A 461,373-nucleotide genomic window follows, 5' to 3' on the forward strand; every position below is an offset into this window, starting at 1 on the left:
AAATGGCAACAAATACGTGGTAACGAAATTGCCATGATTTTTCAGGAACCTATGAGTTCTTTAAACCCTGCGATTCGATGTGGTGAACAAGTTGCCGAAGTTTTACGCATCCATACGCAATTAGCAGAAAAAGAAATAAAACAACAGGTTTTACAACTGTTTCAACAAGTAAAATTACCCGATCCAGAACTAATTTTTAGCAAATACCGCATCAAATATCGGGTGGCCAAAAGCAACGCGTTATGATTGCTATGGCCATTGCATGCAAACCCAAATTATTAATTGCTGACGAACCTACAACTGCGCTTGATGTTACAGTACAAAAAGAGATTATTGCTTTATTAAAAGATTTACAAAAGCAAACCAGCATGTCAATCGTATTTATAACGCACGATTTGGCATTAATTTCCGAAATAGCCGATCGTGTTTTAGTTATGTTTCGTGGCAAATTAATAGAGCAAGGCACGGCTCAACAAATTTTTAATCAACCGCAAGAAACCTATACGCAAGCCTTAATTGCTTCGCGCCCCGATTTAAACATCCGTTTAAAACGTTTACCAACCATTCAAGATTTTTTAAACAAATCTGTAGCAGCTGTAGAAATAACGCCTGAGATGCGAAAAAAACAGCATGAAACGCTATACAAGCAACAACCGTTGCTAGAAATAATCAATCTAGAAAAAGAATATTTTAATTCGGTGGGCATTTTAGGTAAAAAACAAAGTTTTAAAGCGGTAAACAACGTATCGTTTAAAATTTACGAAGGCGAAACCGTTGGTTTGGTGGGTGAATCAGGCTGTGGCAAATCTACCTTAGGTAATGCTATTTTACAATTAGATAAAGCAACAGCCGGGACCATTTTATACAAAGGAAAAGATATTACGCATTGCTCTAAGTCAGAATTAAAAGCGCTGCGCAAAGAAATTCAGATTATTTTTCAAGATCCGTATTCATCACTTAATCCGCGCATTCCGATTGGAAAAGCCATTATGGAACCCATGCAAGTTCATAAATTGTATAAGAATGATGCTGAACGCAAACAAAAAACAATCGAAATTTTAGAGCGCGTAGGGCTAGGAGCCGAACATTTTGACCGTTATCCGCACGAATTTTCGGGCGGTCAGCGCCAGCGCATTGGCATTGCTCGTACCATTGCTTTACAACCTAAAGTTATTGTTTGCGACGAATCGGTTTCGGCCTTAGATATTTCAGTTCAAGCGCAAGTTTTAAACTTGTTAAACGAGTTAAAAGAGAATTTTGGTTTTACCTATCTTTTTATTTCGCATGATTTAGCCGTAGTAAAATACTTTTCTGATCAAGTTTTGGTTATGAATAAAGGACAAATTGAAGAAATGGCAGAAGCCGATGTTATTTATGCCGAACCTAAAACAGCGTACACAAAAAAATTAATTCAGGCCATTCCCAAAGGGCTAAAAAAAAAACCTAAAAAGAATAATCCAGTATGGTGATGAAAAAAAGCAACAACAGCCTGCTTGACCGTTTAAACGAACCACAAATATTATTTACCATTTTGTACGTGGTTGCTATTGCTATTGGCATGATTTTTAACTTTGCAAAATACAAAGCTTTTCATGTTAATATATTTGATTACTGCGATATAACCGATTTTATTTTGTTTCCGTTCAGTGATTTTAAAATTATTTTATTCACCCTTGTTATCGCCATATTATGTCTGATTTTGTACTACGTAGATTTAAGGTTGCGCGATTATTTTCCGAACTTTTTTAAAAAAAGCTTTGTAAGCCAAGCGCAATACAAAACCATAAGTTTTTGCATTAGCATTTGCATGTTTGTGCTATTTATTTTTATTGTTTCGCAGAAATACAGTAAAAATTTTTACAATAATATAGAATTAGCTGAAGATTTAACAATTTATACCAAGACCGAAACGTTTAAAGGTAAATACATTGGCAAAACCAGCGATGTGTTGTTTATGTACCAAAACAGAGAGCTAAAAATTTTTCCAATAACCTCAAACATTACCTATTACGAAATAAATTAAAATCAGTCTAAATTAGTTGGTGTTAACCATTGTTTAAATTGAATAAGCAACTTATGTAGCAGATATTTAGTAAATTTACAAATCTTTAAAACTTAATTTAAATGTCAGATTTTATATACCAAGATCCATATCCGATTCATAAAGACGATACTGAATATCGCAAATTAACTTCGGATTATGTAAAAGTTGAAAAATTAGGTGACCGCGAAATCTTAACGGTAGACCCAAAAGGATTAGAACTTTTAGCAGAAGTTGCCATGAGTGATGTTTCTTTCATGTTACGTACTTCGCATTTAGAAAAACTTCGCGCTATTATTGACGATCCTGAAGCAACAGATAACGACCGATTTGTAGCTTACAATTTATTACAAAATGCAGCCGTAGCTGTAAAAGGTGAATTACCATCTTGTCAAGATACAGGAACAGCAATTGTTTTAGGTAAAAAAGGAGAAAACGTTTTTACTGGTGCAAACGATGCAGAAGCTTTATCTAAAGGAATTTACAATACCTACATAAATAAAAACTTGCGTTATTCTCAAATCGTTCCTATTTCTATGTTCGAAGAGAAAAACTCAGGTTCTAACTTACCAGCACAAATTGACCTTTATTCAACAGAAGGAAATTCGTACGAATTTTTATTCTTAGCTAAAGGTGGAGGTTCTGCTAACAAAACTTTTTTATACCAACAAACCAAATCGTTATTAAACGAAAAATCGTTAGAAGCATTTGTTAAAGCTAAAATTATGGATTTAGGTACAGCAGCTTGCCCGCCTTATCACTTAGCTTTAGTTATTGGTGGTACATCTGCAGAAGCAACTTTAGCAACCGTTAAAAAGGCATCAGCTGGTTATTACGACAACTTACCAACAACAGGAAACATGGCTGGACAAGCTTTTCGTGATTTAGCTTGGGAAGAACGTATTAAAAAAATCTGTCAAGAATCTGGCGTAGGTGCGCAGTTTGGTGGTAAATATTTAGTGCACGACGTTCGCGTAATTCGCTTACCACGTCACGCAGCATCTTGTCCGGTTGGTTTAGGTGTTTCTTGTTCTGCAGACAGAAATATTAAAGGTAAAATTACTGCCGAAGGTATTTTTGTTGAACAATTAGAAACTAATCCAGAACGCATGTTACCTGCAACAGCTCCGCATTTAGAAGAGCCGGTAACTATTGATTTGGATTTACCAATGAAAGAAATTTTAGCTGAACTTACTAAACATCCTATTAAAACACGTGTGATGTTAAACGGTACTGTTATTGTTGCTCGAGATACGGCGCATGCTAAAATTAAAGAAATGTTAGATAACGGGCAGCCAATGCCAGAATATTTTAAAAACCACCCGGTATATTACGCAGGGCCAGCTAAAACCCCAGAAGGAATGCCTTCAGGTTCATTTGGTCCAACAACAGCGGGCCGTATGGATGGTTATGTAGATCAGTTTCAGGCTGCAGGCGGTTCATTAGTTATGTTAGCAAAAGGAAACCGTTCTCAACAAGTTACAGATGCTTGTAAAAAACATGGCGGTTTTTACCTAGGTTCAATTGGTGGTCCTGCTGCAATTTTAGCAAAAGATAATATTTTAAATGTTGAAGTTGTTGATTTCCCTGAATTAGGCATGGAAGCGGTTCGTAAAATTACCGTTAAAAACTTCCCGGCATTTATTATTACAGATGATAAAGGAAACGATTTTTTCCAGAATCTATAAAATACAAGTAAACAAAAAGGCATCTAAATTAGATGCCTTTCTTTATTCTTCCTTTTTGTTATCAAATTTATTTTCTAATTCTGATGTTGTTTCATCCTGTATTTCTGTGTGTTGAATAATACCTTGATCTGGAGATGGCAAAACATCTTTATTGTTATATAACGCATCAAATTCAGGTGTATCAACTTGTTCTTCGCCCAATAAAAATCCGAAAGGAATTAACCCTTCTACATTATCAAAAATAATTTTGGTAATGGCTAATAAAGGAATAGCCAAAAACATTCCGGCAATGCCCCATAAACTTTCGGCTACAATCAATCCAAAAAATACTAAGAATGAGTTTAGCTGCACTTTAGATCCAATTACTTTAGGCGTAATAATATTACCATCAATCGAGTTAACAACAATAACCGAAACAATTACCCAAAGCGCATGAATAGGCGTTCCGGTTGCCAATGTTACTAACGAAGCCAATACCGTTGCAGAAAAAATACCGATATAAGGTATTAAATTTAAAATTCCGCACAAGGCAGCAAACAAAAACGCGTAATTAATACCAATTATGCTGAATGCAATAAACAACAACGTTGTAACACAAGTTATTTGAATAGATAGCCCAACCAAATACTGCTTTACAATACTTTTAATTTGAGAAGACACAAACTTAATGTTTGATTTATGCTGTGGTTTAAAACACCAAACCACAAACTTTAATAAATGCCTGCGATAAAGCAAAATAAAAAAGGTATATAAAAATACGAACGCTGAGGATGTTAAAATCGCAGTTAATGAAAAAACCAATTGACCAACTATTGATGTACTTTTTTTAAGGGTAGATTCGGCATTATTATTAATATAATGCAATTGTTGGTATTCATCAATCCCAAAATGCTCATAAATAAACACTTGCAAAGAATGAAACAAGTCAGTTATTTGATTTTTAAACCCAGGAATATCATTTTTAAACTGAATCATTTGCAAACCCAAAAAATACAAAACACCAACAACTATTAGAGCAAAAATAATTGGCGCAAGCAGTGAAGTAATTAGGCGTGGAATACGAACTTTATTTTCTAAAAAATTAGCTAATGGCAACAATAAGGTTGCAACCAAAAAACTTAAAAATAAAGGTACCCAAACAGCCTGACCAACAATACTGATGTAAAAAATAAAATACAAACTAACTAAAATACAAGTTAGCTTGACAAGAAAAGGTAAGGTTATAAATTCTGTTTTATTCATAATCACACGGATTCATGCTTAAATGTTCATTTCTGGTATTTCTCCTTCTACAAGTAAACGCGCTTCGGTGGCTTGTAGTATTTGTTCTACCGAAATACCCGGCGCACGTTCTATTAATCGCAATCCGTTTGGGGTAACATCCATTACAGCCAATTCGGTTACAATTTTTTTAACGCAGTTTACACCGGTTAAAGGTAAGGTACATTTTTTAAGAACTTTTGATTCGCCTTCTTTATTTACATGCATCATAGCAACAATAATGTTTTGAGCTGAAGCAACCAAATCCATAGCACCCCCCATGCCTTTAACCATTTTACCCGGAATTTTCCAATTTGCAATATCGCCGTTTTCAGAAACTTCCATTGCTCCTAAAATAGTTAAATCGATTTGTTGGGAACGAATCATTCCGAAACTTAAAGCCGAATCAAAAAAAGAAGCGCCAGGTAGGGTAGTAATGGTTTGTTTTCCGGCATTTATTACATCGGCATCCTCTTCTCCTTCAAAAGGAAACGGCCCCATGCCTAAAACGCCATTTTCACTCTGAAATTCGACATTCATATTTTGAGGTACGTAATTGGCAACTAAGGTTGGAATACCAATACCTAAGTTTACATAATAACCATCTTTAAGTTCTTGAGCTATTCGTTTTGCAATACCTATTTTATCTAAAGCCATATTTTACTTATTTACGCGTTCGTACCGTTACATTTTCTATACGTTTTTCGTAGTTTTCGCCCTGAAAAATACGTTTAACAAAAACCCCAGGAATGTGAATTTGATTGGGATCGAGCGTTCCTAACGGAACCAGTTCTTCAACCTCGGCAACCGTTATTTTAGCAGCGCCAGCCATACAAGCATTAAAATTACGTGCTGTACCTTTAAAAATTAAATTACCAGCTTCGTCGCCGCGCCATGCTTTTACAAAAGCAAAATCAGCCTGAAAGGCTTCTTCTAAAATATATTTTTTACCATTAAATTCGCGTACTTCTTTGCCTTCGGCAATTTCAGTTCCGTAACCTGCCGGCGTATAAAAAGCAGGAATTCCGTTTTGTGCCGCTCTACATTTTTCGGCTAAAGTTCCTTGCGGAGTTAATTCAACCTCCAATTCACCCGACAGCATTTGACGTTCAAACAATTTATTTTCACCCACGTACGAGGCAATCATTTTTTTTATTTGTCGGCCTTGTAGTAGCAAGCCCAAACCAAAATCATCAACGCCGGCGTTGTTAGAAATACAGGTTAATTGTTTTATGTTGCGATTAACCAATTCAGCAATGGCATTTTCTGGGATTCCGCTTAAGCCAAATCCGCCAACCATTAACGTCATGCCGTCTGTCACGCCTTCTAATGCTTCTGCTACATTATTAACCTTTTTAGTAATCATAATTTTAGTTTTAAAGTAAACTAAATATATAAAAAAAACACCTTTTAAAAAAGGTGTTTTACTTTATTAGAAATCAAATTCATTTGTTGAAGATGCAGGTACCACCGAAGTTGAATCGGAGGCGGTAACAACCGGTACCGAACAATCAATTTTGGTGCGTACAATTCTTGGTCTTTCAAATTCTCCTTTAGAAACATTTAAGGTTGGATCTGCATAACATTTTTGCATAAATAGCCCCCAAATTGGTAATGCCATGGTTGCTCCTTGTCCGTAAGTTGTTTTCTTAAAGTTTGCGGCTCTGTCATCATTACCAACCCAAATTCCGGTTGCTAAATTAGGAACCATACCAATAAACCATCCGTCAGAATTATTTTGTGATGTACCTGTTTTACCAGCAATTTTATTAGTAAACTTATAAGGTAAGCCGGTTACGCGTTTGTAAGCTGGGCCACCAGTTCCGTAACGTAATCTTGTACCGGTTCCAGATTCGGTAACACCTTCAAGCAATTTTAAAATAACATATGCTTTTTCTTCAGACATAACCTCGTTAATTTCTGGAGTATTACGGTAAATAACCACTCCATTTTTATCAACAATTCGGTCAATAATTCTTGGTTTAATATGCACCCCTTTATTGGCAAACGTACTAAATGCGCCAACCATTTCATTCACGGTAATATCAACCGCTCCTAAAGCAATAGCAGGTTGCGCCGGAATATCTGTTGTTACACCCAATTGGCGAGTTAAATCTATCACTTCATTAGGCCCAATCATATCCATTAACTTAGCAGAAACAGTATTGATTGAGTTTGCTAATGCATATTTGTAGGTCATCATTCCTTTGTGCGTGCGGCTTGCATTGGTTGGACTCCAAGCTTTTTCTATACCCCATTTTCCTTTTGGCATAGTAAATGGTGCATCTAAAATACTATCACAAGGCGAAAGTTCTTTTTGTTCAAAAGCTGCAGCATAAACAAACGGTTTAAAAACTGAACCTACCTGACGAGCACCTTGACCTACGTGATCGTACTGAAAATGCTTATAATCAATACCACCAACCCAAGCTTTTACATTACCCGTTGTTGGATCCATAGCCATTAATCCGGTTTGCAAAAAGTGCTTGTGATAACGAATAGAATCTAAAGGTGTCATAATGGTGTCTTTATAATTCTTCATTTTGGCTAAATCAAAATTACCGTCAGCAAAGTTTTTCTCCCAAGCAAAAACACGCATTGGAGTTTTAACTAAGAAAGATGCTCTAATTTTTTCTTCAGGAATGCCTTTCTGAGCCATTTGTTTCCATCGGTCAGAATTACGCATCGAGCGCTCCATAATTCGATCAACCTCAGCCTGAGTTACTTTATTAAACGGAGCCATTTTATTATTAGCTTGTTCTATAAAGAATTGCTCTTGCAAGTTAGATAAATGTTGTACAACAGCTTCTTCAGCGTATTGCTGCATTCTAGAATCTACAGTAGTATATATTTTTAATCCATCTCTATATATGTCATAATGCGTACCATCTGCTTTTTTATTGTTTTTTACCCACTGGCTAAGCTCTTCACGTAAATATTCTCTAAAATACGTAGCATTTCCTTCATTATGGCTTTCTACTCTAAAGTTTAAAGATAGCGGTTTTTGCTTTTCCGTTTCAGCCTGATCTTTTGTTAAATAACCGTTTTTAACCATTTGGTTTAAAACTACGTTACGACGTTCTAAAACCTTTTCAGGACGACGATTTGGATTAAAAAGCGCTGGGTTTTTTAACATTCCAACAAACATAGCAGCTTCATCAATAGAAATATCTTCAAGATTTTTTCCTAAATAAACTTGAGCTGCCGAACGAATTCCTACTGCATTATTAACAAAATCCGCACGATTTAAATACATTGCAATAATTTCTTGCTTGGTATATTGACGTTCTAATTTGGTAGCAATAATCCATTCTTTTACCTTTTGAGCAACACGTTTTATAATGTTTTTATCTCCTTCACCATGAAACAATAACTTAGCTAACTGCTGAGAAATTGTACTTGCACCACCGGATTGCCCTAAGGTTGAAACAGCACGTAGGGTTCCGCGCGCATCAATTCCTGAATGCGTGTAAAAACGTTCATCTTCGGTAGCAACTAAAGCATTAACCAAATGTGGTGGTAAATCGTCAAACTTAACGTTTACACGGTTTTCTAGGTAAAATTTACCAATTACTTTATTATCGTCCGAGTAAATTTCGGTCGCTTGGTTTGAATTCGGATTTTCTAACTGATCAAACGTTGGCATGGCACCAAAAACGCCCCAACTTGCCAACAAAAAGAATAAGAAAATCGCAGCAATACCTGCAAGAAAAACAAGCCAGAACTTGGCTACTAAACCTTTAAAAGATTTATCCTTGGTTTTTTTGGTATTTTTAGTCATTATTATCTATTTTTTCAATTCTAAAACCTACTTCGGTTATTCCTTTTAATTCTTGTACACCATTAACCTTGCCAAGTTCGCGAACGGCTTGAGAAATTTTAATTTTATGTAAGCCTTTTTCAGTAAAAGGAACCTGCTCTTTAAACCAAAGTTTACTTTCTTTTACGTCAGAAAAACCATTGCCTAATAATTCGCCATCTGGCGCTGCCATTAGGTATTGAACCGTATCTATAAGTGTTTTTTGACTTGGTAATTCTGTTTCAACAATTAAAAATAAATTATTGTACGGAAAATCTTTATTTACACGTAAATTAATAAAATAATTGTACGGCGTAAGCGTATCTAAAGCTTCGTATTCAAAAACAAACGGATTGTTGGCCTCCCATGTTCCGTTGGTTTGTTGGTATTGGTCGTAAACAAAGTGTTTATCGCACGATGCGAAACAAAACACGAACAATACCGCAAAAATAAATGAGAAAGTTTTATTCTTTAGCATCATTATTTGGCTTTTGCGAATTAGGATTTTCTTTTTTAGTTCGGTTAAAGTTTTTACGTCTGTTATTATTTTTAGGCTTTGCAGCTGCAGGCTGTCCTTCAGTTTGCCCAGCAGTATTTTCAGCTTTTGGCTCTTGCTTTACAACAGGTTGTTTGTTGGGCTGCTTTGGTTTTTCAGTACGCGCAGGTTTATCCGCTCTTTCTGGTTTTGGGCCACGCTCTGTTTTATTGTTGGAACGAGCAGGTCTGTATTTATCCGTACGTTCACGATCGTTAGCTGGTTTTGCAGCATCTTTTTCAGATGGACGTTTTTTACGAGAAGAAGGTTTTCCTTTCTTTTTAGGCTGATCAAAACGCGTAATTGCATCTTGTCCAACTGCATTTTCAAACAAATCTACAGGAGCAACAATATTATCGTCTGCATAATCTTCGATGGATGCAATAACCTTATCCGCTTTATTTATTTGAATGATTTCATTTACCTGATCTACAGATAAAACGTACCATTGTGCCGAATTGGATATGTACGAAAACCACATTAAATGTTTAAAAATATCTATTTTTTGACAAACAGCTTCGCCTTTTTCGGTATACAATTTGGTTTCCATTGGCGGAAAATCTTGAAGTGCATCCAAGTATGTATCTAATTCGTAATTTAAACAGCATTTTAATTTACCACATTGTCCCGCCAACTTTTGAGGATTTAACGACAATTGTTGGTAACGTGCTGCCGCAGTATTTACCGATCTAAAATCGGTTAACCACGTAGAACAACATAATTCTCTACCACAAGATCCGATACCGCCTAAACGAGCAGCTTCTTGACGAAATCCAACTTGTTTCATTTCGATACGAATACTGAATTCGCGAGCAAAATCTTTAATTAATTGTCTAAAATCTACACGATCGTTTGCGGTGTAATAAAATGTTGCTTTAGATCCGTCGCCTTGAAATTCGATATCCGAAATTTTCATTTCCAGCTGCAAGTTAATTGCAAGTTCACGGGCACGCACCTTCATTGGTTCTTCGCGGTCGCGAACTTCTTGCCAAATATCAATATCTTTTTGAGTTGCTTTGCGGTATATTTTTAAAACTTCGCCATCAGGATTAACACCTTTTTTCTTCATTTGTACTTTAACCAATTCTCCGGTTAAAGTTACAATTCCGATATCGTGTCCAGAAGTTATTTCGGTTGCAACAATATCGCCAATTGCTAAAGATAAATTTTCGTGGTTGCGGTAAAAATCTTTTCTACCGTTTTTAAAACGTACCTCAACACAATTAAAGGTTGCTTGTCCGTTTGGAGTTGACATATTCGATAACCAATCGAATACCGTTAACTTGTTGCAACTATCAGTTCCACAAGTTCCATTATTTTTACAGCCACGCGGAGTTCCGTCAGAACTCTTTGTAGCACAACTAGTACATGCCATAAGAAAGTATATATAGATCGAGGTAATTTCCTCTACGATTCAAAAAAAATTTTATCTGTAAAGATATTATTTTTTAAAATAGTATTGTCAAAATATTTGATAAAGCCTTTAATTAAATTCTTAAATTTTATTTAAAGTACTCATTTTATAGCAAAAACAAAAAAGGCAACGATTAAATCGTTGCCTTTTTTAATGCTTTATAAGTAAATGTTTTACCAGATTTTCACTCGGTTTTCTGGTGCTACGTATAATTTGTCTGTATCAGTAATATCAAACGCTTCATACCAAACGTCCACGTTTTGTAACGGAACATAAGCACGGTACATACCTGGAGAGTGCGGATCTGTTTTAACTTGGTTTTTAATTGCTTCATCTCTTGCTTTTGTTCTCCAAATAGTAGCCCAAGAAATAAAGAAGCGTTGTTCTGGCGTAAAGCCATCAATTAAACCAGGATTTCCGTTTTCTTTCAAGAAAATTTGTAATCCGTCGTAAGCAGCATTAACTCCACCTAAATCTCCAATATTTTCACCTAAAGTAAATTTACCATCAACAAAAATACCTGGTAATGGTTCTAATTGAGAATATTGATTAGCTAAATCGCCCCCTAATTGTGTAAATTGTTTTAAATCGTTTTCTGTCCACCAGTTTTCTAAGTTACCATGTGAGTTGTAACGAGAACCTGAATCATCAAATCCGTGAGAAATTTCGTGACCAATAACAGCTCCAATTCCACCGTAGTTTACAGCTTCATCTGCTTTATAATCGTAAAACGGAGGTTGTAAAATAGCTGCAGGGAAAACAATTTCGTTGTACGATGGGTTAAAATATGCATTTACCGTTTGTGGTGACATGCCCCAACGTGTTTTATCAACCGGTTTACCGTAATCGTTAATCATTTCTGTAAATCTCCATTCAGAAATGTTATTCATATTATCATAATATGTTCCGCCATTTTCTGGTTTTGCAACAGTTAATTTAGAATAATCTTTCCACTGGTCAGGATAACCAATTTTTACATTAAACTTGTTTAATTTTTCTATTGCACCTTGGCGTGTTGCTGGCGTCATCCAAGGTAAGTTGTTGATACGATTTTCAAAAGCTAACATAACGTGCGCAATCATATCTTTCGCTTTTTCCTTAGCTTCTGCCGGGAATTTTTCTTGTACGTAAAGCTTACCTAAAGCTTCACCTACAGTTCCGTTAACAACCATTAACGCTCTTTCTTCGTCAGGACGTTGCGCTACAGCACCTTGTAATGTTTTGCTATAAAAATCGAAGTTTGCATCATCAATTTCAGTAGTTAAAACGCCAGAAGATTTGTTAATTAATGTCCAACGCATATATGCCTTAATTTCATCGATAGATGATTTTTTGAAAACCTGATCTAAAGATTTCATGTATTTTGGCATAGAAACAACCACCTGATCTACGTTTGTTAGTCCGGTCGCTGCAATATATTCTGTCCAATTTACAGATGGAGTTAATTTTTGTAATTCAACCACCGTCATTGGATTATATGTATTTCTACGATCACGACGTTCTACACGGTCTAAACGTGATTCAGCCATTTTAGTTTCAATCGCTAAAACTTGTTTAGCTTGCTTGTCTGCTTCTGCTTTTGGAATGTTTAAAAATTGTAACATTCTAGAAACGTGTGCAACATATTTTTCGCGTTTTTCTTTCGAATCTGAATCTTGTGCCACGTAATAATCACGATCAGGTAAACCTAAACTTCCTGGACCGATTGTAACTACGTTTTTGTTAGAATCTTTTGCATCTGGACCTACGTAAATACCATAAAACCCTAATCCACCTGTTTTAACTGAGCTGCGAATTAATGCATTAACATCTTTTACGTTTTTAATTTTGTTGATTTGAGCCAATTGCGATTCAATTGGAGCAATACCTGCAGCATTACGTGCATCAAAATCTAAAAATGTTAAGTACATAGCTACCGCTTTTGCTTCGTCCGAATTCGGATCTAAATCACCGTTAGCAACAGCAGCTTTTAAAATATTTAAAGCATCAATATCTGTATTTTGGCGTAATTCATCAAAACTTCCCCAACGCGAACGATCAGCAGGAATTTCAGTATTATCTACCCAAGTTCCGTTTACGTATCTAAAAAAATCGTCACCTGGCTTAACGCTGGTATCCATAAAATTTAAGTTAATGCCGCGTCCTTCTTTAGCTTGCGCCGGTTGCTCTACCACCTGAGCAGGGGCATCTGCAGTAGCTTTTTTAGAAGAATTACAGCTTACCATGGCTAAAATTGCCGCTGATAATACAAATAATTTTTTATTCATAGCTTATGTTAAATTGAAATTAGTTTTAACAAATATAACCAAGTAAAAATATTTTTATCAAAATTTAACAAAGTAATTCGCTACAATAACATCATTTAAATAAGTTTTAACCTGATTTTCAATTCCGTTTTGTATTTTTGTAGCTAATAATAATTAAAAATGATCGAGTTACTTAAAAGATACAGGTTGTTTTTTTTAGTGATGTTTGTTTTATCAGCTATTATTTTAGCTTTATTTTACAACGCACTAAGCCCTAAAAAGCAGCTCCCAATTTATACGCCTAGCATGGTTAACCCAGAAATGGTAGATTCTACCATACAGCACATAGCAAATAAAAAAATGCATCAAATTGCTGATTTTGAGTTTACCAACCAAAACGGAGAACTTGTTACCAATGCCGATTATGACAACACTATATATATAGCTGATTTCTTTTTTACCACTTGTCAAACCATTTGTCCGATTATGACCGATAATATGACATGGGTACAACAGCAAATTGCCGATATGGACGATGTTAAAATTTTATCGCACAGTGTAACACCAGAAATTGATACGCCAGAAGTTTTAAAAGCTTATGCCCTTGAAAAAGGAGTGGATGACAAAAAGTGGAATATGGTTACCGGTAAAAAAGAAGATATTTACTATATTGCCAGAAAATCGTACTTAGCAGTTAAAACCGGTGATCCAAGCGAATTATATGATATGGTTCATACCGAAAACTTTGTTTTAGTTGATAAGAAAAAACGGGTTCGCGGTTTTTACGACGGAACAAGCATGGACGATATGCACCGTTTGATACAGGATATAAAAATTTTGAAAGAAAGAAATTAATTTAGAAATGTAAGTTTCTAAATTTTTTTACCATAAACGATAGCTTAAATTTAATCTAAATAAAAATGAAAACGCTTGATACATTATCAGTTAATCAAAAGGGAATCATTTCAGATTTTGATGATAAAATAATTCCATTAAAGTTAATTGAAATGGGATGCTTTCCGGGCAGCGAAGTTACTATTATTAAAAAATCAATTTTAGGATGCCCTATTTACTTAAAAATAAACGACACCTATTTAAGTATTAGAAAAGAATTAGCAATAAACATTTCTGTTGAAACCAAATAATATAATGAGTAGTACAATTAAAGTAGCTTTAGTTGGGAATCCGAACGTAGGTAAAACATCTATTTTTAACTTATTAACCGGATTAAAGCAAAAAGTAGGTAATTACCCAGGAATTACAGTTGAAAAGAAAATTGGTCAAACCGTTATTGACGAACAAACCAAAGCACAAATTATTGACCTTCCCGGTACTTATTCCATCAACCCAACATCGGTTGACGAGGAAATGGCGCTAAATATTTTATTAAACAAATCTAACCCAGACAGACCCGATGTTGTTTTATTAGTTGCAGAAGTAGATAATTTAAAACGTAACTTACTTTTATATACCCAAATTAAAGATTTAGGTTTCCCTACCATTATTGCCATTAATATGGCTGATAGAATGCAGGCAAACGGAATTTTTATTGATGTACGCGTTAGAAAAAAATTTAGATACTAAAGTTGTTTTATTTTCTGCAAAAGCCAATAACGGCATTGCCGAAGTAAAGCAAGCGATTAAAAATTACCAAAACCTTTCTACCGAACCGATTTTTAATTTTAGCAGCTTACCTACACAAAATTTATTTTGTAAAAATTATCAGGATTGGTTGGTTATTACGCAAAACAACACCAATACTGCAGAACAAGATCGAGAAATTAAAAAAATTCAACATTTTGAAACAGTTAAGCGCTATCAGTTAATTGCCGAAGCGTTAAAAGGAGCTTATATTAAAGATACTAGCAAAGCAACCGGTTTACGATTTAAGTTGGATGCCATTTTAACTCACAAATTCTGGGGCTACGTTATATTTTTCGCTATCATGTTATTGGTATTCCAATCTATTTTTGAATGGGCAGCCGTACCAATGGATTGGATTGATGGCGGATTTGCAGCTTTAAACGATTGGTTAAAAGATGTTTTACCTGCTGGTAAACTTACCGATTTAATAACCGACGGATTAATTGCCGGTATTAATGGGGTAGTAGTTTTTATACCGCAAATTGCCATTTTATTCATGTTCATTTCTATTTTAGAAGAATCAGGATACATGAGCCGCGTGGTATTTTTAATGGACCGTTTGATGCGCCCATTCGGGTTAAACGGAAAATCAATTGTACCATTAATTTCAGGAACTGCTTGTGCTATTCCAGCAATTATGTCAGCCCGTAATATTGAAGATAGCAAAGAGCGATTAATTACCATGTTAATTACTCCGTTTACAACCTGTTCGGCACGTATTCCGGTTTATGTAATTATTATTTCAATCGTAATTCCAGATACCAATGCTTTCGGGTTTATTTCTTGGCAAGCAATTACCATGATTTTACTATATATTTTAGGTTTTTTAGCGGCTATATTATCAGGTTGGATTTTAAGTAAAGTAATTAAAACCAAGCATAAAAGTTATTTTATTGCCGAAATGCCAGAATACAGAAAACCAACTGTTAAAAATATTTTTTACAATGTAGTAGATAAAACAAAAGCGTTTGTTTTTGGAGCAGGTAGAATTATTGTTCCATTATCAATATTATTGTGGTTTTTAGGAACGCACGGAACCTCAACTTTTGATAATGCCGAACAAATTATTACCGAACAATATCAGGCTGCACAAATAGAAGAAGATGAATTGCAAGATAAAATTGCAGCATTTCAGCTAGAAAATTCATACATGGGCCATTTAGGTAAAATTATAGAGCCTGTGGTTGCACCTTTAGGATATGATTGGAAGATTGGAATTGCCGTTATCACTTCATTCTCAGCTCGCGAAGTTTTTGTAGGAACCTTAGCAACCATTTACAACATTGGTAGCCACGGAGAAGATGAAGATTTTACCTTGATTAAAGATGTAATGATGAATGAAAAACGCCCAGATGGCACACCGGTATTTACAGTAGCTACAGGAGTTTCATTACTATTATTTTATTCTTTTGCTATGCAATGTATGTCAACCATTGCAATTACCCGACGCGAAACCAATTCTATAAAATGGACCGCTTACCAAGCTATTGGTATGACAGCTTTTGCTTATATCGTAGCATTTATAGCTTATCAACTTTTAAAATAATGTAGTATGGATACACAAACTATTTTAACGTACATAATTGTTGGCGTAACGGTTGTGTATATTATTTACAAATACTTTTTTAAAAAAAAAAAAACGACAACAATTGTGGTACAAACTGCGGTTGTAGTTAACAAATAAAGCCTTCAATTTTAAAAATTGAAGGCTTATTTTTAAAACAATTTCCGTTGTTTAACTTTCAAAATAGCACAACAAAAAAACAGTCCTTTAATTTTGATATTTATCAGAAAATATTAATTAATTAATGTTAAATTTGTTGTATAATAGTAAGATTAAAAATGATGAAAAAAAATTTAGGTTTTATAGTTTTAGTATTATTCATCGTTAGCTGTAATAATGAACCTACAACAAAAATAGTTGGCCAAGTTACGGGCATTCCGGACGGAGCATACGTTTATCTTAAAGAAAGCGTTCCGAGCACCATGCAATTGGTTTCTATAGATTCGAGTATTATAAAAAATGGCAAATTTACTTTGGCATTAAATCCTGACGAAATAACTGAAAACTACCTACAATTTGGTGATCATAAAAAACTAATTTCTTTTATTACAGAAGCCGGGGTTATTGAAGTAAATTTTGACAGCCAAAATTTTCATAACAACCAAATTAGCGGTACATATAACAACAACAAACACCAAGAATATACAAACAAAGCCAACGCGTATATTGATGATATTAAATTGTTTGAGCGCGAAAATCATCAAAAATTAATTGATGCGCAAAAACAAGGTAACTTAGATTTGTTGCAAAACTTAAACACAAAAAATCAGAAACTGCACGAAGCATACAACAACTTTAATAAAGAATTTGTTGCAACTAATAAAACAGCTTATGTTTCTTTAGTTTTACTAGAAAAACTTACCAAACAAGGCGTTTATACGTTTCCAGAAGCTAAAGCTATTTTTAATGATTTTTCTGCAGATTTAAAAAATGCAACCTTGGGTAAACGTTTGGCAGATTTTTACAACCCAGAAAATGCTTTGGCAGACACAAGCATTGGTGCAACCTTTCCTGATTTTATAGCCAATTCACCAACCGACGAAAGCTTATCTATTTATAAAAACTTAGGCAAAGTTACCATTGTAGATTTTTGGGCTTCATGGTGCCCGCCTTGCCGAGTAGAAAACCCAAACTTGGTTAAGTTGTATAAAGATTATAAAGACAGCGGATTACAAATTATTGGCGTTTCGTTAGATAAAAATAAAGATAGCTGGGAAAAAGCTATTAAAAAAGATAAGTTAACTTGGCCACAAATATCTAACCTAAAACAATGGGACGATCCGATAGTTAAAAAATTGGGCATTAAAGAAATTCCTGCAACGTTTTTAATCGATGCAAACGGAAAGATTATTGCGAAAGATTTAAAAACAGATGAGCTACGCAAAAAAATTGCTGAGCTATTGTAAATAAAAAAAGTCAAACCTAGGTTTGACTTTTTGTTTATTATTTTGATTCAGATTTATCTTCGTCTTTTTTAGAATCTGCTTTTGCTCCTTCTTCTTTCGTAGCATTTTTAAATTCTTTAATCCCGTTTCCAAGGCCTTTCATTAATTCTGGAATTTTTTTACCTCCAAAAAGTAATAAAACTACAGCAATTATTAAAATAATTTCAGTTGCTCCAAACTTACCCATAACTTATATTTTAAACTTTAATAAACAAATTTTGTGCAACAAAAATAAATATAAAAATTGAGTAAAGCATATTATTTTAAAAATAATTCACATTTAACATACTAATTTGTACGCATTTATTATAAATTTAGTAATGCAAAAACAAAAGGAATAACAAAATTAAATACTTATATTTGTAAATAAATTAAAATGACAAAGAAACTTAAAAAAGCAACCCGATATAAAAAAGCTTTTATAGAGAAATTTAGAATCATTTTATTAAATGAAGATTCGTTTGAGGAAGTTTTATCCATGCGCTTAAGCTTGCTAAATGTATTTGTCCTTTTATCTTTTTCCTCATTAATATTAATGTCCTTTACAGCCGCATTAATAGTTTTCACCCCCATTCGCGAATATATTCCAGGATATTCATCTGGCGATTTAAGAGCTAAATCGGTTGATTTAGCAACCAAGGCCGATTCGTTAGAACAAGTTATTAATTACAACAACGCTTATATTAATTCTATCAGAAAAGTATTAAGCGGCGATTTAGAATACGCAAAAATCAACATCGATTCAATCATCAAAGCCGAAAGCGAAAACTTACCTGACTTAAAGTTAGAAACAACCGAAGCCGAATTGAATTTAAGAGAAGAATTGAAGGAAAAAACAGAATCGAAATAACCCATTCCATGAAAGCATTTTTAGCCAAGCTTTTTGCCAGCTATATTCATCGTAAAGAAAATAAATGGATAACCAATCCTATTGAAACCCAAAACAACGTTTTCAAATCATTACTAAAACAAGCTCAAAATACGGAGTTTGGTACCGATCATGATTTTAAAAACATACAAACCATTGCAGATTTTCAAGCTAAAGTTCCTGTTCGTGATTACGAAGCTTTACGTCTGTACATAGATAAAATGGTAGCCGGTCAGCCCAACATTTTATGGCCAAACAAACCTTTGTATTTAGCCAAAACATCGGGTACAACATCGGGAGCAAAATACATTCCATTAACTAAAGAATCGATGCCGTATCATATTGATGCAGCACGAAATGCTTTATTGGCTTATATTCATGAAACCGGAAAGTCAGATTTTGTTTCTGGAAAAATGATTTTTTTACAAGGCAGCCCAATTTTAGATGAAAAAAACGGCATAAAATTAGGTCGTTTATCAGGCATTGTTGCGCATTTTGTTCCTGATTATTTGCAAAAAAACCGCATGCCTAGTTGGGATATCAATTGCATTGAAGATTGGGAAACAAAAGTTGATGCGATTGTAAACGAAACTTTACCGTTAAACATGACGTTAATTTCGGGTATTCCGTCTTGGGTACAAATGTATTTTGAAAAGTTAATTGAAAAGGCAAACAAACCTGTTGGGCAAATTTTTAAAAACTTTAATCTTTTTGTTTACGGTGGGGTAAACTACGAACCTTATCGCCAAAAGTTTGAAGGTTTAATTGGTCGCAAGGTTGATGCTATTGAACTTTACCCAGCATCAGAAGGATTTTTTGCCTACCAAAATTCGCAAAAAGATAACGGCATGTTACTATTGTTAAATGCAGGCATATTTTATGAATTTATAAAAGCAGACGAATTTTTTACTGAAAACCCAACTCGTTATACAATTGCAAATGTTGAACTTGGAGTAAATTATGCCATAATTATCAGTACAAATGCCGGTTTATGGGCCTACAATATTGGTGATACGGTTGAATTTACCTCATTACATCCGTTTAAAATTAGGGTTACGGGGCGCATCAAACATTTTATATCTGCCTTTGGCGAACATGTTATTGCTAAAGAAGTTGAAACCGCGCTGCAATTGGTTGTAAACAAACATCGGGCGCAAATAACTGAATTTACGGTTGCACCACAAATTACACCATACGAAGGATTACCATACCACGAATGGCTGATTGAATTTGAAAAAGAACCCGAAAACTTACAGGCTTTTTCTGAAGATTTAGACAATGAAATGCGCAAACAAAACGTTTACTACGATGATTTAATAGCAGGAAACGTATTACGCAAACTTGTTATTCAAAAAATAGAAAAAAACGGATTTCAAGAATATATGAAATCACAAGGAAAATTAGGTGGGCAAAATAAATTGCCAAGGTTAGCTAATGATCGTAAAATTGCTGATTTTTTTGTATCAAAATAAATTAACAATTCACATTAATTACAAGCCAACGCCTTAAATATTTAGTAAACATTTTAATCTTATGCAATAAAGATTATATTTGTAAAAGCACAAGAATTATGAAAGAAATCAAGAATATTTCGCGCTCAAGAGCGCAAGAGTCTTCAGCAGCTATTGAAAGACTGTACATTACTATGCGCCATTTATTTAACCGTGGTTTTTATAAACCCATGGGAGTATCTGGCGAAACCTTACGTGAAGCTTTATTGTCTTTACGTCCAGAAATTTACGGTTCTATTGCCGACGAAAAGGTTGAGCTTAATGGCTTATTATATGTTATTGAACGCTTACCTATTGGAATAGAAGAATGTAGATATATTAACTTAACTTCTGACGAAGGTTATTCGCGTTCGCACTTTAAAGCAATTGTTCCGCCTAAACGTAGAAGAAATTGTTACCGTATTGATGATGAACAAATGAATATTGAAATCACGCGCGGTCGTTCTGATATTTATGACATTTTAACGCATCTTACATTCATTTTCATCGAATCTCATAAAATAATGAATCGTGTTTTATTAGATGAAGGTAAAGTTTCTCGGGATTGGTTAAAATTAGAGCAAGCTGCCTTATTAGATAGAAAATTAACACAAACCGAACGCGAAATTGCAATTTCTCATGCATCTAATATTTTAGGTCGCAGCTTTGCCGAAATTTTAGATATTTATAACGGATTTGCAACTACCGAAGCTCCTGATCGTTTTTTACATATTATTTACTGGTTAGGTAAATTAGCTATTGAAGAAACGCTTGATAACGACAAACGTACCATTACATTTAGTCCTATTTTAAGAGAACGCTTAGGCCATCATATTTATGGCGAAATTTGGGCAAATAATATTAAAGAAACCTTAGCATCAAACGGTTTATTGCATCGTCCAATTCATATTATTAGTGCGAATATGCACAGCGTTATGAATTCGCTTTTCTCAACTTATTTGTTAAAAAATCAGTTTAAAAACCAAAACGAATTCATTATTTTTGAAGAACTAAGTAAGTCCGAAAATAAAGAATTACGAAACATAGTAACCGAATTTGCGTTGCAACACGGTATGATTTCGCTACCCGATCATTCTGGTACAAACATTGACGTTCAGATTTTTGATACTGCAAAAATTGATTGGAAGCAATCATCGTTCCCAACGGCAAAAATTAATGGTGAAGCACCAGTAATTGTTGTTATGGATTATGCCTTTGGCGAACAAGCTTTTGAAACTATTGATGAGTTATTAAAGCCTTATAAGTTAAGTGAAGATGAAGATGCAGATAAAGTTTACTTAAATGTTGAATCGGTTTCTATTATGGGGAAAGCTGGTATTTTAGTTGGTGGCAAAGGTGATATTATGATTCCATCTGCACATATTAACGAAGGTACAGCAGATAATTATCCATTTACTAATGAACTTTCGGCAGAAATGTTTGAAGGCAATGATATTCCTGTTTTTGCTGGACCAATGGTAACCGTTTTAGGAACTTCATTACAAAATAAAGATCTTTTAAAGTTCTTCCATGATTCAACATGGGGCGTAATTGGTTTAGAAATGGAAGGTGCTTATTATCAAAAAGCAATTCAATCGGCTTCAAAAATTAGAAAATCAATTAATCCAAATGTAAAAGTACGCTATGCATATTATGCATCAGATAATCCGCTTGAAACCGGTAGTACATTAGCATCTGGTGGTTTAGGTACAACCGGTGTTAAGCCTACGTATTTAATTACAATAAAAATTTTAGAACAAATATTTAACGTTAAGTAAACTTCATGGAGCAGCAAAATGCTAACGATCAAGAAATTGATTTAGGCCAATTATTTGATAAAATTAAATCTGGGTTTGAATATCTGGGTGATCGCTTATTCGACTTAATTCTTTTCATCAAAAAGAACTTTATAATTCTTATTGCTTTATTAGCTATTGGTTTTGGTGTAGGTTCTTTTATAACCAAAAGCACTCGAGTTTACGAACAAAAAATAATTGTTTCTCCAAATTTTGGAAGCACTGAATATGTTTATGAACAAATTGCTTTAATCAACTCAAAAGTTAAAGCAAATGATTCTATATTTTTTAAAGTAATTGGAATTGAAAATTTTGCTGACATACAAAATATTACTATTACTCCAATTGTTGAAGTTTATCAATTTATTGATCAAAAACCTACCAACTTTGAAATGCTGAAATTATTAGCTCAAGGTGCAAAAGGTGATAAAATTGATGAAGTTTTAAACAACGAAACAACTAGTAAAAATTATACCAATCATTTAATTCATTTTACATCAAAAAAAATAATTTCTAGAAAAGAAGTTGTTGAACCGTTATTAAATTACTTGAATAGCTCTAGATATTACATCGAGCTAATGAATTTAACGCAACTAAATATTGATAAGCAAATTACTGCTAACGATAGTATTTTAACTCAAGTAGATCGTATCATCAAACAATTTGCTAGTCATTCGTCTAACATAAATAAAGATAATCTTGTTTATTATAATGACAACAATCAGGTAAACGAAATTATTAAACAAAAAAGTGCTATTGTTAACAAACTAGCAGAATTACAAATTCAGAAATTTAATTCTGATGTAATTGTTAAAGAAGTAAGTACCGTACCTAACGCTCTTGTTATTAATACTAATTTTCAAAATTTAAAATTTATTTTACCCATAGCGTTTGTTTCGATTTTCATTATCATCAAATTATTTTTGATTTTTTATAGAAATCAAATGCTTAAAAGAAATCAGTTATAATGAAAAACATTTTAGTTACTGGTGGTGCCGGCTTTATTGGCGCAAACTTTGTTGAACATTTTGTTACCAATCATCCTGAATACAAAGTCATAAATCTTGACTTACTTACTTATGCAGGTGATATAAATAATCTGAAAGAAGTTGAAAAAGCACCAAATTATGAATTTATTCACGGTGACATATGTGACAAACATTTTATAGATAATCTTTTTAAAACCTATCAATTTTCTGACGTAATTCATTTTGCTGCAGAAAGTCATGTAGATAACTCAATTACAGGCCCAGAAGCTTTTGTTAAAACAAACGTTTTAGGAACTTTTAATTTATTAGATGCTGCTCGTAATTTGTGGATGGAAAAACCCAACCAATATAAAGAAGCGTTTAAAAATTCTCGTTTCCATCATATTTCTACTGATGAGGTTTACGGAACTTTAGGTGAAACAGGTTTGTTTTTAGAAACAACCCCATACGCACCAAACAGCCCTTATTCAGCATCAAAAGCAGCATCAGACATGTTAGTTCGTAGTTATTTTCATACATATGGTATGAACGTTGTAACCACAAATTGCTCCAACAACTACGGACCAAAACAACATGACGAAAAATTAATTCCTACCATTATTCGCAAATGCCTTGCTGGCGAAAACATTCCAATTTATGGAGATGGCAAAAATGTTAGAGATTGGTTGTACGTGCTAGATCATTGCAAAGGCATAGAACTTGTTTTCTATAAAGGTAAAGCTGGAGAAACCTATAATATTGGAGGTAGAAACGAACGTAATAACTTACAAATTGTACATACAATTTGCGAATTATTAAATGAAATAGAACCGAAAAAAAACGGTACCTATCAAGAGCAAATAACTTTTGTTACCGACCGTCCGGGGCACGATTTACGTTATGCAATTGATGCAACAAAGCTGGAAACCGAATTAGGGTGGAAAGCTGATGAAAACTTTGAAACCGGAATTAAAAAAACCATTGCTTGGTACCTAAAAAAGTATAAAAACTAATGAAAGGAATTATTTTAGCCGGTGGCTCAGGAACCCGATTGCATCCCTTAACATTAGCCGTTAGTAAGCAGTTAATGCCAATTTATAACAAACCCATGATTTACTACCCGCTTTCAACTTTAATGTGGGCAGGGATCAACGAAATATTAATCATTTCAACACCGCACGATTTACCGCTGTTTCAAAAACTTTTAGGAAATGGAACAAGTTTAGGTTGTAAATTTGAATATGCAGTACAAGCAAAACCAAATGGGTTAGCCGAAGCTTTTATTATTGGAAAAGATTTTATTGGATCTGATAAAGTAGCACTTATTTTAGGAGATAATATTTTTTACGGAACCGGATTAGCCGATTTATTAAAAGCGAACAACAACCCGAATGGCGGAATTATTTATGCCTATCACGTGCATGATCCAGAACGTTACGGTGTAGTTGAATTTGATGCCAACGGTAAAGCCATTTCTATTGAAGAAAAACCGAAGCAACCTAAATCAAATTATGCCGTTCCAGGAATTTATTTTTACGACAATGAAGTAGTAAAAATCGCTTCAGAAATTCAACCTTCGCAACGAGGTGAATTAGAAATTACCGACGTAAACCGTGTGTATTTGGAGAATGGAAAATTACAAGTTTCAATTCTAGACCGTGGTACAGCTTGGCTAGATACCGGAACTTTTCAATCTCTTAATCAAGCCAGCCAATTTGTTCAGGTTGTAGAAGAACGTCAAGGATTATTAATTGGTGCTATTGAAGAAGCTGCCTACAAAATGGGCTTCATCAACAAAGAACAATATATAAAGTTAGCCGAACCTTTAGTTAAAGGCGGATACGGCCAACAACTTTTAAATGTATTAAATTAAATGAACTTTACAGAAACTCATCTTAAAGGATGTTATATCATAGAACCTCGTGTATTTAAAGATGTACGAGGCTATTTTTTTGAAAGTTATAATGAAAAGGTTTTTAACGAAGGGGTTAATGTCAAAGTAAACTTTGTGCAAGACAATCAATCGTTTTCAAGCAAAGGTGTTTTACGCGGTTTACATTACCAAACAGGTGCACATGCACAAGCAAAACTTGTACGAGTTTTATCAGGATCTGTTTTAGACGTTGCCGTAGATATAAGACCAGAATCTGAAACATACGGTCAATATGTAGCTGTAGAATTGACTGCTGAGAATCAGAAGCAATTATTTATTCCGCGTGGTTTTGCTCACGGCTTTGTAGTACTATCTGAAACAGCATCATTTTTTTATAAATGTGATAATTTTTACAACAAAGAATCCGAAGGCGGAATTATTTACAATTGCCCAGAAATTGGAGTTGATTGGCAATTACCAGTAACCGATTTTCTAGTTTCTGAAAAAGATGCCATTTTACCCAATCTATCAAAAGCAAAAAAAATATGGTAGTTTTAGTTACCGGTGCTAACGGACAATTGGGGCAATCTATTCAAAAAATAGCATCAACTTATACAAACATTCAATTTGTGTTTTGTAATTCACAACAGCTTGATATTACAGACCTAGCCAATTGCCAAACTATTTTTAAACAATATAAACCGGATTATTGCATTAATACCGCTGCATACACAGCAGTTGATAAAGCTGAGACAGAAACCGCGCAAGCATTTGAGGTAAATGTTACTGGCTCGGCCAATTTAGCTAACGTTAGTAAAGAATTTAATACGGTATTACTACATGTTTCTACCGATTTTGTTTTTGACGGAACAAAAACTAAACCGTATAAAGAAACAGATAAACCTAACCCAACCAGCGTTTATGGTCAAACCAAGTTAGAAGGGGAGCAAGCCATAAAAAATACTTGGGAGAAAAGTTATATTGTTAGAACCTCATGGGTTTTTTCGGAGTTTGGAAACAACTTTTTAAAAACTATGATCCGATTAGGTTCAGATCGTGATGAAATAAACGTTGTAAACGATCAAACCGGTATTCCAACCTACGCACCAGATTTAGCTTATGCCTTATTGCGCATTTGCGAAGAAGATGCAAAAGCCGCAACCAATTTGTACGGTATTTACAACTTTAGTAATTCCGAATCATGTACTTGGTTTGAGTTTGCTCAGGCTATTTTCAATACCAATCAAATACAATGTAAAGTAAATCCGATTCCTACATCAGCTTATCCAACAGCTGCAAAAAGGCCATCGTACAGCGTTTTAGATACAACTAAAATTCAAGAAACTTTTTCGCTTCAAATTCCATCTTGGAAAAATCATATCAAACTAATATAAAAATCTGCACTAATCCCGCAGATTTTTTTTATATCTATACAAGCAATTAAAAAACAGCACTTTCGTTTGCATTATAAACCATTTTATATGAATAACAAGAAAGAAATTGTGCTGGATATGATAGAACAGCATATTCCGTACTTACTACAAAGAGCGCGTTATTTATTACCCAATATTGAAGATGCTGAAGATGTGGTTCAGGATGTTTTTTTAGCTGCTTACGAAGGCATTGATAAGTACAAAGGCGATGGGCAGGTTAAAACTTGGCTTTCTAGCATCTTAAATTATAAAGTTGCCGATTATTACAGAAAAAAATACAAACAACCCGGAAAAATAAGCTTGAATTCGTATTTTGACGAAGATGGACAATGGAAAACCAATGAATTTTTAAAAACATGGGATGAAATAGATACGGGGTATTTTAACGATCCGGCTTTTAAAAATGCGTTTGAACATTGTATTGAAAATTTGCCCGAAAAATGGAGCGTTCCGGTTAAGTTGTATTATTTAGAAGAAAAGAAATCGGACTTTGTTAGTCAGGAATTAGGAATAAACACGACTAATTTATGGAAGATTTTGCAGCGCGCGCGCTTGCAACTTAAAGATTGTTTAGATTCTAAATGGTTTAATCACTAATTCAGAAATTATGATACAAAATATATTGCATAAGCTATTTCTATCATGCAACCAAGCAACTTTACGAATGGAGCGAGATACAGCAAATCAATTATCAACTTTACAGAAAATAAGGTTGAAATCGCATCTTGCTTTATGTAAAAATTGCAAAACATATCACAAAAAGGTTTTAATCATGGATGCGCAGCTTCAAAAAGTAAACTTATCTCAAAACCAAAGCACTCAAACGGAACTTGAAGCTTTAAAACAGAAAGTTAAAAAATCTATTCTTGAAAAAAATTAAAAAAAATTGTCAGGATGTTTTTTTAGGAGCGACAATAGTAAAAAATTAATCGAATACAAATTTAAAACTTTTGTTATGAAAGCATTATCAGATAAAAACAACCTTACTTTTGGATTTTACATCTCATTATTTGGCACCGTACTTATTTTACTTTGGGTAGGTTTATTTAAATTTACGAATATAGAAGCAAATGCCATTCAAAATTTAGTAGAAAACCATCCGTTAACCTTTTGGATGTACGATGTTTTTAGCGTTCAAACCGTTTCGAACTTAGTAGGAATTTTTGAAATTGTTGTAGCTTTACTACTTATATGGGGGTTAAAAGATATTCGCGTAGCACGAATAGCAGCCATTGGTTTACTTATTATTTTTGGCACAACCTTAAGCTATTTATTTACAACACCAGGCATAAACAGAACGGTAAGCGGAGAACCCTTTATTACAAACTTTTTTATTACTGATTTCTTTATATTAAAAGATATTATGTATTTAGGATTTGCAGTAACTTTACTACAACTCGCAAATAAAAAATAATTATGAAAAAAATATTAGTTTTAGCCTTTGCGGTAGTTGGTGGCATATTATTGGCCAACTTTCAATTTCGTAGTAACGATAACTATGAATTAATCGCAAATACAAATACAGTTAGCGAACAAGCTATTGATTACAATTCAACCATTGATTCAGCTATTAATAAAAACGATCAGGTAATTTACTTTGCCGGAGGTTGCTTTTGGGGAACAGAACATTTCTTTAAACAAATTAGAGGGGTAAAACAAACCACCGTTGGTTACGGCAACAGTGCTATTAAAAACCCAACTTACAACCAAGTTGTAACCGGAAAAACAGGTGCTGCCGAAACGGTTAAATTAGTTTATAACCCGAACGAAGTAAGTTTAGGTTTATTAATTGATGAATATTTTAAAACCATCGATCCAACAAGTTTAAATAAACAAGGTAACGATATTGGAACGCAATACAGAACTGGAATTTATTATGCAGATGCAAGTCAGAAAGCAATTATAGAACAAAAAATAGCGGAGTTAGCTAAAAAATATAGACAAAAAATAGCGATTGAAGTGCAGCCTATTTCTAATTTTTATGATGCAGAAACCTACCATCAAGATTATTTAGATAAGAATCCGAACGGATACTGCCACATTCCGAAAAAGCTTTTTGAAGAAGCGAAAAAGGCTAATCCGGTACAAAACAAAACGAGCTATGTAAAACCAGATCAAGCGACCTTAAAAAAACAATTAACGCCGTTGCAATACAACGTGACGCAAAATGGCGCTACCGAACGTGCTTATGCTAACGAATACGATCAGGAATTTAGAGAAGGTATTTATGTAGATATTACAACTGGAGAACCGCTTTTTATTTCGGCAGATAAATTCGATGCCGGCTGCGGATGGCCAAGTTTTTCTAAACCAATTAATAAAAATTTAATTAAGGAATTGGATGATAATTCATACGGAATGCGTCGTACAGAAGTAAAAAGCAAAACTGGTAATGCACATTTAGGTCATGTTTTTAACGACGGACCAAAAGATAAAGGCGGATTACGCTATTGTATTAATAGCGCTTCTTTAAACTTTATTCCTAAAGCTGAAATGAAAGCAAAAGGTTATGGCACTTATTTAAGCTTGTTAGATAAAAAATAGGATAAAAGGCAGTATTTAAACTGCCTTTTTCTATTGAGTAACAATCAGAAAACAAAATATTAATCGTTTCAGTTAATATTATGTTTTTAAAGTGTTATTTTTGAAAAAAAACTAATGCCTACAAATACTTTTGCTCCGCTATTTAGCATAATTATACCTGTATATAACGTTGAAAAATATCTTGAAAAATGTCTTCAAAGTATCTTAAATCAAACGTTTGAAGATTACGAGTTGATTATAGTTAATGACGGATCTATCGACTCTAGTGGAAGTATTTGCCAGCTTTTTTTAACAAAATTCAAAAATTCTAAATATTTTTATCAAGAAAATGCAGGTGCAGCGATTGCTAGAAATAATGGTCTAAAAAAAGCTATTGGAGAGTATATAATTTTTATTGATTCTGATGATTATTTATTTGATAATAATGCATTAAAAGATATAGCCAACCTAATTAAAGAAAAAAACTATCCTGATGTAATATTACATAAAGAAACACGAATTTCTCCAAACGGTAGAATTTTCCCCCCTCACTTTGACAATAAGATCTATAATCATTCTTTTAAAAAAGAAGCTAAAGTCTTAATTAACAATGGTTTTTTTAAAGCCTCTCCTTGTGATAAAATAGTTAGACGAGAACTTTTAATAAATAATAATATATTTTTTCCTCCAGGCTTAAAAGCTGAAGATATGGAATGGACTGCAAACCTTATGTTATCTTTAAATACCTTTTGTTGTTTTCCTAACTCATTTTATATGTATAGACATTTTAGAGAAGGTTCTCAGTCTAATACAATAAATAAAACTGTCATAACAGATGTTTATTTGATGTTATCAAGAAGTTGCTCTAAACAATTAAGTAAAGAAGACATTGAACTTATTAATCATTTTTGGGCTGATCATTATTGTTTATTACTAATTCATTTTAACTTATTAAAGAATTCTCTTGAAAAGGAGAAAATTAATGACATAAAAAACTTATCATATCTTTTAGCAACTAATTCAACCAAAAATGTAAGTAAACTTAATAAAGCATATAGCTTATTAGGCTTTAACTTAACTGTCATATTTCTAAAATTATATATGATAGTTAATAATTTTCTTAAAAAGAGAAAAAATTATAATTAAATATTTATGAAATTAAAAATTATTATAACTTTTCTATTTACAATTGGATTGTTTTTAATACCATTTAATAAAGTAGAGGTGTTGCCTTTTTTGGGAGAGTTTAGAAATGAATCTTCAATCGTATTTTTTCTTTTAGCCTTTTTTGTATTAATTATATACTACTGGTTATCAGGTAAAATACATCTTCCGTTTAAAAATAATTTATTTCAATTAGTTCTAATGTTTATTATTTGGTGCCTACTAAGCACTGTATTTAACTTTTTTGATATTCGTTTTTATTATTTTAAACAAACTGATGGAATCACAAGGTTTATAAAACAATATATTTCTCTTATAATATCAGGTCTAGTATGCTTTAATTTATATTGGTTTGTTCTAAAGGATAAAAGAAATGATGAGATTTTAAAATACATTAGAAAGATATTTTTGTATTCTTTAATCTTTGCTTCTATTTACGGCTCTTTAGAAATTTTTGTTTCATATTTTAAAATTAATTTTTTTACTCCTCTATTTAATTTACTTTCTCATCTTCCTTTTCTTAACAATAACATTTACAATACAGGAAGAATTTCAAGCGTATCTCAAGAGCCTCCTTTTTTAGCGATTTATTTAATTACAATTGCTAGCTGGATGTTTAGCTATATAATTACAAGCAAGAGTAAATTTCGTTTCCTCCCAACAATAGCTATTATTGTCTTAACGTTTTTTTCGGGGTCTAGAACTGCTCTAGCAATTGTATCTATCCAGTTTATTATTTTTATATATTTTTTATATTCTATTTTTGGTTACAAAAAATTAATATTTAATTCTTTTAAAATTGCTTTCTTTTGCTTGGCTATTGGGTTTGTAATTTTTGGTTCCAAATTTTATGACGCAATTAATGAAAAAGTAAAATCATTAAACTTTGTTGAAAATATGACTTCAAGTATATCCAACAAGAGTAGGTTTGGAATGCAATATACTTCTTTATTAGTTTTTTCTGAAAATCCAATTCTTGGCGTTGGTTTGGGTCAGCAAGCATTTGTAGCTAAAGATAAATACCCTGATTGGGCAACAGAAGATAATTATGAGTTTGAGCATTATTACCTAAATGAAAACAATACTTCTTTTCCTCCTAGTTTTAACCTTTATACAAGAATTTTAGCAGAACTAGGCATAATTGGATTTATAATATTTGTTTACTTAGAATTTTTAATCATAAAAAACACCTTAACCTTACTAAAAAAAGATAATACATTTTTAGGAAAAGTTCTGGCAATTAATCTTCTTATTTCATTCATAGGGTTATTCATAAATTGGTTACAGTTTGACTCTTTTAGGATTTATGGTGTGTGGATTTTTATTGCAATACTTATAATTTATCAAAAAAACTATGAACAAAACAGTCGTATTAATTCCTCATTATAATAATAATTTTGGCCTAAAAAAAGCAATAGAAGCAATAGGTAAAAATGAAAAGGTTGATGTTTTAGTTGTAGATGATGGAAGTTTTAAAAATAAAATTAATGAAGTTGAACTAAAAAAAGCAATAAACTTTAGCGGAAGTATTAGTTTTTTATATTTAGAGCAAAATTCCGGTATAGAGATAGCCTTAAATGAAGGGTTAAAGTCTATTTATGATCAAAATAAATACAAGTACATTGCTAGGCTTGATTGTGATGACATTTGTATTGACACCCGATTTAAAATTCAAGAAGAATATCTAGATAAAAATAAAGACACCTATTTAGTAGGCTCTAATGCTACTGCAATTAACGAAGTAGGAGAATGTTTATTTAACACTAAATTTCCTGAAAAATATAAGGATATAAAAAATAAAATGCATGTTAATTCAATGCATCTTCATCCTTGCGTAATGTTTAGAATTGAAATATTAGAAACTATAGGATATTATCCAATAAATTATCAAGCCGCAGAAGACTATGCTTATTTTTTTGATATTGTAAAAAAATATAAAACTTATAATATTAAGGAATCTCTTGTTTATTTTCAAGTTGATAATACAGGAATTTCCGCTAAAAAAAGAACTATTCAAATTAAAAGTAGAATACGAATAATGTTAAAGCATTTTTATTGGGGATTTTGGCCAATATATGGTTTAGTACGTAGCTGTGGTTTATTAATAATTCCTAATAAATTAATCAAAAATGTTAAAAAAATTATTTACTCAAAATAATATAAAACGCACACAAAATGCGGTAACTTGTTTAGCCATAATTAGTTTACCACTATCAATGGCTTTACCTAATATTTTTTTAATTATATCCGTTTTACTACTTATTATAAATAATGAGAAATTAAAATATAAAGAAATAATACCAATAACTGTTTTTGTATTAGCTACAGCATTTATTGAGCTAATAAATAAAACATTTATTTCTGATATAAAGATCTTATCACGGCTACTTTTAATTATTCTTTTCACCATTGTTTTACTAAATAGTAAAGTACTATATGTTAAAAAAGCAATTATTGTGAGCGCAAATCTTGCAATAGTAATTTCTCTTATTAAAATAGCTAGTTTATATATTACACTTCCAAATGTAGATCTTTCAAACGGAGAATTAATTTTTAATGTAATTTATTTAGACAGACCTTTTTTGGGCTTTTTTATTTTTATCTCCAGTATGATTACTATTAATTTGCTACAAAACAAAGAGATTAATAAAAAGCTAGCATTTGTAATCATAGCAGTCAACATTTTATTTGTTTTTTTTATTGCTGCAAGGTTAACTATTTTAACATATCTTATTTCTGGAATTGTCTATTACTACTTCTTTACATCATACAAAACATATGTAAAACTATTAATCACTTCTTTAATTTGTATATCTTTTGTAACCTTAGCTGTTACAAATGACAATATTAGAAATAGATTTAAATTAGAAAATGGAATTGACTCGTTTGTTGACTATGAACCTAGATTTATAATTTGGCCTTGTTCTGTTAAAGTAATCGATGATGGAAATATTTTTATTGGAGGTAAAAGTAATGAAAACCTAACTTCAGAGCTGATAAACTGTTATTCTAGTAAAATTACTAATCAATCAAAAAAAGATTGGTTTATAGATAGCAAATTTAACTCTCACAATCAGTTTTTATATATTATAATGACAACAGGAATATTAGGCCTTTTATTTTTCTTGTATTTTCTAATTTCTCTTTGGAAAAATACAAATGGCTCTTTTTATAAAATATCTCTATTTATAGGTTTTGTCTTGTTTTTAATATTAGATTGCGTTTTAAACAGGCAAGTAGGTAGTTATTTTGCAGCACTAATAATAACCTTAATATACTTTGTTGATAAATCTAAAAAACCTTTAAAGCTATAGCTTTAAGGTTTTTTAGATTTATCCATTTTTATAAATATTGCTTAACTGATTAAAATTAATTTGAGAATTAAAAAGCAAACTACAACGTTTATAACCATTTTGTCCATAAAAAAGACGTGTTTCTTTAGCCTTAAGCTTTTCAAAAATCTCATCTAATTCGTTTAAATCAGTAAAAACAAACCCAGTTTCTTGGTTACTTACTAAATCCTTATTCCCAATAATATTTGTGGCTACAACTGGTTTACTTAATGCCATGGCTTCAATTATTGAGATAGGTAATCCTTCCCAAGAAGATGTTTGAATATAAATATCTAATTTATTTAATTTATTCATTATTATATCCCGATTTGTCAACCAACCTGTAACCGTAATATTTGGTGCTGTAAGCTGGTCTTTTAAATCACCTTCTCCAATCCACAAAAAGTCAAAATCAGGAAACCTGATAGCTATTTCGTTAAATAATTTAGGGTTTTTCTGTAAACTTATTCTTCCTAAAGTTCCAACTAGCAATCTATTATTCGTAACTTCATTTTTATACTTAACTACATGATCTGGAATAATCCCATTTCTTACCAAAACACTTTTTCCAATTTTAGAAGCTATTTCATATTCGGTATCACCACATGCTACTGTTGTTCCTCCTAAAATATTTTGAGAATATTTTTCAATAAAATAAAACATTTTTTTCTTAGTCGGTGAAAATTCATGATTTAAAAAAGAATAACCATGTGGACTGTAAAAGGTTTTAGTATTAGATACAATCCCTAAACTTGCAAACCTACCTAAAATACCTGCCTTAGAAGAATGCATGTGAACAACATCAGGCTTAATTTTATTTAATATTTTTCTGATTTTTAAAATTGATTTAAAATCTTGTAATGGGCTCACACTGCGCTCCATATCAATATTAATATATTCAACATTGTTGCTGTTTACAAAATGCATTTTATCCTTATCAAATTCTTTTCTTTTAGTACTATAAATAATAATGTTTTTAACATCTTCTGATTTCGAAAAAAATTCAGTTAAGTCCTTTAAATAAGTATAAACTCCACCACCAAATGCTTCAACAATATGAACAACAACCATAATAATAAATTTGTACGAAAATAATTAAAAAAGAATCAAATCTACCCCAAAGCAACATCTAAAAGCATCATAACCACAAAACCGCCAATAACACCTAAAGTTGCAATATCGTTATTCCCGTTACGTTGCGTTTCGGGAATAACTTCTTCAACAACTACAAAAATCATGGCGCCAGCAGCAAATGCCAAGGCATAAGGTAAAATAGGAGTAAAAAAAGCTACTGATAAAGCACCAACAACACCGGCAATAGGTTCTACCAAGGCAGAAGCTTGTCCGTACATAAAACTTTTACCACGGCTCATTCCCATACGGCGTAAAGGCATGGCAACAGCAATACCTTCTGGTAAGTTCTGAATCCCGATTCCAATGGCTAAGGTTAAAGCACCTGCAACGCTTGCTTCTGGAATTCCAACAGCAACGCCACCAAACAAAACACCAACAGCTAATCCTTCAGGAATATTATGTAAAGTAATTGCAAAAACCAATAATGTTGTTTTTTGCCAACCCGATTTTAATCCTTCAACCTCATCATCTGCGTGGTTTAAATGCAAATGCGGCAATAACTTATCTAACGCAAATAAAAACAAAGCTCCGCCAATAAAACCAATAGCAGCTGGCATAACTTTTCTAAATCCTTCACCACCTGTCATAGCAATAGCAGGAGCAAGCAAGCTCCAAAAACTTGCTGCAATCATAACACCACCTGTAAAGCCCAACATGCCATCTAAAACAACTTGGTTAACCTTTTTAAATAACAAAACAAACGATGCGCCTACAGCGGTTAAAAACCAACAAAATAAGGTGGCAAGCAAGGCAGCCCAAACGGGTGGTATGCTAGAAAAGAAATCAATAATTTGATTCATTATTTTACGTATAAATTACTCGCTATTTTATGCGATAACATTATTTTTTGAGTATTAAGTAATAAGGTTAACGAAGCATCAAAATCTTCTTTCTCTAAAATTTCAATTTCAGAACCTATTCCTATTTTATTTTTATCTAAAAACTGTAAAAATTCTGACGACGAATCTTTAACTCCTACACAAATTAATTTCTGACCTAAAACGGCATCGCTTAAAAGTATTTTACTGCTTTTGGCAATATTTCCGTTTCTGTCCGGAATCGGATCTCCGTGCGGATCATGGCTTGGAAAACCAAGAAACTCATCCAATTTGGTGATTAGTTTTTCTGACTTAATATGTTCTAATTCTTCAGCAACTTCATGCACTTCATCCCAAGAAAAATTTAGCTTTTCAACCAAAAAAACTTCCCACAATCTGTGGTTACGAATAATCATTTTGGCCGATTTTTGCCCTAATTCGGTCATTTTAACGCCTTGGTAACGTTGGTAATCAACCAAATCCTTTTCGGCTAATTTTTTTATCATATCCGTAACCGACGAAGCTTTGGTTTCCATCATTTCAGCAATTGCGTTGGTACTAACGCCCAACGGTAAAACTTGCGACAAATGGTAAATAACCTTTAAATAATTTTCTTCAGAGTGCGTCATTATAAATTAAGTTTCAACAAATATAATATTTTTTTATTACAAAAATAATTTTTAGGTTTGTCTAAATTTATTTTAACCACGAACTAAAAGCCATGAAATTCACTTATTTAGTAACTTTTTTATTCTTATATCAATTTGCATTTGCACAAAATAGCATTTCTGGTAAGGTTTTGTTAGATAATGCGCCGTTGGCGCACGTTTCTATAACCATAGAAAATGAAACGGTAGGAACCCAAACCGATGCAAACGGAAAATACGAGTTGCAAAATTTAAAAAATGGTACCTATAAAATTAAAGCCAGCCATACCGGATTAAAAGCCGCAACCAAAACCGTTGTTGTAAAAAACAATCAAAAAGCGCAACTAAACTTTGAACTTGATTTTGATGATGCGCTCGATGAAGTTGTAGTTTCTGCAACCATGCGCGCTGTGAGCCGAATAGATAGCCCCATGCCGGTTGATGTAATTCAAAACGGGTTTTTCTTAAAAAATCCAACGGCAAATATTTTTGAAGGTTTACAAACCGTAAACGGCGTAAAACCACAAATTAACTGCAGCGTTTGCAATACCGGCGATATTCATATTAACGGGCTAGAAGGTCCTTATACCATGATTTTAATTGACGGTATGCCAATTGTAAGCGGTCTTTCAACCGTTTATGGATTATCTGGCATTCCAAACTCGTTAATAGAACGAGTAGAAATTGTTAAAGGTCCTGCATCTTCTTTATACGGGTCCGAAGCAATTGGTGGTTTAATAAACGTAATTACTAAAGATGTGTACAAAGCGCCAAAATTTACGGCTGATATTTTTTCGACTTCATGGGCCGAAACCAATATCGATTTAGGCTTTGCAACGCAGGTTGGCAAAAAAGCTAATGTTTTAACGGGGGTTAATGCGTTTTATTACGACACGCCTATTGATAATAATGGAGATAATTTTACCGATTTAACCTTGCAAAAACGCGCTTCTGTTTTTCAGAAATGGGATTTTAATCGTAAATCCGGAAAAGCATTTTCTGTGGCTGGGCGCTATTTTTACGAAGACCGTTGGGGCGGTGAAATGCAATGGAACAAATCACACCGCGGCGGAGATCAGGTTTATGGCGAAAGCATTTATACCAGCCGATACGAATTGTTAGGTAATTACGAATTTAATACGCACTTTCCGTTACGTGCAACCTTTTCGTACACCGATCACGATCAAAACTCAGTTTACGGAACAACCCCATATTTAGCCAAACAACGCATCGGCTTTGGACAATTGCTGCATGCCAAAACCTACGGTCGCAACGATTTACTATTAGGTGCTGCCATGCGCTATAATTATTATAATGATAATACGCCAGCAACCCAAACCGCTGATGAATATGTTATGCCGAGCATTTTTGTACAAAACGATTTTAAAATTGACGAAAAACAAAACGTATTAATCGGAGCGCGTTACGATTACAACTCAATTCACGGCCATATTTTTACCGCGCGTAGCTTATCGCTATAAATTTTCAGATTTTGATGTGTTTCGTTTAAATGCTGGAACCGGATTTCGTGTCGTAAATTTATTTACAGAAGATCATGCTGCGCTTACCGGAGCACGCGAAGTTGTTATTGTTGATGAGCTAAAGCCAGAAAAATCATACAACGTAAACATAAATTATTTAAAAAAGATTTATGCTGAAAGCGGAAATTACTATGCGTTTGAAGCTAGTGCTTGGTACACGCATTTTACCAATTCCATAATTCCTGATTACGATACCAATCCCAATCAAATTATTTACGCCAACTTAAACGGACGTGCCGTATCAAAAGGAGTAAGTTTAAATGCCGATGCGAATTTAACCAACGGATTACGTATTATGACGGGCGTAACATTTATGGACGTGAATAAAACCGAAAACCATATTACCACACGCCAAATGCTAACCGAACGTTTTACCGGAACTTGGACCATTGGTTACGATATTCCGAATACCAATTTTACAATTGATTATACGGGCAATGTATACGGCGGCATGCGTTTACCAACATTAGGACCGTTAGATCCGCGCCGTCAATATTCAAAGCCATTTTCTATTCAAAATATTCAAATTACGTATCGTGGCATGCAAAACTTTGAGTTTTATGGTGGAGTGAAAAACTTACTGAATTGGACGGTAAACAAGGGCAATCCGTTTATTATTGCAAATGCACACGATCCGTTTGACAAAAATGTAGTTTTTGATCCCAACGGACAAGCTATTCCAACACCAAATAATCCGTACGGATTAACTTTTGATCCCAATTATAGCTACGGCCCCAACCAAGGCATTCGCGGTTTTGTTGGCGTACGTTATAATTTAAGATAAAACAAACCTCAAATCTAAAATAGGTTTGAGGTTTGTATTTTTTTCTTGCAAATAAAAAAATAGCATCGTAATATTGCGATACATTAATTATTTATGGGAATTACCAAATCAGAAATATTTACAGAACAACAAAATCAGTTAGCCAACTTGTTTAAAGTTTTAGGCCATCCGGCCCGATTGGCAATTTTGCAACATATTATAAACCAAAAAGCATGCATTTGTACCGATTTGGTGCAAGAACTAGGTTTAGCACAAGCAACCATTTCGCAACATTTAAAAGTGCTAAAAGATGCCGAGATTATAAAAGGAGAAATTGAAGGCAAATCGGTTTGTTATTGTATTAATCAAAGCGTTTGGGAGCAAATGCAAGCGCAGTTTACGCAATTCTTTATTCAGTTTGAGCCTATTAATACATGTTGCTAAAAAAATTTAAAACACATCATCGTAATATTACAATGTTAAACATTTAGTTATGAAATTATCAGAAATTAAAAATCTTTTACCGCAATTAGAAAACGTTGCTTTTGAATTAGAAAACGGAACTTTTGTACCCGAACATTTTCATGTAACCGAAGTTGGTCAGCTTACCAAAAAATTTATTGATTGTGGAGGAGTAGTTAGAACTGAAAAAACAGTGAACTTACAGCTTTGGAATGCTGATGATTACGAGCATCGTTTAAAACCAACAAAATTAGCAAACATCATTGCGTTAGCAGAAAAACAATTGGGGATTGAAGATGCTGAAATTGAGGTAGAATACCAAACAGAAACTATTAGCAAATTTGCTTTAAGCTTTAACGGTAAAAACTTTATGTTACATAATAAAACAACAGCTTGTTTGGCAGAAGATTCGTGCGGTATTCCGGCACAAAAACCAAAAGTAAAAATTGGTGAAGCAGTTTCTTGTTGTACACCAAATTCAGGTTGTTGTTAAATGAATGCAAGCGTACTCCAAACCATAAAAGCGCAACAAAACTTTACTTTATTACCAACAGAACGCCTAAAAAAACTACAACCACTTATTCAGGCCATTCAAAATAAAGTAAACCAACACAAAACCATTCGGTTAAATTTTATTTGTACGCACAATTCGCGCCGTAGCCATTTGGCACAAGTTTGGGCACAAACAGCGGCTGCTTATTACAAAATAGAACCGATAACATGTTTTTCTGGCGGAACCGTTGCTACAGCTTTGCATCCTAAAATTATAAAAACTTTAGAAAGTCAGGGTTTTGATGTATATAAAAATATTGAAGCCGAAAATCCGATTTATTTTATAAAATTTGATGCCAATGCGCTGCCAATTATTGGTTTTTCTAAACCAATTCAACATCCGTTTAATCCAGAATCCAATTTTATAGCCGTTTTAACTTGTAACGATGCCGATCAAAATTGTCCTATAGTTTTTGGTGCTGATGCGCGAATTGCATTAACCTACCAAGATCCGAAAGTTGCCGACGGGCAACCTAACCAAACCGAAGTTTATTTACAACGCAGCCAACAAATAGCTACCGAAATGCTGTATGTTTTTAGCCAAATAAAAATGCCTTAAAACAAAAAAACCTCCAAATTACTTTGGAGGTTTTTGAGGCATCTAGCGGATTCGAACCGCTGTAGACGGTTTTGCAGACCGCTTCCTAGCCACTCGGACAAGATGCCCTTTGTTATTTCGACTGCAAATATAGAACTGTTTTTTTAAATATCAAACTTTAAAACTTCAAAAAAGCCCTAAAAATTATCGGGTTTGCTCTAAAATTACAGTAACTTGTTCTACATCACCACCAATAGGCGGATTAATTTTAGAAACTTCGACCGTTGTTTTTGTAACCTGAGAAATTTCTTTCAGCACACGCACATTAATGCGTTTGGCAACATGTTCTAACAATTTAGATCGAATAGCCATTTCTTCGCAAACAATTTTGTTTAAATGTACATAATCAACCGTATCAATAAGTTCATCGGTATCACACGATTGAGAAAAATCGGCTTCAATAGTTAAATCAACCGAATAATCAGAACCTATTTTACTTTCTTCTACCAAACAACCATGAAAGGCAAAAACACGAATGTTTTTTAATCGAATAATTCCCATTTTTATCTATTTAGCGTAATGAATCGGTCAAAGGTAACATATTTAGATTTTAATGCTTGATTTTAAAGTAGAATAAATCAACAAAATTTGGTAAATTTGCAGTCTTAATTCAATATATATGTCGACAAAAGAAAAATCATTGAATTTTATAGAACAAATCATTGAAGAGGATATTAAAAATGGTTTGTCAACAAATAAACTACGTTTTCGTTTTCCGCCAGAGCCAAACGGATATTTACATTTAGGCCACGCATCTTCTATTTGCTTAAACTTTGGTTTAGGGGAAGATTATAACGCGCCGGTAAATTTACGTTTTGACGATACCAACCCTGCTAAAGAAGAGCAGGAATATGTTGATGCGATTAAACGTGACGTAGAATGGTTAGGTTACAAATGGGATCAGGAAGTTTATGCTTCTGACTATTTCCAAGAATTATACGATTGGGCCGTTTTACTAATTAAAAAAGGTAAAGCGTATGTAGATAATTTATCTGCCGAAGAAATTGCCAAACAAAAAGGTACACCAACGCAAGCAGGAGTAAATTCACCAAACCGCGATCGTTCGATCGAAGAAAATTTAGATTTATTCGAAAGAATGAAAAACGGAGAATTTGCCGAAGGCGAATATATTTTACGTGCAAAAATAGATATGGCATCGCCAAACATGTTAATGCGCGATCCGATTATGTACCGCATCATTAATGCGTCGCATCACCGCACAGGTAACGATTGGAAAATTTACCCAATGTACGACTGGGCACATGGTGAATCGGATTATATTGAACAAATTTCGCATTCATTCTGTACGTTAGAATTTTTACCGCACCGTGAATTGTATGATTGGTTTTTAGACCAAATTTATGACGACAATAAAGTACGTCCTAAACAACGTGAATTTGCACGTCGTAACCTTTCGCACACGGTGGTTTCTAAACGTAAATTGTTGCAATTAGTTACCGAGGGGCACGTAAAAGGATGGGATGACCCACGCATGAGCACCATTTCAGGCATGCGCCGTCGTGGTTACACACCAGCTGCTATTCGTAACTTTGCAGAAACCATTGGAATTGCAAAACGTACCAACTTAATTGATGTAAGTTTATTAGAATTTTGCGTACGCGAAGATTTAAATAAAATTACAGATCGCGTAATGGCTGTTTTAGATCCGGTTAAATTGGTAATTACCAATTACCCAGAAGGACAAGAAGAATGGTTGGATGCAGAAAATAACCCGGAAGCTGAAGAATTAACATTCAGAAAAATTCCGTTTTCTAGAGAATTATATATTGAACGTGATGATTTTTTAGAAGATGCAAACAGCAAGTTTTTCCGATTAACTTTAGGTAAAGAAGTACGTTTAAAAAACGCATATATTATTAAAGGAGAAGGCGTTGTAAAAGACGAAAACGGCAATATTAAAGAAATTCACGTTACTTACGATCCAGATTCAAGATCAGGTAGTGGTACAGAAGCTTCTAAACGTAAGGTTAAAGGAACCATTCATTGGGTTTCTATTCCACATGCATTAGAAGTTGAAGTTCGTATTTACGATCGTTTATTTACAAACGAAAATCCGGACGGAAATAAAGAAGTAGATTTTAAAGAATTTATTAATCCTGATTCTTTAAAAGTAATTACCGGTTATGTAGAACCAAGTTTACAAACGGCTCAAGACGGAGATAAGTTTCAGTTTCAACGTTTGGGTTATTTTGCGGTAGATAAAGATTCTACCCCAAATCAATTGGTATTTAATAAAACCGTTGGCTTACGAGATACGTGGGCAAAAATTGAAAGTAAAGAATAGTTGTTTTTTATTTATTATTTATACTAAAAAAGGCAGTAAACTTATGTTTCACTGCCTTTTTTTATCCTTTTAAGCTTATATATTATTATTGTCTTGCTTGGTTTCGCCTACAAGCTAAACTGCTTTAAAAGCAATAAAAAAGGCGGTTTTAAAACCGCCTTTTATTTATATAACATGCAAATTATGCATCTTGATTTGAATCTGTAAATTCCTGCTCAATAGCAACGTGCCCTTCCCATTTATCAACTGCAACAGTTGAAAGCGCGTTACCTAAAACGTTTGTCATAGAACGTGCCATATCACAGAAATGGTCAATTGGTAAAATTAAAGCAATTCCTTCTGGCGGAATACCAAACATAGAACAAGTTGCTACGATAACAATTAACGAAGCGCGCGGTACTCCGGCAACTCCTTTAGATGTTAACATTAAAACCAATAACATTAATATTTGTTGATCTAACGCTAAAGGAACTTCATAAACTTGAGCGATAAATATGGCTGCAAATGTCATGTACATCATCGATCCGTCTAAGTTAAACGAATAACCTAATGGCAGGGTAAATGATATAATTTTTTTCTGAGCACCAAATTTCTCTAATTCTTCTACCAATTTAGGGAAAACCGCCTCTGATGAAGTTGTAGAAAACGCAATTAATAAAGGTTCTTTAATATGGCGTAATAAGTCGAACAAACGACGACCTAAAATTAAATACCCAACAAAACAAAGTACCAACCATAAAATTAAAATACCTAAAACAAAGGCTAATAAATATTTTACGTATAAACCAAAAATACCAAAGCCGTAAGTTGCAACAGCAGCAGAAATTGTTCCTAAAACACCTAAAGGTGCTGTCCACATAATGTAACCTACCATTTTAAGTACTACGTGCGAAATTTTATCTAAAGCTTTAGTAATCATTTCTCCTTCTTTGCCATAAGCTGCTAATGCAACACCAAAGAAAATAGAGAAAACAACAATTTGTAATATTTCGTTAGTAGCAAAAGCTTCAAAAGCAGATTTAGGAATCATATGATTCACAAAATGCTCTAAAGTTAGCGCTCCTTGGCTCTGAATTAAATCGTTAGCCGAGCTCGAATCCATTTCAATATGAATTCCTTCTCCAGGTTTTGTAATGTTTACAACAACTAAACCAATTACTAACGAAACTAAAGAAGCGGTTAGGAACCAACCTAATGCACGACCACCAACACGGCCAACCGTTTTAATATCGTCCATTTTTGCAATACCAACTACCAATGTTGAGAAAACTAAAGGTGCAATAATCATCTGAATCAATCGGATGAAAATAGTTCCTAATATTTTTATTTTACTTGAAAAAGAAGAAATATTATTGATTGATGTTGAACGACCATCGTCAGAATTTTGAACCGATTCTAACTTCGCATCAGAATCTTTAATTGCTGTAGGTATAAATTTGGCATCAACCATTTTTGGAACCAAAACCACATCTTGATTTGCATAAACCGCAGTAAGCGAATCTAATTTTGCTGCATTATCGTAAATGTAAATTGGCTGCGTAAAGGTTTTGCCGTCTGTAGTAGTATAAGTTACCTTATCTAATAATGATTGATTGCCTGCTACCGATTCTGTGTCTATTTTAATCGTTTTACCTCGCCCGAATATATTTACATATCCTCCTAGAACAACGCCCAGAATCAAAGCAAGAATAATTGCAATAAATAGTTTGTTATTTTTCATTTATTATAAAAAAGTTAAGTAAGTACAAGTTACTGTTAAGCACCTTAATTAAAAGGTTACAAATGGTTTTATTTTGGGGCTCTAAAATATAAGTTTTTTTACTAATTCTGTCATAAAAAATAGAAAACTTGCATTTTAACACGGTTAAAAATGCTTTTTATAATAAAATAAAAAAAACCAAGGTTTAATTACCTTGGTTTTTTTGTATGTTTTATTTCGCAAACATCATGACTAATTTGTTGTTTAAATAAAAGTTTAAAGTTTGGTCTGCAACATCAAAAGATAATCCTGGTGCGTTTAAGTAAGCCAAAACTTTACTTTCTGTTTGCATGGCATCTCCATCAGAACACATCATGCGTGTTGCACCAACTTGTGAAAATGATATTTGGTTTCCTTCTGTTTCAAATCCTCCAAAAATACGGTTACAACCTGCATTACCGCTAATTCTTTTTTCTGCAACATCAAATTGAATGTATGCATTTCCGTAATCTTTACCTACATTATCTAACTGAATTAGCTTCCATTCTTTACCATTAATAAAGCTCCAAACATCTTTTGCTGTTTCAATTTTAAATTCAATGGTTTGTTTGGTTGCTACGTTAGTAAACGTTACTACGTTATTTGCCTCTGTAACTTTAAATTTTTGGTTCTGGAAGGCAGATAAAAATTCGAATTCTAATTTCATTTTTGCATCTTCACAAGCCATTAAAGTTCCCATGCTGCTGTACACGCTTAAAATACCTTTTTTATCGGTTGTGTACGAAACATTAAAATTATTACATCCGCTTTTACCGTAAATGGTTTGATTTGTTGGATCTACCGTTGCATAAACACCAGAAACGCTAACGTTTTGTCCGTTAAGCTTGGTAAGTATTAATTTTTTGTTGTACACGTTCATTAAAGGCGCTTGTTTTTTACTTATAAGTTTTTTTAATTCGTATGTATATGTTCCGGGTGATGTTTCAGTGCGAACTGCTTTTAATTTATAATTGTAACCTTTTTCATACTCAAAACCTGCAATAGCATTATTTAAAGGTTGCCATCCGTTAGTACCTGAAACTTTAGCTTGTAAACAAGTTGGCGTTAACGCTTGTTCTGAACAAGCTACCAAATAAGGCTTAATTTCTATTTTTACATTTTTAGTTTTTTGTGCAAACGACATAAATGAAACTAATGTAAAAACTAGAACTCCAAACGATTTAATTTTTCTCATTTTATATTTTGTTAATAGTTACTTGCTTTATTGCAAAACAAATACCGTGCTATTTTTTAGCCAAGTTGCTAAATAAACTTAATTTTTAATGAAATTAGTATGTTACAGCTTGTTAATTTTTAACCAATTTGCAATTTCTTGCAAAACAACTGGTGAAATTGTTTCTTCTAAATCGTTGTATTCCTGAACGGTTTGTGTTTTACTGGTTTGAAACAAATGATTTAAATGCGGAAAACTTTTAACGGTACTTTTTTTATTTTTAAATGTTGCTTGTAAAGCCGGTAAGTTTTGAGCATGGCTTACCTGAATATCATTTTCACCATTTATAGCCAAAACCGGAATATTTAATTGGCTGTAATAAAAAGCGGGGTCAGTTAATAAAAACGTTTTAAACCATTGGGCATTTTTAGGAATTATATTGTTTATTATTTCGGTTGTGCTGGCTGATGCTGCACTTGGATTAATGGTTTTAAACTGCTCTGCAACAACTACTGCACTGGTATTAAAATCAGTCCAATCTTGAGCAATAATCGTTTTATATAATTCTGCATTAATAGCTTTATTTTTTTGTAAGGTTGTTTCTGGCAAACCAGCACCTTTACCAACTAAATAAGTTTGTTCCATTAAAATTTCTTGTCCAGAAACGCCAGGGCCTGCCATAGAAATAATAAATTTAACTTTGGGATTTTCTGCAGCAACAATTCCAGCAATAAGTCCGCCTTCGCTGTGCCCTAGCAATCCTATTTTTTTTGCATTAATATCTTTGCGTTTATAAAGCGCATTAACTACTGCATTGGCATCGCTAGCAAAGTTAAACGAAGTTGCTGCTGTAAAATTTCCGGTTGATGCTGCCGTACCTCGATCATCATATCTAAAAACAGCATAACCTTGTTTAGTTAAATAATCGGCAATTACAGCAAATGGTTTGTGATTAAAAATAGTTTCGTCACGATCTTGCGGACCGCTACCCGAAATTAAAATTACTAAAGAAGGATATTTTTTGTTGAAAGGTACCGTTAACGTGCCTGATAAAACTACATCTTCGTCCGGATTGGTAATTTGTAGCTCTTGAACCTGATATGCAAATGGCGGTTGCGGCGTTTGAGGGCGCAAAGGTGCATTAACCGTTTGTTCTGATTTTTGTAAAACTAAATCAAACGAAAAGTTACTTTGAATAAACTTGCCCGTAATTTGATTGTTTTTTAAAACACCTTTGTACTGCATTAGCATCTTTTTTTCTTCAATAAAAAGGCTATCTCCTTTTACAGAAACACTTTGAATAGGAATACCAAAAGCATTTTGATTGGGGCTATCCATTGTGCCTAACCATTTATCCGCATCTTGTTTTAAATGAAAAACAATTGGTAATGTAGTTCCTGGAACTTGTAAATCGCCCGTCCAAGTTCCTTGAAAATTTTGTGCCAATAAAGAACAAAATGGAACTGCAAGAGCAAAAAACAGCATGTATTTTTTCATGATTATAAATTTTTTAAAATTAAGGTTGAAAGGATTTCGGCCAATATAATAGCTAGTCCAAAAAACACATAATGTTTATTTTTTTTAGCATGCGTGGCAACTTTAAAACCGTTAAACAACAAACTTATGCTTAACACCAAAGCCAATAAAGAAACAACAGAAATAACGCCTAAATAAATGTATTGTTTGGTTGTTAAATGCAGGGTAGTAGCCGAAATATTTTGTAACAATTGTTGCGAAAAACGGCTCATATTGCCTCCTAAATTGGTTAAGCACAACAAGTAAAACGGAATGCGCGAATAAAAAGCGGTATTTAAACAATCTATTAATCGGGTTTTGGAATTTATTATTTTGCCCAACCCAAAAAGCATCAAACTTAAAATAATACAATTGGTAACATTATCTGCCAAAGTAACGGCCGGATTATAATCGCTTAAAAAATGTAAATCTAAAACCCCATCAAACCGAACCCAACAAAACATAGCTAAAAAGGTACCCAAACAAAACACAAAAACATTAAGCAACAACAAACGTTTGTCTTGCATGTATTTTACTGGATTAAGAATTTTTTTTATCATTTGGATGTTGTATTAGTAAGTTTAGAAATAATATCGTCTAACTGATTTCGTACCGTAGGATAACTTACATGAAGCTGCTTTGCCATTTCTTTTAAACTACCGCTATTTAAAAAAAATTGCATAACAAAGTTTTGCTCTGCAACGTTTAACTTTAAAAACTGAGGTAAAACAAAACTTCCGTTTATAGTAGTTTGGCAGGCATTACAGCTTAGCTGGGTAACAACCAAAGGTTCGTTACAAGCAGGACATTGATTAGGAAGTTTAATATTATTCATAAATAAATTAATATTATTCAAGCAAATATAAATATTATTTACAATTGAAAATAAAAAAAGCACCTTTTAAGGTGCTTTTTTTATTTGGTAAAGAAAATTGTATTAATTGGCAACAAACTTTAACCCAACAATCGAGCTGATTAAAGTTGTTAAAAAGAAAATTCTCCAAAAGCTAGCTGGCTCATTAAAAAATATAATGCCCATTAATACCGTACCTACCGCACCAATTCCGGTCCAAATGGCATAAGCTGTTCCAATGGGTAAGGTTTGAGTAGCTTTCATAAGCAAAACCATGCTAATAGTTAAACAAACAAAAAAGCCGCGTACCACATGTACATTTCCGTACCAGAGGTTTCTTTCGCTTTTCCTAAACAAGATGCAAAACCTACTTCAAAAAGCCCTGCAATGATAAGTATTATCCAGTTCATCTATAAAAATTTATACGGCAAAGGTCTGAAACAATTTGGACTATTTATTTTACATATGATAAATAATTTACTTTAATTCCGATCGAATTCTGCTTAAACTTACCTGTGTAATGCCTAAATAAGAAGCGATATGACGAAGCGCAACCCGTTTTATAATTTCGGGCTGGGTAGTAAGCAACTCTAAATACCGCTCGGTAGCCGATTTAAATTGACGAGAAATTAACCGTTCTTCTGTTTTTAGCATTTCATTTTCCGCATAACAACGGCCCCAATTGGCAATATAAATATCGGTTTCAAACAACTTTTTTAACGCATCGGTATTTATTTTATAAGCTAAAATTGGCTCTAAAGCTTCAATAGTTTCATAACTTTTCGTACCTTGAACATAGTTTTTTATAGAAATAATGCTATCGCCCTCTAGGCCGAACCAAAAAGTGATTTCTGAACCTTCGTGCATTTTGTACGCGCGTGCCACACCCGATTGGATGATGTACAAAAATTTTTCAGCTTTAGATTCTTCAAAAATCACAGCGCCTTTATTAAAGTTTATAGGCTCAGCAATTGCAACAAGCTTTTGCATTGCTGATGGCGGAAGCGGGTAAATTCTATTTATAAAATCAGTTTTTAGCATCTTTTTAAGTTTTATTACCCGAAATAGCATAAAAAAATGTTAATTATATAATTAACATACTAAAGGCGGTAAATATAAAGTTTATAAAAGTAATTAATAATCAAAAATAAATAATTATGGCTAATAAAAACTTAAGTAATGGATTAATCGCTATTTTAGCGGGAGTTGGTGTTGGAGCTTTAGTTGGTGTGTTATTTGCACCTGAAAAAGGTTCGATTACACGAAAAAGAATTAAAGACGAAGTTGAAAACGAAGCGGACGAATTAAAGAAAAAATTTAAATCGTTAAAACGTAAAGCACTAAAAGAAAAAAAGGAAAAAGAAGTCGTTTTTGAAGAAAAATTTAATGCATTAATTGAAAAAGCAGATCATAAAAAAGATGATGTAATTGCTGCATTAGAAAAAAAATTAAACGAATTAAAAGAGCTTAAATCTAAAAGTTTACCAAAATAAAAACGTATGGCATTTGAAGAGATAAAAGAAAACATTGCTGATTTAAAAGAAAACTCAAAACAATACCTTGACGCTAGTGTTGAATATTATTCGTTACTAGGGTTTAAAATAACCGCAAAAGCTGCTATTTTGCTGTTTAAATGTATTGTGCTTAGTTTGTTCGGCCTTTTATCTTTGCTATTGTTATCATTTGCCGCAGCTTACGCTATTGGTCAATGTTTTACCAATTACGCTATCGGATTTGTTATTGTAGGCGTATTCTATTTGGTGGTTATTATGTTTTTATACTTTTACGGAAGTAAACTGTTTGAAAAACCTATAATTAAAGCTTTGTCCGAAATATTTTATAAAGATTAAGTATTATGGCCTCAAAAAAAGAATATAGCAGCTTTGCAGAAATTAATCTGGACTTAGAAATTTTAAGTTTAGAAAGAAAAATAGCACTATCTAAGATTGCAGAAAGTGCTGAAGATACCCAAATTGGAATTAAAAAAACCTTAGCACCATTCAATGTTGTCAGGTCAATGATAGATGGCGTAGCCAACTTTTACGATTCAAATAAATTTAAAACATTAGCTGCAAGCTATGCGGTAAGGATGTTAATACGTTGGTTAAAAAAATAACGGTTTATATCTTATTTTCAAAATAACTGATAAAAAAAACGTCCTTTTAAAAAGGACGTTTTTTTATTTTTTCATATTTTTCATTGATTCTCCAATTTGATTGGATGCCGTGAAAGAAGCCACCATGTTATTTAACATATCAGAGCCTGCCTGTGGTGAATTAGGCAACAATATTAAGTTTGAATTGTTTTGCCCTCCAACCGATTGTAAAGTATCATAATGCTGTGTTACTACAATAAGAGCAGAAGCTTCTTGCGAATTAATACCTACATTGTTTAACGTTTCAACAGATTCAACTAAACCACGAGCAATTTCTCGTCTTTGATCTGCAATACCTTGCCCTTGCAAACGCTTAGATTCTGCCTCAGCTTTAGCTTTAGCAACAATTCTTATACGTTCTGCCTCCGCCTCATATTCTGCCGCTGTTTTTTCTCTATCCGCAGCATTAATACGATTCATCGCATTCTTAACCTGTATATCTGGGTCAATATCTGTAATTAAGGTATTAATAATGTCGTAACCATACGTTACCATAGCATCATTTAATTCTCTTTTTACAGCAATTGCAATATCATCTTTACGTTCAAAAACATCGTCTAATTTTAATTTAGGCACCTCAGCTCTAACCACGTCAAAAACATAAGATGTTATTTGGTCTTCAGGATATTCAAGCTTATAAAAGGCTTCGTAAACGCGATCTTGAACCACTTTATATTGTACAGAAACTTTCATTTTAACAAAAACATTGTCTTTGGTTTTAGTTTCTATAATAACATCCAATTGTTGAATTCTAAGATTTACTCGACCTGCTAATTTATCTATTAATGGTATTTTAAATTGTAAACCAGATTGTCTAATAGAATTGAACTTTCCGAAGCGTTCAACAATAACAGCACTTTGTTGTTTTACAGTAAACAGTGCTAAAAATAAAATCACTACAACAGCGATTAGTAAATAAATTGGTCCCATAACTTAATTGTTAATTAATTCTTAAATATAGTCATTTCATGAAAAAAATCAAAACAATTGCAGTGTTAATATGCAGTTTTGCACCAATTATGGTTTTTTCTCAAAATGCTTGGCGAGGAGGAAACAGAATTGGGCTAATTGCTGGCCCAAATTTTACACATGTTTTTTCGAGCTGCTTACAAACTCAGGATAAAATGGGATGGACGGCTGGGGCACAAATTAGAGGTAACATTCATAATTATTGGAGCGGAATTTATGGTATTCGGTTTTATGAATCTAATTTTGGGGTTGCAACAACCTCGGTAAATGGCGAAGCACAAGAAGTTATTTTTACCAACCGAGGGGCTCATGTAAACATTTTAATGAGTTATGTACTGGTACCTAAACATATATCGATAGATATTGGTCCGGTTTTACAAATTAATAATAATTTGGCACTCAAAAGAGGTGTAGAAAACAATGTTATAAACGGCACAGCGCTTACTACTAAAGATGTAATAAAAGTTACGCCCATTAACGGTTTAGTTTATGTTGGTGCAACTTTAGGAATTAATAGCATTCGGGCAAACATAAATTATACCTTGGGTGTAAATAATTTTTTTAGTAAACTGAATAAGGATGATGATTTGGTTAGAAGAAATAATAACCAAAAATTTACCGGAAGAACCGGTGTTTTAAGCTGTGTTTTACAAATTAATTTATAAAAAAGGCGCTTAATAAGCGCCTTTTTAATTATATAGTTTCTATTGCTTTCGTAATACGAGCAATTGTTTCTGGTTTACCAAGAACCTCAACGATATCAAAAAGATGTGGTCCTTTCATTTCGCCAACTAAACTTAAACGGAAAGGCTGCATTACTTTACCCATTCCAATTTCGTTAACCGTTAGCCATTGTTTAACTGTGTTTTCAATATTTTCTGAAGAAAAATCTTCAATCTCATTTAATACAGCAATTAATTGCTTCATTAATTCAGGAGTTTCTTCTTTCCAGTTTTTTAATGCCTTAGCATCGTATTGAGTAGGTGCTACAAAGAAATAATCGGCTAAATCAAAAAATTCGGTTGTAAAGTTGGCTCTATCTTTTACCAAAGTTACAATACGAGTAATTTTTTCGATTGGCTCAGTAAAACCACGATCAATTAAATCAGATTCAAACAACGAAGCCAATTCAGCATCTGTTTTAGCCATCAAAATTTGGTGGTTAAACCATTTGTTTTTTTCTGGATCAAACTTAGCTCCGGATTTGTTTACACGTTTTAAATCGAACTTTTCAATTAATTCTTGCATCGAAAAAATTTCTTGTTCGGTTCCATCATTCCATCCTAATAAGGCTAAGAAGTTTACAACTGCTTCTGGAAAATATCCTTTTTCGCGGTAACCGCTAGAAGTTTCTCCGTTTTCTGCAGTCCATTGCAATGGGAAAACTGGGAATCCTAATTTATCTCCATCACGTTTTGATAATTTACCATTACCTACCGGTTTTAAAATTAACGGTAAATGCGCAAATTCTGGAGCTTGCCAATCAAAAGCGCGGTATAACATATAATGCAATGGTAAAGATGGTAACCATTCTTCCCCACGAATTACATGTGTGGTACCTTGTAAATGGTCATCAACAATATTTGCTAAATGGTACGTTGGCATGCCGTCTGATTTGTACAGCACTTTATCATCTAACAAAGAAGTTTCAAACTTAACTTCTCCACGAATAATATCTTGTAAAACTAAGGTTTCGTCGATTGGTGTTTTAAAGCGAATTACGTAATTATCGCCGTTGTACAAACGCGCTTCAACTTCTTGTTGCGTCATGTTTAACGACGTTTTAAGTTCGTTACGCGTAGAATGGTTGTAAATAAATGTTTTTCCGTTGCTTTCAAAAGCTTTGCGCAATTCATCTAATTCTTCAGACGAATCAAACGCATAATATGCCCAGCCGTTGTGTACCAACTGCATGGCATAATCTTTATATAAATGTTTACGATCGGATTGACGGTAAGGACCATATTTTTCGTTTTTTCCGATAGTTTCGTCGGGAGAAATACCCAACCAAGCTAAAGCTTCAAAAATATAATCTTCTGCTCCCGGAACAAATCTATTTTGATCTGTATCTTCAATACGAATATAAAAAGTTCCGTTATGTTTTTTAGCGAATAAGTAATTGAATAAAGCGGTTCTAACCCCACCGATATGCAAAGGTCCTGTAGGACTTGGTGCAAAACGCACGCGAACTTCTTGTGACATTTTATTTTTTTTTACAAAGATACAATTATCCTTAGGTTATAATAAATTAAAATATTGTAAAATATTAAGCTCTTTTATCAATTAAAACAATTGGTTTACGGCTTAATGGGTTAAATATTATTTTTTGTAAAGCTTCGGCAGTTGCAACCTCAACTTTTGGCGTTACACGCAATTTGGCTCTAAAATGATCTTTAATTGCATCAACATCGGCTTCGGCATCAGCCTTAAATGCAATTTTTATAACAATCTCGTCGGTACCTAATTCGTTGTGCCAAATTTCTATAACATGATGCTCGATGTTATCAAAATATGCTAACGCATCGTGCATGGCAGGCGGATACAAGGTTGTACCTTTGTATTTTACCATTTGCTGCTTTCTACCTTCTACCGGACCAATACGATAGGTTGTTCTTCCGCATTTACAAACTTCAGCATGTTTACGAACTACATCACCAGTTTTAAAACGAACTAACGGAATGCCTTGCACGCCTAATGTTGTAACCACCAATTCACCGCTTTCTCCATCGGGAACTACCTGATCATTTTCGTCTAAAATTTCGGTTATAATTAATTCTGGAATTACGTGACCGCCCATAAAATGATCGCATTCGGTAAAAGCTGCTCCCATTTCGGTTGATGCATAGGTAGAATGTAATTTTACATTCCATTTCTCAGCAATTTTTTGAGCTAAAATGGTTGGTTGTAAATCAGCTGTTCGTAACGCTTCGCCAATACAAACAACAGCTTGAACGCTTGATTCTTGATAAGGAATGTTATTTTTTTCGGCAAAATCAATCATCTTTAACAAGAAAGAAGGTACGCCAATTAAAAACTTCGGTTTGTATTTAAAAATGCTATCCCATTGCATTTGCGGAATACCAGATCCTATTCGGATTACGCCACATTTTAATTCGCGTAAGCCTAAAAAATAAGCCAATCCGGCCATAAAACGACGGTCAATTGTGGTCATTAATTGCACCACATCGCCCGGTTGTACTCCAGCAATTTGAAACGATGTCATTTCATTAAACGCCAAACGATCTAAATCTGTATCGGTTAAACCAAAAGTTACTGGCGAACCTAAAGTTCCGGATGTTGTAGCATAATCGCGAATTTCGTGTTGTGGCACACAAAAAAAATCGTCATTATAGGTTTGAATATCGTTTTTGCTGGTTGTGGGTAATTTTTGTAAATCTTGTAAGATTTTAATGGTGCTTACATCAATACCATGAGCCGCAAATAAACGGCTGTAAAAAGGGGAATTTTTAGCAACAAAAAGTAATTGTTCTTGCAGTTTAGCTTCTTGCAATTCCTGAATGCTATTTGCTGGTAAATAATGGTTTTGAACTGACATTTATAACTTTTTGTTTAATTTTTTAATTGCTTTTTTGATGCGGTCCTTATCCGTTTGATAAGGAATTTCACAAGCTAAAGCTTGGGTAAAAGCTGCGTGCGCTTGTTTGTACATTTTTTGTTGGTTAAACACACGTCCGGCAATATCATATGCTTGCCAAAGGTCGGGATTTAGCCGAATTAATTGCTGTATTTTTTCTTCAGAAATAAAAACGTTTTGTTTTAAATCGGTTTCAATTTCTTTTTTTATGTTTTTATACGCCAAATAGGTAGGATGTTTTTGAGCGATAAAGCTTGAATCGGCTGGAATAGTTACTGCATCATCAAACAAAACAGCATTTGAATGCGATGCATTAAAAATTTGGTTTAAATCATAACAAACCATTGCACCTAATTGATATGGGGAAGATGAAACCCACATTTTAAGCTTATTTGGCTCGAAAAGCACAGCATGATGTGCCATTAATTGGTTTAAAGCTTTTTCGTTTCCTAACCCAATAAATTCATTATTTAAACCTTGGGTAGAACGCAGCATTTCGGTCAGGTTTTCAGGATTCCAAACGGTTTGCTTTTCAAAGTTTTCTTCAATTACCTCAAAACGATATTGCGTGTGGCTGTTTGCTACATGTTCTTGATTTCGATCATCGGCCGTGTACGTTTCGGACTGAAAATGATTGGTGCAAATTAAAAAATCTTGATTGGGTTCGTAAACATCAAACTTATTGGGCGACATTTCAATAACCACCGCTTTATTGTCGGCAGCCGATCCAATCAGCAAACTTTCTGACACAAAAACTTCTTTGCTTTTAGCAATGGTAATGGCTTGCTCAATATTTTCAGCTTGTTCTAAAATTTGTCGCGCAACCATAGAAACAGGCGTTTTTGCTTTTAACGGAATATCCGATTTGGCTGCGTTTAAACTTACCGAAATGCCTTTAACGTTCATTCCAGAAACAACACCAACCATTCCGGGCCAAGAAATTGATGCAAAGGCAAAACCTTGATCAGGATTTACAAATTGCACCATTTTGTTTTGAGCAAAGGCATCGCCCGCATAAAAATCAAAATTACGCCCAATTAATACATCACCATCGGTTGTATTTGCACCCCAAACAGCTAAGGAAGAACAGCCAACCAAAGCCAAATCTTGCATGGCATGCCCAATATCGTGCGCACCGTGCAAATATAATGCACGTTGGAACTTAGGAGCTACCCAATTGTACGAATCTGAGGAGAATTGCGACAACATATAAATTTCGCGCAAATGCGAATCTGTGATATGCAAATGCATATCACGGTTGTACCAACGTAAAAACTTAATTAATAATTTTTGTTTGAATTTAGATGGAATGTTTGTTTCTATATTATCAAAAAAAGATTTTTCTTGAAACTGATATAAATCTTGAGTTAGCAATCCGGTATAATATCCTATTTCTTCAGGCGAACCGCTTACCATTAATTCCCAATTGTTGTATTTATTTTTTTGCAGAAAATGATGCTGAACCTTTTTAAAGCTATCCGTTTCTACTTGCAAAGGCTGATTTAAAGCAATTGGCTGTAAATCGGGAGTAAACGTTAACGATTTTTTTACCCGCAACTTGTTATTTGCAAACATGCAAATAAACCCAAAACGCCAATTTGTATTTCTTTAAATCTGATCATTAATTTTATTTAGTAAATAATTTTTACCTAATATTTCGCTACAAGTTGCAACAGCACCAATGGTAACGCCTAAAATACCATGCATATTTACGCCTTGCCCCGTAAAATAAAGATTTTTAATTTTAGATTGTGGCGCAATAAAATGACGCAAAGGTTGGGTTGCATCTTTTACCGGACCGTATAAATTGCCTTGGTTACCGCCAATGTAATCGCGGTAAGAAAGGGGAGAAGCGGTATGCACGGATGTTATGGCCGTTTTTAATTCCGGAATTATTGTTTCTGCTTTTTTAAGCAGCACCTGGGTTATATCGGTTTTAACTTGTTCGTAAGCTGTACCACGCAAACTTGGGTTAGCTACCGTATTTTTAGTTGTTTTCCAGTTTTTAACCGCATCAAAATCCATATAAGTTAAAATACAAATGCTTTCTGCAAAGGCAGGATTTGATTTAGATGCGCTCATTACCAAAACCATTTTAGAAAACTTTTGATTGATTGGAACTATTTGTAACGAATCCGCTTCTGAAACATGTAAATAAATGTTATGATTTGCGTATTTAACCGAATTGGGTTTTAGCTGAATAAAAACAGTAAATGACGCTACCGTATCTTCTAAACTTAAAATACGATTGCTATATGCCTTTTTAAACTGATTTAAACCTACTTGATGCAACGTAGTTTTTGGATCAATATTGGATATAAACGCTTTTGCGTGCACTTTTACATTGTTTTTTAACACTGCAGCATTAATTTCACCTTCGTTAACCTCATAACCAAGCACTTCGGCATGTTTAAAAAGCTCCACCTTATGTTTGCGTAATTGTTGCACCAACAAGCGTGTAATTTGGCTGCCTCCGCCTAAACATCGAAACGCACTTTGTATGTACGAATTCATAATTAATGCGTGCATATAAAACGGAGTATTTTTATAACCTGCATATAAAAAGCTATTTCCGCATAAAACGGCTTGTAGTTTTTTATTCGTTGTAAGTTGTTCTAAGTAAGATGCGAGCGAAAGGCTAAAAATAGCTGCATCGTATTGTCCTTCTGCTTGCATATTATATAGCGGAAATTGCGCACATATATTTTGAATATCTGCAACATATTGCTTTAACGCTTTTTCTTGATCTGGAAAAAATGGAGATAATTGCTTTACAAAATTATCATAACCTTGTGCTAATGGATAACGTGTTGTATCATCTTCAAAACAAACCCAATCAAACGCATCGACATCTAATTGTTGCAGTTTCAAATCTGACATAATGCCCAGGTATGAAAAATAGGTGTGTAAATTTTGTCCGGGTAGCAAACCACCAATGTAATGCACACCGGTATCAAAAATTGTTTTGTTGCGCACAAAAGTTTGTAAACATCCGCCGTATTGGTTGTTTTTTTCTAAAACGCAAACCTTTTTACCTTCTTTAGCTAAAAGCAATGCCGAAACCAGGCCGCCTAAACCGCTGCCTACAACAAGAACGTCATATAAAGTTGTTGCATTAATTTTTGACAAAATGGGTAATATTATAAGTTTGATACGTTATTTTATACCCTAAATGTAGTAAAACCGAATTGAAATCGGGGTTGTACAACAACACAATTTCTGTAAAACCTTGTAATTGAGTTGGTTCAAAAGTTGTTACATCAATTGTTTTAGAAATCAGTAATTTTGAAATTCCGGCAACAGGTGTTACAACATATTGAATGTTTCTGTGTATTAAAATGTAATTAGATTGTGCTACGGCACGTTTTTCTATATCAGCAATATGGGTATAAATTTTTCGAGTGCTTTGCTGTAAAGCCAAAATACAATCTAATTGGCCGTAATCATCAGCCCAATGCATCAATTTTTCTTTTTTACCAAAAAAAGCATTTAGTGCGTGGTAGTTTTGCTTGTTTTGCTCAAAATCTGAACGAACGGCCTGAATTACTTCTTCCTCTTTATACAAATAACTCAAAAGTAATTTCTTTTTAAAATAATTTGCATCTTCTAACTGCAAGCGCAACGCATCAAATTCAACTTTAAAATACGCTGCAATATTTTTCGCCTTTTCAGAATAAGTTGTTCCAAAAGCTAAATCAGCATGTAAAATACGTTTGCCCACGCTGGTACTTAAGGTTCCGTCATAAGCAATAAAATCGCCTTTAGGCATAACTTCGCTATGTCCGTGTATATAAAACGGAACAATATCTAGCTGCAGCTGATCGGCCAAATAAAATGCACCTTTATGAAAACGTTTAACCGAATTATCGTACGACCGGGTACCTTCGGGAAAAACAACAATAGAATAACCCATTGCTATTTTATCTTTCAGTAATTCGGCACCATTTTCTATGCCTTTAGAAACTGGATAAAACCCAGCGGCACGAACAATACGACCGAAAATAGGAGAATTCCAAACCCAATCATTCACAAAAAAGATAATTTTTGGCACGCGCATTCCAATAAGCAACGTATCTAAAAACGAAGCGTGATTGGCGATAATTACAGCAGGTTTTGCAAAAGTTTCGCCATACGGATTGTAGAACTTATTTTTAATAAATGGATTTAGATTGATAATTAACGTCATGTATTTTGACATAAGCCAACTAAACCAACCTTGCTTTTTTTGTTTAGAAACGGGTAAAACTAAAAATACCAATCGGCCTAAAACGGAAACAGAAATAGAAATGATTCCGTAAAAAATAAAGAATAAAACGCTTAAAATAAATAAACGAATTGTGTACGGAGAAAGTCCTTTTTTAACGCGATTTACTACCATAATTTTAAAAATCATGGGGTAAAAAACAAAGGTGATAATAACAGCAGCAAAAACACCTAAAAGCGAAACGCTAGCAATAGAAAGCAAGGCCGGATGTTTAGCAAAAATTAAGGCACCAATGGCTAAAACGGTTGTAAGTACAGCCAATAAAATAGAGGTACGGTAAGTTTGTAATTCGTTAGCGCCTGTGGTATATTCTTTTTGTAAAGCCGATGTCATAAAAATGGCAAAATCTACCCCATGTCCAAAAACCAAAGTACAAACAATTGCACTAAAGATATTTAATTCTAAACCAAAAGCGCCCATTAATCCGGCAGTAACTAATCCGGTTAAAGCAATAGGTAACATGCTAAAAAGTACCCATTCTAATCGTTTAAAAAAGAACCACAAAATAGCAATTACAGCTAAAATAGAATAATCAATTAAATGATTAAAATCGGTTTTTAGTTGTCCTAAATACGTTTCGTTTAACTGCTTGCGATCAATAACCAAAACTTCTGGCAAACTTTCTATTTCAGTAATAAAAGCTTCACGATGCACTTCATCTAACTTAACCAAAGTTGCATTGGTAATAAATCCGTTTTTCTCGGTTACAAAATCTGCAACGGCTAATGCCTGAATAGCATTATAATCGGCTAATTGTAAAGCAGAAAAACCAGCATCTAATTTGTTGTAAAAGGATTGATGCGCATCGAGCGAAAAACCATATTTTTCTCCCTCAGTTACTAAAATCTTCTTTGTATTATTTTTATGCTTATCCCAAAAATTGGCCCATTTTGCAAAAGCTTGATGCTGCTCTTTTTCCGATTGAACCGCTGGTTGTAAACCGGTAAATTGAATTATTTTTTGTTGTGCAATAGCTTGTTGTAAAACCGAATCTATTTGCTTTTGATGCGTTAGCACGGCATCAAAATTGGTACCGTAACTTACTACATAAACCGATTTTGCTTGGTTATGCAGTAAAGCATCTAATTTATTTTCAACCGTTTTTAAATGATTGGGCATAAAATTTAAGCCTGCCAAATCGTTGTTATATTGCACCTTAGTAAAGGTAAATAAGCTAATAAAAATTACTACCAAGCAGGTAACAATTAACGCTTTGTTTTTTTCGAACGGATATGCTGCTATTTTATCAACAATAGAATTTTTAGCATTCTCCGTTTTAGGTTTATAAATGTGCGGAATAATTAACAAGGAAAAAATAGCCGAAGAAAGAATAGCAACAGATGCAAAAACGCCCAAATCTATTAACGCTTCGCTATGTACAAAAAGCAAACACAAAAAGGCAACCGCATTGGTTGCAGCGCTCATAATTAAAGGTTTGGTAATTTCTTTATATAATTCTTTCGGATCGTTATGACGTTTAAAATGGGTTAAAATATGCAACGCATAATCAATTGTTATTCCAACCAAAACAGCAGAAATACTTAATGATATAGCAGAAATAGTTGTTTTTAATAACGCCAAAATGGCCAAAGCAAAAGCTCCGGCAAAAATAGTTGGAATAAAAATAATTATTGGAATACTAATGCGGCGGTAAAACAGAACCAACAAAACCATTAACGTGGTCATAGAAACCAAAATGGTAGAAAAAATGTCTGATTTTATTTGTTGTGCATTCGCATCAGCTACCAAAGCAGCGCCAAATAAACTTACCTGTGCTTGGTTAGCGAATTCTGTATTAAGTTGGGTTTGAATGGTGGTCAGATAATTCACAAATTGTGTATTAACCTGGGCGTCTTCAATACTTTTTTTGGGGTAATAAACAGTAAGATTTGCGTGCTATCTGCGCTGGTAACAAAACCGTTTTGGACGATAAATTGCGAACCTGCACTTTGGTTTTGCAAGTTTTTTAATCCCACAAAAGCTAAACCTAACGGATCGTTTTGTATGTAACGCGAGGCAACAAATCCGTTGGGAGAAAGTAACGTATTAAAGTTTTGTTGTACCTGATTTTTTAAGCTATCTGAATGAACCTTGAAAGCCAATTGTTCATAATCTTGATCAGTTAAAAATAATGGCAAATTTTGTTGAACAAATTGATAGGTTTCTTCTACAACTTCCTGATCAATAAAACCTTGAACGTTTTCAATATAAACCGAATCTGTACGAATAGTATCGTAAAATTTTTGGGCAAGCAATAAAGCAGCATCTAAGGTTGCATTCGCATCTTTTTCAATTAAAACCGTTATTTTATCAGAAAAATTGAGCTGCTGAACCACCTTTGTGGTTAATTGTGCTTGTTCATTTTTAGGCAAAATTCGCATCACATTTTCATCAAAAGAAATGCGTGATCCTAAATACCCACAAAAAACTAAAAATAACAACGCACTTAATAAACCAAGTGCTTTATTTTTAGCAAAAAATAAATACGTTTTATAAAAAAAATGATGCATTACGAAGGTTATTTGGCTCTTCTAGCTCTTAAATCAAAAAATAAATAACTAACTACCCCAAAAACAATAGCGCCAAGCGTTGCTAGGGTAAAACTACCAATAAGATATTGTAGTAAGTTGTGTTTGATGGAATGAAAGTTTACATCGTGCAGATTAAGAATAATTGCTTTAGAAGGAAAAATTTTATTTCCTACCCAAACTGATGCAAACAAAACAAACGGGATCATTGGGGCGAAACTGATGTTAGAAAATGCAAAAGTAATTACTTTGTTAAGCTTAAAAACTAAAGATAAACTAATAGATAAAGCCAAGTGAAAACCCCAAAAAGGAGATAATCCGATAAAAACACCCAAAGCAATAGAAAGTGCTTTTACACGGGGCGAGTCGTTAACAGAAAGAATTTCTTCTTTAATAAACTCTTTTAAGTTTTTGGACTTATATTGCTTAATAAGCTTTTTAGGTTTAATATAGCAAAATAGCACCAAAACCAAAACGGTATTAAGCGCACTGATGCGCATAAAATCGGTCACGGGCCTAAAGTGCGAAACGCGTTCGGTAGGATCGTACAAAACCTGAATCGGAACATTTTTTACCGGCACATCGTTCCATGCCGTGCGCACAATAACTTCAATTTCAAACTCAAATTTGGTTGTGTAAAATTTAGTTGGTAATGCTTTTAATGGATAAGCTCGAAAGCCTGATTGCGTGTCAGACAAGGCAATATCAGTTTCAAACTTAAACCAAAAGTTAGAAAACTTGTTGCCAAAACTACTTTTTTCGGCACCGATTCATCGCTCATGTTACGGCTGCCAATTAATAAAATGGGCTGCGTAGCTTGCTCTATTTCAGTAATAAAAACTGGTAAATCTGAAGGAAAATGTTGTCCGTCAGAATCAATTGTAATGGCATAATCAAAACCTAAAGCAAGTGCTTTTTTAAACCCCATACGCAATGCCATACCTTTACCTTGGTTTTTAGCTAAAGTAAGGGTTGTAATTTGCGAATAGCTTTCTAAAATTTGTGCGGTACCATCGGTACTGCCGTCGTTTACTACAATTACATCAGGTACATATTGCAAAACACCGTCTAAAACTCGTTGTAAAGTTTTAGCGTTATTGTAGGTTGGAATTAAAACGCAAATTTTAGTTGTTGCAGCAGGGCTTACCATTAGTTCAATTTTTTTATCTCGTCTAAAGTAAACTTATTCGAGGTTTCAACATATTGTTTAATAAACGTTTGCAACTTTGCATCAGTATTTTTGTACTGAGAAAAAATAACAGCTTTATCTTCGTCAATATTAGCATTGTATTTTAATAAAGCTGGCGTATTTTGCTGAATGGTTAAGCGAATAAATCGCAATTCTACTTGATTGGGATGCGAAGCAATTAACTGATTAAGTTGCGTAGCTCCCGTTTTAAATAAATCTTTTTTTTGCTGTTTGCCTTTTTCAAACTTAGATTGAACCATTTTACCTGCAGCTTGATATGCAATTAAAACCGGATCTTGCGTGGTCCATTGGTTGGTTGTTTGGTAAAATTGTAAAGCTTGTGTTTTATTAGTTTGCGCCGATTGAAACTGCTTGCGGGCCGAATCTAAATCTGCAAAAAAAAGCATAAAAGCACTTATACAAGTTAGTAAAAATTTCATACCGTTTCTATTTTAAACGTGCTTGATAATTTTAACGCAGTAACATCATTAAAATAAGTGGTATTTTTCACTTTTATCCCTGCATCTATTTCATTTATTTCTAATTCTAACCGCAAAATTGGTGTAACTTCGGGGTTAATTAGCGCCATAAACTTAATGTTGTTTGATTGTACTAAGCTAAGTTTATGTGCTACAACTTGTTCTGTAATTTCTTTAATAATTTGCATCATACAAACACCTGGCAAAACCGGATTATTTGGAAAATGCCCCGAAAAAATTTCGTGCGCTGGATTTAAAACCACTACGGCTTCAACCAAATTGGAATCGTTTTTTGAAAGTTGTTCTACGTGATATAAATTTGGAAATAACATAATAATTGAGCTATATATTTGACAAATATAACTTTTTTATTTTTTGTTGAAATAGCAATGCGCAGCAAGTTTAAAAATTGAAGTTTTTTACCAAAAATATACTTATCCTTTTTTTTAAAGTTATAATTCTAAAGCTTACCCATTTCATGTTTACAAAATATTTAAACGTATCTAAAGAAATATTATATAAAACCGGAAACAATCAGTTTTATAACGCCATAAAAATTACCTTTTGTGCGTTGGTATCGTTTTTGTTTTTTTATCATAACGAAAATGTTGCTTTTGCCTTTTCGGCAACATTAGGTGCAATGCTTTGTGCTCCGATTGATATTAGCAGCAACTTAAAACACAAAATAATTGCTTTGGTTAGTACGTCGGTATTAATTCCGGCAATTTCAATTTTACTTACTTCTATTTACGATGTGTTTTGGCTGTTTTTTGCCGTTTTTAACATATTAGTTTTTTTTAGCGCCATTATTTTTTTGTACGGACAAAGAGCTTCTTTAATGTCGTTTACCTTGCTTTTAGGCATAAGCTTATCGTTTATTCATCACAGCACGCCAAGCGATGCGTTAGCTAACGGCATTCATATGTTTTATGGGGGAATGATTTATTTATTCATTTCTATTGTATTTTACTTTTTAATGCCTTCCCGTTATATTAACATGGAAATTGCAAATTGTATGGATTTGGTTGCCCAATATTTAAAATTGCGATCGTTGCTTTGGGCCGAAAATCCGGATGTAGAAAGCATTAAACGCCAACAATTAGAATTGCAAATTACCATAAACGAATCGTTCGATAAAATTCGTGAATATTTGGTTTTTAATAAGGTCAGAACCATTAACTCCAATAGCAGCCGCAAATCGTTAATCGCTTTAACCTCGTTAGTTGAAATTATGGAGCTTGCTATTTCTATTACTTTTAACAATCGAGAAATTAAGGCTAAATTTGGCAAAAACACCGAAATTTTATTGGGCTTTAAAAATCTAACTCACGATTTTTACGAAACCATTTTGCATCTTTCAAATACAATTAAACTGCATGCAAAATACCATTCTCCGTATTCGTTAACCAATCAGTATAAAGTTTTAGAAGATAAAATTAAAGCCTTTTGCGAACTACAAAACTGGGAACCTTATAGCGAAAATCAGATTGCCTTTAACAACATTTTGTTTTACATGGACAAACAAATTGAAAAGATTAAAGGTTTAGAACGCGTATATAAAGAACGTGTAAATGCTGATGAGCTTCGCGGAAAATACAAAGATTTAGAAAAGTTTTTTACCCCCGAACATTATACGTTTGAAACCTTGGTTGAAAACCTAAACTTTAAATCGGCGTATTTTAGATATGCCATTCGCATGACCGTTGCCATGGCAGCCGGATTGCTTATTGGTCGTTGGATTGATTTAAAAAACGAATACTGGATTTTATTAACCATTGTAGTTATTTTACGTCCGGGATATGGGCTAACCAAAGCCCGAACTAAAAATCGGGTAATTGGAACCATTATTGGCGGCATTATAGGAATAATTATTTTAAACTTTATTACTGATACGGTAACATTAAGCTTTATTACCGTAAGCGCCATGTTATTGGGTTATTGGTACAGTAGTATTGATTACCGCGTGGGCGTTACCTTTATTACCTTGTACATTATTTTAGTTTACGGAATTTTAAATGCTGGCGCAGAAATAAGCTTGCTTTTTAGAATTATTGATACGCTTATTGGTGCCTTAATTGCATTTTTAGCAGCCAATTATTTATGGCCGTTTTGGGAGTTTAAATCGATAAAAGATATTCTAGAAAAATCTATTTCTAGCACCATTGCATATATTTACGAAGTAAAACAATTGTACATAAATAAAGCTGAGGTAACGGTAGCATACAAAATTGCGCGTAAAGATGCCTTTGTTGCCGTTGGTAACTTAATGGCTTCGTACCAACGTTTGGTGCAAGAACCTAGAAATAAACAGCAAAACCGTGCCGAATTGTACGAAATTGCCGTGCTAAACCAAACCTTGGTTGCTGCAACAGCGGGCGTAGGAACTTTTATACAATCTCACAAAACAACAGAAGCTTCTAAAGCTTTTGAAATTGTGGTGAATAACATTGTGCATAACTTAGATTTAAGCTTGATTCACGTTGGTGCTAATGTAGAACATCCGGTTGGCAGCGAAGCTGATTTTAAAGCGAATATTAGCCGTTTAAAAGATATTAGAAAAGAAGAAGTTGATGTGCAACCTATTTCTGAACAAGAAAAAATAGTTAAGATTGAAGAATCTCAGCTTATTATTGATCAGCTTATTTGGATGGTAAACCTTTCAGAGCAGATTGAGAAAAAAGCGCGTGATATTAAATAAAAAAATCCCATCAAATTGATGGGATTTTTTTTATAGCTTTTGTAATTGAATTTCAATATCGAAATTATAATGTTTTAGTTGCACCGAAGTTGCTTGCTGGTAAGAATCAGTTGTAAAATGTACAGCAACCTTTTTTTTGCGTTTGGCATAAACAATACGCTCTAAAGCTTCATTCTTCTTAAATAAAAAGTAGTTTTTGTTTTTAATGGTTGCTTTAAAAACTTCTTCTTCTACTGCAATTTGTTGCGCTTGCGTTTGCCAGGTTGTGTTTAGCATAATAAACAAATCATGACTTAAAATATTTAAAATTATTTTTTTGTCCAAATCGGGCATGGCATAATTTTTATTATATCCGCCCTTAAAAACGGTAATATCTAGCAACGTATTGCCAAATTCGGTGGTTAAAACCACGCGATGCTGATCGTTTGGCAAAGCTTTTACAACCAGCAAACCCGAAACCTGATGTTTATAAGCAGAAATGGTTGCGCTATAAACATAATCTTGCTCAGCGTTTGCAAAATACGGATTGTAAACCATTTGCGTTTTGGGTTGCAAATTTGTTACGGGTTGGTAACTTTTGCACGAAAACAAAAGAAATAAAAGCGCGCTAAAGGTTAAAAACCGAATCATTTATGGGTTGATTTATTTTTTTGTTTGCAAATGTTATTACTGAGTAATCGTTATTAGGTTCAATCATTTTAGATTGTTTTACCAATTGATCTTTGGCATCAAAATACAATTCAATAGCTTTAATATATTTGGCCAAATCTTTATCCTTAGGTACCAATTTAACCATATAATCGGCATCAATTTTAAAATAAGAGATGTTAAAATCGGCATCATTAAACATGTTCCCGTTAATAGATCCAGAAATTAACTTACTCATTTTTTCGAACTGTTTATTGCTTGCCAAATCGACAGAACTTTGTTTGCCTTGGTTGTTTACAAACAGCTTTTTATCTTTAAAAACAACAGTATATTTGGTTGGCGTATCATATTGCCAACGCAACTTATTATCGGCCTTTAAATGTAAGGTTCCGGTTGAAGTTATGGGCTTGTTTAAAAAACTAATATGTTTGGTTTGGGTAAAATTTGCGGTTAAGGTTTGCAGCGCGTTAGATTCGGCCGTAACCTTGTTTTTAAACGCAGTTATTTCGGTTGGTGATAAGGGCGTTTGGCCAAAAGCCAAAGGCTGAATGAGAAATAAAAACAGAAAAGCGATTAATTTATTCATTTTTGTATGCATCTAAATCCAATAATTCATTCAAAGGTACAACAGTTAGTTGTTGCTTTTTAATTTCTAGCAACAATTGTTCCAGAGCTTCAACGGTTTGGTTAGATGTATCGTGCAGCAGAATAATTCCGCCAGGTTTTAATTTGCGTTTTACCCGATTAAAAACTTCCTCAGAAGTTTTACTAATGGTATCTAACGAACGGATATTCCACCCAATACAAACTAATTTATTTTTTTTAATTGCTTTTGCAATAGCAGGATTGGTTACGCCAAATGGCGGTCTGAACCAATTGGGTTTTACACCAATTTGATTGATTATTACTTGTTGATTGCTGTGAATTTCATTATACACATTTTGTGTGCTTAAAAAGCCCATTTTTGCTGTGTGTGAATACGTATGATTAGCTAAAATATGACCTTGCTTTACAATTTGTTTTGCAATTTCGGGATATTGTTCGATTTGCTTTCCGATGCAAAAAAAAGTTGCCTTACAATTATGCTTCGCTAAAATGTTTAAAACTTGTAATGTAAATGGGGTAGGGCCATCATCAAACGTTAAGCTAATAGTTTTGTTTTTATAATTGCCCTTGTAGCGAGCAGGTAAAAAAAACTGCAAACGCATATCAAAACTTGCCCAAGCTAAAAGTCCAAGAGCTAAAATTAACAACACCAAAAACGAGGTGAGGTTATACAAACTGAATATATAGCCAGTGGATATCAAAAAGAATAGGATGGGTAGTTTTTGATTATACAAATGTATTCTTGTCAAGAATTTTCAAGTATTTAAGGGATTTAAAAAAAATTTGTATCCTTTTAAAAGAAATAAAGAAAAACAAATATAATACAGTGTCAAAATAATGCTTTTAGTGCTTTTATTAAGCTTGGTTATAATTTCTAACGCATACCATACTAAAATAATAACAACAGGTACTACTTTTACTGTACGCCATTTTAATTGACTGAAAATGTTTTTCTTGCCAATTATCATCAACTATTTTTATTTCATTTATTTTAGTTCCTCTAGTCGAATTAGCAACAGGTACTGTTAACCATAAATCATCATTCGGAGATTCAATCTTATTTCTATTTCTCCAATCTCTTTTCGTGTAATCAACATCATCTAAAAACACAAAAATGTCAACCATATTAATCATATCGAAAACACCTTTCCATGGAATATAATTAGATTGTAAAATTGCTATCTTTTTTTTCACTTTTATTGTATATTAATAATATCAATTGTAGCAGCACAATTTGTAAGTATTAACGTAAGTTTTCAGAAATATTTCATTTTTAAATATATTAATTTTAACTTAATTTTTAACACTTTTAAAATAAAAAACGGATTAATTCCAACTTAAAGAATCAATCCGCATAACAAGCTATTTTTTTATTTTAGCGCTGTATCAAAACCAACGAAAAATCTTTTTCATGATTCTGATTCACAACCAAAACCAATTTAGGTTGGTTATTTCCATCTTTATAAACAAAGGTTTTAGAAACTTTTTGGTGTTTTAAAAGTTGCGCAGCTAAACCAAAACCAAAAGCAGATGCTGTATCATATTGTCCAATTACATGTTTGTAATGTAAAATAGTTTGTGTTGGAAAAAAAGACAGAATTTCAGAATTACTACTTTCATTTCTAAAATCGGCATTCAAACCTAAAACTACCGCATCAATTTGCGCAATTGTTTTATTATTTCGGTTTAAAAACGTGTCAATCCAAGCTTTTAAATCTGAAACCGAATTTGCAATTTCAACATCTAAAACTTCGGCATAAGTTGCTTCTGATTGCGTTTCAGACAAAACATAAAAATTAGCTCCTTCACTATAAACAGCAGCATTTGTGTTTTTGTCCGATCGAATTATTTCGGCAATTTGTAATAACTTAATGGTATCTGCGCTCAGCTCGTCAATTCCACCAATCAAAACTTGTTTCGCTTCATTTTGCTGTACTTGCAACAATCCGTCTAATAAAGCCATTTCGAAAGACGAATCTCGGTTTACATACGTAAAATTATAACCTTTGCATTGTAAACGTAATGCAATTTGAGCCCCAACGGTATTGTGAGTAGATTGAATAAATGAGGTTGGTGTTAAAAATTGTTCGTCGTTATCTAAAATCGTTTTTAAAAACTTTTCAGAATCTTCAATACAACCTAAACCTGTGCCTGTAATAACCGCATCAGGAATTGTAACCTCAGCTTCATTTAAAGCAACTTGTGCCGCATAAATGCCCATTTTAACGCCACGAGCCATGCGTCTAATCATATTCGGAGCAATTAAACTTTTATAATCGGGTTGTACTGCAAAAGTTACATGTTCTGTCAAAGGCATGTACAAATCAGCTGCTAATAATGCATCTTGTGCTACAATGGTTCCGATTCCGTTAATATAACATTTTGCCATTATTTTGTAAAAATTATAGTAGAACAATTACCACCAAATCCGAAAGAATTGGATAATACGGTTTGTATGTTTGCCGATTTAAATGTGGTTTCAGGAATTAAATGAAACTCAGGCATTGGGGTTTCAAAATTTAAATTAGGAAAGATGCATTGGTGCTGAATTGCTAAAACGCAGTAAACAGCTTCAATCGCAGCAGCAGCAGCTAACGTGTGCCCTGTAAATGCTTTGGTTGATGAAAACGGTGGTACATAATTGCCAAAAGTGCGCACTAAAGCGCGACCTTCTGATAAATCATTATTTGGCGTTGCCGTTCCATGTACGTTTATATAATCTATTGCTTGAGGTTGCATTTCGGCAACAGCCAAAGCTTTTTCCATAGCTAAATAAGCACCTTCGCCATTTTCTGACGATGCAGTTTGATGAAAGGCATCATTTGCATTTCCGTAACCCGAAACATAAGCTAAAATTTCTTTATTATCTGCCAACGCAACAGCTTCATCTTCTAAAACCAAATAAGCAGCAGCTTCACCTAAGTTCAATCCTTTTCTGTTAGCATCAAACGGCGTATTATACGTATCAGATAAAATCATTAAGGTTTTAAACCCATTAATGGTAAATTTAGATAAAGCATCTGTTCCGCCAACAATTACGCGTGCTGCGCGCGCCTGATTTAATTAATCGGGCACCTAGCATAATGGCATTCGCAGCCGATGAACATGCGGTAGAAATGGTGGTAACCAAACCATTTAATCCTATCAATTCCGCTATTTGATGGGTTGAATGCCCTGCATCATGTGAAGTAATAAAACGTTGAATTTCTGGATTTTCTAAAAACTCATAAAAATATTTTTCAGTAAAATCCATTCCGCCTACGCTGGTAGATGATATAAAAGCGGTATTTCGGTTATTACAATCCGTTATTTGAGCTTGTTGTAACGCTTGCTTAACTGCATAAGCACCTAACAAAGCAGTACGAGTATAGGTATGGTTTTGGGGTAATTGTAAAGCTTGCTCTAAATCAGCATTAGTAAGTTTTACTTCGCCCACTAAAATTTCATCTTTATGGCGGGTTTCAAACAGCTTAATTTTATCAATCCCTATTTTACCGTTTTGTAACGACTCAAAATTTTCGGCTACGGTGTTACCAATAGCCGAAATAATTCCCATGCCTGTAATAGCAACTCGTTTGCTCATGCTTTTTTATTTAGTACGGTGCGTTGTAATATAGTCAGCCATGGTTGTAACCGACTGAAAAATTGTTTTTCCTTCTTTCGGATCCGTTAACTTAATCCCGTAATCTTTGTCTAATAATACAATAAGTTCTAATGCATCAATAGAATCTAATCCTAATCCATCGCCAAAAAGCGGATCGGTATCCTGAATATCAGCAACTGTAATATCTTCTAAGTTTAAAACGTCAATAATTTTCTCTTTTAATTCTGTTCTTAAATTTTCCATTTTTTATATAAAAAGTTTATCTAATTCGTTACGTGAATGTATTTTTTCGCCTTGCTTTTCTACTAAGTAAACAACGGCATTGTATTTATTTTCTAGTACATCAATCCAACCACAAAGTACTTTATTTACATTTTTATGTTGTACTAAATATTCGGGATAACTGTACATTAATTTAGCATCAAAGTTTTCTGAAACAAAAAAACAACTTTCGGTTTGTAATTTATGTTTTATACTTACTTCGCCCAAACAAATATTAGGCAAGGTATAAACAAAAACAGCCGGGCTCGGGTAATATTCTTGCTTATTCTGAATGCTTTTTTGATGCTTTAAATCAGTATCTAAACTTGCAGCGCGATTCATAAATACCAACGCAATATTTTTATCTGATTCGTTTTGTAAAATAGGCTCTGTAGCTAAAAAAGTAAGTTTACTTAAATGATCCATTTTAAAAAATTTAGCATAATCGTAGCCTAAACTTTTATATGCATTTTTAAAAAAGCTATTTAAATCAGGGGCTGTTTCATCTTCAAAAACAACAGTATCATTTACAACTATTTTATGCCCTTTTATTTTACAAACTTGGGTAATATATAATGAACTCATAAAACAACCTTTTTTAAAAGTAACGCTGTATTACTGCCACCAAAACCGCTGGCTGTTTTAAGCGCATAATTTATTTTTTGGGGTTGATGTGATTGCAAAACATGAATGGGTTGCGAAACACCCAAAGTTTCTAACCCTAAATTAGCCAAAGCAACATTGTTTTGCATCATTTGGCAGGTAACTAAAGTTTCTAACAAGCCAGATGCGCCCAATGTATGTCCAAAATAACCTTTTAAACTACTTACTGGCGTTTGTTGCAAATGCAACCTGTTAAACGCAATAGCTTCCATTTCATCATTGTAAATAGTTGCTGTTCCGTGCGATGATATATAATCTATTTCAGAGCTGTTTATTTGTGCTTCTGCTAAAGCTGATTGAATGCTCTGAAATAGCCCTTCACCAGTTCTAGAAGGCCCAGAAATATGGTTGGCATCGTTTATAGATCCGTCACCAATAATTTCAATACTATTTTCAGTAGGTTCGCCTGCTGTAACAAATGCAGCAGCAGCAGCTTCTCCTAAATTCACACCTTTTCTGTTAACATCATACGGTTTGCAAACATCCATGCTCATGGCCTGAAAGCTATTAAAACCAGAAATTACAAATTCGGTAACCTCATCAAGCGCTAAAACATAAACTTCGTGCATTACACCTGTAGCAATCATTCGTTTGGCAATAGCTAAAGCCAAAACACCAGAAACGCATGCGTTTGAAACAATAACAGGGCGTTTTCTGAAACCAAAATAACTTGCAAGCTGTTCGGCTAAAAACGGAATCGAAGCTTCGTCTAAATTATCTTGTTCTAAAGCTCGAATATCACCTTTTGTAGTAGAAATTATTAAGGTAGATTCTGGGTTAACCCGATGTTTTTCAATTATAGGTTGTAAAACAGCAACTGCCATTTTAAAAATGCGTGGCCAATGGCTTACATCAATCGCTTCTAATTCTTGATGCAACAAATCATCAGCAATAACCGATGCGTAATACGCCTCTAAATTACCTAAAGGTTGTTGTTTCTTAATTCCTGATTGGTAAGCCAATAAAGCATCCCAATTGGTTTGCGCATTGGCTCCAAGCGGTGATATATAATTAAAATCCTGAATATAAACCTTTTTCATGTTATAAAAGCCCAACTTTTTGTTTCCATTGCTCAAAAAACAACGGATTGGTCAATTGTAAATTTCCTTCGGTATCAATAAAAACCTGAACGGTTTCGCCCGTGCAAGCCAATTTACCTTCCGGATTAAAAATTTCGTATCTAAAAATTAACTTTGCGGCCGCCGTATTAACAAATGTAGTTTTAATTGTTGCTACATCGCCATATTTAAGCGTTAATTTATGTTCGGTGCTGGTTTTAACAATGGGCGTTGCAAAACCATGGCGTTGCACATCTAAATATGATATGCCGTGTTGCTCACCGAAAGATTCTCGGCCGTCTTCAAAATATTTAATGTAATTGCCGTGCCAAACAATACCCAACGGATCGCATTCATTAAAACGAATACGAATTTGATGTGTTCCGGTAAGGAAGGAATCGGAATTATATATGTCTTTTTTTCTTATCATATAAAAAAGCCAAGCCAAGCATGGTACCAAAAAATAATAATAACAAGGCGGTTTTAGGCAAAATATCAACAAAAGTTGCCTGACGTAAAAGTACGTCGTAAAAACTTTCTAATGCCCAATGCATGGGCGATATTTTTGCTACAAACTGCATAAAATTAGGCATGGCAAAAACCGGAATCCAAACTCCGCCAATGGCTGCTAAAATAATAGTAAAAGTTGCTCCAAACGGTGCAGCTTGTTCTTGTGTTTTAGCAATGGTACCTAATAAAATACCCAAACCAATGGCTGCCAAACCGCTTGCCATGGCAATAAAACTTAAAGTTATAAACTGATTGTTTATTAGCAAAGCCGGTAACCCCATGTACGGAAAAACAAACTTACCAATTAAAAGCATAGCATAAAACTGCAGCAAGCTTATTAACAAATAGGTAGCTGTTTTACCAAAAATAAATATAATATTAGAAGCTGGGCTGGTTAATAACCGAATCCAAGTTCCTTGATTTTTTTCTTTTACCATGTTTATAGATAACGGAACCATGATAAAAAATATAGCAAACAACGTCCAGGCTGGTACGTTATGTTGTACGGCATTGGGCTTAGCTTGCTTGCCATAATCGGGTTCGTACTCTGTAAAACGCAAAAATGGTTCTGACGCAAACAATGGGGCTGATTCATCAGTACCTAATTGATCTTTAAATGCTTGATAAATGGTTTTGTTTTCTATCTGAGCCACCATTTTATCAATAGCATCTTTTACGCCAGATTTATATACGTTTTGCAACGCTGGATCAAAAAACAGCTTAATCTCTTTATAATCTACAACCGTTTGCGGTTGGTTTTGAGCAGCATCTTCATCTTCTTCAGAAAAAGAAAATTCAGCCAAAATTTGATTTACGTTTTGGTTTACTTTTGCGTGCAAATCGTGCGTAAGTTGCTCTGGAATTACAATTGCAAACTGATATTGTCCTTTTTGCACCAATTGTTGGGCAATATCTTCGGTTATTGTTTGCTTATTGTGCGTGGTAACCAACTTAAAAATATTTGCTTGTTCTATTTGCTGCTGCATCGCAAACGATAAGGAATCTTTATCGTTATCAACCCAAATTACATGAGTTAAATCGTTATGCAAGGTTTCGAAAGATGATTTTTGAATCAACGTAACCGTAATAACCAACACAATGGGCATAATAAACAAGGTTATTAACCCACCTAAATCGCGAGAAAGCAAAAGCATTTCTTTTTTTATGGCTTGAAATAGTTTGTTAAGCATCGCGTAAGTTATTTCCGGTTATGGCAATAAAAACATCTTCTATAGATTTTGCATTGGGCACGCTGGCAATTAATTGCTGCGGCGTGTTTTCACAAAAAATTTTACCTGCTTCAATAATTGCAATGCGTGTACAAAAGTTTTCGGCTTCTTTTAAATGATGCGAGGTATAAATTATGGTTGTTCCGTTGGTATTAAGCATTTTTAAAAAGGCTAAAATAGCTTGCTGAGATTGTACGTCAACCCCAACGGTTGGCTCATCTAAAAACAATATTTCGGGTTGATGTAAAATACCTGCAATAAGGTTTACACGACGTTTCATTCCGCCCGAAAAGGTTTCTATTTTTTTATGAATAAATTTTTCTAATCCTAATTCTGTTAATAAATGCTTGGCTTGTTGCTCCAATTGTTTAGGTTTAATGCCGTACATGCTACCAAAAAACATAACATTTTCTAACGCCGTTAAGGTAGGATATAAGGCATATTCTTGCGGTACAACACCAATTATTTTTTTTAATTGATGCGCATTTTTTTGATAGGTTAACCCGTTAATAGTAAGTTGCCCAGCGGTAGGCTCAAACAAACCACATAACATGCTGATTAATGTAGTTTTACCGGCGCCGTTTGGACCTAAAAGTCCAAAAATTTCGCCTTGGTTAATAGATAAACTTAAATCATTAACCGAGAAAAAATCTGCTTTGTGGTATTTTTTATACAGATTAGAAATATGTACAATTGGTATGTTCAACTTAAATTGCTTTTTTTAATCGTTTAAAAAAATCTTCTTCTAAATCGGCTAATTTTAAAAGCTGATTAGATAGCGCTTGATACACGTTATCCTGATTGCTGCGTTTTTTATAAACACGGGATGCATCAACGGCAAAATCACGCCATAAATCACCAATAATGGTCATTTCTGCCGAAAACTTTTTAAGTTCTGGATTATTTAGAATAGGAGCAGATTCGGCTAAAAAAGCCGCATAAATATAACGAAATCCGCCGCCGCCCGTTCCAATTTCTTCTTGCATACGCACCATTTGCGCCAAGTAATAATTGGCTTTTTTAGTACCTACTTTATTTGGCCATTTTACAATGCTTTTAGCTAACCATCGCATAGCTTTAACCCCAACAATAGGTACGGGCGCAAGCATATCATTACACGTTTGTTTAATGCCTTTTTTAATAGCTAAAGCCAGATTTAACGTTTCTGGAATGTAAATCGGATAATAAATATGGCCCTTAGGTGCTAAAGCTCCTTTTGCAAAACGTACACGTTCTAATTCATCTGCCGTTAAAACGGTTGATGTTTGCATTACCGGATCGCTAATTAAATAGTTGTCCCCATCTTTACCAAAAACAACCAGATTGTGGGCATTAAAATGAAAACGATATTCGTCTGGGAAATACGATAAATTGTAAACCCCAACCTGAAGCCCCGAAGGAATATTTTGTGCTAAGTTATTATCTAGCGTTTGTTTTGCTTTTTGTTTGTCTGAAAATTTAATACGCTTAATTTTAATTCCTAAACGTTTAGCCAAGCGGTTGAAAATAAAACCAGGCATCGGACGATAGGAAATAGCAGGCGCATGGTTTACTTTTAAAAAAGGAAGGTAAAAGAAAAACAAGCCTGAACCGATACCAAAAACCATAGGTTCGCTTAAATTAATGCCTTTATTTTTTAATAGATTTGATGCTACACCATTTTCGCAATGTGCCGCTTGATGGTGGGTAAAATCTAACTTCATTATTCGCCTTTGAAATTTAATAAATCGTTTAAGCTGATTTGAAATACATCAGCATATTTTTGTTTGGTTTTGGTTGAAAGTTTATTGAAAACGGATGGTTTTTGGTGCCTTTTAACGCGCCAGGTCCACATTTCCATATAATCGGCTAAAGTTGCCCAATCCATGCGGCTTTTTTCCATAAAATAAACAATTGGGCTGGCTTTACCTTGTTTAACCTGATCGTTAGCAAAAGCAATACGTTCGCTAATTACAGCTAAGGTTTGGGTTTGTACTACGGTTTTCGGTTCCCAACCCGAACTAAGTTCGGTGGTGTACGATCCGTCTTCATCAACGGCATAATACAATTCTTTTATATCGCTATTTTGTAGGCTGCTTTGGTCTTGAGGAACTTCAGATTTTTTCATGTTATTCCGTTTTTTGTAAAAATAAATTTAAGGTTGCCGTTGCAATTTTTTGTGCGTCACAAAAACAAGTTGCATTCATGGTGCACAAGCTATAATCTTCTCCTTCAAATCGAGAAATTAGCTCGGCAGCTGTTTTTAATTGTTCTCCTTGGTTGGGCAAAGCAAAAAATTCAACCTTTTTAATGCCGCTAATAAAACCAATAACATTGGTTTTAATGTTTTCTGTAGCTATTTCAGGATTAAAATAATTTTGGCCAACAATAGCTGAACAGGTTTGCGCCATATTTTCTATCACACCAGATTCCTGAAAAATATTGTTGTGTAAAAAAATGGAATGTTCAGGAATATGGTAGCTTGTTACTACATGTTCCTGAGAAATTTCGGTAATAATATCTACCAAAAGCATGGGTTTACGATGCGGTAAATATTGCGTAATATTATAAACTTGATGGTTTGTAGCCATAAGCTGTTATTTTGCTAAAACGGTTTTCATTTGTGATTGCGCAACCAGCTGATTGTTACAACGGCAGGTTGTATTTACTAAGGTTACGCCTAAAATATCGTGTAAAATTTCGACCTCGGTTATGAGTTGTTGGTTTACAGCTGGCAAGGTAAATATTTCTAATTTAGAAATAGAACCAATATAACCCGTTGGAGCAGGTTTTTGACTAATTAGATAGCTAAAACCAGTATATAATGCTACCGATTGTGCCATATGTTCTACAATACCGCCTTCTGTTAAAACCTGGTTTTGAACAAAAATGTTTTGAGCTGAAATGGTTAAGGCAACTTTAACATAATGTTCTTTATACGCCAACAACGCATCAACCATAATAATTGGTTCGCGCTGCGGAATGCATTTTTTAATAGTTTGGCTGTCGGAAATAGGTAATGAAATCATTTTAAACTACGGTTAAATAAGCATATGCGTAAGAAAAACGTCCACTTTCTGGAACCGAGCACATAATGCGATCGCCTTTTTTAAGTTTGCCCGAATGATACAATTCGTCTAACATTAAAAAGATTGAGGCAGAACCAACATTACCTACATGAGCTAGATTCATAAACCATTTATCTTTGGTTATTTCTAAACCCGCATCAACAAATCCGTTATATAATCCGTCAACAAAAAAATGTGACGAAACGTGAGGTAAAAAATAATCTATTTCGTTTGGAGTAATTTGGTGCTTTTCCATGGCAATTGCCATGCTTTCTACTCCTTTTTTTAAGATATGAGCATCTAAAATTTTCACATCTTGTTTGATAGAAAAAATAGATTGTTCCAACCATTCGTTAGGTTGGTAATCGCTCCAAGGTTTAATAGATCCGTCTTCAAGCTTGTCACCTCCTGCGTACATACGCAAGCTTCTAGTTCGTACGCGTACGAAAAAGATTCCATCCAATTAATTTCTAAGTTTAGCGCTCCGGTTGGTTGTGATTCTAACAACACAGCACCGGCACCATCAGACAGCATCCAACGTAAAAAATCTTTTTTAAAGGCAATTATAGGTTGCTCTTCAATGTTTTTCAGGTTTTCAATTTCTGCTTCAAACTTTCCGGCTTGCATCCAAGGAGAAACACGTTCTGAGCCGGTACAAACTGCATTTCTGGCCATATCTGACTTAACAGCCATATATCCGTATTTTAACGCATTCATTCCAGACACACAAACACCAGATGAAGAATTTATTTCCATGCTTTTACCGCCTAAAACACCATGAACCATTGCTGCGTGCGACGGTAAAAGTTGATCTGGCGTTGAAGTTCCGCACGAAAGCACATCGATATCGGTAACGGCAAAGGAATTTGAAAATAAATTTTTAATAGCAAGTGCTGTTAAATCAGCATTGGTATGCGTAGGTTTACCTGCTGCATCTAATGCATAATAACGAGTTGTTATTTTATTGTTTCGTAAAATTAATCTACGGGCTTTAGAATTTGTATCGTTAATTTTACCTAAAATATCTTCCATTTCATCATTAGAAATAGGTTTGTTAGGTAAGCATTTAGCAATATTAGTGATGTAAACTTTATTCATTATTTTAGTTGAATTCCTTGATAGTATTTTTTCTGTTTTTTAATTTTCCAGTATTGTAAAGGTAATGTAATTGTATGTATTAAATGTACAATAGGCGATAAAAACCAAATGGCGATAAACAAGTAATAGTAAAATAACTTTAACAAGAATTTACGCTTTTTTGGAAATTTTAAAACGAGGTTTGACCAAGCTTTAAACATTTTATTTGCTTTTTGGTCCATAGATACCAAAAAGTGACGCACCTCAACCGCACCGTTTGCAACCAACTCGGTTTGTAAGGATTCGTAATTATTTTGGTTTAGGTGTTTTAAAATTATTGTTCCGAACTTTGTACTTGCTTGCATTTCTTGTTCTGAAATACCTGGCAAAGGTAAAAAGCCCCAAACTTTACGTTTTATGCCTGTAAACATCCAATCTACAATAGTAATTACGCTAACTAAATTAATATTACGATCAACCATAGCAATATTACCTACAAGGTTTGCTTGGTTTTGCTGTAAAAGTACTTTTACTTTTTCTTGAGCTTTTACCCACATGTTGCGGCTACCGCTTAATGTAATTACGGGCATATTTTGCAATAACGTTTTTGCGTATTCGCTTTTTAAAAAGGAGTTAATTGGAATTGAGGGCGACAAATACCAAACTTGATAGGCAAGAATAACTAAATCAAACTTTTGATTAAACAACGTGCTAGGTGGTGCTTTTATTGTTGCCGGTATTTGTTTAAACGTTTCTGGAAAGGCATCAAAAAATTGAGATGCAGGCCAAGGAAACGGAAAAGGTTTTTCCATTTCTATGTTATAATACGTAATCGCAACGTTGGCATCTTTTTGCAAATTGGCTACCACGTGTTGCGCCGCAGTTAACAATTGCCCAGATTGCGTATAGTAAATAACGAGTACGTTTTTCATAAAAAAAGCTTATTTAATGGCATTACTAATTGTTTGCTAAAATACTTAAAAATGTAAAAGGTTTATTTTATTCTATAAAATTTGTTGTTGCATATAAAAACAAAACGCTCTTAAATTAAGTTTAAGAGCGTTTGCTATTGTAATTTATAACAAGCTATTTTATTTATTTTGCCACTTGAAATTGAGCTTTGCTGATTGTTGTTTTACCATACATATCAGTAGCTTTTACCTCAACGGTATGCTTACCTGCGCTTAAGTTTTTAGGAATGTTTGTTCTCCATAAGTGAGAAGATAACATAGCCTGAGACGGGCGTCTTTCTTTAATTCCGTTTGTAGCTAAATCCCATTGGTAATATTGGCTTAAATAAGCCGGATCTGGCTCTTCAACAAACGTCATGTTTTTCCATTCGCCGTTATCAATGCGGTATTGTACATCATCTCCTTTTTTACCCATAAAAAAGTTAGCGTAAATAAAATGACGATTTCTAGGGTTAGAAAATTCTGCCGTTTTTGGTGTAAAAATATTGATTTGATATTCTGGGTTTTCACCAGCAACTTTATAATCTACTTTATATTGGTTGCCATCAAAATGCATTAATGCGTAACCTTTTGGAGTTCCGTCGCGCATGGTAGATGCTGGAACGCCTTGTTTGTTTGTTAAGCCCGAATACCAATCGCCTGATGTTGTACCTACGTTATATTCGTGATGGGGTTTATCTTGTTTCCAACCTTGTTCTTTATCGTAAAACAATTGTTGTTGAATGTGCGTGTGCGCAGATAATGAAACGGTGTTTGGAAAATCTTTTAAAAGCTCGAATAAGCGGTTTCTGTCTTCCACTCTAAACCATTCGCTATCGTTATCCATTAACGGAATGTGGAAAGCTAAAACTACTAAATTATCTTTCGGTACAAATTTTAAATCGTTTTCTATAAACTGAAATTGATCTTCACGGAAACCTGCCCAATAACCTTTTCCATCTCTTGGATCTGGGTACAAAATATCGTCTAATACAATAAAGTGCACTTTACCGTAATTGAATGAGTAGTTTGCTGGACCAAAGTTTGCTTCGTACGTTTCGTCAGAATGCTCATCAATTGTAGCATCATAATCCATATCGTGGTTTCCGATTACGTTGTACCACGGTAAGTTTATTTGTTGAATGGCTTTTTTATATTCTGGGTGTAAAACTAAATCATCACCAACTAAATCGCCTAAGCTGATTCCGAAAATGGCTTGATTGGCATCAACATCTTTTATTATTCCGTCAATAAAAAACTGAACTTCTTCTTGCGTGTAGGTTTGTGGATCACCGAAAACGAATGATGTAAATTGTTCTGATTCTTCTGCTGGATATAAACCAAAATTGATTTTTTTAGGTAATTTACCTGTTGGTTTTACACCACCGTATTTTAGCTTTGGCGAACCGTTTGGTTTATTGGTATAATAAAATTTAGGTAAATTGTACTGATCTAAAGGTATTTGGTACCCTGAAGGTTTAATTACAAATAAGGTTGCATCTTCTGGCACAAAAATAGAATAGTTTCCGTTTTTGTCGGTACTAACCACTTCGGTTCCGTTACTAATTTGTACGTTGGCAATGCCTTTTTCTTTGCCATCTTTTTTTCCGTTTTTGTTAAGATCTGCATACACCGTTCCTGAAACTTTATGCTGAGCAAAAGTCATAGAAACAGAACCTAACATTGTTGCGAGTAGTAATGTTTTAATGTTCATTTTTTGTAATAATTTAATTGCTACAAACTTCGGAAGGGAACATTACTATATAAGAAATTGATTGTTAATAAAAAATCAACAAAATCTTAACTTCTTAACATTTAAGTAATTTATAGTTAATTATTCATTAATTGTTTCGTAATGATAATTTTTCACTTGTTCGCGCATAATGCGGGTACTTTGTTGCATACAAAAAATTATTATTACTACTATGAAAAACAAGTATTATGAACTTTTTAAACTAACTCAGGTAGTTGCTTTATCTACTTTAGTTTTTTATCCAGGCATAGTGCATGCTAAGCCAATACCGGCTCCGCAATTTAAATTAGTAAATAACGGAACTAAGGTAAACGGAAAAGTTACTAACGAGGCAGGCGAACCTATTGAAGGTGTTATGGTTTTTGTTAAAAACACCAATGTTTGGGTTGAAACCGACAAAAATGGTGCTTTTACAATTGATTATCCTTTTACAACTGCGACGATTTTAACGTTTAGTGCTATTGGATACACAGAGGTAGAATATACCTACAAAAACGAAAATAACATTAAAATTCGTTTACAACATTTTGACGAACAGTTAGATGAGGTAGTAATTACTGCTCTTGGTATTAAACGTGAGGAAAAACAATTAGGTTACGCTCAGCAAAAAATTGAAGGTGACGAATTTACAACGGCACGTTCTAACAACTGGGTTGATAACATGAAAGGTAAAGTTGCAGGTATGAGCTTTACATCGGCAAGTTCTGGACCTATGAATTCTACACAAGTAGTTTTACGTGGTAACCGTTCTATTAATGCCAACAACAACGGTGCTTTAATTGTTGTAGATGGTATTCCGATTAACACAAATATGTCTGCATCTACAGCAAGTGCTGGGTATTTATCTGCCGATTCTCCAGTAGATTTTGGCAGCGGATTAAGCGATATTAATCCAGATGATATTGAAAATGTTACCATTTTAAAAGGTGCTGGAGCAACAGCTTTATATGGTTCTAGAGCAGCGAATGGTGCAATTATGATTACTACAAAATCGGGTAAAAGAAACCAAGGTTTAGGAGTAACATTTAACACCAACACATCTTTCGAGGTAATTCAGAGATGGCCAAACTGGCAAACACAATACGGTTCTGGATCTGGAAAAATAAGAAATACTGCTGGCGATTTATACTATTCATACGGAGATAGCGCTGATGGTATGAATACAGTAAGTAACTTAGGTTTTGGACCAAAATTTGACGGACAATATTATTACCAATACGACCCAAATACAGGGATGCAAGGTACCGAAAAAACATTGTGGCAAAACTACAACAATGCTAGAAAAGGATACTGGAAAACCGGTAGTACGTTAACCAACAGCATTCAGTTTCAAGGTGGTGATGATAAAGGATCAATTCGTGCATCTATTACTAACTTAAAAAACGAATGGATTATGCCGAATACTGGTTTTGATAGAACAAACGTTTCTATGAAAGCCGATTATCAAATATCTAAAGCTATAAAATTAAATACATCGGTTAACTATTCAAACCGTTATAGCGACAATTTACCTTCTACCGGTTATAACAACCATAGTATTTCATACTTCATGATTTTAACCAATCCGAATGACAATATTGATTGGTACAAAAAAATGTGGTTAGACGACGGTAAAACGCAATTAAACTCACCTTTTAGCCCGTATATTGATAACCCATATGCAATTACTTACGAGGTTATTAACAGTAACAAAAACAACACCATTACAGGTAATATTCATTTAGATATTGATTTAGCTAAAAACCTTAAATTAATGGTACGTTCGGGATTAAATTTATTTAATGAAAGACGTGAGTTAAAACGTCCGTACGATTTAGTAAAATTCCCAACAGGATATTACGAGCAACAACACATTCAATCGCGTGAAATTAACTCCGATTTCTTGTTAACATATACTAGTAAAAAAGATCAAGATTTTCAGTACAACTTCTCGGTTGGTGGAAACACAATGACCAACAATTTTTACCGTTTAGATGCATCAGCAAACGGATTATCTGTGCCAGATGTTTACAAACTTTCTAACGCAGCAAACGGAATTTTAACCAACTCGGCTGACCGTCATAAAAAAGTAAATAGCTTATATGCCTTAGGATCTTTTTCATACCGCAACTTGGTATTTTTAGACCTTACAGCACGTAACGACTGGTCGTCAACTTTACCAGCACACAACAACTCGTACTTTTATCCATCGGCTAACTTAAGTACAATTGTAAGTGATCTTTTTGTTTTACCATCGTTTATTGATTTTGCTAAATGGCGCGTTTCTATTGCTGAGGTAGGTAAAGATTCGGATCCATATATCATTAGTAAATATTACGATTTAAGTGATTTTACCTCTTCGGCACAAGTTGACAATTCATTATTCAACATCAACTTAAAACCAGAACTTACAACATCTTTCGAAACAGGTATTGATTTACGTTTCTTTGGTAACCGTTTAGGTTTTGATGGAACTTTTTACAGAACCGTTTCTGAAAACCAAATTATTAGCGTTCCGACAGATTATTCAACAGGATACAGCAACAAATTTATTAACGCAGGTAAAGTATTAAACCGCGGGGTAGAAGCAACGTTATTCTTTGTACCAGTGCAAACCGAAGATTTTGAATGGAGATCAACTGTAACATATGCTAAAAACCATAACGAAATTTTATCTCTTGCAGAAGGAATTGAAGGTGGTGATCAACAAACGTTAGCAACTTCTGGAACGGTTTCTATTATTGGTAAAGTTGGTGGTACAACAGGTGATTTATACGGATACGGATTTGTTAGAAACGATGCCGGACAAATTATTTACAACGAAAAAACAGGTTTACCAGTTCGTCCTACAAAAACACAATATATTGGTAATGCATATGCAGACTGGAAAGGTGGATGGAGCAACCAATTTTCATACAAAAACTTTACTTTAGGCTTTACATTAGACGGATCTTTTGGTGGAACATTATATTCACAATCTTTCCACAAATTAATGGAACATGGTAAGTTAAACGAATCTTTAATGGGCCGTGAACAAGGATTTATTATTGGTGACGGGGTAATTCAAAACGCAGACGGATCATTCTCACCAAATACTACAAAAGTAGATCCTAGTACGTATTATGCAGATTATTACAGACGTGCAAACGTGGAGTCGAACAGCTTTGATGCAACATGGGTTAAGTTACGTGAGGTAAGCTTTGGTTATAGTTTCCCGAAAGAAACTTTAGACCGTTGGAAACTTAAAGATTTAAGAATAAGTGTATTTGGTAGAAACTTATATACATGGTCTGATTTCCCAATTTACGATCCAGAAACTGCAGCTTTAAACGGCTCAAGCATGGTTCCAGGGGTAGAAATGGGACAATTACCTTCTCCTGCAACGTATGGCTTTAACATTAAAGTAAGTTTATAATAAAACATCATGAAAAAAGTAAATTTTTTAATCTATACAGTAGCTTTTACATCGCTTATTGCGTCTTGTACAAGCGATTTCGAAGAAATTAACACAGATCCGAACCGATTAGAAGCAATTGGTGCATCAACCTTATTAAACCCAATTTTATACAACTTAACCGATCATAATTCATATTCTGCATGGCATAACAGAACAGCGCATTTTATGCAAGCTATTGTTCCGTATCCATCAACAGCTAGTGGAGGATATCACCGATATGATGTAACCGATGATATTGGTACAACCATGTGGAATAACCATTACCGTTGGTTAAAAAATATTGAGGAAATGGTTACGGTAAGCGAGGAAAAAAATGATGCGAACTACCACGCAATAGCTTTAACTTTAAAAGCTTGGGCTTACGCAAACTTAACCGATTGTTTTGGTGACATTCCGTTTACACAAGCAGGAAAAGGAGATGAAGGTATTGATAAACCTGTTTTTGACAAGCAAGAAGATATTTATAAGCAAATTTTAGCCGATTTAGATCAAGCAAATGCTTTATACGATACAAGCTCAAAATCTATTTTCACACCAGATTTATTGTATTCAAATGATTTTGCAAAATGGCGCAAGCTAACCAACTCGTTACATGTACGTATGTTATTACGCGTGTCTAACGTAATGCCAAGTGCTACTCAAAAAATAAACGAAATTTTAAGTAATCCTGCCGTTTACCCAGTGTTTACATCAAGCGCAGACGATGCAATTTTAATAAATACAGGAGTAGCACCAAACTTAACGCCATGGCCTCGTATTATGGATTATGCAGCTAATAAAAAATTATCATCATTCTTTATTGATAATTTATTAGAAATGAACGATCCGCGTTTACAATTATGGGCTACGCAAGCTACCGATTTACAAGGTAAAGCTATTGGTTACAAAGGTATTCCAAGTGGGTATTCAGAAGGAGAAAATGCATTCAATTACAATCCGTCTGCGCCAAATGATAAAGTTGCCTTAGCACCAATGAAAAGCATTATTATGACTTATGGTGAATTGGCTTTTATTAAAGCAGAATTAGCTTTTAAAGGACAACTTGCAGGTAATCCTGAAGATTTTTACAAAGAAGGAGTTAAAGCTGCCATGAATGTTTGGGGTATTACCATGCCAGATACATATTTTGACAATCCTGTAACACAATATAACAACACGTTAGAACAAATTATGTTACAAAAATACTATGCACTGTATTTTACAGACAACCAAACATGGATGGATTACAGAAGAACAGGATTTCCGAAACTACCATTACAACCAAACTTATACAACAACGGGGTAATGCCAAACAGATATCCTTATCCACCAAATGTTAAAATGCAAAACACAGAAAATTATGATGCAGCAGTTCAGGTAATGGGCGGCGACGGTCTAAACACTAAAGTTTGGTGGGAAAGATTTTAAATCATAAATATTAATTTTTTAAAAGGTCATAAATTTATTTATGGCCTTTTTTTTGTTTGTTAAAAATCCGTTGATCGAATAATATTTACGTTAGTATAATTTTAACAAAAACATTTGTTTTTTAACATTTGTTTTTTTAATAAAATTAAACAAAAAATGAAAACATTAAAATCAATTTTAAGCCTTGTTTTAATAACAACTTTATTTTTAACAAGCTGTTCTAGTGATGATAATAACAATGATGCAACACCAACAAACAGCTTGGTTGGTACGTGGACGTTTGAAAAAGAAGAAGCTTTAGATGCCAATGACAAAGTAGTTTCTACATACATTCCAAATTCTTATCAATTCTGTGAAAAAGAAATTTATGAATTTTTAGTTACTGGCCAATATATAATTACACAATATGAATATTATTTTGAAACTTGTAATCTAGATTTAACTGAAGGAACTTGGGAACAAAATGGTAACGAGATAAATATTAAATCTGGAGATTTTTCAAACCAAGCAGTTATAAAATTTGTTGATGATTTGGTTTATATAGATCATGCTCCACTTACTGGAGATGATGCAGTAGAATATGATCCTAGCGTAACAAAAATTAGAATAGTTTTAAAGAAAAAATAAACAAAACGCCGTGCAATGCACGGCGTTTTGTTATGTATTCCAAAATTTAAAAAAGTTAAACCATTGGTACGGGTATTTTTTTACAACGGAGGCAACACTGGTACAATATTCTTGCAGCAAAGCTTGGGCATCGCGTTGTTTAAATTGTGCTTCGCGGGTGTATAAATGGTAATGTAAATTAGGTTCTTTCATTACATAAACAAATGCAACCGGAACTTTTAAACGCGATGCAATTAAAAACGGACCAGCTGCAAATTTTGCATTTGCGCCAAGTAAATCGTTTTCTAGCACCTTTGTTCCTTCAAAGTACCTATCGCCCGTAAAACAGATTAATTCGTTGTTAGAAAGTGCATGATTAATTTCAAAAATATGCGATAAATCTTCTTTAATAATAATAAACTTTACAGCAGATTTTTTACCCAGGCTATCTAAGTAATTTTTAATGGCCGAATGCTCTAAATCAGAAGTTACCAAGTTAATTTGGCATTCAAAATCAATATCAGCAAAAAAATGCTCGGCAATTTCAAAGTTACCCACATGCGCACTAATTAAAACGCCTCCTTTTTTTTGAGCCAATAAGTTTTTTAAAATAGAAATACCATCAAAATCATAAGTAAATTTATGGCGTAAACCTGCGTTAATAGCAACTTTATCTATAAGTACTTGTCCAAAAGTAAAATAGCTTTTGTAAACACCAAAAAAGGCTTTAAAAGTTGAGAATTTTTGCTTATTTTTTAAATAATCATAAATAGCACCGTTACTTTTCCAACTAGTTAATACATAGTAAAAAGCCACAAATACAAGTACTGTATATGCGGCCTTAATTCCTAAGTTTTTGATGCAATAAACAAATATTTTATAACCTAAAACTGTTCCTTTAGATTTACCGCTCCATTGAGCCATAGTATTAATTTTTAATTGCTATTTTATTTGTTACTATGGAATAAAAATCTTGAAACGTAACCATGGTTTTAAAATCGCTTTCAACCAATTTAACTCCAAAGTTAGATTCTATTAAAACCACTAAATCTACATAATCTAAGCTATCTAAATCTAACGATTCTTTTAAGTTTGCATCCTCCACAATAACATCTTCATCAACCTCAAATTCATCAATCAAAATTTGATTTAATTGAGAAATTATCTCACTTCTATTCATTTATTCTAAAAATTTCTTAACTATTAATGCCGAATTTGTACCTCCAAATCCAAAAGAATTCGACAAATATACTTCAAATTCTTTTTCTATAGTAGCAGAAACTAAATTTAGCTTTTTAGAATCGGCATCTGGATTATCTAAATTAATGGTTGGTGCAATAAAATTATGTTGCATCATTAAAGTAGAATAAATAATTTCTGATGCACCAGCCATCCAACATTCGTGCCCTGTCATAGATTTGGTAGAACTAACGTAAGGTTGGTTACCAAAAACTTCAAAAATAGCTTTTGCTTCGTTACAATCGCCAATTGGGGTTGAGGTTGCGTGCGCATTAATATATTGCACCTCATTCGGGCTTAATTGCGCTTGGTTTAAGGCGCGCTGCATGGCAAGAGCAGGTCCATCTACATTTGGGGTAGAAATGTGACCTCCGTTAGATGAAAATCCGTAACCTAAAACCTCGGCAATAATTGGTGCACCGCGTTTTACTGCCGATTCATAACTTTCTAAAATTAAAGTTGCACCACCGCCAGAAGGAACTAATCCTGTACGATTGGCATCAAAAGGGCGAGAAGCCTTTTCAGGATTTTCGGTTTCAGATGCAAAAACACCTAAACCATCAAAACTTGCCATGGCGTATTTATTAATTTCTTGTGCACCACCACAAATAATCATGTCTTGTAAGCCTTGTTTTATGTACATATAAGCCAAACCAATAGCATGCGAACCTGATGCACAAGCTGCCGAAATGGTCATGTTTATACCACGCAATTTAAATAAGGTTGCTAAATTCATGGTTACGGTAGAATTCATAGATTTAAAAATTGCTCCCGAACCAATAAGTTGCGTATCGTGCTTTTCACGCACAATATCAATAGATTCTATTACCGCTTGAGAAACGCTATCATTACCGTATAAAATACCTACTTCGTTAGTTTCAAAATACGATTCGTCAATCTTTGCATTAGCCAAAGCCTCCAAAGTTGCAACATACGCATATTCAGATTCTTCGCCCATGCTAATGCGTTGGCGGCGGTTTAATTGTGCTTTTAAATCGGGTTTAGGTACGCGCCCAGTTAATGGCGATTTAAAACCAAAGTCGATGCGATCGGGATCTATTACAATACCCGATTTGCCCTCAAAAAGCGATTGCTTTACTTCGTTTAAATTTGTACCAATGCACGAATAAATGCCCATGCCGGTAATAACCACTCTGCGATCCATAGTAATGAATTGATTACGAATAAATTCCGCCGTTAATGTTAATTACTTCGCCGGTAATATAACTTGCCTTTTTAGAAACCAAAAAGCATACCAAATCTGCAACTTCTTGTGCTTCACCAAAACGATTGGCTGGAATGTTTTTAATTAATTCGGTTTCATCTAGTTCTGCCGTCATATCGCTTTTAATAAAACCAGGAGCAACGGCATTAACGGTAATTTTACGTTTAGCAACTTCTTGCGCTAAAGCTTTGGTTGCTCCAATTATTGCAGCTTTTGCAGCGGAATAATTTACCTGACCAGGCGTTCCTTTAACACCAGAAACCGAAACCATATTAACAATTCGGCCAAAACGGTTGCGCAACATTTTTTGCATAAAAAATGAAGTTACGTTGTAAAAACCGTTTACCGACGTATCCATAACCTGATTCCAATCGTTAGGTTCCATCCACATAAATAATCCATCACGTGTAATACCAGCATTATTTACAAGCACTTCTACTACCGCATCAGGGTTTTCAGTTTGCCAAGCGCCTAAAACAGCATCAACAGCTACTTTATCAGCCACATTAAATTTTAAAATTTCGGCTGTTTTTCCTTGCGCCTTAACTAAAGCTAAAGTTTCTTCAGCAGCTTGTTGGTTGCCTTGGTAATTAATTAAAATATGATAATCTGTTTCTTGCGCCAATTGTACGCAAATGGCACGGCCAATACCGCGAGAACCACCAGTAACTAATGCACATTTCATAAAGGCAGAATTATTTCATTAAAAATTCTTTTACTTTTTTAATTGATGGATACAAAATAGCATCATCACTAAAAGCAGGTAGAATTTGTCTAATTTGGTTATATATTTTACGCGTTTCCGAGCTAACCTGATCTTTTTGCTCTAAAATATCAATAGCTTGCATAATGGTAATAGCCTGAATTGCTAAAACCTCGAAAGCATTAGTTATTACTTTATTTGTAATAACCGCTGCATTGGTACCCATGCTCACAATATCTTGATTGTCATTATTATTCGGAATACTATGCACGTACATAGAAGTTGATAAGGTTTGATTTTCTGCCGTGGTAGAAGTTGCTGTAAATTGCGCACCTTGCATACCAAAGTTAAAACCAAGTTTACCCATGTTTACAAACGGAGGTAAAATTTCGTTTATCTTGCTGTTTAACAAGTAATTTAATTGACGTTCTGCCAACATAGTTAAGCGGGTAATAACCAGCTTTAATTTATCCATTTCTAACGAAATGTAATCGCCGTGAAAGTTTCCTCCATGAAATACGTTTTGCTCTTCTATAGAAACAATCGGATTATCATTAGCCGAGTTAATTTCACGTTCTAAAACATTACCAACATTGTTTAAAGTTTCTAAAACCGGACCTAAAATTTGAGGTACACAACGAATAGAATAATATTCTTGAACTTTATCTTTAAAAATTTCTTCTTGATTGTTGCCCGAGTAAAAATCGACATCGCGTTTTTTAATTAATTGGCTGTCTTGTAAATGCGTGCGCATCATTTCAGCAATTTTTTGTTGCCCTTCGTGCAATTTTGCATTATTTAAAGTTGCCGAAAAATGGTCGTCGTGCGCCTTAACAATTTCGTTAATTGCAGACGAAAATGAAACCGACCAATGCAATAATTTACTTGCCATTTCGTGGTTTACAACCCCAACGCCGGTCATTACCGAAGTTCCGTTTAAAATAGAAAGCCCTTCTCGAATTTCAATCTTCATCGGTTCTAAACCTTCAATCTCAAAAACTTCTTTCGTGGGTTTAATTTCTCCTTTATAAATTACTTCACCTTCGCCAATTAAAGCCAAAGCAACGTGTGCTAACTGAACCAAATCACCACTTGCACCAACGCTTCCGTGCGCATAAACAACTGGATAAATATCACGATTAATAAATTCTTGCATTAAATTTATAACCGTTGGATTAACCCCAGATTTACCTAATGACAAGGTATTTAATCGAGCTAAAACCGCCGATTTAATCATTTCTGGTTGTAAAACATCTCCAATTCCGGCACAATGGCTACGAATTAGGTTGTATTGCAACTGAATCTGATCTTCTTGTTTGATGCGGTATTGCGCCATTGGTCCAAAGCCCGTGTTTACGCCATAAATAATTTTATCGCTCGAGAATTGTTTTAGAAATTCATAACTTGCTGTAATGCGCTGATAAACTTCAGAATCTAAGATTATTTGCTCTTTTCCAAAAACAATTGATTTAAAATCACTTAAAGATAAGTAGGCTTTTATGCTTTGCATTTTATACTGGTTTTAGTATCTATAATTTTTTTGTGGTTCTCTTAAAAATCGATTAATTTTATCAGATAAAATTTCGAGCAAATTTAATCTTTTTTTAATAATAATCCGGTATGAAAATAGTTGAAAATACTGATATCCTTATTATTGGCGCAGGACCTTCTGGTAGCGTTGCAGCAGCGTATTTACAAAAGATGGGAAGTACTGCAATTGTGGTAGAAAAAACCAAGTTTCCGAGAATTGTAGTAGGCGAAAGTTTATTACCCCGATCTATGGATCATTTTGAAGAAGCCGGTTTGTTAGATAATTTGATGCAAAAAGGATTTGAAAAAAAACTAGGTGCTCGGTTTATTAGAGGTAATGAAATTTGCATTTTTGACTTTAGTAAAAAATTTGGTAAAGGTTGGGATTGGACGTGGCAAGTGCCAAGAGCCGATTTTGATTTGGCTTTAACCGAAGATTTACAGGCTAAAGGCGTGGATTTACGTTTTGAAACAGAAGTAATTGATGTGGTTTTTACCAACGGAAAATCTGTAACTACGATTCAGGATAAAAACGGAAATCAATCACAAATACAAGCCAAATTTATTATAGATTGTAGCGGTTATGGTCGTGTTTTACCGCGCTTATTAGCGCTGGATACGCCATCACAATTAAGCCCACATTCGGCAATTTTTACGCACATTCACGATGTAAATCGTCCGGCAGGGCAAGAAGGAATTCAGATTTCGTTTGATATTATTGAGCGTGAAGTTTGGTTGTGGGTTATTCCTTTTTCTAACGGAAATACCAGCGTGGGCATTGTTGCACCAACAACTTATATTGAGCAATTATCAACAAACGATTCATTACAAGAAAAATTAACCAATGCTATAAATGCATCTGATTTTTATAAAAAACGTTTTGGTGGTTTACCGTTTATTTTTGAACCTAAACATTTAAAAAACTATTCTAAAGCCGTACATAAAATGTACGGTGATGGGTTTGTTTTAACCGGAAATAGTGCCGAATTTTTAGATCCGGTTTTTTCGTCTGGCGTTTGTTTTGCCACCGAATCGGGCTTATTAGCTGCTAAATTAGCGTACAAACAATTGCAAGGTGAAAATGTAAATTGGGAGCAAGATTATGCCGCGCATATGGAAAAAGGAATAAAAGTTTTTACCACGTACGTTAAAGAATGGTACACAGGTAATTTGCAAACTTTATTTTTTCATCAACCCGAAGATCCTGATGTAAAAGCTAAAATTTGTGCTGTTTTGGCCGGATATGTTTGGAATGACGACAATCCGTTTGTTAAAAAACACGATAATTTAATTAAAAATATGGCTCATTTTATAAACATGAGCAAAGAATAAAAGCAAAAACGCCAAGCTTAAGGTTGGCGTTTTTTTTTATTTATGTTACTCGTTTATCTTAAAAATAAAACGAGCGAAATCTTATTTTAATCTTCTAGTAAAATTATTTTTTAAATCTAAACAGCTATTAAAAAAATGCAGGAAGCTCAAACTTCATTTTTAAAATAAACTTCAATCCAAGGCAAATTTATTTTCAGTTTTTAAAAAATAGTAAGCAACGTTATCAACAAAAATAAAAAATAGATAAGTACTTATAAATGAAACAATCAAGTACATTGATAACATGCTTATGCACAAAAAATGTTTACAACTAACAACGAATAAGGAGTGAAAAATGGAGTTGTTAATAATGCTTTAACATTCCTTTGATAATCAATAGCTTACAATATCAACAATTTTGTTGAAAAGAAAACGAAGGAAAATGAAACATAAATTTGCTTTGCAACAAATAAATTACAAGCAGAATGAAATATTGAATTTGAACAATAGTTATAAAAATGTATTTGAAAGTAATTCACGACAAATTGATGCTTTATGCACAGCTTTATGAACGTTAAAATGTAAACATTTTCTGATTCATTAGAATTATTAACAACTGTTGATAAATATAATCTATTATTTGATTATCAAGTATTTATTATGTTTATTATCTGTTCATAACTCGTTAAAATCATAAATTTACTTAATAAAAAAATATAATAATTAAAAGTTATACAAGCTATTAACAGGCATTAGTATTGTTATAATGTTTTTTTAAAATTTTTAATTTCTAAATAATAAATAAATACAATGTTGATAAGAAGTTTGTAAAAAAAATAAAACGCATACGTTTCGTATTTGTAACTTTGATTGTATTACTTTTAAATACGCAAGCTACAAGCAAGTAAATTACCTGCTCCAGATTTTAATATTTGAAAAATATTTTAGTGAGCTGCTGAATATGAAAAAATAAACAAGTGCTTTTTATTTTAAAGTTCATAAATAGTATTTGCTCTTAATTTTAATCGATTTAAAAGCCTTTTAAATCATTTTTTAAGTTGTGCTCGTTTGTGTTTTTTTAAAGCTTAAAAACGCAATATTTGACTTTATAAAATTTAAAACTTGCGTTTTTTCATTGTTACGACTCGGATATTCGATAATGTATTTGCTTTTTAAAAAAATATGCGATTCTCAGCGATTCTGTTTTTTGTTTTTTTACACATTTTTATATAAAAAATTAACTTTATATGTTTTTTATTCTGATTTTTAAGTAAAAATTAGATTGATGAAGCTTTATTTTGATTTTTATGTAGTTTTATTTTTTAATAAATTTTTAGCTAATTTTTAAAATTTTTCGAGTTGGATGCCATTCAAATCATTTACTTAAAACTAAATGCTTTTTATAAAAAATTCTATATCAATAAGTTACTAAAAGGTTGTATGCTTTTTGTGGCTATAGGTTTGTTGTATTTTATTTTTACCTCGTTGTTAGAAAATTTTTTATGGTTACATACTACAACACGCGCTATTTTATTTTTTGTTTTTTTAGGAATTGAAATTTTGCTGTTCGTAAATTTTATTGGAATTCCACTTTTTCAATTAAATAAAATAGCAAAAGGTATTTCGTATCAAGAAGCTGCAGAAATGCTTCAGAAACATTTTCCGGATGAAGTAGGAGATAAGCTTAAAAATGTTTTACAATTAAATGCATTGCAAGCAAACAACAATTCAGATTTGTTGGCAGCATCCATTCAGCAAAAAACCGACGATTTAAAATCAGTACCTTTTACGCAAGCTATAAATTTTAAAAGCAATTTAAAGTTTGTTCCGTTTTTAGCTCTTCCTTTTTTGGTGTTGTTTTTATTTTTTATTGGCGGAAAAATTGATGGATTATTTTCAGGTTTTCATCGCGTAGCACAATACGATCAAGTTTTTGAAAAACCTGCGCCATTTGTTTTTGTAATTGAAAATGCAAATCTGGCTGTTAAAGAGAATGAAGATTTTACTTTAAATTTTAAAACCACTGGCAATATAATTCCTGATGCAGTTACGGTAAATTTTAACAATCAATCGTATTATGCAGAAAAAATAAAACCGGGTTATTTTAAATTTACTTTTAATAGGGTGGGGCAAAACTTGCCTTTTTATTTAGAAGCAAATTCGTTTACAAGTAAAAGTTTTACTTTACAAATTCTACCTGTTCCTGCAATTTTAGATTTGCAATTGCAAATTACTACGCCTAAGCATGTGGGGCAAAATTTTGTAAAAACAAGTAATTCTGGCAATGTTTTGGTTCCCGAAGGTTCCGTTATTTCGTGGGAAATTTCTGCTAATCATACCGATCAACTTGTATTTATTTCTGATTCGGTTTCACAAAACTTCAACAAAAAACAAAATCAATTTACATTCAGTAAAAAAGTTTTACAAGCTTTACCTTACCAATTGGTAGCAAAAAACAATGCGTTTCATTACGATCAGCAAGTTTCGTATCAAATAGAAGTAATTAAAGATCAATTTCCGCAGCTTTCCGTGCAACAAATTCCAGATTCAATTGCTGGAGATAAAATTATTTTTCATGGTAAAGCAAGCGATGATTACGGAATTTCTGCTTTACGCGTGGTTTATTACGATGTTAATCATCCACAAAAAATAAAATTACACAACTTACCGGTTTCAAATAAAACGGCAACTTCGTTTGTTTATGCCTTTCCTGATGGCTTGCAATTGCAACCAGAAATTAGTTATTCGTATTATTTTGAGGTACTTGATAACGATGCTGTAAATCATTTTAAAGCTACGCAATCCAATCGATTTGTACATAACGAGCTTAATGCAATTCAGAAACTAGATCATAATTTAACCCAACAAATGGATAATATTAATGCTTTGCAAAAATCTTTATCCGATTCTAAAAATGCTGATAAAAAAGCTACCGAGGTAAATCAGCTTTTAAAGCAAACTACCGATTTAGATTATAAAGGAATTAAAAAATTACAAGATTTTTTTGATACTGAACTTCAGAATCAAAAAGCAATTGATGCGGCCGCACAAAAATTTGCCGAAAAATTGGCCGAAAAAAATGATGAAACCGATAACGAAAAGGCTAAAGAATTAGAAAAACGTTTAGAAAATTTACGTAAAGAACAAGAACTAAATAAAAAGCTTTACGAACAATTACAGAAATATACCGATAAGCTTACTAACGAAGATTTGTTGCAACTTATGGAACAAGCCAAACAAAATAGCAAGCAACAAAAACGCAGTTTAGAACAATTAGTAGAACAAACCAAACGTTTTTATGTTGAACAAAAAGCGGAGCAATTGGGTAAAAAAATTGCCGATTTAGCTTCTCGTCAAGAAAAACTACAAACCGAAAAGCAAACCGATACTGATAAACAAGAACAATTAAACAAAGCTTTTGATGCTGTAAAAAAGGAATTGCAAGATTTAGATACCGAGAATAAGGCGCTTAAAAAACCGATGGATGTACCTAATTTAAATTCGGATGCCGAAGATACAGCGCAACAAATGGATAGAGCTTTAGAAAAATTACAAAAACAACAAGATAAAGAAGCTAAAGAAAACCAACAAAAGGCAGCCGAAAAAATGAAAGAAATGGCTAAAAAGTTAGAAGATGCCATGCAACAATCTGAAATGGATCAGCTGCAAGAAGAGATGCTAAAATGTTGCGCCAGATTTTAAAAAACTTGCTTACTTTTTCTTTTTCTCAAGAAAATACCATGAAAGCGTTTAAGGCAAATGGCACGCAATCTTTTCATTTTAATCGCTTGTTGAAAGAAGAGCAAAAGCTTAAAAATCAATTTCAGTTTATAGACGATTCGCTTTATACTTTAGCCAGCCGTCAAATTCGTATTCAAGATGTGGTGAATAAAAACGTGGGCGAAGTGCATTATAACATAGAACAAGCGTTGCATCATTTGGTAGAAAATAATTTAGGCAAAGGTATTTCACATCAACAATACGTAATGAATCACGCTAATGTTTTAGCCGATTTATTATCGGATGCCTTATCTAACATGCAAAATCAATTGCAAATGCAAAGCTCGGGCAAAGGTAAACCTAGCCCAGGGCAAGGCGATCCGCAGTTGTCAGATATTATTCAAAAACAAAAAGGTTTAGAAAAACAGTTTCAAGACGGATTAGATAATAAAGAAAAAAACGGCGATAAACCCGGTGATGAAAAAGGGAATAAACCTGAAAATGGGGCAGAAGGCGAACAAGCCGGAAAATCTTGTAAAAACGGATTAGATGGTGATGAAGCAGAATCTGAAGCTTTACTCGAAATTTATAAAGAACAACAACGTTTGCGAGAAGCTGTGCAAAAAGCTTTGCAAAAACAACCGGGTAATGCTGGCTCCGATAAAGTTTTAGACGAGATGAAAAAGTTAGAACAAAATTTACTGAATCAAGGTTTTTCTAAGCAATTGGTTAATCAATTTAAAAACTTAAATCACGAATTATTGAAGCTAGAAACAGCGTTTAAACAACAAGGCGATGATGATAAAAGGCAAAGTTCAACCAATACAAAAGCTTCGCAGGGCGAGCAAAAAAACATTCCACAATCGGTTTTAGATTATATTAATACAACCGAAATGCTACAAAAAAATAGTTTACCTTTGCTACCCAAATACGACAATTTAGTTAAAGAATATTTTAAATAGTATGATATATTTTAATTACGAAACCGATTTTACGTTACAAAATGAAGATCTTTTTACCGATTGGATTGAGCGTATTATTGAATCTGAAAACAAAGAATTAGGCGAAATTTCATATATTTTTTGTGATGATGCGTACCTACATCAAATAAATGTAGAATATTTAGATCACGATACGTTAACCGATATTATTAGTTTTGATTATACCGAAGGCGATGTAATTAGTGGAGATATTTTTATTTCTCTTGAACGTGTTGCTGATAATGCTACTGATTTTGATGTTCCTTTTGAAACAGAATTAAAACGCGTTTTAGCTCACGGCGTTCTGCATTATTGCGGTTATAAAGATAAAACCGAAAAAGAAGAAGCTTTAATGCGAAGCAAAGAAGATGAAAAAATGGCAATGTTTCACGTGGAACAATAACTTAAAAATCATCAAGTTTACTTGATGATTTTTTTTATTTAGTAAATGTTAAAATATTAGTATTTGTATTCGTTAAAAAAGCATTTTATAGTATCTTTGTAGCTTGTAAATAATCACCTAAGTTATTCAGTATTAGTTTTATTGAATTATTTTGCACTTGTGATTTTTATTATTTAAGATTATTTAGATGTGGATTGTTCCACGTGAAACAAAATTATGAGTTTATTTGAAAATCAATATGATGTTATTGTAGTTGGTGCAGGGCATGCCGGTTGTGAAGCTGCTGCTGCTGCTGCTAATATGGGATGTAGTACGTTATTGGTAACTATGTCTTTACAAAACATCGCGCAAATGTCGTGTAATCCTGCTGTTGGTGGTATTGCTAAAGGGCAAATTGTACGCGAAATTGATGCGCTTGGTGGTTATACAGGAATTGTTTCTGATAAAACCGCAATACAATTTAAAATGCTGAATATGTCTAAAGGTCCTGCTATGTGGTCACCACGTGTGCAATCGGATCGAATGATGTTTTCGGCTGAATGGCGTGCAACCTTAGAACAAATTCCGAATCTTGATTTTTATCAAGAAATGGTTTCGGGAATTATTTCTGACGGTAAAACCATTCAAGGAATTCGTACCAGCTTAGGAATTGAAATAAAAGCGAAAACGGTTATTTTAACAAACGGAACGTTTTTAAATGGTTTAATTCATATTGGTGAAAAACAATTTGGAGGAGGTAGAGCAGGAGAAGGTGCTGCATTTGGTATTACCGAAGATTTAATAAAATTAGGTTTTGAATCGGGCCGAATGAAAACCGGAACTCCGCCGCGTGTAGATATTCGTTCGTTAGATTTATCTAAAATGGAAGAACAACCTGGGGATGTTAACCCACAAAAATTTTCGTATTTAGATATTACTAAACCTTTAACTAAACAAAAAAGTTGCTTCATGACGTACACATCGCCAGAAGTACATGATTTGTTACGTACCGGATTTGATCGTTCGCCTATGTTTGCGGGTAGAATTAAATCAATCGGACCGCGTTATTGCCCTTCAATCGAAGATAAAATTAATCGATTTGCTGATAAAGATCGCCATCAAATTTTTGTTGAACCCGAAGGTTGGAATACGGTTGAAGTTTATGTAAACGGTTTTTCTACTTCGTTACCAGAAGAAGTGCAGTTTAAAGCTTTGCGATCGGTTGTTGGTTTTGAAAACGTAAAATTTTTACGTGCCGGATATGCTATTGAATACGATTATTTTCCGCCAACCCAATTAAAACATACGTTAGAAACCAAGTTGGTTGACGGTTTATATTTCGCTGGTCAAATTAACGGAACTACCGGTTATGAAGAAGCAGCAGCGCAAGGAATTGTTGCCGGTATAAACGCGGCATTAAAAGTTCAGGAAAGAGAAGAATTTATTTTAAAACGTAATGAAGCTTATATTGGAGTTTTAATTGACGATTTAATTACTAAAGGAACGGAAGAACCTTACCGTATGTTTACTTCTCGTGCTGAATATCGTACGTTGTTGCGCCAAGACAATGCCGATTTTAGATTAACGCCTATGTCGCATGCGGTTGGATTAGCAACGGATGCCCGTTTAAAACGCATGGAAGAAAAGTTATCTAAGTCAGAAGCTTTTGTTGAGTTTTTTAAAGAAACATCGGTTAAACCTACGGAAGGAAATCCTATTTTAGAAGCAAAAGGATCGAGCTTAATGACGCAAACCGATCGTATGTATAAAGTATTTTCTCGCCCACAAATTGAGTTAGAAGATATGTTGAAGTTCGAAAAAGTTCGCGAATATATTCAAGAACATGATTTAGATGAAGAAATGATTCAGCAAGCTGAAATTCAAGTTAAATATTCGGGCTACATAGAAAAAGAAAAACAGAATGCCGATAAGCTTACGCGCTTAGAAGATATTCGTATTCCAGAATCATTTAATTACGATAACATCAAATCGCTTTCGTTCGAATCAAAAGATAAATTAAAACGCATTCGTCCGGTAACTATTTCACAAGCTTCTCGAATTTCAGGAGTTTCACCGGCCGATATTTCTATATTATTAGTACATATGGGACGTTAATGTTCCACGTGAAACATATTTAAAAGTAAAAAAGTCAACGTCAAATTGTTGACTTTTTACTTATATAAAATAAAATGACCATGAATTTTGATTCTCAAAATGTGTTTTTAGAGGTTGAAGATTATAGCGTTTCTCATCAAAAGTTTAAATTACTTTACAATGAAGAATACGATATTTTAAAAACAGATCCGCAACCCAATGCAACCGATTTACCTAAATATTACGAAAGCGAAGATTATATTTCGCATACCGATGGTAAACGCAGTTTGTTTGAAAAGTTGTATCAGGTTGTAAAAACCAAAAATAATTCTGACAAAGTAAAACTAATAACTAAAACCAATGCAGGAGCAGGGCGTGTTTTAGATATTGGTTGCGGAACGGGAGATTTTTTAATTGCTGCATCTTCTGCCGGATGGAAAATTACCGGTTACGAACCGAATGAAAAAGCTAAAACTTTAGCATGTAATAAAAATGTAGAATTGGTTGATGCAACTGAAGAATTAGCTGATGCAAGTTTTGACGTTATTACCATGTGGCACGTTTTAGAACACGTTGCAGATTTAAATGCACAAATAGCAGAATTGTATCGCTTGTTAAAACCCGGAGGTAAATTAGTTATTGCAGTACCAAACTTTAAATCTTTTGATGCAAAATATTACAAACAATATTGGGCAGCTTATGATGTACCTCGTCATTTATGGCATTTTTCTAAAAAAAGCATTCGTAAAATTTTTGAAGAGCAAGCCTTGTTTTTAACCGCGGTTGAACCTTTAACTTTTGATAGCTATTATGTAGCCTTATTGTCGGAAAAATATAAAACCGGAAGTATGAATCCGCTTAAAGCTTTTTGGATCGGATTTCGCTCTAATTTTAGTGCAATGAATACGCGCGAATATTCGTCGCACATTTACTTGCTAAAAAAAGACCTGTAATTGGCAAAAAACACAATTTTTACAAGGTGAAATCGTTTTAAAGCTGTTTTAATACTGAAATTAGCGTTGTAATAATACTAATGTTGTATATTTTAAAAAACAAGCTTAAATCGCTTAATTTGAAGTCGTTTTTAATTTATAAATATTATTGTTATCTTTTTTTTAATAGATAATATTTATATTATAGAATTGTTAAATACAGAAAAACTTATTACAACAATATTTGATTAAAATAGAAATATTGTTATTTTTACTCCATATTAATTATCTTAACTTAAAATGAAAAAAATATTCGTATTAGCATTTGCTGCGCTTTCTTTTGTTTCTTGTAATAAAGGTTCAGACGCTTCTTCGTACAAACAAGGTTATGTAGATACAGCAAAACTTATTGAAAATAGTGATGAAGCTAAAGCTATTGAAGAAAAGTACAAAAACAAGTCTGAAGAAATAGGCAAGGAATTACGTGCTGAGATTGAAGCATTTGAAAGAGAAGCAAAAAACTTCCAAGCAAACGCTCAAGTTAAAGGTATGCAATGGGCTCAAACAGAAGGCCAACGTTTAGGTCAAAAAGAACAAGAATTACAAATTAAGCAACAATCGGCTTTACAAACTTTACAACAAGAAAGCGGTAAAGACATGCAAGATTTAGTTGCTAAAATGAAAGAACAAATTTCTGAATACGGAAAACAAAACGGATATGATTTTGTTTTAGGTACTGGTGATGCATCAACCGTATTATTTGCAAAAAGCGAATACGATTTAACAGAAATTGTTACCAAACTTATTAACGATAAGTACAAAGGTCCTAAAGCAGAAACTAAATCAGATTCTACAGCAGTAAACTAAAAACAGTTTATTTTAACCTATATATAAAAAGCCCTTCGAATTATTCGTAGGGCTTTTGTATTTTTACCAATTAATGCAAGTACTATGGATCAGAGTCAACATCTTTCGGATTATGTTTTAAAGTTTATTAACCAAACCAAGCAAAGCTTGTTCTTAACAGGTAAAGCAGGAACGGGTAAAACAACCTTATTAAAAAAAATTACCGAAACTACGCACAAAAATTTTGTGGTTGTTGCACCTACTGGTATTGCAGCTTTAAATGCAAAAGGCGTAACCATACATTCGTTTTTTCAGTTACCTTTTGGCGCATTTATACCCGATTATAGCGCAACGCAAATGTTGTCGGATTACGTAAAGGTAGAAAGCCGAGCTACGTTAATTCGTCATTTTAAAATGAATGGTTTAAAACAAACTTTGGTTCGTAACCTTGATTTGTTAATTATTGACGAAGTTAGTATGCTACGTGCCGACGTTTTAGATGCCATGGATTTTATGTTGCAAACGGTTCGTAAATCGGCCGCTCCGTTTGGTGGCGTTCAGGTGCTATTTATTGGCGATTTACAGCAATTACCACCCGTGGTAAGACAAGAAGAGTGGGAGGTGCTTAAAAAGTACTATAAATCGGCGTTTTTCTTTCATTCAAAAGTAATTTCAGAAAATCCGATTTTATATATCGAACTCGAAAAAATATACCGTCAATCCGATCCAACTTTCATCAACATCTTAAATAACTTACGCAACAATATTGTTACCGCGTCTGATTTGGCTGTTTTAAACGAATACGTAAACCCTGCTTTTGAGAGCCATACCACCGAAGGTTGGATAACCGTTACCACGCACAATGCTAAAGCGGATAAAATTAATACTGAAGCTTTAAACAAATTAAACAACGCAAGTTTTTATTACGAAGCCGAAATTGTTGAAGATTTTCCGGATAAAATTTTTCCGTTAGATGCAACTTTAGAACTTAAAGTGGGGTCGCAAGTTATGTTTATTAAAAACGATTTATCGGCCGATAAACTTTTTTACAACGGTAAAATGGCCATTGTAACGAAGTTAACAGCAAACGAAATTTTTGTACGTTTTCCAGAAGATAGCGTAACTATTGAAGTAGAAAAATATGTGTGGGAAAACATAAAATACACCGTAAATCCGCTAACAAAAGATATTGACGAAGAAATTATTGGCACCTTTAGCCATTATCCTATAAAATTAGCTTGGGCCATAACCGTGCACAAATCGCAAGGTTTAACTTTTGATAAAGCTGCGCTTGATGTAAGCCAGGTTTTTGCGCCCGGGCAAGCCTACGTAGCTTTATCGCGTTTGCGTAGCTTAAAAGGCTTGGTTTTGCTTTCTCCGATGCGAATGAATGGCATGACAACCGATATTGAAATTATGGAATTTGCTAAAACCAAAACCCCACAACAAATGTTAGATAATAACTTGCAAGCACAAACGCTGCAATATTTGTATGTAGAATTGCGCCAAAAGTTTGATTTTTTAGATTTAACCAAAGCGTGGTACAACTTAAAAAGTTCGTACGTTAACGAAACTACGGCATCCCCTAAAGGAAAAATTCAAGATTGGGTTTCTAAACAATATTTATTAATTGATGCCTTGCAAGATTCTGCCCAAAAATTTGGCAATCAATTAGCCAAATTGTTTACCACGCATCCGGTTGATTTGCTTTTTATTCAGGAACGTTGCCAAAAAGCGTTTGATTATTTTTTTCCGTTTCTAGATAAAATGGTAGACGAATTGTTGTACGAAATTGCTATGGTACGTCGTCAAAAAAAGGCCAAACTTATTTTTGAAGAATTAACTGCGATTGAAGAACTTTTGGTAAAACAGGTTTTAGATCTTAAAAAAACGCTGCATATTTTACAGCGCTATATTGACAAGCAAACGATAGAAAAAAGTTCGGTAGAAACGCAAGATATTAGCGAATACAAAATAAATAAGCTGGTTGAAATTGCCGATAGAATTCGTGCCAATAGCGGAGAATTAATTGAATCTCCGACCGATTTAACCTATTACGAATCGGACGCCAAAAAAGAAAAAAAGGAAAAGAAACCAACGCTTGATGTTACTTTAGAACTTTGGCGCGCTAAATTTACCGTGAAAGAAATTGCTGACGAACGTAAATTAACGCAAACCACCATTTATGGGCATTTGGCAAAATTGATTCAGAAACGCCAAATTTTAATTACCGAAATTATTTCGAAAGCGAAGATTAAAAAGCTCGAAAAACTTTTTGAAAGTTACGACGGCGAAAGCTTAACCGAATTAAAAGAAATTTGTGGCGATGCTTTTACGTATGAAGATTTACGTTTGTATAAAGCAACGCTGGATTTGGATAAATAAATAAAAACCAGCCCTAGGGCTGGTTTTTTATTTAAAATTCAAGATGAATTTCTAATGAGAACTCATTTAAAGTTTGTATTTTTTCTGAAAAGCCCCCCTTTAAAGAAAATAAGGATACGCCTCCAAAATTAATGTCTAAATTAGCAGCGATTTCTAATGTCTGATTTGCTTCTTTTGTAATTTTTGTTTTTAATACTTGAGTTTCAAGTATGTTATTTTTTTTTGGGTCGCAACTTTTTACAAAGTGAACTAATTCTTGGTCAAAATATAAATTATCATTTTCTATCCATTTTGTAGCTTCTGAATGAGCATCTTCTAAATTAAATTTGTCTGTTCTAGTGAATGTTTTTAAGTTTAGATATTCATTTTTAAATTTTTCTTCAACTTCTTTTTTATATGATCCTTCTATACTACAACCTTTATATTTTACTCCTCCATTAATATCTTTCTCTAATTTTTTAGTCTCTAAAAGACTAGAGGTTATTTGTATTTTTTTTGCACCTAGTTTATCTGCCATTTCAATATATCTATGAATTTTTTCTTTATAGATGTATTCTTCAAATTTAGATTCTTCAATATAGAGATCATTTATAGTCGGATGTAATAAAAAAATAGTGTTAATATCAAAATTTGTATTATCAACGATTACTTTATTTTTCTTTAAAAAATCATCTTTGTCATATTCATAAGATAATACTTTTATAGGTAAACTACTAAAATTAGAATTTTTAGGTAGTTGATATTTGTAATTTAATGATTTTTCATCGTCTTGAAATATAATTACTTTACTCATAATTAGTTTTTAAGCATTTTAGTTAGAATTATTATTGCCCCAATTGCTAAAAGAAAAAGAAGAATTTTTTTTTTAATAATTTTATTGTTAGAAAGTTTAGCTATCACTTGTTTTAAGTGTTCTTTATCAAGATTTCTATCAATAAGTTCTGAATCATTTTCTAACTTTTTTACAATTGTATCCCAATCACTATCTTCTTGATTGATGTAAAAAATATAATTAATAGCTCTATCTGCATTATCCTTATCTAAATAGTGCGATTTTATAAAAATTATTTTATCTGATGATTTGATCGTAATTTTATCGTCCTTGTATAAATTTTTCCATTCATCAGCTTCAAAAATATAGTCACTACATTTAATGATTTCAAATTCATCAGTAGTCAGTTTACCGTCAATAATACAGTAATCATAACCAATATTTGTTTCTTTTTGAGAAATTAAAAATCGATTCATAATTAATTTTAATTAAAAATTTTATTAATAACTGATTTTGTTTCTGATATATTAGTTAAATTAATAAATATTATACCTTCTAACATTTCGCTATATTTTTTATCTTTCATTAAGTCAAAAAATTTAGACTTAGCGATGCTTTCTGTTATCATTAATTTATCTTTATGCGTTGCAAATATTATAACCTTTTTACTATCTTTATGAATGTTTATTAAATCTAAACGAGAATTGCAGTCTCTTCGATAATGCAATCCATCTATTGGATCAATATAATTATTTAAGTATTTTTCAATATCGAGAAAGTAAAAAATGACATCTGCTTTTTCTATAATTTTTGTATACTGATTAATATAAGTTGTATGACCTCCTATATCTTTACCTGCGCCTATATATATTTTTTTACCACTATCTAAATTAAAAGTAAAACTATCATATTCTTCAATATTATTACTACCTGGTAGTACTTTTGCTCCTAAAGTTTTTAGAAATGTAGTTTTTCCTGCTACCCGCATACCTAATATCCCAAGTTTATTTTTTTTAGGATCATCAAAAACGCCTGGTATTGCAGCTACTGAACCTCCAACTACTAAAGCTACAGCTCCCCAAATTAAAATTGGATGATTAATGGTAATGTTATCATATTTATTATTTAAAAATTCATTAAAGATTTCTTTTAGTAGAAAACAGTATTTATTTTATGAGTTCTATAATTTATTATTTTTTATAGACAAATAATGTCTTTTGTATTTTACAAGTAAAAGTATGATTATTGCTTAGAACAATATTGCAATTTTTAGTAAACACCATATTTTTCTGAGTGAGCAACCCATATAAAATCAAAGCGCCCGATTTGCATTCGCAAATCGGGCGCTTTGTTATACGTATAATAAAGCGAGCAAGCTCGGAATTAAATAAATCACAATGGTCCGGGCGCCGTCAAAATCTTTAGCTAAGCGCTGCGCAATAAGCATTAAAAACAAGCAAATCAGGTTTAGGTAATTCGCATAAACAACAAATTCTGGAGTTTTATACAATAACAAGTAAAATAAACCTAAAGCCGAAAAAACAGCCGTTAAAACTTCAAAACCAATTAAAAGTAATAAAGCCAAAGGCACGCAGTTTTTTAAAGCCGAATTTGCAAAATGCGGTTGCATCCAACCTAAAGTTGCTTTGTAATTAAAAACCTTTTCGTAGCTCGAAATCCAGTACGTAATGTTTAAAAAAACACAAAAAGCCAAGGCAAAAATATAAATGTTCATTAAGGTTTAGTATGTAATAAGCGGGTTAAGTTTAAGCTTAAATCGGTAAAAATAAGGTTCGAGTTTCCGTTGCGTTCCAAATGATAAATCGCATCGGTTAATTCTTTTTCAAACTGAAAAATATTGTTGTGATGCACAAACGGAGCAAAGTTTTTTAAATCAAACTTTTCAACTTGCGGTTCCATATAAATTAAATCCGGAACTTTATAATTTAATAAAAAAGCTTGTCGAACCATTTCTAACGTATGATGCAAAAACAATTTTTGTTGTTCTTTGCCCATTTTAGCAGCTTCTTCGGCCCAATTAAGCAATTCTATGGTATAATCTTTACGTTTTACCACGCCGTACGCAGAACGCATCCATTTAACAAATAAGGCATCAAAAACTTGTTCTTCGTTTTCCTGATTGCTTAGCTTTTTTAAAACCCAATTGTAATTGCCTTGCGATTGATGCGCTAACTTTACAGCCATGTTTTTGTCTAACCGAAAGTTGTTGGTTAAGCTTTCAATAATATTTTCTGGAGCAACCGGTTTAAAACGTACTATTTGACACCGCGAAATAATGGTTTGCAACAAGTTAGATTCGTTTTCGGTAATTAATATAAAAACGGTGTTATCGGTAGGTTCTTCTAAAAGTTTTAAAAGCTTGTTCGCCGTTTCAACATTCATTCTATCGGCGCACCATATAATCATAATTTTATATCCGCCTTCGTACGATTTTAGAGCTATTTTCTGAAAAATTTCTGTGGTTTGATCAACCCCAATAATGGGCTGCGATTTAAAACCAACAAAATCTGCCCAATCGTTGTAATTGCTATACGGCGTTTGCATAACAAATTCGCGCCATTGCGATATAAAAGTTGCCGATGTTGGGTGTTTTTCGTCTTTAGGTGTTTTGTTTACCGGATAAATAAAATGCAAATCCGGATGATTAAATTGCTCAAATTTTAAATTGCACGCTGCATTACCGCCCTGGTTTTCGGCATCCGTATTATTGCACAAAATATATTGTGCGTAAGCAATGGCTGCAGGTAACATGCCCGAACCTTCGGCTCCGATAAATAATTGCGCATGCGGAATTCGACCTTGATCTGCACTTCGGGTTAAAAGTTGTTTAACCTCGTTTTGTCCTATAATTTCAGAAAATAACATAAAGCAAATATACTTAAACTTTAAAAAAATAGTTTATAACCATTCAGGCAATTAGCATCGTGTTTTTTTAACAGTAAAATACTGATAATCTTTGCGTTGAATAGCATTTTTTGTGTGGTTTTAATTTTGATTCTTTACTTTTAGCTTCTATTTTTGGATTTTAAAAACCCAAGGCAAGCTTCAAGTAGTTCAAAATTTATAGTTTAAACCTTACATTTGCAACACACTAATTTTAATAAACATGACAACAAGTAACGATTTTAATTTTAAAGACCAAAAAGCGATTATTCGTGTAGATTTTAACGTACCGTTAAACGAAAATTTTGAGGTAACCGATGTAAACCGCATCGAAGCTGCAAAACCAACCATTGATAAAATTTTAAAAGATGGCGGAAGCGTAATTTTAATGTCGCATTTAGGTCGACCAAAAAATCGTGAAGAAAAATATTCATTAAAACACATTGTAGCTAAAGTTTCTGAAATTTTAGGCGTTCCGGTAACTTTTGTTCCCGATTGCATTGGTGAACAAGCCGAACAAGCAGCCAAAAACTTACAACCTGGTCAAGTTTTGTTGTTAGAAAACTTACGTTATTACCCGGAAGAAGAAAAAGGCGATGTAAAATTTGCAGAGCAATTAGCTAAGTTGGGCGATATTTATGTAAACGATGCATTTGGTACGGCGCACCGTGCACACGCATCAACAACCATTATTGCTCAATTTTTTCCAGAAAAAAATGCTTTGGCGAATTGTTAGCGAAAGAAATTACAAGCATCAATAAAGTTTTAAAAGATTCAGAAAAACCAGTAACTGCTGTTTTAGGCGGTAGCAAAATATCTTCTAAAATTACCGTGATCGAAAATATTTTAGATAAAGTAGATCATATGATTATTGGTGGCGGAATGACTTTTACGTTTATTAAAGCATTGGGCGGTAATATTGGTAATTCGTTAGTAGAAGATGATAAGCTAGAATTGGCGCTATCTATTTTAGATCAGGCAAAAGCTAAAGGCGTACAAATTCATTTACCTATTGATGTGGTTGCGGCAGATAGCTTTAGTAACGATGCCAACACGCAAATTGTAGATGTAAACCAAATTCCTGACGGATGGCAAGGTTTAGATGTAGGACCTAAAACGTTAGCAATTTTAGAACCTATTATTAAAAGCTCTAAAACTATTTTATGGAACGGTCCGCTTGGGGTTTTTGAAATGGAAAAATTTGCTAACGGAACCATTACTTTAGGTAATTTTATTGATGAAGCTACGCAAAACGGAACTTTCTCGTTAGTTGGCGGTGGCGATTCGGTTGCGGCCGTAAAACAATTCGGTTTAGAACCTAAAATGAGTTACGTTTCTACCGGCGGTGGTGCCATGTTAGAAATGCTAGAAGGAAAAGTATTACCTGGAATTCAGGCAATTATAAAATAGTTAATTAACAAATTTTTAAGATTAAAATCGTACATGACTTTTATTTTTGTTAACTTTCTTTAAAAATATTTTCTAAGCAGTGATTTAAACACAACAAAATGAACAATTTAAAACTTTTTTCGATCGGATTATTTGCTTTGAGCGCTGTGGGAGCGCAAGCGCAAAACCAAACTAATCCTGGTTCTTTCGAGAATAAAACACCGGTAACTTTTTTAGATTCATTAAAGCAAACTTTTGTTACTTACGAAAAAAGCAATAAAATAGATGAATTATGGATGAACGAACTGACTAATCAGGATTTGTTTGAAGAAATGTACGCAGACGTAACTTCAGCTGATACTGAGCAAGATGTTTCTTATAATTTATCTACCGAATTGTTAAAAGAAAGATTGGCGCGTTTAAACGAAAAATCACCGTTTAATGTGGTGTACAACCAAACTTTAGAAAATGTTATCAAATCGTTTTTAAAAAACAGATCTAAGTCGTACGAGCGCCTAATGGCGTTGTCGGAATATTACTTTCCGATGTTCGAAGAACATTTAGAAAAATACGATTTGCCCTTAGAAATTAAATACCTTGCTATTGTAGAATCTGCTTTAAATCCGCACGCAAAATCGTATGTTGGGGCAACCGGATTATGGCAATTTATGTACGCAACGGGTAAACAATATAAATTAGAAGTTAATTCTTATGTTGACGAACGTTACGATCCTATAAAAGCTACCGATGCAGCTTGCCAATATTTTAGTAATATGTACAAAATTTTTGGCGATTGGGATTTGGTTTTAGCATCGTACAACACCGGGCCTGGTAATGTTACCAAAGCCATTCGTCGTTCGGGCGGTAAAAAAAATTACTGGAATTTACGTCCGTACCTGCATCGTGAAACCCAAGGTTATTTACCTGCTTTTTATGCAACCATGTACATTTACGAATATCATAAAGAACACGGCATCAATCCTAAAAAAGCACCAATTGCTTATTTTGAAACTGATACCGTAATGGTAAAGAAAAAATTAATTTCAACCAAATTTCTGATTTGTTAGATATTCCGGCAGAACAAATTAAATATTTAAATCCTATTTATAAGGTTGAAGTTATTCCGTACATGACCGATAAACCGCATTATTTGCGTTTGCCTAAAGACAAATTGGCTATTTATCAAGCCAATGAAGAAAAGATTTATGCTTACGTGGATTATGAAGAAAGTAAAATTGAAAAACCTTTTGAAGGTACGCGTTTAGCAGATAACGGAACTTACGAAATAGTTACCAAAACTAAACTACATAAAGTTAAATCGGGTGAATCTTTAGGCGTAATTGCTTCTAAAAACAAAGTTTCAATTGCCGATTTACGCCGTTGGAACAACATTAAAGGCAACATGATTCGTGCCGGACAAAACTTAAAAATTCAAACTACTACGCGCGTAGCAGTTGCACCAAAACCTGAAGAAGTTCGTCCTAAAACAACGCCATTAATTGATAAAAAAGCAATTCAAAAAAAGGTGCGTTTAGCAAAAATTGCGCCCGACGATATGTATTTAAAACATGTGGTTGATGAAAACGAAACTTTAGATGTTATTGCAACAAATTACAACGTTTCTATTGCCGATTTAATGGCATGGAATGAAATTGAAGAAGATACCGATTTTACCGGCCAAACGTTATTAATTAGCTTGCCAGAAAGCGTAAAACAGCAACCGGCAAAAGCAAACCCAACCAAAACGGCCGAAAAACCAGCTAAAAAAGCAAATAATTTGGTTGAAAAAGCGCAGCAAGCCGAAATAAAAAAATATGTAGTTAGAAAAGGCGATACGTTGTATAAAATTTCTAACCAAACCGGATTAAGCATTGCTGAGCTTAAAAAAGTAAACAATTTAAAATCAGAGAAGTTAAAACCCGGACAAGTTTTAAAAATCTAAACCAATAAATTACTAAATTCGCTTTTCAAACCTTAACCATGAGAAAAGCGAATTTTTTTTACGTGATATTTTTTTCACTATTTTTAGTTGCTTGTTCTAACATAACCAATAGCGCCGGCAATTTACCTGCATCAACAGGAAACTTAAACGAAGTTGCTGTTTTTGTAGATAATAACTTGTGGAATGGTGAAATAGGAGATAGCATTCGCGAAAAATTAGCTTATCCGATTGATGGGTTAATTAATGAAGAAACTTCGCTGGTTATTAAACAATACGCCCCGCACGTAATTGACAATTCGGCCAAAAAAGCCCGAAATATTGTGGTGATTGAAAAAGGCAATGAAAACGAATTTATTCATATTGAAAATGAGTTTGCTTTTCCGCAAAACGTATTTCATTTTAAAGGCGAAACCATTTCTGATATTTTAGAGCTGATTCATTTACATGGTGATGTGGTAGAAAATGCCATTCGTTTTTACGAATTGCTACAAATTCAATCACAAATAGCCGAAGCTCCTTTTGATGATGCACGCATTCGCGAAAAATTCAATATTTCTTTATTAATTCCAGAAAGTTATAATTACGCTTTAACAGCACCAAATTTTGCTTGGTTAAAGCGAAACACACCAACCGGTAGCAATTCAATCATGGTTTACCAAGTGCCCGTTTCTCGTTTTGCAAAAGGCGATTTGGTTCGTAACTTTGTTGCCGTTCGTGATTCAATTACCAAAAAATACGTAAAAGGCGTTCCCGAAAATTCCTATATGCACGTAAATACAAGCTATGCACCATTTGTAAAAAAAATATTTTTATACGAAGATGTTGATGCGTTTGAATTTAGAGGAACTTGGGATTTAACTAATGATTACATGGAAGGGCCGTATTTGTGCTATTTGTTTATCACGCCAAATGCTGCAAATTACGTGTTTGTAGACGGATTTGTTTACAACCCAACTTTACCCAATCGCGATGACATTTTTGAGCTCGAAGCGATTATAAAAAGCATATATTTTAATTTTGATGAAGTTACAGATTAAATCTTTTACCGAACTTACCGTTACCGAACTTTACGATGCCTTACAATTGCGTTCTGAAATTTTTGTGGTAGAACAGAATTGCGTTTATTTAGATCCCGATGGAAAGGATAAAAAAGCCGTACATATCCTTGGGTATGTAGATAATGAATTAGTGGCTTACTCGCGCGTTTTTGAGCCCGGAATTTACTTTTCTAACGCATCTATCGGTCGGGTAGTTGTAAAAAAAGAACACAGAAAAGACGGTTATGGTTTTTTATTGGTTAGTAAAGCAATTGAAGTTGCTAAACAACTACATGCCGGACCAATAACCATATCAGCCCAACAATATTTAGAAAAGTTTTATCAATCTTTAGGATTTGAAACGGTTTCGGATATGTATTTAGAAGACGATATTCCGCATATAGAAATGTTGCACCCATAAAAAAAGTCCAGAATGGTTACATTCTGGACTTTTTTTATTCAATTTTAATAGTTTCTGTAATTTTTATATTTTTTATTAATTCCACCATTTGCTTTTTGGCTTTGTCGTCTAAAGTTTTTGCCGAGTTATTCGTTGGTTCTACAGGTTGATAGCCATCAATAAATAAAATATATTCATCTTTAAAAACCAAAGCCTGAACTACGTTTACATTTATATTGCTTGTTTTATTGTTTATAACCATAGGTTCTACGTAGCTGTAATGTTGCACATATTCGGGCGAATTACCGTTTAAAAAAGTTTCGTTGGCTATGTTTTTTACGTTTTCTAAGCCCATCATGTTTTTACTAAAAAATTCGGCTACCATGTTGGGGTAATCGCCAATAGGTAAGTTATTTGCAAAAACGTAAAAAGTAATTTGCGGAATTAAAGCTTTGTTAGATTCTGGATGGTATTTATAAAACTCGTAAATACGCACGGGCTCATTGCGCTGCGTAATAAAACTTTTAACCGATGCAGCATTTTTAAACAATTCTTGAGGTTGAATGTTTCCTTTAGTAAATTCCCATTCTTTTAATTCTTTAGGAATTAAAATTCCGATGTTTTCTAATCCGTTCTGAGCAAATCCGGAAAAGGTTAGTAACCCAAATACAATATAAAATAAACTTTTTTTCATAAAAAACTGATTATATGGTGTTATTTTATAACGCATTATGTTTTTATTTAGTTTAAGATCGGGTAATTAAAAATTCTACCCGTTTATCTAGATGCGGATCTTTCCCAAGCGGAAACCGATTGCCGTAACCTTTAAATCGCATGCGTTTTGGATCAACTTTTTTGCTAACCAAATATTTAAAAACCGCATGGGCCCGATTGTTAGAAAGTTCTTCTTTGCCGGTATCAATATCTAAAGCTTCTTTACTGCCTTTGGTACAACAAACATGGCCTTGAATTTCGATATGAATATGTGTAAATTTATTGAGCTGAAGGGCTAATTTATTAAGCTCAATAATGGTTTCAGGGGTTAAAATACTGCGATCTATCGGAAATTGAATATTTTTTAAATAGATGCGATCGCCACGTTTAGATTGCTGGGTAAGCTCAAAATAAACTCCGTTAATTTGCACAGGATTTCCGTTTTTTAGGTTCAAAACAACATCAACACGGCGGTTATTTTTTCGAACTTCATCAAGGTTTTTTAAAGAATCAGCGGGAGCCAATGCAACTTTACCTTTACCTTGAATTTCGAGTAAAATTTTAAGTTTTACACCACCGTTGTTAAGCAACTGTTTTACTTGTTTTGCCCGTTGGTTAGATAGCGATAAATTGTAGTTTTCTGAGCCGCGATCGTCACAATATCCAAAAATAGAAATGGAGGCAACTTGAACGGTATCAATAGTTTTGAATAAATTGCAGAAGTGCTTGTTGCTGGTTTGCATCAACAGCAAATAAATCGGATTCGAAATAAATCGAAAAGTTTTGTTTTTCTTGCCCAAAAATAGGGCAGGAACAAGCAAGTAAAAAAAATAAAACAAAATGTTTCATAACCCCAATGTTAAATTTAAAAGCTATAAAAAGAACCTTTGCTTTTTAAGCAAGGCAAAAAAGCTATTTTATATAGTATAAAATAGTAAACAGCAATTAATAATTGGGGGCTTTACTAACTAGTTATTTATCCTAATAACTTAAATGTAAGGTTTTTATTGTTTTATTTTACTTTAAGGGTTTGTTTGTATAAGTTAGAATTGTTTAAAACTTCAACGCCTTTTTTAACCGTTGGGTTGTTGTGCGCGTAATACTGATGCAAACCGTTTTTGTATTGGTAACGGGTAATTAAATCTTCTAAAATAAGTTGTTTTATTTCGTTTTTGTTTTTGTCAATTTCAATTTCCTGACTGTTTTTAATGGCTTGTTGTAATGCTGTTAATTGTTGTTGCACGACATCGCTAACTTCTTCTTTTTTAATGGTAGATTCTAGCTCCATTAAAGCTTTTTCAGAATCAGATTGCAATACAATATTATGTTGTTTAATATAATTTTTAAATGCTGTAAAATCGGCGTCAGAAACAGTTTTGATTTCTGCTTTGTTTGCATTTAGGTTATAAAGCTGGGTACAAAAGTTAAAAATTACTTTTTCGTCATCTAACAATTTTACAATGTTGCTTTGTTTGTTTGCATCTACAATAAAATCGGGTAAAATACCACCGCCATCGTAAACTACACGGCCGGCTTTGGTTTTAAAAGCGGTATAATCTTTCTCGCTTATTTTTATTGCTTTTCCGTCTTTATCTTTATGCCCATAATCTAAAGCTTGAATGCAGCGGCCCGATGGCGTATAATATTTAGAAATGGTAACTTTTAACTGCGTTCCGTATGGTAAATCGATCGGGCGTTGAACCAAACCTTTACCAAAACTGCGATTGCCAACTACCACAGCACGATCTAAATCTTGTAAGGCACCTGCAACAATTTCTGAGGCCGAAGCACTTTTTTCGTTAATTAAAATAGCCAGCGGAATTTGTGTATCTACCGGTTCGTTTTGGGTACGTAAGCTTAAGTTTGATTTTACATCTTTTGATTTTGTGGTAACAATTAACTCGTTTTTATTTACAAACAAGTTGCATAAATTAACGGCTTCTTGCAATAAACCGCCGGGGTTGTTTTGTAAGTCTAAAACAATTTGTGTTGCACCTTGTTTTTTTAAAGCTACCAAAGCTTCTTTAACTTCGGCCGTAGTTTTTGCATTAAATTGAGAAAGCACAATGTAGCCCGTTTTTTTGTCGTCTAATAATTGATAAAACGGCACAGCTTTAACCTCAACATCATCTAAACTTATTTTTGTAGTTTGTTTGGTACCATTACGGTTGTACGTAACATCAATTACTGTGTTTTTGGCTCCACGTAGCAGTTGCGAAATATCTTCTTTAAAATCGACTAATTTTACATCGTTTATCTGAATAATTTCGTCGCCAGCTTTTAAACCTGCTTTATCAGCTGCAGAATCTTGAAAAGGTTCTATAACAAACAAACGTCCATCTTTACGATATAAATTGGCTCCAATCCCGGTATATTCTCCAATGGTATTAGTTTTAAATCGAATAACATCTTGTTCGTTAAAGTAAACCGTGTACGGATCTAAATTTTTAAGCATGTTTTTAATGGCATTGTCCATTAATTCGGCCGCATTGGTTTCTTCTACATAATTTTGATTTACGGCTTTATACAACGACGAAAATATTTCGAGTTGTTTGGCCAACTCAAAAAAATCATCTTTGTAGGTAAAGGCAGTAGTTGTAGTTAAAAGCGATGCAGCAATAACAGGGAATAAAAACTTATATCTTTTTTTCATTTTGCAAGATTTGAAACGTAAACTTAACTTTTTTTTTTTTTAGAACGGATTTTTTTAATGCCGTAATAAGTTAAAAAGCCAATTAGTAATAAAGGCCAAATGCTAATAATACCGAAAAATGCTGCTTGAATAAGTTCCCAACCCCAAACAAAAGAATTACTTATTTTTTTGCCAAAACTAACTGGCTGAAAATTGCCTTCGTAAGTTTTGTACACATTTATAGTAACCAAATTATAGGCTTGCATTTTATTGTAATAAGCCATGTTGTTGTTATGGTTGCGTTGTTGGCGTTCTAAATTTTCAATACGTTCGTAAATGGTTAACGTTTCGTCAATCGCAGTACTTTTTTTAAGCAATTCTTGATATTTTGTAAGTAAAATATCGTCTGAATTTAATTGATTTTTTAGCTCGTAATATTCTTTAGTAATATTGGTTATGCGGGTAGATTTTCGTTCAATTCCATCAAAATTTGCATCGCTAAACGCATCCATAAAGGCTGAATACGTGCTGCGTGGCACGTACAAAGTAAGTTGTAAAGATTTGTTAGATGTACTTTCTTCGCTTACCTCAGCTTTAGCTTGTTTAATAAGCGTTTCGATTTGCTTTTGGGCAGCTGTAAGATTTTTGGTGTTGATATAAATATCAGATTCAATAATTTGTTTGTTTACTAGATTTTGACTCGATTCTACTTTTGATTCATTTTTAACCACTTCAGGTTCAGTAAAACGTACTTCATCAATATCAGGTATTTCAGTATTTTCCATTGAAACAAGTACAACATCTTCATCTGCAAAATGTGTTTCACCATTTTTGCAAGCCATGGCTAATATTGCCAAAAACAAAAAAGCTATTTTATTCATAATTACGTTTTAAAAGCAAACGTAAAATAGCAATTAAAATGATATAAATGTAAATTTATTGAATAGCATCTTTAAATTTTGTAAACAAATCAATAGTTTTTTGTTCTATTTCTTGGTAAGATAATTTGTCTTTTGCTTGATAAAAAAACATCATAGCATATGGTTTTTCGCCAATAGCATCGTAAATAATGCTTTTATTTTTGCGATAGGTTTCGCGAAGTACGCGTTTAAAATAATTGCGTTTATTGGCACGTTTAAAGTACTTTTTAGAAACCGAAACGCCCATTTGTAGGCCTGCATCCGTTCCTTCCTCTAAAGCCACGTAAACCAAACGTAACGGATATTTAGAGACAGATTTACCTTTAGTAAACAATAAGTCAATATGTTTTTGAGTTTTTAATTTCTCTGCTTTTGGGTAATTCTGTTTCATCTCAATCGTTGCATTTGGTATGCAAAAATACGATTTTAAGCGGTTTAACTTAACAATTGGATGGAGTATTAATAAAAAAACAGAAACATATTATATTTTAAAATACAAGTTTCAACATCTGTTTGCTTTTTTATACCTGTTTTTAATATATCAGTCCGAATTACAAATACCGTATGATAAAGATTTATTGAAAACGGTTGCCAAAAGATTATTTAATATGGAATAAAAAAACCGTAAGCAAAGCTTACGGTTTTTTTATTATTGTACGTTATATACGTTGTTGTCTTTATTTACATCGGCCATCATTTGGCTTGGATCAATAATTACTTGTTTTACTTTTTTGTCTGAATTAAATTCGAACGAATAAACCGGTTGTGCCCAATCCCATCCTGTTAAAACAGTGCGTTTAAATTCTGGGTAAGGATTTGGTTTAGTCCAACGCATTAGGGTATTTGGTACATAAAATGTTTCTATAGAATCATCTTCATAAACCACAAAAATATCTAATGGCATTGGCATTAATCCAATTCTGTCTAACGTAACTTCATTAGTAAACGTTTTTGCTTTTTGGTTTGCTGTTGATTTTACGTTTGAAATGCCGTAATCAATCGTATTTGTAGTTTGAGTCCAATCTACTAAATACCAATCTAAAACAGCGCCAGAAACTTTTTCTGCAGTACGTTTAAAATCGTTTGGTGTTGGATGCGTAAACTTATAATCTTCGTAATATTTTTTTAACGTTTCCATCATTTTATCGTTCCCAATCACATAACCTAATTGTGTTAAAAAGATGGCTCCTTTGCTGTATGCTGAGATAGAATAAATTCTGTTTAACTCAAATCGGTCGGCGTGTGTAGATTGTGGTTGTTCTTTACCTGTACTAACCATATAATAATAGTTGTTGTACATAGATTGGAACGGATTTTCGTCTTCTTGGTATTTTTTCTCCATAATGGTAGCAACTGCTAAATCTGAAATGAATGAGGTAAAACCTTCGTCCATCCAGAAATGCTTACCTTCGTTTGTTGCTAGCATGTGTTGGAACCACATGTGCGCCAATTCGTGCGCTGTTACGCCAATTAAGCTTGCAATGTTACGATTTCCGGTAATTAAGGTTGCCATTGGATATTCCATTCCACCGTCACCGCCTTGAATAACCGAATATTGTTTGTATGGATATTCACCAATGGTTTGGTTAAAAAAGTTTAATAAATCTGCTGTTTTGGGCTGTAATTCTTTCCAAGTAGCAGAATATGGTTGATTTTTTTGTAGAAAAAGTGCAATTCTACATCATTTGGACCAATTAAAATATCGTGCTCAAAATCATTATCTGCACCCCAAGCAAAATCTAATACATTTGGCGCAACAAAATGCCAAGTTAATTTTTTAAGCTTTTTCGGATGTTTTACCGTAACGCCTTTATCTTGGTAACCATGACCAATTTCGTTTTTGTTTTGTAAATAACCGGTTGCACCAATGGTATAATCTTTATCAATTGTAATTTTTACATCGAAGTTACCCCAAACACCATGAAATTCACGTCCAATGTACGGATCAGCATGCCAACCTTCAAAATCGTATTCAGCCATTTTTGGGTACCATTGCGCCATTGATAAAACAACGCCTTCGTCTGAATTACGTCCTGCACGTCTAATTTGTAAAGGTACTTGCCCTTTAAATTTCATGTCAAACTTGGTAGCTTGTCCTGGTGCAATTGGTTGTGCTAAATCAACTTCTAAAATTGTTCCAACAACATGGTGTTTAACTGCAGCACCATCTTGTTTTAAATCTAAAACGTGGATGTAACCAATTTCATGAGGTTTAAGAACCGAAATTCTACTTTCTTTAGGAGCATTATCGCCTTTTGTAAAAGCACGAACCATGCGTCTGTCTGGATCTGCAATTGTTTTTAATCTATAATCCATAGCACTTCCGGGTTGGAAGGCATTAAAATACAAATGGTAAAAAACCTTTTTTAAGGTATCTGGTGAGTTGTTGGTGTAAACCAGTTCTTGTTTTCCGTCGTATTGAAAGTTTTTTACATCCATGTCGATATCCATTTTGTAATCTACATGTTGTTGCCAATACCCCGGGTTAGGATTTTTTTGCGCAAATAGCGAACCTGAGCAAGCTATTACGAGTAAAAAAATTTTTTTCATAGTTAGTATTTATTTTGTGAGTTTATAAAAAAAGCCACAAAATTTTAATTCTGTGGCTTTTAAATGTTTTGCAATATATAATTATTTTTTTGCATTCGAAACTTTCTCTGCTAAAATTACCGCGTTGTATAAGTTGATGATTTTACCTGATTTAGAAAGCTCGTTAAATGGTTTTTTGTCTTTGTTTTCACCGTATCTAACATCTTGTGTTAAAGTAATTCCAGAATCCATTAAAATCTGTTTTACTTCGGCAGCTGTTAGGTTAGGGTAGTATGAACGAATTACTGCAGCAACCCCAGCAGCATTTGGAGATGCCATTGATGTACCTTGTAAATATTCGTAGTTATTTTCTGGTGTTGTAGCATAAATTTTAGCTCCTGGTGCAAAAATATCTACATTGTTTGCTCCGTAGTTCGAGAAACCTGCAACCATATTTTCACCGTAACTTGGGTTTAAAGCGCCAATAATCATTACGTTTGATAATGTTTCTGCGGCTCCGTCGTACGAATCTGATGGGTATTTATTTACTACATCTAAATCTTTAGAATCGTTACCTGCTGCAAAAAGTACTAAAACATCTTTTTCTTCAGCATATTTTAATGCATCTTGAACCCATTCTTTATTCGGAGAATAATATTTTCCGAATGATCCGTTTAAAACTTTTGCTCCGTTATCTGCTGCGTAACGAATCGCTAAAGCAATATCTTTATCATACTCATCTCCATCTGGCACAGCACGTAAAGCCATAATTTTTACATTGCCGTTAGCAACTCCGTCACCACCTAATTCGTTACCACGTGTTTGAGCAACAATACCAGCAACGTGTGTACCGTGTTTTGCAGATGCAATTACGGGTCCGATTACGTTGTTGTTTCCGTAGTTTGTATCTGTAATATCGTCAGGATTATCGCCAACAGGCGTACGGCCATCAAACGCTACATTTAAATGTGAGTTTAATTGCGTTTCGTAATGGTTTTTAGCTCCAGTTATCTGTCCTTTAAATTCATTGTAAGGTACTTCGGCTAAAATACGGGTAAATGTATTTTTAGCTTGCGTGCTTAATTCGTCAGTTACTTCAATTTTCTGAATATCTTCTAACGTAATATCTTCCGTTTTTCCTGTTGCTTTTTCAACTACATCAATAAAAGATTGAAAAACGTTGATGCGCTCTAAAGAACCTTTTGCTTCTGCAACATCTGCTTCTAATTCAATAACCGCACGTTGGTATTCAGGATCTGCTGTGTTTCCTTTTTTAATAATACGCACGTATTCCATGTTTTCAGCATCCGAATCGCCTAAAAAGTTCCATCCGTTAATGTCATCAATATAACCGTTGTTATCATCGTCATTTCCGTTTGCTGTTTCATTTGGGTTAACCCAAATAGCTGGTTTTAAATCTTCGTGGTTGATATCAATACCAGAATCTACAATTGCAACAATAACCTCGGTTGGTTTTTTGTTTACCAATAATTCTGCATAAGCACGATCAACGCTCATTCCTGGCACTGTATCTTTTACTAAATCTAAATGGCTCCAACGTTTTAAATCGTTTTCTGCTAATGGTGCATTTTTTAAAGGTACTTTATCGTATTTATCAACATAAGTTGTTGGGAGCTTAGATGTTGTAGTACAGCTTGCTAGGGCTAATGAAAGCGCCGCGCAAATGTAAAATGGTTTAGTTGTTCTCATATATAATGCGATTAATTTTAAATAAGGTAAACATATTAGTAGCCGAAAAGTACTGTTTTGTTACAAAATATCCTCATATTTTAATATTTCGTTAAGCCTTACTCCCTTTTCGGTGTTTTGTACGGTAATAATTTCGTTATGTGCATCGTGTTCTAAAAGCAACAACCAATTTTCATTTGCTGCCCGATTTAAAAAATATTCTTTTTCACTAACGGTTAATAATGGGCGCGTGTCGTAACCCATAACGTATGGAATCGGAATATGACCTGCTGTGGCTAACAAATCGGCACAATAAGCTAAGGTTTGGTTTTTGTATTTAAAAATGGGTAGCATTTGTTTTTCGGTATGGCCATCAACAAACAAAATATCAAAACCTAACTCGCTATTTTCAAGGTAATTGTTTTCTTTACGGTTTATAAAATGCAGTTGCCCAGCTTCTTGCATGGGTAATAAATTTTCTTTTAAAAAGGATGCTTTTTCACGCGGATTCGGGTTGGTTGCCCATTCCCAATGGTTTTGGTTGGTCCAGTATTTTGCATTTTTAAATGCAGGTTCGTATCCGGTACGATCTTTATTCCATTGAATGGCACCGCCCGAATGGTCAAAATGCAAATGAGTTAAAAAAACATCGGTAATATCATCTCTATGAAATCCGTAATGCGCTAACGATTTGTCTAAGTTATGAGAACCCCATAAAGAATAATAGCCAAAAAATTTTTCTGATTGTTTATTTCCCATTCCGGTATCAACCAAAATTAGTTTATTGCCATCTTCAATCAACAAACAACGAGCAGCTAAATCAATTAAATTATTCGCATCAGCTGGGTTGGTTTTATTCCAAATGGATTTCGGAACTACGCCAAACATGGCTCCGCCGTCTAACTTAAAATTACCAGATTCTATAGGATAAATTTTCATAAATAAAGTATTAAAAAGTTAAAGTTACTAAAAACCTTATTTATCGGGCTTTTATTATAGAAAAAATTTATCAATTCATTAGTTATAAAAATGTTAGCTTTTAGATAAAGTCCTTTTTTTATAATATCTTTGCATAAAGAATATAAAGTAACCCAACAAAAACCATGATAAAAGTTTCTGAATCAGCTAGAAAGAAAGTTATATCTTTAATGGAAGACGATAACTTTGACCCATTTAACGATTATGTTAGAGTAGGCGTACATAGCGGCGGATGCTCGGGCTTATCTTACGATTTAAAGTTCGATAAAACCGTTGCTGAAGATGATAAAATTTTTGAGGACAACGGCATTAAAATAGCAGTAGATAAAAAAAGCTTTTTTTACTTAGTAGGAACAACTCTTGAATATTCTGGAGGTTTAAACGGTAAAGGATTTGTTTTTAACAACCCTAATGCTCAAAGAACATGTGGTTGTGGCGAAAGTTTTTCGTTATAATTTAAAATTGAAAATAGCTTTCAATTAAAAACTATACAAATTGTTTAAAATTTTAATTTTGAACACTTTAATTAAGAACTTATGAGTAAGTACACTGAAGAAGATTTAAAAAAAGAATTAGAAACTAGGGAATACGAATACGGCTTTTATACAGAATTAGATGCCGAAACGTTTCCGGTGGGGCTAAATGAAGATATTATTCGCGCAATTTCTGAAAAGAAAAATGAGCCAGAATGGATGACTGAATGGCGTTTAGATGCTTTTCGTATTTGGAAAGAAATGGTTGAGCCAGAATGGGCAAACGTAAAATACGAAAAACCAGATTTTCAAGCTATTTCTTACTATTCGGCACCAAAAGATATTGACCCGAATAAAACTTTAGATGATGTTGATCCGGAGTTGTTAGAAATGTACAAAAAATTAGGTATTTCTATTGACGAACAAAAACGAATGAACAATATTGCAATGGATATTGTGGTTGATTCGGTTTCGGTAGCAACAACGTTTAAAGAAACCTTAAGCGAAAAAGGAATTATTTTCTGTTCTATTTCTGATGCCATTAAGGACCATCCAGAATTAGTGAAAAAATATTTAGGAAGCGTAGTTCCAAAAACAGATAACTTTTACGCAGCATTAAACTCGGCTGTATTCTCAGACGGATCGTTTTGCTACATTCCAAAAGGCGTTCGTTGCCCAATGGAACTTTCTACCTATTTCCGTATCAACCAAGCCGGAACTGGGCAATTTGAGCGTACCTTGTTAATTGCAGATCAAGGATCGTATGTTTCGTACCTAGAAGGTTGTACTGCACCATCTCGCGATGAAAACCAATTGCACGCAGCTGTGGTAGAATTAATTGCAATGGACGACGCCGAAATTAAATATTCAACCGTACAAAACTGGTTCCCTGGAGATAAAGAAGGTAAAGGTGGGGTATTTAACTTTGTAACTAAACGTGCAATTGCTGAGAAAAATGCAAAAGTTTCTTGGACGCAGGTTGAAACCGGATCGGCTGTAACCTGGAAATACCCATCATGTATTTTAAAAGGAGAAAATTCGGTAGGTGAATTTTACTCAATCGCTGTAACCAATAACCACCAACAAGCAGATACCGGAACAAAAATGATTCATTTAGGTAAAAACTCTAAATCAACCATTATATCAAAAGGTATTTCGGCAGGTAAATCACAAAACTCATACCGTGGTTTAGTGAAAATTGGTGCAAGAGCAGAAAACGCACGTAACTTTACACAATGTGATTCTTTATTAATGGGTAACGAATGTGGTGCACATACGTTTCCGTATATTGAATCTCAAAATTCAACAGCAAAATTAGAACACGAAGCAACAACAAGTAAAATTGGTGAAGATCAGGTGTTTTATTGCAACCAACGTGGTATTCCAACAGAAACAGCTATTGCTTTAATTGTAAATGGTTTTTCTAGAGAAGTTTTAGATAAATTACCAATGGAATTTGCAGTTGAAGCTAAAAAATTATTAGAAATTTCGTTAGAAGGATCTGTAGGATAATTGAAAATGTTTTAATTTGAAGATTTGCAAATGAAAGATTCCGAAAACATAATCGTTAAACCTACCTTCGAATTTGCCTTAGCTATTATAGCTTATTGTGAAGAATTAGAAAGTAATAAAAAATTTGTAGTTTCGAATCAATTGTTAAAATCGGGTACATCAATTGGTGCAAATGTGCGAGAAGCACAAAATGCAGAAAGTAAAAATGATTTTATACATAAATTTAAAATCGCAGCTAAAGAAGTTGAAGAAACTATTTACTGGCTTGAACTTTGCAAACAAAGCCCAAATTATCCAGATTGTTCAACCTTAATTTATCAAATTGAAACCATTCAAAAATTATTAATAAGATAATAATATCAGCAAAAACAAAATAATACGAGAAATGAAATTTTCAAATTAGAAAATCTTCAAATCATCAAATTAAAAAGATATGTTAGAAATTAAAAATTTACATGCCTCTGTTGAGGATAAAGAAATATTAAAAGGAATTAATCTGGAGGTTAAACCAGGCGAAGTTCACGCAATTATGGGACCAAACGGTGCCGGAAAATCAACTTTATCTGCAGTAATTGCAGGTAATGAGAACTTTGAGGTTACCCAAGGTGAAATTATTTTAGACGGTGAAGATTTAGGTGATTTAGCACCAGAAGAAAGAGCGCATAAAGGCATCTTTTTATCGTTTCAATACCCGGTAGAAATTCCTGGAGTTTCAGTAACCAATTTCATCAAAACAGCTATTAACGAATCGCGCAAAGCAAAAGGTTTAGAAGATATGCCTGCGAACGAAATGTTGAAGCTAATTAAAGAAAAATCAGAATTATTAGAAATTGATCGTAAATTTTTATCGCGTTCGTTAAACGAAGGTTTTTCGGGTGGTGAGAAAAAACGTAACGAAATTTTTCAAATGGCTATGTTAGATCCTAAAATTGCTATTTTAGATGAAACAGATTCTGGTTTAGATATTGATGCATTACGTATTGTTGCAAACGGTGTAAACAAGCTTAAAAGCGAAAATAACGCGGTTATTGTAATTACGCACTACCAACGTTTGTTAGATTATATCGTTCCAGATTTTGTACACGTTTTACACGATGGTAAAATTGTTAAAACAGGAGGTAAAGAATTAGCTCTTGAATTAGAAGAAAAAGGATACGATTGGCTAAAATAATTAGTTTAAAAAGTTTCGGGTAGTAAGCTAAAACACAGCTTTAGCTTTAAACAACAAACTTTAAACAAAACAACATGGAGTTAAAAGAAAAATTATTAACCTCTTTTTTAGCTTTCGAACAAAAAGTGGATATCAATACCAATTTACACGATGTTCGCAACGAAGCATTAAAGACGTTTGAAAATAAAGGTTTTCCTACCAAAAAGGAAGAAGCTTGGAAATATACCTCGCTTAATGCAATCTTAAAAAACGATTTTGCTATTTTACCTAAAGGCGATGATGCAATTGAGTGGAAAGATGTAAAACAATATTTTTTAAACGATGTAGATACGTACAAAGTAGTTTTTGTAAACGGTGTTTTTTCATCTAACTTATCATCTACAACGCACGACGGATTGGACGTTTGTTTATTGTCATCAGCATTAACCAAACCCAAATACAAAATGATTATTGATACGTATTTTAATCAAGCTATTGATAAAAATGATAGCTTAACTAATTTAAATACGGCATATGCACTAGAAGGTGCATATATCAATATCCCTAAATCAACCGTAGTACAAAAACCAATCGAGATTATTTATTTTACAACCGGAACAAACCCAACGTTTGTACAACCGCGTAACTTAGTAATTGTTGGAGAAAATGCACACGTACAAATTTTAGAACGTCATCAAAGTTTAACTTCTGCTGCTGTATTAACCAATTCGGTTACCGAAATTTTTGCTGCCAAACGTGCTATTGTAGATTATTACAAACTACAAAACGACGTGCAAACGGCTAATTTGGTTGACAATACGTTTACCGTTCAGAAACAAGAAAGCCGCGTTTCGGTTCATACCTTCTCTTTTGGAGGTAATATTACACGTAACAACTTAAACTTTTACCAAAAAGGCGAACGCATCGATTCTACCTTAAAAGGAATTACAATTATTGATGATAAACAACACGTAGATCATTATACGTTAGTAAACCACGAAGAACCAAATTGTGAGTCGCATCAAAACTACAAAGGTATTTTTGACGGACAATCTACAGGGGTTTTTAATGGTAAAATTTTTGTAGATCAGGTTGCACAAAAAACAGATGCTTTTCAGCAAAACAACAATATTTTATTAACCGATAAAGCAACATTAAATACCAAACCGCAATTAGAAATTTTTGCTGACGATGTTAAATGTTCACACGGTTGTACTATTGGTCAGTTAGATGAAACAGCTATGTTTTATTTACAACAACGTGGAATTCCGAAAAAAGAAGCTCGTGCTTTATTAATGTACGCGTTTACTGATGAGGTAATTTCATCGGTTAAAATTCCAGATTTAAAACAAAAAGTTTCTCAGCTTATTTCTAAAAAATTAGGAGTAAATATGGGGTTTGAAATATAACATACTGATTGTTAAAAATATAAAAGCTATTTAGGTTATTCTAAATAGCTTTTTTTTATGTTAAATTATGTTATTTTAATTTGGAATAAATAAAAATTAATAACTACATTTGCTGTTGTCTATAATTAATCTAAATAAAAATAAAGAAATAGAGCAAACGATATATTTTAAAACGGCAGTATTTTTTTGTTTTAGTGCTTCTGTATTTGCACAAACTTCGCCCAAAGCAGATTCTATTACATCGCCCGTTATTATGGACGATTTAATTATTACTGGTCAATTTAATCCGCAGGCTGTAAATAAATCTATTTACGATGTGCAAGTTATAACGCGCGAAATGATTGATCGCCAAGCCGGAAATAATTTAGCCGATTTGTTAAACCAAAACTTAAATATTGTAATTATTCCAAATGCAAGCACGGGTAAATCAACCGGAAATATGTTGGGGTTGGATGCGCAGTATTTTAAAATTTTGGTAGATAACATTCCTTTAATTAATGAAGAAGGTTTAGGTAGTAATGTAGATTTAACGCAAATTAATTTAGACGATATTCAACGCATTGAAATTGTTGAAGGATCAATGGGCGTAGAATACGGTTCTAATGCCATTGCAGGTGTTATAAACATTATTACAAAAAAAGGATCTACTTATAAATGGAGCTTTACCCCAATGATTCAGGAAGAAACGGTTGGTTCTGAATATAATTTAAAAGATAAAGGCCGCCATATTAAATCGCTTAAAATAGAGCATAATTTAACCGATCGCATTTATGTAAACGCTATTTATACTCGTAATAATTTTAAAGGTTTGTGGAGCGATAAAAAAGGCGAAAATTACGGAATAAACGACGGGTTGCGCGGATACGAATGGTTGCCAAAAGAACAAAATACCGTAAAAGCCATGATTCGCTACAAAAGCGATAATTACAATTTATTTTACAAGTTTGAAGGTTTTTTTGAACAGGTTGATCGGTACAACAATACGGTGCTAGAAAACTACAATCCAATTACCCAAACCAGTAATCCAACAGCAAAAGATGCCGTTTTTAATTCTAAACGTTACGTACATCATATCAATGCTTTTGGTCGTTTTAATGATTTATTTAATTACGATGTTTCTTTCTCCTTACAAGATCAGAAAAAAAGCGTTGAAGATTATGTTTACTTAATTAAACAAGATGCAAAAACAGATGTTTCTAAATATGATTTTCAGAGCCGTAAAGGATTTTATTCTCGCGGAAGCATTTCTAATTTCCTAGTTAAAAAAAGCTTCGATTTCCAGTTAGGGTACGAACTTTCGTCTTTAAAAGGTTTTGCATCGCCTTATTCAGGAGATTATAAAACGCCTGTTTCTCGTAATCTAGATAATTATGATTTTTATGCTTCGTCAGAAATAACCTTATCCGACAAACTTTCTGTTAGACCGGGGGCCCGAATCATGATTTCTCCTTTATTCAGCAACCAATTAGCTTGGAGCTTTAGTGCAAAATACAACCTACCTAAAAATTATGAATTGCGCGCTATTTATGGCAATTCACCACGTTTGCCCAATTTTGATGAGTTGTACTCTTATTTTGTTGATTCTAACCACGACATTCAAGGAAATGAAAAGTTAAGTCCCGAAAAAGGACAATCTGTTTTCTTGAGTGTAAAACGCCAATTCGAACATCAAAAATTAACCTTGTTGCCTAAGTTAACGCTTTGGTACATGGATGTTTCTGATCGTATCGATTTGGCCGTGGTGAATCAATCACCTTTGCGCTATTCGTATGTAAACGTAAGCAGTTACCAATCTTTCGGTTCAACCTTACAATCTAAAATAAAATATAAAAACTTAAGCGGTGGGGCAGGCGTAACTTTTTCTGGCGTTGCCCAGCAAATTGACGATCGCCCATCTGATACACATCATTTTTTATATGCCATTCAAGCCAACCTAAACGCGGCTTATACGCTGCATAAAACGCAAACAACTTTATCGCTGTTTTTAAAATACAACGGACAAACGTACCAATACGTTGCCAAACAAGAAAACTTTGGTGATGTGGTTTACGAAAAAGGCAAACAAAATGGTTATGCGTGGTTTGATGCATCCATTCATCAACCGTTTTTAAACAAAAACTTACACGTAACCTTAGGTGCCCGAAACTTGTTTGATGTTACCAGCGTAAGAACGTCGGCTATTGAAGGCGGAACACATAACGGGCCAGCATCAAACCTAACTTTAGGTTACGGCCGATCGTACTTTTTAAAATTATTATATAACCTAAATATCTAAATACTTATGAAAAAACTGGGATTCCTTAGTTTTATTACAGCGCTATTTGTTTTGGTAGCCTGCTCTAAAGATGATTCACCCTCACAAACCGAACCTTTGGTTATTTCTTTCGAGAAAACTGCAATAGATTATTCGACTATTGAAAACGAAGCGCCAATTGGTTTGGTTTTCTCGCAACGCCCAACAGCAAATGGCGTACTTTATATTCAGGTAGAAGCAACCAATGCAACTTACGATACCGATTTTAATACCTTGCCTACGGCTGCTTTAAACGAGATTGTTTTGCCATTTACAGCAGGACAAGAAACGTTGTCTTTTACTTTTAAAAATTTAATTTTTCCGTTTGATCGTGGCGATAAAAAAGTAAATTTTACTATTACTAAAATTGAATATCCTGGAGAAACAGCCATTCAGGGTTATACCAAGTTAAACGTTTCTTTCGAAACGTTTTCTCGCGGATTTTTTGCACCCAATATTGGTGGTCCGAACGAACCTAATCAGGTTTATATTGATTTAAGTAAAGGAAAACTAACCGATGTGCAACGCGATAGCTGGGATTTAGGCTTTTATGCTGGTAACGAATTTAAAGTTATGCTTAACGGATCTGTAGCAATGGCTGCAACTGCTTTACCACAAACGAATTTAGCTGATGTGACTGAAGAATCTGTTGCTGCCTTAAAAACACAAGTTGCAACAGGAACTTTTAATCCTACTAATACCATTTATATTGATAATCCGTCGGGTGATTTAAACGGGTTGGTAATTAATAACGTTTCTGATAATCCAGCAAATAATCCGGTTTATCTTATTAATTTAGGATTTTCGGTTGGTACTGCAGCTCCAAATGTTGGATCGGTTGCTATAAACGGAGAACATCGTGGTTGGAAAAAAATAAAAATTAACCGTGACGGATCTAATTATAAAATTCAATACGCAGATATTGACGGATCTAACTTTAAAGAACAAGTAATTACCAAAGTTTCGGCCTTTAATTTTACCTTTTATAGCTTAGTAACCAATCAGGTAAAACAAGTACAACCAGAATCCAAAAACTGGGATATTGCTTTTACGGTGTTTACCAATATTATTCCGTCGGCCGGATCATACGTATATTCAAATTATGTAATAAATAATGTTGTTGGCGGTGCTAAAGCATATAAAGTTTCTACAGATAACTTTAGCTATGCAGCATTTACCAAAGCAAATGTAGATGAAAGTTTGTTTACAGCCGATCAACGTAGCATTGGTGATTCTTGGCGTTCGGTAACTCCAGTTGCAATGAATCAAACCGTATTTTATGTGGTAAAAGATCCTGAAGGAAACTATTATAAAGTGAAAATGCTTTCGGTAGTTAGCCCAGAAGGCGTTCGAGGAAATGCAACGTTTGAATACGAAATTCTTCCATAATTATATTCAGTTCTATTTTTTAAAACGGCGGTAGTAATACCGTCGTTTTTTATTTGCAAACCCCGCAACTATTTCCTTTTACAGAACAATGTTTACAATATAAATAAAAAAGCACTTGTTGGGTGACAAGTGCTTTTTCTGAACTAACTTAACTAATATTATGAATGGTTTATTTTTTTAAATTTCGGTCATTAAATTTCTCCATGATTTTAACTCAGGAATACCGGGTTTACGTTTGCCAAAAAATTGAACAATAATTTCTCCTTCGGTATTAAAAACTTCAACAGAGGTTACAATACCATCTTCCGTTGGTTTTCTTACCACCCAAGTTTCTGCTACGCGATCCATATCTAAATGCAGATTAAAATCGGGATCAAGAATATTATACCAATTATTATGCCACATTGTTTTGTGAATTTCGCCGGTATGAATTTGTATGATGCCTTTATTTCCGGTAAAAACCATAATTGGTATTTGTTGGCTTTGCGCTTTACCTAATAGGTACACAATATTTTCTTTTTTTATTTTTTTTGCATAACACGCATCCGGAGCTAAACGTAAAGCTTGCGTTCGGCTAACGCCATATTTGCGTAATAAACCAAAAAAGTTGTGTGTATCGGTTAGGTTTTTCCATTCGGTTTTAAATCCTTCAATATCAATTTCAGTATCTGGTTTTTCTGTTATTTTGGTAATTGATTTATCTAAATCTAATTCAGTAACCGGTTTTTGTTGCTTGTATTTTTCTACCAATTCTGCAAAAGCAACTTCATTACTTTGCGAGGTTAAATATATTTTATGAACGGCTTCGCCATCTTTTCCAAAAAACTGAAGGCTTTTTCGCAAGGTTTCGCCCATTGGTTCTGCAACTGCAAAGGCAAACTTCCAGTGGTTTAAAAAAATGCGTAAATCAATAGCTTCGCCAACAAATAATTGTGCATGCGGAGATGAAAAATCGGGGTTTAAATAAACGCCCTTACGTTCGTGCACGCATTCGTTATTGCGGGTTAAAGCCATAACTTTTCCTAATTTTTCTACATCTAATAAAATGGCTTTAAAATCAGTGATTAATTGCGTTACGCCTTGGTTTAGATTTAGGATTAAAAGTTCTGCTTCGCTTACATTTAAGGTTTGTGCTGCGTTGCGAATGCGTAAATGAGGTTGTTGTTGCTTAAGTTCTTCCCATTTTTGTTTTAATGAAACAGCAGTTGTATTCATAAGTTGTAATTTTTAGTTTCCGAATAAAATTAAAGGTTGTTGGGTGAGGGTTTTTATGCACCCGACATGGAAAATTAAAGGTTTCTGAAATTATTTTTTCTGTAAGCACCTTTGTAGGCGTGTCAAAACCTTTTACTTCGCCGTTTTTCATGAGTATAATTTTGTCGGCAAATTGGCCTGCCAAATTAATATCGTACAAAACAGCTACTACCAAATGGCCTTGCTTTTTATATTCTTTTAAAATTTGTAATAAGGTAAATTGATGCAAAACATCTAAATTGTTTAAAGGTTCGTCTAAAAAAACAATTTTATTTTCGATGCTGTTTTCTAGCTGAACCATAACACGGGCTAAATGCACCCGTTGTTTTTCACCACCAGAAAGTTGATTGTACAATCGATTTTGTAAATGCTTAATCTGAAATTTTTGCATCCATTTATCAATTACTTCTAAATCATTTTTTTGCGGATTTGCTTCAAAATAGGCATAGCGCCCAATTAGAATGACTTGCTTAACGGTTAGATTTATATTATGCGTTTGATGCTGAGTAAATTTAGCTTTATGATTGCTTAAAGTTTTTAAATCCCAAGCATGTAAGGGCTGGTCTTTAATTACAACTTGCGTTTGAATGGTTTTAATTTCATTCGCCAAAGCATTTAGTAAGGTTGATTTACCTGCGCCATTTGGGCCGATTATGGCAACAAATTCATTCGGCATCAATTCTATATTAATATTTTTTAATAAATGCGCTTGTTTTAAGCAATAGCTAAGTTGGTTGGTTCGAATCATGATAGCTGTTTTTTATTTTTTACTAATAAGGTTATAAAAACTGGAGCTCCCATAAACGCGGTAATAATACCAATAGGTAATTCTGACGGAGCAACCAAGATACGCGCTACGGTATCTGCAATTACTAAGATTATGCTGCCTAGCAACAAGGATAATGGTAATAAAACAATATAATTGGCTTGATAAATTAAACGTAAAATGTACGGCACAATTAATCCTATAAACCCAATGGTTCCGGTAAATGCTACGCAAGTACCAACAATTAACGATGTTGCTAAAATGATTTGCTTTTTAGTTTTTTGAACCTGAAAACCAATATGTTGGGCTTCGGTTTCGCCCAATTGTAAAGCGTTTAATATTTTTCCTTTTTTAACTAAAACAGACGAACACAGTAAGGTTACTACTGCAGTAATTACTACTTTATGCCAATTTGTTCCAGCTAAGCTGCCTAAGGTCCAAAAGGTTAAGTTCTGCAATTGTTCTTCAGTAGATAAAAAAGTTAATAATCCTGTTCCTGCACCTACCAATGCCGAGATAGCAACCCCCGATAATAACAATATGGTTATTTGTGTTTTTCCGTTGTAGGTTGCTATTTTGTACACCAATAATGTGGCTAATAAAGCACCTATAAAAGCCATAATGCTTAATATAGAATATTGTAAACTTGCGCTAAGCATTTTTGCGAACAACGAATTAAATACAATGGTAATTGCTGCAAAAAAAACCGCTCCCGATGTAATGCCTATTAAATCTGGCGTAGCTAAAGGGTTTTTAAAAACCCCTTGAATAGCAGTTCCAGACAAAGCTAAACCTGCTCCAATAATTACAGCTAAAAAAATGCGAGGCAAGCGCAATTGCATCAGCACAAAAAAATCGGTTGAGTTAAGGATTTCTGGGTTAAATAGTATTATTTTAATGGTTTTAATGATGCCAAATTCAAACTGATAAACACCTACATATAAAGAAACTAGGCTAACTATAACAAGCACAACAAACAACAAAAAAACAGTTAGGTTTACGTTTTTTGACATCATTAAAAAGCCAATTTTATTTTTTAAATGCATGATTTAATTCTTGAACTGCTTGTCCCAGCCTTGGGCCAAAACCTGAAAGTAACAAGCCGTCTAATGCTATAATATTTTTATTCTTGCCTGCATTGGTTTGTGCAATGCCATCAACCTTTAACAATCCGTCAATTCCGCCAACAGCTTCTAAACCTTTGTCAAACATTACTATAAAATCAGGATTAGCTTGTGCTAAAGCTTCTGGCGTTAACGGTTTGTAATCGACAAATTCTGTAATAGCATTTTTACCCCCAGCCAATTCTACAACAGCTTCAATAGGTGTTCCGGTTCCGCCAACCATCATTTGGTTTGTTCGGGCATATATAAATAAAACTTTAGGCGCATTTGTAATTGGTTCTATTTGTGCTAATTCGACATCTAAAGTTTTTTTAATAGCTGATGCTTGTTCTGCTTGTAAAGCATTTGCAACGGCATCTATTAATTGTTTGGTGCCGTTTTGCGAATATGTTTGGTTAAACGTAAGTACCTGAATACCGGCTTGGTTAAGTTGTTGTAAAAGTTCTGGCCTTACCTCTTTTTCTAAAGCAAAAACTTTAGTTGGTTTTAAATTGATTAATTTTTCAACAGAAAGTTTAAATACATGATCTAAGTTTTCGGTGGTTTCACCAATATTAGTGGGGTAGGTACTGGTTACATCAACACCAACAAGTTGTTTTTGATACCCTAAAGCAGCTATAATTTCGGTTAAAGTTCCGTTTAATGAAACAATTCGTTCTACCGCTTTTTGTTGTTCTGTTTGTAATTCTGATGCAGTTTCTGCTAGATTTTTCTGCTTGCAACCCATTAAAAGCATCGTAACGGCTAAGGTTAATATTATTTTTTTTATATAGTTTTTATTGAGTCTAAATTAATTCAAATGTATAAATCTAAATTTGCTTACACAACATTTATTTAGAATAAATAAAAATAGAGTTGGTTGGGGGTAAAATTTCCACTATAAATAAGTATCTTTGTATTATTAATAGTAAATTTTAAACAACATGTTTTAAATTTGCATGAAATAGAATTAAGATGTTTGATATTCAAGCTATAAGAGCCGATTTCCCTATATTAAAAGAAAAAGTAAACGCTAAACCTTTGGTTTATTTTGATAATGGAGCAACCTCGCAAAAACCGAAAGTTGTTTTAGATGCCATTCAGCAATATTATACTGAAATAAATGCGAACATTCATCGTGGGGTTCATACCTTAAGCCAATTGGCAACCGATGCGTACGAAGAATCACGTTTCAAAATTCAAAAGCACATCAATGCCAAGCACGCGCACGAAGTTTTGTTTACCAGCGGTACAACTTTTGGTATTAATTTAGTTGCTAACGGATTTGCTCAGCTTTTACAACCGGGTGATGAAATTATTGTTTCTGAGCTGGAACATCATTCTAATATTGTACCATGGCAATTTGCTTGTCAACGTTCTGGAGCGGTTTTAAAAGTAATTCCGCTGAAAGAAAACGGCGAATTAAATATGGAGGTTTACCAACAATTGTTAACCAATAAAACCAAATTGGTTGCAGTAAACCATATTTCTAATGCTTTGGGGGTTATTAATCCTATTGAATTTATTATCGAAAAAGCACATCAAATAGGTGCAGCTGTTTTTATAGATGGCGCACAAGCAACTCCACATTTAAAACCAGACGTTCAGGCATTAGATTGTGATTTTTATGCTTTTTCGGGTCATAAAATTTGTGGGCCAACCGGAACCGGAATTTTATATGGTAAAGAAGCTTGGTTAAACGCTTTACCTCCGTATCAAGGCGGTGGTGAAATGATTAAAGAAGTTACGTTTGAAGAAACAACATTTGCCGAATTACCACATAAATTTGAGGCAGGTACGCCAAATATTGCTGGCGGAATTGTTTTAGGCGTTGCTATAGATTATTTAAATCAAGTTGGTTTTGATGCTATTGCTGCGTACGAAAAAGAATTATTAGATTACGCAACCGAGCAATTATTACAAATTCCGGGTTTACGTATTTATGGCAATACTGAACATAAAGCATCAGTTGTTTCATTTAATATTGATGGCATTCATCCGTACGATATTGGTGCAATTGTAGATAAAATGGGCGTAGCTGTTCGTACAGGGCACCATTGTGCGCAACCAATCATGCGTTATTTTAATATTCCTGGTACCGTTCGTGCATCATTTATGTTCTACAACACCAAAGAAGAAATTGACGTTTTGGTACAAGCCGTTAAAAAAGCACAAACCATGTTGCTATAAGCAACTTAATATATAAAACCATGAAACATATTTTTACAATTGCAATTTGTACTTTACTTGCTGTTGGTTGTGCTTCTAATAAGCCAACAAGTCAGCACGAACAAATAGCTAAAAATGTGCAAGCTTTACCAACTGTTTTAGAAGTACAAACGGTAACGCGTGGTTTTTACAACCAAGCAGTAATAGCAAACGGATCTGTTTTATTAAAAAAGAATAAAGAAGATGCAGGCGTTTCTAGAACTTTAACCGAGCAGGAATTAATTGATTTAACGCAGGCGTACAACGCTTTTGAGTTAGAAAAATTAAACGATTACGTTTCAGATTCTAACTTACGCGCTGTTGATGCATCAACTTTAACCGTTATAAAAATAACAAACAATGGCGATATGTTTATTTCAAACGATTTTGACACGGTTAATCCGCCAGCCGAACTTAAACCTTTGGTAAACCGCGTACAACAACTATTTAATGAATAATACAATGACAATACAAGAAATACAAGAAGAAGTAATTGACGAATTTTCTATGTTTGATGATTGGGACGATCGTTTTCAATACGTTATTGATTTAGGAAAAACGTTACCTTTAATTAACGAAGAATACAAAACCGACAGTAATACCATTAAAGGTTGCCAATCTAAAGTTTGGTTGCATGCCGAAATGCAAAATGGCAATGTTGTTTTTACTGCAGATAGCGATGCTATTATTACCAAAGGTATTATTGCCATTTTAATTCGTGTATTTTCTAATCAAGTACCGCAAGCTATTTTGCAAGCAAATACCGATTTTATTGACGAAATTGGTTTAAAAGAACATTTGTCGCCAACACGTGCAAACGGATTGGTTTCTATGATAAAACAAATAAAATTGTATGCTTTAGCATTCGAATCAAAACAATAAAATATGGAACAATTTAACGATACAGTAAACTTAGGAGAAGCGGTTGTTCAGGTTTTAAAAACCATTTATGACCCCGAAATTCCGGTTGATATTTACGAATTAGGGTTAATTTACGATGTGTTGATTAACGAAGATAACGATGTAAAAATTGTTATGACGTTAACTTCACCAAACTGCCCAGTTGCCGAAACTTTACCTGCTGAGGTTGAAGAAAAAGTTGCTGGCATTGAAGTAGTTAATTCATGCGAAGTTGAAATTACTTTTGATCCGCCTTGGGATAAAGAATTAATGAGCGAAGAAGCAAAATTAGAATTAGGAATGTTATAATTCCTAATTTTTTTAACCCCAATATGTACCTATGGAAAACGAAATAGTAAATAAAGTAGCCAACAGCTCACTTGAGGTTTTTGATTTAGAAGATTTTTATCCAACCGAAGAATTGGTTGTGTTTGATATTTCTCAATTTCTATTCGAAGGTTTTTTATTAAAAGAAAAAGAATTTAGAGCCGATTTAAAGGCTTACAATTGGGAACAATTTAATAATAAATACGTAGCCATTTTCTGCTCTACCGATGCTATTTTGCCTGCTTGGGCATTTATGCTAGTTAGCACCTATTTGCAAAACCACGCAAAAAAAGCGGTACAAGGCACGTTAAACCAATTAAAAATTGCGATTTATCAAGATATTATAGATCAAATTGATTTTTCGTTTTATCAAGATAAACCCGTAATTATTAAAGGTTGTTCTAAAAAACCCATTCCGGAAGAAGCTTATGTTATGGCCATTCAGCCCATGATGCAAGTTGCTCGCTCTATTATGTTTGGCGAAGCTTGCTCGGCGGTACCGATGTACAAACGAAAATAATGTTAAAAAAAACACAATATTATCAAAAGGTTTTAGTTTTAGTTAACTAAAACCTTTCTTTGATTTTATGAGAAAAATATTATTAATTATTTCGTTTTGTTTCGGTGCAAGTACTTTAAGTGCTCAAGATGCGCAGGTAGTAGCTACCGACACGATTTCGCCTTGGAAAAAAGGAGGAACATTTACTTTTATTTTTAATCAATCTGCGTTTAATAACGATTGGTTGGGCGGTGGTTCGTCTTCATTAGCAGGAAATATCAATTTAAATTATGATATTAATTATGCTAAAAACGATTGGACGTGGGATACCAAATTATTGGCTGCTTACGGGCAAACCAAAATAAAAGGCGAAGTTGATGCTAAAAAAACTGACGACAGATTAGAATTAAATTCGGTTTTAGGTAAAAAATCTGTTGGTAATTGGTATTATTCTATGATGTTTAATTTACGTACGCAATTTGATTCTGGTTTTGATAAAGAGCAACGTAAAATTTCGCATTTCTTTTCTCCTGCTTATTTGCAATTAGGTCCGGGTATGTTATGGAAAAAGTCAGATAACTTATCAGTAAATATTTCACCAGTAAATTCGCGCGGAATTATTGTTCATAAAGAATTTACTGAATTAGGATCATCTTACGGGGTAGAACAAGGTAAAACCTTTCGCTACGAGCTCGGAGCTGCTGTAAATGCCTATTATAAATTTTTGGTTTTAGAAAACGTAACGTTCGAGAACATTTTAAGTTTATATTCTAACTATTTAGACAAACCTAAAAACGTAGATTTAAATTACCAATTAAATGTTACGCTTAAGGTTAACAAATACATTTCAACCAACATTGCCTTTCAGGCTATTTACGATGATGATGCGATTAAGGCATTCCAAATTCGTCAATTGTTTGGTTTAGGTTTTAATTATAGTTTTTAATACATAATCTTTTTTATTTAATTGCAATCGGTTTATTTACTAAATAAGCCGATTTTTTTTGTTTCAGACAAAACTTACAAAAGTTAATATCTTGTTAATATGAACTTAATATTTCAGTAATGCTTTAGTAAAAAATTACCGTTAGGTTTGTTTTTAAATAACCAACAAACCAATTCATGAAACATTTATCTTATGTACTGCTTTTTTTGGTAAGCAGTTTAACTTATGCTCAAAATGGCGTAATATCGGGTAAAATTACTGATCAAGATAGCCAGTTTTCGTTACCGGGTGCTACCTTAAAAATTGAAAATTCAAATCGTTATACCATTTCTGATCAGAACGGAAATTATGAGTTTTTAGATTTACCTCAAGGTACATATGCTGTAAAAATAGAATATATAGGTTATTTACCTGTTGTAAAAGAAATACAATTAACAGATAATAAAACAGCAGTTGTTAATTTTGAATTAATTCCTGGATTTGAAGAACTAAACGAAATTGTTATTATTGGTGATTATCTTCGCGGACAAGCAAAAGCTTTAAATCAGCAAAAAAACAGATCAAACATTTCTAACATTATTTCATCAGATCAGGTAGGACGTTTTCCAGATGCTAATATTGGTGATGCATTAAAACGCGTTCCTGGAATTACGATGCAAAACGATCAAGGTGAAGCACGTAATATTATTATTCGTGGTTTATCTTCAGAATTAAATTCAGTTACCTTAAACGGCGACCGTATTCCTTCTGCCGAAGGCGACAACAGAAATATTCAGATGGATTTAATTCCTGCCGATATGATTTCTTCTATCGAAGTGAACAAAACTTTAACACCAGATATGGATGCTGATGCCATTGGCGGATCGGTAAACTTAATTACCGCGCGGTACCTAATAAAGAACGTATTTCGTTAACGCTTTCTGGTGGTTATGCACCAATTCGCGAAAAAGGATTGTACAACGGTGCTTTTGTTTATGGTAACCGTTTTGCTGACAACAAATTAGGAATTATTGCTTCGGGAACTTGGCAATCACAAAACTTCGGATCAGATAATGTTGAAGCAGTTTGGGATAAAGATGATGCAAACAATCCGTTTGTTTCTGAAATGGATATTCGTAAATACGATGTGCAACGCGTACGCCGCAGCTTTTCTTTAAGTTCGGATTATGTATTTAACGATAAAAATAGAATTGATTTTACTGCCATGTACAATTGGCGTGATGACCGCGAAAATCGTTACCGCGTGCGTTACCGTGATATTGAAATGCAAGATGACGGAACGTACACAGGCGAAATTCGTCGTGAAACAAAAGGTGGGTTAGATAACAAACGCAACAAAAACAGACGTTTAGAAGATCAACGCGTGATGAACTTTTCTTTACGTGGTGAGCATTTGTTAACATCTAAATTAGATATGGATTGGTCAGCATCTTATTCTAAAGCAAGTGAAGACCGTCCAAACGAACGTTATATGGATTTTAGAGAAAAAAATGTAACCTTAGCACAAGATATTGCAAACTCAAATTATCCGTTAGTTAACGCACAAATGGGCGAGCAACCTGAAGATTTTTCTTTCCGCTCGTTAACAGAAAATCACGATTATACGCAAGAAGAAGAATTTGGTGCTAAATTAAACTTCCGTGTACCTTTAACGGTTATTGAAGATCAAAAAGGGCGTTTACGTTTTGGATTACGTTTACGTTTAAAAGACAAAAAACGTGATAATATATTTTACGATTATTCACCATATTCTCCTTTTGGAAACTTAGCAGAAACGCCAAACGTATTTTACGGCGGAGAAAAGTTTAATCCAGGATCTAAATATGTACCAGGTTATTTTGTAAACAATAAATATTTAGGAGGTTTACAATTGGGTGATGCAAACTTGTTTGAAGCAACTTTAGAACCATCAGAATTTTTATCTGCTAACTACAAAGCAAAAGAACAAATTAAGGCAGCTTACGTACGTTGGGATCAGGATTTAAGCGAAAATACAACCATTATTGCTGGGGTTCGTGTAGAACATACTTCTATTAATTACACCGGTAATTATATTATGGATGAAGAAGATTTGATAGGATCAATCAACAACAAAAATAATTATACCAACGTATTACCAAGCATAACTTTAAAACATAATTTTACTGATAATTTACTTTTACGTGCTGCAGTTACAACAAGCTTGGCAAGACCAAATTACTACAGCTTGGCTCCGTATGTAAACGTAATTCAAGAAGATTCTGAAATTGCTGCCGGAAATCCGAATTTAAAAGCAACTTATGCAACCAATTACGATTTAATGGTAGAAAACTATTTTGATAATATTGGTATTTTATCTGGAGGTGTTTTTTACAAAAACTTAGATAACTTTATTTACACTTACAATAACAATTTCTTTACTGCTGCTGATTTTGATGCGCAGTTTCCGAATGTACAAAACCCAATTCCTGCAGATGAAAACTGGCAATTTAGACAGTCAAGAAACGGAGATAAAGTTAGCGTTTACGGATTTGAAGTTGCTTTTCAGCGTCAGCTAGATTTCATTCCAGTAAAATTCTTTAAACATTTTGGTTTGTATGCCAATTACACGTACACAAAATCGAAAGCTAAAGGAATTACGAATGAAGATGGTGATGTACGTCATGGTTTGGGTTTACCACGCACTGCACCGCATATGGTTAACGGATCATTAGCTTGGGAAAACAATAAATTCTCAGCACGTATTTCGGCAAACTTTACTTCTAAATATTTAGATGAAATAGGAGGAAATGAGTTTGAAGACAGCTATTACGACAAACAATTCTTTTTAGATTTTAACATGTCGTACAAGGTTTTACCAAAATGGCGTGTGTTTTTTGAAGCAACTAATTTAACAAACCAACCTTTACGTTATTACCAAGGTGATTCTAACCGTTTAAAACAATTAGAATATTATCAATCTCGCTTTAACTTAGGTATTAAATACGATTTTTAAAACATGAACAAATTCATAATTTCATTATGTGTTGTTGTATGCCAATTTTATAATGCATCTGGACAAAAACGTCCAGATGCATTGTTTCATACAACAGCAGCAACAAGCAATCAAACAATTAAACCATTAAAAAACGGTATTTCATTTTTAGCCATTGGCGATTTTGGACGCCATGGCGCTTATACACAAAAAGAAGTTGCTCGCGAAATGGGAGTCGTAGCCGAAATTTTAGGTATTGATTTTGTGGTTTCTGTAGGCGATAACTTTTACCCAAACGGAGTACAAAGCACGCAAGATTACCAATGGATCTCGTCTTTCGAAAGCATTTACACGCATCACGCTCTGCATGAGCCGTGGTACGTTGCTTTAGGTAATCACGATTATGCGGGTAACGCACAAGCGCAATTAGATTATTCTCAAATTTCTCGCCGTTGGGAAATGCCCGCACGTTATTTCGAAAAATTAATTGAAATTGATAACGGTAAGTTTTTGCAACTTTTAGTTTTAGACACCAATCCGTTTATAGATAAATACCAGCAGAATAAAGAAAAATATACCGGTATAGAAAAACAAAACACCAAAAAACAATTGCGTTGGTTAGAACAAAAACTAGCAAACAAAAACCCTGAAATTGTTTGGAAAATTGTTGTAGGGCATCATCCGTTATATTCGGGCGGAAAGCGCAAAACAAGTAAAGAAACGTTAGATATTGAAGCTGTTTTTGAACCTATTTTAGAAAAACACCAAGTTGATGCATACATAACTGGTCATGAACATGATTTGCAAGTAATTCAAAAACCAAACAAAAAATTAATTCAGTTTTTATCTGGTGCTGGCAGCGAACTGCGCGAAGCTGGTACAACAGAAGGAACCTTGTTTGCTGATTCTGTTCCTGGCTTTATGGCTTTTTCTTTAAACGACAAGCAATTAGATGTTTATGTAATAGAAGCCAAAACAAATACCTACCAAGTAATTTACTCACAAACATTAACCAAATGAAAAAACTAATTTATATTACTTTAACTGCAGCTTGTTTAACCGCTTGCGGATCTAAATTGGCTCCAGTATCAAAAAATGCATTAAAACCAACGGTTGTAACACAACCAACACCGCATGATACAGATGATCCGGCAATTTGGATTAATTACCAAAATCCCAACCAATCTTTAATTATTGGTACTGATAAAGAAGAAGCAACGGGCGGATTGTATGCGTACAATTTACAAGGAGAAATTGTAAACAAAGTTTATCCGTTAGATCGTCCAAATAATGTTGACGTAGCGTATGGCTTATTCGTTAACAACCAACCTACCGATATTGCTGTGGTTACCGAGCGTAAACAAAACACCATTCGCGTTTTTAGTTTGCCTGACTTAACTGCAATTGATAATGGCGGAATTGCTGTATTTGAAGATTCTGATTTTAAAGATCCAATGGGCATCGCGTTATATACCAATCCAAACAATAATAAAATTTACACTATTGTTGGGCGTAAAGATGGTGTTAATGGCGAATACTTATATCAATATGAATTGGTAGCTGCTAACGGAACTGTTATGGCTAATTTGGTTCGTAAATTTGGTGCTTATTCTGGCGAAAAAGAAATTGAAGCTATTATGGTAGATAACGAACTGGGTTTTGTGTATTACGCCGATGAAACTGTTGGTTTACGTAAATATTATGCAGATCCTGAAAAAGGAAATCAAGAACTGGCTTTTTTTGGTCAAAACGATTTTAAGCGCGATCACGAAGGAATTGCGTTGTACAAAACCTCACCAACAACGGGTTATATTTTAGTTTCTGACCAACAAGCTAATAATTTTGTGGTTTACCGCGCGAAGGTTTAGGCGGAGAACATCAGCATCAAATGATAGCAAAAATACCTGTTTCAACCATTGAATGTGATGGAGCAGATGCCGTAAATTTTAATTTCGGAGCACCTTTTGAAAACGGCTTGTTTGTTGCCATGAGCAACGGCAATGTTTTTCAGTTGTACGATTGGAATATCATTCAAGCTGAAATTGATAAGCAACAAAAACTATAAATAAAAAAAGCAGGTTAATAACCTGCTTTTTTTATTTATAGTAAATGAATGTTGTTTGTTGCTAAATCGGATCTAATTGCATCGTCCCATAAGCTTACTTGTACTTCACCAATATGTTGTTTTTTTAGTAAAAACATAATTAAGCGCGATTGGCCAATACCGCCGCCAATGCTTAACGGAATGGCATCGTTTACAATCATTTGGTGGTAGGTTAGCTGTAATTTGTTTTCTTGCCGCGTTCGGCTAATTGTTTTTGTAAAGCCAGTTTATCTACTCGAATGCCCATTGACGACAATTCAAAGCTTTGTTTTAAAACGGCATTCCAAACCAATAAATCACCGTTTAAGCCTTGTCCTAATTCAGTTTTGGTGCTCCAATCGTCATAATCAGCGGCACGGCCGTCATGTTGTTCTCCGGTAGAAAGTTTGCATCCGATTCCGATAATAAAAACCGCACCATATTTTTCGGTAATTAAATGTTCACGGTTTTTAGGCGTTTCGTTTGGGTATAATTGGTACAATTCTTCAGCATGAATAAAAGTAATTTGTTTGGGTAAAACAGGAGGTAAGCTCGCGTTTTTTTCAAAAACTTGTTGTTCGGTTTGTAAAATAGCTTCGTAAATTTTTTGTACTGTGTTTTTTAAATACGCCAAGTTTCTGTCTGCTTCTGTAATTCGAATTTCCCAATCCCATTGGTCCACGAAAATGGAATGAATGGGAGAATAATCTTCATCCGGACGCAAAGCGCTCATGTTGGTTAAAATGCCTTCATGAGGCTGAATATCGTATTCTTTTAAGCGAATGCGTTTCCATTTTGCTAACGAATGTACCACAACTGCTTGCTTGTCTTGCATAGATTTTATCGGAAAACGCACTGCACGTTCCGTTCCGTTCAAATCGTCATTAATTCCTGTTCCATCTAAAACCATTAATGGCGATGAAACCGGAATTAAATTTAAATTATTACATAATTGACCTGAAAAAACGGTTTTAATAAATGCAATTTTTTGTTCGTTTTCTAACTGAATTCTACACATAATGTTATTTGGGTTTAAAATGAAAAAAGGCTTCTCAATCGAGAAGCCTTTACTTAATATTATATAGAAAAATGATTTTCTTACAAGTAATAACTTCCCGTTCGAATAGGATTATTCGAATTATTATTAGTATTGAAGTTATTTGATTTGTTAAAAATCATGTTCTGGTTTTATTTTTAATACTTGTAAATTTATGTAATTTTTGAATACGTTTGACAAAAAATATCAAAAAAGTTAATCTTCATTTTCGTCATCTTCTTCTTCCATCTCAATAACATCTTCCCATTCTGGGTATAAAAAGTTGTTGTAAGGAAATCTAGAAATGTGAATTTCACGCACCAAATCGTAAACTTTATGTCTAAATTCATCAAAGTTTTCTTTGTTGGTTGCTGATATAAATAAAGCGTTATTCGATCCAACTTTTGCCATCCACGTTTCTTTCCATTCTTCCAAGCTGTAATGTTTGGTGGTACGCTCAGTCATTAAATCATCTTCAGCAATAACTTCGTGCGTGTAGTTATCAATTTTATTAAAAACCATTATGGTTGGCTTATCGTCTGCTTCAATTTCTTTTAAAATTTGATTAACCGATGCAATATGATCTTCAAATTCAGGATGCGAAATATCTACCACATGCAATAAAATATCAGCTTCGCGAACTTCGTCTAACGTACTTTTAAAAGATTCTACCAATTGCGTTGGCAATTTTCTAATAAAACCTACGGTATCGGTAAGTAAAAAAGGTAGGTTTTTAATTACAACTTTTCTAACTGTGGTATCAAGCGTTGCAAACAATTTGTTTTCTACAAAAACATCACTTTTACCAATAGCATTCATTAAAGTTGATTTACCCACGTTGGTATATCCTACTAATGCAACACGAACCATAGCGCCACGGTTACCGCGTTGTACGGCCATTTGGCGGTCAATGGTTGCTAATTTGTCTTTTAAAAGTGAAATACGATCACGAACAATACGACGGTCGGTTTCAATTTCGGTTTCACCCGGACCGCGCATTCCAATTCCACCACGTTGGCGTTCTAAGTGCGTCCACATGCCCGATAAACGCGGAAGTAAATATTGGTTTTGAGCCAATTCTACTTGCGTACGTGCGTACGATGTTTGTGCGCGTTGGGCAAAAATGTCTAAAATTAAGTTGGTACGGTCTAAAACTTTTACATCAATTAACTTAGATAAGTTTTTTTGCTGAGCAGGTGTTAATTCGTCATCAAAAATTACAGTTGTAATCTGATTTTCTTTAACAAACTCCATAATTTGTTCTAGCTTACCAGTACCAATAAAGGTTTTTGGATTGGGCTTGTCCATTTTTTGCATGAATCGTTTTTTAACTTCACCACCAGCGGTAATGGTTAAAAATTCTAACTCATCCAAATATTCATTTAATTTATCTTCAGGTTGATTTTGAGTTACAATACCAACAAGCACTGTGCTTTCAAAATTAATTTCTTCTTTTTCTATCATAGAATGTTATAAAGTGCAAAAATACTAATATTTTTTATTTGATTTACAGCATTTACTGCTAAGTATTTAGCAAAGTAAAAAAGAAAGTTATAAAACCTTCTTTTTTACTTCATTTTTTATTTTTCAAATAAAATATTATCCAACTGAACCCCGGGTCTGGTTTCGGCAACCGATGCGTTAGATTGAAAATCGGCTTCATAAGCAAAAATTATATGTCCTTGTCCGCTAACTCCGTTAAACGTATAAACCCCAGAATCTGTAAAGCTTGATGCCCATCCGGTTCCGCTATGTGCTGAATAGGTAAATGCATCCGTAATATCAACCAAATTGGTTGTTGGGTTTTGCGCATCAAAGTTTAACGAATAATAAACTTTTAATATAGGTTTGTTGTAATTATCCGGATTATAAGTTGGATTTGTGTAACGCGACATATAACCAAATAAGGATTGAAACGAAAGTTTGTTGAACTGATTAAAATCGTACGGCATTACAAAATAAGTTACTGTGTTACCTGTGTTTGCTGCTTTACGTGCTTGTAAAAAACGATTGCCATTAAACGTTCCAGGATACCAATCGTTGGTGCCTTCAACTTTTAAAATTTGATATTTGCTGGCATCAAAATTCTCAAAGTTTTCTATTTCTAATTCTTCTCTTGGGTTTGTAAATGCAACATCGTGCAGGGTTCTGATCATGAATTGATAACCGTTGTTGTATTTGGTTAAAACCCCACGAATTTTTCCGTTGCCAGTTGCAACCGGTGCCGATGCAAAATTAGCAAATTCGCTAACACGAACAATTAAGGTATTACCTTGGCTGTCAATTATTGGATGATCTATTGCAGTTGCTCCGGCGTAAGTTTTTAAAGCTTCGTCAAAATAGGTATGTCCTAAAGATGCTTGTGTAAATTGTACTTGATCTATTTCAATAAGCTGATTTAAATATTGATCGTTTTTAGCTTGGTTTATGTTTAATTTTTTGACCAATAAATTTTCATCTATTTTATCGCATCCGCGTACTACATATTGGTTTATGTACATGGGGTCAATTCTGCCAATTCTTGGTGCACCCGTAGCCGGCTGATAAACCAAACCAATATTTAGTCCGTTTGTAAAACTTGTTGCTCTTTCATAATTTAATCCGTTTAGTTTTACGTAAATTTTTCGCCCGGGCTCGTAATTAGCAAATAAACCACCGGCATCTAAAGACAAACTTATTCCTGCAGAATTATCAATTGAAACAACAGAAAGCGTTTTATAAAAATTTCCGCCTTCGTCGCTAGAAACTACATAGCCTTCAATAACTTCATCGGCTGTGCCGTCGTAAATGGTGTTTACACTACTTGCTTTACTACTTAAATCGGCAAAGGTTAATGTTGCGTTTGTGGTTGTGCAATCGCCATTTAAATCTGGAATGCCATAATTTGCATTATCCGAACAGCTAGCTCCAAATGCTACAGCAAATGCTGCTATATATTTTGATACGTTTTTCATAGCTAATTGATTATAAGTTTAATATTATCTACCTGTACGGTTGTTGATGCACCTCCGGTTTTAGCGCCTTTATATACTAACGCGATATACACAGTTTGTTTATTTGTTGATTCGTTTAAATAGTTCATGTTTTTAATACGAACAAACTCGTAATTTGGTGTTGCTGAAGGAAAATTAAGCGAAATTGATGACCAAACAGCTTGATTTATGTTTGCTGCATCACCATCGAAATCTGTCGAATAATATACGTTTAAAGGAAATGTACCAACCGGAAAGGCTTGAGCTAAATCAAAGTTTAATGTTATGTTTTGATTGGCTTCTACTGGTGCTCCTGGTAAAATAAACCAAACGTTATCACTGGTATTTGCTTCGCTATAAAAAGATGAGAATTGCATGTATTTGTTGTTGCTAAAAGATCGCACACCCCAAACAGGTAAGTTAGTTGTATTGGTATTTATAACCCCAGAAATTGCCACCGGAACATCTTCTGAGCCACTTCCTGCCGTTTGATTGGTAAAATCTTCATTAAAAAAGGGATGTGTGAACGGTGGAATCTCAAAATCATCTGCATTAGTACAACTGCTTAACGTAATAACGCTCACGCTAAAAAGTAAAAATAAGTATTGAATATATTTTTTCATGATGCAATCGGATTAAAAGTTAAAGTAAACATTGGCAAAAAATGTACGTCCGTACCCGTGAAAATACTTAGGCCCAAACGAGCGTGTGCCAGAAGCCAAATCTTGTTTTAAATCTACATAACTTGCTTTTCTAGATTGTTCAAAACCACCGGTTTTATACGTAACATTAAACACGTTGTTTACTGAGGCAAAAAAGCCAAGCGTATTTCTGTTTTTTCTAGAAACGCGCCATGATTTACCTCCTTGTACGTTAACTAACGTAAAGCTGTTTAGCTTTTCTTGCTTTAATAAATCTCGAACTTCATTCTCGGTCATTCCAACATACGGATCTCCGGTTGCATTGTTGGTAACAAAGTTTTTAGTGCGTAAAATTGCAGACGGATCTAAATACAAATCATCTAAATAATTTACATTGGCTCCAATCCACCAATATTTTGGATCACGATATTCTAATCCTAAGCTATATGCTTGTTGCGGAATACCACCTTGTCGGTAATTTTTTAAATACGCCGTGCCTAAATTTACGATAGATGGTTTTTCTGCCGCAGCTAAGGCATCGTCGTTGTATTTTACGTTTGCATTTTTAGAATAGGTATATTGCCCATAAGCAGCTCCTGCAATAACTTTTAGGGTTGAGGTTATTTGATATTCTAGCCCCAATTCGCCTCCCATATTTTGTTTTTGAATACCGGTTAAAATTTCAGATATAAATGAGTTTCCATCTCCTCCCGTTTCTTCAGATCCAATGCTTTCTGCATAATAAAATGTGAGTTTGGTTGCATCAGAAACTTTGTTGTAAAACCCAGAAATTCTTCCTTTTAAACGTGGGGTTCTAATAATATAAGCGGCATCTCCGCCAAAAACTTTTTCGCTAGTTAAATCGGGAGTTATGTTGTTGTTTAATCGGGTATTTGCAAAAGTACTACGCAAAGTTGGCGCTTTGGTTTGGTACAAAGCATTAAAATCAAGAATATGATTGCCACTAATACGGTAAGTTGCTCCACCTTTAAATCCGTAATTTTCAAAAACTACAGCTTTCGATTTCCCGTAAGAATTTGTTGGGTACAAACCATTTCTGTATAATCCTTCGCGTTGGTATTCCGATCTTGAAAATTGTTGTGCCAAGTACACATCAACTTTTTTAAATTTCATTCTAAACTGTGTAAAAGCATCTACCACATCTGCATATAATTTATAATTATAGCCGTATGTATCGCCTTCGTAAACTTGTCGGTTCGGATCGTTTAAATTGGCTTGTGCACTGTTGCCAGAATAATACGGATCAATATCTAAAAAATATTGTCCGCCAAGCAAATCGGTAAGTTTTTGAAAATTATGCGAAGCCAATTTTTTATAGTTCACTGCTGCATTAAACGTAACATTATCGGCTAATTCGGTAACAAAAATGGTGTTTGCCGAAAATAATTTATCTTGCGTTCTATCTTCATACAATGCATAAACGCTTTGCTGATCTACGGTGTTTAAATTGGCGCGATATAAGTTATCCCAATTAATTTGGGCATGATTCTTAAAATAAACTAACGCATCTTCTGCTTTGGTATAATTTGGAGTCCAATTACCTTGTGCATCAAATGCATTTAAATAATAAGACGGTAAATTTCTATAATAAGTTGGGTCAGGGTTTGGTGCATTTTGATAATCTAAACGCGAATTGGCAATGTGCCCCGTTTGATAGGCAACGTTGGTATTTAAGGTTGTTTTGTCAGAAATTGTCCAATAATGACTTAGCATATTAATAGGTTCTAACATGTTTTTTTCGCGCGCATTTCTTTTTTTACCGCTTTGCCAGCCCCAATAGCTGTTGTATTTGTAACCCATAATTTCAATTTGCTCTTGCGTTAAAGGGCTGTTTTTACCACGAATGTTGTTGGCTGCGATAGAAGTAAAGTTTAAGCTGTGTTTGTCGTTAAATTTTTTTCTACGGATGCAAAAACGCTAATTGCATTGTAATCGGTTCCGTCAAAAAAACCTTCTTTAGCCCAGCGCCCAGAAGCCGAAATAACATAAGCCCAACCTTTTTTACTTAAGCCCGAAGCATATGTGGCCATGGTGCGAAAGTTGTAATTGGTATTGGTTCCGGAAAATGAAACACGAGCACCAGGTCTGTAAATAGAAGCTCGAGTATTAATTTCTTGCGTACCTAATAAACTACCAAATGTATAATCATTAGCGCGCGATCCGTTAATATATTCCTGATTACGCGTAGCATCATTTAATCCGCCCCAATTACCCCATTGAGGGCGTCCGTCATAAATTTTGTTCATCGAAATACCGTTTATTAACGTACTTCCATATTCGTTATCTAAACCGCGAATGCGATAACGAGCTTGCCCCCAATTAAAAGCTGCAATTTGCAAATACGTATCTCGCGAAGCTTGAAGCAGGGCCGAGGTGCTTTCGGAGCCCGAATTGTCATCACCCAAATCGGTTTCGGTTATGGTAACCAAGCTAAGCTGAATTTCGGCTGTAATATCAACATCTAAAGCAATTACGCCCAAATCGGTAGTTTGGTTGGCAACTACTGCAACGCGTAAAACTTGAGTTACAAATCCATTAAGCTGAATTTGAACGGCATAATCTCCGGCAGAAACCGATCCGACTTCAAATTCACCCTGATCGTTTGTGGTTGCTTTGGTGTTGGTTGCTAAAATTGTAGCCGTAGCATGAACTAAGGGCTTTTGTGTTAAGGCATCAATTACCTTTCCTTTTATAGCGGGCGGTTGTTGTGCCCAAATAAAAAACACATTGGCGAATAAAAAAAAACTTAACAATATTTTTCTCATAATGCGCTTAATTTTAGTTTTTATTACTATAATAAACTGCATATCATAAAGTTATATTGTTTGTAGGTTGTTATAATTTAACTGCTATTGTTATGAAAAATTCAATTCCATTCTTATTCGTTTTATTGTTTTTGGGCGTGATAACTAGTTCGGCTCAAGACAAAAAATTTCAGGTTCATACGGTTGCTTTTTATAATGTTGAAAACTTGTTTGATACCATAAAAGGAACAAATTACGATCAAGATTGGTTGCCAAGTTCGGGGTGGACCAGTCAGAAATACAATAAAAAAATTAATAATTTAGCTTTTGTAATTTCTCAAATAGGTACCAATGCTACGCAGCATAATTCGCCAGTTTTAATTGGTGTTGCTGAGGTTGAAAATCGGAGCGTTTTAGAAGATTTGGTAAAAGCACCTAATATGGTACCACACAATTATGGTGTGATTCATTTTGATTCGCCAGATAAACGCGGAATTGATGTTGGACTATTATATAAAAAAAACGTTTTTACCCCAATTAGCTACTCAAAACATCCGCTTTATATTTACGAAAATTTAAAGCCTAAAAAAACTAAAAAAGAATCAGTAGAAACCGATTTAGAATCCAATGTTAATTACGACCCAACAACAAAACGTGTTTATACACGCGATCAGCTTTTGGTTACCGGTTTGTTAGATGGGGAAGAAGTACATGTGATTGTAAACCATTGGCCCTCTCGTTCGGGTGGAGAAAAACGTTCCTCGCCGTTTCGTGAAAAAGCCGCCGATTTAAATAAAAAAATTATAGATTCATTGTACGTAATTAACCCCAAAGCTAAAATAATTACCATGGGCGATTTAAACGACGGGCCATATAACAAATCGGTTACTAAAAATTTAGGCGCAGTAGCAAAACGCGATGAATTAGTTGCTGGCGGTATTTTTAACCCCATGTACCAAATGTATAAAGACGGAATGGGTACCATTGCATATCGTGATGCGTGGGATATTTTTGATCAAATTCTTGTTAGTGAACCTTTAGCAAGAAAAACCAATAATTACGATTCGTTGCGTTATTGGAAAGCGGGAATTTATAACCCGACGTATTTACAGCAAAAATCGGGGCAGTATAAAGGTTATCCGTTACGTAATTCTAATAACGAACCCGGTTATTCAGACCATTTTCCGGTTTACATTTATTTAATAAAAGAGCATAAATAAATCATATTATAGCAATAAAGGTTGGCGGTAGCTAACCTTTTTTATTATATTAGCAAGTAGTTAAATAAAGTTACATGAGTACTAAAGCATTCAATCTAAATCAATGGATTGAGGAAAATAGAGATTTATTAAAACCACCTGTAGGAAACAGAAATTTATATAAAGAATCTGAAGATTATATTGTAATGATTGTTGCCGGGCCTAATGCTCGCAAAGATTTTCATTACAACGAAACCGAAGAATTGTTTTATCAATTAGAAGGAACTATTTTAGTTTTTATTCAAGAAGATAATCAGAAAAAAGAAGTAGTTTTAAATCCAGGCGATATGTATTTATTGCCTGCCAAAGTGCCGCATTGCCCAGTACGCAGCGCCAATTCTTTAGGGCTGGTAATAGAACGTAAACGTGCCGGAAAAGGTTTTACCGACGGATTGCTTTGGTATTGTGAAAACTGCAACAACAAACTGCACGAAGTTTATTTTGAATTGCACGATATAGAAAAAGATTTTTTACTGCATTTCAATCATTTTTATCAATCAACAAGCTTGCGTACCTGCAAATCTTGTCATGCAGTTATGGAATCCGATCCAAAATTTATTACCAAATAAAAAACAAACATGAAACAAACAACAAGTTCTTACGGAATTCAAGAAGCCTTACTAGCTTTAGGAATTAAACCTATAAACCAAGGTGCCTCAACCGGTTCGAATTGGTTTGCAAACGGTCAAGTAATCGAATCGTATTCGCCGGCCGATGGCAAATTAATTGCTACGGTAAAAGCAGCAACCGTGCAAGATTACGATGCAGCAGTTGCTAAAGCGCAAGAAGCATTTAAAGTTTGGCGCAATATGCCAGCACCAAAACGCGGTGAAATTATACGTCAGTTCGGCGAAGCTTTACGTAAGCATAAAGAATCGTTAGGAAAATTAGTTTCTTACGAAATGGGTAAATCCCTACAAGAAGGTTATGGTGAAGTACAAGAAATGATTGACATTTGTGATTTTGCGTTAGGTCAATCCCGTCAGCTATATGGTTTAACCATGCATTCCGAACGTCCGGGCCATCGCATGTACGAACAATATCATCCAATTGGCGTGGTAGGAATCATTTCTGCATTTAACTTTCCGGTTGCTGTTTGGTCTTGGAATACGGCCTTAGCTTGGGTTTGTGGTGATGTTTGCGTTTGGAAACCATCAGAAAAAACACCTTTAACAGCAATTGCATGTCAAAATATAATTCAAGAAGTTTTTAAAAATAACGATATACCAGAAGGCGTTTCATGCTTAGTAATTGGCGACGCCGAAATTGGTAAAGCTTTAGCTAACGACAAACGTGTGCCTTTGGTTTCTGCAACCGGATCTACACGCATGGGTATTTCGGTAGCCGAAGCAGTTGCCAAACGTTTAGGTAAATCGTTGTTAGAATTGGGCGGAAACAATGCTATAATTATTACGCCTTCGGCTGATTTAAAAATGGTAGTTCCTGGTGCTGTTTTTGGAGCGGTAGGAACCTGCGGGCAACGTTGTACATCAACTCGTCGTTTAATTGTTCACGAAGCTATTTACGACAAAGTAAAAGATGCTTTAGTAAGCGCTTACAGCCAATTACGCATCGGTAATCCGTTGGATAGCAACAATCACGTAGGGCCATTAATGGATAAAGATGCTGTTGCAACATATTTAAATGCATTAAAAGTTGCCGAAACCGAAGGTTGTAAAGTAGTTGTTGCTGGTGGCGTTTTAGATAATATGGAATCTGATTGCTACGTAAAACCAGCTATTTTTGAAGCCAAAAACGAATATAACATTGTACAAACCGAAACTTTTGCACCCATTTTATATTTAATAAAATACAGTGGCGATGTACAAAACGCAATCGATTTACAAAACAATGTGCCGCAAGGATTGTCATCTGCAATTATGACGAACAACCTGCGTGAAGCTGAAGCATTTTTAGCAGCAACCGGATCAGATTGCGGTATTGCAAACGTTAACATCGGAACATCGGGTGCTGAAATTGGAGGTGCTTTTGGTGGAGAAAAAGAAACTGGTGGCGGTCGCGAATCCGGCTCGGATGCCTGGAAGGTTTATATGCGTCGTCAAACTAATACCATAAATTATTCCGACAGCTTACCATTAGCACAAGGCATAAAATTTGATTTTTAATATATAAAAGCAGCTCATTTTTTGAGTTGCTTTTTTTAAGTGCGTTTTGCAAGCGGCGGGTTTTTCTGCATGTGCTCTTTTTTTATATTTGATAAAAAAGGAGCTCAAACAATTCGCTAATGCCTAATGCAACTGCAACGATTGAAACAAAAAATGCAGTGCAATTATAATTGCACTGCATTTTTTTATAAACAAATTGTTTATTTTGTTTTCTTTACATATTGTGTTAATATCACAATGTACTGACCTTCAACTCGGCCTTCAATTTGTTCGGCATTGTCCCAAACTAATTTAATGTTATGCACAGCAGCACCACGTTTTGCAGTAAAGTTTGCGCCTTTAACATCTAAATCTTTAATTAAAACCACCGAATCGCCATCGGCTAAAATATTTCCGTTGCTGTCTTTGTGAATAATTTTATCTTCCTGATCTTCACCTTCACCAGTGGCTTGAGCCCAAGCTAAGGTTTCGTCATCCAAATACATCATATCCAACAAATCTTGTGGCCAACCTTCATGTTTCATTCTAGATAATAAACGCCAAGAAAGCACCTGAACCGGAATGTTTTCGTTCCACATGCTATCACTCAAGCATCTAAAATGATTCGGATCGGTTGTTTCTGGGTTTTCAATCTGGTCGTGGCATGTTTTACAAACTAAAACCGAAGTTTCTAAGCTTTCTTTTGCATTGGGTGGTAAGTTGTAAACTAATAAATCTTGTTCACTACCACACAATTCGCATTTAGAATTGCTACGGTCTTTTAGTTTTTTTTCAATTACGCTCATAATTAAAAATTAAAAGAAATTCCAACATTAAGTTGCGTCTGGTTATTTAAATGTCTGTAACCGTAAACATCGCTATCAAAACGTGCAATTGGGTTAACCATTTCAACATTTACCCCAAAGCCATCTGTAAAAAAGTAACGTGCACCGATTTGACCACCAAAATTGTGCATACCAATGTTTAAACCTAAATAAACATCTAAATCATCGCTAAAGTTAAGCACATCTCCAATGTTTGCATTAGCTCTTGCTCTAACATCAAAACGGCGTGCAAAATTTGCACCATCATAACTGTTTCTTATTCCAATAGCATAGGTAGATTGTAATCCTATAGATAAGTTTTGTCCAACACCATAGTCATAACCAGCTACAATTCCTGTTCCTCCGTCTTGAATGTTCATTCCAACGTTCAATTTCTGATCTCCTTTTCCTTTAAATGCCTGAGAAAATCCAACTACAGATGTCAAAAGCAAGGAAAAAATTAAAATTTTTTTCATGTGTTTTTTTCGTAAAGTTACAATTTATAATCTAGGAACGAAAGTCCGCCCCGGTGTATTGTACAGCTCGCTTAAATCATCGCTTTGCCAAAATTGTTTGGTGTTTACATCTAGTATAGAAAGTTTGTTGCCAAACCCAGCACCGGTATCTACATTCCACACATTAGCAAAGTTTTGCGGGGTGTTTTCACCAATTTCTTGTACGGTGGTATGACCAATAAAAATTTCGGTAAACTTTCGAAATCTTTTCGGGTATCTTAAATCAGAAACTTCTAATTTAGGGTCTAATGCTAAAGCGGTTTCCCACAAGGTTCTATCCCAATAAACCATTGCTTCGTTGTATTCGTTTTGAATGCCGCGTAGGTTGGTAAATCCGCCGTGAACAAAAAGACGATTTTGTGCATCAATATGATAAAAAGCTAAGTTTTCTAAAAACGATATATGCTGTTCTTTAATTTGTTCATCTAATTCTTTGTAAATAGTAAAGGTAGATAAACCACCATTTTTTAGCCAAATCATATCTTGCTTTTGATTGTAATACCAATTTAAAAACAGCTCTTCGTGGTTGCCTTTTAAAAAAATGCAAGAATGCGTGGTGTTTAGCTCCATTAAAAAGCTAATTAAATTTGCAGTATCTGGCCATCCATCTACATAATCACCTAAAAAAATCAATTGGTCTTGTGGTGTAACTTTTGCACGCTCTAAAACCTGATGCAAAGCTTTTAGTCCGCCATGAATGTCACCAATTACCAATGTTCTTCCCATTGCCATTGTTGTTTTATTTTATTCTAAATTATTCATTATTTTTTAATTCGATGCATCTGTTTCACAATTTTAAAAGACATATAATGTTATTGTTTTGTGAAAGAGCAGGTAAGGGATGAATAATTTGTTTTTTAATTAGCAATAAGTTAATTAAATATTTAGATTATTCTTGTTAAATTTGAATAGTTAATCGCAGAATTGGTATATTTAACGTATAATTAACAGATGGTGACTAATTAATTTTACAATTTGCAGTTGTAAATTTTGTTATTACATTCACGAACACTAAAAAAATAAATTATGGAAGAAAATAATACTTCATTGGATATTAGAGCTATTAATGAAAAGATTGAACGTGAAAGTGCTTTTATTGATTTGCTTATAACCGAAATGAATAAAGTAATTGTAGGTCAAAAATACATGATTGAACGTTTACTTATTGGGTTATTAGGGCAAGGACATATTCTTTTAGAAGGGGTTCCGGGCTTAGCAAAAACTTTAGCCATTAACACGCTTTCTCAAGTTGTTCAAGGTTCTTTTAGTCGTATTCAGTTTACTCCAGATTTATTACCTGCTGATGTGGTAGGTACCATGATTTATAATATTAAAGAAAACGATTTTACTATTAAAAAAGGGCCAATTTTTGCAAACTTCGTTTTAGCTGACGAGATTAACCGTGCGCCTGCAAAAGTACAATCGGCATTGCTTGAGGCGATGCAGGAAAAACAAGTTACCATTGGCGATGAAACGTTTAAACTAGATAAACCTTTTTTAGTTTTAGCAACACAAAACCCGGTAGAGCAAGAAGGTACATATCCGTTACCAGAAGCGCAAGTTGACCGTTTCATGTTAAAAACGGTGATTGATTATCCACGTTTAGAAGACGAACGCGCTATTATTCGTCAAAATCTTGCAGGTAGCTTTCAAAAAGTTAATCAAGTGGTTTCTACCGATCAAATTTTACGTGCACAACAAGCAGCTCGTGAAGTTTATATGGATGAGAAAATAGAAAAATACATTTTAGATATTGTTTTTGCTACGCGTTACCCAGAAAAATACAACCTGGCATCCTTAAAAAATTATATTAGTTTTGGTTCATCACCACGTGGTAGTATTGCTTTAGCAACTGCTGCTAAATGTTATGCGTTTATTAAACACCGCGGATATGTAGTACCAGAAGATGTTCGTGCGGTAGTTCACGATGTGCTACGCCACCGTATTGGTATATCATACGAGGCAGAAGCCGAAAACATTACTTCAGTAGATATTATTAACAAAATTGTTAATGAAATAGAAGTGCCTTAATATTTGTTTTTAGCTGCAAAGCAATTAATCCCGCAAAACAAGTACTATGGATACGAAAGATTTACTTAAAAAAGTTAGAAAAATAGAAATTAAAACCCGAAGATTGAGCGATCATATTTTTTCGGGTGAATATCATACCTCGTTTAAAGGACGAGGCATGACTTTTTCTGAGGTACGCCAATATCAATACGGTGATGATGTACGTGCTATAGATTGGAACGTTACAGCCAAATACAACGAACCTTACGTAAAAGTTTTTGAAGAAGAACGTGAACTTACCATGATGTTGGTGGTAGATTGTTCGGGCTCAGCAAGCTTTGGTTCTAAAAACCAATTAAAAAGCGAAATTATAACCGAAATTGCTGCAACTTTAGCTTTTTCGGCAACTCAAAATAACGATAAAATTGGTTTGATTTTATTTTCAGACCAAATCGAATTGTTTATTCCTCCCAAAAAAGGAAAATCGCACGTTTTACGTATTATTCGCGAATTGTTAGAATTTGACCCCAAATCTAAAAAAACAGATTTATCGGTTGCATTAAAATTCCTATCAAGCGTTCAGAAAAAAAAGGCAATTGTTTTTGTTATTTCTGACTTTATGAGTGCCGATTACGAGCATACGTTAAAAATAGCCAGTAAACGTCATGATTTAACTGGCGTTCGTGTTTATGATGCCCGCGAAGAAAAAATGCCAAACGTAGGTGTTGTTTCTATGGTTGATGCCGAAACAAACGAAATTGTTTTGGTTGATACAACTTCTAAACAACAACGTTTAGAATATGAAAAACATTTTTTAGAACAAGCTAAATATTTTAGCGAAACATTTTCTCGTTCAGGTGCCGGAGTTATTTCTACGCGTAGACGAAAGTTACGTTAAAAAAATGCTTAACTATTTTAAATCTAGGTAATGATGCAAAAAATCACAACATTTTTTTTAGTTCTATTAGCATCTATTACATGGGCACAACAACCAGAAGTTACAACCCAAATAGATTCTACCCAAATAAAAATTGGATCCGAATTTCATTTAACTGTAAAAGTTAAAGGACCGTCAAATACTCAAGTTTCGTTTCCGGAACTAAAAAATATTGGGCAATTAGAAGTTTTAGAAAACTACCCAACCGATACGTTATTAAACGAGGCACAAATAGAATTTATAAAAAAATATGCGTTAACGCAGTTTGATTCTGGTGCCTATCAAATTCCAAGTTTCCCCATTTTAATTAACGACAAACAAATATTAACCGATTCTGGTTTTGTATTAGTAAATACCGTTGAGGTTGATACGTTAAAACAAAAACTTTTTGATATTAAAACGGTTTCAACGGTTAACGAAACATCAAATACGTGGATTTATCTAGTTGTTGTTTTACTTGTAATTGCGTTAGGTGTTTTAGGTTATTTTTTATGGAAAAATAAAAAACCAAAGGCAGTTAAACCCGAAGAAATGGTTTTTGCATCACCAATTGAACGTGCAACAACTTTACTAAGCATTTTAGAAACAAAAAATTTATTAGTAAAAGGAGAAATTAAAGAATATTACTCGGAGCTAACCGATATTACCAAAAGTTATATTGAAGAAACCATTCAGATTCCGGCTAAAGAAAGCACCACGTCCGAATTAATTGCTGGATTAAAAATTGCAGCTAAACAGAAAAAACTACCGGTTAAGCCCGAAACTTTTCAGGCTTTAGAAGCTATTTTAAAAAATGCCGATTTAGTGAAGTTCGCTAAATCTAAACCGCTTGATTTCGAAATTATTGAAGACCGTAAAAAAATAGAAAACGTAATTGTTTCTATTGATGATTCGTTACCAGAAGAAATAATTGAGGAAGTTAAACCTGAAGAATTAAAGCGCCAAGCCGAATTAAAAAGATTGGCTTTACAGAAAAAGAAACGCATCAAAATTGGTGCTGCAATTGCCAGCGTTGTGGTTATTGTTGCCGTTTTATATTTCGGAGATTTTAATTTGTTTGGATCTTCGGCTAAATCAATGCTTAAAAAAGAATGGATTTCTAGCGAATACGGAAATCCAGGCGTTAAAATTTACACGCCCGATGTTTTAATTCGTCAAGATAATGAAGAATTATTTCCGAAAGATGTAATTGCGTTATTACAAGAAATGCAAGTTTTCTCATCTGGCAGCTATTTTGACGATGTTAACTTTTTTGTTGCAACATTTAAATACAAACAACCGCAACAAATAGATTTAGATATCGCTTTAGAATCGGGCATGCAAATGCTTGAAGCTCAGGGCGCACAAGATATTATTGTAAAAACAGCCGATTTTGAAACGCCAGAAGGTGTAAAAGGCCGTAAAGCAGTCGGAACGGTGGTCATGTTAGATCCGATTACAAAACGAAGTAAAAAAATGTATTATGATTTTGTAGCCTTCTCGCAAGACGGAGGATTACAACTTATTTTAATGATGCATAAAGAAGGAGATGAAGCGGCACAACAAGTTACCGAACGTGCTTTAAACTCAATCGAACTTAAAAAAGCAGTACAAAATAATGAATAACATAACCTTTGCAAATCCTGAGTTTTTTTGGTTGTTGTTGGTAATACCGGCTTTAGCAGCTTGGTATTACTACAAACGAAAAGATCAAATGGCTACCTTAAAAGTAAGTAGCGTAAACGGTTTTAAGGTAACGCCTTCATTATTGGCTCGCTTAAAACCTTTGTTGTTTGTATTACGCATGTTGGCTTTAACCGCAATTATTGTGGCTTTAGCTCGTCCGCAATCAACAGATGTTACCAATAAAACCAGAAAATCACGCGGTATTGATATTGTTATGGCAGTTGACGTTTCGGGTTCTATGTTAGCTCGAGATTTAAAACCCAATCGTTTAGTAGCGCTTAAAGCAGTGGCTTCAGAATTCGTTTCCGATCGTCCAAACGACCGAATCGGAATTGTAGTTTACGCCTCTGAAGCTTATACCAAAACACCTGTAACCAGTGATAAAGCTGTTGTTTTAGACGCAATAAAATCAATCAAATACGATAACGTATTGCAAGACGGAACTGCAATTGGCGTTGGTTTAGCAACCGCTATTAACCGTATTAAAGACAGCGATGCAAAAAGTAAAGTAATTATATTATTAACCGACGGGGTAAACAATTCGGGCTTTATTGATCCGCGAATGGCGGCAGAAATTGCTAAAGAATTTGGTATTAAAGTTTATACCATTGGTATTGGAACCAATGGCATGGCCGAGTTTCCGGTTTCGGTTTCGCCAAACGGCCAATTCAATTACCAAATGATGAAGGTTGAAATTGATGAAGGTTTGATGCAAGAAATTGCTAAAACTACAGACGGTGTTTATTTTCGTGCAACCGATAACAAATCGTTAGAAAAAATATATGACGAAATTGATGAACTTGAAACGTCTGAAGTTGAAGAATTGCGATTCATGAACTACGACGATAAATTCAGATCATTAGTTATTTTGAGTTTTATTTTATTAGGAATAGAACTTATTTTACGTAAAACCTTATACAGAAGCTTTATTTAGTTATGTGGCAAATAGAAGAACCAAAATATTTTTTAGCCTTTATAATTCTACCTATTCTACTTGTAGTTTATGTAGCTCATTATATTTGGAAAAAAAGAAAACAAAAAGAATTTGGGGATCAGCTTATATTACAGCAATTAGCGCCAGAAAGTTCTTTTTTTAAGCCCTTTTTAAAGCTTTTTGTAGTAAGCTTAGGAATTACGTTTTTAATTATTGCTTTAGTAAATCCTAAAGTTGGTACAAAAATTGAAACCGTAAAACGCGAAGGCGTTGATGTTGTTTTTGCTATTGACGTTTCTAAAAGTATGTTAGCCGAAGATATTGCGCCGAGCCGTTTAGAACGTGCTAAACAAATTGTTTCGCAAATCATTAATCAATTAGGATCCGATCGCATCGGAATTATTGGTTACGCCGGTTCTGCTTATTCAGTTTTACCCATTACAACCGATTATGCCGTGGCAAAAATGTACTTGCAAAACATGAATACCGATATGGTTTCTAGCCAAGGTACTGCCATTGCAGAAGCTATTAATTTGGCCGCACAATCGTTTGATAATCCTGCAACAAGTAAAGTTTTGGTTTTACTTTCTGACGGTGAAGATCACGAACAAGGTTTTGAGCAAGCGGTTTTAGCCGCAAAAGATGCTGGAATTAAAATTATTACTATTGGTTTAGGAACCGAAAAAGGAGGACTAATTCCTATTCGTTATAACGGAACCATTCAGAGCTATAAAAAAGATAATGCTGGCGAAAATGTAATTACCCGATTTGATCCGGCAACTTTAAAAACCATTGCCGAACAAGGAGATGGTGCATATATTTACGGCGGCAACACAAAAGATGTGGTAGAATTTGTTAAAAACGAATTAAACACCTTAGAAAAAACCGAATTTGAATCACAACAAATTGCCGATTTCGAATCGCAGTTTCAGTGGTTTTTATTCTTAGGATTTTTATGTTTAGCGATTGATGTTTTATTGCTTGAGCGCAAAACCGCTTGGGTTACAAAACTTAATTTATTTAATGAAAAAAACAATGAGAAATAAAATACAATTAACCTTACTATTATTTTTGGGTTGTTTTTTTACAATTTTTGCACAACAAAAAGATAAAAATATTACCCAAGGTAATAAGCAATATAACAAAGAAGATTATAGAAATGCGGAGGCTGAATATCGAAAATCGCAATTTCATAATCCATCAATGTCCAATGCGTCGTACAACCTGGGTAATGCCATTTATAAACAAGATCAGAAAAGCGAAGCCAAATTAGCTTATGCAAAAGCCATTCAAATGGCAACTACCAAGCAAGAGCGCAGCCAAGCTTTTTATAATATGGGCAATGTTTTAATGGCCGAAAAAAATTACCAAGGTGCGGTTGAGGCATATAAAAATGCCCTTCGTAACAATCCGTCAGATGATCAGGCGCGTTACAATTATGCGTTAGCGAAAGATATGTTAGATAAAAATCCACCGCAAAACGACGAGAATAAAGACGATAAAAACGACGACAAGAATCAGGATAAGAATCAAGATCCGAACCAAGATAAACAGGATCAGAATAAAGATAATAAAGACCAGGAGGATAAAAAGGATAAACAAGAAGATCAGGATCAGCAAAATCAGGACAAACCTGATGATCAAGATAAAGAGCAAAATTCAAATCCAGATCAACAAAATCAGCAAAATCCTCAGCAATCTAATGCCAATAAGCAACAAATGCAAAATTTATTGGATGCATTAAATAACGAGGAACGTAAAATTCAAGACAAAATAAAAGGTCAGGAAGTAAAAGGAAAACCAATTAAAAAAGAAAAAGATTGGTAATAAAAAAACTACAAATGAAACATTATTTAATTCTATTATTATTAGTTGTTCAAAATGCTTTTGCTCAGTTTACTTACGAGGCAAAAGTTAACAAAAGCACTATTGGTATAAACGAACGTTTACGAGTAGATTTTGTGATGAATAATGATGGAGATAACTTTAAAGTTCCAGGCTTTGAGGGGTTTAATGTTATCATGGGGCCCAATCAATCCATTTCATACAAATGGATTAACGGAAAAAAAACATACAACAAAACGTATACCTATTATTTAGAACCAACTAAAAAAGGAACATTTGTAATTAAGCCTTCAAGCATTGAGTTTGAAGGGCAAATTTATAAATCCAATCCGATTGAAGTAAAAGTTGGGGATGCAGTTCAGGAAGAAGAAGATCCGTACCAAGGTTATTGGGATCCGTTCGGGTTTGGTAATTCAGGCCCACCAGCTCCACAACAAGCGCAAGGTAAAATAGGAGAAGGCGCCCATTTGGTTGCTTATATTTCTAACGACAATCCTTACGTTAATGAACCAATTACCGTAGTTTACAAATTATATGTTAGCCCGTACGTTAACGTTTACGGTTCTAGAGAAACAGCTACGCCAAAGTTTAATAATTTCTGGAGTCAGTTTATTGACATGAAAGATTTTAAACCTACGCGTGATACGTATAATGGTGAAGTTTATACCTCAATAGAAATAAGAAAGGTTGTTTTATATCCGCAAAAGGCTGGATCTTTAGCTTTAGAACCTTTGCGATTGGAAATTGATATGGATGTACCAAGCGGACAATATGATTTTTTTGGACGTCCGGCTTATAAACAAGGTACCAAAACGGTAGTTGCGGGTAATAAATCGATTCAAGTAAAACCATTGCCAGAAGCAGGAAAACCTGCTGATTTTGCTGGTGCTGTTGGTGAATTTACTTTTTCAGTTACGCCGTCAAAAACAACATTACGTACAGACGAATCTTTAGATGTTTTGGTTGAGGTTGCTGGGCGTGGTAATTTAAAGTTATTCTCGTTACCGCAATTGGTTTTGCCTCCTTCTTTAGAAGTTTTTGATCCCGAACATAACGAACAGGTACAAACGCCATTAAGCGGAATGGTTGGTAAAATCTCTGACCGATATACCATTTTACCACAACAAAAAGGTACCTATGTAATTAAACCGATGTCTTTTTCGTATTTTGATTTGGCAAGTAAAACCTACAAAACCATTACAACTGACGAAATTGAATTAGATGTAACCCAAGGGCAACAAATTGCTGCTAATGGAGCAGCAACTAATTCGGACGGAAAGCAAGAAGTTGTAGCTAAAGATGAATTTGCGTACATAAAAACAAACGCAAAATTTACTGCCGTTTCAGACGACTTTTTAGGTTCTAATTTATTCTACCTATTAATCGCTATTGCTTTTATTGGTATTCCGGTAGTTATTATTTATCGCGGTAAAAAAGAAGCTCGAGATGCCGATGTTGTTGGTAATAAAATTAGAAAATCGGATAGATTGGCTAAAAAATATTTATCAGAAGCTAAAAAATGCATTGGTAATAAAGAAGAATTTTATGTGGCTATGGAACGATCGTTACATAACTTTTTAAAGGCTAAATTAAGCATCGAAACATCAGAAATGAGCACTGATAACATTAATGAGTTATTGTTGTCTAAAAACGCAAAATCTGAAACCATTACTGATTTTATTAAACTGAAACAAAATTGTGAAATGGCTCGTTATGCACCATCGTCTAAAGCAGAAATGCAACAAGATTATGAGTTAGCTAGCCAAGTAATTACGCAATTAAATAAACAATTGTAAGATGAAAAATATAAAACATATATCGTTAATTTTTGTATGGTTATGCTTTGTTTCTCATGCAATTGCAGCAACACCAGCCGAATTAAAAAAATGGGTAGAACAAGGCAACGCGTTTTATCAGCAAGAAAAGTACGAGGATGCTATTGACGCATATCAAAAAGCTTTGCATAGCGATTATCAGTCGGCAGCCGTATATTTTAATTTAGGAAATGCGTATTATAAATTACGAGATATTGCACCAGCGATTTACAATTACGAAAAAGCCTTGCAGTTAAGCCCAAATGATGCCGAAATAAAAACCAATTTAAAGTACGCACAACAAATGACCATTGATGACATTAAAGTTGTACCCAAAGTTGGATTTAGAGAAATGATTCAGAATTTTGTTTCTATTCTATCTTACAATGCTTGGGCATGGGTTAGCGTTGTTTCCTTTTTTGCTATGTTGGCTTTTTTTATTGGTTACTATTTTGGCCATTCAAGCACACAAAAAAGAGCGTTTTTTAGTTTGTTTTTTGTTTGTTTTGGAGTTGGAGCAATAAGCTTTTTTGCTGGGTTTAAAAACAAAGCATTAAGTAAACAAAATGTGTATGCTATTGTTTTTGCTGATGCAGCAGAAGTTTTAAGTGAACCTAAAAAAAATGCTGACGAAGCCTTTGTTTTACACGAAGGTACCAAAGTTAAAGTTTTAGAAAGTAACGAAACCTGGACCAAAATTATGATTGCAGACGGCAAACGCGGTTGGGTTTTAGATAAAGATATAAAAAAGCTGAAGTAAAAACTTCAGCTTTTTTTATTCGGTTTTCTCAGTATCTGCTTCTGAGTTTTGAGTTGCAGAACCAGGATCTTTAAATTCTTCAACCCATGCTTTTATGCTTGGGTAAATTAGTTCGGCTGTATATTCAATCTTATTGTAAAATATAGATTCCTCCTTTGTTTCTTCGCTCATAAAATAATTATTTCGGTTTATTTTATTAAAAAACAACAAAACAACGCTTAGTAATAATGTATATTTTAATAGGCCAAATAAGCCACCTAATAAGCGGTTTATCCAACCTAAATAAGCCCAATCGGCTAATTTGGTGAAAAACTTAGCGGTTACAAAAAGTAAAATTACAACGGCAACAAAAGTTAAGGCAAAAGCGCTAATTTCAATCGTTTTAATTTCCCAATCAACAACTTCAACTAATTTTTCGGCAACCAAATGCGAAAATTCAATGGCTATATAAATACCAATAAAGTAAGCAACGAACGATATTAAGGCTGCGAAAAAACCTTGACGAACACCCTGAATGGTGCCCCAAATTAAAACTAAACCTAAAAAAATATCAATTCCACCCATTTAAAAAACATTTTATTTACAAATATAACTTTTATCAAATAAGTTAATCTTATTCTACTTGTTATCTTTGTAAATCATTAAAGCTACAAATCATGTCAAGAGATATAGAATTAAAAAACAGATGGGAAGATTTGGTTTCCAAACTTTCTAAACAATTTGCCGACGGCGATACGCTAGATTTGGATGCAATTATTTATTTAATTGGCGTTCAGGAACTAGGGCAGTTTAATAAAAAATATAAAAAAGACGAAAAAGTTAACCTAATGCATATTGCCATTTGCAGGTTATTAGAACCTTATGGCTATTATGAGTTTGATTATTTTGATGCCGACGGATGGCCACATTATAAAGTAAAAGAGCTTTTACCGAATTTAAAAGCTGGTGAACAGCAAGTTTTAATGAAAGAAGCGATTGTAAATTACTTTTTAGAACGCGATTATATTAGCTAGTAGTTAAACAATTAGTAAAGTTTACCAGAATTGTTCGTCTTAAAAAAAGATAATTCGTAAATTTGCATTCATATTTATTTTTGCAATGATAGATAAGATTAAAGAATACATTGGCGAAGCTCAAGCTTTTACTACAGATAATAAAGAAGTTTTAGAAGCATTTAGAATTAAGTTTTTAGGCAGTAAAGGAATTTTAAAAGATTTATTTGCTGAGTTTAAAAACGTACCAAACGATCAGAAAAAAGAATTTGGTCAAATTATTAACCAATTAAAAACTGCGGCAGAAGATAAAGTAAAAACTTTACAAGAAGTTTTTGAAAATAAAGAAGATGTTGCCGGCTTATTTGGTGATTTAACACGCCCGGGCGAGCCGTTTAAAATTGGTTCTCGTCACCCAATATCTATTGTAAAAAATCAAATTATTGATATCTTTTCAAATATCGGGTTTAACGTTTCTGAAGGACCTGAGATTGAAGATGATTGGCACAACTTTACGGCATTAAACTTACCCGAATATCACACCCGCGTGATATGCAGGATACGTTTTTTATTCAAACCAATCCAGATATTTTATTGCGTACGCAAACCTCGTCAATTCAGGCAAGATATATGGAAACTAACGAACCTCCAATTCGTACCATTTCTCCAGGACGTGTTTTTCGTAACGAAGCTATTTCATCGCGTTCACACTGTATTTTCCATCAGGTAGAAGGTTTATATATTGATAAAAACGTGTCGTATGCTGATTTAAAACAAACCTTATTATATTTCACTAAAGAAATGTTCGGAAAATCTAAAATCAGATTACGCCCATCATATTTCCCTTTTACAGAACCTTCGGCAGAAGTTGATGTTTATTGGGGGTTAAAAACCGAAACCGATTATCGTATTACAAAAGGTACTGGTTGGTTAGAAATTATGGGTTGTGGTATGGTAGATCCTAACGTACTTAAAAACTGTAATATTGATGCAGAAACTTACAATGGTTTTGCTTTTGGTATGGGAATTGAGCGAATTGCTATGTTGTTATACCAAATTGGAGATATTAGAATGTTTTATGAAAACGACGTTCGCTTTTTAGAGCAGTTTAAAACAAACATATAATGTAAAAAGGCTAAAGATTTCTTTAGCCTTTTTTATTACTTTTAATTTCGTTATTAATTGTACTTTTGTACATATTTTAAAGCAATGAAAAAAGATATTATATTTCCTAAAGTAGAAAATGTTTATGTTGCTGCAGTTAAAGAATGGAATGATGATTTTCAGGAAAATTCTTGGTACGCACATTTAATTAACGATTCGGACCAAACCTTAGAAATGGTTATTGTTGTTTCTAAAGCTTACGGAACCCTTAATGGAGAAATGCGTAAAACAGGTACTTTTAGACATGCATTTAAAGAAATAGCACCTAAAACAGCAATAAAGGTTGAGTTGTTAGAAAACAATGTTTTACAGCTTAACAACGAGTTTATGGTTAGTTTTTTTAAAGACAATCAGCTTTTAGATAAAGTATTTGTTTTTAAAACCAATACAATAAATGATAAAGCAACAACTGACATTCCGGTAATGAATGTTCGTGGGGTTTTACTAAAATAAAAAATCGGGCATTTGCCCGATTTTTTTATTCTTTTATTTCTGTATTTTTCTTTCTAACAGCTAACGACCAAATAACGGCTAATGCTAAAACCGAACCAATAATGGTAAGCGAAACGCTTGAATCAAAATGATAGAATGGCATAATAAGCATTTTAATACCAATAAAGGTTAAAATAACAGCCAATCCGTAGTTCAATTTAGAGAAAACATCCATTGAGTTCGCTAGTAAAAAATAAAGCGAACGTAGCCCTAAAATGGCAAAAATGTTTGAGGTATATAAAATAAACGGATCGTCTGGAGCAATGGCAAAAATTGCCGGAATGCTATCTACCGCAAAAACTAAATCTGTAATTTCTATTACCGCAACGGCAACCAATAATGGTGTTGCCATTTTTACTCCGTTTTGAATTGTAAAAAATTTATCACCATCAAAATCAGGAGAAACTTTGTAAAACTTATGTACTAAACGTACTCCAAAGTTTTTGCTTAAATCGGTTTCTTCATCATCGCTATGATCTCCCCAAGATTTAATTCCGGCATAAACTAAAAATAGTCCGAAAACGGTTAAAATAACATTGGGTCTAAAAAATTCGTTAGTAACAAAATTTACGCTTTCTGTCGCATGATTGCTTAAGTTAAAATGCCAATCGCCGATTGAGAATGCTGGTAAATAGGTTAAATTAATTAGCTCAACCCCAGCAAAAATAAATATGGCTCTGAAAACTAAAGCTCCTAAAACACCCCAAAATAGTACTTTGTGCTGAAATGCTTTTGGAATTTTAAAAAACTTGAAAACCAGTATAAAAACAAACAAATTATCTACAGACAGGGCTTTTTCTATCCAATAAGCAGCTTGAAATTTTGAAAAATTATCGGTTGTGCCAGCCGGACGATCTAAAAACCAATAAATAATTCCACTAAAAACCATTGCCAAACTGATCCAAACAATAGACCAACTTAAGGCTTCTTTATTAGAAACTTCGTGCGTTTTTTTATTAAAAACACCTAAATCTAACAAAAGCATTATAATAACTGCAATACCAAATGCTGTTAAAATGCCAGGATGATTGATTAAATGATCTACTTGTGCCGTAGCCGCTTTTTCCATAGTTAAAGTTTTAAAGCAACAAATGTAAAACTTAATTTTTCCTCCAAGGGAATTGTGTTTAAGTTGTTGTTTTACAGTTGTTTATGTTTTTTGTAAAAAACAATTCCAAAACCATAACGCGTTGAATTTCAATTTGTTGTGATTTTGGAATTGCTATTTTTGTAAAGATGAAATTAAATTGAAAATTAATTTAATTTTTCTGTTAATTTTTTAAATTCTTTTTTAGGATTTCTGCCTAAATATAAAATGTTGTAAACGGTATCAATAATTGGCGTTTCAGCATTAATTACTTTGTTCATTAAAAAAGCACATTTTGCTGCATAATATCCTTCGGCAACCATGCGCATTTCCATTTGTGCTGATTTTACGGTGTAACCTTTACCTACCATGCTACCAAAAGTTCTGTTTCTAGAAAAAACAGAATAGCCGGTAACCAATAAATCGCCTAAATAGGCGCTGTCGTTAATGTTACGTTCGGTATCATAAACTTTATTAATAAAGCCGTCCATTTCTCGAATGGCGTTGCTCATTAAAACAGCTTGAAAATTATCTCCGTAACCTAATCCGTGTGCAATTCCTGCAGCTACAGAATAAATATTTTTTAATACGGCAGCATATTCGGTACCAATAATATCATCAGATATTTTACATTTAATATAATGGCTGCTTAGTTTTTTTGCAACTGCGCAAGCATTTTCTTCATTGCTACAAGCAATGGTAAGATAAGATAAACGCTCTAAAGCAACTTCCTCAGCATGGCATGGACCAGTAATAACGCCAATATTTTCTAGCGGAACGTTATAGGTTTCCTGAAAATGTTTACCAACAATTAGTCCGGTTTCTGGAATAATACCTTTAATTGCCGAAACAATTATTTTGTTATCTAAACTTTCGGTTAGATTTTCTAGTTCTTCGTATAAAAAAGCTGATGGAATGGCAAAAATTAAATAATCTGCGCTTCTAACCGCTTCATTAATATCTTTGGTTAATCGTAACTGATTAACATCAAATTCAATTGCTTCTAAATAATTTGGGTTATGGTTATTTTCTAAAATGTGCTGAATTGCGTTTTCATTACGCATATACCAAACAATTTCGGATAAATTTTCGCATAACATTTTTACAATAGCTGTGGCCCAACTACCGCCTCCAATAACTGCAAATTTTTTATCGTTGCTCATTTTTATTTAAAAATTGGAAACATCAAATTTAATTAATTAAATTCAATATATACGTTTAATATATCCTAAAACTTAATTAAGCTGCTTTTTTACTTGGGTTGTAATATTAAAATGTGGTAAAATTTTAATACTTTTTATTTAAAATTATTATTAAATGACAAGCAAAAATTAAATAATGCTTGCTTTTGTTTCGTTTTTTAAAAGTGCTATATGTAGATGTTATAATTTAATAACGCGTTTAAAAATGTTGTATTTTAGCTTTTTAATTTAGAGAACTAGAACGCCAAAAGCTAGTTTTACTTCTATCATTTTTAGTTATGAAAAAAATATTTTATGTATTTACTGCTTTGGTATTATTTACTTTAGCATCTTGTTCATCTACTGACGATTATTATGCAGATGTAGATTACTCGAACATATTACAAAGTTATGATTTGTGGGAAATAGATCATAGCCGTACCTATGGCGCTGGTGCTGTTCCGTTTTTAGATAAAGCCATAACAATTACCTTTAGTCGCGGAACTTTATTTGCAAATAATAACTTTTCTGGCTTAGGTTATGTAGGGAATGGATTTGGAATTGATGTTGGTTATTACAAATTAGGATATAATAGCGTTGAAGTTACGCATGATTTAGATGGAAGATATTTTTTAGAATTGATTTCTGTTAATCAAAACCAAATTCAGTTGTACGACCGTAACCAACGCGTAACATACGTATTAAATGGTTATTATAAAAACGATTACAATTACGAATATGTGGTTTATAACAACGTAGGTTTACTTTTGCAAGAATTTGTTGCTTGGCGTAAAATATCTGCTGAAGGGGGAGTTCCGAACTTGTTTGATGAAGAGAATTTTTTAGGATTTGAAACATTTAATAATGAATTCGTATCATCTAATAGCCCTTTAAACACACCAATTAATTATATAGATTGGAATTATGGTGGTTTTTATTACGTTTCTAACACCAATAACTTTAAAATAAAAAGGTTACAACTGCAATTCCCTGATGGTAATGAAAATTTTGAATTAACCTTAATAAATAACGGATATGATGATTCAATTTATTTATACCATTTAAGCTCTGGAACAAATTATGTGTTTATGGGTGATGGATATATTCAGTTTATGCGTTCGCAAAAAGATGCCGATTCGCAACCTAAACAAGCTAAACGAGTTGTATCTAAAAGAAGATAAAAAAAACGGAACCGAAAGGTTCCGTTTTTTTATTTCTTATAAAATAAGTTGTGATCAATATATTGCCAAACTTTATGATCAATCATAGGCGCAATATTTTTTCCTTGTTTTATATTTTCTCTAATAAAGGTTGACGAAAGTTCTATTATTGGTGCTTCAACCTTATGAATATGTGGGTGCTTTATTAATTCATTTTCTGCTTTGCCTACAGAAATTCTGGGGTAAACATAAACCGAATAACGTTCTAAAATTACTTCGTAATTTTTCCATTTATGAAATGACTTTAAATTGTCTTCGCCCATAATTAAACAAAACTCATGTTTCGGAAACTTTTCTTCCAAATGTACCAATGTATTTATGGTATAATTGGGTTGTGCTAAACGAAACTCAACATCAGATGGTTTTATTTTATCGTAACCTTCAGTTGCTAAATGTACCATATGTAAACGGTGGTGATCGTCAACCAAGTTTGCTTTTACTTTATGTGGGTTATGCGGGGTTACCACCATCCAAATTTGATCTAAATCTGAATGTTCAACCATATGATTTGCAATAATTAAATGGCCTACATGAATGGGATTAAACGTTCCGAAATATAAACCAACTTTCATAATTTGCTATTTAATAAATTCAGAAACCAAGTTATATGCTTCTTCTTTGGCTTGGTCTAAATCGTAATTTTTAATAATGATATCAAATTGCGGTGCAGTAGCTAATTCTACAGAAGCTTTTGCAATGCGCATGTTAATTTTATCTTCGCTTTCTGTAGATCGTTTTTTCAATCTAATTTTAAGCTCGTCAATGCTTGGCGGTTTAACAAAAACGGCCAAGGTTTGTTCCGGAAATTTCTTTTTAATTCGTAATCCACCGGCAACGTCAATGTCAAAAATAACATTTTTGTTCATGGCCCAAATACGTTCTACCTCGCTTTTTAAGGTTCCGTAAAAATTATCGCGGTAAACTTCTTCCCATTCTACAAAATCTTCATTTTTAATATGGTTTTTAAAAGTTTTCAGATCTATAAAATAGTAATCTGTTCCGTTAATTTCTTCACCTCTGGGTTGACGAGTAGCTGCTGAAATAGAAAATTCTAAATTTAATTCAGGGTGTTCTAGTAAATGACGAACTATTGTTGTTTTTCCAGATCCTGAAGGTGCCGAAAAAACAATTAGTTTTCCTCCTTTGCTCATTATGTTGTTGTGTTGTTTTAGTAATTATAGTACGTTTAGTACTTGTTCTTTTATTTTTTCTAGTTCGTCTTTCATCTGAACTACAATCTTTTGCATTTCCGCATGATTTGATTTAGACCCCATGGTGTTAATTTCTCGTCCCATTTCTTGGGCAATAAAACCAAGTTTTCTACCATTAGCTTCGTTACTGTTTAACGTATCAATAAAATAATCTAAATGATTACCTAAGCGTACTTTTTCTTCAGTAATATCAAGCTTTTCAATGTAATAAATAAGTTCTTGCTCAAATCTGTTTTCGTCAATTGTAGTTTCAAGCTCAGCAACTGCATTGCGTAAACGTTCTTTAACATTTGCAATACGTTCAGGGTCAAATGAAATAGCTTGTTGCATTAAGTTTCGAATATTTTCAATGCGTTTTACAAAATCAGCTTCTAAAGATAAACCTTCGGTTTTTCTAAAATCTTTAATGTGTGCAAGCGCATCATTAATAACCAATTGAATTTCTTTCCACTCGTCCTCGTTAATTTCTTCACGTTCAGTTTTTAACGTATCTGGCATTCTAACAGCCATTTTCATTAATTCAGTAGCATCAGCTTCTGGCAAAATAGCTAACATTTGATTGATGTAAGCTTTAACGATGGGCGCGTTAATTTTGGTCGACGTTTCTTCTGAAGTAACTTCGATATATAACGAAAAATCTACTTTACCACGCTCCAGTTCGTGAGCAATTTGGTTGCGTAAACCAAGCTCCATTTCACGGTATGCAGATGGCATACGTGTATTTAAATCTAAACCTTTGCTGTTTAAAGATTTTATTTCGACAGTTATTTTTTTGGTAGCCAATTGTTTAGAAGCTTTACCAAAACCGGTCATTGAATGTATCATATATCTTTCAGAAAAAATAATAGCTACAAAGATAGGTAAAATACTGCTTTATATAATTATTTTATAGTCAGATAATTTTATAAGGATTGTTTTAACGGTTTTAAATTTTGATTCTTGTATCTTTGTACTTTAAATTTAATACTATGAAATTCAATACAAAAGCGATACATGGTGGACAAAAACACGATCCATCTACAGGAGCGGTTATGACTCCAATTTACCAAACATCAACATTTGCACAACAATCGCCAGGAAAACACCAAGGATATGAATATTCTCGTGGTGAAAACCCAACGCGTACTGCTTTAGAAAATGCTTTAGCATCTTTAGAAGGTGGAGTTGCTGGTTTTGCTTTTGGCTCAGGTTTAGCTGCGATTGATGGAGTTTTAAAACTTTTTACTCCGGGCGACGAAATTATTGCGATGGATGATTTATACGGTGGTTCTTACCGTTTATTTACGCGTTTATTCTAAGTACGGTTTAAAATTTCATTTTGTTGATATGACTGATGTTGATGCGGTTGCTGCATTAGTAAACGATAAAACAAAAATGGTTTGGATTGAAACGCCTACAAACCCATTAATGAAGGTGGTTGATATTAAAGCAGTAAACGATGCAGTTAAAGCCAAAAAAGCAGACGTTTTAGTTGCTGTTGATAATACTTTTGCATCACCATACTTACAACGTCCTATTGAATTAGGTGCTGATATTGTAATGCATTCGGCTACAAAATATTTAGGCGGACATTCAGACGTAATTGCGGGTGCAATAGTTGTAAACTCAGAAGCTTTAGCTAAAGATGTACATTTTAATTTATTTGCCACTGGTGGTATTTTAGGTCCACAAGATTCGTATTTAGTTTTACGTGGAATTAAAACATTGGCTGTACGTATGGACCGTCATTGTGCAAATGGTATTAAAGTAGCTCAGTTTTTAGAAAAACATCCTAAAGTAGCCCATGTTTATTACCCAGGATTAGAAAATCATCCACAACATGAAATTGCTAAAAAGCAAATGAAAGATTTTGGTGGTATGGTAACTTTTACTTTAAAATCAGGAAAACAGGAAGATGCATTTAAAATTTTAGAAAATTTACATGTATTTACTTTAGCAGAATCATTAGGTGGGGTAGAATCATTAGCGAATCACCCAACAACAATGACACACGCATCAATTCCGGCAGAAAAACGTGCTGAAATCGGCATTACTGATGATTTAATTCGTTTATCAGTTGGTATTGAAGATATTGATGATTTGTTAGCAGATTTAGAGCAAGCATTGCAATTGATATAAATAAAAAGGCGAGTTTTAAAACTCGCCTTTTTATTATGCTTATATATTAATTTAAATAATAAATGTAACCTACGTTTAACCAAACAACCCAGTCATTTGCTTTGTTTTCTTTATAAATTCTTCTATCAGGATTCATACCATCAACCCAATCCGAAAAATAGTATTGCCAACGTAAATCTAACAGTAAATCAGACATAGTAGATAATTTGTAGCGCGTTCCTACACTAGAAACGATAGAAAATGTACTTCCAGAATCATTAGAAAGAGCTCCGACATATTTAGTAGAAACCACTGCAGGATCATTTAAATCTCCATTTCCATAGTCAGACCAAACTTTTGGCTTGAAGAAATTGTATTGAGCTCCTAAACTTACATATGGTGCAAGTGAACCTACGTTATATGAAAATTCGCGGATCGAAAACGGATAATACTCTAATTGCATACCAAATCCAAATACGGTAGTTTCTCCTTTCATCGCTCTTAACTGTTTAGCGAAAGTTTTATCTCCTTGAACCCACTGTCCTTCATGTTTTAAATTAGTTTTATTAAAATTCAGCTCAGTGCGTATCTTAAAATGATCGTTAAAATAGGTTTCGGGTCTATAACAATTACAATCTGCTGTGTAAGAAAAGTTCATGTAATGAACCAAACCAACTCCAAACCCAGTGTTAGTAAAGTTGTTTTTAGAATTGTTTCTTTGTCCAAAATCAGATCTAAAGTTTACAGGACCTGCTATGACACCAATTTCGTGCGAAAAGTTAGCTTGCGCATTTGCTGGAAAAATTGTTCCCAATACAAATAAAAATAGAAATAGATTTTTTCTAGACATTACTAATTATCATTTAGTCAGTTAGGTTAAAAGCATAAAACGATTCAAAACAAATTGTTAAATGTTACAAATCATTTCAATATAAAACAGTTAAAAAAAGAATTTATTGTATTTGTATGCTAAAAGTATTATGCCTCAAAGATATAAATAATTGATTTATAATACCTATTTTATTGATTAGCCTAATTTTTTAAATCTATTTCTTGACTACTGGTTTACATTGTAAATAAATTACAAACGGTTAAATTATAGTAATATTTTCTTTTCTTACTAAAATGCACTAAAAATTCGACAAAAGGTGTTTTTTAGCCCATGAAAATGCGTTTCTAAAGTATAAAAAAGTTGTGTTTAGCTTTTTTTAGGATTTAAAAACTTTTGTTGGCTTTTTATTTTCATCCAACGCAACAAATGAGAATTGACCTTTTACAGCTAAGTAACGCACGTTTTCATACATCTGTTCTACGTAAATTTCAACATCAACTTTTAAACTGGTGTTTCCAACATTTATAACTTTTCCTACTAATTCCACAATTGTTCCAGCAGGAATTGGTTTGTTAAAATCTATACGATCTGAAGATACGGTTACCATGGTTTGACGTGAAAAACGTGTTGCTGTAATAAAGGCAACTTCATCCATCATGTGCATAGCAGTACCACCAAATAAGGTTTCGTAATGATTTGTAGTTCCCGGAAACACGGCTTTAAAAATGCGTGTTTCCGAGTTTTTTATTCTTTCTTCTAAAGTCATTTGTTCAATTATTTTTAAGCTTCGCAGCTGGTGCAAGTTACTAAATTGGTAACAAATTCTTTAGATACGCTTTGACTACGTTGGTAATATAAAGTTTTAACACCTAATTTCCATGCTTCAATCATTAAGCGGTTAACTTCTTTAACCGGAACGTTTGCTGGAATATTAAGATTTAAACTTTGTGCTTGGTCAATATATTTTTGACGGATAGATGCTTGTAAAACAATTTCGTACTGACTGATTTCTTTAAACGTTTTAAAAACATCTTTTTCATCTTGAGTTAAAATGCTTAAATGCTGCACGCTACCGTGATTTAACATAATGCTACGCCAAGTTTCTTCGTTATCAACTCCTTTTTCTTCAAGCAAAGCTTTTAAATATTTGTTTTTACGCATAAAGTTACCTTTAGCTAACCCTGCTTTGTAATAGTTGCTGCTGTACGGTTCGATTCCGGGTGATGTTTGTCCTAAAATAGCTGATGATGATGTAGTAGGAGCAATAGCCATTAAGGTTGTGTTGCGTAATCCGTAACCTTTTAAAACTTCAGGTTCACCATAAATGCGAGCTAAATCTTGAGATGCTTTTACGGCTTTTTCTTGAATGTTTCCGAAAATTTTATTGGTTAACATTTTTGCATCCAAACTTTCAAAAGCAATTTTATTTTTTTGTAAATACGAATGCCATCCCATAACGCCTAAACCAAGTGCACGGTGATTTTTAGCAAATGTATTTGCCGATTTTAAGTAATAGTTATCTTCTGTTTTAGCAATAAATTCTTGTAAAACAGCATCTAAAAAGAAAATAGCTAATTTAACCGCTTCGGTATCTTTCCATTCATCATACAATTCTAAGTTCATAGATGATAAACAACAAATAAAAGATTCTTCTGCCGAAGATGGTAATGCAATTTCAGAACATAAGTTGCTCGAGAAAATTTGCATTTCTTTATCCTTATAAACTTGTGGTTTATTGCGGTTAATATTATCAGTAAAGAAAATATACGGTAAACCTTTTTGTTGGCGGCTTTCTAAAACCTTAGCCCAAATTTCGCGTTTTTCGCGATCGCCATCAACCATATCTTGCATCCAATAATCAGGAACACAAATACCGGTAAATAGGTTTTGGATTGGGCTACCAATGTTTTTAATATCTAAAAATTCTTTAATATCTGAATGATCAATATCTAAATACGCAGCAAATGCACCACGGCGAACACCACCTTGAGAAATGGTATCCATTGCGGTATCAAACAATTTCATAAAGCTTACGGCTCCGCTACTTTTTCCGTTATCGGTTACAGCGCTTCCGCGTTCGCGCAATTCACCAAAATAGCCCGAAGTTCCGCCACCAATTTTGGTTTGCATAATAACTTCGCCTAACTTGTGCGTAATACTTTCTATATTATCTGGTACATAAACGTTAAAGCATGAAATTGGTAAACCGCGTTCGGTACCCATATTTGCCCAAATAGGAGATGATAAGCTCATCCAACCTTTCTCGATCATTTCAATAAATGCTTCGGCCAATTCGGGTTTATATAAGCGTTTTGCAGCTGCATTAGCAATACGTTCAATCGCTTTTTGGGTGGTTTCTCCTTTTAATAAATAACCACGATTTAATATTTGTTCGCTTTCTTCATTAAGCCACCATAATCTTTCCATAAATTAATCTTTCTCTAAAATTAAAATAAATCGTCTGCTGTAATACTTTTGTCGTGTTTGGTATAATCTACCGGGCGTTTGGCAAAGAAATCGTCTAAGCTGTTTGCAAAAATTTCTTCTTCAAACCAAACCATAGGTTGGTAATTGCTTTCGGAAATGTGGAAAATTTTGTTGATTCCGATTTTTACTAAACTTTCGTCAATTCTGAATTTCATGAAGTTTAGTAGGTTTTCTTTAGAAATGGTATCTAATTCACCGTTTTCAAAAATCCAATCTAAAATTTCGGCTTCAATGTTTATTGAATGAACCACGATGTCGTTAATTTCTTGAATGGTTTCGGCATCAAAATAATCAGGAAATTCTTCTCTAATTTTATTGATGATGTAAATGCCGCCGTTTGCGTGAATTTGCTCGTCGATTGATGTCCAAGCAATAATGTTACTCACGTTTTTCATTACGCCTTTAAAACGCGTAAACGATAAAATGATGGCAAATTGACTGAATAGTGATACGTTTTCAATTAAAATCGTAAAAAGAATTAACGATTTTAAGTAATCTTTTTTATTATCTGATTTTGAGTTTTTTAACGCATTAGATAAATATTGAATTCGTTTGGCAATAACCGGAATATCGATTACTTTTTCAAATTCATTATTGTATCCTAAAACTTCTAACAAACGTGAATAAGCTTCAGAATGGCGAAATTCGCACTCGGCAAACGTGCTGCCTAAACCATTAAATTCCGGTTTTGGTAAATGCTTATATAAATCACCCCAAAACGTTTTTACATTTACTTCAATTTGTGCAATAGCTAATAAACTGCGTTTTACAATTTCGCGTTCGTTAGGTGAAAGATGCGAATGAAAATCTTGGATATCGGCAGTGAAATCAATTTCAGAATGTACCCAAAACGAATTGTTGATTGCATTTGTAAATTCTAATATCTCCGGATATTCGAATGGTTTGTAGTTAATACGTTTGTCAAAAATACTCATGATACAATTTTTAGTGATTATGTAGAAGTAAATAACAAGCGCATGCAGATTGAATAGTCAATTTGAAGACGTTTGACATTTACTTTTTGTGCGAAAGCCATGTCAGGCGGTTAGCAAGGTAATCTGACTTTACTTAATACAAAGTATTACAGTTGCGCAACAGTTCGAGATTTGCACTCGATTCCCCTTGATTACTTGTATATTTGTGCAAGTTGAAACCGCTTAATTATGTTTTTTAAAGTAAGCCAAAAAAAATGATAATTAGGTAAATTTACTGTAAAAGTTATTCACAGAGTTCTTAACATTACCTTAAAATAGCATGATTGTTCATACCCAAGCACTTGTTTTATCGGCCCTAAAATACAATGAAAAAAGTTTAATTGTAAAATGTTACACGTTAACAGACGGGGTAAAAACGTATTTTGTACCTAGTGCTTTTTCCTCTAAAAAAAGTCAACAAAAAATAGCTTATTTTCAGCCTTTAAATATTTTAGATATTGTTGCTACGCATAAAAACAAAGGAACTTTAGAGCATTTTAAAGAAATTAGAATTCACACGCCTTATTTTTCTATTCCAACCGATATTAGCAAAAGTACCATTGTGCTTTTTTTGTCTGAAGTTTTAAGCGCCGCTGTGAAAGAAGAAGAACGAAACGAAGGGCTTTTTACTTTTTTAATTACCTCGTTTATGTGGTTAGATGCGCATGACGAGGTTGCAAATTTTCATTTAATTTTTTTAGTAGAACTTTCTAAATATTTAGGAATATTTCCAGATAATAATGAAGATGATTTGCCATTTTTTGATGTGAAGGAAGGCATGTTTGTAAGCCAACAAGGTTTTGAATCGTTAAATGAGTACGAAACCTTGTTGTTTAAAAACCTATTAAACTTGCGTTACGGAGCTGCCCGTAATATTTTTAAAGCTTCAGAAAGGCAAGTGCTTTTAAAAACTTTGGTTGAATATTATTCGTATCATTTAGATGGATTTAGAAGACCAAAATCTTTAGAAATTTTAAAAGATGTTTTTTCATAAAAAAGCCTAAATTTGTTAAAAAAAACAAAAAATATTTATGAAAAAAATTTTAACGCTTAGTTTCTTGCTGATTAGCTTTTTAGGGTTTTCTCAAACAGAAACCGAAACAAATCAACCAAACGTTTCAAGCTCAGTAACAGAAAAGAACGAGTTTAAACCAGGAAAAAACATGCTGAAGCTAAACTTATTGTCATTAACTGTGGGTAATATTTCATTACAATACGAAAGATTACTTACCAAACGTATGGTTGTTAGTTTATCTGCCGGAATTACGCCAGAGCGCGGTATTCCGTTTTATAGCGCGTTTAAAGATGCTTTAGATAATCAAGATACAAAAGATCAGCTTCAAGGTTTAAAATATTCTAATTATGCCATAACGCCAGAAGTGCGTTTTTACTTTGGTAAAGAAAGTTACAAAGGTTTTTATGTAGGTGTTTTTGGACGTTATACTGCTTACGATATTAAATTTCCGCTTTTTTACGATAATGTTTTATCTGGCATTCCTGGTGTTCCGGGGAATTTACTGCCAAAAGAAACAATTAATTTAGATGGAAATATAAAAGCTTTTTCTGGTGGAATTTCATTAGGTGCACAATGGAAATTAAGCAAACGCTTGTATTTAGATTGGTTGGTTGTTGGGCCGCACATTGGTAGTTCTAAAGGAACTTTATCAGGCAACAAAAAACTTACTGCTTTAGAACAGCAAAAAATTAGAGAAGTAATAGATGATTTAGATATTCCGTTATTAAAATACCATGCTGAAGTAAATGAAAACGGTGCTAGAATGCGTTTTGACGGACCTTGGGCTGGAGCGCGAACTTCATTAGCAATTGGATACAGATTTTAACAACAAAAAACAGCTTTTTAGATTTCTAAAAAGCTGTTTTTTGTTTCTTTAAAATACAATATCCCAAGTTCCGGTTGCACGTTCAAGTTCAACCAAGGCAGCTAAGTAATTGTACAACGCTTCGTAATATTCTTCCTGAACTTCATTATGCGTACGTTGCGCATCTAAAACTTCTAGTAAAGATGTATCTCCGCGTTTGTAGCTGTATGTTTTACCGTCTAAAACAGCTTTTGCTTTTTCTAGTAATCCGGTATTAAATGCTTTAACTTGCTCTTGATGCGCAATAAATGTATTATACGCTTGTTGTACTTGCGTACTAACTTCTAATAAAGCCAAATCGTACAAACGTTCGGTTTTTTCGTAATCCATTTTTGCAATTTTCCAATCGTTGTTGCGACGATTAGAAAACTTTAACGGAATTGCAATACCACCACCAACTTTGGTGAAACGTGGCGATTCGGCTTCTTCGTTACGTACAATCGAGTTGTATTCTACATTTACCTTCAACCCTAAATCAATAGCTCGGTTTGCTTTAGCTAATGCTACATTACGTTTAGAAACTTCTTTACTTTGTAGGGCTGCAACCAAATCGCTACGGTTTTCTTGTGCTTGATAAATTAAATATTCAAGGCTAAAACTTTTATCAATTACCGGAAAGTTTTCTATTATATGTTGATACGCTTGCGCCTGAAAATTTCCCATTAATAAATTCAGGTTGATTAATGCATTTTTGTAAGCTGCTTCAGCAACAAACACATCGTTTTTTAAAGTTATTGCTTCAACTTTACTTTGCTTGGCATCAACTTCAGAAATATCACCCAATTTAAATCGAATGCTATCTGATTTAGCCAACTCATTCATGCTTTCGTAAGAATTTATTTTTACTTCTAAAACCTTTTTATTTTGCAAGGCTTCAAAATAAGCTAAGGTTGCATCGGCTCTTAAATTTTTAAAATAATTTAATAAAATAGATTGTGAAAGGGCATATTCGCTTTTTGCTAAATTAATTCGTGCTTTTCTTTTACCGCCCAATTCTAATGTCCATTCTAATTCGCTTTCGTAGCCATAACCCATTTGTTTTTTACGTTCGCCATTGTCAAAATATCCAACAGAAAGTTCTGGATCTTCAAAAGCTCGAGCGCTTAAAATTTCGGCTTCTGCCATAGCAACATCAAATTTCTCGGCAGCATATTCTATATTATTGTTGCGTACCAAATCTATAAAATCAGAATAGGTAAGCGTTTTTTGTTGTTCTACCTGAGCATAAATGGCTGTGAATAATCCGCTTAAAGCCACAAGCATTATTAGGTTAATTTTTTTCATAACTACGATTCTAAATCTTCTTTTTGAGGTAAAAACTCAGCATCATTTCCCCATTTTTTCTCAACCATATAATATAATGCTGGTAAAGCATATAAAGTTAAAATGGTAGAAAATAACAAACCATAAACAATTACGGTTGCTAACGGACGTTGTACGTCAGATCCGATTCCGGTTGCAAGCGATGCAGGTAATAAACCTAAAACGGCTACCGTTGCGGTCATTAATACCGGTCTGAATCGGCCTTTTGCTCCGTTTAATACGGCGTGTAATAAAGTTTGTCCTTCTTTACGTAATTGGTTGATGTACGAAATCATAATCACCCCGTTTTGAATGGCTACCCCAAATAAAGCGATAAAGCCAACTACTGACGATACGTTTAATGTCATACCGCGTACGTTTAGCGCTAACATACCACCAAAAACAGCCAGCGGAACAATGCTAATTAATAGTAAAGCTTGGCGTAGTTTACCAAAAGCACCATATAATAAAATAAACATAATAGAAATGGCCAGCGGAACAATTACGGCCAAACGATCGTACGCGCGGTTTTGATTTTCAAATTGACCGCTCCACTTTATATGGGTTTTGTCGTGATCGTAAGTGATGTTTTTTTCTATTTTATCTTGCGCTTCTTTTAAAAAGGAACCTAAATCGCGGTTGCGTAAATTTAACTTTACGGTTAAATGACGTTTATTCATTTCGCGTGTTATGGTACTTTCGCCGGTGCTGGTTTTAATATCGGTAACTTGAGAAAGCGGAATTTTAATTCCGTCGGCATTAGTCAACATTAAATGACCGATTTTTTCGGGTGTATTTCGGCTTTCGTCGGTATAACGACAAATAATATCGTAAACTTTATCACCAATAAAAATTTGAGAAATGGCTTTACCACCAATTCCTACCTCAATTAATTCAGCAACATCAGCAACATTTAATCCGTATTGTGCAATTTTATCTCGATTGGCATGAATTTGTAACTGCGGTAAAGGCGGTTCTTGATCAATAGCTAAATCAACAGCACCATCAACGGTTTTTAATTCGTTCATTACATCTTCGGCAATGCGACGCGTTTCGGCAAAATCGTTACCGTAAACCTTAATCGCTAATTCGCTATGTGCTCCCGAAATTTTGTCCATTACCCCATCAATCATGGGCTGAGAAAAACCAACCGTATAACCCGGTAATGTTGCATATTCTGCTGCCAATTCATGAATTAAATCGTCTTTGGTTTTGCCGCTTGGCCATTGTTTATAAGGCTTGATGCCGATTGAAACTTCAAAATGTGATGAGGTCCACGGGTCGGTTCCGTCATCATTACGTCCAGCTTGTACCATAATGTAGGTAACTTCGTCATATTTCATGGTACGTGCACGTAACGTATCGGCCATTTCTTTAGATTTTTCAACTGACAATCCTGGAGGTAATTCTACTTGCAGCCAAATAGAACCTTCATCTAACGTGGGTAAAAAATCTTTTCCTACATGAATTGATAAGCCCGTTGCTAAAACTAAAACTACAGCAAGTGGTAAAAAAACCTTTTTCGGTTTTTCCATTACTTTGTTAATGCGTTTTGAATACGCATGGGTTAACTTTTCTAACCATTTGTTGTGGTATATTTTTTTCGGTTTTTTGTAAACTACATAAGCAAGCCCCGGAATTAGCAAAAGCGCCACGCACAAAGCGCCAAACAGTGCATAACTTACCGTAAATGCCATGGGTGTAAATAATTTTTTTCTACACGTTCAAAAGCAAATAAAGGCAAGTAAGCCGTCATGATAATAATGGTGGCAAAGAAAATAGGTTTAGCTACTTGTTTGGCAATATCTGCAATGCTGCGTTCTTTTAATTCTTCTTTGGGGTTATCTTCCCGTTTTTTAAGAATGGTTTCGAGCATTACAATAGATCCGTCAACAATAATACCGAAATCGATTGCGCCTAAGGATAACAAATTGGCTGGTACATCGGTAAAATGCATTAAAATAAAAGCAATTAATAACGCCAACGGAATGGTAATAGCTACTAATAACGCACCGCGCCAATTGCCTAAAAATATAATTAATACAACTACAACCAAAGCAATACCTTCTATCAACGTATGAGAAACGGTGTTTAAGGTTGTGTTTACCAATTCGGTACGATCTAAAAACGGATGAATGGTAACACCTTTTGGCAAAATATCGGTGTTTAAATCGTGAACCGCTTCGTGAATTCCTTCAAGAACGGTTGATGTATCTTCTCCTTTTAATAATAAAACAATTCCTTCAATTCCGTCACTATAATCGCGTTCACGATCTGTGTAGGATAAAATACCTTTTCGCTCAATATTTCCGTACTTTAAGGTACCTATATCGGTTAATAAAACAGGAACCCCTTTTTCAGATTTTACAACAATTTTTCCAAAGTCTTGTAAATCTTTAACTAAACCAATCCCACGAATTACATAGCCCAAATCGCCTTTTGGTAAAACACTTCCTCCGGCGTTAATGTTGTTTTCTTCAATGGTTTCAACAACTTCGCCTAAAGAAAGGTTGTATTGATCTAGTTTTTTAGGATCTAATTCAATTTGATACTGCGTTGTGATTCCTCCAAAATTAGTTACCTCGGCAACGCCTGGTACTTGGTTGATGCGCGGAATAATAACAAAGTTTTGCAAATCAGTTAATTCACGTAAATCGTAAGTTTCGCTTTCTAATATATAGCGATAAACTTCGCCAATTGGTGAGGTTAGCGGATCTAAACCAGGAACAGCATCGTATGGTAATTCTACATCGTTTAATCGTTCCTGAATTCGGGTTCGAGCCCAATAATCATCAACGCCATCTTTAAAAACAATGGTAATGATTGAAAGTCCAAAAGTACTTTTACTACGCATAACGTGCATGCCCGGTAAACCGTTTAAAGCACGTTCTATCGGAATGGTAATTTGTTGTTCAATTTCTTCGGCAGCTAAGCCCGGAACCTGCGTAACAACTTGCGAGGTTACGTCAGCAATGTCCGGATAAGCTTCTATAGAAAGTTGTTTCCATGAATAATACCCAAATAGCGCAATTAAGGTAAAAAGCGCTACCATGAGCCAGCGTTTTGCTATTGCAAGATCTATTAATTTGTTCATGCTTGTATTTTTAAACGAAGTTTATTTGGCTTGAAGTAAATAAATTCCGCCGTCAGTAATTATTTTATCTGTAGCATTTAACCCTTCTAAAATGGCAGTTTTATTCGCATCTTCTGTAGAAAAAGTTGTTACATTTTGTTTTTTAAATTGATCGGGCCCAACTTGCACGTAAACAAATTGGCTGTCGTTTTGCTGAAAAACAGCTTTTGCAGGTACAACTAATGTTTGTTTACCGGTATCTTTAAGTTTTACGCTAACGTACATGCCTGGTTTTAGGCTGTTTTTGGTGTTGTCAACTTCAATTAAAATTTCAACGCTTCGCGTTTCTTCATTTACAACTTGCCCAATGTTTACAACTTTACCTGTAAAAGGCAGGTTAGAATAAGCTTCTGATGTAAGTTCAACTTCATCTAAATCATTTAAAATAGCCAAATCTTTTTCTTTTACCTGTGCAGCAACCCAAACTTTATTTAGTTCGGCAACGGTTACTAAAGGTTCGCTATCTTCTTTAATATATTGGCCTAAAATTAAATCGTTGCTTATTACCGTGCCAGCAATTGGTGAGGTAATAACCAAAGCTTCGCCCATTTTCATAGTTGCAGGATTTACGTTGTAAACACGTAAAGATGCCGTTGCGTTATCTACTGCCAGCTTTTTAATGCTATAATCTGTTTGTGCTTCTTCAAGTTCACGCTTTACACCAACAGCGTTATCAAATAAATCTTGTTGACGTTTTAAATTGATTTCAGCATTTTTTAGTTCTTGCACGTTGGCCAAATAATCTTGCTGTGCCGCATAATAATCAGACGATGAAAGCGAAAATATTGGTGTACCAACATTTACTTTTTGCCCAAGTTTAATGTAGGATTGTGTGATGCGCCCAGCAAATGGAGGAGCAATTTGTGCGTATTGACTCGGAATTGCTTTTACAAAACCGTTTACTACTAAATCAATATTTACAAGTTCTTCCGTGGGTGATGCAATCACCAATCTGGATTTTATGGTGGAGTTTTCTGTTAAGGTAATAATGTTGTTTTTAACGGAGTAATTTTCGGGAGCAGCGGTTTCGGGTTTATCTGCACATGCCCCTAATAAAAATAAAGTTGAAAGAAATAAAACTGATTTTAAAGCGCTTTTTGTTTTTGGCGCTACAAATCTCAAGTTTAAAATGTTTTTTACTACCATTTTACAACAATTTTGAGTTTTTATTATTTTTTGCAAAAGTACATTTAGAATTTCTTAAAAATGTGAATTAATCATTAGAATCTGATTAAAATGATAATCATACAAACGTAATTTTTAAGTAATTATTTATTACTTCTGCATTTATTTTGCTCTGCTAAGCCCAATATTAACTACAAACAACGTGTAAAATTGCGTGTGTAAAAATGGGGTTACTGTATCAACAATAAAAACCGATTTAAATTATATTTTTTAACTTATTTTAAACATTATTATGGTTGAACCATAATAATTACAGAAGTGAAGCGCTTATTGGTAGAAGATGTTTAAATTACACACATTATTAATCTTATTTTATTAAATTTGCAAAATTATTTTGAAATATAATATCATGAGCACGAAATTCACAGAATATAAAGGACTTGATTTGCCAAATGTGGCTGCTGAGGAGCTAAAATTTTGGAAAGAACAATCCATCTTTGAAAAAAGTATTACGTCAAGAGAAGGGAATAAACCTTACGTTTTCTTCGAAGGTCCGCCTTCGGCAAACGGACAACCGGGTATTCACCACGTAATGGCACGTGCTATTAAAGATATTTTTTGTCGTTACAAAACACAAAAAGGATTTCAGGTTAAACGTAAAGCAGGGTGGGATACCCACGGTTTGCCTGTTGAATTAGGTACCGAAAAAGAATTAGGCATTACAAAAGAAGATATCGGAACTAAAATTTCGATTGAAGAATATAATGAAGCATGTAAACGCACGGTGATGCGTTACACCGATTTGTGGAATGATTTAACCGAAAAAATGGGATATTGGGTAGATATGGAAAACCCATATGTTACCTACAAATCAAAATACATGGAAACGGTTTGGTGGTTACTAAAACAAATCTATGATAAAGATTTGATGTACAAAGGTTATACCATTCAGCCATATTCACCAAAGGCAGGTACAGGCTTATCTTCTCACGAAGTAAATCAGCCAGGTTCATACCGCGACGTAACCGATACAACCATTGTTGCGCAATTTAAAACCATTGCAGATTCGTTACCAGAATTTTTACAAGGTTTTGGCCCAATCGATATTTTAGCTTGGACAACTACGCCTTGGACATTACCATCTAACACAGCATTAACCGTAGGTCCAAAAATTGATTATGTTTTAGTAAAAACATTCAACCAATATACGTTTGAGCCTATTACTGTTATTTTAGGAAAAGCTTTAGTAGCAAAACAATTTGCTGGTAAGTTTTTTGCTGTTGAAGACGAAGCTGAATTAGCTAATTTCAATTCTGGCGATAAAAAAATTCCATATTTCATTGTAAAAGAATTTAAAGGAACCGATTTAGTAGGCATTCGTTACGAACAATTATTGCCTTATGTGTTACCTTTTGAAGATGCAGAAAAAGCATTTGTGGTAATTCCAGGTGATTTCGTAACTACTGAGGATGGTACCGGAATTGTACATACAGCACCAACCTTTGGTGCAGATGATGCTAAAGTAGCTAAAGATGCTGGCGTGCCTCCTATGTTAGTTTTAGACGAAAATGGTAACGCAGTACCATTAGTAGATTTACAAGGGCGATTTGTACCACAAATGGGCGAAATGGCTGGTAAATATGTTAAAAACGAATATTACAACGAAGGCGAAGCTCCAGAAAAATCGGTTGATGTAGAAATCGCAATCATGCTTAAAGAGCAAAATAAAGCTTTTAAAGTAGAAAAATACGTACACAGCTACCCACATTGTTGGAGAACAGATAAACCAATTTTATATTACCCATTAGATTCTTGGTTTATAAAAGTAACCGAAGTTAAAGATAAAATGTTCGAATTGAACAACGATATCAACTGGAAGCCAAAAGCAACCGGCGAAGGGCGTTTTGGAAATTGGGTAAAAAATGCAAACGATTGGAATTTATCTCGTTCTCGTTACTGGGGGATTCCATTACCAATTTGGAGAACCGAAGACGGAACGGAAGAAATTTTAATTGGTTCGGTAGAAGAATTAGTAAACGAAATTGCTAAAGCAAAAGCTGCAGGAATTGATAACGGAAACGTTTTTGAAGGTTTTGTTGTAGGCGACATGTCTGAAGCGAATTACGATAAAGTAGATTTACACAAAAACGTAGTAGATAAAATTACCTTAGTTTCTGCATCAGGAAAACCAATGAAGCGCGAAGCAGATTTGATTGATGTTTGGTTTGATTCGGGTGCAATGCCTTACGCACAATGGCATTATCCGTTTGAAAACAAAGAAATGATTGACAATAATGAAGCTTTTCCAGCTGATTTTATTGCTGAAGGCGTTGACCAAACACGCGGTTGGTTTTATACCTTACATGCAATCGGAACTTTAGTTTTTGGTACAAATGCATACAAAAACGTAGTTTCTAACGGATTGGTTTTAGATAAAAACGGACAAAAAATGTCTAAACGTTTAGGTAATGCTGTAGATCCGTTTACAACATTAGCCGAGCACGGACCAGATGCAACCCGTTGGTACATGATTTCTAACGCGAATCCGTGGGATAACTTAAAGTTTGATTTAGAAGGAATTACCGAAGTTCGCAGAAAATTCTTTGGTACGATATATAATACCTATTCGTTCTTTTCGTTATATGCAAACATTGATGGGTTTACGTACAGCGAAGCTGAAGTTCCGTTAGAACAACGCCCAGAAATTGACCGTTGGATTTTATCTGAATTAAATACGTTAATTAAAAACGTTGACGAATTTTATGCAGATTACGAACCAACACGAGCTGCACGTGCTATTTCAGATTTTGTACAAGAAAACTTGTCAAACTGGTATGTACGTTTATGTCGCCGCCGTTTCTGGAAAGGGGATTACGGACAAGATAAAATAGCTGCTTACCAAACGTTATATACCTGTTTAGAAACTGTTGCAAAGCTTTCGGCACCAATTGCACCTTTCTTTATGGATCGTCTTTACAAAGATTTAACGCAAGCAACAAATAAAGAAACATTCGAATCGGTACATTTAGCAACGTTCCCGGTTTCTAATCCAGCTTTAATTGATAAAGCATTAGAAAGCCGTATGGAAAAAGCCCAAACCGTTTCGTCATTAGTACTTTCTTTACGTAAAAAAGAAATGATAAAAGTACGTCAGCCATTGCAAAAAGTAATGATTCCGGTTTTAGATGCTGTACAAAAAGCAGAAATAGAAGCAGTTTCAGACTTAATTAAAGCTGAGGTAAACGTTAAGGAAGTTGAATTGTTAGATGACGCTTCTGGAGTTTTAGTTAAACAAATAAAACCAAATTTTAAAGCTTTAGGTCCACGTTTCGGAAAAGATATGGGCGCTATTGCAAAAGAGATCCAAAACTTTTCTCAAGAACAGATTGTTTATCTCGAAAAAAATGGTAATATTGACTTAAATATCTCAGAAAAAACTGTTAATTTAACAATTGATGATGTAGAAATTACATCACAAGATATTCCAGGCTGGTTGGTAGCAAATGCAAACGGAATTACTGTTGCTTTAGATATTACAATTTCTGAAGAATTAAAGCAAGAAGGTATTGCTCGCGAAATTGTTAACAGAATTCAGAACATTCGTAAAGATTCAGGATTTGAAGTAACCGATAAAATTCACGTTCAAATTCAAAAACAAACCGAATTAGAAACGGCGATTGCAAACAACGAAGCTTATATTAAATCTGAAACATTAACCGAATCCATAACATTTGTAGATCAATTACAAAACGGAGTTGAGGTTGAGTTTGATGATATAGTTAGTAAAATATTAATTTCAAAATAAAAACGAGATTATGGTAGAAGAAAGAACACGTTATTCAGACGCAGAACTTGCGGAGTTTAAAGATTTAATTTTACAAAAATTAGATAAAGCTCAAGCAGATTTAGAGCTGATTAAAAGTGCTTATATGAACGATTTAAATAACGGTACTGACGATACTTCTCCTACATTCAAAGCTTTTGAGGAAGGAAGTGAAACGTTGTCGAAAGAAGCAAACTCAACATTAGCTATCCGACAAGAAAAATTTATTCGTGATTTAAAAAATGCGTTGATTCGAATTCAAAACAAAACCTACGGAATTTGTAAGGTAACAGGCAAGTTAATTAACAAAGAACGTTTAAAATTGGTTCCTCACGCAACAATGAGCATCGAAGCTAAAAATCAGCAACAAAAATAATTTTTATAAAACGCCCCTTAAGCACTAAGGGGCGTTTTTATTTAGCATCTATTTCCTTACATTTGTAAGGTAAATTAAAAAAGATGTCATTAAAAAAAGCCTATATATTAGTTTTTATTATTATTATAATAGATCAGGTTTCTAAATTTTACATTAAAACCCATTTTAAATTGGGCGAATTTGTAGAAGTTTTTCCTTGGTTTCAAATTTACTTTATAGAAAACGAAGGCATGGCCTGGGGCATGAAGCTGCCTGGTAATTATGGTAAAATAGCTTTAACCAGTTTTCGTATTTTAGCCATTTTCGGAATCATGTATTGGTTATGGGATTCGGTTAAAAACAAAGCAAATACCATTTTAATTGTTGCTGTTTCTTTAATTTTAGCTGGTGCTGCAGGTAATATTATAGATTGCGTTTTTTACGGTCGAATTTTTGATACCAGCGCATATGGCACCGTAGCTCAAGCTTTTACAGGGCAAGGTTACGGACCATGGTTAGAAGGCAAGGTTGTAGATATGTTTTACTTTCCGATACTAAAGAATAGCGCAGGCGAAACCATTTTCTTTAACGCCATTTTTAACGTGGCCGATGCAGCCATTTCTGTTGGTGTAATTCTGTTAATTATTTTCAATAAAAAAATATTTAAATCATAAAAAAGGCGTTTAATATTAAACGTCTTTTTTTAATCCCCAATCTTATGAAAGCATTAATTTTAGTTGACATTCAAAATGATTTTTTAGCTAACGGAGCTTTAGCAGTACCTAATGGTAATGAAATTATTCCGGTAGTAAACCAATTACTGCCTCAGTATGATTTAATTGTTGCTACGCAAGATTGGCACCCAGCCAATCACAAATCGTTTGCATCACAACATCCCGGACATAAAGTTTATGATCAGATTCAATTAAATGGATTGCCGCAAACCTTATGGCCAGATCATTGTATTCAAGGCAGTTTTGGGTCGCAGTTTAGTGGCTATTTACACACCAATCCAATTGCAGCTATTTTTAGAAAAGGAATGAATCCGGATGTAGATAGCTATTCTGGTTTTTACGATAACGGCCATTTACACAATACCGGTTTAAAAGGTTTTTTACAAGATAAACGGGTAACCGAAGTTTATGTTTGTGGTTTAGCGGGAGATTTTTGCGTGCAATACACAGCAAATGATGCGTTACAAGCAGGATTTAAAACCTTTATCATTGATGCAGCCACTCGACCTATTAATCCTGAAAATTTCGAAAAAATTAAACAAGAATTTGTAGCCAAAGGCGGTCAAATTATTTAATAAAGAAAAAACCGACGTAATTGCGTCGGTTTTTTTATTAATATGCTCCAATTAATGTCATCCAAGATGTACCTAATATTAAATATATACCGAGTAAAATAACTCCAATAATTAAACCGTAAATCCACCACGTTTTTAATTCTACAAATCCGCTTCCATAAAAAACAGGAGCAGGACCGTGGCCGTAATGCGTTAACGTTCCGTATAAAGATCCGGTAAAACCTAACATTAAACCTAATAATAAGGCAGGTACGCCTAACGAAATACCAACAGCTAATAAAGCAGCGTACATAGCAGCTACGTGCGCAGTTGCACTGGCAAATAAGTAGTGGCTAAAAAAGTAAACTGCAACAATTAACGGAAAGGCGTAATGCCAGTGAATACCGCCCATTTGATTACGAACCAATTCACTAAACCAGCTAATAAATCCAAGTTCGTTTAATGAACTTGCCATCATAACTAAAACAGCAAACCAAACAATGGTATCCCAAGCGCCTTTCTCTGATTTAATATCTTCCCAAGTTAGAACAGAAGTTAATAACAAGATAGCCAATCCAATAAATGCGGTGGTTGTTGCATCCATGCTAAATAAATCGCCAGTAATCCATAAGGTTAATAAAATTACGAAGGTAATAAGCATTAAGATTTCTGAAACCTTAAGTTTGCCCATTTCTTTTAACTTTTCTACGGCTATTTTAGGTGCATCAGCTGTTTTTTTAAGTTCTGGTGGATATATTTTATATAAAACCAACGGTACCAATAAAAAGGCAGCTAAGCCCGGAATAATTGCAGCTTCTGCCCAAGACATCCAAGTTATGCTATAACCCATATCGGCTACAAATTTTTGACACATGGGGTTACTTGCCGTTCCGGTTAAAAACATGGATGAAGCAATTAGGTTTACATAATAACAATTTAATGTTAAAAACGAGCCCAATTTTCGGTGTGTTTCTGGCTTTTGTGGGTCTGAACCAAAGTTTAATGCCATTGATTTCATAATGGGATAGATGATTCCACCACCACGTGCTGTATTACTCGGAATTGCCGGTGCTAAAACCAAATCGGCTAAACCAATGCCATAAGCCAATCCTAAGGTACTTTTTCCGAATAAACGAATAAATATATAGGCAATTCGGTTTCCTAATCCTGTTTTTATAAAACCACGTGCAATAAAGAATGAAATACCAATTAACCAAATTACTTTATCACCAAATCCGCGTAAGCTTAAGGTAATTGACTTACCTGGTTCGCCTGGAGCTAGTAACTGAAAACTTGCAGTTAAACCAACTGCAACCATACACATGGTGCCCATTGGTGCTGCTTTTAAAATAATACCTAAAATGGTACTAACAAAAATGGCAAATAAATGCCATGCTTCTGGAATTACACCTTCTGGAATGGGGCAGAACCATATAATAACTCCAACTAATAAAGTTATTCCTAAGTTTTTAATGCTAACTTCTTTCATGTTTTTGATTTATTGTAATCGACATTGGAATTGTACAAAAGCTAGGTTTGCATTGTACGTTTTGGTGTTGGCAATATTTTTTCTGTAATTATCAATCTGCGCCCCAATTTGTATGCGAGCACCGTAATTTTTTAAAAATTCTAAACTTAGCATAGGTACGTAAGTTTGCCTTGGGTTTGAATTTAGCTTAGAATTGGCCTCCAAATATTCGTATCTAAAAGAAAATTCTAGTGCCTGAAAATGTTTTTTACCAACATAATACCTAAAACTTGGTAGCGCATAAATGCCTTTTAAAACGTAGTTGTTTATGTTATCTAAGCGGTCGGCTTCTGGTAAACTAAAATACAGGCTTTGATTAATGGCCTGAATAGCTTCTGTTTGAATATCAAAGCTCCAACGTTCTGTTAATTTCATTTGATACGTACCCTCTAATCCTAAGGCATAAATATCTTTACCAAATTCATTTCCTGCACCAGCACTAAAACCTAATCTAAAATTGTTTTTTTTATTTAAATCGAATACAAAACGCCCAGAGTAATGTTTCCCGTTGTTGTTATCTACGGTGTTTTTACCGTTTCCGTTGGTCATAGAAACAGAATACGTTAACGGTACTTTTCCTAAATCTACCGAACCGCCTACTGCAGCACCAATCTGGAAACTTTGCCAGCCGTTGCTACCCATTAAATAATAAGCATTAGAATAGTCAATCGATTTTACAATATCTACCGGATATGAATCTTCCATACCAAACGAAGGCCTAAATTGTCCGATTTGTAATTGCACATAGCGGCTTACCGCATAACGTGCATATGCATTTTCTAAAACACGCGTTCTGGGATCGGATTTAAAATCGGCGAAATTGGCTAAAGCAACAACAGATAAGTTTTGTGTTAAATTGGCATTCATAGACACGCGCATGCGTTTCACATCGTAAGTACTTTTTAAATATTTCCCTTCGGTATGATTTAGTCCGTCTACATCAACATCTCTTTTCACACTTTCTAAATAACGTGCCTGAAAAACGCCACCTATTTTAAATTTTGGATATTCGCTTTTAGTAGTTTCGGTTTTTGTGTTAACAATTTGTTGCACCACATAAATGGTATCTTGCGCCTGCAAACTACTTGCTGCAAAAAATAACACTGCAGCGCTACAAAGTTTTTTCCAATTTGTAAAAACCTGCATAATTACCTTTTTTTAGATTTAAAAAAGTTGGCACGATTGTATTCAAAATTCATACGTGCAATGTTTAATACAGAAATGCCTTGCGGACATTCAACTTCGCAAGCTTCGGTGTTAGAACAATGCCCAAAATCTTCTAAATCCATTTGATGCACCATGTTTATTACACGCTCGCTACGTTCTTCTTTACCTTGTGGTAAAGTTGCCATTTGTGTTATTTTAGCCGAAGTAAATAAGGCTGCACTACCATTTTTACATGTTGCAACACAAGCGCCACAACCAATACAAGCAGCCGAATCAAAAGCAGATTCTGCCGTTTCATGCGAAATGGGAATGGTATTCGCTTCAGGAGCTTGCCCTGTATTTACAGAAACATAACCACCAGCCGAAATAATTCGGTCAAACGCCGTTCTGTCAACTTTTAAATCTTTTTTTACCGGAAAACCTGCTGCTCTAAACGGTTCTATTAAAATGGTTTCGTTGTCTTTAAATTCACGCATATGCAATTGGCACGTTGTCGTATTTTTTAACGGTCCGTGTGCATTGCCATTTATCATTACACCACATTGCCCACAAATTCCTTCACGGCAATCGTGATCAAATTCAATAGGTTCTTCATTTTTTTGAATGAGCTGATTGTTTAACGTATCTAACATTTCTAAAAAAGACATGTGCGTGTTTACGTTATCTAAGGCGTATTCAACCAATTTTCCGTTAGAATTTCGGTCTTTTTGTCTCCAAATTTTTAAATTTAGTTTCATGAATGTTATTATTTGTAACTACGGATAGTTGGTTGAACAAATTCGAAAGTTAGATTTTCTTTATGTAAAACAGGTTCGCTTGAAGCTGAATCTGGCCATTGCCACGCCGAAATGAATTGGAATTCGGCATCGTTACGAGCTGCTTCTCCATCTTCGGTTTGATATTCTTCTCTAAAATGTGCCCCGCACGATTCGTTTCGGGTTAAGGCATCGTAGCACATTAAAATTCCGATTTCAAAATAATCGGCTACACGCCCTGCTTTTTCTAATTCCGAATTCATGGTTGCTACATTTCCGGTAACGTTTACGTTTTTATAAAACTCTGCCTGAAGTTTTTTAATTTCTTCAATTGCAAATTCTAAACCTTCTTTGTTACGTGCTAAACCACAATAATCATATAAAAGTTTACCTAGTTTTTTATGAAAATAATCAACCGTTTGGTTGCCTTTTATTTGTAATAATTGCTCCAACTTATCTTTGGTTTCTTTTTCTGCTTTTGCAAATTCCGGATGATCGGTTGTAATTTTGCCTACTTTAATTTGATCGGCTAAATAATTAGCAAGCGTGTAAGGTGCTATAAAATAGCCATCTACAGAAGCTTGTAACAATGAATTTGCTCCTAAACGATTGGCACCATGGTCGGCAAAATTAGCTTCGCCTAAAGCAAATAAACCGGGAATGGTTGTCATCAATTCATAATCAACCCATAAACCGCCCATAGAAAAGTGCGCCGCTGGTGAAATCATCATCGGTTCTTTGTAGGCATTTATTCCCGTAATTTTTTCGTACATGGTAAATAAATTCCCGTATTTTTCAGCAATTTTTGGTTGCCCTTGTTCTTTAATTGCTTTAGAAAAATCTAAGTAAACGGCATTTTTTAAAGCTCCAACCCCGTAACCAGCATCAATTCTTTCTTTCGCTGCGCGCGATGAAATATCACGAGGAGCCAAATTTCCGAATGCTGGATAACGACGTTCTAAATAATAATCGCGCTCTTCTTCCGGAATGGCATTTGCTTCTCTTTTTTCGTCTAAATTTTTAGGTACCCAGATGCGTCCGTCATTTCGTAACGATTCTGACATTAAAGTTAATTTAGATTGATAATCACCGGATTGAGGTAATGAAGTTGGGTGAATTTGTGTCCAACTTGGCGATGCAAAATAAGCGCCTTTTTTGTGTGCACGCCATATTGCCGATCCGTTGCAACCCATTGCTAAGGTTGATAAATAATAAATTTTACCAAATCCGCCTGTTGCTAAAACTACGGTATGTGCTGCATGACGTTCTATTTCACCCGTTTCTAAGTTTCGAGCAATTATGCCACGCGCTTTTCCATCTATCACAACTAAATCTAACATTTCGTGTGATGAAAATAGTTGTACCGTTTTTTTATGTACTTGGCGCATTAACGCTTGGTAAGTGCCTAAAAGTAATTGTTGCCCCGTTTGACCACGTGCATAAAAGGTTCTACTAACCTGAACCCCACCAAACGATCGGTTGTTTAAATATCCGCCATATTCGCGACCAAAAGGAACGCCTTGCGCTACTGCCTGATCAATTAAGTTTACAGAGCATTCTGCTAAACGATAAACGTTTGCTTCGCGCGCTCTAAAATCGCCTCCTTTTAGCGTGTCAACAAACATTCTGTAAACGCTATCTCCATCATTTTTATAATTTTTGGCAGCGTTTACACCGCCTTGCGCAGCAACCGAATGGGCACGACGTGGCGTATCTTGAAAACAAAAAGATTTTACATTGTAACCCATTTCGCCCATTGAAGCGGCAACAGAAGCACCAGCTAAACCTGTACCTACAACAATGATATCTAATTTTTTACGATTGGCTGGGTTAACCAAACGTGCAGTTTTTTTATAATTTGACCATTTTTCTTCTAAAGGTCCTTGTGGAATTTTTGCATCTAATTTCATGTTGGCAATTATTTATGGATGAAGAAAATATAAATTGGCATTAAGGCAAATCCGAAACATATTGCAATCGAATATACCGTTGCAAAAGCACTTACCCAACGTACAAACTTTGGATTAAATAAACCTAAGGTTCTAACCCCGCTTACAATACCGTGAACTAAGTGAAAAGCTAAAGCAATCATGGCTAAAACATAAATAACAACCAGCCAACCTTGCTGAAATGCGGTGGTAACCACGGTGTATAAATCTTTATGTCCCCAAGGATCTAATCCAACAGCACCAAACTTATACACGTACCAAAAGTTTTGAAAATGTAAAATCAAGAAAATTAAAATTAAGGTACCTAAAATACCCATATTTCTGCTAAACCATTTGCTAGATCGACCTCTGGTATCTTTAGCGTAATTTCCTCCAGTTTTTTTGTTTTTAATTGAGATGATTAATGCGTACAAGGCATGTAATAGTATAGATAAGTATAAAACGTACGAAACTATTTTAATTAACATATTACCTGTTAAAAAGCTTGAGTACGCATTGAAACTTTGTTGTGCTTTTTCTGGGGCTAGGAAAAGTTGTGTGTTCCCTAAAAAGTGAATCAGTAAAAAAAAGCATAAAAACAGACCGGTAGCGGCCATGATGATTTTTCGGACTAGTGTTGTGTTCATTAATCAGTTTATTAAGTTGGTTTTAGTAATTGATAAAAACATTTCTAAATAAAATGTTAACGAAAATGTTATTAGAACTATTGTTCTAATAATTTAAAAGTAAGGCAATAATTATATTTTTTCATACTATTTGTATTATAAAATACGTTAGTTTAAAAAAATGGTTTAGTTTATTATGAAAAAACACTTAATTTTATTACTAACGTTAACTTTTATTAACGTTAGTAACGCTCAGGTCGGCATTGGCACCATGACGCCAAGGGGAGCGTTAGATATCAATAATCCAACAACAAACATTCATGGATTAGTTTTGCCAACCAATGAAAGTATTAATAATATCGTTAATCCACAAACCGGAGAAGAACGCGGAAGGCACAGTTATTTATGATAGCACCGAAAAGTGTATCCGTTTTTATAACGGAACAGAATGGTCTAGCTGCATTCCTGCAAAAGAAAACCCAATTGATAATAATATTATTATCAGCTGTAATGAAACTGAATTTACGGGAGAATATATTCGTAATGTTGCTTTAGTTACCACCGGTACAAGTAGAGCAACATTTAAAGTACATATTACCAATAGAAATAAGTTTACGCCAATCACTATTGTAGCAAATGCAAACGATTTAAAGTTGGATAACGGAGTTACTGTAACAGGAGTTTTAGCCTCAACAATTGTTATAAACCCGTTACAATCTGCAAGTATAACTTATTATTTAAGTGGAACACCTGCTTCTGATGAGATTAATTATCAATGGAATTTAATTGATTTTGCATGTGCTGGTAAATTTGAGCTTACTAAACGTGTAATTAGAATTGGATATTCTGGAGATTATTCTGTTGGTGGAACGCAAGGGACAAATTTTAGAAGCCAATTAAATAATAAAAGTTATTACGGTCCAGAAGGAATTTATTCAGAAAAAAATATATCTTCTTTCTCTATTATAAGCGCTATTACAGATATAAATAATTTAACGGCTGCTCAGCTTTTAGAAAAATATGATATGATAAATGTTTCAGCCACTACTTATTCAGAGGCTATTATGACTAAACTGATAGAATATGCAGATTTAGGAGGTGTTTTATGGGCTTCAACTCAAACTGGAGCTACTACAACAGGCGGAAACCATACTAACTCAATTAATATTCATAAAGCCTTTGGCGGAACCGGAACAATTTCAAATAAATGGGATTCAGCTCCAATTCTATCAAACTCTGATTCTATTAATAATGGTGTTTTTGGTGATGCAAGAAATATTACTTTTAAAGGTTTCAATGCAACAACGGTTGTAACAGATACTCAGATTCCATTAGGAGCACGGGTTATAGGTAATGTAAGTACAGATCCAAATCGAGTTGCTGTTTATATTTTACGCGATAGAATAGTTTGGTACTATGAATCGGATATGTTCTCTAATTTAATATCTCTTTCTGGGGCTATTGATAATGATCAAGAAAGATTTGTTCACAACCTGTTTGCCTATATGTTAGATCAAATTCAAGACTAAATTAACCATAAAAAAGAACGCTTACTAAGCGTGCTTTTTTTATTCTGTAAATAAAGCTTTAAGTTCAGTAGCATCATGTGGTTTCATGCGGCCAGCTAAAATAAGGCTTAATTGTTTTCTGCGTAAGGCAGCTGCAAATCGTTGTCTTTCATCTTCGGTTTCAGGAACAACTTCAGGAATTTGAACCGGAGTTCCCATATCGTTTACTGCAACAAAAGTATAAATAGCAGAACCTGCATTCATAATTTCACCCGTTTCACGATCTTCAACCGTAATGTCAGCAATAACTTCTAAAGAAGTATTAAATGCTCTAGAAACTTTAGCAACAACCGTTACTACAGCGCCCGAAGGAATAGGTTTACTAAACGCAACGTGATTTACCGAAGCAGTTACACAAACACGACGCGTATGACGGCGTGCTGTAATACCACAACATTTATCAATGCGTGCTAAAAGTTCACCACCAAATAAATTGTTTAACGGATTGGTTTCGCCCGGCAAAACAAAATCGGTATGTGTGGTTATAGAATCTTTTGGATATTTTGGAGTTAAATACATGCTTTTTTAATTTTTGCAAATATATAAATATATTCATAAAAGTTAAATCCCCGAATTATCAGGGATTTAAATTAAAGCTTTGTATAAACCCAAGCTTCCTTATTGTTATTTTTCTGAATGGTATTAAGCGCATTAATTGCTCCAGAATAATCAGCAAAACTTTTGTAAGCAACCATATATAAGTTATGTGGATTTTTACCAATAATACTTGCTCCAGTAAAACCAAGTTCTTGTAACTCTTGTGTTTTTTTCAAAGCATTTTCTTCACTTTTAAAAGAACCTGCAATTACATGATAAAGCAAATGGCTGTAATCGGTAGCATTGCCTTTTATACTATTATCAACTTTAACTAAAAGCGTTTCTGTTGGATTAGCCATGATAAAGGTAGCTTCCTGAATGGTTTTTTCAACCTTATCTTGTACATCTTTCTGAACCGCTAAAGAAACCTTTTCTTCTAACGAATCATTATAAATTTTGTAACCCCAACCACAACCAATAAGCACCGCTAAAACAGCAGCGATTGAGCCGTAATTTGAAGCAGATTTTTTTGTTTTTAAAGATTGATGCGTTTTAGGCGTTTCAACTTCAGCCAAAATTGGTTCAGCTAATGGTAATATTTTAGTTTCAGAAACTGTAATTTTAGGAGTTGATGCAACAACAGGAGCCAAATTCAGGCTTTCACTTTCTTCGCGTGCAACATCTGGCGTTACAATATTGGTTAATCCAAACGAATCGGTATTGTAATTCACCGTATTAAAGGCAACAAATTCTAAATTTCCTTCTTTGTTTTTAGATAATTCACCAACCAAATCAAGCGTTAAAGTTTCGTCTAAATCTAAAATATGATGCCAAGTAGCAACCGTTTGTTTTATGTTAGCTACCGCATCAGCGTACGAAACATTCTCTTCAATCGCAACATGATTTGCCAATAAACCATCGTTATTTTGTAAATGACGATTAAAGCTTACCGTTTTTTTAGGCGGCAACATTATGTTTTTAACAGCATCTATTTCTGCCGATTTGTATTCGGTTAAAAAAGCACCAAATCCAGGAATTGTTACGCATTGGTAACGATATAATAGGTCTGAAATGTATTTATCTAAGCTCATTTCACAAAAATAGTTAATAGGTTCACTTTCGCAAAGTTAATTGTTAATTATTTACAAAATCAAAAAGCAGGTTATAATTATTTGTGCTTAAAGTAGTTTATACTAAAAGTAAGTTTTTTTTAAATGAATCAGGCAGAACTTTACCATTTACTTCGTTTAAATATAACGCCTAATATCGGATATATTATTGGGCGTCGGTTAATTTTTGCCTTTGGTTCTGCAACCGCGGTTTTTAATGCAAGCAAAGCAGATGTTTTAGCGATTGATAAGGTTGGCCCGCAGGTTTATCAGGTCTTGCATAAAAATTTAGATGCTGAAACGCATAAAAAGATTGAATCCGAAATGGCTTATATTGCCGCCAACAACATTCAGGTTCTGCCCGTTACGCATCCCAATTATCCCGAACATTTAAAACATTGTTACGATGCGCCATTTTTACTTTTTTGTAAAGGAAAAATTGATTTAAACGCAAAGCGAATTATTAGTATTATAGGAACCCGAAGTTTAACCAAATACGGAGCTGTTTTTTGCGAATCGTTGGTAGAAGCAATTGCGCCTTATGATCCGGTTATTGTTAGCGGATTAGCTTACGGAACCGATGCTTGGGTGCATCAATTGGCGTTAAAATATAAACTGCAAACCATAGCTGTTTTACCCAGTGGTTTCGCAAATATATATCCCAAAGAGCATAAAACATTAAGTAATCAAATTTGTGAAAACGGCGGATTAATTTCGGAGTTTTGGCACCAGCGTTATCCAGAAAAAGAAAATTTTGTAAAACGTAACCGAATTGTTGCAGGAATAAGCGTTGCCACCGTATTAATAGAAAGTGCTTTAAAGGGCGGTTCGTTGCTTACCACCGGTTTTGCTAATGATTACGATCGGGAAGTTTATGCACTGCCAGGTAAAGTAACCGATGCGTTTAGCCAAGGTTGTAATGCGCTAATTAAAAAACATTTGGCAACTATTTTAACTTCACCATCCGATTTAATTTCTGGCTTAAGTTGGGATGTAACGCATAAGCCCAAAGCAACCGTACAAACTCAACTTTTTTTAGAATTGGAACCCAACGAACAGCTGATTTATGATTTTTTAGTCAAAAACGGCAAATCTTTTTTTGATGTTATTCAGGTTGGTTGTGGTTTACCAAGCGCAACAATAAGTGCTTTGCTTTTGCAAATGGAATTAAACGGAATCATTAAAAACCTACCGGGTAAGTTTTTCGATATCAAATAAAAAAACCTTAAACAATCGTTTAAGGTTTTGTATTTTAATAGCCCAATTTTTGACGAACGCGTTGTAAAACGCCATTTGCAACTGTTGCAGCTTTTTGAGCTCCAATTTTTAGCAATTGGTCAACTTCGTCTAAATTATTTATGTAATAATTGTATTTTTCACGTTCTACTTTAAATGTGTCAACTAACAATTCAAAAAATTCTTGTTTGGCGTGACCATAACCGTAATTTCCTGCTAAATATTTAGCACGTAAACTTTCTATTTGTTCTGGTGTTGCTAGTAACGAATAAAGTTTAAAAACATTACATGTATCTGGGTTTTTAGGTTCTTCAAGCGGAGTAGCATCGGTAACAATGCTCATAACTTGTTTACGTAGCGCTTTATCATCTAAAAAAATATTAATAAAGTTGTTACGAGATTTACTCATTTTTTCGCCGTCAGTACCCGGAATGGTCATTACATTTTCCTCAATTTTTGCTTGAGGTAAAACAAATGTTTCGCCCATTTGGTGGTTAAAACGCGAAGCAACATCGCGCGTAATTTCTATATGTTGCAATTGGTCTTTACCAACCGGAACAATTTCTGCATCATATAATAAAATATCAGCAGCCATTAACATCGGATATGTAAATAGTCCAGCATTAACATCGGCCAAATAATCTTGTTTATCTTTAAAAGAATGAGCAAGCGTTAACCGTTGAAACGGAAAAAAACAGCTTAAATACCAACTTAGCTCACAAGTTTGAGGAACGTCCGATTGGCGGTAAAAAACTACTTTGTTAATATCTAAACCACAAGCAAGCCAAGTTGCTGCTGCACTATAAGTATTGTTGCGTAATAAATCTCCGTCTTTTATTTGTGTTGTAGAATGTAAATCTGCAATAAATAAAAAGGATTCGTTTTCCGGATTATTTGCCATATTTATGGCAGGGATAATTGCTCCCAAAAGATTACCTAAGTGAGGAGTACCTGTACTTTGAACTCCGGTTAAGATTTTTGCCATGTATAAAAAGTTTTACACAAAGGTACAGCTTTTAGATTTTGTATAAAATGAATTGTTACATTTGATTATTAATAATATTTTTTCATGCTTCGAATAGGTCTTGTTTATTTATGGCGCTTATGGTTTTACCTTTTGGCTATTTGCATAACCTTAGTTTTGCTGCCTTTTATTTTAGTAAGCGTTATTTCAAAAAAAACATATTCACTTTTTTTTCTTTTTTGCTAGAATTTGGAGTGCTGTAATTTTTTATGGCATCGGAATGCGATTTTCTTTAATTGATAGTTGTAAACCGCAAAAAAATAAAAGCTATATTATTATCGCCAACCATACATCTATGCTCGATATTATGTTAATGGTTTTAGTAGCTAAAAATAATCCGTTTGTATTTGTAGGTAAAGCCGAATTGGCTAAAATTCCTGTTTTTGGGTTTGTTTACAAACGTACTTGTATTTTGGTAGATCGTAAGGATTTAAAAAGTAAAAAGAATGTTTATAGTGAAGCTCACGAAAAAATAACAAGTGAATTAAGCGTTTGTATTTTTCCTGAAGGTGGAGTAAACGATGATGAATCTGCTGTTTTAGATCCGTTTAAAGATGGTGCTTTTAGGTTGGCAATAGAGCATAAGTTGCCCATTTTACCCATTACCTTTTATGGCTTAAAAGATTTTTTCCCGTTTGTATTAAAAAAAGGAAAACCAGGCAATGTGCTGGTTAAAATTCATGAACCTATTGCAACAGAATCTTTATCTATTGAAGATAAAAAAGATTTAAACGCAGCTTGTCATGATTTAATTTTGAGGCAATTAACAACCTTTAGAGCCGAACAAATTAAAGAACAATAAGGCTGTCTTGTTTTTCAACATTGGTTGATATTAAACTACTTGAATCAGAAACGCTATTGATATATTTTTCAATTTGTTCTGAGGTTAAAGTAGTTGTAGTAACTTTTTTAGCTGTGTTGTTTTTGTCTGCTCTAAAAACGTTGGCTTTTGTTGGCAGTGCTTTTTCAACTTTTGTTTCTGCATTCACTAAAGTTGTGTTTTGTAACAGGGTAACTTTTTTGTTTGTTTTTGCAGTACGAATTGTTTTTTCTTCTTTATCAAAAACACCAGCCGGAGCTTCTGGTTTTATATCTAAACTTTTACCTAAATAATCTGGCAAAGTAGCTTCTATGGCTTGTTCCATAACAATAGGAGCAGGGGCAATAAAATCCCGTTTTTGTTCTGCTAAATTGTTTACAAACAAATATCCAACTACCATTGTAACCGTTACAACAGCAGCAATTTGGTACTTATAAGTTTGTAAGTACGAGGTTATAGAAAAAGCGGCTTTTGGTGCCATAGCATTCGAAATATTTGACCAAGAATTCTGTGGTGCGTTTACTTCAAAATCTTTAAATTTTTCTTTAAAAAGGCGGTCTAAATTTTTTAAATTACTCATTTACGGTTAGCAATAAATTATTGTTTTGGTAAGATTCTACTTTTTCTTTTAAGATTAAGCGGGCTCTTGCCAAATTAGATTTTGAGGTTCCTGTTGATATGTTTAATAATTCTGCAATTTCCTTATGCGAATAATCTTCAAAAACATACAAGTTGAACACCAAACGATATTGATTGGGTAAATCTTGTACAATTTTCAATAAATAGTCCAACGGTATGTTTTCTTGGTCTAAAACCTCTACTTCAACCATTTCTGGAAGTTCGTCACTCACAATTTCTAGAACACCGGGCGATCGGTAGGTTTGTAAAATATTATTTATAAATAAGCGTTTTGCCCAACCTTCGAACGAACCTTTAAACGCAAAAGTATTTAATTTAGTAAACAATAAAATAAACCCATCTTGTAGGTTATCTTGTGCTTCGGTGTAATTTCTAGAGTATTTTAAACAAATGCTAAACATTTTGGGCGCAAGCATTTTATACAATTGCTCCTGAGCAATTACATCGTTTTTTAAACATTTGTATATGATGTCTTTGTATACCAAATTTGTTTTAATAAATAATATAATAATTAATTTTAGGCCATATAAAGGTGCGAAAAAAAAATGAAAATAAAAAAGCTCAGTTGTTAAACTGAGCTTTTTTAACGATTATTGGTTTTCTTTTTCTTTAAGATATTCTTTAATTTTAGTTTCAAGTTCGTCCATTAATTCAGGATTGTCTTTAATTAAAAGCTTAACTGCATCACGTCCTTGGCCTAATTTTGTTTCGCCATAGCTAAACCATGATCCTGCTTTTTTAACAATTTCAAACTCAACTGCTAAGTCTAAAACTTCACCAACTTTAGAAATTCCTTCGCCATACATCACATCAAATTCTGCGGTACGGAAAGGTGGTGCAACTTTATTTTTTACAATTTTAACCTTAGTGCGGTTACCAATTACATTTTCGCCATCTTTAATTTGTGTTGATTTTCTGATATCAATACGAACAGAAGCGTAAAACTTTAAGGCATTACCACCCGTTGTAGTTTCTGGGTTTCCGAACATAACCCCAATTTTTTCACGCAATTGGTTAATAAAGAAAACTGTACAATTGGTTTTATTAATGGTCCCGGTTAATTTACGTAAAGCTTGTGACATTAAACGCGCATGTAATCCCATTTTAGAATCACCCATGTCGCCTTCAATTTCAGATTTTGGTGTTAAAGCGGCAACTGAGTCAATTACTACTAAATCAACTGCTCCAGAACGAATTAAACTTTCAGCAATTTCTAAAGCTTGCTCCCCATTATCTGGTTGAGATATAATTAAGTTGTCAATATCAACGCCTAATTTTTCAGCATAAAAACGGTCAAAAGCATGTTCAGCATCAATAAAAGCAGCAATTCCACCTTGTTTTTGTGCTTCTGCAATAGCGTGTAACGTTAAAGTTGTTTTACCTGAAGATTCTGGTCCGTAAATTTCTATTATACGTCCACGGGTAACCATTAACGCCTAAAGCTAAATCAATACCTAATGATCCAGACGGAATAGCTTCAACTTCTTCAACCGCGCTATCGCCTAATTTCATTACCGTTCCTTTTCCAAAAGCTTTATCAAGCTTATCTAAAGTAAGTTGCAATGCTTTTAATTTTGCTTCTTTATCTGTGCTCATGTGTTTCTTTTTTTAGTAAAAATACTCTTTTTTTTGAATTGAATCGATATAACTTTTCTCGAATTATTTCTTATGATTGATTTTCAGTTACAAAGTAATGCTTTTGTAAAGACAAAATACGGCTTTGTTTTTTTGGAGTTTTGAAAATTTTTATTCACCATCTAAATTATTTATCTAGTTAAAAATAGTAATGCTTCTTTTTAAGAATTTTAACAACTTTTATTTTGTTTTTTTGTTGTGTTTGTTTGCTAAAAAGTTTTATTTAATTGTTTTGTTTAACAATTTGCTATTCAGGCAAATAAATTTGGTAAAAACGCTTTTTTATGTTGGTGTTGTATATACATTTGCACTCGATTTTTAACTCGATTATAAAAATTTTTAATACAAAATTTTACCATGTCACAAGCAAGTAATCATCTTAGCAAAGTTAGTTTAGGTACTTTATTGGTAACCTTAGGAATTATTTATGGTGATATTGGTACTTCGCCTTTGTATGTAATGAAGGCCATTATGGGGCGAAATGCTATTGATGAAGCTGTTGTTTTAGGAGCCATTTCTTGCGTGTTTTGGACCTTAACTTTACAAACTACAGTGAAATATGTTTTTTTAACTTTAAAAGCTGATAATAACGGAGAAGGTGGTATTTTTTCGTTATTCACGTTGGTTAAAAAACTTAAAAAGCCGTGGTTAATTGTTCCTGCTATTTTAGGAGGAAGTGCTTTGTTGGCTGACGGAATTATTACCCCACCAATTTCAATTTCTTCAGCGGTTGAAGGATTAAAAATTTATTCACCCAACTTGGCAACCATTCCAATTGTAATCGGAATTTTATGTGGTATCTTTTTTATTCAGCAATTCGGTACTAAAACTATAGGTAAACTTTTTGGCCCGATGATGTTAATCTGGTTTTTAATGCTGGGTATTTTAGGTTTTGGTCATTTACTAGGTAATTTGTCGGTATTAAAAGCTTTAAACCCGTACTATGCCATTCATTTATTAAGCATTCATTCTGAAGGATATTTGGTTTTAGGTTTTGTGTTTTTATGTACTACAGGAGCCGAAGCTTTATATAGCGATTTAGGCCATTGCGGAATTAAAAATATTAGAATCAGTTGGATTTTTGTAAAAACCATGTTGGTTTTAAGCTATTTTGGTCAAGGTGCTTTACTTATTCAGCATGTTGGACAAACCTTGGTAGATTTATCTCCAAACTCCGATCAACCTGCCAATCCGTTTTACTTGGTAATGCCCGATTGGTTTTTACCTTTCGGAATTGGTATTGCAACTATGGCTGCTGTTATTGCTTCTCAGGCCTTAATTAGCGGTTCGTTTACGTTAATTAACGAAGCTATCCGATTAAATCTATGGCCAAAAGTTCGTGTAAAATTCCCAACAAATGTTAGAGGGCAATTGTACATTCCATCCATTAACTTTTTGTTGTTTGTAGGTTGCGTTTTTGTGGTTTTGCATTTTAAAGAATCGGGTAATATGGAAGCTGCTTATGGGCTTGCCATCACACTTTGTATGATTTCTACCACCATTTTATTAGGTTATTTTATGGTGCTAAAACGGGTGCATATTTTATTAATCATTCCGGTGGTGCTTATTTATTTAGCTATTGAAGTTTCGTTTTTTGTAGCTAACCTTCAAAAATTTTCTCACGGCGGTTATGTAACGGTTTTCATTGCTGGTATTTTAGCTGCAGTAATGACCATTAATTATTTAGGTAAAAAAATTAGAAGAGGATATACCGATTTAGTTGAATTTGTGGATTACGAACAAATTTTAACCGATTTAAGTCAAGATCAGTCGGTACCTAAATACGCAACAAACTTGGTGTACCTAACCAATTCTTTTTATCCAACGCAAGTTGAATACAAAGCCATGTATTCCATTATAAACAGAAGACCTAAAAGAGCCGATAATTATTGGTTTGTACACGTAAATGTTGCTGATGAACCGTATAAATTAGCTTACCGCGTAGTAAAATACGGCCCAAACCAAAACATATTGCGTATTGATTTCTATTTAGGATTCAGAAACGAGCAGCGCATCAATGTTTTAATGAAACAAGTGGTAACAGAGTTAATGGAAAATGGTGAAATAGATATAACCAGTCGTTACGAATCGTTAAGTGATAAAAACATGATTGGTGATTTTGAATATGTGTTGATTGAAAAAGAATTATCTTATGATAACGATTTACCCATGAAAGAAAAAATCATTTTAGATCTGTACGATTTTTTAAAACGAATCTCTCTTTCTGAAGAAAAAGCTTTTGGTTTAGACAGCAGCGCGGTTAAAATTGAGCATTTTCCTTTAATTATTCGACCAATTGAAGAATTGCCGTTAAAACGAATTCAAGATTAATACTATATTACTTTAAAATGACAGATTATAATTTTATAAATTGCCTTTTTCAGTAAATGAAGTTACTTAAACAAATATAAAAAAAGCATGAAAAAAAAATATATTTCCATTCTATTAGCTTCCTTTTTTGTTAGTTGTGCTACTCAAACCTCATTAAATCCTGTTCAAAATAATGGACCTAAAAAAGAAGTTTACATTGGTATGCCTTTAGATCAATTTAAAGAATCTGTTCCAAACAATAGCTACGTAATGTATAAAGGCGAAGTAACGGTGTATAAAGCAGATTTTAGTAATCGTGATACAACAGAAAATAAAAAAGCAAGACGTGATTTTCGCTATTTTTATTTTATAAACGATGAGCTAGTAAATGTTGATGCAGGTGCTGGAGTAAAAAGCTATAAAATGGGCTGGTAATTTTTCAAATAGATTTATAAATAAATCAGATTAAGAAATTCTGTACCTAAAATATATGACTTTTGTCGTGTAACTTCAATTAATTATATCGTAAATTTGCGGCAAAATCCTTCCATTTAGGGTTTACATATATTTACTACTCACTTAAAAGTTTATAGCATGCAACTGTATAACACTTTAAGCGCTGAAGAACGCGCGCAATTAATTGAGCAAGCTGGAGAAAAAAGACTGACTTTGTCTTTTTATGCTTATGCCAATATTCAAGATCCCGAAAAATTTCGTAACGATTTATTTATAGCTTGGAATGAGCTTGGTGCTTTAGGACGTACATACGTAGCGCACGAAGGTATTAATGCTCAAATGTCTGTTCCTGCCGAAAATTTTGAAGCTTTTAGAGAAACTTTAGAAGCTTATGATTTTATGAAAGGCATTCGCTTAAATGTAGCTGTTGAGCAAGATGATTTATCGTTTTTAAAATTAACAGTAAAAGTTCGTAATAAAATTGTTGCCGACGGATTAGATGATGCAACTTTTGATGTTACCAATAAAGGTATTCATTTAGGAGCAAAAGAATTTAATGACATGTTAAACGATCCGAACGTTGTTGTGGTAGATTTTAGAAACCATTACGAAAGTGAAATTGGTCGTTTTACAGGTGCTATTACACCAGATGTTGATACGTTTCGCGAATCATTACCAATTATTAACGAGCAACTACAAGCACATAAAGAAGATAAAAAACTTTTAATGTATTGTACGGGCGGTATTCGTTGTGAAAAAGCCAGTGCCTATTTCAAGCACCAAGGTTTTAAAAATGTGTATCAGCTAGAAGGCGGAATTATTGAATACACACGCCAAGTTAAAGAACAAGGATTAGAAAGTAAATTTATTGGTAAAAACTTTGTTTTTGATCACCGTTTAGGCGAAAGAATTACAGACGATATTATTGCCAATTGCCACCAATGTGGTAAACCTTGTGATACGCACGTAAACTGTGCCAACGAAGGATGCCATTTGTTATTCATTCAGTGTGACGAATGTCACGAAAAAATGCACGGATGTTGTTCAGACGAATGTGTAGATATTATTCAACTGCCGATTGAAGAACAAAAGAAAATCAGAAAAGGCGTTCAAAAAGGCAATTTAATTTTCAAGAAAGGAAAATCGGATGCGCTTAAATTTAAAAAAGAGCGAAACGTTTTCGAAGAAATTGTTCCTGTAAAAGTAGCTAAGGTTACCGAAATCAGAAAGAAAAAAGCCGAACGTAAAGTTTATGTTGCCCAAGGCGAACATTATTTTACAAAAGCTTCAGTTGCCCAATTCATTATCGAAAACAAAGCATTACAAATCGGTGACGAAATTGTAATTCAAGGACCAACAACTGACGAAGAGCGTTTAACCTTAACAGCAATGAAAGTTAACGGTCAAAATGTTGATAAAGCTGTAGTAGGCGATAAAGTAACTTTCGAAGTACCTTTTAGAATTCGCTTATCAGACAAATTATTTGTAATCGAAAAAAACAAATAGCATGACAACAACGGGTAGAATTGAGTTGATGGCCCCAGCCGGCGATTTTGCTTCGTTACAAGCAGCAATAGATAATGGTGCTGATTCAGTATATTTTGGTGTAGAGCAACTAAACATGCGTGCTCGTGCAACTTTAAATTTTACTATTGATGATTTACCAGAAATTGCACGTCGTTGTAACGAAAAAAACGTCAGAACTTATCTAACCTTAAATACAATTATTTACGATCACGATTTGTCGGTTGTAAAAACGTTGTTGCAAAAAGCAAAACATGCGCAGTTAACAGCTGTAATTGCTTCAGATCAAGCGGTAATTGCATCTGCAAGAGCCATTGGTTTAGAAGTGCATATTTCAACACAGTTAAACGTAACCAATATAGAAACGGTTAAGTTTTACAGCTTGTTTGCAGATACCATTGTGCTTTCGCGCGAATTAAGTTTACGTCAGGTAGCAAAAATTACCGAAGCCATTGCCAAAGAACAAGTAAAAGGGCCGTCTGGAAATTTAGTGGAAATCGAAATTTTTGGGCACGGAGCTTTATGTATGGCCGTTTCGGGTAAATGTTATTTAAGTTTGCATTCGCACAATTCATCGGCCAATCGGGGAGCATGCAAACAAAACTGCCGAAAAAAATATACGGTAATTGATCAAGAATCTGGCTTTGAAATCGAAATTGATAACGAATACATGATGTCGCCTAAAGATTTATGTACGTTAGATTTTTTAGATCAGGTAATTGATGCCGGAATTCAAGTTTTAAAAATTGAAGGACGAGGTAAAGGTCCAGATTACGTAGCTGTGGTAACGCGAACGTATCGTGCTGCTATTGATGCGTATTATGACGGAACTTTTACACCCGAAAAAGTAACGCAATGGATGACCGATTTACGAACCGTGTACAACCGCGATTTTTGGAGCGGTTATTATTTAGGTCAAAAAATGGGTGAGTGGAGCGATGTTCCCGGATCTTTAGCAACTCAGAAAAAAGTTTATGTTGGCAAAGCCATGCATTACTTTCAGAAAGCAAACATTGGTGAATTTAAAGTTGAAGCTTACGATATTAAAGTAGGCGATAAAATTTTAATCACCGGGCCAAGTACCGGAGCACAAGAATTGGTGATTGATGAGCTTTTTGCAAACGGTGAAAAAGTTGAAAAAGCAACAAAAGGAGATGATGCAACATTTAAATTGCCTTTCCGCATCCGATTGTCAGATAAAATGTATAAAATTGTAGAAGCGTAATGGTTGTTGTTACCTTACAACGCGACAAATGCATTGGTTGTAATTATTGTGTAGAAATGGCTCCGGCTCAATTTCAAATGTCAAAAAAAGATGGTAAAACGGTTTTGCTTAAAGCTTCTGAAGCCAAAGGTTTTTTTACATTAAAATCACACGACTATGCTATTTTAGAACCTTGTGAAAATGCTGCCAAAGCTTGTCCCGTTCATATCATTGTGGTTAAAGAAACATAAATAATGAATAAAATATATTACTTAAGCACTTGCGATACGTGCAAAAAAATCATGAATCAAATTCATGATTTATCTCAATTTGAGTTGATTGATATTAAAACCAATCCGTTAACAGAAAATCAAGTTGATGAAATGTATGCTTATACAAAAAGCTTCGAAAAGCTTTTTAGTAAACGTGCGCAGCTGTACAAACAATTAAATCTGAAAGAAGCCAATTTAAACGAGGCAGGTTTTAAAAAATATTTGTTAGAACATTATACGTTTTTAGCGCGCCCGGTAATTATATTCAATAACGAAATTTTTGTGGGTAACAGCCCTAAAAATATATCGGCAATGTTGCAAAAAGTAAATGCATAAAAAAACAACTCCTAAATGGAGTTGTTTTTTTTTATATCGTATCCGTAAATTGGTAACCTAGTTTCTGTGTAATTTTGTCCGACAAAACAATTTTACCTTGTAAAGGCGCTTGCTCATTATAAGTTGGCGGTAATAAATTTCTACTTTTTGCAGCTTGCGTGTAATAAGCCAATTTGGTTGGATGTTCTGGGTAAACTACATTAAAAATTTCGGCAGGGCAATTTTTTTTAATAACAGCACAAATGGCTCCAATGCAATCGGCTAAACCAACTAAGTTAACGGGCGCATTAGGATTCTGATCTAAATTTCTTCCGGTTAAGCTGGTAATCGGATTTCGGGTTGGACCAACCAATCCGCCTAAACGTAAAATAGTAGTTTTAAATGCGGCATTGTTTTTAAAAATAGCTTCTACCCGAACTAAAAGTTTGGTTTCATCAACGGGATCGGTTTCATCAAGCGTTTGATTTAAATCACTATAAACTGAAGTAGAACTTAAAAAAACAACTTCTTTAACCGTACTTTTTGCAATAGCTTGGCCAAGCAGTTGCATCGTATCAAAATAGCTTTCTGATCGAGATGCGTTTACAGCAATTACAATTGTGGTAAGGTTCTGAATAAATGCTTTAAAAGTTGCATCTATTTCGTTGGGCGATAAAGCAACAGGATAAGCAGCAACGCCATGAGCTTGTAAATCAGCTAACGTTACAGCATTTCTGCTTGTGCCTTTAACAACCGGATATACCGCGGCTAAATGCTTGGCTAAAGGCAGCCCAAGCCAACCGCAACCAATAATACCAATGTTCTTCATTTTATTTATCTAACATTTTCTGAAATTCTTCAAAAAACAAACCTAAATGGTACCCATCTGCTAAGCCGTGATGTGCATGAACGGCAACTGCAAATTCGTATCTGCCATTATTTTCTACCAACTTACCGATCGAAACTTTAGGACAGCTATCAGGATGCGTAAACGAACGCGCGTGCGAAAGTGACGTAAAGTTTACCCACGGAATGGCAGAAAAATGAATTAAGTTTTCTTTAAAATCATTTCGGGTAAATAAACCCGGCGTTTGTTGTACACGGGCAACTTCGTCTACAACGATTTGTTTAAAAGTTGTAAAGTTCGAATCGTATTTAATGAACGAAAAACCAAACGTTTTATCATCCCGCATTATGGTGGTAGATGCATCAATGCTGTCAAAAACTACTGGTTTGCCATCAACAATTCGGTAACGTAAATTTTCTACCGCATTAATAGCTTGCAACGCGCAATGTAAATAATAGGCAAAAAACGCAATGCCGTTTGTTTTACAATGTTTGTAAGCTATGGTTGCATCTAAGTTTTGAACCAAGCCAAAAAAAGGTTCGTTCATAGCACTAAAAAACTCAAAATGCTCTTTTCTATTCCAATTGGCTAAATCAATTTCCTTCATTATAATATATCTAGAATCTCAGTAATTTGAGAAACGGTTTTAAATTTTGGATGAACAATTTCATGATCAATGCGCTCGTGCGCCCAAGTTGTGGTAAACGGAACATGCACCGCACTGCCGCCCACGTTTAAAACAGGCAAAATATCTGATTTTAACGAATTCCCAATCATAAAAAATTCATCGCCCTGTATATCTAAACGTTGTAGCAATTTTTGGTAATCTTCATCGGCTTTTTCGGTCATCACTTCAATGTGATGAAAATAGGCTCCTAAGCCCGATAAGTGCAATTTGCGTTGCTGATCTTTTAAATCACCTTTGGTAGCAACTACCAATTTGTACTTGCCTTGCAGCGCTTGTAAAGTTTCGTGCACGCCCGGCAACAATTCAACCGGTTTTTGCAACAAATCTTTTCCTATTTCAATAATCTTTTCAATTGCCTTGTTAGAAACCTTTCCGTTAGAAACTTGGTAAGCTGTTTCAATCATCGATAAAATATAGCCCTTAATGCCATAACCATATAAAGGTAAATTAGCAACCTGCGTAGTAAAAAGCTGCTGAGAAAGGCCTTGGTGCGATAAAAAATCTTCCATCAAACCACAAAACTTTTTTTCAGCTTCCTCAAAAAAAGGTTCGTTAATCCATAACGTATCGTCAGCATCAAAAGCAACTACCTTAATATTTTTGTTCATTGTTTCTATTTTTTACAAATATATTACGGGTTTTTTTCAATTCCGATTTTCAAACCATTTATCTTCTTGGGCGTAACCTTCGTTGCCTCAGGTCGGGCTTTTTGCTTTATCTTTTTTTGAAGTTTGTAAAAACGAACCTTAAAAAAAGGATGCCGCTGCAATCCCTTACGCGCGCTGCAATAAATATATTATTCATAATTGCGAAAAATGAATTTATCCAAACAGTAATTTTATTAACTTTTCTTTAAGTTGTTTGTGTTTTTTTAATATATTCATAACATTAACCAATGCAAATAAATATATTATGGTAAAAAAAACCATTCAAGCTTTAGGTGTTGTTGCTATTTTACTAACCAGCAGCGCAACCAAAGCACAAACAAAATTTAAAGTAGGAATAGATGCGGGGTATACCCATACCACGTTGCATGCAGATGTTTCTGGATTAGTAGATTCAAAATATACCGGTCGTGGTGGTTTTGGAACCAACATTTCGGCCGAAATGAATGTTTGGAAAACGCTTTTCGTTTCCAGCGGGGTTTCGTTTATTCAACGCAACTACAAGTTCGAACGTACCAATTCACGCCAAGGCTGGTACACCAAATTTGATAACGAATTTTTATCGGTTCCGGTTTTAGTGGGCGGTTATTTAATTAATAATCCGTACGAAACAGATGGTATTTGGCTTAAAGTTGCCGGAGGTGTTTACGGTGAATATTGGTTGTCGCAAAAACGAGACGGACAATATCCGGTTTTCTCTGAACTTCAACCTGACGGAAGTTATAACTACACGCAAGTTTCAGAAAAGTACGATTTCAAAAAAAATGAAAACGAGTTAGAACGTTTTGCTTTTGGTTTACAAGGCCAAGCACAATTGGGTTACGCGCTTAAAACTTTTGATGTTTATTTAGGTTATAACTATTTATATGGTTTAACAGACAGCAATAAATATCGCATTAGCGGCAGTAAAAAAACAACCCGAGATTCGCACATGTTAACTTTAGGTGTGGGTTACAAATTTTAAATTAAGCGTATAAATTATGAGAAAAATATTTATAAAATCCCTACTATTAAGCGCTACGTTAGCTGCATCAATGGCTACCGTAAGTTCTTGTTCTAATGACGATTCAACCTCAATTACAGATCCTCGTCGTTTTGCAGCGAGCGATGTAAAATCGTATGCTAATTTATTCGAGGTTTTTTGGCACACTATGGATCAGCGCTACAATTATTTTAGTGAACAAAAACAAATTGATGGTTACAATTGGGATAACATATATAAAGAATATCATCCGAAATTCGAAGCTTTACAAACTTGGGGCCGCGAAACCGATGATGAAGGACAAATAAATGCTGATTATTTACAAGCTAAAGAATATTTTACTGAAATAATCGATCCGATTATTGATCGCCATTTTAACGTACTAATCTATTTTCCAATAACAAATAAAAATATTATTACTTCCGAGTATTTTTATGGAGGTATGACCAATACCGATGTGGCACGTAATTATCCGTTTGCTCAGAAATATGCCTACATGCAAAATAATTTGGCAACCAATTCAGTAAAAAGACAAAACTTTTTATTAGCGGGCGAGGTGAAAACAAATCCAGACATTTATTATATGTCTTTTAGCGATTTTACCTTATCCTCAAAAATGCAAATTACATTATTTGATAAATATTTAAATCCTGATGCAGGTAATTCACTATTGCTTACCGAAGCTAAAATTGACGCTAATCCATCTCTTAATTATATTGCCGATCCTGCTGTTAGAGAGCAAGTAAAAGCATTTACCATGAATGTTTTAAATGAGTGGAATACTTTTTTTAGTTCTGCTGAGGTAGAAAATTTTAATAAAGAGATTCAAGGGTTTAAAAATACCGAGGTACTTTCTGATGCTTTTGTTCAAAATGCACAAGCTGCTTTGGCTAAAATTCCAACGTTACCCAATTATTCGCAGTTGGCAACATACAACTCAGTTATTAATTTAGATTTTTATGCCTATTATTATATTGATTGGTTTATAGGTCAAATGTCACAGCATGTTACATATGGTTATAATTTGCCAAGTTTTCAGCAAGCTGCGGCAAGTGTTATAAACAATCAGGCGTTTTATAAGCAATTTTTAAACCCACTAGCAAAAGGAGAAATAAAAAAAGTGATTTTAGATTTGCGTTCTAACGGAGGTGGTGCTGTTTTAGATGCACGCTTTTTCTCAGATCGATTTGTAACTAAAGAAACTGTTTTTGCTTATCAACGAACTAAAGAAGGTAACGGAAGGTTTAATTATACCCCGTGGATAGAAGCAAAAACCAACCCGCACAAATTTGGCATTCCGGCAAACATTCCAATTGCTATTTTAACCGATCGTGGTAGCGCTAGCATGTCTGAAATAACAACCTTAATGTTAAAATCACAAGGTAACCAAGTGGTTAGTATTGGTGATTATTCGGCAGGAGCTACTGCTGGTTTAGGTACTACCGACGATTTTAATGGCGGTACCGCGATGCTGTGGCTGGTGGTTGGCTTACTTTTTATATGCCGTTAATGGCCATGAAAGATGCAACCGGACAAGTAATAGAAGGAATTGGAATTAAACCTGATATTGAAGTTACCCCACCAACTGATGATGAATTGTTTCAAATGTATTATTCTCCATCAACATTTATCGATCGTGTTTTCAATCAAGCAGTCGAGTATTTATCTACCAAATAACAAAAGGTTCGCAATCGCGAACCTTTTGTTATATAATAACCTTAATAATCGCATTTGTGCGTGTCCCAAGTATCCTCGGGCCGGGCTTTCCGCTTTATCTTTTCGGGTCAATTTCAAAAACAATCGCTTTTTATTACCATAAGCTAGCTTCAAAACACAAATTGTCCCCCATTTTTTTACCCCTCAAAGGATGCCGCTTCAATCCCTCACGCGCGCTGCCAACCAAAAAAGCATTTTTTTTTACGGGTTAACCCTTCACAAAATGAACGTTTTAAAAAATAGTTTATAAAAAGATGCATTTTTATTTGTTTGCGATAAGAAAAAGGTACTATCTTTGCCATCGCAAACAAGGATATATGCCTTGTTTTTTTATCTAAAGTTCATAAACCTATTGTAATCTTCAAAAGGCTTTTAAAATCGGCTAAAACCGGTTAAAAAAGAAGGGAAAAAATATTTTTCTAAAAAAGTTTTGTAAGATTAAAAATAAGTTTTACTTTTGCACTCGCAACTGTGAAAAACACGGGTTGCGCTAAAAAAGAAGTAACGATTACGTTCATTGATATATTGAATTGACAGCAAAAAAATAAGAGAGTAATCTCGTATTAAAGAACAAAGACCTAGCAATCGTACAATAATAAAAATATACGATGAAGAGTTTGATCCTGGCTCAGGATGAACGCTAGCGGCAGGCCTAACACATGCAAGTCGAGGGGTAGAGGCAGCTTGCTGTTTTGAGACCGGCGCACGGGTGCGTAACGCGTATGCAACCTACCTTATACTAAGGAATAGCCCAGAGAAATTTGGATTAACGCCTTATGGTGTTTTAGATTGGCATCAATATAAGACTAAAGATTACGGTATAAGATGGGCATGCGTCCCATTAGTTAGTTGGTAAGGTAACGGCTTACCAAGACGATGATGGGTAGGGGTCCTGAGAGGGAGATCCCCCACACTGGTACTGAGACACGGACCAGACTCCTACGGGAGGCAGCAGTGAGGAATATTGGTCAATGGAGGCAACTCTGAACCAGCCATGCCGCGTGCAGGAATAAGGTCCTATGGATTGTAAACTGCTTTTGTATAGGAAGAAACCATCCCTTGCGAGGGGTCTTGACGGTACTATACGAATAAGGATCGGCTAACTCCGTGCCAGCAGCCGCGGTAATACGGAGGATTCGAGCGTTATCCGGAATCATTGGGTTTAAAGGGTCCGTAGGCGGCCTAGTAAGTCAGTGGTGAAAGTTTGCAGCTTAACTGTAAAATTGCCATTGAAACTGCTGGGCTTGAATTTTTGTGAAGTAACTAGAATATGTAGTGTAGCGGTGAAATGCATAGATATTACATGGAATACCAATTGCGAAGGCAGGTTACTAACAAAGTATTGACGCTGATGGACGAAAGCGTGGGTAGCGAACAGGATTAGATACCCTGGTAGTCCACGCCGTAAACGATGGATACTAGTTGTTCGGTTTTCGGACTGAGTGACTAAGCGAAAGTGATAAGTATCCCACCTGGGGAGTACGAACGCAAGTTTGAAACTCAAAGGAATTGACGGGGGCCCGCACAAGCGGTGGAGCATGTGGTTTAATTCGATGATACGCGAGGAACCTTACCAGGGCTTAAATGTAGATTGACGTATTTGGAAACAGATATTTCTTCGGACAATTTACAAGGTGCTGCATGGTTGTCGTCAGCTCGTGCCGTGAGGTGTCAGGTTAAGTCCTATAACGAGCGCAACCCCTGTCGTTAGTTGCCATCGAGTGATGTCGGGAACTCTAACGAGACTGCCAGTGTAAACTGCGAGGAAGGTGGGGATGACGTCAAATCATCACGGCCCTTACGTCCTGGGCCACACACGTGCTACAATGGCCGGTACAGTGAGCAGCCACTACGCGAGTAGGAGCGAATCTACAAAACCGGTCACAGTTCGGATCGGAGTCTGCAACTCGACTCCGTGAAGCTGGAATCGCTAGTAATCGGATATCAGCCATGATCCGGTGAATACGTTCCCGGGCCTTGTACACACCGCCCGTCAAGCCATGGAAGCTGGGGGTACCTGAAGTCGGTGACCGCAAGGAGCTGCCTAGGGTAAAACTAGTGACTGGGGCTAAGTCGTAACAAGGTAGCCGTACCGGAAGGTGCGGCTGGAACACCTCCTTTCTAGAGAAGTATTGATAGGTTCAACTTTATATTGAAATTACTCTCGCTGTTAGTTCAAAAATTTATAAGTAAAATACAGAGTCTCGTAGCTCAGCTGGTTAGAGTACTACACTGATAATGTAGGGGTCCCCAGTTCGAGTCTGGGCGGGACTACTATTTTGTTTATAGATAAAAAAAGGAAATTCTAGGGTTGGGTGTTGAGATACTATCAACAAGGATTCAACATTCACATAGAAGAATGGGGGATTAGCTCAGCTGGCTAGAGCGCCTGCCTTGCACGCAGGAGGCCATCGGTTCGACTCCGATATTCTCCACGATTTTAGATAAATATCTAAATAACCGTTCATTGACATATTGCAATAGAAAATACAAACAAAAAGTAGAAAGAAAAAAAAATAATTTTTTTACAGTAGAACGCAAGTTCTGTGTAGAAAACTCATACATAAGCAAATTAAGGGCGTATGGGGGATGCCTAGGCTCTCAGAGGCGATGAAGGACGTGATAAGCTGCGAAAAGCTACGGGGATTGGCACACACGAATAGATCCGTAGATATCCGAATGGGGCAACCTGTCTAGTTGAAGACTAGTCACATCGAAAGATGAGCAAACCCGCTGAACTGAAACATCTAAGTAGGCGGAGGAGAAGAAAACAAGAGTGATTCCGTAAGTAGTGGCGAGCGAACGCGGAACAGCCCAAACCAATATTGTTACGGCAATATTGGGGTTGTAGGACCACGATATTTTATGCAAAGCGAATTAGAATAACCTGGAAAGGTTAACCGAAGAGGGTGATAGTCTCGTATAAGTAAGCGATGTAATAGATAGTGGTATCCTGAGTAGGTCGGGGCACGTGAAACCCTGATTGAATTTGCCGGGACCATCCGGTAAGGCTAAATACTCCTGAGAGACCGATAGTGAACCAGTACCGTGAGGGAAAGGTGAAAAGAACCGTGAATAACGGAGTGAAATAGATCCTGAAACCATACGCTTACAAGCGGTCGGAGCCCTTTTATGGGGTGACGGCGTGCCTTTTGCATAATGAGCCTACGAGTTACCGTTGCTGGCAAGGATAAGCACTTTAGGTGTGGATCCGTAGCGAAAGCGAGTCTTAATAGGGCGCTTTAGTCAGTAGTGGTAGACGCGAAACCGTGTGATCTACCCATGGACAGGTTGAAGTTTAGGTAACACTAAATGGAGGACCGAACCCGTTGACGTTGAAAAGTCTTGGGATGATCTGTGGGTAGGGGTGAAAGGTCAATCAAACTCGGAAATAGCTCGTACTCCCCGAAATGCATTTAGGTGCAGCGCTGTTTTAGTTTATTAGAGGTAGAGCTACTGATTGGATGCGGGGGCTTCACCGCCTACCAATTCCTGACAAACTCCGAATGCTAATAAATGTTTTACAGCAGTGAGGGCATGGGTGCTAAGGTCCATGTCCGAGAGGGAAAGAACCCAGACCATCAGCTAAGGTCCCCAAATGTATACTAAGTTGAAAAAACGCGGTTTGTTTGCTTAGACAGCTAGGATGTTGGCTTGGAAGCAGCCATTCATTTAAAGAGTGCGTAACAGCTCACTAGTCGAGCGAACGAGCATGGATAATAATCGGGCATAAGTATACTACCGAAGCTATGGATTTGCGCTAAGCGCAAGTGGTAGGGGAGCATTCTAAACTGGGTTGAAGGTGTACTGTGAGGTATGCTGGACTGTTTAGAAAAGCAAATGTAGGCATAAGTAACGATAAGGAGGGCGAGAAACCCTCCCGCCGTAAGACTAAGGTTTCCTGAGCTATGCTAATCAGCTTAGGGTTAGTCGGGACCTAAGGCACACCCGAAGGGGGACGTCGATGGCCAACGGGTTAATATTCCCGTACTTCTAATAATTGTGATGGGGTGACGGAGTGATGAAAGCACCGCGGACTGACGGAATAGTTCGTTAAAGTACGTAACTATAGGACTTGTAGTAAAATGCGCAGGTCTTGGTGAAATACGATAGTACACAAAATCTTCGGATGGCGTGATAGTGTGCCTAAGGGCTTCCAAGAAAAACCTCTAAACATAGATTATTAGAACCCGTACCGTAAACCGACACAGGTAGTCGAGGAGAGTATCCTCAGGCGCTCGAGAGATTCATGGCTAAGGAATTAGGCAAAATAGACCTGTAACTTCGGGAGAAAGGTCGCCAGCAGCAATGCTGGCCGCAGTGAAAAGGTCCAGGCGACTGTTTATCAAAAACACAAGGCTTTGCAAAATCGTAAGATGACGTATAAGGTCTGACACCTGCCCGGTGCTGGAAGGTTAAGAGGAGATGTTATTCGCAAGAAGAAGCATTGAATTGAAGCCCCAGTAAACGGCGGCCGTAACTATAACGGTCCTAAGGTAGCGAAATTCCTTGTCGGGTAAGTTCCGACCTGCACGAATGGTGTAACGATCTGGACACTGTCTCAGCCATGAGCTCGGTGAAATTGTAGTAACGGTGAAGATGCCGTTTACCCGCAGTGGGACGAAAAGACCCTGTGCACCTTTACTATAGCTTAGTATTGTTCTTGGATAAGTGATGTGTAGGATAGGTGGGAGACTATGAAGTGGCGTCGCTAGGCGTTGTGGAGTCATTGTTGAAATACCACCCTTTGCTTATCTGAGGTCTAACTCTGCGTTGCAGAGGACATTGCTTGGTGGGTAGTTTGACTGGGGTGGTCGCCTCCAAAAGAGTAACGGAGGCTTCTAAAGGTTCCCTCAGTACGCTTGGTAACCGTGCGTAGAGTGCAATGGCATAAGGGAGCTTGACTGAGAGACATACAGGTCGATCAGGTACGAAAGTAGAGCATAGTGATCCGGTGGTTCCGCATGGAAGGGCCATCGCTCAAAGGATAAAAGGTACGCCGGGGATAACAGGCTGATCTCCCCCAAGAGCTCATATCGACGGGGGGGTTTGGCACCTCGATGTCGGCTCGTCACATCCTGGGGCTGGAGAAGGTCCCAAGGGTTGGGCTGTTCGCCCATTAAAGTGGCACGCGAGCTGGGTTCAGAACGTCGTGAGACAGTTCGGTCTCTATCTACTGTGGGCGTTAGAAATTTGCGTGGATCTGATTCTAGTACGAGAGGACCGAATTGGACTAACCTCTGGTGTATCAGTTGTGCCGCCAGGTGCATCGCTGAGTAGCTACGTTGGGCAGGGATAAGCGCTGAAAGCATATAAGCGCGAAACCCACCACAAGATTAGATTTCTTTAAAGGGTCGTTGTAGATGACAACGTTGATAGGCTATAGATGTAAAGGCAGTAATGTCATAGTCGAGTAGTACTAATAACCCGTAAGCTTATGTATTTGTCTCCTGCTGAAATTAAGTAGGCAGGAGGACTTCTTTCTAATAAAAGTAGAAGAGTTTGTATAGAACAACTATTGTAATAGGGTCAACCATATATTGCTAGATATAGCAAACCGATTTAAGGTGGTTATTGCAACGAGGCTCACCTCTTCCCATCCCGAACAGAGAAGTTAAGCTCGTTAGCGCAGATGGTACTGCATTTATGTGGGAGAGTATGTCGCTGCCTTTTTTTAAAACCTTAATGTATTTAAAATAGATTAAGGTTTTTTGTATCGGGCGATTAGCTCAGCTGGTTCAGAGCACCTCGTTTACACCGAGGGGGTCAGGGGTTCGAATCCCTTATCGCCCACCGAAAGAAAAACTCCTCATCAGAAATGATGAGGAGTTTTTTTATTTACTTAATGTTCATTGTTATCAGAGCATATAATAATTATTTATCTTCAACATATTTGTTATAGAAATCCTCCGTTATTTTACCTGGAAAAAAAATAACCATGGTATAATGTTTCCCAATATCTTCAAGAAAAAGAGCAGTTAATTCCTTTTTGAATTCCTCGCTGAATTCATGATTTACCTTAAATAAGTCTGACCAACAGATATTAAACAGAATTTTGTTTTTATTTATATAACGAATTATCTGTTTCATTTGTTTTTTTGTTAGCTGTTTATCTGTGTTTCTAACAAATTCCATTTCATCAACACTACTATCTTGATTAAATCTTATATTCAATTTGAAAACAGGATATATACTATTTATTTTATAATCATAAAGTATACTCTTTTTTTTATCAATAATTTTTTTGATTTTTTTTTCTCCAATGGTCTTTTCTAGTACCTCTATTAACATTTTGGTATTCTCAACATGGCATTGTTCATCAATACCTATTTTAGGTGTTTGAGCAAACATTTGGAAACTAGCAAATAAAAAAATAAGGGTAATGCGCTTCATTTGATGCTTTATTGATTAAACATTCATTTTGATGTTTAATTTAACTTTTTATACGGTTTTTATCAATTTTTTTTCTAATTAAGAATTTACTTTTACTATATAATGTTCTGTTTTATTATTGCTTACTAGTAATATAAACTACGTAGCTTTTGCGTTAGGGATAGCAGCGATATCCTTTTATGTAACGGAGTAGAATAAAAGATAAAGCGGATAGCCCGACCCGAGCTATCCGCTTTATGTATTTTTGTGTTATTCTGTGTGCGAGGGTAACACGCTATTTAACGTTTTTACGAAAGGTTTTACGTTCTTTATGCAATTCTGGACTAAATTGTTGCCAAAGCTGCTGTATTTTGTTGTTTTCTATTAAAAGCGGATTGGTTTCAACGGTTTTGATGCCTCGTTTTTTAAAATTGTTATAAAAATCTCTGAATATAAGAGCGGGTATGCCTTTAGACTGGTATTCGGGTTCGATTCCGATTAAATAAAACTCGGCATGGTCGTTCTTTTTCATAGCTTTTAATAAATGATACCACCCGAACGGAAATAAGCTTCCGTTGGCCTTTTTAAAGGCTTTTGAGAACGACGGCATGGTAATAGCAAAGGCAATGATTTTATTTTGATCGTTTACTATGATGCTGATAAAATCGGGGTGTATGTAGCCGATGTATTTTTCTTTGTAATGATCTATTTGGTATTGTTCTATTGGTACATAGCTTTGCAAGTCTGAATATGCGTGGTTTAGTACGGCAAACATTTCGTCTACATAAGGTAAAATTTCTTTCGTGTTGTTAAATTTTAATGCTCTTACCTTGTAACGTTTTTCTATTAATGGTGCAAATTTTTCCATGTTCCAAACTTTGCCCACATTTTCCATGGTCATTTGGTATTCTATCCATTCTGCTTCGGGTTTATAACCCAATTGCTCCATATGTTTCGGGTAATATTCGTAGTTATATAGCCCAATCATGGTTGGTAAATAGTCAAAACCTTTGGTTAGCATGCCGGCTTTATCCATGTTGTTAAAGCCCATAGGTCCTTCTATATATTCTAAATCGTTTTCTTGTGCGAATTCGATGGCTTTTTGAAGCAGGGCTTGACTCACGTTAATATCGTCTATAAAATCAAACCAACCAAAGCGAACTTTACGTTTGTGGAGTTGGTTTACCTCGTTCCAGTTTATAATTACGGCAATACGACCAACAATTTCTTGATTTTTGTACGCTAAATAGTATTTAACTGAAACTGTTTTTTGAACGTGATCGTTTAAATTAAAACTTTTTAATTCACCTTTTAATAAAGATGGTACCCAATAAGGATTGTTTTTATATAATGAAAAAGGAAAGGAAACAAATTGTTTCATTTCCTTTTCTGTATTTACTTGCTTTACTTGTATCATTACTCTAAAATAATTTCTTCTTCTTCTTCCTCAATTACGCGGTTTTCGATTTCAATGTTTAAGTTAAGCTCTTCGTTGTTATAGAATTCTGTTTCGAACGGTTCTTGTGGTTCTTGCTCAACCACAACTTCTGTATCTTCAACAACTGGTGCTTTTGCTTTTTTATATATTCTATGCGGTGTGTGCTTGTTTGTATTGCGCCAAGAAAGGCCAATGCCAAACATGTTTACTTTTGGCGTATCTTTAAAGTTAAAGCCAAACGAGGCATCAACTTGTAAATTATCGTTAATTAAATAGGCAGCACCTGCTCTAAAAATATTGTCAGCGTAATAATCGCTTTTAAAACCTTGATCTTCTGCAAAAATAGACCATTTATAATTAATTCCATGAGTTACCGTTAAAATATATCCGTAGGTTGGGTAATCGGTAGTTATTTTATCTGCAATAATGTTGGTTACTACAGACCATTTTGGCGATAAGGTTTGTTGCAGCAAAACCATAACTTTTGGACTAATGCTCGCATCCGTAGGAAAGGTAAACGGGTTGTTGCCTAGTTTAAAATTTGCTCCGGCATAAACCGCCACAGCGGGAATTAAATAACGAAGTTTAAATTTATTTCTAGCTTTCCAACTGTATAAGTTTACCTCGGGTTCGTAATTTTTCCATGGGTCGTAAACCAAATATTTAGCACCTAATCTAAAATGGTTTAATCCGCTTCGGTTTTGGGCTCCGTACGGGCTTTCAAACCGATCGGTTTTATAATCTATTTCGCCAATAAATTCTAATTGTTCAAAAAAAGCACCGTATCGTACATCTATTTCTGCACCAAAACCTAGGGCTTTGTTTTGCATTAAAACATGTTTTTTATTCTCATTGTAAAGCCCCGTTTCTAGCTGAATTACTTTTTTACCCACAGCATAAGCGCCGAACGATTTTCCTGGTCGGTTTGAGTTTATAGTATTGGTAATTTGGGCATTACAAGTAACACATAAAATAAGGTTACAAATAAGAATTTTTAATTTCATGTTCTGTTTTTAAGCGCCATGTTGCTATAAATAAACTAAAAGCGGCTGTTTTTATTATTATTTTAAGAAATTTATATTTAAAAAATCAGGTCAATTTTGTAAATTTGATAAGCAAAAACAAATAATTATGAATACAGCATCATTTACTGGCTTTTTAAGTACAATACTTTGGATCGTATTAATTTATTACGCGTTAAAGTTTTTGTTTCGATTGTTTGCTCCTATTTTATTTAAGGTTGCCGTTCAGAAAGCCGAAAAAAGTTTCAACGAAAAGTCAAGACAATTTTACGAACAACAAAATCAATACTCAGGATCTACAGAATCAAACCATAAAACAGCTCAATCTAAATCAGAAATTAACATTAATGATTTGAGAGAGAAAAAAAAGATTGGGGAATATATTGATTTTGAGGAGATAAAATAATTTCAAAGCTAAAAAAAATCGGGCGATTTCGTCCGATTTTTTTTGTTTATTTTTAATTAGTATACTAAAAAGCGTTTTAATAGTTTTGTAATTATTACCTTTTTAAACTTCTTGATGGATTTACTTGTAAGCTTGTACGATTTTATAATGCATATTGATTTGCATTTGGTTGATTTTGTTAACGATTATGGGGTTTGGTTATACGCCATTTTGTTTTTAATTATTTTTACTGAAACCGGGGTGGTTGTAATGCCTTTTTTACCTGGCGATTCGTTGTTGTTTGCTGCCGGCATGTTAGCGGCACAACCTAATGAAATTAACGTACTGCTTTTAATGGTAATTTTGTTTGCCGCAGCTTTTTTAGGCGATTCGCTTAATTACTTTATAGGTAATAAGTTTGGTTACAAAGCTACGCGTGTTAAATTATTTGGCTACCAAGTTATTAAACAAGAACAAATTGATAAAACGCACGATTTTTACGAAAAATACGGTACAAAAACTATTGTTATTGCTCGGTTTGTACCTATTGTAAGAACGTTAGCCCCTTTTGTTGCCGGAATTGGTAGTATGAAATACAGTACTTTTACAACCTTTAACTTACTTGGTGCCTTTATTTGGGTATTCGGTATTACATTGGCCGGATATTTTTTAGGAAATATTGAGATTATTCGTGCCAATTTTTCTAAAGTAGTTTTAGCAATTATTGTTCTGTCGGTTTTACCGATTGTGTACGAACTGATAAAAAATAAATTTTTTGCCCCTTCAAAATAAATAAAGCTCGATTTTCGAGCTTTTATTTTTAGTACATGTTTCAGCAACGTACTATTATTTATTAAATTAGCTCCATTAAAATTTAGAAACAAAAAAACCATGCATAAAATTAAAAGCTATTTACCTTATTTGTATGTTATTCTTGGCTTTGTACTAATTTCATTGCTGTATTTTAGCCCTGTTTTACAAGGCAAACAAATACAACAATCTGATATTACACAATATATCGGGATGGCAAAAGAGCAAAATGATTTTAGAGCCGCTCACGGCGAAGAACCATATTGGACAAACGGTGCCTTTGGTGGGATGCCAACCTATCAATTAGGAGCAAAGTACCCAAATAATTACATTAAGGTTTTAGACGAAACATTGCGTTTTTTACCTCGTCCGGCAGATTATTTATTTCTGTACTTTGTTGGTTTCTTTATTTTATTACGCGTTTTAAAAGTTGATTTTTTAAAGGCTTTTATTGGCGCATTAGCTTTCGGTTTTTCTACCTATTTAATAATTATTTTAGGCGTTGGACATAATGCAAAAGCACATGCTATAGCTTATATGCCTGTTGTAATTGCAGGGGTTTTATTGGTTTTCAGAAAAAAATATATTGCAGGTGGATTACTAACAACCGTTGCTGCAGCTTTAGAGATTAATGCGAATCACTTTCAAATGACGTATTATCTTTTAATCTTTTTATTGGTAATGGGTATTTTTTACCTCGTTTCTTTTATTAAAGCGAAAGATTATAAGGCCATTTATACCTCGGTTTTAGTGTTTTTTGTTGCAGGTTTGTTAGCGCTTGGTTCTAATGCAAGTAATTTATTGGCTACATCCGAATATGCTAAAGTTTCTACACGTAGCACATCTAATTTAAGTTTTGAACCAGACGGCTCACCAAAAGTTTCATCAAACGGAATGAGCTATGAGTACATTACCGAATACAGCTACGGAATTCCTGAAAGTTTAAATTTATTAGCTCCACGTTTATTTGGTGGTTCTAATAACGAAGATGTTGGTACATCCTCATCCTTATTCAACTTTTTAACATCAATAGGAGCAAATTCTTATCAAGCACAAGAAATAACCGCTCATGCACCTACGTATTGGGGTGATCAGCCCATTGTTGCAGCGCCTGCCTATGTTGGTGCAGCCGTTTTTTGTTTGGCTATTTTATGCATGTTTATAGAAAAACGTCGTATTAAATATGTTTTTGCCACCGGTGCTTTAGTTTCGTTATTATTATCTTGGGGTAAAAACTTTGATTTTTTAACTAGCTTTTTTATTGATTATGTACCGATGTACGACAAGTTCCGTGCAGTTTCTTCTATTCAAGTTATTCTCGAGTTATGTTTCCCGGTATTAGCCATTTTAGGATTGCAAGCGTTTTATAAAACAACCGATAAAAAAGTTAGAATTGATGCTTTAAAAAACACGGTTTTTGTTTCAGGAGTTATTTTAGCTGTAATTTTATTAGGTTACGTAATTTTTGATTTTAACGGCTTGTCAGATGGTTATTTTATTCAAGCTTACGGCGAATACGGACCACATTTTGTAGAAGCCTTAATAGAAGACAGAAAATCTTTTTACTTAGCAGATACCGTGCGTAGCTTTGCAATTATTGCAATTGTATTAGCTGTGTTGTTCGCTTTTAGCAAACAAATGCTTAATTCAACCGTTTCGGTTTTGCTTATTGGTTTTGTAATGGTTTTTGATTTGGTTTTGGTAGACAGAAATTATGTAAACAACAATGCCTTTGTTTCTGCTCGTCAGGTTAACGAACCATTTGCTCCAACCGAAGCCGATTTATTTATATTAAAAGATACCACGCAATTTCGCGTTTACGATTTGCAAGGCGGATTAAACAGCGCGCGAACTTCATATTTTCATCATTCATTGGGCGGTTATCACGCAGCAAAACCTTTAAAATTGCAACAGCTGTTTGATTATCAAATTTCAAAACAAAATTTTGAAGTGCTGAATATGCTGAATGTAAAATACATTTTACAACCAAGCGAAGAAGGTGTTGTCCCTTTGTTGAATGAAAATGCAAACGGAAATGCTTGGTTTGTAAAAGCTGTACAAAAAGTAAATTCGGCCGATGCCGAAATGAAAGCTTTAGATAAAACCGATACCAAATCGGTAGCTATTGTTAACGAAGCTAAGTTTCCGGAAATAACAAAAAAATTAGCTAATTTATATACGGTTGATGCCGATTCGTACATCAATTTGGTTTCATACCAACCGAATGAATTAGTTTATCATTCGTACAATTCTAAACCAACGGTAGCTGTTTTTTCAGAAATATATTATCCAAACGGATGGAACGCATATATTGATGGGAATTTAGCAGAGCATTTCGAGGCAGATTATACCTTACGTGCGCTTCAAGTACCTGAAGGTAAGCATACCATAATTTTTAAATTTGAACCTAAAGTTGTTCAAGTTGGAGGTGCCATTGCGTTAATTGCAAACCTTTTAATTTTGCTTTGCTTAGTTGGTGGCATTTATGTTGGATATAAAAAATGTGCAAAAAAACAGCCAAAAACTGCAGCGTAAGTACATGAAAAAAGTTTTAATTATAACATATTATTGGCCACCAGCAGGCGGTCCTGGCGTACAGCGTTGGCTAAAGTTTGTAAAATATTTACCAGATTTTGGTGTGCATCCTGTGGTTTATGTGCCCAAAAATCCAACGTATCCGTTGCAAGATTCAAATTTAATTTCAGATATTGATTCTAATCGAATAACCGTACTGAAACAAAAAATTTTTGAACCTTATGCTATGGCTTCTTTTTTCTCTAAAAAAGAAACCAAAAAAATTAGCTCGGGCATTATTGCGCCCGAACGCAAACAAACTTTTGCTCAAAAAGCTTTGCTTTGGATTCGCGGTAATTTTTTTATTCCTGATGCACGCGTTTTTTGGGTTAAGCCATCGGTTGCGTATTTAAGCAACTACATTAAGGAGCAACAAATAGAAACGGTTATTACAACCGGCCCGCCGCATAGCTTGCATTTAATAGGTTTACAATTAAAAAAACAAATGCCAGCAATAAAATGGATTGCAGATTTTCGAGATCCGTGGACAACCATCGGTTATTATAAAGATTTAAAACTTTCGGCTAGCTCGCATCAAAAACATAAAAAACTAGAACAACAAGTACTTAACAAAGCCGATCAAATTGTAGTTACAAGCGCAGTAACGAAAGCTGAATTTGCTGTGTTAACGCCTAAACCCATTGCGGTAATTACTAATGGTTATGATACTGAACCTATACCGCCGCAAGAATTAGATATAAAGTTTTCGTTAGCGCATATCGGATCTTTTTTATCCAAGCGTAATCCTCGCATTTTTTGGAAAGCGATTACCGAAATTCTAAAAGAAGATGCAACTTTTAAAGAGCATTTTGAGCTGAAGTTAATAGGCGCTGTTTCTCAAGAAATTATTGATACAATTGATGAGTTTAAACTGACTAAGTTTACACGTAATTTGGGTTACATTTCGCATCAGGATGCTGTGGTTGAGCAACGTAAATCACAAGTTTTGTTATTGATTGAAATTGATTCTGACGAAACCAAATGTATTATTCCTGGTAAGTTGTTTGAATATATGGTGTCGTACCGCCCAATTTTGGCTATTGGTCCTGAAGATACTGATGTAGAACAAATTATTAAAGAAACCAATACTGGGGTTTATACAACATACGATGAAAAACACAGAATTAAAGAAACTATAAAAAGTTATTATGCTTTGTTTCTGGCAAATAAACTGCATGTTTATCCTGAAGGACTAGCGCGTTATAGTCGTAAAAACTTAACTAAAAAACTTACTGAATTATTATAATTAAAAATAAAAGGCCTTAAGAAATTCTTAAGGCCTTTTACATAAAACAAATTAACTTAAATATAGGAACTTTAAATTTCTATCTATAATTCGGACGATGCTGTCTTGGCATTGGGCGTTGTGAATAATACCCATCATAACTTGCGTAAACGCTCGGTCCTTTATAATCTATAAACGTACCACCAATTTGTGCAACTTTATTGTTGCGGTGGTATAAAATAAACACATTGTTTATTCTAACAATTCTTCCAGCTCGATCGCGTTCAACCAAAATGCGATCTCTGTTATTTGTATTAATGTTTATGTTACTTCCGTTTCTGGTTGCTATATGAACCGATGTGCCTGCATTTCGGCGTAACGGCGCATAATCAAACCTTCCGTTTTTATAAACAACAAATTCAATGCCTTGTTCTACAAAAACAACTGATTTGTTTTTTGGTTTTTCTGCAGCTTGTGTTGTAAAAAAACTAAAAAGAATAAAAATATATGGGACTAACTTTTTCATAGCAATTTATATTAAATAATTATAGGTTGTTTGTTATCCGGATATTATTGCAAATACAAGATGCGTGCCAATTTAATTTTAATTCTTGTTAACAATTTATGTTTACAAGTACTATTTTATAAACAGCTGTTGTGGATAAATTACTTTTATGTATTTAGTTATTAACAAAAGTTGTTAATAAAGCTGTTTATAACCTTGTTTTTGTTGATAACTTGTTTATTTGTGTGTTAGTATTCTGTTTACGGAATAAAAAAACGCGAACCATTTGGTTCGCGTTTTTTTTATAATTTTTCTTTTAAGTATTTCCCGGTTTCAGAATTTTTATTTTTTACAATTTCTTCAGGTGTTCCAAAAGCAATTAATTGTCCGCCATTTTCTCCACCTTCGGGGCCAATATCAACAATATAATCGGCGCATTTAATTAAATCTAAATTATGTTCAATTACAATTACCGAATGTCCTTTTTCTATTAATGCATTAAAGGATTGTAGTAGTTTTTTAATATCGTGAAAATGCAATCCGGTAGTTGGCTCATCAAAAATAAATAAAACTTTTTCTTTGGTTAATCCGTGGGTTAAAAAAGTTGCTAGCTTAATACGCTGTGCTTCTCCGCCAGATAAGGTTGATGAAGATTGGCCTAGTTTTACATAACCCAACCCAACATCTTGCAACGGTTTTATTTTGTTAACAATTTTGGTTAAATCATTTTTAGTGAAAAATGTTATTGCATCATCAACCGTTAAGTTTAGAATGTCATTAATGTTATGTCCGTCAAATTGAACTTCTAAAATTTCTTTTTTAAAGCGTTTGCCGTTACATGCATCACATTCTAAATGTACGTCGGCCATAAATTGCATTTCAATGGTTACCGTTCCTTCGCCTTTACATTGTTCGCAACGACCACCATCTACATTATACGAAAAATGTTTAGGTTGGTAGTTTCTGATTTTAGAAAGGTTTTGTTTGGCAAATAAATCACGAATTTCGTCGTAAGCTTTAATATAACTTATTGGGTTAGAACGTGAGCTTTTACCAATCGGATTTTGATCTACATATTCTATAGATTGAATGTGTTTGTAACTACCTGCTAAGCTTGAAAATTGCCCTGGTTTTTCGCCCGTTCCGAACAATTCTTTTTGTAATGCAGGATGTAATATTTTTTTAACTAAGGTTGATTTACCAGAACCAGAAACACCGGTTACTACGGTTAAACAATCTAAAGGAAAAACGACATCTATATTTTTTAAGTTGTTTTCGCGAGCGCCTTTAACTTCTACAAAATTTTTGTATTTGCGACGTTTTTTAGGCACTTCGATTTCTAATCGGCCGCTTAAATATTTACCAGTTAAAGAATCGGCTTTTAAAATTTCATTAAAGGTTCCTTGGGCAACCAATTCACCACCAAAGCTGCCGGCTTCTGGACCGATATCAACAATCATATCGGCTGCTTTCATTATATCTTCATCGTGTTCAACTACAATAACGGTATTGCCTAAATCACGAAGTTTATTTAATACGGTAATTAATCTTTCTGAATCTTTAGAATGTAAACCAATACTAGGTTCGTCTAAAATGTACATAGAACCTACTAATGAACTGCCTAATGACGTTGCTAAATTGATGCGTTGCGATTCGCCACCTGATAAAGTTGATGAATTGCGGTTTAAGGTTAGATAATTTAAACCAACCTGATCTAAGAATTGTAAACGGTTGTTTATTTCTACCAACAAGCGTTTAGCAACTTGTTGGTCGTATTCGTTTAATTCTAGTTGTTGAAAAAAGGCAATAAGTTTAATGATTGGTAAATCTACCAAATCAGAAATGCTTTTATTATCAATTTTTACATAATTGGCTTCTGCACGTAAACGACGCCCGTTACATAAGTTGCATTTTGTTTTTCCGCGATAGCGAGAAAGCATGACACGGTTTTGTATTTTATAACTTTTTTCTTCTAATTCTTTAAAAAAATCGGTTAAGCCTGTAAAGTATTTATTTCCGGTCCAAAGTAAGTTTTTTTGATCGTCGGTTAATTCATAAAACGGTTTGTGAATCGGAAAATCAAATTTATAGGCATTGTTAACCAATTGTTGACGAAAATAATCCATGGTTTCACCTTTCCACGGAAAAATAGCTCCGTCAAAAACAGAAAGGCTGGTGTTACCAAAAACTAAATCTTCATCAATACCAATAGTATTTCCGTATCCATCGCATTTTGGACATGCACCATACGGATTGTTAAACGAAAATAAATGTACGTTGGGTTCTAAAAACGTGATCCCGTCGGCTTCAAATTTATTAGAGAATTCGATACGCGAATTATCAGCAACATTTTCAATAAAAAGCTGTCCTTTTCCTTCATAAAAAGCAATATCAATTGCATCAGCAATGCGGTTATAAAAATCTTCATCGTGGCGAATAACGATTCGGTCAATCACAATAAATAATTCTTTACCTAAATCATCTACCAATTCAATTTCATCCAAACGTAATGTTTCGCCGTTATCTAAGATGCGTGCAAAACCTTGTTGTAATAAAACTTTTAATTTGTTTTCTAAGGTTCTGCCTTCTTCTAACTTAATAGGTGCTAAAAGTAAATAACGATCACCTTCATTAAGCGTTTTAATGTAATTTACCACATCGGTTACCGAATGTTTTTTGACTTCGATACCAGAAATTGGCGAATATGTTTTACCAATGCGCGCAAATAACAACTTAATATAATCATAAATTTCGGTTGACGTACCTACGGTAGAACGTGCGTTAACAGTGTTAACTTTTTGTTCAATAGCAATAGCTGGTGCTATACCTTTAATATAATCTACTTTCGGTTTGTTTAATCGGCCTAAAAATTGACGTGCGTATGAAGAAAGGCTTTCTACATAACGACGTTGTCCTTCTGCAAACAAAGTTCCAAAAGCTAAGCTTGATTTACCTGATCCTGACAAGCCCGTAATTACAATAAGTTGTTTGCGTGGCAAAGCAACATCTATGTTTTTAAGGTTGTTAAGTTGTGCTCCTTTAATCAGGATGTTTTGTTTGGTATCTAAAGAATTGAAATCTGATTGCATATTGAATTCGTTTGTACAAAGATACACAAGAATTTGTTTAGGAAATAAAACTTCCTTTTTTGTAGTTAATCGATTTTTGTAATCCTTATGTAGATTAGGAATGTGTATTTTTTGTGGTTTGTACAAAACCTAATACTTTTACTGAAGAAACTAATAAAAATTAGTAAGAATCTACTTAATAAACAACTTAATTGACAAAAAATAAAAAAAACCTTAATTTTTATTAAAATATTGTTAAAAAGTTTTGTACATTTAAGTTCTTGTAATTTATAATTAAAGGGAAAGTAACTAAAAAACGAAAGCTATGGGAAACGAGCAAAATAGTGATGCAGTTTTGGTGAAGCAATACATCGAGGGAAACGAGAATGCTTTAGCTAAGTTAATCGAAAGACATCAGTCTAAGATTTATGGTTTCATCTATTCTAAAGTTATGGATAGAGATGTAACTGAAGATATTTTTCAGGATACGTTTATTAAAGTTATAAAAACTTTAAAAACGGGTTCTTATAGTGAAGAAGGAAAATTTTTACCTTGGGTTATGAGAATTTCTCACAACTTAATTGTAGATCACTTCAGAAAATCTAAAAAAATGACTTTTCAACGTGAAACAGAAGAGTTTTCTATTTTCTCAATCATTACTGATTCTGCACCTAATATTGAATCGACCATTATTAATTCGCAGATAATTAATGATTTGAAAAAATTGATTGAAGAGTTACCTAACGATCAAAAAGAAGTTTTAAATATGAGAATCTATGAAGATTTGAGTTTTAAAGAGATTTCTGAGCAAACTGGCGTGTCTATTAACACTGCGTTGGGTCGTATGCGATATGCGCTAATGAATTTGAGAAAAATTATCGAGAAGAATAATATTATTCTGAATGAATAATAATAATTTGAGAAATATTTATTACTTTTGTAATACCAAAACCTAAATTATTATTATAAAAAAATGAAAAAAAGACCTCAAGTTCTGAAAAGAAACTATGAGCCTAAGCAATCGACTTTAAGTTTTTTGCGTAATTATTCGGCTCAATTTTTTTCAGTAAAATCAAAACACATTGGCATGATATTACTTAGTAATAATTAAAATATAAAAAAACCAAGTTTTATTACTTGGTTTTTTTGTTTTTATAATAGTCTTGAATAACAGATTTTCTTCCAATAGTTGCGGTAATAATGTCTTTTTCTAAATCCCAACCTCGAGCGGGCGAATATTCACGTCCATACCAAATCATTTGTAAATGTAAATCGTTCCAAGTGCTTTCTGGAAATAAACGCTTGGCGTCTTTTTCAGTTTGAACTACGTTTTTACCATTGCTTAAATTCCAGCGGTACATTAAACGGTGAATGTGTGTATCAACCGGAAAGGCAGGCACACCAAAAGCTTGACTCATTACTACGCTGGCTGTTTTATGCCCAACAGCAGGAAGTTCTTCTAATCCTTCAAAGCTTTGCGGTACTTCACCGTTGTATTTGTCAATTAAAATTTGTGATAAATGATAAATGCCTTTCGATTTCATGGGGGATAAACCACATGGGCGAATAATATCTTGTATTTCTTCAATACTTAATTTTACCATATCAAACGGATTATCTGCTTTAGCAAATAAAATAGGTGTAATTTGATTCACTCTTACATCGGTACATTGTGCTGATAATAAAACAGCAATTAATAACGTGTAAGGATCTTTATGATTAAGCGGAATAGGAATTTCTGGATATAAAATTTGCAATGTATTTATAACAAATTCTATTTTTTCTTGTTTAGTCATTTTTGTAAATTTATATAAATTAAAACTAAAAAGTTATGTTGCATTTAAAAATTGGCGATCAAGCACCAGATTTTAATGTTCCTGATGAGAACGGTACCATTCACAACTTAAATCAATACAAAGGTAAAAAATTAGTTCTGTATTTCTATCCAAAAGCGAGTACGCCTGGTTGTACAGCCGAAGCGTGTAATTTAAGAGATAATTATGACGCATTGCTAAACCGTGGTTTTGAAGTTTTAGGCGTAAGCGCAGACGAGCAACCTAAATTACAAAACTTTATTACCAAACAGAATTTACCTTTTCATTTACTTTCTGATGTAGATAAAAAAATGTTGAATGATTACGGCGTTTGGGGACCAAAAAAATTTATGGGTAAAGAATATGACGGTATTCATAGAACAACATTTATTATTGATGAAGCTGGTATAATAACTGATATTATTACGAAAGTTAAAACTAAGGATCATTATAGTCAAATAAAGTAACTTTTTTTTGTTAAAAGTTTATATAAATTGTACATTTAAGTAATAATCAGGTATTAACTAAACTTTTAAACAATGAAGAAAATATTATTTCCGACTGATTTTTCTGAAACAGCAAACAATGCTTTTATTACAGCATTAAAAATGGCTGATTTTTTGAACTATGAAATTTTAGTTTTACACACTTACGAAATGCCTGTGATTAATTTTGGAGGTAATTTAGCTTTTGCTCCCGAAATTTATTCGACTATTGAGTTAGATACTTTTGAAAGTTTTCGCGATATAATGGCTCGCTTGCGTGACATGGCTTATGCTAATAAGTTAGATCATATTACAATTAATCATATGTTATTGCAAGGTGGTTTAATTGATACCATGAAAACCATTGTTAATGACGAAAATGTGCGATTAATTGTTATGGGAACATCAGGTACTAACGATTGGGCTAGCCGTTTATTTGGTTCTAATACGATTGATGTTATGAATCATGTACCACGAAATCTTTTAGTTATTCCAGACAACATTCAGTACCATAAAATTAGTACCATAGGGTTTACTACTAAATTTAGACCTAAGGATAAAAAAGCATTGAAAGAAGTTGTTCGAATTGCAAAAAAGGTTGGGGCAGAAGTTAGATGTTTGTACGTAAAGCCATCTAATAGTGACGTAACCGAAGAAACAATTGAACAATGGCGTGAAGATTTTAAAGATAAGGATGTGCAATTTGTTATTATTCCGCACGATGATGTGAAAGAATCTATTCACGATTTTTTAAACTTTAATCATATTGATGTTCTGGCTATGCTAAGCTACAAATCCAACTTTTTAAAAGAAGTTTTTGTTAAGCGAAATTTAGCGAAAGAAATTATTGGAGAAATTAAAATTCCGTTATTAGCCATTCGTGCAGATTATAAAGAATAAAAAAAGCCAGCTTTAAGCTGGCTTTTTTTATTCTTTATATTTTTAGTTATTTAACATAACTGGCATAACAAGCATAGTAACCGTTTCGCCCTCATCTAATCCGTCAATCGGAGTTAGAATTCCAGCACGGTTTGGTAATGACATTTCAATCTGAACTTCATCAGCTTGTAAGTTTGTAAGCATTTCTGTTAAAAACTTTGAGTTGAAACCAATTTGAATATCATCACCTTGGTAATCACAATTTAAACGTTCTTCTGCTTTGTTAGAAAAATCAATATCTTCAGCAGAAATGTTTAATTCGTTACCAGCAATTTTTAAACGAATTTGGTGTGTTGTTTTGTTAGAGAAAATAGCAACACGTTTTACAGAGCTTAAAAGCTCGGTACGATTCATAATTAAACGATTCGGATTTTCTTTAGGAATAACCGCTTCGTAATTAGGATATTTACCGTCAATTAAACGACAAGTTAACTTGTAATTATCAAATTTAAAAGATGCGTTGGCATCGTTGTATTCAATCGTAATTTCGCTGTTAGAAGTTGCTAAAATACCTTTTAAAATGTTTAAAGGCTTTTTAGGCATAATAAATTCTGCTTTTTGTGCAGAAGTTACATCAGTACGAGCGTATTTAACCAGTTTATGTGCATCTGTTGCAACAAATGTTAAACCTGTTGTAGCGAATTGAAAAAATACGCCTGACATAACCGGACGTAAATCGTCGTTACCCGCAGCAAAAATTGTTTTACTAATTGCTGTAGAAAGTACATCTGCCGGAACTATGGTATTAGAAGGATCTTCTAATTCTACAGGTTTCGGAAATTCTTCTCCTTTTGCATAAGCTAATGCGTAGCTACCAGAATTAGAATTAATTTCTATGGTATTATTATCTAGAACCGTAAATGTTAACGGTTGTTCTGCAAAAGTTTTTAAAGTTTCTAAAAGTAATTTTGCTGGTACAGCAATAACCCCTGTATTAGAACTATTAACTTCTAAAACTGCCGACATGGTAGTTTCTAAATCTGAAGCTGATACTTTTAAAGTGTTTTTATTTAATTCGAATAAAAAATTATCCAAAATAGGTAATGTGTTACTGTTGTTTATAACACCTTGTAAAACTTGTAATTGTTTTAAAAAATATGAGCTAGATACAATAAATTTCATAGATAAAAATATTTTTTTAATGCAAAAAATGCCTACTGCAATTTAGGTTTTTAATTTATGTTTTACAAAATTATTTTACGTACATTTTTTTACGCAAGTAAATGAAAATCAGTCCAAAAATCAAGATTATACCAATAGGTATGGTAATGGTTATGATTTGAATCGTCGTGTAATTTTTATAAACACGCTCTTTATCTAACAAAGGTAAACTTACATCTTTTGCTCTGATATCTAACAAGCCAACATCGTCTAACAAATAGTTTACACTGTTTAATACAAAATCTTTATTCCCGAATAAAATGCTTGAAAAATAATCATAACCCAACTCGCGTGGTACACCATTTTGATCGATTTGGTTTTTTATCACATCGCCGTCGGCAACCACAATCATTTTACCTTCTTTGTCTGTAATTTCTTTAAACGTAGGATCTTTAAACGGTAGCACACGATTTTTGTACATCGATTCAAAATTACCTTCAACTAAAACGGCTAACGGAATAAATCCATTGACGTAATCTGCAGGATCGGGCTGAGGTTCATCAACCAAATCTAAAGAAACCACAAACGGTGTTCCGATGGCTTTTGAATATTGCGAAGAATTTAATAGAACCGTTTTGTTCAGCTTTCCTTTTAAAATTTCAATCGGATTGGCAAAATCAAACTTAATTCCATCAACATTTTTTACAATTGGATGATAGTCAAAAGATGCTGCAGTTATATTAATCGTATCTTTTACATAGCTTTTTGCTGGATAAACGTAAGGAGCCAACTTCCACGGATATTGTTCGTATTGGGTTTGGCTGCCCATTTCACCGCTCGCTAATTTTATTGGCGTAGCATATTCATCTTTAATCAGCATGGGTTTGATGCGAATGCCTTGTTTAAAAAAGAAATCGTCTAAATTCAGATTTCTCGGATAAGCCAATGTACTTCCGTTTTCGTTGTACAAGCTATCCATATCAGCCTGAACTGCATCAATAAACCAAAGCGATTTTCCGCCGTTTACCATGTACTGATCTAAAACTAATTTTTGCTGATCGGTAAAAGGTTTGGTTGGTTTGGCTACCACAACCAAATCGTAAGTTTCTAAATCTTGTAATGTTTTATTAGGATTGATAGCTACCGAATCTAAAGTAAAAGGTGCAATATGATAATTTTCGCGAACAGCTATTAAGAAATCGGCAATTTGTAAATCGTGCAATTCGCCAACATCTTTAATTACTGCAATTTTTTTAGATTTTTCTTGTGTAATTTTCTGAATAGCTTCGGCAATAGCATATTCTAAATGTTGTACCGAGCTAATAACTTTTTCTTGCGTTGTTGCGCCCATCATATTTTTTAACAACTGAATGCGCGCCGATTGTTCGCCATAATTGGCAATGGCCCAAGGAAAAACAAGCTGTTGAGATTGTTTGCCTTTATCATCAACCGTTACCGTTATGGGTTTTAAGCCCAAACTAAAAAGTTCTTGCACCACCTGATCTTCTTTACCTTCTTCTTCATCCATCGGATTAACAAAGGTGAATTGAATGTTTGAGTTGTAGGCAGAAAATTCTTCAAGCATTTGCTTGGTTTCGTATTGCAAACGTTTAAATTCAGCCGGAAAGTTTCCGTCCAATAAAACATCTATAAATAGTGGTTGTGTAACTTGTTCTATAATTTTATGTGAAGCCGCAGATAATGTATATCGTTTGTCAGAAGTTAAATCGAAGCGTTTAAAAATAATTAGAGAAACCAAATTTGCAACAACTAAAACGGCAACAACGGTTACAAATTTACCTAAGGCTTTTTTATTTGATGCTTTCATTATGCTTTTAAAGTTTTTAATTTATACACGGTTGCTGCAATAAAAAACACAGTAACCGATGTAAAATAAATAATATCTCGCGAATCTATAACCCCACGGCTAATGCTAGAATAATGGTTTTGTAAGCTAAAATAACGTAAGGTTTGCCCAAAACTACCCATTAAGTTCGCTACAGCATCCAAGCCATAAAATAAAATAAAGCATAAAACTACCGCCAAAATAAAAGCAACAATCTGATTTTCTGATAGCGTTGAGGTAAAAACACCAACAGCAGTATAAGCAGCAATTAAAAAACACAAACCAAAGTACGAGCCCAATGTGCTGCCCATATCCATGTAATTGTCTAAGTAGGTATAATCTTGTATAACCCAAACATAAATTAGTGTTGGAATTATGGCGATTAAAATAAGCACAAAAGCACCTAAAAATTTACCCATAACAATTTGTGTTAACGATAGCGGTTTAGTAAATAGCAATTCAATTGTACCTAATTTTAATTCGTCCGAAAAACTTTTCATGGTAGTTGCCGGAATTAAAAATAGCAAAACCCATGGTGCTAAAGTAAAAAACGGACTTAAGTCGGCAAATCCACCATTTAAAATGTTGTATTCTCCTTCAAAAACCCATAAAAATAAACCATTTATAAGTAAAAAAATAAGTAAAACTAGATAACCAATGGGCGATCCAAAAAACGCTTTTATTTCGCGTAGCATTAATGCCTTCATGTTTTATTTTTTAAATAATTAGGGTAATGAGCTTAGCTTGTCCACACTCCAAGCTTCTGGCTTATCGTTAAAAAATTGTTTGGTGTATGCCCAAACTTGTTTAAATAAATCTGACTTTCTGTAGTTTTCTAAATCTTCTACATCATTCCAAATGCTATAGGTAAAAAATATGCACGGGTTTTCTTTATCCTGATATAATTCTAAAAAATTATTTCCCGGATAATTTCTAATTTTTTCTTTTACTTCATTAAAGTTTTCTAAAAACAAAGGAATTTTATCTTCATGAAAACTTAATTTAACTAAGCGTATAAACATAATGGTGGTAAAATTTAAAATTGAGGTTCTTTTTTTAAGGGCTCAAAAAAAGTAACGCGAACGGCACTGCCTTGTGTTAAACCAAGTAACGATTTTGCTCCGCCAATGGTTTTGGGGTTTGCTTTGTAAATGGCAATTTCTAAATGCTGAGTCGAGTTAAACAGCGCCAAAACATTTCCTTCACGGGTTTTTAAAACTTCTTCGTTTTCTACTTCAAAATCCGAATAATTTTTATGTATGCGTCCAATTTTTTTGGTGCCAAACGAAACGTAAAAATCGCGTCCTTTAGCAACATCACGTACTTGGTTTTTTGTAATATTGGTAATACAATTACCGTAATTGTCGGTGTAAATAACCTGGCCGTATAAAGCCGAATTATCTGCAGCAACATTAGCTTGGGGTACAATAATTTCTTTTAAAGCTTTAATTGGGCGCCCAATAACATCCAAATTTCCACCTTTAGCCAAATGGCTGGCAACAATGAGTAATATATCCATGGCACTGGTATCTTCGTCATACCGATGATGAATATTAATCTCGTATAGTTTTTCAGGTTGGTATTTGTGTGTTAAAAAAGATAAAACCCCGTTATCTGCAGCAATAAAATATTGATCTTGCCATAACATAACAACGTGGCGGTTAAAAGCTGTTTTTTCGCAATCCACACCAATTACATGAACGGTGCCTTTAGGGAAATTAGCATAAGCACTTTCTATAACATAACTAGCTTCTTGCACGTTAAACAAATCAATATCGTGCGAAATGTCTACAATAATAAAATCTCTATTTTCACTTAACAAGCGCCCTTTCACAGCACCCACATAGTGGTCTTTGTGTCCAAAATCGGTTGTTAAAGTTATAATAGCATTCATTTTTTATTATTTTGTAGTACAAATTATGATAAAAAAGTTAAATTTGAGCAATACAAAGCTAACTTATTTTTTAATTAAATCTAAAGCTTTTGAACGAAAGAATAATTGAACTTACAGATATTACACCAAAGGATTTTTGGGGTACTAACGATAAAAATTTAGAGGTAATAAAAGCGCTTTATCCCAAACTTAAAATCGTGGCACGCGACACGTTTCTAAAAGTTTATGGCGATAAAGAAACTTTAGACGAATTCGAAGTTCGTATACAACGCCTAGCCAATCATTTCATCCGTTACAACGCAATTAATACCAATGTTATTGAGCGCATCATTCAATCGGGGCATCAAGAACTCGAAAAAATGGATTCGCGCGATCAAATTTTGGTACATGGTGTTGGGGGGAAAATTGTAAAAGCCATGACGCCCAATCAACAAAAATTGGTTGATTTTGTTAAGAAAAACGATATGGTGTTTGCTGTTGGTCCGGCCGGAACCGGAAAAACATATACCGGAGTTGCGCTTGCGGTTAAAGCATTAAAAGAAAAACAAGTTAAACGCATCATTTTAACTCGTCCGGCAGTTGAGGCAGGTGAAAACCTAGGTTTCCTACCGGGTGATATGAAAGAAAAGTTGGATCCGTATATGCAACCCTTGTACGATGCGTTGCGCGATATGCTGCCGCCATCAACTTTAGAAGATTATATTACCAAAGGCATCATTCAAATAGCGCCCTTGGCATTTATGCGCGGTCGTACTTTAGATAACGCCTTTGTAATTTTAGACGAAGCCCAGAATACAACCCATTCTCAAATGAAAATGTTTTTAACCCGTATGGGTAAAAATGCTAAATTCATTATCACCGGCGATCCTGGTCAGGTAGATTTGCCACGTAAAACAACCTCTGGTCTAAAAGAAGCGCTTTTGGTGTTAAAAGATGTTGAAGGAATTGGAATTTTATATCTCGACGATAAAGATATCGTACGCCACATATTAGTAAAACGCATTGTTGCTGCGTACAAACGCATCGAAAATCAAGAGTAAAACCCTGTGTTCTACTTTTTTCGTTTATGTGTGTCCCTCGTATCCTCGGGTCGGGCTTTTCGCTTTATCTTTTCGGGTCAATTTCAAAAAGCATCACTTTTTACCACCATAAGCTAGCTTCAAAACACAAAATGTTACCCATTTTTCGCCCCTCAAAGGATACCGCATCAATCCCTCACGCGCGCTGCCAACCAAAAAAGCATTTTTTTGAGGGCTAACCCTTCACAAAATGAACGTTTTAAAAAATAGTTTATAAAAAGATGCATTTTTATTTGTTTGCGATAAGAAAAAGGTACTATCTTTGCCATCGCAAACAAGGATATATGCCTTGTTTTTTTATCTAAAGTTCATAAACCTATTGTAATCTTCAAAAGGCTTTTAAAATCGGCTAAAACCGGTTAAAAAAGAAGGGAAAAAATATTTTTCTAAAAAAGTTTTGTAAGATTAAAAATAAGTTTTACTTTTGCACTCGCAACTGTGAAAAACACGGGTTGCGCTAAAAAAGAAGTAACGATTACGTTCATTGATATATTGAATTGACAGCAAAAAAATAAGAGAGTAATCTCGTATTAAAGAACAAAGACCTAGCAATCGTACAATAATAAAAATATACGATGAAGAGTTTGATCCTGGCTCAGGATGAACGCTAGCGGCAGGCCTAACACATGCAAGTCGAGGGGTAGAGGCAGCTTGCTGTTTTGAGACCGGCGCACGGGTGCGTAACGCGTATGCAACCTACCTTATACTAAGGAATAGCCCAGAGAAATTTGGATTAACGCCTTATGGTGTTTTAGATTGGCATCAATATAAGACTAAAGATTACGGTATAAGATGGGCATGCGTCCCATTAGTTAGTTGGTAAGGTAACGGCTTACCAAGACGATGATGGGTAGGGGTCCTGAGAGGGAGATCCCCCACACTGGTACTGAGACACGGACCAGACTCCTACGGGAGGCAGCAGTGAGGAATATTGGTCAATGGAGGCAACTCTGAACCAGCCATGCCGCGTGCAGGAATAAGGTCCTATGGATTGTAAACTGCTTTTGTATAGGAAGAAACCATCCCTTGCGAGGGGTCTTGACGGTACTATACGAATAAGGATCGGCTAACTCCGTGCCAGCAGCCGCGGTAATACGGAGGATTCGAGCGTTATCCGGAATCATTGGGTTTAAAGGGTCCGTAGGCGGCCTAGTAAGTCAGTGGTGAAAGTTTGCAGCTTAACTGTAAAATTGCCATTGAAACTGCTGGGCTTGAATTTTTGTGAAGTAACTAGAATATGTAGTGTAGCGGTGAAATGCATAGATATTACATGGAATACCAATTGCGAAGGCAGGTTACTAACAAAGTATTGACGCTGATGGACGAAAGCGTGGGTAGCGAACAGGATTAGATACCCTGGTAGTCCACGCCGTAAACGATGGATACTAGTTGTTCGGTTTTCGGACTGAGTGACTAAGCGAAAGTGATAAGTATCCCACCTGGGGAGTACGAACGCAAGTTTGAAACTCAAAGGAATTGACGGGGGCCCGCACAAGCGGTGGAGCATGTGGTTTAATTCGATGATACGCGAGGAACCTTACCAGGGCTTAAATGTAGATTGACGTATTTGGAAACAGATATTTCTTCGGACAATTTACAAGGTGCTGCATGGTTGTCGTCAGCTCGTGCCGTGAGGTGTCAGGTTAAGTCCTATAACGAGCGCAACCCCTGTCGTTAGTTGCCATCGAGTGATGTCGGGAACTCTAACGAGACTGCCAGTGTAAACTGCGAGGAAGGTGGGGATGACGTCAAATCATCACGGCCCTTACGTCCTGGGCCACACACGTGCTACAATGGCCGGTACAGTGAGCAGCCACTACGCGAGTAGGAGCGAATCTACAAAACCGGTCACAGTTCGGATCGGAGTCTGCAACTCGACTCCGTGAAGCTGGAATCGCTAGTAATCGGATATCAGCCATGATCCGGTGAATACGTTCCCGGGCCTTGTACACACCGCCCGTCAAGCCATGGAAGCTGGGGGTACCTGAAGTCGGTGACCGCAAGGAGCTGCCTAGGGTAAAACTAGTGACTGGGGCTAAGTCGTAACAAGGTAGCCGTACCGGAAGGTGCGGCTGGAACACCTCCTTTCTAGAGAAGTATTGATAGGTTCAACTTTATATTGAAATTACTCTCGCTGTTAGTTCAAAAATTTATAAGTAAAATACAGAGTCTCGTAGCTCAGCTGGTTAGAGTACTACACTGATAATGTAGGGGTCCCCAGTTCGAGTCTGGGCGGGACTACTATTTTGTTTATAGATAAAAAAGGAAATTCTAGGGTTGGGTGTTGAGATACTATCAACAAGGATTCAACATTCACATAGAAGAATGGGGGATTAGCTCAGCTGGCTAGAGCGCCTGCCTTGCACGCAGGAGGCCATCGGTTCGACTCCGATATTCTCCACGATTTTAGATAAATATCTAAATAACCGTTCATTGACATATTGCAATAGAAAATACAAACAAAAAGTAGAAAGAAAAAAAATAATTTTTTTACAGTAGAACGCAAGTTCTGTGTAGAAAACTCATACATAAGCAAATTAAGGGCGTATGGGGGATGCCTAGGCTCTCAGAGGCGATGAAGGACGTGATAAGCTGCGAAAAGCTACGGGGATTGGCACACACGAATAGATCCGTAGATATCCGAATGGGGCAACCTGTCTAGTTGAAGACTAGTCACATCGAAAGATGAGCAAACCCGCTGAACTGAAACATCTAAGTAGGCGGAGGAGAAGAAAACAAGAGTGATTCCGTAAGTAGTGGCGAGCGAACGCGGAACAGCCCAAACCAATATTGTTACGGCAATATTGGGGTTGTAGGACCACGATATTTTATGCAAAGCGAATTAGAATAACCTGGAAAGGTTAACCGAAGAGGGTGATAGTCTCGTATAAGTAAGCGATGTAATAGATAGTGGTATCCTGAGTAGGTCGGGGCACGTGAAACCCTGATTGAATTTGCCGGGACCATCCGGTAAGGCTAAATACTCCTGAGAGACCGATAGTGAACCAGTACCGTGAGGGAAAGGTGAAAAGAACCGTGAATAACGGAGTGAAATAGATCCTGAAACCATACGCTTACAAGCGGTCGGAGCCCTTTTATGGGGTGACGGCGTGCCTTTTGCATAATGAGCCTACGAGTTACCGTTGCTGGCAAGGATAAGCACTTTAGGTGTGGATCCGTAGCGAAAGCGAGTCTTAATAGGGCGCTTTAGTCAGTAGTGGTAGACGCGAAACCGTGTGATCTACCCATGGACAGGTTGAAGTTTAGGTAACACTAAATGGAGGACCGAACCCGTTGACGTTGAAAAGTCTTGGGATGATCTGTGGGTAGGGGTGAAAGGCCAATCAAACTCGGAAATAGCTCGTACTCCCCGAAATGCATTTAGGTGCAGCGCTGTTTTAGTTTATTAGAGGTAGAGCTACTGATTGGATGCGGGGGCTTCACCGCCTACCAATTCCTGACAAACTCCGAATGCTAATAAATGTTTTACAGCAGTGAGGGCATGGGTGCTAAGGTCCATGTCCGAGAGGGAAAGAACCCAGACCATCAGCTAAGGTCCCCAAATGTATACTAAGTTGAAAAAACGCGGTTTGTTTGCTTAGACAGCTAGGATGTTGGCTTGGAAGCAGCCATTCATTTAAAGAGTGCGTAACAGCTCACTAGTCGAGCGAACGAGCATGGATAATAATCGGGCATAAGTATACTACCGAAGCTATGGATTTGCGCTAAGCGCAAGTGGTAGGGGAGCATTCTAAACTGGGTTGAAGGTGTACTGTGAGGTATGCTGGACTGTTTAGAAAAGCAAATGTAGGCATAAGTAACGATAAGGAGGGCGAGAAACCCTCCCGCCGTAAGACTAAGGTTTCCTGAGCTATGCTAATCAGCTTAGGGTTAGTCGGGACCTAAGGCACACCCGAAGGGGGACGTCGATGGCCAACGGGTTAATATTCCCGTACTTCTAATAATTGTGATGGGGTGACGGAGTGATGAAAGCACCGCGGACTGACGGAATAGTTCGTTAAAGTACGTAACTATAGGACTTGTAGTAAAATGCGCAGGTCTTGGTGAAATACGATAGTACACAAAATCTTCGGATGGCGTGATAGTGTGCCTAAGGGCTTCCAAGAAAAACCTCTAAACATAGATTATTAGAACCCGTACCGTAAACCGACACAGGTAGTCGAGGAGAGTATCCTCAGGCGCTCGAGAGATTCATGGCTAAGGAATTAGGCAAAATAGACCTGTAACTTCGGGAGAAAGGTCGCCAGCAGCAATGCTGGCCGCAGTGAAAAGGTCCAGGCGACTGTTTATCAAAAACACAAGGCTTTGCAAAATCGTAAGATGACGTATAAGGTCTGACACCTGCCCGGTGCTGGAAGGTTAAGAGGAGATGTTATTCGCAAGAAGAAGCATTGAATTGAAGCCCCAGTAAACGGCGGCCGTAACTATAACGGTCCTAAGGTAGCGAAATTCCTTGTCGGGTAAGTTCCGACCTGCACGAATGGTGTAACGATCTGGACACTGTCTCAGCCATGAGCTCGGTGAAATTGTAGTAACGGTGAAGATGCCGTTTACCCGCAGTGGGACGAAAAGACCCTGTGCACCTTTACTATAGCTTAGTATTGTTCTTGGATAAGTGATGTGTAGGATAGGTGGGAGACTATGAAGTGGCGTCGCTAGGCGTTGTGGAGTCATTGTTGAAATACCACCCTTTGCTTATCTGAGGTCTAACTCTGCGTTGCAGAGGACATTGCTTGGTGGGTAGTTTGACTGGGGTGGTCGCCTCCAAAAGAGTAACGGAGGCTTCTAAAGGTTCCCTCAGTACGCTTGGTAACCGTGCGTAGAGTGCAATGGCATAAGGGAGCTTGACTGAGAGACATACAGGTCGATCAGGTACGAAAGTAGAGCATAGTGATCCGGTGGTTCCGCATGGAAGGGCCATCGCTCAAAGGATAAAAGGTACGCCGGGGATAACAGGCTGATCTCCCCCAAGAGCTCATATCGACGGGGGGGTTTGGCACCTCGATGTCGGCTCGTCACATCCTGGGGCTGGAGAAGGTCCCAAGGGTTGGGCTGTTCGCCCATTAAAGTGGCACGCGAGCTGGGTTCAGAACGTCGTGAGACAGTTCGGTCTCTATCTACTGTGGGCGTTAGAAATTTGCGTGGATCTGATTCTAGTACGAGAGGACCGAATTGGACTAACCTCTGGTGTATCAGTTGTGCCGCCAGGTGCATCGCTGAGTAGCTACGTTGGGCAGGGATAAGCGCTGAAAGCATATAAGCGCGAAACCCACCACAAGATTAGATTTCTTTAAAGGGTCGTTGTAGATGACAACGTTGATAGGCTATAGATGTAAAGGCAGTAATGTCATAGTCGAGTAGTACTAATAACCCGTAAGCTTATGTATTTGTCTCCTGCTGAAATTAAGTAGGCAGGAGGACTTCTTTCTAATAAAAGTAGAAGAGTTTGTATAGAACAACTATTGTAATAGGGTCAACCATATATTGCTAGATATAGCAAACCGATTTAAGGTGGTTATTGCAACGAGGCTCACCTCTTCCCATCCCGAACAGAGAAGTTAAGCTCGTTAGCGCAGATGGTACTGCATTTATGTGGGAGAGTATGTCGCTGCCTTTTTTTAAAAACCTTAATGTATTTAAAAATAGATTAAGGTTTTTTGTATCGGGCGATTAGCTCAGCTGGTTCAGAGCACCTCGTTTACACCGAGGGGGTCAGGGGTTCGAATCCCTTATCGCCCACCGAGAGAAGAACTCCTCATCAGAAATGATGAGGAGTTCTTGGTTTTTAATAATTGTGAATCTGAGATTATTTAGTGAATGTATTTTGTATATAAATTTATTTTACACATTTCACTTTTAATCTATTATGACTCTAATTGTGGATTGGTTAATGTAAATTATATCTTTTGATATGGATGCTTAAAATCTCTAAAAGAAACTCCATTAATTAAAGGATTACCGCACTGCCATTCCATAGTATAAATAGTGTCTTTTTTTCGTATTTCTACAACAGGAGAATCTTTCTTCTTAACAAGCGTATCTCCTTTTTCACAAAAACTTTCGATAATATCATACCATCTATAATTATATGCTTTAATCAGAGTATCTTTTTGTGTATTTAAATTCTTTCCTACCAAATTATAATACCATGTTCCGTCACCAGCTAAATTCTCAGGTTTTTTACACAAGAGAAGATTATAATCTTCCTCTGAAGTTATTTTAGTCATTTTATCACAATTTTCCTTCTCTAAAAAACAAGAAGATAACAAAATACTAACTAATAAGCTTAAATATATTCGATTCATTAATTATGGTTTGATTGATTTTACATAATTTTTAAAATTACTTATTATCTCAGAAGATGAGTACGTTTTTGATTCTCCCATCCGAATTCCTCCTCCAAGTCCAAAACTTACCTTATTAGATCCAATTCCTTCACTAGGTCTTGAATGTCCAAATGTAACACCATATCCTCCATTAATATCATTACTTGCCCCTGATATCCCATTGAAAAGATTTACATTTGAGTTAGTTTTTTCATAAAAATCCATAGTTGCAGAAAATGAGGGTAAATAACTAGAAATATCTCCAGAACTAAACCCTACAGCTCCCGAATATGAAAAAAACATGTCAAAATTATTTCTTGCGTCGCGAACTACACTTATCCCAAAAGAAGAACCAAATGCTGATAAGTTAGTAGAAAAGCCAATTCCATCTGGATTATAAGGGCCATATATTCCTGACGGGACCTTTATAATATTTTTTTAAATAGTCATTAAAAGGATTTAAATTTAAACTATAATCTTGATTTATAGATTCTGTGGTGCCATCTGAATTATTAGAATTAGTAATTTCAATACTATTCATAATATTTCCATATTGTTCATTTCCCCAATTTTGTCCATTATAGGTTACCTGCCCATAATCTGGGTGGTCAAAAACATCTCCTATACTTGCGTTATCAGGGCAACCGTCACACTCTGGAGCCATACCTGTAGGGTCGGTATATCGGACGGGGTTGCTAAAGGTATAACTATATGGACTCCAACTCGGGAACATTTCGGCTAATGGGTCAACATTCATCCAACGTCCTAAAGCAGCATCGTAATTACGAGCCCCGTAATCATACCAGTTAAGCCCTAATTCATCTTGTAACTCTTTGCCGTTATATTTATACTTATAACTTGGTGTTTGATTTGGACTACCATATCCTTTATGTTTTAAAACAAAAGGATAGTAATTATTCGTATCAACAATGGTTAAATTATTTGTATTTACGACAGTTTCATCATATTTATAAGAAACGCGCACGTTATCTAAATGTTCTGAGTAGTTGTAAATATATTCAAAATTATATTTGTTTCTATATTTTTAAATTGTCAATAAAAAGCAACATGCTTTGATGCGTTATAAGTGCTTGTTTTTCAGTTTGCGTTTATTGTTTGTTAGTTATGTTGATATTATTTTATTTTAGGCTTGTTGTTTTAATTTATGCTTAGTTATATGAGATTAAACTCTTGCCTAAGAGTTGTCGAACTCTTGCTTAAGAGTTGTTGAACTCTTGCTTAAGAGTTGCCGAAGTCTTGCTTAAGAGTTTACTAAAACCTACGCAGGCAGTTTTTGCGTTAGGGATAGTAGCGGTGTCCTTTTATGTAACGGAGTGGAATAAAAGATAAAGCGGATAGCCCGACCCGAGCTATCCGCTTTATGCATATTTGTATTATTTTGTGTGCGAGGGTAACGCGCTTATTTTATTTTTCGCCGTCCCATTCGGCATAAAATTGTGCTAAAAAGGTTAGCATGTATTGGTGGCGTTGTTCGGCTATTGTTTTACCGGTTGGTGTGTTCATTAAATCTTTTAAAAGCAGTAGCTTTTCGTAAAAGTGATTGATGGTTGACCCACGATGCTTTTTATATTCTTCTTTGGTCATGTTTAGTTTTGGATCGTGACCCGGTAGGTGAATGGGGTTGTTTTTGTAACCACCGTAATTAAAGGCACGTGCAATACCAATGGCTCCGATTGCATCTAAACGATCGGCATCTTGTACGATTTGTAATTCGATTGAATTGAATGTGCGATTAAAATTGCCGCCCTTAAACGATATGTTTTCAATAATTTTTACGACATGATTAATTACTTCTGGATCGGCATTTTGGCTTTCTAAAAAGGCTTGAGCAGTTTTAGGTCCAATAGTTTCGTCACCGTTATGAAATTTGCTGTCGGCAATGTCGTGTAAAAGGGCAGCTAATTGTACTACTAAAAGATTACACGGTTCGTTTTGCGCAATTAATTGGGCGTTGTTGTACACACGTTCTATATGATAAAAATCGTGGCCCGATTCAACATTTTCTAGTGTTTGTTTTACGTATGTTATGGTGTTTGTAAGTAAGCTCATAATTTTAAAAAAATAAAAAAGGTTGGTAATATTACCAACCTTTAAATTTACTATTTATTTTACTAATGATGGGTTAACCCATTTAAAAATATGTGGTTCTTGTGGTACTACCAGGCGTTCTGCCAATCTGGTCATGCGGTCTGGTAATTTCATTAAATATTCGCGGGCTTTTTCGGCTTCGTCTGTTAAGCCGTTAATTTTATCAATTTCCCATTTGTCGATTAGTTTACGTAAAATTTCTACATAATCTAACGCAGTATAAACGCCTAAACGTTGTGCTGAGTTTGAGAAGTTAACAAAAGCCGAACCTTTTTCGCCACCCGATTCACGAATTAAATTGGCTGGCATAACAATGTTTTTTTTCATCATGTAATGAAAAGCTAACATCATTTGAGAAGGATCTACTTTAAATATTTTATTAACAAACTCTGAATATGCGTGGTGGTGACGCATTTCGTCGCCGGCAATCATTTTACAAAGTTTAGAAAGTTTTTTATCTCCGTATTGCTTTGCAATTTGTGATACGCGGTTGTGCGAAATGTAGGTAGCTAACTCCTGAAAACTTGTAAATACAAAGTTTTTGTATGGATCGCGATCGGCACCGTTGTCAAACCCGTCGTTTAATAAATGATGCGTTGTAACTTCTACCTCGCGCATATTTACTTTACCAGAAAGGTATAAATAGCGGTTTAATAAATCGCCATGTCGGTTTTCTTCTCCGGTCCAGTTTCTAAACCATTTTGCCCAACCGTTTTCGCGACCATTTTCTTCGCGTTGGTTGATGCCATCTAAATCTAATAACCAAGATTCGTATGTTGGTAAAGCTTCTTCAGTAATGGTATCGCCTACTAAAACTACCCAAAAATCATAAGGTAATTCTTTTGCGATTTCTCTTAATTCTTTTACTTCGTCTAAAAAAGTATCAGATTGCGAGTTTGGCAACAAATCTGTTGGCTGCCAAATTTTTTCTACAGGAAGTAAAAACTGATCTAGAAACGCATCTACGTTTTTTTCTAGAAACTGCATTACCTCTAAGCGCACGTTTTGTATAGACATATTGTTAGTTTTTAATGTCGCTGATAATTTTATCTTTTGTTGTTTGAAAAAGTTGTTCAAACGGATAATCTTTAACAGCTAGTGGTTCGTGAATTTTGAGTTTTATGTTTGTTCCTAATCCCATCGGAAAGTTACCATAACGCAACATTTTCCATGAGTTATTAATAGTAATTGGTACTACATATGCACTGGGTGCGTATTTACATAATATTTTTAATCCGTTTTCAGAAAAATGCTTTGGTTGTCCGGTTCTGCTTCGGGTTCCTTCAGGAAATATTACGGCAGAGCGGTTGTATTTTTCTATATATTGGCTCATGCCTTTAATAACCGGCAAGGCTTGTTTAGGATCTTTTCTGTTAATTAAAACGCTACCGCCATATTTTAAATTAAACGATACTGACGGGATGCCTTTACCTAATTCAATTTTAGCAATAAACTTTGGATGCCATTGGTTTAGCATCGAAATAATACCAACAATATCAAAAAGCGATTGATGGTTGGCTACAAAAATGATAGGTGCGTTTGTCGGAATTTTTTCGCGCCCTTCTATGCTGTAACTACTAAAAATTAAATAAGCCGATTTGGCTAAAAAAAAGTTTAAAATATCTACACTTTTTTTATGTGCTTGGTAGCCGAATAGTTTTAAACAAACCCATTGTATGGGCTGAAAAATAACTAATAAAATAACTAAAGCAATTACATAAAGAATTGAAAATGGGTAGGATATTATTTTTTTCATTCTGGTTAATTATTAAGCAAATATAGGCTTTTAAATAAAAAAACCACGTTAAAACGTGGTTTTTATGAATCAAATGTTTGTTTTAACTAACAAAATTCGTTGTATGCGTCTTGTAAATTTTCAGCAATTAATTCTGCCGGACGTCCTTCAATGTGATGACGTTCTAACATGTGCACCAATTCACCATCTTTAAACAAAGCAATTGCTGGAGATGATGGAGGGAATGGGAACATTTTTTCACGAGCTGCATCTACCGCTTCTCTGTCAACACCTGCAAAAACCGTTACTGCTTGTGCCGGTTTTTTAGCATTGTTTAAACTTGCAATTGCTCCTGGACGTGCGTTACGAGCTGCACAACCACAAACCGAGTTAACAACAACTAAAGTTGTTCCGGTTTTATCAATTGCATTTTGTACTTCTTCTGCGGTATATAATTCTTGAAAACCAGCGTTTACTAATTCGTCACGCATTGGCTTAACCATTTCTGCTGGATACATAATTTATTCGTTTTAATTTAATTACAAATTTACGCATAAATTTAAAATTAAAATCAATAAAAAACGAATCTTCTGGATTTTATCTGTTCCAAAAAATTCGTTTTGTTATTTTATTCTTTATTTTTTACTTAAAAACGGTAGTTAAGTGCTACTGCCATATTGAATGGATCGATTTGGTTGATGTAACCACCTCTGAAATAAGAATTTAATCCTACTTGATCGGTAACGTTGTTTAAGAACACACGTGCTTCCATTTTTTTGTACGTATAACCAACTTGGAAATTTAAAGTTGTGTACGATGGCATGTTAAAAGGAGCAATTCCGCCATAATTTCCGTGCCCGTCTGGTGCTAACGAATATTCGTTTACTGGTCTGTCACCTACGTAATATAAACCTGCACTTACGCTTAAACCTTTTAAAGCTGTTTTACTAAATTTATATTGTGCCCAAAAGTTTGCAGTATGTTCTGGAGCATTCATTGGTGCTGATCCGTTTACGTAAGATGGTGAATTTTTATAACGTGCATCTAACCATGCGTAACCAAACATAACTGTAATATCGTTTGTAATACGTCCGTTAATTTCTGTTTCAATACCATCGCGCACTAAATCACCTGCTTTAAAGTAATAACCGGTTGTAACGCTAGATCCTGGTAAATATTCGCTATTAGATAAGTTTGCGGTATTGATGTGGAAATAGGTAAAGTTGAAACGTAATTTATTATCTAACCAATCTGATTTAATCCCGGTTTCGAATTGGTTGGTTGTAGATGGACCAATTTTTTCGCCATTTGCCATTAGGTTACTTGCAGAACGTAAGCTGGTTGAGTTGGTATATGAACCAAAAACGTTAAAGTTTTTAAATGGTGTTACAATTACCCCAACGCTCGGATTCCAAGCACTTTCACGACGTCCGCTTACTCCCGTTCTATCTTCAGTATTAATAACTGAATAACGTAAACCTAAAGTTGCTTTTAAGTATTTATTAAACTCAATAACGTCTTGAAATAAAATTCCAAATGTGTTGTAGCTAGCTATTACATTTCCGCTTTCTTGAAACGAAACTTTGTATGGGTTTACAGCGCCATTTGCGTCTGTGTACGTCATGTCGTTTAAGTTGTTCGGAATGTTATCGTAAATGTTAATTTCGTCAATTTTATTTGTTTTAACTCCGTTAACGTACGAATCAAAGTTGGTTGTATTTACGTTCGATGAACGGTAGTCAAAACCAATTTGTCCAATATGTTTAATTTTTCCGGTATATAAGTTTTGTCCAATTAAATCAAATTGTAACGTTTTGTTCGAATCTTCTTTATACGAACGTGCAATAGTACGATTACGAATATTAAAATCTTGATTTCTGTTAACCGGTGTTGTAGAAGTTGCCATGTTGTCCACATCCATGCTATTTGATGCATACGCCCCACGTAACGAGAAAATATCATTAATCTCATGATCAACACGTGCCATTACCGATTTAGAAACGGTATTGTTGTTGTCTGAACGTAAACCTAAAAATTTATTATGTGGTAAAACGTATAACGCATTTGTACCTTGGTTTGCAGCTAAGTTTACTGCGGATGTATGTGGCGTAACGTTTGAATTTAAATAATCTCCTTCAACAATAATTCTTGTTCTTGGCGATGCCTGAAATGCAATAGATGGATTAAAATAAACACGATTTGATGTAATATCTTTTCTATAGCTGTCTGCAGATTCGTACGCACCGTTTACACGTACCGATAATGTTTGACTTTCGTTTAAAACTTGTTCCACATCAAAGGTTGGTCTAAACTGATTCCAACTTCCTACACGCACTCCAACATTGGCGCGGTTGTAAAAATTAGGTGTTTTAGTAACCACGTTAATTACGCCACCAGCGTTACCTAAATCTGTAATAACGCCTTGTGTAATAGCTGCCGAACCTTTAATTACTTGAATAGATTCTACCCCTTGCATATCAATAACTCCACCAGCAGTTTGAAATTGCGATTCTATACGAACCCCATTTTTTAGTACTGGAACGCCTCTAAAACCGCGTGTTGACATAGATTCTTTTACTCCACCGTAGCTACCAAATAAAGTTACGCCAGGTACATTTCTAATAGCTTCTGTAATGGTTAAAGCACCTTGCGCTTCGATTACTTTGTGCGAAATAATAGAAATACTCTGGATCTGATCCGATGGTTTTAAGGGCATACGTGTAATAGCTTCTAAACCTTTTGGCTTTCTATTACGTTCCCCAAAAACTTCAATTTCATCAAGTTCAGTTTTTTTGTTTAATGTATCTGTGCTTACTTGAGCCGTAGCGATAAATGAAGACGAAAGAATTAACGAAGAAATGATAAAACCTTTCATATATTGTTTTATTTAGATTTATTTAAAATTGCAGGGCAAAAGTATTAAATAAATCTAAAACTCAAAATTTATTTATACCAAATCTAAATAAAATTTATATAAAAATGATTTTGGTCATCTTAACACATTAATTTTTGTATTTATCTAAACGTATAAAGCTGATTTGGAGTGACACAAAAATCTAAAGCAATATCTTTTTCGTACGCATCTTCAATTGCATTTTCTGCCTCAAAAAAACTTACTCCAACTTTAATAACGTTAGGTTTGCATTTGCTTAAAAACAAATCGTAAAAACCTTTACCGTAACCTACGCGGTTTCCTTTTTTATCAAAAGCAAGCAGTGGTACAAAAACTACATCAATTGTTTGCTCATCCATTTTAATTCCGCCTGTAGGTTCAGGAATTCCGTAGCTATTTGTTTCTATTTTTGTATTATCGGTTAATAAGTAATTTACCATTTTGTTGGTTTTAAAATCCGATTTAGACAAAATTACGTTTTTATCTTTCCCTTGTAAAATATGCATAAGGTACTCGGTGTTTATTTCGTGCAAACGCGTAATAGGTAAAAAAACATGAAAGTTATTGTATTGCCAAATGTTTAATTTTAATAAGTTGTTAGCAATGGCTAACGACAAATCTTCTTGTTCGGTTTTTGTTAATGCTTGGCGTAAAGCTTTATATTTTGTGCGTAAATCTTTTTTAAGCATGGTAGTAAATGTTTAAGATGTAATAAAGATACAATCAAATTTAAATACAAGTTGAATTTTGTAAATTTGAATGCAAAATAAATTTTTATGACAACTACGCCTTTAGAACTTCAAATACAAACATTGCCTGACAATCCGGGGGTTTATCAGTATTATGATAAAGACGGAAAAATTTTGTATGTAGGTAAGGCAAAAAATTTAAAAAAACGTGTTTCTTCTTATTTTAATAAGGTGCACCAAGTTGCGCGTACCAATGTTTTAGTTAAAAAAATTCATACCATAAAACATATTGTTGTTCCTACTGAAACCGATGCGCTTTTGTTAGAAAATAATATGATTAAAAACTTTCAGCCACGTTATAACGTGTTGCTTAAAGATGATAAATCGTACCCGTGGATTTGCATCAAAAAAGAAAGATTTCCGCGGGTATTTTGGACCCGTAATATGGTAAAAGACGGGTCTGAATATTTTGGACCTTATACCAGTCAGAAAACGGTTTATACCTTATTAGATTTAATTAAAGAATTATATCCGTTACGTACCTGCACGTACGATTTGTCGGTGCCAAACATTAAGGCCGAAAAATTTAAAGTTTGTTTGGAATACCACATTGGTAACTGCAAAGGACCGTGCGAAGGTTTGTTTGAGGAAGAAGCTTATAATAAGCAAATTCAAGCCATTCGCGATATTTTAAAAGGTAATTTTAAAGAAAGCTTAAAAGATTTTAAAACCCATATGACCGAATTGGCTGCGGATTTAAAGTTTGAAGAAGCCCAGAAAATAAAAGAAAAAATTGAAGTTTTAGAAAAATACCAATCGCGTTCAACCGTTATCAATCCAAAAATATCCAATTTAGATGTTTTTTCTATTATTTCTGATGAAGCTGCTGCGTACGTTAACTTTATTCAAATTGCGCACGGAGCCATTATTCGTTCGCATACCATGGAACTGAAAAAAAAGCTGGACGAAACCGATCAGGAACTTTTAGAATTAGCTATTATTGAAATTAGAAATCGCTTTGAGCTAACCGCTAAAGAAATTGTTGTACCGTTTGAGGTAGAATTGGGCGAAAATATTCGCATTACTGTGCCTAAGTTGGGCGATAAAAAAGATATTTTAAATCTTTCAGAACGCAATGCCAAATATTACAGGTTAGATCAGTTAAAACAATTAAAAATTGTTGATCCTGACCGCCATGCCAATCGTATTATGGCTCAAATGAAAGCCGATTTGCATTTACCGACCGAACCGCGTCATATAGAATGTTTTGACAATTCAAACATTCAGGGTACCAATCCGGTAGCAGCTTGTGTGGTTTTTAGAGATGGTAAACCGTATAAAAAAGATTACCGTCATTTTAATATTAAATCGGTTGAAGGGCCAAACGATTTTGCTTCGATGGAAGAAGTGGTTTACCGCCGTTACAAACGCATGTTAGATGAAGGTGAATCGTTACCGCAATTAATTGTGATTGATGGAGGAAAAGGGCAACTTTCATCTGCCTTAAAATCGATCGATGATTTAGGGCTTCGTGGCAAAGTTTCTATTATTGGTATTGCTAAACGTTTAGAAGAAATATTTTTTCCGGGCGATAGCTATCCTTTATATTTAGATAAAAAGTCAGAAACTTTAAAAGTAATTCAGCACATTCGTAACGAAGCACACCGATTCGGAATTACGTTTCACCGCAATAAACGATCTGCCAATGCGATTAATAGCGAAATAGAAGCCATTCCGGGAATTGGTGAAAAAAGCATGGTTGCGTTATTAAATCATTTTAAATCGGTTAAAAAAATAAAAAGTGCTAACTTAGACGAACTTAAGGCCGTAGTAGGTTTATCACGAGCTCAAAAAATAATTAATCATTTCAATACCCAGAAATAACTTTATGATTCGAATCGTACTAATCTTTTTACTAAGCAGTTTATTTTTTAATGTGTTCGCACAAGATTCGGTAGCTGTACAACAACAAAAACCAAAAATCGGATTGGTTTTAAGCGGCGGTGGCGCAAAAGGTTTAGCACATATTGGAGTTTTAAAAGTTTTAGAAGAACAAGGCGTTGAAATATCGTACATCACCGGTACCAGCATGGGTGCCATAATTGGTGGATTATATTCGGTGGGTTACAGCGCTTCGCAATTAGATTCTATTTTTAGGGTAGTAGATTCTAAAGCTTTGGTACAAGATTATGTGCCCAGAAAAACCAAAGGATTTTACGAACGTCGTGATGACGAAATTTATGCTTTACAACTGCCGTTTGATAATTTTAAAATCGGTATTCCGCCTTCTTTATCAAAAGGTATGTACAATTATAACTTGTTAACCCGATTAACGTACCATGTGCGCGATGTTAAAGATTTTTCTAAACTACCTATTCCGTTTGCATGTGTAGCAACCGAAGTTGCTACGGGCAACGAAGTTGTTTTAACCCAAGGTGATTTGGTAGAAAGCATTATTGCTAGCGGCGCTTTTCCTTCGCTTTTTAGCCCGGTAAATATTGACGGAAAAGTTTTAATAGATGGGGGAATTGTAAACAATTATCCTGTGCAATTGGTTCGCGATATGGGAGCTGATATTGTTATTGGGGTTGATGTGCAAGACGATTTAAAAGCTGTTGATGATTTAGGTGGTGCTATGGGAATTTTGTTACAAACTACCAATTATCCCATGGTAAAGCAAATGGAAAACAAACGTGAATTAACCGATATTTATATTAAACCTGATATTACAGGATATAATGTGGTATCTTTTGATTCGGGTGCAGAAATTATTGAGCGTGGAGAAAATGCAGCAACCGAATTATTACCACAAATTCAGGCAATAGCAAACCAGCATCAAGTAAAACAACTGCCGGTGCAAAATATGCTGCATCCTACAGATCCGATTTATGTAGCCGAAATTATTGTTGCAGACAGCACCTTATCTAAACACAACAGCGATTATGTAATTGGTAAATTGGGTTTCGAACCTTTTTCTACAATCAATTACAGCATGTTCGAGGACGGAATTTCGAGCCTTAATGCTACGCAAAACTTTTCGACCATTACGTATGATTTTGAAAATACGCCAAATAATCCAGAACAAGTAAATGTTCGTTTAAGTTTAAGAGAATCTCCGGTTAATCGTTTTTTAAAGTTCGGTGTTCATTATGACGGGCTATATAAAAGTTCGGCATTGGTTAACTTAACGCAGCGTAAATTGTTTTTAACCAATGATACCGCCGTTTTAGATGTAATATTAGGAGATAATAACCGATATAATTTTAGATATTATTGGGATAATGGTTTTAGTTGGAGCGTTGGGTTTAATTCGCGTTTAAACAATTTTACCAATAACATTGCTTACGATATAAATACATTGCCGGGGTACGAAAATATTGATGTTTCTAAAGTTAATTACCGTTATTTAGATATTATTAATCAGGTTTATGTACAATCCTTTTTTAAAAATCGCTATTTAATTAGTTTAGGGGTTGAGCATCGTTATATAGATTTAACTACTGAATCGTTATTCAATAAAAAAACACGAATCGATCGTAACAGCTATTTTAATACATTTGCAAACTTCCGTTACGATTCGTACGATAATAAATATTTTCCGACACGCGGTATTACGTTTAATGGAGAATATAAAAACTTTTTTTATTCAACCGATTCTCAATACGACGTGCAGCCTTTTTCATTGCTTCGTGGTGATATTGGTTTTGCAATTCCGGTATCTGAAAAATTAACATTAAAAATTGAGTCTGAACTTGGGCTTATGTTTGGCCCTCATACGCTGCCTTTTTTTGATTATGTATTGGGCGGATATGGCTTTGCACAAACTTATAATTTTAGACAATTTTATGGGTATGATTTTACCTCGTTAGTAGGTAACAATTATATTAAAGGTTTAGTAACTTTAGATTATGCCTTTTATAATAGGCATCATTTAAACGTTTCGGCCAATTTTGCCAATATCGGAAATGATATTATTAAAGAAGCTAAAATGTTTACCACCCCTAAATATTCGGGTTACGCCTTGGGTTATGGGTATCAAACCATTATTGGACCGATTGAAATTAAAGAATCTTGGTCGCCAGAAACAAATAATTTTTATACTTGGGTTAGTGTTGGCTTCTGGTTTTAATATTTTACTACCTTTGTATTCGATTTGCACTCAATTGGTTAAACCATAAAAAATAAAGATATTATTAACAATTGTTAGTTTAGGTGCGGTATTTTGTTACTTTGTTATTAAACTTTTGTTAAATGCTAAAAAACATTGTGTAATTATCAAAATCCAACTTAAATTTGTATCAGCAAAAATAAGGAGTTAGTAGGCCTTATGAATAGCGAGTAAATTTTCATAATTTATAGTTTTTTGGTTGGTTAATAGCATAAAATCCTGGTTGTTTCAATCAGGATTTTTGTTTTTTTGGTATATTTATTGCCTATCAATCAGAAAAAATGAATTATGAAAAAACTTTTATATATAACCTTCACCTTTCTTCTAAGTATTTCCCCATCGCTTTACAGTCAGAAAGCGTATGATTCTGGCGAATATTTTAAATTTAAAATTCATTACGGTATTATTAATGCAGGTTATGCAACGGTAGAACTAAAAGATATTATGTATCAAGGTAAAAATGTGTTTCAAGCCAAAGGTTACGGCTGGACAACAGGTTTAACCAAAGCACTTTTTAAAGTTGAAGATGATTATCAAACCATATTTGATAAAAACAACAATAAGCCTTACCAATTTATTCGTAAAATAAACGAAGGCGGTTATATAAAAAACCAACAAGGTTTTTTTGATCCGGCTAAGCAAAATGTTTTTGTAAAAGATTTTAAAAACAATACTGAAAAAACTTTTGATGTAACGCCGAATGTGCAAGATATTATGTCGTCTTTTTACTATTTACGCAACCACCCGGATATTGATAAATTAAAAGAAGGCGAATCTATTGTTATTGATATGTTTTTTGATGACGAAATTTATAAATTTCGCCTAAAATATTTAGGTAAAGAAAATTTAAATACTAAATTTGGAAAACTTTCATCTATGAAGTTCAGACCGTATGTACAATCGGGACGAATTTTTAAAGAAAAAGAAAGTTTAACAGTTTGGGTATCAGATGATATTAATAAAGTGCCCTTGCTTATTAAGGCCGATTTATTAGTTGGATCATTAAAAGCATCCCTTATCGAAGTTAAAGGATTACAACAACCGCTCAATACAAATTAAAATCCCATGGATTTAGCTTCAAAATTTACAAGCCAAATATCACAATTAGAAGATAAGTTTAAAACAATTAACCAAAAAACAGAAACGCATCTGGAAGGTTTGTTGTGGGCTAAACCAATTACGTATTGGGATTATATTCAAACCGATGCTTTATTAAGCTTGCAAACACAACGTACAATTTTACCAGATGAAATGGTTTTTATTATGTACCATCAGGTAAACGAGTTATTGTTTAAAATGATTTTATGGGAAATTGAACAAGTTGCTCATTCCGAAAAACTAACGCCCGAATTCTTTACAGAAAAAATAAATCGCGTAAGCCGATATTTTGATATGTTAACCACATCTTTCGATATCATGAAAGATGGCATGGAAGTTGAGCAATATTTGAAATTCAGAAATACATTAACGCCTGCAAGCGGTTTTCAAAGCGCACAATATCGATTGATAGAATTTGCATCTACCGATTTAATAAATCTAATTGATCATCGTTTTCGCGAAACAATTGACCGTAACACGCCGTACGAACATGCCTTAGAACATTTGTATTGGCAAGCTGCAGGTAAAGATTATAATACAGGCGAAAAGTCGTATTTAATAAAAGAGTTCGAAAAAAATATAAAAAACCATTTTTAGCCTTTATGGAAGAATATAACACCATAAATTTATGGCAAAAATACAAACAGTTGCCCGTTGCCGAACAGCAAAATCCAGAGCTTATTGCGGCTATGCGTCATTATGATAAAACCGTTAATATTACTTGGGTAATGGGGCATTATAAAACTGCTTTAAAATATATAGAAAGTGGAAGTGGACCACAGGAAGCTACCGGTGGTAGTGATTGGAAAAAATATATGTTACCAGAATACCAACGTAGAATTTTTTTTCCGGAACTTTGGTCAGAACATGAGTTAAAAAATTGGGGGAAATAATAATTAAAGTGTAAATTTTGAAATACCTATATGTTTTTTTAGCTGCAGCCTTGTTGGTTGGTTGTGGTGAAGAAAAGAAAGAAGAAATAGTTCAACAAGTTGTTGTTGAAAAACCAAAAGAAGAAATACGTACTGCCTTTGGGTTTGTTTTAAATGATTTTGAAGTGAAACACGATACTATTGTATCTGGTGATAGCTTTGGTAAAATTTTAGGACAAAACAATTTTAGCGCTGCACAAATTCATGAGGTAAATGAAAAAGTTAAGACCGATTTTAATACCAGACAAATTAGAATAGGTAAGCCTTATACCTTATTAAAGGATAAAAACACAGATAGCTTAAAAGTTTTTATTTACCAACAAGATAAATTGCATTATACCGTTATTGATTTAAGAGACTCGGTTCGCGTAACTAATAATACCGTGCCCACTGTTTTAAAAGAACGTGTTATTGCTGGCGAACTACAAGGGTCATTGTCTGAATCATTAAATAAATTAGGAGTTCAACCGGGAATTGCTACCGAGTTATCTAACATTTATGCTTGGTCAATTGACTTTTTTAAATTAGATAAAGGAAACAAGTTTGCCTTAAGCTTAACAGAACGCTTTTTAGAAGATGGCGAATACGTAGGTGTAGAATCTATAAACGGATCTTTTATTGAATATCGCGGAAAATTGATGTATTCTTTTCCTCATAAAAAGTCAGAATCTCAACGCAGACCTGAATATTATGACGAGGAAGGAAAACAGATGAAAAGTATGTTTTTAAAAGCACCTTTAAAGTTTTTTAGAATTACTTCTAAATTCACCAAGCAACGTTTCCATCCGGTGCAATTAAAATGGAAAGCACATAACGGAACCGATTACGCCGCGCCTCATGGAACTGAAATAATGACTACTGCTGCCGGAACTGTTATAGAAACGGGTTATACTGCTGGTAACGGAAACTACGTTAAAGTTAAACATAACGGAACGTATACCACGCAATATTTACACATGTCAAAAATTTTAGTTAAAAAAGGACAACATGTTGCGCAAGGTGAAGTTATTGGTAGAGTTGGTAGTACTGGATTAGCTACCGGACCTCATGTTTGTTACCGTTTCTGGAAAAATGGTGTACAAGTAGATCCGCTTTCACAAGCATTACCAAGTGCTGATCCGATGGATAAAAAAGAATTGCCAGGTTATTTGGCAAAAATTAACCCAATTAAGCAACAATTAGATAGCGTTGCAACTATTACTTTTAGAGATAAGGAGTTACACTAAATGGCATTATTTTCAATAAATCCCACCAAAACTAAAGCTTGGGAAGAATTGCAGCTTCATTTTAATGAAGTGCATACTATGGATGTTCGAAAACTTTTTCAAGAAGATGTAAATCGTTTTGAAAATCTTTCTATCCGTACAAATCATTTGTTATTTGATTTTTCAAAAAACAGGATAACGAATGATACGCTTTCTAAACTTGTTGCTTTAGCTAAAGAGACGGGAGTTGAAGATGCTATACAAAAATACTTTTCGGGAGATCCGATTAATGCTACTGAAAACAGAGCTGTTTTACACACTGCGCTTCGTACGCCAAAGGGAGAGCAGATTAAGTTAGGTAATAAAAATATTATTAATGATGTACATGCAGCACGCGTAAAAATTAAAAAGTTTGTTCGTGAAATTATTTCAGGCGCACGGACCGGGTTTACAAATAAAAAAATAACGGATGTTGTAAATATAGGTATTGGAGGTTCAGATTTAGGGCCACGATTTGTTACCAATGCATTGGCTTTTTATAAAAACCATTTAAACGTTCATTTTATATCAAACATTGATCCTGACTATATTCAGGATTTATTAGTTACGTTAAATCCAGAAACAACTTTGTTTGTTGTTGTTTCAAAAACTTTTACTACTGACGAAACCATTTCTAATGCAAGTTTTTGTAGAACTTGGTTTTTGCAAAAAGGGTGTATTTTAGATATAGAAAAACACTTTGTTGCTGTTTCTCATAATAAAAAAGAAGCCGAATCATTTGGTATTGCGTCAGAAAATATTTTTCCGATGTGGGATTGGGTTGGCGGACGTTATTCTTTGTGGAGCGCTGTTGGCTTGTCAATTGCTTTAGCAATTGGTTATAAAAATTTTGAGTTGTTATTAGAAGGTGCTCATGAAATGGATATCCATTTTAAAACGCAACCGCTAGAACAAAATATTCCAATTGTTACAGCTTTGTTATCTATATGGTATAACAATTTTTATGAAACAGAAACCGAAGCTGTTATTCCGTATTCTCAATATTTAGAGCGCTTGCCTGCTTTTTTACAGCAACTTTCTATGGAAAGTAATGGAAAGTCAGTGGATAGAAACGGAAACGCAGTAACGTATCAAACCGGAAATGTTATTTGGGGAGATTGTGGAACCAATTCACAACATGCCTTTTTTCAGCTAATTCATCAAGGTACAAAATTAATACCGATTGATTTTATTGGTTTTATTAATCCGTTGCACGAATCGTTAGCTCAACAATATGCGAAATTAACCGTTAATATGTTTGCGCAAGCTGATGCGTTGCTAACCGGAAAAACTAAAGACCAGCTTAAAGATGCTGATCAAAATGGTTTACAAGCACCTCATAAAATATTTGAAGGCAACAAGCCGTCGTCCATTTTTTTGTTTGAAAAATTATGCCCAAAAACGATCGGAATTTTGTTGGCTATGTACGAGCATAAGACGTTTGTACAGGGGGTAATTTGGAATATTTACAGCTTTGATCAGTTTGGTGTTGAATTAGGTAAGCAAAGATTTAAAGAAATCTTTGAGAATAATTCAATAAATACTTCAAAATCGAGCCTTTATTTTACTAATCAAATATTAAATTTTTATTTAAAAAATAAAAAATAGTTAATAATTTTGTGTTTTTTATAGATAATGATGTTAAATAATTATCTTTTTTTCTTTAATTTTCTGTTTTTTATTGATTTATAATGGTTTAAAATCATTAATAAATCATTAAAAATGAAGTTGTTAATCATAAATTAACATTGGGGTGATTATTATGTAAAAAAAAAGTTAGACTTTTGCCTTAAAATCTATAACACAATACAACAAAATGACAAACTTCAGAAATTGGGTAATTTTATGCCTAATGGTAGTTACATCAGTTGCGTTCGCTCAAAACAAAATTACTGGTAAAGTAATTGACGGAGAGTACGGAGGTGGACTTCCAGGTGCTTCAGTTACAATTAAAGGTACATCAAATGGTACTTTAACTGATCTTGACGGTGCTTTCGAATTTACAACTAGCGAAAATGCAGGTCAAGTAGTAATTTCTTTTATCGGTTACGAATCTAAAACAGTTTCGTTTGCAGTGACTAACGGTATTGCTAATATTGGTAATACAACAATCATGCCAAGCGAACAAATGCTTGAAAGCGTAGTTATTACTGCTATTGCTGACGTAGCTGTAGATCGTAAAACTCCAGTAGCTGTTTCTACAATTAAAGCTGCTGAAATTGTTGAGAAATTAGGTTCTCAAGAATTCCCTGAAATGTTAAACTCTACACCTTCTGTTTATGCAACTAAAGGTTCTGGAGGTTTTGGAGATTCACGTTTAGTTATCCGTGGTTTTGACCAAAAAAACATTGCAGTTATGGTTAACGGTATGCCAGTTAACGACATGGAAAACTCTTCTGTTTACTGGTCAAACTGGGCAGGATTATCTGACGTAACTTCTCAAATGCAAGTACAACGTGGTTTAGGATCATCTAAATTAGCTATTTCTTCTGTTGGTGGTACAGTTAATATTTTAACTCGTGCAGCTGATATGACTGCTGGTGGTCGTGTTTCTACTTCTTTAGGAAATGACAACTACTTTAAAGCTGTAGCATCTTACAACACAGGTAAATTAGAAAATGGACTTTCTGCATCTATCTTACTTTCTCACACTATGGGTAACGGATACGTTGATGGAACTAAATTTGAAGGTTCTAACTACTATGCTGCTGTTGGTTACGAAACTAAAAACAAAAAACACGATTTTCAATTAACTTTTACAGGTGCTCCTCAATCACACAATCAAAGATATTCTTACGTATCTATTGCTGAGGCTCAAGCACAAGGTTCAATTGATAGACCAAATATTAAATATAATAAAGATTGGGGTTACTTAAACGGTAAAGAATTTAACTGGAGACGTAACTACTACCACAAACCAATCGGTTCATTAAACTGGAACTACCATATTAATGAAACAACTAAATTAGCTTCTGTATTCTATGGTTCTTGGGGCCGTGGAGGTGGAGGTAGAGCGACTGGTCGTATTGCTGGTATGAACTTTGATAACCCTGGTTTAAGAACTGGAGTTAATGGTACAGTTAATTTTGATCAAATTGTTGCTTGGAACCAAGGTCAAACTGCTATTAATGGCGTGATGAACCAAACTCCTGGTCAATTAAGATATAACAATGGTTTTGGTACAATCAACTCTGTTAACTCTCACGACTGGTACGGAGGTATTGTAAGTTTAAACAAACAATTATCATCTAACTTTACTTTAGATGTTGGTATTGATGCACGTACTTACAAAGGATACCACTTCCAAAATTTAGCTAACTTAATGGGTAACCAATATTACTTAGATACTACAAACGGTAGAAATTTAGAGTTTTCTAAACAATTCGGTTCTGATGTTAGCTATAACCCTTTTGCTAAAACTGGTAATAACCAAGCAATTAACTATAATAATGATGGTTTAGTTAACTGGTATGGTGGTTTTGCTCAGTTAGAATATGCTACTGATAACTTAACTGCTTTTGTACAAGGAGCTATTTCTAACCAAGGATTCAAACGTATTGACTACATTACTTACGGTGAGATTAAAACTGAATCTTCTTGGAAAGATATGTTAGGTGGTAATGTTAAAGCGGGTGCTAACTATAACATTGATGAGCACCACAACGTATTTGTTAACGGTGGTTGGTATTCTAAACAACCATTCTTTAACGGAGTTTATTTAAACAACCGTAACGATTTAAACCCACAATTAAAAAACGAAACAATTATTGGAGTTGAAGCTGGATACGGATACCGTTCTGAAAAATTCAACGCTAATGTTAACCTATACAGAACTTCTTGGTCTGACAGAATTTTAAGAGCTAATTCAAGATTTACTGACCCTGTAACTAATGAAGTTACTCAAGGTACGGCTAACTTATTTGGTGTTGAACAAGTTCACTACGGTGCTGAGTTTGATTTTGTTTATCGTCCTATTGCTAACTTAGATATTAAAGGTATGTTCTCTTGGGGTGATTTCTCATACAAGAAAAATGTTACTGCAACTTTCTTAGATCAAACAACTGGGTTACCTATTATTGATCCTAATACAGGTACAGTTGCTGAACAAACTTTATACTTAAAAGATTCTAAAGTAGGTGATGCACCATTAGTTACTGCATCTTTACAGGCTGGTTATAAAGTTTTAGATTTAAATCATCATTCAATTAAAATTGATGCTGGTTACCGTTTTGTAGACCAATTATATTCATCAATTGATGCTGCTAAAATGAATACACCAGAATCTTTAGGTGCTTTACGTTTACCTTCTTACAACTTGTTTGATGCAGGTGCAACTTATACAATGAAAGTTGGTAAAGCAAAAACAGATGCTGTTAACGTACGTTTTAACTTAAACAACGTTTTCAACACAATCTACATTGCTGACGGTATGACTGCGCAACATGTTGATGCAAATACAACTTCTACTTATAAAGGTATCGACACGCGTAACAACGTATGGTTTGGTTATGGTAGAACTTGGAACTTAACTTTATCTTACAACTTCTAATAGTTATAAAGATTATATATAAAAGCCCCGAACATTTGTTCGGGGTTTTTTTATTTTGGTGATTTTGCTTTATACACTATTTTATATAAATTATAATCTTTATCTAAAGCTTGTCCTGTTGTTAATTTAATCGGTACGTCCGGAATAATTCCACGGCCTAAAGTTTCTGTTTGATAGGTTGGTTTAATATGAATCAATCCAGTTCTAACGCGTAACTTGCTGTTGGGTAATTTTAAATAAGGCATAATACCTGCAACTGTGCCATTATAGGTTCCGCCAGTTTCTTCTCCATAAACTAAAGCGCGATTGCTGCCTTGTAAATTACTAGTTAGTATACAAGCTGCAGAAAAGCTTCCGCCATTTACTAACACGCTTAATTTGCCTTGATAAACATTTTTTTTAATTGGTTTAGGTTTGATGCTTGGTATTTGTATTTGATAGTTACCTGTCGAATCTTTTTTTGTGTTTAACTGTGCCCAAACATATACCGGAACATAAAAAGGAGTTAATGCAACGTACGTTCCAAAGCTTTTGCCTTTAATGGCTTGAAAAGGAAATTTTCCCCGGCTATTTATTTTTGTTTCACGCAGTAAGCTTTCGTCAGCATCATATTTTAAATAGCTATACAATTCATTTATTTCGGCTACCAATCCTCCCGGATTATTGCTTAAATCTAAAGCCAAATGATTTACGCCTTTATTTTTTATGTATGTAAACAAGCTATCATAAGCTGCCTTATATCTTCCGTCACTAAATTTATGAATCTTTAAAACAGCAAATGTGCTGTCATCAGCAATAGGAAATAGCAATTCACGCACAAAAGCTTTATTATCCCAGCCCAACATTTTTTTTTGCTTAAACTTATGTTTGTTTTGCTTGGCTTGTTGTTTTTTTTCAACCTTGGTTAAGGTTTGAATAGAATCTTTTTTATGGCTGTTTTGGCTTGATTTTTTTGTTTTAATCCGCACATTAGTTGCTGTAAATAAGCTATCATTTTTGCTCAGCACAAAAGTAATGCTGTCCCGAATTCCAATTTTATCGTAAACTAAAGCCGTAAAACGTTTATTAAATCCTTGCGGTATGTAAGTTGGGCTAAACCCATCGCCCGAATTATTTTGGCTATATTCCTTGTATAGCACCTCTGGTTTCACATCTTCAATGCTAATAACCTTGCTGCCAATTAAATTTTGTTTAAGCGAATCTGTTGTTTCAGCTATATATAGCGTATTGTTAAACCATTTGTAAGTAAACTGGTTTACCGGTCCTTTTGTGTTTTTATTGGCTTTATCTTGCTGTTTTGTGGTTCTATCAGACGGATAAACAACCCGAGAATGCCCTTGCCTTACCGCAGCAATTATTGGAGCTATTTCGCTATAAAATTGTTTTGGAGTTAAAGGCGTTGTAATATTTTTTTTAGTTGATGCAAATAATTGGTTTAAGCTATCTGCGCTAATATACAAATCGGCATCTGGGTGCATCGCTAAAAAATTGTTTTGTAAATAGGTTATGTCTTGATGCAACTTAGCTACGCTTATTTTAGATTGATTGAATGCGTTGTGTTTTTTGGCCGATTGACACGCAAACAAGCTCCCAATAAGTATAAATCCGCCAATAATTTTTTTCATCTTATAACATGGTTTTGTTTAAAGATAAAAAAAATCACATCAGATTTTGATGTGATTTTTAAATATTAAATTTCTCGTAAAGCAGCTAATGCTTTTGCTACCGATTTTATATTGTTAATGGTAAGTAACAAACGGATGCCATTTTTGGTTTCTTTCGTTTTTAAATTACCAGCCATCGGATTTTTTTGTTGTATTCTAAAACCTTTGTAAACTGATCGGTTTGGTAATAATCAGATTCTTGATTGGCAATAAAATAACAAACCAACTTGCCTTGCTTCATAATTATTTTTTCCATTCCTAATTTACTGGCAACCCATTTTATTCGAACGGAATCTAACAAGGCCAACGCAGCTTTTGGTAACGGACCAAAACGGTCAATAATTTCTTTTTCAAATTTTTCTAATTCCGCCTCGGTTTTCAGGTTCGATAAATCGGTATATAAATTATAGCGCTCGGTAATGTTGTTTACATACGTGTCCGGAAGTAAAATTTCGAAATCCGAATCAATCGTAACTTCTTTCACGTAAACTTTATTTTCCGGTCGGTTTTCTTCTTCAAACAAATCTTTAAATTCGTTTTCTTTAAGTTCCTCAACCGCTTCATTCATAATTTTTTGATACGCATCGTATCCAATATCATTAATAAAGCCCGATTGTTCACCGCCTAAAATATCGCCCGCACCACGAATTTCTAAATCTTTCATGGCAATTTTAAATCCGCTGCCTAAATCACTAAATTGTTCTAAAGCTTGGATGCGTTTGCGCGCTTCTTCGGTCATGGCCGAATACGGCGGACATATAAAATAACAAAATGCTTTTTTATTACTACGGCCTACGCGTCCGCGCATTTGATGTAAATCGGACAAACCAAAGTGGTTGGCGTTGTTAATAAAAATGGTGTTTGCGTTGGGTACGTCTAAACCGCTTTCAATAATTGTTGTGGCAACTAAAACATCAAATTCACCATCCATAAAGGCTAAAAGTAATTCTTCAAGCTTTTTGCCGTCTAATTGTCCGTGGCCCACGCCCACGCGTGCGTTTGGTACCAAGCGCTGAATCATTCCAGCAACTTCTTTAATATTTTCGATGCGGTTGTTTATAAAATAAACCTGACCGCCGCGTTCAATTTCGTACGATATTGCATCGCGAATAACTTCTTCATTAAATCCAACTACATGCGTTTCAACCGGATATCGGTTGGGTGGTGGTGTTGTAATAACCGATAAATCGCGAGCTGCCATTAACGAAAATTGTAAGGTTCTCGGAATTGGAGTTGCTGTTAGCGTTAACGTATCAATATTATTGGCAATGGTTTTTAGCTTGTCTTTTACAGCAACGCCAAATTTTTGTTCTTCATCAATAATTAACAAACCTAAGTTTTTAAACTGAATAGATTTGTTTACCAATTGATGCGTACCAATAATAATATCTATTTTTCCGTCTGCTAAATCAGTAATAATTTGTGATTTTACTTTACCGGTTCTAAATCGATTTAAATAATCTACCCGAACGGGTAAATCTTTTAAACGTTCTGAAAACGTTTTATAATGCTGAAATGCTAAAATGGTTGTAGGAACTAAAATGGCAACTTGTTTGCTGTTATCAACCGCTTTAAAAGCTGCACGAATAGCAACTTCGGTTTTACCAAAACCAACATCACCACAAATTAATCGATCCATTGGACGATCGGATTCCATATCTTGCTTTACATCTTGCGTTGCTTTTAGCTGATCGGGTGTATCTTCGTAAATAAACGAACTTTCTAGCTCGGCTTGTAAATAGCTATCGGGTGCGTAGGCAAAACCTTTTTCTAAGCGGCGTTTGGCATACAGCTGAATTAGGTTAAACGCAATGTGTTTAACACGTGCTTTGGTTTTTTGTTTTAAGGTTTTCCAGGTGTTTGATCCCAATTTGTGTACTTTGGGTGCAACGCCGTCTTTCCCGTTGTATTTAGATATTTTATGCAGGGAGTGAATAGATACGTAAACAATATCGCTTTCGGCATAAATAAGTTTTATAGTTTCTTGAAACTTACCTTCAACCTGAATTTTTTGTAAACCACCAAACTTACCAATACCGTGATCAATATGGGTAACATAATCGCCAATGGTTAAGCCTGAAAGTTCTTTTAAAGTAAAAGCTTGCTTTTTGGTATAACCGTTTTTAAGCGAAAACTTGTGGTAACGTTCGAAAATTTGATGATCGGTGTAACAAGCAATTTGCAAATCTAAATCAACAAATCCTTCGTAAATAGAAAGTACAATTGGAGTAAAGTTTCTAAACTTTTCCGGGCTTTCTGTAACCGAATCTATAATTTCTTTAAAACGTTTGGCTTGATTTTCGTTGGCGCAAAACAAGTAATTTTTTATGCCGTTTAATGAGTTTTCGTTTAAATTATCTTTTAATAAATTAAATTGTTTGTTAAACGACGGTTGCGGCTGAATATTAAATTCAATGCTTTCGGTAGTTTTATAAATGGGTTTTGAAGCCAAATCTACCACGGCAAAGTTTAACGAATCTCGAATAAAGCTGGCTTGGTTTACAAACATATTTTCGGGCAAGGTGCGCGAAATTTCGTTGTTTAAACCGGCATAAATTTCTTCAGCTTTGGTATATAATTTATCTAATCGTTCAAACTGCAATTCGGCATTTTTTATAAAAACTACCGTATCTTTTGCAATATATTGTAAAAAGCTTTCGCGATTTTCTTGTGTTTTTTTGTTTTCCAGATTCGGAATAATGGTGATTTTTTTCTGCTTTTCGATAGAAAGTTGCGTTTCTACATCAAAAGTTCGAATCGAATCTACTTCGTTGCCAAAAAATTCAATACGATATGGATTGTCGTTCGAAAAAGAAAAAACATCTAAAATACCACCACGAACCGAAAATTCGCCTGGTTCGGCCACAAAATCAACACGTTTAAATTGGTATTCAAAAAGCACTTCGTTTACGTAATCAATAGATAAATTGTTGCCAATTTCCATTTTTAACGTATTTTTTTCTAATTCTTTTCGGGTAACAACTTTTTCAAAAATGGCATCGGGATACGAAACCACCACGGTTGGCTTTTTTTTGGCGTTGATGCGGTTTAAAACTTCGGCACGTAACAAAACGTTGGCATTATCTACCTCTTCAATTTGATACGGACGACGGAAGGATCCTGGAAAAAAATGAACGTCCTTGTCATTAATCAGTTTTTCTAAATCGTTTGTTAGGTACGCCGCTTCTTCTTTATCGTTCGCTAAAATTAAAATAGGACGTTTTATTTCAGAAAAAATGCTTTGTACAACAAACGAAAGGCTAGAACCAAAAAGCCCTTTTACGTGCACTTTTGCATCTGGTTTTTCTAGCAGTTGGGTTAGTTGGTTTACTTTGGCTGATTTTTGATAAAGATTTATACTTTCCAAATTATAATATTCTAATTAATACAATTAAATTTCTTGTTGCACCTTGTCTGGCGTAGTTTCTAAGCGCAATTCGCTTTCTTTCACTTTGGTATTGCCTTCGCGATTAAGTTTAGGTGCTTCTTGGTTTTGTTTGATTTGATTTTCGAAATTAAAATTCGCACGGCGTGTGGTATCCTTTACAAATTCTATCATTTCAATTTCTCCTTTTTCGGTCGGAATTTTTTGCACGCGTACTTGCTCATCAATTTGTTCATTAATTCCGTTAATGTCAGAAATAATGTATTGCTGTATGTTACGCACTTTTTCTACAGGAACGGTTTGTAAGGAGATAAACGTATTTAAATATTTTAGGTTGGTGTTTAAGTTATTTAAACGCGCGGTTATTTGCGGTTGGTTTAAATGCGCCGGAACGGTTTGTAATAAATCATCGCTAATGCGGGTTAAATTATCAACCTTAGCAATAAAGGCAGATGCGCTTTTGCTTGGTTTTTGTTTAATATCTTGTAAAAAGCTTTGCCACATTTGCCAATCGTTGGTTTGGCTTTTGGTTTCTGGAGTTAAGGCTTTGTAGGTAAAATTCCATTGATTGTAAATGGCATTTACAATCGAATCGGTAATTTTTTCGGCCTGCTCTCTGTCTGCTAATTCTTTCTGTTTTTTATCTGCAGAACAACTTACAAATAAGCCTGTTAAAACCGAGGCAACTAAAACAAAATATTTCATTTTCTTTAATACGTTTAAGTTACAAATTTACAAATGTTTTGGCTATTAAAGGCTTTTACAATTACCGATTTATAGAATATTAAAAATAAATTGATTTTTGTTATAAAAATATTTTTTTGCGTTTTTAGTATTCATTATATAAATTATATTTGCTTAACAAACAAACAAGTTATGAATACCAAAATTTTAATTATTGGAGCGTGTGGTCAAATCGGTTCGGAATTGACGGCAAAATTGCGTGAGATTTATGGATTGAATAATGTTATTGCTTCAGACATTAGAAAAGGCGAACAAAAGGTTTTTGAAACCGGTCCTTTTGAGCAAATAGATGCTATGGATTTTAATCAGGTAGCTTCAGTAATCGAAAAATATCAGGTAACCGATGTATATTTAATGGCAGCGCTTTTATCGGCTACTGCCGAAAAAAATCCGGCCTTTGCTTGGGATTTAAATATGAATTCTTTATTTCACGTTTTAAACTTAGCGAAAGAAGGAAAAATTAAAAAGATTTTTTGGCCATCAAGCATTGCTGTGTTTGGACCAACTACGCCTCGTATTGATACGCCACAATTTACGGTTATGGAACCATCTACCGTTTACGGTATTTCTAAACAAGCTGGTGAACGTTGGTGCGAATATTATTTTAACAAGTTTGGGGTTGATGTTCGCAGTATTCGTTACCCAGGTTTAATATCTTGGACAACGGCTCCGGGGGGCGGTACAACTGATTATGCGGTTGATATTTATTATAAAGCTATTGAAGATAAAAAATATACTTGTTTTTTAAGTGAAAATACTGCGTTACCTATGATGTACATGGATGATGCAATTAAAGCAACGGTTGCTATTATGCAAGCTCCGGCAGAACAGATTAAAATTCGTTCGTCGTACAATTTATCTGCCTTAAGTTTTACTCCGGCAGAAATAGCAACAAGCATTAAAACTCATATTCCTGAGTTTACAATTGCTTACGATCCGGATTTCCGTCAAGCCATTGCAGATTCGTGGCCAGCATCTATAGATGATTCGCGTGCACGTGAAGATTGGGGATGGAAAAATGATTTTGACATGGAAAAAATGACCGAAACCATGTTAACCAATTTAACAGCAAAATTACAAGTTAATAAATAAAAAAAACCGAGCAATTGCTCGGTTTTTTTATAACTATTTTTATGATTATCGAGTTAACCAACCGCTTTTACCAGCAGTTGCTATTGAATAAGGGGTAATCCAGAATAAAGAAAAGGCATAAAAAATGCTATACGGATAAGCCCATAAAGAACCTGAAACCGAGTGTTTTTGTGCAAAAAACAGCATTTGAATGCTTGAGAACAATACAATACCAACTAAAGTTGTTATGATTGATGTTACCGGGAACATGATAAATAAAGTTAACATGACCAATAATAGCGGAAAGGCAAAGATTAGCTGAATCCATTGGTTGATTAAAATAATACGGATGCCCAATTTGTTTCCTTTTCTAAAATCAGTAAAAGCAAATTTACTCATCATAATGGTTTCTCTAATATTACTGCGCTCCCATCTAATATACATTTTGTATAAATTTTTGTAACGCTCGGGCGTGTTAGTATAAACCTTAGCATTTTTTTGAAACAATACTTCGTAACCTTGTTTTAAAATCATGTTTGTTAAGGCACGATCTTCACCAATATCCGATGGTTTTCCTAAAAAAGTTTGGTTCATCCAGTTTTCTAAAACTATCAAAACAACGCTTTTTCTGTAAGCTGCTAACGCACCTGGTGTACAAAACACCGATCCTAAAGCACTTTGTGCTGAACGGATAAACTCAAAACTAAAAGCGAAACTTACGTTTAACATTTTAGGAATCATTGCGCTTTTTAAGTTTAATACTTTTACGTTTCCTGCAACTGCACCACATTGTGGGTTTACTGCAAACGGTGAGTTTAAACTGCGTAAGGTATGTTTTTCTATAATAGAATCGCTATCAATAGTAATTACTACATCGCCTTTTGCTTTTTTAAAGCCGTAATATAAGGCATGTCTTTTCCCCATGTTTTTAGGTTGTTGGTGCAACATAATACGGTCACCAAAGGCAAGTTTTGCTTTGTTCATCCAAAACCATGTATCGTCTTTACTTCCGTCATCAACGGTAATAATTTCTAATTTTTCAGCTGGGTAATCACTATTAACAATACTTTCTAAGGTGTGATAAACCAATTCACCTTCGTTATATGCCGGTACAATCACGGTACAACTCGGTAGCTTTTCGTCGCCAACCATTTTTGTTTCTTTATAGAAAAAGTACAAAGCTAAATTAAATAGTAAAAAGCTTAAGCGTAATACAAATAATACTGCGGTAACAACAACTAAAGTTTTACCCCACGGCGTATTTAAAAATGATAAATGTAGTTTTTCTATTTCAGCATGATAATTTATAGAAAAATAAATGGCTCCGGCTAATACAGTTAATGTAAGTGTTAAAACCACCAATTCTAATATTTGCTGTTTTACCTGCTTATTAGAAACAGCAGGTGCTGCTTTACTTGCTAAGTTATTTTCACTATTTTTCATAATCATACAACATTTAAGTTTGTATGATATAGTGTTCAAAAATTGTTCCTTATCGATTTATTGCTGTATTTCACCGATTCTGTATATTATTTATACACAATTAAGTTTTTGTTGGGAATACGGTAAACACTTCTATGTTATGCATTTAAGTTAATGAAAGTATAAAAATTGTTCCTGAATTTGCTTGGCTTTTAACTTCAATATTTATTTTTAAAATATCAGCAAGCTTTTTTACAATAGAAAGTCCTAAGCCATTTCCTTGAATTTGGCAATGATAGATGTTTTGAGATCTATAAAATTCATCAAAAATTTGTTGTTGATCGGCTTGAGAAATTCCGATTCCAAAATCTTGAATGCTACAAATTACTTTTCCGTTTTGTTTTTGAATTGTGATACTTATTTCTCCATTTGTGTAAGAATATTTAATTGCATTAGAAATGATATTTTCTAAGATAATTTTTAAGGCGAATGGAATAGAATTAACGGTTACATTTTGCTTGATAGCAAATGATATTTTTAAATTCTTTTCAATAATAAGCAATTGGTATTGCTCTAAAATTTCTAAAAAAACTTCGTTTAGCGCAATTTTTTGAATCGCATAATTCAAATCTTTATTTTCAATACGAGCTAAAAATAAAAGCTGATCTACAATGGATGAAGCTTTATCTATTTCTGCAATGCAGTAATTTATATTTTCATGATATTCGGCTTCAGATCTTGGCTTTCGAATTAAAACTTCTAAATTTCCTTTTAATATTGCTAACGGTGTTTTTAGTTGATGCGATGCATCTGCGGTAAACTGCTTTTGCCTTTCTAACGTTTTTTCAACTTTAGTTAAAAGTTGATTGATGCTTTGGGTTAAATCAAAAAGCTCGTTATTAACTTTAGGTAAATCTATTCGCCCTTTAAAATTATTTTCGGTAATTTTTTTGGTTTGATTTATAATTTTTAACGTTGGCGCTACGCTGGCACCGGCAATTTTACGAGTTAAAAAATACAATAAAATAAGTACAATTGTATAGGTGCCAGATAAGGTGTATTTTAAGTTTTTTAAAACATGATATTGGGTGTTGGTTGCAATACCAATAACGGCATAACCAACCAATTGCTGGTCGTAATAAAGCGGAGTTTGCTTTTTACGTACCGAGATGTTATCTAACAAAATATCTTCTGCAACTAAATCTTTTTTGCTTAGTTTTAATTGGTAATCTTCTAAGTTTTCTGATTTTCGAATAAAGTTTCTGTTCGCATCATAAATAGCTAAATAAATTGGATAAAAATCGCCAATGTTGTGCTCGGCTTCATTCCATTCATCTTCGCTAACTAATATAATTTCACCATTTTGTTTAGAAACTTCGTTTTGATGAAGTGCTATTTCGGCATCTAGGTTATGATTGGTTGTGTAATTTAAGTTGAATTTTACAGTGTAGTAAATAAAAAGAAAAACAAACCCAATAAAAACAGCCACTGCAAGTAAAATGGTTCTTGCAATGGTGTTTTTTATAGATTTTTTATTCGATAAGATAACCTGTTCCACGAATTGTTTTAATAAAGTTAGTTTCTTTGTTTAGATTTAGTTTTTTGCGAACGGCATTCATAAAAACGTCAATTACAGAACTATCGTATTCAAAATGAATGTTCCAAATGTTTTCTAATAGTTCTTTTCTAGTACAAATTTTACCTTTGTTTTTTAACAGATATTCTAACAACAAATATTCTTTATTGGTAAACGGAATTAGTTGATTGTTTTTTTAACCGATTGCGTATTTGGATCTACAGAAATATCTTGATAAATTAAAAGTTGTTCTTCAACTTTTGTGTTGCGTAACTGCACATGAATTCGAGCTAATAATTCACTAAACTGAAACGGTTTTTTTATGTAATCATTTGCGCCGGCAGTTAAACCTTCAATCGTATCTTGTAACGTATCTTTTGCGGTTAAAAATATAATAGGTGTTTTTTTGTCGGTTAATCTAATGGTTTTACAAATTTCTAGGCCCGAAACTTTTGGTAGCATCCAATCTAACAAAATAATATCAAAACTTTTTTTGCTTAAATGCGCTTCGGCTTCTAAATGGTTCTGCGCATAATCTACCACAAAACCTTCTTCGGTTAAGCCTTTTTTAATAAAGTTTATTATTCCCCATTGATCTTCTACTATTAAAATTTTCATTTTTAATTGGCTTTTAATAATTGATTGCTAAAAAGATAATCGGCCGTTTGATACCATGAAATGGCTTGCTTGGTTAAAGCTTTGTTTTCTGGATTGCTAATTAAATTATTGGTTTTTTTGTCCCAAATAAAAGTTGCGTTTTTTTTCTGATCGGATAATATTACAACTTCATTATTTTGGTTCATGTACCCCAATTTACGATAAGTTGCCATTAAAGCTTTTTCTTTATAAGCTGCTTGGTTTACATCTTGCCCGTAAAAATTAGAATTATAATTCCAGTTTAATTTACCAAATAAAGTTGGAAGTAAATCTATTTGCGACATTAATTTAGATTCTTTTACCGGTTCTTGATTGGGTAAATTGTAAATAATTGCAGGAATATGATAATTCTGTACATCAATCTCATTTTTACCTGCGCTACTAGCACAATGGTCAGCCACAATTACAAATACGGTGTTTTTAAACCATGGTTTTGTTTGGGCATTTTTAATAAATGCTCCAATGGCAAAATCGGCATATTTTACCGCACCTTCGCGACCGGTTCCGGAAGGAATATCAATTTTATTTTCTGGATAGGTATATGGGCGGTGGTTGGATGTAGTTAATATATAATTAAAAAACGGTTGGTTGTTGCTGTACATACTATCGCTTTGTTGTAAAACCACGTTAAAAATATCTTCATCGCAAATTCCCCAAGCATTTTCAAAGCTTACCTGATCATCGGTTATTAATGTGCGCTTTGTGCTAAGTTTTTCGTTTAATATACCGCCGCGTCCACGATCAAAAATAGCAAATCCATTTCCGCTAAAATAGCTGTTCATATTATCAAAATAACCATCGCCGCCATAAAAAAAGTTGTTCTGGTAACCTTTGTTTTTAAAAACGGTACCAATTGTAATTAAGTTTTGGTTGTTTGGTCTTTTTACAATGCTTTGGCCTGGCGTGGGTGGAATGCTTAAGGTTAAGGCTTCGATACCACGAACGGTTCTGTTTCCTGTTGCCATAAGGTTATTAAATAGAATGCCTTTTTGTGCTAATGTATCTAAATTTGGTGTTATACCGGCTGTTGATCCGAATTCTGCCATAAAGCTTGCGCTCATGCTTTCCATCATAATTAAAATAACATTGGGCTTATTTTCTGTTTGATTTGAGTTTATAACTTCTCTTTTTATGCTGTTTGCTTTAGGATCAAGTAAATTTAATTCCTTTTGAACGATTGTAAAAGCTTGTTGATTTGGAATGGTGTTGTAAAACGTTGCATAATCTAATTGATTGTTTTTAAAAGCTGCAAAAAAGGAATAAATACCAGCTTTAGATATTTCGCTGTTGTATCTGTTTTCAGACCATTCTGCTTGTTGGTTGGTAACGCATTGAATAAAAAACAAGGCAATAGCGCTGTTAGCAACAAAATATAAAATTCTGATTTTAAATGAAGTTTTTGATTGAAAACTGATTTTAAAAGCTTGAACTTTTGTTAGCGCCAGATATAGTAAAAAACAAATACTTAATACGATACTAAAAAGTAAGGGCAAAGGATAGGATTGCTGAATGTTGCTAATAACTTCGTTAGTATAAATTAAATAATCAACAGCAATAAAGTTAAAGCGCGTTTTAAATTCTTCCCAAAAAGTAATTTCAGCAAAAAAAGTAAAAACTAATATTAGTAGTAATAAAGCTGCAATAAAATGGAGCATCACTTTATCTACCTTACTACCAATTATTTTTTTAGGAATAAAAGTTAAGTACAAACATAAAGGCATAAAAAATAAGCTTGCTGTTCCTAAATCAAAAAACAACCCCATAGCAAGGGTTTTTATTAAGTTAGATACGGTAAGTGAAACTTCGTTAGCTTCCCAAACTATAAAAACTAAGCGCAATATGGTTGATAGCGCAAAAAATCCTAAGCAAAATGCGATAAGAATGCTAAATCTGTTTTTAAAAAATTTAAATTCCATTTTAAAGTAATTATTTATGGAATAAAATTATTTCAGATTTAGCTGCTGCCACAGTTTCTATTAAATTCTTAAGCCAATCTTAAGTTTATAAAAAAAGCAATTCTAATTTAGAATTGCTTTTTGTTATTTAGTTAACCAACCACCTTTTTTTACTGTTATAATAGAATATGGTACAACCCAAAACAAGGTGAAAACGAAAAATATGCTGTAGGAATAGGCCCAAATTGCTTCGGTAGATTTGTAGTTAAATGCGTAAAATGAAACTTTCTCGGATGTGCTAAAAAAGCAACCTACAACAGTTGTAATAATTGTTAAAACCGGAAAGTTTACTAATAGTAGCAACCAAGCCAAAACAAAAGGAATAGCAAATAAAAGTTGCATGCATTGCTCTAAATAAATAATGCGTTCTGCAATTTTGTTACCTTTTCTGAAATCGGTAAAAATAAATTTACCCATGTACAAAAGTTCGCGTACGTTACTGCGTTCCCAGCGTAAAAACATTTTATACAATTGTTTGTAACCGGTTGGAATGTTTGTAAAAACGCGAGCTTCTTTCTGAAACAATACGTTCCAACCGTTTTTAAACACCATGGTTGTTAGCGCTCTGTCTTCGCCAATATCCGATATTTTGCCTAAAAAGGTTTGCGTAATCCAAGGTTCAAGTAAAGATTCTATTGCTTCACGCTTGTAAGCCGATAAAGCACCTGGCGTACTTAAAACAAAGCCCAAACGGCTTTGTGCAGCACGAATAAATTCAAAACTAAAAATAAAACGTACGTTTAGCATTTTAGGTAATAACGCGTGTTGCGCATTCCTAATTTTCACATTACCTGCAACGGCCCCGCAATTTTGTTGTGTTACGAAAGGACTGGTTAATAAACGTAAAGTTTCGGGCTCTATAATAGAATCGCTATCTATGGTTATAAAAACATCACCTTTGCCCATTTTAAAAGCTTCGTATAACGCTTGGCGCTTACCCGAATTTTTGGTTAATTGATGTTTTACTATAGGTGCTTTAAAATCTTGATGTGCTTTGTAAATCCATTGCCACGTATCGTCTGTACTACCATCATCTACTACAATAATTTCAAGCTTTTCAAACGGATAATTTGTTTGAACTACGCTTTGCAAGGTTTCGTATACCAATTTTCCTTCGTTATAAGCAGGAATAATTACCGAGCAGGTTGGTAAGCTTGCATCGCTTACCGCATTTATAGGTTTATAGGTGTAATATAAATAGGTAAAATAGGAAAGGAGTAAAAGATTACTTGCTAGTAAGATAGTACCTAATATTGCAATGGTTTTTAAGAATAAGTTGTTTTGAGTGAAAAGATAAACAACGTGGTATTTATTTTCTAATTGATTTGCTAATATAAACGCACCTGCGATAAGTACTAAAGCGAGTAGGGCAACAAAATAACTGTTTTGAAATTTTGATTTTTTTGAGGTTGGAGCCATTCTATGGGGAAATTTCGGCAAATTTAACAAATTAAAGCAAATGTTAAAATTTTGTTTTGAGGCATAAAAAAAACCATTCAATATTGAATGGTTTTAAAATTTTGCTCCCCCTCTTGGGCTCGAACCAAGGACCCTCTGATTAACAGTCAGATGCTCTAACCAACTGAGCTAAGGAGGAAACTGTATTTTCAATAAATTTGCCTTTAGCAAGGACTTTTAAAATTTTGCTCCCCCTCTTGGGCTCGAACCAAGGACCCTCTGATTAACAGTCAGATGCTCTAACCAACTGAGCTAAGGAGGAAACTGTATTTTCAATAAATTTGCCTTTTGTAAGGACTTTTAAAATTTTGCTCCCCCTCTTGGGCTCGAACCAAGGACCCTCTGATTAACAGTCAGATGCTCTAACCAACTGAGCTAAGGAGGAAACTGTAATTTTTCAGTAATTTTGCCTGCAATAAGGCATCTATAAAGTAACTTGCTCCCCCTCTTGGGCTCGAACCAAGGACCCTCTGATTAACAGTCAGATGCTCTAACCAACTGAGCTAAGGAGGAAGGTGTATGTTACCTTTATTGCGGTGCAAATATAAATCGAATTTTTATACTTGCAAACATTTTTTTTAAATTTATTTAATCAGTTTATCAGCAATTAGCTCATAAATATCTTTACCAAAAGTTAACACCATTAAGGTCAGTAAGATAATCATTCCAACGGTTTGCACATAGCCCATTGTTTTTTCTGATAATTTTTTTCCCGTAATCATTTCTGCAATGGTAAATAAGGCATGACCACCGTCTAAACCAGGAATTGGTAAGATGTTCATAAACGCCAAACCGATAGAAAATAATGCAGTAAAACTCCAAATAAATTCCCAGTTCCACGTGTCGGGTAACATGCGTGCAATCCCGATTGGCGACTTAACCTGTTTGTATGCTTCTGTTTTTGGAGAAAGAATTAATTTAAACTGCTTAATGTTGTAAACAATAAGCTGATACGATTCGTCAATTCCTGCTTTAAGTGCTTGCCCAAACGAAAGTTTGTTTACCACTTGCGAATCGCTTAAATCTGCAAATTTTGGTATAAAGCCTAACGTTGCATCTTTGCCAACAACAACATCCACATTTATGGGTTGGTTGTCACGTACAATACCTAAAGTAATATTTTCTCCTTTATTTTGGTCTAAAGCTGTTTTAAGTTCATCAAAATAAACAATCGGTTGGTTGTTAAGGCTAACAATTTTATCGTTTGGTAAAATACCAGCTTTGTTTAAAGAAGCATCCGGAATAACAGAATCAATTTGAACATCCATTAAACGTGGCATCATAAATTGCTTACCTTCTAAGCCTAAAATATCTTTTTTATGCTCGTCAGTTAAAATAATAGTTTCAAGCTTTCCATCACGTTCAACAATAATTTCGTTGCCTAATAAGACATCTAACGTCATGCGGTTAAAACGATCTTGTAACTTACCATCAACAGAAACAATTTTATCTCCATTTTTAAAACCAGCATTTAAGCCCGCATCACCAAACATTAAACCGTTTTTCTGAACAACTTCTGTCGAAATATATTTTTGTCCGTACGTAGTATATAAAACCGTAAAAATACCCCAAGCCAAAAGTACATTAACAATAATACCGCCCAACATAATAATTAAACGTTGCCAAGCCGGTTTTGCTCTAAATTCCCAAGGTTGTGGTTCTTGTTTTAGTTGTTCGGTATCCATGCTTTCGTCAATCATTCCAGCCAATTTAACATAACCGCCTAATGGTAACCATCCAATTCCCCATTCTGTCTCACCAATTTTCTTTTTAACTACAGAAAATCCTGCATCCATAAATAAATAAAACTTTTCAACTTTAACTTTAAACATTTTTGCGGTTAAGTAATGTCCAAACTCGTGAAGAATTACTAGAATTGATAAAATAAATAGGATTTGTGCTACTTGAATCATTTTGAATGATGTAATTTAATTGTCAGTTAGCAAAAGTAAACTTTTACTTTAAATATTAAGCTTTTATTTTGTTCAGAATGGCAATTTTAAATATTTTTTGACGCCATTTAACGTTTTTAAAACAACAAGTATAAGCCAATTTGTAAAGATTAAATATTGCCCTCGTTTAATGTTCGTATAAAATCGATCAAAGAGTATGTTATTATTTTTGATTTGATTAAATTTGCTTCTTAATACATTATTAAAATTATGTTACAAGTAGCCTTTATTAGAGAAAATCAAGAACAAGTGGTGAAAGCCCTTGCGAAAAGAAATCTTGATGCAGCTGATTTAATCCAAAGAGTAATTGATTTAGACGAAAAACGCAGAAGCACTCAAGTGGAATTAGATAATATTTTAGCTGAGTCCAATAAGCTATCCAAAGATATTGGTGCTTTAATGAAGGATGGAGAAAAAGCTAAAGCTGAAATTATCAAGCAAAAAACTGCAGATTTAAAAGAAAAATCGAAAGATTTAACTGAAGCTTTAAATGCCGTTTCTGAAGAATTAACGCAAGAATTATATAAAATTCCAAATACGCCAGCAGCTATTGTTCCAGAAGGAAAAACTGCCGACGATAACCTAAATGTTTTCGAAGCGGGCGAAATTCCAACTTTGTTTGACGGTGCTTTACCACACTGGGAATTAGCTAAAAAATACGATATTATCGATTTTGAATTAGGTACAAAAATTACAGGTGCAGGTTTCCCAGTTTATAAAGGAAAAGGTGCTAAATTACAACGTGCTTTAATTTCTTACTTTTTAGATAAAAACGGTGCCGCTGGTTATGATGAGGTTCAAGTTCCGCATTTAATTAACGAGGCATCAGGTTACGGAACTGGACAATTGCCAGATAAAGAAGGGCAAATGTACCACGTTGGGGTAGATGATTTGTATTTAATTCCTACGGCCGAGGTTCCGGTAACCAATTTATACCGCGATGTAATTCTGCAAGAATCAGATTTTCCAATCTGTAAAACCGGATATACACCATGCTTCCGTCGCGAAGCAGGTTCATACGGAGCGCACGTACGGGTTAAACCGTTTACATCAATTTGATAAAGTTGAAATTGTACGCATCGAACATCCTGATAAATCGTACGAAGCCTTAGACGGAATGGTAGAACACGTAAAAGGAATTTTAAATGAATTAAAATTACCATACCGTATTTTACGTTTATGCGGCGGCGATATGGGATTCACATCGGCTTTAACGTATGATTTCGAAGTTTTTTCTACCGCGCAAGATCGTTGGTTAGAAATTTCATCGGTTTCAAACTTCGAAACGTTCCAAGCCAACCGTTTAAAATTACGTTTTAAAGGAAAAGACGGAAAAATGCAGTTAGCACATACGCTTAACGGTTCATCATTAGCCTTACCACGTGTTTTAGCTGGTATTTTAGAAAACTACCAAACGCCAGGAGGAATTGTAATTCCTGAGGTTTTACGCAAATACACCGGTTTCGATATTATTGACTAAAACAATTACAATACGTTTTTTTAAGCAATGTACTACTGTAACTTTTCGTTACATTAGTACATTGTTTGTTTTTATAAAGGCTTAATTGGTAACGCATGAAAAAAATAATTTTAATCTGCCTGCTTATTTTTACCGCAGTCGCATCAGCTCAAAACACAGAATTGGCTGCTGCGTATTTTGCCAAAGGAGAATACGATAAAGCGGTGCTGCTGCTCGAGCCTTTGTATAAACAACAACCATACAATCAAAATTATTACAACCAATTGGTAACCTGTTATCAGCAATTGCAACAATTTGATAAGGCCGAAGCTTTAATACTACTGCATATTGCGCAATTTAAATTAACTACCGCTTATGTTACGTTGGGTTATAATTATGCCTTGCAAAACAAATCTGAGTTGGCTGAAGAAAATTACCAAAAAGCGATCGAAAGCATTGCCAACAATCCTAATGTAGTTTATAGCATTGCCCGCGAATTCGAAACAAAATCGCTCATTCCGCAAGCTATTCAAGCGTATGAATATGCGTTTGAACTCAATCAAAACCCCGATTTTAATTATCCGTTAGCGTTGCTTTATGGGCAAGCGGGTAATTACGAAAAAATGTTAGAAAGTATTTTTACTTATGCCGAAAATAACCAGAATAGCATAAGTTCTGTGCAAAATATGTTGTCGTTTTATATGACCGATGATGCCGAAAAAAACTTCTCAAACCAAGTGCGTAAATCGTTATTGCAACGCGTACAAAAAAATCAAGATATTTTTTGGGTACATTTTTTGTCGTGGTATTTTGTACAACAACAAGATTTTGCAAAAGCTTTTATACAAGAAAAGGCCGTTTTTAAACGAGAAGGAACGAATGTTTACAAGCTTTTTTCGTTAGCCGAAGCCGCTCAAGCAGAAAAAGATTATGAAACGGCTACCGAAATTTTAAATTTTATTGAAGAAAGCGTTTTAGATCAGGCCGTACAAATTCAAACAACCGTTCTAAAAAACAAAATTTTGTTGGCAAACAGCACGCCGCAAAATTATAAAGAAATGCAAAAGCTTTTTGAACAACAAATCGAAAAATTTGAAATTTCGAACAATTCGGTAGCTTTAGTACTACAAATTGCACGTTTTTATGGTTTTGAATTAGATAATTTTAACGAAGCAAAGCATAAAATAGATAAATTATTAGCCTTATCTTTGCCCACCTTGCAGCAAGCACAAGTAAAAGAGCTGTTGGCAGATTTGTATGTGGCTAACAAAAAGTTTAATCAAGCCATTATATATTACGGTCAGGTTCAGGACGATGTAAAAAATAATGAGCTTGCGCACAACGCACAATTTAAAATGGCAATGGCCAATTATTACAAAACTGATTTTGATTGGGCCTTAAAACAATTTAAAGTTTTAAAACAATCAACCTCGTTGTTAATTGCTAACGATGCGCTCGAAATGTTTTTGTTGTTAAACGATGCTACGCGGCAAGATAGCGCTAAAGTTGTTTTAACACCATTTGCCGAAGCTGATTTTTTAAAGTTTCAGAAAAAAAACGAGCAAGCCAAACAAGCTTATTTAAACCTTTTGCCAGAAGCAGAACTAACCGAAATGGCCGATGTAACATTGTACCGTTTGGCGCAGGTAAATTTTGATTTAGCAAATACAGCCCAAGCTATAGCGCATTTAGAACAATTGCTGAGCCAATATCAAGAAAGTATTTATCGCGACGATGCCCATTTTTTATTAGGCATTTGGTATGAAAAACTAGGCGATACCGAAAAAGCACAAAACAATTTAGAACAAATAATAGTACATCACCAAGACAGCATTTATTTTTTAGAAGCTCAAACAAAATATCGCAAATTGCGTGGTGATAAAAACGTATAAAAAATGATTATTTACAATATAACCATGAATATTGACGAATCGGTTCATGAAAAATGGATGGATTGGATGAAAAATTCTTTTATCAAACAAATGTTAGAAACCGAACATTTTTCGGCAGCACGTATGGTAAAAGTTATAGTTAACGAAGAAATGGGCGGATTAACTTATTCTACGCAGTTTGAAACCGAATCGCGTGAAACGCTCGAGAATTTTTACAACCAAGATCACGATCGTTTGTTGGGTGAAGGGCATCAATTATTTGCCGACAAAATGCTTGTTTTCGCAACCGAATTAGCTGTTTTAGAAGAGTTCTAACATGATGGATAAAGTAAAAGCAAAAAAGCATTTAGGACAACATTTCTTAAATGACGAAAATATTGCACGTAAAATTGCCGATGCGTTAACCTTAGAAGGTTACAATAAGGTCATAGAAATTGGTCCCGGAATGGGCGTGCTAACCAAATATATGTTAGAAAAACCTACCGAAACGTGGGTAATTGAAATTGATACCGAATCGGTTTCGTATTTAGAAAAACATTACGAAAAGTTGCACAACAAAATCTTATCTGAAGATTTTTTAAAATACGATTTAACCCAGGTTTTTGGTAACGAACCGTTTGCAATTATCGGAAATTTTCCGTATAATATATCTTCACAAATTGTTTTTAAAGCTTTAGAAATGCGCGATCAAATTCCAGAATTTGCAGGCATGTTTCAAAAAGAAGTTGCCGAACGTATTTGTGAACCAAAAGGTAGTAAAACGTATGGCATACTTTCTGTATTAACCCAAGCATTTTACGATACCGAGTATTTGTTTACCGTGTCAGAAAATGTTTTTACGCCACCGCCAAAAGTAAAATCTGGTGTTATGCGCATGCGTCGTAAAGAAAACTATAAATTACCTTGTAATGAAAAGTTGTTTTTTAATGTTGTAAAAACAGCATTTAACCAACGTCGTAAAACGTTACGCAACAGCTTAAAATCGTTCAACTTGTCTGAAGAATTTAAGGCCGATAAGTTTTTAGATTTACGACCAGAACAAGTTAGCGTAGAACAATTTATTGATTTAACTCTTAAAATTCAAGCCAATGCAATTTAAAATCAGTGACGAATTTATCCTTGATATAGAAAACTTAATCGCTTCTAAAAACGAAACCGAGATTTTACAAAAACTCGAGGATATTCACTTTGCTGATATAGCCGAATTAATGAATGAATTGAAGGGCGAAGATGCGGGCTATCTTTTTAAAATCCTTGAATCAGAAATTAGTTCGGAAATTCTTTTGGAGCTTGACGATGAAGTTCGAGAAAAAATATTAAACAACCTTTCGGCTAAAGAAATTGCCGAGGAGTTGGATGAAATGGATACCGATGATGCGGTAGATATTATATCAGAATTACCTCAGGAAATGAAAGATGAGGTAATTTCTGAGCTTGAAGATTTTGAACACGCCAAAGATATTGTTGAGCTGTTGCGTTACGACGAAGATACAGCCGGCGGATTAATGGCTAAAGAATTTATTCAGGCCAATGAAAATTGGAATGTGTTAACTTGTATTCAAGAAATTAGAAAACAAGCCGAAAACGTTTCGCGCGTGCATTCAATTTACGTTGTAGATGACGAAGATCGTTTAAAAGGACGTTTGTCCTTAAAAGATTTAATTACATCATCAACAACAACACAAATAAAAAGCATTTACATTCCTAAAGTAGATTATGTAAAGGTAGATACTGAAGATGTTGAGGTTGCTCGCATCATGCAAAAATATGACCTTGAAGCAATTCCGGTGGTAGATGAAACCGGACGTTTGGTTGGTAGAATTACAATTGATGATATTGTTGACGTAATTAAGGAAGAAGCAGATCGCGATTATCAGTTAGCTGCCGGTATTTCGCACGATGTTGAGGCGGATGATAGCATTTGGGAATTAACCAAAGCGCGTTTGCCTTGGTTACTTTTGGCGTTAGGCGGTAGTTTTATTGCAGTTAATATATCAGAAAGCTTTAGTGGTGCCATGGAAAAATATTCTACCTTATTTTTCTTTACGCCCTTAGTTGCCGCTATGGCGGGTAATGTTGGGGTGCAATCTTCAGCTATTATTGTGCAAGGTTTGGCAAATAACAGCTTGTCTGGATCGTTGTTTAAACGTTTGTTAAAAGAAATGCTTTTAGCTTTTTTTAATAGTTCAATTTTAGCTGTGTTGTTGTTATTTGGCACGCATTTTATAATGGGAACTTCTTACGAAATATCATCAACCATTGTGCTTGCGTTAGTTACCGTAATGATTTTGGCAAGCTTAATAGGAACTTTTGTACCGATTATGTTAAATAAATATGGCATAGATCCAGCTATTGCTACGGGGCCATTTATTACAACTAGTAATGATATTTTTGGGTTGTTAATTTATTTCTCTATTGCTAAGTTAATTCTTGGATTCTAAAAAAAAGAGAATTTTTTTATAGTTATAGTCAATAAAAATAAGGCTGAAGTATTAAAAAAATCCATTTTTAATATTTCAGCCCGTTTTGTTTTAGTACTTTTGATTGCTAATTCAATAATAAATAATGACGCCTACTATTCTAAATTGTGAAGATGAACTAATTCATTTTTGCGGTCGCATTCAAAATTTCGGATATTTATTGGTTTTTGACTTACAAAATACCTGTGTAGCATTTAGTGAAAATATACAAGAGCTTCTAACAATATCTTCTTCTTTATTACATCAAAAACTTAGTTTTTTTGAAAACTTATTTCAGGTTAACATTAAATCTGATGCTGCCTATTTACATGAAAATGAAAAAAAGAATAAAATTGATTTTTATAAAGTAAGCATAAACAATCAAAATTATCAGTTATCTGTTTATTCTGATGACAATCATATTTTTTTAGAATTTGAGGCCAACACGATTGATGAATTAGATTTAATGCAATTACAACAATTGCAATTGCGCATTGACAATTCTATAAACCTATGGCAATCTATTTGCGATAATGTGTATGAGCTTATTAGCTTTGATCGCATTATGGTGTATCAGTTTTTAGAAGATCGCACCGGAATTGTTGTGGCCGAAAGTATAAAAGGCAAATTAACCCCCGTTTTAGGTTTCCGTTATCCTGAATTTGATATTCCGGCACAAGCAAGAACATTATATGAAACAAATTTAGATCGCCAAACGCCAGATATTTTTGCAGATACGGTGCAACTTATTGGGTTAAAAACTTCTCAGATTAACTTATCTCGATCTAAAATTAGAGCATCTTCACCAATACATTTACAATATTTAAAAAATTCAGAAGTTACAGCAAGCGCTAGTTTTTCTATTATTATAGATAATAAACTTTGGGGTTTAGTTTGTTGCCAGCATCAAGCACCAAAATATATTACTATAGAACAACGTAAACTTTGTACGTTTTTAATAAACTCGGCAGCTTATAAATTTTCGAAACAACAGCAAGTTGCAAATAATGAGCGTGAAAATTTTAATAAAGAGCTAACCAAAGAATTACAAAATAAATTAGCTTACTCTGACAACTTACAAAACACATTAGCTCAGTTTGCTAACCGATTTTTATACATTTTATCTGCAAAAGGCGTAATTATAGAAGCACCAAATTCTATTTACAAATTAGGCAATGTACCTTCAGAATCTGTTTTTGCAAGTATTAAAGAAGATTTAGATAAGCGTTTTCCTAACGTACAGGTTTATACCACCTTTTCATACTCTAATTTTAAATCAGATCATGTAATTGATACCGACAATTGTAAAGGCATTGCACGTATTAATTTTGATACAGATAAAAAACACACGCTTTACTTTTTTAGACCTGAAGTTTTGTTTGAAGAAACTTGGGCAGGCGAACCAGAAAAGTTTTTAAACTATTCTAAAGAATGTAATGCACATATATATTCGCCACGCGCTTCATTCGAAGCTTGGAAAAAACAAGTTACTGGCGAATCTGAAAAATGGTCGGTTGCGGATCGTAGATTTTTAAATTCGTTGTACGAATTAATTCGCGAATCGGTATTTTTAAACCAATTGGATCAATTGGAATTAGAAAAAAAATTGTCGTTATTTACAGGTAAATCAACAATGACCAAACCAATCATTATGAATAATGAGTTGATTGAAGAAATTGAAACAACTAAGGAAAGTGCTTTTCATCAAAAAAGCCTTGAAGGATTGAGTGAGGATGAAGTTGAAATGCACGAAAATGCAATTCTAGAAACTACCATTCTTTCCAACTATTTATTAAATAAAAGCATTGATTCGGCCTTAGGCCAGACAAGCAATAACCATTTTTGTAAGGTAGAAACTACGCAATTAATTCCAGATATTGTTGCGCAAGCTTTAAAAAAATATCAAGTTGATGGAGCCGAAGTAGTTATTCAGCAACTTTACCCGGTAAATGGTGACCCAACTTTAATAAAAGAATTGTTTCACAATCTGATACATAATGCAGTTAAATTTAGTGCGCCGGTTGCCTCGGTTAAAATTGAAATTACCAGCGTGCAAGAAGATGAATTTACTACGTATTATATAAAAGATAACGGAATTGGTTTTGAAGTTACCCATAGCGATGTTCCGTTTTTAATGTTTAAAAAGTTACATAAAATACCAACAATAGAAGGTTCTGGTGTTGGTTTGGCAGTGGTTAAACGCATTGTTGATCGTTTAAAAGCAAATATTTCCTTTTCGTCTAAAATAGATAAAGGAACAACCTTTAAAATTCAATTTAAAAATGACTAATGCTCAAATTTTAAAAACCGAAACCGAAACGTTGCATGATCAGGTAGAATTGGTTATGAATTCGGCTTTATTGTTTACCAATCAATTTAACTTATCGCACTACAAACATTTTATTCAAAAATCATACAATTACGTTAACTTTCTACAACCAATAATTTTAACCAATTGGCCCGATTTTCAGGCGCTTTTATCAGCAAAAGAAAAAGCATTAACTACCGATTTACAGCACTTAAGTTTGCCGGTAAAACCTGATGTTGATTTAAGCGTTGCATCAACCAATAAATATTTTCAACTTGGGCTTATTTACATTGTTTTGGGTGCCATGTTAGGTAATAAAGTAATTTTAAACAAATTGCACAAATTTGAAGAATTTCAAGGTTTTCCATTTGCATATTTGTCGCACCGCCCAGAAAATTTATCTGAAATGTGGAAAGCTTTTCAGGCAGATTTAAACGAATTATCTGCCGAACAACTAGAACAAGTTATTGCAGGTGCAAAAAAAGGTTACGCCTTGTTTGGGGCATAAATAAAAAAAAATGGCATTTAAAGTTTTACATATTGATGCAAACGATTCGGTTTTGTGGAATCGTTTAGAAGCGGCAGGTTATATAAACGAAGCCGATTATGTTTCAACTAAAGAAGAAATTGAGGCTAAAATAAATCAATATCAAGGAATTGTTATTCGTAGCCGATTTAAAATTGATAAACAATTTTTAGATGCTGCCTCGCAGCTAAAGTTTATTGCTCGCGTTGGTGCAGGTTTAGAAAGTATTGATTGCGAATATGCACAAGCAAAAGGCGTTGTATTAATTGCAGCCCCAGAAGGAAATCGTACTGCAGTGGGCGAACAAGCTTTAGGCATGTTGTTGGCTTTGTTTACCAATTTAAATAAAGCAAATGCCGAAGTTAAGATGGGACATTGGAACCGTGAAGCCAACCGCGGGTATGAATTAGAAGGAAAAACAGTCGGAATTATTGGTTACGGCAATATGGGTAATGCCTTTGCAAAACGTTTACAAGGTTTTGACGTTGAGGTGCTTTGTTACGATATTCAGCCTAATTTAGGTAATGCATTTGCCAAGCAAGTGAGTTTAGCCGAACTGCAAGAAAAAGCTGATGTTTTAAGCTTGCATACGCCTTGGACTCCAGAAACACATAATATGGTGAACCAAACATTTATTAATCAATTTAAAAAACCATTTTGGTTGATTAATACTGCACGTGGTAAAAGTGTGGTAACTCAAGATTTAGTTGATGCTTTAAAAAGTAAAAAAATATTGGGTGCTGGTTTAGATGTTTTAGAATATGAGAAACTGAGTTTTGAAAGTTTGTTTACTGACGAAATGCCCGAACCTTTACAATATTTAATTCAGGCTGAAAACGTTTTACTAACGCCGCACATTGCTGGTTGGACGTTTGAAAGCAAAGTTAAATTAGCTCATGTTATTGTTGATAAAATTTTGGATCAATTTAGTACTCAAAATTAAATAGTTAGCTTACAATATTTTTTAAAAATGGCGTTTACTACTAAAAAACAATATGGAACATTTTAATCAAGCAGAAGTAAACCAAAAAAAGGTTTTAGCTGGTATTTTCGGAATTATTTTAGGTTCGTTAGCTATTCATAAATTTTATTTAGGCTATACCAAAACAGGTATTATTCAGTTATTAATTTGTATTATTACTTGTGGTGCCGGTGGTATTCTTGGATTGATTGAAGGTATTTTGTACTTAACAAAATCTGACGAAGAATTTTATAACACGTATATAAAAAATAAAAAGGAATGGTTTTAAGCCATTAAAAAAGGTTTTAGCAATGCTAAAACCTTTTTTTATTTTTCTAATCTGCGTTCTAATTCGGCCTGAAATTCTTCCATTACGGGTTTAACCGTGCTTTCTGGTAAATCGGCAATGCGAATGTACATTAAGCCATCAACAGCATTGTTAAACAACGGGTCAACGTTAAAAGCAATTACACGCGCGTTTTGTTTGATGTATTTTTTAATTAAAACAGGTAAACGTAAATTACCCGGTTCAACTTCATCAATAATTTTATCAAACTTATTTAAATCTGCTTCAGTTGCATTAAAAACAAAATCTTTGTCTTCATCTTTCAACTTTACTTTGTATTCCATTTTAGGACGAACAAATTGCGCAATGTACGGATCGTAGTAATGCGATTTCATAAACTCAATCATTAATGATTTAGAGAAATCGGTAAATTGATTACTAATGCTCACTCCGCCAATTAAAAACTTATGTTCAGGATGGCGCAAGGTTGTGTGTACAATTCCTTTCCAAAGTAAAAATAAAGGCATTGGTTTTTGTTGGTAATCCGATATAATAAAGGCGCGTCCCATTTCTATAGATTCGGCCATCATTTTATGCAATTCTGGCTCAAATTTAAAAAGCTCTTGTAGGTAAAAACCGTCGATGCCGTGCTTTTCGTAAATTTGTTTACCTAAGCCCATGCGATAAGCACCAGCAATGCATTGTGCATCTTCATCCCACAAAAACATGTGGTAATAATATTGGTCAAACTTATCTAAATCGATTGATTCGTTGGTGCCTTCGCCAATTTCGCGGAACGTAATTTCACGCAACCTACCAATTTCGTGTAAAATGTTTGGTATTTTATCAGCTGGCGTAAAAAACACTTCGTAGCTTTTGCTTTGTAGCAAACGGTATTCGGCAGCATCTTCTCGCAACAACGCAATTTCTTCAATTATTTTGTCATGATTGGCTGCGGTAACAATTTGTTTTGGCTCTGGTTCGGGTGTTTTTGTAAATTTTTCAAATGTTTTTACCCCCGGTAATTTCTTTTCTTCTTCCGCGTAGGTGTTAGAAAGAATGTATGTTTTTTTGCGTAAAAATTCGGTATATGCTTCAATCGATTCCTTGTGCTCGTCTTGTTCTGCAACCGAAATGGGTTTACCAATTCTAATTTTTACAACTTTATTTTTTTGAGTTAAAAGCTCAGAAGGCAACTTTAATGTACGTAAAATCGGATTTAGCTTTGCTAACCAATAAAACATTCTGCTGTTTTTGGTATGAAAGTAAATTGGCACAACAGGAACGTTTGCTTTTTGAATAATTTTCATAGCAACCGGTTCCCATGGTTTATCAACCATGATATTTTCACGTTCTATGGTAGAAACTTCTCCCGCCGGAAAAATACCTAACGGTTTTCCATCGCTTACATGACGTAAAGTTTCTTTTAATCCAGCTACGCTGCTTTTTACATCCTTTTTATCTTCAAAAGGATTTACTGGCATTATAACGGGTTTTAACGGAACAATTTCTTGCAATAAAAAATTACCAATAACTTTATATTCAGGATTTTGCTCTAATAAAATTTTCATCAATAAAATACCGTCTAAGCCGCCAAGTGGATGGTTAGAAATGGTAATATATGGGCCGTTTTTAGGTAAACGTTTTAAATCGTCGTTCGGAATATCATAAGTAACTTTTAACTCTTTTATTAAGCGGTCTAAAAAAGTTAACGGATCGTCGTGATATACTTTTGTGTATATTTTGTTTAACTTAGATAATCTTGTAACCTTCATGAAAAACAAAGAAATAGCAGTCCCTAAAAGTCCATATTTGTCTAATTTCAGTGCTTTAGCTATTTGTTTTGCATTAACAACTTGCATTCGGTAAATGTGATAAGATTAAGCAGCAAATATAGTAATATTAATTATATATACGGGACGTAACATTGTATATTAATTGTGTTTTTGAATTCTTAAAAATATTTATTATCATACAGGATGACATCCTTCAAAAATTGTATATTTTTGAATAAATAAGTTTTAAAATTATGATAATTATCTCTTATAATGTGAACGGAATACGTGCTGCCATAACGAAAGGTTTTTTAGATTGGTTAAAAGCGGCTAATCCGGACGTAATTTGCTTGCAAGAAATTAAAGCCATGGAAGATCAGATTCCGGTTGATGACATTAAAGCTTTAGGTTACGAATATCAGTACTATTTTTCGGCACAAAAAAAAGGATATAGCGGTGTTGCAGTTTTATGCAAGCAAAAACCAAACAATGTTGTTTTTGGTACGGGAATTGAGCATATGGATTTTGAAGGACGTAATTTACGTGTAGATTTTGACGATGTTTCGGTAATGAGCTTGTATTTACCTTCTGGTACCAATATCGATCGTTTGTCGTATAAATTTCAGTACATGGACGAATTTCAGGCTTATATTGATGCGCTTAAAAAGCAAATTCCAAATTTAATTATTTGCGGAGATTACAACATTTGTCACCAAGCCATAGACATTCATGATCCTGTTCGTAACGTTAAAGTTTCAGGTTTTTTACCTGAAGAACGTGCTTGGTTAGATGGGTTTATGAAAGCAGGTTTTGTTGATAGCTTTCGCGCATTTAATAAAGAACCACATCAATACAGCTGGTGGAGCTACCGCGCTAAAGCCCGCAACAACAACAAAGGGTGGAGAATTGATTACAATTTAGTTTCAGAAAATATAGCAAACCGCATGGTGCGCGCAACTATTTTACCCGAAGCCAAACATTCTGACCATTGTCCAATTTTAGTAGAAATAAATTAACAATAAACAAATAAGAAGTTATGATAAAAAAAGTTTCAGCAGCCTTGCTTGTAGCCGCGCTATCTACATCATGCGTTTCTAAAAAATTATATACAGAATTAGAAGATCAGTTAACCGAAGCAAAACAGCAAAACCGTTCGCTTTCTGACGAATTAGATCATTTAACAACTGAAAAAAATAGTTTAGATTTAGAAAACAAGAATTTAAAATCTGAATTAGATCGCTTAAAAGCAGAACGCGATAAATTAGCGTCTGATTATGCAGCGGCAGCAACTAAACTTAAAAATTTAGAAGATGCATATGCTAAGCTTGAAAAAAATGCTGACGAAACCATTAAAAATAATTTAACTAAAAACCGCGAGCTTTTAGCGCAATTGGATGCTAAAGAAAAAGCACTTGCAGCAGAAAAAACACGTTTAGATTCATTAAGCAACGAACTTAAAACACGTTCGCAACGCGTAAACGAATTAGAACAATTAATTGCTGCGCAAGATTCTAAAATGAACTTGTTAAAAGAAACGCTTTCTAGCGCATTAAATGCTTTTGAAGGTAAAGGTTTAACGGTTGAACAAAAAAATGGTAAAGTTTACGTTTCTTTAGAAAATAAATTATTATTTAAAACCGGATCTTGGAGCGTGAACGACGAAGGACGTAAAGCCATTGTTGAGCTTGGTAAAGTTTTAGGTAACAACCCAGATATTGCAGTTTTAATTGAAGGTCATACCGATAACGATATTATTCGCGGATCTTTAGGCGGAATGATTAATAACAACTGGGATTTATCTACCAAACGTGCTTTATCGGTTGTAGAGATTTTAAACGAGAACCCAAAGATTGTTAAAAAGAATCTTACAGCTGCCGGACGTAGCGAATTCGCCCCAGTAGATAGCAATGCTACTGATATTGGTAAAGCTAGAAACCGTAGAATTGAAGTGATTTTAACACCAAACTTAGATTCTATTACCAAAGTTTTAAACGAAATTTAATAACAAAAAAGCTTCGCAATTTGCGAAGCTTTTTTGTTATAATCGAATCGTTTTATCTTTTGCGAATTTAACCTGATAACCAAATTTAATTTTCTTGGTTTCGTTCGGTTTAACCGTAACATGCCAAGTTAACTTTCCGGTTTCAGCATTTACTGTTGCGCCATCTTTATCTAAAAGTGCAACTTCAATATCGGTATTGGTGCTAATTGGGTAATTGTCTTCAACCTCAATCTGTACCGTTTCTTTTTTATTGTTTCTAATGCTTATTTCGTAAACAAAATCTTGTACTTTTTTAGATGATAAGGTTTTGCTTTGCGATTTTTCGTCTATTTTTTTTCTAGAAATTAAAATATTCGGATCCTTACCAATGCTTAAACTTAAATCTGCCGAATTTGCATCTGGACTTAAAAACGTTTGCCCCACAAAAATATCTTCTAAAATAATAGTTGCTTTGCCTGGTAATATATCGTAAGCTCCGTAATCTTTAATTTTTGCTACCAAATAAACGCTTTGATCTAATTTCGGAATCGCAACATAGTCGTACGTTGCCGGTACAGCAGTTTCTTTTAATTTTATTAAATGATTTTTGTTGTTTGATAAAATGGTATACGGAATAGCAATATCGTACGTAACGCTTAATTGCGATTGGCTCATTGCAGTATAATCAGAAACCGAACTAGTATATAAAGCTTCTTTTGCTATTATCTCCCCTCTGTCAAAATCTGCCTTTTCACTGTTTTTTACTCTAGCACTTGCAATTGCCATGTTGGCTGGTCGGCCAATTAAAGGTTGTTCGTAATTAATAAACCAGGTGTTTAATTCTGGCGCTTGTGTTGACTGATTAGCTGGTGCACTAATTAAGCTTAGTTTTGTGTTTTTCCAATCTACCCCTGTATTTTGGCGTACTTGCGCCTGATAATAAAATTGAATGGGTTGATTTATTTTAGCAATATTTAGCTCATAATTCGGTGTCCAACTTGCGTTGTGGGTTAAATACGTAATTTCTAACGGAACTTGACCAGCTTTTGTACTGCTAACATTTACTACCAATTTACCCTGAGAATAACTGCTGTTGTTTGCCTCGTTTAACTGCAATTTACCATTTAATTGTTTAATGGTTTCGTTCAGTTGTTTTTCAGAATCTTTTAAAGCACTTATTTTGTTTAAAGTTTCTAAACGAGCTGTTTTGTAATAAGCAAACCACTGTTTTAACTCAGGAACCGAAAAGGTTGCCGAATTGTTTATGTTGCGGTTACCGTCTAAAAGTTCTAAACCTTTTTCTTCGGTAGCTATGTTAAACTGAATTTTTTCTAATTCTTTTTGTTTGTTCTGAATTTCAGTGCGCACTGCGCTTTGTTCGTTCGAACTTAAATTGCTGGTTTCCTGAATATATGCTGTTGTAAATTGTGCCGACATTACCGTTACATAGCTTGGTGCTTTAATGGTAATCGAATTTTCGTTTAAACTTTCGGCTACATTGGTAATTATCAGTTCTGAAGTTCCTGCTGGAATTTGAACTGAAGTTTTATGTTTCAGCTCGGCAGCATTCATGTAAACGCGTGCCGATTCTATATTAGCTTTAGCAACCACTGGGTTTTGAGCCAAAATTTGCCCAACTAAAAATAAATTAGCAGCCCAAAATAAAAGTTTTTTCATAACCAATAAAGTTTTTAGGTTAAACGTAAAAAAGACTAAAAAAGTGCTTGCGTTAAATCTTCAATCTTCGCTAATAAATGTACTTTAATGCCTTTGCTTGGTGTGGTAATTTTGTTGTATTTAGAAACGTAAATATCGGTAAAACCCAATTTTTCTGCTTCCTGAATGCGTTGGTCAATGCGGTTAACCGGTCTGATTTCGCCCGATAAACCAACTTCGCCAGCAAAACAACTGTTTTTTGTAATCGAATCATCTTCGTTAGAAGATAGGATAGATGCAACCACAGCCAAATCAATAGCCGGATCATCTACCGTTATTCCGCCGGTAATGTTTAAAAAAACGTCTTTCATGCCCAATCTAAATCCGGCACGTTTTTCTAACACAGCCAACAACATGTTTAAACGTTTTACATTGTAACCCGTTGCACTACGTTGCGGCGTACCATAAACTGCAGTACTAACCAAGGCCTGAACTTCAATCATTAACGGGCGCATGCCCTCAAGCGTTGATGCAATAGCCGTGCCAGATAAATCTTCTTCGCGATTGCCTATTAATATTTCTGATGGATTACTAACTTCGCGTAAACCGCTGCCAAGCATTTCGTAAATGCCCAATTCGGCAGTTGATCCGAATCGGTTTTTTAAGGCACGCATGATGCGATAAACATGATTACGATCGCCCTCAAACTGCAGCACCGTATCAACCATATGTTCTAAAATTTTCGGACCAGCAATGGTTCCGTCTTTTGTAATATGGCCAATTAATATAACGGGCGTGTTGGTTTCTTTAGCAAATTTTATCAGTTCGCTGGTACATTCTCTAATTTGAGAAATTGTTCCGGCAGAAGCTTCTATATATTCGGTTTGTAAGGTTTGAATAGAATCTATAATTACCACTTCGGGCTCAATAGCTTCTATTTGTTTAAATATATTTTGCGTTTTGGTTTCGGTTAAAATGTAGCAGTTGTCCGAATGGTTTTCGATACGCTCGGCACGCATTTTAATTTGTTTTTGACTTTCTTCGCCCGAAACATATAATGTTTTATACGGCAAACGTAACGAAATTTGTAGCAACAAAGTACTTTTACCAATGCCGGGCTCACCGCCTAATAATGTTAGGGATCCAGGAACTAATCCGCCGCCTAAAACGCGGTTTAATTCGCCATCGCCGGTGTTGTATCTAATTTCTTTGGTAGTATCAATTTCGTTAACTTTTAACGGCTTGGTTGTGCGTTTAATTTCTATTAACGAACTTGATTTCCAAGTGCTTTTTTCTTCTTTCTGAACAATTTCTTCTACAATGGTGTTCCATTCTTTACAAGCGGTACATTGCCCTTGCCATTTGCTATATTGGTTGCCACAATTTTGGCAGAAAAAAGCGGTTTTTACTTTTGCCATTTAAGTTGATTTGTTTGTTATTCTTCGTCGCTTTGTTCTTTTCCTTTTTTAGTTCTTTTTGATTTGCGTACTTTTTCTGGAATATTAGCTTTAGCAGCTTCAGAATTTTCTACCATTAAATTTTTAGACAATTTTCCGATGGGTTCCATAGTAAAAGCTTTTAAATACGCTTTTTCTGCAGCTGCCCAATTTTCTGTTTTTTCTTCGTACAGCGCTAAATAGTACGAACCTAACATGGTTCTAGGATAATGTTTTTCGGCAACTTTAGCTAATGCTTTTAATTCGTCGTAATTTTCTTTTTTCAGAATTGCAGCTTCGGTTGCTTCAAAATCGTTTAAACGAATGGTAGGAATGAAGTTAAAGTTATTTGCAATATCTGTGTATTTATCTAATAAATATTGAGTTTGGTTGTTTTCTAAAACCAATAATTTGTTATGATATTCATCTAAATCAATACGGCGATAATCTTTAAATATAAAATTTAAGGCTGAAGGGATTGCTTGTAATACATAGCTATAATGGCCGCCACGCGGAAAATATTCAAATTTATAAAAAACGTTTTTGTTGTTTATGGCATTAATATTTTCGTTTAGCTTAACAATGTTGGCTTTATCTTCTGTAATATCTCCGTCTGAGTACGATAGGTAATAAAAAATGGGTTTTTCTGCAGCTTGCAATCTATCTGCAACAATGGTTTCCATATTATTCGCTAAAATCGGACTCATAGAAATATATGCGTTAAAATACGGATTGTCTTTATACAAAAAGGCATTTATAAACGCTGCGGTAACCCCGTGCCCTAAAATGGCTCTGAAGGGTTGTACGCGATATTTAGATTCGATGTACGGAACAACTTCCATGGTTAAAAACTCGTAAAAAGCGCCACCATTTACCGATGGAACGCCATTGTATTCAAATTCTGAATCTAATGCGCGGTCGTTATTTACGGCTTGGTTAATACCAACAATTACAAAATCTAAATATTCATCAAAATTAACAGCATAGCGAATGTTTGATGCGGTTGGTGCCATTAAATAATCGGCATCTAAAACTACCAAAAGAGGAAATTTTTGATCTTTTTTTTCCTCATATCCGCGAGGTAAAATAATTTGAATTTCTCGGCTTGCATTTACTTTTTTAGACTTAATGGTTTCTACAATTCGTTGCGAATACATGGAAAGACTAAATAAGCTAAGTAGTAATAAAGTTAGTTTTAGTTTCATATGCTGGATTAATTAATTTTTTGTTTTTTATTAAAGATAGGTAAAAATATAAACGATAAACCACCCAAAATAATTACAATTGCAGTTTGAGAAGACCATAAAATCCAACCAACGGCTGTACCAGCGGTCATAGAAATACCGTACAAAGCTAATATTTGCGAAATCATCAGCGGAAAGGCGCCAAAACCACCATTAGTAAACGTTATGGCTAAACTGCCCACTACAAATGAAGAAATAATGATGCCGATTGATAACGAATCGGTTTCGCTAATGCTTTTCATGCCGTAATAAAAAGTTGCAACATAAGATGCCCAAATTACAAACGTATAAAATAAAAAAGCTTTGCGTTGCGGCATTTTAAAAACGCTTAAAACACCTTCGGTTAATCCTTTTATTTTGCTACGAATAAGCACCATAAGTTTTAGTTGCGTAAAAAACAACAAGTAAATACCAAGAATTCCGGCAAGGGTTAAAATAATTAACGAATAGATTATTTTTTCTATCGGAATGTTTGTTAAAACAAAATCTTTTAAGGTGTTAAATTGAATGATTAGCGAAGTGAAAATGAATAATAATAAAATCACAAAATCGATAACCCGTTCAGAAATAATGCTACCAAAACCTTTGTCAAACGGAATGTTTTTGTAGTTTTTTAAAACCAAAGCACGTGAAATTTCGCCCGAACGCGGAACGGTTAAATTCATGATATACCCAATGCAAACAGCCATAAAATTATTAGGAAAATTGGACTGATAGCCCATATAATTTAAGCTGTATTTCCAACGGTAAGCTCGGCATCCTAAACTAATTAAAGAAAAGATGGTAGAAATTACAATGAAGTTGTAATTGGCGTTTTGAAATTGCAATTTTATTTCTTGCAATTGTTGCGCAGTAAACTGATTGTACGCATAATAAACTAAAAATACTCCCAGAATGAGTGGGAGTATTATAGATATTGTTTTTTTTATTGAAGCTTTCAAATTACGTTAAGGAGTTGTTTTCTTCGTTCGGAAAAATTACAGATGGTTTAAAGTTTTTAGCTTCTTCCATGGTTGCTAACGCGTAAGCAATAATAATTATTATATCGTCTTTTTGAACTTTACGTGCCGCAGGACCGTTTAATGTAATTACGCCCGAATTTCTTGGTCCTGGAATTGCGTATGTTTCAAAACGTTCGCCGTTATTAATATTTACAATAGAAACTTTTTCGCCTTCAAAAATATTTGCAGCTTCTAATAATGCTTCGTCAATTGTAATACTTCCGATGTAATTTAAATCTGCACCCGTAACTTTTACGCGATGGATTTTTGATTTTAAAATTTCGATTTGCATGATGCAAAAATAATTAATTTAATAATATGTTGTCAATTAATCTAACTCCTTCTATGTAAGCAACTAGAAAACCGCGGTATTTTTTATTCGCTTCTTTTGTTTGTGCTGTAATAAGAGTTTCTTGGTCTGCAATTTCGAAATATTCTAGCTCAAAATCAGCATTATTTTTAAATTTATTTTCAACAAAAGCTTTAACCTCTGCAATTGTTGCTGTTTTAAACAAGTTTTGCGCCTCTGTTAATGTTTGGAATAAAAACGTAGATTTTGTTTTTGCTTGCGCAGATAAACGTTCGTTGCGTGAGCTCATTGCCAATCCATCAGATTCTCTGTAAATAGGACAGCCTATAATTTCTGTTGGTAAATGGTAGTTTTTAACCAGTGCTTTAATGATTAACAGTTGCTGAAAATCTTTTTCTCCAAAATATGCTTTGGTTGGTTTTACAATGTCAAATAACTTAGTAATAATAGTTCCAACGCCATCAAAATGTCCCGGACGTGCTGCGCCTTCCATTTGGTTTTCTAACCCATTAAAACTGTAGTTTTCTGCCGTAACATTGTTTCCATAAACTTCATCAGCTGTCGGTGCAAAAACAATAATGTTTGGATCTAATTCTGCTATTTTTTTTACATCACGTTCCAAAGTTCGTGGGTATTTTGCTAAATCGTCTGCATTATTAAATTGCGTTGGGTTAACAAAAATGCTTATCACCGTAACATCATTTTCTTTTAAAGATTGTTCTAAAAGCGACAAATGTCCTTGGTGCAAAGCGCCCATGGTTGGCACTAAACCTATGGTTTTGTGCTCTTTTATACTAGTCGATAAATAACTAATTAAGTTACTTTTTTTATGGTAAACAGACATTGTTTTAAATTTTAATTTGGTGCAAACTTACTATTTTGTATAATAACTGCATAAAATTTTGTAATTTTGCTTGTTTTTTAGACACAAAAAAAATTAAAATTATATTGTAATGGAGGATAAGAGGGTATTATACGTATCATCAGAGGTGGTGCCTTATTTGCCAGAGAATGAAGTTTCATTAATGTCGTTTGAGGTTCCTAAAATGATTAACGATCAAGGTGGTCAGATTAGAATTTTTACACCACGCTATGGTAGCATAAACGAAAGAAGACATCAATTGCATGAGGTTATTAGATTATCTGGAATGAATTTGGTGATTAATGACATGGATATGCCTCTAATTATTAAGGTTGCATCAATTCCTAAAGAAAGAATTCAGGTTTATTTTATAGATAACGACGAGTATTTTAAGCGTAAAACAACTTTTGCTCATGAAGATGGCGAAATGTTTGCCGATAATGATGAAAGAGCAATATTTTTTGCAAAAGGTGTGGTAGAAACAGTTAAAAAATTAAACTGGGTTCCAGATATTATTCACGTTCACGGTTGGATGGCATCGTTTTTACCAATTTACATGAAGCATTTTTACAAAGATGATGCGCTTTTTGTTGATACAAAAATTGTAACTTCGGTGTATTCTAAATCTTTTGACGGGGTGATTAATGAAAAAACGTTAGATAAAATTACGTTTGATGAGATTCCGGCAGATGCAATTTCTAAATTGGCTGAATCTAATTATGACAACATCATGAAAACTGCCATAGATCATTCAGACGGAATAATTATAGCATCTGAAAATCTTTCTGAAGATTTAGTTAAATATGTTGAGAATTCTCAAAAACCTTTTTTACCTTTCGTGGGTAAAGATGAATTTGCAGAAGTTTATACAGATTTCTATAAGAACAAGATATAATATGAAAAAAAAATCAGGGCTATTGGCTCGTTTTATGTTGGCGTTTGCCTCAATTTGGTTGGTTTCGTGTGATAAAGATTTTAATTCACTCGGAGCTGATTTGGTAAACGACGATTTTATGGATGTAGCCGTTTATTCCAACACATCGGGTATTGAGTCGGGATATTTAAAAACGGGTGCTGTAGCAACCAATAAGTTAGCGTTAAATAATTTAGGTGCTTTTACGCATCCTACATTAGGTAATTCAGAATATCATTTTGTTACGCAACTTGCTTTAGACCAATATTCACCTGATTTAGGTCAAGAACCTACCATTGATTCGGTTTACATGTACGTGCCTTATTTTTCTAAATTAGCATCTACAGAAACCAGCGGCCGTCGCATTTATACGTTAGATTCAATTAAAGGTACCGGAACTTTTGATTTAAAAGTTTACGAAAATAACTATTACTTATCATCAATCGATCCAAATGCTACCGATGGGGTAAGAAGATATTATTCTAACGATAAACCAAATTTTGATTCAAACAAAGGTGCCGTACTTAATACCAGTACAAATCTGGTTCAAAACGCACAGTTTAAATTTGATAATTCAGAAATCGCATTGTTTAAACGCAATGAAAATGGTGAATTATTAAATAGTGAAGGAAATGTAATTTCTGAATCAGCTCCGTACGACCAAAAAGTAGTTTTAGAAAGATTTGAGCCAGGAATGTGGTTGGATTTAGATAAAACCTATTTTCAAAATAAAATATTCAATACCAACTCTTCTAACTTGTCAAGCTTTCAGAGTTTTTCAAATTATTTTAGAGGTTTGTATTTTAATGTAACACAAGATCCTGCAAATCAAGGTGCATTGGCAACTTTAGATTTTAGCAAAGGATATATTCAGATTAACTATTCTTACAAAAACGAAAATGGCGATGTGTTTAAAAACACATTAAAAATGACTTTTACGGGTGAAACGGTTAGTTTAATAGAAAATCAATACACAAACTTACCACAAACATCAACAGATAAATTGTTGGTTGTTGGTGGAGGTAAAGGTTCTGGTGCAACTTCTACAGACGGATATATTACATATATCGATTTGTTTGGTAAAGATGCAGGAAACGGAATTCCTGAACAAATAGATATTTTAACCAATTACAATTGGTTAATTAACGAAGCAAACGTAACTATTTATGTGGATCAAGATTTTATTGGAGCAGATCCAAAATACGTTCCGCAACGTTTGTTTTTATACGATTTAAATAATAGTTCTGTTTTAGTTGATTATTCTAACGATACATCTTCAAACACCAGCGATCCGAAAAAGAACAAAGGGGTTTATAGCGGTTTGTTAGTTAAATCTGATGATAACGGATATTACTATAAATTTAGAATTACAGAATACGTAAAAGGTTTAATCAAATCGCAAACGCCAATGTTAGATGCCAAAAACAAATATCGTTTAGGGCTTTCTGTAACCGAGGCAATTAGCTTGGCAACATTTACACCGTTGTTAAATGAATTAGCACCTTTAACTGTAAAACAAATCCCAACTGGGTCGGTAATCAGTCCGTTAGGAACTGTTTTGCATGGCGCAAATACAGCACAAACTGATAAAAAAATTAAGTTTGAAGTTTATTACACAAATCCTAATTAAAAAATTATGTGTGGAATAGTTGGATATATTGGCCATCGTGAAGCATACCCAGTAGTTATTAAAGGGTTACAACGTTTAGAATATCGCGGTTATGACAGTGCAGGTATTGTATTGTACGATGGTGAAAAAATGAAACTTGCTAAAACAAAAGGTAAAGTTTCGGATCTTGAGAATAAAGCAGAGCAAGAAATTACATTAAACGGAAATATTGGAATTGGACATACACGTTGGGCAACCCACGGAGTTCCTAATGACGTGAATTCGCATCCACATTATTCTAATTCTGAAGAATTGGTTATTATTCATAACGGAATTATTGAGAATTACGAGCCGTTAAAACAAGAATTAATTAAACGTGGTTACACGTTTAAATCTGATACCGATACTGAGGTTTTAATTAATTTAATCGAAGATGTTCAAAAAACAAACGGATTTAAATTAGGTAAAGCGGTTCAGGTTGCGTTAAATCAGGTGGTTGGTGCCTATGCAATTTGTGTTTTTGATGTTAAAAAACCAAACGAAATTATTGCAGCACGTTTAGGAAGCCCATTAGCAATTGGTATTGGTGAAAACGAATATTTTGTTGCTTCTGATGCATCTCCTTTTATTGAATATACAAATAATGCTATTTATTTAGAAGATGAAGAAATGGCTATTATTCGTTTAGATAAAGAATTAAAAATTCGTAAAATTAAAGACGATTCTTTAGTTGATCCTTATGTTCAAGAATTGCAATTAAACTTAGAACAAATTGAAAAAGGAGGTTACGATCATTTCATGCTAAAAGAAATTCACGAACAACCAAGCGTAATTCGTGATACGTTCCGCGGCAGATTATTAACTGATCAAGGCATTGTAAGAATGGCTGGGTTGGAAGATAATATTGAAAAATTCACCAAAGCAAGCCGCATCATTATTGTTGCTTGTGGTACATCTTGGCATGCTGGATTAGTAGGTGAATATTTAATTGAAGAATTTGCACGTATTCCGGTTGAGGTTGAATATGCTTCAGAATTTAGATACCGTAATCCAATTATAAATAAAGGAGATATTGTTATTGCAATTTCTCAATCGGGCGAAACGGCAGATACATTAGCAGCTATTAAATTAGCAAAATCGCAAGGTGCTTTTGTTTTCGGAGTTTGTAACGTAGTAGGTTCATCTATTTCTAGAGAAACTCATGCAGGTGCTTATACACATGCTGGTCCTGAAATTGGGGTAGCATCAACTAAAGCTTTTACAACACAAATTACTGTATTGTCTTTAATGGCATTGCGTTTGGCTCAAGCTAAAGGACAAATGTCTAATTCAGATTTTGTTCGCCATTTAGTAGAAATGGAACAAATTCCTGGTAAAGTTGCTGAAGCGTTAAAAGCAAATCAACATATTATTGATATTGCGCGTTGTTATAAAGATGCGACAAACTGCTTGTATTTAGGTCGTGGATTTAATTACCCTGTAGCGATAGAAGGTGCTTTGAAATTAAAAGAAATTTCATACATCCACGCAGAAGGATATCCAGCTGCAGAAATGAAGCACGGGCCGATTGCGTTAATTGACGAACACATGCCGGTTATTGTAATTGCTCCTAAACAAAGTCATTACGATAAAGTGGTAAGTAATATTCAAGAAATTAAGGCGCGTAGCGGAAAAATTATTGCTGTGGTGACTAAAGGAGATGAACAAGTTCGTGCGTTGGCAGATCATGTAATCGAGATTCCTGAAACTAACGAATCGTTATCACCAATTGTATCTATCATTCCGTTACAATTGTTGTCTTATCATATTGCTGTTATGCGTGGTTGTAACGTGGATCAGCCTAGAAATTTAGCTAAATCCGTAACTGTAGAATAGTCACGGACTTTGGTTGTTACAACCAATTTAAAAAAACAATAAATATATTCTAAGATTAGAAAAAAAAAGCTTAAATTTGCACTTCGAAAACAATGTTTTAATACGAAACGTAAATAGCTGTTTAATAAATACATAAGTAATGTCGAAAATTACAGGTAAAGTTGCTCAAATTATCGGTCCAGTTGTTGACGTGATTTTCAACAATCAAGAAGCCGAACTTCCAAAAATTTATGATTCATTAGAAATCGTAAAAGCAGATGGTTCCAAATTAGTTTTAGAGGTTCAATCTCACGTAGGAGAAAATACCGTACGTACAATTTCAATGGACTCAACAGACGGATTGTCTAGAGGTCAAGAAGTTGTTTCTTTAGGTACTCCAATTCAAATGCCAATTGGTAAAGATATTTATGGTCGTTTATTCAATGTAATTGGAGACGCTATTGATGGTTTAGGTAATTTACCGAAAGAAGGTGAAAACGGATTGCCTATTCACAGAGAAGCACCAAAATTTGAAGACTTATCAACTTCATCAGAAGTTTTATATACAGGTATCAAAGTAATCGATTTAATTGAACCATACGCAAAAGGTGGTAAAATTGGATTGTTTGGTGGTGCAGGTGTTGGTAAAACCGTATTAATTCAGGAATTAATTAATAACATTGCAAAAGGACACGGAGGTTTATCTGTTTTTGCTGGTGTTGGTGAACGTACTCGTGAAGGGAACGATTTATTACGCGAAATGTTAGAATCTGGAATTATTAAATACGGAGATGATTTCATGCATTCTATGGAAGAAGGCGGATGGGACTTATCAAAAGTTGACAAACCAGGAATGAGAGATTCTAAAGCAACTTTCGTATTCGGACAGATGAACGAACCACCAGGAGCTCGTGCACGTGTTGCTTTATCAGGTTTAACTATTGCTGAATATTTCCGTGATGGTGCTGGTGAAGGACAAGGTAAAGACGTGTTATTCTTCGTTGATAATATTTTCCGCTTTACACAAGCTGGTTCTGAGGTTTCTGCTTTATTAGGGCGTATGCCATCTGCGGTAGGATACCAACCAACTTTAGCTACAGAAATGGGTGCAATGCAAGAGCGTATTACATCTACTAAAAACGGTTCTATTACATCTGTACAAGCGGTTTATGTACCTGCGGACGACTTAACTGACCCGGCTCCAGCTACAACTTTCGCGCACTTAGATGCTACAACAGTATTATCTCGTAAAATTGCTGAGTTAGGTATTTATCCAGCGGTAGATCCATTAGATTCTACTTCTCGTATCTTAACTCCAGAAATTTTAGGTGATGAGCACTATAACTGTGCACAACGCGTTAAAGAAATTTTACAACGTTACAAAGAATTACAAGATATTATTGCAATTTTAGGTATGGAAGAATTATCTGATGAAGATAAATTGGCTGTATCTCGTGCACGTCGTGTTCAACGTTTCTTATCACAACCTTTCCATGTAGCTGAACAATTTACTGGTATTCCTGGAGTATTAGTTGATATTAAAGATACAATTAAAGGGTTTAACATGATTATGGATGGTGAATTAGACCATTTGCCAGAAGCTGCTTTTAACTTACAAGGTACTATTGAAGACGTTGTAAAAGCAGGTCAAAAAATGTTAGCTGAAGCTTAATAACTTGTTATATTACTTGTTTATCAAGTAGTTTTAACTACAAACTTTATTATTATGATTGTAGAAATTGTTTCGCCAGAAGCTACTTTATTTAAAGGGGAAGTTACCTCTGTTGCTGTGCCTGGTGTAAATGGCGAGTTTCAGATGTTAAATAATCACGCACCAATCGTGTCGTTATTAACAAAAGGTAATGTAAAATTAGTAGGTTCTAACCTTGCTTTTGAGGCTGGTTTTGCTGATAAATTCAACAAAATTGATTCATCTACGTTTTGGTTACCTATTAACTCTGGTACATTAGAATTGAATGATAATAAAATTATCATTTTAGCAGACTAAACTTTCAAGTTTATATAAAAAAAGCCTAGCATTTTTGCTAGGCTTTTTTGTTTTCTATATCGTTTAAAAAATCAAAAATTAAATGTGATTCATAACCTTTGTAACTAAGCTGTGAGATAAATTTATTTTTCTTTTTTAGTATATCTTTTTCATTTATGCTTTCCCATTTTTTTTCAGCATAAGCCAAAAATCGTGTTTCGTAAGCTTCGTTAATTTCTTTTAACGCAGTTTCTATATTTCTGGCCGATATATCTCTAAATTTTAATTCTTGCTTTATTTTGTTTCTTCCCCAGTTTTTGTAAAAATGCTTGCCACGGGTAAATGATATCGCAAAACGTTCTTCGTTAAGATATTTGTTTTCAATTAAAGCAATCAATATGTTTTGCTTTTCTTCTGGCGTTAAATGGTATTCAAAAAGCTTATATTCTACTTCTTTGTAGCATCTGTCTTGGTAACTACAATAATATTCTAATTTATTTAATACCTCGTTTACGGGTAGGCTCTTCAAAATTATAAATTTAAGTTTTTATGTGTTTTTTCAATAGCTTGTTCGTTTTTCCAGTCAATCCATTGTTGTCCTTTTTTCTTACGCATGTAGTTGTCGTAATGGCGCATAATAAATACGTTGTAAGCTGCATTTACTAGGTTGTTAATTTTGCGTGGAAATGCACGTAAACTCATCGAAATGCTTGGCGTTAAATATTTCATGTAATGCCAATAACCTTCGGGCATGTATAGCATTTCGCCGTGCTTCAGGTTGCAAATATATCCTTCTGCTTTTTTTAAGGCAGGAAACTTGTTGTAATCCGGATTGTCAAAATCAATATCTTCTCGAGAAATTAACGAATGTGGAATTTTATATAAGTATTTTGTTTGATCTGGAGCAAAAAGCATGCATTGTTTTTCTCCGTTAAAGTTAAAATGTAAAATATTTGAATAATCAATGTCAAAATGCATAAAAACTTTGGAGTTTGACCCACCAAAAAATAACATCGGTAATTGTTTTACTAAGCGCAACCCAATATCAGGCCATTTAAAATCTGATTTTAATTGAGGTACTTCTTTCATGATATTGTACAAAAATATTCTGTAATTGGTAGGTTCTTTTTCTAGCAAATCAATATAATCGCCCATCTTCATTTCGGCATGCGCCTGATTAAAACCATCTTCGGCACGAACCGGTCTGTCGTCATATAAAGGTACAATTTTATCGCCAGCAATTTCTTTTATGTAATGAAGATGCCATTTTTTGTAAGCTGGCCAATCGTGTGTTAATTCCTCAATAACAACAGGAATTTGTTTTTTTACATATTTTTCAACAAAATCTTTTTTAGAAATTGTTTTTACTCTATCTATTTGCTTCAGCTTCATTTTTGTAGTTTATGTTTCTGTAATAAATAGTAACTGCATTTTGTTGCAGATTATTACATGCGTTTAAATTTGTGTTAACAGCATGTAAGCAAAATGCAAAATTAATAAAAAAAACCTTTAACTAATAAAAGTTAAAGGTTTGTACCTAAGGTGGGAATCGAACCCACACTCCGAAGAACACGAGTTTGAGTCGTGCGCGTCTACCAATTCCGCCACTTAGGCTTGTTAATTTTGTTTTGCAAATTTATGCTTTTTTTTTATTTGAGCAATTAAATAAAACAAAAAAACACAAATAATTTAAATATAATTCCTAAATTTGCAAACTAATACACAACAACACAACATAAACTAACTATTAAACCGAATATAAATGTCGTATAATGAGCCAGATGCGAAGATATTTGCATGTTCACAAAGTTTAGATTTGGCACAACGCATCGCTGATTCTTACGGAGTGAAGCTAGGGCAGGTGTCAATGAATACCTATAGTGATGGTGAATTTCAACCATCTTTTGAAGAGTCTATTCGCGGAATACGAGTTTTTTTAGTTTGTTCTACCTTTCCTTCATCAGATAATTTAATGGAATTATTATTGATGATTGATGCAGCAAAACGCGCTTCGGCACGTCATATTACAGCTGTAATACCTTATTTTGGTTGGGCAAGACAAGATAGAAAAGATAAACCTCGTGTACCAATAGGAGCTAAATTGGTTGCAAAGTTATTAGAAACAGCAGGGGCAACACGAATTATGACCATGGATTTACATGCTGATCAGATTCAAGGTTTTTTTGAAAAACCAGTTGACCATTTGTTTGCTTCAACCATTTTCTTGCCGTATTTACAAAGCTTAGCTTTAGATAATTTAACTATTGCTTCGCCAGATATGGGAGGTTCAAAACGTGCTTACGCATATTCAAAATATTTGCAATCAGACGTAGTTATTTGTTATAAACAACGTAAAAAAGCAAATGTGATTGAAAAAATGGAATTGATTGGTGATGTTACCGGTAAAAACGTGGTATTAGTTGATGATATGATTGACACCGGAGGAACATTAGCTAAAGCTGCCGATATGATGATTGAAAGAGGAGCATTAAGTGTTAGAGCAATTTGCACTCATGCAATTTTATCGGGTGATGCGTATGAAAGAATCGAGAATTCTAAAATTTTAGAATTAATTGTAACAGATTCTATTCCATTAAAAAAGAATTCGTCAAAAATTAGAGTTATTTCATGTGCGCAATTATTTGCAGATGTTATGCACATGGTTCAAAATAACAATTCTATTTCTGGTAAATTTATCATGTAATTTTATTAATTTTAAATATTTCACAAATGAAATCAATTACGATCAAAGGATCTGAAAGAGAAAGCGTGGGTAAAGTAGCTACTAAAGCCTTACGTAATGCTGGAATGGTACCTTGCGTGTTATACGGAGGAGATCAACCAGTACATTTTGCTGCAGAAGCAAAGTCATTTAAAAACTTAGTTTACACTCCAAACGTACACACTGTTGTAATTGAATTAGCTGGAGCAAAATACGAAGCTATTTTACAAGACATTCAGTTTGATCCAGTTTCTGACAGAATTTTACACATCGATTTCTACCAGTTACATGCTGATAAAGAAATTACTATGGATGTACCAGTTAAAGTTGTTGGTTCAGCTAAAGGTGTATTAGCAGGTGGTGTTTTACGTTTAAACCAACGTAAATTAAAAGTTAGAGCTTTACCAGCTAATTTACCGGACTTTGTTGAGGCAAACGTTACTAACTTAGAAATGGGTAATAAATTATACATTACTAGCTTAGAAACTCCTAACTTTAAATTATTACATGCAGACAACACTGTAGTTGCTCAAGTAAGAATTTCTCGTGCTGCTTTAAAAGCTGCTCAAGAAGCTGCAAAAGCAGAAAAAACAGCAGCAAAAGGAAAGAAAAAATAATTTTTTCCACCCTATTATACAAACTAAGAAAACACCGATGCAAATCGGTGTTTTTTTTTGGCTTAACCTTATGTTATTATTTGGTTTGTTTTCGTTAAATTATTGTACTTTTACTCATAAATTAATAAATAGCTGTATTTATTGGCTTCCCACATACAATGAAAAAGTTTTTAATTGTCGGACTTGGTAATATCGGTCCCGAATATGTAAATACCAGACATAATATTGGTTTTAAAATATTAAATTACTTAGCACATAAAGAAGGTCTTGAATTTGAAAACGTTAAGCTCGGGCAAATAACAGAATTTAAAATAAAAGGCAGATCTTTATTGCTTTTAAAACCCAATACTTACATGAACTTAAGCGGTAAAGCTGTGCTTTACTGGATGGAGAAAGAAAATATCCCGAAAGAAAATGTTTTAATAATTACCGATGATTTAAATTTGCCTTTTGGCAGCATTCGCATAAAACCAAAAGGAAGCGATGGTGGCCATAATGGTTTAAAAAATATTCAATTGTTGTTAAATAGCTCTGAATATCCTAGATTTAGATTCGGAATCAGCGATCAGTTTAAAAAAGGACAACAAGTAGATTATGTTTTAGGGCATTGGACGGATGAAGAACATGCTGCGTTAAAAGAACGATTGGATGTATCTTTAGAAGTTATTAAATCTTTTGCTTTGGCAGGATTAGCCAATACAATGAATGCGTTTAACGGCAAATAGAACTAGCAATGAAAAAAATATTTGGTGTATTTTGTATCTTATTGTTTGCTACATCATGTGATACGGTTAAAACATTTTTAGATACAAAAGAAGGATTAGATTACAAAACAAAAATTAAATCGGATTGCCCGTCAGATGGAACTTGTGAATTGATGGTTTTTAAAAATTCTTCATTGCAAATTCAATCAGATGGTTTAGGACAATCTTTTTATGATATGGTTTTTGATAGTGAAAAAACCGTTATCATGTATGAATATAAACGAAACAATGAAAATAATTTTCAAGACGGCGATTTAACCGAACGTATTGTTTTTGAAGTTAGAAATAACGTAACCGAATTTGTGGTTGAAGATTTAGAATTATCTAATTTAGTTATGTTTTATGAACGTCATTGTTTTTGTAAAGGCGAAACCGGATTGTTTCCTATAAACAAAGGAAAATTATATGTAAACAATGTTGGTAATGCTTTAGAAATAAAAATTGATATTGAAGATGTAGATATTCCTTTCAGTATTTCTTACTTAGAAGCACAAATAAAATAAAAAAAGCTTGTAGAATTTCTACAAGCTTTTTTGTTTAGTTTATAACTATTTTTTTAGATCGTTTGGTTTTACCATCATCAACTTTAAAAATATAAACGCCTTTGGCTAACATAGCCAAGTTAACATCATGTACATTGGCTGTGGTAGAATTGTAGGTTTTGTTTAAAATTAGTTTTCCAGTCATATCAAAAATAGTCACTTTTATATCGTTGGTTGTATCAACATAAAAATTAAATATTCCGTTGCTTGGATTCGGATATATAGCAAATGGTTCTGTTTTTAAATTTTCATCCAATTCTAAATACGTACGTTTTTGCCCACATAATGTAAGTACTAAACGATTAACTTTTACAGTTGAATTTGTTGTGTTTTTAGAAACGCTAACCGTCCATGCGCCGTTTGCTTTTAAATTTCCAACAGCCGTAAAGTTTTCAACTGGTTTTAAAACAGAGTTTGCACCTAATAAATTACAATTAATTGGCGTGCCGCTGTTCTGAAATGTAGTAATTAAGTTGGCATTATCTCTACAAGCTAAGTTTCTAAAAACGATTCTTGGATAATCTTGAACTTCGTTTGCGTTTTCAAAATAAACATTTACATCGGCAGTTCGTGTAGCAGTAATATTGGTTTGCAACTTCATATCTCTGATATCAAAATCTTCCGATTCGTTTACATTAAATATAAAGTTATACATACGATTAGCATCAACAATTTCAGAACCGTTGTAAGCCAATACGTAATCGTTACAAAAATCTTCTACAATTACTCGGTACCCAATGCTAAATGTATTTGAAAGGGCATAAAAAATATTATTATTTGCTTCAACCATAATTCTTGCATCTTTGGTTAAAACATCCGGAATTTCCAGTTCTTCAACACCGTCATTTGGTGTGTTTTCTTTCAACATTTCATAGCTTAAACCACCGTCGGTAGAAAGTAAAATGTTTACGGTTGTTGCGTTAATTCCGTTGCTATCGGTTCCAGCAACATCCCAAGTAAGCGTTTGTGTAGAACCCGTTGCCCACGATGTAGTTTCTCCTTGAATGCTTGTTACAACAAAAGGGCCAACATCAGCAACTTGAATAGCCATTTCTTTCTGAGCAATTAAACCACCTTCAGGGTTATTATCACGAACGGTTAAACCAAAATTCAACATTCTTGGTACGGTTGGTAAAATTTCCCAGCTTGGTGCTAAATCACCTTGTAATACAGCCTGATAATTCGGAAAATAACGGGTGTTAGTAGTTGTTGGTTTAATGCTTTTAAATGCAGGGCCACTTGTAGTTGTAGGTAAGCTTGGCTGCGGAACAATTTCGTTATCTAACTGATCCCAAACATAGGTTAAAACATCGCTATCTGCATCTGTTGCGTTAGCCGTTAATTTAAATGGCGTTCCTTTTGGAATTACATAGTTTGGTAAATCTCCAATTTGTGGTACGCTATTCGTTAACGTGGTATTTAAGGAACAAGTTCCAAAATTTTCTACATAATTTAACATCTGTACAATGCTCGCATAATGAAAAAAATCGTCACTATTAGCAGCTACATTTGGTGCACAAATTCCGGCATATGCCATAATGGTAGAACCTGATCCTGGCTCAAATGCTGTTGTTGTTTCTCTTTGGTTATCTCCACAAGCGTTGTTAAACGTATGTGTTGCTCCAAATTGATGCCCAATTTCGTGAGAAACATAATCAATATCATATGGATCATTTACTGGCTGAGATGACCCTGTTACTCCCATTGCTTTATAAGGAGAGCAAGGAACGTTTAATTGTGCTAAACCACCTGCACCCGTAGAAAATGTGTGACCAATATCGTAGTTATTAAAACCAATTTCGTTATCAATAAAAATTTGAGATTGGCTTATTAAAATATTTGCGTTGTTGTTGTTTAAAAAATTAGGTGCTAAAGATATAATAGCATCGTTATTTGCTACTAAAGTAAAATGTATCGCCAAATCTCTTTTGTAAACTGCATTTACACGATTTATAGAAGTTTGAATTGCCGAAAGTACAACTTCTTTTTTTTCTAAATCGGTTTTGTTTTGCGCACCGGCTCTTTCAATATGAAAAGTAGAATATTCTGCAGTTGTTGCAATTGCTAATCTATAATCTCGTAAAACTCCGTCGCTAATTTTTTTAACAGGTTGTTTTCCAAACTTTTTTATTTCTGCTTCATTTACTACCGTTTCATCTAAACACTGAAAGTTTTTTACAGCTCCCAATTCGGTACGATAATAAATAAGATACTGATTTAAATCTTTGCTATAGCTATCAATATATATTGACGGAAAGTTTGGTGACGTAATTATACCGTTAAAACCTAAAGCATTAACCGTAAAATTAATTTCGGTTGCTTTATCATACGGGCTATATCCGGTGTACGATTTTAAATTCGGAAACTTTTTAGCCAATTCAGGTGCTAAATCTTGCTGTTCAAAAATTTCAAAAGTTATAAAATCGCCGTCTGGTGTTGGCATACTAACCAAAACCCCGCCCGAACGTTTTGCTTGTAAATTTGTTGGCGTAGCCAAATCGGTTGCCTTTTTTAAATCTGCTGCATCTAAATTTAGAATCTGAAACTGATTCGGCATGTTGGGTCTAGATAACAGCTCGTTTTGTTGTGGCATTTTTCTAGCTCGAACGCTTTTCCATGGATTAGTTTGTCCAAACGCGGTTGAAACGCTGAACAGCAAACCAATCAGGAAATAAAAAATAAACTTTCTCATTTACAAAATTTTGTTAATATAACGATAATCAAAGGTATGATATTTTTTTATCTGTTTTTAGAATTTTAAATTTGAACGGGATTAAAAAACACGATAATCTTTACTTTTTTAATATATTTACCCCAGAATATTAAACGCAATATAATCTAAGTTATTTTGAACATTTTCTCTTCTATTCAAGCTTTTCATTCGGCCAAAAAAACAATTGTTACTTTAGGAACTTTTGATGGCGTGCATTTAGGCCATCAATCCATTCTTAAACAATTAGTTGCCGAAGCTAAAGCGCAGAATTGTGAAAGCTTGGTTTTAACGTTTTTTCCGCATCCAAGAATGGTTTTAAAACAAGACGATTCTATTAAATTAATTAATGCAATTGAAGAAAAAACAGAACTTTTAGCCAATTTAGGGATTGATAATTTAGTAATTCATGCGTTTGATACCGTTTTTTCTCAACTTTCTGGCGAAGAATTTGCCAAACAAGTTTTAGTTGATATTTTTAAAGTACAAAAAATTATTGTAGGTTACGACCATCGTTTTGGTAAAGGCGGTGCTTGTAATTTTGATGATTTAGTTGCTTTTGGTAAAAAATACAATTTTGAGGTAGAACAAATTTCTGCACAGCAAATAAATACCGTAGCGGTAAGTTCTACCAAAGTACGAGAAGCGCTTACTAGCGGAGCTATAGAAAAAGCGAATAGCTTTTTGGGTTATCCGTATTTCTTATCGGGTAAAGTTGTAATGGGCAAACAATTAGGCCGTACCATTGGTTTTCCTACTGCCAATATTAAGCCCGAGGTAAACTACAAATTAATTCCACAAAACGGCGTTTATTTAGTGCAAGTTCAGGTGCTGCAAAATCAATATTACGGCATGTTAAATATTGGTAATAATCCTACCGTTAACGGTGCCGAACAAACAATCGAAGTGCATCTTTTAAATTTTGATGCTAATATTTACAACCAAAACATTAAGGTTTCTTTTCTAAAAAGATTACGTGATGTTGTAAAATTTGAATCGATTGATGCCTTAAAAAATCAACTTGAAGCCGACAAACAAGCAGCTATTGCTTATTTTAAATTATAATATGAATAAGTTATTCCAAGCCATAGATAATGCGCCCTTAATTATTTTTAGAATATTTTTTGGAGTTTTATTTGCTTGCGAATCTTTTGGAGCTATTTTAACCGGCTGGGTTAAAGATAATTTTATCACGCCGCAATTTACCTTTTCACATATTGGTTTTGACTGGTTGCAGCCCTTGCCCGGTTATGGCATGTACGGCTATTTTGTGGTAATGGGTGTTTTTTCGGTTTGCGTTGCCTTAGGTTACCGCTATCGTTTTTCAATTATTGCTTTAACTTTACTTTGGGCCGGTGTTTATTTGATGCAAAAAACATCGTACAACAATCATTATTACTTGTTGTTGTTAATTAGTTTTGTACTTGTTTTTTTACCAGCTAATCGTTACAAAGCTTTAGATGTAAAGTTAGGTTATGTAAAACAGCAACTTACCATGCCCAAATGGTGCAGCTGGATTTTTATTCTTCAAATTGCAATTGTTTATTTTTACGCAACCATTGCAAAATTTTATCCGGATTGGTTAGACGGAACTTTTACAAAAAACTTATTAGCCAATCGAACTCCGTTTGAATCAGTAAATAATTTATTTGCCCAAAAATGGTTTTACATGTTTATTGCTTATGCCGGGATTGTTTTTGATGGCTTAATTGTACCAGCTTTGTTATATAAGCGCACCCGAACTTGGGCGGTAATTGCATCTTTGGTGTTTCATATATTCAATTCAATTGTTTTACAAATTGGTATATTTCCGTATTTCGCGTTAAGTTTTGCTGTTTTCTTTTATCCGCCAGAAACCATTCGCAAACTATTTTTTAAATCTAAACCCCAAATAACAGAAACAAACAATTATCTGTACAAAGACAAAAAATTGTTACTGTTTTTATTTTTGCCGTTTTTTATCTTACAATTGGTGTTGCCTATTCGACATTGGTTTATTCCGGGCGATGTTTTATTTACAGAAGAAGGGCACCGTTTAAGTTGGCGCATGATGTTACGTTCGCGTAGCGGTTCAACCTATTATTCGGTTATTGATAAAAATACGAACGAACGAATAGCTTACGATTTGTACGAGAAATTAACCCAAAAACAGCACGGTGTTTTTAGTTCGCACCCCGATATGATTTGGCAAATGGCACAACGTATTAAAAAGGAATTTGCCCAACAAGGTATTGATGTTGCTGTTTATGCGCATAGCTACGTTTCTATAAACGGACGCGCGCCCGTTCAGCTTATAAATGATAAAGTTGATTTAGCTCAGGAAAAATGGAATTATTTTGGTCCATCTTCCTTTATATTTCCTCAACCCGAATATTTTAAATAAAAAAAGGTTGCTTATTTAAGCTACCTTTTTTTATTTATCGTATGTTTTTAATTCTAACGTTTCGCCGTCAAATACTACGTAAGTAAAGTACGAAATCCAATCGCCTAAGTTTACATATTTTGCGTTTTTATTTTCGCCTATTTCTAACACCATTGGTAAATGGCGGTGTCCAAAAACAAAATAATCATGAAATTGTTCTTCTAGTTTTTTCTTGGCATAAATAATTAACCATTCCTTATCTTCTCCTAAATAAACCACATCATCTTTACCCGATATAAGCTTATTTTTAACCGATAAGTTTTGTGCTAACTTTACGCCTAAATCTGGATGCAACCAACCAAATAACCATTTAGAAAACGGATTGGTAAAAACCTTTTTCATGCGTTTGTAACCTTTATCGCCTGGGCCTAAACCATCGCCATGGGCAATAAAAAAACTTTTGTTATTAAACTTAAATATTTGTGCGGTGTGATAAACCGGAATACCTAATTCTTTTTCAAAATAATCGTTCATCCATAAATCGTGGTTGCCCACAAAAAAGTGAATTTCTATTCCAGTATCTTTTAATTCGGCTAATTTGCCTAAAACACGTACAAAACCTTTTGGAACAACGGTTTTGTATTCAAACCAAAAATCAAATAAATCGCCCAGCAAAAACAAAACTTGTGCATCAGCTTTAATTTCGTCAAGCCATTTCACAAATTTTTGTTCGCGCGGAAAGCTTGCTTCTGGCGTAGGTGCCCCAAAGTGCTGATCGGACGCAAAATATATTTTTTTTCCGGGTTGTAATTGCATAGTTCTATAAATTGTCTGCTGCAAACCATTCTGCAAAAGACGATTCTGTTTCTTGCAAACGCAGCGAATGTAATTTTATGTTGTGAGGTAATCGGTTAGAAATACGGCTGGCAAAATCTACCACCATATTTTCACTTGTTGGTTGATAATCTACCAAAATAACATGATGTCCGCGTTTTTGTAATTCGTCGGCCAATTCAATATGCGGCGTATTTTTATTAAATACCGTTGCATGATCAAATTGATCAACAACTTCTTCCTTCACAATCTTTTTTAAATCTCCAAAATCAATTACCATGCCGTACTTCACATTGTTTGTATCTGTAATTGGTTGTCCAATTACGGTAACCGATAGTTTATAGCTGTGCCCGTGTACGTTTTTACATTTTCCGTCATATCCGTATAAGGCATGCCCGGTTTCAAAAGTAAATTGTTTTGTGATTCTGATGTTGCTCATCTTGATAAAAAATTTTTTGCAAATTTACTAAATAAAACCTTTAAAAAAAGCCAATAAAAAGCATTAAAAATTATATTTGTTTTATCAAAATTAACTTGATTATGGCAGAAGATGCACTAATAAAATACTATGAATCAATTATTAACAATTTAATTGAAAACAAATTTGCAATTGCTGATGGTTTTTTTTCTGGTGAAGAGGTAAACTTATTACGCAACAATTTAATGCAAAAATACGAGGCAGATATTTTTAAAAAATCGGCCATTGGCAATAAAGATGATGCCATTATAGTAACAGGGATTCGCGGTGATTTTATTTTGTGGCTTGATGAACAACATTTAGATGCTGTCGAACAGATTTACTTTAACAAAGTAAATAACTTTATTGCTTATTTAAATCGCACGTGTTTTTTGGGTTTGGTAGATGGCGAATTTCATTACGCATTATATCCCAATAACACATTTTATAAAAGACATTTAGATGTTTTTCAGAAGGATAGCAGGCGAATGCTTTCGGTTATTTTTTATTTAAATGATGATGATTGGCAAACAGCAGATGGAGGTGAATTGGTTATTTATTTACCTAAACCAGAAACCGAAGAAGCTGTTGTTGTGCATCCATTAGGCGGAAGAATGGTTATTTTTAACAGCCGTGAATTAGAGCACGAAGTTAAATTTGTGCATCGGCCCAGAAAAAGCATTACCGGCTGGCTTAGAACCAGATGATAAAATAAAAACGGACTATTTAGTCCGTTTTTTTATTTTTATTGTAATAGTAAATACCGTAAGCTAAGATGCATAGAAACACCAAAGGTAAAAATGAACCAATAAGCACGCCAATGGTATAATCGTTATTTGGTGCATCTTTTATTTTTTCTTCAATGTTCGGAACTTGAGTTTGTAAAATAATAACAAGCTGTTTCATTTATTTGTTTTTAAATTTTTGTAACGCATTTTTTGTAAATTCTGATAAAACCAATTTTCCTGAAATTGCTGCACGTTGTGCAAGCAAGGTTTCCCAATCGGTTGTATTTTCCCACAAAATCTTTTTCATTTCTAACAAAGCTTCTGGGTTATATAAACTTAATGCTTGTGCGTAACTTGATAGGTAATTTTCTAAATCGGTTGCATGGTTAAAAACTTCAGAATACAAACCTTTTTGTAAAGCCCATTCGGCCGTTTTCCATTCGGTTGGGTTTAAGGCAAGTTCTGCCATTGCGGTTTTACCAATTTTTTTACTTACGGCTGGCTCAATAACAAACGGACCAATGCCAATAGCAAGTTCAGATAATTTTAGGCTGGCATTGTTTGTTGCCAAAACATAATCACAAGCTGCAATTAAACCAACACCGCCGCCAATAGCTTTACCTTTAACATTACCAATAATTAGTTTAGAACTATTTTTCATGGCTAATATTACGTTAGCAAAACCCGAAAAAAAACTTTTGCCTTGTTCGGCATTAGAAACAGCCAAAAGCTCGTCAAAAGATGCGCCCGAACAAAAAACCGAATTGCCTTCGCTTTCTAAAATAATAACCGTTATTTCCGGATTGTTTTCTAAATCGGTAATGGTGTTTTTTAAATTTTCGAGTTGTTCACTGGTAAACGAATTTTTTTTCTCGTCAAAAAATTTAATTCGAACCACATGGTTAAAAAATTTTATTTTAATGTACGATGTCATGTTTTGTGTTGGTTTTGCTAATTCTTTTTAAATAAATATTTTGTTGCGTTACGATTGCGCTACAAGCTGAACCGTTTCTTTACTAACTTGTTTTACCAGTATGTTTTTATCTGCTGCAACCTGATCAATCGCTGCTTGGTTAAAATGACGAATGGTATATAAATCAACATGATTGGTGATTACTACGTTGAATTTTTCGTTTAAAATTTCATACAATTCATCTACTTTATCAAATTTATCTTCCACACAAATTTCGAATGAAATAGCTGTGTTCTGAATCAAACTAACTTTAATTTTAAAACGTGATAAATGATTAAAAATTTCAGAAATGTTTTCTTCCATAATAAAAGAAAAATCACGCGAAGCGAATGAAATTAATTTCTGATCTTTTTTTACAATGAAACATGAAATTGCCGGTTCTAAATCTTGCCCTTTGCTTACTTTGGTTCCTGGTAATAATGGGTTGATGAATGATTTTACATACAACGGAATTTCTTTATTTTGTAAAGGTTGTAATGTTTTTGGGTGAATTACCGATGCGCCGTAAAAAGCTAATTCAATAGCTTCGCGATATGAAATTTGATTTAATAATGTTGTTTCGTTAAAATAACGCGGATCGGCGTTTAAAACCCCAGGTACATCTTTCCAAATGGTAACGCTTTCTGCATTTAAACAATAAGCAAAAATGGCTGCGGTGTAATCTGAACCTTCACGACCTAACGTTGTGGTAAAAAAGTTTGGATCAGAACCAATAAAACCTTGCGTAATGTTTAAAACGTTTTGGTTTATTGTTGATGCAATTAATTTTTCGGTTTGTTTCCAATCTACAATGGCATCACGGTAAGTTGTGTCGGTTTTAATTAAATTACGCACATCTACCCAATTGTTTTCCATACCACGAAAGCTAAAATAATGGCTTAAAATGGTTGTAGATATTATTTCACCCATCGAAACAATTTCGTCATACACAAAATCATAGTTAGGTGATTTATTAATATTTAAAATGGTGTCAATATCCGAGAAGTGTTTGTTTACCGCATTAAAAACCATGTTTTCTTCGGTTTCAAACAAATCTAACATAATTTTGTGGTGGTATTCTTTAACCTCCCGTATTGCATGAGATAAATCTGGTGACTTCTCGAAGTAACGTTTGACTACAAGCTCCAGTCCGTTGGTAGTTTTGCCCATTGCTGATACTACCAACATTACATCTTCAAACCCCACTTTTTGTAATACGTCATAAACGTTTTTTACTCCTGCTGCATCTTTTACTGATGCTCCACCAAATTTAAAAATTCTCATTTTTATTTATTAATTAATATTAAATGTTGCGGCTTTAACGACATTCGTAAGCCAATAATTGTTCTTCGTTCATTTGTACAATGCGCCAATCGTTAAAAACTGTTGCGCCCGATTTTTGGTAAAATGCTACGGCAGGTTTATTCCAATCTAAAACCACCCATTCTACACGTTTTACATTATCTTGTTTTGCTTGTTGCATTACGCGTGCGTACAAAGCTTGTCCTATTCCGGAGCCACGCATTTTTTGTGTAACAATAAGGTCTTCTAAATGTATGGTTTTACCTTTCCAGGTAGAATAGCGGTTGTAATACAATGCAATTCCTTCTATTGTTCCATTAATTTCTGCAACAAAGGTTTCAAATAAAGGATGCGTACCAAAACCATCTCGTTCTAAATCAGCAACTGTTACTTCAACAGCATCGGGTTCTTTTTCAAACTCAGCCAGTTCTTTTATCAGCTCTAAAACGCGAGCCATATCTTTTTTTTCTCCTTTACGTATAATCATGAAATGCTGTGTTTTATTTAAAAATAATAAAACCTAAAAAGGTTAGAAGTTTTTGCAAAAATAGCGATATTTGCCTATAAATTACAACACAACTTAAATAAAAACAATAATGGAACAGCGTAATAAAACCTTAGGCGAATATATTATTGAGAAGCAATCGGATTTTAAATTATCATCTGGTGAGCTTTCTCGTATTATTAATGCTATTCGTTTGGCAGCAAAAGTAGTAAGTCATAAAGTTAACAAGGCGGGCTTGGTTGATATTACAGGAGCAGCTGGTAACCAAAACATTCAGGGAGAAGATCAGCAAAAGCTTGATGTTTATGCCAATGAAGTTTTTATTTCAACTTTAACAAACCGCGAAATTGTTTGTGGTATTGCATCCGAAGAAAATGATGATTTTATTGCTGTTCATGGTAGTGACGGAGCAGATAATAATAAATATGTGGTAATGATGGATCCGCTAGATGGATCGTCAAATATTGATGTAAACATTCCGGTAGGAACTATTTTCTCGGTTTACCGTCGTATTACACCAATTGGTACACCAGTAACATTAGAAGATTTTTTACAACCAGGCGATAACCAAGTTGCAGCCGGATATGTAATTTACGGAACTTCAACCATGTTGGTTTATACTACCGGTAACGGGGTAAACGGATTTACTTTAAATCCTGCAATTGGAACTTTTTACCTTTCTCATGCCGATATGCAAATTCCTAAATCAGGTAAAATGTATTCTATTAACGAAGGAAATTATATTCATTTTCCACAAGGCGTAAAAGATTATTTAAAATATTGCCAGGAAGAAGAAGGTGATCGTCCGTACACAGCACGTTACGTAGGTTCGTTAGTAGCCGATTTTCATAGAAACTTAATTAAAGGCGGTATTTATTTATATCCAACAAGTTCTAAAGCACCAAAAGGTAAATTACGCTTGTTGTACGAATGTAATCCAATGGCATTTATTATGGAACAAGCCGGTGGTAAAGCAACAGACGGATTTAATAGAATTATGGAAGCTGTACCAACCGAATTACACCAACGTATTCCGTTTTTCTGCGGAAGTAGTGATATGGTAGACAAAGCTCATGAATTTATGAACAAGCACAAATAACAAAAAAGCGCGTTTTATATTAAAACGCGCTTTTTTGTTGCCCTAAAACTTCTGCTTGCATTTAAAGAGCTGTTCAAGATTATTTCGTAATTTGTGAGCCACAAATATTTAAACTTTACTATTGTAATTGCATGAAACAAAATAAATACGATCACGCTTATTTAAAAATTGCACGCGAGTGGGGTAAGCTATCTTATTGTACGCGCAAACAAGTTGGAGCTATTATTGTAAAAGACCGTATGATTATTTCTGACGGATATAATGGCACGCCATCTGGGTTTGAAAATTGTTGTGAAGACGAAAACGGCGCAACCAAATGGTACGTGCTACATGCCGAAGCCAATGCGATATTAAAAGTTGCACGTTCTACCCAAACTTGCGAAAACGCAACCTTATATATAACCATGTCACCATGTAAAGATTGTAGTAAATTAATTCATCAATCGGGTATTAAGCGCGTGGTTTTTATAGAATCGTACAAAGATGATGCGGGCGTTGCTTTTTTACAACGCGCCGGGGTTGAGGTAGAACAAATTTCTAATTTAGAATAACGTAAATGAAAATTTCTAAAATATACATTCCTATTCTTATAGCAGTTTCTATTTGCATTGGTGTGGTTTTAGGTGCGTATATTTTTTCTAACACAACCTATTTACCTTCTAAAAATGCAAATCGTCACAAATTAAATCGATTAATCGATTTGATAGATAATGAATTTGTAGACGATGTAAATACCGATTCTATTGTAGATATTGCGGTGAACGATATTTTAAGCAAATTAGATCCGCACTCATTTTATATTTCTCCTGCCGAGAAAGAACGCTTAGCAACCAATATGAATGGTGAATTTGTTGGAATAGGAATAACCTATTATATGTTAAACGATACGCTGGCTGTAATTAACACCATTGCTGGTGGACCGTCTGAAAAAGCCGGAATTAAATCGGGCGATCGTATTTTGTTGGCAGATGAGAAAAAGATTTACGGTGAAAAACTTCCGAACGATAGCTTACTTGCTATGTTGCGCGGTCCGTTAGATTCTAATATCAAGCTTCGTGTTTTCAGAAAATCAACCAATAAAATTTTCGATTGTCGATTTAAGCGTAAAAATGTTCCAGTAAAAAGTGTGGATGCGGCTTTTATGCTGAATAAAAATACAGCTTACGTAAAAATTAATCGCTTTGCTGCCAATACGCATTTGGAGTTTGATGCCAAGGTTAAAGAAATTCAGAAACAAAATCCCGAAAATATAATAATTGATCTTCGTAATAATACAGGGGGATATGTTGAAGTTGCCGAAAAAATTATTGATAAATTTTTACCTGAAAATCAGGTAATTGTTCGTTTAATAAGCAAGTCGGAAGAAGAGCAGGTGGTACTTTCTTCTAAAAATACGCCGTTTGCAAAAAATAACCTATATATATTGGTTGATGAAAATACGGCATCTGCCAGCGAAATTTTTGCGGGCGCAATTCAAGATAATGACCGTGGGCAAATTGTTGGACGCCGTACGTACGGAAAAGGATTGGTTCAGCAAGAACTAAGTTTGGGCGATGGTTCTGCGGTGCGTTTAAGTGTTTCTAAATATCACACGCCGTCAGGGCGTTCTATTCAAAAACCGTATGTTTTAGATGATACCGATTATTTAGGAGATTTTCACCAACGCATGGTTTCAAAAGAATTGTATGTTTACGATAGTATTAAGGTGATTGATTCTACTTCGTTTAAATCTTTAAACGGAAAAGCTATTTTGCAAGCCAACGGCGGAATCATTCCAGATGTTTTTATTCCTTTATCTGATGATTTTGTACAAGCCGAATTAAAAATGGTTATGCAATCGGCATTTATCTCGAATTATATTTTTCAGTTGATTGATGATAAACGTGCCGAAATGAGCCTTGATTCTTACGACGATTTGGTAAATCAGTTAGAAAATACCGATTATTATTACAATAAGGTTGTGGGGTATCTAAAAAAATATCCTTTAAATTTTAATCCTGAAAAATATAAATCCATTATCAAGGCATATATTACTGCCGAAATAATTAGCCAAATTAAAGGTGAAGCCTATTTTTACCAATACATTTCTCCTTTGGATGATGAGGTTGTTCAGCTCGTTCAGCTTATTCAAGCTAAAAACGTCAACAAAAACAATTAAAATAGTGAGTTTAATAGATGAAAAAGATAACTTATTTGGGTTGTCTTTTTTAATTAATGTTAAATTAAACTTAAAGTAACATAGCTAAGTATTCTTTTTTTCAGCTTTTTAAAAATTCAACACTAATTTAGTTCAATAATTTATTTGCAAAACAGCAATAAAGCACACTATCTTTGCCTAGCAAAACAGAAGTAATAACGCTTAGTTTTGTAAAAAGTTCATAAACCTATTGTAATCTTTAAAACTCTTTTTAAATCGGCTAAAACCGGTTAAAAAAGAAGGGAAAAAATATTTTTCTAAAAAAGTTTTGTAAGATTAAAAATAAGTTTTACTTTTGCACTCGCAACTGTGAAAAACACGGGTTGCGCTAAAAAAGAAGTAACGATTACGTTCATTGATATATTGAATTGACAGCAAAAAAATAAGAGAGTAATCTCGTATTAAAGAACAAAGACCTAGCAATCGTACAATAATAAAAATATACGATGAAGAGTTTGATCCTGGCTCAGGATGAACGCTAGCGGCAGGCCTAACACATGCAAGTCGAGGGGTAGAAGCAGCTTGCTGCTTTGAGACCGGCGCACGGGTGCGTAACGCGTATGCAACCTACCTTATACTAAGGAATAGCCCAGAGAAATTTGGATTAACGCCTTATGGTGTTTTAGATTGGCATCAATATAAGACTAAAGATTACGGTATAAGATGGGCATGCGTCCCATTAGTTAGTTGGTAAGGTAACGGCTTACCAAGACGATGATGGGTAGGGGTCCTGAGAGGGAGATCCCCCACACTGGTACTGAGACACGGACCAGACTCCTACGGGAGGCAGCAGTGAGGAATATTGGTCAATGGAGGCAACTCTGAACCAGCCATGCCGCGTGCAGGAATAAGGTCCTATGGATTGTAAACTGCTTTTGTATAGGAAGAAACCATCCCTTGCGAGGGGTCTTGACGGTACTATACGAATAAGGATCGGCTAACTCCGTGCCAGCAGCCGCGGTAATACGGAGGATTCGAGCGTTATCCGGAATCATTGGGTTTAAAGGGTCCGTAGGCGGCCTAGTAAGTCAGTGGTGAAAGTTTGCAGCTTAACTGTAAAATTGCCATTGAAACTGCTGGGCTTGAATTTTTGTGAAGTAACTAGAATATGTAGTGTAGCGGTGAAATGCATAGATATTACATGGAATACCAATTGCGAAGGCAGGTTACTAACAAAGTATTGACGCTGATGGACGAAAGCGTGGGTAGCGAACAGGATTAGATACCCTGGTAGTCCACGCCGTAAACGATGGATACTAGTTGTTCGGTTTTCGGACTGAGTGACTAAGCGAAAGTGATAAGTATCCCACCTGGGGAGTACGAACGCAAGTTTGAAACTCAAAGGAATTGACGGGGGCCCGCACAAGCGGTGGAGCATGTGGTTTAATTCGATGATACGCGAGGAACCTTACCAGGGCTTAAATGTAGATTGACGTATTTGGAAACAGATATTTCTTCGGACAATTTACAAGGTGCTGCATGGTTGTCGTCAGCTCGTGCCGTGAGGTGTCAGGTTAAGTCCTATAACGAGCGCAACCCCTGTCGTTAGTTGCCATCGAGTGATGTCGGGAACTCTAACGAGACTGCCAGTGTAAACTGCGAGGAAGGTGGGGATGACGTCAAATCATCACGGCCCTTACGTCCTGGGCCACACACGTGCTACAATGGCCGGTACAGTGAGCAGCCACTACGCGAGTAGGAGCGAATCTACAAAACCGGTCACAGTTCGGATCGGAGTCTGCAACTCGACTCCGTGAAGCTGGAATCGCTAGTAATCGGATATCAGCCATGATCCGGTGAATACGTTCCCGGGCCTTGTACACACCGCCCGTCAAGCCATGGAAGCTGGGGGTACCTGAAGTCGGTGACCGCAAGGAGCTGCCTAGGGTAAAACTAGTGACTGGGGCTAAGTCGTAACAAGGTAGCCGTACCGGAAGGTGCGGCTGGAACACCTCCTTTCTAGAGAAGTATTGATAGGTTCAACTTTATATTGAAATTACTCTCGCTGTTAGTTCAAAAATTTATAAGTAAAATACAGAGTCTCGTAGCTCAGCTGGTTAGAGTACTACACTGATAATGTAGGGGTCCCCAGTTCGAGTCTGGGCGGGACTACTATTTTGTTTATAGATAAAAAAAGGAAATTCTAGGGTTGGGTGTTGAGATACTATCAACAAGGATTCAACATTCACATAGAAGAATGGGGGATTAGCTCAGCTGGCTAGAGCGCCTGCCTTGCACGCAGGAGGCCATCGGTTCGACTCCGATATTCTCCACGATTTTAGATAAATATCTAAATAACCGTTCATTGACATATTGCAATAGAAAATACAAACAAAAAGTAGAAAGAAAAAAAAATAATTTTTTTACAGTAGAACGCAAGTTCTGTGTAGAAAACTCATACATAAGCAAATTAAGGGCGTATGGGGGATGCCTAGGCTCTCAGAGGCGATGAAGGACGTGATAAGCTGCGAAAAGCTACGGGGATTGGCACACACGAATAGATCCGTAGATATCCGAATGGGGCAACCTGTCTAGTTGAAGACTAGTCACATCGAAAGATGAGCAAACCCGCTGAACTGAAACATCTAAGTAGGCGGAGGAGAAGAAAACAAGAGTGATTCCGTAAGTAGTGGCGAGCGAACGCGGAACAGCCCAAACCAATATTGTTACGGCAATATTGGGGTTGTAGGACCACGATATTTTATGCAAAGCGAATTAGAATAACCTGGAAAGGTTAACCGAAGAGGGTGATAGTCTCGTATAAGTAAGCGATGTAATAGATAGTGGTATCCTGAGTAGGTCGGGGCACGTGAAACCCTGATTGAATTTGCCGGGACCATCCGGTAAGGCTAAATACTCCTGAGAGACCGATAGTGAACCAGTACCGTGAGGGAAAGGTGAAAAGAACCGTGAATAACGGAGTGAAATAGATCCTGAAACCATACGCTTACAAGCGGTCGGAGCCCTTTTATGGGGTGACGGCGTGCCTTTTGCATAATGAGCCTACGAGTTACCGTTGCTGGCAAGGATAAGCACTTTAGGTGTGGATCCGTAGCGAAAGCGAGTCTTAATAGGGCGCTTTAGTCAGTAGTGGTAGACGCGAAACCGTGTGATCTACCCATGGACAGGTTGAAGTTTAGGTAACACTAAATGGAGGACCGAACCCGTTGACGTTGAAAAGTCTTGGGATGATCTGTGGGTAGGGGTGAAAGGCCAATCAAACTCGGAAATAGCTCGTACTCCCCGAAATGCATTTAGGTGCAGCGCTGTTTTAGTTTATTAGAGGTAGAGCTACTGATTGGATGCGGGGGCTTCACCGCCTACCAATTCCTGACAAACTCCGAATGCTAATAAATGTTTTACAGCAGTGAGGGCATGGGTGCTAAGGTCCATGTCCGAGAGGGAAAGAACCCAGACCATCAGCTAAGGTCCCCAAATGTATACTAAGTTGAAAAAACGCGGTTTGTTTGCTTAGACAGCTAGGATGTTGGCTTGGAAGCAGCCATTCATTTAAAGAGTGCGTAACAGCTCACTAGTCGAGCGAACGAGCATGGATAATAATCGGGCATAAGTATACTACCGAAGCTATGGATTTGCGCTAAGCGCAAGTGGTAGGGGAGCATTCTAAACTGGGTTGAAGGTGTACTGTGAGGTATGCTGGACTGTTTAGAAAAGCAAATGTAGGCATAAGTAACGATAAGGAGGGCGAGAAACCCTCCCGCCGTAAGACTAAGGTTTCCTGAGCTATGCTAATCAGCTTAGGGTTAGTCGGGACCTAAGGCACACCCGAAGGGGGGACGTCGATGGCCAACGGGTTAATATTCCCGTACTTCTAATAATTGTGATGGGGTGACGGAGTGATGAAAGCACCGCGGACTGACGGAATAGTTCGTTAAAGTACGTAACTATAGGACTTGTAGTAAAATGCGCAGGTCTTGGTGAAATACGATAGTACACAAAATCTTCGGATGGCGTGATAGTGTGCCTAAGGGCTTCCAAGAAAAACCTCTAAACATAGATTATTAGAACCCGTACCGTAAACCGACACAGGTAGTCGAGGAGAGTATCCTCAGGCGCTCGAGAGATTCATGGCTAAGGAATTAGGCAAAATAGACCTGTAACTTCGGGAGAAAGGTCGCCAGCAGCAATGCTGGCCGCAGTGAAAAGGTCCAGGCGACTGTTTATCAAAAACACAAGGCTTTGCAAAATCGTAAGATGACGTATAAGGTCTGACACCTGCCCGGTGCTGGAAGGTTAAGAGGAGATGTTATTCGCAAGAAGAAGCATTGAATTGAAGCCCCAGTAAACGGCGGCCGTAACTATAACGGTCCTAAGGTAGCGAAATTCCTTGTCGGGTAAGTTCCGACCTGCACGAATGGTGTAACGATCTGGACACTGTCTCAGCCATGAGCTCGGTGAAATTGTAGTAACGGTGAAGATGCCGTTTACCCGCAGTGGGACGAAAAGACCCTGTGCACCTTTACTATAGCTTAGTATTGTTCTTGGATAAGTGATGTGTAGGATAGGTGGGAGACTATGAAGTGGCGTCGCTAGGCGTTGTGGAGTCATTGTTGAAATACCACCCTTTGCTTATCTGAGGTCTAACTCTGCGTTGCAGAGGACATTGCTTGGTGGGTAGTTTGACTGGGGTGGTCGCCTCCAAAAGAGTAACGGAGGCTTCTAAAGGTTCCCTCAGTACGCTTGGTAACCGTGCGTAGAGTGCAATGGCATAAGGGAGCTTGACTGAGAGACATACAGGTCGATCAGGTACGAAAGTAGAGCATAGTGATCCGGTGGTTCCGCATGGAAGGGCCATCGCTCAAAGGATAAAAGGTACGCCGGGGATAACAGGCTGATCTCCCCCAAGAGCTCATATCGACGGGGGGGTTTGGCACCTCGATGTCGGCTCGTCACATCCTGGGGCTGGAGAAGGTCCCAAGGGTTGGGCTGTTCGCCCATTAAAGTGGCACGCGAGCTGGGTTCAGAACGTCGTGAGACAGTTCGGTCTCTATCTACTGTGGGCGTTAGAAATTTGCGTGGATCTGATTCTAGTACGAGAGGACCGAATTGGACTAACCTCTGGTGTATCAGTTGTGCCGCCAGGTGCATCGCTGAGTAGCTACGTTGGGCAGGGATAAGCGCTGAAAGCATATAAGCGCGAAACCCACCACAAGATTAGATTTCTTTAAAGGGTCGTTGTAGATGACAACGTTGATAGGCTATAGATGTAAAGGCAGTAATGTCATAGTCGAGTAGTACTAATAACCCGTAAGCTTATGTATTTGTCTCCTGCTGAAATTAAGTAGGCAGGAGGACTTCTTTCTAATAAAAGTAGAAGAGTTTGTATAGAACAACTATTGTAATAGGGTCAACCATATATTGCTAGATATAGCAAACCGATTTAAGGTGGTTATTGCAACGAGGCTCACCTCTTCCCATCCCGAACAGAGAAGTTAAGCTCGTTAGCGCAGATGGTACTGCATTTATGTGGGAGAGTATGTCGCTGCCTTTTTTTATAAGTCCGAATCAGAAATGGTTCGGACTTTTTTGTTTTATATAATATTTTTACATATTTTGAGTTTATGTTATATATTTGCTACGCTTTGTTTTAGATGTATTTTATCGATTAAATAAGTTTGTTCACCTTATTTTTATATTAACATACAATTTTTTAGTTATTTAGCGTTTTAAAATACTGACCAAAGATTTGATTAAAGATTATTATTTTAGATATGAAAAAAATATTTTTATTTTTATTAATAACGCCTATTAGTTTGTTTGCTCAACCGGCACCACCTCCACCAATGGAAGAATTTGATCCTCCTGGTCCTGGTGAAGATACGTTTATTGATAATCCTTATTTCATGCTTTTCGCTCTTGTTGTTGTGAGTGTAAGTGTTTTGTTGTATTTAAGAAAACTTAAAGAAGTAAAATAATCACATTTTTGTATTATATATAAAAAAGGGAATTACTAAATTCCCTTTTTGTGTTGTTCTAATTTTGTGATGTATTTTCCTAAAATATCAAACTCTAAATTTACTTTGTCGTTTAGTTTTGTGTTTTTGAATATTGTGTTTTCAAATGTATAAGGAATTATCGCCACGCTAAACTCATCTATTTTTGAATTCACCACGGTTAAACTTGTTCCGTTTACGGTAATGCTTCCTTTCTCAATAGTTAAATTTCCTTGATATTCGAATTTAAAAGTAAAATAAGTACTACCATTTGCGTTTTCAATATTGGTACAAACTGCGGTTTGGTCAACATGTCCTTGAACAATATGTCCATCTAATCTGTCTCCCAACTTCATAGCACGTTCTAGGTTTACTTCGTCATTTTCCTGCCAATCTGCAATATTGGTTTTTAAAATGGTTTCCTTAATTGCAGTTACCGTGTATGTTTTGTCCGTAATATCTACAACGGTTAAACAAATACCGTTATGCGCTACGCTTTGATCAATTTTTATCTCATTTGTAAAATCAGCTTCAACTACAATATGTAAATTATCTGCCTCTTTTGTTATTTTTTTTATTGTTCCGAGAGATTCTACTATTCCTGTAAACATTTGATAATTAATTTTATTAAATTTGTAAATCCAAAATTAGTAAAATAAAACTATGGTTAAAAAAAATGAAAATATTATTGTTGGCATTTCTGTTGGTGATTTAAATGGTATAGGTAGTGAAGTGATTTTTAAATCATTCGAAGATGCTAGAATGTTCGAGTTTTGTACGCCTGTTGTTTTTGCTAATGCCAAATTGTTAATGTATTTACGCAAAGTTTTAAATATTAATGTAACCATTCATGGTATTGATAAGTTAGAACAAGCTGTTGCCGGAAAACTAAATGTTTTAAATGTTTGGAAAGAAGGTGTAAATATTGAATTTGGAACGATTGATGAAAACGTTGGGAAATATGCCATAAAATCTTTTACCGCTGCTACAGATGCCTTAAAAGAAGGATTGGTTGATGTTTTACTAACAGCACCTATTAATAAAAACAATATTCAAACTGAAGATTTTACTTTTCCCGGACATACTGATTATTTAAATCAAGAACTAGAAGGTAATTCGTTAATGTTAATGGTTAACGATAATTTACGCGTTGGCTTAATTACAGATCACGTTGCTATTCATCAAGTAGCAAACGATATTACGCCCGAGTTAATAAAAGCAAAAGTAAAAACCGTTCATCAAACCTTAAAACAAGATTTTTGTATAGATATGCCAAAAATTGCCATTTTAGGGCTAAATCCACATTGTGGTGATGGAGGCGTAATTGGTAATGAAGATGACGTGATTATTAAACCGACCATTAATGAATTGTTTGATGAAGGAATTAAAGTTTTTGGACCTTATTCAGCCGATGGATTTTTTGGAGCCGGAGAATACGAAAATTTTGATGCCGTTTTAGCTATGTATCACGATCAAGGTTTAATTCCGTTTAAAACCCTGTCATTTGGTAATGGAGTTAATTATACAGCCGGATTAAATAAAATACGTACCTCGCCTGATCACGGAACAGCATTTGCTATTGCAGGTAAAAATGTAGCCGACGCAAGTTCGTTTACCGCAGCGCTATATTTGGCTTTAGATGTTTATCGAAACCGAATGGATTTCGAAGCCTTAACAAAAAATACTTTAACAACTCAAAATACTGCAGATAAGTAAAAAAGAATTTTAAAAATAGCTATTATTTAATTTTTTTTCTATCTTTGCACGCTCAAAATTGTGGTTATGAATAACGAAAAAGACTTTTTAATTCCCTTTGTAGGATTAAAATTAGGCAAGCACCATTTTGATTTTCATGTCGAAAAAAGCTTTATAGAAAGTTTTGGTTACGACGATTTTGATGAAATTTCAGTTAACGTTGATTTAGAGCTCGATAAAAAAGCAACTCATTTAGAATTGCTTTTCTCTCACTCCGGAACTGTAACGTTGCCTTGCGACGTAACCAACGAAGTTTTTGATTTGCCTATTTCTGGCCAATTAAAACTAATAGTAAAGTTTGGAGAAGAATTTAACGACGACAACGAAGAATTACTCATATTGCCTTTTGCCGAATTTCAGGTAGATATCAAGCAATATGTATATGAAATGATAGTGCTATCTATCCCCGTAAAACGCATCCATCCCGATGTTGTAGTTGATGAGGAAGATGAACTTGATTTTCTAGACGATGAAGATTTTGAACTTTTTGATTCAATCAATGATGAAGATGATTTGGATGAAGATGAAGAAGAAAACGAATCGGAAAAACAAGAATCAGAGACACAAAATGATACGATTGACCCACGTTGGGAAAAATTAAAACAACTATTAACAGATAAATAATATTGTAAGATGGCACATCCTAAAAGAAAAACCTCGAAAACAAGAAGAGATAAAAGAAGAACGCACTACAAAGCTGCAGTTCCTACAATCGCTACATGTCCTGTAACTGGTGAAGCGCATTTATACCACAGAGCTTACTGGCATGAAGGAAAAATGTACTACAGAGGTCAAGTTGTTATTGACAAAACTGCTGTTGAAGCATAATCTTGATTGGTGAAAAATAGAGAAAACTCTCACTCTGTGAGAGTTTTTTTTGTTAAAAAATCATCTTTTATAAATTTAAGTCGCCATTTGCGATTTTTTTTGTAATTTCCAACGCTCTTTTAAAACACGTTTTTAAAAGAAAAATTTGCAGATTTATGAGTAAAATTACAGCCGCTATTACAGCAGTAGGTTCTTACGTACCCAGCTTTGTTCTATCTAATGATGTATTAGAAACAATGGTAGATACTAATGACGAGTGGATTACGAGTAGAACAGGTATTAAAGAACGCAGAATATTAAAGGAAGAAGAAGGTAAAGGAACTTCGTTTTTAGCTATTCAAGCAGCTAAAAACTTAATCGAGAAAACAAATCTTGATCCTAAAGAAATAGATTTAGTAATCATGGCAACTGCAACACCAGATATGTTAGTAGCATCTACGGGTGTTTACGTAGCATCACAAATTGGTGCAACAAATGCCTTTGCTTACGATTTACAAGCAGCATGTTCAAGTTTCTTATTCGGACTTTCAACTGCTGCCGCATATATTGAATCAGGACGATACAAAAAAGTACTATTAATTGGTGCCGATAAAATGTCGTCTATTATTGATTATACAGACCGTGCAACTTGTATTATTTTTGGTGATGGCGCTGGAGCAGCTTTGCTAGAACCAAATACTGAAGGTTTAGGTTTACAAGATGAATATTTAAGAAGCGATGGCATTGGCCGTGACTTTTTAAAAATCGATGCGGGTGGTTCTATCTTACCTCCAACCGCAGAAACAGTTGCTAATAAACAACATTACGTGTTTCAAGACGGAAAAACAGTATTTAAATATGCAGTTTCTGGAATGGCAGATGTTAGTGAAAAAATTATGGAGCGTAATCATTTAACTCATGATGATGTGAATTGGTTGGTAGCTCATCAAGCTAACAAACGTATTATTGATGCAACTGCAAATAGAATGGGTGTTGCAGAAGATAAAGTATTAGTTAATATTCATAAATATGGCAATACAACATCAGCAACCTTACCTTTGTTATTAGCAGATTTTGAACATCTGTTTAAAAAAGGAGATAACATTATTTTTGCTGCTTTTGGTGGCGGATTTACATGGGGATCTATTTACTTAAAATGGGCTTATACTAAACAAGAATAACAAGCAATAAATACACAGACTATGGATATTAAAGAAATTCAAAATTTAATTAAGTTTGTAGCAAAATCAGGAGCTACTGAAGTTAAATTGGAAATGGATGATTTTAAAATCACTATTAAAACAACGCCAGAAGGAGCTGAAACCACGTATATTCAACAAATGCCAATGACTACGGCTATGCCAATGATGGCACAACCAACAGCTACGCAACCAGAACATGTGGTTGCAGAAGTTGCTCCAGCGGCAAATGAAAATGCTAATTTAATAGTTGTTAAATCACCAATGATTGGTACTTTTTACCGTAAACCATCACCAGACAAACCTTCATTTGCTGAAGTTGGGTCAACAATTAAAGCAGGTGACGTTTTATGTGTAATTGAAGCAATGAAATTATTCAACGAAATTGAATCTGAAGTTTCTGGGAAAATCGTTAAAGTTTTAATTGACGATGCATCTCCAGTAGAATTTGATCAACCATTATTCTTAGTTGATCCGTCTTAATTAGAAAATTGAACAGTTTTCAATTAAAAAAATTACAGATTGTTTAATTTTCACATCAATTACAATGTTTAAAAAAATATTAATCGCTAATAGAGGTGAGATTGCTTTACGTGTAATTCGTACTTGTAAAGAAATGGGTATTAAAACAGTTGCAGTTTATTCTACAGCTGATGCCGATTCTTTACACGTAAAATTCGCAGACGAAGCTGTTTGTATTGGTCCAGCACCAAGCAACCAATCTTACCTAAAAATGGCAAATATAATTGCAGCTGCAGAAATTACAAATGCAGATGCCATTCACCCAGGTTACGGATTCTTATCTGAAAATGCTAAATTCTCTGAACTTTGTGCTAAACACGGTATTAAGTTTATTGGTGCATCTCCAGAAATGATTGAAAAAATGGGAGATAAAGCAACTGCTAAAGAAACCATGAAAGCAGCTGGTGTACCAACTGTTCCTGGATCCGATGGGTTGTTAGAATCTTTAGAACATGCAAAAGTTGTTGCCGAAGAAATTGGGTATCCTGTTATGATGAAAGCTACCGCAGGTGGTGGAGGTAAAGGGATGCGTGAAATTTATAAAGCAGAAGATTTAGAAAGAGCATGGGAAAGTGCACGCCAAGAAGCGTCAGCAGCATTCGGAAATAACGGTATGTACATGGAAAAACTTATTGTTGATCCACGTCACATCGAAATTCAAGTTGTTGGAGATGCGTTTGGTAAAGCTTGTCACCTTTCTGAACGTGATTGTTCTATTCAACGCCGTCACCAAAAATTAACTGAAGAAACGCCGTCACCATTTATGACTGATGATTTGCGTTTACGTATGGGTGAAGCTGCGGTTAAAGCTGCAGAATACATTAAATACGAAGGTGCTGGAACGATTGAGTTTTTAGTAGATAAAGATAGAAACTTCTACTTTATGGAAATGAACACGCGTATTCAGGTAGAACACCCAATTACAGAGCAAGTAATTGATTACGATTTAATTCGTGAACAAATTTTAGTTGCTGCTGGTGTGCCAATTTCTGGTAAAAACTATTTACCAAAATTACATGCTATTGAATGTCGTATTAATGCAGAAGATCCTTTTAACGATTTTAGACCATCTCCGGGTAGAATTACAGAATTACATGCTCCAGGTGGGCACGGAGTACGTTTAGATACGCACGTTTATGCAGGATATACCATTCCTTCAAACTACGATTCAATGATCGCTAAGTTAATTACTACAGCTCAAACTAGAGAAGAAGCTATTGCAAAAATGCGTCGTGCTTTAGATGAGTTCTATATTGCAGGAGTTAAAACTACAATTCCTTTTCATAGACAATTAATGGACGATCCAAACTATATTTTAGGTAATTATACTACCGCTTTTATGGAAACATTTACCATGAAAGAAGATTAAAAAAAAGGTGTTGTTTACAACACCTTTTTTTTGTGTAAAAAACACACGTATTACTGTGTATAAATTATACATTTTATTTTTGATTTTTTTAACAAAGTTAATAAACATTGACTATAAAAAGTTTGGCACGGTTATTACATAGTAATTAGTAGTTATAGTTATTATTATTACATTTTTATATAAAAAGTTAACAGTTACTTTGATAAGTAATCGTTTGGTATTTATAGTGGGAAAAAAAAGAGACTTTTTAAGTCTCTTTTTTTATTTTATATAACTTTAATTAACCTAAAATTCTTTGTACTTTTATGGTAGCACTATAAATAAAAAAAATATGCATAAGATTCTAGTTATAGAAGATGATTTGATGTTTGGACGTATGTTACAAAACTTTTTAATCCGCAACGGATACGATGTGCATTCGGCTCAAAGCAAATCTACCGCATTAACTTTTTTAGAATCAAATAAAGTAGATTTGATTTTATCAGATTTACGATTACCCGACGTTACCGGCTTAGAATTATTGAGTGAATTTACCGAGCAATTTGCCGTACCTATTGTTATGATGACCAGCTATGCCGATATTTCTACAGCTGTTGAGGCAATGAAAATTGGCGCATCCGATTATGTTACAAAACCGTTGCAACCGGATGAAGTTTTGGCCATTATTAAAAATCATTTAGAGAAAAAAATAAAACAACTTCTGCTAAACCAAAAGATCTTCCTGTTGAACCTGTAGAACAAGTTGAATTTATAGAAGGAAGTTCTGAAGCTTCTAAACGTTTAAATCAGTACATCAACTTAGTTGGACCTACAGATTTTTCTGTTTTAATAGAAGGGCAAAGCGGAACCGGAAAAGAAGTTTTGGCAAAGCGCATCCATTTAAAATCGAACAGAAAAGATAAAACCTTTTTAGCGGTAGATTGTGGCGCAATTCCGAAAGATTTAGCATCAAGCGAATTTTTTGGTCATAAAAAAGGATCGTTTACCGGAGCTATTACCGATAAAATAGGCTATTTTGAGGCTGCTAATGGCGGAACTATTTTTTTAGATGAAATTGGTAACCTGTCGTACGAACATCAAATACAACTGTTACGTGCTATTCAAGAACGTAAAATAAAACCCGTGGGTGGTAATGTTGATATTGCTGTTGATATCCGAATTATTGCTGCAACTAATGAAAACCTAAAAGAAGCTATTGCTAATGGTGATTTTAGAGAAGATTTATACCACCGTTTAAATGAATTTTCAATTATTTCTCCGAGCTTAAAAGACCGAGCCGATGATATCATTTTATTTGCCGAATTCTTTTTAGATAAAGTTAATACGCAATTAAATAAAAATGTAATTGGCTTTGCACCCGAAGTGATTCAGCTTTTTTACAAATACGATTGGCCAGGTAATTTACGCGAATTGCAAAACGTAATTAAAAAAGCAACTTTATTAGCGCAAGATAATATTATTAAAGTAATTGATTTACCTTTAGAAATTACCAATCAAACGGTTGGTTTAAATATGGGTACAACCGTTGCACCAAAAGTTTCGTACTCGTTAAAAGATAATGAGAAAGAGCAAATTTTACAGGCGTTACGCGAAACGGATAACAATAAAACCAAAGCTGCCGAGCTATTAAATATTACGCGTAAAACGTTGTATAATAAATTAAAAGAATATGGGATAGATTTATAGCTATCCCATTTTTTTTAGTACTTCTTTATAAAAATTATCTATTTCTATTTTAAGCTGCTGAATCAGTTTACCTAATTCTTTGGCTTTATTTTCCTGTTCAATAGTTTTTAGCAAGCTTATAATTTCTTTGTGCTCCATTTGTTTAAAAACAGACGCCATTTTGTGAGACATTGCTTTTATTGCAGCTTTGTCTTTTTTCTGATAAAACATATTTAAATCATCTAAATAAACATCGTTGTTCATTTTAGATTTCTCTAAAAACTCTTTTATCAATTGCTGATCGTTGTTTAAAAATGCTGCAATAGAACTTAAGTTGTAAGCGCTTGGTCTGGCATCAATATGTTTGTTGTTTACAATAAATAAATCGGGCTGATTAAGCAATTTATTTATGGTATCTGTAATTGAATTGATGCTAAAAGGTTTACTTAACAACGCATTAAAACCTGCTTGTTGGTATTTGTTGTTGTCAGCATCGGTATTACCTGTTAATGCAATAACCGGAATATGTTGCGTTGCTGTATTGTTTTTAATTTGTGCAACCAAATCAAACCCTGTTTGTTCGGGCATTTGTATGTCTGTAAAAATAAAGTCTGGGTTTACAACTTTTACTTCGTTTATTAGTTGCGCCACCGAATTGTAATCGTAAACTTCAATTCCTTCGCGCATCAATATTTCTTTAAGCAACGTAATAATTTGTTCGTCGTCATCTACAATCATGGCTTTTAAGGCCTTTTTTGTGGCTTCTAGCTTAATTTCTTTTTCGCTTTGTTTTACAATCTCGGTTATGCCGTTGTAACCAATATAAACGGTAAAACAGCTTCCTGAGCCGTATTCACTTTCTAAAGAAATAGAACCACCTAAAATTTTAGCAATTTTTGCCGAAATGGTTAAACCTAAGCCCGTACCGCCAAAACGTTTTTCTATGGTGCTATCTGCCTGGGTAAATTCTTTAAATACAGCATCTAAGTTTTCACTTTTAATACCAATTCCGGTATCTTTTACATAAAAACTTACCAATTCGTTGCTTTCAATTTTACTGCCAATGGTTATAGAACCTTCGCTGGTAAATTTAAAAGCATTACCAATTAAGTTGGTTACAATTTGACGCACACGATACGGATCTGTAGTAATGTTATATTCCAATTCTTCTTCCAAATCATAAATAAGCTGAATGGGTTTGTTGGGATATATGGATTGAATGTTTTGTGCAGTATCAATTAACAATTGATTTAAGCTGAAAGGTGATTTTTCGAGCTTAATTTTTCCGGCTTCAATTAACGTTAACGCCGCCAAATCGTTTGCTAAATTGTTTAAATATTCTGACGATTTGATGATGTTAGAAATGTAATACGATTGTTTTTCGTTTAAATCGGTTTTTGCTAATATTTCTCCATAACCGCTAATGGCTGCAATGGGCGATTTTAAATCGTGCGAAACGGTAGATATAAGTTGCTCACGGCCTTTTAATAAATAGTTGGATTTATCGTTCGCAACTTCTAATTCTTGTTTATAACGCTGTGATTTAATAAAATCGATAATATTAAGCACCATAAAAACAATGGTAGTAATAAATGCAATTAAGGCAAAAATAGATATTTGGGTGTTTAACGTTTTATAACGCTTTTCTTTAATTTGTTGTTCGCTATCGCTTTGTTTAATAATTGCTTTTTCTACAGTCGAAAAAATTACTTGAATTTTTTCTGAAATATCTTTTTCGTTTTTCAGTAATTTTTTTTTCTTCTTCTTCGTATTGTGCCCTTTTTTGTTCGTTCGCAACTTTTACCTGGTTTAATAAGTTTTTAGAACTTACTAAAATAGAATCCATTTGGCGCTGGCTAATGGTATTGGTGCTATCGTCTGGAATATTTTTGTTTAAATAACCTACAAAATCGTTAATTACATTTTTTTCGTAATTACCTAATTTTTCGGGTTCCTTAACAAAATCTTCAATTTTAAGCTTTCGGTATTGTTCTTCTAATTGTTGTAAGTTGGTAATGGCAAAATTAACATCTTGCTCCATTACTTGTTTTTCGCGCAGTTGTTGCAGCGAAACAACATTGGCTAATTTTTGGTCGAGTAAGCTAATTACAACATCAAGTAAATTAACTTCTTTAAACTGATCGAGTTCTTTTTTAGTTTCGTTAATATCTACAATTAACGTATCTATTTTGGCTTGTAAAAAAACTAAATCTTGTTCGTTGGTTGAGTAAACAGTGTTACGCGCATAGCGTTCTACCGTAACAATTTTGTGTTGTAACGTGCTTAAGGTTGTAAGCTTAGATTCTTCAATAACCGATTCAGAATCGATTTTAAAAAACAAAGCATTTTCAGAAAATATTTTAATACCGGCAAAGGTTATTATGGCCAAAATAACTAAATAACCCGAAATAATTTTAAACGGTATGTAACGTAAAGGTTGCTTACTCATATTACGAATTTACAAATAAAAAAAGCACCCAAAAAATTGGATGCTTTTTTTATTAGAATTTTAATTTTTTTGCTAAACCTGCCGGAACTGCTTTTTTGTTAACCATAATAGCAGTGGTTTTGTATTTTACATATTCTTTAGTCATGTACATATAACCTTTATAATCGTTTGTTGTACCCCAAGAATTTTTTATAATGTAATATTCTTTTCCGTTCTGATCTTTAGCTAAACCAACAATGTGCATGCCGTGATCATCTTGCGTGCTGTAGTTATCAAATGCAATTTGACGCATATCTTCAGTAACAACCGCTTCTTCTTTTGGACCATTAAAAAGTTCTGCTTTTTCTTGAACGGTCATTTCGTCAAAATCTTTATTCGGAACAAAAGCAACGCCATTTTTCCAGCTAAAATATTTTTCAGAAACATCACCTGCCCATGCTACGGTGTAACCATTTTTTAAAGCATTATCAATTGTTTCTGTTAACTCGTTAATTTTTACGTTATAAACCTGATCAAAAGCCCAGTTGTCTGGTACTAATAAAACAAATTTAGAATAGTAAGGATATTCTTTAAACGATGAAAGTTCTACATAATCATCTGGATTAACCCCAACAACTTCTTTAGCAAAAGTTTCTGGCGTATAATTTTTACCGTTCCAAGTAAAGTTTGCTGGATATGCACCTAAATACGTATCTAAAACTGCTGCATAAGCTTTATCCCAGTTTGGTGTTAATTTACCGTTTGGATTTTTTACAATAGTTTCTAACATACCGTCTAAAACCGCCGACATTTCTGCAAATTTGTTTTTGTCGGTTCCGTAATTTAAACCTGTATAAACAGATTGTGGTACAGCACCATATTTGCGGTACATATTAATTACATCGTGAAACTGACCGCCTTCGCCCAATGCAACAGCACCGTGCATGCGTACGTACATACGTGCTTTTTCTAAATATGCGTTACGAGCTGAGAAAATTTGAGATAATTCTACCGGTTTTTTACCGTTACGCATCATTTCTGATTCTAAAAATGAATTGGCAGAATAAGACCAACAAGTTCCTGATGAACCTTGGTTTTTTACCGGTGTGTTTTCAATATTAATTACTTCTGTAAAAGTAAATGAATCCTTGCTTTTTTCACTAGCGTTTAATTTTAAAGAATTTACTAGGTTGTCTTGCGCAAAACCTGAAGTAAATGCTCCAAAAAATAATACTGCAGCTATGAAAAATGGTTTAATATTTAATTTCATAATGTAGGAATAAATTTTTCGAAACGTAAATGTATAACTATTTATATAAAATGCAAAAACTCGATGAAAGTCATCGAGTTTTTTGAGTTTTATAAAGTTTCTTTCAACCATTTAAAAAATTCGGTTTGCCAGATAATAGCATTTTGCGGTTTAACTACCCAGTGATTTTCGTCTGGTAAAAATACAAAACGAGATTTTATGCCTTGAAGCTGAGCTGCTTGAAAAGCTTCTTGCCCTTGTCCGATTGGCACTCTAAAATCGATACCACCATGGAAAATTAAGATTGGCGTGTTCCAGTTACCTACTAAATTTTTAGGATTAAACTGCGCGTATGTTTTTTGTGCCGCTGCATTATTTTTATCCCAATAAGCCCCACCAGCATCCCAGTTTGTAAAGAAAACTTCTTCTGTTGTGCCATACATTGATTCTAGGTTAAAAACACCACAGTGCGAAATAAATGTTTTAAAACGGTTGTTGTGAATTCCTGCTAAGTAATAAACAGAATAACCACCGTAGCTTGCACCAATTGCACCTAAACGATCTTTATCTACATACGGTTCTTTAGCCATTTCATCAATTGCTGTTAGGTAATCGTCCATTACTTGTCCGCCCCAATCTTTAGAAATTGCTTCGTTCCATTCAACACCGTGCCCTGGCATACCGCGGCGGTTTGGTGCTACAACAATATATCCTTCAGAAGCCATTAATTGTAGGTTCCATCTAAATGAATAAAAGTTGGTTAATGCAGATTGTGGTCCGCCTTGGCAATATAGTAAGGTTGGGTATTTTTTGTTTTTGTCAAAATTTGGAGGGAAAATTACGTGAACCAACATTTCTTTTCCGTCGGTAGTTTTAAACCATTTTGTTTCGGTTGTTACCGGTGTAATTTTGCTGTATTCTTTATTGTTAACCTTCGTAATTTGATTCCATTTTTTAGATTTTAAGTTGTAGCTAAAAATCTCGGTTGCGTGGTTAAAATCGTTACGTGTTACCAAAACTTCGTTTCCTTCAACACCAACAATTCCGGTAACATCAAAGTTTCCGTTTGTTAGTTGTTGTACGGTTGGCGCTATGCGTTTTAAACCAGGAAAGTTAACTTCGAATAACTGAATAGAACCTTTAATTGGTGCTGTAAAGTAAACTTTATTTCCGTCAGCGCTCCATTTAAAGCTGTTTACTGTTCCGTCCCAGTTGGCAGTTAAATTCATGTCCATGCCGTTGTAGCGAACAATAATATCATTTTTATCTGCTTCGTACCCGTCACGTTTCATTTGCAACCACGTTAAGTTTCCTTGCGGAGAAAAAACAGGATTAGTATCGTAACCAGGGTTATTTGGCGTTAAATTTTTAGTTTGTTTAGTTTCTAGGTTGTACTCGTATAAATCGGTATTGGTGCTTGTTGCATATTCAGTCCCGAATTTCTTTTTAGAAACGTAAACAACCGATTTAAAATCGGGTGACCAAACATAATCTTCAGATCCGCCAAAAGGTTTTTGTGGTGAATCATACGGTTCTCCTGTCATAATATCAAGCGATTCTCCGTTTGGTTTTTCAATAAATACGTGATTGAATTCGCCTGTGTTGTATGAATCCCAATGTTTGTAATCTAACGCATCAAAAATATAAGCGTTTGATTGGCTTAATTCTGGATACGCATCTTTACCTAAAACTTTATTAATTAAAACCGATTTATGCGTAAGTACATCGCCATTTGGTGCTTTGTAAGGATCTGCAATTAAAGCTGCATAGTCAGAAATTTCTTTAGGAGTTCCGCCTTTTACAGGAATAATATACGTTTGCGAATTGATTTTGTTTTCGGCCACGTTTGGTGTGCCTACACGGTAAATTAAATTTTTACCATCTTTAGTAATTCCGATTGGTGAAACACGTCCTAATTGCCATAAAAGCTCGGGCGTCATCACTTCTTGTGCTGTTAGGTTTAGCCCCATTAAGCTTAAAGTGAGTATTAAAATTTTTTTCATCGTTAGTTAAATATGTGATTTGTGTAAAGTTATAAAAATTATGCTAGTAAATGATATCTCTTGCTGTTAGATTGTTTTTTTGGTTGTTTAAGTGTTTGTAAAGGTTATTTGTTTGGCTTTTAAATAACTTCTGTTAAATATTTGTGTATATTCATTTTCTATAATTTATAAATAAAAGCATGAAGAATTTTTTATTGATTTTATCTATCATTTTTTTAGTAGTTTCTTGTAATAAAAAAAATGAAGAATTAGACTATTTAGTAACTTCTTTACTCCCATATCCTGAAAATTCAGATTTAAAAATTAAAAAGATTTATCCAGAATATGACATAAATGATTATACAATTTTAGAAACTGATATAGAAAATTCACCTTTATATTTTGGTACGACCAAAGAAGGAGGGAATACGATTTTTTGGATGAAATTCGGAAACAAATATTCTTTATTTGGAATGGCTAAGGATTCTGTTTTAAATGTTTATAAAGATACTATTGTGATGGATTGGGATAACAAAACAAAAAAAATTGTATACGAAGCAATCTATAATCCAACATTAAAAACACTTAGTTATAACTGGTTAGACAAAAACAACAAAAAGGTTCCTAAAGCTCAAATTATTGATATTGATTTGCCTTTGGCTGTTGGTAAAACCTTTCCTGATATTGAGGTTGAACAATTAAATGGAGAAAAACTAGCTTTTGCTGATTTAAAAGGTAAAGTTCTTTTAATTAATTGGTGGCATACCCGTTGTGGTGGTTGTTTAGTCGAAATAGCTGGTTTAAATAAATTGAAAAACAAATATAAAGACAACCCCAATATTGAATTTGTTGCAATATCTATCGATAAAAAAGATGACTTAGTCGCTTTTTTACAAAAAAATAAATTTAACTATACACAAACTTTAGTATCTAGAGATCTTGAACAAACGTTCGGTAACGGATATCCTGTTAATATTGTGGTTTCATCTGATGGGATAATACAGGCAAATATGACAGGAGGGAGTGAAGATACCTACCTTAAAGTGGAAGAAAAGCTTCTTTCGGTATTAAAATGATTCTTTAGATTAATTTTTTAACGTATTTTATATTTATAGTGTAGATGAAAAACATTTTTTTATCAGTTTTTATATTATTCATGTTGTTCTCTTGTAGCAAAAGTTCTAATACATTTAAAATAGAAGGAGTTCTTAAAAATGTAGCTGATGATAATATAATATATGCTGTTGTTGATGAAGTAATTGTAGATTCATCTATTATTAGTAATGGAAAATTTTCGATATCCGGTGAAACGGTTATGCCCCAAAATGTTTGGCTTATTTTAAATGATTATGATGATTATGCATCTATATGGGTTGATAATAAATCGACTACATATTTTGAAGCTGAACCAGGAAATTTTAGATATGCAAATATTAAAGGCAGTCAAATTCAATCAGAATATGAAATATTATTAGAACATTTAAGAAAGCCTTATGAAGATTGGGATCAGATTAGTAGTTTATTTAATGAAACCTTGTCTGAAGAAGAGCTGAATGAATATAAAAAAATGGAAGCTGAAAATGATGAACAAGTATATAAAGCTTGTTTGAGTTTTATAACCAAATATCCTGACTCATTTATTAGCAGCCATATTATTAATGGCTATTCTACTACATGGGGAATTAAAAAAACAACCAGTGCATTTAATCTCTTAACAAAATATAATAGAAATTCTCATAACGGAAAAAAGGTTGCCAAATTTTTAGAATTAAATCAAAGTTTTAATTTAGGTGATAAATACGTTGATTTTGAAATGAACAATATAAATAATCAGAAAATAAAGTTATCTGATGTTCATAAAAAAATTACGTTATTAGAATTTTGGGCTTCAAATTGTGAACCTTGTCGTATAGAAAATCCAAATTTAGTTGAGGTTTATAAAAAGTTTCAAAAAAAAGGATTTAATATTTTAGGCGTTTCACTTGATAAAAATGTGACGAACTGGAAAAAGCAATTAACAAAGATGGGTTATTATGGGAGCAAGTATGCGATTTTGATGCCCGCAATGATGCCGTCCTTATATATGGCGTTGTTGGAATTCCTACAAACTTTTTAATCGATGAAAAAGGAATTATAATTGCTAAGGATGTTAAAGGAAAAGAATTAGAAAAAATGCTAGTCACATTATTATAATATAATCAATCTAGCTTTTTAATCAGAATATTTTATTCTTTTTTTATGATTTTTTAGTTCAATTTTTAATAAAAAATAAGTATTTTCACGGTTTCCAAAGTAAGGTTAAGCCATAACGTATAAAATAACCCCAACTAACGAAAAAACTGAAATTTATAAAATACATTTAAATGTCTGATTTTCATATTGCTGATTTAATTAACCCCGAGTTTTATATTAACTTAGAAATTGGTGGCGTTCCGATAGGAATTTATGTAGTACTTTTCATCATTTTTGCAGAAACCGGATTATTCGCGGGTTTCTTTTTGCCTGGTGATAGCTTACTTTTTCTTTCAGGAATTTATTCGACCGAATTATTAAACACCATTTATGTAATTGAAACAGACAGCCCAGCGCTAACCGATTTTTTAAATGTTACCTGCGTGGCAAGTTTAGTTGCTTTGGCCGGTATTTTAGGAAATACCTTTGGCTATTGGTTCGGAAAAAAATCAGGAACATATTTATATACCAAAGAAGATACGTTTTGGTTTAAGAAAAAGTATTTAATAGAATCTAAAGTTTTTTACGACAAACACGGTGGGCGTGCCATTGTAATTGCGCGTTTTTTACCAATTATCAGAACCTTTGCTCCAATTATTGCCGGAATTGTAAAAATGGAACGCAAACGTTTTATGTTTTACAACATTATTAGCTCAATTTTATGGGCATTCACCTTAATTTTTGCCGGACATTATTTAAACGAAATTTTTAAATCTCAGTTTGATATCAACTTAAAAGATTTTATTGAAGTAATTATTATCATCATTGTAATTATAACAACTGTACCTTTTGTGGTAAATTACTTTAAGCGTAAAAAAGAAATTAAAAACGAAGAACAAAATAAAGAATAAAAAAAATCGATCCACCGGATCGATTTTTTGTTTTTTAATCTAAAATTGCTATAAATTTGGACCATATTTTACACATTCATGAAAGCACTTTTAAAGCGCAAAAACAAAGCAAATAAGCAACCTAAAACATTTTTTCAGCGTGTAAAAAGCTGGGTTGTTTTTTGCATCAAATGGTTTTTTATCCTAAGCATTGCTTCGGTTATTTTCTTCCGGTTTGTTCCGGTTCCTTTTACACCATTAATGGTAAGCCGAGCTATTGATAATGTTTTAGCAGGCGAAAAAATTGTTTGGAGCCACGATTGGGTTCCTTTATCCGAAATTTCTCCCAACCTTCAATTAGCTGTAATTGCCAGCGAAGATAATTTGTTTTTATCCCACAACGGATTCGATTTTAAAGCAATCGAAAAAGCGATTGAAACCAATAAAAAAGGCAAACGCATTGTTGGTGGTAGCACCATTAGCCAACAAACCGCAAAAAATGTTTTTTTGTGGCAAGGGCGTAGCTTTATCCGTAAAGGATTTGAAGTTTATTTTACCGCTTTAATCGAAATTTTCTGGAGTAAAGAACGTATTATGGAAGTTTACCTAAATTCTATAGAAATGGGTAATGGCGTTTATGGCGCTCAAGCTGCTGCCAAGCATTGGTACGGCAAACCAGCAAGTAAATTAACCAAGTACGAAGCGGCAGGCATAGCAGCTATTTTGCCTAATCCGCGTAAATTTAAAGCCAGCAATTCATCTTCTTACATCAATCGTCGTAAAGATAAAATTGTTCGTTTAATGGGCTATGTTGGGCCGCTAAAATATTAATGTAACAAAACGCGTTTTCTGCCTACTAATACAATAAAAACATGAAAGCGCACGAAGTTGATTATATTATTTATGGGGATGAAATGCAATACGTTGAAATTGAATTAGATCCTCGTGAAATTGTATTTGCAGAACCCGGTGGTTTTATGATGATGGACGATGGCATTAAAATGCAAACCATTTTTGGCGATGGATCAAGTCAAGATTCAGGCATTTTTGGTAAAATTCTTTCAGCAGGTAAACGAATGATAACCGGCGAAAGCATGTTTATGACCGCATTCGAAAACAATACTCACAACAAGCGCAAAGTTGCTTTTGCATCTCCATATCCAGGTAAAATAATTCCGATTGATTTAAATGAGTTTGGCGGCAAGTTTATTTGCCAAAAAGATGCTTTTTTATGTGCCGCTAAAGGCGTTTCTATTGGTATTGAATTTAATAAAAAAATTGGCACTGGGCTTTTTGGTGGCGAAGGTTTTATTATGCAAAAGTTAGAAGGCGATGGTAAAGCATTTATTCATGCTGGCGGAACTTTAGCTCGTAAAGAACTTAAAGCTGGAGAAGTTTTAAAAATTGATACCGGATGTTTGGTTGGTTTTACCAAAAACATTTCGTATAACATTCAGTTTATTGGTGGAATCAAAAATTCTATTTTTGGTGGAGAAGGATTGTTTTTTGCAACCTTAACCGGCCCCGGAACAGCTTACGTACAATCGTTACCATTTAGCCGTTTGGCCGATCGTATTCTTGCTAATGCACCAAGTGCTGGAGGTAAAAGTACGGGTGAAGGAAGCGTTTTGGGCGGATTAGGCAGATTGCTAGACGGGGATAAATAATTTTTGTATATTTATTCCAAATAAAGCCAATCGCTATTTATGAAAGTTAAAAGCAAACGCGATCCGTATATTGTATTTATCATTCTCGGATTTATAGTTTTTTTTGCCTCGGTTGTAATTTCCGAAATAAAAATTAAAGGCTGGAATACCACCATGTTTATCGATATAGTTATTTTGGTAATCATGCTGGCTTTTTTGGTATGTTGTTATTTTATAACATACACCGTAACTCCAAAATTTATTAGCTATCGCATTGCTTTTTTTTACGAAGAAATTCCTTTAAATAGCATCCGAAGCATTGAAATTGGTACAACCATGTGGGCAGGTTTTAAACCGGCATTTGCACGCAAAGGTTTAATTATTCGTTATAATACGTACGATGAGGTTTATATTAGCCGCGTAAACAAGCGTTATTTTTAGAACAAATAAAAAAATACAAACCCGATGTGTATTTTATAGATAAAAGAAAAAAAGGCGAGCAGTAGCTCGCCTTTTTTATATTATTTTATGTTTGTTATATAAAGGTTTAGAAATAAACCAATAAAATGCCAAGGTTGTTAATATAAGTACCGCTCCGCTTATAAAAATAGCATGATAACCAAAGGCATGAGCTACTTTACCAGAAACTACCATGCCGATACCAATTCCTAAATCATAAAAAGTAAAGAATGTAGAATTTGCTGTTCCTCGTTTTTCAGGTTTGGCCAAGTTTATAAATAAGTTTTGAAAAATTGGGCTTAAAACCCCATAACTTAAACCTATAAAAAAAGCGGAAATGAAAAAGATGTTTTTTGATGTAGCAAAGCCAAAAGCAAATAAGCTTATAGCTAATAATATTAAGGAAAAGGCCATTAATTTATGCATATGCCCTCGGTCTAATAATTTACCAGCAAATAAGCGAGATAATGTCATGCCAACTGCCATAAATAAAAAGAACCAACCGGTATTTTCAACCTGCAATTGTTTGCCGTACAAGGCAGCAAACGCATAAAAAGAACCGTAGCACATTGCAATTCCAAGCAAGTTAATACCAACCGGAATAGCTTTTAATAAAATAAAGCGATCTAAAGAAATAGGAGCCTTTTCAGGATCTGGTTCACGGTGTGGTACTTTTATAAACCAAGCTAACACTAAAGAAAGGAATCCAAAAAACGTTGCGGCATAAAAATTTACTTCTACCGGATAATATTCATACATCAGTAAACCCAACATGGGGCCAATTGCCATAGATAAGGTTGAGGTTAGTCCGTAATAACCAATTCCTTCGCCACGCTTTTCAGACGGAATAATATCAATGGTTAAGGTGCTATTTGCTGTAGTAGTTGTGCTCCAAGTAAACCCCTGAAGTACACGAATTAAAACTAAAATAAATAAGGTACTTGCAACCATATAACCGTAAAATAAAACGGTAAAAAGTATTAACGAGTAAATTAATATTTTTTTTCTAGGAAACGTATCTACCAAATACCCCGAAAACGGACGTAATACCAAGGCGGCAATAATATAGCTTGCTAAAATTAAACCAGTTTCCTCATCATTAGTTCCAAATTCGGTGCTTACAAAAAACGGCATTACCGAACCAACTAAGTAAAAAGCAAAAGCAATTAAAAAGCTAGAAGAACAACTTAAAATAAAGTTAGCTGTCCAAAGTTTTGGTGGGGTCATAGTTTTAAATAGAAGAAAAGTTTCTAATCAATATTAGAAACTTTTCTGTAAAATTTATTATAATAAATTGTTTGCAACTAAATATTCAGCAATCTGAATGGTATTGGTTGATGCACCCTTACGAAGGTTATCGGCAACAATCCAAAGGTTTAACGTTTTAGGTTGGCTGTCATCTCTGCGAATACGGCCAACAAAAACATCATTTTTTCCTTCTGCATCCAATGGCATCGGATATTCAAATTCCTTAATGTTATCTTTTACGGTTACGCCCGGTGTGTTTTCTAAAATAGTACGAACTTCGTTTAAATCAAAATCGGTATTAAATTCTACATTTACCGCTTCAGAATGCCCGCCAACAACCGGAATACGAACAGCAGTTGCTGTTACAGCAATAGTTGCATCGTTTAATATTTTTTGTGTTTCGCGTACCAATTTCATTTCTTCCTTGGTATAACCATTATCTTCAAAGACATCACATTGTGGAATTGCATTGCGGTGAATTTGGTAGTTGTACGCGCGTTCTCCTTCAATACCTTGGTATTCGTTTTCTAATTGTTGCACCGCTTTTACTCCTGTTCCGGTAATTGATTGGTAGGTAGAAACAACCAAACGTTTAATACCGTATTTTTTATGTAACGGAGCTAAAGCCATAACCAATTGAATGGTTGAGCAATTTGGATTGGCAATAATTTTATCTGATGTAGTTAATGCATCTGCATTAATTTCTGGAACAATTAATTTTTTGCTTGTATCCATACGCCATGCTGATGAATTATCAATAACGGTAATACCAGCTTCAGCAAATTTCGGAGCCCATTCTAACGAGGTAGTTCCACCAGCCGAAAATAAGGCAACATCAGGTTTCATTTCAACCGCTGTTTGTAATCCTACAACTTTGTACTTCTTTTCCTTAAACGTAACTTCCTTACCAACAGAACGTTCTGAGGCAACGGGAATTAATTCGGTTAACGGAAAATTTCTTTCGGCAAGTACTTGCAACATCACTTCGCCCACCATACCAGTGGCACCAACAACGGCTACTTTCATATTAAATTAATGTTTATTTAAAATTATTCTAATTCTATGCAAAAATATACAAATTATAGTGCCGATTACGTACTTTTTTTAAATTTTATATTTTTTTTAAAGGTTTGATTATTAAAGGATTATTTTTATATATCTTATATTTTAGTTCGTATATTTATTATGTATTTATTTTTTTGATAAGCTTGTAAACAGATTCATATTCAAAAGCACATTTATCAGTTTTATATGTAATTTTATCCGTAATTTAGAAGTTAAATTGAGTATCATGGTTGAGAAAATAAATGAAGCTGTAAAATATATTATTGATTGTATTAAAGAAGTTCCTGATTTTGCTATTGTACTCGGTAGTGGTTTAAAAAAATTGGTAGATGAGGTTCAGAATCCAATTGTTATTCCGTATCAAAATATTCCGCATTTTCCGGTAAGCACGGTACAAGGCCATGGTGGTGATTTAATTTTTGGAACCTTAGCCGGGAAAAAAGTTTTAATGATGTCTGGAAGATTTCATTATTACGAAGGATATGATATGCAAACGGTTACTTTTCCAATTCGTGTTTTTGGCGTTTTAGGTATAAAAAATATTATTTTATCTAACGCTTCGGGCGGAGTAAATGATGCCCATAAAGTTGGCGATGTAATGCTTATTACAGACCATATTAATTTTTTACCCGAGCATCCGTTACGCGGTAAAAATATTGATGCTTGGGGACCAAGATTTGTTGATATGTCACAACCTTATGATGCTGAATTTCTAAAAGCTGCCGTTCAGTTTTGTGAACAAAATAAGATAAAAGTACATCAGGGGGTTTATTTGGCACTTTCTGGCCCAACTTTTGAAACGCCTGCCGAATATGGCATGGTTAAAAACTTTGGAGCAGATGCTGTAGGAATGAGCACCGTACCCGAAGTTATTGTTGCCAAACATATGAATTTGCGAGTTTTTGCGTTATCTGTTATAACCGATTTAGGTGGTCCTAATTTGCAAAATCCGGTTTCGCACGATGAGGTATTGCAAGCAGCAGATACGGCCATGCCAAAGGTTATTCAAATTGTGCAACATATTGTTAAAACAAGTTAAAAACGATTTATTCTACTTGTTATATATAATATTTTAACCAATTTGGTAGTTACTAATTTAAATTTAAAAAACTATAAAATGAAAAAAGTTATTTTATTTTCTTTCGTTGCATCTTTTGCTTTATTAAGCTGTAAAAAAAATGATGCTAATGCAAACGCAGAAGAAGTTGTTGTTGAAGAAGTTGTTGCTGTACCAGATGGAAGCAATGCAGAAACTGCATTAGATTGGGCAGGAACTTACACGGCAACTTTGCCATGTGCAGATTGTCCGGGTATTAACGCAACGGTTGTTTTAAATGATGACAACACGTTTGAAGTTACTTACGATTATATTGACAATCCAACAAACAAGTTAGTTGATAAAGGTACATTTACTTGGTTTAATAACGGAAACGCTATTGAAACTACGGGAGATGGAGAAAGAGCTAAATACAAAGTTATCGAAAATGGTTTAGTGCAATTAGATCAAGATGGTAACGAAGTTGTTTCTGACATGAAAGAATTATATGTTTACAAAAAACAAAAATAAAATAAAAAAGAGCCGTAAGGCTCTTTTTTATTTTAGTTAATATCTCGTAAACGGAGTTGTAACGAAACTTTTCCTCTAAATTCATTTTCTTCTACAGAATATACCGCGTTAAACGGTAGCCCCGAATTTATTACGGTTATTTTATCTGCTAAATTAAAACCGATTGCTTTTACGGTTTGAGAATCGCTTTGTTTAAGTAGAACCGAAAGATGTTCTTTAGTTTTACCCATTGGTTGTGCTGGTGCCGCCGCATAAATATTTTCAGTTATAAAAAGCGGATGCATATTTTCTGGACCGAATGGTTCGAATTGTTTTAAAAGACGCAAATTTTTGTCGGTTATTTCATTAAAGTTAATTACTGCATCAATTTCTAATTCAGGTTCTTTCCAATCTTCCTGCATCGTATTTTTTACAACTTCCTCAAAAGCATTTTTAAATGCTTCATATTTATTTTCTTCAATAGTTAATCCGGCAGCATACATGTGCCCGCCAAACTGAATAATATGTTCAGAACAAGCTAATAAAGCATTGTAAACGTCAAAATTTTTAACCGATCGGGCAGAAGCAGCCAATTTATCGCCGCTTTTGGTAAAAACCAAAGTTGGTCTGTAATACGTTTCGGTTAATCGAGAAGCTACAATACCAATAACGCCTTTATGCCAACGTTCATGATAAACCACGGTTGCAGCATTATTTTGCTCCTTGTTTTCTTTAATTTGCAATAAAGCATCTTTTGTTATTTCCTGATCTTTTGTACGGCGCTCTTGGTTGTATTGTTCTATTTCATTTGCTGCAATGCCTGCATCTAACGCATCAAATTTGGTTAATAATTCTACAGCATAAATACCTTGTTTCATTCTTCCGGCAGCATTAATTCTTGGCGCTACGGTAAAAACAATATCTGTTATAGTGTAATAAGCTTTTTGCCCTTTTAAAATAGCTTTGATTCCAGGACGTGGGTTTTTATTAATAACCTGCATGCCGTAATGCGCTAAAATTCTATTTTCGCCAGTTATAGGAACAATATCTGCACCAATGGCGGTTGCTACCAAATCTAAATACGGAATTAAATCTGAAATAGTTAAATTAAAATACGGGGCTAAGGCTTGAATTAGTTTAAAACCAACACCGCAACCACAAAGTTCTTTATACGGATAAGCGCAATCTTTTCGTTTTGGATCTAAAACTGCAACTGCATCTGGAATTTGTTCGCCCGGGCGATGATGATCGCCAATAATAAAATCAATATTTTTACTTTTAGCATACGCAACATGTTCTATTGATTTGATGCCGCAATCTAAAGCAATAATTAAGCTTATTTCGTTATCCGATGCAAAATCAATACCAGTGTACGAAACACCATAACCTTCGGCATAACGATCGGGAATATAGGTGCAAATCTGATCGGAATGGTTTTGTAAAAAAGAGGAAACCAGAGCAACGGCGGTTGTTCCGTCCACATCATAATCTCCAAAAACCATAATGCGTTCGTTATTTTGTAACGCTTTTAAAATACGGTTTACGGCCAAATCCATATCTTTCATTAAATACGGATCGTGCAAGTTTTTTAAATCAGGTCTAAAAAAATCTCGTGCCTTGTCAAATGTATCAATACCACGCTGAATTAGCAAAGTTGCAATAAGTTGGTCAACACCAAGTTGTTGCATTAATGTTTTTGTTTTTTGAGGATCAGCAGCAGGTTTTAATGTCCAACGCATAATTTATAGGGAAAAAAAAGTTAGAACTTAGTTCTAACTTTAATATATTTTTTATTAAGAATTAAAATTGACTTTAATATCAATTTCTGCAAATTGTCTAAACATTTCGAGTACGCCACAATATTTATCGACCGATAAATTTACTGCACGCATTAATTTATCCGAATCCAAGTTTGGACCATAAAAACTAAAATACAACGTTACTTTTTTATACGTTGCCGGATCGGTTTCGGTTAATTCTCCATCAATATCAATCGAGAAGTCATCAACTTCTAACTTCATTTTCGGAATTAAATGTGCAATATCTAAGCCCGCACAACCTGCTAATGCCGAAAGCATTAATGCTTTTGGTCGGTATCCGTTACCTTCGCCACCATTTTCTGGTCCGGCATCTATAAATAGATTACCGCCCGGATTGGTTGATTCGAAACGCATGTTGCCCAACCATTTTGTTTTTACCTGATCAATCTTGCTCATTTGTTTTTTTGTTATTTGGTTTACCACCAACAATTACTACAATTTCACCTTTTGGTGGTTTGGCTTCAAAATGTTTTAAAACCTCGGCTGCAGTTCCGCGAACGGTTTCTTCGTGCAGTTTTGTAATTTCTCTAGAAACCGAAACCGGTCTTTCAGCTCCAAAATACTGAACAAATTCGGCTAAGGTTTTAACCAATTTATGTGGCGAAACATATAAGATCATGGTTCTGGTTTCTTCGGCTAAAAATAAAAAACGCGTTTGACGTCCTTTTTTATCAGGTAAAAAACCTTCGAACACAAATTTATCATTAGGTAAGCCGGAATTTACAAGGGCCGGAACAAAAGCCGTTGCTCCAGGTAAGCAATCAATCGGAATACCATTTTCAACGCAAGCTCGAGAAAGTAAAAAACCCGGATCTGAAATAGCTGGCGTTCCGGCATCGGTAATTAATGCCATCGTTTCGCCGGCTTGAATACGTTTTACTAAACTTTCTACGGTTTGATGTTCGTTGTGCATATGATGCGAAATCATGTGCGTGTTTATTTCAAAATGCTTTAATAGCTTACCGCTATTGCGCGTATCTTCTGCTAAAATTAAATCAACTTCTTTTAAAACCTTTATGGCTCTAAAGGTCATATCATCTAAGTTACCAATTGGGGTTGGTACTAAATATAATTTACTCATTTATGAGAATCTTTTTTGTACTAAGGCCATAAAACGGTCTTCGTATTCTTGTTTGTTTTTCCAATCGTTATAATCGGGTTTTACCATGTTGTCAATAAAATCTAAAGCTTCGCTTAAATTGTTCATGGTATTTAGCTGAGATATTACACGGTTTAAATCTTGATCGCTGTCGTTAAACAAATGTGTTTGAAAAGCAATACGATCGTTTAAGCCCAAAGTTATGGTGTTGTTGTATAAATCGGCAACTAATTTTTCGCCAAAAATATCGGGTTGTTCGGTTTTTGGTGTTTTATTTTTTTCGGTTTTTTTGTCAGCTTTAACAAATTCTAAATCCTGATATCCTTCGCCAAATAAATTTACAAATGAGGTTTGAATGGTATTTTCTTCTTCCAAATCAGCAAATAAGTTATTCGAGAATAAGTTGGTTTCGGTTTGTTGTTTGGTAAGCTTATCTAATAGCGTTGGTTCTTCTGCTTTAAAAAGCGCATTCGAGCTTTCTATTTCTTTTTCCGCTTTAGGTTGTTCTATTACAGATTCTTCAACTTTTATTATTTCTGCTTCCGGCTCAATTTCGGTTTCAGTAACAACAATATCTTGTTTCTCTTCAACAATTGTTTCAATCGCAACAACAGGTTCTGTAATTTTTTCGGCTGAAATTTCAACTTCAATTTCGGTTGCTGTTTCAGCAACAACGTTTGCTATTTCAGGTTGTGTTTCTTCAGCTAAAGCTTCTAAATTATCAGCAATTTCGTTAACCAATTCATCTACAATTACTTCTTTTTCTTCTTCAATAAAAATGTTGTCAATTGCAGCTGCCGATATTTGTTCTGCTTCAACAAATGGCGCTTCATTTTCTACTTCTTGTTCAGTAAACGAGGTAAATGTGGTATTTGAATGCGAGGCAACAGCTTCTTCAATCTCCGATTTAGTTAAGGTTGGTTTTGCCGGCTCAAAATGATCTTCATAAAACTTTAAAATCGATAGCTTTTCATATAAATTTAAAGCTTCTTTTTGTAACTGTGCAATATCTTCACGATTGTGATTTTTTAAAACGCGATGCGCGATGCTAATTAACTCAGCTTCTAATTTCTTCTTCATAACTAGTTAAGATTGATAATAAAACCTCTGAAAATTCACTTCGTTGTGGTACACAAATCTAAGTATAATAATTAGGATTACATTGTTATACGATGGGTTTCCTACCAACAAGTTATTAACATGCTTAAAAATAATTAAATCTTTCGTAATTCGGTGCATAAATAAAAAATCATTTTTTTTGATGCTGTAAATATTTGATAGCTAGTTGGTTGTTTTGTTGTTGTTAACTTTTTGCACGTTTTAAGACAGAACAATTTTATTTTAAATACATTTGCTATAGCAGAAAATTAACCGATTTGTGGTTTAATTTAATACAAAATTTAGAAAAATGTTTTTAGAGAATCCTGTAAATCATAAAGAACAATTTGGATGGATTGAGGTTATTTGTGGCTCCATGTTTTCGGGTAAAACCGAAGAGCTAATTCGTAGATTACGACGTGCTCAGTTTGCAAAACAACGTGTTGAAATTTTTAAACCTGCGGTTGATACGCGCTACAGCGATGAAATGGTAGTTTCGCACAACGACAATCAAATTCGTTCTACCCCAGTACCGTCTGCCGAAACCATTCGTTTACTAGCACAAGGCTGTGATGTGGTTGGGATTGATGAAGCGCAGTTTTTTGATGCCGAAATTGTAGCCGTTTGTAATGATTTGGCTAACAGCGGTATTCGCGTTATTGTTGCAGGTTTAGATATGGATTTTAAAGGCAATCCGTTCGGGCCAATGCCTTACTTAATGGCAACAGCAGAATATGTTACAAAAGTACATGCTGTTTGTACCCGTACCGGAAATTTAGCTAATTATAGTTTTAGAAAAGCGGCCGGCGATCAGCAAGTTTTACTTGGAGAAACTGAGGAATATGAGCCACTAAGCCGAGCTGCATATTACAAAGCAATGCGAAATAATAAATAATAAAAAAAGAGCCAAAAAGGGCTCTTTTTTTGTTTAAAAGCGCAAGTAGTTTTATTTAAATAATATTTTTTATATCTTGAGCCTCTAAACTATACGAAAAATGAAATATCAAACAACTGCACTCGCTATTTTATGTAGTATTACATTAACAGCACAAAAAAAATCAAAAGTGAAATATCCTGTTACGCAAAAGGTTGATCATGTTGATACCTATTTTGGTACACAAGTTCCGGATCCGTACCGTTGGTTAGAAGACGACCGCTCGGTTGGTACAGAAGCTTGGGTAAAAGCAGAAAACGTGGTTACGTACGATTATTTAAGCCAAATTCCGTACCGTGATGCTTTAAAACAACGTTTAGAAAATTTATGGAATTACGAAAAAATTGGCGCGCCTTTTAAACGTGGAGCTTATACGTACTATTATAAAAATAACGGATTACAAAATCAATCGGTTTTATATCAAGTTGATAGTAATGGTAAAGAAACCATTTTTTTAGATCCAAACACATTTTCTAAAGACGGAACAACATCATTAGCATCTGTTTCTTTTTCTGAAGACGGAACTAAAGTTGCTTATTCAATTTCTGAAGGCGGATCTGACTGGAGAAAAGTAATTGTTTTAGATGTAGCTACAAAAAAACAAATAGGTGATACGTTAGTAGATGTAAAGTTTTCAGGAACTTCATGGTATAAAAACGATGGTTTTTACTATTCAAGCTACGACAAACCAACCGGAAGCGAACTTTCTGCTAAAACAGACGAGCATAAATTATATTACCACAAATTAGGTACCGCACAAAAAGATGATAAAGTTATTTTTGGATTAAACGGAAAACGCCGCTATGTGGGTGGTTATGTAACTGAAGACGATAATTATTTAGTTATTACAGCTGCTAATACAACATACGGTAACGAATTATATATTAAAGATTTAAACCAACCTAATGCACCAATTGTTACGGTGGTAGATAATTTTAAAAATTCATCATCAGTAATTTACAGCAAAGATGGTAAATTATATATTGCTACCGATTTTAATGCACCAAACAATCGTATTGTTGTGGTAGACGCAAAAAATCCGAAGCCAGAACATTGGAAAGATTTAATTGCAGAAACTGAAAACGTATTAAGTCCAAGTACTGGAGCAGGTTATTTGTTTGCGCATTATATGAAAGATGCAACATCTGAAATTAAACAATTTGATTTTGACGGAAAATTAGTTCGTACAATCGAGCTACCAGGTGTTGGAACAGCAAGCGGTTTTGGCGGTAGAACTCAAGATGCAGAATTGTACTATTCATTTACCAACTACATTACTCCAGGTACAACATTTAAATTTAATCCTGCAACTGGTGTTTCAGAAGTTTACCAACAACCTAAATTAGATTTTAATCCTGCAGATTACGAATCAAAACAAGTTTTTTATACATCTAAAGACGGAACAAAAGTTCCTATGATTATTTCATACAAAAAGGGAACAAAATTAGATGGTAAAAACCCAACCATGTTGTACGCATACGGAGGTTTTAATATCAGTTTAACACCTTCTTTCTCAATCGCAAATGCTTTATGGTTAGAAAATGGTGGCGTTTACGCTGTTGCAAACTTACGTGGTGGAGGTGAATATGGTAAGAAATGGCACGTAGCTGGTACGCAATTACAAAAGCAAAATGTTTTTGATGATTTTATTGCAGCAGCAGAATATTTAACTGAAAATAAATACACGTCAAAAGATTTCTTATCAATCCGTGGAGGATCTAACGGTGGTTTATTAGTTGGAGCCGTTATGACACAGCGCCCTGATTTATTTAAAGTTGCTTTACCAGCAGTTGGGGTTTTAGATATGTTACGCTATCATACGTTTACAGCTGGAGCAGGTTGGGCGTACGATTATGGTACAAGTGAAGATAGCAAAGAAATGTTTGAATACATTAAAGCATATTCACCAGTACATAATGTAAAACGTGGCGTACAATACCCAGCAACATTAATTACAACAGGAGATCATGACGATCGCGTTGTTCCGGCACACAGCTTTAAGTTTGCTGCCGAACTGCAAGAAAAACAAACAGGTCCAAATCCGGTATTAATCCGAATTGCTGTTAACGGGGCACGGAGCAGGAAAATCTGTAGCAGAAACCATTCAGGAAAATGCAGATATCCAAGCGTTCACCCTATATAATATGGGAGTTAAAAAATTAAATGTTAAGAAATAAATCTAAAAGTCCGTTTTTATTAAAAACGGACTTTTTCTTTTTTGTATTTTTATACAATCAAACGTAAGTTTTAAAATTAAGAATTATGAGTACAAAAGCATATGCAGCATTTGCTGCCACAGAAGATTTAAAACCTCATATCATTGAACGTCGTAATTTAGATGCCTTTGATGTGTTTATTGATATTGATTATTGTGGGGTTTGCCATAGCGATATTCATACCGCACGTGCAGAATGGGGCGTGCCAAATTACCCGGTTGTTCCTGGACACGAAATTATTGGTCGTGTTTTAGAAGTTGGGCCAAACGTTACCAAATTTAAAGTTGGTGATTTAGTTGGAGTAGGTTGTATGGTAGAAAGCTGCCAACATTGCCATTCGTGCGATGAAGGTTTAGAACAATATTGTGAAAACGGATTTACCGGAACTTACAACAGCAAACGCAGTAAATTTGGCGGTGTAACCTACGGCGGATATTCAGAAAACATTGTGGTTAATGAAGATTTTGTTTTAACCATCCCAGAAAATATTGACGTAAAAGCTGCAGCACCATTATTATGTGCTGGTATTACAACTTGGTCGCCTTTACGCCACTGGAATGTTAAAGCTGGTGATAAAGTTGGTGTTATTGGTTTAGGCGGTTTAGGCCATATGGGCGTTAAGTTTGCAAAAGCAATGGGTGCGCATGTTGTAATGATTACAACATCTGCCAAAAAAGGCGAAGATGCAAAGTTATTAGGTGCTGACGAAGTTTTAATTTCTACCGATCCAAAACAAATGGAACAGCACAATTACAGCTTTGACTTTTTATTGAATACCATTCCGGTTAAACACGATTTAAACCCGTATTTAGGATTGTTAAAGTTAGATAAAACCATGTGCATTGTAGGTGCAATTGAACCGATTGATTTGCACGGTGGAATTTTAATTAACAAGCGCCGAAATGTTGCAGGTTCGTTAATTGGAGGAATTAAAGAAACGCAAGAAATGCTTGATTTTTGTGGCAAACACAATATTGTTTCTGAAGTTGAGATGATCGACATTCAAAACATCAACCAAGCGTACGAGCGCATGATTAAATCAGATGTAAAATATCGATTTGTAATCGATATGAAATCTTTAAAATAAAAAGAAGTTAAAAAAGGTTAATACTTATACGATTTTAACCTTTTTTATGTTGTAATACAATGATAGAATTAAAAAACATATCAAAAAAATTCACAGTTAAAAACCAATCCATTGTTGCCTTAAATCAGATTTCTCTGTCTATTAAATCAGGTAAAATATTTGGAATTATTGGTAAATCGGGTGCAGGTAAAAGCACCCTAATTCGTTCTATCAATTTGTTAGAAATTCCCGATTCGGGAGAAGTTGTGGTTAACGGCGTTAATTTATTAAGCGCTTCTCAGGCCGAACTTACGTTACAACGCCGTAAAATGGGCATGATATTTCAGCATTTTAACTTGCTGTCTTCCCGAACAGTGTTCGAAAATGTTGCATTCCCAATCGAATTAATGGGGTTAAGCAAAGCCGAAATAAAACAAAAAGTACATAGCTTATTAGAAATTGTAGGTATTTTAGATAAAGCCGATCAATATCCGTCAAATTTATCTGGCGGACAAAAACAGCGCGTAGCTATTGCACGTGCTTTAGCAAACGATCCGAAGGTTTTATTGTGTGATGAAGCAACAAGCGCTTTAGATCCGTCTACCACAAAAGCAATTTTAAAATTATTGAAAGAAATTAACGAGCGCCTTAAAATTACGATTGTTTTAATTACCCACGAAATGGACGTAATTACCAGCATTTGTGATGAGGTTGCGGTTATGAAACAAGGTGAAGTTGTTGAGCACGGAACGGTTGAAGAAATTTTTACCAATCCTAAACAAGAAATTACCAAAAAGTTTATCAAAAAATCATTAGATATAGATTTGCCAACTTTTTATCAAAAGCAAATTTTACCTGTTGATGCAACATCAAATCGTTTAATTTATAAATTATATTTTTCTAACATTGCCTCATATTCTGCAATTATTCTATCTATGCAAAATAACTTTAATGTAAATACTCAAGTTATTAGTTCTAAAATAGAATATGCTGGTGCTGTAAATTTCGGAACGTTTTTTTTAGAGGTTCAGTTTAACGAAAACAACGAAGCAGCAGTTGCCCATTTTTTAAAATCAAATCATTTTGTAATCGAAAAAGTAGGATATGTCAGAAGCAATAATTAACCTTTTAGTAAAAGGAACGTTGGAAACTATTTTTATGACCTTGGCAGCCGGCTTTTTTGGTTTTGTAATCGGTTTGCCTTTAGGTATTATTTTGTTTTTAACACGTAAAGATCAGTTGTTAGCTAATAAAGCGGTTAACCAAACCTTATCATTTTTTGTAAACGTATTTCGTTCCATTCCATTTATTATTTTAATTGTTTGGATGATTCCGTTTACTCGTGCCATTGTAGGTACATCCATTGGTATGTATGCCGCTTTAGTGCCGTTAAGCGTTGGTGCCGCTCCATTTATTGCCCGATTGGTAGAAAATAGTATTTTAGAAATTCCGGTTGGTTTAATAGAGGCAGCCGCGCTATGGGAGCCAAACCCATGCAAATTATTTGTAAAGTTTTATTGCCAGAAGCATTACCTTCTTTAATTAATGTTGCAACAATTACATTAATTACCCTGGTGGGTTATTCTGCCTTAGGTGGTGCTGTAGGAGCTGGTGGATTAGGACAAATTGGTTACCAATACGGTTATGTTGGTTACGACACGTTAATAATGAATGTAGTTTTAGTACTGCTTATTATTATTGTTTTTATCATCCAATTTGCGGGTGATTTTTTATCAAAAAAATTCAATCATAAATAAATATACATATGAAAAACCTGAAGTTAATTGCAGCCTCAATTTCTCTTCTCACTTTATTTTCGTGCGGAAAAAAAGAAAACGATCCTAATGTTATTCGCGTAGGCGTTATGTCTGGTCCTGAATATGCGGTTGCAGAAATGGCAAAACAGGTGGCTAAAGATAAATACGGATTAGAAGTTGAATTGATTTCGTTTAACGATTATATTATTCCTAATGAAGCCTTAAATCAAGGCGAATTAGATGTAAATGCTTATCAAACCAATCCGTTTTTAGACGAACAAGTAAAACAGCGTGGCTATAAATTAGCTGTTATTGGTAATACGTTTGTGTATCCAATTGTGGGGTATTCTAAAAAAATTAAAAACCTAAGCGAATTGCAAGACGGAAGTACGATTGTAATTCCAAACGATCCTGCAAATGGTGGTCGTTCTTTACTTTTGTTAGAAAAACAAGGATTAATTACGTTGCGAGAAAATGTTGGTCTTTTTCCTAAATTAACAGATGTGGTTGCTAATCCAAAAAAGCTTGAAATTATTGAGTTAGAAGGTCCGCAATTGCCACGTGTTTTAGACGATGAAAAAGTTACCATTGCAGTTATTAATAACAACTTTGCAGGGCAAGCTGGTTTGGATACAGAAAAACAGGGCGTTTTTATAGAAGATAAAGATTCACCTTACGTTAATTTAATTGTTAGTAGAATTGATAATAAAGACGAAGAAAAAGTAAGAACGTTTTTAAAAGCATACCAATCTGATGAGGTAGCTCAAAAAGCAACCGAAGTTTTTAAAGGCGGAGCCATTCAAGGGTGGTAATCTGATTTTTATATAAAATAAGGCTAAAATAAGTAAATGTTATTTTAGCCTTAATTTTTTTGTAAAACATACCTTTTTAGTATGTTTTGTTTATTTTTGTGATAATGAAAGGCAAACTGAACATAAAACACCATTTGGTTTTTATTACAACATTACTATTAGTTTTGTTGCAGCCTTTGCATTCCTTACAACACGTTTACCACGATTGGGTTGCACATAGCACAGAACATGCCGAAACATTTTCTGAAAACCACGACCACGATCAGGAACATAAAACGGCAAAATGTGCGGTTTGTGAATTTACTTTTCAGCCTTATTTGGCTACCGATATTGTTTTAGTGCCTTATTTCGAGCAGAATGTTTTTTCGGCTCAAACTATTCAGGCAACATCAAACTATTTTTTTCAATCCAATTTTCACCACTATTTACGTGGCCCTCCAACCTTATTTTTAGTCTAAAAAAGTAAGCAATCGTTGTATTGCATCCATTTATCTAAAAATAATTTATATGCGAAATCTATTTATCGCCATAGCTTTATGCATGGTAGGTATTGGAATGGCACAAAATCAGGTTGCTGGCGTAGTTCGTACTTCAAATAACGAAACTTTGCCTGGAGCGCACGTACATTTATCACAATTTAGTCAACCAACTAATCCTATTGGAGGATTTGAATTCAATCACGTTTCAGACGGAAAACACCGTTTGGTAGTTAGTTTTGTAGGATATAAAACAAAAGATACCATTCTTGATGTAACCCAAAGCGTAAACCTAGAGTTAATTTTACAGGAAGATCAGCAGTTTTTAAATGAATTGGTGGTGGTTACTAATGCCCAAAAACAGATAGAAAATATTTCTCGTGTTTCTCAAAAACAAATTTTAGAGAATTATTCGGGTTCGTTTGCTCTTTCTTTAGCCGAGGTTCCGGGGGTAAATGCTTCACAGATTGGAGCTGGTCAATCTAAACCAATTATTCGTGGGTTAAGTGCCAACCGGGTTGCGGTTACCGAAAATGGCGTAAAACAAGAAGGGCAACAATGGGGAGCCGATCACGGATTAGAAATTGATGCTTTTAATACCGAGAAAGTTTCGGTAATAAAAGGCGTGGGTACCATTGCTTATGGTAGTGATGCCATGGGCGGCGTAATTGCGATTGATAATACTGCAGTACCGGCCGATAGCTTAACCGGCGTTGTAAATTTATTAGCAAAATCGGTGAATGACGGATATGGGGCAAACGTACAAATCAAACAAAAAAAGAATGCGTTGTACTACAAGTTAAATGCAACTTTTTTAGATTATGCCGATTATAAGGTACCAACCAATCAAATTCAATATTTAAATTATTTAATTCCAATTTATAACCAACGTTTAAAAAACACCGCTGGTACCGAACGTAATTTTACAGCGCAAGTTGGGTATGTAAATAATAAGTTGCACAGCTTTATTCAGGTTTCTAACAATTATGTAAAAGCAGGTTTTTTTCCAGGAGCGCATGGCGTACCTAATATTGGTGCGGTGCAACCGGACGGAAATATCAGAAATATTGAATTTCCGTATCAATCGGTGAATCATTTTAAAGTACTTTCTAATTCAACTTATATAACTGAAAAAGGCGAATTTAGTTTGAATTTAGGTTTTCAGAATAACCATCGCCAAGAATGGAGTAAGTTTCATACCCATTACAGCAACCAATTACCACCCGAAAATAATCCTGATTTAGAACTCGATTTTAAGCTGATTACCCTTGATAATCAGTTTGCATATAAACATAAATGGAATGCCCTGCAACAAACAAAAGTTGGTTTACAGTATCAATACCAGCAAAATAAAAGTACTGGTTACAGCTATTTATTACCCAATTTTGACAGAAAAGCTTTTGGGGTTTTTGCTACGCACGAATATCAGCTTAGCAGCCGATTAAAAGCTGATTTGGGCGTGCGTTTTGATTACGCCGATTTAAAAATTCAGTCGTATTACGACCAAACTTTGTACGATTATTTGGTTGGTTCGGGCAAATCGGATGCGCTGGCAAATTATTATGCGTTACGAACGCCAAAAATTGATCGTACTTTTAATGCCTACAATTTTGCTTTAGGATTTAATTATGTGCTTACGCCCAAATGGAATGTAAATTTTACCGCTGCATCTAATTTTAGATTTCCTACTGCTATTGAATTAGGTTCTAACGGAATTCATCACGGTGCTTTTCGTCACGAACAAGGAGATGCAAATTTAAATCCTGAAAAAGGTTGGGCATTTGATGCAGTTTTTGATTATCAGTCCGATCGTTTTGCTTTGGCATTCAGCCCGTATTTATACTACTTTACCAATTATATTTACTTAAAACCAAGCGGTCAATTTTCTATTTTACCACACGGCGGACAAATTTATACTTACACACAATCTGAAGCTATTTTAGGTGGATTTGAAATAAAAGCAACTCAAAAAATTACCGATCGCATTACCGCAGAAAGTGTTTTTGAATATTTAAAAAATCAGCAAATTACAGCCAATCGCAACTTAAATTATGCGTTGCCATTTACGCCTGCCAATTCTGTTTTTGCAAAGGTTAGTTACGCTTTTGGTGATACAAACGTGTTTAAAAATTCTAAAGTTTATTTTTCCGGTAAATATGCATTCGAGCAAAATAATATTGCGCAAAACGAAGAAATTACGCCACATTATACCACATTTGGTGCGGGTATAAATAGCACTTTGGTAATTAAAAACTTTAAAGTACATGCTCAGTTAACGGCAACCAATTTATTTAACGAAAAATATTTTAACCACAACAGCTATTACAGAGCCATTCAGATTCCTGAATTAGGCAGAAATATTCAGTTACTACTAAGCATCCCTTTTTAATTTTGCATCGTTTTATCAAATATATACCCCTGCTTTTACTTGCCATTTTTATGATGCCGCAAGTAAACAACGCGGTGCATTATTTTGTGGTAGCCCATCATTTTAATACAAAAGCTACTAACAAAGTTGAGGTTCATGCTCAGCAAGAAAACCACATTTGTGAGCAACATATTTATGTACAAACAGCTTTGTTGTTGCCATCGGTTTTTGTTTTGGATTTGTTTGTGCCTCAAAATACGCATCCGCGCAATTATCATTTTATAAATACATTTATTTCACAACAATTATTTTATGCATTTACACGGGGTCCGCCTGCAACACAGGTTATCTCGTAAATAAAATAATTTAAATACTAATAAATATTATATAATGAAAAATATAGCATTCACTTTTTTAGCCTTAACAACTTTCCTTTTTGCCTCATGTTCTTCTGACGATGCAACCGATACTGAAAAACCAACAATTGTGTTACTTAGCCCAGCAGATCATGCTGAATTTGAAATGGGTTCAACCATTCAAGTTGAAGCGCTTTTAACAGATAACGATGCTTTAGCATCTTATAAAATAGAAATTCATAGCGCTGAAGATGGCCACAGTCACAGCCATGCGCGTGCAACAACCAATTATTTTCAGTACGAAGAAACGGTTGTTTTATCTACTAACCCAAAAGTTTACGAATTACAACACGCGGTTACTATTCCGTTATTGCAAAATGACGAACCGCTGACCGACGGGCATTATCATTTAGGAATTTTTGTTTTAGATAAATCAGGTAACCAAGCACAAGTTTTTACCGAAATTTATATTGGTGCCGATGACGAACACCATCATCATAAATAATTCGATTTATTTATACTTAAAAAAATCGCAAAGCACAATATTGTAATTTATTTTCAGTTTTTATAGTTGTTAGTTAATTTATTATATTGTGAGAAGTTGAAAAAAACCTTTTTCTGGAAACAGATAAAGGTTTTTTTTTATTTTCAATTTTCCTTAAAATTATGTGTTACTTTTGTATATCAAAGCAGTAATTAAAAAATGAATGTTACCTTAAAACAAGTTGCACAAGTTATTCAGGCAGAATGGCAACCAACTTTTCCGGATGAATTTATAGATCATATTTCTATTGACAGCCGTTCGTTACAAAATAACTCAACAACTTTATTTTTTGCCCTTACCGGTGCCAACCATGATGCGCATGTTTATATAAATGATTTGTATAAAAAAGGCGTTGTTAATTTTGTGGTACAAGCTATTCCTACAAATTTTACGGGAGCTGCTAATTTTTTAGTGGTAGAAAATACTTTAAAAGCGCTGCAAAGTTTTACTGTATATTACCGTAGTTTATTCAGCTTTCCAGTAATTGGCATTACTGGTAGCAACGGTAAAACCATTGTAAAAGAATGGTTGAATTATTTAATGAATACCGAATACAACATTATTCGCAGCCCTAAAAGTTACAATTCGCAAGTAGGAGTACCGCTTTCTGTGCTTGCAAGCAATGAAAATCATGATTTAGGAATTTTTGAAGCAGGTATTTCATTACCGAATGAAATGGCTGTTTTAGAACAAATGATTCTGCCAACCATTGGTGTTTTAACGCATTTGGGCGATGCACATAAAGAAGGATTTACAAGTTTTGAACAAAAAGTTGATGAAAAGCTTTTGCTTTTTAAACAAGTTGAAGCTTTAATTTTAGAATACAATCCAAAAGTTTTAGAACGTTTAGATAAATCGATTAAAACATTTACATGGAGCACTACCAATCCGGCAGCCGATGTTTTAATTAAACACAGCGCAGCTGATTTGTACCATGTAATCACCCGTTTTACTCGTTTTGATTTAATTATAAAGCTGCAAGACGAACAAGCAATTGCTAATGTTTGTACGTGTGTAGCAACCTTATTGTTTTTTAATTACGATGTAAAATTAATTCAAGATCGCATTAAAACATTGTATCCAATAGAATTGCGTTTGCAGGTTAAAGATGGGCTAAACGGTTGTACGGTGATTGATGACACGTACAATTCTGATTATCAATCCTTAAAAATAGCTTTAGACTTTTTAGATCAACACAAATCAAAAGAAAAGAAAACGGTTATTTTATCTGACATTTTCCAGAGCGGATTTCAGCCCGAAGTAGTTTATAAAAAAGTTGGTAAGTTGCTACAAAGCAATGCCATTAATCGTATTATTGGTATTGGTCCTAAAATTAGTACGTACTTAAAAGATTTGCCTAATTTTTCTGGTTTTGCATCAACTGCAGATTTTTTACTGCAATTTTCTGCAAATTCGTTTCAAAACGAAACCATTTTAATTAAAGGTGCTCGAAGTTTTAAGTTTGATGAAATTGTTGTTTTACTCGAACAGCAAACACACGAAACCGTTTTAGAAATTAATTTAAATGCTGTTACTCACAATTTAAATTTTTATAAAAGCTTGTTACAACCGCAAACCAAAATAATGGTTATGGTTAAAGCGTTTGGTTACGGAGCCGGAAGTTTTGAGATTGCGAAAGAATTGCAATTTCATCAGGTAGATTATTTGGGAGTTGCTTACGCAGATGAAGGAGCCGAATTGCGCCGCGCCGGCATTACTATTCCAATTATTGTAATGAACCCAGAACCAGGAACTTATGCCACACTATTGGCTTATCAATTAGAACCCGAAATTTATTCTTTACGTTCGTTACACGGCTTTATTGATTTTGTTAAGGCTAAAAACGTAAGTTCATATCCTATTCATTTAAAATTAGATACCGGTATGCACCGTTTGGGCTTTGAAGCCGAGCAATTGGATGAACTGGTTGCTGTTTTAAAAAATAACAATTGGGTAAAAGTTGCTAGTATTTTTTCGCATTTATCGTCGAGTGATGTACCGGCTTATAAAGATTTTACCTTGCAACAAATACAAAAGTTTGATGCTTGGTCACAACAAGTTATTGATGCGCTACAAATAAATCCTATTCGTCATATCTTAAATACCTCAGGTATTTTTAATTACAGCGCCTACCAATACAACATGGTGCGTTTAGGAATTGGTTTGTATGGAGTAGGTAATGATGAGCAAGAAAATAAACAACTGCAAAACGTTGGTACTTTAAAAACCATTATTTTACAAATACGAAATGTTAATGCAGGCGAAAGCATTGGTTACAGCCGCCGCTATCAGGTTACACGACCAAAAAAAGTTGCAACTATTCCGATTGGTTATGCAGACGGAATTCCGCGAGCTTGGGGCAACGAAAAAGGTTATGTTTTAATTCAGGGTAAAAAAGCAACCATTTTAGGTAGTATTTGTATGGATGCCATGATGGTTGATGTAACCGATATTGTTTGTAACGAAGGTGATGAAGTACTTATTTTTGGACAAAAATTACCCGTTACTGAGCTTGCCAAGCAATTAAATACCATTCCGTATGAAATTTTAACCAGTATTTCGCAACGAGTGAAACGAATTTTTTATAAAGAATAGAAAATTGTGTACTTTTAGCTAAAATTAATTAACTATGGGAATTTTTAAAGAGTTTAAAGAATTTGCTGTAAAGGGCAATGTGATTGATTTAGCAGTCGGTGTAATTATTGGTGCTGCTTTTGGTAAAATTGTTAGTTCGTTTATTGAAGACGTAATTACGCCATTAATTTTAACACCAGCATTAGAAGCTGCTCAGTTAAGTAGAATAGAAGATTTAACTATTTTTGGTGGTGTAAAATACGGTTTATTTCTTTCGGCAGTAATCAACTTTTTAATTGTTGCTTTTGTTTTATTTATTATGATTAAAGGAATAAATAAAATGAAGAAGAAAGAAGCTGAAGCTGCTCCGGCACCAGCTGCTCCTGCAGGACCAACACAAGAAGAATTGTTAATTCAGATTCGTGATTTGCTTAAAAATCAACAAAAATAAAATGATAAAAAAACATTCCGTTATTCGGAATGTTTTTTTTATAACGGGCGGTTTGTATTTCTTTCAAACCATTTTAGCATATCTTCTACTTTTTCGCTAACTGCTTTTTCTTTACAAATTTGTAAATCAGTAATATCAAAATAAAATTCCTTATTGCTTTTGGTAATAACAACTTCAAGCTTTTTGTTGTTGTGGTTTACTGTAGCATGTTTGTAATATTCTTCTTGCAAATATAAAAGCACTTCTTTACAATCGCTGGGATAAATAATTTGGTACGGAAAATCACGAGTTCCGTCTCCAGTACTTAAAATAACTTCGGCAACTTCGGCAGCTTTAGTAAAATAATTCACTGCTTCGTGTTTGTTATCCATTTCTTTATAAATTTTAGATAATTTATCTAAAACAAATAAACTAAGCTGCATGGTTTCAGTTATGTGCGCAATAAAATCATGGTGATTTTTATTTTCGTAATCCAATTGCAAACGGTCTAAATATTTTTCGAACGGATCAAAGTTTTTAGACTGGTACAAGTAGTTTTGGCAGTTTAAGTAATTGGTAACGGTTTGATTTTTCCAAAATTCAGTAAGTAAAACAAGCTCATTCATAATCAAATTATTCATTACGTGTAAGATACGAAAAAATAAAGGATTGTAGGTTTTATTCTTCTACAAAAATCAAAAGCAAAAATTAAATCTATTTTCATCAACTAATAATGATTTAAAAACCAATAAACTTACTAAATTTGCAATTATAAATTTAATATCATAATGTACAGAAGTCATACTTGTGGCGAGTTAAATGCTTCCCACATCAATACAGAAGTTACCCTTGCTGGTTGGGTTCAAAAATCACGTGATAAAGGTTTCATGATTTGGGTAGATTTACGCGATCGCTACGGAATTACGCAGTTAATTTTTGACGAATCTCGCACGGATAAAGCTGTTTTTGAATTGGCTAAAACGTTAGGTCGTGAATTTGTTATTCAGGTTACTGGTACCGTTATTGAGCGCGAATCTAAAAACGCAAACATGGCAACCGGTGATATCGAAATTTTAGTTTCTAACTTAACTATTTTAAATGAATCGGTTACGCCACCTTTTACTATTGAAGATAATACAGATGGTGGAGAAGATTTACGTATGAAATATCGTTATTTAGATATTCGTCGTAATCCGGTAAAAAATAGTTTACTTTTTAGACATAAAGTTGCACAACAAGTTCGTAACTATTTGTCAGATCAAGGATTTTGTGAGGTAGAAACGCCTTATTTAATTAAATCAACGCCAGAAGGAGCACGTGATTTTGTGGTGCCTTCTCGTATGAATCCGGGCCAATTTTACGCACTTCCTCAATCTCCACAAACATTTAAACAGCTTTTAATGGTTGGCGGAATGGATAAATATTTTCAGATTGTAAAATGTTTCCGTGATGAAGATTTACGTGCTGACCGTCAACCTGAATTTACGCAGATTGACTGTGAAATGGCTTTTGTTGAGCAAGAGGATATTTTAAATATGTTTGAAGGTTTAACGCGTCATTTATTAAAAGAAGTTCACGGGTTAGAAGTTGACAAATTTCCACGCATTACTTACGATTATGCAATGAGAACTTACGGTAATGATAAGCCAGATATTCGCTTCGGAATGCAATTTGGTGAGTTGAATGCCGTAGCACAACATAAAGAATTTGCGGTTTTTAATAATGCCGAGTTAGTAGTTGGTATTGCTGTACCGGGTGCTGCAAGTTATACACGTAAAGAAATTGATGCTTTAATTGAGTGGGTAAAACGCGCAAGTTGGCGCATCAGGAATGGTTTATGTAAAATGTGAAGCAGACGGAACATACAAATCATCTGTAGATAAATTTTACGACCAAGCTGATTTAGCACAATGGGCTACAATTACACAAGCTCAAACGGGTGATTTAATTTTAGTGCTTTCTGGTCCTGCAAATAAAACACGTGCGCAGTTATCTGCTTTACGTATGGAATTAGGAAATCGTTTAGGTTTACGCAAACCAGACGAATTTGCTCCATTATGGGTGGTAGATTTTCCATTATTAGAATGGGATGAAGAAACAGAACGTTTTCATGCCATGCACCATCCGTTTACCTCACCAAAACCTGAAGATATGCACTTGTTAGAAACCGATCCTGGTAAAGTACGTGCAAATGCTTACGATATGGTTTTAAACGGAAATGAAATTGGTGGTGGGTCTATTCGTATTCACGATAAAGAAACACAAGCCTTAATGTTTAAATATTTAGGTTTTACGCCAGAACAAGCGCAAGAGCAATTTGGATTTTTAATGAATGCATTTCAGTACGGAGCGCCGCCACACGGTGGTTTAGCTTTTGGTTTAGACCGTTTGGTAGCTATTTTAGGCGGACAAGAAACCATTCGCGATTTTATTGCGTTCCCAAAAAATAATTCAGGTCGTGATGTTATGATTGATGCACCTGCAGCAATTGTCGAAACGCAACTTAACGAACTACATTTAGTAGTAAATAAAGAATAATAAAAAAGGCACTTTAATAAAGTGCCTTTTTTTATTTTATGCAGGTTTATAGCCAAATAATTAGCTATACGCGTGATTTTTATTCTTTTATGTAAAAAATAATTCTAAAAAAAGTGTTAAATATAAATTTTATTTTATATTTGACTATTATACTAATTATTATTTTTTTATTACAATGCGAACAGGTAAAGTAAAATTTTTTGTTGAATCTAAAGGTTTTGGATTCATAACTGATGATGAAACAGGACAAGATATTTTTGTTCACGTTACCGGACTTAAAAGTAACCCAATTACTGAAGGTGCTGCTGTAACTTACATCGAAGAAGAAGGTAGAAAAGGAAAAGTTGCTACTAATGTTGTTTTAGTAGGTTAAAAATATAATTTATTTACCTAACCCAAACTAGGCCGTGATTATTCACGGCCTTTTTATTTTTAGTTCGGTTTTTATGCAATTTCCGAATTTAATATTCGTTTGTATTTATATCTAAAAACAACACGCGATTTTCAGTTTGTTATAATTGTCTTAAATTAATATAATTTGCTTGTTTTTATTATTTTATTATTTTTTATTTTATTTTATTTTTATTTAGACTAAATCTTTATTTATTAATTGACTGATTTGTAGGTGTGTTTTAGTTTTTACGTTTCTTGTTATCTCAGTTTAAAAATTTATATTTGTTACAAATAATTTGATTTTTTTGATAATTATGCAATTCACTCAATCCGATTTTATTCCGATTCTTATCCAACTTGCCCTATCTGCCGGCTTTGTTGCACTTACCATTTTTGTTTCTAGTTTACTAGGGCCAAAACGTAAATCAGAAAATAAAGACATGAATTTTGAATGTGGTGTTTCCGACCAAATAGGTAACGCGCGCTCGCCTTTTAATGTAAAATACTTTTTAATTGCCATTCTGTTTGTGCTTTTTGATGTAGAAGTAATTTTCTTATATCCATGGGCTGTAAACTTTGTAGAAATGGGTTGGGAAGGTTTCGCTAAAATGGGAATTTTCTTGTTTGTAATAGTTGTAGGATTGCTTTACGAATACAAACGTAAAGGTTTAGAGTGGGATAAATAAAAGCCAACAAAATGAGTACAGATAAAATAAATATGGTAGATGCTCCTGACGGATATACCGGACAAGGATTTTTTGCTACAAAGCTTGACAGCGTAGTTGGTTTAGCACGTGCTAATTCTATGTGGCCATTGCCCTTTGCTACCTCATGCTGTGGTATCGAATTTATGGCAACCATGGCAGCTAATTACGATGTGGCTCGCTTTGGATCAGAACGTATGAGTTTTTCTCCGCGCCAAGCTGATATGCTTTTGGTTATGGGAACTATTTCTAAAAAAATGGCACCGATTTTACGCCAAGTTTACGAACAAATGGCCGAACCAAAATGGGTTATTGCTGTTGGTGCTTGTGCATCTTCGGGTGGTGTTTTTGATACTTATTCTGTTTTACAAGGAATTGATAAAGTTATCCCGGTTGATGTTTACGTGCCAGGATGCCCACCACGACCAGAACAAATTTTAGACGGTATTATGCGCTTGCAAGAAATTGTTAAGTCTGAATCTGTGTACCGTCGTGGTTCAGAAGCATATAAAGATTTACTAAACTCGTATAATATAAAATAATATGAATTTAGATTGCAATACGATACAAAATGCGTTGCAAAATCAGTTTCCAGAAAAGGTTTCTGATTTCGTTACCATTCACGATATGCTAACTTTTGAGGTTGCAGCTCATGCTAACTTAGAGGTTATGCAGTTTTTAAAAAATGATGCGAACATGCAGTTTAATTTTTTAACAGATGTATGCGGAATTCATTTAGCTGAAAACGAACCTAACCGACAACTTTGCGTGGTTTACCACATGCACAATTGGGTAGCAAACATACGCATCCGCTTCAAATGCTTTTTACCAATTGATGCGCCTAAAATTAAATCTGTAGTTTCTTTGTTTTTAAGTGCCAATTGGCAAGAAAGAGAAACGTATGATTTTTACGGAATTATTTTCGAAGGCCATCCGCAGCTAAAACGTATTTTAAATATGGATGAAATGGTAGTTTTTCCATTACGAAAAGAATTCCCTCTAGAAGATGGAGGACGAACAGATAAGGACGATCGTTTTTTTGGTCGCGAATCTTCATGTGTTTAATGTAAATAAAAGTTATGTCTGAATTATTATTACAGCCCGAAGAAAGATTTGCTATCGAAATCGAAAAAAGAAAAGCTTTAGATGGTACCGAACTTACTGTACTAAATCTTGGTCCAACGCATCCAGCAACGCACGGTATTTTCCAGAACTTATTATTAATGGACGGCGAGCGTATTGTTGATGGCGAAGGAACCGTAGGATATATTCATAGAGCATTCGAAAAAATTGCCGAAAACCGTCCGTTTTACCAAATCAACGTTTTAACAGACCGTTTAAACTATTGTTCCTCACCAATCAATAACATGTGTTGGTGGATGACTATAGAAAAGGCTTTAAATATAGAAATTCCTAAACGCGTACAATATTTACGAGTTATTATTATGGAGTTGGCTCGTATTGCCGATCATATTATTTGTAGTTCGGTAATGGGGGTAGATACTGGTGCTTTAACCGGATTTTTATATGTGTTTCAATACCGCGAAAAAATTTACGAAATCTACGAAGAAATTTGTGGTGCTCGTTTAACTACAAACATGGGTAGAATTGGTGGTTTTGAACGCGATTGGAATGATATTGCATGGAAAAAAATACATGAGTTTTTAGAAGAGTTTCCACCTATTTGGAAAGAATTTGAAAGCATGCTAGAGCGTAACCGTATTTTTATGGATCGTACCGTAGGAGTAGGAGGTATTTCTGCAGAACAGGCAATTAGCTATGGTTTCACAGGACCAAATTTACGTGCTGCTGGTGTAGATTATGATGTACGCGTTATGAGTCCTTATTCATCTTACGAAGATTTTGAATTCGAAATTCCGGTTGGTAAAAATGGCGATTGTTACGACCGTTTTTGTGTTCGTAATGCTGAAGTTTGGGAAAGTTTAAAAATCATTCGCCAAGCTATTGATAAGTTACCAGAAGGTCCTTATCATGCAGACGTACCTCATTATTACTTGCCTCCAAAAGAAGATGTTTATACCTCAATGGAATCTTTAATTTATCACTTTAAAATCATAATGGGCGAGGTGCCGGTTCCGGTAACCGAAGTTTATCATGCGGTTGAAGGCGGAAACGGTGAATTAGGATTCTATTTGTTAACAGACGGCAGTCGTACGCCATATCGCTTACATTTCCGTCGCCCGTGTTTTATTTATTACCAAGCATTCAATGAAATCGTTAAAGGATCAATGCTGTCTGATGCAATTGCTACCTTATCAAGTTTAAATGTAATTGCTGGTGAATTAGATGCTTAATTATGGAAACAAAATCAACAAACTATAAACAAACAATAAATTTCACGCCCGAGTTAATAACCCGTTTAAACGAGTTATTAACTCATTACCCGGCGGATAAAAAAAAATCGGCTTTATTACCAGTGTTGCACGAAGTGCAAGATGCGCATGATAATTGGTTAAGCGTTGAGCTACAAGAAAAAGTTGCCGAGTTTTTAGAATTAAAACCTATTGAAGTTTTTGAGGTGGTAACTTTTTATACCATGTACAACCAAAAACCTGTAGGTAAATATATGTTCGAGTTTTGTTCAACATCTTGTTGCATGCTTCGCGGATCTGACGATTTGATAGATTACACATGTGTTAAGCTTGGCATTCAGCCAGGGCAAACTACGCCAGACGGCATGTTTAGTGTAGCAGCAGTACAGTGTTTAGGAGCCTGCGGATATGCACCTATGATGCAAATTGGCGATTACTACCACGAACATTTAACGCCTCAAAAAATAGATCAAATTATTGAGGATTGTAAAGCAGGAAAAATTATAATTCACGATAAATAATATACCATGGGCAAAAAAATATTATTAGATAAAATAAATATTCCGGGTATAAAAACCTATCAGGTTTACCGTGATAACGGCGGTTATGCTGCTGTTGAAAAAGCATTAACCATGGATCCGGATGCGATAACTGAAGAAGTTAAAACTTCAGGTTTACGTGGTCGTGGTGGTGCAGGTTTCCCAACCGGATTAAAATGGAGTTTTTTAGATAAAAAATCAGGTAAACCACGTCATTTAGTTTGTAATGCAGACGAATCGGAACCTGGAACTTTTAAAGACCGCTATTTAATGGAACACATTCCGCACTTGTTGATTGAAGGAATGATTGTTTCTAGTTTCGCCTTAGGCGCAAACAGCTCTTACATTTACATTCGTGGAGAATATATGTGGGTTTTTAAAATTTTAGAACGTGCTATTAAAGAAGCTTACGAGGCAGGTTGGCTTGGTAAAAATATTAAAGGTTCGGGCTATAATTTAGATTTATACGTGCACTGTGGTGCCGGAGCATACATTTGTGGAGAAGAAACGGCGTTGCTAGAATCTTTAGAAGGTAAACGCGGAAATCCACGTATGAAACCGCCTTTCCCAGCTGTTAGCGGTTTATGGGGTAATCCAACGGTGGTAAATAATGTTGAATCTATTGCATCTGTGCCTTGGATTGTTTTGAATTCTGGCGAGGAATATGCAAAAATAGGAAACGGCCGTTCTACCGGAACCAAACTAATTTCAGCTTCAGGACATTGCAGAAAACCTGGGGTTTATGAAATTGAACTAGGATTAACGGTTGATGAATTTATGAATTCTGACGAATATTTAGGTGGTATGATGGATGGACGCCCATTAAAAGCAATTGTACCCGGAGGTTCGTCTGTGCCAATTCTTCCGCAACATTTAATCTTTAAAACAGCCGAAGGAACCGATCGATTAATGACATACGAATCTTTAGCAGATGGCGGTTTTGCAACCGGATCAGCATTGGGTTCTGGCGGATTTATTGTGTATAACGATACCGCTTGTATTGTAAGAAATACATGGAATTTTGCACGCTTTTATGCGCACGAAAGTTGCGGACAATGTTCACCATGCCGTGAAGGAACGGGGTGGTTAGAAAAAGTTTTACATCGCATCGAAATCGGTTTAGGACGTGAAGAAGATATTGAATTGTTATGGAGCATTCAATCTAAAATAGAAGGCAATACCATTTGTCCTTTAGGTGATGCAGCAGCATGGCCGGTAGCAGCAGCTATTAGACATTTTAGAGATGAATTTGAATATCACATTCGTTTTCCAGAAAAAATTAAAAACAGAAATCATTTTGTAGATGAACCTTTTGAAAAGGTAAAACACATGCTACAAAAACAAAGCATATAATTCTGATTCAGAATAAAAAATAAATTATTAATCAAACTCTTTTATAAGAGAACTTGTGCATACTATGAAAGTTACTATAGACGGACAAGAAATAGATGTTGAACCAGGAACAACTATTTTACAAGCAGCTAGAATGATTGGTGGCGAATCGGTACCACCGGCTATGTGCTATTATTCTAAGCTTGAAGGTAGTGGTGGTAAATGCCGTGCGTGCTTGGTTGAGGTTTCTAAAGGTAGTGAAGCAGATCCGCGTCCAATGCCTAAAATGATGCCATCATGCAAAACCAATGTCATGGATGGGATGGAAGTAAAAAGCATTACATCTGAACGTGCTTTAGATGCGCGTAAAGCAGTTACTGAGTTTTTACTTATAAATCACCCGTTAGATTGTCCGGTTTGTGACCAAGCAGGAGAATGTGATTTACAAAACCTATCGTTTGAACACGGTAAAGGAGCTTCACGTTATATTGAACCGAAACGCACTTTTGCGCCAGAAGATATTGGTGACAACATTCAACTACATATGAATCGTTGTATTTTATGCTACCGCTGTGTTATGGTTGCTGATCAACTTACAGACGGACGTTGCCACGGTGTGATTAATCGCGGGGAACATGCACAAATTTCTACCTACATTAAAAAAGCCATTACCAACGATTTTTCTGGTAACATGATTGATGTTTGCCCTGTAGGAGCATTAACAGATAAAACATTCCGTTTTAAATCTCGTGTTTGGTTTAATAAACCTATGAATGCGTATCGTGATTGTGATAAATGTGCAGGTAAAGTTACTTTATGGATGTTCGGAAACGAAATTCAGCGTGTAACGGGCCGAAAAGATGAATATCATGAAGTTGACGAATTTATTTGCAACACCTGCCGTTTTGATAAAAAAGAAGTAAATGATTGGGTGATTGAAGGACCGCGTAAGTTTGAAAAAGATTCGGTTATCAATCAAAACAATTATACCAGCGTAATGGAAGATGTGGTTATTAAAACCGAAAAACAGATTTTATTAGGTCGAGAACAAGACCGTAAAAAAATCAGTATGAAAGATATTCCGTTAGATAATACAGAAAATAAGTAGGTTATGGAGCAAGCAATAATTATTGAAAAAAGTATTTTTATTGTAGTCATTTTTGCTATAACAATGCTTATGGCTATGTACGCAACTTTAGCCGAACGTAAAATTGCTGCTTGGTTGCAAGACCGAATTGGGCCAAACAGAGCAGGTCCGGGCGGAATTTTACAACCTTTAGCAGACGGATTAAAACTTTTTGCAAAAGAAGAATTTTTACCCAATACGCCAAACAAGTTTTTGTTTGTTTTTGGTCCGTTTATTTCTATGACCATGGCGTTAATGACCAGTGCGGTTTTACCTTGGGGAGATAAATTAATTATTGGCGGCCGTGAAGTTGTTTTACAAGCTACCGATATTGATGTTGCCTTATTGTATGTTTTTGCCGTTTTATCTGTTGGGGTTTACGGGATTATGATTGGTGGATGGGCATCTAATAATAAATATTCCTTAATGTCAGCAATGCGTGCTGCTTCTCAGATGATTTCGTACGAAGTTGCTATGGGAATGGCCATTATTGCATTAATTATGATGGAAGGCACATTAAGCCTTCGAGAAATTGCTGCTAATCAGGAAGGAATGAATTGGAACGTATTTTATCAACCGTTAGGTTTTTTAATATTTTTAGTTTGTTCGTTCGCAGAAACCAATCGTACGCCTTTTGATTTAGCTGAATGTGAAGCTGAGTTAATTGGAGGATATCATACCGAGTATTCATCAATGCGAATGGGATTCTTTTTGTTTGCAGAATATGCCAGCATGTTCATTTCATCAGCCATTTTAGCCGTTATGTATTTTGGAGCTTACAATTACCCAGGCATGCAATGGATGGCAGAGAATGTTGGTGTTAATGCAGCAAACATTATTGGCATTTTTGTATTGTTTGCCAAAATCTGTTTCTTCATTTTCTTTTATATGTGGGTACGTTGGACCATTCCGCGTTTCCGTTACGATCAGTTAATGAATTTAGGATGGAAAATTTTAATTCCATTAGCAATTGTTAATATTATAATCACGGGTGTTGTGATTTTACTTATAAAATCCTAAGCTATGTCGTTAGAAGGAGTTTCATTATCAGGCAGAAAAAAGCAGGTTGTAAATAACAAAATGACCTTTTGGGAGCGCACATATTTAATTGCGATTGGACAAGGTATGTTAATTACGCTGCGTCACTTATTCAAGAAAAAAGTTACGTTTAAATATCCAGAACAAACCCGTCCGTTTAGCGAAAATTATCGCGGGCAACATATGTTAAAACGCGATGAGCTAGGGCGTGAAAATTGTACTGCTTGTGGTTTGTGTGCTTTGTCGTGCCCTGCCGAAGCAATTAGTATGAAAGCTGCCGAACGCAAACCCGGCGAAGAACATTTGTACCGAGAAGAAAAATATGCTGCTATATATGAAATTAATATGTTGCGCTGCATTTTTTGCGGTTTATGTGAAGAAGCTTGCCCTAAAGATGCTATTTATTTAACCGAATCAAAAGTTTTTGTAAAATCATCAACCAACCGTGAAGATTTTATTTTTGGAAAAGATAGATTAGTTATGCCTTTAGAAATGGCAATTAAAAATACTCAAGCTATTAAAAGCTAACTTATTATGGTCGAAATAATTTTTTACATATTAGCTGCTATAACCTTAGGTACTGCATTTTTAACGTTGTTAAGCCGCAATCCCATTCATAGTGCTATTTATTTAGTGGTTTGTTTTTTCTCGTTAGCTGGGCATTATATTTTATTAAACGCACAGTTTTTAGCTATTGTTCATATCATTGTGTATTCGGGAGCTATTATGATTTTAATGCTTTTTACCATTATGTTAATGAACTTAAACGAGCAATTTGAAAAGCATAAACCAACCTTAAGCATTGTAGCCGCAGTTGCTGCTTTTTGCTTGTTAGGTTTAATTTTACTTTCTGCTTTAGTACGCACGCAACCAATTGTTGAAACGTATTACCAAAGCGGAGAAGATTTTCAGAGTATTAAAGTTTTAGGACAAGTTTTAATGAACGAATATTTAGTTCCGTTCGAATTTGTTTCGGTTTTATTACTTGTTGCTATGATTGGAGCGGTATTAATTTCTAAAAAAGAACAATTAAAAGCCAAATAATATGGAGTCAGTATTACAACAAATAGGTATCGAATCGTATTTATACCTTTCCGCTTTACTGTTTTGCGTAGGTGCTTTTGGCTTACTACTTCGTAGAAATGGTATTGTAATGTTTATGTCAATAGAAATTATGCTTAACGCAGTAAACTTATCTTTAGTTGCTTTTTCAACCTTGCATCAAGATGCGGCCGGACAAGTTTTTGTTTTCTTTTCTATGGCTGTTGCTGCTGCTGAGGTTGCTGTTGGTTTAGCCATTTTAGTTTCTATATATAGAAATGTAGGAAGCATTGATATTAATGAACTTAAAAAATTAAAAGGATAAATGGATACGACTTTAACTTTACTCTTAGTTTTAGCCCCTTTTGTAGGCTTTTTATCCAATATTATTTTAGGAAAAAATTGGAAAAATAACGCATCCGGATATTTAGCCACGTTTATGGTTTTACTATCTTTTGTTATTACAACATCTTTTTTTATAGCAATTAATCAAGGTGCAGCACCTGTTGTTGTTTCTTTATTTAATTGGATCAACTTAAGTGCTTTTTCAATCGGTATGGATTTTTATCTGGACCAATTATCATTGTTGTGGTTAATGTTTGTAACCGGTATAGGTTTTTTAATTCACCTATATTCTATTAGTTATATGCACGACGACGAGAACAAAAACAAGTATTTTGCGTATTTAAACCTTTTTATCTTTTTTATGATGATTCTGGTTTTAGGTAAAAACTTGTTGGTTATGTTTATTGGTTGGGAAGGCGTTGGTTTATGCTCGTATTTATTAATCGGTTTTTGGTTTAAAAACCAAAGCTTTAATGATGCAGCAAAAAAAGCTTTTATTATGAACCGTGTTGGAGATTTAGGTTTTTTAATCGGAATATTTATTTTAGGATATTACTTTAATACGTTAGATTTTGTTGAACTTTCTAACATATTTAAGGGGCGGAGAAGGATTGGCAGAAGTTGGTGTTTTATCTGTGGCTGCTTTGGCTTTATTTATTGCTGCTACCGGAAAATCAGCTCAGCTACCTTTATATACGTGGTTACCAGATGCAATGGCAGGACCAACACCGGTTTCGGCTTTAATTCACGCGGCAACCATGGTTACTGCTGGTATATTTATGATTACGCGCTTGGACTTTGTTTACGAATTAACTCCGCAAGTTAGTACGCTTATTGCTTACGTTGGTGGTATTACTGCTTTGTTTGCAGCTACCATTGCTACGCAACAAAACGATATTAAAAAAGTTTTGGCTTATTCAACCGTTTCTCAGTTGGGATTAATGTTTTTAGCATTAGGTTTAGGCGCTTATCAGGTTGCGGTTTTTCACGTAATTACGCACGCTTTCTTTAAAGCTTGTTTGTTTTTAGGTTCTGGTTCTGTAATTCACGCGTTAAGCGGAGAACAAGATATTCGCAACATGGGTGGTTTAAAAAAGCACATGAAAACTACGCATATTACCTTTTTAATTGCAACATTAGCAATTAGTGGATTTCCGCCACTATCAGGTTTCTTTTCTAAAGATGAAATTTTAGTTACTGCTTTTCATGAAGATAAAGTTTTATGGGGGTTAGGTGCGGTTGCATCAATTTTAACAGCTTATTATATGTTTAGATTGTACTTTTTAACTTTCCACGGAAAATTTAGAGGTACTCCAGAACAAGAAAAGCACGTGCACGAAAGCCCTGCTTTAATTACTTTTCCATTAATCATTTTAGCTATTTTATCGGCTGTTGGTGGTGTTATTTCGTTACCAGGAAACACAAATTGGTTACATACCTATTTAAAACCTGTATTAAATACACCGGTTGCTGTGCATCATTTAGATGCAGCAAGTTATGCTTTAATGGCTGCCGCAGTTGTTGGTGCTTTATTAGGAATTGGTTTTGCGTTTGCTAAGTTTATGCAAAAAAAACAAGTTCCGGTTGCAGACCATCAATTATCTGGCTTATCTCTTTTTGTGTATAATAAATATAAAATAGACGAATTTTATGATGCGCTAATTGTAAAACCAATTAATGCACTTGGTTCTGTAGGTAAAAATTTTGTAGATCCGGTTATTTCGGGTTCTATTAATGCTTTGGGAACTTTTACTAGCGGTTTAGCTACTCAAGGAAAAAAACTGCAGAACGGAAATGTAGGTTTTTATTTATTTGCCTTTGTTTTCGGAATTTGTGCCATTTTATATTATTTATTCTTTACCAGCTAACACGACTAAAAAATGATGATTCTAACAATTATTTTACTCTATTTTTTAGGAGCAATACTAACTTACCTTGTGGGTAATAAAATGGCATCCAAAGTTGCCTTTGGTTTTACTGCCCTAACTTTTGTAGCATTCATGTTTTTATTGGCTCCGGCTAATGATGTATTTATTAGCTACGATTGGATTGCAAGACCTACTATTAAATTCGCTTTTCAGCTAGATGGCCTTTCTAAAGTAATGTTGTTTTTAACAACCGGATTGGCTCCAATTATTATATTAACTTCCTTAAAAACAGAAATTGCAAATGCTAAAGCATTTTATGCTTTTGTATTGTTTATGCTAGGAGCTATGGCAGGAACCTTTTTAGCTGCCGATGGTTTGTTGTATTACATTTTCTGGGAATTATCTTTATTACCAATTTTTGTAATTGGTTTGTTTTGGGGGAATAATAAAGCAAATGATTTGAAGAAGGTTATGCTGAAGTTTTTCTCGTATACATTTGCATCTTCTTTATTCATGTTGGCTTCGTTTATATTTTTATACAACAAAGCAGGAAGCTTTTTATTAAGCGATTTATATGCTGTTTCACTTAATTACAGCGAACAGTTTTGGATATTTTTAGGATTCTTTTTTGCTTTTGCAGTTAAAATTCCAATTATTCCTTTTCATACTTGGCAAGCAAAAACGTATACCTTGGCACCGATGGTTGGTACGATGTTATTATCGGGTATTATGCTTAAAATGGGCTTGTATTCGGTTATTCGTTGGCAAATACCAATTGCACCACAAGCTGCCGAAAGTTTAGCAGATTGGGTTTTAATTTTAAGTATTGCAGGTGTAGTTTACGGTTCGGTTGTAGCTTTAAAGCAAGACAATTTAAAAACATTTTTGGCTTATTCATCCTTAGCGCACGTTGGTTTAATTGCTGCGGGTGCTTATAGCGGAACGTTTGATGGAATTTCTGGTGCGGTTTTACAAATGGTAGCGCACGGATTTGTAATTATTGGCTTGTTTTACGCCGTACAAATTATAGAACAACGTTACAAAACCATTTTAATTTCTGAGTTAGGTGGTATCCGAAACTGGGCTCCGAAATTCACTTCGCTGTTTATCATTTTAATGGTTGCATCGGTAGGTTTACCAGGTACATTTAACTTTGTTGGAGAATTTACCATTTTGTACGGATTAGCTACTGTAAATATTTGGTATGCTATCTTTGGTGGATTAAGCATTATTTTTGGCGCTTATTATATGTTAAAAATGTTTCAGTATGTAATGTTGGGCGAAGCTTTTGAAAAACCTTTTGCCGACGTTTCTGCTTATGAAACAATTGTTTTTGTATTGATTATTGGTGCTTTAATTTATTTTGGATTATATCCTAAATATATTTCTGATGTTTTAGAACCAGCTGTCACTACTATTGTTAATCAAATAAACTTAGTTAAGTAATATGTATACTTTAATCGCTATAACTTTACTTGGTATTTGCTGTCTTTTATTAGAGATTGTAAATCTTAGAAAAATAATAATTCCGTTTGTTAGCGTGGGTTTAGTTGCTACGTTAATTTATACCTTAAATCAATTTGGGGTAGAAGCTAGCTATTATAACAATATGATAGTAACCAGCGGGTTTACTGTTTCTTTTTCCAGCTTATTAATTTTATTAATGCTTTTTATCGTGCTTTTATCTGGCGATTTTTACAGCAAACAAGCACATAAAATATCCGATTATATTTCAATAAAACTTTTTTTATTAGTTGGTGCTATTGCTATGATTTCGTTCGGAAATTTAGCCATGTTCTTTTTAGGATTAGAAGTTTTATCTATTTCACTATATATTTTAGCAGGTAGTAATCCGTTAAGTTTAAATAGTAATGAAGCAGGTTTTAAGTACTTCATTATGGGATCGTTCGCCTCAGGAATTATTCTTTTTGGAATTTCATTAATTTACGGAGCTGTCGGATCTTTTGATTTAGGTTTTATTTATGAAGCTTCTCATTCTGCATCCACACCAGATTGGTTTTATATTGGCGTTGTTCTTATTGCTATAGGAATGTTGTTTAAGGCATCCGTTGTTCCATTTCATTTTTGGGCACCAGATGTTTACGAAGGTTCGCCAACTATTGTTACGCTTACCATGACAACCGTTGCTAAAATTGCAGCTTTAGCTACCTTTATTAAGTTAACGTTTGCCTTAACGGGTAACATGAATTCAAATTACAATACATTACTTATTGTTTTGGCTGTTTTATCTATGTGCGTAGGTAATATTATGGCATTAAAACAAAGCAATATAAAACGTACGTTAGCTTTTTCGGGTATTTCTCATGCTGGTTTTATGCTAGTTGTGTTGGTAAATACGGTGTTAGATGTTCCTACCTTATTATATTATGCAGTAGCCTATACAACGGCTAGCATTGTTGCTTTCTCGGTTGTGTTAGTAGTTACAAAAGATAAAGAAACAGAAAGCTTAGATTTATTTAAAGGATTTTACAAACGCAGTCCTTTATTAGCTGCGCTCTTTACAGGCGCTTTATTATCTATGGCGGGTATTCCTATTTTCTCAGGTTTTTTTGCTAAGCTTTTTATTTTTAATGATGCGTTGCTTGCCGGATATCCAGTTGTAGTTATTTTAGGAGTTATTAACTCTATAATTGCTGTATTTTATTATTTCAGAATTTTTAAAGTTATTTATTCTACTAACGAAAATGAATCTGCAATTATAACCACAAAAATTCCACCCGTTTATTATGTAGTTGCTATAGCAGCAATTGTTTTAAATATTGCAATCGGCGTTTATCCTAAATTAATCATGGGATAAGTATTTAACATAAAAAAATAGTAAAATAGCGATGAGATTTTTCATCGCTATTTTATTTTTAAGGAATTCTCTTATTATTTATTTGTTATTGTTAATATGGCAATTCTAAATACTTTTGGTTAAACTTTATTTAAAAAAATAAATTTCATTTTTTTTCGTTTTTATTATAATAAGGGGTTAATTATTGGTTTTGTTACGGTGTTGTAAATGTATTTATCTGGTTTTTGTGAATATAATCGATTAATTAACGTTTTTTCTGCTGTTAATGTTATATTAAACAAAGCTATTTTATGCTCCATGGTTTTTGCAATAGTTGTTTTCAGTCAAAAAAAATTATTTTCGCACCTTTCCAATCCATAAAAGGCTTGTTTATTCCAACATACAAGCTTGATTATAAGATTGTCATCTCTGTAAAAAAAATAAATATGAGAACAAAAATGACCTACGTAAAGCATTTTACATTTAAATTTTATGTACTAATGCTCTTGTTTGTTTTACCAATGAATTATGCATATTCTCAGTATGCTGATGAATACAATTCTGGAATGGTATTTAAAATGAACGAAGATGGAAGTAAATATACACGCGCGATGCTTTGGGGGCAAGCTTGGTTTCAGGATTACGAAGGTAGAAATCCGAATGACGGTTTCTCTGTAAAACGCGCTCGTATTTTAATGTATTCCCAATTAAACGATCGTTTTTTTATTCTTACGCATTTCGGAGTAAATGGTATAAATGCAAACAATTTAACGCCTGATGGTAAAACAACAGATGTTACTTTTTTTCTTAACGAAATGTTCTTGCAGTATAAAGTTAATCAGTACCTAAATATTGGTGGAGGATTAAGTAATTGGGGCGGAATTTCAAGGCTAAACGGACAAGGAAGTATTAATATGCTAACTTTAGACAACAATCGTAACTCTACCGTAACATCGGGCCTTTCAGATCAATTAGGAAGCCAATTAGGAATCTTTTTTAATGGGGTAGTCGGTAAAGTAAATTACCGATTTACCATAGCAGATGCCTTAGTAAATACATTAGATACCAATACGCCATTGCCGTTGCAACCTAATGAAGAAAAATATTTAGGAAGAAAGCTTTTAGATAAAGGCAAATACGTTTTTGCTGGTTATGTAGATTATCAATTTTTAGAGAAAGAAAATTTATCTTTACCTTATCGTGTTGGTACTTATTTAGGCAGTAAAAAAGTTTTTAATGTAGGAGCCGGATTTTTTACCCATGCCGATGCTATTGTAAAAGCGAATGAAAATGGAGAACTTTCTACCTACGGAGTAACGCATCTTAATGTTGATGCTTTTTATGATAGCCCAATCGGAAATAATAATGCAGCTATTACAGCCTATGCACAATTTCAAAACTCTAAAATGGGCGATAATTACGTATATCAAACCGCTGTCGGAAACGGAAACACGTTTTATACCCATGTAGGTTATTTAATTGCAAAAGATGTGAAAGATGAAAAGGAAAGATTACGTAACCGTTGGCAACCTTATGTAGCTTATTCGCATCGTAATTTTACGGCTTTACCTAAGGTAGCACAAGATATTAAGGTTGGTGTAAATTTTTATTTAGATGGACATAATGCCAAAATAACAGCCGAATATTTAAATTCGCCGAACTTGCCTAAAAACAACCAAAACGTATTTACCTTACAAGCCATGATTTTATTATAGTAAAATACAACATATAAAAAAACACCGAGCAATCGGTGTTTTTTTGTAAATTTAAATGTGCCTGCCTTAGTTTGTCATTCAACATTTTTAATTTTGTAACATGATTGCTTTAGTAGATTGTAATAATTTTTACGTATCGTGTGAGCGCGTTTTTCAGCCGCAATATAACAACCAACCCGTTGTAGTACTTTCTAATAACGATGGCTGTGTTATTTCACGCAGTGAAGAAGCTAAAGCTTTAGGTATTGCCATGGGCGCTCCTGAATTTAAAATTAAACACGAGCTACAAGCCAATCACGTAAAAATTTTTTCGTCTAATTATGCCTTGTACGGCGATTTAAGCAGCCGCGTAATGGATTTGCTAAAGCAATTTGCGCCTGCTACCGAAGTTTATAGCATTGACGAAGCTTTTTTAAATTACCAAGGCGTACAAAATATTTGTTTTGAAACCGAAGGATTACAAATTAAACGCACCATTTTAAAAGGATTAGGTATTCCTACTTGCATTGGTTTTGCACCTACCAAAACTTTGGCTAAAATGGCCAATCGCATAGCCAAAAAATTCAGAGAGCGTACCCAAGGCGTTTATATAATTGATACCGACGAAAAACGGATAAAAGCTTTAAAATGGACTAAAATTGAAGATGTTTGGGGCATTGGCCGTAGATACGCCAAAAAACTGCAACAACAACAAATTTATACCGCGTTAGATTTTGTTCAGCCTAAAAATAAACCATTCATTAAACAACTTATGGGTGTAATTGGTTTGCGCTTGTTTGCCGAACTTTGCGGCGAAAGCGTTTTGCCCTTAGAAGATGCATCTGATATTAAAAAAAGCATTGCCGTAACACGCAGTTTCGAATCTAAATTATCTAGTTTTAATGATTTGGCCGAACGCGTTTCTACCTTTGCAACCATTTGTTCGCAAAAGCTGCGCAAACAAAATGCATGCTGTTATAGCATGGCCGTTTTTATTCAAGAAAACCGGTTCGACACGCAAATACAAAACTACCATCACAGCACCGTTATTACTTTGCCTTATGCATCTAATTCGGCCTTAACTTTAAGTAATGCAGCTCTTGCTGCGTTAAAAAATATTTACTTACCTAATAAGCAATATCAAAAGGCTGGGGTAGTAGTTATGCAACTTATTCCGCAGCACGAAAAACAATTTAATTTATTTGTTGAAGAAGATGCACGTCATCAAAAACTAATGCAAGCCATTGATCGGATTCATAGTAAAATTGGTGATCGTAAAGTACGATTAGCCAATCAGGATTTAAATAGAACCTGGAAAATGAAACAAAACCATTTATCACGTAACTTTACAACCAATATTCACGATATTATTACGGTAAAATGTTAAAAGCAGATTCAAAACTTACTTTTTTTATTCCGGCAGAAGCAACCTCGCAGTCGGCCTTTTTTTTTGAAGGCGGAATAAAAGCCGGATTTCCTTCGCCCGCTGCCGATTTTGAAGGCACAAAAATTAGTTTAGACGAGTTGGTTATTAAAAATAAAACAACTACGTTTTATGCTAAAGCTTCGGGTAATTCTATGATTAATGCTGGAATAAATGATGGAGATATTTTGGTAATTGATAAAAGCTTAGAACCGCGTGATAATAAAATTGCTGTTTGTTTTATTGATGGAGAATTTACTGTAAAACGTATTAAAACCGGAGCCGATTGTTTGTATTTAGTGCCCGAAAACCCCATGTACAAAACAATTAAAGTTACGCCCGATAATGAATTTGTTATTTGGGGCCTTGTTACCCATGTAGTAAAAGCTTTATAAAAGTTATTCGGCTTTGTAATGGGGTAAAAATTGTTGCAAATACAATTGTTTAATATAAAATAAGTTGGCTTCATCGTTAGCCGAAAATAAATAACGATCTATATTTTCTATACCGCTTAAATAGCTAATAAAAGCATGGCGCGTAGCATCTTGCGTAAGCAATAACTCTTCTTGTAAATACGTATCATAATTGCTTTTTATGCGATTAAAGATGCGGTTATTTCCTTCTTTTTCAATTACTTTTTTCAACATTTTGGTTCGTCCGGTTATGGCATTAATAATCGGATCTAACGACATACCAACGCCTCCGCCCATAACACCGCCCGTAGTACTAACTTCCATTTCAGAGGCAGCTTTTAATAAACGTTCCGATTTTGTATATTCTTTAGCTGGTTTTTGTAAAATACCCAATTCTAAGGCTACGTTTGCTTTCGTATTTATTTTAACTTCATCTAACAAGGTAAAATTGGGTTTTAAAATAATTAGCAATTCATCTTCCTCTAAGTTTTTAGCTGTAATTATGAGTTGTTTAGGGGCATGTTCGGTATGTGTAAATACGAGCGTATCGTTTACTTGTGCGGCTACGGAGAATTTCCCTAACCGATTGCTAATACTGCTGTTTTGATTGTTACGATTGGTAACCAGTACTTGTTCTAATGTATTTTGATGATTACTTACAATACCTTTTAAGCGCGTGTTTTGTTGTGCATAAAGCGCACAATTACTAAACATAAAAATTAAAAAAGGTGTTTTTTTGTAAAACATTAGCTGTAAGTTATGTTCTATAAAAATAAACAATGTATTTAAACTATATAAAAAAAGCGGAGTTGTTTTTTAAAAACAACTCCGCTTTTACAATAAATAACCTTTAACAATTATTTTTTAGGACCCATTTCGTCCACATAATTTTCGTTTTCTATATAATCAGCAACCATTTCTGCGCTGTAATCTACATCTTGTTGTATTTTAAATAGCTTAGTAAAGAAACGTGTTAAACTTTCAAAACCAGTATAAACTACAGGAACAATAACTAAAGTTAAAAATAAAGAAGATAATAAACCTCCAATAATTACTAAAGCTAATCCGCGGTTCATATCTGCTCCGTCACCGGTTGCAGCTGCAATCGGAATCATACCAACAACCATGGCAATGGTGGTCATTAAAATAGGACGTAAACGGGCATGGTTGGCTGCAACTAAGGCGTCGTATGTACTAAAGCCCAATTCTTTTTTATGATTCGCAAAATCTACCAACATAATGGCGTTTTTGGCTACCAATCCAATAAGCATAATAATACCTAAAATGGTAAAAATGTTTAAGGTTTGGTTGAATAAAGCTAAGAATAATAAAGCACCGATGAACGAAAGCGGAATAGAAACCAATACAACTAATGGCGTAACAAAGCTGTCGTACAAAGCAACCATTACCAAGTAAACTAAAATAATAGAAGCTAATAAGGCATAACCTAAGGTACCAAAACCTTCTTCTTGGTTTTCCATATTTCCACCCCAAACAAAAGAAACGCCTGGTTTTAATTCTAACTTACTAAATTCTGCTTGCCATTCTTGCGCAATGGTTCCGGCTGGTTTACCTACAACTTGTGCCTGAATAGAAACAGCTGGCGATTTATCTCGACGTTCTAATAAGGTTGGTCCTGAGCTGAATGTTACATCAGCAAATTGTTCTAATTTGATAGATTGTCCTTGCGAGTTAATAAAAACTAAGTTTTTAATATCGTTAATGCTGGCACGTCCGTATTCGTCAAAACGAATGTTAATTTCGTATTCGGTATCGTCTGCACGGAATTTGGTATCTGTGTTTCCTGAAAAGGCCATTTGCATGGTTGCACCAACCGTTGCAACGTTTAATCCTAACGCATTCATTTTATCGCGATCTACCTGCACGTTAATTTCAGGATTCCCGTCTTCAGAAGTTAATTTTACCTCAGAAGCACCTGGAATTTTGCGTAATAAATCGGCTGCTTTATTTGCAAATTCTAATGCATCAGGTTGTGATGATGCAATAACCGTTAAGTTTAATGGTGCTTGTTCGGCTCCCATAATACCCATTTGTACGGTTTTAATTTTTGCACCAACTAAAATGTTTTCCATTTCGCGTTTTAGCTTGGCAGAGAAAACTTTTGTTGATTCTTTATCGCGATATTCTGGCGCAATAAAAATATGTACTTCGGCTTTGTACGCAGATCCTGAAGTATTAATCATTCCGTCAGAAGCTTGTCCTACCGTAGTAATCATTTTTTCAATTGCTGGGTTGTTCGCCAAATATTCTTCGGCTTTTAGCATCATTTGATTGGTTTTTTCAATAGATGCATCTTTATTCATTTCAATTTGTAAATAAAATTCACCTTTATCATTTCCTGGAAAAAAGTCAGAGCCAATATAACCGCCCCCAACTAAACCAATGGTTGATGCGAAAAATAAAACAACTACCAAAAGCAAGGTGATTATTTTGTTCATTCTGCTCGCTAAAGCCCATTCTAACAAACCGCTTACCCAATGTGTAAATTTGTTTAATACCGATTCGAAACTTAAAATAAAACGACCAAAAATGGTTTTGTTACTTAAATGTTCCATTTTTCCGAAACGCGAAAATAACCACGGTACAATGGTAAAAGATACTAATAAGGATAGTAAAGTTGCAATCATTACGGTAACACAGAATTGTGTTAAAATATCGGCAACTAATCCTGTAGCATTTGCAATTGGTAAAAATACTACCACAATAACTAAGGTAATTGCTGTTACGGTAAATCCAATTTCTGAAGCACCGTCATACGCTGCACGAACTTTGTTTTTACCCATTTCCATATGGCGGTGAATGTTTTCTAATACCACAATGGCATCATCCACCAAAATACCTACTACTAAAGATAAACCTAATAAAGACATTAAGTTTAACGTATAACCCATTAGGTACAACCCAATAAAAGTTGCAACCAAACATAATGGTACGGCAACCATGGTAATTAAGGCATTACGTAAGCTGTGTAAAAACAATAGCATGATAATACCCACCATAACAATGGCAATTAATAAATCGTGCATTACGTTATCAGCGGCACGTAAGGTATAAGTTGTGGTATCTGACGCAACTTCAATTTGTACGTTGTTGCTTTTGTAATCGGCTTCAACTACATTAATTGTTTTGGCAATTAATTCTGAAACGGCAACAGCGTTAGCATCAGATTGTTTAAAAACTTGTAATAAAATGGTGTTTTCTTGATCAATACGCGAAATTTTTTCAATTTCTTTAATTCCGTCTTGAACATCGGCAATATCGCTTAATCGAATTACCACTCCTTTTGGTGTCGTAATTGGTAAATTACGAAGCTCATCAATAGATTTAATTTTACCTGATAAACGAATGGTTGTACGGTTATCTCGAGATTTGGTATATCCGGTTGGGAAATCTAAATTGGCACTTTCAATAGCTTGTTTTACTTGTAAAATAGATAAGCCATAACCTTCTAAACGCTCTGGGTACATACCAACCTGAATTTCGCGTTCTTCACCACCAATCATATCAACTTTTGCTACACCGTTTACACGGGCAAAAATGGGTTGAATTTTTTGATCTAATAAATCGTATAATTCTTTTTCTGATAGGTTTGAGGTAACCGAAAGGTTCATGATCGGAACGTCATCTAACGAAAACTTGTTGATAGATGGTGTTTCGGCCAAATCAGGTAAATCGTTAATAACGGCATTAATTTTTCGCTGTGCATCGGTTAGCAAAAAGTTTACGTCGGCACCGGTGTTTAAGGTTACCATTACCACGGAAACAGATTCGAACGATTTAGATTCTATTTTCTTTACGTTTTCTAACGATGCAACTGCATCTTCTATAATTTTAGTAACGCTGGTTTCTACTTCGGCAGGTGCAGCACCCGGATAAACCGTTTGAATGGTAATTACGTTAATGTCAAATTTAGGTACTAATTCGTACCCCATTTGCTGGTATGAAAATAAACCTCCAAGCGTTAGTATGATAAATAATACTAAAATTAAGCTGGGACGTTTAATTGAAATTTCTGTTACTTTCATTGTAATTGGCTAACTCAGGTTAGTTAATAATTTTGATTGGAGAATCGTTAAATAAGTTTATTTGTCCTGATGTAATAACAACTTCACCAGCATTTAAACCGCTTAAAACTTCAATATAATCACCAAAGCTGCGTCCAGATGTTACCTGAGTTAAAACTGCTTTGTTGTTTTTTGCCACAAATATTTGGTTAGAACTTACCGAACCTACAAAGGCATTACGTGGTACAACCAAAATTGGCGTTTTGCTATCTAATCCGAAATGCGCATTGGCGTACATTCCGGCTTTCAACTTTTGGTCCGGATTATCTGTTACTAAAATTTCTACCGGAAAGTTTAAGCTTGCATCTGCCTTTGGCGCAATAAAAGTAATTTTACCCCAAAAAGCATCTGTTGGAAATACCGATGTAGTAATTTCAATTTTATCTCCCACTTTTAAACCAGCTACATTTTTTTCATCAACAGTAACTTTTAGCTTTAATTCGCTAATATTAACAATATCAAATAAACCTTGACCTGGGTTTACAAAAGTTCCTGGTTCTACATTTTTAGAATTTATGATGCCCGGAATTGTTGCTTTAATAACTGCATCGCTCGAGTTTATTCTGGCATTAGCTAAATTGTTTTTAGCATTTTCTAATTGCAATTTAACCTGATCTAATTGTTGTTTGGTAACGCCGCCGGTTTGGTAAGCACTTTCAAAACGATTAGCATCTGCTAAAGCGGTGTTATATGCTGCTTGTGCGTTGTTTACGCCTACATTAAATTTATCTGCTTTAATAATAGCTAAGGTTTGTCCAACTTGAACACGATCTCCTTCTTTAACAAAAACTTTTTGAACTTGTCCTGAAGTTTCTGCAGATAAATTTAATTGCTGAATAGGAGCAAACGTACCGTTTACAACATTATCTGCATTAATATCTTTAACCTGAACCGTATCAACACGAACAGCAACTGCTGCATTGGTTTCGGCAACAACAGCTGTTTCAGCTTCGTTTTTTTCTTTATTATTATTTAATACATACATTATCCCAGCAAGCGCTGCAACGATAACGATTCCTGTAATTATTATTTTTTTCATTGGATTAGGATTGATTCTATTTTGTTAAAGATTGTAATTCTCCTTTTGCTTTTATTAATTGTATTTCTGCCAACTTATAATCTAGTTGTGCATTGGTGTAATTGTTTTGTGCATCTGCATAAGCTGTTTCTGCATCTAATAAATCGGTAAGCGATGCTAAGCCGTTTTTATAATTATTTTCTACATTATGAAAAACATCTTTAGCTAAAACCACATTTTCGTTTTGAATGTTCAACGTAAGCAAGCTGTTGTTAATTTGAGCAACTGCATTACGAACTTCTAAATCTAAAGCCAATTTGGTGTCTTCAATGGTAGCATCAAAAATATCAATTTGATTTTGAGCTTGTCTAACTTTAGAACGAACGCTAAATCCGTTAAAAACCGGAATGTTTAAGTTTAAACCAATAGCTGCATAATCTGACCAATAAGCACCCGGATAGCTCTGAAACCAAGGTAATTTATCTCCAATACCTAAATAACCATAATTTGCTGTTAAGCTTAAACTGGGTAAACCTTGTGCGGGTTGCTTTTTTGTTTAATTCTAGCAATTCACGTTGTTTGGCAAGTAAAGCAAATTCGGTGCGGTTGGTTAAATTAACATTTACATCGGTTAGTAAAGCAGTGCCATTAATCTCGAATGTATTGTCTTGTACCGAAATGTTTTCGGCAATATCCATTCCTATAAAATATTTTAATGCATTTTCACGAAGCGATAAAGCATTTTCTAATTGCTGCTTGTTACTTTTAATATTGTTAACGGCAACATTGGTACGGTCTAAATCTATTTTTTTAGCCAAACCCGCTTCGTATAAATTCTGAATTACATCACGAACTTGTTCGGTATTGGCTAGGGTGCGATTTACCGTTTCTATTTGCGATTTGGTTTTGTAAACTTCGTAATAGCTAGTTGCAACTTTTTCTATAACCTGCTCGTCAGATAAATTTTTATTTATTTGATAAAATTCGCGCGTTGTTTTTGCAGCTTTTAAACCTGTAAAAACAGCTAAGTTGAATAATTGTTGATTTAAAGAAACAACTGCTCCAGATTGCCATGGGCGTCCCATTTGTATTATTTGTGTTGCTCCATTAAAATTTAAAGCCGTTTGTTGTAAAATGGCATTATAGGTTAACGAACCGGTTGCATTAATTTGCGGTAAAGCATTGGCACGTGCTTCTTGAATTAAAAATTCAGAATTGGTTACCTCTAAACTGGCTTTTTTAGATTCTGCCTTATTTTCTAACGCATAATTTATAGCTTCAGAAAGAGATATTTTTTTTATTTGTGCTTGCAATACAAGCGCTGAAAATAAAATAAAAGCTAGGCTTAGCTTAATTTTCATAAAATTGTTGTTTTAGTTCTTGTAATAAATTAATTCCTTTTTGAGTTCCTATGGCTCTAATGTGATAGTCCATGTATTTGTCCTGATATTCGTTAAACGAGGTTGAACCTTTATAAATTTCATCATCTTCAATTAAATAACTCATTGCATTTTGATGCAGTTTTAATACAAACCAAATGTCAATATCCGGTCTAAACAAACCTTGCTCAATGCCGCGTTGTAAATTTTGCTGAGCACAAAGTTCTATTTTACAGCGTTGGTTGCCTTTTAGTTTACTATGTATTTCAGGGTAATATTTTTTTAATTGTTGTACGCCAGCTGTTTTTTCATCTGTAAATAAGCGTGAAATTTTATTGCGAACCAGTAATAATTGTTCAATTGGGTTTTTTTCTTCGGCATAAATAATGTCAATATCTTCAATAATGCTGTCGGCAATGCATTGCGCACTTTTTTCTACCAATTTGTTTTTGTTTGAGTAGTACTGATAGATTGTTTTTTTAGAAATTCCTAAAGATGATGCAATTTCATCCATCGTAACAATTTTAAAACCTTCTCGCATAAAAAGTTCCATTGCCTTTTCTAAAATTTTCTCTTCCATTTACTTGCTTTTAAATTTGGCACAAATGTATTCAGAAACTTTTTAAACAACAAAAGTTTCCTGAGTTTTTTTTATCTATTAATTAATTAAAAGGATTATTTTAGCAAAAAAAATTACTATGCGAAGTGTTGCAGAATATCAAGAGATATTAAATAACTTTTTAGCCGATATAAAAATACCTACTGAACCTAAAAATTTATACGAACCTATATCTTATATTTTATCTATTGGAGGTAAGCGTATGCGCCCTATTTTAACGCTAATGGGTGCCGAAATATTTGATTGTGATTATAAAAAAGCTTTTCATGCAGCAACTGCGGTTGAATTGTTTCATAACTTTTCATTAATTCATGACGATATTATGGATGATGCGCCTTTGCGTCGTGGTCATCAAACCGTACATGAAAAATGGAATACCAATACCGGAATTTTATCTGGAGATGCCTTGCTAATTTTAGCATATCAATATTTTGAAAATTACGAACCGCACATTTTTAGAGCTTTAGCTAAAATTTTTAGTAAAACAGCTTTAGAAGTTTGTGAAGGGCAACAATTGGATATTGATTTTGAACAACGAAATGATGTGGCGATTGACGATTATATTCTCATGATTAAATACAAAACCGCTGTGTTGGTTGCGGCTGCCTTAAAAATGGGAGCAGTTGTTGCAGAAACATCTGATAAAAATGCCGATTTAATTTATGATTTTGGATTGAATTTAGGTATTGCATTTCAGTTACAAGACGATTATTTAGATGCTTTTGGTGATCCGTTAACTTTTGGTAAGCAAGTAGGGGGTGATATTATTGAAAACAAAAAAACCTTTTTATATTTAAAAGCTTTAGAATTGAGTGATGCTGAAACTAAAAAGCAGTTAATTGCCCTATTTAATAGTAATCCTGAAAATGTTACTGAGAAAATAGAAACTGTAAAACAACATTTTACAGCAACTAAAGCAGTGTTACATACGCAAGAATTAATAGAAACTTATACATTAAAAGCTTTTAAAACTTTAGAAGATTTAGATGTTCCTGCATCTAAAAAACAAGGATTAATAGATTTTGGAAATATGTTAATGAAACGTAACGTATAATTTTATGGACAACAACTTTCAGTTTCCGGCTACGGTAGATCAGCTTTTTGTGCAAGCCAATCAATTGGATTTGTATCAAGCTCTTATTCAACAACTAAGAAAAGATTTTACCTTAGCAAATTCTGAAATTACATTGTCTGAAAATATGTTGCCCGAGCAAGTTTTTGGTGCTGTGCAAAATAAAATTTTTAGTTTGTTGCACCACGATTTTGCTGCTTATTTAAATTTGCTATACATTATAGATGTACCCGAACATATAATTAAAAAGCTCGACGGAAGTGATTTCGGCGAGCTTTCTTATCAAATTAGTTTTTTGCTACTTAAACGCGAATGGCAAAAAGTTTGGTTTAAAAAATATTATTAAAAATATACACGTACAAACGGCATCCAAGCTTGGTTGTAAACCATATCATTTTTATTAAATAAAATATTGTAACGAATACCTACTGTTACATTGTTTTGGCTATATCCTGCGCCTAAAAATAACCCCGTATTCCAAAAGTTCTGTTTTTCAGACGGCGTAATCCACAAATTAGTATTATTTACGCGAAGTTGTTCAAGCTCCACCGAAAGTTGTACCTGCTCAATCGGATTTACTAATCCCAGTAAACTTACGCCATACATATTCGATTTATAAACATTTTTTTGATGCAAGTAGTTGTATTGTAAACCAACACCAGCAGCAACAATTGGGTTAAATTGATATATTGCACTTGGGCCTACTACAATATTTGTCAGGTTGTTACCAATGCCTACGCCTAGGTTTCCACCAAAACGGGTACGTTCCCAAAAATTACTTTTTTGGTTATTTTGAATACCTTCTTGTGCGTAAATGTGAAAACTTAAGCCTAAAAAAAGTGAAATTGTCAGTAAAAACTTCATTTTACCTATATTTTTCTTTGCCATAAATCCTTTATGAAATGTTTATACTATAAAAATACGAAAAACATTGTATTTTTTGCAGAAAGAATTGTAAATTTGCTGTAATATTTAACCAAAAAAGGTCTTTAGACGAGTATATGGATAGGTTTTCCTTTTTAAATGCGGCACATACTGCTTTTTTTGCTGATCTATACGAACAGTATTTGCAGTATCCTGATAGCGTAGAACCAAGCTGGAGAAGTTTTTTTCAAGGGTTTGACTTCGCTAACGAATACAATGGTAATGGTCCGGTTGAGCAATTAACTACGGCTTATAATAACAATTCTTCTAACAGTTCACCAGCTTCTAATCCAGAAGCATTACAAGCTGTTCAGAAGGAATTTTACGTTTTAAGACTAATTGATGCATATAGAACGTACGGACATTTATTGGCAAAAACGAATCCCCTTCGTGAACGTCAAGTAGAAAAACCAGATTTGTCGCTTGCTAAGTTTGGATTAACAAATGCAGATTTACAAACACGTTTTGAAGCTGCAAAAACAGTTCAATTACAAACTTCAACTTTACAACAAATTATAGATCATCTAGAAGCTGTATATTGCTCACACACTGGTGTTGAGTTTACTTACATTTTAGAAGAGTCGAAAAGAAATTGGGTAGCAAACTATTTTGAAGGCCCAAATAATGCGTTATCAAAACAACAAAAACAACATATTTTAGAAAAGTTAATTCAAGCAGCAGCTTTCGAAAACTTTTTCCATACTAAATATGTAGGTCAAAAACGTTTCTCTATAGAAGGTTTAGAGGCTGCAATTCCAATGTTTGATGCTTTAATTGAAGCAGCTGCAGAAAAAGGAGTTAGAGATTTTGTTATGGGTATGGCGCACCGCGGACGTTTAAACGTTTTAGCAAACATTTTTGGTAAGCCAGCAAAAAATATTTTTACTGAATTTGATGGTAAAGATTATGTTGGTGCAGAAGAATCGTATGACGGTGATGTTAAATACCATTTAGGATATACATCAACTAAAGAAACTAAATCAGGACATAGCATTAACATTAACTTGGCACCAAACCCATCGCACTTAGAAACGGTAGGTCCGGTTATAGAAGGTATTGCACGTGCAAAACAAGATAGCTTATATGCTGACGATTTTTCTAAAGTTTTACCAATTACGGTACACGGAGATTCTGCTGTTGCAGGACAAGGTGTTGTTTACGAAACCGTACAAATGTCAAAACTACGCGCATACCAAACAGGTGGTACAATTCGCGTAGTATTAAACAACCAAGTTGGGTTTACTACAAACTTTACTGATGCACGTTCGGGCGTTTATTCTACCGATGTGGCTAAAGTTGTAGGAGCACCTGTTGTACACGTAAATGCTGATGATACAGAAGCAGCTGTAAAAGCAATTTTATTTGCTTTAGATTACAGAATGACATTTAATGAAGATGTTTTTGTAGATTTAGTAGGTTACCGTAAATACGGCCATAACGAAGGTGATGAACCTCGTTTTACACAACCGGTTTTATATAAATTAATTTCTAAACACAAATCAGTACGTAACATTTACAGTGCTCGTTTAGTTGAAAATAACGAAATTACTGAAGCAGAAATCACTGCTTTAGAAACTAAATATAAAAACTTACTTGAGGAAAACCTTGAGGAAGCAAAAGCTACTGAAAAAGCAACCATCATTCCTTTCTTAAAAAATGAGTGGGAAGGTTACAATATTGCCAATCAATCTAAAATGTTACAAACTTTTGAAACTAAAGTTTCTAAAGAAAGATTAGATGAGGTTGCTGCAGTTATAACTGCTTTACCAAGCCATAAAAAATTCATTAATAAAGTTTCTAAATTATTTGGTGACCGATACAAAATGTATTTTGAAACCGATAAATTAGATTGGGCTTTAGGTGAAATGTTGGCTTATGGTACCTTAATGCAAGACGGATTTGATATTCGTTTTTCAGGACAAGATGTACAACGAGGAACGTTTTCACACCGTCATGCCGTTGTTAAAACAGAAGATACTGAAGAAGAAGTTACTGTTTTAAACCGATTAGCTGACGTTAAAGGTAAAATGCATATTTACAATTCTCACCTTTCAGAATATGCTGTTTTAGGTTATGAATATGGATACGGATTAACAAACCCGAAAGCATTACCAATTTGGGAAGCACAATTTGGAGATTTCTCTAACGGAGCTCAAATTATGATTGACCAATATATTACTGCCGGTGAAGATAAATGGAGCAGCCAAAACGGATTGGTTATGTTGTTACCTCACGGTTACGAGCACCAAGGAGCTGAGCACTCATCAGCACGTCCGGAGCGTTATTTACAATTATGTTCAGAACATAATATGTACGTAGCAAACTGTACAACTCCTGCAAACCATTTCCATTTGCTACGTCGTCAAATGATTACTGATTTTAGAAAACCATTAATTGTGTTTTCTCCAAAATCATTGTTACGTCACCCATTAGCGGTTTCGCCAATTGAAGATTTTGTAAACGGATCTTTCCAAACCGTGGTAGACGATCCAATTGTTACAGATAAAAAAGCAGTTAAAACTTTAGTATTTGTTTCAGGTAAGTTCTACTATGATTTACAAGCAGAAAAAGAAAAATTAGGTCGTACAGATATTGCTTTTGTTCGTTTAGAACAATTGTTCCCATTAGATATCGAAGCTATTAAAGCGGTATTGGCACAATATCCTAATGCTTCTGATTACGTTTGGGCTCAAGAAGAACCTAAAAACATGGGGGCGTACGGCTTCATGTTAATGAACTTTGACTTAGTTAAGTTAAGATTAGCTTCGCCAAAAGTTGCTTCGGCTCCTGCAGCAGGTTCGTCAGTTCGTTCTAAAGAACGTTATGCTTATGCTATTGCACAAGTTTTCGATAAAGATTTAAAATAAAAAATATAAAACAACTTCTAAAAAAATATTCCAATGAGTATCTTAGAAATGAAAGTTCCTTCACCGGGGGAATCAATCACTGAAGTAGAAATTGCTACTTGGTTAGTTAAAGACGGAGATTATGTAGAAAAAGACCAAGCTATTGCTGAGGTTGATTCAGATAAAGCAACATTAGAATTACCTGCTGAGGCTAGTGGAATTATTACACTAAAAGCTGAGGAAGGTGATGCAGTTGCTGTTGGTCAAGTAGTTTGTTTAATTGATACTGCTGCTGCAAAACCAGAAGGTGGTGCACCTGCTGCTGAGGCTCCAAAAGCTGCACCTGCTGCTGAAGCTCCAAAAGCTGCTCCAGCACCTGCACAACCAGCAGCTACATATGCTACAGGTTCTGCATCTCCAGCGGCTAAAAAGATTTTAGACGAAAAAAATATTGCTGCTACAGATGTTAAAGGTACTGGTAAAGACGGTCGTGTAACTAAAGAAGATGCAATTAATGCTGTTCCTTCTTTCGGAACGCCAACAGGTGGTGCAAGAAACATTTCTCGCAAAAAAATGTCAATGTTACGCCGTAAAGTTGCAGAGCGTTTAGTTGAGGCTAAAAACACAACTGCTATGTTAACTACATTTAATGAAGTTAACTTAACAGAAGTAAACAAATTAAGAAGTCAGTATAAAGAAGCATTCAAAGCAAAACACGGAGTTTCTTTAGGTTATATGTCTTTCTTTACAAAAGCTGTAACGCGTGCGTTACAATTATTCCCAGATGTTAACTCAATGATTGATGGTCAAGAACAATTAAATTTTGATTTTATTGACATTTCAGTTGCAGTTTCTGGACCAAAAGGTTTAATGGTTCCTGTTGTACGTAACGCAGAATTATTGTCTTTCCGTGGCGTAGAAGCAGACATTAAACGTTTAGCTACAAGAGCTCGTGACGGTCAAATTACAGTTGATGAAATGACTGGCGGAACTTTTACAATCACTAACGGTGGTGTATTTGGTTCTATGTTATCAACTCCAATTATCAATCCTCCGCAGTCTGGTATTTTAGGAATGCACAACATTATTGAGCGTCCAGTTGCTGTAAATGGTCAAGTAGTTATTGCACCAATGATGTACATTGCATTATCTTACGATCACAGAATTATTGACGGACGTGAATCAGTTGGTTTCTTAGTTGCTGTTAAAGAAGCTTTAGAAAACCCAATGGAATTATTGTTAGATAACAATCCAACAAAAGCATTCGAGCTATAGTTCTCTATATTCTATATAAAAAAAGCTACCCAACGGGTAGCTTTTTTATTTTTGTAACAAATACAAATAGCGTTTTTCATAATCTATCAGTGCTTTGTGCGTAATTAATATATCAGCTCCAATAATACCATCAATTGGGGCAACGTTGTGTGTTACCAGAGCTAAGTTTACATGGCTTAAATCTAAGCTAATAAAGGTAACCTTGCTTTTTTTCCATTGTGACAAGCTAAGCGTGTTATCTTTAGCTATTTTAGTTTCAATGCCTCCCTTTCCGGCACCGGTTGCCGTATGGCCGCTTATTGTTGCCGTAATGTTATATTCAATTTCATCTTCAGTACTTATGCAGCTGTTTGAAGCGCCCGTATCTAAAATAAAACGTGCCGGAACGCCATTAACTTTTCCATTAATTATGATATGTTTGCTTTTACAAATTTTGAAAGGAATTTTTTTGTAATTTCTCTCTAATAAGGTTGTACTTTCGTTTACCATTAATACTGATAATAAGTTATAAATTGTTTGTATTTTTGCTAAAATTTGTTTGCATGAAATTTATTGACACGCATTCGCATTTGTATTCCGATCAGTTTGATGCCGATCGTGATGCGGTGTTAGAAAATGCCATAAAAAAAGGAGTTACCAAAATTATTTTACCAGCAATAGATTCGTCTTACGCACCTAAAATGTACGAATTAGAAGCCAGCTATCCTGAAAATATTTTTGTAATGATTGGTTTGCATCCTTGTGATGTTAAAGAAAATTACGAAAATGAGTTGCTTTATATTGAGAACGAATTAAAACGTAGAAAATTTTGTGCGATTGGCGAAATTGGTATTGATTTGTATTGGGATAAATCTACGCTTGAAATTCAGAAAATAGCGTTTCAGAAACAAATTCAACTCGCAAAAAAATATAAACTACCAATTAACATTCATTGCCGTGATGCGTTTGATGAGGTTTTTGAGGTGCTTGAATTAGAAAAAGGCTCTGATTTGTTTGGCGTTTTTCATTGTTTTACCGGAACTTTAGAACATGCCCAACGTGCCATATCGTATAACTTAAAGTTAGGAATAGGCGGGGTGGTAACGTTTAAAAATGGTAAAATTGATACGTTTTTAAATCAAATACCTATAACCGAATTGGTTTTAGAAACTGATGCGCCTTATTTGGCACCCGCCTCCGTACCGTGGTAAACGTAATGAAAGTGCTTACGTGCCTTTAATTGCCGAAAAAATTGCCGAAATTTACCAAATGCCATTAACCGAAGTGGCACAAATAACAACTCAAACCGCGCAAATTATTTTTAAAATATAAATTTGTTAGCGTTTAACTTATAAAAAAAATAAAATGTCTAAATACGATTCCATACGTTTTTTTTACGACAGTGAGGTAAATCCTATATTAAAACAAGTTGTGCATCATCCTATTTTAAAAGCGATGATGAATTATACGTTTCCGGATATGACCGATGAACAATGGAAAGCACAATTGTTGCGAACGCATTCTATTCGTGATTTTCAGGCAAATTTTATTTACCACGCTTTGCAACAAGTAATAAAAAATACGTCTGAAGGTTTATCAACTTCTGGTTTTGAAAAGCTACAACCCAATACGCCGTATTTGTTTATTTCTAATCATCGCGATATTATTTTAGATACGTCATTATTAAATGTTTGCCTTTTAGAAAAAGGTTTGGTAATGACAGCATCTGCCATTGGAGATAATTTATTAAAAAAGCAATCTTTAGAATTGATTGCCAAACTAAATCGTAATTTTATTATTAAACGTGGGTTACCTCCGCGCGAATTACTGTTAAGCTCTAAATTAGTTTCAGAATATATTGAAAAGCTTTTAGTACATAAAAATTGTTCGGTTTGGATTGCCCAACGTGAAGGCAGAACGAAAGACGGAAATGATGCAACGCACCAAGGTGTTTTAAAAATGATTGCTATGGCAGATACGCAGGGCAATGTTTTAGAATATTTTAAAAAGCTTAAAATTGTTCCTGTTTCAATTTCATACGAATACGATCCGAGCGATTCATTAAAAATACCACGCTTGTTAGCGCAAGCGCGTAACGAAGCGTATATTAAAGCTAAAAATGAAGATTTTGTTACCATTTTAAGTGGTTTAATCGGTCAAAAAAAACATATTCATATTCATGTAGGTGATGTTTTAGATGCTGAATTAGATGCTATTGCAGCCGAATTTCCGCAAGCTAACAAACAAATTCAAGCTGTTGCAGCTGCTATTGACGATCAAATATTACAAAACTACAAACTTTGGCCTACCAACTTTGTAGCTTACGATATTGTACATCAAACCAATACATTTGCACATTTATATACCGAAAAAGACAAGCAATTGTTTAAACGCCGTTTAGAAATGCAATTAATGGGCGAAAACGAGCATTTAAAGCAACAATTTTTAAATATGTATTCTAATCCGGTGGTAAACCGTTTAAAATATGGAAGCATCGAATAAAATAAAAATTCTTTTAATTTATACCGGTGGTACCATTGGTATGATTAAAGATTCTATTACCGGCGTTTTAAAAGCTTTTAATTTTGATGAGCTTTTGCATCGTATTCCTGAGTTGAATTTGTTGGATTGTGAAGTAGAAACCTATTCTTTTGAAAATCCAATTGATTCTTCAAACATGAATACAGAACATTGGGTTATGATGGCTGATGTAATTGAAAAACATTATGCTACTTACGACGGATTTGTTGTTTTACACGGGTCAGATACCATGTCTTATTCTGCATCAGCATTAAGTTTTATGTTAGAAAACTTAAGTAAACCTGTTGTTTTTACAGGTTCTCAGTTACCAATTGGTGATTTGCGTACGGATGCGAAAGAAAATTTGATTACAGCCATTCAAATCGCATCGTTAACAGAAAATAATAAACCGGTTATTACCGAAGTTTGCTTGTATTTTGAATACAAATTATACCGCGGTAACAGAACTACAAAAATTAGTGCCGAACATTTTAATGCTTTTACCTCGCCAAACATGCCAGCATTGGCAGAATCTGGCGTGCATTTAAAAGTCCAGAAAGAATTGTTATTACCTAAAACTACAGCAAATACAAACTTGTTAGTTCACCGTAAATTTGATACCCATGTTTTGGTTTTAAAAATATTTCCGGGATTAACAGTTACCATGTTACAAGCTATTTTAAATATTCCGAATTTAAAAGGATTGGTTTTAGAAACTTACGGTTCGGGTAACGCGTACAACGAACCTTGGTTTATTGATGCCATTCAAAATGCGGTTAAAAATGGCATGTTTGTGGTTAATGTTACGCAATGTTCTGCCGGAACCGTTAATATGGAAAAATACGAAACTGGTATTCAATTAAAACAAATTGGTGTTATATCCGGTTACGATATAACAACCGAAGCTGCTGTAGCCAAACTAATGTTTTTATTAGGATTAAAAACAGACCGATCGCAATTTCAAACCGTTTTTGAAACACCGTTGCGTGGCGAATTAACTCAAGAAGTTGCTCATTAAAAAATACATTATGGTAAAAAAACTTTTACAATTCGGCTTTTTGTTATTTTCTGTGTTTGCCTTGCATGCACAAGAACCGATTATTATTGAAAATCCGGTAGATTCTTTATACCGTGAAGATCAGTTTTATGTAAACGTTTCTTATAGCATGATGCAAAACAAACCTTCGGGATACAAACAGCGCGGCTATTTTTCTAATTTTTCTTTTGGTTTTTTGCGAGATTTCCCACTAAACAAACAGCGTAATATTGCTATTGCTCCCGGATTTGGTTATACGTACAGCCATTTAAAAAGTAACTTGTTGATTTTACCAGAAGATGCTATAGCTGGCGCTTCTACAAACGGATCGCAGTTTGAAGTTTTACCTATTGCTTCTTCACGCCGCAATAACATGCAATATCATACTATTGATGTGCCTATCGAATTTCGCTGGCGCACTTCCACACCAGAAAGCCATAAATTTTTTAGAGTTTATGCAGGATTAAAGTTCAGTTACATTTTCGCCGACAAATCGGTTTACGAAGAAGGAGCAGTTCATTATAAAGTAAAAAATATAGATAATTTAAATCGGTTTCAAACCGGAATTTATTTAGCTGCCGGATATAATACTTGGAATGCTTACGCGTATTATGGTTTAACGCCTTTATTTAAAAGCAGTGCAACCAATCCGGAACCTATTAAGTTAAATGCTTTACATGTTGGGCTTATTTTTTACATTTTATAACCACAAAGTAAAAAGCTGTGCTTGGCAATAAATGCCAATTAAAGTGCCCCAAAGCAATTCAGACGACGTATGCGCCTTCATAGCTAATCGAGAAGAAGCTACGCAGCCCGTTAAAACAATTAAGCAACAAATTAGCGTTAAGCTTGGATACCCCGATTTTATATTCATGCCAATAATAAAAGTTGCCATACCGCTAATGCCAATCATATGTAAGCTTATCTTTTTATTCAATAAGGCGGCCAATAACGCTAAAATAGCACTTAACATGGCACCAACAAAAAAATATCTAATTTCGTATTGTGCAATTGGTTTTAAGGAGTAAAAACTAATAAAATAAAAGTAAATGCTTTGTATGGCTAAAGGTAAACGCCTTTGTTTTACATTATTTACCATAATATCTGTTTTTAAAAGTTTAAATGATATTAGTAAATAAAATAGCAAAATAGGTAATATGACTGTTAGCAGAACCACTTGTAATACGAAGTAATACATGGTGTAAACCGAAAAAATAGTTCGGTATACAAAAAAGAAGTAAATTATAGTATAAACCGAAACAAATAACGGGTGAAAAATATATGAAAAAAGTTTTAATATAGGTTTCATAAGTAATTTGTTTCGGTTTTTAATTATATTTTTTTACGCATTCTGGCAACAGGAATATCTAGTTGTTCTCGGTATTTAGCAACCGTTCTGCGCGCAATAGGATAGCCTTTTTCTTTTAAAATATCGGCTAATTTATCGTCTGGTAAAGGTTTGTTTTTATCTTCTTCTTCAATTACATTTTGAAGAATTTTTTTAATTTCAATAGTAGAAACATCTTCGCCCTGATCGTTTTTCATTGCTTCAGAGAAAAAGTCTTTTAACAATTTAACCCCGTATGGTGTATCAACATATTTAGAATTGGCAACGCGTGAAATGGTTGAAATATCTAAACCTACCATATCGGCGATATCTTTCAAAATCATAGGTTTTAGCGTGGTTTCATCTCCGCTTAAAAAATATTCTTCTTGATATTGCATAATGGCTGACATGGTTACCAATAAGGTTTCGTTACGTTGTTTAATGGCATCAATAAACCATTTAGCCGAATCTAGTTTTTGTTTGATAAACTGAACCGCATCTTTTTGTTGATTGGATTTTTCGCGCGTATCTTTATACGTTTGTAACATATCTTTATAATCACGAGAAACGTGAAGCTCTGGATTGTTACGTCCGTTTAAACTTAATTCTAATTCGCCTTCAACAATTTTAATGGTAAAATCTGGAATAATATGCTCAACCGAACGGTTGTTGTCGTAAGATCCGCCTGGTTTTGGGTTTAAACGTTCAATTTCTTCAATCGCTTTTCTCAGTTCTTCTCGATCAATATTAAAACGCGTAATTAGTTTGTCGTAATGCTTTTTGGTAAAGGCATCAAATTGATCTTCTATGATATTAATTGCTAATTCTACCGATTGTGTTGGAGTTTTTGCACGTAATTGTAACAACAAACATTCTTGCAAATCGCGAGCACCAACGCCAGCTGGTTCTAGCTGATGAATAATTGTTAAAACGCGTTCTACCGTTTCTTCGTCGGTATAAATACCTTGCGTAAAAGCCAAATCGTCAACCAAATCTTGAGTTGTACGACGTAAATAACCCATATCATCAATGCTGCCAACTAAAAAATCGGCTATTACCCGATCTGCATCGGTCATGATAAAGGTGGTTAATTGATTTATTAAATCTTGATGAAAGCTTACGGCTGCAGCAAACGGCATTTCACGTTCCTCATCATCTTCGCTATAATTATTGCTTTGTAGCTTGTATTCTGGCGTTTCGTCGTCGCTTAAATATTCATCAATATTAATTTCGTCTGTTTCTATAGATTGGCTGTCGCCATCGTCGTATTCGTTGGTGTCGTAATCGTCAAGCTCTGTATCGCTATCTTCTTTACCAGTTTCTAAAGCAGGGTTTTCTATCAGCTCTTCTTTTAATCGTTGTTCAAATGCCATAGTGGGCAGCTGAATCAATTTCATTAATTGAATTTGCTGGGGAGAAAGTTTCTGAGATAATTTTAATTGTAAATGCTGCTTTAACATAATAATAAGATCGGATGGTATAAAAAAAGTTCCAAGTTAAAGTTACTATAAAAACTTAAAACTTGAAACTTTGTTATGGGTTTATGCTGTAAATTTTAACTTAAAATTCTGCGTTTTGTGGTGTACGTGGGAAAGGAATTACATCACGAATGTTTGTCATTCCGGTTACGAATAATACCAATCTTTCAAAACCTAAGCCAAAGCCCGAGTGAACGGCTGATCCGAATTTACGTGTATCTAAATACCAGTATAATTCTTTTTCATCAATTCCTAAAGCTTGCATTTTTTCTAGTAATACGTCGTAACGTTCTTCACGTTGTGAACCTCCAACAATTTCACCAATACCAGGGAATAAAATATCCATTGCACGAACGGTTTTTCCGTCTTCGTTTAAACGCATGTAAAATGCTTTAATTTTTGCTGGATAATCAAATAAAATTACTGGACATTTAAAGTGTTTTTCTACCAAGAATCGTTCGTGTTCCGATTGTAAATCTGCACCCCATTCGTCAATAATATATTGGAATTTTTTATTTTTATTTGGTTTTGATGCTTTTAAAATATCAATAGCTTCGGTGTATGAAACGCGTTTAAAGTTGTTGTCTAAAACAAAGTTTAGTTTTTCTAACAACGCCATTTCTGAACGTTCTGCTGCTGGTTTAGATTTCTCTTCTTCTAATAATCTAGATTCTAAGAATTTTAAATCATCTGGACATTTTTCAACCGCGTATCTTACTACATATTTAATAAAATCTTCGGCTAAATCCATGTTACCATCTAAATCGCAAAAAGCAACTTCTGGTTCAATCATCCAGAATTCTGCTAAATGGCGTGATGTGTTTGAATTTTCTGCACGAAACGTAGGGCCAAAGGTGTATATTTGACCTAATGCCATAGCGTAAGCTTCACCTTCTAATTGACCAGAAACGGTTAAATTGGTGTGTTTTGCAAAGAAATCTTCTTTGTAGTTAATTGTTCCGTCTTCGTTTCTTGGAGCTGATCCGTCTAATGGTAACGATGTTACTTGAAACATTTCGCCTGCGCCTTCGGCATCAGATCCGGTAATAATTGGTGTGTTTACATAAGCAAAACCACGCTCTTGAAAATATTGATGAACTGCGAAAGCCAATACAGAACGAACACGCATAATTGCACCAAATGCATTGGTACGAATACGTAAATGAGCGTTTTCACGTAAAAATTCTAACGAATGTTTTTTAGGTTGCATTGGGTATTTTTCTGGATCAGAATCACCCAAAATTTCTATTTTAGAAACCTGAACTTCATAATTTTGTCCGCTTCCTTTACTTTCTACCAAAGTACCAATTACAGAAATAGCTGCTCCGGTGGTAATGCGTTTTAATAATTCGTCAGGTGTGTTTTCAAAGTCAACAACACACTGAATATTATTTATTGTAGAGCCGTCATTAACAGCTATAAACTGTTTGTTTCTGAAAGTTCTAACCCAACCCTTTACGTTAACTTCTTGCAAAGCGTTTGTTCCTGAAAGGAGCTCTTTAATTTTAGTGTGTTTCATTACTACTTGATTTTTGTTTAACTACTACATTTGGTTATTCAGTTGTTTTATAAACAAATGCTTGCAAATGTAATGAAATTGTATGTGATTTTATGCATAGTTATATTATAATTAAGGATAAAATGCTCACATTGTTGTATAAAAAAATCCTTTATCTTGGTGGATAAAGGATTTTTAAAAACTTATACTTTCATTATTTCGGCTTCTTTAACCGCTAAAAGTTCGTCTATTTTTTTAATAAAGTTGTCTGTTAATTTTTGTACTTCATCTTCAGCAACTTTACACATATCTTCAGATGTGCCTTCTTTTTCTAATTTTTTAATATCAGAATTAGCATCCTTACGTACGTTACGAATGCCAATTTTAGCTTCTTCAGCTTCGGCTTTCGCTTGTTTTACTAAATCTTTACGACGCTCTTCTGTAAGCACAGGAATATTAATAATAATAGATTCTCCGTTGTTCATTGGGTTTAACCCTAAGTTCGCAATTAAAATTGCTTTTTCGATAGGAGTAATCATGCTTTTTTCCCATGGCGTTACGGTTAACGTTCTTGCATCAGCAGCGTTTACGTTTGCAACTTGTGAAAGCGGCGTTTGCGCTCCGTAGTAATCTACAAAAACTCCACCTAACATTTGCGGTGATGCTTTACCAGCACGAATATTTAAAAATTCTTTATCTAAGTGGTTTAACGAACCTTGCATTGATTCTTTCGCACTGTCTAAAATAAAATCTATTTCTTCTGTCATTTTGCTAAAAATTATAGTAAAATTATATGTTTACAACAGTTCCGATATTTTCGCCTTTACAAACTTTTAATAAGTTTCCTTCGGTATTCATATCGAAAACTAAAATGGGTAGCTTGTTTTCTTGACTTAAAGTAAAGGCTGTGGTATCCATTACGTTTAAACCTTTGCTTAACACATCTTCGAATGAAATGTAATCAAACTTAATTGCATTTGGATTTTTTTCTGGATCTGAATCGTAAATACCATCTACGCGAGTACCTTTCATAATTACATCAGCTCCAACTTCAATTCCTCGTAAAACTGCTGCTGTATCAGTTGTAAAATATGGGTTTCCAGTTCCTGCTCCAAAAATTACAATACGTCCTTTTTCTAAATGGCGAGTTGCACGGCGTTTGATATAGGGTTCAGCAATTGCTTCAATTTTCAAAGCAGTTTGTAAACGCGTTTTCATACCTGCAGCTTCTAAAGCACCTTGTAAGGCCATACCGTTAATAATGGTAGCTAACATGCCCATATAATCGCCTTGTACACGGTCCATGCCGTTTGATGCGCCAGCAACACCTCTAAAAATGTTACCTCCGCCAATTACAATGGCAATTTCTATACCTAAATCATGAATTTGTTTGATCTCGGTAGCGTATTCTGCTAACCTTTTAGGATCAATTCCATATTGGCGTTCACCCATTAACGCTTCACCACTTAACTTTAAAAGGATTCTTTTGTATTTCATTATGATATCAGATTCGATTGCGCAAATATAAAATTTTATCTTCTTTAAATAGGTATAATATTTTTATAAATTTCCTACTTCTGTTTTTTCAAAAGTACTTTTGGCTTTTTTGTATCCAATTTCAAAAATTTTGTCCATAATTCGTTTGTTGGTTTCAAAAGTGCTGTATTGAGCCAATTCACTAGGTTGGATTAAAATATCGCACATTCTAAATTTGTTTTGATTGGTTTGATGTTGCATCAAATCTAACGCATGGCTCATAACATTTTTAATAGAAGTTAAATATTTTTCGTCAACCTTTTGTAACGGGCTTACGTACGAGCCGATAAGCAAATCGCAACGTCCTTGAATTACATCGGTTGGAAAATGGTTTAGAATGCCACCATCTGAATAAATTACTTCGTCAATAATATGTGGTGACATAACGCCAGGAAATGCACACGAGGCCATAATGGCATCAACAATTTTAGATTTTGCATCAAAAATGCGTATGCGATTGCGTACCATATCGGTAGCGGTTATGTAAAGCTTAATTTTTAAATCGCCAATTATAGCATCTTCAAAAATAGTATCAAAAACGGTTTTTAGGGCTTGAGAATCTATAAATCCGGCTTTACGTAGGGTAAAATATTTCCATCTAAAAAAATCGATTTTTTTTACAAAATCTAAAATTTCTTTCGAACTGAATCCCCAAGCATATAAAGCACCAACAATGGCACCCGCACTGGTTGCTGAAATCATGTTGGGTTTTATATCTAATTCTTCAAGATATTTTAAAACACCAGCATGTGCAACGCCTTTGGTTCCGCCACCCGAAAAGGTTATTCCGATATTTTTACAATTTTGAATCATATTGCCATTAAAAAAATCACTAAATTTATAGTTTAATTATAGTTAAATAAAAAATGGAAGCTTTAACAATTGCCACTGCTTTTACTTACGCAGCTTATCGTGAAAAAGTTAGTCAAGATTTACAATATAAATTAACGCATACTCCAGACGATGCTTTACTGCCTTATACGCAACTGAATGAAACGCGTATGAATCGTTTAGACAAAACTATTGTTTTAACGGATGAAGTTCGTGCTAAATTGCAACAACTTAAACAAAAATATACATTTTACGTAATTAGTGAAGGCTGGTGCGGGGATGCGGCTCAGTTATTACCTGTAATAAATAAATTAGTTGAAGGTACAGATGCTATTCAGCTAAAAATTATTTTTAGAGATGATAATTTAGATATTATGAATCAATATTTAACCAACGGTTCTCAATCTATTCCAAAGTTAATTATTTTAGATGATAAAGATGATGAGGTTGCTGTTTGGGGCCCACGCCCGGTTCCTGCTACCGAATTAATTCAGGAAAATAAAAAACAATTTGGTAAAGTTACGGACGAAGGTAAAGCTGCATTACAAGTTTGGTATAATAAAGATAAAGGTGAAACTACGCAAAAAGAAATTGTTGCGTTATTAAAATAAAAAAAAATCCCGTTTTAAAACGGGATTTTTTTTATTTTAATATACACCTAAAGCTTTTAAAAATATATTTAAACTCCAAATAATAATTAGTAAACCAACACCAATAAACATTTGTTTTACAGGTAATTTACCTGCTAATTTAGCTGCCAAAGGTGCTGCAATGGTTCCGCCTAAAACTAAAGCTAAAATAAGTTGCCAATGCCCAATACCAATAACAGTAAAAAAAGTTAATGCGCTGGCCATGGTAACAAAAAACTCGGTTAAACTTACCGTTCCAATAACATATTTAGGTGTTTTTCCTTTAGATATTAAAGTACTGGTAACTACCGGTCCCCAGCCGCCGCCGCCAAATGAATCTAAAAACCCTCCAATTCCGGCTAACCAACCTACGCGTTTAATTTTTTTACGCGCTGTACGTTTTTTAAAGGCATTGGTAAATATTTTAATTCCTAAAATTAACGTATAAGCAGCTAATATAGGTTTAATAATATTTGCATATTCATCTCCTAAGGTAGAAAGTAAAATAGCCCCAATTACGGCACCAGCAATACCCGGATAAACAATGTTTTTTAATAGTTTTTTGTTGATGTTTCCAAACTTATAATGGCTAAATCCGGAAGCTCCACTAGAAAATATTTCGGCCGTATGAATACTACTGCTGATCGACGGTAGCGGAACGCCTAAATACAATAAAGCTGCAGTACTGGTAACTCCGTACCCCATTCCTAAAGCGCCATCAATCATTTGGGCAATAAAACCTACGCAAAGTAATATTACAAAACGATCGTCGGTGTTTTCATTTAAAAATTGAAAAGCCAGATTTACATCCTGCCAAGTAAAATAAAAAGAAAGAATGTTAATGAACAATAAAATAATGAATGCTAAAAAGCTAAATAAAGCAATGTGCCTCCATTTTTTTTCACCATTTCCTCTTTTTCGTTTATCAACTTTGCTTAGGCTAAAAGTTTCTTCTATCGGTATTTCTTTATCATGTGCTAATGCCAACCAAGTTTTACTGCTTTTGGTTGGGTTCACAACAATAACTAAACTAACTAATTGTAAATAATTTTCGGTTAACAATTCTACGCGCTCCACTTGCGGATCTTTATCCATTAAAGCACGAATATCGTCGCTTAAACTTGGCGCATAAACAAAAATTTTGCCTATAATTTTGCTTTGCAATAATTTGTTAAGTTCTTCGGCTGCTGCCGTAGAACCGCCAATTAGCAAAACTTCTATTTTTTTCGGGGTAGATTTGTTTCCCATAACTTATTCTAATATTCCGGCACCTACAGTAACATTCGAATTTTCATCTATAAATATAATTCCACCTTGTGCTTGTAAATTAGCAAAGGCATCATATGCCATTGGCGTTACTGTTTTAAGATTGATTTTAGCAATTTGATTTAATTGTACTTCTGTAGCATCAAATTGTTTTTCGAACGTATTTACATCAACCAAATATTTAATAGATTTTACCACCGCTTTTAAACGATTGGTTTGATTTTGAATTAAATATTTACTACCAACCTGAAGTGGCTTTTGGTGCATCCAACAAACCTGAACTTCTAGCTCATTACTAAATTGAGGTAGCTGATTTAAGTTTACTAATAAATCACCTCGGCTAATATCAATATCTTTATCTAATTGAATTACGGCAGATTGTGGTGCAAAAGCTTCGTTAACTTCTTTTAAATTTACTTCAATTGTTGCAATGGTTGCTTCAATTTCAGATGGATAAACTTTAATTTTATCTCCCTTTTTAAATATTCCGCTTGTAATTTTACCGGCGTAACCGCGATAATCGTGTAATTCGGTAGTTTGAGGACGAATAATGTACTGAACCGGAAAACGGCTTGCTTCTAAATTTACGTGCTCTTGAATATTAACCGTTTCTAAAAAGCTTAATAATGTTGGGCCGTTGTACCAAGGCATTTTTGCTGATGCATCTACAATGTTATCACCGTTTAAAGCGCTAATTGGTATAAATGTTACTTGGTTTAGGTTTAATTTTTTGCTTAGTTCTTGAAATTCGGCTTCAATGTTACGGTAAATAGCTTCGTCAAAATCAACTAAATCTAGTTTATTAACCGCAACTACAACTTGTGGAATTTTTAGCATAGATGCAATAAACGCATGGCGTTTGGTTTGCTCGCTAATACCGGTACGTGCATCAACTAATAAAATAATTAATTGCGAATTTGAAGCACCGGTAATCATGTTACGCGTATATTGAATGTGCCCAGGCGCATCGGCAATAATAAACTTACGTTTTGGTGTAGAAAAATATTTATATGCTACATCTATAGTAATACCTTGTTCGCGTTCGGCACGTAATCCGTCTGTAATTAAAGCTAAATCTAAAACGCCATTGTCTTTAAATTTGCTTGCTTTTTCTATTGCTTCAATCTGATCAATTAAAATACTTTTGCTATCGTATAATAAACGACCGATTAAAGTACTTTTTCCGTCGTCAACATTTCCGGCGGTTATAAATCGTAATATATCCATTTGTGCGTTTCGTAATAATTAAAAATAACCTTGTTTTTTGCGATCTTCCATTGCTGCTTCAGAAATTCTGTCGTCAATTCTGGTTTCGCCACGTTCGCTGGTTTTAGAAGCCATAATTTCGCTAATAATATCATCAATAGAATGCGCTTCTGAGGCAACTGCTGCAGTACATGTCATATCGCCCACGGTGCGGTAACGTACATTTTCATTGGTAATAATATCGCTTTCTTCAATAACCACAAATTCGTTTGTTGCTAATAATTGGTTTTGAACGTGAATAACCTCTCGGTTGTGTGTGAAGTAAATAGAAGGTAATTGAATGTTTTCGCGCTTAATGTAGTTCCAAATATCTAATTCGGTCCAGTTGCTAATCGGGAAAGCTCTTACGTTTTCGCCTTTGCTAATTTTTCCGTTATATAAGTTCCACAATTCTGGGCGTTGTAATTTAGGATCCCAACCGCCAAATTCGTCACGAACCGAGAATATACGCTCTTTCGCACGTGCTTTTTCTTCGTCACGGCGAGCACCTCCAATACAACAATCCAATTCAAATTCTTCAATGGTTTCTAAAAGCGTGTACGTTTGTAAAGCATTACGGCTTGCAAACTTACCTTTAGCTTCTTTTAAACCTTGGCGTTTAATGGTATCTTCAACTTTTCTAACAATTAGTTTTTCACCAATTTGCTCGGCCAGTTTGTCTCTAAATTGTAAAACTTCCGGAAAGTTATGTCCGGTATCAATATGAATTAATGGAAAAGGGAATTTTCCTGGTTTAAAGGCTTTAAGTGCTAAATGCACCAAAGTTATACTATCTTTTCCGCCACTAAAAAGCAATGCCGGGCGTTCAAATTGCCCTGCAACTTCTCTAAATATATGAATTGATTCAGATTCTAATTGATCTAAATAATCTAGTTCGTATTTTGTACTCATGTTATTTATGTATATGTAGTCCACATTCTTTTTTTGATGCATCTTCCCACCACCAACGGCCGGCTCTAAAATCTTCGCCTTCCTGAATTGCACGCGTACATGGTGCACAGCCAATGCTCACAAAACCTTTTTTGTGCAAGCTGTTGTATGGAATTTGGTTGTTGGTAATAAATTCTTGAACCTGATCGGTTGTCCAGAATAAAATAGGATTGAATTTTATAATTTGATGCGTTTCATCCCATTCAAAAACCGGAATATCTTTTCTGTTTGGTGAATGTTCAGCACGCAATCCGGTTATCCAAACTTGTTTACCTTGTATTGCTTGGTTTAACGGAATTACTTTACGGATGTTACAACATTGCTTTCTGTTTTCTACCGATTGATAAAATGAATCGGGCCCTTTTTCGGTTAAAAAAGCACTTAATTCTGCTGCGGGTGGGGTATAGGTTTTAATTTTTACTTTGTACTTGGCTACGGTTCTGTTCCACGTTTCATACGTTTGTTCAAACAAACGCCCGGTATCTAAAGTAAAAATTTCTACAGGTTCATTTTTTAGTAAAAAAGTGATTGCCTGATCTTCATAACTAAAGCTTGTAGAGAAAACAATTTCAGAAAAATGTTGTGTTAAATAGGCTATTTGTTGTTGAAAATCAAGTTTGTCGATGCCTTGTTCTAACAACGCATCGTATTTGGTTTTTAATACGGTATTCATCACGTAAGTTTATATATACAAATATATAAATTCTATAAGTTATACCAAAATGGTATAGTTTTAATGCAAAAAAAATAGATGATTAGCCTTTTATAAAGGCTTCAAGGGTTGCTTGCATCATGCTAGCACGGGTTTCGTCACGAATAATAATTAATTGTTTGCGTAAATAACAAGTTGCTTCGTCTAAACAATCATCACATTTTTCGTAATAATTTAATGAAACGCAAGGCGTAAGAGAAATTGGACCGTCAAAAATACGGTATAAATCGGCCAGAGAAACTTCTGAAGGATGTTTAAGTAAGTAATATCCGCCGCCAATGCCTTGTTTGCTGTTTACTAATTTCCAGCGTTTTAATTCTAACAAAATTTGCTCCAAAAATTTTTTTGGAATATTTTCTTTTTCGGCAATATGTGCTGTAGTTAAACTGCCTTGTTGGTAGTTTCTTGCCAAGCAAACCATTGCTTTTAATGCGTATTTACATTTTTTAGAAATCATAACTTTGTTTTAGAATTGCTGTTTGTTACAGCACATTGCTAGGACAAAGCTAACAAATTTATTTGTATTAAAACGATGAAGTACGTGGTTTGGTTTGATTTAACGAATTAGTTCTAAAAAATACGAGGTTGGTGTGTTTTGGTACAATGTTATTTTAATTTGAATATCTGGATCGCCTGGATATTTAACTACTTCGTACAAACGTAAGCTATCAATTGTAGTTGCATTTTCATTTTTTTGGGAATCAAATTTTGCATCTGGATATTCGTTTTTTACATCGTTTAAAAATGAATCTGCATGAATTCCGGCTAAAGAAATTGCTTCGTTTTCTGGTTTGTCATAGCCATAAATACTTCCTTTAAATATGCTGTTTATTGCATATTGCTTTTGACTTAATGTAATATTCATAATAAATGGTTTAAATTGTATTTAAATGTACGTTTTGTTAAAGACAAAATAGGACGTTACAAAAAAAAGAAAGCAAAATGCTTTCTTTTAATTTATTCGTTTTAATGTAATTTTATTATCTAAACTCATGCCGCCGGGGTTACAACCTGGTTGTTCTTCTGGAATTTCGATGCCTTGTTTTTTAAAATGAGTAACCCAAATTGGAAAATAATCTGCAGAATTTGGTTCTTTGTACGTCATCGGAAATAATTGAAAAAACGGTTGATTGTTATTGGCAGTTAAAAATGCATCGTAAATTAATTCTGAACAATAATATTTTCCGTTGTTGTATATAAAATCACTATCGTACGGAATGCCTAATTGGTTTTCTGAAAAAGTTAAAGCGTTTGGAATTAACTTTTGGTATTCGGGTAATAATTCTCCAACATAAATCGGATCTTTAGAATAAGCCAAAAATGTTTTTATGGGTGTTTTAACAACGGCCTTGCCAATGGCTTCGTAAACAAAAGTTTCTCCGTTTTGTACCACAACCAATCCCATATGATTAAACTTTTCGTTATTATATCCTTGCGTAACCGCATTTATGGCATCGCACATTGGTCCGCAATTGATGTTAATAAATAATAAATCGCCGTTTTTAAACGAATGGTTTTGTGCTGTAAAAAGCTGAGTTAGCAATAACGCAAGTAAGAAAATTATTTTTTGAAAGATGTTTTTTATAACAGACATGATTGTAATCGATTTAAATTGAAAAAAGAAGCTTATTCAGCTTCTTTATAATTGGGGTTATATGTTTTTTCAAAATCAAGAGGATGCACGGCATCGTTAACCGAATACGCTCCAATTTTTGTTCGGCGTAAAGCAGTTAAATGTGCTCCCGATTGTAAAGCTTTTCCGAAATCGTAAGCTAATGATCGAATATAAGTTCCTTTGCTGCAAACTACTCTAAAATCTATTTCAGGTAAGGCAACGCGGGTAATTTCGAAAGTCATAATTTCAACTTTGCGTGCTGCAACTTCAATTTCTTCTCCTGCGCGAGCATGTTCGTACAAACGTTTGCCATCTTTTTTAATGGCAGAAAATACAGGTGGAAACTGATCGATTTCTCCAAGAAACGTTTGGCGTGCTTGTTCAATCAATTCATCTGTAATATGTTCGGTTGCAAAAGTTTCGTTTATTTCGGTTTCTAAATCGTACGATGGTGTGGTTGCACCAACGGTAATGGTGCCGGTATATTCTTTAATTTGCCCTTGTAATTCAGAAATTCGTTTGGTGAATTTGCCCGTGCAAATAATTAATAAACCTGATGCTAACGGATCTAACGTTCCGGCGTGCCCAATTTTAAATTTTTTAGGTAATCCTAAGTTTTTAATTAAGGCATATTTTACTTTGTTAACAGCCTGAAAAGAACTCCAAGTTAAGGGCTTGTCGAGTAATAAAATTTGACCTTCTTGAAATTCTTCTGGAGATAATTTTGTCATTATTTATTTTAAAAATGTATATAGGATTACAAAAACTCCTACAATAGAACAATAGATTGAAAAATATTTAAGCTTGGCTTTTTTAACAAATTCAATCATCCATTTACAAGCAAATAAGCCCGAAATAAATGCAGCTAAAAAACCACAAGCTAAAGGTAAAATATCAAAAGTTAATGCAGCTTCTGCTTTAGATGCATCTAAATATTCTTTAGCAGCAGCACCAATTATTAAAGGCAAAACCATTAAAAACGAAAAGCGGGCTGCTTTAGCTTTATCATCGCTCAAAATGATTGATGTTGAAATGGTTGATCCTGATCTCGAAATTCCGGGTAGCAACGCAGCAACAGCTTGTGCTAAACCAATAATTATAGAATCTTTATAACTAATATCTTTTCCTGTGCTTTTTGCTTTATCGGCTATGTACAATAAGGTTGCGGTAATTAATAGCATAAAACCAACTAAGCGCAGGTTAGAAAATAATTCTTCTAGCGTATCTTTTAAAAACAGTCCAACAATTACTGCTGGAATCATAGAAAGAATAATTTTTAAAGAAAACTGCGTTTGTTCGTTCCATTTAAACTGAAACAAACCTTTTATAATTTCTAAAATATCTTTTCTGAAAACCACAATGGTGCTTAATGCTGTTGCAAAGTGCAAAATAATGGCAAACATTAAGTTTTGGTCTTCTTCGTATTTTAATCCTAAAATTTCTTGTGCAATTACAATGTGCCCGCTCGATGACACAGGTAAAAATTCGGTTAATCCTTGTACAATACCAACAATTATGGCTTTAATAACTTCAATCATTACTTCACTTTCTGTTTAGCAAAAATAGAATATACGCAAATAGCAAAGCCCAATAAAACTATTGTTGGTGCTAAGTGAATGCGTCTAAAGCTAAAAATAGCGTCGCTGTAAACTTCTGGGTTGTCGCTACCGCCGCCAATCATTAATATAAAACCAAGGGCAATGGCAACAATACCACCAATTAGAATTTTATACTGATATGCAGAAAATAACAGATTCTGTTTTGTTTCTTTTTCCATAAAAATTAATATAAATCGTCTGTACGTAAATTTAAAAATCGTTGTGTTGCAAAAAAGGTACTAACAAAGGTGATAAAAAAGCCGAATAAAAGTACGCCTACAAAAACAATAGCCATAGCGCCATAATCTTGCAATATGCCTAAACTCGGAAACCATTTGTTTACATAAACCAATAAAATAATTAGGCCAATAATTGCTAGTACAGAACCTATTAAACCCAATAATAAGCTGCGCTTAATAAAAGGTTTGCGAATAAAGGCTTTGGTTGCACCTACCATTTGCATGGTTTTAATTACAAATCGGTTAGAATATATAGATAAACGCAGCGCGCTGTTAATTAACAGCATAGAAATTACCATAAAAATACCGCTAATAATTAAGGTCCAGTAGGTAATGCGTTTAATATTTTCGTTAGCTAAATCAACCAAACGTTTGTCGTAAATAACTTCGGCAATATGCGGGTTGTTTTTAAAATCGGCTTCAATTTGTGCTAAGCTATCGCTTTCTACATAAGCACCTAATAAATTTAAATCAAATGAATTTGGTAACGGATTCATTCCTAAAAACTGCATAAAATCTTCGCCTACAATATCTTTATTGTTTGCCGCTGCTTCTTCTTTAGAAATAAATACATAACCTTTTAAGTAGTTTTTACTTGCCAATTCTGCATCAAAAGCTTTAAGAATAGAATCGTTCGCTTCATCTTTAAAATAAACCGACATCGGAATCTTTTCTTTAAAATTATTCGATATTTTTTCTGAATGAATTAAAAACAAGCCCAAAGCGCCCAGTAAAAAAAGCACTAAAAAAATACTAATTACTACAGAAAAGTAGGATGAAATTAATCTTCGTCGCTGAAACTTGTCGTATGATGATGCCATTATTATTAAATTTGAACTGTAAAAATATTAAAGATTTTTGTAACTAAAGCAGATTGTGTGGCTTAAAGTTTTTACATTAATACAATAAGCGTAAATTTGCACTTTATGATGTGTTACAAGTACCACAACTTAAACACAAAAATATACAAAAAATTCCGTTTAAATACGATAAAAAATACTCATGAAATATAATCCAAACGAAATCGAAGCCAAGTGGCAAAAGTACTGGAGCGATAACCAAACGTTTCAAGCAGTTAATAACGCAGCTAAACCTAAGTATTATATTTTAGACATGTTTCCTTATCCATCAGGAGCAGGTTTACACGTAGGGCATCCGTTAGGTTATATTGCCTCAGATATTTATTCGCGTTACAAACGCCATCAGGGGTTTAACGTACTGCATCCGCAAGGTTATGATTCTTTTGGATTACCGGCAGAGCAATATGCTATTCAAACCGGCCAACATCCGGCTATTACTACCGAAACTAATATTAATCGCTACCGCGAACAATTAGATAAACTTGGATTTAGTTTTGATTGGAGCCGTGAAGTACGCACATCAACGCCAGAATATTACAAACATACGCAATGGATTTTTATTGAGTTGTTTAATTCTTGGTATAATAAAGATACCGATAAGGCCGAAAACATTTCAACTTTAGTTGCGCTTTTTGAACAAAACGGAAATGCAAATGTTCATGCTGTTGCAGATGATAATATTCCTGTTTTTACAGCTGCACAATGGCAAGCTTATACAGCAGACGAAAAAGAAAGCATTTTATTAAAATACCGTTTAACGTATTTAGCAGAAACCGAAGTTAACTGGTGCCCGGCATTAGGAACGGTTTTAGCTAATGACGAAATAATTAACGGGCTTTCAGAGCGCGGAGGGCATCCGGTTATTCGCAAAAAAATGACGCAATGGTCGATGCGAATTTCTGCTTATGCAGAGCGCTTGTTACAAGGTTTAGAAACTATTGATTGGTCTGAATCTATTAAAGAATCGCAACGCAATTGGATTGGTAAGTCGGTTGGTGCATCAGTAACTTTTAAAGTTAAAGATGCTGATGCTGAAATAGAAGTTTTTACCACACGCCCCGATACCATCTTTGGCGTGAATTTTATGACTTTAGCTCCAGAACATGAATTGGTAGCTCAACTTACTACAGCAGAACAAAAGGATGCCGTACAAGCTTACGTTACTGCAACAGCTAAACGCTCGGAACGCGAACGTATGACCGATGTTAAAACCATTACTGGGGTATTTACTGGTGCGTATGCAGAACATCCGTTTACCAAACAACCTGTAGCAATTTGGATTGGCGATTATGTATTAGCAGGATACGGAACCGGAGCAGTTATGGCTGTACCTTGTGGTGACGAACGTGATTATGCGTTTGCTAAACATTTTGCAGGCCAAAAAGGCATGCCAGAAATTGTAAATATTTTTAATCAAGATATTTCAGAAGGTGCCTATACCGAAAAAGATGGTTTTGAATTAATTAATTCTGACTTTTTAAACGGTTTAGATTATAAAGCTGCTTTGCCTAAAGCAATTGAAGCTTTAGAACAAATTGGCCAAGGTAAGGCAAAAGTAAATTACCGCTTGCGTGATGCAGTTTTTTCACGTCAGCGTTATTGGGGTGAACCATTTCCGGTATATTATGTAAACGGATTACCTAAAATGATTGATCCAAAACATTTACCAATTGTTTTACCCGAAGTAGAAAAGTATTTACCAACAGAAGACGGACAGCCACCATTAGGTAACGCATCTGTTTGGGCTTGGAACACCGAAACAAATCAAGTTGTTGCTAATACAGAAATTAACAACAAAACTATCTTTCCGCTAGAATTAAATACTATGCCAGGTTGGGCTGGTTCTTCTTGGTACTGGTTGCGTTATATGGATGCGCAAAATGAAACCGAATTTGCAAACCCAGATGCAATAGCATATTGGGAAAACGTAGATTTATACATTGGTGGTAACGAGCACGCAACGGGACATTTATTATATTCTCGTTTTTGGAACAAGTTTTTAAAAGATCGTGGTTTTGTTGCAGCGGAAGAACCGTTTAAAAAACTGATAAACCAAGGTATGATTTTAGGTACTTCAGCACTTGTTTACCGCATTGAAGGTACTAACACGTTTGTATCTAAAGGAAAAATTGGTGATCATAAAGTACAACCTATTCATGCTGATGTTGCTTTAGTTAACGCATCGTCTGAATTAGATATTGAAGGATTTAAAGCTTGGCGCCCTGATTTTGCTAATGCAGAATTTATTTTAGAAGATTCTGGTAAATACATTGTAGGGCATGAAGTAGAAAAAATGTCTAAATCTAAATTCAATGTTGTAAATCCAGACGATATTGCTAACGAATTTGGAGCAGATACATTACGTTTATACGAAATGTTTTTAGGTCCGTTAGAACAAGCTAAACCATGGAATACTGCTGGAATTACAGGCGTTTTTGGTTTCCTTAAAAAACTTTGGAAGTTGTATGCTGATGATAACGGAATTGTTATTACAGATGAGGAGCCAACTAAAGAAATGTATAAAACCTTACATAAAACCATTAAAAAAGTAACTGAAGATATTGAAAACTTTTCTTTCAATACCTCAGTTTCTCAGTTCATGATTTGTGTAAACGAATTGGCACAACAAAAATGCCATCACCGTGCTATTTTAGAACCTTTAGCTATTTTAGTTTCTCCATATGCACCGCACATTGCTGAAGAATTATGGAGCATGTTAGGACATCAAGAATCTATTGCTTACGCAGCTTTTCCTAAATTTGATGCTTCGTATTTAGTAGAATCTGAAAAAGAATATCCGGTGTCGTTCAACGGTAAAATGCGTTTCACTATTACTTTACCTTTAGATTTATCGGTTCAGGAAATAGAAAAAATAGTTATGGCAGACGAAAGAACGCAAGCGCAACTGCAAGGGCGCGAACCTAAAAAAGTAATTATTGTACCAGGTAAAATTATAAACATTGCCGGTTAATATTAATAAAACAAAAAGCCACTGATTTTCAGTGGTTTTTTAATTTTTAAGCAGAACAATTGTTTTGTAAATTTGTTGTGTAATTAATGTGCTAAAAATGACGGGGCTAGAAAAATATAAGTTTAACAGATATATACCAATTCCAAAAAAATTTGATAACGGCTTTTTAATCTCTAAAGTCGGAATGGTAATTGTTTTTGGCTATTTTGCTTTGCGAATTTTAAAATTTAGAGATTTTCCTATATTTTTTATAGACGGATTAATTATCTGTATAACCGTGGCTTATTTTTTTAATCGAGAAAAAATAAAAAAACAAAGCATGTATAAATACGAACCATTAAAAGGGCAGCTTTTTCATGATTTAGTATTTACTTATGATGCCATTACGATTGAGCAAACAACTTATCCGCTCGATTATATTTTTGAAATTAAATTCGTTGAACACGAAGATTTTTATGGTGCTTTAAAATATAAAAACGGAAATTTTGAAGGCGCACTTTCACAAGGCGTTTATAACTTTTTAGTTTTAAAATTAAAAAGTGGAGAAGAAGTGCATTGTCAATTTCAACAAGCAACGCGCCACGAACTCCGCAATTTACGCCCAATGCTCGAAAAATATTACGAAGCGGGTTTAATTAATTTTAAACATTTGGTTGATATTTTACGAATTGAATCGATGAACGAACGTGAAATTTTGCGTGTTGAATTAGAACGAAAACGTAAAGCTTACGAATAAGGAACTGAATAATGTCTGTTTTTTTACTAAAATACTGACAAAATGAACGTTTTTTAAACTTTGGCTTTTTTTTTGCTGTACTTAAATAAAAAAGAAAAGATATGTTTTTAATTATTATGGGTGTTTTTATGCTAGCAAGCTGGTACGTTGGGAACACTTTACAAAAAAAATTTGATCACTATTCGCAGGTTCATTTGCAAAATGGCATGAGCGGTGCCGAAATTGCAATAAAAATGTTACACGATAACGGAATCTACGATGTAAAAGTAATTTCTACTCCGGGTCGTTTAACAGATCATTATAATCCGGAAGATAAAACGGTAAATTTGTCAGAAGCCGTATATAACCAACGCAATGCAGCTGCAGCTGCCGTTGCTGCGCACGAGGTTGGACATGCCGTACAACACGCAACCGCTTACCGTTGGTTAGAAATGCGTTCTAAAATGGTACCTGTAGTTTCGTTTGCATCTAATTACGTGCAATGGGTATTATTGGCTGGTGTTTTAATGGTAGAATCTTTTCCAGGTTTATTACTAGCCGGAATTGTATTATTTGGTATTACTACATTATTTTCTGTGGTTACCTTACCGGTAGAATACGATGCGAGCCACCGTGCATTAGCTTGGTTAAAAAATGAAAACATGGTAACGCAAAAAGAATATGCCGGCGCTAAAGATTCTTTAACTTGGGCTGCACGTACATATTTAGTTGCTGCTTTATCATCAATCGGAACGTTGCTATATTACGTTTGGATGTATTTAGGAAGAAGAGAATAAAATTAATAAATTCGTATAAAAACGCGTTAAACAAGCAGTTTAACGCGTTTTTTAGTTACTTTAAGTTTTTTTTTGTAATTTATCTTTGTTAAAAAAAATGTATTTCTATATATTAGTCAATTCAAGTTTAACGTTACAAAATATTAAAATCATGTTCGCCAAATTTATTTCGTTTTTAAGTCCTGTTTTGTTCTTTGTGGTTCAGGTATCACACGCAACAACAATTGATTCTACTTCAAACCCAAAATCAAATACTCGTACCTTCGAAGCATTGTTTAAAAAGGTTGAAGATGAATCAAATTCATATCAAGATTACAAACTATTTAAAAAGTCGGACGTAAGAATGCTTGAAAACGCGTACAAAACGGACGAAGCAAACTTTGAAAAAACAATTACAGATTTGCAAGCTAAGGTTAATGCAGTTCAGGCAGCAAATACTGAATTATCAGCTTCTAACAAAGAATTAGCTGAAAAGGTGGCTGATTTAACTGCTGAAATTGAAAAATCGTTAACCAAAATATATTTAATTGTTATTGCAGTTTTAGTTGTTGCTTTGGCTTACTTTATTTACCGATATAAAGCATTAACAGATAACGCTAAGGAACATAAAACGAATATTGAAGAAATTGAAGTTGAATTTGAAGAATATAAAAGATCTGCAATTGAGCGCGAACAAAAGTTAAGACGTGAAATGATTAATATGAAAAATTCACCAAATAAGCATAACAGCTCTAAAAGCAATAAAGATACTAGCGAAGCTAAAATTGATTTAGACGAGCTTTTAGCTAAAAAAGCTGATGAAAATAATAAGAAATCAAAATAAAAAAGCGGAAACTTAAGTTTCCGCTTTTTTTATTCATAACCTTCGTAAGGTACTGCATGTTCGGTAAAAACAATGCCGTTTTGTGCCAATTCATCTAAAATTGGTTGGTAAACAGCTTTTGTTATAGGTAATTGTACGCCTGGCTGGGTAATAATGCCTTGCAAAACTTTAACGGCAGCAATAGCAATGGGCAAACCAACGGTTTTTGCCATGGCTGTAAAGGTTTGATTTTCTCCTAAAACAACTAATTTACTATCAATTTGTTTTAAATCATCTTGTTGGGTTTGGTACCCAATTTTATGGTACATCACAACCATATCTTTATCCGTAGGTTCTAACTTCCATTTTTCTGCTAAAATTGCTTCTAACATTTTGGCTGGCGTTGCGTTTTTTAAGCCAATAATTTTGTTGGGGTTAAATAAATCTAATTCAACTAATTTTTCCCACATAATATCATCTTGATCAATTTTTAATTGATGTCTGAGTTTAATTTCAACCGAATCTGTTGGATGAAATGGTAAAAATAAGTTTATAAAATCTCGATTTGATAATTTCTCGGATGCATCTAAAATATAAGAATCGTCAGTCATGCCAAGTTGCACAAACATATCCCAAGCACGAGAAAAACCAACTCGGCGAATGGTGCCACGGTATAAAGTTAAAACCGAATCTAAGTTGTAAATTTCTCTGTATTTTAAAGAATCTCGGTTGGCGTAAACTTCAAACTTTCCAAATTTTTCTACGTTTATAAATTCTGTTCGTCTAAAAAGTTTATGGTACGGAATGTATTTATATCTGCCTTCCTGAATAAACTTTGCAGCACCGCCTTGTCCTGCAATTACAACATTTCTTGGGTTCCAAGTAAATTTGTAATTCCATAAATTGGTATCACTTTCTGGGGCTACCAAACCGCCACAAAAAGATTCGAATAAAACAATTTTATGACCTTCTTCACGCAGTTTATTAATAATATGCATCGCGCTCATATGGTCTAAACCAGGATCTAAACCAATTTCGTTCATAAAAACTAAGCCGGCTTTTTTTACTTCATCATTCAATTTTAATAAATCGTCAGAAATGTACGATGCTGTTAATAAATGCTTTTTAAATTCTAAACAAGTTTTGGCAACTTTTATATGTAAACTTGCAGGAAGCATTGAAACAACAACATCAGCCGCTTGAATTAGTTGTTTTTTGAGTTCTTTATCTTCGATAGAAAAAGCAACTGCTTTTGCACTAGAATGGTTATTTGCACGGGCTTTAGCCATTTCAATATCCATATCTGCAATTACCACCATATAATTATTTTTAGATGCGTGATCGAGCAAATATTTTATTAAGGATGAGGTTGACCGCCCGGCACCAATTACAAGGATTTGTTTCATTTATTTAGTAGTTTTTATTGGTTGTTAGAATTGGTTTTTGTGCTAATTATGCTAGTAAAGAATTAAAAATATGCTTTTTAATTGTAAAATATGTATTTTTGAATTGTAAATTTGAGGTATGAATAAAAAAATTATTGTTACAGCTTGCCTTTTTGGTGCGTTAGCTATTGTTCTTGGAGCTTTTGGTGCCCATGGATTAAAAAAGGTTTTGTTGCCAAATGAATTAGAAACTTTTGAGGTAGGGGTGCGCTATCAATTTTATCAAGCACTTTTTTTGCTTTTTGTAGCAAACCTTAATGCAATTTCAGAACGTACTAAAAAATATATCGCTATTTTTTCGGCAATTGGTGTTGTGCTTTTTTCAGGTTCTATTTATTTACTAGCAACGCAATCGGCTACTGCAATTAATTTTAAATTTTTAGGCCCAATTACACCAATTGGCGGTGTCTTCCTGATTGTTTCTTGGGTACTGCTATTGGTTGGTGCGCTCAAATCTACCCAGGCTAAAAATTAATAAATAAGTCAAATACGTTATTCCAATTAAATTATTACTTTTGTCGGAACAACACACATACCCATTTAATCATGAATGATATCAAGTCTATTTCATTAGAAAGATACGGAATTAAAAATGTGGCTGAGGTAATTTACAACCCGAGCTACGATTATTTGTACGAACAAGAATTAAGTGAAAGTTTACAAGGTTTTGAAAAAGGTCAACTTTCTGAACTTGGAGCTGTTAATGTTATGACAGGTGAATTTACAGGTCGTTCACCAAAAGATAAATACATAGTTTTAGATGATGTTACTAAAGATACTATTTGGTGGACATCTGCTAAGGCAGCGAATGATAACAAACCAATTTCTAACGAAACTTGGGATGCACTTAAAAAAGTTGCTACTGAAGAACTTTCTGGTAAAAAACTTTACGTAGTTGACGCTTTTTGTGGCGCTAACGAAAACACACGTTTAAAAGTGCGTTTTATTATGGAGGTTGCATGGCAAGCACATTTTGTAAAAAATATGTTTATTCGCCCAACAGAAGCTGAGTTAGCTAACTTTGGTGAGCCTGATTTCGTTGTAATTAACGCATCTAAAGCAACTTTTAAAGACTACAAAGCGCATAACTTAAATTCTGACGTATTCATTGCGTTTAACCTTACAGAAAAAGTTCAACTTATTGGAGGAACTTGGTACGGTGGTGAAATGAAAAAAGGTTTATTTGCTATGATGAACTATTATTTACCGTTACAAGGCATTGCATCTATGCACTGTTCTGCTAACAAAGGTAAAGATGGTGATGTAGCTGTTTTCTTTGGTTTATCAGGTACAGGTAAAACAACTTTATCTACAGATCCAAAACGTGAATTAATTGGTGACGATGAACACGGATGGGATAACGAAGGTGTTTTTAACTTTGAAGGCGGTTGTTACGCAAAAACAATTGATTTATCTAAAGAAAATGAACCAGACATTTTTGGTGCCATTACTAAAAATGCCTTGTTAGAAAACGTTACGTTAGATGCTAACGGAAAAATTGATTTTACTGACGGTTCTGTAACGCAAAACACGCGTGTTTCATACCCGATTGAACATATTGAAAATATTGTTAAGCCTGTTTCTAAAGCAGGACATGCAAATAAAGTTATTTTCTTAACGGCTGATGCATTTGGTGTAATGCCGCCGGTTTCTAAATTAACACCAGAGCAAACTAAATACTATTTCTTATCTGGATTTACTGCTAAATTAGCTGGTACAGAACGTGGAGTTACACAACCGGAGCCAACTTTTTCTGCATGTTTTGGTAAAGCGTTTTTAACGTTACACCCAACAAAGTACGGAGAAGAATTAGTTAAAAAAATGGAAGAACACCAAGCAACTGCTTACATGGTTAATACAGGTTGGAATGGTACTGGAAAACGTATTTCTATTAAAGATACACGTGCTATTATTGATAGAATTTTAGACGGTTCTATTGAAAAAGCTGAAACTACAATTGTTCCAATTTTTAATTTTGAAGTTCCAACAGCTTTAGAAGGAGTAGATACAAATATTCTAGATCCTAGAAATACGTACGCAGATGCTAAAGAATGGGAAGTAAAAGCTACTGATTTAGCTACAAGATTTATTAAAAACTTTGAGCAATACACAGATAACGAATCTGGTAAAAGTTTAGTAGCAGCTGGTCCGCAATTATAATTTAAATTTAAAAGCTTAGTTTAACTAAGCTTTTAAACTTTTCAAATAAAAAAACGTGAACTTTAAAGTTCACGTTTTTTTTATTTATTTACCTCTTTAATATATTTTTCAAGAGCCATTGTCATGGAAGGAGTTTCTGGCGATGGTGCCATAATATCTACGCGTAATCCATTTTCAAGAGCTTCTTTTTGTGTTGTTGTTCCAAATACAGCAATGCGTGTATTGTTTTGTTTAAAGTCAGGAAAATTTTTAAATAATGATTTTATCCCAGTTGGGCTAAAAAATGCTAAAACATCATAATATACATCTGCTAAGTCTGATAAATCACTCATTGCAGTTCTAAAAAATGTTCCAGGCGTCCATTTTAAGTTTAATGCATTTAACGTTGGGGGAATATCTGCATTTAATTGGTCAGAAGCTGGTAACAAAAACGTTTCGTCTTTGTATTTTTTAAATAATGGAGCTAAATCTTTAAAATCTTTTTGGCCTACATAAATTTTGCGTTTTCTGTACACAACATATTTCTGAAGGTAAAGCGCTGTCGCTTCTGTTTGGCAAAAATATTTTAAATCCTCTGGCACTTTGTAACGCATTTCTTCTGCCACCCTAAAAAAATGATCAATCGCATTTTTGCTTGTTAAAATAATTGCCGTAAAGGCACTTAAATCAATTTTTTGTTGTCTTACCTCCTTGGCAGGTACACCCTCTACATGTATAAATGGTCTAAAATCGATTTTTACTTTATAGCGCTGCGAAAGCTCAAAATAAGGTGAATTTTCTACTTTAGGCTCCGGCTGAGAAACCAAAATTGTTTTCACTTTCATATTTTATTAACTTTTGGTAAAAAAATAGTACATAAAAAAATAGGGTGCTATTTCAAGGGCACAAAGATACAAAATAAAATACAAGAAGTTTGAAAAAACGGCTTTTTTATAATTTTTTATTCCGTTTAGATAATTTACTAGGTTTATTATTAGTAAAAGACAAATAATTATGTTAACAGAAGTTAAATTATTGACGTTATTGTAAAAGCCAATTAAGGCAATAGGTAGGGCTATTAAACCCAAATAATTACGATGGTACGCTTTATATAAGTTTACTCGATGTTCAATATCATCAATATTAAATGTATTGGCTATAATTTTTTCGCAAAAATGTTTAGATAGCACAAAAAAGTTTAATACCGTAATAATACGTACAAACGAAATAAAATTATCTTTAGTTGTGTAGCCATAAGCGCTTAATGCAATCTGAATAATAAAACTAAAGCTTATAATTTGCACAACATATAAAGAAATAAAAAACCAAGTACGCAGGTGCTCTGGTTCTTTATATATTTTTAAAAACTTGTCGTTAACAGGTAGTTTTACAAAATCATTAAATTGTGCGTAAAACAATTGCCTATTAGATGCTATTAAAGCAAAACATAGTAGGAATAAAATAGTTGCCCAATCGGTAGTGGTAACCATTCTGTTCTCAAAAAGTAAATTATCCATGAGCACAAATTTACAAGTTTTTTGATTTTAAAAATTAATTATCAATTTAATATGTGCATAGGTATTTAAAAAACGTATTTTTGCACTAAAATATTTATATCATATGAATCATGGTATAGTGGTAATACCAACTTATAATGAAATCGAAAACATCGAAGCCATTATAACGGCTGTATTCAATCTTAATTATAATTTGCACGTTTTGGTGATTGATGATAATTCGCCAGACGGAACTGCAAATAAAGTAATTGAGCTGAAACAAAAGCATGAAAATTTGTTTTTAGAGCAACGGTCGGGTAAGTTGGGATTAGGCACAGCTTATGTAACAGGGTTTAAATGGGCATTGGCTCGTAATTACGAATTTATTTACGAAATGGATGCCGATTTTTCTCACAATCCCACCGATTTAATTCGTTTGCACCAAGCTTGTTTGTCAGGCGCCGATCTTTCTATAGGTTCGCGTTACGTAACGGGCGTAAATGTAGTAAATTGGCCTTTAAGCCGCGTATTGCTTTCGTACTTCGCATCGGTTTATGTAAACATAATTACCGGCATGAAAATTCGCGATACCACAGCAGGTTTTGTTTGTTACAAAGCTAAAACGCTACAACAAATCAATTTAAATAAAATTCAATTTGTAGGCTATGCCTTTCAGATTGAAATGAAATATAGGGCTTTTTGCCAAAATTTAACAATTAAAGAGGTTCCCATTATTTTTACAGATCGTACAAAAGGGGAATCTAAAATGAGCAATTCTATTATTAAAGAAGCCATTTTTGGTGTAATTGTACTTAGAATAAAAAAACTATTTAATAGATTATAATGAATAAGGTTTTAATTAAAAATGCCAAAATAGTTAATGAAGGAGCTATTTTTAACGGAGATGTATATATTGAAGATGAATATATTAAAGAAATAGCCGAAAAAATTAGCCCAAAATCATCAGATTGTATTATTATTGATGCCGAAGGTAATTACCTATTACCTGGTGTAATTGATGATCAGGTACATTTTAGAGAACCAGGATTAACCCATAAAGGTAATATTGAATCAGAATCTCGTGCTGCAGTTGCTGGTGGTATTACCTCGTATATTGAGCAACCAAATACCGTTCCGAATGCGGTTACGCAAGAATTATTAGAACAAAAATATCAAATTGCTGCTGAAAAATCATTCGTAAACTATTCGTTTATGATGGGAGCAACTAATGATAATTTAGACGAAGTTTTAAAAACTAACCCTAAAAATGTTGCCGGAATTAAAATGTTTTTAGGTTCATCAACCGGAAATATGTTGGTAGATGATCCTGAAACGATTGAAAAAATATTTTCATCAACAAAAATGCTAATTGCTGTGCATTGTGAAGATGAAGCAACCATTCAAGCCAATTTAGAAAAAGCTAAAGAAGTTTATGGCGAAGATATTCCGATGGATCAACATCCGGTAATTCGTAGTGGAGAAGCCTGTTATTTATCATCTTCTAAAGCTATTGAATTGGCTAAAAAAACAGGAGCACGCTTGCACGTTTTTCACGTTTCTACTGCTAAAGAATTAGAATTGTTTGACAGCAAACAACCGGTAGAAGATAAACAAATTACTGCTGAAGTTTGCGTGCACCATTTGTGGTTTAATGCAGACGATTACAAATCTAAAGGTGCTTTTATTAAATGGAATCCTGCAGTTAAATATGCAGACGACCAAAAAGCGTTATGGAAAGGTTTGTTAGATGATAAAATTGATGTTATTGCTACCGATCATGCACCGCATACGTTAGAAGAAAAAAATAATAAATACTTAAACTGCCCATCTGGCGGACCATTAGTTCAGCATGCGTTAGTTGCTATGTTGGAAAAATATTTTCAAGGCTTTATTTCGATCGAAAAAATCGTACAAAAAATGAGTCACAATCCTGCTAAAATTTTTAAAATTGAAAATCGTGGATTTATTAAAGAAGGTTATTTTGCCGATTTAGTTATTGTAAATACGCACATGCCTTGGAATGTAAAAAAAGAAAATATTTTATCTAAATGCGGTTGGTCACCGTTTGAGGGCGTTAATTTTAAATCAAGAATTACGCATACGTTTGTAAACGGACAATTGGTTTATAATAATGCTAAAGTAAAAGATATTCGTGTAGGTAAACGTTTAACCTTTAATAGGGAATAACATGAAAAAAGTACTTTTTTTTAATCTGATTTTTTTAGTTTTATTAAGCTGTGAAAAAAATACAGCACCAAAACCAGAAAAATTAATTACAGAAGCTGAATTAGAAGAAGTTTTATACGAAATGGCCATTTTGCAAGGCGCAGAAAGCCAACTGCGAACCACAGATAATGTGTTGATTGATACCTATGCGTACATACAAAACCGTTTTGGGTTAGATAGTCTTACCATTGTTCAAAACAACATGTATTATTCTCACGATTATAAAAATTATGAGAAAATGAATGAGCGTATTGTAAAACGATTAAAAAAATTGCAAGAAACTACAAAACCTGATGAAGAATAAAAAAGTTGCTTACCATGTGGTAAGCAACTTTTTTATTTATTTGAGTAAGTTACATATTCGGTACCAATGCTTTGAATGTATTTTTTTATGGGTGTAAATTGGTAATTAAGTGTTTCTTTAACTTTTGATGCGTTGTATGTGCTAATGGAATGTGAAGCATTTGCAGCATCTTTTGTTAACGTACGTTTTTTGCCTGTTAGCAAACTAACCAATGCATCGGCACGCCAAGCTATATTTGTCATAAATTTTGTAGCGTAAATAGTGGGCTTTTTTTTATGAATGGCTTGTGCTATATTATTTAATATTTCTTGAAAGCTAGGCGAACTTTCTACCAAAATAAAACGTTCTTTTTCTATATCACTATTTAATAAAGCTACCATGCATGTAACTACATCGGTTACGGCTACAAATCCGGTGGTACCTTTGGTATAAAACGGAAAACCTTTGTTTACCTGATTAAAAATTTCGGCACTACCGCCTTGCCATAAGCCATCACCTAATATTACACCAGGATTAACAATTACAGCTGGTAAACCTTCGTACATGGCACGCCAAACTTCGGTTTCGCCCCCATTTTTGCTAATAGCATAATCACCATTGTATTGATCTGGATTCCATTCGCACTGTTCATCAATAGTTTCTCCTGGCTTTGGATCGCCTAAAGTTGCGATAGAACTTACATAACATAATTTTTTAATGTTATAATATAAAGCCAAATTTACCACATTGGCGGTTCCTTCAATATTTACTTTATTTAGTTTATCTTTTTGTTTCGGATCAAAATCAACAATGGCTGCGCAATGATATACGTAATTTACGTTTGCAAATGCAGCTTCTAATGCAGGAATATCTAAAATATTTGCTTGTATCCATTGTACATTGTCAACATTTATTGTGTTGTTTTTGTACTGCAACCAAGCAACAATTTGTTGTTGTTTAGTTGCGGATTGATATAAAGCTTTAACAGCAAGGTTTGGGTTGTTTGTAAGTAAATGCAACAGTAAATGACTGCCAACTAAACCAGTTGCTCCTGTAATTAAAATCATGAATTGATTTGTTTGTAAGATAAAAGAATGGAACTTGAGGCGTTGTTTTAAGCTTCTGGAGCTAATTCTACAACTAATCCTTCAATTTGTGGAGTTATGCTTATTTGGCATCCTAAACGGCTATTTTCAAGCACGTTAAAAGCTTCAGATAACATGGCTTCTTCACTTGCTGATTTAGCTGGTAGAGGCACATCGTTTAAAACATAACATTGGCATGATGCGCACATGGCCATTCCGCCACAAATACCAATGGTACCTTCTGGCGCTAATTCGTACGCGCGCACCAATTCCATAATATTCATATTCATATCTGTTGGTGCATCAACTTCATGAAAAACACCTTCGCGGTCTATAATAGTAATTTTAATATCTGACATGGATTTATTTTTTGTGTTTAAATATAACGAATTATAAACTTTTTTGTTATAAAAAAAGCTGCATGTAAAATGCAGCTTTTATATTTATTCGATTGATTTTACGACTGCTTTTTCAGCTTCCTTTCGGCTTCCGTCAAAACCATCAATTCCAGAAACGGTTGTGTATTTTAATACAAACTTTTTACCTGGATTTAATTTGTTGTAAATGCTTTGACACATTAAAGTTGCTTCGTGAAAACCACATAAAATAAGCTTTAATTTACCTGGATATATGTTAATATCTCCAATTGCATAAATGCCTTCAATATTAGTTTGGTAATCTAAGGCGTTGTTTACTTTAATGGCATTTTTTTCTATTTCTAAGCCCCAATTTGCAATTGGACCTAATTTTGGTGTTAAACCAAATAACGGAATAAAATAATCACATGTTTTAACCTGTGGTTCTTGCCCTTCTACAACAATGGTAACGCCGGTAACTTTATCTGTACCATGAATTTCTGTAATTTCGGCCGGTGTTATCAGGTTAATTTTGCCTTGGTTTTTTAAAGCTTGCGCTTTTTCTACCGAATCTAAAGCACCTCTAAATTCGTTTCTGCGGTGTACTAAGGTAACTTCTTCGGCTACATCAGCTAAAAATATACTCCAATCTAAAGCAGAATCTCCGCCACCCGCTATAACAATTTTTTTGCCTTTAAATTGATCTGGATTTTTAACAAAATATTCTACGCCTTTATCTTCGTAAAATGCAATGTTATCAATTAGCGGTTTTCTAGGTTCAAAACTACCTAAACCACCTGCAATAGCGACAGCTTTACCGTGATGTTTGGTGCCTTTGTTTGTAGTTACAATAAAAGTTCCATCTTCTAGTTTTTCAATAGTTTCTGCAACCTCGTTTAATGTAAATCCAGGCTCAAATTGTTTAATTTGCTCCATCAGATTATCTATCAATTCACCAGCGCCAACAGACGGATATCCCGGAATATCAAAAATTGGTTTTTTAGGATATAATTCGGTTAACTGACCGCCGGGTTGTGGTAAACCATCAATTAAATGGCAACGTAGTTTTAGTAACCCGGCTTCGAAAACAGCAAATAATCCTGTTGGTCCAGCGCCAACAATGATAATATCAGTTTCTATCATTTATATATCTTTTTTATCTTATCTAACTTATTTACTACGAATGTATTGCATATAAATTAAGATAAGCATGACATTTGTTAGGCAATATTTTCTACAGTTTCGATCTGCGGAACATATTTTTTAATAGTTGTTTCAACGCCTGCTTTAAGGGTTGAAAAGTTTAATGTGCATGAAGTACAAGCGCCTTCTAAGCGAACTTTTACGTGCTTATCATCTTCAATTGCAATTAAAGAAATATCTCCTCCGTCGGAAATTAAGAAAGGCCTAATTTCTTCTAAAGCTTTTTCAACTGCATTTTTAATTTCGTCTGTAGTCATATCTTTACTAATTATTTAGTTGAACAACCAGCCATGGTTGTAATTTTAACAGCTTCTGTTGGAGGTAAATTTTTATTGCGTTTTACCACTTGTTCTACTGTGTTTTTAGCAATTTCAACAAAAGCTTGTGCTACTGGCGTATCGTTTTGTAAAGCTGCCGGACGACCGTAATCTCCTGCTTCACGAATAGATTGTACAATTGGTACTTCTCCTAAGAAAGGAACCTGTAAATCTTCAGCCAAGTTTTTAGCTCCGTTTTCACCAAAAATATAATATTTGTTGTTTGGTAATTCTTGCGGAGTGAAGTACGCCATATTTTCTACAATACCTAAAACCGGTACGTTAATGCTGTCATTTTGGAACATTGCAACTCCTTTTTTAGCATCTGCTAATGCAACTGCTTGCGGAGTTGAAACTACTACAGCACCTGTAATAGGTAATGATTGCATGATTGATAAGTGAATATCACCCGTTCCTGGAGGTAAATCTAAAAGTAAGAAATCTAATTCGCCCCAATTTGCATCAAAAATCATTTGGTTTAAAGCTTTTGCAGCCATTGGTCCTCTCCAAATTACCGCTTGATCTGGTGATGTGAAGAATCCGATTGATAAAATTTCTACTCCGTATGAAGTAATAGGTTGCATTTTAGATTTTCCGTTAACTTCAACCGAAATAGGTTTTGCGGTTTCTACGTCAAACATAATTGGCATAGATGGTCCGTAAATATCGGCATCTAAAATACCAACTTTAAAGCCCATGTTTGCTAATGTTGCAGCTAAGTTTGCAGTTATGGTAGATTTACCAACGCCGCCTTTACCTGATGAAATAGCTACGATGTTTGAAATACCTGGAATTTCTTTTCCTTTAATTTCGTTTTTTTCTGGTGTTTCAACTTTAATGTTAACTTTTACGTTAACTGCCGTAGAATATTGTGTGTGAATTAGTTTACGAATATCGTCTTCTGCACGTTTTTTAATGTGCATTGCTGGCGTATGTAAAGTTAAATCTACTACAACTTCGTCGTTACCAAAAGTAACTACGTTTTGTACTGCGCCACTTTCTACCATATTTTTTCCTTCTCCAGCAATAGTAATAGATTCTAATGCCTTAAGAATATCTTTTCTATCTAATTTCATAAGATTCAAGTATTAATTAAACGTTTTATATTCAATACGTTATTATAGCATTCAAAATGCTACACAAAGATATTAATTCAAAACAAGACTTACAACGTTTACAAAGCTCGATTATGCATTATTTGAAGAAAAGATAATGTAGTTTAAGGAAGCCAAAGATGTTGTTCTAAATTCTGAATTTGATTGTTTTTTATTTCTAAACCTTCTGATTCGAGCAGTTGTTGCATCAAATTTGTACCCATAAAATGAATTTTTCCGGTTAACAAACCTTTTCGGTTTACTACGCGATGTGCTGGAATATTTTCAAGGTTTTTGGAGTGATTTAAAGCGTAACCAACAGCACGTGATGCTTGTGGAGCACCTAACTTATTGGCAATAGCGCCGTAGGTAGTTACTTTGCCATGTGGAATTTGTTGTACAAGCTCGTAAACCTTATCAAAAAAACTCAATTCTTTCATGGCTTATAAGTTTGGAATTAATTTGTACAATGTCATTAAAGCAATAAAACCAGTAATGGCAGCAATAATTAGATTTATGTTTTTTAAAAGTAAATTATTTTCTACCGATTTGTTTTTAAAAATGCGAATGTAAAATCGGAAAACCAAGTACGTACCTACAATTACTCCGGTACTTAAAGCAATGTTGTTTGATGGTTTAAATATGAATAAATCGGAGTTGGATGCTGTAATACTTATAAATACGTAATAAGGAATAGGAAAAACGTTAATTAAGGCCAATAACATACCGTAATAAAATCGGTTTGTTTTTTTTGTAGTTTTTAAATCAACCTTTTTAAGTTTTGTTTTTTTGTTTTTAATTAAAAAGAAAATGGTTAAAACAATAAAAATGCCTAAGCCAACTTCTTGTATAATGTTAGAAATGTTGGCATTGCCATCTATTATTTTAGCAAAAAAAATAGCAAGGTACGTTTGTAAAAAAATTACAGACAAGCACCCTGCTATAAAAGATTGAGCGTTTTTCTTCCCTTCGTCTGATGCAATACCAACAACGGTTGCATTTAATAAACCAGGTAATAATGTACCTGCAGTTGCAGCAATTATACCGATAATAAAGGGAATGATAACTTGCATTATTTTATTTTAAATTTGATATAAGTAATTGCTTTATCTTGTTCTAAATATTGCGATTCGTAAAAGGTTTGTATTGCAGTTACAACTTCTGGCGCACCGCCATTTTTATATACATTGTGGTTGGCATAAAGCACTTCGTGGCCAGCACCGTGTAATAAACCTAATGTATAACCGTGCATAAATTCGCTATCGGTTTTTAGGTTAACAAAACCTTCTGGTTTTAAAATATTTTTGTAACGCGTTAAAAACTCAGCGTTTGTTAAACGATGTTTGGTGCGTTTGTATTTTATTTGTGGATCAGGAAAAGTAATCCAAATTTCATCTACTTCACCCGGAGCAAAGCAGTTTTCAATCAACTCAATTTGCGTTCTTAAAAAGGCAACATTGTTAATGTTGTTTTCTACCGCGGTTTTTGCACCACGCCAAAAACGAGCACCTTTAATATCAATCCCAATAAAGTTTTGGTTTGGATATCTTTCTGCCAATCCAACCGAATATTCACCTTTACCACAACCTAATTCTAAAACAATAGGATTATTGTTTTTAAAAACTTTTTCGTTCCATTTTCCTTTTAAATCAAATGCATTAGCTGCAATTTCTTCTCGGGTTGGCTGATATACGTTTCCGAATGTTTCGTTTTCTCTAAAACGCTTTAATTTATTTTTACTTCCCACGTTGTTTTACTAATTTTTTTTGCAAAAATAACAATATGGCTTAGAATAAAAATGTTAATTTTGAAATAAAGCCTTAACTATTTTAAAATTCTAAAGTAGCTAAATATATACAATCATGCAAATTTCTAACAAAACAGTTTTACTAGCACCGCTAAATTGGGGGTTAGGGCATGCTACGCGTTGTATTGTAGTTATTCAGCATTTACAAGCATTAAATTGTAAGGTAATTGTTGCTAGCGATGGAGAAGCTTTACAGTTTTTAAAAGGCGAATTTCCTGATTTACAGTTTTTAGAATTGCCCAGCTATAAAATTAAATATGCCCAAAGTAAATTTTTTTTTAAGTTGAAATTGGCCAGCCAATTATTTAAAATTTATAAAATTTATAAGGCCGAAAAAAAAGTTGTAGCCCAATGGGTTTTTGATTATGGTATTGATTTAATTATTTCTGATAATAGAATGGGCGTGGTTTCTAATCAGGTACCATCTGTTTATATTACCCATCAACTAACCGTTTTATCCGGATTTAGTACCTGGCTAACAACTAAAATGCATCAGCAAATAATTAAGCAATTTACGTGTTGTTGGGTACCCGATTTTGAAGATGCTAAAAAAAGTTTAGCAGGTATTTTAGCTCAAGCCGATTTGCTAAACATAAAAAAAATAGGCCCGTTAAGCCGATTGTATAAAACAGATGTTGCTATTACTATTGATGTTTTGTTTTTGGTTTCTGGACCAGAACCGATGCGAAAGCAGCTAGAAAATATTTTTAGAAAAGAAATTGCCCAACTTACTGATAAAAAAATGGTTTTGGTTTGCGGATTGGTAGAAGCAGAGCAAAGAATAACTATAAACAAGCAAACTACCATTTATAATTTTGCTACCTCAGAGCAAATGAATTTTTTAATGAATCAGGCCGAATTAATTGTTTGCCGTTCGGGATATTCTACCATTATGGATTTAAGCTTGTTACAAAAAAAGGCCTTACTTATCCCAACACCGGGACAAAATGAGCAAGAATATTTAGCTGAATATTTACAAAGCCAAAACTTTTTACCTTTTGTACCGCAAGCCGCTTTTACTTTTGCTGCTTTGCAAATAGATACAAAATACAAAGGTTTACCCGTAGGTAAACCTTTGCCTATGTTGTTAATCCAACAGCTCTTGTCCGAGCTCTAAAGTGAATGAAAATTCGGAACCTTTTTTTAATTCGCTGTTAACGTAAATGCGTTCCTGATGCGCTTCTATAATATGTTTTACAATGGCTAATCCTAAACCAGATCCGCCTTGGCTGCGTGCGCCGCTTTTATCTACGCGGTAAAAACGTTCAAAAACACGTGGTAAATTCTTTTTATCAATACCCAAACCGTTGTCGGTAATTTTAACGATTAACTTGTTTTTAATAAGCGGTTCAATACTTACTTCGGTACTGCCTTTTTCGTTGCCGTATTTTATAGAATTTTCGACTAAATTAATAAGTACTTGTCGAATTTTATCTTTATCTGCTTTTACATATATTGGCTTGTGGTGCTTGCGGTCAAATAATAAAATAATTCCTTTTTTATCTGCGTTAAGCTCTAAAAGTTCAAAAACTTCTTTAAACAATTCTACAATATCAAAATTAGTTTTGTTTAGGTTTACCACATCAGATTCAATTTTAGTAATTAAATCTAAATCGTTTACAATGTAAATTAAACGATCAACACCATTTTGGGCACGTTCTAAATATTTTTCGCGAACCGATTTGTCGTGCATGGCCCCGTCTAACAACGTTTCTAAATAACCTTGAACGGTAAATAACGGCGTTTTAAGTTCGTGCGCTACGTTTCCTAAAAAATCACGACGGTATTCTTCCTGAATTTTTAAGTTATCTATTTCAATTTTTTTAGAGCTGGTAAATTGTTCAACTTCTTTTAGTAACGTATTCATATCGTTTCTAATTTCTAGTTTTTTAGCATTTACCGGATCTAGCAAAACCAAATGTTTGTATATTTTTTGAACGCGGTTGTATATAAATTTTTCTATACGATATTGCAGTAAAAAAAAAGCAAATAAATAAATAACTGCTATAAAAATAAGGCAAGCAGTTAATGATAAATTAGCTTGGCTGAAGTAGTTTAATGCGTATAAAGCAAGGGCCACAAAAAATATAATGGCTGTTGCCGATTTAAACGCAAATTTGTACGATTTTTTTATATTCAATGGATTTGTTAAATTTCAATTTTATATCCTACGCCTTTAATGGTTTTAAATACTTCGTCACCAATTTTTTCTCTTAATTTACGGATGTGCACATCAATAGTACGGCCACCAACAATTACTTCGTTACCCCAAACTTTGTCTAAAATTTCGTCGCGTTTAAAAACTTTACCAGGTTTAGAGGCAAGTAAATAAAACAATTCGAATTCTTTACGAGGTAAAATAATTTCTTGTCCGGCTTTTATAATTTTGTATTCTTCGCGATTAATTTCTATATCACCAACTACTAACGTATCTTCATGAAGACCGTCTTTGGTTTCGGCTTTGGCTTCAGCATTTGCAAAACGTCTTAATAGCGCTTTAACTTTACTTACCAAAACTTTTGGTTTTACGGGTTTAGAAATATAATCGTCAGCACCAGCATCAAAACCAGCAATTTGAGAATAATCTTCACCACGAGCAGTAAAAAAGGTGATTAACGTGTTTTGTAATTCGGGTAATTTTCTAAGTTGTTCACACGCTTCAATGCCGTCCATTTCGGGCATCATTACATCAAGAATAATTAAATGAGGTTCAATTTTCTTTGCTTTTTTAATAGCTTCCAGTCCATTTTCAGCGGTGAATATTGCGTATCCTTCTTGTTTTAGGTTGTATCCCACAATTTCTAGGATGTCAATTTCATCATCAACCAATAAAATCTTGATATCTTTATTATCCATATTTAAAATGAATTCTTTTAATTATTCGACAAAATTACGGCAAAATATTGGGTATAAGCGGAGTTAACAATTATTTAATTCCGTAACATAAATTTAACAATAAATATATTATAAGATAAAACGGCAATAACATTAACTTAAAATTATAGTAGTTGATTTGCATCAAAATTAACATACACAACTATGAAAATTAATGTGCTAACAATCTTTACCTGTTTAATCACTTTTGTGAGCTTTGGACAAAAAGCAACCATTTCGGGTAAAATTACTGATGGTGATTTTAATAATGAACCATTACCATTTGCATCGGTATCAATTAAAAATACTAGTTTAGGAATTAGCTCTGACGATAACGGAAAGTACAGCTTGAGCTTAGAGCCTGGAAATTATGTAGTGCAAGTTTCTTACCTAGGGTATATTACACAAGATATTCCTGTAAAACTTGTTGCAAACGAAAATAAAAATTTAAATGTTACTTTATTTTCTAATGAAGATACAAATAAATTAGAAGATGTTGTAATTACTGTTGAAAATAATAGACAAAAAGAAACGGCTTTATTAGCTGAACAACGTAAAGCGGTTGAAATTAAAACTGCAATTGGTTCTCAGGAATTAAGTAGAAAAGGAGTTAGCGATGCAAGTGCGGCTGTAGCTAAAGTTTCAGGAGTACAAAAAACAGAAGGTTCTAGCCAAATTTATGTTCGTGGTTTAGGTGACCGTTATAACTCAAGTTATTTTAATGGTTTACCAATTTCATCTAACGACCCTGAATATAAGAACATTGATTTAGGATTGTTTAATACAGATGTAATTCAGTTAATCTCGATTGATAAAACATTTAACTCAGGGTATTACGGAGATTTTGGTGGTGCATCTATTGATATTGTAGCTAAAAAGTTTTCTGGTAAACCTTTCTTAGAAGTTGGTATTGGATCAAACATTAATACCAATGCTATTGGACGTTCTAACTTTTATATGGCGCGTGGTTTTAATGAATTCGGATTTAACGGATATCATAACCCACAAGCAAACACATTAAGTAAATACGAATTTAATCGTTCATTAAATTACAACTTCCAGAATCCAATTGCTGGTAATGTAAACGTAATGGGTGGAACTTCTTTCTTTGTTGGTAACGAGGGTAGAATTAATGTTTTTGCAACTGCAAACATGAGCAATGGTTACGGATACCGCGGTGGTTACACACGTTCTGCACAAGCACAGGGTGATTACTTAAAAAGTTTAGATCAAGAAATTTATTCTTACAACACCAATACAACTGCAATGACAAATGTTGATTATAAAATTAACAGCAAAAATAACATTGCATTTAACTACTTATTTGTTAACTCATCATCTTTAGGAACTGATTTTTATAGAGGTTTTATTCGTGATTTAGCAGATAACGGACGTGGTACAATTACGCGTTCTACATACACACAAAATCAATTAAACATATTCCAATTATTAGGTAATCATAAATTAACTGATAGAATTGAGGTTGATTGGGCAGGTTCTTACAACAAAATTAGAAGCTTTATGCCAGACCGCTCTCAACAAACTTCTGTTTATAATGATGCGTTACAAAGAAATGTTTATGTAACAAACTCAACTACGGATAACCACAGATATTTCCAAAACTTATCAGAAAATGAATTTGCTGGAAACTTATCTGCATCATACAAATTTGCTGAAGACGAAGGTTTTTTTAAAGGTAAATTAACTGTTGGATACAACGGACGTGTTAAGAAAAGAGATTTTGATGCTACACAATATAACTTCAGAATTAATTCTAACCAACAAACTGCTGATATTTACAACTACGACGGATTTTTTAATGCAGCAAACTTTAACCAAGGTTTATTCGCTATCCGTACTTATAGTGGCAGAAATACACCGCAGTTTTACAAAGGTGATCAAGATATTCATGCAGGATATGCTAACGTAACTTATAAATTCTCTGATAAATTAGATGCAGTTTTTGGTGTACGTTACGAAAAAATTACACAAAATGTAAACTGGTTAACGCAGTTAAGTTCTCGTCCAGGTAGTAATGATTTAACAAAAGATGCGTTTTTACCAAGCTTAGTTTTAAAATATGCATTAAAAACAAATCAAAACTTACGTTTTGCTGCTAGTAAAACTTACACATTACCACAGTTTAAAGAACGTGCATTATTTATTTACGAAGATGTTACAGAAATTAAAGTTGGTAACCCATTTTTATACGCATCTGATAACTACAACGTAGATTTAAAATGGGAAGTTTTCCCTACAAACTCAGAAGTTTTAGCTGTTACAGCTTTTGGTAAATACATTAAAAATCCAATTAACGAAATTACGTTAGCATCTTCAACAAACGATATTTCATTCATCAACACCGGAGATTACGGTATTGTTTACGGGGTAGAATTAGAAGCACGTAAAAACATTTTAGATTTATCTACAGATAAAGAAAACAAGTTAAGCGGTGGTTTAAATGTATCGTACATGAAAACAACACAAACGTTAGATTCTGAAAAAGTTCGTAACGAAACAGATTACAACATCAACTTAACACATAATAGATCTGCATTTACTGGTGCTTCAGATTTAATTTTAAATGCCGATTTAACGTACTTTAAAGAATTTGCAAATAATAAAAATATTTTAGCAACAGTAACGTACAACTATTTTTCTGACAAAATATACGCTTTAGGAACAGAAACTAAAGGAAACTTAGTAGATAAAGGTTTCGGAACTTTAGATTTTATTTTTAAAACAGCTTTAAACAATAATTTAGCATTATCGTTAACTGCAAAAAATATTTTAAACCCAAAAATCAATCGTGTGCAAGAAAATGCCGATCGTGATATTGCAATCGGATCTTACACCAGAGGTAGCGGAATTAGCTTAGGTTTAAATTATACATTTTAATCCGATTTATTTTTAAAAATCCCCTTGCTTGTCAAGGGGATTTTGCTTTACAATTCCGTAACAATTGCATAATTTTTATTTAAAAATTTGAAAATATTAGCATAACCTTAACTAAAGATTATCGTACTACATTTGAATATCAAAAAAATATAAAATAACACAACAATGAAAAAACAAGTTAGAAACTTATTAGCTCTTTCACTTTTAACAGTAGTATTAGTAGCTGCTCCATCATGTTCAAGTGATGATAATAACTCAAATGATAATACTCCAGAAACAGGATTTGTATTAAACCCAAATCAGTTAGAAGGTGATATCGAAGCTGGTCAAGCTATTGTATTAAAAAATGATAAAACGTACACATTAACTGGTGATTTAATTGTGAAAAATGGTGCAACATTAACAATTGAAGCTGGTACTATTATTGAAGCTAGCGGAATTGCTTACATCGCTGTTGAACAAGGTGGTAAAATTTATGTTGATGGTACAGAAGATAAACCTGTAGTTATGACATCTAACTTAAAAGCACCAGGATCTTGGGGTGGTTTAGTAATTTGTGGTAAAGCACCAATCAATAAAGTTAAGCCAGGAGAAACTGCTTTAGCAGAGGTTTCTGAATTAGCTTACGGTGGTACAGATGTTAACGATGATTCAGGATCTATCAGATATTTAAGAATTGAATATTCAGGTTACGCATATAACTCAGAAAAAGAGTTTAACGGATTATCATTATTCGGTGTTGGTAACGGAACAACAATTGAGTACGTACAAGTTCATGCAGGTTCTGACGACGGATTTGAGTGGTTTGGTGGTACAGTTGATGCAAACTATTTAGTTTCAACATCTAACGAAGATGATCAATTTGACTGGACTGAAGGTTGGAATGGTAAAGGTTCTAACTGGTATGCTAAAGAAGGTTTAGGTAAAGGTAACCGTGGTATTGAGGCAGATAATAATGCACAAAACAGAGCTGCTACACCTACTTCTGCTCCAACAATTTCTAACTTAACTTTAGTAGGTTTAGGTGTTGATAACGCAGGTTCTGAAAACCAAGCTATGAAATTACGTGAGGGTACTCATGGTATTTTTGATAACGTATATATTACAGGATTTAAAACAGGAATCGATGTGCAACATGATGAAACTCTTGCTGCTGTTGGAACTGGTTTAAAATTAACTAATGTTGCTTTTGGTGATGTAACAACTCCAGTTGCTGCTAAAAATACTGCAGGTGATAAAGTTGAAGTAGAAGGTTTAATTACTGAAAACGCAGCATCTAAAGGTGCAGGTGCAGGTGCAGAAGCTCCAGCTTGGACTAAAGGATGGACTGTAGGTTTATAATATAAACTTAGATATTTCTTTTGATTATAAAGGGAAGGCGTTAAGCCTTCCCTTATTTTTTAAATCCATTTTTTAAAATGTGCCTCACTATTTTGTAACTTTGTATTCTAAATTTTTTACGATTTGAATCCACAAGATATTTTCTCAATAGCAACAAAAAAGGAATTTGAAAAAATTACCATGAAAACCTTCAGACACCAATATGAAAATAATTTGGTGTACAAGCAGTATTGTGATTTGTTGGGTAAAAATCCATCAAACGTAAAAAAAGTACTCGAAATTCCTTTTTTACCCATTCAGTTTTTTAAATCGCATCAAGTTGTTGCGAATACAGATCCTGTTGTTACAACATTTACCAGTAGCGGTACCACCGGTAGCATTACATCTAAACATCTTGTAACCGATTTAAATTTTTACGAAGAAAGTTTTCGCACAACCTTTCGTCAGTTTTATGGCAATATCGAAGATTATGTAGTTTTAGCACTTTTACCTTCGTATTTAGAACGCGACGGATCCTCGTTAATTTATATGGTTAACGATTTAATAGAAGCTTCTAATCAGCCTGAATCTGGCTTTTATTTAAATAATTATGACGATTTAATTCAAACCTTAATCCGTTTAGATAAAGAAGGGCAAAACGTTTTATTAATTGGGGTTACTTATGCGTTGCTAGATGTGTTAGAAAAACAACAATTTGATTTAAAAAATAGCATTATAATGGAAACGGGCGGAATGAAAGGCCGCCGAAAAGAAATGATTCGTGAAGAATTGCATCAGGTTTTAACGCAAGGTTTTGGTGTTCCGGTTATTCATTCTGAATACGGTATGACCGAATTACTTTCGCAAGCTTATTCGTTAGGTAATGGTATTTTTGAATGTCCGCCTTACATGGAAGTTTTGATGCGCGATCCGGAAGATCCGTTTACGTATGTAGCTGACGGAAAAACGGGCGGAATTAATGTAATTGATTTAGGTAATTACAATTCGTGTTCGTTTATTGCTACGCAAGATTTAGGAAAAAAATATCCCAACCATTCTTTCGAAGTGCTGGGACGTTTTGATAATTCTGATATTCGTGGTTGTAACCTTATGGTATATTAAACAGCTTTAATTACAAAGTAGTTCTTTTTTCCTTTTTGGATCAACACAAAAGTTTCGTTTACTAAATCTTTCGCTTCAATTTTATAATCTTCGCTTACTTTTTCTTTATTAACCGAAATTGAGTTTTGTTTTAATTCACGGCGTGCATCGCTATTACTACCTAAAAAGTTAGTTTTGGCAGCTAAAGCAGCAATCATATCTATACCAGCTTCTATTTCAGTTTTTGGTAATTCAGCAGTAGGAATTCCTTCAAAAACTTCAGATAACGTTTGGTTATCTAATGCGCGTAACGCATCCATGCTTGGATTAAAAAACGCTTCTGATGCATGAATTACATTTTGTAACGCATCTTCACCATGAACCATAATTGTAACTTGCTCTGCTAATTTTTTCTGTAATTCACGTAAATGTGGTGCTTCGTTATGCGTTGCTAATAAAGCATCAATTTCATTTTTAGTTAAAAACGTAAAAATTTTAATATATTTTTCTGCATCAACATCGCTTGTGTTTAACCAATATTGGTAAAACTTATATGGGCTTGTACGATTGGCATCTAACCAAATATTTCCACCTTCGCTTTTACCAAATTTAGTACCGTCTGCTTTTGTAATTAGCGGGCAGGTTAGGGCATAAGCTTTTCCGTTACCAATACGGCGTACTAATTCTGTACCTGTGGTAATATTACCCCATTGGTCAGAACCGCCCATTTGTAACGTACATGATTTATCTTGATATAAGTGTAAAAAATCGTAACCTTGTAATAATTGATATGTAAATTCTGTAAACGACATACCGTCCTGTGCTTCTCCGTTTAAACGTTTCTTCACAGAATCTTTTGCCATCATATAATTTACGGTAATGTGCTTTCCTACTGATCGAATAAATTCTAAGAAAGAAAATTCTTTCATCCAATCGTAGTTGTTCACTAATTCTGCGGCATTCGCTGCATCCGATTCAAAATCTAAAAAACGAGCCAATTGGCCTTTAATAGCATTTTGGTTGTGGCGTAAAGCATCTTCATCTAATAAATTACGTTCGATTGATTTTCCTGATGGATCACCAATCATTCCAGTTGCTCCACCAACCAAAGCTAATGGTTTGTGCCCTGCTAACTGAAAATGTTTTAATAACATTACGCTTACTAAATGGCCAATATGCAATGAATCCGCTGTTGGGTCAATTCCCACATACGCAACACGCATCTGCTCCATCAAATGTTCTTCTGTGCCTGGCATCACGTCGTGGAGCATTCCTCTCCAAGTCACTTCTTCAATAAAATTTGTCATCTTAAAAAAATTAATTTTTTGCAAATATACTAATTTATAAAGCGCAGCTTGTTTACTTTGTTATATTTTAAAATGTTTTTGTACATGTACATGCTTTTTTGTAATGTTGTTTATTAATTGATTTTAAGGAATGAAAACCCAAGCTTGTTCGTATTGTAAGGCACCTATAACTTGTAAAGCAAATGATATTACCAATTGCGATTGCCAATCGGTTAATTTGTTGCCAGAAACCGTACATTTTTTACAAACCAAAACCAATCATAATTGTTTGTGTAATGCTTGTTTGCATCGTTTTGACCAATGGGTGCAATTCGGTCTAAACAATCCGTTTCCGGCGCGTATGTCGCAAATGCAACCGGTACATTTTTATACAGAAAATGGCTTTTTTGTGTTTACTGAGCAGTATCATGTGCATAAAGGTTATTGTTGCGAAAATAATTGTAGGCATTGTGTTTATCAATCAAAAATATAAGGATTCACTTGCCTCATTAAGAATACATTAAATATGTGCTAAATATTAGATTTGATATATAATTTTTATCTAACTTTGTAGTTCATATAGGAAAGATATTATACAATATAATGAAAGGACCATTATTCTATTCTAAAATTTTACTTTTTGGTGAGTACGGAATTATAAAAGATTCTAAAGGTTTATCTATCCCTTACAACTTTTACAATGGTGCTTTAAAAATAGAAGACAATCCGTCTGAAATTGCACAAAAATCTAATGCAAGCTTAAAAAAGTTTGCACTGTATTTAAAACAGCTACAAACAGATACCCCTGATTTAGTGCAGTTTGATATGGAAAAATTAGAGCAAGATTTACAGGCTGGTATGTATTTTGACTCTTCTATTCCGCAAGGATATGGAGTAGGAAGCAGTGGTGCTTTAGTTGCTGCTGTTTACGACAAATATGCTGTAAATAAAATAACGGTTTTAGAAAACCTTACGCGTGAAAAATTATTGCAATTAAAAGGCATTTTTGCCGAAATGGAATCTTTTTTTCATGGTAAAAGTTCAGGCTTAGATCCGCTTAATAGTTATTTAAGTTTACCTATTTTAATTAATTCTAAAGATCATATTGAACCTGCTGGCATTCCGTCACAAGCCACCGAAGGTAAAGGAGCAGTTTTTTTAATAGATTCTGGCATTGTTGGTGAAACGGCCCCTTTGGTTAATATTTTTATGGAAAATCTTAAAAACGAAGGTTTCCGTACCATGATGAAAGAGCAGTTTTCTAAGTTCACAGATGCAGCGGTTGAAGGATTTTTAAAAGGGAATTTTAAATCGGTTTTTGATAACACCAAACAACTTTCTAAAATTGCATTAAGCCATTTTAGACCTATGATTCCGGAGCAATTTTTAAACGTTTGGCAAAAAGGAATTGACACCAACGATTATTATTTAAAACTTTGTGGTTCTGGCGGTGGTGGTTATATTTTAGGTTTCACCGAAGATTTAGAAAAAGCCAAAGCATCATTAAAAGATTACAAATTAGAAGTAGTTTATCAGTTTTAAAAAACACATATAAAAGTCCCAAATTAGGGACTTTTTTTTATATTTGAATATGACTGAAAGAAAGCTAAAATATTTTTTTATCAAGTTTATAAGTTTATTCTCGGTAGTGCGTGGTTACAACATTTTTGTGATTGTAATTGCGCAATATTTAGCTTCAATTTTCATATTTGCAGAAAACGAAACAATTTTGGAGGTACTTTTAGACGCAAACCTTTTTTTAATTGTTTTCTCATCAACCTTAGCTATTGCTGGTGGTTATATTATTAACAACTTTTACGATTCAGAAAAAGATTTAATTAACCGCCCACATAAATTAATGTTAGATAAATTAGTAAGCCAAGAATTTAAGCTTCGTGTTTATTTTAGTTTAAACTTTTTTGCAGTAGTTTTTTCTTTTATTGTTTCTTGGCATGCAGCAGCTTTTTTTGCGGGCTATATTTTTCTGCTCTGGTTTTATTCGCACAAACTAAAAAAATATCCATTTATTGGTAATTTAACCGCATCGCTGGTAGCTGTTTTACCCTTTTTTAGTATTTTAATGTACTTTCAAAACTTTCATTCGGTTATTTTTGTACATGCAGCCTTGGTTTATTTGTTTGTTTTAATTCGCGAATTAATTAAAGATTTAACCTCAATAAAAGGCGATTTAGCTAACAATTACCGAACCATTTCTGTAGTTTATGGCGAAAGTTTTGCTAAACATTGTATTAGCTTTTTATCGGTTTTGGTGCTAATTCCTTGCTGGTTACTTATGAATAAATACGATGTGGGTTACATGAATTACTTTTTATATTTTGCCCTTTTTATACTTTTACTAATCAATATTATGCTGTATAAAACCGATGCAACTTTTGGTTATAAAAAAATACATGTATTAATGAAGATTTTAATATTAATAGGAATTTTCTCTATTTTATTAATCGATGCACAAGTAATTCATTACGGAAAAAGGCTTCTGTTGCCATAAAATCTTTAATAAGTTAAAAATTAGTTTACTTGACTTAAAATAATACTATCTTTGCTAAAAATATTGAAAGATGAGTTACGGAAAAGGGAATAATAAAAACAAAAAATTCTCTTCGTCTAAACCAAGCACACCAAGATTTGGTGATGATAAACGAAAAAAATCTTCTGAAGGAGGTTCTTCGTTTAGTAAAGACGGAAATAAAAAATTTGGAACCTATAAAGGAAAACCAAAGTTCGAGGGGCAGCCTAAACCAAAAGTGGTTAAAAGTTTAAACGACGAAATTCGTTTAAATAAATATATTGCTAATTCGGGCGCTTGTTCGCGTCGCGATGCTGATATTTACATTCAGTCAGGTAACGTTTCTGTTAATGGCGTTGTAGTTACAGAAATGGGATATAAAGTAAAACCTTCTGATAAAGTTGTTTTTGACGGATCGTTAATTACGCCAGAAAAGAAGGAATATATCTTATTAAACAAACCTAAAGGATTTTCTACCATTGGTGATGCTGACAAGCAAACATCAAACGTTATGGATTTGGTTAGAATGGCAACAAAAGCAAAAATTCAACCAATTGGACGTATGGATAAATCAACCACTGGGTTGTTGTTGTTTACAAATGATTCTGATATTGTACGTAAATTTAATTTACCACAACAACGTTCGCCAAAAGTTTACCAAGTTTCTTTAGATAAAAATTTAAAATACGAAGATTTAGAAAAAGTGCAAAACGGTATTCATATTGATGAGCATCGTATTCACGTTGATGAAATTGATTATGTTGAAAATCAACCTAAATCTGAAATCGGAATTAAATTAGGTAGCGCTAACGTAAAAGTAGTTCGTAACATTTTTGAACATTTAGGTTATAATGTTTTAAAAGTTGACCGCGTTATGTTTGCAGGTTTAACTAAAAAGAATTTACCACGCGGTACGTGGAGATTTTTAACCGAGCAAGAAATAATCAATTTAAAAAATGCATAAAAAAAAGGCTTTCGAATTTCGAAAGCCTTTTTTTGTATAGGTAAGCTATTATAAAACAGCTTCAATTGCTTTTGCGTACGTATCTTTTGGTGCAACACCAACCTGACGTCCAACAACCTCACCGTTTTTAAAAATTAAAACCGTAGGAATGTTGCGAATACCAAATTTAGATGGAAAATCTTGATTTGCATCAACGTCAACTTTTGCAATTACTGCACGTCCTTCAAACTCAGTGCTTAATTCATCAATAATTGGAGCTACCATGCGGCAAGGACCACACCATGTTGCCCAAAAATCTACTAAAACTGGTTTGTCTGAGTTTAAAACCAATTCTTCAAACGTAGCGTCTGTTATTTCTAATGCCATAATTCTGTTCTTTATAAATAATTCGTATTACAAATATAATAATATTTTTAATCCTTTTTAGCGTTATTGTATTGAAATTGATTATGCTGCTATTGTTGCTATTTATTTAAGAAACTTTAAAAGGAATTTGTAATTGCTCTAAATCTTGCAAAAATTGCGGATTAATATCAACTTTTAACTTGCGGCTATCCATGGCAAGTTTGGTTACAATTTTAAATTCTTCAACTTCTTCTGTTAATACCGCTTGTATTTGCTCTTCACCATTTTCGGCTAATTCCTCGTCTAAATTAGTTTCGCTTTCTAAAGGCGTTTCAACTAAACGTTTTATTTTTTCAATTTCTAAAACCTCAAAACTTACCGGCGTATTTCCCGGATGAATGCTAAATAATTGGTTTAATTCCATAATTTTTTGTTCATCAAAATCAAAAATAGAAAGTACAATGTTTATTTTTTTGGCAAAATGACTTAAAACATCTTGCAACAACATCATGTTTACAAACTGAATTTTAGGATCAGATTTTTTACCGGTTGTTTTATTTACCCAACCTTCTTTAATATTGATGCGTAAGTAAATAAATTGGTTTAACAATAAAAAATGGCGCAGCTTTAAATATTCTTCATCAAAAATTCTAAACTCATAATTTTCATCATAACCTTCAACTATAAAAGTTGCCCAACCTTTGCCATTTTTAGCAGTACGATGCTGTACATCGGTAATAATACCGCCAAAAGAAAGGTTTTTACCAATTAGGTTTTCTATATCTTTTAGTTCTTCAAATCGGTTGTGTGCAAAATATTTTAGTGCATGTTTATAATCATCTAATGGATGCCCTGAAATGTAAATACCAACAACTTCTTTTTCTTTGGCAAGTTTTTCCATCGCTCCCCATTCTTCGCATTGCGGAATTACAGGTTCAGGAATTTGTACATCCGACATTTCTCCAAACAAACTTACTTGTGCTGAATTAGCACTTTCCTGATGTTTGGCTCCATATTTAATTGCCTTTTCTAAAAAGGTAATGGTATCTTCTGCTGTATGAAAATATTGCGCACGGTGCGTATCTGTAAAACAATCAAATCCGCCAGCTAGCGCTAAGTTTTCAAAGGCTTTTTTGTTGGCTGCACGTAAATCTATTCGTTTAGCTAAATCAAAAATTGATTTATAATCACCGTCTTGTCGGTTTTGAATAATGGTGTTCACTGCACCTTCGCCCACACCTTTTACAGCTCCCATACCAAAACGAATTTCGTAATTATCGTTAACGGCAAATTTATAATGTGATTCGTTTACATCTGGTCCTAAAACTTTTAATCCCATGCGTTTACATTCTTCCATAAAAAACGTAACCGATTTAATATCGTTCATGTTGTTAGAAAGAACCGCAGCCATATATTCGGCCGGATAATGTGCTTTTAAATAAGCAGTTTGGTATGCAATCCAAGCATAACAGGTTGAGTGCGATTTGTTGAATGCGTATGATGCAAAAGCTTCCCAGTCTTTCCAAATTTTTTCTAAAATGTTTGCATCATGGCCTTTGGCCGATGCTTGTTCTACAAACTTGGGTTTCATTTTATCTAGTACATCCTTTTGCTTTTTACCCATGGCTTTACGTAAAACGTCGGCTTCACCTTTGGTAAAATCAGCCAGTTTTTGAGACAAAAGCATTACCTGTTCTTGGTATACCGTAATTCCGTAGGTTTCTTTTAAATATTCTTCGCAAGCTTCTAAATCGTACGTAATAGGTTCTTCACCATTTTTACGACGGATAAAAGAAGGGATATATTCTAACGGGCCTGGACGATATAGGGCATTCATGGCAATTAGATCTCCAAAAACGGTAGGTTTTAATTCGCGCATGTATTTTTGCATTCCGGCACTTTCATACTGAAAAACTCCAACGGTTTCTCCGCGTTGGAAAAGTTGGTATGTTTTTTCATCATCAATTGGAATGGTTTCTGGATCAATTACTTTACCCGTGCGTTGCTTAATAATGGCGCACGTATCTTTAATTAAGGTTAAAGTTTTTAGTCCTAAAAAGTCCATTTTTAATAACCCTGCCGATTCGGCAACGGAGTTATCAAACTGCGTAACATATAAATCGGAATCTTTTGCGGTTTGTACAGGAACGAAATTGGTAATATCGTCTGGAGTAATAATAACACCACAAGCGTGAATCCCGGTATTACGCATCGAACCTTCGATGATTTTTGCTTGCTGAATGGTTTCGGCTGCTAAATCGCCTTGATTGGCAATATTGATAAGTTCTTTAATCGGTTCAAATTCGTCCGAGCGAACTGCTTTTTTAATTTCATCTTCAGATTCTTTTAAAAAGCGAGCCAAATTCCATTTCCCCGGCATCATGGTCGGGATTAGCTTGGCAATTCTTTCGGATTCGTATAGCGGTAAATCTAACACGCGCGCCGCATCTTTAATAGATGATTTGGTTGC

401 protein-coding genes, 14 tRNA genes, 9 rRNA genes, 22 pseudogenes and 1 riboswitch (2 of these 447 running past the window's edge) are annotated in these 461,373 nt (G+C 34.2%); of the genes and pseudogenes, 234 read left to right on the forward strand and 212 right to left on the reverse strand.

The annotated features are described in order from the left end of the window. The 3 genes and pseudogenes from K5I29_RS10595 to K5I29_RS10605 all read left to right on the forward strand — a co-directional run. Positions 1-1,469 (forward strand): annotated as a pseudogene (locus K5I29_RS10595) (ABC transporter ATP-binding protein) (it extends 255 nt beyond the left edge of the window). Beyond that, positions 1,463-2,023 carry a hypothetical protein gene (locus K5I29_RS10600; protein ID WP_264433190.1) on the forward strand — a complete coding sequence of 187 codons (561 nt, stop codon included), beginning with the start codon at positions 1,463-1,465 and terminating at the stop codon, positions 2,021-2,023. Before K5I29_RS10595 ends, K5I29_RS10600 begins: the two are co-directional and overlap by 7 nt. A 101-nt stretch (positions 2,024-2,124) precedes the next feature. Then, positions 2,125-3,729 (forward strand): fumarate hydratase, encoded by a 1,605-nt coding sequence (locus K5I29_RS10605; RefSeq protein ID WP_264433191.1) that lies wholly within the window; start codon positions 2,125-2,127, stop codon positions 3,727-3,729. A 42-nt stretch (positions 3,730-3,771) separates the two neighbouring features. Here K5I29_RS10605 and K5I29_RS10610 read toward each other — a convergent pair whose 3' ends face one another. From K5I29_RS10610 to K5I29_RS10640, 7 genes are all read right to left on the reverse strand, one after another. Then, entirely contained in the window at positions 3,772-4,971 is a 1,200-nt protein-coding gene (locus tag K5I29_RS10610; protein WP_264433193.1) for an AI-2E family transporter, read from the reverse strand. An 18-nt stretch (positions 4,972-4,989) separates the two neighbouring features. Beyond that, positions 4,990-5,646, reverse strand: coding sequence for a CoA transferase subunit B (locus tag K5I29_RS10615; RefSeq protein WP_264433195.1), 657 nt, complete (start codon positions 5,644-5,646; stop codon positions 4,990-4,992). Between the two features lie 7 nt (positions 5,647-5,653). After that, positions 5,654-6,355 (reverse strand): CoA transferase subunit A, encoded by a 702-nt coding sequence (locus K5I29_RS10620; RefSeq protein ID WP_264433197.1) that lies wholly within the window; start codon positions 6,353-6,355, stop codon positions 5,654-5,656. A 66-nt stretch (positions 6,356-6,421) separates the two neighbouring features. Beyond that, positions 6,422-8,770 carry a penicillin-binding protein 1A gene (locus K5I29_RS10625; protein ID WP_264433198.1) on the reverse strand — a complete coding sequence of 783 codons (2,349 nt, stop codon included), beginning with the start codon at positions 8,768-8,770 and terminating at the stop codon, positions 6,422-6,424. Continuing rightward, positions 8,763-9,269, reverse strand: a complete 507-nt coding sequence (locus tag K5I29_RS10630) for a gliding motility lipoprotein GldH (RefSeq protein WP_394358568.1) — start codon at positions 9,267-9,269, stop codon at positions 8,763-8,765. The genes K5I29_RS10625 and K5I29_RS10630 overlap by 8 nt, the downstream gene beginning before the upstream one ends. Further along, on the reverse strand, positions 9,253-10,698 hold the full coding sequence (ricT, locus tag K5I29_RS10635; RefSeq protein WP_264433200.1) for a PSP1 domain-containing protein: 1,446 nt from the start codon (positions 10,696-10,698) through the stop codon (positions 9,253-9,255). The genes K5I29_RS10630 and ricT overlap by 17 nt, the downstream gene beginning before the upstream one ends. Positions 10,699-10,910: 212 nt before the next feature. Further along, positions 10,911-13,004: a M13 family metallopeptidase gene (locus tag K5I29_RS10640; RefSeq protein ID WP_264433201.1), complete on the reverse strand. Its 2,094-nt coding sequence runs from the start codon at positions 13,002-13,004 to the stop codon at positions 10,911-10,913. A gap of 159 nt (positions 13,005-13,163) precedes the next feature. On the opposite strand from K5I29_RS10640, the gene K5I29_RS10645 reads away from it, so the two are divergent. The 4 genes and pseudogenes from K5I29_RS10645 to K5I29_RS10660 all read left to right on the forward strand — a co-directional run bounded on the left by K5I29_RS10645 (position 13,164) and on the right by K5I29_RS10660 (position 17,597). Beyond that, entirely contained in the window at positions 13,164-13,838 is a 675-nt protein-coding gene (locus K5I29_RS10645) for an SCO family protein (RefSeq protein WP_264433203.1), read from the forward strand. Between the two features lie 65 nt (positions 13,839-13,903). Further along, entirely contained in the window at positions 13,904-14,128 is a 225-nt protein-coding gene (locus K5I29_RS10650) for a FeoA family protein (RefSeq protein WP_264433204.1), read from the forward strand. A gap of 4 nt (positions 14,129-14,132) precedes the next feature. Further along, positions 14,133-16,173, forward strand: a pseudogene (feoB, locus tag K5I29_RS10655) (ferrous iron transport protein B). A gap of 296 nt (positions 16,174-16,469) precedes the next feature. Continuing rightward, complete coding sequence (locus K5I29_RS10660; RefSeq protein ID WP_264433206.1) at positions 16,470-17,597, forward strand: TlpA disulfide reductase family protein; 1,128 nt, start codon at positions 16,470-16,472, stop codon at positions 17,595-17,597. 37 nt (positions 17,598-17,634) lie between these two features. Here K5I29_RS10660 and K5I29_RS10665 read toward each other — a convergent pair whose 3' ends face one another. Continuing rightward, a complete protein-coding gene (locus tag K5I29_RS10665) occupies positions 17,635-17,823 on the reverse strand; it encodes a Sec-independent protein translocase subunit TatA/TatB (protein WP_264433207.1) in 189 nt (62 codons plus the stop codon). Between the two features lie 189 nt (positions 17,824-18,012). Between K5I29_RS10665 and K5I29_RS10670 the strand changes: the two genes are divergently transcribed. From K5I29_RS10670 to K5I29_RS10745, 16 genes are all read left to right on the forward strand, one after another. After that, complete coding sequence (locus tag K5I29_RS10670; protein ID WP_264433210.1) at positions 18,013-18,486, forward strand: peptidase; 474 nt, start codon at positions 18,013-18,015, stop codon at positions 18,484-18,486. An 8-nt stretch (positions 18,487-18,494) separates the two neighbouring features. Further along, positions 18,495-19,976 (forward strand): GH3 auxin-responsive promoter family protein, encoded by a 1,482-nt coding sequence (locus K5I29_RS10675; protein ID WP_264433213.1) that lies wholly within the window; start codon positions 18,495-18,497, stop codon positions 19,974-19,976. A 98-nt stretch (positions 19,977-20,074) separates the two neighbouring features. Next, the gene (locus K5I29_RS10680) at positions 20,075-21,772 is read left to right on the forward strand and encodes a DUF6909 family protein (RefSeq protein WP_264433214.1); all 1,698 of its coding nucleotides are present in this window, start codon (positions 20,075-20,077) and stop codon (positions 21,770-21,772) included. 5 nt (positions 21,773-21,777) lie between these two features. Then, entirely contained in the window at positions 21,778-22,758 is a 981-nt protein-coding gene (locus K5I29_RS10685; protein WP_264433216.1) for a hypothetical protein, read from the forward strand. Then, entirely contained in the window at positions 22,758-23,771 is a 1,014-nt protein-coding gene (gene rfbB, locus K5I29_RS10690; protein ID WP_264433218.1) for a dTDP-glucose 4,6-dehydratase, read from the forward strand. The genes K5I29_RS10685 and rfbB overlap by 1 nt, the downstream gene beginning before the upstream one ends. After that, the gene (gene rfbA, locus K5I29_RS10695) at positions 23,771-24,631 is read left to right on the forward strand and encodes a glucose-1-phosphate thymidylyltransferase RfbA (RefSeq protein WP_264433222.1); all 861 of its coding nucleotides are present in this window, start codon (positions 23,771-23,773) and stop codon (positions 24,629-24,631) included. Before rfbB ends, rfbA begins: the two co-directional genes overlap by 1 nt. Next, the gene (gene rfbC, locus K5I29_RS10700) at positions 24,632-25,183 is read left to right on the forward strand and encodes a dTDP-4-dehydrorhamnose 3,5-epimerase (protein WP_264433225.1); all 552 of its coding nucleotides are present in this window, start codon (positions 24,632-24,634) and stop codon (positions 25,181-25,183) included. It abuts the gene before it with no gap. Then, positions 25,177-26,025: a dTDP-4-dehydrorhamnose reductase gene (gene rfbD / locus K5I29_RS10705; protein WP_264433228.1), complete on the forward strand. Its 849-nt coding sequence runs from the start codon at positions 25,177-25,179 to the stop codon at positions 26,023-26,025. Before rfbC ends, rfbD begins: the two co-directional genes overlap by 7 nt. An 87-nt stretch (positions 26,026-26,112) precedes the next feature. Continuing rightward, positions 26,113-26,661 (forward strand): sigma-70 family RNA polymerase sigma factor, encoded by a 549-nt coding sequence (locus tag K5I29_RS10710; protein WP_264433229.1) that lies wholly within the window; start codon positions 26,113-26,115, stop codon positions 26,659-26,661. Positions 26,662-26,671: 10 nt separating this feature from the next. Next, positions 26,672-26,944: a hypothetical protein gene (locus tag K5I29_RS10715; RefSeq protein WP_264433232.1), complete on the forward strand. Its 273-nt coding sequence runs from the start codon at positions 26,672-26,674 to the stop codon at positions 26,942-26,944. 75 nt (positions 26,945-27,019) lie between these two features. Further along, entirely contained in the window at positions 27,020-27,478 is a 459-nt protein-coding gene (locus K5I29_RS10720) for a YkgB family protein (protein ID WP_264433235.1), read from the forward strand. Positions 27,479-27,480: 2 nt separating this feature from the next. Further along, the gene (gene msrB / locus K5I29_RS10725; RefSeq protein WP_264433237.1) at positions 27,481-28,608 is read left to right on the forward strand and encodes a peptide-methionine (R)-S-oxide reductase MsrB; all 1,128 of its coding nucleotides are present in this window, start codon (positions 27,481-27,483) and stop codon (positions 28,606-28,608) included. A 114-nt stretch (positions 28,609-28,722) separates the two neighbouring features. Then, entirely contained in the window at positions 28,723-29,733 is a 1,011-nt protein-coding gene (locus tag K5I29_RS10730) for a glycosyltransferase family 2 protein (protein ID WP_264433240.1), read from the forward strand. Positions 29,734-29,739: 6 nt separating this feature from the next. Beyond that, on the forward strand, positions 29,740-31,140 hold the full coding sequence (locus K5I29_RS10735; RefSeq protein WP_264433243.1) for an O-antigen ligase family protein: 1,401 nt from the start codon (positions 29,740-29,742) through the stop codon (positions 31,138-31,140). Continuing rightward, positions 31,106-31,909, forward strand: a complete 804-nt coding sequence (locus tag K5I29_RS10740; protein WP_264433245.1) for a glycosyltransferase — start codon at positions 31,106-31,108, stop codon at positions 31,907-31,909. Before K5I29_RS10735 ends, K5I29_RS10740 begins: the two co-directional genes overlap by 35 nt. Further along, a complete protein-coding gene (locus K5I29_RS10745) occupies positions 31,881-33,065 on the forward strand; it encodes an O-antigen ligase family protein (RefSeq protein ID WP_264433248.1) in 1,185 nt (394 codons plus the stop codon). Before K5I29_RS10740 ends, K5I29_RS10745 begins: the two co-directional genes overlap by 29 nt. An 18-nt stretch (positions 33,066-33,083) precedes the next feature. Here the strand turns inward: K5I29_RS10745 and K5I29_RS10750 are convergent, their stop codons facing one another. The 3 genes from K5I29_RS10750 to K5I29_RS10760 are packed head-to-tail and all read right to left on the reverse strand — an operon-like array spanning position 33,084 to position 35,664. Next, the gene (locus K5I29_RS10750) at positions 33,084-34,154 is read right to left on the reverse strand and encodes a glycosyltransferase (RefSeq protein ID WP_264433250.1); all 1,071 of its coding nucleotides are present in this window, start codon (positions 34,152-34,154) and stop codon (positions 33,084-33,086) included. A 41-nt stretch (positions 34,155-34,195) separates the two neighbouring features. Continuing rightward, positions 34,196-35,017, reverse strand: a complete 822-nt coding sequence (locus K5I29_RS10755) for a ZIP family metal transporter (RefSeq protein ID WP_394358569.1) — start codon at positions 35,015-35,017, stop codon at positions 34,196-34,198. Further along, entirely contained in the window at positions 35,017-35,664 is a 648-nt protein-coding gene (locus tag K5I29_RS10760; RefSeq protein WP_264433252.1) for a metal-dependent transcriptional regulator, read from the reverse strand. Before K5I29_RS10760 ends, K5I29_RS10755 begins: the two co-directional genes overlap by 1 nt. A 92-nt stretch (positions 35,665-35,756) precedes the next feature. Here K5I29_RS10760 and K5I29_RS13470 point away from each other — a divergent pair, with 92 nt between their 5' ends. The 5 genes from K5I29_RS13470 (at position 35,757) to K5I29_RS10780 (ending at position 39,559) form a co-directional block, all read left to right on the forward strand. Then, on the forward strand, positions 35,757-37,163 hold the full coding sequence (locus K5I29_RS13470) for a TonB-dependent receptor (protein WP_317134277.1): 1,407 nt from the start codon (positions 35,757-35,759) through the stop codon (positions 37,161-37,163). A 16-nt stretch (positions 37,164-37,179) separates the two neighbouring features. Continuing rightward, positions 37,180-38,007: a TonB-dependent receptor gene (locus K5I29_RS13475; protein ID WP_317134278.1), complete on the forward strand. Its 828-nt coding sequence runs from the start codon at positions 37,180-37,182 to the stop codon at positions 38,005-38,007. A 93-nt stretch (positions 38,008-38,100) separates the two neighbouring features. After that, on the forward strand, positions 38,101-38,430 hold the full coding sequence (locus K5I29_RS10770) for an ArsR/SmtB family transcription factor (RefSeq protein WP_264433254.1): 330 nt from the start codon (positions 38,101-38,103) through the stop codon (positions 38,428-38,430). A gap of 49 nt (positions 38,431-38,479) precedes the next feature. Continuing rightward, complete coding sequence (locus K5I29_RS10775; RefSeq protein WP_264433256.1) at positions 38,480-38,941, forward strand: DUF6428 family protein; 462 nt, start codon at positions 38,480-38,482, stop codon at positions 38,939-38,941. After that, on the forward strand, positions 38,942-39,559 hold the full coding sequence (locus tag K5I29_RS10780; protein ID WP_264433258.1) for an arsenate-mycothiol transferase ArsC: 618 nt from the start codon (positions 38,942-38,944) through the stop codon (positions 39,557-39,559). 36 nt (positions 39,560-39,595) lie between these two features. On the opposite strand, the gene K5I29_RS10785 is transcribed toward K5I29_RS10780, so the two are convergent. Then, positions 39,596-39,666, reverse strand: a tRNA-Cys gene (locus K5I29_RS10785). 76 nt (positions 39,667-39,742) lie between these two features. After that, positions 39,743-40,099: a dihydroneopterin aldolase gene (folB, locus tag K5I29_RS10790; protein WP_264433260.1), complete on the reverse strand. Its 357-nt coding sequence runs from the start codon at positions 40,097-40,099 to the stop codon at positions 39,743-39,745. A gap of 118 nt (positions 40,100-40,217) precedes the next feature. Here folB and K5I29_RS10795 point away from each other — a divergent pair, with 118 nt between their 5' ends. After that, positions 40,218-41,903, forward strand: a complete 1,686-nt coding sequence (locus K5I29_RS10795) for a glutamine--tRNA ligase/YqeY domain fusion protein (protein WP_264433262.1) — start codon at positions 40,218-40,220, stop codon at positions 41,901-41,903. Between the two features lie 181 nt (positions 41,904-42,084). On the opposite strand, the gene K5I29_RS10800 is transcribed toward K5I29_RS10795, so the two are convergent. From K5I29_RS10800 to K5I29_RS10830, 7 genes and pseudogenes are all read right to left on the reverse strand, one after another. Continuing rightward, entirely contained in the window at positions 42,085-43,623 is a 1,539-nt protein-coding gene (locus K5I29_RS10800; RefSeq protein WP_264433264.1) for a dicarboxylate/amino acid:cation symporter, read from the reverse strand. Between the two features lie 211 nt (positions 43,624-43,834). Further along, positions 43,835-44,836, reverse strand: a complete 1,002-nt coding sequence (locus K5I29_RS10805; RefSeq protein WP_264433266.1) for an META domain-containing protein — start codon at positions 44,834-44,836, stop codon at positions 43,835-43,837. 102 nt (positions 44,837-44,938) lie between these two features. Next, positions 44,939-46,312, reverse strand: a complete 1,374-nt coding sequence (locus K5I29_RS10810) for an alpha/beta hydrolase family protein (protein WP_264433267.1) — start codon at positions 46,310-46,312, stop codon at positions 44,939-44,941. A 2-nt stretch (positions 46,313-46,314) separates the two neighbouring features. Then, positions 46,315-46,890, reverse strand: a complete 576-nt coding sequence (locus K5I29_RS10815; protein WP_264433269.1) for a hypothetical protein — start codon at positions 46,888-46,890, stop codon at positions 46,315-46,317. Further along, the gene (locus K5I29_RS10820; RefSeq protein WP_264433270.1) at positions 46,887-47,165 is read right to left on the reverse strand and encodes a DUF2089 domain-containing protein; all 279 of its coding nucleotides are present in this window, start codon (positions 47,163-47,165) and stop codon (positions 46,887-46,889) included. Before K5I29_RS10820 ends, K5I29_RS10815 begins: the two co-directional genes overlap by 4 nt. A gap of 102 nt (positions 47,166-47,267) precedes the next feature. Then, positions 47,268-47,593: pseudogene (locus K5I29_RS10825) on the reverse strand (DMT family transporter). Positions 47,594-47,660: 67 nt separating this feature from the next. After that, positions 47,661-48,224 carry a Crp/Fnr family transcriptional regulator gene (locus K5I29_RS10830; protein WP_264433272.1) on the reverse strand — a complete coding sequence of 188 codons (564 nt, stop codon included), beginning with the start codon at positions 48,222-48,224 and terminating at the stop codon, positions 47,661-47,663. Positions 48,225-48,340: 116 nt separating this feature from the next. Here K5I29_RS10830 and K5I29_RS10835 point away from each other — a divergent pair, with 116 nt between their 5' ends. Genes K5I29_RS10835 through K5I29_RS10845 form a run of 3 tightly spaced genes read left to right on the forward strand, consistent with a single transcriptional unit; the run spans position 48,341 to position 49,299 of the window. Continuing rightward, entirely contained in the window at positions 48,341-48,676 is a 336-nt protein-coding gene (locus K5I29_RS10835) for a YtxH domain-containing protein (protein ID WP_264433273.1), read from the forward strand. A gap of 6 nt (positions 48,677-48,682) precedes the next feature. Continuing rightward, positions 48,683-49,033 (forward strand): hypothetical protein, encoded by a 351-nt coding sequence (locus tag K5I29_RS10840; RefSeq protein ID WP_264433275.1) that lies wholly within the window; start codon positions 48,683-48,685, stop codon positions 49,031-49,033. Positions 49,034-49,038: 5 nt separating this feature from the next. Beyond that, a complete protein-coding gene (locus tag K5I29_RS10845; protein ID WP_264433276.1) occupies positions 49,039-49,299 on the forward strand; it encodes a DUF6327 family protein in 261 nt (86 codons plus the stop codon). 63 nt (positions 49,300-49,362) lie between these two features. Here the strand turns inward: K5I29_RS10845 and K5I29_RS10850 are convergent, their stop codons facing one another. Further along, positions 49,363-50,268: an SPFH domain-containing protein gene (locus K5I29_RS10850; RefSeq protein ID WP_264433278.1), complete on the reverse strand. Its 906-nt coding sequence runs from the start codon at positions 50,266-50,268 to the stop codon at positions 49,363-49,365. A gap of 38 nt (positions 50,269-50,306) precedes the next feature. Here K5I29_RS10850 and K5I29_RS10855 point away from each other — a divergent pair, with 38 nt between their 5' ends. After that, on the forward strand, positions 50,307-50,972 hold the full coding sequence (locus K5I29_RS10855; protein WP_264433280.1) for a hypothetical protein: 666 nt from the start codon (positions 50,307-50,309) through the stop codon (positions 50,970-50,972). 28 nt (positions 50,973-51,000) lie between these two features. Here the strand turns inward: K5I29_RS10855 and gltX are convergent, their stop codons facing one another. The 9 genes and pseudogenes from gltX to K5I29_RS10900 all read right to left on the reverse strand — a co-directional run bounded on the left by gltX (position 51,001) and on the right by K5I29_RS10900 (position 62,694). Then, positions 51,001-52,509 (reverse strand): glutamate--tRNA ligase, encoded by a 1,509-nt coding sequence (gene gltX, locus K5I29_RS10860; protein WP_264433281.1) that lies wholly within the window; start codon positions 52,507-52,509, stop codon positions 51,001-51,003. Positions 52,510-52,573: 64 nt separating this feature from the next. Beyond that, positions 52,574-53,863, reverse strand: coding sequence for a phenylacetate--CoA ligase family protein (locus K5I29_RS10865; protein ID WP_264433283.1), 1,290 nt, complete (start codon positions 53,861-53,863; stop codon positions 52,574-52,576). After that, on the reverse strand, positions 53,864-55,459 hold the full coding sequence (locus K5I29_RS10870) for a C45 family autoproteolytic acyltransferase/hydolase (RefSeq protein ID WP_264433285.1): 1,596 nt from the start codon (positions 55,457-55,459) through the stop codon (positions 53,864-53,866). It lies immediately after the preceding gene. A gap of 51 nt (positions 55,460-55,510) precedes the next feature. Continuing rightward, positions 55,511-57,031, reverse strand: a complete 1,521-nt coding sequence (locus tag K5I29_RS10875; RefSeq protein WP_264433287.1) for a phytoene desaturase family protein — start codon at positions 57,029-57,031, stop codon at positions 55,511-55,513. Further along, complete coding sequence (locus K5I29_RS10880) at positions 57,018-59,996, reverse strand: 1-acyl-sn-glycerol-3-phosphate acyltransferase (RefSeq protein WP_264433289.1); 2,979 nt, start codon at positions 59,994-59,996, stop codon at positions 57,018-57,020. The genes K5I29_RS10875 and K5I29_RS10880 overlap by 14 nt, the downstream gene beginning before the upstream one ends. After that, the gene (locus tag K5I29_RS10885; protein ID WP_264433290.1) at positions 59,993-60,676 is read right to left on the reverse strand and encodes an MMPL family transporter; all 684 of its coding nucleotides are present in this window, start codon (positions 60,674-60,676) and stop codon (positions 59,993-59,995) included. Before K5I29_RS10885 ends, K5I29_RS10880 begins: the two co-directional genes overlap by 4 nt. Before the next feature lie 8 nt (positions 60,677-60,684). Continuing rightward, positions 60,685-61,844: pseudogene (locus K5I29_RS10890) on the reverse strand (DUF2062 domain-containing protein). Then, positions 61,844-62,323, reverse strand: a complete 480-nt coding sequence (locus K5I29_RS10895) for a hypothetical protein (RefSeq protein ID WP_264433292.1) — start codon at positions 62,321-62,323, stop codon at positions 61,844-61,846. Before K5I29_RS10895 ends, K5I29_RS10890 begins: the two are co-directional and overlap by 1 nt. Beyond that, on the reverse strand, positions 62,320-62,694 hold the full coding sequence (locus tag K5I29_RS10900; protein WP_264433294.1) for a hotdog family protein: 375 nt from the start codon (positions 62,692-62,694) through the stop codon (positions 62,320-62,322). Before K5I29_RS10900 ends, K5I29_RS10895 begins: the two co-directional genes overlap by 4 nt. Positions 62,695-62,840: 146 nt before the next feature. On the opposite strand from K5I29_RS10900, the gene K5I29_RS10905 reads away from it, so the two are divergent. Beyond that, on the forward strand, positions 62,841-65,060 hold the full coding sequence (locus K5I29_RS10905; RefSeq protein WP_264433296.1) for an FUSC family protein: 2,220 nt from the start codon (positions 62,841-62,843) through the stop codon (positions 65,058-65,060). 30 nt (positions 65,061-65,090) lie between these two features. Here the strand turns inward: K5I29_RS10905 and K5I29_RS10910 are convergent, their stop codons facing one another. The 19 genes and pseudogenes from K5I29_RS10910 to K5I29_RS11000 form a co-directional block, all read right to left on the reverse strand. Next, positions 65,091-65,690 carry a DUF3261 domain-containing protein gene (locus K5I29_RS10910; RefSeq protein WP_264433297.1) on the reverse strand — a complete coding sequence of 200 codons (600 nt, stop codon included), beginning with the start codon at positions 65,688-65,690 and terminating at the stop codon, positions 65,091-65,093. Further along, complete coding sequence (locus K5I29_RS10915) at positions 65,668-66,294, reverse strand: LolA family protein (RefSeq protein ID WP_264433299.1); 627 nt, start codon at positions 66,292-66,294, stop codon at positions 65,668-65,670. The genes K5I29_RS10910 and K5I29_RS10915 overlap by 23 nt, the downstream gene beginning before the upstream one ends. Further along, a complete protein-coding gene (locus K5I29_RS10920; RefSeq protein WP_264433300.1) occupies positions 66,287-66,988 on the reverse strand; it encodes a polysaccharide deacetylase family protein in 702 nt (233 codons plus the stop codon). Before K5I29_RS10920 ends, K5I29_RS10915 begins: the two co-directional genes overlap by 8 nt. Before the next feature lie 181 nt (positions 66,989-67,169). Next, the gene (locus K5I29_RS10925; protein ID WP_264433301.1) at positions 67,170-67,508 is read right to left on the reverse strand and encodes a WbqC family protein; all 339 of its coding nucleotides are present in this window, start codon (positions 67,506-67,508) and stop codon (positions 67,170-67,172) included. 181 nt (positions 67,509-67,689) lie between these two features. After that, a complete protein-coding gene (locus tag K5I29_RS10930) occupies positions 67,690-68,703 on the reverse strand; it encodes a beta-ketoacyl synthase chain length factor (RefSeq protein ID WP_264433303.1) in 1,014 nt (337 codons plus the stop codon). Next, positions 68,703-69,897 (reverse strand): annotated as a pseudogene (locus K5I29_RS10935) (beta-ketoacyl-[acyl-carrier-protein] synthase family protein). Before K5I29_RS10935 ends, K5I29_RS10930 begins: the two are co-directional and overlap by 1 nt. 6 nt (positions 69,898-69,903) lie before the next feature. Then, positions 69,904-70,161 (reverse strand): phosphopantetheine-binding protein, encoded by a 258-nt coding sequence (locus K5I29_RS10940; protein WP_264433305.1) that lies wholly within the window; start codon positions 70,159-70,161, stop codon positions 69,904-69,906. A gap of 3 nt (positions 70,162-70,164) precedes the next feature. Next, entirely contained in the window at positions 70,165-70,764 is a 600-nt protein-coding gene (locus K5I29_RS10945) for a 3-oxoacyl-ACP synthase (RefSeq protein WP_264433306.1), read from the reverse strand. Continuing rightward, positions 70,761-71,882 (reverse strand): beta-ketoacyl-[acyl-carrier-protein] synthase family protein, encoded by a 1,122-nt coding sequence (locus K5I29_RS10950; protein ID WP_264433308.1) that lies wholly within the window; start codon positions 71,880-71,882, stop codon positions 70,761-70,763. The genes K5I29_RS10945 and K5I29_RS10950 overlap by 4 nt, the downstream gene beginning before the upstream one ends. Before the next feature lies 1 nt (position 71,883). Further along, positions 71,884-72,330: an acyl-CoA thioesterase gene (locus K5I29_RS10955; protein ID WP_264433310.1), complete on the reverse strand. Its 447-nt coding sequence runs from the start codon at positions 72,328-72,330 to the stop codon at positions 71,884-71,886. Continuing rightward, positions 72,305-73,600, reverse strand: coding sequence for an ABC transporter permease (locus tag K5I29_RS10960; RefSeq protein ID WP_264433311.1), 1,296 nt, complete (start codon positions 73,598-73,600; stop codon positions 72,305-72,307). Before K5I29_RS10960 ends, K5I29_RS10955 begins: the two co-directional genes overlap by 26 nt. Beyond that, positions 73,593-74,345, reverse strand: coding sequence for an ABC transporter ATP-binding protein (locus tag K5I29_RS10965; RefSeq protein ID WP_264433313.1), 753 nt, complete (start codon positions 74,343-74,345; stop codon positions 73,593-73,595). The genes K5I29_RS10960 and K5I29_RS10965 overlap by 8 nt, the downstream gene beginning before the upstream one ends. 1 nt (position 74,346) lies before the next feature. After that, positions 74,347-75,342 (reverse strand): BtrH N-terminal domain-containing protein, encoded by a 996-nt coding sequence (locus K5I29_RS10970; RefSeq protein WP_264433315.1) that lies wholly within the window; start codon positions 75,340-75,342, stop codon positions 74,347-74,349. After that, positions 75,342-75,746, reverse strand: coding sequence for a hypothetical protein (locus K5I29_RS10975; protein ID WP_264433316.1), 405 nt, complete (start codon positions 75,744-75,746; stop codon positions 75,342-75,344). Before K5I29_RS10975 ends, K5I29_RS10970 begins: the two co-directional genes overlap by 1 nt. 1 nt (position 75,747) lies before the next feature. Next, positions 75,748-76,209 (reverse strand): ABC transporter permease, encoded by a 462-nt coding sequence (locus tag K5I29_RS10980; protein WP_264433318.1) that lies wholly within the window; start codon positions 76,207-76,209, stop codon positions 75,748-75,750. Positions 76,210-76,215: 6 nt separating this feature from the next. Further along, positions 76,216-76,647, reverse strand: coding sequence for a hypothetical protein (locus K5I29_RS10985; protein WP_264433319.1), 432 nt, complete (start codon positions 76,645-76,647; stop codon positions 76,216-76,218). Between the two features lies 1 nt (position 76,648). Next, positions 76,649-77,784, reverse strand: a pseudogene (locus K5I29_RS10990) (beta-ketoacyl-ACP synthase III). Further along, entirely contained in the window at positions 77,784-78,695 is a 912-nt protein-coding gene (locus tag K5I29_RS10995) for an NADPH-dependent FMN reductase family protein (protein ID WP_264433321.1), read from the reverse strand. The pseudogene K5I29_RS10990 and the gene K5I29_RS10995 overlap by 1 nt, the downstream one beginning before the upstream one ends. A gap of 163 nt (positions 78,696-78,858) precedes the next feature. Then, positions 78,859-80,427, reverse strand: a complete 1,569-nt coding sequence (locus tag K5I29_RS11000; protein ID WP_264433324.1) for a calcineurin-like phosphoesterase C-terminal domain-containing protein — start codon at positions 80,425-80,427, stop codon at positions 78,859-78,861. Between the two features lie 211 nt (positions 80,428-80,638). Here K5I29_RS11000 and K5I29_RS11005 point away from each other — a divergent pair, with 211 nt between their 5' ends. The 3 genes from K5I29_RS11005 (at position 80,639) to K5I29_RS11015 (ending at position 85,936) form a co-directional block, all read left to right on the forward strand. Continuing rightward, positions 80,639-83,860: a SusC/RagA family TonB-linked outer membrane protein gene (locus tag K5I29_RS11005; protein ID WP_264433325.1), complete on the forward strand. Its 3,222-nt coding sequence runs from the start codon at positions 80,639-80,641 to the stop codon at positions 83,858-83,860. Between the two features lie 9 nt (positions 83,861-83,869). Continuing rightward, complete coding sequence (locus K5I29_RS11010; RefSeq protein ID WP_264433327.1) at positions 83,870-85,309, forward strand: SusD/RagB family nutrient-binding outer membrane lipoprotein; 1,440 nt, start codon at positions 83,870-83,872, stop codon at positions 85,307-85,309. 156 nt (positions 85,310-85,465) lie between these two features. Beyond that, positions 85,466-85,936 carry a lipocalin family protein gene (locus tag K5I29_RS11015; RefSeq protein ID WP_264433329.1) on the forward strand — a complete coding sequence of 157 codons (471 nt, stop codon included), beginning with the start codon at positions 85,466-85,468 and terminating at the stop codon, positions 85,934-85,936. A 30-nt stretch (positions 85,937-85,966) separates the two neighbouring features. On the opposite strand, the gene K5I29_RS11020 is transcribed toward K5I29_RS11015, so the two are convergent. From K5I29_RS11020 to K5I29_RS11040, 5 genes are read right to left on the reverse strand one after another with little or no spacing between them, the layout of a single operon-like run. Further along, positions 85,967-86,839, reverse strand: a complete 873-nt coding sequence (locus tag K5I29_RS11020; RefSeq protein WP_264433330.1) for an LpxL/LpxP family acyltransferase — start codon at positions 86,837-86,839, stop codon at positions 85,967-85,969. A gap of 4 nt (positions 86,840-86,843) precedes the next feature. Beyond that, complete coding sequence (locus K5I29_RS11025) at positions 86,844-87,095, reverse strand: phosphopantetheine-binding protein (RefSeq protein WP_264433333.1); 252 nt, start codon at positions 87,093-87,095, stop codon at positions 86,844-86,846. Beyond that, positions 87,096-88,319 carry a beta-ketoacyl-[acyl-carrier-protein] synthase family protein gene (locus tag K5I29_RS11030; protein WP_264433335.1) on the reverse strand — a complete coding sequence of 408 codons (1,224 nt, stop codon included), beginning with the start codon at positions 88,317-88,319 and terminating at the stop codon, positions 87,096-87,098. A gap of 13 nt (positions 88,320-88,332) precedes the next feature. Continuing rightward, complete coding sequence (gene fabG / locus K5I29_RS11035) at positions 88,333-89,064, reverse strand: 3-oxoacyl-ACP reductase FabG (RefSeq protein WP_264433336.1); 732 nt, start codon at positions 89,062-89,064, stop codon at positions 88,333-88,335. Positions 89,065-89,074: 10 nt separating this feature from the next. Then, positions 89,075-90,592, reverse strand: coding sequence for an HAL/PAL/TAL family ammonia-lyase (locus K5I29_RS11040; RefSeq protein WP_264433339.1), 1,518 nt, complete (start codon positions 90,590-90,592; stop codon positions 89,075-89,077). Positions 90,593-90,702: 110 nt separating this feature from the next. On the opposite strand from K5I29_RS11040, the gene K5I29_RS11045 reads away from it, so the two are divergent. The 8 genes from K5I29_RS11045 to K5I29_RS11080 all read left to right on the forward strand — a co-directional run bounded on the left by K5I29_RS11045 (position 90,703) and on the right by K5I29_RS11080 (position 103,262). Then, on the forward strand, positions 90,703-91,944 hold the full coding sequence (locus K5I29_RS11045) for an NAD(P)/FAD-dependent oxidoreductase (RefSeq protein WP_264433341.1): 1,242 nt from the start codon (positions 90,703-90,705) through the stop codon (positions 91,942-91,944). A 1,338-nt stretch (positions 91,945-93,282) separates the two neighbouring features. Then, positions 93,283-95,625, forward strand: a complete 2,343-nt coding sequence (locus K5I29_RS11050) for a DUF4175 family protein (protein ID WP_264433343.1) — start codon at positions 93,283-93,285, stop codon at positions 95,623-95,625. A gap of 38 nt (positions 95,626-95,663) precedes the next feature. Further along, a complete protein-coding gene (locus K5I29_RS11055; RefSeq protein ID WP_264433344.1) occupies positions 95,664-96,605 on the forward strand; it encodes a hypothetical protein in 942 nt (313 codons plus the stop codon). 1 nt (position 96,606) lies between these two features. After that, positions 96,607-97,026, forward strand: coding sequence for an rRNA maturation RNase YbeY (gene ybeY / locus K5I29_RS11060; RefSeq protein ID WP_264433346.1), 420 nt, complete (start codon positions 96,607-96,609; stop codon positions 97,024-97,026). A 216-nt stretch (positions 97,027-97,242) separates the two neighbouring features. Further along, positions 97,243-99,120, forward strand: a complete 1,878-nt coding sequence (gene mnmG / locus K5I29_RS11065; RefSeq protein WP_264433347.1) for a tRNA uridine-5-carboxymethylaminomethyl(34) synthesis enzyme MnmG — start codon at positions 97,243-97,245, stop codon at positions 99,118-99,120. An 80-nt stretch (positions 99,121-99,200) separates the two neighbouring features. Continuing rightward, positions 99,201-100,052, forward strand: a complete 852-nt coding sequence (locus tag K5I29_RS11070; protein WP_264433349.1) for a class I SAM-dependent methyltransferase — start codon at positions 99,201-99,203, stop codon at positions 100,050-100,052. Between the two features lie 279 nt (positions 100,053-100,331). Beyond that, positions 100,332-100,898: an OmpH family outer membrane protein gene (locus K5I29_RS11075; RefSeq protein ID WP_264433350.1), complete on the forward strand. Its 567-nt coding sequence runs from the start codon at positions 100,332-100,334 to the stop codon at positions 100,896-100,898. Between the two features lie 84 nt (positions 100,899-100,982). Next, positions 100,983-103,262 carry a helix-turn-helix domain-containing protein gene (locus tag K5I29_RS11080; protein WP_264433352.1) on the forward strand — a complete coding sequence of 760 codons (2,280 nt, stop codon included), beginning with the start codon at positions 100,983-100,985 and terminating at the stop codon, positions 103,260-103,262. A gap of 31 nt (positions 103,263-103,293) precedes the next feature. On the opposite strand, the gene K5I29_RS11085 is transcribed toward K5I29_RS11080, so the two are convergent. From K5I29_RS11085 to K5I29_RS11105, 5 genes are all read right to left on the reverse strand, one after another. Beyond that, a complete protein-coding gene (locus K5I29_RS11085; protein ID WP_264433353.1) occupies positions 103,294-104,055 on the reverse strand; it encodes a hypothetical protein in 762 nt (253 codons plus the stop codon). 2 nt (positions 104,056-104,057) lie between these two features. Then, on the reverse strand, positions 104,058-104,510 hold the full coding sequence (locus K5I29_RS11090) for a hypothetical protein (RefSeq protein ID WP_264433355.1): 453 nt from the start codon (positions 104,508-104,510) through the stop codon (positions 104,058-104,060). Positions 104,511-104,518: 8 nt separating this feature from the next. Further along, positions 104,519-105,022 (reverse strand): hypothetical protein, encoded by a 504-nt coding sequence (locus tag K5I29_RS11095; protein WP_264433356.1) that lies wholly within the window; start codon positions 105,020-105,022, stop codon positions 104,519-104,521. Positions 105,023-105,385: 363 nt separating this feature from the next. Next, positions 105,386-105,769: a DoxX family protein gene (locus K5I29_RS11100; RefSeq protein WP_264433358.1), complete on the reverse strand. Its 384-nt coding sequence runs from the start codon at positions 105,767-105,769 to the stop codon at positions 105,386-105,388. Next, positions 105,769-106,920, reverse strand: a complete 1,152-nt coding sequence (locus K5I29_RS11105; RefSeq protein WP_264433359.1) for a DNA polymerase III subunit — start codon at positions 106,918-106,920, stop codon at positions 105,769-105,771. Before K5I29_RS11105 ends, K5I29_RS11100 begins: the two co-directional genes overlap by 1 nt. Before the next feature lie 241 nt (positions 106,921-107,161). On the opposite strand from K5I29_RS11105, the pseudogene K5I29_RS11110 reads away from it, so the two are divergent. The 5 genes and pseudogenes from K5I29_RS11110 to K5I29_RS11130 all read left to right on the forward strand — a co-directional run bounded on the left by K5I29_RS11110 (position 107,162) and on the right by K5I29_RS11130 (position 111,727). Next, positions 107,162-108,348, forward strand: a pseudogene (locus K5I29_RS11110) (phosphoglycerate kinase). Between the two features lie 98 nt (positions 108,349-108,446). Then, the gene (locus K5I29_RS11115; RefSeq protein WP_264433361.1) at positions 108,447-109,394 is read left to right on the forward strand and encodes a lytic transglycosylase domain-containing protein; all 948 of its coding nucleotides are present in this window, start codon (positions 108,447-108,449) and stop codon (positions 109,392-109,394) included. Then, the gene (locus K5I29_RS11120) at positions 109,388-110,269 is read left to right on the forward strand and encodes a muramidase family protein (protein ID WP_264433363.1); all 882 of its coding nucleotides are present in this window, start codon (positions 109,388-109,390) and stop codon (positions 110,267-110,269) included. Before K5I29_RS11115 ends, K5I29_RS11120 begins: the two co-directional genes overlap by 7 nt. Before the next feature lie 38 nt (positions 110,270-110,307). Next, on the forward strand, positions 110,308-111,306 hold the full coding sequence (locus tag K5I29_RS11125) for a DUF4837 family protein (protein WP_264433364.1): 999 nt from the start codon (positions 110,308-110,310) through the stop codon (positions 111,304-111,306). Further along, the gene (locus K5I29_RS11130) at positions 111,290-111,727 is read left to right on the forward strand and encodes a GNAT family N-acetyltransferase (RefSeq protein WP_264433366.1); all 438 of its coding nucleotides are present in this window, start codon (positions 111,290-111,292) and stop codon (positions 111,725-111,727) included. Before K5I29_RS11125 ends, K5I29_RS11130 begins: the two co-directional genes overlap by 17 nt. A gap of 34 nt (positions 111,728-111,761) precedes the next feature. Here K5I29_RS11130 and K5I29_RS11135 read toward each other — a convergent pair whose 3' ends face one another. From K5I29_RS11135 to K5I29_RS11170, 8 genes and pseudogenes are all read right to left on the reverse strand, one after another. Continuing rightward, complete coding sequence (locus K5I29_RS11135; RefSeq protein WP_264433368.1) at positions 111,762-112,400, reverse strand: hypothetical protein; 639 nt, start codon at positions 112,398-112,400, stop codon at positions 111,762-111,764. A 52-nt stretch (positions 112,401-112,452) separates the two neighbouring features. Beyond that, positions 112,453-113,163: an OmpA family protein gene (locus K5I29_RS11140; protein WP_264435193.1), complete on the reverse strand. Its 711-nt coding sequence runs from the start codon at positions 113,161-113,163 to the stop codon at positions 112,453-112,455. A 269-nt stretch (positions 113,164-113,432) separates the two neighbouring features. Then, positions 113,433-115,073, reverse strand: coding sequence for a S41 family peptidase (locus K5I29_RS11145; protein ID WP_264433369.1), 1,641 nt, complete (start codon positions 115,071-115,073; stop codon positions 113,433-113,435). 23 nt (positions 115,074-115,096) lie between these two features. Further along, a complete protein-coding gene (locus tag K5I29_RS11150; RefSeq protein ID WP_264433371.1) occupies positions 115,097-115,933 on the reverse strand; it encodes a DUF4349 domain-containing protein in 837 nt (278 codons plus the stop codon). A gap of 55 nt (positions 115,934-115,988) precedes the next feature. Beyond that, on the reverse strand, positions 115,989-116,363 hold the full coding sequence (gene rnpA / locus K5I29_RS11155; protein ID WP_264433372.1) for a ribonuclease P protein component: 375 nt from the start codon (positions 116,361-116,363) through the stop codon (positions 115,989-115,991). Between the two features lie 258 nt (positions 116,364-116,621). Next, a pseudogene (locus tag K5I29_RS11160) lies at positions 116,622-118,522 on the reverse strand (M1 family metallopeptidase). 81 nt (positions 118,523-118,603) lie between these two features. Beyond that, positions 118,604-120,211, reverse strand: a complete 1,608-nt coding sequence (locus K5I29_RS11165; protein WP_264433374.1) for a S8 family peptidase — start codon at positions 120,209-120,211, stop codon at positions 118,604-118,606. Between the two features lie 60 nt (positions 120,212-120,271). Next, a complete protein-coding gene (locus K5I29_RS11170; protein WP_264433375.1) occupies positions 120,272-121,129 on the reverse strand; it encodes an MBL fold metallo-hydrolase in 858 nt (285 codons plus the stop codon). Between the two features lie 164 nt (positions 121,130-121,293). Between K5I29_RS11170 and K5I29_RS11175 the strand changes: the two genes are divergently transcribed. The 7 genes from K5I29_RS11175 to K5I29_RS11205 all read left to right on the forward strand — a co-directional run bounded on the left by K5I29_RS11175 (position 121,294) and on the right by K5I29_RS11205 (position 129,394). After that, positions 121,294-121,623 (forward strand): HesB/IscA family protein, encoded by a 330-nt coding sequence (locus K5I29_RS11175; RefSeq protein WP_264433378.1) that lies wholly within the window; start codon positions 121,294-121,296, stop codon positions 121,621-121,623. A gap of 81 nt (positions 121,624-121,704) precedes the next feature. Next, entirely contained in the window at positions 121,705-123,153 is a 1,449-nt protein-coding gene (gene sufB / locus K5I29_RS11180; protein WP_264433380.1) for a Fe-S cluster assembly protein SufB, read from the forward strand. 30 nt (positions 123,154-123,183) lie between these two features. Then, a complete protein-coding gene (locus K5I29_RS11185; RefSeq protein ID WP_264433381.1) occupies positions 123,184-123,507 on the forward strand; it encodes a four helix bundle protein in 324 nt (107 codons plus the stop codon). Between the two features lie 79 nt (positions 123,508-123,586). Continuing rightward, positions 123,587-124,324 carry a Fe-S cluster assembly ATPase SufC gene (gene sufC, locus K5I29_RS11190; RefSeq protein WP_264433383.1) on the forward strand — a complete coding sequence of 246 codons (738 nt, stop codon included), beginning with the start codon at positions 123,587-123,589 and terminating at the stop codon, positions 124,322-124,324. Between the two features lie 74 nt (positions 124,325-124,398). Beyond that, on the forward strand, positions 124,399-125,712 hold the full coding sequence (sufD, locus tag K5I29_RS11195; protein ID WP_264433385.1) for a Fe-S cluster assembly protein SufD: 1,314 nt from the start codon (positions 124,399-124,401) through the stop codon (positions 125,710-125,712). Positions 125,713-125,827: 115 nt separating this feature from the next. Then, positions 125,828-127,987, forward strand: coding sequence for a TonB-dependent receptor plug domain-containing protein (locus K5I29_RS11200; protein WP_264433387.1), 2,160 nt, complete (start codon positions 125,828-125,830; stop codon positions 127,985-127,987). A 6-nt stretch (positions 127,988-127,993) separates the two neighbouring features. Continuing rightward, complete coding sequence (locus K5I29_RS11205; RefSeq protein WP_264433389.1) at positions 127,994-129,394, forward strand: HmuY family protein; 1,401 nt, start codon at positions 127,994-127,996, stop codon at positions 129,392-129,394. A 177-nt stretch (positions 129,395-129,571) separates the two neighbouring features. Here the strand turns inward: K5I29_RS11205 and K5I29_RS11210 are convergent, their stop codons facing one another. Genes K5I29_RS11210 through K5I29_RS11225 form a run of 4 tightly spaced genes read right to left on the reverse strand, consistent with a single transcriptional unit; the run spans position 129,572 to position 133,274 of the window. Beyond that, positions 129,572-130,609 (reverse strand): hemin-degrading factor, encoded by a 1,038-nt coding sequence (locus K5I29_RS11210; RefSeq protein ID WP_264433391.1) that lies wholly within the window; start codon positions 130,607-130,609, stop codon positions 129,572-129,574. Then, positions 130,563-131,396, reverse strand: coding sequence for an ATP-binding cassette domain-containing protein (locus K5I29_RS11215; protein ID WP_264433393.1), 834 nt, complete (start codon positions 131,394-131,396; stop codon positions 130,563-130,565). The genes K5I29_RS11210 and K5I29_RS11215 overlap by 47 nt, the downstream gene beginning before the upstream one ends. Beyond that, positions 131,393-132,427 carry a FecCD family ABC transporter permease gene (locus K5I29_RS11220; protein ID WP_264435194.1) on the reverse strand — a complete coding sequence of 345 codons (1,035 nt, stop codon included), beginning with the start codon at positions 132,425-132,427 and terminating at the stop codon, positions 131,393-131,395. The genes K5I29_RS11215 and K5I29_RS11220 overlap by 4 nt, the downstream gene beginning before the upstream one ends. 16 nt (positions 132,428-132,443) lie before the next feature. Beyond that, on the reverse strand, positions 132,444-133,274 hold the full coding sequence (locus tag K5I29_RS11225; RefSeq protein ID WP_264433395.1) for a heme/hemin ABC transporter substrate-binding protein: 831 nt from the start codon (positions 133,272-133,274) through the stop codon (positions 132,444-132,446). A gap of 218 nt (positions 133,275-133,492) precedes the next feature. On the opposite strand from K5I29_RS11225, the gene K5I29_RS11230 reads away from it, so the two are divergent. From K5I29_RS11230 to K5I29_RS11270, 9 genes and pseudogenes are all read left to right on the forward strand, one after another. Continuing rightward, the gene (locus K5I29_RS11230; RefSeq protein WP_264433397.1) at positions 133,493-134,707 is read left to right on the forward strand and encodes an aminotransferase class V-fold PLP-dependent enzyme; all 1,215 of its coding nucleotides are present in this window, start codon (positions 133,493-133,495) and stop codon (positions 134,705-134,707) included. 20 nt (positions 134,708-134,727) lie between these two features. Continuing rightward, positions 134,728-135,183, forward strand: a complete 456-nt coding sequence (locus K5I29_RS11235) for a hypothetical protein (protein WP_264433399.1) — start codon at positions 134,728-134,730, stop codon at positions 135,181-135,183. A 4-nt stretch (positions 135,184-135,187) separates the two neighbouring features. After that, on the forward strand, positions 135,188-135,607 hold the full coding sequence (locus tag K5I29_RS11240; RefSeq protein WP_264435195.1) for a SufE family protein: 420 nt from the start codon (positions 135,188-135,190) through the stop codon (positions 135,605-135,607). Between the two features lie 3 nt (positions 135,608-135,610). Beyond that, entirely contained in the window at positions 135,611-135,934 is a 324-nt protein-coding gene (locus K5I29_RS11245) for an SUF system Fe-S cluster assembly protein (protein ID WP_264433401.1), read from the forward strand. 31 nt (positions 135,935-135,965) lie between these two features. Next, the gene (locus tag K5I29_RS11250; RefSeq protein ID WP_264433402.1) at positions 135,966-136,472 is read left to right on the forward strand and encodes a DUF2480 family protein; all 507 of its coding nucleotides are present in this window, start codon (positions 135,966-135,968) and stop codon (positions 136,470-136,472) included. A 67-nt stretch (positions 136,473-136,539) separates the two neighbouring features. Then, positions 136,540-137,397, forward strand: coding sequence for a DUF3078 domain-containing protein (locus K5I29_RS11255; RefSeq protein WP_264433404.1), 858 nt, complete (start codon positions 136,540-136,542; stop codon positions 137,395-137,397). A gap of 176 nt (positions 137,398-137,573) precedes the next feature. Then, positions 137,574-140,371, forward strand: a pseudogene (locus K5I29_RS11260) (TonB-dependent receptor). 3 nt (positions 140,372-140,374) lie between these two features. Beyond that, positions 140,375-141,370: a metallophosphoesterase gene (locus K5I29_RS11265; protein ID WP_264433406.1), complete on the forward strand. Its 996-nt coding sequence runs from the start codon at positions 140,375-140,377 to the stop codon at positions 141,368-141,370. Next, positions 141,367-142,415 (forward strand): annotated as a pseudogene (locus K5I29_RS11270) (phytase). Before K5I29_RS11265 ends, K5I29_RS11270 begins: the two are co-directional and overlap by 4 nt. 35 nt (positions 142,416-142,450) lie before the next feature. Here K5I29_RS11270 and K5I29_RS11275 read toward each other — a convergent pair. From K5I29_RS11275 to K5I29_RS13480, 7 genes are all read right to left on the reverse strand, one after another. Then, positions 142,451-142,615, reverse strand: a complete 165-nt coding sequence (locus K5I29_RS11275) for a hypothetical protein (protein WP_264433407.1) — start codon at positions 142,613-142,615, stop codon at positions 142,451-142,453. A gap of 11 nt (positions 142,616-142,626) precedes the next feature. Next, positions 142,627-143,451, reverse strand: a complete 825-nt coding sequence (gene asnA, locus K5I29_RS11280; protein WP_264433409.1) for an aspartate--ammonia ligase — start codon at positions 143,449-143,451, stop codon at positions 142,627-142,629. A 234-nt stretch (positions 143,452-143,685) separates the two neighbouring features. Beyond that, entirely contained in the window at positions 143,686-144,933 is a 1,248-nt protein-coding gene (gene hflX, locus K5I29_RS11285) for a GTPase HflX (RefSeq protein WP_264433412.1), read from the reverse strand. A 116-nt stretch (positions 144,934-145,049) separates the two neighbouring features. Further along, on the reverse strand, positions 145,050-146,423 hold the full coding sequence (locus tag K5I29_RS11290) for a DUF5689 domain-containing protein (protein ID WP_264433414.1): 1,374 nt from the start codon (positions 146,421-146,423) through the stop codon (positions 145,050-145,052). Between the two features lie 2 nt (positions 146,424-146,425). After that, positions 146,426-147,064, reverse strand: coding sequence for a DUF5017 domain-containing protein (locus tag K5I29_RS11295; RefSeq protein WP_264433417.1), 639 nt, complete (start codon positions 147,062-147,064; stop codon positions 146,426-146,428). A gap of 12 nt (positions 147,065-147,076) precedes the next feature. Further along, on the reverse strand, positions 147,077-148,903 hold the full coding sequence (locus K5I29_RS11300) for a TonB-dependent receptor (RefSeq protein WP_317134279.1): 1,827 nt from the start codon (positions 148,901-148,903) through the stop codon (positions 147,077-147,079). A gap of 71 nt (positions 148,904-148,974) precedes the next feature. Then, positions 148,975-149,868, reverse strand: coding sequence for a carboxypeptidase regulatory-like domain-containing protein (locus K5I29_RS13480; protein WP_317134280.1), 894 nt, complete (start codon positions 149,866-149,868; stop codon positions 148,975-148,977). Positions 149,869-149,960: 92 nt separating this feature from the next. Between K5I29_RS13480 and K5I29_RS11305 the strand changes: the two genes are divergently transcribed. The 3 genes from K5I29_RS11305 to amaB all read left to right on the forward strand — a co-directional run bounded on the left by K5I29_RS11305 (position 149,961) and on the right by amaB (position 153,232). Beyond that, positions 149,961-151,067 (forward strand): endonuclease/exonuclease/phosphatase family protein, encoded by a 1,107-nt coding sequence (locus tag K5I29_RS11305; RefSeq protein WP_264433418.1) that lies wholly within the window; start codon positions 149,961-149,963, stop codon positions 151,065-151,067. 74 nt (positions 151,068-151,141) lie between these two features. Beyond that, a complete protein-coding gene (locus K5I29_RS11310; RefSeq protein WP_264433421.1) occupies positions 151,142-151,675 on the forward strand; it encodes a 3-hydroxyanthranilate 3,4-dioxygenase in 534 nt (177 codons plus the stop codon). Between the two features lie 9 nt (positions 151,676-151,684). Further along, on the forward strand, positions 151,685-153,232 hold the full coding sequence (gene amaB, locus K5I29_RS11315) for an L-piperidine-6-carboxylate dehydrogenase (protein ID WP_264433423.1): 1,548 nt from the start codon (positions 151,685-151,687) through the stop codon (positions 153,230-153,232). A 200-nt stretch (positions 153,233-153,432) separates the two neighbouring features. Here amaB and K5I29_RS11320 read toward each other — a convergent pair whose 3' ends face one another. The 3 genes from K5I29_RS11320 to K5I29_RS11330 are packed head-to-tail and all read right to left on the reverse strand — an operon-like array spanning position 153,433 to position 155,276. Then, positions 153,433-154,017 (reverse strand): PhnA domain-containing protein, encoded by a 585-nt coding sequence (locus K5I29_RS11320; protein WP_264433426.1) that lies wholly within the window; start codon positions 154,015-154,017, stop codon positions 153,433-153,435. Between the two features lie 2 nt (positions 154,018-154,019). After that, the gene (locus tag K5I29_RS11325) at positions 154,020-154,511 is read right to left on the reverse strand and encodes a DUF6646 family protein (RefSeq protein WP_264433427.1); all 492 of its coding nucleotides are present in this window, start codon (positions 154,509-154,511) and stop codon (positions 154,020-154,022) included. 24 nt (positions 154,512-154,535) lie between these two features. Continuing rightward, positions 154,536-155,276 carry a metallophosphoesterase family protein gene (locus K5I29_RS11330; RefSeq protein WP_264433430.1) on the reverse strand — a complete coding sequence of 247 codons (741 nt, stop codon included), beginning with the start codon at positions 155,274-155,276 and terminating at the stop codon, positions 154,536-154,538. 300 nt (positions 155,277-155,576) lie between these two features. Between K5I29_RS11330 and K5I29_RS11335 the strand changes: the two genes are divergently transcribed. From K5I29_RS11335 to K5I29_RS11370, 8 genes and pseudogenes are all read left to right on the forward strand, one after another. Next, complete coding sequence (locus K5I29_RS11335; protein WP_264433431.1) at positions 155,577-156,581, forward strand: AAA family ATPase; 1,005 nt, start codon at positions 155,577-155,579, stop codon at positions 156,579-156,581. 46 nt (positions 156,582-156,627) lie between these two features. Beyond that, positions 156,628-157,489: pseudogene (locus K5I29_RS11340) on the forward strand (DUF58 domain-containing protein). Next, the gene (locus tag K5I29_RS11345; protein WP_264433434.1) at positions 157,489-159,102 is read left to right on the forward strand and encodes a hypothetical protein; all 1,614 of its coding nucleotides are present in this window, start codon (positions 157,489-157,491) and stop codon (positions 159,100-159,102) included. Before K5I29_RS11340 ends, K5I29_RS11345 begins: the two are co-directional and overlap by 1 nt. Further along, positions 159,095-160,096, forward strand: a complete 1,002-nt coding sequence (locus K5I29_RS11350) for a vWA domain-containing protein (protein WP_264433437.1) — start codon at positions 159,095-159,097, stop codon at positions 160,094-160,096. The genes K5I29_RS11345 and K5I29_RS11350 overlap by 8 nt, the downstream gene beginning before the upstream one ends. 2 nt (positions 160,097-160,098) lie before the next feature. Further along, the gene (locus K5I29_RS11355) at positions 160,099-161,142 is read left to right on the forward strand and encodes a VWA domain-containing protein (protein ID WP_264433439.1); all 1,044 of its coding nucleotides are present in this window, start codon (positions 160,099-160,101) and stop codon (positions 161,140-161,142) included. After that, positions 161,132-161,923 carry a tetratricopeptide repeat protein gene (locus K5I29_RS11360; protein WP_264433442.1) on the forward strand — a complete coding sequence of 264 codons (792 nt, stop codon included), beginning with the start codon at positions 161,132-161,134 and terminating at the stop codon, positions 161,921-161,923. Before K5I29_RS11355 ends, K5I29_RS11360 begins: the two co-directional genes overlap by 11 nt. Before the next feature lie 14 nt (positions 161,924-161,937). Next, positions 161,938-163,737 carry a BatD family protein gene (locus K5I29_RS11365; RefSeq protein ID WP_264433444.1) on the forward strand — a complete coding sequence of 600 codons (1,800 nt, stop codon included), beginning with the start codon at positions 161,938-161,940 and terminating at the stop codon, positions 163,735-163,737. Between the two features lies 1 nt (position 163,738). Continuing rightward, positions 163,739-164,515, forward strand: a complete 777-nt coding sequence (locus K5I29_RS11370) for an SH3 domain-containing protein (protein ID WP_264433447.1) — start codon at positions 163,739-163,741, stop codon at positions 164,513-164,515. 15 nt (positions 164,516-164,530) lie between these two features. Here the strand turns inward: K5I29_RS11370 and K5I29_RS11375 are convergent, their stop codons facing one another. Beyond that, entirely contained in the window at positions 164,531-165,079 is a 549-nt protein-coding gene (locus tag K5I29_RS11375; RefSeq protein WP_264433449.1) for a CvpA family protein, read from the reverse strand. A 92-nt stretch (positions 165,080-165,171) separates the two neighbouring features. Here K5I29_RS11375 and K5I29_RS11380 point away from each other — a divergent pair, with 92 nt between their 5' ends. The 3 genes and pseudogenes from K5I29_RS11380 to K5I29_RS11390 all read left to right on the forward strand — a co-directional run bounded on the left by K5I29_RS11380 (position 165,172) and on the right by K5I29_RS11390 (position 167,124). After that, a complete protein-coding gene (locus K5I29_RS11380; protein WP_264433452.1) occupies positions 165,172-165,528 on the forward strand; it encodes a hypothetical protein in 357 nt (118 codons plus the stop codon). 85 nt (positions 165,529-165,613) lie between these two features. After that, positions 165,614-166,632, forward strand: a pseudogene (gene pheS / locus K5I29_RS11385) (phenylalanine--tRNA ligase subunit alpha). Positions 166,633-166,716: 84 nt separating this feature from the next. Further along, entirely contained in the window at positions 166,717-167,124 is a 408-nt protein-coding gene (locus K5I29_RS11390; protein ID WP_264433454.1) for a hypothetical protein, read from the forward strand. A gap of 25 nt (positions 167,125-167,149) precedes the next feature. Here K5I29_RS11390 and K5I29_RS11395 read toward each other — a convergent pair whose 3' ends face one another. Further along, on the reverse strand, positions 167,150-168,232 hold the full coding sequence (locus K5I29_RS11395; protein ID WP_264433456.1) for a TerC family protein: 1,083 nt from the start codon (positions 168,230-168,232) through the stop codon (positions 167,150-167,152). 185 nt (positions 168,233-168,417) lie between these two features. Continuing rightward, positions 168,418-169,413, reverse strand: coding sequence for an NAD(P)H-dependent glycerol-3-phosphate dehydrogenase (locus K5I29_RS11400; protein WP_264433457.1), 996 nt, complete (start codon positions 169,411-169,413; stop codon positions 168,418-168,420). A 317-nt stretch (positions 169,414-169,730) separates the two neighbouring features. Between K5I29_RS11400 and K5I29_RS11405 the strand changes: the two genes are divergently transcribed. Continuing rightward, on the forward strand, positions 169,731-170,612 hold the full coding sequence (locus tag K5I29_RS11405; protein ID WP_264433458.1) for a nicotinic acid mononucleotide adenyltransferase: 882 nt from the start codon (positions 169,731-169,733) through the stop codon (positions 170,610-170,612). A 29-nt stretch (positions 170,613-170,641) separates the two neighbouring features. Here the strand turns inward: K5I29_RS11405 and nadD are convergent, their stop codons facing one another. Genes nadD through K5I29_RS11420 form a run of 3 tightly spaced genes read right to left on the reverse strand, consistent with a single transcriptional unit; the run spans position 170,642 to position 172,687 of the window. Further along, positions 170,642-171,223: a nicotinate (nicotinamide) nucleotide adenylyltransferase gene (nadD, locus tag K5I29_RS11410; protein ID WP_264433459.1), complete on the reverse strand. Its 582-nt coding sequence runs from the start codon at positions 171,221-171,223 to the stop codon at positions 170,642-170,644. Between the two features lie 6 nt (positions 171,224-171,229). Then, positions 171,230-171,802: a guanylate kinase gene (gene gmk, locus K5I29_RS11415; protein ID WP_264433460.1), complete on the reverse strand. Its 573-nt coding sequence runs from the start codon at positions 171,800-171,802 to the stop codon at positions 171,230-171,232. A gap of 24 nt (positions 171,803-171,826) precedes the next feature. Continuing rightward, positions 171,827-172,687 carry a YicC/YloC family endoribonuclease gene (locus K5I29_RS11420; RefSeq protein WP_264433461.1) on the reverse strand — a complete coding sequence of 287 codons (861 nt, stop codon included), beginning with the start codon at positions 172,685-172,687 and terminating at the stop codon, positions 171,827-171,829. Positions 172,688-172,893: 206 nt separating this feature from the next. Here K5I29_RS11420 and K5I29_RS11425 point away from each other — a divergent pair. Further along, positions 172,894-173,980 (forward strand): annotated as a pseudogene (locus K5I29_RS11425) (trans-sulfuration enzyme family protein). 46 nt (positions 173,981-174,026) lie between these two features. Here K5I29_RS11425 and K5I29_RS11430 read toward each other — a convergent pair. From K5I29_RS11430 to K5I29_RS11445, 4 genes are all read right to left on the reverse strand, one after another. Continuing rightward, positions 174,027-174,809: a THC0290_0291 family protein gene (locus K5I29_RS11430; protein ID WP_264433462.1), complete on the reverse strand. Its 783-nt coding sequence runs from the start codon at positions 174,807-174,809 to the stop codon at positions 174,027-174,029. Between the two features lie 358 nt (positions 174,810-175,167). Continuing rightward, positions 175,168-175,557, reverse strand: a complete 390-nt coding sequence (locus tag K5I29_RS11435) for an acyl-CoA thioesterase (RefSeq protein WP_264433463.1) — start codon at positions 175,555-175,557, stop codon at positions 175,168-175,170. Positions 175,558-175,571: 14 nt separating this feature from the next. After that, positions 175,572-177,218 (reverse strand): ribonucleoside-diphosphate reductase subunit alpha, encoded by a 1,647-nt coding sequence (locus K5I29_RS11440; protein ID WP_264433464.1) that lies wholly within the window; start codon positions 177,216-177,218, stop codon positions 175,572-175,574. Between the two features lie 20 nt (positions 177,219-177,238). Then, positions 177,239-178,213: a ribonucleotide-diphosphate reductase subunit beta gene (locus tag K5I29_RS11445; RefSeq protein WP_264433465.1), complete on the reverse strand. Its 975-nt coding sequence runs from the start codon at positions 178,211-178,213 to the stop codon at positions 177,239-177,241. Between the two features lie 70 nt (positions 178,214-178,283). Beyond that, positions 178,284-178,422, reverse strand: a riboswitch (adenosylcobalamin (AdoCbl) riboswitch). A 110-nt stretch (positions 178,423-178,532) separates the two neighbouring features. Between K5I29_RS11445 and recO the strand changes: the two genes are divergently transcribed. Both recO and K5I29_RS11455 read left to right on the forward strand, forming a co-directional pair. After that, positions 178,533-179,246 carry a DNA repair protein RecO gene (gene recO, locus K5I29_RS11450; RefSeq protein WP_264433466.1) on the forward strand — a complete coding sequence of 238 codons (714 nt, stop codon included), beginning with the start codon at positions 178,533-178,535 and terminating at the stop codon, positions 179,244-179,246. A gap of 37 nt (positions 179,247-179,283) precedes the next feature. Continuing rightward, positions 179,284-180,093, forward strand: coding sequence for a DUF3575 domain-containing protein (locus K5I29_RS11455; protein WP_264433467.1), 810 nt, complete (start codon positions 179,284-179,286; stop codon positions 180,091-180,093). A 48-nt stretch (positions 180,094-180,141) separates the two neighbouring features. Here K5I29_RS11455 and K5I29_RS11460 read toward each other — a convergent pair whose 3' ends face one another. From K5I29_RS11460 to K5I29_RS11470, 3 genes and pseudogenes are all read right to left on the reverse strand, one after another. Continuing rightward, on the reverse strand, positions 180,142-181,416 hold the full coding sequence (locus tag K5I29_RS11460; RefSeq protein WP_264433468.1) for a TolC family protein: 1,275 nt from the start codon (positions 181,414-181,416) through the stop codon (positions 180,142-180,144). Positions 181,417-181,418: 2 nt separating this feature from the next. Beyond that, positions 181,419-184,528 (reverse strand): annotated as a pseudogene (locus K5I29_RS11465) (efflux RND transporter permease subunit). 21 nt (positions 184,529-184,549) lie between these two features. Beyond that, entirely contained in the window at positions 184,550-185,713 is a 1,164-nt protein-coding gene (locus K5I29_RS11470; RefSeq protein ID WP_264433469.1) for an efflux RND transporter periplasmic adaptor subunit, read from the reverse strand. 388 nt (positions 185,714-186,101) lie between these two features. On the opposite strand from K5I29_RS11470, the gene ileS reads away from it, so the two are divergent. The 4 genes from ileS to pncA all read left to right on the forward strand — a co-directional run bounded on the left by ileS (position 186,102) and on the right by pncA (position 191,179). Then, entirely contained in the window at positions 186,102-189,497 is a 3,396-nt protein-coding gene (gene ileS, locus K5I29_RS11475) for an isoleucine--tRNA ligase (RefSeq protein WP_264433470.1), read from the forward strand. A gap of 10 nt (positions 189,498-189,507) precedes the next feature. Then, the gene (locus tag K5I29_RS11480; protein WP_264433471.1) at positions 189,508-189,891 is read left to right on the forward strand and encodes a TraR/DksA family transcriptional regulator; all 384 of its coding nucleotides are present in this window, start codon (positions 189,508-189,510) and stop codon (positions 189,889-189,891) included. An 83-nt stretch (positions 189,892-189,974) separates the two neighbouring features. Further along, positions 189,975-190,544 (forward strand): lipoprotein signal peptidase, encoded by a 570-nt coding sequence (locus K5I29_RS11485; protein ID WP_264433472.1) that lies wholly within the window; start codon positions 189,975-189,977, stop codon positions 190,542-190,544. Positions 190,545-190,588: 44 nt separating this feature from the next. After that, positions 190,589-191,179 carry a bifunctional nicotinamidase/pyrazinamidase gene (gene pncA, locus K5I29_RS11490; RefSeq protein ID WP_264433473.1) on the forward strand — a complete coding sequence of 197 codons (591 nt, stop codon included), beginning with the start codon at positions 190,589-190,591 and terminating at the stop codon, positions 191,177-191,179. A 37-nt stretch (positions 191,180-191,216) separates the two neighbouring features. Here the strand turns inward: pncA and K5I29_RS11495 are convergent, their stop codons facing one another. Genes K5I29_RS11495 through K5I29_RS11515 form a run of 5 tightly spaced genes read right to left on the reverse strand, consistent with a single transcriptional unit; the run spans position 191,217 to position 197,183 of the window. Further along, complete coding sequence (locus K5I29_RS11495; RefSeq protein ID WP_264433474.1) at positions 191,217-192,647, reverse strand: anion permease; 1,431 nt, start codon at positions 192,645-192,647, stop codon at positions 191,217-191,219. Positions 192,648-192,656: 9 nt separating this feature from the next. Next, a complete protein-coding gene (locus K5I29_RS11500; RefSeq protein WP_264433476.1) occupies positions 192,657-193,832 on the reverse strand; it encodes an OprO/OprP family phosphate-selective porin in 1,176 nt (391 codons plus the stop codon). Positions 193,833-193,834: 2 nt separating this feature from the next. After that, positions 193,835-194,590: a succinate dehydrogenase/fumarate reductase iron-sulfur subunit gene (locus tag K5I29_RS11505; protein ID WP_264433477.1), complete on the reverse strand. Its 756-nt coding sequence runs from the start codon at positions 194,588-194,590 to the stop codon at positions 193,835-193,837. 8 nt (positions 194,591-194,598) lie between these two features. Next, positions 194,599-196,518, reverse strand: coding sequence for a fumarate reductase/succinate dehydrogenase flavoprotein subunit (locus tag K5I29_RS11510; RefSeq protein WP_264433478.1), 1,920 nt, complete (start codon positions 196,516-196,518; stop codon positions 194,599-194,601). 8 nt (positions 196,519-196,526) lie between these two features. Continuing rightward, a complete protein-coding gene (locus K5I29_RS11515) occupies positions 196,527-197,183 on the reverse strand; it encodes a succinate dehydrogenase cytochrome b subunit (RefSeq protein WP_264433479.1) in 657 nt (218 codons plus the stop codon). Positions 197,184-197,358: 175 nt separating this feature from the next. Between K5I29_RS11515 and K5I29_RS11520 the strand changes: the two genes are divergently transcribed. Next, positions 197,359-197,571, forward strand: a complete 213-nt coding sequence (locus K5I29_RS11520; protein WP_264433481.1) for a hypothetical protein — start codon at positions 197,359-197,361, stop codon at positions 197,569-197,571. Then, the gene (locus K5I29_RS11525; RefSeq protein ID WP_264433482.1) at positions 197,504-198,691 is read left to right on the forward strand and encodes a hypothetical protein; all 1,188 of its coding nucleotides are present in this window, start codon (positions 197,504-197,506) and stop codon (positions 198,689-198,691) included. The genes K5I29_RS11520 and K5I29_RS11525 overlap by 68 nt, the downstream gene beginning before the upstream one ends. A 39-nt stretch (positions 198,692-198,730) precedes the next feature. On the opposite strand, the gene K5I29_RS11530 is transcribed toward K5I29_RS11525, so the two are convergent. Beyond that, positions 198,731-199,249, reverse strand: a complete 519-nt coding sequence (locus K5I29_RS11530; RefSeq protein ID WP_264433483.1) for an acyl-CoA thioesterase — start codon at positions 199,247-199,249, stop codon at positions 198,731-198,733. 71 nt (positions 199,250-199,320) lie between these two features. Then, positions 199,321-200,358 carry an HU domain-containing protein gene (locus K5I29_RS11535; protein ID WP_264433484.1) on the reverse strand — a complete coding sequence of 346 codons (1,038 nt, stop codon included), beginning with the start codon at positions 200,356-200,358 and terminating at the stop codon, positions 199,321-199,323. Between the two features lie 123 nt (positions 200,359-200,481). Between K5I29_RS11535 and dprA the strand changes: the two genes are divergently transcribed. After that, positions 200,482-201,594, forward strand: coding sequence for a DNA-processing protein DprA (dprA, locus tag K5I29_RS11540; protein WP_264433486.1), 1,113 nt, complete (start codon positions 200,482-200,484; stop codon positions 201,592-201,594). A 34-nt stretch (positions 201,595-201,628) separates the two neighbouring features. On the opposite strand, the gene trpS is transcribed toward dprA, so the two are convergent. Beyond that, complete coding sequence (gene trpS, locus K5I29_RS11545; protein ID WP_264433488.1) at positions 201,629-202,597, reverse strand: tryptophan--tRNA ligase; 969 nt, start codon at positions 202,595-202,597, stop codon at positions 201,629-201,631. A 334-nt stretch (positions 202,598-202,931) separates the two neighbouring features. On the opposite strand from trpS, the gene K5I29_RS11550 reads away from it, so the two are divergent. Then, a complete protein-coding gene (locus K5I29_RS11550; protein WP_264433489.1) occupies positions 202,932-203,438 on the forward strand; it encodes a lysophospholipid acyltransferase family protein in 507 nt (168 codons plus the stop codon). On the opposite strand, the gene K5I29_RS11555 is transcribed toward K5I29_RS11550, so the two are convergent. From K5I29_RS11555 to recA, 3 genes and pseudogenes are all read right to left on the reverse strand, one after another. Continuing rightward, on the reverse strand, positions 203,425-204,036 hold the full coding sequence (locus tag K5I29_RS11555) for a hypothetical protein (RefSeq protein WP_264433490.1): 612 nt from the start codon (positions 204,034-204,036) through the stop codon (positions 203,425-203,427). The two genes, K5I29_RS11550 and K5I29_RS11555, sit on opposite strands and share 14 nt — an antisense overlap. After that, positions 204,029-204,580 (reverse strand): RNA polymerase sigma factor, encoded by a 552-nt coding sequence (locus tag K5I29_RS11560; protein ID WP_264433492.1) that lies wholly within the window; start codon positions 204,578-204,580, stop codon positions 204,029-204,031. The genes K5I29_RS11555 and K5I29_RS11560 overlap by 8 nt, the downstream gene beginning before the upstream one ends. Before the next feature lie 105 nt (positions 204,581-204,685). Then, positions 204,686-205,691: pseudogene (recA, locus tag K5I29_RS11565) on the reverse strand (recombinase RecA). A gap of 396 nt (positions 205,692-206,087) precedes the next feature. Between recA and K5I29_RS11570 the strand changes: the two are divergent. From K5I29_RS11570 to K5I29_RS11595, 6 genes are all read left to right on the forward strand, one after another. Continuing rightward, complete coding sequence (locus K5I29_RS11570) at positions 206,088-208,061, forward strand: KUP/HAK/KT family potassium transporter (protein ID WP_264433493.1); 1,974 nt, start codon at positions 206,088-206,090, stop codon at positions 208,059-208,061. An 87-nt stretch (positions 208,062-208,148) separates the two neighbouring features. Continuing rightward, positions 208,149-208,475 carry a hypothetical protein gene (locus K5I29_RS11575; protein WP_264433494.1) on the forward strand — a complete coding sequence of 109 codons (327 nt, stop codon included), beginning with the start codon at positions 208,149-208,151 and terminating at the stop codon, positions 208,473-208,475. A 159-nt stretch (positions 208,476-208,634) separates the two neighbouring features. Beyond that, complete coding sequence (trhO, locus tag K5I29_RS11580; protein ID WP_264433495.1) at positions 208,635-210,002, forward strand: oxygen-dependent tRNA uridine(34) hydroxylase TrhO; 1,368 nt, start codon at positions 208,635-208,637, stop codon at positions 210,000-210,002. A 1-nt stretch (position 210,003) separates the two neighbouring features. After that, positions 210,004-211,245 (forward strand): peptidase U32 family protein, encoded by a 1,242-nt coding sequence (locus K5I29_RS11585; protein WP_264433496.1) that lies wholly within the window; start codon positions 210,004-210,006, stop codon positions 211,243-211,245. Further along, the gene (locus K5I29_RS11590; RefSeq protein ID WP_264433497.1) at positions 211,245-211,475 is read left to right on the forward strand and encodes a ferredoxin; all 231 of its coding nucleotides are present in this window, start codon (positions 211,245-211,247) and stop codon (positions 211,473-211,475) included. Before K5I29_RS11585 ends, K5I29_RS11590 begins: the two co-directional genes overlap by 1 nt. 3 nt (positions 211,476-211,478) lie before the next feature. After that, complete coding sequence (locus K5I29_RS11595) at positions 211,479-211,832, forward strand: arsenate reductase family protein (protein WP_264433499.1); 354 nt, start codon at positions 211,479-211,481, stop codon at positions 211,830-211,832. Positions 211,833-211,863: 31 nt separating this feature from the next. On the opposite strand, the gene K5I29_RS11600 is transcribed toward K5I29_RS11595, so the two are convergent. Genes K5I29_RS11600 through K5I29_RS11610 form a run of 3 tightly spaced genes read right to left on the reverse strand, consistent with a single transcriptional unit; the run spans position 211,864 to position 213,954 of the window. Beyond that, positions 211,864-212,640 (reverse strand): Rossmann-fold NAD(P)-binding domain-containing protein, encoded by a 777-nt coding sequence (locus K5I29_RS11600; RefSeq protein WP_264433500.1) that lies wholly within the window; start codon positions 212,638-212,640, stop codon positions 211,864-211,866. Position 212,641: 1 nt separating this feature from the next. Beyond that, entirely contained in the window at positions 212,642-213,265 is a 624-nt protein-coding gene (locus K5I29_RS11605; protein ID WP_264433501.1) for a chloramphenicol acetyltransferase, read from the reverse strand. Continuing rightward, positions 213,265-213,954 (reverse strand): HAD family hydrolase, encoded by a 690-nt coding sequence (locus K5I29_RS11610; protein WP_264433502.1) that lies wholly within the window; start codon positions 213,952-213,954, stop codon positions 213,265-213,267. The genes K5I29_RS11605 and K5I29_RS11610 overlap by 1 nt, the downstream gene beginning before the upstream one ends. 304 nt (positions 213,955-214,258) lie before the next feature. Here K5I29_RS11610 and K5I29_RS11615 point away from each other — a divergent pair, with 304 nt between their 5' ends. The 9 genes from K5I29_RS11615 to K5I29_RS11655 all read left to right on the forward strand — a co-directional run bounded on the left by K5I29_RS11615 (position 214,259) and on the right by K5I29_RS11655 (position 222,502). Beyond that, positions 214,259-214,975 carry a porin family protein gene (locus K5I29_RS11615; protein ID WP_264433503.1) on the forward strand — a complete coding sequence of 239 codons (717 nt, stop codon included), beginning with the start codon at positions 214,259-214,261 and terminating at the stop codon, positions 214,973-214,975. A 16-nt stretch (positions 214,976-214,991) separates the two neighbouring features. Next, complete coding sequence (locus K5I29_RS11620; RefSeq protein WP_264433504.1) at positions 214,992-216,503, forward strand: S41 family peptidase; 1,512 nt, start codon at positions 214,992-214,994, stop codon at positions 216,501-216,503. Beyond that, positions 216,494-216,670, forward strand: a complete 177-nt coding sequence (locus tag K5I29_RS11625) for a hypothetical protein (protein ID WP_264433505.1) — start codon at positions 216,494-216,496, stop codon at positions 216,668-216,670. The genes K5I29_RS11620 and K5I29_RS11625 overlap by 10 nt, the downstream gene beginning before the upstream one ends. A 644-nt stretch (positions 216,671-217,314) precedes the next feature. Continuing rightward, a 16S ribosomal RNA gene (locus K5I29_RS11630) occupies positions 217,315-218,830 on the forward strand. A 79-nt stretch (positions 218,831-218,909) separates the two neighbouring features. Next, positions 218,910-218,983, forward strand: a tRNA-Ile gene (locus K5I29_RS11635). A gap of 87 nt (positions 218,984-219,070) precedes the next feature. Further along, positions 219,071-219,144, forward strand: a tRNA-Ala gene (locus tag K5I29_RS11640). Between the two features lie 126 nt (positions 219,145-219,270). Next, a 23S ribosomal RNA gene (locus tag K5I29_RS11645) occupies positions 219,271-222,152 on the forward strand. A gap of 120 nt (positions 222,153-222,272) precedes the next feature. Further along, positions 222,273-222,382 (forward strand): 5S ribosomal RNA (gene rrf / locus K5I29_RS11650). Together the 16S, 23S and 5S rRNA genes with 3 tRNA genes alongside form the textbook arrangement of a ribosomal RNA operon. A 45-nt stretch (positions 222,383-222,427) precedes the next feature. Next, positions 222,428-222,502: transfer RNA gene (locus tag K5I29_RS11655), tRNA-Val, on the forward strand. Between the two features lie 81 nt (positions 222,503-222,583). Here K5I29_RS11655 and K5I29_RS11660 read toward each other — a convergent pair. The 3 genes from K5I29_RS11660 to K5I29_RS11670 form a co-directional block, all read right to left on the reverse strand. Further along, on the reverse strand, positions 222,584-223,102 hold the full coding sequence (locus tag K5I29_RS11660; protein WP_264433506.1) for a hypothetical protein: 519 nt from the start codon (positions 223,100-223,102) through the stop codon (positions 222,584-222,586). Positions 223,103-223,376: 274 nt separating this feature from the next. After that, positions 223,377-224,498, reverse strand: coding sequence for a GTP cyclohydrolase (locus tag K5I29_RS11665; protein ID WP_264433507.1), 1,122 nt, complete (start codon positions 224,496-224,498; stop codon positions 223,377-223,379). Continuing rightward, positions 224,498-225,523: a transporter gene (locus K5I29_RS11670; protein ID WP_264433508.1), complete on the reverse strand. Its 1,026-nt coding sequence runs from the start codon at positions 225,521-225,523 to the stop codon at positions 224,498-224,500. The genes K5I29_RS11665 and K5I29_RS11670 overlap by 1 nt, the downstream gene beginning before the upstream one ends. A gap of 127 nt (positions 225,524-225,650) precedes the next feature. Between K5I29_RS11670 and K5I29_RS11675 the strand changes: the two genes are divergently transcribed. The 4 genes from K5I29_RS11675 to K5I29_RS11690 all read left to right on the forward strand — a co-directional run bounded on the left by K5I29_RS11675 (position 225,651) and on the right by K5I29_RS11690 (position 230,556). Next, positions 225,651-225,947, forward strand: a complete 297-nt coding sequence (locus tag K5I29_RS11675) for a DUF4834 family protein (protein WP_264433509.1) — start codon at positions 225,651-225,653, stop codon at positions 225,945-225,947. Between the two features lie 114 nt (positions 225,948-226,061). After that, positions 226,062-226,718, forward strand: a complete 657-nt coding sequence (locus K5I29_RS11680; protein ID WP_264433510.1) for a DedA family protein — start codon at positions 226,062-226,064, stop codon at positions 226,716-226,718. A 99-nt stretch (positions 226,719-226,817) separates the two neighbouring features. Then, positions 226,818-229,271, forward strand: a complete 2,454-nt coding sequence (locus K5I29_RS11685) for a hypothetical protein (protein ID WP_264433511.1) — start codon at positions 226,818-226,820, stop codon at positions 229,269-229,271. 4 nt (positions 229,272-229,275) lie between these two features. Further along, the gene (locus K5I29_RS11690; protein WP_264433512.1) at positions 229,276-230,556 is read left to right on the forward strand and encodes a glycosyltransferase; all 1,281 of its coding nucleotides are present in this window, start codon (positions 229,276-229,278) and stop codon (positions 230,554-230,556) included. A gap of 79 nt (positions 230,557-230,635) precedes the next feature. On the opposite strand, the gene K5I29_RS11695 is transcribed toward K5I29_RS11690, so the two are convergent. Continuing rightward, positions 230,636-231,061 (reverse strand): hypothetical protein, encoded by a 426-nt coding sequence (locus K5I29_RS11695; RefSeq protein ID WP_264433513.1) that lies wholly within the window; start codon positions 231,059-231,061, stop codon positions 230,636-230,638. A gap of 281 nt (positions 231,062-231,342) precedes the next feature. Beyond that, positions 231,343-234,129 (reverse strand): excinuclease ABC subunit UvrA, encoded by a 2,787-nt coding sequence (gene uvrA, locus K5I29_RS11700; protein ID WP_264433514.1) that lies wholly within the window; start codon positions 234,127-234,129, stop codon positions 231,343-231,345. Between the two features lie 304 nt (positions 234,130-234,433). Here uvrA and K5I29_RS11705 point away from each other — a divergent pair, with 304 nt between their 5' ends. After that, positions 234,434-235,018, forward strand: coding sequence for an RNA polymerase sigma factor (locus tag K5I29_RS11705; RefSeq protein WP_264433515.1), 585 nt, complete (start codon positions 234,434-234,436; stop codon positions 235,016-235,018). 223 nt (positions 235,019-235,241) lie between these two features. On the opposite strand, the gene K5I29_RS11710 is transcribed toward K5I29_RS11705, so the two are convergent. Beyond that, entirely contained in the window at positions 235,242-235,904 is a 663-nt protein-coding gene (locus tag K5I29_RS11710; RefSeq protein ID WP_264433516.1) for an endonuclease III domain-containing protein, read from the reverse strand. Positions 235,905-235,939: 35 nt separating this feature from the next. On the opposite strand from K5I29_RS11710, the gene bcp reads away from it, so the two are divergent. Together bcp and K5I29_RS11720 are read left to right on the forward strand one after the other, a co-directional pair. After that, positions 235,940-236,389, forward strand: a complete 450-nt coding sequence (bcp, locus tag K5I29_RS11715; protein WP_264433517.1) for a thioredoxin-dependent thiol peroxidase — start codon at positions 235,940-235,942, stop codon at positions 236,387-236,389. Positions 236,390-236,461: 72 nt separating this feature from the next. Continuing rightward, entirely contained in the window at positions 236,462-237,307 is an 846-nt protein-coding gene (locus K5I29_RS11720) for a universal stress protein (protein WP_264433518.1), read from the forward strand. Between the two features lie 42 nt (positions 237,308-237,349). Here the strand turns inward: K5I29_RS11720 and dnaN are convergent, their stop codons facing one another. The 5 genes from dnaN to K5I29_RS11745 form a co-directional block, all read right to left on the reverse strand. Then, positions 237,350-238,468 (reverse strand): DNA polymerase III subunit beta, encoded by a 1,119-nt coding sequence (gene dnaN, locus K5I29_RS11725; protein ID WP_264433519.1) that lies wholly within the window; start codon positions 238,466-238,468, stop codon positions 237,350-237,352. 70 nt (positions 238,469-238,538) lie between these two features. After that, positions 238,539-240,275 carry a gliding motility-associated ABC transporter substrate-binding protein GldG gene (gene gldG / locus K5I29_RS11730; protein ID WP_264433520.1) on the reverse strand — a complete coding sequence of 579 codons (1,737 nt, stop codon included), beginning with the start codon at positions 240,273-240,275 and terminating at the stop codon, positions 238,539-238,541. Next, positions 240,275-241,000 (reverse strand): gliding motility-associated ABC transporter permease subunit GldF, encoded by a 726-nt coding sequence (gene gldF / locus K5I29_RS11735; RefSeq protein ID WP_264433521.1) that lies wholly within the window; start codon positions 240,998-241,000, stop codon positions 240,275-240,277. The genes gldG and gldF overlap by 1 nt, the downstream gene beginning before the upstream one ends. 18 nt (positions 241,001-241,018) lie before the next feature. Beyond that, entirely contained in the window at positions 241,019-241,315 is a 297-nt protein-coding gene (locus tag K5I29_RS11740) for a putative quinol monooxygenase (RefSeq protein WP_264433522.1), read from the reverse strand. 14 nt (positions 241,316-241,329) lie between these two features. Continuing rightward, a complete protein-coding gene (locus K5I29_RS11745) occupies positions 241,330-242,187 on the reverse strand; it encodes an SAM hydrolase/SAM-dependent halogenase family protein (protein ID WP_264433524.1) in 858 nt (285 codons plus the stop codon). Between the two features lie 89 nt (positions 242,188-242,276). Between K5I29_RS11745 and K5I29_RS11750 the strand changes: the two genes are divergently transcribed. The 7 genes from K5I29_RS11750 to K5I29_RS11780 all read left to right on the forward strand — a co-directional run bounded on the left by K5I29_RS11750 (position 242,277) and on the right by K5I29_RS11780 (position 249,026). After that, positions 242,277-243,227 carry a PhoH family protein gene (locus K5I29_RS11750; protein WP_264433525.1) on the forward strand — a complete coding sequence of 317 codons (951 nt, stop codon included), beginning with the start codon at positions 242,277-242,279 and terminating at the stop codon, positions 243,225-243,227. A 611-nt stretch (positions 243,228-243,838) separates the two neighbouring features. After that, a 16S ribosomal RNA gene (locus tag K5I29_RS11755) occupies positions 243,839-245,354 on the forward strand. A gap of 79 nt (positions 245,355-245,433) precedes the next feature. Further along, positions 245,434-245,507 (forward strand) — tRNA-Ile (locus K5I29_RS11760). A gap of 86 nt (positions 245,508-245,593) precedes the next feature. Continuing rightward, positions 245,594-245,667, forward strand: a tRNA-Ala gene (locus tag K5I29_RS11765). Positions 245,668-245,792: 125 nt separating this feature from the next. Next, positions 245,793-248,674 (forward strand): 23S ribosomal RNA (locus tag K5I29_RS11770). A 120-nt stretch (positions 248,675-248,794) separates the two neighbouring features. Next, positions 248,795-248,904, forward strand: a 5S ribosomal RNA gene (gene rrf / locus K5I29_RS11775). 47 nt (positions 248,905-248,951) lie between these two features. After that, positions 248,952-249,026: transfer RNA gene (locus tag K5I29_RS11780), tRNA-Val, on the forward strand. Between the two features lie 158 nt (positions 249,027-249,184). Here K5I29_RS11780 and K5I29_RS11785 read toward each other — a convergent pair. The 9 genes from K5I29_RS11785 to K5I29_RS11825 form a co-directional block, all read right to left on the reverse strand. Next, positions 249,185-249,592 (reverse strand): hypothetical protein, encoded by a 408-nt coding sequence (locus K5I29_RS11785; RefSeq protein WP_264433527.1) that lies wholly within the window; start codon positions 249,590-249,592, stop codon positions 249,185-249,187. A 3-nt stretch (positions 249,593-249,595) separates the two neighbouring features. Continuing rightward, positions 249,596-249,916 carry a hypothetical protein gene (locus tag K5I29_RS11790; protein WP_264433528.1) on the reverse strand — a complete coding sequence of 107 codons (321 nt, stop codon included), beginning with the start codon at positions 249,914-249,916 and terminating at the stop codon, positions 249,596-249,598. Between the two features lie 91 nt (positions 249,917-250,007). Continuing rightward, positions 250,008-250,598 (reverse strand): RHS repeat-associated core domain-containing protein, encoded by a 591-nt coding sequence (locus K5I29_RS11795; protein WP_264433530.1) that lies wholly within the window; start codon positions 250,596-250,598, stop codon positions 250,008-250,010. A gap of 440 nt (positions 250,599-251,038) precedes the next feature. After that, positions 251,039-251,683 (reverse strand): HD domain-containing protein, encoded by a 645-nt coding sequence (locus K5I29_RS11800; RefSeq protein WP_264433532.1) that lies wholly within the window; start codon positions 251,681-251,683, stop codon positions 251,039-251,041. A 54-nt stretch (positions 251,684-251,737) separates the two neighbouring features. Beyond that, a complete protein-coding gene (locus K5I29_RS11805; RefSeq protein ID WP_264433534.1) occupies positions 251,738-252,739 on the reverse strand; it encodes an acyl-ACP desaturase in 1,002 nt (333 codons plus the stop codon). Positions 252,740-252,743: 4 nt separating this feature from the next. Further along, the gene (locus tag K5I29_RS11810; RefSeq protein WP_264433535.1) at positions 252,744-253,478 is read right to left on the reverse strand and encodes a lysophospholipid acyltransferase family protein; all 735 of its coding nucleotides are present in this window, start codon (positions 253,476-253,478) and stop codon (positions 252,744-252,746) included. 86 nt (positions 253,479-253,564) lie between these two features. Next, positions 253,565-253,975: a BrxA/BrxB family bacilliredoxin gene (locus K5I29_RS11815; RefSeq protein WP_264433537.1), complete on the reverse strand. Its 411-nt coding sequence runs from the start codon at positions 253,973-253,975 to the stop codon at positions 253,565-253,567. Between the two features lie 128 nt (positions 253,976-254,103). Next, on the reverse strand, positions 254,104-256,332 hold the full coding sequence (locus tag K5I29_RS11820) for a TonB-dependent siderophore receptor (RefSeq protein WP_264433538.1): 2,229 nt from the start codon (positions 256,330-256,332) through the stop codon (positions 254,104-254,106). Between the two features lie 140 nt (positions 256,333-256,472). Further along, entirely contained in the window at positions 256,473-257,039 is a 567-nt protein-coding gene (locus K5I29_RS11825; RefSeq protein ID WP_264433539.1) for a 5-formyltetrahydrofolate cyclo-ligase, read from the reverse strand. 87 nt (positions 257,040-257,126) lie between these two features. Here K5I29_RS11825 and uvrC point away from each other — a divergent pair, with 87 nt between their 5' ends. The 7 genes and pseudogenes from uvrC to K5I29_RS11860 all read left to right on the forward strand — a co-directional run bounded on the left by uvrC (position 257,127) and on the right by K5I29_RS11860 (position 269,030). Beyond that, on the forward strand, positions 257,127-258,923 hold the full coding sequence (uvrC, locus tag K5I29_RS11830) for an excinuclease ABC subunit UvrC (protein WP_264433540.1): 1,797 nt from the start codon (positions 257,127-257,129) through the stop codon (positions 258,921-258,923). A 4-nt stretch (positions 258,924-258,927) separates the two neighbouring features. Then, a complete protein-coding gene (locus K5I29_RS11835) occupies positions 258,928-261,168 on the forward strand; it encodes a patatin-like phospholipase family protein (protein ID WP_264433541.1) in 2,241 nt (746 codons plus the stop codon). Between the two features lie 327 nt (positions 261,169-261,495). After that, a complete protein-coding gene (locus K5I29_RS11840; protein ID WP_264433542.1) occupies positions 261,496-262,266 on the forward strand; it encodes a DUF3108 domain-containing protein in 771 nt (256 codons plus the stop codon). Positions 262,267-262,272: 6 nt separating this feature from the next. Continuing rightward, a pseudogene (locus K5I29_RS11845) lies at positions 262,273-263,198 on the forward strand (tryptophan 2,3-dioxygenase family protein). A gap of 14 nt (positions 263,199-263,212) precedes the next feature. Continuing rightward, the gene (locus K5I29_RS11850; protein ID WP_394358604.1) at positions 263,213-264,463 is read left to right on the forward strand and encodes a M23 family metallopeptidase; all 1,251 of its coding nucleotides are present in this window, start codon (positions 263,213-263,215) and stop codon (positions 264,461-264,463) included. Further along, a complete protein-coding gene (gene pgi, locus K5I29_RS11855; protein WP_264433544.1) occupies positions 264,464-266,089 on the forward strand; it encodes a glucose-6-phosphate isomerase in 1,626 nt (541 codons plus the stop codon). It abuts the gene before it with no gap. 208 nt (positions 266,090-266,297) lie between these two features. After that, positions 266,298-269,030, forward strand: coding sequence for a TonB-dependent receptor (locus K5I29_RS11860; RefSeq protein WP_264433545.1), 2,733 nt, complete (start codon positions 266,298-266,300; stop codon positions 269,028-269,030). A 50-nt stretch (positions 269,031-269,080) separates the two neighbouring features. On the opposite strand, the gene K5I29_RS11865 is transcribed toward K5I29_RS11860, so the two are convergent. The 3 genes from K5I29_RS11865 to K5I29_RS11875 form a co-directional block, all read right to left on the reverse strand. Then, positions 269,081-270,655, reverse strand: a complete 1,575-nt coding sequence (locus K5I29_RS11865) for a S41 family peptidase (protein WP_264433546.1) — start codon at positions 270,653-270,655, stop codon at positions 269,081-269,083. Positions 270,656-270,815: 160 nt separating this feature from the next. After that, positions 270,816-274,061 carry a transcription-repair coupling factor gene (mfd, locus tag K5I29_RS11870; protein ID WP_394358570.1) on the reverse strand — a complete coding sequence of 1,082 codons (3,246 nt, stop codon included), beginning with the start codon at positions 274,059-274,061 and terminating at the stop codon, positions 270,816-270,818. A gap of 24 nt (positions 274,062-274,085) precedes the next feature. Continuing rightward, positions 274,086-274,784 carry a hypothetical protein gene (locus K5I29_RS11875; protein ID WP_264433547.1) on the reverse strand — a complete coding sequence of 233 codons (699 nt, stop codon included), beginning with the start codon at positions 274,782-274,784 and terminating at the stop codon, positions 274,086-274,088. A gap of 171 nt (positions 274,785-274,955) precedes the next feature. Here K5I29_RS11875 and K5I29_RS11880 point away from each other — a divergent pair, with 171 nt between their 5' ends. Further along, the gene (locus K5I29_RS11880) at positions 274,956-275,915 is read left to right on the forward strand and encodes an L-threonine 3-dehydrogenase (protein ID WP_264433548.1); all 960 of its coding nucleotides are present in this window, start codon (positions 274,956-274,958) and stop codon (positions 275,913-275,915) included. A gap of 45 nt (positions 275,916-275,960) precedes the next feature. Here the strand turns inward: K5I29_RS11880 and K5I29_RS11885 are convergent, their stop codons facing one another. The 11 genes from K5I29_RS11885 to rseP form a co-directional block, all read right to left on the reverse strand. Continuing rightward, positions 275,961-277,337 (reverse strand): glycosyltransferase, encoded by a 1,377-nt coding sequence (locus K5I29_RS11885; protein WP_264433549.1) that lies wholly within the window; start codon positions 277,335-277,337, stop codon positions 275,961-275,963. Positions 277,338-277,482: 145 nt separating this feature from the next. Continuing rightward, positions 277,483-278,874, reverse strand: a complete 1,392-nt coding sequence (locus tag K5I29_RS11890) for a sensor histidine kinase (protein ID WP_264433550.1) — start codon at positions 278,872-278,874, stop codon at positions 277,483-277,485. Continuing rightward, a complete protein-coding gene (locus tag K5I29_RS13485) occupies positions 278,849-279,046 on the reverse strand; it encodes a winged helix-turn-helix domain-containing protein (RefSeq protein WP_317134281.1) in 198 nt (65 codons plus the stop codon). Before K5I29_RS13485 ends, K5I29_RS11890 begins: the two co-directional genes overlap by 26 nt. A 26-nt stretch (positions 279,047-279,072) precedes the next feature. After that, positions 279,073-279,510 carry a response regulator transcription factor gene (locus K5I29_RS11895; protein WP_317134282.1) on the reverse strand — a complete coding sequence of 146 codons (438 nt, stop codon included), beginning with the start codon at positions 279,508-279,510 and terminating at the stop codon, positions 279,073-279,075. 2 nt (positions 279,511-279,512) lie between these two features. Continuing rightward, entirely contained in the window at positions 279,513-281,465 is a 1,953-nt protein-coding gene (locus K5I29_RS11900; RefSeq protein ID WP_264433551.1) for an LTA synthase family protein, read from the reverse strand. Between the two features lie 123 nt (positions 281,466-281,588). Beyond that, the gene (locus tag K5I29_RS11905; RefSeq protein WP_264433553.1) at positions 281,589-282,923 is read right to left on the reverse strand and encodes a glycosyltransferase family 2 protein; all 1,335 of its coding nucleotides are present in this window, start codon (positions 282,921-282,923) and stop codon (positions 281,589-281,591) included. Between the two features lie 104 nt (positions 282,924-283,027). After that, a tRNA-Asn gene (locus K5I29_RS11910) sits at positions 283,028-283,101 on the reverse strand. A 49-nt stretch (positions 283,102-283,150) separates the two neighbouring features. Next, a tRNA-Asn gene (locus K5I29_RS11915) sits at positions 283,151-283,224 on the reverse strand. Between the two features lie 49 nt (positions 283,225-283,273). Then, positions 283,274-283,347, reverse strand: a tRNA-Asn gene (locus K5I29_RS11920). Positions 283,348-283,401: 54 nt separating this feature from the next. Beyond that, positions 283,402-283,475 (reverse strand) — tRNA-Asn (locus tag K5I29_RS11925). Positions 283,476-283,546: 71 nt separating this feature from the next. Next, a complete protein-coding gene (rseP, locus tag K5I29_RS11930) occupies positions 283,547-284,875 on the reverse strand; it encodes an RIP metalloprotease RseP (RefSeq protein WP_264433554.1) in 1,329 nt (442 codons plus the stop codon). A gap of 249 nt (positions 284,876-285,124) precedes the next feature. On the opposite strand from rseP, the pseudogene serS reads away from it, so the two are divergent. The 9 genes and pseudogenes from serS to K5I29_RS11975 all read left to right on the forward strand — a co-directional run bounded on the left by serS (position 285,125) and on the right by K5I29_RS11975 (position 294,808). Further along, positions 285,125-286,394, forward strand: a pseudogene (gene serS, locus K5I29_RS11935) (serine--tRNA ligase). A gap of 95 nt (positions 286,395-286,489) precedes the next feature. Beyond that, positions 286,490-288,265 carry a tetratricopeptide repeat protein gene (locus K5I29_RS11940; RefSeq protein WP_264433555.1) on the forward strand — a complete coding sequence of 592 codons (1,776 nt, stop codon included), beginning with the start codon at positions 286,490-286,492 and terminating at the stop codon, positions 288,263-288,265. Positions 288,266-288,268: 3 nt separating this feature from the next. Beyond that, positions 288,269-288,580 (forward strand): DUF4286 family protein, encoded by a 312-nt coding sequence (locus tag K5I29_RS11945; RefSeq protein WP_264433556.1) that lies wholly within the window; start codon positions 288,269-288,271, stop codon positions 288,578-288,580. A gap of 4 nt (positions 288,581-288,584) precedes the next feature. After that, complete coding sequence (rsmA, locus tag K5I29_RS11950; protein ID WP_264435196.1) at positions 288,585-289,364, forward strand: 16S rRNA (adenine(1518)-N(6)/adenine(1519)-N(6))-dimethyltransferase RsmA; 780 nt, start codon at positions 288,585-288,587, stop codon at positions 289,362-289,364. After that, complete coding sequence (gene mgtE, locus K5I29_RS11955; protein ID WP_264433558.1) at positions 289,354-290,706, forward strand: magnesium transporter; 1,353 nt, start codon at positions 289,354-289,356, stop codon at positions 290,704-290,706. The genes rsmA and mgtE overlap by 11 nt, the downstream gene beginning before the upstream one ends. Before the next feature lie 124 nt (positions 290,707-290,830). Next, on the forward strand, positions 290,831-293,014 hold the full coding sequence (locus K5I29_RS11960) for an ATP-binding protein (protein WP_264433559.1): 2,184 nt from the start codon (positions 290,831-290,833) through the stop codon (positions 293,012-293,014). Then, positions 293,007-293,540, forward strand: coding sequence for a biliverdin-producing heme oxygenase (locus tag K5I29_RS11965; RefSeq protein WP_264433560.1), 534 nt, complete (start codon positions 293,007-293,009; stop codon positions 293,538-293,540). Before K5I29_RS11960 ends, K5I29_RS11965 begins: the two co-directional genes overlap by 8 nt. A gap of 10 nt (positions 293,541-293,550) precedes the next feature. Further along, a complete protein-coding gene (locus tag K5I29_RS11970; RefSeq protein ID WP_264433562.1) occupies positions 293,551-294,501 on the forward strand; it encodes a 2-hydroxyacid dehydrogenase in 951 nt (316 codons plus the stop codon). A 52-nt stretch (positions 294,502-294,553) separates the two neighbouring features. After that, entirely contained in the window at positions 294,554-294,808 is a 255-nt protein-coding gene (locus K5I29_RS11975; protein WP_264433563.1) for a TM2 domain-containing protein, read from the forward strand. A gap of 38 nt (positions 294,809-294,846) precedes the next feature. Here K5I29_RS11975 and K5I29_RS11980 read toward each other — a convergent pair whose 3' ends face one another. Continuing rightward, positions 294,847-296,667 (reverse strand): lysophospholipid acyltransferase family protein, encoded by a 1,821-nt coding sequence (locus K5I29_RS11980; RefSeq protein WP_264433564.1) that lies wholly within the window; start codon positions 296,665-296,667, stop codon positions 294,847-294,849. Between the two features lie 167 nt (positions 296,668-296,834). On the opposite strand from K5I29_RS11980, the gene K5I29_RS11985 reads away from it, so the two are divergent. Together K5I29_RS11985 and K5I29_RS11990 are read left to right on the forward strand one after the other, a co-directional pair. After that, positions 296,835-297,596 (forward strand): exodeoxyribonuclease III, encoded by a 762-nt coding sequence (locus K5I29_RS11985; protein WP_264433566.1) that lies wholly within the window; start codon positions 296,835-296,837, stop codon positions 297,594-297,596. A gap of 20 nt (positions 297,597-297,616) precedes the next feature. Continuing rightward, positions 297,617-298,582 (forward strand): OmpA family protein, encoded by a 966-nt coding sequence (locus K5I29_RS11990; protein ID WP_264433567.1) that lies wholly within the window; start codon positions 297,617-297,619, stop codon positions 298,580-298,582. 36 nt (positions 298,583-298,618) lie between these two features. Here the strand turns inward: K5I29_RS11990 and K5I29_RS11995 are convergent, their stop codons facing one another. From K5I29_RS11995 to panC, 6 genes are read right to left on the reverse strand one after another with little or no spacing between them, the layout of a single operon-like run. Further along, a complete protein-coding gene (locus K5I29_RS11995; RefSeq protein ID WP_264433569.1) occupies positions 298,619-300,238 on the reverse strand; it encodes a DUF4139 domain-containing protein in 1,620 nt (539 codons plus the stop codon). 35 nt (positions 300,239-300,273) lie between these two features. Next, positions 300,274-301,635, reverse strand: a complete 1,362-nt coding sequence (gene radA / locus K5I29_RS12000; RefSeq protein ID WP_264433571.1) for a DNA repair protein RadA — start codon at positions 301,633-301,635, stop codon at positions 300,274-300,276. Positions 301,636-301,652: 17 nt separating this feature from the next. Further along, positions 301,653-302,858, reverse strand: coding sequence for an alpha/beta hydrolase (locus K5I29_RS12005; RefSeq protein WP_264433573.1), 1,206 nt, complete (start codon positions 302,856-302,858; stop codon positions 301,653-301,655). An 8-nt stretch (positions 302,859-302,866) separates the two neighbouring features. Next, a complete protein-coding gene (locus K5I29_RS12010; RefSeq protein WP_264433574.1) occupies positions 302,867-303,838 on the reverse strand; it encodes a lysylphosphatidylglycerol synthase transmembrane domain-containing protein in 972 nt (323 codons plus the stop codon). Between the two features lies 1 nt (position 303,839). Beyond that, positions 303,840-304,190: an aspartate 1-decarboxylase gene (gene panD, locus K5I29_RS12015; RefSeq protein WP_264433575.1), complete on the reverse strand. Its 351-nt coding sequence runs from the start codon at positions 304,188-304,190 to the stop codon at positions 303,840-303,842. Positions 304,191-304,203: 13 nt separating this feature from the next. After that, complete coding sequence (gene panC, locus K5I29_RS12020) at positions 304,204-305,052, reverse strand: pantoate--beta-alanine ligase (protein ID WP_264433576.1); 849 nt, start codon at positions 305,050-305,052, stop codon at positions 304,204-304,206. A 109-nt stretch (positions 305,053-305,161) separates the two neighbouring features. Between panC and K5I29_RS12025 the strand changes: the two genes are divergently transcribed. The 5 genes from K5I29_RS12025 (at position 305,162) to K5I29_RS12045 (ending at position 311,454) form a co-directional block, all read left to right on the forward strand. Then, positions 305,162-305,965 carry a glycogen/starch synthase gene (locus tag K5I29_RS12025; protein ID WP_264433577.1) on the forward strand — a complete coding sequence of 268 codons (804 nt, stop codon included), beginning with the start codon at positions 305,162-305,164 and terminating at the stop codon, positions 305,963-305,965. 1 nt (position 305,966) lies between these two features. After that, the gene (locus K5I29_RS12030) at positions 305,967-307,613 is read left to right on the forward strand and encodes a DUF4270 domain-containing protein (RefSeq protein WP_264433578.1); all 1,647 of its coding nucleotides are present in this window, start codon (positions 305,967-305,969) and stop codon (positions 307,611-307,613) included. Between the two features lie 6 nt (positions 307,614-307,619). Then, complete coding sequence (gene glmS, locus K5I29_RS12035) at positions 307,620-309,467, forward strand: glutamine--fructose-6-phosphate transaminase (isomerizing) (RefSeq protein WP_264433579.1); 1,848 nt, start codon at positions 307,620-307,622, stop codon at positions 309,465-309,467. Between the two features lie 139 nt (positions 309,468-309,606). Further along, positions 309,607-311,118, forward strand: coding sequence for a F0F1 ATP synthase subunit beta (gene atpD / locus K5I29_RS12040; protein WP_264433580.1), 1,512 nt, complete (start codon positions 309,607-309,609; stop codon positions 311,116-311,118). Positions 311,119-311,172: 54 nt separating this feature from the next. After that, on the forward strand, positions 311,173-311,454 hold the full coding sequence (locus tag K5I29_RS12045; RefSeq protein WP_264433581.1) for a F0F1 ATP synthase subunit epsilon: 282 nt from the start codon (positions 311,173-311,175) through the stop codon (positions 311,452-311,454). A 37-nt stretch (positions 311,455-311,491) separates the two neighbouring features. Here K5I29_RS12045 and K5I29_RS12050 read toward each other — a convergent pair whose 3' ends face one another. The 3 genes from K5I29_RS12050 to K5I29_RS12060 all read right to left on the reverse strand — a co-directional run bounded on the left by K5I29_RS12050 (position 311,492) and on the right by K5I29_RS12060 (position 313,047). Beyond that, positions 311,492-311,962 (reverse strand): regulatory protein RecX, encoded by a 471-nt coding sequence (locus tag K5I29_RS12050; RefSeq protein ID WP_264433582.1) that lies wholly within the window; start codon positions 311,960-311,962, stop codon positions 311,492-311,494. A 2-nt stretch (positions 311,963-311,964) separates the two neighbouring features. Beyond that, positions 311,965-312,825 (reverse strand): cupin-like domain-containing protein, encoded by an 861-nt coding sequence (locus K5I29_RS12055; protein WP_264433583.1) that lies wholly within the window; start codon positions 312,823-312,825, stop codon positions 311,965-311,967. Between the two features lie 142 nt (positions 312,826-312,967). Then, positions 312,968-313,047, reverse strand: a tRNA-Leu gene (locus tag K5I29_RS12060). A 148-nt stretch (positions 313,048-313,195) separates the two neighbouring features. Here K5I29_RS12060 and K5I29_RS12065 point away from each other — a divergent pair. The 4 genes from K5I29_RS12065 (at position 313,196) to K5I29_RS12080 (ending at position 316,039) form a co-directional block, all read left to right on the forward strand. Continuing rightward, complete coding sequence (locus K5I29_RS12065) at positions 313,196-314,137, forward strand: ribose-phosphate pyrophosphokinase (RefSeq protein ID WP_264433584.1); 942 nt, start codon at positions 313,196-313,198, stop codon at positions 314,135-314,137. Between the two features lie 26 nt (positions 314,138-314,163). Then, entirely contained in the window at positions 314,164-314,772 is a 609-nt protein-coding gene (locus K5I29_RS12070) for a 50S ribosomal protein L25/general stress protein Ctc (RefSeq protein WP_264433586.1), read from the forward strand. 158 nt (positions 314,773-314,930) lie between these two features. After that, on the forward strand, positions 314,931-315,497 hold the full coding sequence (gene pth / locus K5I29_RS12075) for an aminoacyl-tRNA hydrolase (protein WP_264433587.1): 567 nt from the start codon (positions 314,931-314,933) through the stop codon (positions 315,495-315,497). 8 nt (positions 315,498-315,505) lie between these two features. Then, complete coding sequence (locus K5I29_RS12080) at positions 315,506-316,039, forward strand: hypothetical protein (protein ID WP_264433589.1); 534 nt, start codon at positions 315,506-315,508, stop codon at positions 316,037-316,039. Positions 316,040-316,073: 34 nt separating this feature from the next. Here K5I29_RS12080 and K5I29_RS12085 read toward each other — a convergent pair whose 3' ends face one another. Beyond that, the gene (locus tag K5I29_RS12085) at positions 316,074-318,770 is read right to left on the reverse strand and encodes a zinc-dependent metalloprotease (RefSeq protein WP_264433590.1); all 2,697 of its coding nucleotides are present in this window, start codon (positions 318,768-318,770) and stop codon (positions 316,074-316,076) included. A gap of 156 nt (positions 318,771-318,926) precedes the next feature. On the opposite strand from K5I29_RS12085, the gene K5I29_RS12090 reads away from it, so the two are divergent. After that, a complete protein-coding gene (locus K5I29_RS12090) occupies positions 318,927-319,853 on the forward strand; it encodes a bifunctional riboflavin kinase/FAD synthetase (RefSeq protein WP_264433591.1) in 927 nt (308 codons plus the stop codon). 1 nt (position 319,854) lies between these two features. Beyond that, positions 319,855-321,171 (forward strand): HTTM domain-containing protein, encoded by a 1,317-nt coding sequence (locus K5I29_RS12095; protein WP_264433592.1) that lies wholly within the window; start codon positions 319,855-319,857, stop codon positions 321,169-321,171. A gap of 30 nt (positions 321,172-321,201) precedes the next feature. On the opposite strand, the gene K5I29_RS12100 is transcribed toward K5I29_RS12095, so the two are convergent. Together K5I29_RS12100 and K5I29_RS12105 are read right to left on the reverse strand one after the other, a co-directional pair. Beyond that, positions 321,202-321,966, reverse strand: coding sequence for a UDP-2,3-diacylglucosamine diphosphatase (locus K5I29_RS12100; protein ID WP_264433593.1), 765 nt, complete (start codon positions 321,964-321,966; stop codon positions 321,202-321,204). A gap of 4 nt (positions 321,967-321,970) precedes the next feature. Further along, positions 321,971-322,423 (reverse strand): 6-pyruvoyl trahydropterin synthase family protein, encoded by a 453-nt coding sequence (locus K5I29_RS12105; RefSeq protein WP_264433594.1) that lies wholly within the window; start codon positions 322,421-322,423, stop codon positions 321,971-321,973. 101 nt (positions 322,424-322,524) lie between these two features. Between K5I29_RS12105 and K5I29_RS12110 the strand changes: the two genes are divergently transcribed. After that, positions 322,525-323,148: a 2OG-Fe(II) oxygenase gene (locus tag K5I29_RS12110; protein WP_264433595.1), complete on the forward strand. Its 624-nt coding sequence runs from the start codon at positions 322,525-322,527 to the stop codon at positions 323,146-323,148. 19 nt (positions 323,149-323,167) lie between these two features. On the opposite strand, the gene K5I29_RS12115 is transcribed toward K5I29_RS12110, so the two are convergent. The 4 genes from K5I29_RS12115 to K5I29_RS12130 are packed head-to-tail and all read right to left on the reverse strand — an operon-like array spanning position 323,168 to position 325,910. After that, a complete protein-coding gene (locus K5I29_RS12115; RefSeq protein WP_264433596.1) occupies positions 323,168-323,347 on the reverse strand; it encodes a hypothetical protein in 180 nt (59 codons plus the stop codon). Next, on the reverse strand, positions 323,348-324,103 hold the full coding sequence (locus K5I29_RS12120; RefSeq protein ID WP_264433597.1) for an enoyl-CoA hydratase/isomerase family protein: 756 nt from the start codon (positions 324,101-324,103) through the stop codon (positions 323,348-323,350). Between the two features lie 48 nt (positions 324,104-324,151). Then, positions 324,152-325,405 (reverse strand): aspartate kinase, encoded by a 1,254-nt coding sequence (locus tag K5I29_RS12125; RefSeq protein ID WP_264433599.1) that lies wholly within the window; start codon positions 325,403-325,405, stop codon positions 324,152-324,154. A 34-nt stretch (positions 325,406-325,439) separates the two neighbouring features. Further along, complete coding sequence (locus K5I29_RS12130; RefSeq protein ID WP_264433600.1) at positions 325,440-325,910, reverse strand: GNAT family N-acetyltransferase; 471 nt, start codon at positions 325,908-325,910, stop codon at positions 325,440-325,442. A 109-nt stretch (positions 325,911-326,019) separates the two neighbouring features. On the opposite strand from K5I29_RS12130, the gene fbp reads away from it, so the two are divergent. From fbp to K5I29_RS12175, 9 genes are all read left to right on the forward strand, one after another. Then, entirely contained in the window at positions 326,020-327,027 is a 1,008-nt protein-coding gene (gene fbp / locus K5I29_RS12135; protein WP_264433602.1) for a class 1 fructose-bisphosphatase, read from the forward strand. Positions 327,028-327,158: 131 nt separating this feature from the next. After that, positions 327,159-327,578 carry a deoxycytidylate deaminase gene (locus K5I29_RS12140; protein ID WP_264433603.1) on the forward strand — a complete coding sequence of 140 codons (420 nt, stop codon included), beginning with the start codon at positions 327,159-327,161 and terminating at the stop codon, positions 327,576-327,578. A gap of 5 nt (positions 327,579-327,583) precedes the next feature. Beyond that, on the forward strand, positions 327,584-329,185 hold the full coding sequence (locus tag K5I29_RS12145; protein ID WP_264433604.1) for a S41 family peptidase: 1,602 nt from the start codon (positions 327,584-327,586) through the stop codon (positions 329,183-329,185). 482 nt (positions 329,186-329,667) lie between these two features. Continuing rightward, positions 329,668-331,183, forward strand: a 16S ribosomal RNA gene (locus K5I29_RS12150). Between the two features lie 79 nt (positions 331,184-331,262). Next, positions 331,263-331,336, forward strand: a tRNA-Ile gene (locus K5I29_RS12155). A gap of 87 nt (positions 331,337-331,423) precedes the next feature. Beyond that, positions 331,424-331,497: transfer RNA gene (locus tag K5I29_RS12160), tRNA-Ala, on the forward strand. 126 nt (positions 331,498-331,623) lie between these two features. Then, positions 331,624-334,506: ribosomal RNA gene (locus K5I29_RS12165) — 23S ribosomal RNA — on the forward strand. A 120-nt stretch (positions 334,507-334,626) separates the two neighbouring features. After that, positions 334,627-334,736 (forward strand): 5S ribosomal RNA (gene rrf / locus K5I29_RS12170). Positions 334,737-334,956: 220 nt separating this feature from the next. Beyond that, positions 334,957-335,160: a hypothetical protein gene (locus tag K5I29_RS12175; protein WP_264433606.1), complete on the forward strand. Its 204-nt coding sequence runs from the start codon at positions 334,957-334,959 to the stop codon at positions 335,158-335,160. A 35-nt stretch (positions 335,161-335,195) separates the two neighbouring features. Here K5I29_RS12175 and K5I29_RS12180 read toward each other — a convergent pair whose 3' ends face one another. Then, positions 335,196-335,789, reverse strand: coding sequence for a riboflavin synthase (locus K5I29_RS12180; protein WP_264433608.1), 594 nt, complete (start codon positions 335,787-335,789; stop codon positions 335,196-335,198). 52 nt (positions 335,790-335,841) lie between these two features. Between K5I29_RS12180 and pdxA the strand changes: the two genes are divergently transcribed. The 8 genes from pdxA (at position 335,842) to K5I29_RS12215 (ending at position 342,516) form a co-directional block, all read left to right on the forward strand. Continuing rightward, positions 335,842-336,894 (forward strand): 4-hydroxythreonine-4-phosphate dehydrogenase PdxA, encoded by a 1,053-nt coding sequence (pdxA, locus tag K5I29_RS12185; protein WP_264433610.1) that lies wholly within the window; start codon positions 335,842-335,844, stop codon positions 336,892-336,894. A 66-nt stretch (positions 336,895-336,960) separates the two neighbouring features. After that, the gene (locus K5I29_RS12190; RefSeq protein WP_264433611.1) at positions 336,961-337,557 is read left to right on the forward strand and encodes a YceD family protein; all 597 of its coding nucleotides are present in this window, start codon (positions 336,961-336,963) and stop codon (positions 337,555-337,557) included. Positions 337,558-337,566: 9 nt separating this feature from the next. Continuing rightward, entirely contained in the window at positions 337,567-337,761 is a 195-nt protein-coding gene (rpmF, locus tag K5I29_RS12195) for a 50S ribosomal protein L32 (RefSeq protein WP_264433612.1), read from the forward strand. A gap of 155 nt (positions 337,762-337,916) precedes the next feature. After that, positions 337,917-338,921, forward strand: a complete 1,005-nt coding sequence (locus K5I29_RS12200) for a beta-ketoacyl-ACP synthase III (RefSeq protein WP_264433614.1) — start codon at positions 337,917-337,919, stop codon at positions 338,919-338,921. 21 nt (positions 338,922-338,942) lie between these two features. Then, complete coding sequence (gene accB / locus K5I29_RS12205) at positions 338,943-339,422, forward strand: acetyl-CoA carboxylase biotin carboxyl carrier protein (protein ID WP_264433615.1); 480 nt, start codon at positions 338,943-338,945, stop codon at positions 339,420-339,422. A gap of 64 nt (positions 339,423-339,486) precedes the next feature. Then, a complete protein-coding gene (gene accC / locus K5I29_RS12210) occupies positions 339,487-340,830 on the forward strand; it encodes an acetyl-CoA carboxylase biotin carboxylase subunit (RefSeq protein ID WP_264433616.1) in 1,344 nt (447 codons plus the stop codon). A 331-nt stretch (positions 340,831-341,161) separates the two neighbouring features. Further along, complete coding sequence (locus K5I29_RS13490; protein WP_317134283.1) at positions 341,162-341,566, forward strand: response regulator; 405 nt, start codon at positions 341,162-341,164, stop codon at positions 341,564-341,566. Positions 341,567-341,622: 56 nt separating this feature from the next. Then, complete coding sequence (locus K5I29_RS12215) at positions 341,623-342,516, forward strand: sigma-54 interaction domain-containing protein (RefSeq protein ID WP_317134316.1); 894 nt, start codon at positions 341,623-341,625, stop codon at positions 342,514-342,516. Here K5I29_RS12215 and K5I29_RS12220 read toward each other — a convergent pair whose 3' ends face one another. From K5I29_RS12220 to K5I29_RS12235, 4 genes are all read right to left on the reverse strand, one after another. Next, a complete protein-coding gene (locus K5I29_RS12220; RefSeq protein WP_264435197.1) occupies positions 342,517-344,067 on the reverse strand; it encodes an ATP-binding response regulator in 1,551 nt (516 codons plus the stop codon). It lies immediately after the preceding gene. A 103-nt stretch (positions 344,068-344,170) separates the two neighbouring features. Beyond that, entirely contained in the window at positions 344,171-344,944 is a 774-nt protein-coding gene (locus K5I29_RS12225) for a hypothetical protein (protein ID WP_264433618.1), read from the reverse strand. Positions 344,945-344,996: 52 nt separating this feature from the next. Further along, positions 344,997-346,193 carry a C1 family peptidase gene (locus K5I29_RS12230; RefSeq protein ID WP_394358571.1) on the reverse strand — a complete coding sequence of 399 codons (1,197 nt, stop codon included), beginning with the start codon at positions 346,191-346,193 and terminating at the stop codon, positions 344,997-344,999. Between the two features lie 89 nt (positions 346,194-346,282). Beyond that, on the reverse strand, positions 346,283-348,175 hold the full coding sequence (locus K5I29_RS12235; protein ID WP_264433620.1) for a S9 family peptidase: 1,893 nt from the start codon (positions 348,173-348,175) through the stop codon (positions 346,283-346,285). Between the two features lie 179 nt (positions 348,176-348,354). Here K5I29_RS12235 and K5I29_RS12240 point away from each other — a divergent pair, with 179 nt between their 5' ends. The 6 genes from K5I29_RS12240 to K5I29_RS12265 all read left to right on the forward strand — a co-directional run bounded on the left by K5I29_RS12240 (position 348,355) and on the right by K5I29_RS12265 (position 353,303). Further along, a complete protein-coding gene (locus K5I29_RS12240; RefSeq protein ID WP_264433622.1) occupies positions 348,355-349,230 on the forward strand; it encodes a TlpA family protein disulfide reductase in 876 nt (291 codons plus the stop codon). 44 nt (positions 349,231-349,274) lie between these two features. Further along, complete coding sequence (locus K5I29_RS12245; RefSeq protein WP_264433623.1) at positions 349,275-350,270, forward strand: TlpA disulfide reductase family protein; 996 nt, start codon at positions 349,275-349,277, stop codon at positions 350,268-350,270. A 247-nt stretch (positions 350,271-350,517) separates the two neighbouring features. Beyond that, positions 350,518-351,237 carry a DedA family protein gene (locus K5I29_RS12250; protein ID WP_264433624.1) on the forward strand — a complete coding sequence of 240 codons (720 nt, stop codon included), beginning with the start codon at positions 350,518-350,520 and terminating at the stop codon, positions 351,235-351,237. Positions 351,238-351,315: 78 nt separating this feature from the next. After that, a complete protein-coding gene (gene mtgA / locus K5I29_RS12255) occupies positions 351,316-352,047 on the forward strand; it encodes a monofunctional biosynthetic peptidoglycan transglycosylase (protein WP_264433625.1) in 732 nt (243 codons plus the stop codon). A gap of 41 nt (positions 352,048-352,088) precedes the next feature. Further along, complete coding sequence (locus tag K5I29_RS12260) at positions 352,089-352,883, forward strand: TIGR00266 family protein (protein WP_264433626.1); 795 nt, start codon at positions 352,089-352,091, stop codon at positions 352,881-352,883. 39 nt (positions 352,884-352,922) lie between these two features. Beyond that, positions 352,923-353,303: a PH domain-containing protein gene (locus tag K5I29_RS12265; protein WP_264433627.1), complete on the forward strand. Its 381-nt coding sequence runs from the start codon at positions 352,923-352,925 to the stop codon at positions 353,301-353,303. Between the two features lie 75 nt (positions 353,304-353,378). On the opposite strand, the gene K5I29_RS12270 is transcribed toward K5I29_RS12265, so the two are convergent. Then, complete coding sequence (locus K5I29_RS12270; protein ID WP_264433628.1) at positions 353,379-354,548, reverse strand: MFS transporter; 1,170 nt, start codon at positions 354,546-354,548, stop codon at positions 353,379-353,381. 57 nt (positions 354,549-354,605) lie between these two features. Further along, positions 354,606-355,595, reverse strand: coding sequence for an aspartate-semialdehyde dehydrogenase (locus K5I29_RS12275; protein ID WP_264433629.1), 990 nt, complete (start codon positions 355,593-355,595; stop codon positions 354,606-354,608). A 265-nt stretch (positions 355,596-355,860) separates the two neighbouring features. Between K5I29_RS12275 and K5I29_RS12280 the strand changes: the two genes are divergently transcribed. Beyond that, a complete protein-coding gene (locus tag K5I29_RS12280) occupies positions 355,861-356,673 on the forward strand; it encodes a purine-nucleoside phosphorylase (protein ID WP_264433630.1) in 813 nt (270 codons plus the stop codon). Between the two features lie 78 nt (positions 356,674-356,751). Beyond that, positions 356,752-357,201, forward strand: coding sequence for a copper resistance protein NlpE (locus K5I29_RS12285; RefSeq protein ID WP_264433631.1), 450 nt, complete (start codon positions 356,752-356,754; stop codon positions 357,199-357,201). 32 nt (positions 357,202-357,233) lie between these two features. Here the strand turns inward: K5I29_RS12285 and recJ are convergent, their stop codons facing one another. The 4 genes from recJ to K5I29_RS12305 are packed head-to-tail and all read right to left on the reverse strand — an operon-like array spanning position 357,234 to position 361,179. Then, positions 357,234-358,919, reverse strand: a complete 1,686-nt coding sequence (gene recJ / locus K5I29_RS12290) for a single-stranded-DNA-specific exonuclease RecJ (protein WP_264433632.1) — start codon at positions 358,917-358,919, stop codon at positions 357,234-357,236. A 54-nt stretch (positions 358,920-358,973) separates the two neighbouring features. Continuing rightward, positions 358,974-359,396 (reverse strand): OsmC family protein, encoded by a 423-nt coding sequence (locus K5I29_RS12295; RefSeq protein WP_264433634.1) that lies wholly within the window; start codon positions 359,394-359,396, stop codon positions 358,974-358,976. Further along, complete coding sequence (rsmI, locus tag K5I29_RS12300) at positions 359,383-360,081, reverse strand: 16S rRNA (cytidine(1402)-2'-O)-methyltransferase (protein WP_264433635.1); 699 nt, start codon at positions 360,079-360,081, stop codon at positions 359,383-359,385. Before rsmI ends, K5I29_RS12295 begins: the two co-directional genes overlap by 14 nt. Further along, positions 360,082-361,179 carry a hypothetical protein gene (locus K5I29_RS12305; RefSeq protein ID WP_264433636.1) on the reverse strand — a complete coding sequence of 366 codons (1,098 nt, stop codon included), beginning with the start codon at positions 361,177-361,179 and terminating at the stop codon, positions 360,082-360,084. 328 nt (positions 361,180-361,507) lie between these two features. On the opposite strand from K5I29_RS12305, the gene K5I29_RS12310 reads away from it, so the two are divergent. The 12 genes and pseudogenes from K5I29_RS12310 to mscL all read left to right on the forward strand — a co-directional run bounded on the left by K5I29_RS12310 (position 361,508) and on the right by mscL (position 374,751). After that, positions 361,508-362,092 carry a thymidine kinase gene (locus K5I29_RS12310; protein ID WP_264433637.1) on the forward strand — a complete coding sequence of 195 codons (585 nt, stop codon included), beginning with the start codon at positions 361,508-361,510 and terminating at the stop codon, positions 362,090-362,092. 100 nt (positions 362,093-362,192) lie between these two features. Next, positions 362,193-364,308: pseudogene (locus K5I29_RS12315) on the forward strand (prolyl oligopeptidase family serine peptidase). Positions 364,309-364,393: 85 nt separating this feature from the next. Then, on the forward strand, positions 364,394-365,434 hold the full coding sequence (locus K5I29_RS12320; RefSeq protein WP_264433639.1) for an NAD(P)-dependent alcohol dehydrogenase: 1,041 nt from the start codon (positions 364,394-364,396) through the stop codon (positions 365,432-365,434). A gap of 59 nt (positions 365,435-365,493) precedes the next feature. After that, positions 365,494-366,537: a methionine ABC transporter ATP-binding protein gene (locus tag K5I29_RS12325; RefSeq protein WP_264433640.1), complete on the forward strand. Its 1,044-nt coding sequence runs from the start codon at positions 365,494-365,496 to the stop codon at positions 366,535-366,537. Continuing rightward, positions 366,518-367,170: pseudogene (gene metI / locus K5I29_RS12330) on the forward strand (methionine ABC transporter permease MetI). The gene K5I29_RS12325 and the pseudogene metI overlap by 20 nt, the downstream one beginning before the upstream one ends. 8 nt (positions 367,171-367,178) lie before the next feature. Next, positions 367,179-367,982 (forward strand): methionine ABC transporter substrate-binding lipoprotein MetQ, encoded by an 804-nt coding sequence (gene metQ / locus K5I29_RS12335; RefSeq protein WP_264433641.1) that lies wholly within the window; start codon positions 367,179-367,181, stop codon positions 367,980-367,982. Positions 367,983-368,086: 104 nt separating this feature from the next. Further along, positions 368,087-368,440, forward strand: a complete 354-nt coding sequence (locus K5I29_RS12340; protein ID WP_264433642.1) for a hypothetical protein — start codon at positions 368,087-368,089, stop codon at positions 368,438-368,440. Positions 368,441-368,489: 49 nt separating this feature from the next. Continuing rightward, positions 368,490-370,847, forward strand: coding sequence for a TonB-dependent receptor (locus tag K5I29_RS12345; RefSeq protein ID WP_264433643.1), 2,358 nt, complete (start codon positions 368,490-368,492; stop codon positions 370,845-370,847). Positions 370,848-370,897: 50 nt separating this feature from the next. After that, the gene (locus K5I29_RS12350; RefSeq protein ID WP_264433645.1) at positions 370,898-371,182 is read left to right on the forward strand and encodes a hypothetical protein; all 285 of its coding nucleotides are present in this window, start codon (positions 370,898-370,900) and stop codon (positions 371,180-371,182) included. Positions 371,183-371,216: 34 nt separating this feature from the next. Further along, positions 371,217-371,687, forward strand: coding sequence for a DUF4625 domain-containing protein (locus tag K5I29_RS12355; RefSeq protein ID WP_264433646.1), 471 nt, complete (start codon positions 371,217-371,219; stop codon positions 371,685-371,687). Between the two features lie 198 nt (positions 371,688-371,885). After that, on the forward strand, positions 371,886-374,321 hold the full coding sequence (locus K5I29_RS12360) for a bifunctional UDP-N-acetylmuramoyl-tripeptide:D-alanyl-D-alanine ligase/alanine racemase (protein ID WP_264433647.1): 2,436 nt from the start codon (positions 371,886-371,888) through the stop codon (positions 374,319-374,321). A gap of 34 nt (positions 374,322-374,355) precedes the next feature. After that, complete coding sequence (mscL, locus tag K5I29_RS12365) at positions 374,356-374,751, forward strand: large conductance mechanosensitive channel protein MscL (RefSeq protein ID WP_264433648.1); 396 nt, start codon at positions 374,356-374,358, stop codon at positions 374,749-374,751. Between the two features lie 38 nt (positions 374,752-374,789). Here mscL and K5I29_RS12370 read toward each other — a convergent pair whose 3' ends face one another. Continuing rightward, positions 374,790-375,371 (reverse strand): DUF4919 domain-containing protein, encoded by a 582-nt coding sequence (locus K5I29_RS12370; RefSeq protein ID WP_264433650.1) that lies wholly within the window; start codon positions 375,369-375,371, stop codon positions 374,790-374,792. A gap of 147 nt (positions 375,372-375,518) precedes the next feature. Between K5I29_RS12370 and aspS the strand changes: the two are divergent. The 19 genes and pseudogenes from aspS to K5I29_RS12470 all read left to right on the forward strand — a co-directional run bounded on the left by aspS (position 375,519) and on the right by K5I29_RS12470 (position 394,296). Next, positions 375,519-377,268: pseudogene (gene aspS / locus K5I29_RS12375) on the forward strand (aspartate--tRNA ligase). A gap of 175 nt (positions 377,269-377,443) precedes the next feature. Further along, positions 377,444-377,641 carry a cold-shock protein gene (locus K5I29_RS12380; protein WP_264433651.1) on the forward strand — a complete coding sequence of 66 codons (198 nt, stop codon included), beginning with the start codon at positions 377,444-377,446 and terminating at the stop codon, positions 377,639-377,641. Between the two features lie 334 nt (positions 377,642-377,975). Next, on the forward strand, positions 377,976-378,347 hold the full coding sequence (locus K5I29_RS12385) for an NADH-quinone oxidoreductase subunit A (protein ID WP_264433652.1): 372 nt from the start codon (positions 377,976-377,978) through the stop codon (positions 378,345-378,347). A gap of 11 nt (positions 378,348-378,358) precedes the next feature. Beyond that, positions 378,359-378,907: an NADH-quinone oxidoreductase subunit B gene (locus K5I29_RS12390; RefSeq protein ID WP_264433654.1), complete on the forward strand. Its 549-nt coding sequence runs from the start codon at positions 378,359-378,361 to the stop codon at positions 378,905-378,907. Position 378,908: 1 nt separating this feature from the next. Continuing rightward, positions 378,909-379,430 carry an NADH-quinone oxidoreductase subunit C gene (locus K5I29_RS12395; RefSeq protein WP_264433656.1) on the forward strand — a complete coding sequence of 174 codons (522 nt, stop codon included), beginning with the start codon at positions 378,909-378,911 and terminating at the stop codon, positions 379,428-379,430. Between the two features lie 14 nt (positions 379,431-379,444). Next, positions 379,445-380,680 (forward strand): NADH-quinone oxidoreductase subunit D, encoded by a 1,236-nt coding sequence (locus K5I29_RS12400; protein WP_264433657.1) that lies wholly within the window; start codon positions 379,445-379,447, stop codon positions 380,678-380,680. 2 nt (positions 380,681-380,682) lie between these two features. Then, positions 380,683-381,219 carry an NADH-quinone oxidoreductase subunit NuoE family protein gene (locus K5I29_RS12405; protein WP_264433659.1) on the forward strand — a complete coding sequence of 179 codons (537 nt, stop codon included), beginning with the start codon at positions 380,683-380,685 and terminating at the stop codon, positions 381,217-381,219. A 6-nt stretch (positions 381,220-381,225) separates the two neighbouring features. Beyond that, a complete protein-coding gene (gene nuoF / locus K5I29_RS12410) occupies positions 381,226-382,590 on the forward strand; it encodes an NADH-quinone oxidoreductase subunit NuoF (RefSeq protein ID WP_264433660.1) in 1,365 nt (454 codons plus the stop codon). 64 nt (positions 382,591-382,654) lie between these two features. After that, complete coding sequence (locus K5I29_RS12415) at positions 382,655-383,677, forward strand: 2Fe-2S iron-sulfur cluster-binding protein (protein WP_264433662.1); 1,023 nt, start codon at positions 382,655-382,657, stop codon at positions 383,675-383,677. A 3-nt stretch (positions 383,678-383,680) separates the two neighbouring features. Further along, on the forward strand, positions 383,681-384,715 hold the full coding sequence (gene nuoH / locus K5I29_RS12420) for an NADH-quinone oxidoreductase subunit NuoH (RefSeq protein WP_264433664.1): 1,035 nt from the start codon (positions 383,681-383,683) through the stop codon (positions 384,713-384,715). 3 nt (positions 384,716-384,718) lie between these two features. Further along, the gene (locus K5I29_RS12425) at positions 384,719-385,261 is read left to right on the forward strand and encodes a NuoI/complex I 23 kDa subunit family protein (RefSeq protein ID WP_264433666.1); all 543 of its coding nucleotides are present in this window, start codon (positions 384,719-384,721) and stop codon (positions 385,259-385,261) included. A 6-nt stretch (positions 385,262-385,267) separates the two neighbouring features. Then, positions 385,268-385,777, forward strand: coding sequence for an NADH-quinone oxidoreductase subunit J family protein (locus K5I29_RS12430; protein WP_264433667.1), 510 nt, complete (start codon positions 385,268-385,270; stop codon positions 385,775-385,777). Between the two features lies 1 nt (position 385,778). Next, positions 385,779-386,099, forward strand: a complete 321-nt coding sequence (nuoK, locus tag K5I29_RS12435; RefSeq protein WP_264433668.1) for an NADH-quinone oxidoreductase subunit NuoK — start codon at positions 385,779-385,781, stop codon at positions 386,097-386,099. Then, positions 386,100-387,987 (forward strand): annotated as a pseudogene (gene nuoL, locus K5I29_RS12445) (NADH-quinone oxidoreductase subunit L). 12 nt (positions 387,988-387,999) lie between these two features. Beyond that, positions 388,000-389,433, forward strand: coding sequence for a complex I subunit 4 family protein (locus K5I29_RS12450; RefSeq protein WP_394358572.1), 1,434 nt, complete (start codon positions 388,000-388,002; stop codon positions 389,431-389,433). Between the two features lies 1 nt (position 389,434). Then, positions 389,435-390,805 carry an NADH-quinone oxidoreductase subunit N gene (locus K5I29_RS12455; RefSeq protein WP_264433670.1) on the forward strand — a complete coding sequence of 457 codons (1,371 nt, stop codon included), beginning with the start codon at positions 389,435-389,437 and terminating at the stop codon, positions 390,803-390,805. A 425-nt stretch (positions 390,806-391,230) separates the two neighbouring features. After that, positions 391,231-392,499 carry a hypothetical protein gene (locus tag K5I29_RS12460; RefSeq protein ID WP_264433671.1) on the forward strand — a complete coding sequence of 423 codons (1,269 nt, stop codon included), beginning with the start codon at positions 391,231-391,233 and terminating at the stop codon, positions 392,497-392,499. A gap of 100 nt (positions 392,500-392,599) precedes the next feature. Further along, the gene (locus K5I29_RS12465) at positions 392,600-393,865 is read left to right on the forward strand and encodes a Y-family DNA polymerase (protein WP_264433672.1); all 1,266 of its coding nucleotides are present in this window, start codon (positions 392,600-392,602) and stop codon (positions 393,863-393,865) included. Beyond that, entirely contained in the window at positions 393,859-394,296 is a 438-nt protein-coding gene (locus K5I29_RS12470) for a LexA family protein (RefSeq protein WP_264433673.1), read from the forward strand. Before K5I29_RS12465 ends, K5I29_RS12470 begins: the two co-directional genes overlap by 7 nt. Before the next feature lie 3 nt (positions 394,297-394,299). Here the strand turns inward: K5I29_RS12470 and K5I29_RS12475 are convergent, their stop codons facing one another. The 6 genes from K5I29_RS12475 to K5I29_RS12495 form a co-directional block, all read right to left on the reverse strand. After that, positions 394,300-395,028: a hypothetical protein gene (locus K5I29_RS12475; protein ID WP_264433674.1), complete on the reverse strand. Its 729-nt coding sequence runs from the start codon at positions 395,026-395,028 to the stop codon at positions 394,300-394,302. 143 nt (positions 395,029-395,171) lie between these two features. After that, the gene (locus tag K5I29_RS12480; protein ID WP_264433675.1) at positions 395,172-398,360 is read right to left on the reverse strand and encodes an efflux RND transporter permease subunit; all 3,189 of its coding nucleotides are present in this window, start codon (positions 398,358-398,360) and stop codon (positions 395,172-395,174) included. 19 nt (positions 398,361-398,379) lie between these two features. Next, a complete protein-coding gene (locus K5I29_RS12485) occupies positions 398,380-399,438 on the reverse strand; it encodes an efflux RND transporter periplasmic adaptor subunit (RefSeq protein WP_264433676.1) in 1,059 nt (352 codons plus the stop codon). 16 nt (positions 399,439-399,454) lie between these two features. Beyond that, positions 399,455-399,907 (reverse strand): TolC family protein, encoded by a 453-nt coding sequence (locus tag K5I29_RS13495; protein ID WP_317134317.1) that lies wholly within the window; start codon positions 399,905-399,907, stop codon positions 399,455-399,457. Next, positions 399,897-400,778, reverse strand: a complete 882-nt coding sequence (locus K5I29_RS12490) for a TolC family protein (RefSeq protein WP_317134284.1) — start codon at positions 400,776-400,778, stop codon at positions 399,897-399,899. Before K5I29_RS12490 ends, K5I29_RS13495 begins: the two co-directional genes overlap by 11 nt. Then, the gene (locus K5I29_RS12495; protein ID WP_264433677.1) at positions 400,768-401,376 is read right to left on the reverse strand and encodes a TetR/AcrR family transcriptional regulator; all 609 of its coding nucleotides are present in this window, start codon (positions 401,374-401,376) and stop codon (positions 400,768-400,770) included. Before K5I29_RS12495 ends, K5I29_RS12490 begins: the two co-directional genes overlap by 11 nt. Before the next feature lie 118 nt (positions 401,377-401,494). Here K5I29_RS12495 and K5I29_RS12500 point away from each other — a divergent pair, with 118 nt between their 5' ends. Next, positions 401,495-402,469 carry a polyprenyl synthetase family protein gene (locus K5I29_RS12500; protein ID WP_264433678.1) on the forward strand — a complete coding sequence of 325 codons (975 nt, stop codon included), beginning with the start codon at positions 401,495-401,497 and terminating at the stop codon, positions 402,467-402,469. Between the two features lie 4 nt (positions 402,470-402,473). Next, complete coding sequence (locus K5I29_RS12505) at positions 402,474-402,833, forward strand: hypothetical protein (RefSeq protein ID WP_264433679.1); 360 nt, start codon at positions 402,474-402,476, stop codon at positions 402,831-402,833. On the opposite strand, the gene K5I29_RS12510 is transcribed toward K5I29_RS12505, so the two are convergent. Beyond that, entirely contained in the window at positions 402,830-403,375 is a 546-nt protein-coding gene (locus K5I29_RS12510) for a hypothetical protein (RefSeq protein ID WP_264433680.1), read from the reverse strand. The two genes, K5I29_RS12505 and K5I29_RS12510, sit on opposite strands and share 4 nt — an antisense overlap. Positions 403,376-403,488: 113 nt before the next feature. Here K5I29_RS12510 and K5I29_RS12515 point away from each other — a divergent pair, with 113 nt between their 5' ends. Continuing rightward, entirely contained in the window at positions 403,489-406,278 is a 2,790-nt protein-coding gene (locus tag K5I29_RS12515) for a 2-oxoglutarate dehydrogenase E1 component (protein ID WP_264433682.1), read from the forward strand. A gap of 33 nt (positions 406,279-406,311) precedes the next feature. Further along, the gene (odhB, locus tag K5I29_RS12520; protein WP_264433684.1) at positions 406,312-407,532 is read left to right on the forward strand and encodes a 2-oxoglutarate dehydrogenase complex dihydrolipoyllysine-residue succinyltransferase; all 1,221 of its coding nucleotides are present in this window, start codon (positions 406,312-406,314) and stop codon (positions 407,530-407,532) included. Positions 407,533-407,577: 45 nt separating this feature from the next. Here the strand turns inward: odhB and K5I29_RS12525 are convergent, their stop codons facing one another. Continuing rightward, the gene (locus K5I29_RS12525) at positions 407,578-408,021 is read right to left on the reverse strand and encodes a retropepsin-like aspartic protease (RefSeq protein WP_264433685.1); all 444 of its coding nucleotides are present in this window, start codon (positions 408,019-408,021) and stop codon (positions 407,578-407,580) included. 53 nt (positions 408,022-408,074) lie between these two features. On the opposite strand from K5I29_RS12525, the pseudogene K5I29_RS12530 reads away from it, so the two are divergent. From K5I29_RS12530 to K5I29_RS12545, 4 genes and pseudogenes are all read left to right on the forward strand, one after another. After that, positions 408,075-408,843, forward strand: a pseudogene (locus K5I29_RS12530) (TatD family hydrolase). 33 nt (positions 408,844-408,876) lie between these two features. Further along, positions 408,877-410,013, forward strand: coding sequence for a 1-acyl-sn-glycerol-3-phosphate acyltransferase (locus K5I29_RS12535; protein WP_264433686.1), 1,137 nt, complete (start codon positions 408,877-408,879; stop codon positions 410,011-410,013). Beyond that, the gene (locus K5I29_RS12540) at positions 409,997-411,049 is read left to right on the forward strand and encodes an asparaginase (protein WP_264433687.1); all 1,053 of its coding nucleotides are present in this window, start codon (positions 409,997-409,999) and stop codon (positions 411,047-411,049) included. The genes K5I29_RS12535 and K5I29_RS12540 overlap by 17 nt, the downstream gene beginning before the upstream one ends. Before the next feature lie 10 nt (positions 411,050-411,059). Then, positions 411,060-411,773, forward strand: coding sequence for a porin family protein (locus K5I29_RS12545; protein WP_264433688.1), 714 nt, complete (start codon positions 411,060-411,062; stop codon positions 411,771-411,773). Here K5I29_RS12545 and K5I29_RS12550 read toward each other — a convergent pair. The 6 genes from K5I29_RS12550 to K5I29_RS12575 all read right to left on the reverse strand — a co-directional run bounded on the left by K5I29_RS12550 (position 411,768) and on the right by K5I29_RS12575 (position 417,719). Next, complete coding sequence (locus tag K5I29_RS12550) at positions 411,768-412,166, reverse strand: hypothetical protein (protein WP_264433689.1); 399 nt, start codon at positions 412,164-412,166, stop codon at positions 411,768-411,770. The two genes, K5I29_RS12545 and K5I29_RS12550, sit on opposite strands and share 6 nt — an antisense overlap. A 233-nt stretch (positions 412,167-412,399) precedes the next feature. Further along, the gene (gene rpoN, locus K5I29_RS12555) at positions 412,400-413,854 is read right to left on the reverse strand and encodes an RNA polymerase factor sigma-54 (RefSeq protein WP_264433690.1); all 1,455 of its coding nucleotides are present in this window, start codon (positions 413,852-413,854) and stop codon (positions 412,400-412,402) included. Positions 413,855-413,954: 100 nt separating this feature from the next. After that, the gene (gene asnS, locus K5I29_RS12560) at positions 413,955-415,391 is read right to left on the reverse strand and encodes an asparagine--tRNA ligase (RefSeq protein WP_264433691.1); all 1,437 of its coding nucleotides are present in this window, start codon (positions 415,389-415,391) and stop codon (positions 413,955-413,957) included. Positions 415,392-415,573: 182 nt separating this feature from the next. Continuing rightward, complete coding sequence (frr, locus tag K5I29_RS12565; protein ID WP_264433692.1) at positions 415,574-416,137, reverse strand: ribosome recycling factor; 564 nt, start codon at positions 416,135-416,137, stop codon at positions 415,574-415,576. Between the two features lie 22 nt (positions 416,138-416,159). Next, complete coding sequence (gene pyrH / locus K5I29_RS12570; protein ID WP_264433693.1) at positions 416,160-416,867, reverse strand: UMP kinase; 708 nt, start codon at positions 416,865-416,867, stop codon at positions 416,160-416,162. A gap of 63 nt (positions 416,868-416,930) precedes the next feature. Further along, the gene (locus K5I29_RS12575) at positions 416,931-417,719 is read right to left on the reverse strand and encodes a patatin-like phospholipase family protein (protein WP_264433694.1); all 789 of its coding nucleotides are present in this window, start codon (positions 417,717-417,719) and stop codon (positions 416,931-416,933) included. A gap of 53 nt (positions 417,720-417,772) precedes the next feature. On the opposite strand from K5I29_RS12575, the gene K5I29_RS12580 reads away from it, so the two are divergent. Further along, on the forward strand, positions 417,773-418,348 hold the full coding sequence (locus K5I29_RS12580) for a thioredoxin family protein (RefSeq protein WP_264433695.1): 576 nt from the start codon (positions 417,773-417,775) through the stop codon (positions 418,346-418,348). A gap of 36 nt (positions 418,349-418,384) precedes the next feature. On the opposite strand, the gene K5I29_RS12585 is transcribed toward K5I29_RS12580, so the two are convergent. From K5I29_RS12585 to K5I29_RS12635, 11 genes are all read right to left on the reverse strand, one after another. After that, the gene (locus tag K5I29_RS12585) at positions 418,385-419,614 is read right to left on the reverse strand and encodes a sulfite exporter TauE/SafE family protein (protein ID WP_264433696.1); all 1,230 of its coding nucleotides are present in this window, start codon (positions 419,612-419,614) and stop codon (positions 418,385-418,387) included. A 3-nt stretch (positions 419,615-419,617) separates the two neighbouring features. Continuing rightward, positions 419,618-420,859, reverse strand: a complete 1,242-nt coding sequence (locus K5I29_RS12590; RefSeq protein WP_264433697.1) for a sulfate adenylyltransferase subunit 1 — start codon at positions 420,857-420,859, stop codon at positions 419,618-419,620. Positions 420,860-420,877: 18 nt separating this feature from the next. Beyond that, positions 420,878-421,789, reverse strand: coding sequence for a sulfate adenylyltransferase subunit CysD (gene cysD, locus K5I29_RS12595; RefSeq protein WP_264433698.1), 912 nt, complete (start codon positions 421,787-421,789; stop codon positions 420,878-420,880). 1 nt (position 421,790) lies between these two features. After that, complete coding sequence (locus K5I29_RS12600) at positions 421,791-422,501, reverse strand: phosphoadenylyl-sulfate reductase (RefSeq protein ID WP_264433699.1); 711 nt, start codon at positions 422,499-422,501, stop codon at positions 421,791-421,793. Between the two features lie 82 nt (positions 422,502-422,583). Then, positions 422,584-422,997 (reverse strand): RrF2 family transcriptional regulator, encoded by a 414-nt coding sequence (locus K5I29_RS12605; RefSeq protein WP_264433700.1) that lies wholly within the window; start codon positions 422,995-422,997, stop codon positions 422,584-422,586. A gap of 99 nt (positions 422,998-423,096) precedes the next feature. After that, positions 423,097-423,405: a hypothetical protein gene (locus K5I29_RS12610; protein WP_264433701.1), complete on the reverse strand. Its 309-nt coding sequence runs from the start codon at positions 423,403-423,405 to the stop codon at positions 423,097-423,099. A gap of 87 nt (positions 423,406-423,492) precedes the next feature. Then, positions 423,493-424,134, reverse strand: a complete 642-nt coding sequence (locus tag K5I29_RS12615; RefSeq protein ID WP_264433702.1) for a YiiX/YebB-like N1pC/P60 family cysteine hydrolase — start codon at positions 424,132-424,134, stop codon at positions 423,493-423,495. Between the two features lie 32 nt (positions 424,135-424,166). After that, positions 424,167-424,886, reverse strand: a complete 720-nt coding sequence (gene truB / locus K5I29_RS12620; RefSeq protein ID WP_264433703.1) for a tRNA pseudouridine(55) synthase TruB — start codon at positions 424,884-424,886, stop codon at positions 424,167-424,169. Between the two features lie 3 nt (positions 424,887-424,889). Next, positions 424,890-425,690: an undecaprenyl-diphosphate phosphatase gene (locus K5I29_RS12625; RefSeq protein WP_264435200.1), complete on the reverse strand. Its 801-nt coding sequence runs from the start codon at positions 425,688-425,690 to the stop codon at positions 424,890-424,892. 2 nt (positions 425,691-425,692) lie between these two features. Next, positions 425,693-425,932, reverse strand: a complete 240-nt coding sequence (locus tag K5I29_RS12630; RefSeq protein WP_264433704.1) for a DUF3098 domain-containing protein — start codon at positions 425,930-425,932, stop codon at positions 425,693-425,695. Positions 425,933-425,937: 5 nt separating this feature from the next. Continuing rightward, the gene (locus K5I29_RS12635; RefSeq protein WP_264433705.1) at positions 425,938-426,813 is read right to left on the reverse strand and encodes a cell division protein FtsX; all 876 of its coding nucleotides are present in this window, start codon (positions 426,811-426,813) and stop codon (positions 425,938-425,940) included. A 181-nt stretch (positions 426,814-426,994) separates the two neighbouring features. Between K5I29_RS12635 and leuS the strand changes: the two genes are divergently transcribed. The 4 genes from leuS to K5I29_RS12655 all read left to right on the forward strand — a co-directional run bounded on the left by leuS (position 426,995) and on the right by K5I29_RS12655 (position 432,158). Further along, positions 426,995-429,823 carry a leucine--tRNA ligase gene (gene leuS, locus K5I29_RS12640; protein WP_264433706.1) on the forward strand — a complete coding sequence of 943 codons (2,829 nt, stop codon included), beginning with the start codon at positions 426,995-426,997 and terminating at the stop codon, positions 429,821-429,823. A gap of 97 nt (positions 429,824-429,920) precedes the next feature. Further along, positions 429,921-430,559: a hypothetical protein gene (locus K5I29_RS12645; RefSeq protein WP_264433707.1), complete on the forward strand. Its 639-nt coding sequence runs from the start codon at positions 429,921-429,923 to the stop codon at positions 430,557-430,559. A gap of 101 nt (positions 430,560-430,660) precedes the next feature. After that, on the forward strand, positions 430,661-431,335 hold the full coding sequence (locus K5I29_RS12650; RefSeq protein ID WP_264433708.1) for a zinc metallopeptidase: 675 nt from the start codon (positions 430,661-430,663) through the stop codon (positions 431,333-431,335). Between the two features lie 97 nt (positions 431,336-431,432). After that, entirely contained in the window at positions 431,433-432,158 is a 726-nt protein-coding gene (locus K5I29_RS12655) for a hypothetical protein (RefSeq protein ID WP_264433709.1), read from the forward strand. A gap of 29 nt (positions 432,159-432,187) precedes the next feature. Here the strand turns inward: K5I29_RS12655 and K5I29_RS12660 are convergent, their stop codons facing one another. Then, positions 432,188-433,543: a saccharopine dehydrogenase family protein gene (locus K5I29_RS12660; RefSeq protein WP_264433710.1), complete on the reverse strand. Its 1,356-nt coding sequence runs from the start codon at positions 433,541-433,543 to the stop codon at positions 432,188-432,190. Positions 433,544-433,661: 118 nt separating this feature from the next. Here K5I29_RS12660 and K5I29_RS12665 point away from each other — a divergent pair, with 118 nt between their 5' ends. After that, positions 433,662-434,057: a DUF423 domain-containing protein gene (locus K5I29_RS12665; RefSeq protein WP_264433711.1), complete on the forward strand. Its 396-nt coding sequence runs from the start codon at positions 433,662-433,664 to the stop codon at positions 434,055-434,057. A gap of 71 nt (positions 434,058-434,128) precedes the next feature. After that, on the forward strand, positions 434,129-435,742 hold the full coding sequence (gene pckA, locus K5I29_RS12670) for a phosphoenolpyruvate carboxykinase (ATP) (protein ID WP_264433712.1): 1,614 nt from the start codon (positions 434,129-434,131) through the stop codon (positions 435,740-435,742). A gap of 80 nt (positions 435,743-435,822) precedes the next feature. Here pckA and K5I29_RS12675 read toward each other — a convergent pair whose 3' ends face one another. Continuing rightward, entirely contained in the window at positions 435,823-436,566 is a 744-nt protein-coding gene (locus K5I29_RS12675; protein WP_264433713.1) for a uroporphyrinogen-III synthase, read from the reverse strand. A 6-nt stretch (positions 436,567-436,572) separates the two neighbouring features. Continuing rightward, a complete protein-coding gene (locus K5I29_RS12680; RefSeq protein ID WP_264433714.1) occupies positions 436,573-437,238 on the reverse strand; it encodes a DUF4271 domain-containing protein in 666 nt (221 codons plus the stop codon). A gap of 103 nt (positions 437,239-437,341) precedes the next feature. Here K5I29_RS12680 and K5I29_RS12685 point away from each other — a divergent pair, with 103 nt between their 5' ends. From K5I29_RS12685 to K5I29_RS12695, 3 genes are read left to right on the forward strand one after another with little or no spacing between them, the layout of a single operon-like run. Then, on the forward strand, positions 437,342-438,061 hold the full coding sequence (locus K5I29_RS12685) for a polyprenol monophosphomannose synthase (RefSeq protein ID WP_264433715.1): 720 nt from the start codon (positions 437,342-437,344) through the stop codon (positions 438,059-438,061). Then, on the forward strand, positions 438,061-439,404 hold the full coding sequence (locus tag K5I29_RS12690; protein ID WP_264433716.1) for a dihydroorotase: 1,344 nt from the start codon (positions 438,061-438,063) through the stop codon (positions 439,402-439,404). Before K5I29_RS12685 ends, K5I29_RS12690 begins: the two co-directional genes overlap by 1 nt. 1 nt (position 439,405) lies before the next feature. Beyond that, positions 439,406-439,747, forward strand: a complete 342-nt coding sequence (locus K5I29_RS12695; protein ID WP_264433717.1) for a DUF4296 domain-containing protein — start codon at positions 439,406-439,408, stop codon at positions 439,745-439,747. 32 nt (positions 439,748-439,779) lie between these two features. Here K5I29_RS12695 and K5I29_RS12700 read toward each other — a convergent pair whose 3' ends face one another. From K5I29_RS12700 to trmB, 8 genes are all read right to left on the reverse strand, one after another. Continuing rightward, positions 439,780-440,793, reverse strand: coding sequence for an NAD-dependent epimerase/dehydratase family protein (locus tag K5I29_RS12700; protein ID WP_264433719.1), 1,014 nt, complete (start codon positions 440,791-440,793; stop codon positions 439,780-439,782). Between the two features lie 47 nt (positions 440,794-440,840). Further along, complete coding sequence (locus tag K5I29_RS12705) at positions 440,841-441,170, reverse strand: 2Fe-2S iron-sulfur cluster-binding family protein (protein WP_264433721.1); 330 nt, start codon at positions 441,168-441,170, stop codon at positions 440,841-440,843. An 84-nt stretch (positions 441,171-441,254) separates the two neighbouring features. Further along, positions 441,255-442,310: an NAD(P)/FAD-dependent oxidoreductase gene (locus tag K5I29_RS12710; protein WP_264433723.1), complete on the reverse strand. Its 1,056-nt coding sequence runs from the start codon at positions 442,308-442,310 to the stop codon at positions 441,255-441,257. A 77-nt stretch (positions 442,311-442,387) separates the two neighbouring features. Next, positions 442,388-442,627 carry a NifU family protein gene (locus K5I29_RS12715; RefSeq protein ID WP_264433724.1) on the reverse strand — a complete coding sequence of 80 codons (240 nt, stop codon included), beginning with the start codon at positions 442,625-442,627 and terminating at the stop codon, positions 442,388-442,390. A gap of 11 nt (positions 442,628-442,638) precedes the next feature. Next, positions 442,639-443,763 (reverse strand): Mrp/NBP35 family ATP-binding protein, encoded by a 1,125-nt coding sequence (locus tag K5I29_RS12720; protein ID WP_264433725.1) that lies wholly within the window; start codon positions 443,761-443,763, stop codon positions 442,639-442,641. A 143-nt stretch (positions 443,764-443,906) separates the two neighbouring features. Beyond that, positions 443,907-444,221, reverse strand: coding sequence for an MGMT family protein (locus K5I29_RS12725; protein WP_264433726.1), 315 nt, complete (start codon positions 444,219-444,221; stop codon positions 443,907-443,909). A 3-nt stretch (positions 444,222-444,224) separates the two neighbouring features. Beyond that, positions 444,225-444,854: a hypothetical protein gene (locus K5I29_RS12730; protein WP_264433727.1), complete on the reverse strand. Its 630-nt coding sequence runs from the start codon at positions 444,852-444,854 to the stop codon at positions 444,225-444,227. Next, a complete protein-coding gene (gene trmB, locus K5I29_RS12735; RefSeq protein ID WP_264433729.1) occupies positions 444,854-445,528 on the reverse strand; it encodes a tRNA (guanosine(46)-N7)-methyltransferase TrmB in 675 nt (224 codons plus the stop codon). Before trmB ends, K5I29_RS12730 begins: the two co-directional genes overlap by 1 nt. 115 nt (positions 445,529-445,643) lie before the next feature. On the opposite strand from trmB, the gene K5I29_RS12740 reads away from it, so the two are divergent. After that, on the forward strand, positions 445,644-446,705 hold the full coding sequence (locus tag K5I29_RS12740) for a glycosyltransferase (protein WP_264433731.1): 1,062 nt from the start codon (positions 445,644-445,646) through the stop codon (positions 446,703-446,705). Here K5I29_RS12740 and K5I29_RS12745 read toward each other — a convergent pair. Further along, a complete protein-coding gene (locus K5I29_RS12745) occupies positions 446,676-447,728 on the reverse strand; it encodes a sensor histidine kinase (RefSeq protein ID WP_264433732.1) in 1,053 nt (350 codons plus the stop codon). The genes K5I29_RS12740 and K5I29_RS12745 overlap by 30 nt on opposite strands. An 8-nt stretch (positions 447,729-447,736) precedes the next feature. Continuing rightward, positions 447,737-448,444, reverse strand: coding sequence for a response regulator transcription factor (locus tag K5I29_RS12750; protein ID WP_264433734.1), 708 nt, complete (start codon positions 448,442-448,444; stop codon positions 447,737-447,739). A gap of 183 nt (positions 448,445-448,627) precedes the next feature. Between K5I29_RS12750 and K5I29_RS12755 the strand changes: the two genes are divergently transcribed. From K5I29_RS12755 to K5I29_RS12765, 3 genes are all read left to right on the forward strand, one after another. After that, entirely contained in the window at positions 448,628-451,360 is a 2,733-nt protein-coding gene (locus K5I29_RS12755; protein ID WP_264433735.1) for a TonB-dependent receptor, read from the forward strand. Positions 451,361-451,525: 165 nt separating this feature from the next. Beyond that, the gene (locus K5I29_RS12760) at positions 451,526-452,701 is read left to right on the forward strand and encodes a hypothetical protein (RefSeq protein ID WP_264433736.1); all 1,176 of its coding nucleotides are present in this window, start codon (positions 451,526-451,528) and stop codon (positions 452,699-452,701) included. A gap of 123 nt (positions 452,702-452,824) precedes the next feature. Continuing rightward, positions 452,825-453,802, forward strand: a complete 978-nt coding sequence (locus tag K5I29_RS12765) for a LuxE/PaaK family acyltransferase (protein ID WP_264433737.1) — start codon at positions 452,825-452,827, stop codon at positions 453,800-453,802. Here K5I29_RS12765 and tyrS read toward each other — a convergent pair. After that, a complete protein-coding gene (gene tyrS, locus K5I29_RS12770) occupies positions 453,799-455,088 on the reverse strand; it encodes a tyrosine--tRNA ligase (RefSeq protein WP_264433739.1) in 1,290 nt (429 codons plus the stop codon). The two genes, K5I29_RS12765 and tyrS, sit on opposite strands and share 4 nt — an antisense overlap. Positions 455,089-455,218: 130 nt before the next feature. Between tyrS and K5I29_RS12775 the strand changes: the two genes are divergently transcribed. The 4 genes from K5I29_RS12775 (at position 455,219) to K5I29_RS12790 (ending at position 458,558) form a co-directional block, all read left to right on the forward strand. Further along, positions 455,219-455,560 (forward strand): cysteine-rich CWC family protein, encoded by a 342-nt coding sequence (locus tag K5I29_RS12775; protein ID WP_264433741.1) that lies wholly within the window; start codon positions 455,219-455,221, stop codon positions 455,558-455,560. Positions 455,561-455,670: 110 nt separating this feature from the next. Continuing rightward, complete coding sequence (locus K5I29_RS12780; RefSeq protein ID WP_264433742.1) at positions 455,671-456,609, forward strand: mevalonate kinase family protein; 939 nt, start codon at positions 455,671-455,673, stop codon at positions 456,607-456,609. 49 nt (positions 456,610-456,658) lie between these two features. Further along, the gene (locus K5I29_RS12785; RefSeq protein ID WP_264433743.1) at positions 456,659-457,576 is read left to right on the forward strand and encodes a geranylgeranylglycerol-phosphate geranylgeranyltransferase; all 918 of its coding nucleotides are present in this window, start codon (positions 456,659-456,661) and stop codon (positions 457,574-457,576) included. Between the two features lie 70 nt (positions 457,577-457,646). Beyond that, positions 457,647-458,558 carry a pseudouridine synthase gene (locus K5I29_RS12790; RefSeq protein WP_264433744.1) on the forward strand — a complete coding sequence of 304 codons (912 nt, stop codon included), beginning with the start codon at positions 457,647-457,649 and terminating at the stop codon, positions 458,556-458,558. A gap of 48 nt (positions 458,559-458,606) precedes the next feature. On the opposite strand, the gene trxA is transcribed toward K5I29_RS12790, so the two are convergent. Together trxA and dnaE are read right to left on the reverse strand one after the other, a co-directional pair. Then, entirely contained in the window at positions 458,607-458,924 is a 318-nt protein-coding gene (gene trxA / locus K5I29_RS12795) for a thioredoxin (protein WP_264433745.1), read from the reverse strand. 106 nt (positions 458,925-459,030) lie between these two features. After that, positions 459,031-461,373: the 3' portion of a DNA polymerase III subunit alpha gene (gene dnaE / locus K5I29_RS12800; protein ID WP_264433746.1), read on the reverse strand. The gene runs 2,163 nt beyond the window's last position; the window shows 2,343 of its 4,506 coding nt (coding positions 2,164-4,506); its start codon lies beyond the right edge, outside the window; its stop codon occupies positions 459,031-459,033.

The sequence above is a fragment of the Flavobacterium agricola genome (genome assembly GCF_025919725.1).
GTDB classification, from domain to species: domain Bacteria; phylum Bacteroidota; class Bacteroidia; order Flavobacteriales; family Flavobacteriaceae; genus Flavobacterium; species Flavobacterium agricola.

Bases quoted from the DNA above. Each gene is read 5' to 3' on its own strand.
- hflX (WP_264433412.1), bottom strand. From the start codon at position 144,933: ATGATAGAAAAAGAAGAAATTAATTTTGAAAGCACAGTGCTTGTTGGT.
- K5I29_RS10710 (WP_264433229.1), top strand. From the start codon at position 26,113: ATGAATAACAAGAAAGAAATTGTGCTGGATATGATAGAACAGCATATT.
- uvrC (WP_264433540.1), top strand. From the start codon at position 257,127: ATGACAACTACGCCTTTAGAACTTCAAATACAAACATTGCCTGACAAT.
- metQ (WP_264433641.1), top strand. From the start codon at position 367,179: ATGAAAAACCTGAAGTTAATTGCAGCCTCAATTTCTCTTCTCACTTTA.
- K5I29_RS12635 (WP_264433705.1), bottom strand. From the start codon at position 426,813: ATGGCATCATCATACGACAAGTTTCAGCGACGAAGATTAATTTCATCC.
- K5I29_RS11860 (WP_264433545.1), top strand. From the start codon at position 266,298: ATGACAAACTTCAGAAATTGGGTAATTTTATGCCTAATGGTAGTTACA.
- pdxA (WP_264433610.1), top strand. From the start codon at position 335,842: ATGGTTAAAAAAAATGAAAATATTATTGTTGGCATTTCTGTTGGTGAT.
- panD (WP_264433575.1), bottom strand. From the start codon at position 304,190: ATGCAAATCGAAATTTTAAAATCAAAAATCCATCGCGTAAAAGTTACG.
- K5I29_RS12380 (WP_264433651.1), top strand. From the start codon at position 377,444: ATGCGAACAGGTAAAGTAAAATTTTTTGTTGAATCTAAAGGTTTTGGA.
- K5I29_RS11970 (WP_264433562.1), top strand. From the start codon at position 293,551: ATGGCATTTAAAGTTTTACATATTGATGCAAACGATTCGGTTTTGTGG.
- K5I29_RS10795 (WP_264433262.1), top strand. From the start codon at position 40,218: ATGTCGACAAAAGAAAAATCATTGAATTTTATAGAACAAATCATTGAA.
- K5I29_RS11995 (WP_264433569.1), bottom strand. From the start codon at position 300,238: ATGAAAAAACTTTTATTTTGGGCTGCTAATTTATTTTTAGTTGGGCAA.
- dnaN (WP_264433519.1), bottom strand. From the start codon at position 238,468: ATGAAATTTATTGTATCTAGCTCATATTTTTTAAAACAATTACAAGTT.
- K5I29_RS10640 (WP_264433201.1), bottom strand. From the start codon at position 13,004: ATGAATAAAAAATTATTTGTATTATCAGCGGCAATTTTAGCCATGGTA.
- K5I29_RS11815 (WP_264433537.1), bottom strand. From the start codon at position 253,975: ATGTATCCAGCAGAAATGGTTAAGCCAATGCGTGACGAATTAGTAAAC.
- K5I29_RS12280 (WP_264433630.1), top strand. From the start codon at position 355,861: ATGGTTGAGAAAATAAATGAAGCTGTAAAATATATTATTGATTGTATT.
- rpmF (WP_264433612.1), top strand. From the start codon at position 337,567: ATGGCACATCCTAAAAGAAAAACCTCGAAAACAAGAAGAGATAAAAGA.
- K5I29_RS12270 (WP_264433628.1), bottom strand. From the start codon at position 354,548: ATGACCCCACCAAAACTTTGGACAGCTAACTTTATTTTAAGTTGTTCT.
- K5I29_RS11320 (WP_264433426.1), bottom strand. From the start codon at position 154,017: ATGAGCGTAATTGAAAAAAAACTAAAAGACCGTAGCAATTCTAAATGC.
- K5I29_RS11495 (WP_264433474.1), bottom strand. From the start codon at position 192,647: ATGAAAGAAGTTAGCATTAAAAACTTAGGAATAACTTTATTAGTTGGA.
- K5I29_RS11275 (WP_264433407.1), bottom strand. From the start codon at position 142,615: ATGATTGTAAACGATGCCATTCCGTTAAGCATTGGCGGCGGTATTGGC.
- K5I29_RS12525 (WP_264433685.1), bottom strand. From the start codon at position 408,021: ATGGTAAACGAAAGTACAACCTTATTAGAGAGAAATTACAAAAAAATT.
- K5I29_RS12725 (WP_264433726.1), bottom strand. From the start codon at position 444,221: ATGAAAGAATTGAGTTTTTTTGATAAGGTTTACGAGCTTGTACAACAA.
- K5I29_RS10715 (WP_264433232.1), top strand. From the start codon at position 26,672: ATGATACAAAATATATTGCATAAGCTATTTCTATCATGCAACCAAGCA.
- K5I29_RS12460 (WP_264433671.1), top strand. From the start codon at position 391,231: ATGAGAACAAAAATGACCTACGTAAAGCATTTTACATTTAAATTTTAT.
- fbp (WP_264433602.1), top strand. From the start codon at position 326,020: ATGGAACAGCGTAATAAAACCTTAGGCGAATATATTATTGAGAAGCAA.
- K5I29_RS11165 (WP_264433374.1), bottom strand. From the start codon at position 120,211: ATGAGAACAACTAAACCATTTTACATTTGCGCGGCGCTTTCATTAGCC.
- K5I29_RS11945 (WP_264433556.1), top strand. From the start codon at position 288,269: ATGATTATTTACAATATAACCATGAATATTGACGAATCGGTTCATGAA.
- K5I29_RS11745 (WP_264433524.1), bottom strand. From the start codon at position 242,187: ATGAATGCTATTATAACTTTAACAACCGATTTTGGACACAAAGACCAC.
- K5I29_RS12780 (WP_264433742.1), top strand. From the start codon at position 455,671: ATGAAAGGACCATTATTCTATTCTAAAATTTTACTTTTTGGTGAGTAC.
- K5I29_RS10660 (WP_264433206.1), top strand. From the start codon at position 16,470: ATGATGAAAAAAAATTTAGGTTTTATAGTTTTAGTATTATTCATCGTT.
- K5I29_RS11145 (WP_264433369.1), bottom strand. From the start codon at position 115,073: ATGAAAAAAAGATATAAGTTTTTATTCCCTGTTATTGCTGCATCGCTT.
- K5I29_RS12715 (WP_264433724.1), bottom strand. From the start codon at position 442,627: ATGACTACAGACGAAATTAAAAATGCAGTTGAAAAAGCTTTAGAAGAA.
- K5I29_RS12785 (WP_264433743.1), top strand. From the start codon at position 456,659: ATGACTGAAAGAAAGCTAAAATATTTTTTTATCAAGTTTATAAGTTTA.
- K5I29_RS11895 (WP_317134282.1), bottom strand. From the start codon at position 279,510: ATGAAAATTTTAATAGTAGAAGATCAATGGGGAATAATAAACTTTATT.
- K5I29_RS11220 (WP_264435194.1), bottom strand. From the start codon at position 132,427: ATGTCAAAAAACGTAAACCTAACTGTTTTTTTGTTGTTTGTTGTGCTT.
- K5I29_RS11290 (WP_264433414.1), bottom strand. From the start codon at position 146,423: ATGAAAAACGTATCAAAATATATAGCAGCATTTGCTGTAGCATTTGGA.
- K5I29_RS12245 (WP_264433623.1), top strand. From the start codon at position 349,275: ATGAAAAACATTTTTTTATCAGTTTTTATATTATTCATGTTGTTCTCT.
- K5I29_RS11150 (WP_264433371.1), bottom strand. From the start codon at position 115,933: ATGAATAAAATAGCTTTTTTGTTTTTGGCAATATTAGCCATGGCTTGC.
- K5I29_RS10940 (WP_264433305.1), bottom strand. From the start codon at position 70,161: ATGGAAAATTTAAGAACAGAATTAAAAGAGAAAATTATTGACGTTTTA.
- K5I29_RS12575 (WP_264433694.1), bottom strand. From the start codon at position 417,719: ATGATTCAAAATTGTAAAAATATCGGAATAACCTTTTCGGGTGGCGGA.
- asnS (WP_264433691.1), bottom strand. From the start codon at position 415,391: ATGAAACACACTAAAATTAAAGAGCTCCTTTCAGGAACAAACGCTTTG.
- K5I29_RS11620 (WP_264433504.1), top strand. From the start codon at position 214,992: ATGAGAAAAATATTTATAAAATCCCTACTATTAAGCGCTACGTTAGCT.
- K5I29_RS11705 (WP_264433515.1), top strand. From the start codon at position 234,434: ATGGGAAACGAGCAAAATAGTGATGCAGTTTTGGTGAAGCAATACATC.
- K5I29_RS10720 (WP_264433235.1), top strand. From the start codon at position 27,020: ATGAAAGCATTATCAGATAAAAACAACCTTACTTTTGGATTTTACATC.
- K5I29_RS11515 (WP_264433479.1), bottom strand. From the start codon at position 197,183: ATGAACACAACACTAGTCCGAAAAATCATCATGGCCGCTACCGGTCTG.
- gltX (WP_264433281.1), bottom strand. From the start codon at position 52,509: ATGTCACAAGAAGTTCGCGTGCGTTTTGCACCAAGTCCTACAGGACCT.
- ricT (WP_264433200.1), bottom strand. From the start codon at position 10,698: ATGGCATGTACTAGTTGTGCTACAAAGAGTTCTGACGGAACTCCGCGT.
- K5I29_RS11885 (WP_264433549.1), bottom strand. From the start codon at position 277,337: ATGAAAAATAGTGAAAATAACTTAGCAAGTAAAGCAGCACCTGCTGTT.
- K5I29_RS10895 (WP_264433292.1), bottom strand. From the start codon at position 62,323: ATGAAATTTTTACTAACTTGTATAAGTGCTTTTATGCTTTTTTTTGCA.
- K5I29_RS11370 (WP_264433447.1), top strand. From the start codon at position 163,739: ATGAAAAATATAAAACATATATCGTTAATTTTTGTATGGTTATGCTTT.
- K5I29_RS11505 (WP_264433477.1), bottom strand. From the start codon at position 194,590: ATGAAACTAAATTTAAAAATTTGGAGACAAAAAGACCGAAATTCTAAC.
- K5I29_RS11665 (WP_264433507.1), bottom strand. From the start codon at position 224,498: ATGATACAAGTAAAGCAAGTAAATACAGAAAAGGAAATGAAACAATTT.
- K5I29_RS11940 (WP_264433555.1), top strand. From the start codon at position 286,490: ATGAAAAAAATAATTTTAATCTGCCTGCTTATTTTTACCGCAGTCGCA.
- K5I29_RS11680 (WP_264433510.1), top strand. From the start codon at position 226,062: ATGGATTTACTTGTAAGCTTGTACGATTTTATAATGCATATTGATTTG.
- K5I29_RS11335 (WP_264433431.1), top strand. From the start codon at position 155,577: ATGGAAGAAAATAATACTTCATTGGATATTAGAGCTATTAATGAAAAG.
- K5I29_RS11615 (WP_264433503.1), top strand. From the start codon at position 214,259: ATGGTAAAAAAAACCATTCAAGCTTTAGGTGTTGTTGCTATTTTACTA.
- K5I29_RS11670 (WP_264433508.1), bottom strand. From the start codon at position 225,523: ATGAAATTAAAAATTCTTATTTGTAACCTTATTTTATGTGTTACTTGT.
- K5I29_RS12115 (WP_264433596.1), bottom strand. From the start codon at position 323,347: ATGAAACAGCTTGTTATTATTTTACAAACTCAAGTTCCGAACATTGAA.
- K5I29_RS10665 (WP_264433207.1), bottom strand. From the start codon at position 17,823: ATGGGTAAGTTTGGAGCAACTGAAATTATTTTAATAATTGCTGTAGTT.
- K5I29_RS11550 (WP_264433489.1), top strand. From the start codon at position 202,932: ATGCTCGATATTATGTTAATGGTTTTAGTAGCTAAAAATAATCCGTTT.
- K5I29_RS12790 (WP_264433744.1), top strand. From the start codon at position 457,647: ATGAGTTACGGAAAAGGGAATAATAAAAACAAAAAATTCTCTTCGTCT.
- K5I29_RS11865 (WP_264433546.1), bottom strand. From the start codon at position 270,655: ATGAAAAAAATTATTGGCGGATTTATACTTATTGGGAGCTTGTTTGCG.
- K5I29_RS11085 (WP_264433353.1), bottom strand. From the start codon at position 104,055: ATGAGTAAAGTAATTATATTTCAAGACGATGAAAAATCATTAAATTAC.
- K5I29_RS11240 (WP_264435195.1), top strand. From the start codon at position 135,188: ATGACAATACAAGAAATACAAGAAGAAGTAATTGACGAATTTTCTATG.
- K5I29_RS12775 (WP_264433741.1), top strand. From the start codon at position 455,219: ATGAAAACCCAAGCTTGTTCGTATTGTAAGGCACCTATAACTTGTAAA.
- K5I29_RS10945 (WP_264433306.1), bottom strand. From the start codon at position 70,764: ATGAGTTCATTATATATTACCCAAGTTTGTAAAATAAAAGGGCATAAA.
- K5I29_RS12630 (WP_264433704.1), bottom strand. From the start codon at position 425,932: ATGGAAAAAGAAACAAAACAGAATCTGTTATTTTCTGCATATCAGTAT.
- K5I29_RS11345 (WP_264433434.1), top strand. From the start codon at position 157,489: ATGATGCAAAAAATCACAACATTTTTTTTAGTTCTATTAGCATCTATT.
- K5I29_RS12085 (WP_264433590.1), bottom strand. From the start codon at position 318,770: ATGAGAAAGTTTATTTTTTATTTCCTGATTGGTTTGCTGTTCAGCGTT.
- K5I29_RS11265 (WP_264433406.1), top strand. From the start codon at position 140,375: ATGAACAAATTCATAATTTCATTATGTGTTGTTGTATGCCAATTTTAT.
- K5I29_RS11230 (WP_264433397.1), top strand. From the start codon at position 133,493: ATGTTTGATATTCAAGCTATAAGAGCCGATTTCCCTATATTAAAAGAA.
- K5I29_RS12100 (WP_264433593.1), bottom strand. From the start codon at position 321,966: ATGCAATTACAACCCGGAAAAAAAATATATTTTGCGTCCGATCAGCAC.
- K5I29_RS12220 (WP_264435197.1), bottom strand. From the start codon at position 344,067: ATGGTGCTTAATATTATCGATTTTATTAAATCACAGCGTTATAAACAA.
- K5I29_RS12720 (WP_264433725.1), bottom strand. From the start codon at position 443,763: ATGAAATTAGATAGAAAAGATATTCTTAAGGCATTAGAATCTATTACT.
- K5I29_RS11430 (WP_264433462.1), bottom strand. From the start codon at position 174,809: ATGTCTAGAAAAAATCTATTTCTATTTTTATTTGTATTGGGAACAATT.
- K5I29_RS11535 (WP_264433484.1), bottom strand. From the start codon at position 200,358: ATGAGCTTAGATAAATACATTTCAGACCTATTATATCGTTACCAATGC.
- K5I29_RS10800 (WP_264433264.1), bottom strand. From the start codon at position 43,623: ATGAAAAATAACAAACTATTTATTGCAATTATTCTTGCTTTGATTCTG.
- K5I29_RS12645 (WP_264433707.1), top strand. From the start codon at position 429,921: ATGACGGGGCTAGAAAAATATAAGTTTAACAGATATATACCAATTCCA.
- K5I29_RS10815 (WP_264433269.1), bottom strand. From the start codon at position 46,890: ATGATAAAAAAAATTCTTAATCCAGTAAAATACATGCAAGACAAACGT.
- K5I29_RS12610 (WP_264433701.1), bottom strand. From the start codon at position 423,405: ATGAATATTACATTAAGTCAAAAGCAATATGCAATAAACAGCATATTT.
- K5I29_RS11375 (WP_264433449.1), bottom strand. From the start codon at position 165,079: ATGGGTGGAATTGATATTTTTTTAGGTTTAGTTTTAATTTGGGGCACC.
- K5I29_RS10915 (WP_264433299.1), bottom strand. From the start codon at position 66,294: ATGAATAAATTAATCGCTTTTCTGTTTTTATTTCTCATTCAGCCTTTG.
- K5I29_RS12005 (WP_264433573.1), bottom strand. From the start codon at position 302,858: ATGAAACTAAAACTAACTTTATTACTACTTAGCTTATTTAGTCTTTCC.
- K5I29_RS11965 (WP_264433560.1), top strand. From the start codon at position 293,007: ATGACTAATGCTCAAATTTTAAAAACCGAAACCGAAACGTTGCATGAT.
- K5I29_RS11675 (WP_264433509.1), top strand. From the start codon at position 225,651: ATGAATACAGCATCATTTACTGGCTTTTTAAGTACAATACTTTGGATC.
- K5I29_RS10770 (WP_264433254.1), top strand. From the start codon at position 38,101: ATGGGAATTACCAAATCAGAAATATTTACAGAACAACAAAATCAGTTA.
- K5I29_RS11045 (WP_264433341.1), top strand. From the start codon at position 90,703: ATGAAAATAGTTGAAAATACTGATATCCTTATTATTGGCGCAGGACCT.
- K5I29_RS12655 (WP_264433709.1), top strand. From the start codon at position 431,433: ATGTATTTCTATATATTAGTCAATTCAAGTTTAACGTTACAAAATATT.
- K5I29_RS11825 (WP_264433539.1), bottom strand. From the start codon at position 257,039: ATGCTTAAAAAAGATTTACGCACAAAATATAAAGCTTTACGCCAAGCA.
- K5I29_RS12585 (WP_264433696.1), bottom strand. From the start codon at position 419,614: ATGGGAAACAAATCTACCCCGAAAAAAATAGAAGTTTTGCTAATTGGC.
- K5I29_RS10805 (WP_264433266.1), bottom strand. From the start codon at position 44,836: ATGAGAAAAATTAAATCGTTTGGAGTTCTAGTTTTTACATTAGTTTCA.
- bcp (WP_264433517.1), top strand. From the start codon at position 235,940: ATGTTGCATTTAAAAATTGGCGATCAAGCACCAGATTTTAATGTTCCT.
- nuoH (WP_264433664.1), top strand. From the start codon at position 383,681: ATGGAGCAAGCAATAATTATTGAAAAAAGTATTTTTATTGTAGTCATT.
- K5I29_RS13470 (WP_317134277.1), top strand. From the start codon at position 35,757: ATGAAATTCACTTATTTAGTAACTTTTTTATTCTTATATCAATTTGCA.
- accB (WP_264433615.1), top strand. From the start codon at position 338,943: ATGGATATTAAAGAAATTCAAAATTTAATTAAGTTTGTAGCAAAATCA.
- glmS (WP_264433579.1), top strand. From the start codon at position 307,620: ATGTGTGGAATAGTTGGATATATTGGCCATCGTGAAGCATACCCAGTA.
- K5I29_RS12265 (WP_264433627.1), top strand. From the start codon at position 352,923: ATGAAAGTTAAAAGCAAACGCGATCCGTATATTGTATTTATCATTCTC.
- uvrA (WP_264433514.1), bottom strand. From the start codon at position 234,129: ATGCAATCAGATTTCAATTCTTTAGATACCAAACAAAACATCCTGATT.
- K5I29_RS10970 (WP_264433315.1), bottom strand. From the start codon at position 75,342: ATGAAGTTAGATTTTACCCACCATCAAGCGGCACATTGCGAAAATGGT.
- K5I29_RS11690 (WP_264433512.1), top strand. From the start codon at position 229,276: ATGAAAAAAGTTTTAATTATAACATATTATTGGCCACCAGCAGGCGGT.
- K5I29_RS11485 (WP_264433472.1), top strand. From the start codon at position 189,975: ATGTCATTAAAAAAAGCCTATATATTAGTTTTTATTATTATTATAATA.
- K5I29_RS11350 (WP_264433437.1), top strand. From the start codon at position 159,095: ATGAATAACATAACCTTTGCAAATCCTGAGTTTTTTTGGTTGTTGTTG.
- K5I29_RS10950 (WP_264433308.1), bottom strand. From the start codon at position 71,882: ATGAAAAAGGTTTATATTCAGGATTTTAATTATATATCACCGCTTGGA.
- K5I29_RS11520 (WP_264433481.1), top strand. From the start codon at position 197,359: ATGAAAAAACACTTAATTTTATTACTAACGTTAACTTTTATTAACGTT.
- K5I29_RS11090 (WP_264433355.1), bottom strand. From the start codon at position 104,510: ATGAATCGATTTTTAATTTCTCAAAAAGAAACAAATATTGGTTATGAT.
- K5I29_RS11175 (WP_264433378.1), top strand. From the start codon at position 121,294: ATGATAAAAGTTTCTGAATCAGCTAGAAAGAAAGTTATATCTTTAATG.
- K5I29_RS12425 (WP_264433666.1), top strand. From the start codon at position 384,719: ATGTCGTTAGAAGGAGTTTCATTATCAGGCAGAAAAAAGCAGGTTGTA.
- K5I29_RS10755 (WP_394358569.1), bottom strand. From the start codon at position 35,017: ATGAATCAAATTATTGATTTCTTTTCTAGCATACCACCCGTTTGGGCT.
- mgtE (WP_264433558.1), top strand. From the start codon at position 289,354: ATGCAATTTAAAATCAGTGACGAATTTATCCTTGATATAGAAAACTTA.
- K5I29_RS12140 (WP_264433603.1), top strand. From the start codon at position 327,159: ATGAAACAAAATAAATACGATCACGCTTATTTAAAAATTGCACGCGAG.
- K5I29_RS10830 (WP_264433272.1), bottom strand. From the start codon at position 48,224: ATGCTAAAAACTGATTTTATAAATAGAATTTACCCGCTTCCGCCATCA.
- K5I29_RS10645 (WP_264433203.1), top strand. From the start codon at position 13,164: ATGATCGAGTTACTTAAAAGATACAGGTTGTTTTTTTTAGTGATGTTT.
- K5I29_RS10735 (WP_264433243.1), top strand. From the start codon at position 29,740: ATGAAATTAAAAATTATTATAACTTTTCTATTTACAATTGGATTGTTT.
- K5I29_RS11510 (WP_264433478.1), bottom strand. From the start codon at position 196,518: ATGAAATTAGATGCAAAAATTCCACAAGGACCTTTAGAAGAAAAATGG.
- K5I29_RS11000 (WP_264433324.1), bottom strand. From the start codon at position 80,427: ATGAACATTAAAACATTACTACTCGCAACAATGTTAGGTTCTGTTTCT.
- K5I29_RS11785 (WP_264433527.1), bottom strand. From the start codon at position 249,592: ATGAATCGAATATATTTAAGCTTATTAGTTAGTATTTTGTTATCTTCT.
- ybeY (WP_264433346.1), top strand. From the start codon at position 96,607: ATGATATATTTTAATTACGAAACCGATTTTACGTTACAAAATGAAGAT.
- K5I29_RS11810 (WP_264433535.1), bottom strand. From the start codon at position 253,478: ATGAAAAAAATAATATCCTACCCATTTTCAATTCTTTATGTAATTGCT.
- K5I29_RS11575 (WP_264433494.1), top strand. From the start codon at position 208,149: ATGAAAAAAAAATATATTTCCATTCTATTAGCTTCCTTTTTTGTTAGT.
- truB (WP_264433703.1), bottom strand. From the start codon at position 424,886: ATGACAAAATTATCTCCAGAAGAATTTCAAGAAGGTCAAATTTTATTA.
- K5I29_RS11205 (WP_264433389.1), top strand. From the start codon at position 127,994: ATGAAAAAACTGGGATTCCTTAGTTTTATTACAGCGCTATTTGTTTTG.
- K5I29_RS12660 (WP_264433710.1), bottom strand. From the start codon at position 433,543: ATGAAACAAATCCTTGTAATTGGTGCCGGGCGGTCAACCTCATCCTTA.
- K5I29_RS11225 (WP_264433395.1), bottom strand. From the start codon at position 133,274: ATGCTTTTAATGGGTTGCAAGCAGAAAAATCTAGCAGAAACTGCATCA.
- K5I29_RS11105 (WP_264433359.1), bottom strand. From the start codon at position 106,920: ATGTTATTTTCTGAAATTATAGGACAAAACGAGGTTAAACAACTTTTA.
- panC (WP_264433576.1), bottom strand. From the start codon at position 305,052: ATGTCTGTTTACCATAAAAAAAGTAACTTAATTAGTTATTTATCGACT.
- K5I29_RS11710 (WP_264433516.1), bottom strand. From the start codon at position 235,904: ATGACTAAACAAGAAAAAATAGAATTTGTTATAAATACATTGCAAATT.
- gmk (WP_264433460.1), bottom strand. From the start codon at position 171,802: ATGAGCAAAGGAGGAAAACTAATTGTTTTTTCGGCACCTTCAGGATCT.
- K5I29_RS11025 (WP_264433333.1), bottom strand. From the start codon at position 87,095: ATGAATAGAAGTGAGATAATTTCTCAATTAAATCAAATTTTGATTGAT.
- K5I29_RS12750 (WP_264433734.1), bottom strand. From the start codon at position 448,444: ATGGATAATAAAGATATCAAGATTTTATTGGTTGATGATGAAATTGAC.
- K5I29_RS11685 (WP_264433511.1), top strand. From the start codon at position 226,818: ATGCATAAAATTAAAAGCTATTTACCTTATTTGTATGTTATTCTTGGC.
- dprA (WP_264433486.1), top strand. From the start codon at position 200,482: ATGAATCAGGCAGAACTTTACCATTTACTTCGTTTAAATATAACGCCT.
- K5I29_RS11400 (WP_264433457.1), bottom strand. From the start codon at position 169,413: ATGAGCAACGATAAAAAATTTGCAGTTATTGGAGGCGGTAGTTGGGCC.
- K5I29_RS10885 (WP_264433290.1), bottom strand. From the start codon at position 60,676: ATGCATCATTTTTTTTATAAAACGTATTTATTTTTTGCTAAAAATAAA.
- K5I29_RS12385 (WP_264433652.1), top strand. From the start codon at position 377,976: ATGCAATTCACTCAATCCGATTTTATTCCGATTCTTATCCAACTTGCC.
- K5I29_RS10600 (WP_264433190.1), top strand. From the start codon at position 1,463: ATGGTGATGAAAAAAAGCAACAACAGCCTGCTTGACCGTTTAAACGAA.
- K5I29_RS11310 (WP_264433421.1), top strand. From the start codon at position 151,142: ATGAGTACTAAAGCATTCAATCTAAATCAATGGATTGAGGAAAATAGA.
- K5I29_RS11585 (WP_264433496.1), top strand. From the start codon at position 210,004: ATGACAACAACGGGTAGAATTGAGTTGATGGCCCCAGCCGGCGATTTT.
- K5I29_RS11325 (WP_264433427.1), bottom strand. From the start codon at position 154,511: ATGAAAAAAATTTTAATTTTTTCCTTGCTTTTGACATCTGTAGTTGGA.
- K5I29_RS11500 (WP_264433476.1), bottom strand. From the start codon at position 193,832: ATGCAGGTTTTTACAAATTGGAAAAAACTTTGTAGCGCTGCAGTGTTA.
- K5I29_RS10625 (WP_264433198.1), bottom strand. From the start codon at position 8,770: ATGACTAAAAATACCAAAAAAACCAAGGATAAATCTTTTAAAGGTTTA.
- K5I29_RS11295 (WP_264433417.1), bottom strand. From the start codon at position 147,064: ATGAAAAAATATATTCAATACTTATTTTTACTTTTTAGCGTGAGCGTT.
- recJ (WP_264433632.1), bottom strand. From the start codon at position 358,919: ATGCGTTGGACATTAAAACCTGCTGCTGATCCTCAAAAAACAAAAACA.
- K5I29_RS11805 (WP_264433534.1), bottom strand. From the start codon at position 252,739: ATGTCTATACAAAACGTGCGCTTAGAGGTAATGCAGTTTCTAGAAAAA.
- K5I29_RS11235 (WP_264433399.1), top strand. From the start codon at position 134,728: ATGAAACATATTTTTACAATTGCAATTTGTACTTTACTTGCTGTTGGT.
- sufC (WP_264433383.1), top strand. From the start codon at position 123,587: ATGTTAGAAATTAAAAATTTACATGCCTCTGTTGAGGATAAAGAAATA.
- K5I29_RS10620 (WP_264433197.1), bottom strand. From the start codon at position 6,355: ATGATTACTAAAAAGGTTAATAATGTAGCAGAAGCATTAGAAGGCGTG.
- K5I29_RS12475 (WP_264433674.1), bottom strand. From the start codon at position 395,028: ATGTTTAGTAATTGTGCGCTTTATGCACAACAAAACACGCGCTTAAAA.
- mnmG (WP_264433347.1), top strand. From the start codon at position 97,243: ATGAGTTTATTTGAAAATCAATATGATGTTATTGTAGTTGGTGCAGGG.
- K5I29_RS12690 (WP_264433716.1), top strand. From the start codon at position 438,061: ATGAATAAGGTTTTAATTAAAAATGCCAAAATAGTTAATGAAGGAGCT.
- K5I29_RS11800 (WP_264433532.1), bottom strand. From the start codon at position 251,683: ATGAGCTTACTTACAAACACCATAACATACGTAAAACAAACACTAGAA.
- K5I29_RS11420 (WP_264433461.1), bottom strand. From the start codon at position 172,687: ATGATACATTCAATGACCGGTTTTGGTAAAGCTTCTAAACAATTGGCT.
- K5I29_RS11740 (WP_264433522.1), bottom strand. From the start codon at position 241,315: ATGTTTATACGCTTAGTTAAATTAAGTTTTCATGAAGATAAAATTCCT.
- K5I29_RS11210 (WP_264433391.1), bottom strand. From the start codon at position 130,609: ATGAATACAACTGCTGTTTCATTAAAACAAAAATGGGAAGAACTTAAG.
- K5I29_RS12325 (WP_264433640.1), top strand. From the start codon at position 365,494: ATGATAGAATTAAAAAACATATCAAAAAAATTCACAGTTAAAAACCAA.
- K5I29_RS11470 (WP_264433469.1), bottom strand. From the start codon at position 185,713: ATGGTAGTAAAAAACATTTTAAACTTGAGATTTGTAGCGCCAAAAACA.
- K5I29_RS11115 (WP_264433361.1), top strand. From the start codon at position 108,447: ATGAACAATTTAAAACTTTTTTCGATCGGATTATTTGCTTTGAGCGCT.
- atpD (WP_264433580.1), top strand. From the start codon at position 309,607: ATGTCGAAAATTACAGGTAAAGTTGCTCAAATTATCGGTCCAGTTGTT.
- K5I29_RS12190 (WP_264433611.1), top strand. From the start codon at position 336,961: ATGAATAACGAAAAAGACTTTTTAATTCCCTTTGTAGGATTAAAATTA.
- K5I29_RS12310 (WP_264433637.1), top strand. From the start codon at position 361,508: ATGTTTTTAGAGAATCCTGTAAATCATAAAGAACAATTTGGATGGATT.
- rnpA (WP_264433372.1), bottom strand. From the start codon at position 116,363: ATGAAACAGAATTACCCAAAAGCAGAGAAATTAAAAACTCAAAAACAT.
- K5I29_RS11460 (WP_264433468.1), bottom strand. From the start codon at position 181,416: ATGAAAAAAATTAACCTAATAATGCTTGTGGCTTTAAGCGGATTATTC.
- K5I29_RS12550 (WP_264433689.1), bottom strand. From the start codon at position 412,166: ATGGTAAATAATGTAAAACAAAGGCGTTTACCTTTAGCCATACAAAGC.
- recO (WP_264433466.1), top strand. From the start codon at position 178,533: ATGATTGTTCATACCCAAGCACTTGTTTTATCGGCCCTAAAATACAAT.
- folB (WP_264433260.1), bottom strand. From the start codon at position 40,099: ATGGGAATTATTCGATTAAAAAACATTCGTGTTTTTGCCTTTCATGGT.
- K5I29_RS12430 (WP_264433667.1), top strand. From the start codon at position 385,268: ATGGTCGAAATAATTTTTTACATATTAGCTGCTATAACCTTAGGTACT.
- rfbB (WP_264433218.1), top strand. From the start codon at position 22,758: ATGAAAAACATTTTAGTTACTGGTGGTGCCGGCTTTATTGGCGCAAAC.
- K5I29_RS12240 (WP_264433622.1), top strand. From the start codon at position 348,355: ATGAAGAATTTTTTATTGATTTTATCTATCATTTTTTTAGTAGTTTCT.
- K5I29_RS11605 (WP_264433501.1), bottom strand. From the start codon at position 213,265: ATGAAGGAAATTGATTTAGCCAATTGGAATAGAAAAGAGCATTTTGAG.
- rfbA (WP_264433222.1), top strand. From the start codon at position 23,771: ATGAAAGGAATTATTTTAGCCGGTGGCTCAGGAACCCGATTGCATCCC.
- K5I29_RS11255 (WP_264433404.1), top strand. From the start codon at position 136,540: ATGAGAAAAATATTATTAATTATTTCGTTTTGTTTCGGTGCAAGTACT.
- K5I29_RS12415 (WP_264433662.1), top strand. From the start codon at position 382,655: ATGAAAGTTACTATAGACGGACAAGAAATAGATGTTGAACCAGGAACA.
- K5I29_RS12510 (WP_264433680.1), bottom strand. From the start codon at position 403,375: ATGGCAAAGAAAAATATAGGTAAAATGAAGTTTTTACTGACAATTTCA.
- radA (WP_264433571.1), bottom strand. From the start codon at position 301,635: ATGGCAAAAGTAAAAACCGCTTTTTTCTGCCAAAATTGTGGCAACCAA.
- K5I29_RS10820 (WP_264433270.1), bottom strand. From the start codon at position 47,165: ATGAATAATATTAAACTTCCTAATCAATGTCCTGCTTGTAACGAACCT.
- K5I29_RS12490 (WP_317134284.1), bottom strand. From the start codon at position 400,778: ATGAAAATTAAGCTAAGCCTAGCTTTTATTTTATTTTCAGCGCTTGTA.
- leuS (WP_264433706.1), top strand. From the start codon at position 426,995: ATGAAATATAATCCAAACGAAATCGAAGCCAAGTGGCAAAAGTACTGG.
- K5I29_RS12665 (WP_264433711.1), top strand. From the start codon at position 433,662: ATGAATAAAAAAATTATTGTTACAGCTTGCCTTTTTGGTGCGTTAGCT.
- K5I29_RS12250 (WP_264433624.1), top strand. From the start codon at position 350,518: ATGTCTGATTTTCATATTGCTGATTTAATTAACCCCGAGTTTTATATT.
- K5I29_RS10630 (WP_394358568.1), bottom strand. From the start codon at position 9,269: ATGATGCTAAAGAATAAAACTTTCTCATTTATTTTTGCGGTATTGTTC.
- K5I29_RS12320 (WP_264433639.1), top strand. From the start codon at position 364,394: ATGAGTACAAAAGCATATGCAGCATTTGCTGCCACAGAAGATTTAAAA.
- K5I29_RS12495 (WP_264433677.1), bottom strand. From the start codon at position 401,376: ATGGAAGAGAAAATTTTAGAAAAGGCAATGGAACTTTTTATGCGAGAA.
- K5I29_RS10730 (WP_264433240.1), top strand. From the start codon at position 28,723: ATGCCTACAAATACTTTTGCTCCGCTATTTAGCATAATTATACCTGTA.
- K5I29_RS10615 (WP_264433195.1), bottom strand. From the start codon at position 5,646: ATGGCTTTAGATAAAATAGGTATTGCAAAACGAATAGCTCAAGAACTT.
- K5I29_RS11980 (WP_264433564.1), bottom strand. From the start codon at position 296,667: ATGCAAGTTGTTAATGCAAAACAAATAGCTAAAGCACTGAAATTAGAC.
- K5I29_RS11435 (WP_264433463.1), bottom strand. From the start codon at position 175,557: ATGACTTTAGAAGAAAGAATAAAAAACTCGGAAACACGCATTTTTAAA.
- K5I29_RS11445 (WP_264433465.1), bottom strand. From the start codon at position 178,213: ATGAGTATTTTTGACAAACGTATTAACTACAAACCATTCGAATATCCG.
- K5I29_RS12760 (WP_264433736.1), top strand. From the start codon at position 451,526: ATGAAAAAACAAGTTAGAAACTTATTAGCTCTTTCACTTTTAACAGTA.
- K5I29_RS12700 (WP_264433719.1), bottom strand. From the start codon at position 440,793: ATGATTTTAATTACAGGAGCAACTGGTTTAGTTGGCAGTCATTTACTG.
- K5I29_RS11985 (WP_264433566.1), top strand. From the start codon at position 296,835: ATGATAATTATCTCTTATAATGTGAACGGAATACGTGCTGCCATAACG.
- K5I29_RS11380 (WP_264433452.1), top strand. From the start codon at position 165,172: ATGTCAAGAGATATAGAATTAAAAAACAGATGGGAAGATTTGGTTTCC.
- K5I29_RS11625 (WP_264433505.1), top strand. From the start codon at position 216,494: ATGCCGTTAATGGCCATGAAAGATGCAACCGGACAAGTAATAGAAGGA.
- K5I29_RS11840 (WP_264433542.1), top strand. From the start codon at position 261,496: ATGAAAAAACTTTTATATATAACCTTCACCTTTCTTCTAAGTATTTCC.
- K5I29_RS10985 (WP_264433319.1), bottom strand. From the start codon at position 76,647: ATGATTTCATTACCTATTTCCGACAGCCAAACTATTAAAAAATGCATT.
- pyrH (WP_264433693.1), bottom strand. From the start codon at position 416,867: ATGAAATACAAAAGAATCCTTTTAAAGTTAAGTGGTGAAGCGTTAATG.
- odhB (WP_264433684.1), top strand. From the start codon at position 406,312: ATGAGTATCTTAGAAATGAAAGTTCCTTCACCGGGGGAATCAATCACT.
- K5I29_RS11055 (WP_264433344.1), top strand. From the start codon at position 95,664: ATGAAAGCGTTTAAGGCAAATGGCACGCAATCTTTTCATTTTAATCGC.
- sufB (WP_264433380.1), top strand. From the start codon at position 121,705: ATGAGTAAGTACACTGAAGAAGATTTAAAAAAAGAATTAGAAACTAGG.
- K5I29_RS12675 (WP_264433713.1), bottom strand. From the start codon at position 436,566: ATGAAAGTGAAAACAATTTTGGTTTCTCAGCCGGAGCCTAAAGTAGAA.
- K5I29_RS10955 (WP_264433310.1), bottom strand. From the start codon at position 72,330: ATGATAAGAAAAAAAGACATATATAATTCCGATTCCTTCCTTACCGGA.
- K5I29_RS11530 (WP_264433483.1), bottom strand. From the start codon at position 199,249: ATGTATTTAACTCCAAAATATCCAAAAGATTCTATAACCACACATACC.
- K5I29_RS12230 (WP_394358571.1), bottom strand. From the start codon at position 346,193: ATGAAATTAAATATTAAACCATTTTTCATAGCTGCAGTATTATTTTTT.
- nadD (WP_264433459.1), bottom strand. From the start codon at position 171,223: ATGAAAGTTGGTTTATATTTCGGAACGTTTAATCCCATTCATGTAGGC.
- K5I29_RS12685 (WP_264433715.1), top strand. From the start codon at position 437,342: ATGAATCATGGTATAGTGGTAATACCAACTTATAATGAAATCGAAAAC.
- K5I29_RS11070 (WP_264433349.1), top strand. From the start codon at position 99,201: ATGAATTTTGATTCTCAAAATGTGTTTTTAGAGGTTGAAGATTATAGC.
- K5I29_RS11610 (WP_264433502.1), bottom strand. From the start codon at position 213,954: ATGAACAAAAATATTAAGGTAGTTGCTTTTGATGCTGACGATACGTTA.
- K5I29_RS12405 (WP_264433659.1), top strand. From the start codon at position 380,683: ATGGAAACAAAATCAACAAACTATAAACAAACAATAAATTTCACGCCC.
- asnA (WP_264433409.1), bottom strand. From the start codon at position 143,451: ATGTGTAGAATTCAGTTAGAAAACGAACAAAAAATTGCATTTATTAAA.
- K5I29_RS11880 (WP_264433548.1), top strand. From the start codon at position 274,956: ATGAATACCAAAATTTTAATTATTGGAGCGTGTGGTCAAATCGGTTCG.
- K5I29_RS12650 (WP_264433708.1), top strand. From the start codon at position 430,661: ATGTTTTTAATTATTATGGGTGTTTTTATGCTAGCAAGCTGGTACGTT.
- K5I29_RS12455 (WP_264433670.1), top strand. From the start codon at position 389,435: ATGTATACTTTAATCGCTATAACTTTACTTGGTATTTGCTGTCTTTTA.
- K5I29_RS12605 (WP_264433700.1), bottom strand. From the start codon at position 422,997: ATGATTTCTAAAAAATGTAAATACGCATTAAAAGCAATGGTTTGCTTG.
- K5I29_RS11080 (WP_264433352.1), top strand. From the start codon at position 100,983: ATGGATCAGAGTCAACATCTTTCGGATTATGTTTTAAAGTTTATTAAC.
- K5I29_RS10780 (WP_264433258.1), top strand. From the start codon at position 38,942: ATGAATGCAAGCGTACTCCAAACCATAAAAGCGCAACAAAACTTTACT.
- tyrS (WP_264433739.1), bottom strand. From the start codon at position 455,088: ATGACAAATTTTATTGAAGAAGTGACTTGGAGAGGAATGCTCCACGAC.
- K5I29_RS12400 (WP_264433657.1), top strand. From the start codon at position 379,445: ATGTCTGAATTATTATTACAGCCCGAAGAAAGATTTGCTATCGAAATC.
- K5I29_RS10995 (WP_264433321.1), bottom strand. From the start codon at position 78,695: ATGAAAAACGTACTCGTTATTTACTATACGCAATCTGGGCAATTGTTA.
- K5I29_RS12295 (WP_264433634.1), bottom strand. From the start codon at position 359,396: ATGAGCAAGATTGATCAGGTAAAAACAAAATGGTTGGGCAACATGCGT.
- K5I29_RS10865 (WP_264433283.1), bottom strand. From the start codon at position 53,863: ATGTCAGTTCAAAACCATTATTTACCAGCAAATAGCATTCAGGAATTG.
- K5I29_RS11790 (WP_264433528.1), bottom strand. From the start codon at position 249,916: ATGTTTTTTTCATATTCGGGAGCTGTAGGGTTTAGTTCTGGAGATATT.
- K5I29_RS10980 (WP_264433318.1), bottom strand. From the start codon at position 76,209: ATGGCTACAAACCATCAAGTTTATAATATTACGCAATATTTACCGCAT.
- K5I29_RS10960 (WP_264433311.1), bottom strand. From the start codon at position 73,600: ATGCTTAACAAACTATTTCAAGCCATAAAAAAAGAAATGCTTTTGCTT.
- K5I29_RS10745 (WP_264433248.1), top strand. From the start codon at position 31,881: ATGTTAAAAAAATTATTTACTCAAAATAATATAAAACGCACACAAAAT.
- K5I29_RS12345 (WP_264433643.1), top strand. From the start codon at position 368,490: ATGCGAAATCTATTTATCGCCATAGCTTTATGCATGGTAGGTATTGGA.
- K5I29_RS12275 (WP_264433629.1), bottom strand. From the start codon at position 355,595: ATGAAAGTAGCCGTTGTTGGTGCCACTGGTATGGTGGGCGAAGTGATG.
- msrB (WP_264433237.1), top strand. From the start codon at position 27,481: ATGAAAAAAATATTAGTTTTAGCCTTTGCGGTAGTTGGTGGCATATTA.
- K5I29_RS10905 (WP_264433296.1), top strand. From the start codon at position 62,841: ATGTTTACAAAATATTTAAACGTATCTAAAGAAATATTATATAAAACC.
- K5I29_RS12485 (WP_264433676.1), bottom strand. From the start codon at position 399,438: ATGAAAAAAATAATAATTACAGGAATCGTTATCGTTGCAGCGCTTGCT.
- K5I29_RS11330 (WP_264433430.1), bottom strand. From the start codon at position 155,276: ATGGGAAGAACATTGGTAATTGGTGACATTCATGGCGGACTAAAAGCT.
- accC (WP_264433616.1), top strand. From the start codon at position 339,487: ATGTTTAAAAAAATATTAATCGCTAATAGAGGTGAGATTGCTTTACGT.
- K5I29_RS12045 (WP_264433581.1), top strand. From the start codon at position 311,173: ATGATTGTAGAAATTGTTTCGCCAGAAGCTACTTTATTTAAAGGGGAA.
- K5I29_RS10740 (WP_264433245.1), top strand. From the start codon at position 31,106: ATGAACAAAACAGTCGTATTAATTCCTCATTATAATAATAATTTTGGC.
- amaB (WP_264433423.1), top strand. From the start codon at position 151,685: ATGAAACAAACAACAAGTTCTTACGGAATTCAAGAAGCCTTACTAGCT.
- frr (WP_264433692.1), bottom strand. From the start codon at position 416,137: ATGACAGAAGAAATAGATTTTATTTTAGACAGTGCGAAAGAATCAATG.
- K5I29_RS10680 (WP_264433214.1), top strand. From the start codon at position 20,075: ATGAAAGAAATCAAGAATATTTCGCGCTCAAGAGCGCAAGAGTCTTCA.
- K5I29_RS12260 (WP_264433626.1), top strand. From the start codon at position 352,089: ATGAAAGCGCACGAAGTTGATTATATTATTTATGGGGATGAAATGCAA.
- K5I29_RS11480 (WP_264433471.1), top strand. From the start codon at position 189,508: ATGGTAGAAGAAAGAACACGTTATTCAGACGCAGAACTTGCGGAGTTT.
- pncA (WP_264433473.1), top strand. From the start codon at position 190,589: ATGAAAGCATTAATTTTAGTTGACATTCAAAATGATTTTTTAGCTAAC.
- K5I29_RS11835 (WP_264433541.1), top strand. From the start codon at position 258,928: ATGATTCGAATCGTACTAATCTTTTTACTAAGCAGTTTATTTTTTAAT.
- K5I29_RS11405 (WP_264433458.1), top strand. From the start codon at position 169,731: ATGAAAAAAATATTTTATGTATTTACTGCTTTGGTATTATTTACTTTA.
- K5I29_RS11010 (WP_264433327.1), top strand. From the start codon at position 83,870: ATGAAAAAAGTAAATTTTTTAATCTATACAGTAGCTTTTACATCGCTT.
- K5I29_RS11900 (WP_264433551.1), bottom strand. From the start codon at position 281,465: ATGGAATTTAAATTTTTTAAAAACAGATTTAGCATTCTTATCGCATTT.
- fabG (WP_264433336.1), bottom strand. From the start codon at position 89,064: ATGAAATGTGCATTAGTTACTGGTGGTTCTCGCGGTATTGGCCGTGCC.
- K5I29_RS10775 (WP_264433256.1), top strand. From the start codon at position 38,480: ATGAAATTATCAGAAATTAAAAATCTTTTACCGCAATTAGAAAACGTT.
- K5I29_RS12615 (WP_264433702.1), bottom strand. From the start codon at position 424,134: ATGTCTGTTATAAAAAACATCTTTCAAAAAATAATTTTCTTACTTGCG.
- K5I29_RS11695 (WP_264433513.1), bottom strand. From the start codon at position 231,061: ATGAAAAAGTTAGTCCCATATATTTTTATTCTTTTTAGTTTTTTTACA.
- K5I29_RS12080 (WP_264433589.1), top strand. From the start codon at position 315,506: ATGAAAAAAATATTTGGTGTATTTTGTATCTTATTGTTTGCTACATCA.
- K5I29_RS12360 (WP_264433647.1), top strand. From the start codon at position 371,886: ATGAATGTTACCTTAAAACAAGTTGCACAAGTTATTCAGGCAGAATGG.
- K5I29_RS12500 (WP_264433678.1), top strand. From the start codon at position 401,495: ATGCGAAGTGTTGCAGAATATCAAGAGATATTAAATAACTTTTTAGCC.
- ileS (WP_264433470.1), top strand. From the start codon at position 186,102: ATGAGCACGAAATTCACAGAATATAAAGGACTTGATTTGCCAAATGTG.
- trxA (WP_264433745.1), bottom strand. From the start codon at position 458,924: ATGGCATTAGAAATAACAGACGCTACGTTTGAAGAATTGGTTTTAAAC.
- K5I29_RS12580 (WP_264433695.1), top strand. From the start codon at position 417,773: ATGGAAGCTTTAACAATTGCCACTGCTTTTACTTACGCAGCTTATCGT.
- K5I29_RS11100 (WP_264433358.1), bottom strand. From the start codon at position 105,769: ATGAACATTTATATTTTTGCCTTGGCTTTTTGTGTTTTTTTAAACATT.
- K5I29_RS10975 (WP_264433316.1), bottom strand. From the start codon at position 75,746: ATGAAAAAATCTGAAGTTCCTCAAGACCAAAGCAGCCTACAAAATAGC.
- K5I29_RS11245 (WP_264433401.1), top strand. From the start codon at position 135,611: ATGGAACAATTTAACGATACAGTAAACTTAGGAGAAGCGGTTGTTCAG.
- K5I29_RS10835 (WP_264433273.1), top strand. From the start codon at position 48,341: ATGGCTAATAAAAACTTAAGTAATGGATTAATCGCTATTTTAGCGGGA.
- K5I29_RS10900 (WP_264433294.1), bottom strand. From the start codon at position 62,694: ATGTTATTTCCAAATTTATATCACGTAGAACAACTTTCAAAAAACGAT.
- K5I29_RS10760 (WP_264433252.1), bottom strand. From the start codon at position 35,664: ATGACGCACTCTGAAGAAAATTATTTAAAGGTTATTTACCATTTGTCG.
- K5I29_RS10670 (WP_264433210.1), top strand. From the start codon at position 18,013: ATGACAAAGAAACTTAAAAAAGCAACCCGATATAAAAAAGCTTTTATA.
- gldG (WP_264433520.1), bottom strand. From the start codon at position 240,275: ATGAAAGCATCAAATAAAAAAGCCTTAGGTAAATTTGTAACCGTTGTT.
- K5I29_RS11360 (WP_264433442.1), top strand. From the start codon at position 161,132: ATGAGAAATAAAATACAATTAACCTTACTATTATTTTTGGGTTGTTTT.
- K5I29_RS11135 (WP_264433368.1), bottom strand. From the start codon at position 112,400: ATGAAAAAAAGTTTATTTTATATTGTATTTGGGTTACTAACCTTTTCC.
- K5I29_RS12145 (WP_264433604.1), top strand. From the start codon at position 327,584: ATGAAAATTTCTAAAATATACATTCCTATTCTTATAGCAGTTTCTATT.
- K5I29_RS11015 (WP_264433329.1), top strand. From the start codon at position 85,466: ATGAAAACATTAAAATCAATTTTAAGCCTTGTTTTAATAACAACTTTA.
- K5I29_RS12600 (WP_264433699.1), bottom strand. From the start codon at position 422,501: ATGAATACCGTATTAAAAACCAAATACGATGCGTTGTTAGAACAAGGC.
- gldF (WP_264433521.1), bottom strand. From the start codon at position 241,000: ATGAAGGCATTAATGCTACGCGAAATAAAAGCGTTTTTTGGATCGCCC.
- K5I29_RS12340 (WP_264433642.1), top strand. From the start codon at position 368,087: ATGAAAGGCAAACTGAACATAAAACACCATTTGGTTTTTATTACAACA.
- K5I29_RS12285 (WP_264433631.1), top strand. From the start codon at position 356,752: ATGAAAAAAGTTATTTTATTTTCTTTCGTTGCATCTTTTGCTTTATTA.
- K5I29_RS10675 (WP_264433213.1), top strand. From the start codon at position 18,495: ATGAAAGCATTTTTAGCCAAGCTTTTTGCCAGCTATATTCATCGTAAA.
- K5I29_RS12390 (WP_264433654.1), top strand. From the start codon at position 378,359: ATGAGTACAGATAAAATAAATATGGTAGATGCTCCTGACGGATATACC.
- K5I29_RS11455 (WP_264433467.1), top strand. From the start codon at position 179,284: ATGAAAAAAATTTTAACGCTTAGTTTCTTGCTGATTAGCTTTTTAGGG.
- K5I29_RS11030 (WP_264433335.1), bottom strand. From the start codon at position 88,319: ATGGATCGCAGAGTGGTTATTACCGGCATGGGCATTTATTCGTGCATT.
- K5I29_RS13480 (WP_317134280.1), bottom strand. From the start codon at position 149,868: ATGAGAAAAATATTGTTAAGTTTTTTTTTATTCGCCAATGTGTTTTTT.
- K5I29_RS10930 (WP_264433303.1), bottom strand. From the start codon at position 68,703: ATGGCAAAATGTTATATTAACGGAATCGGAACCATTGTAGCACAAGAT.
- K5I29_RS12480 (WP_264433675.1), bottom strand. From the start codon at position 398,360: ATGAAAGTAACAGAAATTTCAATTAAACGTCCCAGCTTAATTTTAGTA.
- pgi (WP_264433544.1), top strand. From the start codon at position 264,464: ATGGCATTATTTTCAATAAATCCCACCAAAACTAAAGCTTGGGAAGAA.
- K5I29_RS12590 (WP_264433697.1), bottom strand. From the start codon at position 420,859: ATGGATATATTACGATTTATAACCGCCGGAAATGTTGACGACGGAAAA.
- K5I29_RS12680 (WP_264433714.1), bottom strand. From the start codon at position 437,238: ATGGATAATTTACTTTTTGAGAACAGAATGGTTACCACTACCGATTGG.
- K5I29_RS11440 (WP_264433464.1), bottom strand. From the start codon at position 177,218: ATGGAAAGATTATGGTGGCTTAATGAAGAAAGCGAACAAATATTAAAT.
- K5I29_RS11975 (WP_264433563.1), top strand. From the start codon at position 294,554: ATGGAACATTTTAATCAAGCAGAAGTAAACCAAAAAAAGGTTTTAGCT.
- K5I29_RS11570 (WP_264433493.1), top strand. From the start codon at position 206,088: ATGTCACAAGCAAGTAATCATCTTAGCAAAGTTAGTTTAGGTACTTTA.
- K5I29_RS11125 (WP_264433364.1), top strand. From the start codon at position 110,308: ATGAGAAAAGCGAATTTTTTTTACGTGATATTTTTTTCACTATTTTTA.
- K5I29_RS12350 (WP_264433645.1), top strand. From the start codon at position 370,898: ATGATGCCGCAAGTAAACAACGCGGTGCATTATTTTGTGGTAGCCCAT.
- K5I29_RS11990 (WP_264433567.1), top strand. From the start codon at position 297,617: ATGATAAAAAAAGTTTCAGCAGCCTTGCTTGTAGCCGCGCTATCTACA.
- K5I29_RS10810 (WP_264433267.1), bottom strand. From the start codon at position 46,312: ATGAAAAAATACATGCTGTTTTTTGCTCTTGCAGTTCCATTTTGTTCT.
- K5I29_RS12370 (WP_264433650.1), bottom strand. From the start codon at position 375,371: ATGAATAATTTGATTATGAATGAGCTTGTTTTACTTACTGAATTTTGG.
- K5I29_RS12200 (WP_264433614.1), top strand. From the start codon at position 337,917: ATGAGTAAAATTACAGCCGCTATTACAGCAGTAGGTTCTTACGTACCC.
- K5I29_RS12545 (WP_264433688.1), top strand. From the start codon at position 411,060: ATGGTAAAAAAACTTTTACAATTCGGCTTTTTGTTATTTTCTGTGTTT.
- K5I29_RS11365 (WP_264433444.1), top strand. From the start codon at position 161,938: ATGAAACATTATTTAATTCTATTATTATTAGTTGTTCAAAATGCTTTT.
- K5I29_RS11390 (WP_264433454.1), top strand. From the start codon at position 166,717: ATGAAAAAAGATATTATATTTCCTAAAGTAGAAAATGTTTATGTTGCT.
- K5I29_RS11720 (WP_264433518.1), top strand. From the start codon at position 236,462: ATGAAGAAAATATTATTTCCGACTGATTTTTCTGAAACAGCAAACAAT.
- K5I29_RS11305 (WP_264433418.1), top strand. From the start codon at position 149,961: ATGAAAAATTCAATTCCATTCTTATTCGTTTTATTGTTTTTGGGCGTG.
- rsmI (WP_264433635.1), bottom strand. From the start codon at position 360,081: ATGAGTAAATTATATTTAGTACCAACCCCAATTGGTAACTTAGATGAT.
- K5I29_RS11660 (WP_264433506.1), bottom strand. From the start codon at position 223,102: ATGAAGCGCATTACCCTTATTTTTTTATTTGCTAGTTTCCAAATGTTT.
- K5I29_RS11005 (WP_264433325.1), top strand. From the start codon at position 80,639: ATGAAAAACAAGTATTATGAACTTTTTAAACTAACTCAGGTAGTTGCT.
- K5I29_RS12025 (WP_264433577.1), top strand. From the start codon at position 305,162: ATGGAGGATAAGAGGGTATTATACGTATCATCAGAGGTGGTGCCTTAT.
- K5I29_RS12070 (WP_264433586.1), top strand. From the start codon at position 314,164: ATGAAATCAATTACGATCAAAGGATCTGAAAGAGAAAGCGTGGGTAAA.
- K5I29_RS12540 (WP_264433687.1), top strand. From the start codon at position 409,997: ATGGAAGCATCGAATAAAATAAAAATTCTTTTAATTTATACCGGTGGT.
- K5I29_RS10605 (WP_264433191.1), top strand. From the start codon at position 2,125: ATGTCAGATTTTATATACCAAGATCCATATCCGATTCATAAAGACGAT.
- K5I29_RS10840 (WP_264433275.1), top strand. From the start codon at position 48,683: ATGGCATTTGAAGAGATAAAAGAAAACATTGCTGATTTAAAAGAAAAC.
- K5I29_RS12355 (WP_264433646.1), top strand. From the start codon at position 371,217: ATGAAAAATATAGCATTCACTTTTTTAGCCTTAACAACTTTCCTTTTT.
- K5I29_RS12130 (WP_264433600.1), bottom strand. From the start codon at position 325,910: ATGATTATACGTAAAGGAGAAAAAAAAGATATGGCTCGCGTTTTAGAG.
- K5I29_RS11140 (WP_264435193.1), bottom strand. From the start codon at position 113,163: ATGCAAACCAGCAACAAGCACTTCTGCAATTTATTCAAAACTATTGAT.
- K5I29_RS11960 (WP_264433559.1), top strand. From the start codon at position 290,831: ATGACGCCTACTATTCTAAATTGTGAAGATGAACTAATTCATTTTTGC.
- K5I29_RS12470 (WP_264433673.1), top strand. From the start codon at position 393,859: ATGTTAAAAGCAGATTCAAAACTTACTTTTTTTATTCCGGCAGAAGCA.
- K5I29_RS12030 (WP_264433578.1), top strand. From the start codon at position 305,967: ATGAAAAAAAAATCAGGGCTATTGGCTCGTTTTATGTTGGCGTTTGCC.
- K5I29_RS12095 (WP_264433592.1), top strand. From the start codon at position 319,855: ATGAATAAGTTATTCCAAGCCATAGATAATGCGCCCTTAATTATTTTT.
- pckA (WP_264433712.1), top strand. From the start codon at position 434,129: ATGAATGATATCAAGTCTATTTCATTAGAAAGATACGGAATTAAAAAT.
- K5I29_RS11095 (WP_264433356.1), bottom strand. From the start codon at position 105,022: ATGCGGGTAGCAGGAAAAACTACATTTCTAAAAACTTTAGGAGCAAAA.
- mscL (WP_264433648.1), top strand. From the start codon at position 374,356: ATGGGAATTTTTAAAGAGTTTAAAGAATTTGCTGTAAAGGGCAATGTG.
- K5I29_RS11040 (WP_264433339.1), bottom strand. From the start codon at position 90,592: ATGCAAAGCATAAAAGCCTACTTATCTTTAAGTGATTTTAAATCAATT.
- K5I29_RS12120 (WP_264433597.1), bottom strand. From the start codon at position 324,103: ATGACATCGTACATTAAAATAAAATTTTTTAACCATGTGGTTCGAATT.
- K5I29_RS10750 (WP_264433250.1), bottom strand. From the start codon at position 34,154: ATGGTTGTTGTTCATATTGTTGAAGCATTTGGTGGTGGAGTTTATACT.
- K5I29_RS12055 (WP_264433583.1), bottom strand. From the start codon at position 312,825: ATGAAGCTGAAGCAAATAGATAGAGTAAAAACAATTTCTAAAAAAGAT.
- K5I29_RS12305 (WP_264433636.1), bottom strand. From the start codon at position 361,179: ATGAAGAAGAAATTAGAAGCTGAGTTAATTAGCATCGCGCATCGCGTT.
- K5I29_RS12535 (WP_264433686.1), top strand. From the start codon at position 408,877: ATGTCTAAATACGATTCCATACGTTTTTTTTACGACAGTGAGGTAAAT.
- nuoF (WP_264433660.1), top strand. From the start codon at position 381,226: ATGGGCAAAAAAATATTATTAGATAAAATAAATATTCCGGGTATAAAA.
- K5I29_RS11875 (WP_264433547.1), bottom strand. From the start codon at position 274,784: ATGAAATATTTTGTTTTAGTTGCCTCGGTTTTAACAGGCTTATTTGTA.
- K5I29_RS13490 (WP_317134283.1), top strand. From the start codon at position 341,162: ATGCATAAGATTCTAGTTATAGAAGATGATTTGATGTTTGGACGTATG.
- rseP (WP_264433554.1), bottom strand. From the start codon at position 284,875: ATGATTCAAGTAGCACAAATCCTATTTATTTTATCAATTCTAGTAATT.
- K5I29_RS12730 (WP_264433727.1), bottom strand. From the start codon at position 444,854: ATGCAAGTTATCATTCCCTTTATTATCGGTATAATTGCTGCAACTGCA.
- K5I29_RS11075 (WP_264433350.1), top strand. From the start codon at position 100,332: ATGAAAAAAATATTCGTATTAGCATTTGCTGCGCTTTCTTTTGTTTCT.
- K5I29_RS12450 (WP_394358572.1), top strand. From the start codon at position 388,000: ATGATGATTCTAACAATTATTTTACTCTATTTTTTAGGAGCAATACTA.
- K5I29_RS10850 (WP_264433278.1), bottom strand. From the start codon at position 50,268: ATGGGACCAATTTATTTACTAATCGCTGTTGTAGTGATTTTATTTTTA.
- pth (WP_264433587.1), top strand. From the start codon at position 314,931: ATGAAAAAGTTTTTAATTGTCGGACTTGGTAATATCGGTCCCGAATAT.
- K5I29_RS11595 (WP_264433499.1), top strand. From the start codon at position 211,479: ATGAATAAAATATATTACTTAAGCACTTGCGATACGTGCAAAAAAATC.
- K5I29_RS12465 (WP_264433672.1), top strand. From the start codon at position 392,600: ATGATTGCTTTAGTAGATTGTAATAATTTTTACGTATCGTGTGAGCGC.
- K5I29_RS12065 (WP_264433584.1), top strand. From the start codon at position 313,196: ATGTCGTATAATGAGCCAGATGCGAAGATATTTGCATGTTCACAAAGT.
- K5I29_RS10855 (WP_264433280.1), top strand. From the start codon at position 50,307: ATGAAAAAAATCAAAACAATTGCAGTGTTAATATGCAGTTTTGCACCA.
- rfbC (WP_264433225.1), top strand. From the start codon at position 24,632: ATGAACTTTACAGAAACTCATCTTAAAGGATGTTATATCATAGAACCT.
- rsmA (WP_264435196.1), top strand. From the start codon at position 288,585: ATGGATAAAGTAAAAGCAAAAAAGCATTTAGGACAACATTTCTTAAAT.
- K5I29_RS12175 (WP_264433606.1), top strand. From the start codon at position 334,957: ATGAAAAAAATATTTTTATTTTTATTAATAACGCCTATTAGTTTGTTT.
- rfbD (WP_264433228.1), top strand. From the start codon at position 25,177: ATGGTAGTTTTAGTTACCGGTGCTAACGGACAATTGGGGCAATCTATT.
- K5I29_RS10610 (WP_264433193.1), bottom strand. From the start codon at position 4,971: ATGAATAAAACAGAATTTATAACCTTACCTTTTCTTGTCAAGCTAACT.
- K5I29_RS11020 (WP_264433330.1), bottom strand. From the start codon at position 86,839: ATGGCTCAATGGAGCGGTAAATCTAAAGGAACAGTTTTAGGTTATAAA.
- K5I29_RS12180 (WP_264433608.1), bottom strand. From the start codon at position 335,789: ATGTTTACAGGAATAGTAGAATCTCTCGGAACAATAAAAAAAATAACA.
- K5I29_RS11170 (WP_264433375.1), bottom strand. From the start codon at position 121,129: ATGAAAATTTATCCTATAGAATCTGGTAATTTTAAGTTAGACGGCGGA.
- cysD (WP_264433698.1), bottom strand. From the start codon at position 421,789: ATGAGTACAAAATACGAACTAGATTATTTAGATCAATTAGAATCTGAA.
- nuoK (WP_264433668.1), top strand. From the start codon at position 385,779: ATGGAGTCAGTATTACAACAAATAGGTATCGAATCGTATTTATACCTT.
- trhO (WP_264433495.1), top strand. From the start codon at position 208,635: ATGCAACTGTATAACACTTTAAGCGCTGAAGAACGCGCGCAATTAATT.
- mtgA (WP_264433625.1), top strand. From the start codon at position 351,316: ATGAAAGCACTTTTAAAGCGCAAAAACAAAGCAAATAAGCAACCTAAA.
- K5I29_RS12505 (WP_264433679.1), top strand. From the start codon at position 402,474: ATGGACAACAACTTTCAGTTTCCGGCTACGGTAGATCAGCTTTTTGTG.
- K5I29_RS11600 (WP_264433500.1), bottom strand. From the start codon at position 212,640: ATGAAGAACATTGGTATTATTGGTTGCGGTTGGCTTGGGCTGCCTTTA.
- sufD (WP_264433385.1), top strand. From the start codon at position 124,399: ATGGAGTTAAAAGAAAAATTATTAACCTCTTTTTTAGCTTTCGAACAA.
- K5I29_RS12705 (WP_264433721.1), bottom strand. From the start codon at position 441,170: ATGTCAGATATTAAAATTACTATTATAGACCGCGAAGGTGTTTTTCAT.
- K5I29_RS11905 (WP_264433553.1), bottom strand. From the start codon at position 282,923: ATGGCTCCAACCTCAAAAAAATCAAAATTTCAAAACAGTTATTTTGTT.
- rpoN (WP_264433690.1), bottom strand. From the start codon at position 413,854: ATGTTAAAGCAGCATTTACAATTAAAATTATCTCAGAAACTTTCTCCC.
- K5I29_RS12110 (WP_264433595.1), top strand. From the start codon at position 322,525: ATGGCAGAAGATGCACTAATAAAATACTATGAATCAATTATTAACAAT.
- K5I29_RS11300 (WP_317134279.1), bottom strand. From the start codon at position 148,903: ATGGGTTACAAATACAACAGCTATTGGGGCTGGCAAAGCGGTAAAAAA.
- K5I29_RS11555 (WP_264433490.1), bottom strand. From the start codon at position 204,036: ATGAGTAATTTAAAAAATTTAGACCGCCTTTTTAAAGAAAAATTTAAA.
- K5I29_RS12125 (WP_264433599.1), bottom strand. From the start codon at position 325,405: ATGAGAATTTTTAAATTTGGTGGAGCATCAGTAAAAGATGCAGCAGGA.
- K5I29_RS10650 (WP_264433204.1), top strand. From the start codon at position 13,904: ATGAAAACGCTTGATACATTATCAGTTAATCAAAAGGGAATCATTTCA.
- K5I29_RS11185 (WP_264433381.1), top strand. From the start codon at position 123,184: ATGAAAGATTCCGAAAACATAATCGTTAAACCTACCTTCGAATTTGCC.
- K5I29_RS10685 (WP_264433216.1), top strand. From the start codon at position 21,778: ATGGAGCAGCAAAATGCTAACGATCAAGAAATTGATTTAGGCCAATTA.
- K5I29_RS12695 (WP_264433717.1), top strand. From the start codon at position 439,406: ATGAAAAAAGTACTTTTTTTTAATCTGATTTTTTTAGTTTTATTAAGC.
- K5I29_RS12740 (WP_264433731.1), top strand. From the start codon at position 445,644: ATGCAAATTTCTAACAAAACAGTTTTACTAGCACCGCTAAATTGGGGG.
- K5I29_RS10845 (WP_264433276.1), top strand. From the start codon at position 49,039: ATGGCCTCAAAAAAAGAATATAGCAGCTTTGCAGAAATTAATCTGGAC.
- K5I29_RS10910 (WP_264433297.1), bottom strand. From the start codon at position 65,690: ATGATTCGGTTTTTAACCTTTAGCGCGCTTTTATTTCTTTTGTTTTCG.
- K5I29_RS11395 (WP_264433456.1), bottom strand. From the start codon at position 168,232: ATGGAAAAAGCGGCTACGGCACAAGTAGATCATTTAATCAATCATCCT.
- K5I29_RS12225 (WP_264433618.1), bottom strand. From the start codon at position 344,944: ATGAGTAAGCAACCTTTACGTTACATACCGTTTAAAATTATTTCGGGT.
- K5I29_RS12755 (WP_264433735.1), top strand. From the start codon at position 448,628: ATGAAAATTAATGTGCTAACAATCTTTACCTGTTTAATCACTTTTGTG.
- K5I29_RS12515 (WP_264433682.1), top strand. From the start codon at position 403,489: ATGGATAGGTTTTCCTTTTTAAATGCGGCACATACTGCTTTTTTTGCT.
- K5I29_RS12710 (WP_264433723.1), bottom strand. From the start codon at position 442,310: ATGATAGAAACTGATATTATCATTGTTGGCGCTGGACCAACAGGATTA.
- K5I29_RS11820 (WP_264433538.1), bottom strand. From the start codon at position 256,332: ATGAAAGGTTTTATCATTTCTTCGTTAATTCTTTCGTCTTCATTTATC.
- K5I29_RS11250 (WP_264433402.1), top strand. From the start codon at position 135,966: ATGGAAAACGAAATAGTAAATAAAGTAGCCAACAGCTCACTTGAGGTT.
- K5I29_RS11525 (WP_264433482.1), top strand. From the start codon at position 197,504: ATGAAAGTATTAATAATATCGTTAATCCACAAACCGGAGAAGAACGCG.
- K5I29_RS12395 (WP_264433656.1), top strand. From the start codon at position 378,909: ATGAATTTAGATTGCAATACGATACAAAATGCGTTGCAAAATCAGTTT.
- K5I29_RS11130 (WP_264433366.1), top strand. From the start codon at position 111,290: ATGAAGTTACAGATTAAATCTTTTACCGAACTTACCGTTACCGAACTT.
- K5I29_RS12235 (WP_264433620.1), bottom strand. From the start codon at position 348,175: ATGAAAAAAATTTTAATACTCACTTTAAGCTTAATGGGGCTAAACCTA.
- K5I29_RS12105 (WP_264433594.1), bottom strand. From the start codon at position 322,423: ATGAGCAACATCAGAATCACAAAACAATTTACTTTTGAAACCGGGCAT.
- K5I29_RS11215 (WP_264433393.1), bottom strand. From the start codon at position 131,396: ATGATTCGAACCAACCAACTTAGCTATTGCTTAAAACAAGCGCATTTA.
- K5I29_RS11590 (WP_264433497.1), top strand. From the start codon at position 211,245: ATGGTTGTTGTTACCTTACAACGCGACAAATGCATTGGTTGTAATTAT.
- trpS (WP_264433488.1), bottom strand. From the start codon at position 202,597: ATGGCAAAAATCTTAACCGGAGTTCAAAGTACAGGTACTCCTCACTTA.
- K5I29_RS11355 (WP_264433439.1), top strand. From the start codon at position 160,099: ATGTGGCAAATAGAAGAACCAAAATATTTTTTAGCCTTTATAATTCTA.